Origin of the sequence: Nocardioides sp. 503 (genome assembly GCF_004522095.1) — a bacterium.
In the GTDB taxonomy this organism is placed as follows: Bacteria; Actinomycetota; Actinomycetes; order Propionibacteriales; family Nocardioidaceae; genus Nocardioides.
The window spans coordinates 337,480-723,592 of the sequence record NZ_SPUI01000004.1 but is presented as its reverse complement, the minus strand read 5'-3'; the positions used below and the strand labels follow the sequence as shown (position 1 = coordinate 723,592).

Sequence of the window (386,113 nt, the reverse complement as noted above, 5' to 3'; positions counted from 1 at the left end):
TCGTCGGTGGTGTGCAGGGTGCACCAGGCGATCGCCGCGCGCAGGCGTCGGACCTCGGCCGCGGTCGCGGCGGTGGTCTCGTGACGCATGACCTCGAGGAGGTCGGCGGCGGGGCTGGTCATGGGTCCACTCAAGCACCCACCACCGACAGTCGAGGCCCTGAACTGGGGCTCAGGAGGCCTTATCCACAAGGGCTGTCGAAATTTCTTGATCCTTCCCGGGGGTGGTTTCGAGACGGGACTTCGTCCCTCCTCAACCACCGGCGTCGTGGGTTGAGGAGGTTGCGCAGCAACCGTCTCGAAACCGAGGCGAGCCGACGGCCGGCGGCGGCGTGGGAGCACCGCCCACCTGCTCCGTGTAGCTGCCAAAGGACCGTGACCACTGCGGCGCCGTACGACACCACTGATCACCCTGAGGAGGCGGACAGGGGTGCGGGGGTCTCGACGTTCGCTCGACCACCGGTGGCGGCGTCGTGGGTTGAGGAGGTTGCGCAGCAACCGTCTCGAAACCGAGGCGACCTGACGGCCGGCCGCGGCGCGGAAGCACCGCCTGCCTCCTCCGCATAGCTGCCAAAGACCGTGACCACAGCGGCGCCGTACGCCTCCACCGATCACCCTGAGGAGGAGATCAGAGGTGCGGGGGTCTCGACGTTCGCTCCTCGCTTGCGCTCGTCGCTGCTCGACCACCGGTGGTGGTTTCGAGACGGGACTTCGTCCCTCCTCAACCACCGACGGGGAGGAAGGTGGCGGCGCGGGTGAGGACGGCGTCGAGCATGGGCTCGGTGAGGGTGCCGGTGAAGGTGTTCTGCTGGCTGGGGTGGTAGCAGCCGAGCAGCAGGAGGTCGCCGTACGGCGTCACGATGGTCGCCTCGGCGCCGTGCCCGAACTTCGGCTTGGGGCGCGGCACGGTCCAGCCGGCGGCACGGAACGCGCGCAGGGAGGCGTCCCAGCCGATGGAGCCGAGCGCGACGGCGACCTTGACCGTCGGTGCGACGAGGCGCAGCTCGAGGTCCAGCCAGGGGGCACAGCTGTCGCGCTCCTCGGTGGTCGGCTTGTTCTGCGGCGGGGCGCAGCGCACGGCGGCCACGATGCGCGTCCCGATGAGCTCGAGGCCGTCGTCGGCGCGGGTGCTGGTGGGCTGGTTGGCCAGGCCGACGCGGTGCATGCTGGCGAACAGCCAGTCCCCCGACCGGTCGCCGGTGAAGAGCCGGCCGGTCCGGTTGGCGCCGTGGGCGGCGGGAGCCAGCCCGACGACCAGCACGGTGGGCTCGGCGACGCCGAAGCCGGGGATCGGGCGTCCCCAGTAGGTCTCGTCGGCGAACGCCGCCCGCTTCTCGCGCGCCACCCGCTCCCGCCACTCGACCAGCCTTGGGCACCGGCGGCACTCGATGATCTGCGCGTCCAGGGTGGCCAGGGCCTCGCCTGGGGAGTCGGGCGGGCTGACGGTCATGCCACCGACCAGGCGATCCCGTCGAGGATGTCGGACTCGGAGACCAGCAGGGTCGGAACCGACGTGCGCCGCAGGACGCGGGACAGGATCAGGGCGCCGGCGTCGATGACGTCGGCGCGACCGGGGTGCATGAAGGGCAGGGCCAGGCGCTCCGAGACCGGCATCGTGACCAACCGCTCGACCGTCGCGTGCACCGCCTCGACGTCGAGCACCTGCTGGTCGATCGCCTCCCGTGCGTACGCCGGCAGGCCGAGCACCCCGGCGGCGACCGTGGTCACGGTGCCGGCGATGCCCACGACGGCCGCCGCGTCCCCGGGCGAGACGGCGCACGCGTCGAGCGCGGCGTCGATGTCGGCGACGCAGGCCGCGACCTCGGCGGCCGTGGGCGGGTCGGAGTGGAGGTGGCGCTCGTGCAGGCGGACCGAGCCGATGTCCATGGACTCGGCAGCCGTGGGCTCGGTGTCTCCGAGGATCAGCTCGGTCGACCCGCCGCCGATGTCGACGACCAGCACCGGCGCGGGCGGTCGGGTGGCGAGGTTGCGCACCGCGCCGGCGAAGGCCAGCGCGGCCTCCTCGTCGCCCGAGAGCACCTCGGGACGCACGCCGAGGCGCGCCAGCACACCGTCGGAGAAGTCCTGGGCGTTGGCGGAGTCGCGCGTCGCCGAGGTCGCGCAGAAGCGCAGCCGCGAGACGTCGTGCTCCGCGATGAGGGCGGCGTACTCGTCGATCGCCGCGAACGCCCGGGCGAGTGCCTCGTCGCCGAGCCGGCCCGTGCGGTCGACGCCCTCGCCGAGACGCACCATCCGCATCTCGCGCACGGCCACGTCGGGCAGGTCCCCGATCAGGAGCTTGATCGTGTTGGTGCCGCAGTCGACGGCCGCGACCGTCGTCATGGCTCGGGAGCCACGCAGGGGCCGGAGGCCCACCACTCGCCGAGCAGCTCGAGGACCTCGTCGCCCAGCGGGTTGACCCCCGGGCCGGCGGCGAGGGCGTGGCCGGCGAGCACGTGCAGGCACTTGACCCGGTCGGGCATGCCGCCGGCGGAGATGCCCGCGATCTCGGGGACCTCGCCGAGCTCGGAGCGGACGGCGAGGTAGGCCTCGTGAGCGCGGCGGTAGGCCGCCGCGAGCTCGGCGTCCTCGCCCAGGCGAGCCTGCATCTCCTTCATCAGCCCCGAGCCCTCGAGGGTGCCGATCATGGAGGCGGCTCGGGGGCAGGTGAGGTAGAAGGTCGTGGGGAACGGCGTGCCGTTGGGCAGGCGCGGCTCGGTGGTGACGACGTCGGGGTTGCCGCAGGGACAGCGGTGCCCCACGGCGTGGATGGCGCGGGGTGAGCGGCCGAGCTGGGCGTGCACGGTCGCCTCGTCGGCGGGGTCGATCACTGCTGGCCGGTCGGCTCGTCCGAGCCGTCGATCTCGGCTGCCGGGGGCTTGGCCTGCCGGGGCGGGTCGCCCGCGAGCTCCACGGACTCCCACGCCCGGGCCCACCACGCCTCGGGCGCGTCCTTGACCAGGTCGTCGGGGTCGCTGAGCTCGGACTCGCTGTCGAGCGGCTCGCCGTTCTCGTCGAGGACGACGTAGGAGCGCTCGCCGGGCATCACGAACTTGAGGCGCTCGCGCGCCTGCTGGCGGACGTACGCCGGGTCGTCCCAGCGCCGCTTCTCGCGCTCCAGGTCGTCGATGTCGGCGGAGCGCTCGGCGATCTTGGACTTGAGCGCGTTGATCTCCGAGCGCTGGTCGAGGTAGGCCCGCATCGAGGACGCGTAGGAGACTGCCAGCACCGCGAGGACCAGCACCAGGATCGCGGCCCGACCGGTGAGTCGGGGCCGCCGCGGCGACCCGGCGGCCGGCACGCGCGCCGCGACCGGGCCGGACGTGCCCCGAGCGCCGCCACGCCCCGGGACCCGGCCGGGTCCCGTGCGACCCCGCGGGCGGGACCCGCGGGGCGGCGTGCGGCGGCTGTCGACCATGGAGCCGCGGTCAGCCCTGGTAGCGCGGGAAGGCGCCGGCGCCGGCGTAGCGCGCGGCGTCGCCGAGGTCGTCCTCGATGCGCAGCAGCTGGTTGTACTTGGCGACGCGGTCGGACCGCGCCGGGGCACCGGTCTTGATCTGGCCGCAGTTGGTCGCGACCGCGAGGTCGGCGATCGTGGTGTCCTCGGTCTCGCCGGAGCGGTGGCTCATCATGCAGCGGTAGCCGCTGCGGTGGGCCAGGTCGACGGAGTCGAGGGTCTCGGTGAGGGACCCGATCTGGTTGACCTTGACCAGCAGGGCGTTGGCCTGACCGCCGCTGATGCCGCGCTGCAGGCGCTCGACGTTGGTGACGAAGAGGTCGTCCCCGACGATCTGGGTCTTGCTGCCGAGCTCGTCGGTGATGGCCTTCCAGCCGTCCCAGTCCTCCTCGTCGAGGGGGTCCTCGATGGAGACGATCGGGTAGGACGCCACGAGCTCGGCGTAGTAGGCGGTCATCTCGTCGGCGGACTTGCTGCCACCCTCGAAGGCGTAGGAGCCCGCCCCCGAGTCAGCATGAGTGAAGAACTCCGAGGCGGCGACGTCCATGGCCAGCGCGATGTCGCGGCCGAGCGTGAGGCCGGTGGCCGCGACGGCCTCGGCGATCAGGTCGAGCGCGGCGCGGTTGCTGTCGAGGTTGGGCGCGAAGCCGCCCTCGTCGCCGAGGCCGGTGGACAGGCCCTTCTTCTTCAGGACCGACTTGAGCGCGTGGTAGACCTCCGCGCCCTGGCGCAGGCCCTCGCGGAACGTCGGGGCGCCGATCGGCGCGATCATGAACTCCTGGACGTCGACGTTGGAGTCGGCGTGCGAGCCGCCGTTGAGGATGTTCATCATCGGGACCGGCAGCAGGTGGGCGTTGGGGCCACCGACGTAGCGGTAGAGCGGCAGGCCGGCGGAGTCGGCGGCGGCCCGGGCCACGGCGAGCGAGACGCCGAGGATCGCGTTGGCGCCCAGCGTCGCCTTGTTGGGCGTGCCGTCGAGCTCGAGCATGGTCTGGTCGACGATGCGCTGCTCGTCGGCGTCGAGGCCCTCGACGGCCGGACCGATCGTGTTGATGACGGCGTCCACAGCCTTCTGGACGCCCTTGCCGCCGTAGCGGTCGCCGCCGTCGCGCAGCTCCACCGCCTCGAAGGCGCCCGTGGAGGCGCCGCTGGGCACCATCGCGCGGGAGAAGGACCCGTCGTCGAGGAGGACCTCGACCTCGACGGTGGGGTTGCCGCGCGAGTCGAGGATCTCGCGCGCGCCGACGGCTTCGATGCTGGCCACTGCTGCTCCTGGTGCGACTGGGAAGAGGTGCGCGCCTAGCCTAGACCCGGGCGTACGTCGAAGCGCGCAGGCCGCGCGGCTCTCAGTCGCCGGAGGGCAGGTGGTCGCGGCCCCAGGCCGTGATCGCGTCCAGCGAGGGCCACAGCGCCTCGCCGTCGGCCGTCAGCCGGTAGGAGACGCCCACGGGAGGTCCCGGCTCGACGAGGCGCTCGACCAGCCCGGCGCCGGCCAGCTCGACCAGCCGGTCGGAGAGCACCGAGTCGCTGATGCCGGGCACCGCCCGCTTGAGTTCCGCGAAGCCGGCCGGGCCGTACATGAGGGTCGCCATCAGCACGCCGTTCCAGCGCTTGCCGAGGAAGCCGAAGGCACGCGTCAGCGCGCCGTCGCACGCCCGCGGCTCGTGGCGCACCTCACTGCTCATGCCCCCATCGTAGCGAGTCGTCTCTTGACTTGCGGGTTACTCTTTTTTTCGTAGTAACACTTCACCCACTAGCAGCCCTAGGAACGAGAGCACCATGACCGTCACCGACCACCTGCCCACCCAGCTCGAGGCGCTCGACGAGCGCGGACGCGCGCTGATGTTCACCTCGGCCCGCACCGCCAACTCCTTCGCCGACACCCCGGTCACCGACGAGGAGCTCACGTCCATCTGGCACCTCACCAAGTGGGGACCCAGCGCCGCCAACACCCAGCCGCTGCGGGTGGTCTTCGTGCGCACGCCGGAGGGCAAGGAGCGCCTCGTCCCACTCCTGTCCGAGGGCAACCGGGCCAAGACGCTCGCGGCCCCGGCCGTCGCGGTGCTGGCCTGGGACTCCCGCTTCCACGAGCACGTGCCCACGATCTTCCCGACGCGTCCCCAGCTGCAGGACCACTTCGAGGCCGACGAGGCCATGCGTCACGAGTCCGGGCGCTTCAGCGCCGCGCTCCAGTCGGGGGTCTTCGTCATGGCCGTCCGCGCCGCCGGGCTGGCCGCCGGACCCATGGGCGGCTTCGACCGGGACGCGGTCGACGCCGAGTTCTTCCCCGACGGGCGCTTCCGCTCGATGCTGGTCGTCAACATCGGCCACCCCAGCGAGAACGCGTGGTTCGACCGGCTCCCCCGCCTCGCGGACGAGGACGCGGTCAGCTGGGCGTGACGCCCGGCAGGCGGCGTACGGCGTCGCGCAGGGCCTGCTCGGGGTCGCGGCCCTCGGCGCGCGCCTGCGCCACCAGCGCCAGCAGCCGGTCGCCGAGGTCGTCGCCGTCCGGAGGTACGGCGGTCCCCTGGCGGGCGAGCCGGTCGAGGACCTTGTCGGCGTAGAGCAGCGCCGGCAGGGTCGGCGGGATCCCGTCGGTCACCGCGGAGCGGGACTTCTCGGTGGCCTTGATGGCCTCCCAGGCCTCGTTGACGGCGGCTGCGTCCAGGCGCTCGCCGCCCTCCCCCGCCCGGTCGCCGAAGACGTGCGGGTTGCGACGCCGCATCTTCTCGGTGATGCCGCGCGCGACGTCGTCGAGGTCGAAGGCGCCGGTCTCCTCGGCGATCGCAGCGTGGAAGTAGACCTGGAGCAGCAGGTCGCCGAGCTCCTCGCGCAGGTGCTCGGCGTCGCCGGTGTCCAGCGCCTCGAGGGTCTCGTGGGTCTCCTCGAGGAGGTAGCGCGCGAGCGAGCGGTGCGTCTGCCCGGCCTTCCACGGGCACTCGGCCCGCAGCCGGCGCATGACCTCGCGGAGCTCGACGAGCGGCGGGTCCTCGGCGGGTCCGCTCATGCGCTCGACGCTCAGTTGCAGCGCTGGGAGGCCGGCAGGCTCTTGGCGTACTCCTGGTCGGGAGCCTCCAGCCCCGCGGTGGTCGCGGTGTCGCCCACGGCGAACGCCAGCTGGGTGTCCTCGGAGACCACCTGACCGTCCTCGAAGGCGATGCCGAACTCGGGGTTGAGCTCCACCTCGTGGTCGTCGAGCCACGCCTTGAGCGCGTCGGCGCCGCGCTGGCCGGCGGCCTCGGGACCGCTGGGCTTGCCCTCGTCGGCGAGCAGCTTGTCGCCGACCGCCAGCTGGACGGCCTGCACGTAGGCCGACGACCCGTTGACGGCGACGACGGCGTCCTGCTGCTTCTGGGGGAGACCGCGGGTCTGCGACTCCAGGTCCGTGACGACGCGCTCGTAGTCCTGCGTGGGCTCGACGCCCTCGTCCTCGGCGAGCTGCTCGGCCGCGGACACCAGCGCGAGCTGGCCCACGACGCCGGAGCGCAGGTAGCCGAGCGGGACGACGCTGCCGTCCTGGCGGAGCTGGTCGCGCACGGCGTCGCAGTAGTCGCCGACGAGGCGGTCGACGCGGTCGGTGGAGATCTTGTGGCCGTCGACCTCGGCGGCGACCCCGGGCTGGAAGCTGGTGCCGGCGACGCCGCAGCCGGTGAGGGCCACGGTCAGGACGGCGGTGGCGAGGGCCGCGAGCCGGACGCGACCGGCTCGGCTGCCTCGGGTGCTGGGGGTGCTCACGCGAACTCTCCTCATGACCGTGCTGCTTCGGGGCTCATTCCTGAGGGGGGTCGATGACGCCGTCGATGACCCCGCGCGCCCATTCAAGCAGGGCGATGCCGGTCAGCGGGGTGCCGGTCCGGCCGGGGGTGCCGGGGCGCGGCACGAGGATCGTGTCGACGGCCGCCTTGACGATCGACTTGGGGTAGAGCCGCTGGAGCCGGAGCACCCGCGACTCGGGGAGGCTGACGGGGGCGAAGCGGACGTTCTTGCCCGCGATGGTCGCCTCGCCGATGCCGGCGGCGCGGGCGCGCGCCCGGAAGCGCGCGACCAGCAGCAGCGCCTCGACCTCCTGCGGCGGGTTGCCGTAGCGGTCGAGCATCTCCTCGCGGATCAGGTCGACGTCCTCGTCGGCGCGCACCTCGGCCAGCCGCTTGTACATCTCCAGGCGCAGCCGCTCGCTCGGCACGTAGTCGTGGGGCAGGTGCGCGTCGACGGGCAGCTCGATGCGGACCTCGTTGAGGGTGTCGGTGTCGGCGCCCTCGCCCTTGAACTCGTTGACCGCCTCCCCCACCAGCCGCACGTAGAGGTCGAAGCCGACGTCGGCGATGTGGCCCGACTGCTCACCACCGAGCAGGTTGCCGGCCCCGCGGATCTCGAGGTCCTTCATCGCGATCGCCATGCCGCCGCCCAGGTCGGAGTGCTGGGCCAGGGTGGCGAGCCGCTCGTGGGCGGTCTCGGTGAGCGGCTTCTCGGCGGGGTAGAGGAAGTAGGCGTAGGCGCGCTCGCGGCTGCGACCCACCCGACCACGCAGCTGGTGGAGCTGGCTGAGGCCGAGGGTGTCGGCGCGCTCGATGATCATGGTGTTGGCGTTGGAGACGTCCAGCCCCGACTCGACGATCGTCGTGCAGACGAGCACGTCGAAGCGCTTCTCCCAGAAGTCCAGCATCACCTGCTCGAGCTGGTGCTCCCCCATCTGCCCGTGGGCCACGCCCACGCGCGCCTCGGGCACGAGCTCGCGGATCTTGGCCGCGGCCTTGTCGATCGAGGTGACCCGGTTGTGGATGTAGAACACCTGGCCCTCGCGCAGCAGCTCACGCCGTACGGCGGCGACGACCTGGCGGTCCTCGTAGGCGCCGACGTAGGTCAGCACCGGGTGCCGCTCCTCGGGCGGGGTGGTGATCGTGGACATCTCGCGGATGCCGGTGATCGCCATCTCGAGCGTGCGCGGGATCGGCGTGGCGCTCATGCTCAGCACGTCGACGGAGGTGCGCAGCCGCTTCATCTGCTCCTTGTGCTCGACACCGAAGCGCTGCTCCTCGTCGACGATGATCAGGCCGAGGTCCTTCATGCGGATGTCGGGGTTGAGCAGGCGGTGCGTGCCGACGACGATGTCGACGCTGCCCTCGGCCAGCCCGGCCATGACCTCCTTGGCCTCGCGGTCGGTCTGGAAGCGGCTGAGCCCCTTGACCACCACGGGGAACCCGCTCATGCGCTCGCTGAAGGTGCTGAGGTGCTGGGTCACGAGCAGCGTGGTCGGCACGAGGACGGCGACCTGCTTGCCGTCCTGGACCGCCTTGAACGCCGCCCGCACCGCGATCTCGGTCTTGCCGTAGCCGACGTCGCCGCAGACCAGGCGGTCCATCGGGACGGTCTGGCGCATGTCGGACTTGACCTCGTCGACCGTCGTCAGCTGGTCGACGGTCTCGGTGAACGGGAAGGCGTCCTCGAGCTCGCGCTGCCAGGGTGTGTCGGGCCCGAACGCGTAGCCCTTGGTGGCCTGGCGCGCGGCGTAGAGCTTGATCAGCTCGGCGGCGATCTCGCGGACGGCCTTCTTGGCGCGGCCCTTGCGCTTGGCCCAGTCGGCGCCGCCGAGCCGGTCCAGGCTGGGCTGCTCGCCGCCGACGTAGCGGGTGACCTGGTCGAGGGCGTCGGCCGGCACGTAGAGACGGTCGGCGGGGCCGCCGCGCTTGCTGGCGCCGTACTCGAGGACGAGGTACTCGCGCGTCGCGCCGCCCACGACGCGCTGCTTCATCTCGACGAAGCGACCGACGCCGTGCTGCTCGTGGACGACGAAGTCGCCGGCCTTGAGCTCGAGGGGGTCGATCTGCTTCTTGCGGCGCGCCGGCATCTTGCGCATGTCGCGGGTGCTGGAGCGCTGACCGCTGAGGTCCTCGCCCGTGACGAGCACCAGGCGGTTGGTGTCGTCGACGAAGCCGTGCTGGGCGGCGCCGCAGGTGACCGTGACGAAGCCGTGCTCGACCGGCTCGGGGTCCTCGACCAGACGAGCGGCGATGTCGCGCTCCCCCAGCGCCTCGACCATGCGCTGCGCGGGCCCGTGGCCGGGGTGGACCACGACCGCGCGGTAGCCGTCGGCGAGCCAGCCGTCGAGGTCGGCCATGGCGCGGTCGACGTCCCCGCGGTAGGCGTCGACCGGGCCGGCCGGAAGCGCGCGGGTCGGGACGCCGGCGTCCTCGGCGCTCGCGGGGGTCGCGTCGGTCGAGGGCGCACCGGCGGTCTCGCCGTCGAGGCCGAACGGGCTGACCGTCCACCACGGCTTGTCCTGCGCCAGGCTGCGCAGGCGCACGTCGGCGATCGCGTGGTACGACGCCGCGCCGAGGTCGATCGGCGCCGTGCCGCCACCGGCGGCGGCCGCCCAGCTCGCGCCGAGGAACTCCTCGCTGGTCGCGACCAGGTCGTGCGCGCGGCTGCGGGCGCGCTCGGGGTCGAGCACCAGCACGTGGGTGTCGGCCGGCATCAGGTCGACGAGCATCTCCATCTCGTCGACGAGCACCGGCGCCAGCGACTCCATGCCCTCCGCCGCGATGCCGGAGGCGATCTTGTCGGTGAGCTCGAGCAGCTGGGGGTGCGCGCGGCCGAGCTCGGCGGCGCGGGCGCGCACCTCGTCGGTGAGCAGCAGCTCGCGGCACGGCGGCGCCCACAGCCGCTCGACCTTGTCGAGGGTGCGCTGGTCGGCCACGGAGAACGAGCGGATCTCCTCGACGTCGTCGCCCCACATCTCCACGCGGAGCGGGTGCTCCTCGGTGGGCGGGAAGACGTCGACGATGCCGCCGCGCACGGCGAACTCGCCGCGGCGCTCCACCAGGTCGACCCGGGTGTAGGCGGCGTCCGCCAGGCGGCGTACGACGTCGTCGAGGGGCATCGTGTCGCCGGTGGCCAGCTCGACCGGCTCGAGGTCGGCGAGGCCCTGCACCTGCGGCTGAAGGATCGAGCGCACCGGCGCCACGACGACCTGGAGGGGGCCGTTGCTCGGGTCGGTGCCGGGGTGGCGCAGCCGCCGCAGGACGGCCAGGCGGCGGCCGACGGTGTCGCTGCGCGGGCTGAGCCGCTCGTGGGGCAGCGTCTCCCAGCTGGGGTAGTAGGCGACGGTCGCCGGGTCGAGCAGGTCACCCAGCGCGGCGACCAGGTCCTCCGCCTCGCGGGAGGTCGCGGTGACCGCCAGGACGGTACGACCGGAGCGCACGAGACCGGTGACGACGTAGGGCCGCATCGCCTCGGGAGCGGTCAGGTCGAGCGCGCGCACCCGTCCGCCGCGCGCGTCCTCGAGGACACTCGCGAGGGTCGGGTCGGACAGGACGGCGTCGGCGATGCCGGCGAGCGACACGGGTGCTCCTGAGGAGGGTGACAACACGACAGCCCCCGGTCACGGATGACAGGGGGTGGACGTGGCCCAGTCTACGCGGGGGCGGTCATCCGAGCGCGGTCGCGGCCTCGGCCGCGGCCAGCTCCTTCTTCCAGTCGCGGAAGCCCTCCTCGGTGCGGCCGCGGCGCCAGTAGCCGGAGATCGACGCGTCCTCGCGCGCGACGCCACGGTCCTGGAGCAGGTAGGGGCGGATGCCGTGCATGACCGCCTGCGCCTCGCCGTGCACGAACGCGTGGACGCGGCCCTCGCGCCAGGGCAGCGCGCGGACGGCGGCGACGAGCGGGTCACCCTCGGTGGCCGAGCCGCGGTGCACCCAGGTGACGGTGGCGCCGGCCGGTGCGGCGAGCTCGACCTCGTGGTCGGCGTCGTGGACCTCGACCAGCACCTCGGCGACGGCGTCGTCGGGCAGCGCGGCCAGGGCCTGGCGGATCGCGGGGATCGCGGCGTCGTCGCCGGCGAGCAGGTGCCAGGCGGCGTCGGGCGAGGGAGCGTAGGCGCCGCCCGGTCCGCGGACCTCGAGGGTGTCCCCCGGCTGCGCGTTGGCCGCCCACGGGCCGGCCACCCCGGTGTCGCCGTGCACCACGAACTCGATCGCCAGCGTGCCGGCGTCCACGTCCGGCTCCAGCGCGGTGTAGGTGCGCACCACGTCGGCACCGTCGACGGGCAGGACCAGCTTGACGTAGCGGTCGGTGTCGACGCTGCCGGCGAACGCCGACAGGTCGTCGCTGCGGAAGCGCACCCGCACCAGGGCGGGGCTGACCCGCTCGGTCGAGGTGACGGTCAGCGTGGTGGTGCCGGGCACGGGTGCTCCTGGGGTCGACGAGTTGTTAGGTCAGCCTAACTCTCCGCCGGTGAGCGCCCGCCTCCTCACCCGTCTTGGGTAAGTCGCCGGCTCCCTCGGGCCGACGGCCCGGTCCCGCTCCTACGTTCGAGCCGCCCGGCACCGGACGAGAGGGAGACACCGATGAGGACCGTCGTGGGGTACGCACCCGGCGCCTACGACCTGTTCCACGTGGGCCACCTGAACCTGCTCTGGCGTGCCCGCGGCAGGTGCGACTACCTCGTGGCGGGCGTCGTCTCCGACGAGCTCTGCCTGCGGACCAAGGGAGTGCGGCCGATCATCCCGCTCGAGGAGCGCGTCGCCATCGTGGGAGCCATCGACGTCGTGGACGCCGTCCACGTGGAGGTCGTGCCCGACAAGCTGGTCGCCTGGCAGGACGTGCGGTTCCAGCGCCTCTTCAAGGGCGACGACTGGCAGGGCACCCCCAAGGGCGACCGGCTCGAGCGGCGCATGAGGACGGTCGGCGTGGACGTCGTCTACTTCCCCTACACCGAGCAGACGTCCAGCACCGTGCTGCGCCTCGCGCTGCGCCGGCTCAACGCCGAGGTCGTCGAGCGTGTCGAGGCCGAGGTCGCCGACCTCCAGGCCTGACCGCCGCTGGCGACCGGTCCTCCGGGGCCAGGTCCTCGAGCACGGCGGCCAGCTCGTCCCCGTAGCGCCTCAGGCCGAACCGCGCCTCGGCGGTGCTCCTGCCCGCGAGGGCGAGGCGGCGGCCGAGGTCGCCGTCCTCCATCAAGCGGGCGACGGCGTCGGCGAGGGCCTCGGGGTCCTGGGCCGGGACCAGCAGGCCCGTCACGCCCGGGTCCACGGTCTCCAGGTGGCCCGGGACCGCGCTGGCGACCACGGGACGCTCCGCGAGCTGGCCCTCGACGACCGCGTTGCCGAACGACTCCCCCAGCGAGGGTGCGACCAGGACGTCCGAGCGCTCCAGCGCCGGCCAGATGGGCGACTCGTAGCCGGTGAAGGTCACCGCGCCCTCGAGGTCGGGGCGGTCGGCGCGCCGGCGCAGCTCATGGGCGAATCCCTCGTGGCCGGGACCCGGGGTGCCGCACAGCTCGAGGCGCACGGGCAGTCCGGCGGTCCGCAGCAGGGCCGCCGCCTCGAGCGCCACGTCGGGCGCCTTGCGAGGCGAGACCCGGCCGACGACCAGCAGCCGGAAGGCCCCGCTCCGGGCGCGGGGTGAAGGCGCGACGGCTGGGCCGCGGACGCCGTTGCGCACGAGGCGGAGCCGGCGCCGCACGTACGGCGCGGCGGTCGACGTCACCTCGAGCGTCGTGCGGCTGTTGACGATCGTGACGTCCGCGAGGGCCAGGGGCGCCGCGAGCGCACGCCGTACCAGAGCACGGTCACGGGCCTCCGCCTCATGGACGTGACAGACGACGGGCACCCCGGCCGCCCGACCCGCGAGCAGCCACCACGGCAGGGTGACCGTGTTGACGTACACGACCTGGGGACCGACCCTGCGCACCACCCGTCGCAGCAGAGCCAGTGCCTCCGGGCTTCGCGCGGCCAGGGACGCCGCCCCGCCGAGGGACATCGACGCGCGCCGAAGGACGGGGAACGGCACCTGCTCGACCTCGGCACCCAGAGCCGTCAGCCGCTCGAGCAGCGGCCCCCTCGACGGCGTCACCACGACGACCCGCCAGCCGCGCTCCCGCAGCGCCGCCACGCTCTCGAGCAGCTGCAGGTCAGCGCCGTAGAGGTCGGCGGACGGAGTGGCCATGAGCACGGTGCGCGGTTCCACACGGTCAGTGAAGGCGCGTCGGAGCGGCCATCCGCCGCTTCGACGCGCCCATCCCCAAATTTGGCGACGTCCCGCCTCGCACCTGCCGCCGCGCTCCGAGCCGTCCTTAGTTTCAGCGCATCCGACTAGTAGCCACAGGAGGGGGGCCGATGGCCGTGTCGACGATGCCCACCCACACGCCGCCTGCTCCCGAGCCACCGACCCTGCGCGCCTGGTACCGCAGCAACCTCCAGGCGCTGGGGAGCGCCCAGAAGGACCCCCGGGGCACTCCCGCGTACTCGCGGCTCGTCAACCGGCCGGCGGCCCGTCGGGTGGCGGCCGCCGGGCACATCGTCGGGCTCTCGCCGAACACCGCCACGCTCATCGGGGCGGGTCTCACCGCCACGGCGCTGTCCCTGCTCGTCGTCGACGAGCCCTCGGTCGGTCTCGGCATCGCCGTTGCCGTGCTTCTCGCGCTCGGCTACGTGATGGACTCCGTCGACGGCCAGCTCGCCCGCCTGCGTGGCGGCGGCTCGCTGGCCGGGGAGTGGCTCGACCACACGCTCGACTGCGTCAAGACCTGCGTGCTCCACCTGGCGGTCCTCGTGTCGCTCTTCCGCTTTCCGGTAGTCGACACCGACGTCGTGCTCGTGGCGCCCATGGTCTTCCTCGTCGTCGACATGACGACCTACTTCAGCATGATCCTGGTGCCCTTCCTGCGCCGCCGCGGGGCGGTCGCCGTCGGCAGCACCGCACCGCCCAGGGCCGAGCACCCGCTCCGCACGTGGCTGGTGCTGCCGCACGACTACGGCACCTTCTGCTGGGCGTTCGTGCTCCTGGCCTGGCCGCGGGCCTTCCTCGTCGGCTACGCGTCGCTCCTGGTCGCCAACGCCGCCTTCCTCCTGCTCGCGTCCGCCAAGTGGTGGCGCGAGCTTCGCCGCCTCGACCTCACGGAGACCTGATGCGCATCGCCATGCTCGGCACCCGCGGGGTCCCCGCCTGCTACGGCGGCTTCGAGACCGCGGTGGAGGAGATCGGTCACCGCCTGGTCCTCCAGGGCCACGAAGTCACGGTCTACTGCCGTGGCGGCACCGACACGTCGTCCTCCTACCGCGGCATGGAGCTCGTGCACCTGCCGAGCTTGAAGGGCAAGGCCGTCGAGACGCTCAGCCACACGGCGCTGTCGGTGGCGCACCTGATGACGCACCCGCGCCACGACGTCGCCCTCGTGTTCAACTCCGCCAACGCACCCTTCCTGCCGTTCCTGCGCCTGAACCGGACGCCGGTGGCCGTGCACGTCGACGGCCTGGAGTGGAAGCGCGCCAAGTGGGGCCGGGCGGGGCGCCACTACTACCGGTGGGCGGAGTCGTACGCCGTGCGCTGGGCCGACGCGCTGATCGCCGACGCCCAGGGCATCGCCGACTACTACGCCGACGAGTTCGGGGCGGGGACCGAGCTGATCTCCTACGGTTCACCGATCCAGGTCAGCCCCGCAGGTGACCGGCTCGCGGAGCTGGAGCTGGACCCCGGCGGCTTCCACCTGGTCGTGGCCCGCTTCGAGCCGGAGAACCACGTCGCGGAGGTCGTCGAGGGCTACCACCGCTCGGGCGCCGCGCTGCCGCTCCTCGTGGTCGGGTCGGCGCCCTACGCCGACGAGTACACCGCGCGGGTGCACCGGGCCGCCGACGGCGACCCGCGGATCCGCCTGGTCGGCGGGCTCTGGGACCAGGAGCAGCTCGACCAGCTGTACGCCCACTGCCTGACCTACCTCCACGGCCACAGCGTGGGCGGGACGAACCCCTCGCTGCTCCGCGCGATGGGGGCCGGGGCCGACGTCATCGCCTACGACGTGACGTTCAACCGGGAGGTTCTCGGCGACGAGGGAGGCTACTTCTCCGCCGCCGGCGACCTCCCCGACCTCCTCCTCGCCGCGGAGCGGCAGCCCGCACTGGCCCGTGAGCGGGGCGTCCTCAACCGGGCGCGCGCCGCCCAGCGCTACGACTGGCTGGAGGTCGCGGCCTCCTACGAGCAGCTGTGCAAGCAGCTCGAGTCCGGGGAATCGATCCGGCGGACCGTCACCGGACGGCGCCGCGTGCGGGAGGACGTGGGGTGAGAGGTCCGACGCCGTCCCCGCCCACCTGGCTGCCCCCGGCGGCCGGCGCTGTCGCGTCCCAGGCCACCCTCGCCCTCGGCAGCTTCCTCCTGCAGCTCCTCGCTGCCCGCGCGCTGGGGGCCGACGGACTCGGCGTGTTCGCCATGCTGCTGGGGTCGGTGATCGTCGCGACCTCCGTCTCCAGCGGACTCGTCGGCGACCCGTTGACGGTGCTCGACCGCCAGGACCCCGCCATCCGGGCCGCGCTCGCCCGCCTCGCCGTGGTCACCGTCGCCGGCGCCACCACGGCCGCCTTCGCGCTCACGTGGGGCCTCGGTCTCCTGCCACCAAGGACCGCGGCGCTGTTCGCGGCGGCGACGGGTGCCTTCATGGCGGCGGACCTGCTGCGCCGCACGATGATGGCGTGCCAGCGCTTCTGGCGACTCGTCCACGTCGACGTCTGCGCCCTGCTGGCGGGCCTGAGCCTGCTCGTGCTGCTCAGCCGTGGCCAGCTGACGGTGGACAGCTTCCTGGCCGCGCTCCTGGTCGGCCAGCTCGTCGCCTGCACCGCGAGCCTGCGGTCGCTGCCGCGAGCCGAGCGCTCCCTGCCGACGCGGGCGCCGGGAGGGCTGCGGGCCGTGCTGTCGTTCGGGTCGTGGCGCGCGGTGCAGCAGCTCGTCCGGCCGACGACCCTCAACCTCGTCCGCTGGCTGGTGCTGGTCGCCGCCGGTCAGGCCGCCGTGGGCGAGCTGGAGGCCGCACGGCTCCTGGCCGCCCCGGCGATGATGTTCGTGCAGGGCGTGGGCTCCTACCTGTTCGCGTCGTACGCCGCCGGGCGGGACGAGCCCATGTCGGCCCTGCTGCGCCGTGCCGACCGCGGCGCCGCCGCGCTGCTCGCCGCGTGCGCCGTCGTCGCGGTCGTCGCCACCGCATGCACCGGCCTCGTCGGGCCCGTGCTCACGGGCGGCCGCTTCGAGCTGGCGCCGCTGGCGGTGCTCGGCTGGGCAGTCTACGCCGCGTCGTGCGCCGTCGTGCTGCCCTACGGCACCCTGGCGGCCGTGCGCGGCGACCAGGCCGAGGTCTTCGGCCTCCGCGTGGCCGACTCCCTCGCGGGGCTCGGCGCGACCGCCGTCGCGCTCCTCTGGGTGGGGCTGCCGATCTGGGCCGCGCCGTGGCTGCTGGCGGCCGGTTCCGTGGCCGCCGGGGCCGCGTGCCGGCAGCGGCTGCTGGTGCCGCGGCGCCACGAGCAGCCGCTGCCGGCCCGCGAGCGGGCGGTGCTGTCGTGAGCCCCGCCGCCCTGGACGGCGCCACGGCGTCCGTCACGACGGCGGCTGCCCCGTGCGCCGTGTCGCCCGTCGTCTCCCCGCTGGGTCGCCCGGCCCTGCGACCGCTGCTGACGTGCCTGGTGCTCCTGGTGTCCGCGGTGGCCTGGCGCAAGGGCAGCTACTTCGACGGCGGTCTCGACGTCGTGGTGCTGGCCAAGGCCGGTCTCAGCGTCACCGCCCTGGCGCTGGCCGCCACCGCTCCCGCGAGGGGCATCCCGTGGCGAAGCCTCCCGGTCGGACCGCTCCCGCTCCTCGCGGTCTACCTCGGCGTCACCACGGTCGGCAGCGCCCTCCACGACTCCGCCCAGCCCACGGTGGTCCTGGCCGTGCGCATCGTCGTGGTCGCCGCCACGGCGGTCTTCCTGGTGCACGCGTTCCCGATCGCGGAGCTGCTGTCGTCCCTCGCCGCGGCGATGCTCCTGCTCGCCGGCTTCGCCTCGGTCACCGGTGTCGGCTCGCTGGCCTCCGGCCGGCTGTACGGCGGTCTTCCCCCGCTCAACGCCAACGAGATCTCGCTGCTGTTCAGCGTGCCACTGCTGTGCCTCCTGTGGCGCTGCGTCCACCACTGGGCCACCTGGCAGGACGTGGCCGCGATCCTGCCCTGCCTGGGCGTCATCTGGCTGACGGGTGCGCGCACCGGCGTGATCGCCCTGCTGCTGTCCGTCGTCCTGCTCGTCCTGATGGCTCCTCGCGTTCCCGTCGGCGTGATGTGCGCCGGGCTGCTGGCCGTCCCCACGGGGCTGTACCTCATGTTCCTCACCCCGGTGGTCAGCACCTTCGCCACGCGAGGCGACTCCGCCGGCGTCCTGACCCTGAACTCACGGACCGTCGCCTGGCACGCCGCCTTCCACCACGCCGACAGCTGGCCGGAGAAGCTCCTGGGAGTGGGCCTCTCCGTCAAGGAGATCCCGGTGTCCGCGATGTACCGCACCGAGCAGATCCTCGACAGCACCTGGGTGTCGGCCTACGTGCAGGCCGGCGCCGTCGGGACGGCGGTGCTGGCCATCCTGGTCCTGGTCACGTTCGCGCGGGTGGCGACGTCCCGTCCGCCCATGCGCTCGCTCTCGGCCGCGCTGCTGCTCCTGCTGGCCTCCCGCAGCTTCCTGGAGAGCGGCGTGCTCGACGCGACCCCCTCGGGCATCACCTTCCTGGTCGTCGCCCTGGCGCTCCGACCGCCGTCGCTCGCGGAGCAGCCATGACGTTCACGGTCCTCGCGGTCTGCGCCGCCAACGTCTGCCGCTCCCCGCTGATGGCGGTGGGCCTGGAGCGCTCCTTCCTCGCGCGCGGGTTCGGCGGGGACGTCGTCGTGCGCAGCGCGGGGGTCACCGCGACCCAGGACGCGGCCGTGTGCTCCGAGGTGGAGCGGCTGACCCGGGCGCGGGGCCTGCCGTGGCTGGCCCTGGGAGAGCACCGCTCCACGCCGCTCACCGACCGGCTGATCGACCGCGCCGACCTCATCCTGACCGCCGACCGCCGACTGCGCTCGGAGATCGTCAAGCGGGCCAGGCCCGGGGCGACCGGTCGGACGTTCACGCTGCGCGAGGCCGCCGCCCTGGCCGACGCGACGTCCTTCCGCATCCAGGGGCACACCGTCGACGAGCAGCTGCGGAGCCTGACCGCGCAGATGAACCAGAGCCGCGGCTTCACCGACCTGCCCGGCGTCGAGCGGGTCGTGACCCGGGCGCTGCCCTGGCGGCGCCTGGAGGTGCACACCCACGACGTCCCGGACGCGCACGACGAGCCGCGGGCGCCCCACGGGCTGGTCTGCCGCCTGGTCGTCCCGGCCACCGAACGCCTCGCGACCTCGCTGGCCCACGGCGTCATGGCGTCCCTGCCGTGAGCGAGACGACGTACGTCGAGCTGCGGCTCCCGACCTCCGGCGTACGACGCTGGCACCTCGACCTGGTGCACGCGCTCGGTCGGCACGACGACCTCGCCGTGGGGGTCGCCTGGGTCGACGGCCCGTCGGCACCCGCACGCGACCTCGAGCGCCTGCTCGCGATCGAGAGCCGGATCCACCGGCTCCCCCGCACCCGGTCCTCCCGGGTGGCGCGGCACCGCCTGTCGCACCTGGGCACGAGTCCTCCCGAGTCCGGGCGGGTGGTCCGTCTCGACCTCAGCGGCGCACGGGTGACGAGCACGCGTCAGTGGTCGCTGACGTTCGACGGGCGCGCTGGCGAGGAGGCCGCCGCCGCCGCCCTGCTCGCGGGCCGGTTCCCCCTGGTCGAGCTCGTCGACCCCACCGGCACCGTGGTCGCCAGCGGCCGCCCCGGCAGCGAGAGACCGGGCGTCACGGCCGCCGCCCTCGACGACGTGCTCGCCGGCTGCGTGCGGCTCGTCGTCGCCGCCGTCACCGGCCTCCACCTGCGCCTGCCCGAGGGCGGGGTCGAGGGCGGCGGCCGGCCCTTCCCCCGCTCCCCCGCCCACCAGGCGGTGCGAGCGCTGGCGAGCGCGCCCCTGCGGCGGGCAGCCCGCACGCTGCTCCGCACCCCCCACTGGCGGGTCGGCTGGCGTTTCGTGGACGGGCCCGGCCTGATCGACTCGATGCAGCACCCCGCGTCGGGGTGGCACCACCTCCCCGACGACGGCCACCACTTCTACGCCGACCCGTTCCCGATCCAGGTCGCGGGCCGGACCCATCTCTTCGTCGAGGACTTCGACCACCGTGTCGGTCGCGCCGTGATCTCGGTGGTCGAGTTCGACGATCACGGGCCGGTCGGCACCCCGGCCTGCGTGCTCCGCCACGACGTCCACCTCTCCTATCCCTTCGTGCTGGAGCACGACGGAGAGGTCTGGATGATCCCGGAGACCTCCGCGGCCGGCACCGTCGAGCTCTACCGGGCCGCTGAGTTCCCCCGTCACTGGGTCCGGCACTCCGTGCTGCTGCGCGACATCGACGCCAACGACGTCACACCGTTCCGGCACCAGGGCCGCTGGTGGCTGTCAGCGACGGTCCGCCGGGGCGGGTCGTGCTCGGACGCGCTGCACCTCTGGTACGCCGACGACCTCCGCGGCCCCTGGACCGCCCACCGGGGCAACCCGGTGGTGCTCGACATCGCCAGCGCCCGGCCGGCCGGGCGGCTCGTGCGGCGTGACGGCCGACTGCTCCGTCCGGCGCAGGACGGCACCGGCGGCTACGGGTCGGCGCTCACGCTGGCCGAGGTGGTCAGGCTGGACCCGACGACCTACGAGCAGCGCGTCGTCGGCCGCATCACCGCAGGCGAGATGTGGGCGGGGCACCGGCTGCACACGCTCAACCGGGCCGGGCGGCTGGAGGTCATCGACGGGTCCGCGAGGTCGCTCCGGCTCCCGCTGCCGCGCCGCGGCCGCGCCTCGCCGCCACCGCGAGGCCTTTGACGATCGGCGGGTCCGTGGGACCGTGGAGGTGGAGCCACGGCCCCCGACGCGGCTCCAGGAAGTCATCTCGTGTCGATTCTCGGTCTCCGCGCGCCTTCCCGCGCGGTCCTCCTGACCCTCCTGGTCACGCTCCTCCCGAGCGGCGTCGCCGGTGCCGCACCCCCCGCGTCGGGGGTCGCCGCCGTGGCGCCCGCCCTGCGGGCGCCGGCCACGCTCCACGTCGCGCGCCAGGGGCACGACTCGGCGAGCGGGTCCTCCGCGGCGCCGCTGCGGAGCATCTCGGCCGCTGTCTCACGCGCCCGCTCCGGCGACCGCGTCGTCGTCCACGGCGGCACCTACCACGAGAGCGTCGTCATCCCCGAGGGCAAGCGGCTCAGCCTGAGCAGTGCGCCGGGGAGCCGCGTCTGGCTCGACGGCTCGCGTGCGGTCACCGGCTGGAGCAGGGAGGGCGCGCGGTTCGTCCACACGGGTTGGGGGGTCGAGCTCGACAGCAGCCCCACCTACACCTGGGGTGCCCCGGACAACGACGAGGAGGCCTGGACGTTCATCGACCGGGCCCATCCCATGGCGGCGCACCCCGACCAGGTCTGGGTGGGTGGCCGGGAGCTCCGGCAGGTCGGCTCCCGTGCTCAGGTGCGTCCCGGCACCTTCTACGTCGACGACGCCGGCGACCGTCTCCACCTCGGCACCGACCCGCGCGGCAGGTCCGTGCGCGCCAGTGACATCGCGAAGGCGATCTCGATCCGCGGCGCGGGCTCGTCGGTGAGCGACATCGGGGTGCGGCGCTTCGCGCCGTCCGTGCCCCACATGGGCGCGGTCACGGTCGAGGCGCCCCACGTGTCGCTGCGACGTATGCGGATCCTGGACAACGCGACGACCGGTCTCCACGTCTCCGCGCGCTCGGCCACGCTGACGCACCTCGAGCTCGCCGGCAACGGCATGCTGGGCGCCGGGGCGACGTACGCCGACGGGCTGCGCGTCATCGGGCTCCGCGCGCGCCGCAACAACACCGAGCGGTTCAACTACTCGCCCGTGGCCGGCGGCCTCAAGGTCGACCGCACCCGCGGCGTCGTGGTCCGCGACAGCGACTTCAGCAGCAACGCCGGGACCGGCCTCTGGCTCGACGAGTCGTCCTTCGGCATCGTCGTGACCGGCTCCTCGATGCGCCGCAACCTGCACCACGGCCTGTCCCTGGAGATCTCCGCGCGCGCGGTCGTCGCCGACAACGTCATCGCCGGCAACGCCGACCACGGGGTCAAGGTCAACAACACGAGCAACGTGTCCCTGTGGAACAACACCATCGTGGGCAACGGACGGCCGCTGAACATCGTCCAGGACGACCGGGACCCCACCGACGAGGGAACCCCCGGACGAGACCCGCGGCGACCGCGGCCGGACCCGACCATGCCGTGGGTCAACGGGCCGATCGAGGTCCACAACAACATCGTCTCCGCGTCCCGCGGGGCCACCTGCCTGCTGTGCGTGGAGGACTACTCCGGCAGGTTCACCGCACGGCAGCTTCGCGTGCGCGCCTCGGGCAACGTCTACCGCCGGCCCGACCGCAGGTCGCCGTCCTGGGCGGTGGTGTGGTCCCGAGGGTCCCGTGACCCTGCCGTCTTCCTCTCGGTCGGCGCCTTCCGCGCGGCGACGAGCCAGGAGCGGCGCCACCTCGACCTGGTGGGTCCGGCCGCCGTGACGCGGTCGCTGCGCGCGACGCAGCGGGTCGTCGCCCGGACCGGCAGGGTGGCCGTCGGACTCCCCCGCGCCGTCGCTCGGGTCCTGGCCCGCCGTGCCGGGGTGCGACACCTCGGCGCCTGGCTCGGCTGAGCCCCGCGCCGGGGCAGGCCTCAGCGATCGCACCCTCCACCGGTGTCGAGGCCGACCCGGGTCAGCCGGACCCCGTTCGTCCGCGGTGGGGCCTCGACCGGCACCTGACGGGCCGCCACCGGGTGGACCGCCGCCCGGCCGTGCTCGGCGGCCGGTTCCCCGGGTGGGGGCGCGAGCTCCACGCGGTCACGTGTCAGCTCCGCGCCGTACTCGTGCTGGGCTCCACGCCGCGTCCGCTCCCGCGTCAGCACCGTGCCGAGGAGGTCGACGCGGGCGTTGCGCAGCCGCTCCATGCTGGCACTCACCTCCTCGGGCCGGGTCGAGAACGCCCGGATGACCAGCACCACCCCGTCCGTCTGGTCGCCGAGCACCACGCCGTCGGTCACCGCGAGCAGGGGCGGCGAGTCGTAGATCACCACGTCGAATCGGTCGCGGAGCGTGTCCACCAACGAGGCCATGGCGGACGAGCCGAGCAGGGCCGCCGGGTCCGGGGGCAGCGACCCTGCCGGCAGGACCGTCACCAGCCCCAGGTTCCAGGACACCAGCACGTCCTCCAACCGGCTCTCCCCCACGACGACGTCGGAGAGCCCGAGACTGCCGTCGATCCCGAGGAAGCGGGACACTCCCGGCCTTCTGAGATCGGCCTCCACCAGGCACACCGACGCACCGCTCTGCGCCCAGCTGATCGCCAGGTTGCAGGCGACCGACGTCTTCCCCTCGCCGGCCGCCGCCGAGGTGATCACGAAGTGCCGCAGCTCCCGGTCGACGGTGGCGAACTTGAGCGCCGTCCGCACCGTGCGGAACCTCTCCGCCGACGCCGACCTCCAGTCCAGCGCCACCAGCGGTCGCTTGGCCGCCGCGCGCTCGTGGAGCGTCGCCCCCAGGGGGGACATCTCCGTCAGGGCGCGCACCCCGTCCTGGGTCTTGACCCGGGTGTCGAGGTGCTGGCGCAGCACCGCGCCCACCAGACCCAGCGCGAGCCCGGCCACCCCGCCGAGGACGAGGTCGAGCAGCACCCGGGGCGAGGACGGCTTGACGGGCACGTCGGCGGGTCGCGCGAGCGACACCCGGACGTTCGAGGGGCCGCTGGTGCGCGCGGTCTCGAGGTCCTCGATCACCATCCCCAGCCGCACGGAGACCGCGTCCGCCGTGCGCGCCGCCCGCGCCGGGTCGGCGTCCTCGACGGCCACGTCGAGCAGGACGGTCTCCGGCGCGCTGGTGACCGAGACCTGCTTGGCGAGCTGTCGCTCGGTCACGTCGAGGTCCAGCTCCTCGATCACCGGCGTCAGCACGTCGGGACTCTTGACCAGCGGGGCGTAGGACTTCACACGCTGCACGGCGAACTGCGAGCCCTGGAAGATCTCGCCCTGTCCGCTGGTGTCGACCTGCTCGGCCACGGTGACGAACGACGTCGCCGTGGCGGTGTAGAGGGTCTCCGCGGTCGCGACGGCCACGGCCGCACCCAGCAGCCCGAGGACCAGGCCCGCGACCCAGACCCGCCAGCGTCGCTGCAGGACCAGGAAGTACTCGGCGAAGGTCATGTGCTCTCCTCCTACTGCGTCGGCGAGACGCTGAGGTCGTCGAAGAGGCCCAGCACCGGCGCGTTCGTGGCCGAGCCGGAGAGGTAGGTCCGCAGGCCCATCCCGCCAGCGACCTGCAGGCTCGCGGTGCTGTCGGTGACCGACGACGTCCACGCGGCCGGCTCCGGCGCACCGCTCGCCCACACCTTCACCCGGAAGGTCGTCGGAGAGGTCCCGGACGCCTGCGCACGCACCTGCACCAGCTCACCGGGGGCGACCGTGAGCCCCGGGACGGTGCGGGTCACCAGCGTGGTGTCGGCCCCCGACACGGTCCGGCCGAGGATCAGGGCGACGGAGCCGCCGGCCACCATCCGGACGTCGGCGTAGTAGCGGTTGCCGTTGGCGAGCAGCCGCGGCTGGACGGTCAGGTAGACACCACCACCGGTTGCAGCCTTGTCGGCCCCGACCCGGACCCGGAGGTCGGTGTCGGACGACACCGCGCCGTCGAGCGCCATGCCGGGCCCGGTCCCGGGGCTCGACATCCGGATCCGTCCGCGCCCGTCCGCGACCGAGAAGTTGGTGACTGCCCCCGCGCGGGTCCAGGGACCTCCCAGGTCGGCGCTGCCCCACCCGTCGGTCACCTGGCGCGCGAACGCGTCGCGGGCGTAGGGCTGGGCGCCGGGCGGCGGCGCCTGGACCTGCACCTGCCGGGTGACCTCGGTCGTGGCTCCGTCGTCGTCGGTGACGCTCAGCGTGACGTCGTAGGTGCCGGCGGCGGTGTAGGAGTGCGACGTCGAGGACGAGGACGTGGCGGGGGCGGTCGCTCCGTCGCCGAAGTCCCAGGCGTAGGACACCACCGAGCCGTCGGAGTCGCTGGCGGTCGCGACGAGGGTGGCCGTGAGCCCGTTCGTCGTCGCCGTGAAGTCCGCGTCCGGCGGGTCGTTCGACGTCGGGGCGGTCACCGCGACCTGCTGGGTCCGCGAGTGGGTCGCGCCGTCGTCGTCGGTGACGGTGAGCGTCACGGGGTAGGTGCCCGTCGCGGCGAAGGTGTGCGACGCGGTCGGCGTCGTGGCCGACGCCTGGCCGGCGAAGTCCCACGCGTAGCCGGCGATCGTGCCGTCGTCGTCGGTGGCCGTCGACGCGACGTCGACGGTCAGGCCCTCGGCCTCCCAGCTGAAGCTGGACCGCGGCGGGACGTTGGGCGTCGGGGCACCGGTGCCGGCGGTGTAGTGAGCCGCCACCTCCGCGGCGCTCAACGCCCGCTTGTAGACGGCCACCTCGTCGAGGTCTCCGTTCAGGAAGGCGCTCGAGGGGGCCGTCGGCCAGCTGGTGAGGGTGTCGCCGCCCAGGCGCCAGTAGCCGCGTGCCAGGTGCTCGGCCGTCGTGACGTCACCGCGCTCGCCGACGAGTGCGCCGTCCACGTAGAGCCTCATGCCGTCCGGGGACAGGCTGGCGGCGGCGTGGTGCCAGGAACCGTCGCGGTACGCGCCCGGGCTGGTCACCACCTGGCGGCTCTGGTCGGGCTTCACGCCGAACACCACCTGGCCGGCGTTGTTGAGGTAGAGGTGCCGGTCCGTCTTGGAGGAGTTGCGGTCGTTGCGGTTGCCGCGGCCCACGATCTTGCCACCGGTCGAGGACGTCGTGCGGAACCACGCCTCGAGCGTGAACACGTCCGGAGGGCTGTCGATGGTGGTGGTGTAGGCCCGCGTGGACGTGGCCCCGTCGAAGCGCGACGCCACGTTCGTGGGGTCGTTGGTGATCGCACCCGGCACGGCACGGGTCACCCCGGTGGCCGTCGTCGTCATGGGCCGGAAGCCGGCCGAGTCCGCAGCCGCCGTCCCGCTGGCCTCGTTCAGGCGCCACCAGTGGGTGGGCTCGCTGGCCTGGACGGCCTCGACGTAGGCACTGTCCGACCCCGCGCCCGCGACCACCACGTCGGTCCACGGCGAGTTGGCGATGTTGCCGAACGCGTCCGTGACCGCCACCCGGTAGCGATGGCTGCTGCCGGGAGCGACGCCGGTGTCGTCGAACCCCATGCCGTAGTGGTTCCACCAGCTCGCCCGGACCTGCCGCGTGTGGATCAGGCCGGTGCCGCTCTGGACGTCGCGGTACAGGCGGTAGGTGAGGTAGTCGTTGTCGATGTCCTCGTTGGTGCTCCAGTTGATCCGCACCTTGCCGGCCTCGGTCGAGCTGACGTTGAGGGGGTAGGTGGCGTTGAACAGGCTGGGGCCCTGGTCGTTGGGGGCGATGCCGGGCTTGGCGAACCGCACCAGGCCCTGCTGGTTCTGGCCGTTGACCCGCGTGAACTCACCGCCCATGGACACGTAGTCGGCGTTGCCGGTCACGCTCCAGGGTCCTTGGATCTGACCGGTGTAGGTGCCGGCGTTGAGGTTCGGGTACCAGGTCAGCACGGAGGAGCGAGGCTGACCGGCGAAGCTGTAGTAGCGCCCCTGGTCCGGCTCCCAGGTCGCGGTGCCGGTCGGGGTCTTGCCGAAGGCCAGGCCCCGGAAGTAGGGGTAGTCCCCCACGCCGCCGTCGCCCTGCCGGATGGAGTCGATGTTCTCGCAGTAGTGCGTGTGGCTGGCGGCGTACACGACCTCGCCCTGGGCGTGCAACGAGTAGGTGTCGCCGTGACAGTCGTTGAGCCAGCGGACGGCCCCGTCGTTCCAGGACGCGGAGAACGTCCCCTCCCAGGTGCCTCCGGAACGGCCGAAGGTGTAGCCGCCGCCGTAGACGTGGTCGGCATCGGAGGTGAGCGTGGTGATCGCGCCGTTCGCGGTGCCGTTGCGCACGACGCTGTTGGCGAGGAAGGGCAGGGTGGCGCCGGTGCCGGCGTCGACCATGCCGAGCCCGTAGCCGGGGTTGGACGAGCCGTTGAGCGCGGTGAAGGAGCCGCCCACCGCGAGCTTGGTCCCGCTCGGGTTGAGGGTCATCGCCCAGACGTCGCCACCGGTGGCGGCCGGCGCCCAGTTGAGCAGCGCGCCGTTCGACGCGTTGAACGCGGCCAGGCCCTGCCGGGTCTGGGTGCCGACGTCCTGGAACTCGCCGCCGGCGTAGACCGTGGTGTTGGTGGCGGCGAGGGCGTTCACGTGGTAGTTCACGGGCGGGTTGAAGGTGGCGACCAGCGCCCCGGTCGTGGTGTTGAACGCCGCGATCCGGCGGCGGGAGACCCCGTCGACGGTCGTGAAGTCGCCACCCACGTAGAGGCGCGTCTGGTCCGGTGACACCGCGATGGCGCGGACCTGGGCGTTGAAGACGGGGGCGAAGGACGTGACCAGCGCACCGGTCACGATGTCGTAGGCCAGCAGGTTTCCCCGCGCGACGGTGCCCGAGCCGGCCGGCGAACCGGCCGGGCGGGCGTTGCTGAAGCTGCCGCCGGCGTAGACCCGGTTGCCGACCATGGCCTGAGACCACACCACCCCGTTGATCTGCACGGTGGGCAGGGCGTCCGCCGACACCGTCGGCGGGGTCGCCGGGTCCGCCGGGTCCTGCGGCGAGGTGTCCGACCAGACCGGCGCGGGACCTGCGGCCACGAGGCCGGCGGCCACCACCCCGACGAGTGCCGCCAGCAGAGCCGGGCGCCGCGACCGGCTCCGGATCCTCCGACTGCGCGGCGCCTGTCCGGTCCGCGTCCCCCACCAGCCCCGACGTGTCACCGTCATCCCCCTCCACCCGCTCAGCAGCTCTACGAATCCGGCTCCGGCCGGCGCGGCCACGACCGTAGGCAGGCCCGCGCACCGAGGTGCGGCACCTCCGCGAACACCATCAACATTGGGGATGGGGCGTCGGGCGCTCACGCGACGTCCCCTGCGAAGACCGCGACCGGCGCCCCGCCGCGGTAGCTGACCGAGACCCGGACCCGGGTGCCGCCCTCGTCCTGCACGCCGAACACGTAGACCCCGGTGGCGGTCCCGCCGGCCGGCACGCTGCCCTCGAAGGGTCGTCCGCCCGGACCCGTCAGCGTCGCCGCCGGCGTCCGGTCGGGCCCGGCGAGCAGGTCGACGACCGCACTGTCGACGGGCACCTCCTCCTCCGACCGGTTCGCCAGCTCGACGGTGACCCGCAGCGCGGGCCCCGCGATCTCTCCGACCCCTCGCGCCACGCCCTGCACGTCCTCCACGTCGACGATGCGGAGGGCGACGCCGTGTCCGAGCCTGGCGGTCGCTGTCAGCGGGACCGCCGGCTCGGGAGTGACCTCCTCGACCGGCACCTCGTCCAACGACCCCGGCGCGGGAACCTCCGTGGGCCCGGACGACGGGGCGGACCCCGGCGGCGAGGTCGGCGCGGCCGGCGCGGCCGCGTTCGGCGGCCGCCTCCCGGAGTCCGCGTCGTTCGCGTCCTCCGGACCGAGAGCCCACACCAGCGCTCCCAGGAGCGCCAGGACTGCGGGCACCCACCACAGGCGGCGGGCGTGGGTTCGTGACGGGTCCACGGGGTGCTCCTCGGGCTCGGGTGCTGACCGAGCCAGCAGACCGTCCCGCGACGGCACCCGCTCCCCGGGCACCGCCATATCCCCACTCTTGGGGATATGGCCCGACCACCGCTGGTCACACCCGTCGGGTGACGAATGGTCTCGCTGGACCACACCCGTCCCTACGGAGGCCAGCCATGGGCGCCACCCGACCCCGCCGCAAGCACCGCACCGCGCTGGTGCTCCTGACCGTGCTGGGCGTCCTCGCCGTCGTCTCGGTCGGCGGCGCCTACTACCTGGGCCGCCGGGTCGTGGCCCCCATCGAACGGATCGACCACGTGTTCACCGGCCTGGAGAACCGCCCCTCGAAGCCGGTCCGGGGTCCCGCCGCGCGCGCGGTCAACATCCTGCTGCTGGGCAGCGACCGTCGCTCCGACGAGCCGACCACCGGAGACGGGGCGCGGGCGGCCGCCTTCGTGCCCGGGGCGCAGCGATCGGACACGATGATGCTCCTGCACATCGACGCGGACCGGCGGGGAGCATCGATCGTCTCGCTGCCGCGGGACTCCTGGGTCACGGTGCCGGGCCACGGCGAGAACAAGATCAACGCGGCCTTCTCCTACGGCGGAGCCTCCCTCGCGGTCGCGACCGTGGAGGAGCTGACCCATGTGCGCGTGGACCACCTCGCCATCATCGACTGGGACGGCCTTCGCGCGCTGACCGACGAGCTGGGAGGGGTGACCGTGACCGTGCCGGAGACCGTCCACGACTCGGCGCGGGACATCACGTGGACCGCCGGGGAGCACCACCTCGACGGTGAGGCCGCGCTCGCCTACGTCCGCCAGCGCTACGGCCTTCCAGGAGGGGACCTGGACCGCGCCAGCCGTCAGCAGAACTTCCTGCGGACCCTGATGGCCGACACGCTCGAGCGGGTGGGCGACTCCGGCCCCTGGGGCGTCTACCAGCTGCTGGGCACGATCACCCAGCACCTGAGTGTCGACGCCGAGTGGTCGACCAAGGACATGACGAGGCTCTTCTGGTCGCTGCGAGACCTCGACGAGGACGAGGTGACGTTCATGACGGTCCCGGTGGCGGGGCTGGGGTACGAGGGCCCTCAGAGCGTCGTCCACCTCGACCACGCCGCGGGCCGGCGACTGTGGGACGCCGTGAGGAGCGACCGGTTGGCCTCCTGGGTACGCCAGCACCCGGACGCGCCGCTCGGGGAGACCGTGCGGTGAGGCGTTCGGCCCGTCACTCCTCGCGAGGCCCCTCCCACCGGTCGAGGAGCGCCGTCGCCGCCAGCTGCCGGGAGACCCCGAGCTTCTGCAGCACCGACCTGACCTGACTGCGGACCGTCGAGTGGGCGACGCCGTGCAGCTGGGCGATCTCCCGCACGGACCGCCCCAGGCGCAGCTGGAACAGGACCTCGGCCTCCCGCGGCGTGAGCGAGCTCATCCGGGCGGCCATGCTGTCGCGCTCGGCCTCGTCCAGCCGCCACTGGGCCGTCAGCTCGTCGCGCTCGGGCGGGAGCCGGCTGGTGCCGCTGACGCGGAACGTCGCGATCGCGGCCAGCAGCTCGGCGAGACTCGTGGTGCTCGACAGGACGCCCACGACGCCGGCCTCGAGCATCCCGCCCCACAGCGCCCCCTTCGGGGTGTCGGTCATGAGCAGCCACCGCGTCGGGTAGACCCCGACCAGCCAGCGCGCCGTGTGGGTCACCGGAGGCGTCAGGTCGCAGATCATCACGCCGAGGGACGGCCGGGGGGCGTCGTCAGACCATCCCACCTGCAGGTCCCGGCGCGTGCCCGGCCAGGGGAGCCGGATGACGGTGAGGTCGCTACCGGCCAGGGCGGCAGCGACGGCGTCGGTGACCAGCGAGTGCGCGGAGGTCACGGCGACGGCGTCCGACGCGTCGGAGTCGCTCACAGTGCGTGACCGTGCAGCGCGATCTGGAGCATGACATCGGCCCTCCCGTTCCTCGTCTGCGTCGGCGCTCCATCCTCCTGCGGCCCGCGCACGCGGCGGTGTCAACCGAAGGCATTGAGCCCCACTTTTGGGGATGCCAGGACTCGGCACGACCGGCAGAGTTCTCCTCACGACGCCCATCAGTCGCCTCACTCGGACCGCGGCGACTCCGTCCGTCCGCCTCGGTCCCCCGGGCGGGCGCACACCCGACGCCGGGCCCGCCCCCAGACAGGCCACCGGTCTAGAGCGCGGCTGGTGGGTCGTCGGGGGGCCGCTCCCCAAATTCGGGTATACGCCTTCGGGTCACCGGGCCGAGGTGTCCAGGCTTCCTACATTCCCGGTATGACGAGTGGGGGATCGCGCACGGGGTGGGTGCCGCACGTCCCGGGCCGCTACCCACGCCAGGTCTGGACGGCGCGGGCCAGCGCCCTCGTCCTCGTCATGGTGCTGGCTCCGGTCGTGGGCACGCTGCTGATCACGCCGGAGCTGCGCTCGATCGGTGGGCTGGAGACCATCACCCAGCTCCTCATCTTTCCCATGGTGATCGGTGCCTCGGTCCTGCTGTACGTCCAGTACCGTCTGACCGACTCGAACGTCGTCGGCTGGCTCGCCCTCTGCCTCACGGAGTACTCGGTCCAGGGGGCGGCCCTGGCCGGCCTCCGGGCCTCCGAGCCCGACGTGTTCTTCAACCGCGCCGGGTGGACGCTGATCATCGACGTCCCCGCCGCCCTCCTCATCCTGGGCTGCTTGCGGTTGTCCGACCGCGTGCGCCACGCCGCCGACCCGTTCGCGGTCGGCCTGCTGCTGGGTCTGCTCGTCGCCGGGGTGAACGTGGCGGCCAACCGCTTCGGCGGCGAGCTGCTCCTGACGGACCCCGCCGTGGTGACCGCCCAGGTCGCCCTGGCCGTCATCGGATGCGGCATCGCCCGTGCCGCGTACCTGCTGGAGGGGGTGGCGAGCTGGTTCTCGGCACGGCTCGGCGTCGGCGTCATCGCGCTCGTGGTCAACCGCGTCGCCACCACGCAGGAGAACGTCGGCCCCATCGGGGAGGCGGTCGCGATCGCCACCGGTCTCATCGGGGTCCTGCTGATGGTCAACGCGGCAGGCGCGGGGCTTCGTCTCGCCGTCCAGGAGCAGCGCCTGTCCCTGGTCGTCCTCGCCGACCAGGTGGCCACCATGCAGGCCGACGAGCGCGACGTCCGCGCCCGCCTGCACGAGATCACGAACTCGCTGGCCGGCATCGCCGTGGCCTCGAGCCTGCTCCACCAGAAGGAGGAGGTACCGGCGAGCAAGCGGCGACAGCTCGAGCGGATGCTGGACTCGGAGGCCGGTCGCCTGTCGCGGCTCCTCGCCGGTAAGGGCAACGACGCGTTGTCCGAGCCGCCGTCTCGGCCGCAGGACACGTCGCACGACCGCCAGTCGCTCGTGGACCTCGACGAGGTCATCTGGCCGCTCGTCACCGCCCAGGAGGCCCTCGGCCGTGTGGTGGAGTGGCACCCGACCGGTCACCAGGGGGTGGGCGACCCGGACGCCGTGGCGGAGGTCGTCAACATCCTGCTCGACAACGCCGCCCGACACGCACCGGGCTCACACTCGGTCGTGGAGGTCACCCGGCACGGGCACACGATCGAGGTGATCGTCCGCGACGACGGACCCGGCATCCCGGCGGAGGTGCGCCACCACCTCTTCGAGTGGGGCAGCCGCGGCCCGGACTCGGAGGGGCAGGGCATCGGCCTGCACCTTGCCCACCGGCTCATGGCCGCCACCGGCAGCTCCCTCCGGCTAGAGACCCAAGACGTCGGCAACACCTTCGTCATCAGCCTGCCCGCACCAGAGGAGACCACCCCATGCACACAGTCCGAGCGACGAGACCGAACTCGCGTGTCCTCATCCTCGAGGACCACCTGCTCTTCGCCGAGTCCCTCGAGCTCGCCCTGACCCTGGAGGGATACGCGGCGCGACGGCTGCCGCTCCCCGCGTCGCCCGGCGGCACCGGTCAGCTGCTCGCCAGCGCCCTGCGGATGCAGCCGCGCCTGGTGCTCCTCGACCTGGACCTGGGGGCCTTCGGTGACGGCGTGCGGCTCATCCACCCGCTCGCAGCGTCCGGCGCGAACGTCGTCGTGGTGACGGCGTCCGCCGACCGGTTCAGGTGGGGCGAGTGCATGCGCTACGGCGCTCGCAAGACGCTGTCGAAGACGCAGCCCCTCAACGAGATCCTGGCGGTCGTGCGCCGCATCCACCAGGGCCTTCCCGTCGTCGAGGCGCGCGAGCGCGAGGAGCTCCTGCGCGGATGGCACGAGCACCGGCAGGAGGTGCAGGGCCAGCGCCAGCAGCTCGAGAGCCTGACCCCGCGCGAGCGCGAGGTCCTGGCGGGACTCATGGAGGGCATGCAGGTCGGCGACATCGCGCGGGTGAGCGTGGTGTCGGTGGCTACCGTCCGCACGCAGGTGAAGTCGATCCTGGCGAAGCTCGGCGTGTCCTCCCAGCTGGCCGCCGTCGGGATGGCGCACAACGCCGGCTGGCGCGCCGTCGGCCGGGAGACCGTCAGTACGCTCCCCGATGCCTCAGGACGGCACTCAGCGTCCGGCACAGGATGAGCAGGTCGAAGGTCGGGGACCAGTTGTCCACGTAGTGCAGGTCGAGACGCACGGTGTCCTCCCAGGAGAGGTCCGACCTCCCGGACACCTGCCACAGGCCGGTGATCCCCGGCTGCACGGCGAGTCGCCGGCGGGTGTCCAGGTCGTAGCGCGCGACCTCCTCCGGAAGGGCCGGGCGCGGCCCGACGAGACGCATGTGCCCGAGCACGACGTTGAGAAGCTGGGGCAGCTCGTCGAGCGAGTAGGTACGCAGCCACCTGCCCAGAGGAGTGACGCGAGGGTCGCTCCTCATCTTGAAGAGCACGCCGTCGGAGTCGTTCGACAGGGGCGTCTGCGCCGGCGTGGAACCCATGGTGCGCAGCTTGTAGATGGTGAAGAGACGCCCGTCCCGACCCACCCGCTGCTGACGGAAGACCGCGGGGCCCGGTGACTCGCGTCGGACGGCGAGACCCACGATCACGAGCAGCGGCAGGGTGAGCAGCAGCGCCACCGCGGCGACGCACCTGCCCGCCAGGTCGACGACGAGCGACCCGACGCCGGACCTCCGCACCGGGTGCACCCGGACGAGCGGCACTCCGCCGACGTCCGTCGCGTCCAACCGGGACGAGGACACGCCCACGAGCGGGGTGCCGACGCACAGCGGCAGCCGCGAGCGCTCGAGCTCCCACTGGAGCCTGCGCAGACCGGCCGGCTCCAGGCCGGCCTCCGGCATCACGACGACCGAGCAGGCGCCGATCCGTGCGGCGTACGACGCGACCTCCTCCAGGGGCACCGTGGTCACTCCGGGGGCCTCCTGGCCACGGGGTGCGGCCGGGGCCCCGGTCCGGAGCGAGATGACCGAGAGCGCGGGCCCGGCGCGTCGCTCGAGGGCCGCGACGGCGTCCTGCCGCTCGTCGCCCCCGATGACCAGCACGCGAGGTCGTCCGCGGACACCACGCGCTCCGGCGGCCCACCACGCGGCGCCGCGGAGGGCGAGCGAGGCGGCGGTGCACGCCAGGGCCAGGAGGAAGGCGTCACGCGCCGTGAAGGCGCTCCCCAGGACGGTGGAGGCGGCGCAGCCCACCAGCGCCAGCAGGCCGCCTGCGCTCACGAGACGACGAGCCGCATGGGCGAGGCTGGCGACCAGGACCAGCTCGGTCGCCCGTGACGTCTGGACGGCCACGCCCCACCCGAGGGGCAGCGCCGCGACCAGCAGCAGTCCCGGCCCTGACGGTCGGGTAGACCAGACTGCCAGGGCCCCGATCAGGGCCAGCACGACGTCCCCGAGCAGGAGCGACGGGGGCGGGGACCAGGGCGGCGGCTCCGAGCGTGGGTGGACGAGCCGAAGCGCCTCGTACTCGCGAACTCCCGGGACCGGAAGGCTGGCATTGGTCACCGTGGCCCACTCCCCCTCGCCCCCGTGGGCGCTACGTTCATGTGGACGGGCCGACGACTCACGTCGACTGCCGCCTCCGGACGCGGCAATCCTGACCGGCCGCGAGCCGACGCGGCTTCCTCGCCGCTTCTTTCCCCAGAAGTGGGGAGGGCCCCTCCGAGAGGCCGACCGAGCCCGAGCCACCGCTGGTCGGAAACGGACTCGAGGTAGGTGAACAGCCGAGGGCTATACCACGAAATCCGTACCAAACCCGACAAGCGACAGCGCAAATGCACCGTGAAGCGACCGATTTTGCGATTTTTTATTGGACCCGTGCCTCCATATTGGGGTTCACTGGCGACCAGGGGGGGAACAGGATGAGCGGATCGGTGGCATTGGAACGTGGGTGTGGGGTAGTCCGGGGGCGCGCCCGGACAGGTGGGGGCGACCGGGGCCTCGCTCGGCCGGCGCCACGACGGCGCGCCGGGCCCCCTCGGACCCTCGACCGGCGACGGGAGCGGGACCGGCCGCGGGGCGCCGACCTCGCCACCCGGACCCACACGACCCGAGGATCTGCGTCATGCTGCGCCATGGGCGCCTGAACCGCGTCACCATCGTCGAGGACCACGCCCTCTTCGCCGAGGCGCTCGAGCTGGCCCTGTCGCTGCAGGGCCTCGAGGTCCGCCGGGTGGACACCGAGGCGGAGGGGCTGACGCAGAACCGACTGCTGACCGAGGTCCTGAGGTCCCAGCCGGGAGTCGTGCTGCTCGACCTCCAGCTAGGACCGGGCCTCAGTGCAGTGCCGCTGATCCGGCCTCTGAGCCAGGTGGGCGTCGCCGTCGTCGTCGTGACCGGCAGCGTGGACCGGTCCGGGTGGGGTGAGTCCCTGTTCAACGGAGCGAGGACCGTGCTCCCGAAGTCGACGCCGCTGAGCACGATCCTGGCGACCATCAGGCTGATCGGCGAGGGCCGCAGGGTGCTGACCCGGGAGGACCGCGAGCGACTCGTCGACGACTTCCACCGCCACCGGATCGAGGAGGAGGACCGCAGGGCGCGCTTGGCGACCCTGACCACGCGCGAGCGCGAGATCCTCGCGGAGCTGATGGACGGGCGTCACGTCCGCGAGATCGCGCAGGCCTACGTCGTCTCGGAGGCGACCGTCCGCACCCAGGTCAAGTCGATCCTGTCCAAGCTCGGCGTGTCCTCCCAGCTGGCCGCCGTGGGGTTGGCGCTACGAGGCTCGCGGGACACGACACCGGCACGACGCGAGGGCTGAGACCTGCGGTCGGCGGCGCTGCGCCGCTACCATGGCGAACGACTCAGGTCTCCAGTGCTCGAACTGCGCCACATGGGGGGGCCCTTGCGATGAGGCCGCAGAACAACATCAAGATCGAGGTACTCGGCGAGCTCGTGGCGCGTCGGTGCGACGGGACCATCGTCGGCCATGACGAGTGGCGGACCGGTCAGACGCGGGACCTGCTGCGGATCCTGGCGCTCAACAACGGTCGTCGTCTGCGGCGCGCCAGCGTCGCCGAGCAGCTGTGGCCGAACGTCAGCCTGGACCGCGCCCGAGCCAGCCTGCGCACCGCCGGGAGTCAGATCCGGAGCGCCCTCGGCTCGGACTGTCTGGTGCGCCACGGCGACGGATTCGCGCTGGAGGGGGTGTGGGTCGACGTCGCCGTGTTCCAGGAGGACGCTCGACGGGTGTACTCCCTCACCCGCGTTGGTCGCCACAAGCGCGCGCTCTGCCTCGCCCAGGCGGCCGAGCGCCTGTACCGGGACGACTTCCACGCTCACGACGACGAGAGCCCGTGGGCCCGCACGGAGCGTGAGCACCTCAGGCGCATGCGCATGGTGATGCTGTGCCAGGCCGCCGAGTCGGCGAACGCCATCGAGGACTACCCGCGTGCCGTCGCGCTCGCCGACACGGCCGTCACCATCGACCCGACGTCCGAGGCAGCGCGGCGGGCGCTGATGGTGGGCCATGCCGGGCTGGGCGAGATCGGCAGCGCCCTGCGAGTCTTCGAGGAGCTCCGGGCCCACCTCGCCGAGGACCTCGGCGCCGACCCCTCCGCCCAGACCAAGGAGCTGCACCTGCGGCTGCTGCGGGGCGGTCCGGTCTAATCAGGCGACACGGCCGGCGCGCTCAGCCAGGAGCGTCGACCTCGGCCTGCGAGCGCAGGATGCAGAGCTCGTTGCCCTCCGGGTCGGCCAGCGTCACCCAGGCCGTCCCCGGACCGTACTTGCCCCGGTGGTCGGCCACGACCGTCGCGCCGATCCCGAGCAGCCGCTCGAGCTCCTCGTCGCGGGTGCCCTCGCGCGGACGCAGGTCGAAGTGGATCCGGTTCTTGGCCGACTTGGGCTCCGGCACCTCGATGAACAGCACCGAGTGCCTGGTCTGAGGGTCGAGGATCATGCACTCCTCGTGGCCCGGCAGGTTCGGGTCGCCGTCCACGTCGACGTAGCCGAGCACCTGCTTCCACCACTCCGAGAGCTCGTAGGCGTTGACGCAGTCGATCGAGGTGTGCGAGATGAAGGACGTCATGTCCCGACCCTGCTCCGTGCGTGGTTGCGGGGCAACCGGGTTTGTGGGCGCCGCCCCCGCAGGGAGATTCACCGGGTACCCGGTGAAACTCACGCTCCCGGCATGAAACTTCGTACCGGAAGCGTGAGTTTCGTACAGGTTGTGGGACGGGAGTGACACTCACGCCACCGAGCACCGACAGGCTCAGCCGAAGCGGCCGTTGACGTAGTCGGAGGTGCGCTGGTCGCGGGGGTTCTGGAACATCGTGGGGGTCTCCCCGTGCTCGACGATGACGCCGGGGGTGCCCTGGGAGGCGAGGAAGAACGCGCAGCGGCCGGAGACGCGGGCGGCCTGCTGCATGTTGTGGGTGACGATCACGATGGTGACCTCGCGGGCCAGCTCGAGCATCGTCTCCTCGATCACGCGGGTCGAGGTGGGGTCGAGGGCCGAGCAGGGCTCGTCCATCAGCAGGACGCGCGGCTTGATCGCCAGCGAGCGCGCGATGCACAGGCGCTGCTGCTGGCCGCCGGACAGGCCGCCGCCGGGGGCGTCGAGGCGGTCCTTGACCTCGTTCCACAGCCCGCCCTTGACCAGGCACGACTCCACGAGCTCGTCCTTGGTGGAGCGGGAGGCCTTGGTGCCGGTCAGCTTGAGGCCGGCCAGGACGTTCTCGCGGATGGACATCGCGGGGAACGGGTTGGGCTTCTGGAACACCATGCCGATGGCCCGGCGCGCGTCGATGAGGCGCTTGGACGGGTCGTAGATGTCCTCGCCGTCGAGGCGCACCTCGCCGGCCAGCTGGGCCGAGGGCACCAGCTCGTGCATGCGGTTGAGGATCCGCAGGAACGTCGACTTGCCGCAGCCCGAGGGGCCGATCAGGGCCGTGATCTCGCCGGCGTTCATCGTCAGCGAGACCCGGTCGAGCACCTTGTGGGAGCCGAACCAGGCAGTGATGTCGCGCGCCTCGATGGCCGCGAGCGGCGCGGCCGGTGGCACCGGCGCGCTCGGGGGTACGGCGGGCAGGGTGACGGTGGCGTCGGTCGCGGTCATGGTGCGGTTCTCCTCGGGATGCTGCGGGATCCTGCGGGTGGTGCCGGGCCGGGCGACCGCCGTGCGGCGGCCACCCGGACCCGGGTCGTGCGATCGAGCGGTGGGGCAGGGACTACTTCTTCTTCTTCTTGGCCTTGGCCTGCTTGATCTTGAAGACCTTCGAGGAGCCGACGGAGACGGCGTCACCGGCCCAGACGACCTTCAGGTTGTTGGCGCCGACCTTGAGCTTCGGCAGGACGATGACGACCTTGCCGCTGACGAGCTTCTTCGAGGCCAGGACCTTGGCGCCGCGCATGACCTTGACGAGGCCGGTGGCCTTGGCGCCGACGCCGGCCAGGACGACCGTGACGGTGCCGCGGGCACGCTTGCCGGCCTTGACGGCGGCCGGGAAGGACTCGGTGATCGACGACGACGTCTTGACGACGCCGGCGCCCATGTCCTCGGAGGGCTCGAAGACCGACTCGGCGGCCGGGGTGAAGACCGCGCGGTAGGTGTGCGCACCGGGCGCGACGCCCGACTTGGTGAGGACGGCCTGGCCCGAGGTGAGCGGGATGTTGGAGCCCAGGACGGTCTCGCCGTCGTAGAACGACACGGTGCCCGAGGGCGAGGTGCTGCCGGCGACCCGCGCGGTCAGGCGGGCGGTGCGGGCGACGGTGCTGGTGACGGTGAGCGTCGTGGTCGTGACGACCCGCTCGTTGAGGGTGAAGTTGCTGGTCGCGCCCTGGGTGGGCTGTCCGCAGACACCCTCGAAGGCCGAGGTCGCGAGCTGCTTGAAGCCGGCGGCCTCGATCAGCGGGCGGGCGTCCGTCGAGCAGACGTAGCCCTGCTCACCGAACACGGCGAGCACGTTGGCGTTGCCGACGTCCGTGCCGCGCACGACGTTGTAGAGGGCACGGTCCGCGCGCCAGCCGGACTCGAGACGCAGCGTCTGGCCGAGCAGGCCCGCGCGGCCCTCGGAGAAGGGGGCCACCGCGTTGGCGTCGCTCTTGATGGCGGCGTCCGAGTGCTCCTGGACCTCTTCGACCTTGCCGCCGAGGGTGACGTCCACGCCGGCGTTCATGGCCTTGAGCTGGGCCACGAAGAAGGTGCGGGTGCCCGAGCCGGCCTGCGGGATCTTCGGCGCGATGATGCCGTTGCTGCCGCCGACCTGGTTCCAGTTGGTGATGTTGCCCTTGTAGATGTCGACGATCTGCGCCGGCGTCAGCGAGGCCGGTGCGTTGGAGGCGACCGTCTTGGACACCGCCATGACCAGCGTGTCCAGCGCGAACGGGAAGGCCTGGAGGCCGCCGCCCTGCTCGTTGGCGTTGAGGGCGGAGGAGGAGCGCGCGAAGTCGATCTGGGTGTTGTTGCCGGCGCCGTAGAGCAGGCCCTTGCCGGCTCCCGAGCCGTTGGGCCGGGTGATCTCGGTCGCGTTCGGGAGCGGGATGGTCCCGCCACCCAGCGCGGAGTACGAGGCCACGCGGACGGCGGGGCTGGTGGCGTTCCAGCCGTCAGCCAGCAGCTTGAGGGCGTGCTGGCTGGTGTCGGAGCCGACACCGATCAGGTCCGCGCTGGTGGGAGTGAACGCCGTGTCGTCGGGGTCCGCGGTGTAGGCCGCGTGGGCCGGGGCCGTGGTGAGGGCGATCGCCGAGAACGCCACCACGGAGGTGACGGTCGTGGCGAACAGCTTGCGTGCGTGCATGAGTGGGTTCTCCTCGGTTGGTGGCCGCGGCGCGGCCGGATCTTCGGATCGTGCGGTCAGAGGTGGGTCGGACGGGTCAGATCACGTTGGGCAGCAGCCGCATCACCACGTCGGTCGTGGCCCAGGACAGGGCGATGGCGATAGGGCTGGCGATCACCCAGACCAGCGCGGCGGACCAGCGCTGGCGGGCGGCGACGATCGCCAGGGTCAGGGCGAGGAGGAGCGCGAGCGCCAGCGCCAGCAGGGGGAAGGCCCCCGTGTCGTAGGCGAGCGCCTTCTCCGAGTCGGGGACGGCGGCGGGACGGCCGGCCGGTGCGGGGAAGCCCTTGGCGGCGTCGGCGTCGACGTAGAGCACGTCGCGCGGCTGCAGGGCCGCGAGCCGCCCCTCCCCCTCGCTGGTGACCAGCGTGAGGCGAGCGGCGCCGGGCGCGAGCGGCTGCGGCTGCGGGTCGCCGGCGCGGCGCACGCCGAGCACCGTGAAGTCCAGGGTCCCCTGGGCGCCCACCACCGTGATCGTGTCGCCGGCGCCGAGCTCGTCGAGGTCGCCGAATGGTCCGCCGTACGTCGAGGAGCGGCCCATCAGCACCGACGTGCCGGCCTGCCCGGGCAGGACCGTGTTGCGCAGGTGACCGGGCCCGGCCAGGGTGTCGCCGCTCGCCGTCCCCTCGACCACGACCTGCTCGAGCCCGATCCCCTCGGCCGTGACCACGGCCACGGGGTCGCCGGCGGGCACCACCGGACCGGTGGGCGCGGTCGCCCCGGCCAGCTGCTGGCGGAAGTCGTCGTAGAGCAGCGCCTGCGCCCGGTCCTGGGAGACGCCGCCCAGCACCAGCAGCTGCGCGACCACCCAGGTGCAGACGATCGCCAGCATGATGAAGGCGGTGGAGACGGTGAGTGCCGTCTCCTCCCCCGCCATCGGCGCACGGGGCGCCCGCGGCGGCTTCGGTGGCTTCTGCGGACGTGGGGTGCGCCCGCGCGGCGGTACGGCGGGCGGGCGCGAGTCGTTCACGTCGGCGTCCGGGAGCGTGGCGGTCACGGCTGCCGCCGCGGGGGGCGGACGAAGAACCGGATCCCGCTGCCCACCAGCCCACCGAGCAGCGCCAGGACGAGGAGGAACGGCATCAGCCGTCCCGCCATCGGCGAGCTCATGGCCGTCGTCGGATCGGTGGCGACCGGCTCGGCAGGACCGGTCGCGGTCGGCGCCGCCGACGGGACCGCTGCGGACGGGGCCCCGGCGCCGGGTGCGGCGGGAGGCTCGACGGTGCCGCCACCGCCCCCGGTGCTCGCCCCCGCGGTCGGCTCGGCACTCGGCTCGCGGGCAGGGGTCTGCTTCTCCACCGCGTCGGCGACACGCTGGGCGGCGTCGTACAGCTTGGCGGTGACGCCCTTGGCCCGGATCGGCAGGTAGCCCTCCGGCAGCTCCCCGTTGCCCGTCCCCTGGCGCTGACCCTCGGAGGTGGACACCCGGATGAACTGGGCGACCTTCTTCGCGTCGTCCTCGTCCATGCCGCGCAGCCGCGCCGCCGTGTAGACCACCATCGCTCCGGGATAGGCACGAGCCGACCGCCGGACGTCCGCCTGGTCGAGCACGAACGGGTCGAGCTTGCCCTTCTGGTCCGTGAGCGAGACCGCCGCGGCGATGGACCCCTCGGTGGGGGTGACGTACCGGCCGCTCTTGGTCTCGAGCGCTGCCGACCGGAGGCCGAAGCGCTCGGCGTCGCCCAGGCTGACGATGCCCAGCATGAAGCGCGATCCGTAGGACTGGCGGTCGACGCGGCCGAGCTTGTAGGAGTCCGTCGCGACGTCGTACTCACACCGCGTCTGCACGTTGGGCCACGCGTCCAGGAGGGCCTCCGCGATCTTGCGCAGCGTCGTGACCGGCGCGGCCAGCTGGGTGAAGTAGACGGCCGGGTTCTTCTGACGGCAGGTGTTCTCGGTCTCGGGGATGTAGGAGTCGAGCAGCGGCCAGCTGGAGGTGGGGAGCTTGATCCTCTTGTAGGCCGGGTTGACGCGCATGCCCCACGGGTCGGGCTTGCCGTTGACGAAGCTCATCGCGGCCTTGTCGTGGGCGATGTAGTCGGTGACCTGCTCGACCACGTCGGAGGACTCCGAGAGCGAGAGCAGGGTCGCCCCGACCTCCTGGACGTTCTGGCTCAGTCCCTTGTTCAGCCTCACGAACTCCGGGTCGCTCATGATCGCGAGCGGGTTGTCGCCGATGCCGGGGTGTCCCCGACCGAGGTCGGATCCCAGGTAGGACTGCGTCATGAGCTTGGCCAGCAGCCGGGCGTTGAGCCGCAGCGAGGTGAACTCACCCGCGTTGTCGGGCCGGTCGACGACGTAGCCCACGGAGAAGCCCGTGACCGCGGTCGGCGCGTAGCCCACCGGGTCCTCGCTGCGCCGCTCGTGGGCGCTGGACACGACGGCCGCCGGGGCCCTGCCCGACTCCATCAGCCGGAAGCCGGCCTCGTCGGAGGTCCGGTTGTGCTGGAACTTGAAGCGCTTCTTGTTCAGGCAGTACGCCGGCGCCCACTGCAGCGCCGCCTGCGCCAGCAGCTCCGAGCCGTAGAACCCGGTCGGGGAGCGCGGGTCGAGGACGTCGCACACCCCCGGCGGGAGGCCGAACGTGACCGGGATGGAGAACCGGTTCTTCCAGTTCGACGCCGACCACCACAGCGCCGGGGAGACCGCCTGGTCGACGCCCTCGTTGGAGAAGTTGCTGGAGCCGGGCTCGAACCGGCCACCCTTGCGGCAGGCCTTGTCGGCGTTGCTGGCGGGCGTGGACGGCTTGTCGCAGCTGAGGCCGTTGATCGGGATGACGACGACCGAGCAGTCCACCTTGTCGTTGCATCCGAGCGACTCGTTCTCGATGTCGCTGCGCACCTCGAACTGCACGGAACCGTTGCCGGAGGTGTCGGTGAACGCCGCGATCTCGTTGGGCGGGAACGCCGAGCCCACCGCCGCCTCGGGAGGCATGTGGTCGGCGTCGCACGCGGGGTGCACCTTGCCCTTCGCCGAGACGAACGGCGTCAGGCGCGTGTAGAACGGCGCAATGTCGGCCGTCGGGCACTCGGCCGCGGTGGGGAGCGGCGTCATGCCGGACACCCGCTCCTTGTCGGCCGCGGCGGCGTTGAGGTCGTGCACCCAGGACGCCTCGCTCTCCGAGCGGGTGATCTGGGAGCGCTGCGCCACCGACGCCGTCCAGCAGGTCTCCGGCCGCAGCTGCTTGGCCTTCGGCAGCGAGGGGTCGTCCACCCCGCGGCACTGCATGACGACGACGGGGTACTCCTGCTGGAGACCGTTCTCGCCGTACGGGTTGCTCGCGCGGCCGCCGCTGGGCTGCGCTCCCTTCCACTCGATGAGGATCCGCTGACGCCCCCGCAGGTTGCGCGTCTGGTCGGCGGTGACGGTGACGTTGTTGGTCGGGAAGGAGTACGTCGTGCCGTCGGCGTTGGTGAGGACCCGGGTGAGCGCCTTGGTCTTCGAGTACGCCGCACCGCCCGGCGCGGCGGCGGGAGCCGGGCCGTTGGCCTCGGCCGGGACCCAGGCGACCAGGCCGGCCACCAGCACCGACACGAGCACGGCCAGGGCCGTGGCGACGACCGGACGCACGCTGCGCCGACGCAGTCGGCTCATGGGGCGGCTCATCGGGCACCGCCCGGGCGGCGACGGCGGCGCAGCGAGGCGGCGTAGACGCCGGGGAGCACGACGACGCCCACGGCGAGCACGGCGGCCAGCCAGCCGAACGTCTTGCTGTCGATGGGTCGCTCGGCGGCCAGCTCGGTGGGGTTGGCGTAGACCTCCTCGGCCGTCGCGGCCTCGCCGGTGGGGGCGGCGACCTCGCCGGTCGCCGGGTCCACGGCGGGCGCTGCGCCGCCGGGTGCCGCCGGCGCCGCTGCACCTCCGCCCCCGGGTGCGGCCGCGCCGCCCGCGTCGGGCGTCGCCGCCCCGCCCCCGTCGGTGGACGGCTTGTTCTGGCCGGTCTCCGTGCCGCAGGGTCCCGCACCGGTCTTGTCGCACGCCGCGGGCTGCGGGGCGACCTCGGCCAGCCGGTTCTTGTTGAGGTTCTTGCCGTCGAACGTCGGGTTGTTGCAGCTGCGGACGTCGCGGTTGGTCAGGTTGACCGCCGGGTCTGCCTTCTTGAGCTTCCCGATCTGCTCGAACCCCGCCTGGACCAGGTTGACCGGCAGCGGCGAGTAGCCGAAGTCGCCGGCCTTGGTCTGCCCCGAGCACAGCGAGTAGTAGAGGAAGTCGGCGAGCGTCTGACGCTTGGCCGTGGTCATCCGCGAGTCCGTCTTGCCGGTGGGGATGATCATGTAGGAGTAGGAGGAGACGGGATAGGCCCGCGGGTCGGCGTTGCGGTAGACCCCGTCCAGGATCTGGGTCAGGTAGAGCGCCGAGCTCTTGTCGCGGTTGATCTTGGCCTTCGTCAGCGCGACCGCGACGTTGTAGTCGGTGGGCTCCACGAAGTAGCCGGCCTTGTTGAGCACCTTGACGACCGGGTAGTCCTTGTTGACCGGGTAGGAGTACTCGACGTACCCGATCGTGCCGTTGCCGGCGAAGCCCGAGATCGTGTTCATCACCTGGTCCGAGCCGGCCTGGGCGATCGCGCGACCCTTGCGCGGGTAGTACGACGTCAGCCCGGAGCGGCCGAAGAAGGGGCGCCAGACGCTGGGGAACTCCTTGTCCATCCAGGTCGTGAACTGCGCCGTGGTGCCGGAGCCGTCCGCGCGGACCACGGGGGTGATGTCCAGCGACGGGAGCGCTCGACCGTTGTTGTCCTTCGTGATCGCCGGGTCGCTCCAGTTGGTGATCTTGTTCGTGAAGATCTTCGCGATCGTCTCCCCCGACAGCCGCAGGTTGCGCACCGGCTTCTTGCCGATCTTGAGCTGGTAGGTGAACGCCGTGCCGCCGGCGACGATCGGCAGGTAGGAGTACTCGCGGCCGTTGCTGGTGTCGGCGTTGCCCTGCTCGTCGGTGCCCTGGTAGGGGATCTCCGAGATCGCGAAGTCCGTGCTCTTCTGCGAGAAGTCCTTGCGGCCCTTCGAGGAGCCGCCACCGGTGTAGACGACCTTCATGCCATTGGCGTCGACGTCGGCGATCCACTGCTCGACGATCAGCTGCGACCAGGTCGAGCCGGTCCCCTCGATCTGCGCGTAGACCGTGGCGTGCGACGCCCCGGGCATCGCGAGCACGCAGCTCAGGGAGAGCAGGAGGCTCAGGAGGAGGCGGGCGTGGAGGCGGTTCACCGGGCGGCTCGATTCGGGGCGAGTGCGCCGGCGAGCCGGGCACGGAGGGTGGGTCGGTTGCCACGGGGGCGGGCCAGCAGGCGGGCCACGACGAACAGCACGAGCACCAGCGCGAGGAGCACGGTGGCCGCGCCGAACGCGCGGGCGATCGCCTGCGGCTCGCCGCTGCGGACGTTGGTGTAGATGAAGAGCGGCAGCGAGTTCATGACGCCGTCGGTGGGGCCGGTGACGGTGAACGCCGCGGCGCCCGACGTGAGCAGGACCGGGCTGGTCTCGCCGACGCCGCGGGCGATGCCGAGGATCACCGCGGTCGCGAGACCGGGGCGGGCCGTCGGCAGCACGACGTGCCAGACGGTCCGCCAGCGGCTGGAGCCGAGGGCCAGGCTGGCCTCGCGCAGGCCGCCGGGCACGACGCGCAGCACGACGTCGGCGGCGCGCGCGATGATCGGCAGCATCATCACCGCGATGGCGAGCGAGGCGGCGAGCCCCGAGCGCGGGAAGCCGAGCGCCACGATCAGGACCGTGTAGATGAACAGGCCGGCCACGATCGAGGGCAGCGCGGTCATGGCCTCGACGACCGTGCGCACGACGGTGGCGAACTTGCCGCCGACCTCGGTCATGAAGACCGCGGTCCCGATGCCCAGCGGCAGGGTGATCAGCAGGGCGATGCCCAGCTCGATGCCCGAGCCGGTGATCGCGTGCAGGATGCCGCCCTTGTCGAAGTTGTCCTTGGGGCCGACCCCGCTCATGTCGGAGGTGTAGAAGTTGAGGTTCAGCGCGGCGCGCCAGCCCCGCATGGTCACGAAGACGACCGTGCTGACGAGGGCGGCGCCGGTGACCAGCGCCGCGCCGGTGATGACCCCGGCGGCGACGCGGTCCTTGACCTCGGTCATGCCGCCCGTGATCCCGGCGGTCACGCCCGTCACCACGAGCCCGACCACGAACCACGAGATGAGGAACCACGGCAGCCCGGCGAGCGGCAGCAGGCGCTGGGTGAGCAACCACGCCAGGGCGGCGCCGGCCACCCAGGAGCCGATCAGCGCGAACCGCTCGTCGGGGCTCGGCTTGCCCAGGCCGGGGCGCGGCAGCGGGGGCGGCGCGTCGTCGTCGTACGCCGGCAGGTGGGTCTGCGGCACGGCGGTGCCGGTCGCCGGGTCGATCGGGTCGGGCGTGCCCGTCGTCGGCGACGGCGTCATCGTGGTCATGCGTCGGTCCCGGCGCCGGAGCGGCTGCGGTTGACCACGACCGCGGCCAGGGTGTTGACGATGAGCGTGATGACGAAGAGCACGAAGCCGGCCGCCAGCAGGGCGGAGAGCTGGGAGGTGCTGGCCTCGCCGAAGCGGCCCGCGATCAGGGAGCTGACGGTGCTGGTGCCGACCTCGAGGATGCGCGGCTTGATCTCGAACGCCGGCGACACGATCAGGACGACCGCGATCGTCTCGCCGAGCGCGCGGCCCAGCCCGAGCATGGTGCCGCCGATGACACCGCCGCGGCCGAAGGGCAGCACGACGGAGGTGACCATGCCCCAGCGGGTGGCGCCGAGCGCGAGCGCGGCCTCCTTCTCGCCCTGGGGGGTCTGCGAGAACACCTGGCGCATCACCGCGCAGGCCATCGGCATCACCATCATCGCGACCGCGATGCCGGCGCAGAACGCGCTGGCGACGTAGCGGCTGGTGTCCCAGACGGCGGCGTCGGGGTCGGTGTTCTCGACCTTGAAGAACGGCAGCCACCCGAAGTTGCGCTGCAGCCACAGGGCCAGCTCGGCGGCGTACGGCATGATCAGGAAGAAGCCCCACAGGCCGTAGACGATGGACGGCACCGCCGCCATGAGGTCGACCAGCGACACCAGCGTCGAGCGGATCCGCGCGGGCGCGTACTCGCTGATGTAGAGCGCCACCAGCACCGACAGCGGGAACGCGAACGTCATCGCGACCAGCGCCACCGACACGGTCCCGGTGAGGACGGCGGCGATGCCGATGACGTCCTGGTCGGGCGCCCACTGGGACTCGGTGAAGAAGCTCAGGCCGTAGCGCTTGAGCGTCGGGTAGGCCTGCCAGGCGAGGAACACACCGACGCCGCCCGTGATGACGAGCACGCTGGCCCCGACGGCGCGGGCGCCGTGCTCGAAGACGGCGTCGGCCCCGGTCGACCTCCGCGAGAGCTTGCGGGGTCGCACGTCCGCCACTTCGGGCGCGGGCGCAGGAATCGTTGTCAACAGAAGGCTTTCCCAGACGAAAGGCGGATCTACGAGAACAGCCCAAAGTCTCAGGAGGACAGCGGAACGGTCGTGCGGTCCTGGGTGAACGGCAGAAGAAGAGCGCTGCCTGCTTTGCCGAACAGGTCAGCGAACAGCCCGTGACGTAGTCACAACGGGCCATCCCGACATAGTCCGACCCACCCAGGCGGGAGGCCGGGGTGGGTCGGGACGGGTCGGGGACGTCGGGCGGTCAGCCGAAACGACCGTTGACGTAGTCGGAGGTGCGCTGGTCCTGGGGGTTGTCGAAGATCGTGTCGGTCGGGCCGTGCTCGACGATGACGCCGGGAGTGCCGTGCGCGGCCAGGAAGAACGCGCACTGGTGGGAGACCCGGTGGGCCTGCTGCATGTTGTGCGTGACGATCACGATGGTCACGTCGGCGGCGATCTGCTGGATGGTCTCCTCGACGACGCGCGTGGAGGTGGGGTCCAGCGCCGAGCAGGGCTCGTCCATGAGCAGCACCCGCGGGCGCACCGCGAGGGACCGGGCGATGCACAGCCGCTGCTGCTGACCGCCGGAGAGGGCGGACCCGGGCTGCTTGAGGCGGTCCTTCACCTCGAGCCACAGGCCGGCCCGCACGAGGGACTCCTCGACCAGGCCCTCCCGCTCGCCCTTGCCGATCTTGGTCCCGGTCAGCCTCAGACCGGCCAGCACGTTGTCCTGGATCGACATCGCGGGGAACGGGTTGGGCTTCTGGAAGACCATGCCGATGGCCTTGCGGGCATCGGTCAGGCGGCGCTCGGGGGCGTAGATGTCCTGGCCGTCGAGGCGCACCTCCCCCGCCAGGGCCGCGCTCGGCACCAGCTCGTGCATCCGGTTGAGGATCCGCAGGAAGGTCGACTTGCCGCAGCCCGACGGCCCGATCAGCGCGGTCACCCGCCCGGCCGGCATCTCGAGGCTGACCCGGTCGAGCACCTTGCGCTGCCCGAACCACGCCGACACCCGCTCGGCCTCCAGGCTGGCCGTCGTCGGGACGGGCGGCCCCGACGGTGCGGCGGGGATCGCCGGCACCGCGGGGACCGCCGGGATCACGGTCGTGCTCGCGTGCTGGTCGCCGATGCTCGGCAGTACGTCGGTCCGGTCGCCGGTCATGACGTCCTCCTCCTGGTGGGGTGACCGCGCGGTGCCGGCGACCAGGTCGCCGGCACCACGCGGACGGTGCGGGTGTGGGTCCACCCCTACTTCTTCTTCGACCTGATCTTGACGACCTTCGACGTCGAGGCCAGGTAGTAGGCGCTGCCCTGGTAGGTGACGGTCACCGTCCAGGTCCCGGCGGGGAGCTTGGGCAGCTTGACGGTGGCCTTGCCGGCGACGACGTTCACCGTCACCCGCTTGGTCGCCCTGCCCTTCTTGAGCACGACCAGCGTCTTGCCGGCGGCCTTGACCAGGCCGGCGGCGGTCGGCACGGCGACGGTCGCCGCGCCGGCCTTCTTGGCGCTGGGCTTCTTGGTCACCGCGAGCGTCGGCCTGCCCGGAGCGGCCTTGCGCACGGTGTAGGCGCGAGGCGCCGACTCCGAGGCGGTGAACACGTCGGCCGCGCCGGCGTAGACCACCTTCAGCGTGCGCGCGCCCGGCGCCAGGGCGGTCCTGGCCACCGGCAGGCTCGCGGTGCCGGCCGCCGTCAGCGGGGCGGTGCTCACCGTGGTGGTCCCGCTCACGAGGCGCACGGCACCGGTCGGCTTCGCCTCGCCCGAGGCCGGGGTGACGGTGACGCTGACGCTCGCGGCGGTCCCGTAGGTCAGCGCCGAGGGCCAGGTGGCCGTGGTCGTCGTGGCCACGGGCTCGGCCTCGCCGCCGCCGCCGCCCAGGACGGGAGCGCTCGTGACCGTCCACGTGCTGCCGGTGACCTTGACGTACGTCGCGGCGTACTCGTTGCTGACCCCGCCGGCCTTCGAGCTGGTGCGCAGGCGCAGCTCGTAGACGCCGGTGAAGCTCGGCCCGGTCTCCGCGTTGGGCAGCCCGGCGGCCACCTCGCTGAGGGTGTAGCCGTCGCCGGTGGTGCGGACGTAGGGCTTGCCGGTCAGCGCCGCGGGGGCCGCGACCGCACCGGCGCCGGCGAACCTGTCGGTGCCGGTGACCTGGACGCCGGGCCAGGCGCCGGGTGCGGTGTCGGCCTGCGGCAGGTGCACGAACAGGTTGGCGTAGTCGTCACCCGTGCGCACCGCGCCGTCCGCCGCGGCGAACGCGGCGATCGGGGCGGTGGTGCTGCCGGAGGTGACCTGGGCGCCGGAGCCGTCGTAGAGCTTGAGCGCGACGGCGGTCTTGTCGGGGTCGGGCACCGTGGCGTTGCCACCGGTGTACCAGTCGTCGGCGCCGGCGCCGAGGGCGACGCCGCCGATCGTGGACAGCGCGAGCGCGACGCCGACGGCGCCCACCCACGTCTTCTTCACTCTGGGGTGCATCAGGTTCTCCTTGAGAGGTCGGGGTGGCCGAGCGATCGGCCGGTCATGGGACGAGTGCGGGGTCGGCGTCGGCGCACGAGGCGTCCCCTCCTCGGACGAGCTCCCAGCGGTCGCCGTCGACGCGGAGGTCGGCGGTGTCGTAGGGGTCCTCCTGGAGGGTGCCCGCCTCGGGGGTGCCGAGGTAGAGCCGGAGCTGGACGTAGCCGTCGTAGGTCGCCGGGAACGCGCTGACGAAGTCGGCGACGCTCCAGACGTCCTCGGTGACGCCCACGGCGGGCCGGTCGGGGTCGGCGAGCACGTGGGCCGCCGTGAGCGGCGACCCGCTGAACTCGCGGGGGTCGACGCCCTCGCGGGGCTGGTAGGCGAACAGCGTGGCGACGGCCCCGGCGGGGTCGAGCTCCCCGGGAAGGGCGGTCTCCCCGAGCACGACGCCCGCGAACGGCGTGTCGTCGACCCGACCCTCGGTGACGGCCTCGCCGTCGGCCGAGCACAGGGTCAGCGACCCCGCCGACTGCGGGTCGTCGTAGGGCACCACGAGGTCCTGGCCGGCCAGCCGCCAGTAGGCGACGGCGCCCACGACCGCCACCAGTGCCACCGCGGCGACCACGCGGGTCCGGGTGGACCGCCTGACCGCGGGGCGCACGGTGGTGGTCTCCTGCTCGCCGACGTCCGCGCTCATTCCAGGTCGATCTCGGCGTTGTCGGTCCCGAAGACGTGGTACTCCGGCGTGACGCCGGCGGCCTCGAGCAGCGCCTCGCCCGCCGGGGTGCGGACGAACGGCTCCGGCCCGTCGGGGTTGTAGAACAGCGCCTCCACCCAGTTGAGCGTGCTGCCCGGCTGCCACGGGGTGTCGCTGAGCAGGTCGTCCTCGCGGATGATCGCGTTGTAGGCGAAGTTGCCGCCGTAGGGCGCGCTGGCCTGGAGGACGTCGGTGTTGGTGGTGCCGTCGAGGAGCTGGATGCCGGCGGCGCTGGCCGGGGTCCGGTGACCGTTCTCGGTGTTGTAGTTGTTGGTCTTCGACCCGTCGGAGGTGACGGTGTAGTAGCCGCTGTTGAGCGTGCGGAAGCGACCCCGCGGGAACGGGACGATCGCGTTCTTGCGCTGCGCCTCCGGCAGCGCGGTGATCGCGGTCGGGTCGTTCTGCTGCACGCCGATGCTGTTGGGGTTGGCCCGCAGGCTGTCCGGGGTGACGGTCACGCCGGGGTTCTGCTTGCGGACGTTGGCCACGAAGGTGTTCCACATCCCGGCGTCGGTCGGCAGGAGGAGCGGGACGATGGTCTCGGTCGGAGCCGGGCCGGAGTAGCCCGGGATGTCGCCCCACGTCTTCCAGGTGCCCTTGTAGATGTTGAGGATCGCCTCGGCGCTGATCGTCGCGGGCGCGTTGGTCGTCGTCGACGTGGCGATCAGCTGTCGGTCGGTCGCGATCTGCACCCGCAGGAGCTTGGTGTTGAGCTTGCTGAACGCGAGGGCCTGGTTCTCCGGGGTCAGCACATCGGGGCTGCGGCCCACGTCGATCCAGCGCTGGTCGTCGTTGATGATCGCGTCGCGACCACCGCCGCCGCCGCCGCTCGGGCGGACGACGAGGTCCTGGCCCGCGCGCAGGGAGATGGTCGGGTTCAGCAGCTTGATGTCGCTCTGCTTGACGTACTTGGCCCCGCTCTCCCCGAGCGTGCCGTTGCCGGTGATGGTGGGCAGCAGCCGCGGGTCGGTGAACGCGCTGCGACCCTGCGCGTCACCGGAGGAGTCGAAGTTGACGAAGCGGTAGCGGTTGCCGGCGGTGTTGTAGCCGGGGAGCTGGCCGTAGCCGTCGGCGAGGAAGTTGAAGGAGTTCTGGATGATGTCCGAGCCCGTGGACACCACGTCCTGGGGCTGCGGGGAGAAGTCGGCCTCTGCGGGCGAGTGCGCCGCGGCCAGGCTGCCGGCCGTGGCGAGGGCGACGAACGCCGCCGCCGCGGTCCTGCGTCGGTAGGTCATGGTGGAGCCTTTCTGTAATAACTCACCCGAGATACTTGACTTGTGAAAGCTAGGGACGGAACGTGCCCGCCGTGACGGGTCTTGGCAGGTGAGACAGGCGCGTGCCTCCTGGGCCTCAGACGAGACCCGGCAGCAGCCGGGACCCGATCGACGAGGCCAGCCACAGCGTGGCCAGGACACCGGGCCCGAGGGCGATCCAGGCGGCCGGGCGCGACCACCGGGTCCAGGCCCACGCGAACGCCACGAGCGCGCCGACGAGCAGCTGCAGGGCCAGCGCGAGCAGCGCCAACGTGGTGGTGTCGGCGCTGACCGTCATCAGCTTGGCGTCAGGGTCGGCCGTGGCGACCGGACCGGCCGGGACCCCCGCTGCCAGCTCGGCGTCCACGAAGACCGAGTCCGAGGCCGCGAGGTTGTCGAGCACCGACCGCGCGGCCGGCTCCCCGCTCTTCAGGGCGTCCGGCACCTCCACGTCGTCCCCGGCCGGCCCGAGGCCGCGACCGGCGGTCACCAGGGTGAGCCGGGCCGCCCCGGCCGCGAGGGCCGCCGGGACCGGGTCGCCCTTGGTCCGGACCCCGAGCACCTCGAAGGCGAAGCTGCCCTGAGCCGTGGTCACCTTGATCAGGGAGCCGCGGGTGAGCCCGTCGATGCGGGAGAAGGGCCCCCCGAAGCTCAGCGAGTGGCCCGCCACGACGCTCACGCCCTGCTGCCCGGGCAGGACGCTGCCGAGCATGTGGCCGGGGCCGTCCTGCAGCTGGGTGGGCCGGCTGCCCTCGACCACGACCAGGTCCTTGACCCCCGCGCCCGGGATCGAGATCAGGGCGACCGGGCTGCCCAGGGCGATCGGCGCCCCCGTCGGCGCGGTGCCCTCGGCGAGCTCCGTGCGCAGCCGGCCGTAGAGGGCGCTCTGGGCGTGGGCCTGCTCCAGGCCGCTGAGGACGAAGAGGTAGAGCAGGGCCCAGACCAGCACCAGCGACAGGCCCATCAGCACCTGCGAGGCACCGATCCGCAGCCGCTCGCGGTCCACCCCCGGCGGCGGGGAGGAGTCCACCGCCTCGACGCGCAGGACGGTGGTGGGGCCCGGGTCGAGCAGCGCGCTCACGGCTCGTCACCGCGCTGCGCGTGCTCCCGGCGCTGCTGGCGCTGCTGGACCATCAGCCGGGCCTCCGAGGCCGCACCGGCGAGGCCGGCCCGGATCAGGTCGAACCAGCGCATGAGCGCGCCCACGAGCGCGGCGAGGAAGGCCAGCACCAGCAGGCTGTAGGGACCCACCGCGCCGAACATCGAGGACTGACCGGCCGTGAGCACGGTCTGCGCCTCCACGACCGGCGGACCTGCGGCACTCGGCGCCACCGAGGGCGCCCCGGCGGGCGGGGCCGAGACGACGACGGCCGGCCCGGGAGCCGGGACCCCACTGGTCACCGGCGCCGGCGCGGTCGCGCTCGCGCTCGGCGACGGCGTCGACGAGGGCGCCAGCGGCGTGCGGAAGTCGCAGACCTCGCCGCGGTCGGGCACCGGCGCGTCCAGCGCCGGCACCTCGCCCGCCTGGCGACGTACGGCGGCCGCCGCGGTCAGCGTGTAGTCCCGCTGCTGGCGCAGGCCGTTGGCCTCGGTGATCGGGAGGTAGCCCGCCGGGAGCTGGCCGTTGGCCGCTCCGGGCGACTGGCCCTCGCCGCCGGCGTAGCAGAGCATCTTGGCCAGCTTGGTCGCCGCCTTCGGCTCCAGGCCCTCCGTCGGGACGACGGCGTAGACGGGCAGCACCCCGGGGTAGGCACCGGCTCCGTCCGCGGTGCTGAGCGCCTCGTAGTCGAAGGTCCAGGTGTGGCGGGCCTCGTCGGGGTGCAGCAGCGCGGTGGCCGCCTTCAGCCCCGCGGCGTCCGGCGCGACGAAGGTCCGGCCGGTGGCGTCGCCGAAGGTGGTGCCCGGAGAGACCGTCGAGACGGTCTGGAGCGAGGCGGTGCTCAGGTTGTAGCGCCGGGCCGCGGACAGCGGGACCACTCCCAGGACGAAGCGGTACCCGATGCTCTGGCGTCCCTGCTGGCGCAGCGGCAGCGTGGTCTGGTCGTAGCCGTCGTACCGGCACACCGTGGCGACCGAGGAGCTGGCGAACTGCATGTTCAGCAGCACCGCGCCCAGGTTGGACAGGGGGTTCGCGATCAGCTGCATGAAGGGCGTGGGGCTGTTGGCGTAGCAGGCGTTCTGGTTCTGGTAGTACTGCGGCGCCACGAACTCGTCGCGCAGCGGCCAGTTGTCCACGGGCAGGTCGAGGTCGCGGTAGGCGGCGTTGACCTTCATGCCCCACGGGTCGGCGTAGCCGTTGAGCCAGGCCCGGGCCTCGGGGTCCGCGTCGATCCACGACGTCAGCGCCCAGATCAGGTCCGAGCTGGACGAGAAGATCTGCAGCGCGGCCGCGGCCTCGAGGTTGTCCGAGACGGGGAGCCCGGGGTTGAGCGCCTGGAACTCCTTGTCGAGCGTGATGTTGAGGGGGTTGGCGCCGATGCTCGGGTGGTTGTCGCGCATGACGGCCATCGCCGGGTACGACGTCGTCAGCAGCTTGGCGACCAGCCGCGCGTTGAGCTGGAGGGTCGTGCGCCGCTGCCGGTTCGCGTCGTCGATGTTGAAGGCGATCGCGAAGCCGCCCACGGCGGCGGGCGCCTGGACCACGGGCCTGCGGTAGCCGTCGGCCTTGGGCGCCGAGCTGAACGCCGCCTCGATCTCGCCGGAGTCGACCAGGGTGCGCGCGAGCGCGTCGGCCTGCTGCACGTGCGTGAAGGTGAACAGGCTGTCGGTCGTGCAGAACTTCGGCTGCCAGGAGGCGGTGAGCTCGTTGAGGACGACCGAGCCCATGATCTTCTGCGGCGGCTCGGCGCTCACGACGTCGCAGACCGACCCGGTCAGGGCGAAGTCCAGCGGCACGGTGATGCGGTTGCGCCAGTTGGACTCCGACCACCACAGGTTGCCGCGCACCGCCTGGTCGGTCGTCTGGCTCGAGCGCGGCTCCCCCGGCAGGTAGGCCCCGGTGCGACGACACGTCGCGTCCGCCGCGGCCTTCTGGGCGTCCGTCAGCGGGACGCCGTCCTTGGTCGTCTGGGGCGCCGCGGCCGGCAGCCTGGTGCCGTAGGCGTCGCAGCTGAGGCCCACGACCGGGACCGCGACCAGGGAGCACGAGACGCTGGCCGAGCAGCCGAGCGAGGCGTTCTCGGCCGACGTCCACACCGCGAAGTCCGCCTCTCCGCGGCCGTCGGCACCGGTGATGCCGTAGGTCGTGTTGCTCGGCAGGCCCCCCGCCTCGGCGCTGTCGGACTCCGGAGGCAGTCCGGAGCAGCCGATGGTGGGGTCGGGTCCGCCGTAGTAGACCTCGCCGCCGGCGGCGCGGAACGGCAGCCACCGCGCGCTGAGGGGGTCGCTGACGGTGCTGCACGCCTGGGGCAGCGGGTCCGGGGCACCCACGACCGCTCGTCGGTCGTCGGCGTCGGCGTAGGCGTCGAAGCGCCAGGAAGGGGTGTGGGAGCCGGACGCGAGGTAGCGCTCGGTCGACGTCTGCGTCCAGCAGGACTCCGGCGTGAGCCGGGCCTGGCCCTTCGGGACCTTGCCGGAGGTGTCGACGCCGCGGCACTGCAGCAGGACGAACGGGTACTCCTGGTTGCGGCCGTCGGAGGCGTTGGGATCACCGATGACGCCGCCGGTGGGGACCGCGCCGTCCCAGGCGACGTGGATCTCCTGGCGGCCCCGCAGGTCGGCGGTCTGGGAGACCTCCATCCGCACGTTCTTGCGGGTCACCTCGGACTCGTTGCCGTTCTGGTCCACGAAGGTCCGGGTGGCGGTCACCGACTTCGTGACCGCGCCCGGGGCGCCCTCCGAGGCACCGGCGGTCGGCTGCCCGGGGACCACCACGGCCAGCCCGACCAGGACGAACGACGCCGCGAACAGCGTGTGCGCCACCCACCGGCGCCGGGAGCCCGACGGCGCGCTCATCGACGGACCCCACGTCGTACGGCCCGGCTGACGGCGATCGGCACCACGAGCGCGCCGAGGAACAGCCCGATCACGAGCGCGGTCAGCACCGAGGGCGGTCCGGACGAGCCGTCGGCGGACAGCGTCGTGGCCACCGTGGCAGGGGCGCCCGCACCCGTGGCGCCGAGCCCGAGGTCGTTGGCGACCGCCGGGCCGGAGCCGGCCGCGGGGGCGTCCGGGACGCCGTCGCCGTTGGTGTCGACCGTCGGCGCGGCCGGCGTGCCGGCCCCTCCGGTGCCGGTGCCACCGGCGCCGGGCGTGCCGCCTCCCCCGCCCTTGCCGCCCTTGCCGCCGCCCGTCGGGACCGCGCCGTTCTCGTCGGGGTTGTCGTTGAAGGCGCCGGTCTGGTCGTCGCAGGGACCCTGGCCCGGGCGGTCGCAGGGCGCGGGGAACGGCGCGATCTGCGCGAGGTAGTTCTGCGACGGCTTGCCGGCGACGAACGTCGGGTTGTGGCAGTTCTTGACGTCCTTGATGATCGAGGCGTCGAACTTCACCTTGGTGTCGGCCAGCTTGAGCTTGTTGACCTGCGTGAAGCCCGCCTGCACCAGGTTGATCGGCAGGGGCGAGTAGCCGATCGGACCGATCTCGGCCTGACCCTCGCAGATGGAGTGCTTGAGGAAGTCCACGATCGTCTGCCGCTTGGCCGTCGTCATCCGCGAGTCGTTGGCGGCCGTCGGGATGATCGCGTAGACGTAGGAGGACAGCGGGTAGGTGCGCTTGTCGCCGTTGACGTAGACCCGGTCGAGCTTCTGGGTGAGGTAGTTGGGGTCCGCCGGGTCGTTGTTGATCTGCGCTGCGGTGAGCGCGACGGCCACGTTGTACTGCGTGGGCAGCGTGTAGTAGCCGGCCTTGTTGAGCACCTTGAGCACCGGGAACTCCGCGAGCAGCGGGTAGGAGTACTCCTCCATGGCGATGGCGCCGTTGGAGCCCGAGCTCTTGACGTAGTTCATGACCCCGTCGGAGCCCGACTGCGCCTTCTGCGGCCCGCGGGTGGCCCCGCAGTTGAGCGGGAAGTAGTCGGTCGGCGCGAGCTTGCCGCCGTTGCACTCCTGCCACAGGCTCGGGTTCTGGCTGACCATCCAGGTCGTGAACTGGTTGGTGATGCCGGCGCCGTCGGCCCGGACCACCGGGATGATCGGGATCGAGGGCAGGGCCCGGCCGTTGTTGTCCTTCGTGATGGCCGGGTCGTTCCAGTTGGTGATCTTGTTGGTGAAGATCTTGGCGATGTTCTCCCCCGAGAGCCGCAGGTTGCGGACCTGCTTGCCGGCGACCTCCACGTGGTAGGGGAACGACGTCCCGCCCGCGACGACCGGCAGGTAGGCGAAGGAGCGGCCCAGCGGGGAGTCGGTCGCGCCGGTCGTCGGGTCCTTGCCGCGGTAGGGCGAGTCGGTGACGCCGAAGTCGGTGGACTTGTTGGCGTAGTCCTTGCGCCCCTGGGCAGCACCGTTGGCGGTGTAGACGACGCGCAGGCCCTTGGAGTCCACGTCGGCGACCCACTGGTTGACCGCGTTGGCCGCCCAGGAGGAGCCGGAGCCCTGGATGAGCGCGTAGGAGACCGACGCGCTGGCGGCTCCCGGGCCGGCCAGCATGGTCAGCTGCAGGCCGAGCAGGACGGCGACGCCCTGCACCAGTCGGGTCCAGGAGGGCTTGGTCATCGGGTCTTCCTTCCGCCGGCGACGAGCCGGGCGAGCACGAACAGCGTCAGGACGACCATCAGCAGGACCGCGGCGGCGGCGTACGCGCGGTCCTCCATCTGGGGGCTGCCCGACGAGATCGAGGCGTAGATGTAGAGGGGCAGGGAGTTCATGGGGTCCTGCACCGGGTTGGAGTTGAAGTACGTCGAGGCGCCGGACGTCAGCAGCACGGGCGCCGTCTCGCCGACGGCGCGTGCGACGCCCAGGATCAGCGCGGTCGCGAGGCCGGGCCGGGCGGTGGGCAGCACCACCTTCCACACGGTCTGCCAGCGCCCCGCGCCCAGCGCGTACGACGCCTCACGCAGGCCGCCGGGCACGACGCCCAGCACGACGTAGCTGGCGCGGGCCATGATCGGCAGCGCCATCGTCGCGAGGGCGAGCCCGGCCGCCAGGCCGCTGGCCGGCATGCCGAGGTAGACCAGGCAGATGGTGTAGATGAACAGGCCCGCGACGATCGAGGGCAGGGCGGTCATGGCCTCGACCACGGTGCGCACCAGGCGGGCCCCGCGTCCGCCGACCTCGGACATGTAGACCGCCGTGGCGACGCCCAGCGGCATCGCGATGCCCACGGCGATGGTGACCTCGATCAGCGTGCCCACGAGGGCGTGCAGGATCCCGCCCTTGGTGAACGGGTCGTCGGCGCGCACGCCGGACATGTCCTGGGTGAGGAAGTTGGCGTGGTGCAGCGCGGGCAGGCCCTTGACCACGGTCATGAGGACGACGCTGGCCAGGGCCAGGGCGACCAAGGTGGGGGCCGCGACCACGGCGGTGGTCACCACGCGGTCGACGACGACCTCCCACGGCTGGGTGAGACCGGTCAGGACGGCGTAGAAGGTCACGAGGGCGACGTACCAGACGACGACGAAGCCGATCGTGCCCTCGAACGGCAGGACCTGGGTGTAGAAGACCCAGGTGGTCGCCAGGGACGCCGCGACGGCGCCGAGGAAGGTCAGCAGGTCCTCGCGGGTGCGGCCGCTGGTGCGGCGCAGGGGCTCGGGGCGCGGGTCGGCGGTGGCGGTGGCCTCGGCGAGGCGCACAGGACCCCGCGGGCGGTCGGTCAGCGTCTGCGTCACAGGTCCGTCACCTCCCGGCCCCGCGAGCGGGAGACGATCACCGCGGCGAGGCTGTTGACGAGGAGCGTCATGCAGAACAGCACGAAGCCCGCGGTCAGCAGGGCCGAGAGCTGGGCCGGCGAGGCCTCCTTGAAGCTCGAGGCGATCAGGGAGGAGATCGTCGACGTGCCGGACTCCAGCACGTAGGGCTTGATCTCGAAGGTCTGCGAGATGACCAGGACCACCGAGATGGTCTCGCCGAGGGCGCGGCCGAGCGCGAGCATGGTGCCGCCGACGACCCCGCTCCGGCCGAAGGGCAGCACGACGGTGCGGACCATCGCCCATCGAGTGGCGCCGAGCGCGAGCGCGGCCTCCTTCTCCCCCAACGGGGCCTCGCCGAACACCTCGCGCATGACCGACGTGGCCATCGGGAAGATCATCATCGCGACCGCGATGGCCGCGATGAAGGCGGACCCGGCGTACGACGGGTAGCCCGGCGCCTGGTTCCAGATCGGGTAGTCGACGTCGGTGCGGACGTGGAACAGCGGGAACCACCCGAAGTACTTGCTGATCCAGTGGGCGACCTCGGTCGCGTGCGGCTGGACCACGAACAGCACCCACAGGCCGAACACGATGCCGGGGACCGCCGCCATGAGGTCGACCACCCGGACGAGGGTGGGACGCAGCCTGGCCGGCGCCCAGTCGGTGATGAAGAGCGCGGTCAGGACCGCCAGCGGCACCGCGAAGACGAGGGCGATGAGGGCCACCTGGACCGTGCCCACCACGACCCCGGAGATGCCGATGACGTCCTGGCTGGGCAGCCAGCGGAACTCGGTGAAGAACGACAGGCCGTAGTGCTGGAGCGTGGGCACCGACTGGATGCCCAGGAACAGCCCGATGGAGGACACGATGACCAGCACCAGGTAGCCGACGGCGCGCACGCCGTGGATGAACACCTGGTCCTGCAGCGAGTAGCGCGACGAGACCCGACGAGGGACCTCCTCACCGGTCGACGGGTCGCCTGGTGGGCCGACCTGCACCGGGGTCGGGGACACCTGTCCTGGCATCTGCTGGGGTCCTTCTCGAGACGGAGATCGGTGGCGACCATCCCGAGCGGTCCCCCCACTGATCGAACGTCGGTGCACCCCGAAGCATCAATCTCGATGAGAGTAATAGAGATTGACGCCTTTGGTGGCGTTTTCGAGAATCCGTCCACGAAGTCGCGCCGAGCGGCGCGGGACGGTGCGGCTCAGCCGGCGGAGGTGACCCCGTGGCGCTCCACGAACTCCAGGATCTGCTCGGCCAGCTCGGGGCGGCAGACGATCAGGTCGGGCAGGTAGACGTCGTCCTGGTTGTAGAGCAGCGGCGAGCCGTCGATGCGGCTGGTGAACAGCCCGGCCGCCTGGGCGACCGCGACCGGGGCGGCGGAGTCCCACTCGTACTGCCCGCCGGCGTGCACGTAGGCGTCGGTGACGTCGCGGACCACGGACATCACCTTGACCCCGGCCGACCCCATCGGGACCAGCTCGGCGTCGATCTCCTCGGCCAGCGCCTGCACGAACGCCGGCGGGCGGCTGCGCGACACCGCGATGCGCGGGCGCGCCGAGGTCGAGGGCGGTACGACGGGGGGCTGGCCGGTGTGGAAGGTCTCCCCCAGCGCGGGCTGGGCGACCGCGCCGGCCGTCAGCTCGCCGTCGTGCTCGCCGTCGGGGGTGCGCTCCCACAGGGCCACGTGCACGGCCCAGTCGTCGCGCGGCGGCTCGGAGAACTCCCTCGTCCCGTCGAGCGGGTCGACGATCCACACGGCGTCGGCGTCGAGCCGCGCCTTGTCGTCCTTGCCCTCCTCGGAGAGCACCGAGTCGTCGGGCCGGTGCTCGGCCAGCAGCGCCACCAGCAGCTCGTGGGCCGCGGCGTCCCCGGCGTCCTTGAGCTCCTTGCCCTCGAGCCCCTCGGCCCGCACCTCGAGCAGCCGACGCCCGGCCTCCTCGGCCAGCCAGGTGGCCAGCACGTGGTCGTCGGTGGCTGCTGCCTCGGGCGGGGTGCCGGCTTCGAAAGTCACGGGAGCCACCCTAACGACCGCAGCCCCACCACCGGTGGTCGAGCAGCGAGGAGCACCAGCGACGAGCGACCGTCGAGACCCCCGGAAGGGTGGGTCAGGAGTTGTAGCGCTGCTGGGTGCGCTCGAGGCCCTCGAGGACGAGGGACTCCACGGCGTCGGCGGCGGTGTCGACCTGGAAGGGCAGCTCCTTGCGCTCGACCTTGCTGTAGTCGGAGAGCACGAAGTCGGCGACGTCCTGGCGGCCCGGGGGGCGGCCGATGCCGGCGCGGACCCGGTAGAAGTCGCCGGTGCCGAGCGAGGAGCGCATCGACTTCAGTCCGTTGTGGCCGTTGTCGCCGCCACCGAGCTTGCTGCGCAGGGTGCCGAAGGCGATGTCCAGCTCGTCGTGGATCGCGATGATCCGCTCCGGAGGCACCTTGTAGAAGGTCACGAGCGCCTTGACCGGGCCGCCGACCTCGTTCATGTAGGAGCGGGGGCGGGCCAGGACCACCCGCGGGCCCTCGGCGCCCGGCGGGCCCAGCCGGGCCTCGACCACGTCGGAGCGGCCGGTCTTGTGGGCGCGGAACGAGCCGCCGAGGCGGCGGGCCAGCTCGTCGAGGACGAGGTAGCCGATGTTGTGCCGGTGGCCGGCGTACTTCTCACCGGGGTTGCCCAGCCCGACCACGAGCCAGAGATCGGCGGTGGTCACGGCTGGGCCCTCCTCGGCGGGAGTCTCGGCGGTGGCCGAGACGGGTGAGATGAGTCGGCCCAGGTACCACCTGAGCCGACGGATCACTCGCTGTCGGCCGGGGCGTCCTCGGCGGGGGCGTCGCCCTCGGCAGCCTCGGTCGCGGCGGCGTCCTCGTCGGACTCCTCGCGCTCGATGCCGGCCTCGGCCTCGGCCTCCTCCAGCTCGGCCTCGAGGGCCTCGGCGGAGATCTGCTCGGTGACGTTGACGATGAGGGTCTCCGGGTCGATCAGCAGCGTCGAGCCCGACGGCAGCTTGAGGTCGGAGGCGAGGATCTGGGTGCCGGCGGTGGCGCCCTCGATGTCGATGTCGATCTGCTCGGGGATGTGCGTGGCCTCGGCCTCGAGCTGGACGGTGGCGTTCTCGGTGACGACCAGGGTCTCGCGCACGGCCTCGCCGACGAGGTTGACGGGCACGTCGACGGTGACCTTCTCGCCGCGGCGGACGGCGACGAAGTCGATGTGCTCCAGCGTGCGGCGGATCGGGTCGACCTGGACCTCACGGGTCAGGGCGAGCTGGCTGGTGCCCTCGATGTCGAGCTCGAGGACGGAGTTCGCGCCGCCGTGCTTGAGGGCCATCATCGTGGCGTGGCCCGGCAGGGTGATGTGGATCGGGTCGTTGCCGTGGCCGTAGACGACCGCCGGGACCTTGTTCTCGCGGCGGATGCGGCGGGCCGCGCCCTTGCCGAACTCGGTGCGGGACTCGGCCTGGATCTTCTCTGCGTCAGACATGTGGCTCTCCTATGCGTGGGCGTGTGGGGCCGGGGCGGAGAGCACGAAAGCCGCGCGACAGCGCGGCTTCGAAAAGGCCGGCCCTGTCGATCACGGAGCTGGAGGCTCCCTCGCCGAGGCAACTTGCCGATCTTAGACAACGCGCCGGGCACGGCGCCAATCGTCAGACGCGGTCGAGGCTGGCGCTGCGCCGGCTCTCGTCCTCGAAGAAGCGCAGGAGGGCCAGGCCCGCGACCGTGTAGAGCAGGCCGATCCCCGTCTCGCGCAGCAGCAGACCGTCGACCGCGCCGAGGCCGCTGCCGTCGGCGAGCAGCCGCGCCGCCTGGATCCCGTGGGTGAGCGGCAGCCAGTCGCCGACAGCGGCCATCCATCCCGGCAGGTCCGACTGCGCGACGTTGACCCCCGAGAACACCAGCAGGACGCAGAAGACCACGTTGGCGATGGTCGAGCCCTGGCGCACCCGCAGCGTCACCGCCCCCATCGCCAGCCCCAGCCCCGTGCACGAGGCCGACGTGACGACCACAGCCAGCACGATCGATGGCCACGCGCCGCCGGGGATGTGCACGTCGAGCAGCAGCGCTCCCCCGACCACGCCGATCATGGCGACGGCCCAGCCGTTCACGACCACGGGGAGGGCCCGGCCGAGGAAGAGCGGCAGACGACGCGCCGGCGTGGTGAGGACGATCCCGAGGGTGCCGCCCTGGCGCTCGCCCTCGATGGTGAAGCTCATGGCGAACAGGCAGGGGATCGCCGCGTAGTTGAGCGCGTTGCCGATGACGTAGAACTCGTCGTCCCCCACGCCCGCGCTGCGCCCGATGTAGGCGAACAGCAGGATCTGGCAGATCGGCGTGAAGACCAGGGTCGGGATGAGGATGCCGGGCTTGAGCCAGCCGAACAGCGCGCGGTAGCTCATCAGACCGCCGATGACGAAGATCCGCAGCGACGTCACGTCAGCGCCAGGGTCGCGTGGCGCCGGGCGGACTCGACCAGCCGGCTGCCCAGCCAGGCGGCGAGGACGGCGTAGACCGCCCCGGTCGCGGCGCACGCGGCCAGGTCGCCCCAGGGGCTGCCGCCGTCGGCCGACGAGCGGATCGCCGCCATGCCCCAGGTGGTCGGGATCGCCCACGACAGCGGCTGGAGCACGGCGGGCAGGCTCGCCACCGGGATCAGGAAGCCGCACAGGATCCAGCCGGGGTACTCCAGCGCGGCGCCGAGCGTGCCGGAGTAGCGGTAGCGGGTGGTGGTGACGGCGATGAAGTAGCCGACCAGCGCGAGGGTGAGCGCGGTCAGGAGCACCGACAGCACGAAGAGCGGCCAGCTGCTGATCTCGAGCCGGAGGTCGAAGACCCAGCGCTCCCAGGCGATGGTGGCGACGACGCAGTAGAGGCCGATCGTCGACATGGCCAGGGTGGCCGGCACCAGCACGCGGCCGAGCCCCGCCGGTGAGGCGACGACGAGCTCGAGGGTCCCGGCCCAGCGCTCGCGCGACAGCATGGAGGCGGCGACCACCCCCTGCGCGGTCCACATGCCCATGATCGCGGCGCCCAGGCCGGCGTACTGCATGCTCTCGGGGTCGTCCTGGACGCGGTAGATGAGCAGCGCGGCCGAGGCGAACATGAGCGGGAACAGCACCGCGAGGAAGCCCTCGAACGCCGACGTCGACAGCACCTTGAGCTGCAGCTTGTAGCACGTCCACTGCTGGTGCAGGAGCGCCCTCATCCGGTGACCAGCTGGACGTAGGCGTCCTCCAGGGTCGGCTCGCGCGCCGAGACCCGCCCGACGCGGGCGGCGCCCAGCGAGGCGAGGACCGCCTGCGTGACCTCGGCGCCCGGCTCGACCTGGACGATCAGCACCTGCTGCTGGCCGCGGTCCTCGGCGAGCACCGACCGCACCCCCGGTACGGCGGTCGCCGCGGCGACGGCCTCGGGCGCCACACCGTAGGTCTCGACCTCGAGCACCCGGCCGGCCGTGACCAGCCCCTTCAGCTGCGTGGGCGTCCCCTCGGCCACGATCTCGCCGGAGCGGATCACCGCGATCCGGTCGCACAGCTCGTCGGCCTCGAACATGTAGTGCGTCGTGAGGAGCACCGTCTTGCCCACGTCGGTGAGCGAGCCGATCGTGGCGCGCAGCTCGCGCGCGCCGACCGGGTCGATGCCGATGGAGGGCTCGTCGAGGAACAGGACGTCGGGGTCGTGCAGCAGCCCGCGGGCGATGTGCAGCCGCTGACGCATGCCGCGGGAGAAGCCCTCGACCCGCTCGTGCTCGCGGCCGGTCAGGCCCACGAGCTCGAGGAGCTCGGCGATCCGCGCCTTCTGGCGGCGCGGGTCGACGCCGTAGAGCTCGGAGAAGTAGCGCAGGTTGTCGCGGGCCGAGAGCCGCTCGTAGAGGCCGCGGTCGCCGCCGAAGACGTAGCCGATGCGGCGGCGCACCTCTCGCACGTCGTCGACCACGTCGTGACCGAGCACCCGGGCACTGCCGCCGGTGGGCAGCAGCAGCGTGATGAGCATCTTGATCGTGGTCGTCTTGCCGGCGCCGTTGGGGCCGAGCAGGCCGAACAGCTCACCGCGCTCGAGGTGGAAGGAGACGCCCTTGACCGCCTCGACGTCCTTGCGGACACGGCGCAGCACCCCGGTGTGCGTGACGAAGGTGCGCTGGAGCCCGACGGCTTCGACGGCGAGGTCCGAGGTCATCCGGCGACCCTAGGCGAGGCGGAGTCGGAACAGGGTCAGGCGTGACCGTCGAACATCGAGGTGACCGAGCCGTCCTCGAAGACCTCGCGGATCGCGCGCGCGACGAGCGGGGCGATGGACAGGCAGGTCAGCTTGTCGAACTCACGGTCCGGGGTGAGCGGGAGCGTGTTGGTGACGACGACCTCGGTGGCCGGCGAGTTCTTGAGCCGGTCGACGGCGGGGTCGGACAGGATCGCGTGCGTCGCGGCGATGATGACGCCCTTGGCGCCGTCGGCCATCAGCGCGTCGGCGGCCTTCACGATCGTGCCGCCGGTGTCGATCATGTCGTCGACCAGCACGCACATGCGGCCCTTGACGTCACCGACGACGCGGTTGGCGACGGTCTCGTTGGGCCGGTCGGTGCGGCGGCTCTTGTGGATGAACGCCAGCGGGGCGCCGCCCAGGCGGGCCGACCAGCGCTCGGCGACCTTGATGCGGCCGGCGTCGGGCGAGACCACGGCCATCTGCTGGTTGCCGTACTTCTCCAGCACGTAGTCGGCCAGGATCGGCAGCGCCATCAGGTGGTCGACGGGGCCGTCGAAGAAGCCCTGGATCTGGTCGGCGTGCAGGTCGACGGTGATCAGCCGGTCGGCGCCGGCGGTCTTGAAGAGGTCGGCCATGAGCCGCGCGGAGATCGGCTCGCGGCCGCGGTGCTTCTTGTCCTGGCGGGCGTAGCCGTAGAAGGGCATGACCACGGTGATCCGCTTGGCACTCGCCCGCTTGAGGGCGTCGACCATGATCAGGTGCTCCATGATCCACTCGTTGATCGGAGCGGTGTGGCTCTGGATCACGAAGGCGTCGCAGCCGCGGACCGACTCCTCGAAGCGCACGTAGATCTCGGAGTTGGCGAACTCGTAGGCCGACTGCGGGACCAGGTCGGTCTCGAGGATCCCGGCCACCTGCTCGGCCAGCACGGGATGCGCCCGGCCACTGAAGATCATGAGGTTCTTCTCGGTGGCCCGCTTCATTCCGGTCACGTCGTCGTGCTCCTGGCTCGCGGAGGGGTGTCGCAGCGATTCTGCCCGTAGTGGCTGGTCAGCCCAACTCGGGGTCGTCCTCGTGAGACGTGACCTCCGCCTCGCGGGACGCCGCCTCGGCCGCGGCAGCCTGGGCGGTGCCGGGGCGCCTGGACTGGGCCCAGCCGGGCAGGTTGCGCTGGGGGCCGGCGCTGACGGCCAGGGCACCCGGCGGGACGTCACGACGTACGACGGTCCCGGCGCCGGTGGCCGCGCCGTCACCCACCTCGACCGGCGCGACGAAGGTGTTGTTGGACGCCGTGCGGGCGTGCTTGCCGATGGTGGTGCGGTGCTTGGCGACGCCGTCGTAGTTGGCGAAGATCGTGCCGGCGCCGATGTTGGTGCCCTCCCCGATCTCGGCGTCACCGACGTAGGACAGGTGCGGAACCTTGGCGCCCTCGCCGATGTCGGCGTTCTTGGTCTCGACGAAGCCGCCGATCTTGCCGCCCTTGCCCAGCCTGGTGCCGGGGCGCAGGTAGGAGAACGGTCCGACGGTGGCCTCGTCGCCGATGACGGCGAGCTCGCCGTGGGTGCGCACGACCCGCGCGCCGGCGCCGATCTCGCAGTCCTTGAGCGTGCAGTCGGGGCCGATCACGGCGTCCTCGGCGACCACGGTGGCACCCAGGAGCTGGGTGCCGGGCAGGATCGTGACGTCCTGGGCGAGCACCACGTCGGCGTCGATCCAGGTCGTGGCGGGGTCCATGACCGTGACGCCGGCGCGCATCCAGCGGCTGACGATCCGGCGGTTGAGCTCGCGCCCGAGCAGGGCCAGCTCCTCGCGGTCGTTGGCGCCCTCGGTCTGCCAGGGGTCGTCGATGGCATGGGCGCCGACGGTGAGGCCGGCGTCGCGGGCCAGCTGGACCATGTCGGTGAGGTAGTACTCGCCCTTGGCGTTGTCGTTGCCGATGCGCGGCAGCGCCTCCACGAGGAAGGACGCGTCGAAGGCGAGGATCCCGGAGTTGATCTCGGCGATCTCGCGCTGGTCGGCGGAGGCGTCCTTCTCCTCCACGATCGCCTCGACGTCGCCGTCGCCGTCGCGGACGACGCGGCCGTAGCCGAACGGGTCGGCGACCACCGCGGTGAGCACGCTGACCGCGCGCTCTGCGGCCTCGTGCTCCGCGGCGAACGCGCGCAGGCTCTCGCCCTCGAGCAGCGGGGTGTCGCCGGTCGCGACGATGACGGTGCCGGAGCCGAGGTCGGGCAGCGCCTCGACGGCCACGCGCACGGCGTGGCCGGTGCCCTGCTGCTCCTCCTGGACGGCGAGCACGACGTCGGGCAGGAGCTCCTGGATGTGGGCCCCCACCCGCTCGCGCTGGTGGCCGACGACAGCCACCACCCGCTCTGGCTCGACGGCGCCCACGGCCTTGAGGACGTGGCCGATCATGCTGCGGCCGCCCACCTGGTGCAGGACCTTCATGGTCTTGGACCTCATCCGGGTGCCACCGCCTGCGGCGAGGACGATCACGGTCACGTTGCTGGGCAAGGCAGGTCCTCCGGGGTCGGCGTCCGGCTCACTCTAGTGCCGGAGTCTGCGAGACCAAGCGCGCCGGACGCCCACGGCGGCGGGCGTGAGCCCGCGCCCGGCACAGTCTCCCGTGCCGGGCGCGGACGCCCGGGTCAGCGGATCCTCGTGAGCGCCCCGGGGCCGAAGACCGGGCCGGTGAGGTAGATGCCGCTCCCCACGTCGACCCCACCGGGCAGCACCAGCCGGCCCTTCGCCAGCTCCCGGGTGCGGACGTGGTGGTGGTGCCGGGTCAGGCGGTAGAGCGCGCCGACCTCCGCCCCCGGGACCGGCTCCTCCGACTCGACCGCGAGCCAGCTCAGCTTGGACAGCGAGACCGCGTAGACCGACCGCCGGTCGGCGCCGAGGTCCACGACCGAGGTGAGGCCGTCCGCGAAGCGCGTGCAGCGGCCACGCCACGGCGCCTCGGGGTCGCAGACCGCACCCACCGAGCCCGGCTTGATGCGCCACACCTGCGAGGTGCCCGGGGTGGCCGGAAAGCCGCGCAGCTCGCCGACGTACCAGTAGCCGTCGGGTCCGACGGTGACCGAGGTGGACACCGCCTCGCTCGGCACCTGCTCCTCCGGGAGCGGGATCCCGTCCGGGACGTCCACGACCCGCGGCTTGAACCGCGCCACCGTCTTGACGGTGCCGTCCGGCCACCACCGCAGCAGGTCGTTGCCCGCGGCGTCGGCGATCAGCACGCTGCCGTCCTTGAGCGCGGCCAACCCGAACGGGTTGCTGTCGGTCGGGAGCTGCTCGAGGTCGTCCGGGTCGGGATCGCCCGCCTGGTAGGCGGCGACGTCCAGCACCGGCTTCGGGGAGTCGTACCCGTAGCGCCACTCGTAAAGGGTCGAGGAGCCCTCGACCGGGGGGCTGCCCGGCTCGCCGGCCGCGCCGGTGAGCAGGAAGACCCGGCCCCGCCGGCCCGCCGCGATCGCCGGTGCGAAGCCGCCGGGCACGCTGCCGAGCTCGACGACCTTGGGGGCACGGTGACGGCGCTCGACGACGAGGCTGAAGCTGCCGTCACTCTCGGTGACCAGGGTGCGTCCATGCCCGAGCGTGTCGACGCCGCGCGGGCCGTCGAGGCCGTCGACGACCGTGCGCAGCCGGCCATCGTGGTGCGAGTGGCCCTGACCGGCGAGGGCCGGGGCGAGTGTGGCGATCAACAGTGCGGTCGTGGCGACCGCGGTGGTCCTGACGATCCTTCTCATGCGTGCGTCTCCTGCTCCGGTTGGCCCCCGTACGACCCCCTCGGGCCACGTAATACCGGTGCGGACCCCGACGCATCGCCCAAATTGACGAAGGTCGGTGCGCGGAGGCTCAGCGCGGGCGGGCGGTGGCCCAGGCGACGCCGAGCTCGAGCATGGAGCCGACCCCGAAGTGCGACATCGCCTCGGAGAGCCGGCGGCGCCCGGTGCGCTCGGAGATGCCGAGCGCCCGCGAGGCCGCCTCGAGGGTGGCGCCGCTGTTCATCAGGGTGAGGAGGGGGTCCCAGCCGGCGGACTCGGCCCGCGCCGGCACGGCGCGCTCCCACATCCGCTCGAACATCCAGCTGGCCATGCCGGCGACCGCCCGGTTGCGCACCGACATCACCGAGGTGGGCCAGCTCTCGCCCCACACCAGGGGCACCGCCACGGTGCTCTCGTCGGTGATCCAGAACCAGCTGGGGGGCTCGGCCATGAGCCGGATCTCCACGCCCGCCTCCAGCTCCTGGGCGAGGCGCTCCTGCGCGGCCGGGTGGACCGCGTCGGCGAGGGAGGCCAGGACCCGGGCGCGACGGCCCTCGCCCTGGCTGGCCTCGTGCCACACGCGCTGCATGGCCGGGTCGGCGACGTAGAGCTGGGAGGCGTCGGGCAGCACGACGTCGGTGCGCAGCGACGGCTCCTTGGCCTGCTTGACGTGCCACAGCTCCACCACGGCCTCGTGGCCGTGGAAGACCTCGACGTCGGCGAGCTGCTGCCCGGCGCCGCCGGTGTCCCAGTCGCGCGTGAGCTGCGGCAGCTGCCCCACGACCTCGGCGAGGTCGGCCAGCCGGCGCAGGACCTCGGCGCTCAGGTCGCTCGACCGGCGGCGTACGACGTCGGCGACGACCTGGTCGGGAGCGGTGTAGCGCACCTGGTCGCCCTGCACGGCGAGGTAGCCGTCGTCCGCGAGCACCTCGAGGTCGCGGCGTACGGCGGTCTCCTCACGCATCGCGAGCGCCGCCAGCTCCGAGACGGTCTGCGCCCTGGCGCGGAAGCCGATGCCCAACAGCTCGAAGACGCGACTGTCCGGCGCACCGCCGAGTCGGTCGGGAGACATGGGGTGATCGTGGCATGCCGCCAGCCAACCGCGCCTGACGGCCCCCCGGACGTCCGTTTCCGGCCATGGCACCGATCGGCCAGGCCGGTCCCTGCCATGGCCGGATTCGGTCACCCATTTCGGCCGGTCGGGGCCCAGGATCCGTGACGAGGCCAATCTCGGCCCGATCTCTGGAGGACCAGCATGCACGCACCCCGGGCCACCGCCCCCCGCTCGCGACGAGTCGTCGCCGGGCTCGCCGTCACCGCCGTCGTGAGCGCCGGGCTCGCCTGCATGGGCACGGCCAACGCCGCCGGCCCGGCCTTCCCGCAGACCCTGACCTTCACGCCCGTCGACCTCGAGGCGACCGCCGACGGCGTCTTCGCGGCCGGGTACGTCGGCGTGGACACCGACCAGGACTTCGACTTCGACGAGATCACCGGCTACGTGCAGGCCGTCGGCAGCGGCGAGCGGATCAGCCTCGGCGAGGGCACCCAGCCGACCGCGATGGACGTGTCCAGCGACGGCGACTACCTCGTCATCATCGGCAACCAGAAGCAGGGCGAGGGCGACGACCAGTACGACGCCCCCGTCACGTGGCTCGTCGGCACGGAGAACATGAACGTCAGCGGTCCCACGCTGATCGAGGGCAAGAACCCCTACGCCGTCGCCTTCGGGAGTGCCGGCTACTACGTCGCCTACACGGGCTGGAACGGCGGGGCCGGGGTCTACAGCTCCGGCCGGGACGTCGCCCTCCCCGAAGGCGTGCAGCCCTCGCACCTCGCGGTCCTCCCGGGCGAGGGCGGCACCGACGAGGTCGTCGTCGGCGCCACCGACTACCAGGGCGAGGCGGCCCTCGGCACGCTGCGCACCATCGCCGGCGACGGCACGGTCAGCGAGCGTCGGGTCCTCGGTCCGGACGACGACCGCCGCGGCTTCATCAGCGCCATGGACGTCGACGAGGTCCACCACCTCACCTACGCGGTGACCGTCCGCGACATGGAGGACGGTCCCCAGGAGTACGGCCTCAACGTCATCGGTCCCGAGACCGACGAGTACGTGCCGCTGCCCGACCCGGTCTCCGGCGTGTCCGTCTCCCCCGACGGCGAGACCGTCTACCTCGCGGGCGGTGGCTCCATCGCGGCCTACGACGCCGACGCGCTCGACTCCTACGTCGGCGACAACTACCCGCCGTACGCCTACCTCGGAGGCGACGGCATCGGCCTGATGGACATCGCGCCCTCGGGCCGCCTCTACGTCACGGCGGAGCACGAGACCAGCGAGGACCCCGAGGTCAGCCAGACCGTCACCAAGGTCCACGCCATCGACGCGCCCGGCGCTCCCACCGACCTCCGGGCGGTGGCGTCGGAGGACAGCAGCACCAGCCTGCTCGCCACCTGGGCGGTCCCGGCGAGCACGGGTGGCGTGCCGCTCGAGAACGTGACCTACCGGGTGACTCTGCAGGACAACGCCGGCGGCGCGCCGCGCGTCGAGAGCGCCTTCGAGCCCAGCTACCAGTTCGACGACCTCACCGAGGGTCACACCTACACGCTGACCGTGGCGACGACCAACGGCCTCTTCACCTCCAGCCCCGTCGAGGCCAGCTACACCGTGGCCCCGTCGGTCGCACACCCCTCGTCGATCGCCGTCCGCGGCCGGGTCGCGGTGGGCTCGACCCTGTCGCTGGCCAACACCGGCTCGTGGGCGCCCGGCACGGCGCTCACCTACACCTGGTACGCCGACGACCGGGTGGTCTCGACCACGCCGACGCTGCGCCTGACCAAGGCGCACCTCGGCCGGAGCATCTTCGTCATGGTGCGGGGCACCAAGGAGGGCGTCGCGCCCGCCACCGTCTACACCGAGCCCACGCCGAGCGTGGCGCCGGGCACCCTCGCCGCCCGCGTCCCGACCGTCACGGGCAAGGCCAAGGTCGGCAAGACGCTGACGGCCAAGGCCGCCGGCTGGACGGCCGGCACCCGCCTGGCCTACCAGTGGTTCGCCAACGGCAAGGCCATCAAGGGGGCCAAGGCCGCCCGGCTCAAGCTCAAGGGCGCCCAGGCCGGCAAGAGGATCACCGTCAAGGTGACCGGCTCGCTGACCGGCTACCGCACGGCCTCCAAGACCAGCAAGGCCACCGCGAAGGTCAAGCCCTGACGCTGGACGACCCTCGCGACTCGACTGCGGCTCCACGTCCTCATGGGGGGGACGTGGGGCCGCTGTCGTCGGCGGCGACGCCGACACGACAGGGCCGTCGCGCCCTGCCCACGTATGGCGGCCCCACGTCCTCGGGGGAGACGTGGGGCCGCTCCACGGACGGCACCAGACGCTCCCCGGGTAGGAGTCGAACCTACGTCGCTAGTCCTGATTCAAAGTCAGGCGGGCCCTGCCGGCAGACCAACCGGGGATAGGGGCACCACGATAGAGCGCCCCGGAGGTCAGAGCCGGACGCGGTAGTCGGCGAGCGCCTGCCGGACGCGCTCCTCGTCGCGGTCGGCGACCGGCAGGAGCAGCTCGGCGACGACGTCGGTGAGCTCGGCGATGCGGCGGTTGAGCTGGCGGTTCTCCTGCACCTCGGCCTCCAGCGCCGACAGGCGGGAGAAGACCCCCAGGCTGCGGCGGCGGCGGGCGCGGGCGGCGCGGTCGCGTCCGATCGCCAGGCGGGACCGGATCGGGTCGAGGGGGCTGGTCATGAGGTGGTCCTCTCAGGAGTGCTGCGGTGGTCTCGCGGGCCCGGCCAGGCGACGCGCATGCGGCAGACGGCGGGGTCGGGCCGGTCGAACAGGTCCTCGCCGGGTCCCAGCTCCTCGAGCTCGACGAGCCCACCGGCCGCCTCGACCTCACGCCGTACGACGTCGGGCGCGAGGCGCCGCACGAGCCCGGCGGGCTCCGGCTCGGGCAGGCTCCGGCCGGTCGTGGCGCTGAACTCCAGGAACAGCAGGCCGCCGCGGCGCAGCGCCATGCGCGAGAGCAGCCAGAGGTTCGCGCGGGCCGCGTCGTCGAGGCTGCCCAGGACGTGGCGCGCGTAGAGGTGGGGCTCGGCCCGCGCCAGCTCGGCTCCGGTCACCAGGACGCTGCGCAGCTCGTTGAGCACCAGCAGCCGGGCCTCGACGGGGAGCTTGCGCCGGCGCGCCCGGCGCGCCAGCCGGCTGCGTGCGGCGCGGGAGAAGTCGTAGGCCAGCACGGGTCGGCCGCGGGTGCCGAACCACAGGGCGTCGCGACCGGTGCCGGCGCCGACGTCGGCCACGGTGTCCCCCGCGGGCAGCTGCCGGTGCACCCACCGGGCGAACGAGGACCGGCGCCGCGGCACGCCCCGCGCCTCCCCGTGGTGGAAGGCGGTCCACCGCCCCATGTCGGTGCGGAAGCCGCGCAGCCAGCCGTCGAGGCGGCGCACGCCGGCCACCGGGTCGGCGTACTGGAAGGACGGGTCCGGCACCCGCCAGGACGGGCCGTAGACGAACGCCAGCATCTCCTCGGGGCGCGCGGGGGCGGGGAGCTCGAAGCCGTGCAGCTCGACGGTCGACAGCGGCAGGATCGCCGACTCCGGCAGGCGACCGCTGCGGTTGCCGAGCTGGTAGAACGTCCCGGCCACCCGGAAGGCCACGAAGACGTCGATGTGGCACACCCGGCCGTCGCTCAGCGGCAGCAGCAGCTTGAGGTCGCCGCCGGACATCCGCAGGAGGTTCCAGCCGAGGTCCCTCAGGGCGCGCTCGACGCGGTAGGACTCCAGGATCAGGTCCGCCGGCGAGGTCTCGTGGCTGAGGTAGCAGACGTCGGTGTCGGAGTCGTGGGCGATCATCGCGCCGTCGCGCACGGCCCCGAGGAGCGCGCCGTAGCTGAGGTACGCCGTGAGGCCGCACGCCTCGCTCAGGTCGGTGAGGGCGCGCTGGGTGCCGGCGAGGATCTCGTCGCGCACGCCCGCGTCGGTGGCGGAGAACGCGCGGCCCAGGTGGCCGACCTTGTCGACGGCCAGCGGCAGGCCCTGGGCGTCGACCACCGCGACCCGCCCGTCGCCGTCGCCGAGGCGCACCTCCTCGTCGAGGAGCACCTGCCGACCGTCCGCGCCGGCGACCCGCACCCGGCTCCAGCCGCTCAGGAACGGCCGCAGCACCTCCGGCCACGGCACCAGCACGCCTCCGCGGTGCGCCCGGCCGTCGCGCGCGGCGGTGAACGCCCAGACGTAGCGGCCGTCGAGGCTGACGACCAGCGGTCCCTCGACCGGAGTGCGGACGAGGACGCCGGCGTCGTCGACCCGCGCTCCCGTCGCGACCCGCGCAGGCGCCGTCGTCACGAGGCGGGCCTGGCGGCCGTGATCACCGCGCGCAGCTGGGTGCTGGAGGTGTGCACGGTGTAGGGGAAGTAGACGACCTCGACGCCGAGCGGCGCCATCGTGCGCTCGAGCGCGTCGCCGCGCTCGGTGCCGCGCCAGTCGTCGCCCTTGAAGACCCGGTGGAAGCCGACCTGGGCCCACGCGTCGCGCTTGTCGGGGGTGGTCTCGGCGTAGGTCGCGTCCACGATGCCGATCGCGTCCACGATCGCGAGCCGCTCCTCCAGCGGCACGAACGGGACCATGCCCTTGGCCTGCCGGCACATCTCGTCGGAGACGACCCCGGCGACCAGCACGTCGCACAGCTCGCGCGCCTGGCGCAGCACGTTGAGGTGGCCGACGTGGAAGAGGTCGTAGACGCCCGGCACGTACCCGATCGACGGACCCACGCTCATGCCTCCCCCTTTTTGTTCATTCTTGAGTAACTTACTGTACTTCATCGGTGAGCAGACGCCTGCCACCGGTCTGGACCGAGCTCGCCTCGGGCGTCCACGACGTGGCATAGCCTCGGGGCGTGGACCTGCCCGTCATGCCGCCCGTCCAGCCGATGCTCGCCAAGGCCGTCGCCGGGGTGCCCGACCCGGCCAAGCACGGCGGCCTGGTCTTCGAGCCCAAGTGGGACGGCTTCCGATGCCTGGTCTTCCGCGACGGCGACGAGGTCGAGCTGACCAGCCGCAACACCAAGCCGCTGACCCGTTACTTCCCCGAGGTGGTCGAGGCGATCAAGGAGCAGCTGCCCGAGCGCTGCGTCGTCGACGGCGAGCTGTTCGTCGCGAGCATCTCCCCCGACGGCGACCGGCTGGAGTTCGAGGTGCTGCAGGAGCGCATCCACCCGGCCCAGTCGCGCGTCACGATGCTGAGCGAGACGACGCCGGCCGGCTTCGTGATCTTCGACCTGCTGGCCCTCGGCGACGAGTCGTACGTCGACCGGCCGCTGCGGGAGCGGCGCGCCGAGCTGGAGGCGTCGTTCTCCGGGCTCGAGGGCCCCTGCTACCTCACGCGCACGACCGACGACCCGGCCGTGGCCCAGGAGTGGTTCACCACCTTCGAGGGCGCGGGGCTGGACGGCGTGATCGCCAAGCCGCTGGACGCGCCCTACACCCCCAACGGCCGCACGATGATGAAGGTCAAGCACGAGCGCACGGCCGACGTCGTCGTCTGCGGCTACCGCGAGCACAAGACCAGCACCCCGGAGCAGCCGCTCCTCGGCAGCCTGCTGCTCGGCCTCTACGCCGGCGGCCAGCTGCAGCACGTCGGCGTGAGCGCCTCCTTCACCCAGAAGCGCCGCGCCGAGCTCATCGAGGAGCTCCAGCCGCTGGTGTGCGACATCGCCGACCACCCGTGGTCGGCCTGGGCGGGCCCGGACAACCCGCAGGCGATCGCCAACCCCGACCGGGTGCCGGGCACGCAGAGCCGCTGGAGCGCGGGCAAGGACCTGAGCTTCACACCGCTGCGGCCCGAGCGCGTCCTCGAGGTCAAGTACGACGCCATGGAGGGCCGGCGCTTCCGCCACACCGCCCACTTCAAGCGCTGGCGGCCCGACCGCGACCCCGAGTCGTGCGGCTACGACCAACTGGAGCAACCCGTGCGCTACGACCTCGCTAGTGTTCTCAGTGCTCGACCGAGCTCGACCACCGACAACGCCAGGAGAGACACAGATGGCTGACTACGACGTCGTGCTGCTGATCGAGCAGGAGCTCACGCCGGGTGACGCCGCGCAGCTGCGCTCGCTCCACGAGGGGCTCGACGACCCCGTGACCTACCACGTGCTGCTGCCGCTCGAGGACGCCGCGGCGCGCATCGAGGCCTCCATGGGGTCCCTGTCGGCCGGCGAGATGCTGGCCTCGCCCGGCATGTCCATGAGCGACGTCGACCTCGACGCCGTACGCCACGACTGCGAGGAGCGCTCCGAGCGCGAGCTGCGCCACACGCTGGAGGCGCTCACCGCCGTCGGCGCCACGATCGGCAGCGGCACGGTCGTGACCGACCCCCCGATCGAGGCCCTGGCCACCAAGGTCACCGAGGTCGACGGCCGCGAGGCGATCATCCTCACCCGGCCCCACGTCGTCGCGGAGTTCTTCCACCTCGACTGGACCAGCCAGGCCCGGCGCAAGATCGGCGTGCCCGTCCTGCACCTGCTGGAGCACGAGAGCTTCGACGAGCAGGCCGGCGGCACCGGCGAGGGCGTCACCGGGGTCTGAGCGCCCGGGCTCCACCTGAGGCCGGGTCGCACCGTCCCCGCAGGCCACAGCAGCCACGTGCGCCCCACCAGAGTGTCGAATGTGGCAATCGTGTGGATCTCCTGTTGCCTGGGGGTGTAAGACGGCTACCTAGGTTATGTGGATCGAAACAACGAATTCGTGTGGCTGGGGGGAGCACGAAGGCGCGGTTTCGAGGGGAGCAAGGATCCCGCCCCGGCCGTGAGGCCGCGGCCGGCGCCCGGGAGGGTGCGCCACCGGATCGGCCAGGAGCCCCGCCCACCCGCTCCGCGAGGAGCGACCGGGCGGGGCTCCCGTGCGTGCGACCGCGTCAGTCCTCGAGGCGGTTGCCGTCCTCGTCCCAGTGCGCCTCGACCTTCTTGCTGGGCTGCACCCGCGGCGGCTCGCCGGGCATCTTGGGGTGGTCAGGCGGGTAGTTGAGCTCGCCCCCCGGCAGCTCCTCCCACAGCGCCAGCAGCGGCTCCAGGGAGTAGGCCTCGTCGTCGATGCCGGCCCACGGGTCCCCGTCGGCGAGCCGCTCCGGGACGGTGAACAGGTTGAAGACGCTCGGGTCGCTCACCTCGGGCAGCTCGTCCCAGTGCAGCGGTGTGGAGACCGGGGCGCCGGGGAGCGGGCGCAGCGAGTAGGCCGAGGCGATCGTGCGGTCGCGGGTGTTCTGGTTGAAGTCGACGAAGATCCGCTCGCCGCGCTCCTCCTTCCACCAGGCGGTGGTCACCTGGTCGTCGCGCTGCTCCAGCGCGCGACCGAAGCCGATGGCCGCGTGGCGCACGTCGGCGAACTCCCACTCCGGGCGGATCCGCACGTAGACGTGGATCCCCCGGTTGCCCGAGGTCTTCACGAAGCCGCGCAGCCCGAGCTCCTCCAACAGCTCCTTGGCCACGCCGGCCACGCGCACGGCGTCACCGAAGCCCGTGCCGGGCTGCGGGTCGAGGTCGATGCGCAGCTCGTCGGGGCGGTCGACGTCGCTGCGCCGCACCGGCCAGGGGTGGAAGGTGAGGGTGCCCATGTGGGCGCACCAGACCGGCACCGCGATCTCGGTGGGCACGATCTCCTCGGCGGTGCGCCCGGACGGGAAGGTGATCTCGACGCTCTCGAGGTAGTCGGGCGCGCCCCTCGGCACCCGCTTCTGGTAGAACGCGTCGGCCTTCTCCCCCGGCCGTCCCGTCGCGAGCCTGATCTCCGGCCGTACGCCGGCGGGCCAGCGCTCCAGCGCGGTCGGCCGGTCGCGCAGCGCGCGCATCAGGCCGTCGTCGACGACGGCGAAGTACTGCGCCACCATCAGCTTGGTGACCTCGGGCGTCGTGTCGGTGGCCTCGTAGATCACCCGGTCGGGGCTGGACACGCGCACCGCACGTCCCCCGGCGTCGACCTCGGCGGCAGGCGTCTTCGGCATGGGGCCAAACTAGCCCGACAGCACCCTGGTCAGCTGGAAGGTGGGCCGTCGGTCGAGGTCGTCACGGCCGGGCCGCACGAACTCGAAGCTGGCGGTGGTCACCACCACCCACGAGCCGAGCGGCTCGTCCTGTCCGAGCACGGCCTCGCCGACCCCGTCGTACGCCGCCAGCAGGGCCGCGGCGCACTCCTCGTGCGTGGGCGGGAAGTGGAAGGCGTTGCGGCCCTCCTCGACGGCCGAGCCGAGGAACGCGATCGGCCGGCCCAGGCCGGTGCCGCAGACACCGCACACGCGGCTCAGCGCGCACTGCGTGACCCGGCGCTTGTCCAGCTGCGCCGCCGAGGAGCAGGCGAACGGCACCGGCACCCCCAGCCGGGGGTCGCGCGGCAGCTCGGCGAAGGTCGTCGGCGCGGCGTCCATCAGTCGTGCTCCCGCTCGCGGGGGCTGCGCGCGTAGGCGCCCAGCTCGCGACGACGCGGCTGGCGCTCCTCGTCGGAGCGGCGCTTGCGGTCGCGCGGCGGCTCGTTCGCCGTGTCGCGGCGCTCCGGCGGGGCGGGGTCGTCCGAGGAGGTCATGTGGTTGGGCAGCGACAGCTTCATGATCGTGCGCAGCGCCTGGCCGTACTGCCGGTGCAGCGGCCCGATCGTGTAGGGGATGTCGTACTTGTCGCACAGCGCCCGCACCTTGACCGCGATCTCCGGGTAGCGGTTGCTCGGGAGGTCGGGGAACAGGTGGTGCTCGATCTGGTAGCCGAGGCTGCCGCTGAGGACGTGCAGTGTGCGGCCGCCCTCGAAGTTGGCCGAGCCGAGCATCTGGCGCAGGTACCACTCCGCGCGGGTCTCGTCCTCGAGCTCCTCCTCGGTGAAGTGCATCGCGCCGTCGGGGAAGTGGCCGCAGAAGATGATCATGTAGGACCACAGGTTGCGTGCGAGGTTGGCGCTGGCGTTGGTGACCAGCGTCGTCCTCCACTGCCGGCCGGACAGCGCGGGGTAGACGACGTAGTCCTTGAGGATCTGGTTGCGGCCCTTGCGCAGGATCTGGCGCAGCTGCCGCTTCATCTCCTTCGGGTCCTTCTCGCCCTTGCGGATCCGCTCCAGGTCCAGGTCGTGGAGCGCGACGCCCCACTGGAAGAGCGAGGCCAGCAGCGCGTTGTAGACCGGCTGACCGAGGTAGTAGGGGTGCCACTTCTGCTCGCGGGCCATGCGCAGGATGCCGTAGCCCACGTCGTTGTCGTGGCCCAGGACGTTGGTGAACTGGTGGTGCACGTAGTTGTGGGAGTGCTTCCACTGCTCGGCCGGCTGCGCGGTGTCCCACTCCCAGTTGCTGGAGTGGATCTCCGGGTCGTTCATCCAGTCCCACTGGCCGTGCATGACGTTGTGGCCGATCTCCATGTTCTCGAGGATCTTGGCCAGGCCGAGCAGGCTCCCGCCGAGCACGGCGGCCGGCACGCGGGTGCGGCGCGACTGGGTCCCCGCCATCAGCGTGACCCGGCCGGCGGCCGCGAGGCCGCGCTGGAGCTTGATCATCCGGTTGATGTACGCCGCGTCGTCGGCGTTGCGGGACTCCTCGATGTCGGCGCGGATCGCGTCGAGCTCACGGCCGAGCTGTTCGACCTCCTCCTCGGTGAGGTGGGTGTACTCCTTGACGTCGGCGATGGCCATCGTGGGTTTCCTTCCGTCGATCGTGCGGGTCAGATGTCGAAGGTGCAGTCACCGGCGGCGGCGGTGACACAGGTCTGGACGGGCTCGTTGGGCTGACCGAACTCGTCGCCGCTGCGCAGGTCGCGGATCGTGCCGGAGACGAGGGTGACCGTGCAGGTGTGGCAGATGCCCATGCGGCAGCCGTACGGCATGCCGACCCCCGCGCCCTCCCCCGCCTCGAGGATGGTCGTGGCCCCGTCGGCCTCGATCGTCTTGTTGGAGTTGCGGAAGGTGATCGTGCCGCCCTCACCGCCCTCGCCGCCCAGCTCGAGGGAGAAGCGCTCCACGTGGAGGCGCTCCTCGAGGTCGACGGACTCCCAGTGCCCGGTCACCGCGTCGAGCATCGGGCCGGGCCCGCAGGCCCAGGTCTCGCGGCCGTGCCAGTCGTCGCAGACGGCGTCAAGCTCCTGGAGGTCCAGCATCCCGTCGAGGTCGGTGTGGAGCTGGTGGAAGGTGAACGACTCGTGCTTGTCGGCCAGCGCGGCCAGCTCGTCGCGGAAGATCATCCGCTCCGGGGTGGTCGAGGAGTAGTGCAGGACGACGTCGGGCATGGTGCCGCGGCGGTCGAGCGTGCGCAGCATCGCCATGACCGGCGTGATCCCGCTGCCGCCGACCAGGAAGAGCAGCTTCTCCGGCGGTGGGTCCGGCATGACGAAGTCGCCCTCGGGCTTGGCCAGCCGGACGATCGTGCCCGGCTCCAGCCCGTTGACCAGGTGCGCGGACAGCAGACCCTCGGGCATGGCCCGGACCGTGATCGAGATCGTGCGCCCGCTGCGCCGCGGCGGCGAGCTGACGGAGTAGGAGCGCCACTGGAAGCGGCCCTCGACCTGCACGCCGATGCCGACGTACTGACCGGGGCGGTGCTCGTAGTGCCACCCCCAGCCGGGGCGGATCACCAGCGTGGCGGCGTCCTCGGTCTCGGGGACGACCTTCTCGATGCGCCCGCGGAGCTCGCGCGAGCTCCAGAGCGGGTTGAGCAACGACAGGTAGTCGTCGGGGTGCAGCGGGGTCGTCAGCTTGGACCCGGCTCGCCGGACCCGCTCCCAGGGAATCGTCGTCACGCCGTTCAGTGAACAGGTGTTGACTGAAACCGTCAACCAGCCGGAGGGGTGACTTGGGTCGCCCCTTACCGTTGACCCCATGGGTTACCAGGTGGAGAAGACCGATGAGCAGTGGCGCGAGGAGCTCTCGCCCGAGGAGTACGCCGTCCTGCGGCAGGCCGGCACGGAGCGGGCGTTCGTCGGTGAGTACACCGACACCGAGACGACCGGCATCTACCGCTGCAAGGCGTGCCAGGCCAAGCTGTTCGAGTCGGACACGAAGTTCCACTCCGGCTGCGGCTGGCCGAGCTTCTACCAGCCGATCAGCGACACGATCGAGTACATCGAGGACATGTCCGCCGGCATGAAGCGCGTCGAGGTCCGCTGCAGCAACTGCGGCTCCCACCTCGGCCACGTCTTCCCCGACGGCTACGGCACGCCCACCGGCGACCGCTACTGCATCAACTCGATCAGCCTCACCCTCGAGCCCGTCGACGGCGCCGAGGCCTGAGTCCTTCCAGGGGTTGAGGAGGGACTCCAGTCCCGTCCCGAGACCCTGGCGCGCCGGGGGTCTCGAGACAGGCGCCAGGGCGCCTTCCTCGACCCACGAGCGTGCGGCCTACGGGAGCCGGTCGACCAGCTCGGCGACGGGGACGAGGGAGCCGGTGTAGAACGGCACCTCCTCGCGGACGTGGCGGCGGGCGTCGGAGGCGCGCAGGTGCCGCATGAGGTCGACGATGCGGTAGAGCTCGTCGGCCTCGAAGGCCAGCATCCACTCGTAGTCGCCGAGGGCGAAGCTCGCGACGGTGTTGGCGCGCACGTCGACGTAGTCGCGCGCCATCTTGCCGTGCTCGGCGAGCATCCGGCGGCGCTCGGAGTCCTCGAGGAGGTACCACTCGTAGGACCGCACGAACGGGTAGACGCAGATGTGGCGCTTGGGGTCCTCGTCGTTGAGGAACGCCGGCACGTGGCTCTTGTTGAACTCGGCGGGCCGGTGCAGCGCCATCTGCGACCAGACCGGCGCGAGGCGGCGACCGAGGGCCGTGCGGCGGAAGCGGTGGTAGGCCAGCTGGAGCTCCTCGCTGGTGGTCGCGTGGACCCACAGCATCAGGTCGGCGTCGGCGCGCAGGCCGCTCACGTCGTAGACGCCGCGCACGACCACGTCGACCTCGGCGAGCTCGGCGAACAGCTTCTCGGCCTCCGCGCCGATGGCGGCGCGGTCGCTGTCGTCGCCGAGCACCGTGTCCAGCTTGAAGACCGACCACATCGTGTAGCGGATCGAGTCGTTGATCTCCCGGACGCGGGCGGCTTTGGAGGTCGTCTCGGTCATGCGTCCATTGTGACGCTGCCACCCAGGACGTCGGCAGCCGCCCGGTGCGCGGAGGCGACGACGGGTGCGATCCCGACGCCGTCGTAGGCGGCACCGCACACCGCGAGCCCCGGGACGGCGGCCACGGCGGCGCGGACCCGGGCGACGCGGTCGAGGTGCCCGACGGCGTACTGCGGCAGTCCTCCGCCCCAGCGCTGCACGTGCGTGTCGACGGGGCGCGCCGTCAGCCCGACGGCGTCGGCCAGGTCGGTGAGCGACGCGGCGACGAGCTCCTCGTCGGCGGCCTGGAGCGCGGCCTCCTCGCCGTGACGGCCCAGCGAGGTGCGCACGTGCACGACCCCGGCCGCCGCGCCGGCGTCGCGGGTCCACTCCCACTTGGCGAAGGAGAACGTCGAGGCCTTGATGCGTCGCCCGTCGACCGGGGGCACCAGGAAGCCCGACGAGCCGGCGTCCTCGAACGCCGCCGCGTCCTCGAGCCGGAAGGCCAGCGTGACGACGGCCATCGAGGCGTAGTCCACGGTCCGCAGCTCCTCGGCGGCAGCTGGGGCGACTTCGGCCAGCAGCCGCGCCGTCGGCGCCGCAGGCGTGGCGAGCACCACGACGTCGGCGCGCACCTGCTCGGTGGCGGTCGTGGGGCCGACGGTGAGCACGAAGCCGCCGCCGGACCGCGTCAGGGACCGCACCGTGGCGTCGGTGCGGACCTGGAGGCCCGCGGCCAGCGCGTCGGTCAGCCCGCCCATGCCGCCGGCGAGGCCGGCGAAGACCGGCAGGTCGTAGCTGGTCGGGATCGCGGAGGCCTGCTCGAGCAGGGAGCCGCGCTCGGCGAAGGTCACCAGCTGGGGCACCGAGGCCCGGGCGGAGAGCCGGCGCGCGTGACCGGCGTAGACGCCGCCGAGGAGCGGCTCGACCAGCCGGTCGGTCACCTCGTCGCCGAAGCGCCGGGCGACGAGGTCCCCGACGGAGATGTCGCCCTCGATCCGCTCCGGCGGCAGGGAGGGCTCCTCGCGCACGCGCGCCAGGCCCTCGTCGGACAGCACGCCCGACGCGGCGAGCTGGTCGAGGTCGAGCGGGACGCCCATGAGCGAGCGCGGCAGCGGCCGCAGCGCGCCGCGGGTCCAGATCCGCGAGGAGACGAGCGCGGGGTGGACGAGGTCGAGACCGAGAGAGCGGGCGAGGCCGACGGCCTCCGGGCGGCGGTTGAGCATGGCCTCGGCGCCGACGTCGACACTCACCCCGGCGACCTCGTGGCGCAGCACCTTGCCGCCGACGCGGGGCGAAGACTCGAGCACGAGCACGTCGTGCCCGGCGGCGGCGAGGTCGTGAGCCGCGGTCAGCCCGGCGACGCCTGCTCCGACGACCACGACGCTGACTCCCACGCCCTCATCGTCTCAGACGTCACTGACCCTCGTGCCGTCGCGACCGGGTGCACGGCCGCGACGGCACGAGGTGCTCGGGGGGACGCTCAGGCCGGCTTGGCCATGCGTCCGAAGCCGCTGCGGTGGAACACCAGCGGCAGGGAGGTGTCGGCGTGCTCGACGGCGTGCAGCTCGAGGAGCACGATCGTGTGGTCCCCCGCCTCGACCTCGCGGTGGATGGTGCAGTCGAAGCGCGCCAGGCCCTCGTCGAGGGTCACCGCGCCCTGCTCGGTCGCGGTGATGTCGACGCCCTCGAAGCGCTCCTCGACCGGGCCGGCCAGCTGGCGGCAGACGTCGCCGTGGTGGGCGGCCAGGATCGTGACGCCCAGGTGGGCGGCGCGGCGCAGCTGCGGCCAGGTCTTGGAGGTGTTGGCGACCGAGAACGACACCAGCGGCGGGTCCAGGCTCACCGAGGTGAACGAGCTCGCGGCCAGCCCGACCGGCCGCCCGTCGACCTCGGCCGCCACGGCCACCACGCCGCTGGGGAAGATCCCGAACGCCTCGCGCAGGCGGGTGGGGTCGAGGTCCTGGTTGGTCGAGAGGGGGGCGACGTTCATGCCGGCACCCCCGCCGTCGAGGGCGCCGTCGAGGTGCCCAGCAGGGCGCGCGCGACCGGGCGCGCGGTGGCCAGCCAGTCGGCGTACGCCGCCGGGTCGTCGTGGGCGCTGTCGAGGACGTAGAGACCGCGCAGCGACACCGGCGCGCCGATCTCGGCCAGCAGCGGCCGCAGCGTGAGCTCGGGAGCCAGCGCGTGTGCGGGGCCGCCTCCCAGCATCAGGGGTACGGCGGTCCCGTGCAGGCCGGTGCCGCGCGCCGGCGTGAACCGGTCGAGGAAGAGCTTGAGCAGCCCGGAGTAGGTCGCCTTGTAGGTCGGCGAGGCGACGACCACCAGGTCGGCGCGGCTCACCTGCGCCACCAAGACGTCCACGGTCGGGTCCGACCAGTCCAGCAGCCCGGCTCCGAGCGTGGCGAGGTCCACGACCAGGTCGGGGGCCTGCCCGCTGAGCTCCGTGGCGACGTAGGTGGCCGCGTCGAGGGTGCGGGAGGCCGGCTTGGGGTTGCCGACGACGACGGCGATGCGCGGCCGCGGGTCGGCACTGTCGGGAGCACTCACGAGGCGGCCTTCGAGCCGGAGGCCGCGCCGAACGGCACGGACGAGGTCGCGGCGACCGGGGCGGGGTTGTCCCACCGGCCGCGGCGGGCGAGCTCGGGCAGGACACCCTCGCCGAAGGCGTAGGACTCCTCCAGGTGCGGGTAGCCGGAGAGCACGAACTCCGTGATGCCCACCTCGGCGTACTTCTCGACCAGGTCGGCGACCTCGACGTGGCTGCCGACCATGGCCGTGCCGGCACCGCCGCGGACCAGGCCGACGCCGGCCCACAGGTTGGGGTAGATCTCGAGGCCGTCCTTGGAGCCCTGGTTGAGCTCGAGCATGCGGCGCTGGCCCTCGGACTCGCTCTTCTTGAGGCCGGCCTGGACGCGGGCGATCTGCTCCTCGTCGATGCCGGCGAGGAGCCGGTCGGCCTCGGCCCAGGCGGCCTCGGAGGTGTCGCGGGCGATGGTGTGGAGCCGGATGCCGAAGCGGACCTCGCGTCCCTGCTCGGCCGCCAGGCCGCGGATCCACTCGACCTTCTCGGCCACGGCCGCCGGGGGCTCGCCCCAGGTGAGGTAGACGTCGGCGTGCTTGGCGGCGACGTCGCCGGCCGCCGGGGAGGAGCCGCCGAAGTAGATCTCGGGCAGCGGGTCGGGGATCTGGGAGAGGGTCGCGTCCTCGACCGAGAGGTGCTTGCCCTCGTAGGTGACGGTCTCGCCGGACCAGAGTCGCCTGACGATGGTGAGGAACTCGTCGCAGCGCTCGTAGCGCCCGTCCTTGTCCAGGAAGTCGCCGAACATCCGCTGCTCGTGGCTCTCGCCGCCGGTCACGACGTTGAGCAGCAGCCGGCCGCCGGAGAGGTTCTGGAAGGAGCCCGCCATCTGCGCGGCCAGGAACGGCGCGGTGAGGCCGGGCCGGAAGGCGACCAGGAACTTCAGCCGCTCCGAGAGGGTGCTGAGCATCGCGGTGGAGATCCAGGCGTCCTCGCACCAGGCCCCGGTCGGCGTGAGCGCCGCCTCGAAGCCGAGCTGCTCGGCGCTGCGGGCGATCTGACCGAGGTAGGGCACGGAGGCGGGACGTCCCGAGGCACCGGCGGCGACGCCGTGGCCACCGCCGACGACCTGACGACCGTCCCCGCCGTTGGTGGGCAGGAACCAGTGGAACTTGAGCTTGGTCATGGTCTCCCCCTTCCGCGTTTTCACGCTTATGTGTATTAGGTTGCTGGACTTTTGCTGCGGATGCAAGGCGAGACGGTGCAGCCCGGGCGAGGTTCCGGCGACGGGGTGACAGGCGTCGCCTCTCACTGTGGCTAAACTATAGTTACTCAGTTGAGTTAACCAACCCGGGAGACAGCACCGTGCGCATCGAGCAGCTCGAGTACTTCGCGGCCGTGACCCAGCACGGCTCTCTGCGCCGGGCCAGCGAGCGGCTCCACATCTCCCAGCCCGCCCTGAGCGAGGCCATCAGCAAGCTGGAGCGCGAGCTCGGCGTGACGCTGCTGGACCGGCGCCGCTCCGGGGCGCGGATCAGCCAGGAGGGTCGTCAGCTGCTCCAGCACGTGGAGGGGGTGCTCGAGGCCGTCGACCAGCTCAAGGTGGCCGCCGGGGACCGCGCCACGACGGCACGCGCGGTCCGCGTCGGCACCGTCAACGCCGCGACCGCGACCCTGCTCGTCCCGGCCGTGCACGACTTCCAGGTCACCCACCCCGGCTCGACGGTGGAGGTGCTGAACCTCCAGCAGACCGAGATCGACCGGGCCCTGCTGGAGGGCTCGCTGGACCTCGGCCTGGTCAACACCCTCAGCGGGGACGACCCGCCGGTCGACCTGCTGGGCACCGACCTGCTGCACGGCCGGCCCGTCGTCGTACTCCCGAGCACGCACGCGCTCAGCGCCCGCGAGGCGATCACGGTGGACGAGCTGCGCGCCGAGCGGTTCGTGTCGATGCGCGCGGGCTACCTCATGCACCGCTTCGCCCACCGGCTCTTCGGCCAGGACCTGCCGGTGATCAGCCACACGACGGACGGGGCGGAGATGGGCAAGCTGCTGGTGGCCGAGGGGCTCGGGCTCAGCCTGCTCCCGGACTTCAGCGTCGCCGGCGACCCGCTCGAGCGGGCCGGCCTCATCACCCACCGGCCGATCGCGGAGGACACCGCCGTGGTGACGCTCGTGCTGCGCCGCCGCAAGGTCGCCCACGCGCCCGAGCCGGTGCGCGACCTGCACGCGGCGCTGGTCGCACGGGCCCGGCAGTACCAGCACGCACGCGCCTCCTGAGGCTTCCTCACCGCACCGGGAACCGGCCGGGGCGTCGCGCCGTCGAAGCAGCATGACCCGTGCCTCCCGCCCCGCCCGGCTCCGCCGTCACCTCGCCACCGCCGCGCTCGCGGCCGTCCTCGTCGGCTCCGTCGCCGCGTGCTCGTCGGGCTCGGAGTCCGACGCCGCGGGGGGCTCCGGCGAGGTGAGCTCGGACAGCGGCGGCGACGCGGCGCCGAACGCGCTCGTGGAGGAGGACGCGGCCGGGTCGTGCAGCGCGGACCGTGACGCGTTGTCCTCGGCGCCCGAGGCGCTCGTGGACGCAGCGGCCCCCGAGGCGGCCGCCGATGCGGCGGCCGACGAGCGCAAGCTCATCTCGCAGGGCAGCGTCCAGCTGCGCTCCCGCGACGTGGGCCAGGCGCTCTTCGACGTCCAGCAGGTCGTCGACGCCCTGGCCGGCGAGGTCGCCCAGAACGACACGGTCACGGACAAGCAGGGAGAGGTGAAGCGCGCGCGGCTCGTCCTGCGCGTGCCCTCGGCGAAGTTCGCCGAGGCGGTCGAGGGGCTGGAGGGGGCCGCCGACCTGGTCGCCTCCAGCACCAACGTCGAGGACGTCACGACCCAGGTCATCGACACCGACGTCAAGGTGCGGGTGCAGCGCCGCAGCATCCGCCGGATCGAGGTGCTGCTGGACCAGGCCACCAGCATCCGCGACATCGTCAGCATCGAGGGCCAGCTCTCGCAGCGCCAGGCCCGGCTCGGCTCGCTGGAGCGCCAGCAGGCCTACCTCGCCGACCAGACCTCCCAGGCCACGTTGACGGTGTCCATCGAGCGCACGGAGCCGAAGCGGGCCGACGTCGAGAAGAAGGACGACCCCGAGGGCTTCGCCGCGGGTCTCGACGACGGCTGGAGCGGCTTCAAGAACGTCACGGTCGCCCTCGCCACGGGCCTGGGGGCCGCGCTGCCCTTCCTGGTCGTGCTGGCGCTGCTCGCCTTCCCGGCCCGGCTCCTCGTACGTCGTGCGGCGCGGCGTCGCCCCGCGGCTCCCGCTGACGCCTGACCTGCACCATCATGGGCGGATGCCCTCCGACTCCAGCCGCCTGGCCGTCCTGATCGACGCCGACAACACCTCCCCCAAGCACGCGGGCGCCGTGCTGCGGGAGGTCGCCCGCTACGGGCTGCCGACGGTCAAGCGCGCCTACGGCGACTGGACCACGCAGAACCTCGTCGGCTGGAAGAACACCCTGCCCCAGCACGCCATCCAGCCGGTCCAGCAGTTCGCCAACACCTCGGGCAAGAACTCGACCGACTCCGCGATGATCATCGACGCGATGGACCTGCTCTACGCCGGCCACCTCGACGGCTTCGCGATCGTGTCCAGCGACAGCGACTTCACCCGGCTCGCGACCCGGCTGCGCGAGTCGGGCATGACCGTCTACGGCCTGGGCGAGCGCAAGACGCCCGCGTCCCTGGTCGCGGCCTGCGACCGCTTCATCTACCTCGAGCTGCTCACCTCCGACGCCAAGGACGAGGAGCCCGTCGAGGAGCCCGACGACGTCGAGTCGCCGCCGCGCCGCCCCGACCTGCGCCGCATCCTGGTGGCCGCGATCGACAACACCGCCCACGAGGACGGCTGGGCCTCGCTCGGGGCCGTGGGCAGCTACATCAGCGCCAACAACCCCTCCTTCGACGCCCGCGACTACGGCTCGCCCCGTCTCGGCGCCCTGCTCAGCGCCCAGGACTTCCTCGAGGTCGACCTCTCCGCCACCGGCCAGGCACGCGTCCGGCTCAAGGCCGCGGCCCAGGTGCCCGCCAAGAAGGCCTCGACCCGCAAGCGCGCAGCCAAGAAGGCCTAGCAGGTCCCGTAGGACCCCGAGTACTCCTGGACGGACCAGTCGTCCCCGTCCGACGCGACGACCACCCGCGCGCGGACCCGGGCGGGCCGGCCACCGGCTGGCGCTCCCCTGCCACGAGCAGGAACGCCTTGCTGACGTCGGTGCACAGGGAGAGCTCGACCACCCACCACCAGGCCCACCGTCGTCGGGAGAACGGGTCGTGTGCCCCAGAGCGCTCCCCAGCGCTGCCTGCGGCACACGACCCGACACCGACCACCCACCACCAGGCCCACCCTCGTCGGCGGAACCGGTCGTGTGCCCCAGAGCGCTCCCCAGCGCTGCCTGCGGCACACGACCCGACACCGACGACCTGTGCCAGAGCGCCCCTCAACCGCCGCCGGCGGCGGGGCGGCCCAGTCGGGGTGGGCGGCGAGGAGGGCGGCCTGGGCCGACTCGACGTCGGCGGGGACGTCGACGTGGGCCTGGTAGCCGCGGCTGTCCGGGCCGGGGCGGTTGACCGCGGTCGACCTCTCCGCCGCCGGTCCGGCTGCGCGCCGCGAAGGCCGCCGCGAGGAAGACCTCGACCCGCAACGCCGCCGCCGCGAAGGCCTGAGCGTCCAGCACCCGAGCTCGTCTCGTCGGGTTGCCTGCTAGACGGGCTGGTTGCACGTCTCCAAGAGGGTCGCAGGCTCGGCGTAGTTGAGTGGTCCCGCGGCCACCACGCAGGCGGTGTCCACGATGGTGCTGCAGTTTCCGTCGTCGAAGTCGCCGCGCTGGAACGCGGCGACACCGCCCACCAGCATCCACGCGACGACCACGAGCACCAGCACCTTCGTCATCCGTGTCCGACCTTCCACGACCCGTCGGCGCCCTCGGCACCCGTCCCTAGGACGCGAGAGCTCGAGCGCTGGTTCCGCGACAGCACCTCAGGACCGGACGTCGGCGGGCGTCACCACTCCTGGCCCGGCCGGGACCGGTACAGCACGCCCCCGTCGGAGTCGAGTGCGGTGACCGTCGCCCGGTCCAGCTGAGCCTCGGTGACCTCGCCTTCGGGCAGCCAGAAGAGACCGAGACCGTCGGCCGCGCTGTCGTAGGTCACGCCGGCGACCGTGAGCTCCACGCTCGCCACCTCGGGCGAGGTCCGCACCACGAAGTAGACGCGGGAGAGAGACCCACCGAGAGGACCCGGATCGGAGGCACCCGACGTCACCAGGGCGACGGGCCGGTCGGCGGGCATCACCCGCTCGGCCCCGGCGGACTGGGCCGAGACCTGGAAGCCCCCGGCCTCCGTGGCCCGCAGCGCGCACGTCTGGTAGTCGCGTCCCTTCCTGAAGTAGGTCAGGACGAGGTCGTCGCGCAGCTCCGCCGCGACCGGAGGCGTGGTGCCGGCGAGGAGCCAGCCGGCCTCGGCGGGACCGGCCTCGTCCACGAGCCCTCGCGCCTGCGCCGCGCACGCGTCCTGCACGTCGGCGAGCTGCTCCGCGGACAGGTTGGTGGAGGGCCCCGACCACGAGGCGATCCGCAGCGCCGGAGTGTCCTTCGTGCCGGTCGCCTCGGCTGGACCCCGGTCGTCCCCCGTCCCTCCCAGGACCGCGACGCCGATCGCGGCCAGCGCGACCAGCCCAGACGCCCCCAGGGCGAAGCCGCGGCGTCGTTCGCGCCGGAGCCGGTCCCCACGGGCGAGGACGTCGACTGCCGGGGTGTCGAGGAAGAGCTCGTCGGCGCTGCTGCGCAGTGCCTGCTCGAGTTCGGTGGTCATGGCGATGTCCCTTCGGAGACGGTCAGGTGCGCGCGCAGGGACGCGAGCGCATGGTGGAGGTGAGCGCTGACGGTCCCGGGCGCCACGCCCATCGACCGGGCGGTGGACTCCGTGTCCAGGTCCAGCAGGTAGCGCAGGACCACCACCTCGCGCTGCCGGGGCGGCAGTCGCCTGATGGCGGCGACCAGGTCGGGCCGGCCGAGCTCGTCGGTGACGGGCAGGTCCGGCGGTACCTCCGGGAAGACCTCGCGGCGGCGCTTGCGCCACCAGGAGATGTGCTGGTTGATCGCCGTCCGCACCACCCAGGCCGCGGGTGACTCCATGCCACGCACGGAGCCCCACCGCGACCAGGCACGGGCGAACGCCTCGGCCACCGCGTCCTCGGCACGGTCGGGCTCCATGCCGCTCGCCACCGCCGCCCGGAGACAGCGGTCCTTCTGGGCGGTGTAGAACTCGACGAACTCCGGTGCGCTCACACCCTTCTGACGCATCGGCACCATCATCGCCTTAGCCCTGGCCGGGGGAATCGGATGCCGGCATGGGCCGGACGGGTCGTGTGCCGGAGACCTCGCTCAGGCGCCGCGTGCGGCACACGACCCGACGCCGACGACCGCGCCCGCGCTGGCCCCGGGGTTTCGAGACAGGCGCCAGGGCGCCTTCCTCAACCCCCGAGGGAGGCGCCTTCTCCGCCCCCGGGGCCGCCGACCGAGGGCCGGCCCCAGTCGGGGTGGGCGGCGAGGAGGGCGGCGTGGGCCGACTCGACGTCGGCGGGGACGTCGACGTGGGCCTGGTAGCCGCGGCCGCGCGGGCCGTAGCCGTCGGGGTCGTCGCGCAGGCGGGGCACCTCGCCGACCACGAGGGCCACCCAGCGCTCGAGGGGCCAGCCGCGGCTGTCCGGGCCGGGTCTGTTGACGGGGCGCACGGACGGCCAGACGTGGCGAGTGACCGCGTCCATGCGCCGTTGCATGGTGGGGTCCTGCACGAGCGCGACGACGCGCGGGGCGAGGCCGCGCCGGGCGAGCAGGTCGCGGGCCAGCACCACGTTGGCGCCGCAGTTGGTGGACTCGCGCTCGAGCAGCAGGTCGGTCAGCCCGTGCTCGTCGGCGAGGTAGGAGGCCATGAGGTCGGCCTCGGTGTCGGCGGGGTCCACGTCCCTCCCCCGCCGGCGCAGCGCGTCGCGCAGGGCGTCGGTGGTGTGCCCGACGCCCCCGACCAGCACGAGCGTCCCCGCCAAGCCGGCCCGCACGGCCTCCGCGGCGCCGTCCCAGGCGTCGGGCAGCGAGCCGCCGAACAGCAGCGTTACGTCGGCCCGCTCCGGCTCGTCCTCGAGCCGGAGCCACGACGCGACGACGTCGAGGTGGGCCAGGTCCTGCGCGGTCACGGCCACGGTCGGCTCGCCGGTCCCGCTACAGCGGGTAGGACTGCACGAACTCGGTCAGCTTCTTGAGCTGGTCGGGGTCGGTGGAGGGGATGACGCCGTGGCCGAGGTTGAAGATGTGGCCGCGCGCGGCGCGCCCGGCCTCGATCACCTCGGCGGCCCGCGCGGTCATCAGCTCGGTGGGCGCGAACACCAGCGTGGGGTCGAGGTTGCCCTGGACGCTGCGCTCGCCCACGAGGGGTACGGCGGACGCGAGCGGCGTGCGCCAGTCGACGCCGACCACGTCGGCCCCGGCCTCACCCATCAGCGTCAGGAGGCTCGCGGTGTTGACGCCGAAGTGGATGCGCGGCACCCCCAGCGCGCCGGCCCGGGCCAGCACCCGCGCGGAGTGCGGCATGACCAGCGCCTCGTAGTCGACGGGCGTGAGCGCCCCGGCCCACGAGTCGAACAGCTGGACCGCGGAGGCACCGGCCTGCACCTGCACCTCGAGGTAGGCGGCCGAGATCTGACCGATCTTGCGCATCAGCGCGTCCCAGACGTCGGGCGCGCCGAACATCATCGCCTTGGTCTTGGCGTGCTCCTTGGAGGGCCCGCCCTCCACGAGGTACGACGCCACGGTGAACGGCGCGCCCGCGAAGCCGATCAGCGGGGTGGCCCCGAGCTCGGCCACCAGCGCCCGCACCGACTCGGTGATGAAAGGGACGTGCTCGGGCGTGAGGTCGGGGATCGCCGCGACGTCCTCAAGCGTGCGCACGGGCGAGGCGACGACGGGGCCGACGCCGGGCTGGATGTCGAGGTCGACGCCCACCGCCTTGAGCGGCAGCACGATGTCGGAGAAGAAGATGGCGGCGTCGACGCCGTAGCGGCGCACCGGCTGGAGGGTGATCTCGACGGTGAGCTCGGGCCGCATGCAGGACTCGAGCATGCCGACGCCCTCGCGCAGCTTGAGGTACTCCGGCAGCGAGCGGCCCGCCTGGCGCATGAACCAGACCGGAGTGTGGGGCACCGGCTCGCCGCGCGCGGCCTTGAGGAAGGCGCTGTCGGCGAGTCCGGGGTGCGGCGGGGGCGGGACCATGACCCCAGCCTCCCAGGTGGCACCCGGCGTGTTCGCACAAGGGTTCGACTCGCCCCGCCTTACTGTGGGCCCATGGTGGTCCGTCAGGAGTCTCGTCCGGGCTCCGGAGCAGACGCGAGCCCTCCGGAGTTCCAGGAGGCCGTCGCGACGATGCGTGCCGCGACGCTGCGCCCGGAGATCTTCTGCGAGGAGATGCCGGCCCCGCAGCGCATCGCGCCCTACGCCGCCGCGCTCTCGGCCGACGTGACCGTCGACGGGACCGATGTCGGCACCGGCCGGATCATCCTGCTCCACGACCCGGCCGGCAACGACGCCTGGGACGGCACCTTCCGCTGCGTGGCGTACGCCCGCGCGGAGATCGAGCTCGACATGATCACCGACCCCCTGCTCGCCGACGTCGGGTGGACCTGGCTGACCGAGGCGCTGGCCTCCCACGGCGCCGACTACACGGCCGTCTCCGGCACGGTGACCCGCGTCGCGACCGAGAGCTTCGGCGGCATGGCCGACGAGGAGGGCGCCGCGCAGCTCGAGGTCCGCGCCTCCTGGACCCCCCTCGCCGCCACCCCCGGCGGAGGCCTCGACCTCGGCCCGCACGTCGAGGCCTGGGGCGAGCTCCTGTGCACCGCGGTCGGCCTTCCGCCCGTCCCCGACGGCGTCACGGTCATGCCCGGCCGTCGCGGCCAGCGGGGCTCGGGCCGCTGATGACCGAGGCACCCCCGACCCCGCAGGACGAGACGCCGCCCGAGGAGGAGCCGGCCCCGCTGGCCGAGCTGCTCACCCTGCGCGACGGCCTCCCCGACGTCGTCGAGACCGAGGAGGCGCTGCTCGCGGTGTGCGAGGCCATCGCCGGCGGCACCGGCCCGGTCGCGATCGACGCCGAGCGGGCCTCGGGCTACCGCTACTCCAACCGCGCCTACCTCATCCAGCTGCGCCGCGAGGGCGCCGGCACCGCGCTGGTCGACCCGATCGCCTTCACCTCGCTCGACCCGCTCCAGGAGGCCCTGCAGGGCACCGAGTGGATCCTGCACGCCGCCACCCAGGACCTGCCCTGCCTCAACGAGGTGGGCCTCTACCCCACCGCCCTGTTCGACACCGAGCTCGCGGGCCGGCTCCTCGGCTACCCCCGCGTCGGGCTCGCCACGCTCGTCGAGACCCTGCTCGGCCGGCGGATGAAGAAGGAGCACTCGGCCGTCGACTGGTCCACGCGGCCGCTGCCGCGCGACTGGCTGGAGTACGCCGCCCTCGACGTCGAGGTCCTGGTGGAGCTGCGCGACCTGATCGCCGCCGAGCTGGTGGAGACCGGCAAGGACGACTGGGCGCGCCAGGAGTTCGACTTCCTGCGCACCTTCGAGCTGACCCCGCGCGTCGACGCCTGGCGCCGCACCTCCGGCCTGCACCGCGTGCGCGGTCGCCGCGCGCTGGGCGCCGTACGCGCCATGTGGGAGCTGCGCGACTCGATCGCCGAGCAGCGTGACGTCACCCCCAGCCGCATCGTGCCCGACTCTGCGATCGTGGCCGCTGCCCAGGCCCTGCCGCAGGACCGTACGGCGCTGCTGGCCACGAAGGGCTTCCACGGGCGCGGGGCCGACCGCTACGCCAGCCGGTTCGCCGCCGTGCTGCGCGAGGTGGCCGAGATGGACGAGGACGACCTGCCCGCCCGCGCCCCGCGCGGCGACGGCCCGCCGCTGCCGCGCGCGTGGGCCGAGAAGGACCCGGTCGCCGCCCGCCGCCTGCAGCTGGCCCGCGAGGCCATGACCGAGCTGGCCGAGCAGCGCCACCTGCCGGTCGAGAACGTCCTCACCCCCGACTTCCTGCGCCGCATCCTGTGGAGCCCGCCGGCGACCCGCCGGGGCGACGAGCTGGTCGACGCCGTGGTCACCCAGCTGTCGGGCTACGGCGCGCGCGGCTGGCAGATCGCCCTGGCCGCGCCGGTCATCGTGACCGCGATCCTCCAGGCCGACGACGAGGCGGCGCACGCCGCGGAGACGGCGGACGCGGACCCCGCGGGCGGGACGCCCGAGGCCCCGGAGGACGACTCGTAGCTAGTCGCCGCTGGGGCTCGCGCTCTCCGAGGGCAGCTCGGGGTCGAGCACGGCCCGCGACTCCTCGTCGATCTGGGTCGTGAGCGCCTCGATGTCGGGCAGCGTCGTGGTCAGCATCAGGCGCAGCGTCGAGGACACCGCGCGCTCCAGCTCGGGCCAGTCCTCGAGCAGCGGCGGGACCACCATCGAGCGCACGGTCTCCGTGAACACCGAGGCGTGGGCCGGCATCTGGCCGGGCTGGAGGAAGTCGTCGGAGACCGCCACCGGCAGGTTGGCCGGCGCGAGGTAGCCCTCGGCCGCGACCCGCGCCGTGGCGTCGCGGGAGACGACGTAGACCAGGAAGTCGGCGGCCTTGGCGATGCTGGCGGCCTCGGAGGAGACGCACAGCCCCGTGATGTCGCCGATCGTGGCGTCGTCGTCGAGGGTCGGCATCGGCATCACGTCGAACTGAAGGCCGGGCACCTGGCGCAGCTCGGGCGTGAGCTCGCGGAAGCCGGGGATCATGCCGAGCTTGCCGCGCTTGAACCACTCCAGGGCGCTGGCCTGGGCCAGCTGCTCGTCGGTGAGCGTCACCGAGGCGTCGCGCAGCAGCTCCAGGGTGCGGGTGAGCGCCTCGCGGGAGTCGTCCTCGGAGAGGGCCAGCGACTTCGGGTCGTCGTCGTCGTCGAAGAGGTCGCCGCCGCCGGAGTAGACGAACGGTGCCAGGCCGCGCAGGGTCGGGTCGACGTGGACGCCGCGGGTGCCGCGGCGCGGGCGCGTCGCGAAGTTGGCCGCGGCGGTGAACTGCTCGAAGTTCCAGCCCTCGTGGAGGTCGTCCTCGGGGGCCGGGAGGTCGAGGGCCCGCATGCGGTCGAAGTCGATCAGCTTGGTGTTGTAGTACATGACCATGGGCGAGATGCCGTAGGGCATGCACTGCAGCTCGTTGTCTGCGGAGAAGGACAGCAGCGCGTCGCGGGCGTAGTCGTCGCTGTAGTCGACACCGCGCTCGTCGAGGAGCTCCAGCAGCGGCTGGTTGAGCTCGTCCTCGCGCAGCATGGCGACGTCGCCGCGGGAGACGAGGTAGAGGTCGGGCACCTTCGTCGGGTCGCCGGAGCGCAGGCCGCTGATGAACGCCTCGTGCGTCGGCCAGGTGAGCAGCTCGATCTTGCTGCCCTCGGCGTCGGCGTTGTAGGTGTCGACGAGGTCCTGGTAGGCCGCGACCTCCTCCTTGGCGCCCCAGACGCCGAACGTCAGGTCGGTGGTCTTGGGCGGCTTGGACGCCGTGGGCTGCGGGCTCGGCTCGGGGTCGCCCGAGCCGTCGCAGCCGGCGAGACCCAGGGAGACCACCAGGAGGCTCGCGAGCGTGACGGCGGCCATGCGAGGGCGTCGTACGCCGCGAAGTCCGTGCCTCATCTGGGTCCTTGTCCGCGCGCCACGAGCCGGGCCGTCCTGGATGAGGCCGCCGGGTCACGCCGGCGCCACCCTACCGGCGAGCACCCACCACGGGCGCGCCGATATGTCACGCCGTGGGGTGGAAGCGCGCGGCCGCCGAGACGACCGCGTCGAAGACGCCGCGGTCCAGGGCCGCGCCCTCACGGCGCACGGAGGCCGGGTCGAGCACCAGCAGCCGGTCCAGCCGGACCTCGCTCGGGCGTCCCTCGCGGTCCCAGGCGCCGCTGCCGACATCCATCCAGTGCCGACCGTGGCGCGCCTCGTCCTCGGCGTCCCGGTCGTGGTCCTTGCTGGTGAGCATCAGCGCCAGCAGCCGGTCCCCGCGCCGGCCGATCAGCAGCGCCGGACGGTCCTTGCCCTGGCTGGCGTCCTCCTCGTAGGGCACCCAGGCCCACACGACCTCGCCGGGGTCGGGCAGGCCGTCGGCACGGGGCGCGTAGCCGATCCGGTCGCCGTCGACCCGCTCCCGGTCCCCCGTGGGCTCGGGCACGGTGGTGCTGCGCGAGGCACGGGGCATCAGGATCGGACGCAGGGCGTTCATCAGGCGGCGGGCGGTGCTCATGGGGCGAGCCTAGGCGCGGGGTCCGACCTGGGAGGTAGGCGAGTGCGCCGGGCCAAGAGCACCTCACGGCGCGTGGCCGCTCGTAGCGGCTTATTTTGGGACCCGGGGCTTCACGACCCGACGCACTCTGACTCTATTTTAGCGGGTCAGGCCAGCCCACGCACGAGCTCCACGTGTCCCGCCGCCTCGAGCTGCTCGGCCAGCACGAGCATCCGCTGGACCTGCTGCTCGGAGGGCTCCGCGAGGGCGGCACGGCCGGTCGCCACCACCCGGGCGAAGGCGGCCGCGCGGAACAGCACGTCGGCGAAGTCGCCGGCCGCGATGCCGCGCAGGACCTCGTCGACCATCGTCCGCAGCTCGTCGACGCCCGGCGGGTCCGCGACCCCGGCGACCACCCGCGCGACCTGGGCCCGGGCGCGCCCGGCCTCGAACTCGCGGGCCACCCCGGCGGAGTCGGCGTAGACCCAGGAGCGGAGCAGGTAGAGCCGCCACAGGCACCCGGCGAGCGAGTCGGCCGGGGAGCCCGACCACACCTCGGCGATGGACTCGATGCCCTCGGTGTCGGCCAGGCGCAGGAGCCGCTCGGCGACCGCGTCGTCGCCGCTCTCGCGAGCGCCGCGCACGAGCAGCTCGGCGGCCCGGTCGCCCGCCTCGGTGAGGAGGGCCGGGTCCACCCCGCCGACGATCTCGTCGAAGTAGGACCCGTCGCGCTGCATCGGACGGTGGTGAGGCCGACTGGTCATGGCGTCAAGGCTACGTCGCGGCCGAGCCCAGCGCCTTGCGCAGGCGCTTGTCGCTGACGGGGTACGGCGTGCCCAGCTGCTGGGCCCACAGGGAGACCCGGTACTCCTCGAGCATCCAGCGCACCTCGCGGAGGCGCTCGCCGGGAGGACGGCCCTCGGGCAGCGCCGCGACCTGGTGCAGGTAGGCCTCCTGCAGCTCGGTGACGCGGTCCATGAGCTGGCGGTCCTGCGCCACGGCGCCACCGCCGCGGGTCAGCCGCTCGTGGCGCGTCTGCAGGGCGGCGAGGTAGCGCGGGTAGGCGCGCAGCTGGGTCACCCCGGCGTCGCGGACGAAGCCCCGCCCGACCAGCCGCTCCAGCTGGCCCTTCATGTCGGCCAGCGCCGGCAGCATCGCCATGTCCGCGCGTCCGCTGAGCAGCTTGTCCGTCGCGCGCCAGGCGTCCAGGACCCGCACCACCTCCGCGACCACCTCACGCAGCGCCGGCTCCTGCGCGGGACGCGCGGCGGCGACCAGCGCGTCGTACGCCGCCTCGTCGCGCACCGCCGGCCGGGCGTCGACCAGGCCTTGGAGCACCGCGAGCCGGCAGTCCTCGAGCAGCTCGGCGACCGAGGGGTACGGCGAGCCCGCCAGACCCAGCTTGTCGGCGTTGGAGAGCCCGTCGAGCACCGGGCGGTCCACGCGCGGCAGCGTCAGCGAGAGCAGCCGGGTGACGCCGAGCCGGTGCCGGGCGTCGCGCTCGTCCTCGGAGCCGAACACCGCGAGCCCGACGGTCTCCCCCTCGTCGACCAGGCCGGGGTAGCCCTGGACGTCGTGGCCGGCGCGCACCTGGCGGAACGACTCATCGACGGTGCCGAACACCCAGGACGTCTCCCCCGAGCGGGCCAGCCCGCTGTCGCTGGCGACCTCGGCCATCGCCCGTGCGAACTGCGGGCGCAGCGGCTCCTTGAGCGCCTCGAGGTCCTTGCCGCGCGCCTGCTCGCGGCCGTCGTCGCCGACGACGCGGTAGGTCGGGCGCAGGTGCTCGGGCACCTTGGACCAGTCCCACGCCTCCCGCGGCACGACGACGCCCCGGCTCGAGCGGAGGTGGCGCTCCAAGGCGTCGAGCAGCGGCTCCTCGCCCGCCGGGACGGCGGCGAGGAACTCCCGGGCGGTGTTGGGCGCCGGCACGACGCTCACCCGCAGGTGCTTGGGCAGGCTGCGGATCAGCGCCGTCACGAGCTCCTCGCGCAGGCCCGGGACGTTCCACGAGAAGTCGTCGGCCGCGACCCGGTTGAGGGTCGCGACGGGCACGTCGATGGTCAGCCCGTCCTCGGCGGTGCCCGGCTCGAAGTGGTAGCTGATCGGGAAGGTCAGCCCCTCGCTCGACCACTGCTGCGGGTAGTCCTCCTCGCGGACGTCGCCGGCCGAGGTGTGGCGCAGCATCTCGGGGTCGAAGGTGAGGTACTCCGGGTCCACGCGACGCTTGAGCTTCCACCACTGGTCGAAGTGGGCGCCGCTGACGACCTCGCGCCCGACGCGGGCGTCGTAGAAGTCGAACAGCGTGTGCTCGTCGACGACGATGTCGCGTCGGCGCAGGCGGTGCTCGAGCTCCTCGACCTCCTCCAGCAGCGCCCGGTTGCGCTCGAAGAACAACTGGTGCGTCGACCACTCGCCGTAGACCAGCGCGTGGCGGATGAAGAGCTCGCGGCTGTAGTCGGGGTCGACCTTGGCGAAGTTGACGAGCCGGTCGGCGATCAGCGGGACGCCGTACAGGCTCACTTTCTCGTGGGCCATGACGGCGGCACGCTTCTTGGACCAGTGCGGCTCGGAGTAGCTGCGCTTGACCAGGTCACCGCCGAGCCGCTCGGCCCACTCCGGCTGGATCGCGGCGTTCTGGCGGGCCCACAGCCGGGAGGTCTCGACCAGCTCGCCGGCCATGAGGAACGGCGGGTTGCGCTTGACCAGCGCGCTGCCGGGGAAGATCGCGAACTTCGCGCCGCGCGCACCGACGTACTCGCGCATCGGCCGTCGCGCCCCCTTGCGCACCGGGTTGTCGCGGTCGCGCTCTTCGAGGATCCCGATGTGGCTGAGCAGCCCCGAGAGCAGCGCCTGGTGGATCGCGTCGGAGTCCATCCCCTCCTTGGCCGAGCCGACCTCGATGCCCATCTCCTTCGCGACCCGGCGCAGCTGGGACTCGAAGTCCTGCCACTCCCGCACGCGCAGGTAGTTGAGGAACTCGCGCTTGCACAGGCGGCGGAAGGCGCTGCTCCCGAGCTGGGCCTGCTGCTCCCTGAGGTAGCGCCACAGGTTGAGGGAGGTCAGGAAGTCCGAGGTCTCGTCCTTGAAGCGGGCGTGCTGCTCGTCGGCCTGCTGGCGCATCTCCGCCGGTCGCTCGCGCGGGTCCTGCAGGGACAGGGCGGCCGCGATGACCGCGACGTCGCGCACGCACCCCAGGCGCTCGGCCTCGATGATCATCCGCGCCAGGCGGGGGTCGATCGGGAGCCGCGCGAGACGCCGGCCGAGCTTGGTGAGCTTGCCGGACGACAGCGCGCCGAGCTCCTCGAGCAGCTGGACGCCGGCGGAGACGTTGCGCTTGTCGGGTGGCTCGACGAACGGGAACCGGCCGACCTCGCCGAGACCGAGCGAGGCCATCTGGAGGATGACCGAGGCGAGGTTGGTGCGCAGGATCTCGGGCTCGGTGAACTCCGGGCGGGACTCGAAGTCCTCCTCGGAGTAGAGCCGGATCGCGATGCCCGCGGCGACGCGGCCGCAGCGCCCCGAGCGCTGGTTGGCCGAGGCCTGGCTGATCGCCTCGATCGGCAGGCGCTGGACCTTGGTGCGCACGGAGTAGCGCGAGATGCGCGCCACGCCCGAGTCGACGACGTAGCGGATGCCGGGCACGGTCAGCGAGGTCTCGGCGACGTTCGTCGAGAGCACCACCCGGCGACCGGAGTGCGAGGAGAAGACCCGGTGCTGCTCGGCGGCGGACAGCCGGGAGTAGAGCGGCACGATCTCGACCGTGCCGAGCCGCTCGAGCTTGGCGTCCCCGAGGGCGTCGGCGGTGTCGCGGATCTCGCGCTCCCCGGGCAGGAACACCAGGATGTCGCCGGGTCCCTCGGCGCACAGCTCCCGCACGGCGTCGACGATCGCCTCGGTCTGGTCGCGGACGACGGTCTCGCCCTCCTCGTCCTCCTCGGGGCGCTCGACCAGGGGCCGGTAGCGGATCTCGACGGGGTAGGTGCGGCCCGAGACCTCCACGACCGGGGCGTCGAAGTGCTGGGCGAAGCGCTCCACGTCGATGGTGGCGCTGGTGATGATCAGCTTGAGGTCGGGGCGCCGCGGCAGCAGCCGCTTGAGGTATCCCAGCAGGAAGTCGATGTTGAGGCTGCGCTCGTGGGCCTCGTCGATGATGATCGTGTCGTAGCGGCGCAGCTCGCGGTCGCGCTGCAGCTCCGCGAGCAGGATGCCGTCGGTCATCAGCTTGACCCGGCTGCTGCGCGAGGTGCGGTCGGTGAACCGCACCTGGTAGCCCACCAGGTCGCCGAGGTCGGTGCCGAGCTCCTCGGCGATCCGCTCCGCGACCGAGCGCGCGGCGATCCGGCGCGGCTGGGTGTGGCCGATCAGCTTGCCGTCGGGGTCGTCGCCGCCCCGACCCTGCCCGCGGCCGAGCTCGAGGCAGATCTTGGGCAGCTGCGTGGTCTTGCCCGACCCGGTCTCCCCCGCGACGATCACGACCTGGTGGTCGCGGATCGCGGCGGCGATGTCCTCGCGCCGCTGGCTGACGGGCAGCTCCGCGGGGTAGACGATCTGGAGCGGCGCTGAAGTCATGGCGAGGACAAGTGTGCCTGGCTCGGGGTGACGCCGCCCGGGACGGTCGTCGTTCAGCCCGGCGGGGCGGCCAGCCCGATGTACTCCACGGTCACCGTGAAGCTCTTGACGCGATACCGGGCGCCGTCGGTGAGGCCGGTCTGCCAGGCGACGTACGGCCGTCCCTCGGCGTCCCGGACGATGGCCTGGGGCCGAGCGTGGATGAAGCCGTGGTTGCCCGTACGGGCGCCGAACTGGTCCCGACGCGCCACCTCCCCGCCCGCGGCCTTGAACGTGTTGAGCACCAGGTACGGCGCGCGCCGCCCCGGCAGTCCGCCGCCGTACAGCGACAGCCGCAGGGACTTGTAACCGACACCGCGGCCCCGGCCCACGACCTTGGGCACGTAGACCCCGTTGACGGTGGCCACGACGCTGTCCTGCGGACGGCGGCACCGGGTCTGCGAGAGGTAGCCCAGCGATCCCCTCCAGCGCCGTGTGGCGGGGCGGCGCAGGGTCGAGCAGCGGCCCACCTCACGGTCGAGGACCGTGCGGGCCGCCGGGAACGTCCGGGTCCACGTCACCCGGCGGATCCGGTGGTTCGACACGGTGATCCGCACGGGGGTCGTCTGGGACTCGTTCTCCGCACGGTCGAAGCCGACCCAGCGGAAGTCGTAGGTGCCCGGGACGAGCTTCGTGCCCACCCGGCCGTCCCACTCCTCGCGCCAGACACGACCGTGCTCGTAGACGTCGTCCTCTTCGTACAGCGGGTCGTCCCGCCACGGCGTCTCGACGTCGCGCAGGACCAGCCGCCCGGCTCGGTCCCGGAGCTCGTACCCCATGACCGCCACGGGCTCGTCCGCCGTCAGCGACATCACGACCTCGTCGCGGTAGCCGTCGAAGCTCGGGAAGACGCTGTCGCGCGAGGCCTTCATCGTCCCTCGTGGCGCGCTGGTGTCCACGGTGAGCAGCAGGTAGACGACCCCGGTCAGGCTCCCGAACTCCGGCGACGAGGAGCTCGTCGACAGTCGCAGCCAGTACTCCCCGGCAGCGAGGCCGCGTGGGACCTCGTAGGTGAGCGCGGAGTCACCGTAGGCGTCCCGCTCGCCCACGGTCCCCGCAGTCAGGGCGGGGGCGTCGACGGAGGCGCTGGCGACCAGGGCCCAGTCGATGGAGGGCCACCCCGTCGACGCCTGCGGCGCCGCTCCCACGCGAAGCGTCCGCGAGATGGCACCGCCCACGGTGGTGTCGTAGTCGCCGTACCCGAGCCGCGCGGACGAGTAGACGGCGAGCGGCGGCGACTGCGCGATGAAGGTGCACGAGCTGCCGCACCCGACGGCGGCACAGTCGCGGCCCGGACTGCAGCGGAACACCTGGACGCGAGTGTCGCCGAGGTCGCCGAGCTGGATCCGCGTCGCACCCGGGACCGTCAGCTCCTGGAGACCGCCCCAGCCGGCCTGCGCATAGATGCGGGTGCCCTCGGTGACCGAGCCCTCGAGCTGCACGACGTAGTCGGTGGTCGTCGGGTTGAACCGGGTCACCTCCGGGAACGTCACGTGCAGGTCGGGCTGCTCCTCGGCGGAAGCGGGCATCGCGAGCGCGAGAGCCGACACCAGGACCCCGACGAGGGCACTCACGAGGACACTGGCGGCGAGGGCGAGATGCCGAGGGGTCGCGGGGGCGTGGCGCACAGCGCAGCCTAGATCGCCTACGGCGATGCGCGTCGAGGTTTCGGGCATCCGACCCGGCAGCCCCGCACCCTTGCTAGAACACGTTCTAGTTGCGAGGATCGGGAAGTGACGGATCTGGGGCAGTACGACGTGGTCGTGGTCGGGTCGGGCGGCGGGGCGCTCACGGGCGCGGCCCTCGCGGCGAAGGCGGGGCTGTCGGTCGTCGTGGTCGAGAAGACCCCGCTCATCGGCGGCACCTCGGCGTACTCCGGCGGCGCCTGCTGGCTGCCGGGCAGCCAGGTCCAGCAGCGTGCCGGCATCGCCGACTCCACGGAGTCGGCGCGCACCTACCTCGAGGCGATCCTCACCGACCCCGACCAGGCGAAGGTCGAGGCGTTCCTGGCCCACGCCCCCGAGCTGGTCGCCGAGCTGGAGGCCGACGACGGCATCGACTTCGAGTGGCTGCCGTTCCCGGAGTACTACGACGCCCCCGGTCGGGTCGGCTTCGGGCGCTCGATCCAGCCGACCGACGTCAAGCGGGGCGACCTGCCGCCCGAGGTGGCGCAGCTGGTCCGGCCGCCGGTGGAGCGCGACCGCGCCGGCGAGGGCGGGCGCAACACGCTCAGCGGGGGCCAGTCGCTGATCGCCCGACTCGCGGCGGTGCTGGTGCGCGAGGGCGGCGAGATCCGCACCAACCTCCCGGTCACGGGCCTGCTGACCGACGACGACGGCCGCGTCGTCGGCGTCGCCGCCATGACGCCCGAGGGACCGGTCACCATCGGGGCCAGCCGCGGCGTGCTCGTCGCCGCCGGCGGCTTCGAGGGCAACGCCGCGCTGCGCCAGGAGCGCGGCATCCCCGGCGACACCGCGTGGACCATGGCGCCGGCCGGTACCAACACCGGCGAGCCGATCGAGGCCGCGATCGCGCTCGGCGCCGCGGCCGACTTCAGCGCGGTCGGCTGGTTCTGCCCGGGCCTGGAGCACCCCGACGGCAGCGGCTCGTTCACCCTCGGCTTCCGCAGCGGGCTCATGGTCGACGCCGCCGGGCAGCGCTACGCCAACGAGTGCCTGCCCTACGACCGCTTCGGGCGCGAGATGGCGGCCTCCGCCGAGGGGGACCCGGCGCGAGTGCCGTCGTGGTTCGTCTTCGACTCCCGCGAGGGCGGACGGCTGCCCGCCATCGCCATGCCCGAGGGCGACCCGGCCGGGCACCTCGCCGCCGGCACCTGGGTCACGGCCGACACGCTGGACGGGCTGGCCGCGGCGACCGGCGTACCTGCCGAGGCGCTGGCGAGCACGGTCGCGCGCTTCAACGGCTTCTGCGAGTCCGGGGTCGACGAGGACTTCGGCCGCGGCGACGACGAGTACGACACCTTCTTCGCCGGCGGCGACGGCCCGAACAAGGCACTCACCCCCTGCGACCGGCCGCCCTACTACGCCGCCCGCTTCGTGCTCTCCGACCTCGGCACCAAGGGCGGCCTGGTCACCGACGTCGCCGCCCGGGTGCTGCGCGAGGACGGCTCCCCGATCCCCGGCCTCTACGCGTCGAGCAACTCCGCCGCGTCGGTCTTCGGCCAGGTCTACCCCGGCCCGGGAGCGCCGCTCGGCTCGGCCATGGTCTTCGCGTCGCTGGCCGTGCGCGACCTTTTCAGCGCTCCGGCTGCCACCGTGGGTCGGTGACGAAGGCGAAGGCCCGCTCCAGCAGGAAGTCGCCCGCGGTCGGCTCGACGACCACCCGCACGGCGTACGACGGTCCGGCGTAGGTCGCCTGCCAGCCGCCGCCCCACTTGGGGCGGACGTAGCCGACGAACACCTCCACCTCGTCGACCTGGTGGACCTCGCAGCGCAGGAACTGCACCCGCAGGCACGCGTAGGGCTCGCCCTCCAGCTGGCCGGTCTGGGTGGCGTCCCAGGTGAGCGTGCCGCGGGCGGTGCCGTCGGTCCACTCCGCCTCCACCCACGGCTGGGCGTCGTTGCCGGTGTAGGTGGTCTCGACCTCCTCACCCTCGCCGACCAGCACCTGCCGGCCGACGCGGTCGAAGGTCCGCTGGTCCAGCGAGGGCGGGACGCCCCCCTCGTAGGAGGGCAGGTCGAGCCTCGGGTCGGCGGCGGTGCGGGCGAGCAGGTCCTCGCCGAGGTCGATGCCGGAGACCGGGACGGTCGAGTTGTTGCCGAACAGCGCGTCCACGGCGATCACCACGACGATGCCGTCCTCGTGCTCGACGGCGACCTCCGTGACGCCGTCATGCTCGGCCACCTCGGCCGTCAGCCCGCGCCCCGCGGGGATCTCGCGACAGCTCCACCCGGCGCCGCACCGCCAGTTGTCGAGCCCTCCCCACCCGGCACTGACGGTGACCTGCACCATCCCCATCCCGCTCTCGCCGTCGTTGGTCCAGGCGAGCTTGGTGCCGCGGGAGCCGCCACCGGACTGCTCGTTGGAGACCTCCTTCGCCAGGTGCTCCCCCCGCGGGTCCAGGCGCTCGGCCAGGACGTCGCGGTAGCGGTTGAGGTCCGGGTCGGTGCGGATGTCGTCCATGTCGCGCTCGGTGAACGGGGGGACGACGCCCCCGCCGGGGCCGGCGCTGGGCTCGATCTCACGGACCGCCGGCTCGGTCGGGCCTGTCGCCACGGGCCCGGGCACGGGGTGCGGCGCGTCGGAGCGGCCGTCCAGCACGGCGGCCACCACGCCGACGGCGGCCACGCACGCGACGGTGCCCGCCACGGCCGTGAGCCGGCCCCGCCGACGCCGGCGCCGGCCGCGGGCGAGGTCGTCGGCCGCCGGGACGGCGGGTGGCCGCATCCCCGCGGCCAGCCGCTGAAGGGCCTCCTCGACGTCGTGCTGGCTCGTCTCGTGCTGGCTCATCGCTGGTCTCCCGTGGACTGATCGACCCTGGCGAGGGCGCCGCGCAGCCGCGCGAGCGCCTCGGAGGTCTGGCTCTTCACCGTGCCGGGGCTGATCCCCAGGTCGGCGGCGGTCTCGTCGACGGACAGGCCCCAGTAGTGCCGCAACACCACCACGCGCCGCTGTCCGGGAGCCAGCCCCCGCAGGGCGGTCCAGAGAGCATCGGAGTCCTCGGCGCTGAGCCCGGCGGCGGCGGCCACCCGGCCCTCGGCCGGCTCCGCGGACGGCCGCTCCCGCCGCTGCCAGGGGCGTCGCACCTCGTCGAGGTGGGCGTTGACCACGATCCGGCGCGCGTAGGCGTCGACGGAGTCCATGCGGACCGCCCGCGACCACGCGCCGTACAGCTTGGCGAGCGCCAGCTGGGTGATGTCCTCGGCCCGGTGCGGGTCACCGCACAGGAGGTACGCCGTGCGGTACAGGTGGGCGCGGCGCTCGACGACGTACGCACTGAACTCGTCGTCGCGCGCGTCCATGCCACCTCCCGGTCTCCACTCTCTTCCACCCCTCTGACGGGACGCGGAGCAGATCGGTTGGGTGCCGGGCTCAGGTGGTGCTGCCCGAGCTCCCGGTCGTGCCGCCGCTGTCGGGCTGGACGTCGTCGGGCGGGGTCGTGCCCGGCGGCACCGGAGCCCCGGGAGCCACGCCGCCGGGCGCCACCCCGCCGGGCGCCATCCCTCCGGGCATGCCGCCGGGACCGCCCTGCTGGCCTCCCTGCTGGCCGCCGTCGCGCTGCTGCATCTGACCGGGGCCGCCCCCGGGTCCGCCAGGGAAGCCGCCACGGCCGCCGTCCTCGGCGCCGTTGCTGAGCGCACCCAGGGCGGCTCCGCCGGCGCCGCCGAGGATCAGGCTGGCGACCGCGACCGCGGCGACGCCACGCAGGCCGAGGACGCGGTGTCGCCAGCCCGGCTGCTGCCCGGGCTCCGGCTGGGCGGGGACCGCGGGCTGCGGCTGGGTCGGGGGCTCGGGCTGGGTCGGGGGCACGGGCTGAGGAGCCGGGTTCTGGTCGGTCATCGTTCGAGCATCGGCACGCAGGCTGTGGGGAGGCTGTGCCCGACCGATGAGGTGGGCGTGAGCGGGCTCCCGGGCTCGCCACACCTCGCTCACAGGAAACGCACAGCGCCGCGCGGCACAGTGGTGCCCATGGCACCCCCGGACCCGAGTCGTGACCTGCTCCGCCCCGACGGCACCCCGCTGCGCGTGCTCGTGGTCGACGACGAGGTCAACATCGCCGAGCTCATCTGCATGGCGCTGCGCTACGAGGGCTGGCAGGTCGAGGCCGCCCACACCGGCGCCCGCGCGGTCGCCGCCGCCAAGGACCTGCGCCCAGACGCCGTCGTGCTCGACATGATGCTGCCGGACTTCGACGGGCTCGAGGTGCTGCGCCGCATGCGCACGGCCGACCCGGCCGTCCCTGTCCTGTTCCTCACCGCCCGCGACGCCGTGGAGGACCGCATCGCCGGTCTGACCGCCGGCGGCGACGACTACGTCACCAAGCCGTTCTCCCTCGAGGAGGTCGTCGCGCGGCTGCGGGCCCTGATGCGGCGCGCCGGCGCGCAGCAGGCCCAGGAGTCCTCGGTGATCGTCGTGGGCGACCTCGAGCTCGACGAGGACAGCCACGAGGTACGGCGCGCGGGCACCGAGATCAGCCTGACGGCGACGGAGTTCGAGCTGCTGCGCTTCCTGATGCGCAACCCGCGCCGCGTCCTGAGCAAGGCGCAGATCCTCGACCGCGTCTGGAACTACGACTTCGGCGGCCAGGCCAACGTCGTGGAGCTCTACATCTCCTACCTGCGCAAGAAGGTCGACGCCGGCCACACGCCGATGATCCACACGATGCGCGGCGCCGGGTACGTCCTGAAGCCGGCGACATGAGGCTCCCCCGCTCGCTGGCCTCGCGCCTGGTCGTGACCACCGTCGCGCTGGTCGCGGTGTCGGCGCTGCTGGTCAGTGGCGCCACCGCGCTCGCGATGCGCGGCTACCTCTACGGCCAGCTGGACGACAAGGTGCTGTCGTCGGCCCGGCGCGCGGGCGACGGTCCCGGCCTGCGCGACGGGGCGCGGCCGGTGCCCGGCGAGGAGCCACGGGGACCCTTCGGCAACCAGGAGCCCGGCACCCTCGTGGCGAGCCCCGCGAACGACCGGGGCGAGATCCTCGACGAGCAGCTGGGACAGAGCGAGCAGCTCTCCAGCGACGCCCTCGCCGCGCTGGGCGACGTCGCGGCCGACGGGCAGGCCCACACGGTCGAGATCCCGGACCACGGCACCTACCGGGTCGTCGTCGACGGCCCGTTGGTGACCGGGCTGCCGACCGGTCCGGTCGACGACGCGGTCGCCTCGGTGGTGCGCTGGGAGCTGCTGCTGACCCTGCTGGCCCTGGTGACCACCGCCGCGCTGGCCTCGACCGTCGTACGCCGCCAGCTGCGACCGCTGACCGAGGTGGCCGAGACCGCGCACACCGTGGCCGCGCTGCCGCTGTCGTCCGGGGAGGTCGGCGTCACCGAGCGGGTGCCCGCGCACCTGACCGACGAGCGCACCGAGGTGGGCCAGGTCGGCGCGGCGCTCAACACCCTGCTCTCGCACGTGGAGTCGTCGCTGGACGCGCGGCACCGCAGCGAGCAGCAGGTGCGCCAGTTCGTCGCCGACGCCTCCCACGAGCTGCGCACGCCGTTGACCACGATCGTCGGCTACGCCGAGCTGGCCCGCCGCCATCCCGGCGACCCCGAGGCCGCGGCCGCGGCGCTGGCCAAGGTCGAGGAGGAGTCGGCGCGCATGACCCGCCTCGTGGAGGACCTGCTGCTGCTCGCGCGCCTCGACGCCGGCCGCCCCCTGGCCCGTGAGCCCGTGGACCTGACCCGGCTGCTGCTGGAGGCCGTCGAGGACGCCCGGGTGGTGGCGCCCGACCACCGGTGGTCGCTCGAGCTCGCCGAGGAGGCCGTGGAGGTCGTGGGCGACGAGCAGGCGCTGCACCAGGTCGTGACCAACCTGCTGACCAACGCGCGCAAGCACACCCCGCCCGGCACGCACGTCACCGTGCAGCTGACCGAGCGGGGCTTCGAGGTGGCCGACGACGGGCCGGGCTTCGCACCGGGGCTGGTCGCGCACGCGTTCGAGCGCTTCGCCCGCGGCGACGCCGCGCGCCACCGGGAGGGCGGGGTGGGGCTCGGCCTGGCGCTGGTGAAGGCGATCGTGGTGGCGCACGGCGGCGCCGTACGGCTGTCCAGCGAGCCCGGCGAGACGCGCTTCCGGGTGGACCTGCGCTAGGCTCCTCGTGAGGATTGTCTGACAATCCTGACCCGCTGAACCACGGACCGGTCCCCGGCCCGGAACCACGAGGAGTGCCCGATGACGCTGACCGACCTGCCCGCCACCAACGCAGCGGAGTTCGCGCGCGCCGAGGAGCGCACGGCGCACAACTACCACCCCCTGCCCGTCGTGGTCGCGCACGCCGAGGGCGCCTGGATGACCGACGTCGACGGCGGCCGCTTCCTGGACCTGCTGGCCGGCTACTCCGCGCTGAACTTCGGGCACAGCCACCCCGCGCTCGTCGCCGCCGCCCACGCGCAGCTGGACAAGCTCACGCTGACCAGCCGGGCGTTTGTCCACGACCAGTTCGCCGACTTCTGCGCCGCCCTGGGCGACCTGTGCGGCAAGGAGCTCGTGCTCCCGATGAACACCGGCGCCGAGGCCGTCGAGACCGCGATCAAGGTCGCCCGCAAGTGGGGCTACGAGGTCAAGGGCGTGCCCGCCGACCGGGCGACGATCATCGTGGCGTCCGGCAACTTCCACGGCCGCACCACCACCATCGTCGGCTTCTCCGACGACCCCGACGCCCGCGACGGCTTCGGCCCGTTCGCGCCCGGCTTCGTCACCGTGCCCTACGGCGACCTCGCCGCTCTCGAGGCGGCCATCGACGACACCACCGTCGCCGTCCTCATCGAGCCGATCCAGGGCGAGGGCGGCGTCGTCATCCCGCCCGAGGGCTACCTGCGCGGCGTCCGCGAGGCCTGCACGCGGGAGAACGTGCTCTTCGCCGCCGACGAGATCCAGGCCGGCCTGGGCCGCACCGGCCGCACCTTCGCGTGCGACCACGAGGGCGTCGTCCCCGACATCTACATCCTCGGCAAGGCCCTCGGCGGCGGCATCGTGCCGGTCTCGGCGATCGTGGCCGACCGCGACGTGCTCGGCGTGCTCAAGCCCGGCCAGCACGGCTCGACGTTCGGCGGCAACCCGCTGGCCTGCGCCGTGGGCCACACGGTCGTCGACATGCTCGCCACCGGCGACTTCCAGCGCCGCGCCGAGGAGCTCTCGGTCCTGCTGCGCGAGCGGCTCGAGTCGATGATCGGCCACGGCGTCGTCGGCGTCCGCGTGCGCGGCCTGTGGGCCGGCGTCGACATCGACCCCTCGGTCGGCACCGGCCGCGAGGTCTGCGAGGCCCTCATGGCCCGCGGCGTCCTCGCCAAGGACACCCACGGCTCCACGATCCGCCTCGCACCCCCGCTCGTCATCTCCGCCGAGGACCTCTCCTGGGGCCTCGACCAGCTCGCGGCCGTCGTCTCCGCCTCCGCCTGACCCGGCCCGCCGGGGTAGTCCCTAACGATTTCGTGGTCTCCGGCGACGTTCGACCACGAAATTGTTAGGGACTATCGGGGCGCGGCGGTTATCCACAGGTGACTGACAGGTCGGGCTGGGGGGTGGCTCAGGCGGCGGCGCGAGGGTCGTGGGCATGACGATCACGGCGCCCGCTGAGGCCTCCGCTCCCACTGCTGCCTCCGGATCCACCTCCTCCTCCCCCACCTCTCCGTCGCGACGACTCCGGCGGTTGCGGGGGCTCGGCGCCGAGCGCGGCGCGTACGTCGGGCTGCTGGTCGCGACCGCCGTGCTCTACCTGTGGGGACTGGGCGCGTCCGGCTACGCCAACGCGTTCTACTCCGCGGCCGCGCAGGCCGGGTCGGAGTCGTGGAGCGCGATGTTCTTCGGGGCCTCCGACGCGGCCGGGTCGATCACCGTCGACAAGCCGCCGCTCGCGCTGTGGCCGATGGCGCTGTCGGTGCGGGTCTTCGGGCTGTCCTCGTGGAGCCTCCTGGTGCCGCAGGCGCTCGCCGGGGTCGCGACCGTCGCCCTGCTGACCGCGACCGTCCGCCGTACGACCGGGTCGGCGTGGGCCGGGATCCTGGCCGGGGCCACGCTCGCGCTGACGCCGGTCGCGGCGCTGATGTTCCGCTTCAACAACCCCGACGCGCTGCTGGTGCTGCTCATGGTCGGCGCCGCCTACGCCACCCTGCGCGCGGTCGAGGGCGGGCACCCGGTGCGCTGGCTCGCGCTCGGCGGCGCCCTGGTCGGGCTGGCGTTCCTGACCAAGATGCTGCAGTCGTTCCTGGTGCTGCCGGCGCTCGCGCTGGCCTACGGGCTCTTCGCCGCCGCACCGCTGTGGCGGCGGCTCGGCCACCTGCTGGTGGCACTGGTGGCCGTGGTCGCCAGCACCGCCTGGTACGTCGCGATCGTGGAGCTGTGGCCCGCCGGGTCGCGGCCCTACATCGGCGGCTCGCAGGACGACTCGATCCTCGAGCTGACCCTGGGCTACAACGGCCTGGGCCGCCTCACCGGCGAGGAGACCGGCTCGGTCGGCGGCGGTGGCGGCTGGGGCTCGACCGGCATCCTGCGGATGTTCGGCTCCGAGAACGGCGGTCAGGTCGCCTGGCTGGTCCCGGCCGCCCTGGTCCTGGGCGTCGCCGCGCTGTGGCTCACGCGCCGGGGCAGCCGCACGACCCGGGCCTCGCTGACGCTGTGGCTCACGTGGCTGGTCGTCACGCTGCTGACGTTCAGCTTCATGGCCGGGATCTACCACGCCTACTACACCGTCGCGCTGGCTCCCGCGATCGGCGCACTCGTCGGCACCGGCGCCTGGGGGTTGTGGCAGCGCCGTGAGTCCGTGGCCGTGAGCGCCACCCTCGGCGTCGCGACGGCGCTCACCAGCGCGTGGGCGTTCTTCCTGCTCGACCGGACCCCCGACTGGCTGCCGTGGCTGCGCTACGTCGTCGCCACGGTCGGTCTGGCCGCCGCACTGATGGTCGTCGGCGTGCGGCACCTCCCGCGTCGCGTCGCCGCGGTCGTCGCGGCTGCCGCGCTGCTCGCCGCGCTGACCGGGCCGGCGGCGTACTCGCTGGCGACCGTGGGCACCGCCCACACCGGCTCCATCCCCACCGCCGGACCCAGCACCGGCGGCGGCATGGGCGGCATGGGCGGCCGAGGTGGGATGGGCGGCGCGGGCGGCCTGCTCGACGGCAGCACGTCCACGGACGCGCTGACCGACCTGCTGCTGGACGACGCGAACTCCTACACGTGGGTCGCGGCCGCGGTGGGTGCCAACACCGCCGCCGGCTACCAGCTGGCCACCGAGCGCTCGGTGATGCCGGTCGGCGGGTTCAACGGCAGCGACCCGAGCCCGACGCTGGCGCAGTTCCAGGAGCACGTCGCCGAGGGCGAGATCCACTACTTCATCGCCGGCGGTGGGATGGGCGCCGGGATGGGGATGGGCGGTCAGGACGGCGGCTCACAGGCGGCCTCCGAGATCAGCGCGTGGGTCGCCGCGACGTACGCCGCGCAGACCGTCGACGGGGTGACCGTCTACGACCTCACGCAGGCGGTATGACCCCGACGATGGCGGGCAGCGAGGCCGCCATGACGGCGATCAGCCGGTCGCGGCCCACGCCGTCGGGCTCGGCGCGCCAGGACAGCACGAGCTCCTCGATCATGGCCGACCAGCCGCGCACCACGAGCCGGTTGGTCGCGGTGTCGGTGATGATCTGGCCCTGGGCGTCCTCGCGGAAGATCCGGTCGGTGAGCGCGGCGCGCGCCTCCTCGTAGATCTCGCGCAGCGTGTCGTTGCCGGCCGCGCCCTTGACCAGCGAGAGGTAGCCCTCGTAGTTGGCGTCCACGTAGTCGACGTAGGCCGTGACCGAGACCAGCAGGCGCTCCAGCGGCTCGCCGTCGCCGGGCGGGGCGGTCTGGGCGATCAGGTCGTCGGCCGCGCGGCGTACGACGGCCTCGTGGAAGGCGTGCTTGCTGCCGAAGTAGTGGTAGAGCAGCCCGCGCGAGATGCCGGCCTCCTCGGCCAGCATGTCGATCGAGAGCTCCTCGAGGGACCGGGTCGCGAGCAGGCGCACGCCCAGGTCGAGGAGCTGGGAGCGGCGCTCCTCGGGCGAGAGCCGGGTCCGTGCGGGTGCCGTCACAGGGACATTCTATTGACACTCATTCAATAAGGGCAATACCGTCACCGCATGACCACCCCCCGCCTCGTCGACCACGTGATCGTCGGCTCCGGCTTCGCCGGGCTGTGCGCCGCGATCAAGCTCCAGGAGGACGGTGAGACCGACTTCGTGGTGCTCGAGAAGGGCAGCGACGTCGGCGGCACCTGGCGCGACAACACCTACCCCGGCGCCACCTGCGACGTCCCGAGCCAGCTCTACTCGTTCTCCTTCGCCGGCTACGACTGGTCCAACAGCTACTCCCCCCAGCCCGAGATCCAGGCCTACGTCCAGCAGGTCGCGGCCGAGTCCGGCACGCTGGACCGCTTCGAGTTCGACGCCCCGCTGACCGACGCCGCCTGGGACGACGCCGCGCAGCGCTGGACGGTCACGACGCCGCGCGGGGTCTGGTCGGCGCGCTTCCTGATCGTCGGGGCCGGCGCGCTCGAGGAGCCCAAGCTGCCGGACCTGGAGGGCCTGGAGGGCTTCCATGGCGAGGTCTTCCACTCCGCGCGCTGGAACCACGACGTCGACCTCACCGGCAAGCGGGTCGCCGTGATCGGCACCGGCGCCTCGGCCATCCAGATCGTCCCCGAGCTCCAGCGCGTCGCCGGCCACCTCGACGTCTACCAGCGCACCGCGCCGTGGGTGATCCCGCGCAACGACCGCCCCTACTCCCGCCTGGAGCGGGCCGCACTGCGCCGCGTCCCGGGACTGCGCCGGCTCTACCGCACCGGCCTCTACTGGTCCCACGAGGCCTACGTGCCGGCCTTCACGCTGCAGCCCAAGATCGCGGCCCCGGCCAAGGTCCTGGCGCTGAAGAACATCGACAAGGGCATCGCCGACCCCGTCCTGCGCGAGAAGGTCCGGCCGACGTTCGAGTTCGGCTGCAAGCGTGTGCTGCGCTCCAACACCTACTACCCCGCGCTCGCCGCCGACAACACCGAGCTGGTCACCGACCCGATCGCCAAGGTCACCGGCACGGCCGTCGTCACCGAGGACGGCACCGAGCGCGAGATCGACGTGCTGGTCGTGGCGACCGGCTTCCACACCACCGACCTGCCGATCGCCCACCACCTGCGGGGGCGCACCGGCCACACGCTCGCCGAGAGGTGGGAGCAGACCGGCATGGCGGCGTACAAGGGCACGACGGTGCCGGACTTCCCCAACCTCTTCCTGCTGGTCGGCCCCAACACCGGGCAGGGCCACACGAGCATGATCTTCATGATCGAGTCACAGGTGGCCTACGTGCGCGACGCGATCCGGACCGTGCGTCGCCGCGGCCTCGCCGCCGTCGAGCCGCGCGCCGACGCCACCGCGGCCTGGAACCGGTCCCTGCAGCGGCGGATGCGGCGCACGGTCTGGACGACCGGAGGCTGCCAGAGCTGGTACCTCGACGAGCACGGACGCAACACCACCCTGTGGCCGCGGTCCACCGCGGACTTCCGACGCCGCCTGGCGTCCTTCGACATGGAGGCCTACTCATGAGGAACCTGGACGGCAAGGTCGTCGTCATCACCGGCGCCGGGTCCGGCATCGGACGCGCGCTGGCCCTCGACCTGGCCGGGCGCGGCTCGCTGCTGGCCTTGTCCGACGTGGACGAGGCCGGGCTCGCCGCGACCGTCGCCCAGGTGAAGGCGGCCGGTGCCGCCGAGGTGCGCAGCGACCGGCTCGACGTCGCCGACCGCGAGGCCTTCGCGGCGTACGCCGTCGCGGTGGTCGAGCACTTCGGCCGCGTCAACGTCGTGATCAACAACGCCGGCGTCGCGCTGGCCGGCAACCTCGCCGACCTCGACTACGACGACATGGAGTGGATCGTCGGGATCAACTTCTGGGGCGTCGTCCACGGCACCAAGGAGTTCCTCCCCCACCTCATCGCCTCCGGCGACGGCCACGTCGTCAACCTCTCCTCCCTCTTCGGGCTGGTCTCGATGCCGGGCCAGAGCGCCTACAACGCCACCAAGTACGCCGTGCGCGGGCTCACCGAGGCGCTGCGCGAGGAGATGCTCGCGGCCGGCCACCCCGTCGGTGTGACGGCGGTGCACCCGGGCGGCATCAAGACCGCGATCGCCCGCAACGCCCGCTCCGCCCTCGCCGAGGACCAGCAGTCCAACGCCAAGCTCTTCGACGAGAAGCTGGCCAAGATGACGCCCGAGAAGGCCGCCTCGATCATCGTCAAGGGCATCCTGCGCAACAAGGCGCGAGTGCTGGTCGGCTGGGACGCCCACGCCCTCCACACGGGCGCCAAGCTGCTCGGCTCGCGCTACCAGGACGTTGTGGCGCGCGCCTCGCGGCGGGTGCTGTGACCCCACGACCGGGCGACGCCGTCCGGGTCGTCATGAGCAAGTGGGGCGACCGCCCCCACTGGGAGTTCGACGCGGTCGCCCTCGGCAGCGACGAGCACGGCGACTGGCTCGGCTTCCCCGGCGGGACGCAGATGACCCGCCCCGGCCTGTCGGTCGTCTCCCCGGTCGACCAGGTGGGACTCGTGCCCGCGCCCGGACCCGACGCGGAGCGCGGCTGGCTGGCGACGTTCCACGCGCCCCGCGGGCCGGTGCACACCTACGTCGACATGACGACGCCGCCGTACTGGGACGGCCACGTCGTGCGCGCGGTCGACCTGGACCTCGACGTCATCCGCGAGACCGACGGGCGGGTGTGGGTCGACGACGAGGACGAGTTCGCGCTGCACCAGGTGGAGCTGGGCTACCCCGAGGACGTCGTCGCGCTCGCGTCAGCGACCGCCGCACGCATCCGCGTCGCGGTCGAGCAGCGGCTGGCGCCGTTCGACGGCAGCGCCGACGCCTGGCTGGAGCGCCTGGCGCGCCGCTGACCTGCGGGGTGTGCTTCGCTTGTCGCGTGCGCATCGACTTCCACGGGTCTCCCGAGCCGACGCTCGGCGTCGAGTGGGAGCTGGCCCTCGTGGACCGCAAGACCCGGGACCTGCGCAACGACGCCTCCCACCTCTTCGCCCGCGCCCGGCACCGCATGGCCGACCCCGAGCGCCTGCACCAGGAGCTGCTGCGCAACACCGTCGAGGTCGTCACGCCCGTGTGCCACACGGTCGACGAGGCGATGGGCAGCCTGCGCGACACGCTGGCTGCGGTCGTGCCGGCCGCCGACGAGCTCGGCCTCGACCTCTTCGGCGGCGGCACGCACCCCTTCGCCTCCTGGACCGCGCAGCAGCTGACCGAGGGCCACCGCTACGCCGAGCTCATCAACCGCACCCAGTGGTGGGGCCGGCAGATGCTCATCTGGGGCGTCCACGTCCACGTGGGGCTGCCGGAGCGGAAGCGCGTGATGCCGGTGCTCTCGGCGCTGCTCAACTACTACCCCCACCTCCAGGCGCTGTCGGCCTCGTCGCCGATCTGGGCCGGCGTCGACACCGGCTACGCGTCCAACCGGGCCCTGATGTTCCAGCAGCTGCCGACCGCGGGGCTGCCGTTCCAGTTCGAGACCTGGGCGGAGTACGAGCGCTTCGTGCAGGACCAGCTCACCACCGGGGTGATCGAGGTGCTCTCGGAGGTCCGCTGGGATGTGCGGCCCGCGCCGCACCTCGGCACCCTCGAGACCCGCGTCTGCGACGGCGTCTCGACCTTCGAGGACCTGGCCGCGCTGACGGCGCTCGTGCACTGCCTGGTCGTCGACCTGGACACCCGGCTGGCCGGCGGCGAGACGCTGCCCACGATGCCGCCGTGGCACGTGCAGGAGAACAAGTGGCGCTCGGCGCGCTACGGCCTCGACGCGATCGTGATCCTCGACGCGCAGTCCGAGGAGCGGCTGGTGACCGAGGACCTCGTCGACCTGGTCGAGCACCTCTCGCCGGTCGCCGACCGGCTCGGCTGCGAGGCCGAGCTCCGCTCGGTGCTCGACATCGTGCGGCGCGGTGCGTCCTACCAGCGACAGCGCGCCGTGGCCGAGCGGACCGGCGGTGACCTGGTCGCCGTCGTCGACTCGGTCGTCCGCGAGCTGCGCGACGGGCTCTGAGGGTGCCGGACGTCGCGCTCGCGGCACCCAACGAGGCCGCCGCGGCCGCCGGCGAGCGGGCGGCCCTGGCGGGCGGCAACGCCGTGGACGCGGCGCTGGCCGCGGCGCTCGTGACCATGGTCAACGAGGTCGGCATCGTCTCGCTCAGCTCGGGCGGCTTCGTCACGGTGCAGCCCCCGGACGCCGCGCCCTTCACGGTCGACGGCTGGATGGACATGCCCGGACGCGGCGGCCGCGAGCTGGGCGGCGGCACGTGGGACGTCTTCACCGAGTACGGCGGCGGCGTGGACGTCACCATCGGTCCGGGCTCGGTCGCGGCCCACGGGTCGGTGGCGGCGTTCGGCGAGGCCCACGCACGCCAGGGCCGCCTGCCCTGGCGCGAGCTGGTCGCGCCCGCCGTGGACGTCGCGCGCGGGGGCTTCCGGCTCAGCCGGGCCTCGCGCTACTACCTCGACCACGTGCACGACGACATCTTCGGCTGGGACGAGGCCAGCCGGGTCGCGCTGCACGACGAGCACGGCCAGGTGACGACCGGGCTCGTGCTGCTGCCCGACCTGGTGGGCTCGCTCGAGGAGATCGCCCGGCACGGCCCGTCGGCCCTGCACGCCGGAGACCTCGGGCAGCGGATCGCCGACGACGTCCTGGGGCGCGGCGGCGTCCTGGGCCGCGAGGACCTGGCGTCGTACGCGCCGGTGGTGCGTCCCTCCCTGACGACCCGGATCGGGCCCTGGACCCTGGCGACCACCCCACCGCCGTCGGTCGGCGGCGTCTGCGTGGCCGCGATGCTGCGCCTGCTGGAGGACCGTCCGCGCGGGCCCTGGACGCCGGCGGACGTCGAGCACCTGGTGCGGGTGCAGCGCGCGGTCCTCGGGCACCGACTCGACGTCCTCGACCACACCGACGACGTCGTCGGCGCCGCGGCGGCGTTCCTGGCGCAGGTCGACCGCGACCACCTCGCGGTGCTGGAGTCGGGCTCCACCGCGCACGTCTCGGCCACCGACAGCGACGGCCTGGCCTGCTCGGTGACCGTGTCGTCGGGCTACGGCGCCGGCTTCATCGCGAGCGGCACCGGGATCTGGCTCAACAACTGCCTCGGCGAGCAGGAGCTCAACCCGCGGGGCCTGCACGGGCTGGCGCCCGGGACCCGGCTGCTGTCCAACATGGCGCCCACCGTCGGTCGTCACGACGACGGCTCGGCGCTCGCGATCGGCTCTCCCGGGGCCGACCGGATCACCACCGCCATCACCCAGGTGCTGGCCTCCTACGTGAGCGGCGGCCTCTCGCTGCGCGACGCCGTCGACCACCCGCGCGTGCACCTGCACCGGGCGGGGCGCCCGGAGGAGGAGCTCAAGGTGGAGTCGGAGCCGACGATGTACTTCGGCGGCGTCGGCGCGGCCGTGGTCGGCGCGGACGGCCGGTTGAGCGCCGCCGCGGACCCGCGCCGCGAGGGCGCCGTCCGGCTCGTGACCGGGCCCCGCACGCCTCAGTAGCCGCCCTCGGGCTCGGTCATCTCGAGCCGCACGCCGAGCAGGCGGACGGGCCGGTCCTGGTCGACGCGCCCGAGGAGCTCCACCGCGGCCGCACCGAGGACCTCGGGGTCGTTGGTCGGCGCCGGCAGCGTCAGGCTGCGGGTGACGGTGAAGAACGGCTTGAAGCGCACCTTGATCCCCACGCGGGCCGCCGGGCGCCCCTCGGCGTCGATGTCGGCGACGACGCGGTGGGTGAGCCGGCGGGCGGCGTCCTCGACGAGGGACCACTCCTCCAGGTCGACCTGGAACGTCTCCTCGCGCCCGTGGGCGCGCGGCACGTAGGGCTGGGGGTCCACCGGGCTGGAGTCGACGCCCCGGCCGAGCCGGTGGTACCACGGGCCCATCGTCGGGCCGAGCTCGGCGGCGAGAACCCGGACGTCGGACTCGGCCAGCTGGCGCACCGTGTCGATGCCCAGCGCGGCGAGCTTCTTCGCCGTCTTGGCGCCGATCCCCCACAGCGCCCGGGTCGGGCGCTCGCCCATCTCCTCGAACCACGTCTCGTCGGTGATCGTGTAGACCCCGCGCGGCTTGCCGAAGTCGGTCGCGATCTTGGCCTGCAGCTTGTTGTTGCCGATCCCCACCGAGCAGTGCAGCGCGCTGGCCTCCAGCACCGCCGCCCGGAGCTGCTCCGCGAACGCGACCGGGTCGCGCCGGTCCTGGTCACGCTCTCGGGGGAACCCACCCCCCTCCCCCTCACCCGGACGCTCATCCGGACGCTCGGCCGGGTGCTCGGCCGGGTGCTGGGCCACGAACGCCTCGTCCCAGCCGAGCACCTCGACGTCGACCGGCGCGCCGTCCCACCGCTGGGCGCGCAGGGTCTCCATGACGACCGCGGACGCCGCGTCGTACGCCGCCGCGTCGACCGGCAGGAACACCGCGTCCGGCGCCTTGCGCGCCGCCAGCCGCAGCGGCATGCCCGAGCCCACGCCGAGCTCGCGGGCCTCGTAGGACGCGGTGGAGACCACCGCCCGCTCGGTGGGGTCGCCGCGACCGCCGACGACCACCGGCAGCCCGACCAGCTCGGGCCGTCGCAGCACCTCGACCGCGGCGACGAACTGGTCCAGGTCGACGTGCAGCACCCACCGGGTCGACCCGGAGTGTGGCGCCGGGACCGCCCCGGCGCTCACCGCGGTGGGGGCAGCGCGTCGGTGGACTCCGTCTCGTCCAGGCCGGTGAGCAGCAGCAGGTCGACGACGATCGAGCGGAGCTGGGCCAGGATCACCTCGGCGGCCAGGACGTCGGAGCGCTCGACGTGGCCCGTGCCCTCCCCGACCTCGAGCACCGCGGGGCGCGCCGCCACCGCCATCCGGTCGGCCGCCAGCTCGGTGGCCACCAGCTCCGCCGCGTCCGCGAGCTCCCGGGCCAGCTCGGCGTAGGAGGCCGGCACCGGCCGGTCCCGGTAGGCCGCGACCGCGGTCTGGCGGACCAGCACGCGCGTGGACCGCAGGGTGCGGTCGAGGGGGTCGACCAGGTCGCTCATGCGGCGCAACCCGTCGCGGTGGCGCACGCGGAACGGCGAGGACGCCACGACCGACATCCCCTCGTCGGCCGCCGACTGGAGCTCGCGGATCAGCGGGTCGGTCGAGCGGGCCTCGGCCAGCAGCGCCAGCCCGCGCTCGGCCTCGCCGTCGACCATCACCTCCCCCGCCGCCCGCAGCAGCTCGGCGACCTTGCCCATCACCAGCGCCGCCTGCTCGCGCGGGCGTCGCAACGGAGCCGCGGGCGCCACCGTGGCGGCCACCAGCGCCACCGCCCCGCCCACCAGCGCGTCGGTCCAGCGCGTGAGGGCGGCGCCGGGATCGGGGATCAACGTGCTGACCACGATCGACTGCACCGCCGCCTGGGTCACGAACAGCTGGCCGCCGTCGAGCAGGAACGCGGTGGTCATGGCCAGCGCGACGATGATGACGAGCTGCCAGCCACCGGAGCCGAGCTGGCTCACGAGCAGGTCGGCGATGAAGACGCCGATGGCCACACCCAGGGTCACCTCGGCGACGCGGCGCAGCCGCTGGCCGTAGGAGGTCCCGAGGCTGACCACCGCCGCGATGGGGGCGAAGAACGGGGTGGTGTGACCCAGCAGGTCGGCCGCGACGAACCACGCCACGCCCGCCGCGAGCGCGCACTGGACGATGTGCCATCGCTTGACCCGCAGCCGGACTAGCCGTTCGCGCAGCGACGTGCGGCCGCGTGCCCGCATGCGGTCGAGCGCTCCGGCCTCCATGACGGCATGGTCTCAGAGGAGGGTCGGCGACGGCCACGGCCCGCCCCGACGACGTCGGCAGCGGACCCCGACCGTCAGCCGGCACGAGCGTGCTCCAACGCCCGGCGGAGGTCGGCCAGGTCGCGGTACCAGACGCGGACCTCGGTGCGGCAGCGCACGCGGGCGACCCGGCGGTCGTACTCACCGCACTCGGCGTAGGCCTCGGAGTCGGTGGGAGGGAAGAGCGCGGTGCCGTCGTCGTAGTGGATGCCGAAGCCGTCGGCCGCGTCGCCCTCCACCTCGACGATGACGCGAGGGAGGGACGCGAGCGGCGGCTCGTGGACGTGGTGGTCGTCGTCGGCGCGGGCCAGGCCGGCGACGCCGAGGGTCAGCAGGAGCCCCGTGAGCAGGGCGGCGAGGATCTTCATGGCGGCGACGCTAGGAGCCCCGGACGACAGCCGGCCCGGGTCGCGCGTCGACCTGGGGACGGGACCGGCGGGAGCGGCCTCCTGTGGACGGACAGCGGCCCCTCGGGCGGCACCGCCCTCCCCCGAGGGCCGAGGGAGGCCCCCGGTGCTTGTGGCGGCGGTCACGGCCCGCAAGGATGCGCTCCTACGAAAGGCTCACCGTGGTCACTCCGATCGATCCCACCGGGACCGGTTTCCTGTTCGCCGAGAACCGGAGCATGCCGATGCACGTCGGTGGTCTCCAGCTCTTCAAGAAGCCGGAGGGCGCGGGGCGCGGCTACGTGCGCGAGATGTACGAGCAGATGAGCGACGTCGAGGAGATCGCGCCGCTGTTCCTCAAGCGGCCCTACCGCTCGGTGCGCACGGCCGGCCAGTGGGTCTGGGAGCCCGACGAGCAGTTCGACATCGAGCACCACGTGCGGCACAGCGCGCTGCCCAAGCCCGGCCGCGTGCGCGAGCTCCTGGACCTGTGCGGCCGCCTGCACAGCACCCGCCTGGCCCGGGAGCGCCCGCTGTGGGAGGCGCACATCATCGAGGGCCTGCGCGACGGCCGCGTCGCGATGTACACCAAGACCCACCACGCGCTGGTCGACGGCGTCTCCGCGATGCGGCTGCTGGCCAGCGTGCTCTCCACCGACCCCGACGAGCGCGGCATGGCGGCGCCCTGGGCGGCGCAGCCCGGCGCGCGCAGGCCGCGCCGCGACGCCGCCCCCGAGCTCTCCGACCTGCCGGTGCAGGCCCTGCGCTCGGCGCTGGGCATCACCGCCGAGGCCGCGGGGATGCCCGGGGCGCTGGTCAAGACGCTGAGCAAGGGCCTGCGCAACGAGACGTCCGCGCTGTCGCTCTACGCGCCGCGCACGATCCTCAACCAGAAGATCACCGGCTCACGCCGCTTCGCCGCGCAGGACTGGCCCATCGAGCGGCTGCGCGACATCGGCAAGGCGACGGGCACCACGGTCAACGACGTCGTCCTCGCGATGTGCAGCGGTGCCATGCGCGCCTACCTCCTCGAGCTGGACGCGCTGCCCGACCAGACGTTGGTCTCGATGGTCCCGGTCGGCCTCAACGCCAAGCAGTCGCAGGTCGCCTCGGCCGAGGGCGGCAACGCGCTCGGCGCGGTGATGGTGCAGCTCGCCACCGACCTGGCGGACCCGGCGCGGCGGCTCGCCGCGATCCACCGGTCGATGAAGGACGGCAAGGAGGCGTTGTCGTCGATGACGCCGATGCAGATCCTCGCCATGAGCGCGATCGGCCAGGCGCCGGCGATCCTGACGCCGCTGCTGCGGATGCAGGGCATCGTGCGTCCGCCGTACAACCTCATCATCAGCAACGTCCCCGGACCCCGCACGACGCACTACTGGAACGGCGCCCAGCTCGTCGGCACCTACCCGTTGTCGATCCCGATCAACGGCATGGCGCTCAACATCACCTGCACGTCCTACGACGGCAACATGGCGTTCGGCCTCACCGGCTGCCGCCGCACCGTCCCGCACCTGCAGCGGCTGCTGACGCACCTGGACGACGAGCTAGGTCACCTGGAGCAGGCCGTGGGCCTCTAGCTCCTCGGGCTCGCGGGCGCCAGTGCGCTCGGCGCCGACCCCGGCGGCGACCACGAACCCGACCCCGGCCACCGCCACCCAGCCCGGCGCCTGGCTCAGCGCCAGGAACCCGATCACCAGCGCGAACGCCGGCTCCAGGCTCATCAGGGTGCCGAACGCCGACGTCGTCAGTCGGCGCAGCGCGAGCAGCTCCAAGGCGAACGGCACCACCGGCAGCAGGATCGCGAGCCCGAGACCGACCAGCAGCAGCTCGGGCGTGAGCCGGCCGAACGCCGACGGCCCGGCGACGAGCGTCGCGACCAGGCCGGCGACCGGCATCGAGATCGCCAGGCCCTTGAGGCCGGTGACCTCGTCGCCGACGCGCTGCGTCAGCAGGATGTACGCCGCCCAGCAGACGGCCGCCCCCAGGGCGAACGCGACCCCGACCGGGTCGGCCTCGCCGGTCCACGGCTGGGTGAGGAGCAGGACGCCGACGGCCGCGAGGGCCGGCCAGGTCCGCCGGCCACCGTGGCCGCGCGCGATCGCCACTCCGAGGGGGCCGAGGAACTCCAGCGCGCTGGCCGTGCCCAGCGGCAGCCGGTCGACCGCCGCCATGAACAGCATGGTCACCCCGGCGGTGACGACGCCGAGCAGGACGCACGCGAGCAGCGACCCGGCCGGGAAGTCGGCGCGCCGCGGGCGGACCACGGCGAGCATGATCACGCCGGCCCAGGCGAGCCGGAGCCAGGCGGCGCCCTCGGGACCCAGGTCGTCGATCAGGCCGACCGACACGGCCAGCCCCAGCTGGACGCAGAGCATGGAGACGACGGCCATGGAGGCACCGGTGCGGGCGTTCATGACTCCAGTACAGCCCCGCCCACCGTCCGCGTCCACGTGAGGATCCTGGACAGATCGTTCACGATTCACGGACAATGAGATCATGGACGTCCGCCGCCTCAGGCTGCTGCTCGAGCTCTCCCGGCTGGGCTCCATGCGCGAGGTCGCCGACGAGCTCGGCTACACCACCTCCACGGTCTCGCAGCAGATCGCGGCCCTCGCCCGCGAGGTGCACACGCCGCTCATCGAGCCGCACGGCCGGCGGGTGCGGCTCACGGCCGCGGGGCGCCGGCTCGCCGAGCACGCCGTCACCATCCTGGCCGCGGTCGACGCGGCCCGCCTCGACCTCGACCCCGACGCGGAGCCGGCCGGGACCCTGCGGATCGCGGGCTTCGCGACCGCCGTACGCCGCTCGCTGCTGCCGGTCATCGACGACCTCGCCGCGACCCACCCGAGCGTGCGGGTGCTGGTGAGCGAGTACGAGCCGCTGGAGGCCTTCGACCTGCTCGCCAGCGACGACGTGGACCTGGCCCTCACCTACGACTACAACCTGGCCCCGGCCGCCCTGCGCAACGACCTCGACGCCCTGCCCCTGTGGGACCTCACGTGGGGGCTGGGCGTCCCGGTGGGGTCCCCCACGCCACGAGGCGACGCCGCGGCCGTCTTCGCCGCCTACGCCGAGCACTCCTGGATCGTCAACTCCCGCAACACCGCCGACGAGGACGCCGTGCGCACGCTGGGCTCGCTGGCCGGCTTCACCCCGCGGATCCGCCACGAGATCGACAGCCTCGACCTGGTCGAGGACCTGATCGTCGCCGGCCTCGGCGTCGGCCTGCTCCCCCTCGACCGCGCCTGCGGCCCCGGCGTGCGCGTGCTGCCGCTGGCCGACCCCGGTGTGGTGCTCCGCGCGTACGCGCTCACCCGACGCGGCCGCGACGGCTGGCCGCCGCTGCGGCTGGTCCTCGACCGCCTGCGCGCCGGTGCAACCTCCGGGGGTGCCGATCCCGTGGGAGGGGCATGAGACAGGACCCGGAGCCGGAGTTCCGCGAGTGGGTGGCGGCCCGCCGCTCCCACCTGCGGCGGACGGCGTACCTGCTGTGCGGCGACTGGCACCTCGCCGACGACCTGGTCCAGGAGGCGCTGACCCGTGCCTTCGCGGCCTGGGGCCGGATCGTCCGGGGCGGGCAGCCCGATGCCTACGTGCGCAAGATCCTGCTGAACCTCTACCTCGACCACCGGCGCCGGCCGGCGCGGCGCGAGGCGGCGTGGGCCGAGCTGCCCGACACGGCCTCGGTCGGCGGAGGCGCGAGCGACCTCGGCGAGCGCGAGCGGGTCCTCGCCGCCCTGCGCGAGGTCGCCCCCGGGCAGCGCGCCGTGCTGGTGCTGCGCTTCTGGGAGGACCTCTCGGTGGAGCAGAGCGCCCAGGCGCTCGGCGTCAGCACCGGCAACATCAAGAGCCAGACCAGCCGCGGCCTCGAGGCGCTGCGCGGCGCCCTGGCGACGTACCAGGAGGAGACGCCGTGAACGACGTCCGTACGCTCTTCGAGTCGGTCGTCGTCGACGCCCCGCCCGACACCCTCGACCTGGACCAGGTGGTCGCCCGCGGCACCCGCCGTCGCACCGTACGGCGCGCGGTCACCGCGGGCGCCGGGCTGGCCGCGGCGCTGGTCATCGGCTCCGGCATCGCCTACGTGGCGACGCCCGACGACGACCGCACGGCGCCCCCGGTCGGCGACCCCACGACCGGGGTGACGAGCGCGCCGACAGTGATCGACCTGTCCGCGCGGCCCTCCATGGACCTCTCGTGCGAGAACAACGGCATGGAGCTCAGTCCGCCCAAGGTCATCGCGCAGCCGTCCGGGGTCGTCGTGCGACTGTCGAGCACCATGAAGCCCGGCTCGTCGTTCGGCTACTCCTACGAGCTGCCGTTCGCGGACACCGGCGCCCACCGGCTGCCGGCGCGCGACGGCACCTGGAGGCTGCCGCTCGCACCCGGCAAGGTCACCCTCGCGTGCCAGGTCCGCGGGGAGAAGCCACAGGAGCTGGTCCTGAACGTCGTCGACCCCGACGGTCAGTGGATGGGCGACACCCTCGAGGGGTGCGACCCCGTCGGGACCCCGGAGTGGGGGCCGGCCCTGACCGGCACCGGCCCCTCCACCCAGGACGCCATCGAGGTGACGCTCAACGGGCTGCGCGCCCGGGACGACGGGCGGCCGGCCGACGAGGTGGCGGACTACGCGGCCCAGTCCGCCGGCGGCGGCTACAACGACCTGGGCACCGGCTCCTGGGTCGTCCTGAGGAACGGCGAGCCCTACCTCACGCTCGCCATGGCGATCCGGGGCGAGACCCAGTTCGTGGCGATGCCCGACCAGCTCTGCGGCTAGCCGCAGACGACCGCTACGGCGTCAGGTCGACGAACCCACCACCGACCCGCTCCGCGACCGCCCGCAGCCGGGCGCGGGTGACGTCGGCGACCGTGGCGTAGCCCGCCAGCTCGGCGTTCGAGCCGACCCGGGTCGGCTCGGTCGAGTTGACCGAGAGGCAGGTGCGCGAGCCGCCGTCGGCGGCGTTGGCCAGCGCGACCGCGTGCCCCGTCGTCCCGCTGCCGGCGAAGAAGTCCAGCACCCGCGCGTCGGACGGCATCGTCTGCAGGATCCGCAGCAGCAGTCCGGTGGGCTTGGGCGACTCGAAGACGTGCCCCAGGATCTCCTTGAGCTCTGCGACCGCGGTGTCGGTGGAGCCCACCTCGTCGGCCATCCAGATCGTGCGCAGCTTCTTGCGGCGCCCGCCCGGGGTGTCGCGGTGCAGCCAGTCCTTCTGGAAGACGTCCACGCGCTCGCCGAGAGCGCCGTTGATGGTGCGGCAGACGAGGTCGTCGGGGCGCTCCTCGATCCGCGGGCGGCTCCACCGCCACACCGCCGGGCTGCCGTCGCCGAAGACGGGCAGCACCTCCACGGCCCCCTCGAACGGCGCCGTGCGCACCGTCCCCGCGACCGGGTCGCCCCACACCGGGAAGTGCAGCGTGCGCGCCGTCGCCGGGTTGAACTTCTTGTTGGTGTTGCGCAGCGGCAGGTGCCGGAAGCGCCGCCCGTCCGCGTCGGCCAGCGGGAAGTCCCGCTCGTCCACGGTGTCGCTCGTGCTCGCGTCCAGGACGCAGCGCCGCGCGTCGCGCGCGTAGGCGAGCAGGTACTCGTGGCTGGTGGCGAAGCCCTTCCCCAGCTGGCGTCCCTTGGGGTTGAGGTTGACCACGATCTGCGCGAGCAGGTTGTCATCGCCGTAGACCTCGTCCATCAGCAGTCGCAGGTACGCCGCCTCGTGGTCGTCGATGCTGACGAAGATCGCGCCCGTGGCGGCCAGCACCTCGCGCGCCGCCTCGAGCCGCGGGCGCATCATCGCCACCCACGCCTCGTGCCGGCTGCGGGTGTCGTCGCCGCGGATGTCGTCGCGGTAGGCGAAGTCGTTGCCCGTGTTGTAGGGCGGGTCGATGTAGACCAGGTCGACGCTGCCGGGCTCCAGCGTGGGCAGCACGTCGAGGTTGTCGCCCGCCACGAACGCGTTCCACGGGCGCTCGTCGACGGTCACGGCCGCACCGTAGCCGCTCCCGGAGGGCGACGGGCCCCGCAGCCCGTTTCGTGGCATGTCCCGCCCACCCGGCCGAGGGCACCACCCGGGTCGGCTGCCCGGGGACGGCGCGCGGGGACGCCCGCGGAAGTCGACCTCGCCCTCGCCGAAGCCGGGACCGCGTGACCGCCCGTAGGCGATGATTTCGGGCGTGGGAGACAGCGGGTGGTCGCGGCGACGCGCCGAGCGCCAGTGGCAGCGCGACCTGCTGCGTGAGATCCGGGCGATGGAGACCACCGACGAGGGCCCCGACGGCGGCACGGTGACCCCGATCCGGGGCGGCCTGCCGCGAGCCGCCCGGCCGTCCCGGCGTGCGCGCCACGCGCCCCCCGGTCCCGCGCCGCTCGCCCACGAGCGGCGCCGCACCCTGCTCACCGTCCTCGTCACCCTCGGCGTGATCGGCGCCCTGGTCGTGCTCAACCTCGGCCCCGGCTCCGCGCAGGTGCGGCAGTGGCTGGGCTTCGACGACCGGTTCGGCACCCAGGTCGAGGGCGACGGCAGCGGCTCCTACGAATTCCTGGCCACCCGGCCGGGCACCGACGAGCCGGTGGGCTGGAGCCACTGCGAGCCGATCCCGTACGTCGTCAACACCGACGGGGCGCCCGACGACTGGGAGGACCTGGTCCGCGACGCCACCGACAGGATGCAGGAGGCCTCCGGGCTGGTCTTCGAGGACCGCGGCACGACCGACGACCGCGACTTCGAGGGGCGCTTCGGGCTCGCCGGAGGGGCCGAGCCGGTGCTCATCGCCTGGGCGGACGAGGACGAGGTGCCGGGACTGTCCGGCGACGTGGCGGGCCTCGCCGGGCCGATGTCCCGCAACGACGGGATGTTCCAGAAGTACGTCACCGGGCGGGTCGTCCTCGACAAGGAGGCCTTCGAGGAGATCGAGTCCGTGCGCGGCGGGGACGAGCAGCGGGAGGCCATCGTGCTGCACGAGCTGGGGCACCTGGTCGGGCTGGCCCACGTCGACGACCCCGGCGAGCTCATGCACCCCACCACCGAGACGACCGAGCTCGGCCCCGGCGACCGCAGCGGGCTCGCGATCCTCGGCGACGCGCCCTGCTGAGCGGCCCCGACCCTGGTCCCACGTGACCTCGCGCCGCCGCGGCAGTTGAACAGCCCATGAAGACGCGCCTCGCCCCGCTGCTCGGCCTCGCCCTGGCCGCCGCCACCCTGACCGCCGTACCCACCACGGCGGGAGCGGCGGCCACCGCAGCAGCGGCGCCGGCGGCCAAGCCGGGCGTCACGGTCACGAACGGCTGCCTGAGGAGCGTCCCGGAGACGAAGGGCGGCGCGCCCGTCAAGATCTGCTACACGATCTTCAAGCCCGCCCGGGCCAGCGCGAAGCGCCGCGTCCCGATGATCATGCACAGCCACGGCTGGGGCGGCTCGCGCACCAAGGACCCGGCCGAGCTGCGCGCCTTCACGCGCGCGGGCTACGGCGTCATCTCCTTCGACCAGCGCGGCTGGGGCGAGTCCGGCGGCAAGGCGCACGTCGAGCACCCCGCCTTCGAGGGCCGCGACGTGCGCGCGCTGGTGCGGCTGGTGAGCCGGCTGCGCTGGGTGCGCCAGGACGGCCGGGGCGACCCGCGCATCGGGGCGGTGGGCGGCAGCTACGGCGGCGGCTACCAGTTCGCGGGCGCCTTCGAGTCGCTGCGGCTGCGCGGCAAGCCGGTCTTCGACGCCCTGGCGCCGGAGATCACCTGGCACGACCTCTCCCAGAGCATCGCCCCCGAGGGGGTCACGCGCACCGAGTGGGCGCTCGCGCTGAGCGCCGCCGCCCTGCCGTCCCAGGCCCTGCCCGAGCGTGTCTACAAGGCGCTCGTGGAGGGCGCGACCACCGGCCGCTGGCCCGACGGGTCGCTGCCCGGCGGAGAGGACCTGGTGGCCTTCTTCGCCAAGAACGGGCCGAAGTGGCACGTCGACCACGGTCGCCGGCTCACCATCCCCGTGCTGTTCGGGCAGGGCACCACCGACACCCTCTTCCCGCTCCAGCAGGGCCTCGCCAACTGGCAGCGCGCCCTGACCAAGCGGGCCCGCCGGCAGAGCATCTTCATCGGCTACAACGGCGGGCACGTCCTGCCCGCGGTCCTGCCGGCCGGGGTGGACGTCACCTCCGACCCGTGCAGCAGGAAGCTCGCCGGCGGCGACTTCCGCGCGCTGACGGTGAAGTTCTTCGACGCCAAGCTCAAGCACCGCACGACCCGCCTGCGCGGCTTCGGTCGCATCCACCTCGCCACCCCCGCGAGCCGCTGCACCACCGTGCGCTCGGTCGCTCCCACCCGGCGGTACGCCGTCGGCTCGGTCGCCACGACCACCGGCCCGGCCGGTGCGCCGGTGGCCGTCCCGGTCGTGCGCGGCCCGGTGCGCGTCGCCGGCTCGCCGTACCTCACCGCCGCCGTCACCGCCCTGGGCGTCGAGAACCGCGCCTTCTACGGCCTGGCCGTCGGGACTTCCCCCGCCACCGCGCGCCTGGTGCAGAACAACGTGCTGCCGCTGAGCGAGCCCACCCCGGTCACCGGGGTGACCCGCCGGGTGACGCTGCCGTCGGTCGCGGTCGACGTACCCGCGGGACAGACGCTCTACCTGCTCGCCTCGGCGACCAGCGACACGTTCGTGACGATGGGCTCGCGCACTCCCGGCGTGGTCGTGCTGGACGACACCGTCGTCTCGCTCCCCGTTGTCGGCCGCTGACCCTTTACCCTCGACACGGTGCGCACACTTCCCCGGCTCGCCGCCCTCCTGCTGGGCTGCAGCCTCCTCGCGGCGCCGTCGCCCTCGGTCGGCGGCGGGGCGGACGACGGCACGCGCCTCTCGACCGAGCGGCGGGTGCCCCAGACGTCCGACGGGGTCCGGGGCGAGATCGGGCGACCGATCCCGGGCTACCTGCGCGGCGTCGCCCGCAGCACCGCACCGGCCGCCGAGTGGCGCGTCGCGCCCGGGATCCGCTACCACCGCTGGGACCAGGTCGACGCCCGCGGCCCGATCCGCGCCCACCTGCTGACCGTCAACCTGCGCACCCGCGGCGTCAGCCTCGGCTACGGCTCGCCGGGGTTCGTGGCCCGCACCGACGAGGTCAGCGACATCGTGGCCCGCGGCGGCGGGATCGCCGGCGTCAACGGCGACTTCTTCGACATCGGCGACACCGGCGCCCCCCTGGGCATCGGCCGCAGCCCCGGCGGGGGCCTGCTGCACGCACCCAGGGCCGGCTGGAACTCCGCGTTCTTCCTCGACTCCCGCGGACGCCCCGACATCGGCCCGCTGGAGCCGGTGCTGCGCGTCGCGCACCGTCCGGGCATGAGGATCACCAACTACAACTCCCCCGTGGTCCCGCCCGGCGGCATCGGGGCCTACACGCCCCGCTGGGGTCTCACGTCCGGCTACAGCGTGACCGACGGCCGCCGCCGCGGCGTGCGCTACGTCCGGGTCGTGCGCAAGCGGGTCGTCGAGACCGGCCGGAGGCTCTCCTCGGGCAAGCGCGTGCGCGGCATCATCCTGGTCGGCCGCGGCGCGGGCGCGCGCAAGCTGATGGAGCTGCGCAAGGGCGACGGCGTGCGGCTGCAGCGCGGCATCGTCGGCTCCCCGCGCCTGGCCATCACCGGCAACAAGATCCTGGTCAGCGACGGCGTCATCGACGTGGTCGACGACCGGGAGATGCACCCCCGCACGGCGATCGGCTACGACCGCGACACCGGCGACGTGCTGCTGCTGGTCGTCGACGGCCGCCAGAGCTTCAGCCGTGGCTACACGATGGTCGAGCTCGCCGAGCTGATGATCGAGCTGGGCGCCGACGAGGCGCTCAACCTCGACGGCGGCGGGTCCAGCACGATGGTGGCGCCCAAGCCGGGCGAGGGGGTCCGGGTGCTCAACAGCCCCTCGGACGGCGCCCAGCGCAAGGTCGCCAACGGGCTCACGGTCCGCTACCGCCGGCCGCGCTGAGGTCTACGCCGCCGGGTCGGCCGCGACGGGGGCGATCTCGCCCGGGACGTCGACGACCGCGACGGTGGTGACCGCCGCGTAGCACTCCTGCCGCGGGCTGGCCACCTTCGCGGGGGTGACCGTCCAGGCACCGTCCACCTGGGTCACGAAGACCTCGGGCGGCACGTCGCAGCCGACCGAGACCACCGCGGCGCCCTGGCTGTGGCCACTCGGCAGGTCGTGCCCACGGACCGCGGCGCGGACCTCCTCGCCGAGCGTCGCGGAGTCCACCTGCGTCAGGAAGGCGTCCAGGCCCGGGCCGTCGACGGGGGCGAGCACGTCGCTCGACGTCCCGCCGCCGCCCGTCTCGCTCACGAGGGCGACGACCACCGGCTCGTCCGAGGCCGGCTCGTCGGGGGACGGCTCGTCGGAGGGAGGCGTCTGCGAGGGGGATGCCGACGGCGACGAGGGCGGCGGGTCCTCGGCGACGGTGCCGTCGTCGTCGCCGCAGCCGGCCAGCAGCGCGGCCAGCAGCGTGAGGGGCAGGAGGGGTCCGAGGGTCCGTCTCATGGTGGTTGGACGCTACCCCTCGCCGGCGGGTTCCCGCCGCCCTGGCACGCTGGCGCCGTGACCGCGCCACCTCCTGCCGAGCGACGCCGCAGCTTCACCCGTGCCGAGCTGGACGCCTTCCGCGACGCCTTCGTGCCCGACCTGCTCCCGGGCGCCGGCCAGCGCCTGCGCCTGCTCTTCGTCGGCATCAACCCCGGCCTCTGGACCGCCGCCACCGGCAGCCACTTCGCCCACCCCGCCAACCGGTTCTACCCCGCGCTGCTCCAGGCCGGCATCCTGGAGCGTCCGATCAGCCCGTCGGCCGGGATGACCGACGAGGACCGCGGCTACCTGCGCGCCCGCGGCATCGGCATCACCAACATCGTCGCCCGCGCCAGCGCCCGCGCCTCGGACCTGAGCGCCGAGGAGCTGCGCGAGGGCAAGGACCGGCTCGCCGCCCTGGTCCGCCGTACGACGCCGGCCGTGGTCGCCGTCGCCGGGATCACCGCCTACCGCACCGGGTGGGGCCGCCCCCAAGCCGTCGCCGGCCGACAGCCCGAGGAGCTCGAGGGCGCGCAGCTGTGGGTCGTGCCCAACCCGAGCGGCCTCAACGCCCACCAGACCATCGCGACCCTCGCCGAGGCCTACGCCGAGCCGGCCCGCGCCGCGGGCATCCTGCCCGACCGGTGATCGAGCAGCGAAGGCGTGCAGCGCCTGAGCGCCCGTCGAGCTCCCCCACGGCCAGGCACGCGCTGCTCCCCGGCGCCCTGCACCCCTCACGGGTCTCGACGGGCGGTCGGCGCCGGCGCGCCGCCCTGCTCGACCAACGGCGTGCCTAGAAGGACTGGTCCTTGCCGAGCACGGTGAGGCCGTCCTCGACGACGAAGCCCCGCGCGCGGTCGGCCTCGTGGTCGACGCCCACCTGGGCGCCGTCGGGGACGACGACGTTCTTGTCGAGGATCGCGTTGCGCACGACCGCGCCGGCGCCGATGCGCACGTCGTTCATCAGCACCGAGCCCTCGACGACCGCGCCCGCCTCGACGCGCACCCCCGGGGAGAGCACCGAGCGCTGGACGCGCGCGCCGCTGACCACGACGCCCGGCGAGAGCAGCGCCTCGTCGACCGCGGCCTCGGTGCCGTCGACGCCCTGCACGACCTTCGCGGGCGGCTGCGGCCCGTATGAGGTGTAGATGGGCCAGGCGAAGTTGTAGAGGTTGAAGACCGGCAGCGGCGAGACGACGTCCATCTGGGCGGCGTAGTAGGACCCGAGCGTCCCCACGTCGCGCCAGTAGCCGCGGTCGCGGTCGGTGGCGCCGGGCACGACGTTGTCCTTGTAGTCGTAGACGCCGGCCTGCTCGCGGCGGACGAACGCCGGGACGATGTCGCCGCCCATGTCGTGCTTGGAGCCCTCCATCGTGGCGTCGCGCGTGACCGCCTCGATGAGCGCGTCGGCGTCGAAGACGTAGTTGCCCATCGAGGCCAGGACCTCGCCGGGGCTGTCGGGCAGGCCGGTGGGGTTCGTGGGCTTCTCGAGGAACTCCCGGATCCGCGACGGGTCCTCGGGGAGCACGTCGATGACCCCGAACTGGTCGGCGAGCTCGATCGGCTGCCGGATCGCCGCGACCGTGCAGGTCGCGTCGCTCTCGATGTGCTGGTCGACCATCTGCGCGAAGTCCATGCGGTAGACGTGGTCGGCGCCGACGACGACCACGATGTCGGGCTTCTCGTCCTTGAGCAGGTTGAGCGACTGGAAGATCGCGTCGGCGCTGCCGAGGTACCAGTGCTTGCCGACGCGCTGCTGGGCCGGCACCGGGGTGACGTAGTTGCCGAGCATCGTCGACATGCGCCAGGTCTGCGTGACGTGACGGTCGAGGCTGTGCGACTTGTACTGCGTCAGCACGACCACCTTGAGGTAGCCGCTGTTGACGACGTTGGACAGCGCGAAGTCGATGAGGCGGTAGATCCCCGCGAACGGCACGGCGGGCTTGGCGCGGTCGGCGGTCAGCGGCATCAGGCGCTTGCCCTCGCCGCCCGCGAGCACGATGGCGAGGACCTTCTTGCGCGCTGTCATGACAGCACCGTATCCCCGAAGCGTCGTCCGAGTAACGTGCCTCACGTGAGGATCGACGTGCTGACCAAGGAGTACCCGCCCGAGGTCTACGGCGGCGCGGGTGTCCACGTGACCGAGCTCGTGCGAGCGCTCCGGGCGCGTCGCGACGTCGAGGCCCGGGTGCACGCGTTCGGCGCGGCCCGCGACGAGTCCGGCACGGCGTCGTACCCCGACCTCGCCGAGCTCGCCGGCGCCAACCCGGCCCTGCGCACCCTGGGCGTCGACCTGGCCATCGCCGACGCGTGCGCCGGAGCCGACCTGGTCCACTCCCACACCTGGTACGCCAACATGGCCGGTCACGTCGCCTCCCTGCTCCACGGCGTGCCGCACGTGGTCTCGGCCCACTCGCTCGAGCCGCTGCGGCCGTGGAAGGCCGAGCAGCTCGGTGGCGGGTACGCCGTGTCGTCCTGGGTCGAGCGCACCTCCTACGAGGCCGCGGCGGCGGTGATCGCGGTGTCCGCCGCGATGCGCGACGACGTGCTCGCCTCCTACCCCGCCATCGACCCGGCCCGCGTCCACGTCGTCCACAACGGCATCGACACCGAGCAGTGGGCGCCCCTGGTGGCACCCGACCGGGTGCGCGAGCTGGGCGTCGACCCCGACCGTCCCTCGGTGGTCTTCGTGGGCCGGATCACTCGGCAGAAGGGGCTGCCGCTCTTCCTGCGCGCGGTCGCCGAGCTGCCCGACGACGTGCAGATCGTGCTGTGCGCCGGCGCGCCCGACACCCCCGAGATCGCCGCCGAGGTCGAGCACCTCGTGACGGAGCTGGCCGCCCGGCGTACCGGCGTCGTGTGGATCACCGAGATGCTGCCCCGGCCGGACGTGGTGGCGCTGCTGACCCAGGCCACCGTCTTCGCCTGCCCCTCGATCTACGAGCCGCTGGGCATCGTCAACCTCGAGGCCATGGCCTGCGAGACCGCCGTCGTCGCCACGGCCACCGGCGGCATCCCCGAGGTCGTCGTGGAGGGCGAGACGGGCCGGCTGGTCCCGATCGAGCAGGCCACGGACGGCACCGGCACCCCGCTCGACCCCGACCGCTACGTCGCCGACTTCGCCGCCGCCCTCCACGAGGTCGTCACCGACCCCGCCCGCGCCGCCGCCATGGGCGTCGCCGGCCGCCGCCGCGCCATCGAGTCGTTCGGCTGGCCGGCCATCGCGGAGCGCACCGTGGACATCTACCGCTCGCTCGTCTGAGCCGTCGCCGGGCCCCCAGCTGTAACGCGGAGTTATCTGCTCTGGTGCTCCCCTGCAGAGGGGCACCAGAACCGGTAAGTCCGCGTTACAGCTCGATTCGAGCTGACGAGGCCATTGACTGGCACCCTCTATCGGAAGGAGAGTATGACCATGCTCCGCTTCCGAATGACCCGGGCTGCGCGTGAGATCCTCTTGGCGCTCGCCGAGCACGACCCTGCGGTGGGTAGCTACGGCAACGAGCTCGCGCGAGAGACCGGTCTCGCCGTGGGGACGGTCTACCCACTTCTCACCCGGCTGCAGGGTGCCGGAGTCATCTACGCCACCTGGGAGGACGTGGACCCACGCGTGGTGGGCCGACCAGCGATCCGCTACTGGCGGTTCACCGCCGAGGGCGCCGAGTTCGCCGAGGCGGACCGGCAGGCGCAGCTGGCCCGGCTCCAGAGGGCGCGGGTGGCGCGGCCCGGCAGACCGGCCTGGGACGGTGGATCCACGTGAGCAGGCGGCCACCTCCCCCGCGCCGGGGATGGTCCGTCCTGGTGGCGCTCCTCGTCCTCAGCGTCGGACTCGTCTTCCTGAGCGACAACCCGGCGTGGGCCGCGGTCCTGGGCGCGCTCGTCGGTCCCCTGCTGCTGGCCGAGGCGACACAGCAGGGTCGGGGCGTGGCCAAGCTGCTGGTGCGGACCTTCACCGTGGTCCTTCCCCGTGACGTCCGACGAGCTGAGCTCGACGAGTGGCTCACACTCCTGGACGACCCTGCCGAGACGCCACAGCCGATCGACTTCGCCGTCGACCTGCTCACCGGGATCCCCAGCCTGCTGATGTCCGCGTGGCGCGCGGCCCCGGGGGTCGCCGACGAGGAGCCGCGCACGACCTCGTCTCGACTCGCTGTCGGTGCCGCGTTCGCCATCGCGTTGGGGATCGGGACCTGGCAGGGCTGGTCGCTGGCGGGCGATTCCTGGGCACGGGGCTACGTCGTGCTGATGAACGCCCATCTCGTCGCGGTGGCCGGCTGGGTCATCGCCTGGCGACGACCCAGCCGACGCTTCGACCGTCGCCGCACCTTGCTGGCCCTCGGCCTCGGCTCCCTCCTCGAGCTGTGCGTGGTCGGGCTGGTCGCACCCGGGTCGACCGAGGCGGCGGCCTTCTTCGTCGTGACCCTGCTGATCCTGCAACAGCTGCTGCTCGTCGTGACACTCGGCGGCTGGACGCCCCTCTACCCGGCATTCGCCCTGGGCGGAGCCATCATCGGCCCCCTGATGTCAGGCGACGGCTGGTGGATGGCAGGCGCCGTCACCGTCTCCACGATCCTGAGTGTCCTGCTCTTCACGCGCCGACCGTACGTCGTCTTGTGGCTGGCCCCGCCCGACCTCGACGACCAGATCCGTGCCATCGTCCGACGGGGAGACGGCGAGCCCACCGCCCGGGAGCTGCGCGACCTCGAGGCGTTCGAGGCGTGGGTGCCCGACTACTATCTGTCGGCGATCGAGCTGGAGCGCTGCGCCTACCGGACCTGCGACGTCGGGCGCGGCCAGATCACCTGCCCACGTGGGCACCAGCTCCTCTCCTTGATGCGCTCCTCGCTTCCTCAGCTCCCCCGCGACACCAACTCGTCGTGGTGGGCCGCCAGCATGACGCCGTCGACCTCCGTGGAGATGGCGGACCGCATCTACGAGCACTTCGGCCAGGCCACGAACCCCACCATCGCGGCCCGGGCTCACGCCCGCGCTCAGGCGCGAGCGGCTGCACCCCAGCTGTAACGCGGAGTTATCTGCTCTGGTGCTCCCCTGCAGAGGGGCACCAGAACCGCTAACTCCGCGTTACAGCGGGTCGGGGCCGCTAGATTCGCCCGCGTGACCAAGCTGATGTTCGCGCTGTGGGGTCCCGACCTCACCACCGCCCTGCACGTCCCGGCACTGCGCGACGCGCTCGCGGCGGCCGGGGCGGAGCGGGTGCAGCTCAACGTCGACGACGAGCACGTGGCGGCGGCGATGCGCATCCCGACGTTCGCGGAGCCGATCGGCGCGATCGTCAGCGTCTGGACGTGCGGCGCGGCCGAGTCGGTCGTGAAGGTGCTGGCCGGGGTGGTGACGCGGGTGGCCGGCTGGGAGGTCGAGGAACGACGGCCGATCGACCCGCCGGAGGTCTGGGACGGCACGCGTGGGCAGGGCCTGGCCAACGTCGCGGTGCTGAGGCGCCCCGCCGAGCTCACGCAGGAGGAGTGGCTGCGCCGCTGGCTGGTCGACCACACGCCGGTGGCGATCGCCACGCAGGCGACGTTCGGCTATCTCCAGAACGTCGTGGTCCGCCCGGTCACCGAGGACGCACCACCGGTGAGCGCGCTGGTCGAGGAGCTGTTCCCGATCGAGGGGATGAGCGACATGCACGCGTTCTACGGCAGCGGCGGCGACGCCGCGGAGCTCGACGCGCGACTGACGCGGCTGATGACCAGCGTCGCGCGCTTCGGCGCCGACCGCGACCTCGACCTGGTCCCGACCAGCCGCTACCTCTACTCGCTGACGTAGCGGTTGACGACCTTCCCGGTCAGGTCCGCCTCGAGGTAGCCGCTCTCCTGGAACTCGTTGGAGACGTGGACCGTGACCCACGCGTCCGCGGCTCCGAACTCGTCGGGCTTCTGCAGGATCACGTAGACGCTCGTCGGGTCCTCGATCAGGTTGTTGCGGGCCCGTCGTACGAGCGGCGCGATGACCGACGAGTCGATCCGCGTCACGTCGAAGCGTTCGAAGCTCGACCGGCCGGGCGTCGGGTCGGTGGCGAACTCGCCGTCGTAGTAGTAGCTCAGCTCGCGGGGGCCGGTGGCGCGCGCCGGCACCGCGACCGAGGCGTACGCCGGGTAGAGCACCACCCGGAACACCGTCGTCCCCCCGGTCTCCTCCGCGATGGCGTCGCGCAGCGCGTCGACGTCAGCGGACCGGAAGAGGTTCGGCTTCTCCCCCTCGGGCAGCCCCCCGGGGTCGACGCCCTCGCTGAACGTGTCAGACCCGAACGGGTCGGACTCGAACGGGTCGTCGCTCATCGCCGAGAACGCGCCCAGGACGACCGCGCCGGCCACCGCGAAGATCGCCAGGAAGAGCACCACCGCGCACCCGGCGCCACCCGAGGACTTCCGCGTGCCGAACAACTGCTTGGCGGTGGCCGCCGTCGGAGAGCCCTCGGGCGGTCCGTAGGGGTTGCTCGGCGCGGGCGTCGCCGGCGGGTCGTACGTCGACCACGTGGTCGACGCGGCGGGAGTCTGCGTCGTCCCGGGCTGGTCGCGGTGGGCCAGGTCGTGCACGACCATCTGCACCTCGGACGACGTCTGCGCGTCCCGCAGCTGCACGACGCGCTGATCGCGGTCGGCCTGCACGATCCGCCCGTCGGCCAACGCCGCCTCCACGGCCTTCACCGCCGCGCTGCGCTCGCTCTCGCTCACCGGGTCCACGCTGAGCACCGTAGTGCCCCCGGCCCCGCCGCATCCATCACTTCCGGCCACCCGGGTCCGGTTGTCCACAGGCGTCGCGCCGCCCCTTCCGGCCGCGCGCCCCGAGGGGTAATTTCGGCTGCACCTTCTCGGGAAGGACCGCTCGTGACCCACCTCCGCCTGGCCGCTCTGCTCGCCGCCGCCGCCCTCCTGGCCGCCGGCTGCTCCGACGACGACCCGAAGCCGCGCGTCGACCCCACCCCCAGCGCGAGCCCGAGTGAGTCGCCGACCCCGACTCAGGCGAGCTCTCCAGCCGTATCTCCTAGCCCGGCCACAGCAGTGGAGGCAGTGCGGTTGTGGGTGCGGGAGCGAAACATTGCTCTTGGCTCCGGGAAGACGGGACCGCTACGGGACCTCACATCCCCGGGGTGTTCGTCCTGCGAGCCGTACATCGATCTGATCGAAGACGTCTACCGCGCAGGGGGAAGGTACGAGACCACCGGCTGGACCGTGGACAACGCAAGAGAGCTGAAACCATTCGAGGTCACAGCTGCAGTGACCATGAATGGCGGGACCATGTTCGCCTCTGCTGACGCAAGCCCCGATGAGTACGCAGAGGACAAAGCGATCTTTCGGTTCCGCCTCAAAGCCGCGGGCGGGAAAACGAAAGTCGTGTTCATCGGGCTTGTCCGATGAACTGGCGACGACTAGTTCTTGCGTGGCTCATGGGCTGTGTTTCGCTCATGGTCATTCCGACGGCGGCGGAGGCTGGTTGCACCCACGTCGAGCAGGTAGTTGTCATCGACAATCAGATCAGGACGGTCGTTGTCGAGATATGCGATGGCCAAGCGGATGACGCCGCAGGAACAACAGGTGCGCAGTCACCCCAGACGGCGGTTGGCAGCGCTGCATGCGCTGGCTCCGCGAGCGTTATCGGAGCTGACCCGGAGGACTACTGCGCAGCTGAAGCAACTGCACCAGCCCTGACCCCTGGCGTCGTCGCGGCCGCGTTCCGCGAGCTGCCCCTCCCCCCGTCCCGGCTCGTGGTGCAGCCACCGGACGGGCGCACGCTGGTGAACTTCGCGACGAACTTCTACACCGAGAACGCGCCGTTCACGCGGACGATCACGCTGCTCGGCCAGCGGGTCGACCTGCGCATCCGCGCGAGCGGTTTCGGGTGGCGCTTCGGCGACGGCGAGCGGCTCGCGACGAGCAGCCCCGGCTCGCCGTACCCACGGCTGGAGATCACCCACAGCTACCAGGACAGCGGCGCGGTCCGGGCGGCCGTGGACACGACCTACTCCGCCGACTGGCGCGTCGACGGCGGCGGCTGGCAGCCCGTGGCGGGCACCGTCACGATCGCCGGCGCCCCCGTGGCGCTCGACGTGGTCGAGGCCTCCCCCACGCTGGTGGGCTACCGCTGAGCGTCGAGGTCGGCGAGACGCTCGTGCAGCTTCCGGCGTACGTCGTCCGGCGTGACCTGCGCGCGCTTGCGCTGCTCACGGGCGATGATGGCCCCCGTGGCGGCCACCCCGGTCAGCCCCGCGATCCCCAGGATCTTCCACAGCTTCACCGACAGGACTCCCTCACGTTGGACACCTCCAGGCTGACGCTCGACGCGGCGGTCGAGATCACCCGCACCGGCGACCTCTGGCTCTTCCGCGGTCGCTCCGCCGCCGACCACGCTATCCGGGTCGTGACCAACGCGCCGGTCAACCACGTCGGCATGGCGGTCGTGATCGACGACCTGCCGCCGCTGATGTGGCACGCCGAGCTCGGCAAGGGCCTGCTCGACGTGTGGACCGGCGACCACCACCGCGGCGTGCAGCTGCACGACCTGCGCGACGCGGTCACGCAGTGGTGCGGGCGCTACGAGCAGCGCGCGTGGCTGCGCCAGCTCGACCACGACGTGACGCCCGAGATGGAGGCGGCGGTGCTGCGCACGGTCGCCAGCTTGGACGGCACGCCGTTCCCGTCGACGGCCAAGCTGGCCACGCGGTGGGCGCGCGGGCGGGTGCGCAGCAAGGCACCGGCCGAGCTCACCTACTGCGCGGAGGTCGTCGCGGCGACCTACCAGGCGATGGGGCTGCTCGACGAGCGCCGTCCGACCAACTTCTACGACCCCGGCACGTTCTGGTCCGGCGACGGGCTCGACCTCGAGCTCGGTGCGCGGCTGGGCGAGGAGATCCCGGTGCTGGTCGCGCCGTGACCCCTAGGCGGTGACCCAGGCCTCGCCGTCGAGCACGCGCATCACCGGCTCGGAGACCGAGCCGCGTGGCACGTGGCCGAGCAGCGACACGGCGGTGAACTCGGCGGCGTAGCCGTCGAAGGCGCGTCCGTGGCGCAGCATCGCGTGCTTCCCGCCGGGGATCTTGATGAACCCGACCTCGGTCGTGCGGGCGATGCGGCGGGCGACGAGCTCGGCGCGCTGCGGGAGCGCGATCCGGTCGGCGGTGCCGTGGACGACGAGCACCCTGCGCCCCGTCAGGTCGACGGTGTCGTCGGGGTAGACCCAGGGGTTGAGCGCCACGACCGACTCGACGCCCCGCTGGTCACCGGCGAGCAGCGCGGCACGACCGCCCAGCGAGTGACCGACGAGCCCGACCGGCAGCTCGCCGTGCCGCTCCCGCACCTGCCCCAGCGCCCACTCCACGTCGGCGACGGGCGTGTGGTGGGTGTCCCAGCCGCGGTAGGAGTTGAGCAGCCGGTAGACGGCCAGCTTGCCGCGCCCCTCGCGGGCGACCCGCTTGGCCGTGGGGATCATCCGGACGACCGACAGCTGCGTGGGGCTGACCATCATCTGCTGCTGGCGCGAGGCACCGCCGTGGAGCACGAGCACGACGCCCGTCGGGTACTCGGGCTCACGGACGGGGAGGAGACGCGGCTGGGCCTGCACCCGGTCCACTATCCCCGGTGGCACCAACAGCGCCCTCGCCTCGACTCCTGCGGGCCGTGACGTACGCCGGGGCGCGCAGCCGCCGCACCCAGCCGTACTGCTCCAGGCCCGGCACCTGGTTGCGCACCGGGTCGAACGACACCGACTGGTCCTCCGCCTCGAGGTAGCTCAGCCGCAGGTCGGCGACGTGGCGCCAGTCGCCGTCGCCGACGGCGCACAGGATCTCCACCGTGGAGCCGCCGCTGGACCGCGCACCGAGCAGGACCGGGCCGGCCGGGGTGCGGTAGGGCAGCAGCGTCGTCATCGGCCGCCCGTACTGGCTCAGGCTGAGCGTCAGCGCATAGCGGGTGACACGGCCGAGCCCGGTGGTGGAGAACAGCAGGTCGCCGTGGCTGCCGTCGGGGTTGGTGACCTTGATCGCCAGGCCGTGGATGTCCGGCAGCCAACCGGGCAGGCCCACCGAGCGCGACTCGCGCACCACGACGTCGTCGGTCGAGACGGTGTCGAGGAACTCCACCCCCAGCGGCGGCTGCAGGCCGTGCCGGTACAGACGGGCCTGGGCCACCGAGCCGCGCGGGTGCAGCGGCTTCGCCGCCGGTCGTACGGCGGCGAGGGCGCGCGTGCCGGTGGCCAGCACCGCGCCTCCGGCCGAGGCCGCCCGGCGGGTGACGTCGTCGAGCCTGCTCACATCGGGGTCTGGCTACCGACGGAGCCACGCAGCGCGCGCTGCCCCACGAGGCCCATCGCAACCATGCCGATCGCCAGCACCAGGTGCAGCCAGTTGTCGGCGTCGTTGAGCGGCACGAAGTTGGCGTCACTGCCATGACCGACCAGCAGGCCGTAGACCCACAGGACGAAGTAGACGATGCCGCCGCCGACGAGGTAGGGGATCGCGGTCGTCGCCTTGCGGGCCAGCGCGAGGCCGGCGACCCCGAAGAGGAGGTGGACGATGTTGTGCAGGATCGAGACCTGGAAGATCCCGAGCAGCTTGGCGCCACTCTCGTGGCCCGCGAGCTCCATGGAGTCGTAGTCGGTCGTGATGCCCGGGACGAACCCGAGGACGCCGACGAGCAGGAAGACCGCACCGGTCGCCAGGGCGAGGGTGCGGGCGAGCTTGTCGCGGCCGTCGTGGGCCGTGCTCGCGTGGTGGTCGTGGACGGACATGGGCCCGCTCCTCTCGTGGGGGAGGTCCCGGTGCCCCTCCACCTCGTCGGCACGTTCGCCCGAAGGGGTGGAGTCGCGGCGCGGACGCCGCGGGTACCTGAGGGCCCCCTCTCCAGGAGAAACGATGACTCCCAGCAAGCCCGCCAAGAAGGCGGCCGCCAAGGCCACCAAGGCCGTCAAGTCCACCATCGACAAGGCCGCCGAGCTGCTGGAGCCGGTGATCCCGGGCACGCCGGGCGCGGCGCCGGCCACGCTCGAGGAGCCCACCACCCCCGTCGAGCCGCTGCCGCCGAAGCCGGACCAGCGCACCCCGGACACCCGGACCCCGACCGGGGCGAAGGTCGACGCGCTCCCGACCGACGCGGCCCAGCAGGGCGCCTACCTCACCACGTCCCAGGGCGCGCGCCTGCGCGACAGCGACCACTCCCTCAAGGCCGGGCCGCGCGGCCCGACGCTCCTGCAGGACCACCACCTGCGCGAGAAGATCACCCACTTCGACCACGAGCGGATCCCCGAGCGGGTGGTCCACGCCCGCGGCGCCGGCGCCCACGGCACGTTCGAGGGCTACGGCTCGGCCGGCTCGGTCACCAAGGCCGGCTTCCTGGCCAAGGGCAAGGAGACGGCGGTCTTCGTCCGCTTCTCCACCGTCCTGGGCTCGCGCGGCTCCGCCGACACCGTGCGCGACACCCGGGGCTTCGCCACGAAGTTCTACACCGACGAGGGCACCTTCGACCTGGTCGGCAACAACATCCCCGTCTTCTTCATCCAGGACGGCATCAAGTTCCCCGACGTCATCCACGCCGGCAAGCCGCACCCCGACCGTGAGATCCCGCAGGCCCAGAGCGCGCACGACACCTTCTGGGACTTCGTCTCGCTGCACACCGAGGCGCAGAACCACACGATGTGGAACATGTCGGACCGGGGCATCCCGCGCTCCTACCGGATGATGGAGGGCTTCGGCGTCCACACCTTCCGCTGCGTCAACGAGGCGGGCGAGACGTCGCTGGTGAAGTTCCACTGGAAGCCCGTGCTGGGCGTCCACTCCCTCACCTGGGAGGAGGCGCAGATGATCAACGGCATCGACCCCGACTTCCACCGCCGCGACCTCTACGACGCCATCGAGTCCGGCGCGTTCCCGCAGTGGGAGCTCGGCATCCAGGTCTTCGAGGACAACGAGGAGCAGATGTTCAACGGCATCGACCTGCTCGACCCGACCAAGATCGTGCCGGAGGAGCAGGCCGAGGTGCAGCTGATCGGTCGCCTGACGCTCAACGCCAACCCGACCAACTTCTTCGCCGAGACCGAGCAGGTCGCCTTCCACGTCGGCCACCTGCCTCCGGGCATCGACGTCACCGACGACCCGCTCCTGCAGACGCGGCTCTTCTCCTACGTCGACACCCAGCTGACCCGCCTGGGCGGGCCGAACTTCTCGCAGATCCCGATCAACCGGCCGCACGCGCCGGTCAACGACATGCTGCGCGACGGCTTCCACCAGCACGCCGTCCATGGCGGCGTCGCGCCCTACAAGCCGGCCTCGCTCGACGGCGGCTGCCCGTTCTTCGCCGGCGCCGACGACAACGCCTTCGAGGACCTGCCGGTGCGCGTCGCCGAGTCGACCAAGGTGCGCGAGAACCCGGCGTCGTACGACGACCACTACAGCCAGCCGCGGCAGTTCTGGCTGAGCATGACGCCGGTCGAGAAGGAGCACATCATCCGGGCCTACACCTTCGAGCTCGGCAAGTGCTACGAGCAGGCCATCAAGGAGCGGCAGCTGCAGTCGCTGGCCAACATCGACCCGGTGCTGTGCCAGGAGGTGGCCACCGGTCTCGGGCTGCCCGCGCCCCAGGCCACCATCAAGCTGGAGGACCCCGACCTCAGCCCCGCGCTGTCGCAGATCGGCGGCGAGTTCCCGCCCGACGGCCGCATGGTCGGGATCGTCGTCGACCCCGACGGCGACCTCGACGGGGTCCGGGCGCTGCGTCGCACCATCGACGCCGCGGGCATGGTGCCGCTGCTGATCGCGCCCCACGGCGGGATGGTCGACGACATGCCGGTGCAGCGCACCTTCGCGACCGGCCGCTCGGTGGAGTACGACGTCCTGCTGGTCGCCGGCGCGCCGGTGCCGGCGCCCGACGCGCTGGGTGCCCGCGACGACAAGGCCGGCACGCCCGACCAGCCGCTGGTCGACCCGCGGGTCGTGCTGATGCTCCAGGAGTGCTTCCGCCACGCCAAGGTCATCGGCGCCTGGGGCGAGGGCGCCCACGCCCTCACCGCCGCCGGGATCCCGGCGGCCGAGCCGGGGATCGTCACCGGCGAGGACGCCGCGACCGTCTTCACCGAGGTGCAGGGCCTCATGGCCTCGCACCGCGTCTGGGAGCGCTTCCCCGCGTCGGTGGAATGACTTCGTCATTCCATGGGGAGTACTCGCTGACGCTCGTACTCCCGGTCCAGTAGGTCAGGCGCAGGACACGCACGTGCGCGCCGTCGGGCGGACCTCCATCCGCCCGGCGGCGATCTGCTGTCCGCACACCTCGCAGCGGCCGTAGCTCCCGTCGTCGAGCCGGGCCAGCGCGGCGTCCACCTCCTCGAGGTGGTGGGAGGCCTGGCGCACCAGCGCGTCGACCTGCGAGCGCTCGAAGGCGATGGTCGCACCCTCCGGGTCGTGCTCGTCGTCGGCGTTGGTGTCGCGCGAGGCGTCCACCACGCTGCGGAAGTCGCCGCGCAGCGTGGCGAGCCGGGCCGCCGTGCGGGCCCGGTCGGCCACCAGCCGCTCGCGGGCGTCGGTCACGGCGTCGGCGTGGGCGCGGTGGGCGAGGGCTGCGTGGTGGGCTGATCGGTCGGCGTGCTCGACGGCTCCTCGGTCGGCTCGTCGCTGGGGGTCTCCGACGGCTCGTCGGTGGGCTCCTCGGACGGCGCCTCCGAGGTGGGGGCGTCGCTGGGCTCCTCGCTCGGCTCCTCGGAGGGCTGCTGCTTCGGGTCGTCCTTGCGGTCACCCCGGTCCGACGACCCGCCGCCGGTGAACGTCGAGCTGGAGTCCTTGCCGCTGCCGCCGGTGTAGGAGGCCACGCTCCGGCCGGTCAGCGCCTCGAAGGAGGCGATCGCGACCAGCACCACCAGGAACAGCCCGGCCGTCAGGAGGCCGATCCGCTTCCAGGGCAGCAGGAGCAGCCGCTCGCGCAGGCTCAGCCGGGCGGGCGCGGCCACGTCGAGCTCGGCGCGCGCCTGGTCGAGGCGGTCGTCCGCGGCCTCCAGGTGAGCCTCCAGGGCCCCGGTCTCGTCCTGGCGGCGCCCGGCGCGGCGCACCTCGGCCTGGGCGATGCCCACCTTGGACAGCGCGGTCTCCTGGGCCTTGGCCATGGTGCGCTTGCTGCGCGCCAGGCCCTGCGCGTAGAGCTGGCTGGAGACGGTCACCACGATGCTGCCGAGCGCGGCACCGATCAGGGTGCCGGCGGCGCCGAGCGTCGAGAGCAGGACGGCGGTCGTCACCGCCGCCAAGGCCCCGGCGAGCGTCTTGAGCCAGTCGATCTTGGTCGGGTTGTCGGTCTGGGTGTCGTCAGTCATCTCCTTCCAGGGTGCCAAACGCCCCCACGGAACTCACATGCGCGAGGGGGTGAGTCAGGACACCTCCTGCGCGGTCACGACCAGGTTGTCGGCGTAGTGGAAGCCGCCACCACCGGTGCTGCGCCTGTTGGTGCAGGTCACGAGGTGCAGGAGGTGCGGTCCGTCGGTGCGGAAGACCGTGCCGGGCACGCCGCGGCGGCGGTCGTAGCGGCGGATGCTCCGCACCACGAAGCGGTGCACCCGACCGCCCGGCTCGGTCCAGCGCAGGACGTCGTCGACCCGCGCCTCGCGCAGCCGCCACAGCGCGCCGGGACGGTCGCTGCGGTCCGACACGTGCCCCGAGACCACGCTCGAGCCCAGCAGATCGCCGGCCGCCGCGGTGGCCGAGAGCCAGCCGAGGCGGAACCGGTCGTTGGGGATCGCCATCGTGCCGTGGTCGAGCCCCACGGGGTCGACCGGCGCCCGCAGCCCGATCCGGTCCAGGCGCAGCTCCCCCGCCGGCCGGCGTCGGGCGGAGGAGGCGTCCTCGCGGGCGACGTACGGGCGGTAGAGGTAGCGCGGCTCGGTGCGGACGGTCGGGTAGGTGAGCTCACCGTCGGGGCGCGCGCCGAGGCGCGCCGGTCCTGAGGGGACCTCGGGGATGCGCGGCAGCGGCGGGCGGGTGACGAGCGCCGTCTCGACCGGGATGCCCGGCCGGCTCTCGGCCGGCTCGGTGGTGGGCGTCGCCTGCAGCCGCTCGCTGTAGGTGTAGCAGCCGGCGGTCGTCACCAGGGTGCCCCGGGTGGAGTAGGTGCCGCTGCCGCGCGCGACGAGCGAGCCGCTGTCACGGACCGGCGCACCGCGCCAGCGCAGCCCGTCGCACGATCCGTCGGCCCGCGGAGCCACCGGCCCGTGCAGCCACCACCGGACCCCTACTCGGTCGGTGGGCACCAACCCCCGGACCCGCACCCGGTCGTGGATCCGCCGACCGGCCAGCGCGCGCTGGTCGGACACGACCGTCGTCACGCGCGGCGTGCGGCGCACGGCCAGCGCGGTCTCGGTGACCAGGCCCGGCGGGCTGCTGGCCTCACTGGTGAGCGGGGTCGGTGGGAGGTACTGGCTGTAGGAGTAGCAGCCGGACTGCCTCAGCACGGTGGCCGGGGTGCGGTGCAGGCCGTCGCCGACGGCCGCGAGGACGCCGCGGGCGGCGACCGGGGCCTGGGTCCAGGACAGGCCGCCGCACGAGCCCGCGCGCGGCGCGAGCGGGCCGTGCAGCGTCCACTGGATCGTCACGGGGCTGCGCTCGATGCCGTCCACGAGGACGGTGTCGAGGATCGCGTCGCCGACGAACGCGCGCTGCCGCGACGCGGTCGTCCGGACCGTCGGGGTGAACGGGACGACCCGGGTCGTCTCCTCGACGAGGCCGCAGCGGGTGGTGGTGGGCAGCGTCTGGTCGTCACCCGGGACGTGCTCGACCCAGGTGTAGAGACCCACCTGCGCGACCGTGACCGGCGGCGTCTCGAAGGTGCCGTTGCCACTGACGGGGAAGGTGACCCGGCCGGCCACCCGGGCCGGGGTGCAGTCGCCGGGACCGGGAGGGGCCTCGAAGGGGCCGAAGAGGGTGGCCGTGACGCGGGCGGCGTAGCCGGCGGGAAGACCGGAGACGGTGACGACGTCGTGGATCTGGGCGCCGGGCGTCACCTCCGCCTCGGAGGTCTGCGTGAGCACTCGGGGACGCGCCCGGCGGATGCGGGCCGCGGCCTCGACGACCGCGGTGGTGCGGCTCTCCTGCGCGATCCAGCCGCGCTGGAGACCGGCGTTGCGGGCGTGCGGGCCGCCGTGGGTCCGCCAGTCGGCGGTGCGGTAGAGCAGGCCGTCGGAGGAGGGCCCGGAGGCCGAGGCCCGGATCCGGTAGCGACCGACGTCGCGCGGACGCACCCGCACCTGCGAGGGCCTGCGGCCCGTGACCAGGGTGCGCGGGCACCGCACGGGCCCGCGGCAGCCGAACCGCACCTGCACGCCCGGCACCCGGCGGCCCGCTGCCGACATGACCCGGACCCGGTAGGTGCGGCTGCGGCCGAGGTGCAGCGGGCCGCGGCGGCGACTGTCCATGACCAGCCGGTAGGGCCCGTAGTAGGCCGAGGCCTCGCGCCACATCGCCTGGGCGAGCCCCATGACGGCGCCGCCGAGACCTCCGATAGGCGGGCGCACCGGCTCGCCCACGTCCAGCCCCTGCGGGTAGACGACCGTGCCGTCGCGGCGGCGGCCGTCGCCCATCACCTCCCGGATGATCAGCGCGATCGCGGCGTCCCGGTCGTCGCTGCCCGTGGAGCCGTGGCCGGCCCACGTCGAGATGACGTGGTTGAGCGCCGCGACCTCCCGGTCGCCGACGCGGTCACCGAGCTGGTTGACCAGCCGCCGCGTGGACACCTCGCGGGCCTCGTGCGGCAGGCGCGAGTCGTAGAGGAAGTCGATGCAGAAGAAGACCCGGCCGCTGGGGGCGCGGTAGGTGCCGATCCAGGTGAGCCCGGTGCGACCGCCCACCTCGTAGCGCAGGCAGGCGCCGTTGACCAGGTTGGGGTCGATGCGCCGACAGGTGTCCTTGCCGACGCGGGTCGCCGCCCCGGCCGGCGGAGTACCGCCCGGCGGTGCGACGACCAGCGCCAGCCCGGCGACGAGGAGCGCGAGGACGGTGAGGAGGGACAGGGGCAGCGAGCAGAGCTTCCGAGAGTTCGACATGGCGACCACCGTCGCCAGCGGCCGAGGGCGCGGAAAGCGCGACTTTCTGGCCTGTGGATGACCGCGTGGAATCCGTGTCGCCAGCGGCATCGCGGCGGGAGAGAGCTCCGCCAGACCCGGCTCGACGCTCGCGTCAACACATAGTTGACACCTTTCTCTGCGTCAACATATCGTTGACTTATGGCATCACGACCCGTCCTCCGTCCACGACGACGCACCTCGCTCACGAGCGGCACCACGCTGGTCCTGCTGGGGGCCCTGGCCCTGATGCTCTCCCAGGGCCGCGACGGCTTCGACAAGGGACTCTTCCAGGGCATCTGCGTCGCGTGCATGGTCCTGGGCGCCTTCCTGCTGGGGTCGGCGACCTTCCGCAAGGACACCGAGCGCGAGCTGGGCCAGGACGCCTGGCTGCCGAGCCGTGACGAACGCTGACCGGGGCCGCTCCCCCGCCCCGGAGCACTCCCTCTCCGACGCCATCGGCTCGGCGATCCTGGCCTCGGCCCCCGCGGACGACCCGCTGACCCTCGTCGCGCGCGCCGCCGAGGCGGAGGTGGTCGCCCGTGAGCTGCTCCAGCAGTCGGTGAGCGTCGCCCGGGCCAGCGGCCACAGCTGGGCGGCGATCGGAGGGCGGCTGGGCCTGAGCCGGCAGGCGGTGCAGCAGCGCTTCGGCGACCGCGGCGACGCCCCCCTCCCCGACGAGCAGCGGTGGCTCGGGCCGGTCACGGCTTTCGACGAGATGGGCGAGCTCGAGATCGCGGGGCGCCTGGGCTGGCACACGATCGGCGCCGGGATGCTGCGCCACCTGGTGGTGCGCACCCCGACGCAGTGGGAGCACAAGCGGATCCTCTGGACCGGGTCGCTGAGGCGCTACGAGAAGGAGCGCTGGGTCGTGGGCGCCCGCGCCTTCCCCTGGATCTACCTCGTCCGGGACACCGGGCTGCCCGCGGAGTCCTGAGCGCGGCCGCGCCGCTCGGCGCGCGACGGTGCGGGCGATCGGGTGGGGACTCGCTAGGTTCCCAGCATGGACAGCGAGCCCGCCGACAGCGCGACCGAGGGACAGCGGGTCGACGAGCGGACCGCGGCGGCGCCGTACGTCGACGTCGCGCCGCCCCCGTGGTGGCTCGCGGCGGCCGGTGGCGCCTGGGCCGGCGCGCTCGTGGCGATGCTCGCGCTCACGGAGCGCAGCTCGGCGTCGGTGGTGGGCATCGGTCTGCTGCTGCTGGCGCAGATGGCGTTCGTGACCTGGTACCCGCGCCGTCATGGCGCCCTGCCGTCGCGGACGGGTGCGCCGCCGGAGTTCGCGACGATCTTCGCCCGCTATCCCTTCGTCCTGCTCGCGATCATGGCGCTGACCGCGGCGGTGTGGCTGCTGCTCGACGCGTGGGTCGCGGCGGGGACGGCCGCGGTGCTGGTCGGGGTAGGTCTCGCGGTCTACCTGCGCGCCTACGCCGATGCCGCCGCGCGGACGCGACAGCGACTCGGCTGACGCACATGTGGTCTCGCCACGCGCTCCCCGCGATGCTCGAGCGGACCGGGACCTGGAGCCGCATAGGATCCGGCCCATGAGCGAAGGCAGCGGCGAGCAGATCAGCCCCGACGGCAAGTGGCGCTGGGACGGCCACAACTGGGTGCCGCACCAGGGTGCCGCGCCGCAGCCCGACGCCCAGAGCCAGCCGGGGCAGCCCTCGCCGTACGGGCAGCCGCAGCAGTCGGCCTCCCCCTACGGGCAGCCGGGCACGCCGTACGGCCAGCCGCAGCAGCCGGCGGCGCCGTACGGGCAGTACCCGCCGCGGCCCTACGGGTTCACGCAGCCGCCGAAGAGCAACACCACGCGCAACGTGCTGCTGGTCCTCGGCCTGCTCGGGCTGCTCCTGATCGGCGGCTGCCTGGCGGTGGTCGGCCTGGCCGCCAACGAGATCGACAACGCCGTCGACGAGGCCACGGCCAACGACCGCGAGCCCGGCGGCGTCGACAACCCGCTGGTGATCGAGGAGGGCGAGGCGTTCGAGGTCTACGGCTTCGAGTACCAGGCCGGGTGGAAGGTGTTCGCCGACGACCTCGGCGAGGCCGACGTCGAGGGCCTGAAGTACGAGAACCAGCGCGACGAGATCGACGACGCGTCGGTGCGGATCAAGCTCTTCCAGGGCAACGAGCTGCTCGCCACGGTGAGCTGCAGCTCGGAGACCGCGGAGGTCGGCCAGATCGTGCCGCTGGACTGCTACTCCACCGACACGATGCCGACGGCCTACGACAAGATCACGATCGCCGACGCCTACTGAGGCTCACGCGTCGACGCGCTCGGCCAGCGGGAACGGCACGGTGAGCACGCCGCCCTTGATCGCCAGGTGGTAGCGGGTGCGACCGCGCTTGACCAGCGTCCCGACGACGCCTTCGTAGCGCCCCTGCGCGGTGACGCGCATGCGGGCACCTACGGCGACGGCGGAGGGGGGCGCGTCGAAGAGGGTCGCGGGGCGCGACAGGATGCGCCGCAGCTGCGCGTCGTAGGCCGGCGTCATCGCGACCGCCTGGCCGTGGTGGGTCCAGGTGAGGAGGTGGGCCGCGTCGAAGGCCGGCGAGCAGGTGGCGCACGCCATCGGTCGCGTCGGGCGGCGGTGGCGCGTCGCCCGGTGACCGGCGCTGCAGACGCCGACCCAGGCGCCGTCGACGCCCGGGGTGTCGGCGGAGATGAGGCGCTCGCCGCTGCAGCCGATGCGCCGCGCCGTCGCCTTCCAGACCCAGTCGTGGCCGTGGCGCGCGCCGACCAGGGCGTGCGCGATCTCGTGGAGGATCGTGTCGCGGACGTCGGCATCGCCGTGGACCTGGGTCAGCGGCGCGGACAGCCCGATGGTGCGCTCGGACTCACGGCAGATCCCGGCCCGCCGCTTGGCGCGATCGAAGACCAGCTCCCAGTCGTGCAGGCCGTGCTCGTCTAGCAGTGTCCGGCCCAGCCGGGCCGCCTCCGCGAGCTGCACGGCGTACCTCCCCTGTCTGCGCCTGCGATGTCGAGACGATCCTAGGAAGCGCCACCGACATCGAGCCGCTGGGCGCCGATGACGCTGAGGAGCTGGAGCCTCTCGTGGCTCTCGCTGCCGGGTGCGGCGGTGAACACCAGCAGGCCCTGGGACTGCTCGACGTCGTAGAGCACCTGGCAGTGGACCTCGACCAGCCCGACCTCCGGGTGGGCGATGCGCTTGAGCTTGGTGTGCTTGCGCTCGACCTCGTGCTCGGCCCAGACCAGCGCGAACTCCTCGCTCGTCGCCAGCAGCGCGTCCACGATCTCGGCCGCGCGGGAGCCCGCGCCGTCGCGCGCGTAGGCGAAGCGCAGGTCGGCGGTGAACTGGCGCCCGTGGCGCGGCTGGTCCTCCTCGGGGTAGATCGCGCGTGACTCCGGCCGGGTGAACCACCGGTGGACGACCGAGCGGTCCAGCCCCTCGTACGACGTCTCGTCGCCCAGCAGCGCGACCGCGGGCGGCGTCTGCACCAGGGTCTCCCCCACCCCGTTGACGACCATCGCGGGCGTGTCGACGAGGCGGTCGAGGATCCGCATGAGCCCGGCGTCGACATGGTCCTCGCGGCGGGCGCGACGCGGCGCGGGGTGCCCACCGAGCAGGAAGAGGTGGTCACGTTCGTCGAGCGAGAGGCGCAGGCCCCGCGCGATCGCGGCCAGCATCTGCTCCGAGGGCTGCGGGCCGCGCTGCTGCTCGATGCGGCCGTAGTAGTCGACCGACATCCCGCTCAGGGCGGCGACCTCCTCGCGGCGCAGTCCGCCGGTACGCCGCCGCGGACCGCGCGGCAGTCCGACGTCCTCCGGCTGCAGCGCCTCGCGGCGGGTGCGGAGGAAGTCGGCGAGCTGGGCCCTGTCCATGGCGACCAGTCTCCCAGCAGGAGTCACAGGAGCATGCCGCCCGAGGCCTCGACACGCTGTCCGGTGACCCAGCCCATGGCGTCGGAGGCGAGGGCGGCCACGGCCGCGCCGATCTCCTCCGGCTGCCCGACACGGCCCATGGCCGTGACGGCGCCGAGGTGGGCGCGCACCTGCTCGTCGTCGCGCAGGGAGCCGCCGCCGAAGTCCGTGGCGGTCGGTCCGGGCGCGATGGCGTTGACGGTGATCCGGCGGGGGCCGAGCTCCTTGGCCAGGTAGCGCGTGTAGACCTCGACCGCGCCCTTCATCGACGCGTAGACCGACAGCGCCCCGTCGCCGGTGAAGCGGGCCAGGCCCGTGCTGGTGTTGATGATCCGCCCGCCGTCGGCCAGCAGTGGCAGGAGCGCCTGGGTGAGGAACACGACGCCGGTGAAGTGCACCGCGACGAGCTGCTCGACCGGGCCGAGCTCGGTGCTCCCGATCGGGGTGGGCGCGGCCACGCCGGCGTTGTTGACGAGCACGTCGAGGCGCTCGCGGCCCCAGTCGTCGGCGAGCGTGCGCCGTACGTCGGCGGCGAAGGCGTCGAACGTGTCGACCCTCGTCGTGTCCAGCTGGAGGGCGACGGCGCGTCGGCCGACCGCCTCGATCTCGGCGACGACGGCCGCCGCCTCGTCGGCATTGCCGCGGTAGGTGAGGATCACGTCCGTCCCTGCCTCGGCGAGGTGGAGCGCGGAGCTGCGCCCCAGCCCGCGGTTGCCTCCGGTGACGAGCGCGGTCCTGGTCCGGGTGGTGTCGCTGTTCGATGTCATGGGTCCAGCGTGCGCCGGTCCGGGCGGCGGATGAAGGCCGTGACTATCCAGGGACTACCGCTCCCTGGCTAGCGCCGCTGGGGCTCGAGGTCCTTGCTCCACAGCACCGTGCCACGCAGGTCGCGCAGGCTGACCGTGAGCAGCCCGTCGCGGGCGATGGCGGCGTGGCCGAAGAACTGGTTGCCGTGGCGCGGGGACTCGTTGGGCGTCGCGGCGTGCTTGCGGAAGACGACCTCCGGCCCGAAGGTGCCGTCGAGCTCGTTGGGCCCGAACGTGCCGGCCGCGATCGGCCCCGCGACGAACTCCCAGAACGGGTCGAAGTCGGTGAAGCCGGCGCGCGACGGGTCGTAGTGGTGCGCGGCGCAGTAGTGGACGTCGGCGGTGATCCAGACGACGTTCTTGATCTTGTGGCGCTTGAACGCCGACAGCACCTCCGCGATCTCCAGCTCCTTGCCCAGGGGGGCGCCGGGGTCGCGGTTGGCGAGGCTCTCCTGGTCGACCGGACCGTCGGGCACGACGACACCGAGCGGCAGGTCGGCGGAGATGACCTTCCACGTCGCCGTGGAGCGTCGGACCTCGCGGACCAGCCAGTCGAGCTGCTCCTGGCCGAGGATGCGGGTCCGGTCCTGCTCGAGACCGGGGGTGTTGGGGTCCTTGAACGTGCGCATGTCCAGGCAGAACACGTCGAGCTGCGGCCCGCGCGCGATCTTGCGGTAGATGCGCGCCGGCGCGAACCCCCGGTCTCGGCCGCGGTCGCGGCGGTGCGAGCGCGGGTCGGCGATCGGCATGTTCTCCTGCCAGGCACGGCGCGCCCGACCGGCGAGGACGTCGACGCGGCGCTCCTGCGCGTAGCGCGGGTCGTCGAGCACCTCGCCGGGCCACCAGTTGTTGGTGGTCTCGTGGTCGTCCCACTGGGCGACGACCGGGACCTCCGCGTACATCGCGCGGACGTTGTCGTCGAGCATCGTGTAGCGGTGCCGGCCGCGGAACTCTCGCAGCGTCTCTGCCACCTTGCTCACCTCGGGCGTGACCAGGTTGCGCCACACCTGGCCGTCGGGCTCGACCACCTGCTCGGCGAGCGGGCCGTCGGCGTAGATGGTGTCGCCGGCGTGGACGAAGAAGTCGGGCCGGGTCTCGTGCATCGCCCGGTAGCCGACCAGCCCGCCGAGCTGCGGGTTGATCCCCCAGCCCTGCCCGCAGGTGTCGCCGGTCCAGACGAAGCTCGTCTCCTGCGGGTGCACCGACGCGGTCCGGAACGACGCCACCTCCGACCGGCCCCGGTGGCCGTGCTCGTCCTCGAAGGCCAGCCTGGCGACGTACTCCCGGCCGGGGGTGAGCCCGTCCAGCGCGATCTTGGCGGTGAAGTCACTCTCCTCGTGCGCCCACGGCCCGCGCACCACCCGCCGCCGGCGCCCGCTCACCACCTCGGCCACCAACCGCCCCCGGCCCGACGAGCGGGCCCACAGCACCGCGGACCCCGTCGTCACGTCGCCGCTCTGCACGCCCGACGGCAGCTCCAGCCGTCGGCGCACGAGCGGCGCCGCGCCGGCGGGCGCTCCCGCGATCGTCAGGGCGCCGGCGCCGAGGGCGCCGGAGCGGAGGAGCGTACGTCGGCCGAAGGTGTTCCCGAGAGAGGTCATGCTCTGCACGCTGGACCTCCCAAGTGGCGCCCTGGTGATCTGGAGATGACTTCCGGAGGTTGAGGAGGTTGCGCAGCAACCGTCTCGAAACCTCTCGATGAGTCCACCTACTCGCCCCGGTCCATCTGCCATGACCACCCAACTCAGCCCCTACCTCCACTTCAACGGCGGCGCCCGCGCGGCGATCACCTTCTACGAGTCCGTCTTCGGCGGCGAGCTCGCCATCAACACCTTCGGCGACATCGGCACCGAGGGCGACAAGGCGGACGAGATCATGCACTCGCAGCTCGAGACGCCCCACGGACTGGTGCTCATGGCGGGCGACACACCGCCGGACATGACGGTCTCCCGCGGTGACACGGTCACGCTCTGCCTCAGCGGCGACGACGAACCCCAGCTCCGCGCCTGGTTCGCCGCACTCTCCGAGGGCGGCGAGATCCACGTCCCCCTCGAGAAGCAGATGTGGGGCGATGTCTTCGGCCAGTGCGCCGACAAGCACGGCGTGAGCTGGATGGTGAACATCAGCCCCGCGTCCTGAACCGCGGTTCGGTGAGACCATGAGCCCATGACCACCGAGAAGCCCCTGATCATCGTCGGCAACGACGGCTCCGACGCGGCCGAGCCCGCCCTGCGCTGGGCGCTGAACCACGCCCAGGCCGTGGGTGGCGCCGTGCGCGTGGTCCGCGGCTGGTCGATGAAGACCGCACCGCGCCCCGAGAGCCAGACGGTCGGCAACATCCCGCCGATCGAGGACTTCGAGGCCGCCGTCCTCAAGGACCTCGAGGCCGACACCACCAAGGTCGCCGCCGACTATGCCGGCGTCGAGATCGAGTACGTCGCCAAGCGCGGCCCCGCCGCCAACGCGCTGCTCGACTGCGCGACCGACGCCGACGCCGACCTCGTCGTCGTCGGCGCCCGCGGCCTCGGCGGTTTCCGTGGCCTCGCCCTCGGCTCCGTCGCCGACCAGGTCAGCCGTCACTCCCCCGTCCCGGTCGTCATCGTCCGCAACCGCAAGTCGTCGGAGACCGAGCGGTCCATCCCGCAGCGCTGACCGCCCCGGCCTGGTGGGCCGTGACGTCGTCCGAGTCTCAGCGGCGACTACTCACAGCCATCTGAAGGCCAGCCCCGGAGAACGAGCGAGGGCCCGACACCATCGGTGTCGGGCCCTCGCTGGTCGATCGGTCAGCTGCAGCCGCTGGTGGAGCCGCAGCCCTCGCAGACGTAGCAGGAGCCGGCGGGACGCATCTTGGTGCCGCAGGTCATGCAGAGCGGCGAGTCGACCGCGGTGCCGGTGAGCTTCTCGAGCAACTCGGCGGAGGTGTGGGCCTCCTGGCCGGAATGGATCGTCGCGGGGACCTCGCGCTGCTCGGCGCCCTTGGAGTCCTTGGTCTCGACGACCTGGCCCTCGACGGTCTCGGAGCCGCGCGAGGGCGCCTCGTCGACGGTGGAGTCCTCGATGAGCTCGGCAGCCGAGCCGGTCTCCTCGACGAGCTCGTAGGAGCCGGTCTCGAGGTGACGCTGACGCTCGTCGGCGGAGTAGATGCCCATCGCGGAGCGCTCCTCGAAGGACAGGTAGTCCAGGGCCAGGCGGCGCCAGACGTAGTCCATGAGGGACTGGGCCATGCGGACGTCCGGGTCGTCGGTGAGACCGGCCGGCTCGAAGCGCAGGTTGGTGAACTTCGCGACGTAGGTCTCGAGCGGCACGCCGTACTGGAGGCCGATGGAGACCGCGATCGAGAAGGCGTCCATGACGCCGGCGAGCGTAGAGCCCTGCTTGCCGAGCTTGAGGAACACCTCGCCGAGCTGGCCGTCGTCGTGGGCACCGGAGGTCATGTAGCCCTCGGCACCGCCGACGGTGAACGACGTGGTGCGCGACTGACGCGACTTGGGCAGACGCTTGCGGACGGGGGCGTAGACGATCTTCTCGATCACCTTGGTCGCCTCGGCGACCTCCTCCTCCACCTTGCTGGTGTTGGAGTCCTGGCCCTTGTTGTCACCCTTGCCGCCGGAGAGCGGCTGGCCGACCTTGCAGTTGTCGCGGTAGACGGCGGTGGCCTTGAGGCCGAGCTTCCACGACTGCAGGTAGATGTCCTCGATCTCCTCGACCGTGGCGGTCTCGGGGAGGTTGACCGTCTTGGAGATGGCGCCGGAGAGGAACGGCTGGCAGGCCGCCATCATCCGGACGTGGCCCATCGGCTTGAGCGAGCGGGCGCCCATGGCGGTGTCGAAGACCTCGTAGTGCTCCTGCTTGAGGCCCGGCGCGTCGATGACGTGGCCGTGCTCGGCGATGTAGTGGACGATCGCCTCGACCTGCTCGCCGACGTAGCCCATCTTGCGCAGCGCGCGCGGGATGGTCTGGTTGACGATCTGCATGGAGCCGCCACCGACGAGCTTCTTGAACTTGACCAGCGAGAAGTCCGGCTCGATGCCGGTCGTGTCGCAGTCCATCATGAACCCGATGGTGCCGGTGGGCGCGAGCACGGAGGCCTGCGCGTTGCGGAAGCCGTTGACGGCGCCCAGCTCCTGGACGTCGGCCCAGGCCTGCGTGGCCAGCCGGTGGACCTGGCTGTCGACGATCCCGAGGGTGCGGATCGTGTCGTTGGCCGCCTGGTGCTTGCGCATCACCCGCTTGTGGGCCTCGGCGTTGCGGGCGTAGCCGGCGTAGGGGCCGACGATCGCGGCGAGCTCGGCCGAGCGCTTGTAGGACTGGCCGGTCATCAGCGAGGTGATGGTCGCGGCCATGGCGCGGCCACCGTCGGAGTCGTAGCCCAGGCCCATGGCCATGAGCAGCGCGCCGAGGTTGGCGTAGCCGATGCCCAGCTGGCGGTAGTCGCGGGTGGTCTGGCCGATCGGCTCGGTCGGGAAGTCGGCGAAGCAGATCGAGATGTCCATCGCGGTGATGATGAACTCGACGGCCTTGGCGAACAGCGGCGCGTCGAAGGTGTCGTCGTCCTTGAGGAACTTCAGCAGGTTGAGCGACGCGAGGTTGCACGAGGAGTTGTCGAGCGACATGTACTCCGAGCACGGGTTGGACGCAGTGATGCGGCCCGTCTCGGGGTTGGTGTGCCAGTCGTTGATCGTGTCGTCGTACTGCAGGCCGGGGTCGGCGCACTCCCACGCGGCCTTGGAGATCTTGGTGAAGAGCTCGCGGGCGTCGATGGTCTCGATGACCTCTCCGTTCTTGCGACCGCGCAGGGCGAACTCGGTGCCGTCCTCGACCGCGCGCATGAACTCGTCGCTCACGCGGACGGAGTTGTTGGCGTTCTGGTACTGCACCGAGGTGATGTCGGCGCCGCCGAGGTCCATGTCGAAGCCGGCGTCGCGCAGCGCGCGGATCTTGTCCTCTTCACGGGCCTTGGTCTCGACGAACTCGACGATGTCGGGGTGGTCGACGTCCAGGACGACCATCTTGGCCGCACGGCGCGTGGCGCCACCGGACTTGATGGTGCCGGCGGAGGCGTCGGCGCCGCGCATGAAGGAGACCGGGCCCGACGCGGTGCCGCCGGAGGACAGCAGCTCCTTGGAGGAGCGGATGCGGGAGAGGTTGAGGCCGGCGCCGGAGCCGCCCTTGAAGATGAAGCCCTCCTCCTTGTACCAGTTGAGGATCGAGTCCATCGAGTCGTCGACCGAGAGGATGAAGCAGGCCGAGACCTGCTGCGGCGACGGCGTGCCGACGTTGAACCACACCGGGGAGTTGAAGGAGAAGTACTGGTGCACGAGCAGCCAGGTCAGCTCGTGCTCGAAGACCTCGGCGTCACCGTCGGTGGCGAAGTAGCCGTGGTCGAGCCCGGCCTTGGTGTAGGTCGTGACGATCCGGTCGATGAGCTGCTTGAGGCTCCACTCGCGGGTGTCGGAGCCGACGGCGCCGCGGAAGTACTTCGTCGTGACGATGGTGCTGGCGTTGACCGACCAGAAGTCGGGGTACTCGACCCCGCGCTGCTCGAAGACCGTGGCCCCGGTCTTCCAGTTGGTCTGGACGACGTCGCGGCGCTCCCAGGTGAGCTCGTCGTAGGGGTGGACACCCGCGGTGCTGAAGACGCGCTCCATGGTGAGGCGCTTGCCGAAGACGGTGTCTCCCGCGCCCCTGCTCGTGCCGCTGACGGTCTCGGTCATGGTTCTCCTCGTGCTTCCTGGTGCGGGTGGAGGTCTTGCGTGAAGTGAAGCGGTGAGCACCGACAGCCCCGGGTGGGCTGGTGCTCGACGATTGGTGCGCCCGGCAGGCCGCTTCCCCACGACCTGCCGGGCGGATCTTGGTCAGCCGCTGGGGGCTGAGTGGGCGAGCTCCGCCGGCGAGTCCGGGACGGCTCGCTCAGCGCGCAGGCTGGCGATCTCGTCCTCGAAGTCGTCGGCGGACTCGAACGCGCGGTAGACGCTGGCGAAGCGGAGGTAGGCCACCTCGTCCAGCTCGCGGAGGGGCTGCAGGATCGCGAGGCCGACCTCGTGGGCCGGGATCTCGGCGGCACCGGACAGCCGCAGGGCGTCCTCGACGGCCTGACCCAGGCGGGCCAGCGCGTCCTCGGTGACGGGACGACCCTTGCACGCCTTGCGGACGCCGGAGATCGCCTTGTCGCGGGTGAACGGCTCCGTGGCGCCGGAGCGCTTGAGCACGGTCAGCTGCATCTGCTCGACGGTCGTGAACCGCTTGCCGCAGCCGCCGCTCTCCGCCGAGCAGGTACGCCGGCGGCGGATCGAGCAGCCGTCGTCGGACACCCGCGAGTCGAGGACCCGGGTGTCGGTGCTGCGGCAGTACGGGCAGTGCATCGGGTCCTCCTCTCGAGGTGCTGAAGCTGCTGAAAACTGTGGAGAACGTGCTCTCCACTGTGGATAACAACGGCGGAACTGTGCGTCATCCCGGCCGAACTGTGTGCGGCGACCCCGTCGCCTGTGCACTAGATGTGGATAACTACATCGTTGTAACTACTAGATGTTGTGGAAGCGTACGCCCCGGCCGCCGCGACACGCAAGAGGGTCCGCGGAATTGGCCTCGCCGGGTTCGTCCCGCCGGTGTTCGTGCAGGTCAGCGGGGGTGGGACGGGCCGGAGAGGCTCGCGTTCACCCGCGTGTCGCGAGTCCGGACAGGGCCGCCAGGTCCCGCCACCAGGCGATCCGGGTGGGCCGTCCGTCGTAGTCCTTGCGCTGGTTGGCGCCGCTGGTGCCGGGGAGCACGAAGACCTGGGTCTCGCCGAAGTACCAGTCGGCCGGACCCAGCCCGGGCTTGGCCGTCTTGAGGGCGCGTGCGGCCTCGTGGGCGACGCCCTTGGAGGTGAACGCCAGCCACTCCGGCGCCCACCGCTCCACCTTGGCGGCCAGCTCGTCGATCTCGACCCAGCGCGGGTCCCAGTGCCCCACCAGGTCGGTCAGGCCGAGGCCGAGCTCGACGACCTGCGAGTCCTCCTCGGGGCGCAGGCGTCGTGGCGACAGGCCGCTGAGGTGCAGCGACTCCCAGAAGCTGTTGCCCGGCGAGGCGTAGTAGTGGTCGCGGCTCTTGATGCTCTCGGCCCCGGCCAGGCCGCAGAAGACGATGACCGGGGCGGGGCCGACGATGTCGGGCAGGACCTCCATGGCGCCCCAGTGCCCGCGAGAGCTCCCCGCGATGCCCACCGACCGCCCGCGGGTCCGGGTAGGAGCGAGGGGGTTCATCAGACACAATGGCCCGCGTGAGCCAGGGAAAGCGTGCCGGGTCGCGCCGGGGGGCCAAGCCCCAGCGCGGGTTCCGTCCCGTGCTCCTGGTCCACGCCCTCGGCGTCACCGCCGCCGTATTGGCCTGGGGATACCTCGTCTACGCCGCGATCGACTTCGGCACCGAGGCCCGCGGCGGCGACTCACAGGCCTGGGCGTTCCTCGCCCTGGCCTCGGTCGGTGCCGTGGCATGCCTCTTCCTCGGCCTGATCCTCGTCGCGCGGCTGCTGCGAGCGCTCGGCATCACCGGAAGCCCGACACCACCCACGCCCACGGACTCCCCCGTCGCCGCCCCGCCCTCCGGCGGCGGCCGCCGCGCCGCCCGCTGAGCGTCGGCCCGAGGAACCCGGGAGTACGAGCGCAGCGAGTACTCCCAATGGAGGACGAAGTCCTCCACGCCGCAAGGGGCGGAGCCACCGTGTGGCCCCGCCCCTTGTCTTCCCCGGCTCGTCAGCCGGGGTCGAGGCGGCTGACGAAGTCTGTGGTGGGTCTTACTCGTCCGGGACGATGAGCTTCTGGCCGATCGTCACCATGCTCGAGTCCAGCGCGTTGAGACGGGAGATCTCGTCCATCATCGCGCGGGTGTCGCCCTCGGGAGCGACGTCGGCCGCGATGTCCCAGAGGGTGTCGCCGGAGCCGACCATCACCACGCGGGTGGCGTCGGGGGTGCCGGCGTCCTCCGTGGCGACAGAGCCGGAGGCGAGCGAGAAGCCGACGGCCAGAACGATGCCGAGCGCCAGGAGCAGCACCACGAGCCGGCCTCGGCGGGTCAGGCGCATCGTGCTCGCCTGGCGGGCCTGGGCGTTCGGGTGGTGCAGCATCATGGTGCTCATCTGGGACCTCCTGGGGAAGTGGCGGTCAGCCTCGGGTCTGCGTCGAACTGTCGATCAGATGTCTAACGGCGACCACCGACAAGTGCCTGTCGGACGAGCCGAATCGATCAGACGTTCGATCGAACATGTGTACGAGACTAGATCAGGTGTTCGAACGAAATCAAGGGTCGACACGAACAAATGTTCGAAGCGTGCTCGAACGGCGGGTGCGACACGCCGTTCGAACAGGTGTTTGAACAATCCCTCGGAGAGTGGGACCCTCACCTCATGGCCAAGAAGACTGTCACCGAGCTCCCCGACGGACCCCCGGACGCCACGGGGCTCACTCCCCGGCAGCTGCGCGTCCTGGCGACGATCAAGGACAGCATCGAGCGGCGGGGCTATCCCCCCAGCATGCGCGAGATCGGCCAGGCGGTCGGGCTCACCAGCAGCTCGAGCGTGGCCCACCAGCTCAAGACGCTGGAGGAGAAGGGCTTCCTCAAGCGCGACCCCAACCGGCCGCGCGCGCTGGAGGTCTTCCTGCCCGAGGTCATGGCGGCCCGGCGCTCGATGAGCAGCGCCGAGGAGTCGACCTACGACGAGACCGGCATCGGCGACGTCGCCCCGGCGCCCGCCAACGTGCCCCTGCTGGGCCGCATCGCGGCCGGTGGCCCGATCCTGGCCGAGGAGACCCTGCAGGACGTCTTCCCGCTCCCCCGCCAGCTCGTGGGCGAGGGCGAGCTCTTCCTGCTCGAGGTGTCCGGGGAGTCGATGATCGACGCCGCGATCTGCCACGGCGACTACGTCGTCATCAAGCGCGAGCAGACCGCCGAGAACGGCGAGATCGTCGCCGCGCTGATCGACGGCGAGGCCACCGTCAAGACGCTGCAGCGCAAGGACGGCCAGGTGTGGCTGATGCCCCACAACGCGGCGTTCGAGCCCATCGACGGCACCCACGCGACCATCCTCGGCAAGGTCACCGCCGTCCTCCGTCGCATGTAGGCTCGCGCGGGTGCCTTCCCTGAGCGCCCGCCGCGCCGCCGTCCTCGTCCTGAGCCTGCTCGCCGTGCTCGCCTCGCTGCTCTCGGCACCCAGTGCCGGGGCCGCCGAGGAAAGCGACCCCGCCGCAGCCGACAAGTCGGTCTCGCCCGTGTCGCGCACCGCCGAGAAGGCGCTGGACACCGCGGAGGCCGCGCTCGACGGCGACCAGGACACCGACGCCACCCTCGCGCTGCGCGACCTCGCGCTGCGCCTCGACGACCTCGAGGGCGCCGACCAGGCCGCCGCCGAGCGGATGCTGGCCCGGCCCACCTCGCCGTCGGACCAGGACAGCTACGGCACCTTCCCGGTGTCCCGGTCCTGCTCCGCGGTCGTGTGCGTCCACTACGTGACGTCAGGCCCCGAGGCGACGACCGACGCATGGGCGGCCAAGACGCTCGCGACCACGACCTCGGTCCACAACCGCTACGTCGCCGCCGGCTACAAGGCCCCCGAGCCCGACGGCACGAGGGGCGGCGACGCGCGCACCGACATCTACATCGCCAACATCGGCGACCGCGGCCTCTACGGCTACTGCACGACCGACGAGCGGAAGCCGGCCCGCCCGCCGTTCGACCGCTACGCCTACTGCGTCGTCGACAACAACTACGCCGAGGCCGGCTTCGGCGCCCACACGCCCGAGGAGAACCTCCAGGTCACGGTCGCCCACGAGTACTTCCACGCCGTCCAGTACGCCTACGACTTCGCCGAGGACGCCTGGTTCCTCGAGGCGACGGCCGCGTGGGTCGAGGACGAGATGTACGACGACGTCAACGACAACCGCCAGTACCTCGCGGCGAGCCCGCTGCGGCAGCCCCGCAGGTCGATGGACCGGTTCGACCCGCGCACGGGCTACCACTACGGGATCTGGATCTTCTTCCGTCGCCTCAGCGAGCGCTTCCCCGGCGCCCAGGCGGGGCTGCCCACCATCGTGCGCGACATGTGGCGGCGCGCCGACGGCTCGGGCCCGGTGGCGCGCGACCAGTACTCCTGGCAGGCGGTCTCCAGCGTCCTGAAGGCGCGCCGCACGTCCGCGCAGCGCGAGTTCACCACCTTCTCCGCGGCCAACCGGCGCCCCCGCAAGACCTACTCCGAGGGTGCCGCCTACCGCGCGGCTCCCCTGGCGGGCCGCGCGACGGTCTCCCGCAGCGTGGTCAGGCGCGCGGTGGAGCTCAACCACCTCAGCTCGGCGACCTACCGGCTCACCCCGGCGTCCGGCCTGCGCTCCCGCCGCTGGAAGGTGCGGATCTCGCTCGACATGCAGCCCACCGCCCGCGGCTCCCGTGCGGCCATCACGACGTACTTCAAGGACGGCACCCAGAAGGTCCAGGTCGTGCGTCCCGGCAGGCGGGGCAACGCCCAGCGGGTCGTGCCGTTCTCCCGGTCGACGGTGGCGTTCGTCGAGGTGACCCTGGTCAACGCCAGCGGCCGGTTCAAGTGCTGGCAGCGCACGGCTTTCTCCTGCCAGGGCAAGTCCCGCGACGACAAGCAGCTCGAGCGGCTGGCGGCCCGCGCGGTCCGCTGACGCACAACCGGTGAACGCCGGGTGACGTTCCGGCGTTCGCCGTCACCCGGCGGCGGCTCTCACGTTGACTACTGACGTGAGCCTTCCTTCGCTGTCCCTCCGCCGCCGCGCCGTCCTCACCACCGGCGCAGTCGGCGCCGGCTCGGCCGTCCTGGCGGGGGCGTGGTCGGGTCCGGCGGAGGCCGCGGGGCGTCGCTTCTTCCGGCACGGCGTCGCCTCCGGTGACCCCCTGCCCCACCGGGTCGTGATCTGGACCCGCGTCACTCCCACGCCCGCCAGCCGCCCCGGCTCCGGCAAGGGCCCGCGCGTCGAGGTGACCTGGGAGGTCGCCAAGGACCGCGGCTTCCGCAAGGTGGTGCGGCACGGCAGCTTCACGACCGGGCCGGGGCGTGACCATACGGTGAAGGTCGACGTGACCCGGCTGTCCGCCGCGACCTGGTACTTCTACCGCTTCCGCTACCGCGGCGGCTCGAGCCGCGTCGGGCGGCTGCGCACCGCGCCCGCGACCCGCAGTCTGCCCGGCCACCTGCGCTTCGGCGTGGTGTCCTGCGCCAACCTCCAGGCCGGCTGGTTCAGCGCCTACCGCGGCCTGGCCCGCCGCGACGACCTGCACGCGGTCATCCACCTCGGCGACTACCTCTACGAGTACGCACCCGGGGCGTACGGCGCCGGCTCGGACGACGTCGACGTGCGTCGGCACGAGCCGGCTCGTGAGATCGTCACGCTCGCCGACTACCGGCAGCGTCACGCGCAGTACAAGCGCGACCCCGACCTGCAGGACCTGCACGCGAAGTACCCGTTCATCGTCACCTGGGACGACCACGAGGTCGCCAACGACCAGTGGAGCGACGGCGCGGAGAACCACAACGCCGGGGAGGGCAGCTACGCCCGCCGCCGGGCGCGCGCCCACCGCGCCTACGACGAGTGGATGCCCGTGCGCATCGACGGCACCGCCCGGCTCGGTGACGGCGACCGCCTCTTCCGGCGGCTGCGCTTCGGCCGGCTCGCCGAGCTGAGCATGCTCGACCTGCGCACCCACCGCAGCCGGCAGGTGAGCACGGCGCTGCCCTTCCCCGCGCCCGCCACCGAGGCCGCCATCAGCGACCCCGCCCGGACCATCGTCGGACGCCAGCAGATGCGCTGGCTCAAGGACTCGCTGAGCCGCCGCGGCGCTCAGTGGAAGATCATCGGCAACCCGGTGATGATCGCGCCACTGGGGCTGCAGGGACTGCCCGACGACGTGCTCCGCCCGGTCAACAACGTGCTCGAGGTCCTGCCCGACGACGGCTTCCCGCTCAACGTGGACGCGTGGGACGGCTACACCGACGACCGCCGCGAGGTCTTCGCGCACATCCGCGACCACCGGATCGCCGACGCCGTCTTCATCACCGGCGACATCCACGGCGCGTGGGCCTGCGACCTGCCCTACGACGCCTCCACCTATCCCGTCATCGACGGCTCCGCCGGCGTGGAGTTCGTGTGCACGTCGGTCACGTCCAACAACCTCAAGGACCAGCTCGGCACCCCGCCCCGCAGCCCCGCCAGCCTGGCGGTCGAGCGGGTGATCCTGGCCAACAACCGGCACATCAAGTACGTCAACTTCGACGACCACGGCTTCTCGGTCCTCGACATCACCCCCACGCGCGCCCAGATGGACTGGTTCGTGATCGGCGACCGGCGCGACCGCCGGACCCGCGTCAGCCACACCGCGTCGTGGCAGACGAAGGCCGGCACCGCCAAGGTGACGCCGGTGGATCGGCCGGTGGGCTGATGCCTCCCTCTCCGTTCGAGGCCGGCCTGGCCGAGATCCGCACCGGGCGCCGTACGTTGCTCAAGGTCGGCGGCGCCGGCCTGGCCTTCTCCACCGCGGTCGGTACGGCGGCAGCGGCCGCGGGCCCGCCGCCCGGCAACCGCAAGCGGGCCTACGTGCTCGTGATCGACGGCTGCATCCCGGGCGAGATCGACAGCGGCCTGACGCCGAACCTGCGCGCTCTGCGCGACGGCGGCTACCGCTTCCCGCGGGCGGTCTCGATGCCGATCATGGAGACGATCCCCAACCACGTGATGATGATGACCGGCATGCGCCCCGACCGCACGGGCGTGCCGGCCAACGCGATCTACGACCGCTTGCTCGGCGCCACCCGCACCATGGACCGTGCCTCCGACATCCGGGTCGACACCGTGATCCAGCGGCTCAACCGTCGCGGCTACCGCACCGGCACGGTGCTCAGCAAGGAGTACCTCTACGGCGTCTTCGGCGCCCGCGCCACCCACCGCTGGGAGCCGGCGCCGATCATCCCCGTGTCGGGCCACGCGCCCGACGTCTTCACCATGCGCGCAGCGCGGACGATGATCCGGGAGTACGACCCGCACCTGATGTTCGTCAACCTCGGTGACATCGACCGGTTCGGCCACTCCGACTTCACCGGTACGACGGTCCGGCTCGCGCGGCGCCTCGCGCTGGCCGACACCGACCGCCTGGTCGGACAGTTCGTCGACCTGCTGAAGTCGACCGGACGTTGGCGCCACTCCATGCTGATCGTGCTGGCCGACCACTCGATGGACTGGTCGACGCCGGACCAGGTGATCTCGCTGCAGGCCTCCATGGACGCCGACCCGCTGCTCGCGGGCAAGGTGCAGATCTCCGCCAACGGCGGAGCGGACCTCCTCTACTGGACCGGCGCCTCGGCCGCCCGGCCGCGCGCGATCCACCGGATGCGGCAGATCGCCCTCGCGACGCCGGGGGTGCTCTCGGCGCCGCGGCGCGACGCGAAGGCGCTGCGGCTGGGGCCCAACGCCGGTGACGTCGTGGTGTTCTGCAAGGCCGGCTGGCGCTTCAGCGACCCGAACCCTGTCACCGACAACCCGATCCCGGGCAACCACGGGCACCCGGCCACCCGACCGATCCCGTTCTTCATCGCCGGCGGCCACCCGCGCATCCCGCAGCGCAAGGCGTCCTCGGCCCTGGCCCGCACCGTCGACGTCGCGCCCACCGTGGCGTCGTTCTTCGGTGCCGGCAAGCCGCGCCGCGGCTGGGACGGGCGCGCGCGGATCTAGGCCGTCGGTCGTGTGCGGCAGGCAGCGCCCGGCTGTCACGTGCGGGTCGTGTGCCGCAGGCAGCGCCCTGGCGCGGTCTCCGACACACAACCCTGCGGCGCGCAGCCTCACTCACATCGGCGAGCAGGAGGGAGCGTCTGGCTCAGACCTTGGCCAGGCGCTTCAGCGCCTTGCGGACCACAGCGGGGTCGGTGGTGGTCCACATCGGCGGCAGGCTGGCCTTGAGGAAGCCGCCGTAGCGGGCGGTCGCCAGCCGCGGGTCGAGGACGGCGACGATGCCGCGGTCGTCAGTGGTGCGGATCAGCCGCCCCGCGCCCTGGGCCAGCAGGAGCGCGGCGTGGGTGGCGGCGACCTGCATGAAGCCGTTGCCGCCGGCGGCGTCGGCGGCCTTCTGCCGCGCGCTCATCAGCGGGTCGTCGGGGCGGGGGAACGGGATCCGGTCGATGAGCACGAGCTGGCAGGTCTCGCCGGGCACGTCGAGGCCCTGCCAGAGGCTCAGCGTGCCGAACAGGCACGTGTGGGGGTCGCTGACGAACTGCTTGGCGAGCTCGGGCAGCTGCGCGTCGCCCTGGGCGAGCGTCGTGAGGTGGGGCAGCTGCTCGCGGACGTGCTCGGCGGCGGCCTCGGCGGCCCGTCGGCTGGAGAACAGCCCCAGGGTGCGGCCGTCGGCGGCGTCGACCAGCTCGCAGATCTCGTCGAGCTGCGCCTTGACCAGCCCGTCGCGGCCGGGGGGCGGCAGGTGCTTGGCGACGTAGAGGATCGCCTGCTGGCCGTAGTCGAACGGCGAGCCGACGTCGATGCCGACCCAGGGCAGCACGCTCTCGCTCTTGCGGACCGACGAGCCGTCGACCAGCCGCTCCGAGGGCTTGAGCCCCACGCTGCTGGCGAGCGCCGAGAAGTCGCCGCCGAGCATGAGGGTGGCCGAGGTCATCACGACGGTCTTGTCGGTGAGCAGCTTGTCGCGCATCTGCCCCCACACCTGCAACGGCGCGACGCACAGGCGCGGCGGGATCCGCTCGGTGCCCTCGCTGAGCCAGAGCACGTCGGCGTCGGAGCCGGCGGCCATGCGCTCGGCGGTGACGAAGACGTCCTGCACCGAGCCGCGTGCCTGGGTGCGGCCGGCATCGGCGTCGCTGTCGCCCCCCTCGCCCTTGGGGTAGGCCGACAAGCAGGTGCGCGCGGCGTCGCGCACGAGCGCGAGCGCGTCGGCGATCTCCTCCGGCACCTTCTCGAACCGGCCGGGTCGCGCGCCGGTCATCGCGTCGCGCAGTGCGCCCGCGGCGTCGGCGAGGTCGTCGGCCTCGGGGCCGTCGACGTGGCGCTGGGAGCGGCGCGAGGCGCGCTCGACGTCGGTGGCGGTGAGCTCGTCGGTGGCGGCCTGGGTGACCCGTGCGGTCAGCTCGTGGGCCTCGTCGATCACCACGACGTCGTAGTCGGGGATCATCGGCACGCCCTCGATGGCGTCGATCGCCAGCAGCGAGTGGTTGGTGATGACCAGGTGGGAGCGGTGGGCCTTCTCCCGCGCCAGCTCGGCGAAGCACTCCTGCCCGAACGGGCACTTGGCCGCACCCAGGCAGTCGCGGTGGCTGACGCTGACCTGGCGCCAGTCCTTGTCCATGTGACGCGGGGCGGAGTCGCGCTCGCCGCTGCCGCCGTCCTTGGCCTCCTCCTCGGCCCAGGCCCGCAGCTCGAGGATCTTCTGCCCCATCGACCCGGCCGGCAGGTCGACCAGCGCGCCCTGCTCGTCGGGGACGCCCTCACGCACGCGGTGCAGGCAGGCGTAGTTGGAGCGGCCCTTGAGCACGGCGTACGACGTGTCGACGCCCGGCACGTCCTTGACCGCCTCGACCAGCCGCGGCAGGTCCCGCTCGACCAGCTGGTGCTGGAGCGCCAGCGTCGCCGTCGCCACCACCACGCGCTCGTCGTGCAGCAGGCTCGGCACGAGGTAGGCCAGCGACTTGCCCGTGCCCGTGCCGGCCTGGACGAGGAGGTGCTGCTTGCCGGTCATCGCCGTGGCCACGGCCTCCGCCATGGTCACCTGACCGCTGCGCTCCTTGCCGCCGAGCGCCTCGACCGCCGTCGCCAGCACCTGCTGCAGCGGGGGGGCGGGCTCGGACACCCGAGAACCCTAGCCGCGCCCACCGACCGCCTGAGGTCGCCGTCCCCAGGCGGGCGGTCGTGGCGCGCAGTTTCCCCAAGGGATGCACCTGGAGCGTCACTTCCCTCGACGTACAACCCCCGGGAAGTGACAGCTTCCCTACATACCTTGGGGAAACGTCACCCGGCGCACCCTCACGCCAGCGCCAGGCTCCGCGCCTCGATGTAGTCGGGCGAGAGGACGTGGCCGATGGCGAGGGCCGCGGCGCCGAGGACGCCGGCGCGCTCACCGGCCTGGGCGGTGACGATGCGCAGGTGCTCGGTGGCCAGCGGCAGGGAGCGCTGGTAGACGACCTCGCGGATGCCGGCGAGCAGGCTCTCGCCCGCCGCGGCCAGCGATCCGCCGATGACGATGACCGAGGGGTTGATGACGTTGACGAGCACGGCGACGACCTCGCCGAGGTCGCGACCGGCCTGGCGCATGGCCTGGACGGCCTGGGCGTCGCCGCCCTGGACGAGCGCGACCACGTCCTGCCCGGCGCCGACCTCGACCCCGGCGCGGCGCAGGGACTCCGCGATGGCGGGGCCGGCGGCGACCGCCTCGAGGCAGCCCTGGTTGCCGCAGCGACAGGTGACGTCGTCGGCGCGCGAGACGCGCACGTGCCCGAGGTCGCCGGCCGTGCCCTGCGCGCCGCGCTGGAGCTCGCCGCCGGAGATCAGCCCGGCGCCGATGCCGGTGCTGACCTTGATGAAGACCAGGTTGTCGACGTTGGGCAGGTGGGCGTGCTGCTCGCCCAGCGCCATGATGTTCACGTCGTTGTCGATGAGCACCGGCACGGGGAAGGCCCGCTGCACCCGGGCCGGTACGTCGTAGCGGTGCCAGCCCGGCATGATCGGCGGGTTGATCGCGCGGCCGGTGTCGTGCTCGACGGGGCCGGGCAGCCCGATGCCGATCGCCGCCAGCTCGGAGACGGTGCGCTCCTGGTCGGCGAGCATCTCGGCCACGACCTCCTCCACCCACCCGAGCACGTGCTCCGGGCCGGTGGCCACGTCGATGTCGGCGCGGCGCTCCACCAGGATCGTGCCCGAGAGGTCGGCCAGGGCCGCGCTGGCGTGCGTGGCGCCGATGTCGACGCCGACCACGACCCAGGCGCGCGGGTTGAGCGCGAGGAGCGACGGCGGGCGGCCGCCGGTGCTGACGCCGCCGCCGTAGGGTGCCACCAGCCCCATGCGCATCAGCACGTCGATGCGCGAGGCGATGGTGGACCGGGCCAGGCCCGAGGCGTCGGCGAGCTCGGCGCGCGTCCGCGGGCGGCCGTCGCGCAGGAGCTCGAAGACGTCGCTGGTCCGCACCCCGGGAGTCTTCCATGCGGGAGTTCTGAACGTCCAGCGAAGAACTTTTGCCAAAGTCTCGACAGAAGTCAGTGACGCGTGCCACAGTGGCGCCGTGCCCGCAACATCTGTCGTCCTCCAGGCCCGAGGGCTCACCAAGAGCTTCGTCGGCCACACCGTCCTCGAGGACGTCGACCTCGAGCTCCGCGCCGGAGAGGTGCTCGGCCTGGTCGGCGAGAACGGCGCGGGCAAGTCGACCCTCATGAAGATCCTCGCCGGGGTCCACTCCCCCGACTCCGGCACCGTCGAGCTGAACGGCGAGGCCGTCTCGTTCAGCCACCCCGTCCAGGCCCAGCAGGCCGGCATCTCGACGGTCTTCCAGGAGTTCAACCTCCTGCCGGAGCGCTCGGTCGCGGAGAACATCTACCTCGGCCGCGAGCCGCGCCGCCTCGGCCTGGTCGACGTCGGCCAGATGCACCGCGACACCGAGGAGCTCCTCACCGGCCTCGGCGTCACCGGCCTGCGCCCAGGCCAGCGCGTGCGGTCGCTCTCGGTCGCCGAGCAGCAGATCGTCGAGATCGCCAAGGCGGTCAGCTACGACGCCCGCATCATCTCGATGGACGAGCCCACCGCCGCTCTCGCCGAGCACGAGGTCGAGCTCCTCTACGGCATCATCGGCACGCTGACGGCCCGCGGCGTCGCCATCCTCTACGTCTCCCACCGCCTCAAGGAGATCTTCCGCCTCTGCGACACGATCACCGTGCTCAAGGACGGCCGCCAGGTCACCACGCAGCCGGCCTCGAGCCTCGACGACGCCGAGCTGGTCCGGCTCATGGTCGGCCGCTCCATCTCCTCGTTCTTCCCCGACCCGGTCGAGGGCACGGTCGTCGGCGAGCCGGCGCTCGAGCTGCGCGACGCCGGCAACGGCTACGTCGACGGCGTCGACCTCACGCTGCGCGCCGGCGAGGTCGTCGGCATCGCCGGCCTCCAGGGCTCGGGCCGCACCGAGCTGTTCGAGGGGATCTTCGGGGTCCGCCCGTTCACCCGCGGCACCATGTCGATCGCCGGCACGCAGGTCCGGCCGCGCTCGCCGCGCGCGGCGATCCGCGCCGGCCTGGCCATGGTCACCGAGGACCGCAAGGCCACCGGCCTCGCGCTCAACCAGACCATCCTCGACAACGCCCTCGGCGTCGTGCGCGCCGTCTTCCCCCGTCGTACGGCGCAGGCTCGCCGCGACGTCCCCGGCCTGCTGTCCTCGCTCGAGGTCTCGGCCCGCGCGACGGACCAGGAGGTGCAGTTCCTCAGCGGCGGCAACCAGCAGAAGGTGGTCCTGGCCCGCTGGCTGACCACCGAGCCGCGGGTCGTGCTGATGGACGAGCCCACCCGTGGCATCGACGTCGGCGCCAAGCACTCCATCTACGAGCTCATGCGCTCGCTGGCCGCCGACGGCGTGGCCGTGCTCATGGTCTCCAGCGAGCTCCCCGAGGTGATCGGGATGTCCGACCGGATCCTGGTCATGCGCGACGGGCGCCTGGCCGGCGAGCTGCCCGCGGGCTCCTCGGAAGAGACCGTCCTCCAGCTCGCCACCGGCGTCACCGTCGCCCCCACGACCACCACCCCCGCGCCCACGGACGCGCCCACCGAGGAGGTCGCCCGATGAGGAGCCGACTGCAGCCCCTCACCTCGACCGGCATCGTCGTCGCCGTCCTGGTGCTCAGCCTGGTCGTCGGAGCGATCCTGACCGCAGTCGAGGGCCGCAACTTCCTGAGCAGCGGCAACATCGACGCGGTCCTCACCGGCTGCTCGATCCTCGGCCTCATCGCCATCGGTCAGACGCTGGTGATCCTGGTCGGAAGCCTGGACCTCTCGGTGCCGTTCGTGGTCAGCCTGACCAGCGTCGTCGCCGCGGGCCAGATGGCCGGCGAGCCGGCCAACGTCGTGCCCGCCGTGCTCCTCGCCCTCGGCATCGCCGCGGTCATCGGCCTGGCCAACGGCCTGGTCGTCAGCTTCCTCAAGGTCCACGGCTTCATCGCCACGCTCGGCATGGGCCTGATCATCAGCGGCTACCTCGGCAGCAACTACCAGGGCAGCCACGGCCTCGCGCCGCGCTCCTTCCGGCTCATCGACGCCACCCAGATCGGCCCGGTCCCGCTCACCTTCCTGATCATGCTCGGCTGCGCGCTGCTGGCGATCGTCATGCTGCGCCGCACCCGCCTGGGCCACCACCTCTACGCCGTCGGCGGCAGCCCCGAGGTCGCGCGCCTGTCCGGCATCCGCACCTCCGTGCCGGTCATCGCCGCCCACGTCCTGTGCAGCGTCCTCGCCGCCGTGGCCGGGCTGCTGCTCCTCTCCCGCCTCAGCGTCGGCAGCCCCACCATCGGCAGCCAGGGCGACTACGACCTGATGTCGATCGCGGCCGTGGTCCTCGGCGGCACGCTGCTGGCCGGCGGCAAGGGCAACATCGTCGGCACGCTCGCGGGCGTCGCGATCTTCGCGGTCCTCGACAACGTCATGGGCGTCATGCAGGTCAACCCCTTCCTCAAGGACGTCATCCGCGGCCTCGTCATCGTCGCCGCCGTCGCCGTCTACGCCGGTCGCGAGATCGACCGGCGCCCCGCCCGCTTCGACCGGCCCACCGGCCTGGACGCCGTCCTGCAGGAGACCAAGTGAGCACCCCCGTGACCACCTCGACGCCGGCGCCCGCCCGGACCGCCATCCCCGCGCACCAGCGCGGCCTCGGCGGTCGGCTGCTCGCGGCGGTCCTGACCCCCGGCGGCGCCGTCTTCGTGCTCGCCGCCGTGCTCCTGGTCGCGACCATCCAGGCCAACCCCAACTTCGGCGACCCCGGCGTGATCATGCTCTTCCTGGGTCGCACCGCCCCCATCGCGATCGCGGCGATCGGGCAGTACTACGTGATCGTCTCCGGCGAGTTCGACCTCTCGATGGGCGCCGTCATCGGCACCCAGGTCGTCCTGGCCGGCAACATGATCGGCGAGGACCCCGACAAGGTCGTGCCCGTCACCGTGCTGATGCTGCTGGTCGGCGCGGCGGTCGGCTTCGCCAACGGCGTGCTGACCACCCTGCTGAAGGTGCCGAGCTTCATCGTCACCCTGGGCATGATGCTGGCGCTGGGCGGCCTGGTCTCCTACCTCACCGGCGGCGCGGCCACCGGCAACCCCGTCGACGAGTTCCGCGAGATCGGCCGCGGCCGCTTCGAGAACGTCCCGGTCCTGGAGTTCCTCCCCTACCCGCTGATCATCCTGGTCGTCCTGGCGATCGCCGCGACCCTGCTGATGCGCCGCCCGTTCGGGCGCAACCTGCTCGCCGTCGGCGACAACCCCGAGTCGGCCGAGCGCTCCGGCACGTCGGTGTGGTGGCTCAAGACCCGCGCCTTCATGATCTCCTCCCTCGCCGCCTCGGTCTCCGGCATCCTGCTCGTCGGCTACGCCGGGGTGCACCCGTCGGTGGGCGACGGCTACGAGTTCACCGCGATCACCGCGGTCGTGCTCGGCGGCGTCCTGCTCGGCGGCGGCCGCGGCTGGGTGCTCTCCGCCGCGGCGGGTGCCATCGCCCTCGAGCTCCTCTTCACGCTGCTCACGGTCAAGGAGGTCGAGTCCACGTGGCGCGACACCGTGCAGGGCGTGATCATCATCGTCGCCGTCGCCGTCGCCGCCCGTGGCTGGCAGGCCGGCCGTCGCCCGCGCGGGTCCGCCCGCCGGGCCCCCTCTACTCGGATCCCCACCACGCCCACCCCGGGCACGACCAATGGAGACAACTGATGCGCAAGAGTCCACTGCTGAGAGGCGCCGTCGTGTCCGCTGCGGCGCTGCTCGTGCTCGCGGCATGTAGCACCGACGATTCGGTCGACGACCCGGCACCGGACGCCGGCGCGGACCCGGAGACCTCCGAGTCGGCCGACGCCCCGGCCGACTCCTCGGCCGACACCGAGTGGTTCGTGCAGGCCGACTTCGACGAGCAGGACGCCCAGCGCTCCGCGACGTTCGAGGGTGACGAGGCCACCCCGTGGCTGCAGTACATCGACGGCCCGATGACCGACACCAAGAAGTACGCGACGCAGGAGGCGCAGAAGGTCTGCTTCGCCAACGCCTCGATCAGCAACCCCTGGCGCCAGACCGGCTGGATCACCATGAACCAGCAGCTCAAGGCCCTGCAGGACTCGAACGTCATCGGCGAGATGGAGACCCGCGACGCGCAGGACGACGACAACACGCAGATCGCCGACATCGACTACTTCATCACCGAGGGCAACTGCGACGTCTTCATCATCTCCCCCAACTCCACGGCGGCCATGACGCCGGCCGTCGAGCGCGCCTGCGAGACCGGCAAGCCGGTCATCGTCTTCGACCGCGGCGTCAACACCGACTGCTACACCTCGTTCATCCACCCGATCGGTGGCTACGCGTGGGGCATCGACACCGCCAACTTCCTCAGCGACAACCTCGAGGAGGGCGACAAGGTCGTGGCCCTGCGCATCCTGCCCGGCGTCGACGTGCTCGAGACGCGCTGGGCCGCCGCCGAGAAGATCTTCAAGGACAACGGCATCGACGCGGTGGACTACTTCACCGGCGCCGACCCGAGCAAGATCAAGCAGATCATCTCCGACGAGCTCGTCAAGGGCGACGTCAAGGGCGTGTGGATGGACGCCGGTGACGGTGCCGTCGCCGCCATCGAGGCGTTCGAGGACGCCGGCGTCGACCTCCCCGTCATGACCGGCGAGGACGAGATGAGCTTCCTGCGCAAGTGGGAGGAGACCGGCCTCACCGGCCTGGCCCCCGTCTACTCCAACTTCCAGTGGCGCACGACGCTCCTGGCGGTCGAGAAGATCGTCAAGGGCGAGGCCATCCCCACCGAGTGGGTGCTCCCGCAGACGCCGATCACCGAGGACGAGCGGGCCGACTTCCTGGAGGAGAACGACGGGATGCCCGACGGTCACTACGCCAAGTTCGGTGGCGAGGACCTGCCCGGCTACCCGCAGGTGTGGCAGGACCGCAAGATCCCCTGACCGTGTGGCCGGCCGGCGGTCTCCTCACCGCCGGCCGGCCCACGCTCCCTGCACCTGCTCTGCCCCCTGCACCACGCCGCGGGCCCTCCCCCGCGGCCCCTCCCCTCCGAAGGTCCTTCCATGCGCGCGATCGGCATCAACACCTGGGTGTGGACGTCACCGCTGACCGACGCGGTGCTGCCCGGCCTGCTCGCGCGCATCGCCGAGCTCGGCTTCGACGCCGTCGAGCTGCCGCTCGAGAACGTCGGCGACCTCGACCCCGCCCGCACCGCCGCGAGCCTCGCCGAGGCCGGCCTCACGCCGTACGTCGTAGCGGCCATGGCGCCCGGCCGCGACCTCGTCGCGACCGACGCGGCGACCGTCGCACGCACCCAGGACTACCTCCGCGGCGCCGTCGACCTGGCCGAGGCCATCGGCGCGACCAGCGTCTGCGGTCCGTTCTACGCCCAGACCGGCCGCGTGTGGCGGCTGAGCGAGGACGAGCGCACCGCGGCGTACGCCGAGTGGCGCGAGCACCTCGCGCCCGTGGCCGACCACGCGGCCGCGGCCGGCGTGCGGATCGGCGTCGAGCCGCTCAACCGCTACGAGACATCCCTGGTCAACACCGTCGACCAGGCGCTCACCGGGCTCGGCCCGCTGCTGGAGCAGGGCGTCGGCCTCGCGCTGGACACCTACCACCTCAACATCGAGGAGCGCTCCAGCGCCGCGGCGGTCCGCGCGGCCGGACGCCACCTCGTGCACGTGCAGGTCTGCGGCAGCGACCGCGGCGCCCCCGGCGGCGACCAGACCGACTGGCCCGCACTCGTCGCGGCGCTGGACGAGGTCGGCTACGCCGGCCCGCTGAACATCGAGAGCTTCACCCCCGACAACGCGTCGATCGCCGTGGCGGCGTCGATCTGGCGGCCGCTCGCGGCCTCGCCGGACGACCTCGCACGCGACGGGCTCGCGTTCCTGCGCTCCCTGGACGGAGACACATCCCATGTCCTCTACTGACCACCCCGTGACCGGGCCTGCCGACGGCCCACGCCCCCTGGGGGTCGCCGTCATCGGCTACTCCTTCATGGGCAAGGCCCACTCCAACGCCTGGCGCAACGTCGGCGCGTTCTACCCCGATGTGCCCCCGGTGCGCCAGCAGGTGCTCGTCGGCCGCGACCCCGCGGCGGTCAAGACCGCCGCCGAGCGCTACGGATGGGCGGAGTCGGCCACCGACTGGGCCTCGGTCATCGAGCGCGACGACATCGACATCGTCGACATCTGCACCCCCGGCCACCTGCACGCCGACATCGCGCTCGCGGCCCTGGCCGCCGGCAAGCACGTGCTGGTCGAGAAGCCGCTGGCCAACACGGTGGCGGAGTCCGAGGCCATGGTCGCGGCCGCCGCGTCGGCCACCGGCCGCTCGATGATCGGCTTCAACTACCGCCGGGTGCCCGCGCTCGCGCTGGCCCGGCAGGTGATCGCCGAGGGCCGCATCGGCCGGGTGCGGCAGGTGCGGGCGGCGTACCTCCAGGACTGGCTCTCCGACGAGACCGCCCCCATGACCTGGCGCCTGCGCCGGGACGAGGCCGGCTCCGGCGCGCTGGGCGACCTCGGCTCCCACGTCGTCGACCAGCTGCACTCCCTGCTCGGCGAGCGGGTCGTCACCGCCCGCGGCCACCTGCAGACCTTCGTGACCGAGCGCGACGGCCGCGACGGCCGTGAGCCCGTCACCGTCGACGACGCCGCGTGGGCCACCCTCGAGACCGCCTCCGGCGTCGTGGCCAGCGTCGAGGTCAGCCGCATGGCCACCGGCCGCAAGAACGGCCTGAGCCTGGAGGTCTACGGCTCCGAGGGCGCGCTCAGCTTCGACCTGGAGCGGCTCAACGAGCTCGGCATCGACGACGGCACCGGGATGCGCCGAGTCCTCGTCACCGAGGAGAGCCACCCCTACCTCGCGGCGTGGTGGCCGCCGGGCCACACGCTCGGCTGGGACCACACCTTCACCTCGCAGGCGGCCGACCTGCTGACCGCGGTCGCCAACGACGTGGCCCCGGCGCCGTCGTTCGAGGACGGCCTCGCCGTGCAGCGGGTGCTGGCCGCGATCGAGGCCAGCGACGCGCGCTCCGGCACCTGCGTCGACGTGTGACGATCTCCACCCGACGAGCAGCAGACGACCTAGGAGGCCTCATGGGCAAGCGCTTCACCCTCTTCACCGGACAGTGGGCCGACCTCACCCTCGAGGAGGTCGCGGGCCTGGCGGCCGGCTGGGGCTACGACGGCCTGGAGATCGCGGTCTCCGGCGAGCACCTCGACGCCTGGCGCTGGGACGACGACGACTACGTCGCCGAGCGTCTCGAGCTGCTGGAGCGCCACGGGCTCAAGGTGTGGGCGATCTCCAACCACCTCACGGGGCAGGCGGTCTGCGACAGCCCGATCGACGCGCGGCACCAGGCCATCGTGCGCCCCCAGGTGTGGGGCGACGGAGACCCCGAGGGCGTGCGCCAGCGCGCCGCCGAGGAGATGAAGCTGACCGCGCGGCTGGCGCAGAAGCTCGGCGTCGACACCGTCATCGGCTTCACCGGCTCCGCCATCTGGCAGTACGTCGCGATGTTCCCGCCCGTGCCCGCCTCCACGATCGAGGCCGGCTACCAGGACTTCGCCGACCGCTGGAACCCGATCCTCGACGTCTTCGACGAGTGCGGCGTGCGCTTCGCCCACGAGGTGCACCCCTCCGAGATCGCCTACGACTACTGGTCCACGGTGCGCACCCTCGAGGCGATCGGGCACCGCTCGGCGTTCGGCCTCAACTGGGACCCCAGCCACATGATGTGGCAGCACCTCGACCCGGTCGCGTTCATCACCGACTTCGCCGACCGGATCTACCACGTCGACTGCAAGGACACCCGCATGCGCCTGGGCGGCGGCCGCAACGGCGTGCTGTCCTCGCACCTGCCCTGGGGCGACCAGCACCGGGGCTGGGACTTCGTGTCCACCGGCCGCGGCGACGTGCCGTGGGAGGACTGCTTCCGCGCGCTGGCCGCCATCGGCTACGCCGGGCCGGTCTCGGTCGAGTGGGAGGACGCCGGCATGGACCGGCTGCACGGTGCGCCCGAGGCGCTGGAGTTCCTCAGGCGGTTCGACTACGACCCGCCCGCGCAGTCGTTCGACGCGGCGTTCAGCAGCTGACGCCGTAGGGGGCCCAGGGGGGTCACGCACGTCGGTCCCGAACGGTCGGGATCCGAGAAGATGGACATACGTCATGTGTTTCGGGTATGACGGTGAGGCAGCGCTGCGGCGCTCGTTGGTGGAGAAGGGCGCCCCGCGGCGCCACGTGCTGCGCGGAGCGGCGGCGGGGGTGGCGGCGCTCGGGCTCACGTCCGGGCTGGCCTCCGAGGCCGGCGCCGCGACGGTCGCGCAGGGGCGGGGTCGCTCCCGGCCCCGGTCGGTGCCGCACGACAAGATCAGCATCCAGCTCTACACGCTGCGCGCGGCCCTCGGCGGCCAGCCGGGCTTCGACGTCGTGCTGCAACGACTGGCCCAGTACGGCTACGAGAAGGTCGAGCTGGCCGGCTACTACGGCCGCACCGCCACCGAGCTGCGGCGCTTCCTGCGCGGGCTGGGCATCCGCGCCACGTCGAGCCACGACGGCATCAGCACCACCCCGGCGGCGCTGAGCACCAAGCTGGAGAACGCCGCCATCCTGGGCCAGCAGTACGTCGTCGTGCCGTACCTCAACTCGGCCGTCCGTGCCGACTGGGAGCAGTGGGCCGACCAGATGAACGCCGAGGCGCGGCAGGCCAAGCGCTGGGGCCTGCGCTACGGCTACCACAACCACGCCCACGAGTTCACGACCGACCTCGGCGGCGGGGTGACGCCCTGGGAGATCCTCACCGAGCGGCTGGACCCGCGCCTGGTCCACCTCGAGGTGGACCTCTACTGGGTCTTCACCGCCGGGGTGAACCTCGGGGTGGCCGACCCCGACAGGTTCGCGATCGACGTGGTGCGGCGCGCGCCGCAGCGGGTGCGGCAGTTCCACGTCAAGGACCGCGACGGCGCCACGGGCGACATGGCCGACCTCGGCACGGGCGTGGTCGACTTCGCGCGGATCTTCCGCAGCCACACGGTGGAGGAGTACATCGTGGAGAACGACACCCCCGACGTCTCCCCGCTCACCTCAGCGGCGGTCGGCCACCTCTACCTGGACCACCTGGACTACTGAGGCGGCCACCAGGTCGCCGAACTCCTCGTGGCCGCCCGCGGTGAGGTGGAGGCCGTCGTCGAGGTAGCGCAGGTCGACGTCGGCCATCGACAGGTACGTCGCGTCGTGGCGCGCGGCGAGGTCCCGCAGGATCTCGTCGACGCGCGCGACGTGGCGGCCTCGCAGCGGCGCCGGCGGTGGGCCGACGACCAGCATCGGCACGTCGCCGACCGCACGCACGAGGCGGAGGAAGCCGGCGGTGATCTCGGCGGCGGTCCGGTCGTAGTCGTTGAGGCCGCCCTCGACCACGACGAGGTCGGCACCGTCCGCCAGGGCGCGGTGCGCCCGGTCGGCGAAGGACACCGGACCGCAGCCGCTGGCCCGGGCGCTGAACCCGGAGCCGGAGAAGCCGTCGACGTGGACGTGGCCGGGCAGGCGCGCCGGCCAGGACTCCTGGGGCCGGTCCAGCCGTAGCCCGGCCGAGTAGGAGTCGCCGATCACCACGACCCGGTCGCCGGAGCCGTCGTCGCCGTCGTCGCCGTCGTGCTGGTTGTCGTGCTGGGCCCGCCAGGACGACGCCTCCGCGAACCGCTCGCAGCGCCTCGCGAAGGCGCCCTCCGCGTCGTCGGTGAGCTGGAAGGTGAGCACGACCGTCGCCAGCAGGGCAGCCAGCAGCGTCAGCACGAGCGGCTTGCGCGCCGCAACCCCCCGGAGGACCACCTCACCATCATCCGTCACGCGGGCCGGGCCTGGTGTGCTTTCAGCGACTCGGTGCGTCCGCCGCGTCCGTGGCGTACGCCGCCAGGTCGCCGGCGAGGTCCTCGTTGGCGCGACCGCTGACCAGGGTGCCGTCGCCGGTGTGCTCGAGCGAGGCGATCTCGCCCTGCTGGTGGATCCGGTTGAGCAGGTCGCCGCGCTCGTAGGGCAGCAGCGCCCGGAACTCCACGTCGGGGCGCGGCAGCTCGTCCTCGACCAGCGCCAGGACGTCGGCGATGCCCTCGCCGGTCTTGGCGCTGACGACGACCGAGTGCGGCTCGCGCTGGCGCAGCCGGGCCAGCACCAGGGGGTCGGCGGCGTCGGCCTTGTTGATGACGACCACCTCGGGCACCTTGTCGGCGCCGATCTCGGCCAGCACCTCGCGCACGGCGCCGATCTGGCCCTCGGGGTCGGGGTGGGAGCCGTCGACCACGTGCAGGATCAGGTCGGAGTCGGCGACCTCCTCCAACGTCGAGCGGAACGCCTCCACGAGCTGGTGGGGCAGGTGGCGCACGAAGCCGACCGTGTCGCTCATCGTGTAGACGCGTCCGTCGCTGGTGGTCGTGCGGCGGGTGGTGGGGTCGAGCGTCGCGAACAGCGAGTCCTCGACCAGCACCCCGGCGCCGGTGAGCCGGTTGAGCAGCGAGGACTTGCCGGCGTTGGTGTAGCCGGCGATCGCGACCGAGGGGATCTGGTGGCGCTGGCGGTCCTGGCGCTTGGTGTCGCGGGTGCCCTTCATCGCCTTGAGCTCGCGGCGCAGCTTGGCGATCTTGTCGTTGATGCGGCGCCGGTCGGTCTCGATCTTGGTCTCACCGGGGCCACGGCCGCCGATGCCGCCGCCGTCGGCGCCGACCCGGCCACCGGCCTGGCGCGACAGGTTGCCACCCCAGCCGCGCAGCCGCTGCTTCATGTAGCTCAGCTGGGCCAGCTCGACCTGGGCCTGGCCCTCGGCGGACCGGGCGTGCTGGGCGAAGATGTCGAGGATCAGCGCGGTGCGGTCGACGACCTTGACCTTGACCCGGTCCTCGAGGTTGCGCAGCTGGCTGGGCGCCAGCTCGCCGTCGCAGATGACGGTGTCGGCGCCGGTGGCGTGCACGATCTCGGCGATGCCCTCCACCTTGCCGCGACCGACGTACGTCGCCGGGTCGGGCGCCTGGCGGCGCTGGTAGATCGCCTCGAGCACCTCCGAGCCGGCCGTCTCGGCCAGGAGCGCGAGCTCGGCCATTGAGTTCTCGGCGTCCTGCACGGTGCCGTCGGTCCACACCCCGACGAGGACGACCCGCTCCAGGCGGAGCTGGCGGTACTCGACCTCGGTGATGTCCTCGAGCTCGGTGCGCAGCCCCGCGACGCGGCGCAGCTGGTGGCGCTCGGCCAGCTCCATGGCGCCCGCGGTGGGCTCCTCGGGGTCCGGGTCGTCGGCCCAGGAGGAGTCGGGGGTGTCGTCGGGCGCGTCCTCGGACGACGCGTCGTCCCAGTCGTCGGTGGCCTCGAGCTCGTGGTCGAGGGAGAAGTCGTCAGCGTTTGCGGTAGTCATACGCCCTCCAGAGTAGGTCGGCGACGGGTGCTGCGCGAACCCCTTTGGGGTGAGCGGCCTAGGACAGGCGCGGCTGGGCGGCGTACTCGCCGGGCGTGACCCCCGTGACGCGGCGCCAGTCGCGGCCGAAGTGGGCCTGGTCGGTGTAGCCCAGGTCGGCCGCGATGCGGGCCAGGTCGACCGACCCGTCGGCGCTCAGCCGCTCGGCGGCCTCGTGGAGGCGGCGGCGCTGGATGAGCCACTTGGGGCTCAGGCCGATGCGCCGCGCGGCCAGGCGCTGGAGGCTGCGCTCGGTGAGCGCGAACTTCTCGCAGATCTGGCCCACCCGGTGCACGCGAGGGTCGCCCTCGACGTACTCGACCACCGCGTTGACGAGCAGTCCCTCCCCGTCGAGGGGGGCCAGGGGCCTCAGCGCCGCCTCGACCGTGAGCACCGCGGAGCGCCGTCGCTCGGGGTCGTCGGGCGCGGGCGACATCGCGGCGCGGACCGCGGCGGCGAGCGCGGACCCGTCGATCGTCGCGAGGGTGTCCAGGTCGAGCTGCCCGTCGGTCAGCGACACCGGACCGCCGAGAAGTGGCGAGCCGGCGCCCGGCTGGAGCATGGCGCCGACCGCCCAGCCGGATCCCGCGAGCTCCTTGATCGACAGCCCCGAGGACGGGCCCACGACGCTGGCGTAGTCCTCGGAGACCACGAGCAGGCAGACGGGGTACTGCAGCACCCGCTGCGCCGTCACCCGGCCCGGCGGCAGCGACCACACGGGCAGCCAGTAGCGGCGGACGACGTCGGCCAGCTCGGGCGAGGGCACGAAGCGGTGCACGGGCGGGCCGAAGCCCTGGGCGTCACGCAGGTGAGCGCGCTCGGTCGGGTCGACGGCGCGGGGTGGGACCGTCTCCTCGGGCATGTGTCGGATTCTTACCAGACCCACCGACACCGCACCCTCGACGATGGAGGCATGACCGACCTCACCGACCAGTACCTCGCTGACGCGGACCGCTTCACGGACCTGCTCACCTCCGCCCAGGACACCGACTGGTCGGCGCCCAGCCCGTGCGAGGGCTGGAGTGCCGCCGACGTCGTCGACCACGTCGTCGACACCCAGCGCGGCTTCTTCGCCCAGCGCGACGCCGACCTCGGCGAGAGGCCCGCCGGGACGCCGGACGAGATGTGGGCCGCCCACACCGACGCGGTGCGGCGCACGGTCGCCGACGACGCGTTCGTCACCCTGGAGTACGACGGCTACTTCGGGCGCACGACCGTCGCCGACACCCTGGCCCGCTTCTACGGCTTCGACCTCCTCGTCCACCACTGGGACGTCGCCCGGGCGCTGGGCCGCGACGTCGTGTGGGACGAGGCCGAGATGGACCGCATCGACACCGCGCTGGACGGCTTCGGGGAGCACCTCTACGCCGAGGGCATCTGCAAGCCGCCGCTCGAGGCGCCGGCCGACGCACCGCGTCAGGTGCGGCTGCTCGCGCGGATGGGCCGGACGGCGTAAGACTGGAGGCGTGCTGCGCCTCTCCCCCGACGGCCACGAGCTGGCCGACCTCCTGCCGGCCGTGGGCCGGATGCTGGGCCTGACGGGTGCCCCGGGCGCCGGCAAGTCGACGCTGGCCGCGCTGCTGGCCGCCCGCCACGGCGCGACCGTCGTCCCGATGGACGGCTTCCACCTCGCCGACGTGGAGCTCGAGCGCCGCGGCCTGCGCGACCGCAAGGGCGCACCGGAGACCTTCGACGCCGCCGGCTACGCCGCGCTGCTGCGGCGGGTCCGCGACCGCGAGGACCTGGTGCTGGCGCCGGCGTTCGAGCGCGGGCTCGAGCAGCCGCTCGCGGGCGCGCTGCCCGTGCCCGGCGACGCCGCGCTCGTCGTCACCGAGGGCAACTACCTGCTGCTGCCCGAGCAGCCCTGGCCGCGCGTGCGCGCCCAGCTCGACGACGTGTGGCACGTGGTGGTCGACGACGAGCTGCGCCTGGAGCGGCTCGTCGCGCGCCACGTCCGCTTCGGCAAGACCCCCGACGAGGCCCGCGCCTGGGTCGAGCGCGTGGACCAGTCCAACGCGCTGCGGGTCGAGGCCGCGGCCGGCCGCGCCGACCTCCTCCTCGACCTCACCGACCTCGCCGGTCCGGTGGTCGAGCAGTGACGAGCCGCTAGGCGAGGAGTGCCGCTCGACCAACGGCGCCCCGGGGGCTACTTGGGGGGCATCCGGATGCCGCCGTCGACGCGGACGACCTCGCCGTTCATGTAGGCGTTGGTGAGGCACTCGACGACCATGCTGGCGAGCTCCGCGGGGGTGCCGAGACGCTTGGGGAACAGCACGTTCTTGCCGAGGTTCTCCTTGAAGGCGTCCGAGTCCGGGCCCTCGCCGTAGATCGGGGTGTCGATCAGGCCGGGGGCCACGGTGTTGAGGCGGATGCCCGAGGCGGACAGGTCGCGCGCGACGGGGAGGGTCATGCCGACCACGCCGCCCTTGGACGCGGAGTACGACGCCTGGCCGATCTGGCCGTCGAAGGCCGCGACGCTGGCGAGGTTGACGATCGCGCCGCGGCAGCCGTCCTCGTCGGGCTCGTTGAGGCTCATGACGGTGGCGGCCTGGCGGACCATGTCGAAGGTCCCGATCAGGTTGATCTGCACGACCTTGGTGAACGCCTCCAGGGAGTGCGCCGACTCCAGCTGGCCGTCGCGGCCGATGGTGCGCTGGGCCCAGCCGATGCCGGCGGAGTTGACCACCGCGCGCAGGGGCGCGATCTCGGCGGCGGCCTTGACCGCGGCCGCGATCTGGTCGGTGTTCGTGACGTCGACCTGCGCGAAGACGCCCTTGATCTCCTCGGCGAGGGCCTCGCCCTTGTCGGCCTGGAGGTCGGCGACCACGACGGTCGCGCCGCGGGCGGCGAGCGCGCGGGCGGCGGCCGCGCCGATGCCCGAGGCGCCGCCGGTGACGATGGCAGAAGATCCGGTGAGTTCCATGAGCCGGACTCTAGTAGCGCTACAGGTCGGTGGTGCCGCGGGCCACGAGCACGGCGGGCCCGGTCATGAGCATCCGGTCGTCGGCCGTCCACACGATCGACAGCGTGCCGCCCGGCACGTCGACCCGGTACGTCGTGTCGCGCGGCGCCGCGTCGGCGACGGCCGCGGCGACCATCACCGCGCACGCTCCGGTGCCGCAGGAGCGGGTCTCCCCGGAGCCGCGCTCGTGCACGCGCATCGCGACGTGGGCCGCCCCCCGGCGTACGACGAACTCGACGTTGACGCCGTCGGGGTAGACCGCCTCGTCGTGGGTCGGCGGGACCACCAGCTCCCCGGCGTCGGCGAGGTCGTCGACGAAGGCGACCGCGTGCGGGTTGCCGACGTCGACGTGCGTGGCAGACCAGGTGTGACCGGGCACCGACACCTCGGTCTCGCCCAGGACCTTCGGCGTGCCCATGTCGGCGGTGACCAGCCCGTCGTCGCGCATCGTCAGCACCTTGACGCCGTCACGCGTGGCGACCGGGATCGGCGCGGCCGGGTCGACGAGGCCCTCCTGCACCAGGTGGAGGGCGAAGACCCGGACGCCGTTGCCGCACATCTCCGAGAGCGACCCGTCGTGGTTGCGGTAGTCCATGAACCACTCGGCGTCCTGGCCGCGGCCGGCCTCGATCGCGTCGGCGCGCACCACGCGCAGCACGCCGTCGCCGCCGATGCCGGCGCGCCGGTCGCACAGCGCGCGCACCCGCGCCGGGTCGAGGTCGCCGTGGACGCTGCCGTCGTGGTCGGGCAGGAGCACGAAGTCGTTCTCCGTGCCGTGGCCCTTGAGGAAGTCGTAGGTCATGCGTAGAGCTGCTCCTCGTAGGAGGGGCCGTAGTACTCGTCGAGCTCCTCGATGGTCTTGCCGCTGGGCTCCACGTCGTGGGCGAGCACGGCGCGGCGCGGCACGGTCCCGGTGGGGTCCCACGTCTCCGGCTTCCACAGCCGCGAGCGCAGGAACGCCTTGGTGCAGTGGAAGAAGATCTCCTCGATGTCGACGACCACCGCGAGGATCGGCCGGTGGCCCTTGACCACGAGCTCGTCGAAGAACGGCGCGTCACTGACCAGCCGGGCGCGGCCGTTGACGCGCAGGGTGTCGCCGCGACCGGGGATCAGGAAGTTCAGCCCGACGTGGGGGTTGTCCAGGATGTTCTTGTAGCCGTCGGCCCGCCGGTTGCCGGGCCGCTCCGCGAGGGCGATCGTGACGTCGTCGATCACGTGCACGAGCTGGCCGGCGGGGTCGCCCTTGGGAGAGGCGTCGCAGGCACCCGAGGAGCTGGAGGTGGCCATGACACAGAACGGCGAGGCGGCGAGCCAGTCCCGGTCGACGTCGAGCAGCGCCGTGCGCCCCTTGCCGACCGCCCGCGCGTTGGGCTCGCCGAGCAGGTCGACGAGCTCGTCGAGCGTGCTGATCTCGGGCCAGGTGGAGGTGCTCACCCCCACAGCGTAGGGGGCCCGAGCACCTCGTAGCGGACGCAGACGAAGGCCTTGTTCTGGGCGACCTCCAGCAGCCGCAGGGCGTGGCGGCGCGGGAAGACCGGGCGACCGGCGCCGAGGGTGACGGGCGCGACGTAGGCGACGATCTCGTCGAGCGGGCCGGCGTCGGCGAACTGGCCCGCGAGGTCTCCCCCGCCCACCACCCAGACCCCCTTGCCGGCCGCGGCCGCGGCCATCTCGGCGTGCACCTGCGGCACCGGCGCGGAGGTGATCGTGACGCGGTCGGTGGCCGGCTCCAGGTCGCGGTGGGTGAACACCCAGGCGGGCACGTCGTAGGCCCAGGCGTCACCCGTCCTGGCGTTGTGGGCCAGGACCCACTCGTAGGTCGTGGCGCCCATCGCGATCGCGCCGACGCCCGCGATGAAGTCGCCGTAGTTCAGCGGACCCGACTCGTCCTGGTCCTGCACGAAGAGCCAGTCCAGCGAGTCGTGCTCGTCGGCGATGAACCCGTCGAGCGTGGTCGCCGTGTAGTACGTCGTCCGCACCATCAGGCCACTCCCGTCCGGGCCCGCAGCCAGTCGATCGGGTCGCCGTGGTCGACCGCGTGGCCGCCGGCGCGCAGCAGCTGGCGGGCCAGGTGGCGCCGGTGCGCCGCGAAGGTGAGCACGTGGGCGACCACGCTGCTCATGACGAAGCTCTCCGGCGGCTCGCAGAGCGCGTCGACCAGCCGGTCCTCCCAGCCCCCGCGCCGGTCGATCTCGCGCACGGTCGCCAGCCAGCGCGGCGCGACGGCGTCGTGCCGGGCCAGCAGGGAGATCGCGTCGTCGCCACCGCGGGCGGGGAGCTCGGCGCCCTCGACCGAGGCCAGCCAGACCTCCTTGCTCCACACCAGGTGCTCGAGCACGGCCGCGAGCGACGACTCCTCGCCGTCCCACGTCAGGACCGTGTTGCCCGGCAGGTGCTCGTGGCGGTAGTCGCCATCCCCCACGCCCTTGGCGAGGTCGATCAGGGCGCGGGTGTCGTCCAGGTCGTGCTGGACCATCAGCTCGGTCACGGGGTTCATCGAGTGCTCCTGGGCATGGACCCACAGCGAGGTGGGCGGGTGGAAGTGGATGCCGTTGGGGGCGGGCAGCCAGTGGCCGCCCGGGCTCTCGGCGACCGAGGCCTGGCTGGGCACGTGGCCGAAGGCACGTCGGAAGGCACGGCTGAAGCCCTCGACCGACTCGTAGCCGGCCTCGAACGCCGCGTCGGTGACCGACGTGCCGCGGCGCAGCCGCCAGGCCGCCCGCTCCAGCAGCACCCGGCGCCGCATGGCCACGGGCGGCTCCCCCGTGTCGCGGCTGAGCAGCCGGCTGAAGTGGTAGGGCGAGGAGTGCGCGCCGCCCGCCATGTCGCCCAGCGTGCGGTGCTCCTCGTCCAGCACGGCGTCGAGCAGCTCGCGCAGCCGGTCACGTCCCTCCATGTCGACCAGTCTGGCGCGACCGGGGCGCCGGGCGCCCGACCGAACTTGCTCAGGTGTTGTGGACCGCCGCGAGGGCCTGCTCGAGCCGGTCGGGGGCGTCGAAGGGCACCCACACGACGCGGGGGTCCTTCTTGAACCACGCGTCCTGGCGTCGGGAGAACTGCCGGGTCCCGATGACCGTGCGTTCGCGCGCGGCATCGAGGCTCATCTCGCCGGCGAGGAAGGCCGCGACCTCGCGGTAGCCGATCGCGCGCGACGCGGTGCGGCCCTCGGCGAGACCCTCGTCCAGCAGCCGCTCGACCTCGGCGACGAGGCCGGCCTCGAACATCTCCGCGACGCGCTGCTCGATGCGTCGGTCGAGGGTCGGCCGGTCGATGCTCAGCCCGACCTGGACGGTCGCCGGGTCGGCGTACGTCAGGTCCGGCAGCGCCGCGGACCACGGCTCGCCGGTGATCTCGATGACCTCGAGGGCGCGCACGACGCGGCGTCCGTTGTCGGGCACCATCCGGGCGGCGGCGCCCGGGTCGATCTCGGCCAGCCGGGCGTGCAGGGCGCGGGCGCCGACCCGCTCGAGCTCGGCCTCCCACCGCGCCCGCACGGCCTCGTCGGTGGCCGGGAAGTCGAAGCGGTCGAGGACCGCGCGGGTGTAGAGCGCGCTGCCGCCGACCAGGACCGGGGTCGTGCCGCCCGCCCGCAGCCGCGCCGCGGTCTCGCGCGCCTGGTCCTGGAAGTGGGCGACGGTGAGCGGCTCGCGCACCGACAGCAGGTCGAGCAAGTGGTGCGCGATGCCGCGGCGCTCGGCCGGAGGCACCTTGGCGGTGCCGATGTCCATGCCGCGGTAGACCTGGAAGGCGTCGGTGTTGACGACCTCCCCGCCCAGCGCCTGCGCGAGGTCGAGCGACAGCCCGGTCTTGCCCGAGGCGGTCGCGCCCACGAGCGCGACGATCGGGGGAAGGGCCATGTGGCTAGTGTGGCAACCAACCATCCTCACCCGACACGGAGGAGCGACATGAGCTTCCTGGACGACGCGAAGAAGAAGCTGACCGACGCCGTGGACAAGCACGGGGACAAGATCTCCGACGGCATCGACAAGGCCGCCGCGGCTGCGGACCAGAAGACCGGCGGCAAGCACGCCGACAAGATCGCCAAGGTGCAGGCCAAGGCCAAGGACGGGCTGGACAAGCTCGACGGCAAGAACGACGACCTGCGATGAGCGAGTCACCGACCACCGACGACGAGCTGACCGGCGAGCCCTTCGACACTCCCCCGGGCGAGCACGCCAGCGAGCTGCCCGACGAGCAGGACGACCCGCACACCGGCCCGCTCCAGGAGGAGAACGCCGGCACCACCGAGGACCAGCCGTCCCAGTGACGGACCCCGTCACCGACGCCGGGACCGACGAGACCCACGGCCGCTTCGTGGTCGTGCCGGCGGCGTACGTCTTCCTGCTGCGCGACGGGGTCACCGGCCCCGAGGTGCTGCTGCAGCTGCGCCAGAACACCGGCTACATGGACGACCACTGGGCCGCGGCCGCGGCCGGTCATGTCGAGCGTGGGGAGACGGCGTACGACGCCGCGCACCGCGAGGCCGCCGAGGAGATCGGCGTCGGCGGGCTGGACCTGCAGTTCGTGACCTCGATGCAGCGCACCCGCCACGCCGCCGCGATCGACGAGCGGGTCGACTTCTTCTTCACGGCCCGCAGCTGGACGGGCGACCCACGAGTGGTCGAGCCCGAGAAGTGCGCCGAGCTGCGCTGGTGCGCGCTCGACGCGCTGCCCGACCCCGTCGTGCCCCACGAGCTGGCTGTGTTGCAGTCGCTGCGGTCGGGTACCACGAAGCCCTACACCACCTTCGGATTCTGAGGAGTACGCCGCATGGTTGACGCAGACCTAGGCCCCAAGCCCGAGCCCGAGATCGAGCCCGGCGAGCCCAACCCCGGCGGTGTCGACGCGATCGACCACGGCGACGGCGTGGACGGGGAGGCCTCCGACGGCAGCCCGACGCCGGCCGACCTCGACCCGCAGGACAACCCCGCGATCCAGGACGAGCCCGACGAGGTCCAGGAGGGCGAGGACACCTCCACCGAGGCCACCGAGACCGACACCGACGAGGACAACACCGGCGGCGCCGACGAGGCCGACCGGGAGAACCCCGTATGAGCACCGAGGGCGCCGAGGGTCACGAGGCTCGTCCCGACGTTCCGGACGACGACTACGACATCCAGGACTCCGACCAGGACCCGTCCGGCGACCTGGGCGTGAGCAGCGAGCGCGAGGGCCACGCCGGCCCGGGCCAGCACGCCGCCACCGGCGTCCGCGACACCAGCGAGGGTCGCGCGACGTCGCCCGAGGACGCCCCGCCGGAGCAGTCCCGCGGCGGCCACGAGCCCAGCCCCGACGGCCTCGAGCCCAAGGCCGGCTACTCCAGCAAGGACCCGCGCTCCGACTGAGCCTGTGCTCCCGGGGGTGGTGCAGCTTCGCCGGTCGACCGACGAATCTGGACCATGACCGCTGAGACTTCGTCGGTCCGGCGCCAGTTTCGGCGGTCGACCGGCGCATCTGGACCAGCCGCGTGACCGGCGCCCACTCCCCGCCCGAAACTCACGCTTCCGGTACGAAGTTTCCTACCGGAAGCGTGAGTTTCACCGGGTACCCGGTGAAACTCACCGCCCGGCGCTACGCCAGGCGGCGCACGTCGAGCGGGGTCTCGAGGGCGGTGCCGTCGGGGCCGCGGTGGACGGCGTAGGCGCCGGCGGAGCCGTTCTCGGCGAGGGCCTCGACGAGGTCGGTGCCGCGGTAGAGCAGGCCGGCGCCGTCGTCGGTGGCGTAGCCGGGCGGGAGGGTGCCGTCGGCGACGAGCGACTGGAAGAGCGGGCGGCGCTGCTCCTCGGAGTCGTAGTGGACGCCGTTGGAGTAGGGCAGCAGGGCCAGGCCGTTGGTGATCGGGCGCAGGTCGGGGCCGAAGGAGTCGGTGGTGCCGCCGACGTGCCAGCAGATGGAGCCGGCCGAGACGCCGGTGAGCACGACGCCCGCCTCCCACGCCTCGCGCATCGCGTCGCCGACGCCGTGCAGCTCCCAGGTCGCCAGCAGCCCGGCGACGCTGCCGCCGAACACCCAGATGACGTCCTGGGCCAGCAGGTGTTCCCTGATGTCGGGGACGTTGGGCATGGTGAAGAGCGACAGGTGCGAGCCGGCGAAGCCGGCCAGCTGGGCCATGTCGTAGAAGTTGCGGATCCCCTCCGCCGCGTCGCCGCCCGCCGTGCCGACGTAGCAGACCCGGGGAGCCCGGCCGGTGACGCCGGCCAGGTCGACGGCGTGCCTCGTGAGCGGCCCGACCTCCCAGCGCGTGCGGGACCCGGCGACGATGCCCCCGGAGGTGGCCAGGATGGTCGGGGCGTCGGCGGCCATCAGCGGCAGGCCGGCGCGGCGGGGAGCGGCGCGGGGACGCCGAGCGAGGGCATGCCGAGCGAGACGCCGGCGTCCACGGGACGACCCTGGCGGGCCTCCCACGCGTCGCCCGAGCGCGTGCGGCGTACGACGGCGACGCTGTCGGCGACCAGGTGGTGCGGGGCGGCGTAGGTGATGTCGACCGTGACCAGGTCCCCGGGCCGCACCGGCTCCGCGGGCGCGAGGAAGTGCACGAGGCGGTTGTCGGGGCCGCGGCCGGACAGCCGCAGCGTCTCGGCGTCCTTGCGGCCCTCGCCCTCGGCGACCATCAACTCGACGCGGCGACCGACCAGGCGCTGGTTCTCCTGCCATGCGATGTCGTTGACCAGCTCGACCAGGCGGCCGTAGCGGTCCTTGACCACGTCGGGCGGGACCTGCTCGTCGAGCGTCGCGGCCGGGGTGCCGGGGCGCTTGGAGTACTGGAAGGTGAAGGCGCCCGAGAAGCGCGACTGCCGCACGACGTCCAGCGTGGCCTGGAAGTCCTCCTCGGTCTCGCCGGGGAAGCCGACGATGATGTCGGTGGTGATCGCGGCCTCGGGCATCGCGGCGCGCACCCGCTCGATGATGCCGAGGTACTTCGTCGAGCGGTAGGACCGGCGCATCGCCTTGAGAACCGCGTCGGAGCCGGACTGCAGCGGCATGTGCAGCGACGGCATCACGTTGGGGGTCTCGGCCATCGCCTCGATGACGTCGTCGGTGAACTCCGCCGGGTGCGGCGAGGTGAAGCGCACCCGCTCGAGGCCCTCGAGGGAGCCGCAGGCGCGCAGCAGCTTGGAGAAGGCCTGGCGGTCGCCGAACTCCACGCCGTAGGCGTTGACGTTCTGCCCGAGCAGGGTCACCTCGGAGACGCCGTCGGCGACCAGCGCCTCGATCTCGGCCAGGACGTCGCCGGGACGGCGGTCCTTCTCCTTCCCGCGCAGCGCCGGGACGATGCAGAACGTGCAGGTGTTGTTGCAGCCCACCGAGATCGACACCCACGCGGCGTAGGCCGACTCCCGCTTGGTCGGCAGCGTGGAGGGGAAGACGTCCAGGGACTCCAGGATCTCGACCTGGGCCTCCTGCTGCACCCGCGCGCGCTCGAGCAGGACCGGCAGGGCGCCGATGTTGTGCGTGCCGAAGACGACGTCGACGTACGGCGCCTTGGCCGTGATCGTGTCGCGGTCCTTCTGCGCCAGGCAGCCGCCGACGGCGATCTGCATCTCCGGGTTGGCGGCCTTGATCGGCGCCAGGTGCGAGAGGTTGCCGTAGAGCTTGTTGTCGGCGTTCTCGCGGACCGCGCAGGTGTTGAACACGACGACGTCGGCCTGCGTCGCGGCCGGCGCAGCGACGTACCCGGCCGTCTCCAGCAGCCCGGTCAGCCGCTCGGAGTCGTGGACGTTCATCTGGCACCCGTAGGTGCGCACCTCGTAGGTGCGTGCGGTGCCGGCGGGAGTGCTGGTGGGCGGGCTCGCGGGAGTGGCAGACATGACCCCGAAAGGGTACGGCGGCGCCCCCGCCCGCCCGAATCCCCCGGGTCACGGGTCTGCAACACCCCTGTCTCGACATGGCCCGATCGGACTATGTGCCGCTAGGGTCCCCCGCATGACTGCGCTGGAGAACGAGGAACGGACCCCGGGGACGGGAGAGCCGCTCGTCGTGCTCGATCACGTCGACAAGTGGTTCGGCGAGCTCCACGTGCTCCAGGACATCAACCTCACCGTCCACCGCGGCGAGGTGGTGGTCGTGATCGGGCCCTCCGGGTCGGGCAAGTCGACGCTGTGCCGGGCCATCAACCGCCTCGAGACCATCGACAAGGGCACGATCACGCTCGACGGCGAGCCCCTGCCCCAGGAGGGCAAGGCCCTGGCCAACCTGCGCGCCGAGGTCGGCATGGTGTTCCAGAGCTTCAACCTCTTCGCCCACAAGTCGATCCTCGAGAACGTCACGCTCGGCCCGATCAAGGTGCGCAAGAAGTCCAAGGCCGACGCCGACGCCCGCGCCCACGAGCTCCTCGACCGCGTCGGGATCGGCCACCAGGCCTCGAAGTACCCCGCGCAGCTCTCCGGCGGCCAGCAGCAGCGCGTCGCGATCGCCCGCGCGCTGGCGATGGAGCCCAAGGTGATGCTCTTCGACGAGCCCACCTCGGCCCTGGACCCCGAGATGATCAAGGAGGTCCTGGACGTCATGGTCGACCTCGCCGAGCGCGGCATGACGATGGTCGTGGTCACCCACGAGATGGGCTTCGCCCGCACGGCGGCCGACCGCGTGCTGTTCATGGCCGACGGCCGGATCGTCGAGGAGAACACCCCCGAGCAGTTCTTCACCAACCCCCAGAGCGATCGAGCCAAGGACTTCCTCGGCAAGATCCTCAAGCACTGAAGGAGATTGCCTAGATGCGACACACGAGGATCAAGGCCGCGATCGCGGTTCTCGGGCTGAGCCTCAGCCTGGCCGCCTGCGGCGACGCGGGCAGCGACGACGACGGTGGTGCCGACGTCGAGGTGAAGGAGAACGCGGCCGACGAGTTCGACGACGGCACCTACATGAAGGAGCTCGCCGAGGCGGGCAAGATCACGGTGGGCGTCAAGTACGACCAGCCCGGTCTCGGCTTCAAGGGCGCGACCGACGACATCCCGTCCGGCTTCGACGTCGAGATCGCCAAGCTCCTGGTGGCCGACCTCGGCATCGACCCGGCGGACACGGACGCGACGACGTGGGAGGAGACCATCTCCGACAACCGCGAGCCGTTCCTGGAGCAGGGCAAGGTCGACCTCGTGCTCGCCTCCTACTCCATCACCGACGAGCGCCGCCAGGTCGTGGGGCAGACCGGCCCCTACTTCACCACCGGCCAGCAGGTGCTCGTGAAGTCCGACAGCGACGTCGAGAGCATCGCCGACCTGAAGGGCGAGGAGGTCTGCTCGGTGACGGGCTCCACCTCGATCGACCGGATCAACGAGGAGGGCGCCAAGGGCGTCGGCTTCGACAGCTACTCCGAGTGCGTCCAGAAGGTCCTCGACGGCACGGTCTCCGCGATGTCGACCGACGGCTCGATCCTGGCCGGCTTCGCCGCCCAGAACGAGGGCCAGCTCAAGGTCATCGGCGACGAGTTCTCCGAGGAGAACATCGGCGTCGGCTACAGCCTGGAGCACCCCGAGATGTGCGAGTGGATCAACGGCGTGCTCGAGGAGAGCTTCGAGAACGGCTCGTGGGAGAAGGCGTTCGAGGACACGCTCGGCCCCTCGGGCGTCGAGACCCCCGACCCGCCGACGCTCGACGAGTGCCCGGCAGCCTGACCGACCACTGACGTCCGGGGCGGCGCGTGCGCGTCGCCCCGGACGCGTGCCCCTAGGAGAGGAGCGAGCCCGTGAAGGCCGTGTTCGACGAGTTCGACGCCTACCTGCAGGCGTTCGGCTACACCCTCGCGCTGTTCCTCGTGTCCGGGGTGCTCTCGCTCCTTCTCGGCACGGTGCTCGTCGCCATGCGCGTCGGCCCCGTGGCCGTGCTCCGCTCGGCGGCGGGCGTCTACGTCACCGTGGTCCGCAACACGCCCCTGGTCATCGTCTTCGCGTTCTTCTCCTTCGCCGGCCCCACCTTGAGCATCCAGTTCAACTGGTTCAAGGTGAGCATCGGTGACTACGACTTCACCTCGCTGTTCTGCTACGCCGTGCTGTCCCTGACGCTCTACACCTCGACGTTCGTGTGCGAGGCGCTGCGAGCGGGCATCAACGCCGTGCCGCTGGGCCAGGCCGAGGCCGCCCGCGCGATCGGGCTGCCGTTCGGTGGCGTCATGAGGCAGGTCGTGCTGCCCCTCGCCTTCCGCGCCGCGCTGCCGCCGCTGGCGAGCGTCCAGATCGCCCTCATCAAGAACACCTCTGTGGCGGCGGTCTTCGGCATCGCCGAGGCCACCGCCAACATGCGCAGCCTGCTCAACGACTTCGGGGCCACCCAGCGCTTCGGGATCTTCGCCTGCTTCGCGCTCGGCTACATCGTGATCGTCGAGGTCTTCTCGTTCCTGTCCTACAGACTCGAGCGCCGATGGAGGGTGGCCACATGAGCAACAGCGTGCTCTTCGACGCACCGGGTCCGCGCACCATCCGTCGCCACCGCCTCTACGGCGCGCTCGGGGCGCTCCTCGTCCTCGGGGTGCTCGCCTTCGTCCTCCATCGCTTCTACGACGCCGGGACGTTCGAGGGCGACAAGTGGGAGGTGTTCGTCACCCCCGACTACGTCCGGGTCATCCTGGTCGACGGCCTGCTCAACACCCTGAAGATGGCCGGCGCCGCGATCGTGGGGGCGTGCGTGCTCGGCGCCCTGCTCGGCGTCGGGAAGCTCTCGGACCACCGTCTGGTCCGGTGGCCCTCCTGGCTGGTGGTCGAGTTCTTCCGCGCCGTCCCCGTGCTCCTGCTCATGGTCTTCACGTGGTTCGTGCTCGGCATCAACAAGGAGGGGTCGTCCTTCTGGGCGGTCGTCATCGCCCTCACGCTCTACAACGGGTCCGTGCTGGCCGAGGTGCTGCGGGCGGGCGTCAACGCGGTCCCGAAGGGCCAGCGCGAGGCGGCCTACGCGATCGGCATGCGCAAGACGCAGGTCATGAACATCGTGCTGCTGCCACAGGCCGTCAAGATCATGCTGCCGGCGATCATCAGCCAGTGCATCGTGGCGCTCAAGGACACCGCCCTCGGGCAGTACGTCCTGGCTCCCGGCCTGACCAGGATCTACAAGCAGATCTTCCTGGAGTTCGACAACCGGGTGCCCACGATGATCGTCATCGCGAGCCTCTACATCCTCGTCAACCTGCTGCTCACCGCGCTCGCGACCTGGCTGCAGCACAAGCTGGTCGGGGAGAGGAAGCCGCTCGAGGTCTCGATGATCACCCGGCCCGCCGCCGACGGCACCGCGACCGGCCCGCTCTGAGGATCAGCGCGTCTTCGGCGTGACCCAGAGCCGGATGACGCCCTCGACGACGACGGTGCCGTCGTCACGGACGCCGCGGACCCGCACCGGCAGGTCGGGGTCCTCGGAGGTCCACTGGTCGGGGTCGGTCTCGGCGATGCAGGTGATGTCGCTCGTGGCCTTGGCGGTGTAGGCGACCTCCATGCCCTTGGGGATCCAGCGCCTGCCCGGCGGGATGCTCGCCTCGGCCAGCGCGCCCATCGCGGCCTCGAGGCCGTTGCAGAGCGCGATGGCGTGCACGGTCCCGAGGTGGTTGTGCACGCCGCGGCGCTTGGGGATCAGCAGCTCGGCGCGGTCGGGGCGGATGTCGACGAAGCGCGGGCGGATCGTCGCGAAGTACGGCGCCCGCTGGCTGAAGGCCAGCGAGAAGAGGCGCCGCCCGACGGCGGGGCCCAGCACGGGCAGGGCGTTGGCGCGCTTCCAGAGGGTGAGGACCTGGCTCATGCCGGCAGACGTTACCAGTGGGTAACTTCGCCGCGCGCCACCTGACACGTGTCAAGTACTGCTAGCGTCCGCCAGCGTGACGCACACCACACCCGCGGGCCGCCAGGAGCTGCCGGAGCTCGCCTGCTACGGCCTGGCCGGGCACAGCGCGTCGCCCGCCGACCTGATCGGCGAGGTGAGGGAGGCCGAGCGCCTCGGGATCGGCTCGGTGTTCCTCTCCGAGCGCTTCAACCTCAAGGACGCCGCGGTGCTCGCCGGCGCAGCGGTGGCCGCGTCCACCACGATCGGGGTCGCCACCGCGGCCACCAACCACAACACCCGCCACCCGCTGGTCACCGCCACCATGGCGACGACGCTGCACCGTATGAGCGGCGGTCGCTACGCGCTCGGACTGGGCCGCGGCTTCGACCTGCTCTTCGACGTGATGGGCGTCCCGCGCGTCACCGGGGCGCAGATGACCGACGCGGTCGGCATCTACCGGCGCCTGTGGCACGGCGAGGCGTTCGGGCACGAGGGCCCGGCCGGCAGCTACCCCTACCTCAGCCAGGACGGCTCCTTCGACGAGGACATCCCGGTGCTGATGATGGCGATCGGCGAGAAGTCGCTCGCGCTCGCCGGCCGCGTGGCCGACGGGGTCGTGCTGCACACGTTCCTGGGCGACGAGACGCTCGCGCGCTCGGTGCGCACCGTGCGCGAGTCGGCCGCCGCCGCCGGCCGCGACCCGTCCGCCGTACGGATCTGGGCGGTGCTCGCCGTCGTCGAGGAGTCGGTGCCCGAGGAGCTCGCGCTGCGCAAGCTGGTCGGGCGGCTGGCGACGTACCTCCAGGGCTACGGCGACGTGCTGGTGCGGGCCAACGGCTGGGACCCCGCCGACCTGCAGCGCTTCCGCGAGGACCCGCTGGTCCAGGGGTACGCCGGGGCGTTCGACGCCGTGGGGACCACCGAGCAGCTGACCTACCTGCGCGAGGAGCTGCTGCCCGCCGAGTGGCTGGCCGCGTCGGCCACCGGCACCGCGGAGACCTGTGCGCGGCGGGTGCTGGACCAGCTCGACGCCGGCGCCGACAGCGTGGTGCTGCACGGCGCGACGCCGGCCGAGCTGGCGCCGGTCGTCGAGGCCTGGCGGTCGCTGCGTCCCGAGGGGCGCTTCGACGCACTGCCGACCAACCCGGGGTGGGCCCGGTGAGCGCCGGCGTGGTCACCGAGGCCGACGGCCTCACCGCCGCCTGGCTGAGCGAGGCGCTGGGCGCGCGCGTCGTCGACGTCGTCGCCACGCCGGTCGGGACCGGTCAGATCGGCACCTGCTACCGACTCGAGCTCACCGGCGAGGGCGTCCCCTCCTCCGTGCTCGTCAAGCTGCCTGCGGCCGACCAGGGCTCCCGCGACCTGCTGGCCGGCGCCTACCGCGGCGAGCTGACGTTCTACGCCGACATCGCGCCCACGGTGGCCGTGCGGGTCCCGGTGTGCCACTACGCCGCCCTCACTCCCGACAGCGGCGACTTCGTCCTGGTGATGGAGGATCTCGCGCCGGCCCGCCAGGGCGACCAGATCGGCGGCTGCACCGTCGACCAGGCGCGCGACGCGGTCGTCAACCTGGCCGGCCTGCACGGTCCGCGCTGGTGCGACCCGACGCTGGAGGACTTCGACCACCTCGCGCTCACGCCGACCGACCAGATCGACCTGCTGGCCGAGCTCGCGGGGCCGACGACCGAGCTGTTCGTCGACGGCCTCGGCGACCTGGTCTCGGAGGAGGACCGCGTCACGCTGCGCGAGGTGGCCCAGGTCGTGGGCCCGTGGAGCTACGCGCGCAGCGAGCGCTACGCACTGGTGCACGGCGACTACCGGCTCGACAACCTGATGTTCCACCCCGACGGCGGCGCGGTGGCCCTCGACTGGCAGACGCTGTCGCTGGGCCTGCCTGCGCGCGACCTCGCCTACTTCGTCGGGACGTCGCTCGACCCCGAGGTGCGCCGGGTGCACGAGCGCGACCTCGTGGCGGCGTACCACCAGGCCCTGCTGGGCTACGGCGTCAGCGGGCACGGTCTCGAGGAGTGCTGGGACGACTACCGGTTCGCGATGGTGCAGGGCCCGCTCGTGGCGACCTTCGGGTGCGCCTACGGGACGCGCAGCGAGCGCGGCGACCGGATGTTCGCGACGATGGTGGCACGCTCGTGCGCGGCCATCCGCGAGCTGGGCACGCTCTCGCTGCTCTGATCAGTCGCGGGCGACGAGCAGCTCCACGCGGTTGCCGTGCCCGTCGAAGGTGTGCACCCGGTCGTGTCCGGGGAACGTGTCGCGCTGGCTGAGGTCGACGTCGTAGCCGCCGTCGTCCAGGCGGCGTCGTACGGCGTCGAGGTCGGCGGCATTGCTCAGCACCAGCGCCGGGTGGGCCTTGCGCGCCGGGGCGAAGGGGTCCTCCACCCCGACGTGGATCTCCGCGGTGACCGCCCCCGACTCGTCGACGGCGCGGAACCAGGCGCCGCCTCGGGCGCGCAGCGCCTCGGGCTTGTCGACCTCCTGCAGGCCGAGCGCGCCGGCGTAGAAGCGGCGGGCGACGTCCTCGCCGCCCGGAGGGCAGGCGACCTGGACGTGGTGGAGCCTCACGACGCGCGCCTCGCAACCACGAAGATCCGTCGGAACGGGAGCACGACCCGGCCGTCGCGCTCGGGGTAGGCCGCGCGCAGGCGGCGCTTGAACTCGTCCTCGAAGGCGGGCCGCAGGTCGTCGGGAAGCGCCTGCAGCGTGGGCCGGGCGCCGGTGGCCGAGACCCAGGTGAAGACGGCGTCCTCGCCGGTGAGGACGTGCAGGTAGGTCGTCTCCCAGGCGTCGACCTCGCAGCCGAGGCCGGTGAGGTCCTCGAGGTAGACCTGCGGGTCGTGGCTGGCCGGGCTGGCGATGCCCTGCACGTGCTGGGCGTAGGGCTCCTCGGCCGCGAGCTCCGCGCGCAGCGTGTGGCTCGGCTGGTCGAAGTTGCCCGGCACCTGGAAGGCGAGCCACCCTCCCGGCCGCACGGCCTCGACCAGCTGTGGCAGGAGCTCGCGATGCCCCGGCACCCACTGGAGCGTGGCGTTGCTGACCAGGACGTCGACACCACCCTCCGGCGGCTGCCAGGTGCGGACGTCGCCCACCTCGAACCGGGCGTCGGGCTGCGCCTCGTGCGCGGCGCGGATCATCTCCTCGCTGGAGTCGACGCCCACGACCTCCGCGTCGGGCCAGCGCCGGCCGAGCAGCGCGGTGAGGTTGCCCGGGCCGCAGCCCAGGTCGACGACGCGAGCGGGCGCGTCGGCGTCGACGCGGGCCAGCAGCTCGACGAACGGGCGGCCGCGCTCGTCGGCGTAGGTGAGGTAGCGGTCGGGGGCCCAGCTGTGGGTCGGAGTCGGTGCCATCGCTCCATCGTGCGACCGATTTATCTCGATGTCAAGATTCTCGACGCATCCGCTACGCTGCTGCCATGCGGGACGAGGTGGACGAGCTGGTCGAGGCGTGGGCGCGCGAGCGCGACGACCTCGACCTCGAGCCGGTCGCCGTCTTCAGCCGCATCAGCCGCCTCGCGCGCCACCTCGACCTGGCCCGCCGCGCCGCGTTCACCGCGCACGGGATCGAGTCGTGGGAGTTCGACGTGCTCGCCGCGCTGCGCCGCGCCGGCGCGCCCTACGAGCTGTCGCCGGGACGCCTCCTGCGCGAGACGCTCGTGACCAGCGGGACCATGACCAACCGCGTCGACCGCCTGGCCGCCCGGGGCTTCGTCGAGCGCTATCCCGACCCCGAGGACCGGCGCGGGGTGATCGTCCGACTCACCCGCGAGGGCAAGACCGCCGTCGACGCCGCCTTCGAGGCGCTGCTCGAGGCCGAGCGCGCGCTCCTGGCCGACCTGGCCCCGGCCCAGCAGAAGCGGCTCGCGGGCCTGCTGCGCACGCTGCTGGCTCCGTACGCCTGAGGCGACGTCAGGACGGCGCGGGGATCTGCGCCGCGAAGCCCGCGATGAGCATGTCGATGCCGAACGCGAACCGGGCGTCGCTGTCGCCGTTCATCATCAGCGGGAGGTGGCGCACGAGGTAGGGGTAGCGCTCCGGAGGCAGCGCCGCGAACTCCCGCTGGACGGCCTCGAAGTACTCCGACCCGATCTCCTCGGCGTCGCGTCCCGAGCCGTCGTCGAAGCGCTGGGACATCAGCCAGCCCTCGAAGACGTCGGCGCCGACGTAGAGCGAGAGGATGTCGAGGGCCCACGTCGCCACCTGCGGGGGGACCCCCGCCTCGATCATCGCGGTCAGGTTCGTCTCGATGCCGTCGAGCACCCGCTCGGTGACCGGGACCGTGCCGAAGGTGAGCCGGGCGACGTCGCCGTGACGCGCCATGACGGCCCGGGACTCGTACGCCCAGGAGCGCAGCCGCTCCTGCCAGGTCCCCCCGCTGGGCAGCTCCATCTCGTCGATCACGCGCCGGAGCACGTGGCCGAGCAGCGCGTCCTTGTTGGCGACGTAGGCGTAGAGGCTCGCCGGCCCGGAGTCGAACGCCGCGGCGACGCGGCGCATGGAGACCGCCTCGACGCCCTCGGCGTCCACGATCTCCAGGGCGACGTCGACGATCGCCTCCAGGCCGAGGGTGGGACGTCGACGCAGCCGCGCGGCGCGCGCGCGGACCTGGGCAGGGGACGGGCTGCGGGACGGGCTCATCACGCCCATCCTAGTTGACGCGAACACTGTTCGCGTGTAGAACACTGTTCGTCCTCGTGTGCGAACAGTGTTCGCCGTCCTCGTCAGCTCAGGAGCCACCATGTCCACCACTCCCCCCGAGCCGTCGGCCGCGGCCGCCGCGGCCGGCACCGGAGGCCTGGCCCGCGCGGCGTACGCGCTGCGCTGGCCCGCCCTGTTCGTCGTGCTCGCCGCGGAGGTCATGGACCTCCTCGACGCGCTCATCACCTCGATCGCGGGACCCACGATCGTCGCCGACCTCGGCGGCGGAGAGACGCTGGTGCAGTGGCTCGGGGCTGGCTACACGCTCGCCATGGCCAGCGGGCTGCTGCTCGGCGGGCGCCTGGGCGACATCTTCGGGCGGCGCCGGATGTTCCTCGTGGGGATGGCCGGCTTCACGCTGCTCTCCCTGGTGTGCGCGCTGGCGCAGTCGCCCGAGATGCTGATCGGCAGCCGGGTGCTGCAGGGGCTCGTCGGCGCGGTGATGCTGCCCCAGGGGCTCGGCCTGATCAAGGAGATGTTCCCCGAGGACGAGGTGGGCAAGGCCTTCGGCACCTTCGGCCCCGTCATGGGGCTGTCCGCCGTCGGCGGCCCCATCCTCGCGGGGTTCCTGGTGGACGCCGACCTGTTCGGCTGGGGCTGGCGGACCATCTTCGCCATCAACGTGCCGATCGGCCTGGTGGCCCTCGTCGCCGGGCTCCGGCTGCTGCCCGCCTCGCGCCCCGACCCCACGATCCGCATCGAGCTCACGAGCGTCGCGATCGCCGCGACGTCGATGTTCCTGCTGGTCTACCCGCTCATCCAGGGCCAGGAGCACGGCTGGCCCGCCTGGACCTTCGCGATGATCGCGGCCGGGGTCGCCGGGTTCGCGCTGCTGGCCCGGATCGAGGTCGCCCGCGACCGGGCGGGGCTGGTCACGCTGGTGACGCCCTCGCTGTTCCGCAAGAGGGCGTTCACCGGCGGCATCGTCACCGGGATGGCGCTCTTCGGGTCGCTGATGGGCATGAGCATCGCCTTCACGTTCTTCGTGCAGTTCGGCCTCGGCTACTCCCCGCTCAAGGCCGGCCTCGCCGGCGTCGCGCAGGCCGTCGGGATGGTCGTGGGGTTCGTCGCCTCGGAGCCGTTCACGGCGCGGCTCGGCGGCCGCCGGCTGATGCACATCGGCGAGGCCGTCGCGGCGGCCGGGTTCGGCGGCTTCGTGCTCACGCTGGGCCTGGCGGGCGACTCCGTGGGCATCGGCTCCATGGCGCCCGCGCTCGCGGTGGTCGGCCTGGGGATGGGACTCACCATGGCGCCGTTCTTCGACCTGGTGCTGGCCGGCGTGGACGACCAGGAGTCCGGCTCGGCCTCGGGCGTGCTCACGTCCGTGCAGCAGCTCGGCGGCGCGTTCGGCATCGCCGCGCTCGGCACGGCCTTCCTCCACGTCCTGGCCCACAGCGACGCGGCGACCCGGGTCGGCGCCTACCGAGACGCCGCCGGCGTCTCGATGCTGCTCGCCGCCGGGTTCATGGCGCTCGCCTTCGCCCTGACGTTCCTGCTGCCCGAGCGGGCACGCGAGGGGGCGACGGGGCACTGAGTGGCGCAGCGTCAGGGGTGCGGGGAGTCAGCCCTCGAGGATGTCGGCGGCCTCGAGCCACTCGAGCTCGAAGTCGTCCTTCTGGGCCAGGAGGGTGCGGAGCTCGGCGCTGAGCTCGGCGACGCGGGTGTAGTCCTGGGCGTGCTCGACGATGAGGGCGTTGAGCTCGGCCTCCCGGGCGTTGACGCGGGCCAGCTGCTTCTCGAGGCGGGCCAGCGTCTTGCGGGCCGTGCGCTCCTCGGCACCCCCGACCTTGCGCTTGGGCTCTCCCCCGCCCGCCGCGGCCGGCGTCGCCGCGGGCGCCGCGGCTGCGGCGAGGTCCGCCGTACGCCGCTCGAGGTACTCGTCCACGCCCCGCGGCAGCATCGAGATCTGGCCGTCGCCGAGCAGCGCCCAGACGGAGTCGGTGACGCGCTCGAGGAAGTACCGGTCGTGGGAGACCACGATCAGCGTGCCCGGCCAGCCGTCGAGGAAGTCCTCGAGGACGTTGAGGGTGTCGATGTCCAGGTCGTTGGTGGGCTCGTCCAGCAGCAGCACGTTGGGCTCGTCGAGCAGCAGCCGCAGCAGCTGGAAGCGGCGTCGCTCGCCACCGGACAGGTCGCCGATGCGGGTGGTGAGCTTGTCGCCGGTGAAGCCGAAGCGCTCCAGCATCGAGGTGGCGGTGATCTCGCCGTCGCGGGTGCGGGTGACGCGGCTGACCTTCTCCACGGTCTCCAGCACCCGACCCGTGGGGTCGAGGTCGTCGAGCTGCTGCGAGAGGTGCTTCAGCGCGATCGTGCGACCGTGCTTGACGCGGCCCGACTGCGGGGCGAGGTCCCCCGAGATCAGGCTCAGCACGGAGGTCTTGCCGGCGCCGTTGACCCCGACGATGCCGACCCGGTCACCCGGGCCGAGCCGCCAGGTGGCGTGCGACAGCAGCGTGCGGTCGCCGCGCACCAGGTCGACGTCCTCGATGTCGACGACGTCCTTGCCGAGCCGCTGGGAGGCGAACCGCTGCAGCTCCAGCCGGTCCCGCGGCGGCGGTACGTCGGCGATCAGCGCGTTGGCGGCGTCGATGCGGAACTGCGGCTTGGAGGTCCGGGCCGGCGGGCCGCGGCGCAGCCAGGCCAGCTCCTTGCGGACGAGGTTCTGGCGTCGCGACTCCGACGCGGAGGCCTGGCGCTGGCGCTCGGCCTTGGCCAGCACGAACGAGGCGTAGCCGCCCTCGTAGGCGTCGACGACGCCGTCGTGCACCTCCCAGGTCCACTGGCACACCTCGTCGAGGAACCACCGGTCGTGGGTGACGACGACCATCGCCGACTCCCGCGCCGAGAGGTGGGCGGCCAGCCACGCGACCGCCTCGACGTCGAGGTGGTTGGTGGGCTCGTCGAGCACGATCAGGTCGTGGTCGCCGAGCAGCAGTGCGGCCAGCGAACAGCGACGCCGCTCGCCACCGGACAGCCCGACCACGGGACGGTCGAGGGACACCCCGGCGAGCAGGGTCTCCACGATCTCGCGGGTGCGCTGCTCGGCGGCCCACTCGTGGTCGGCGAGCCCGCCGAGCACGGCCTCTCGGACGGTGTGGGTGTCGACCAGCTCGTCGCCCTGGTGCAGGTAGCCGACGTGCAGGCCGCGCTGGCGCGACACCCGGCCGGCGTCCGGCTCCTCGAGGCCCATCATCACCTCGAGCAGCGTGGTCTTGCCGTCGCCGTTGCGACCGACGATGCCGATGCGCTGGCCGGCGCCGATGCCGAGCGACACCTCGGTCAGCAGCGGCCGGACGCCGTAGGACTTGGAGACGCGCTCGAGGTTCAGCAGGTTAGCCATGGTGTCCTCCGACGACGTGGGCGCCCGCCACGGCACCGTTGGCGACCAGGACGATGCCGTGCCCGAGGCGCATCATCGCGCCCGCGAGGTCGCGGGCATGGTCGGCGGACTCGCACAGGAAGACGCAGGTCGGGCCGGAGCCGCTGACGAGGCCGCGCAGCGCGCCCTCCTCCTCGCCCTGGTCGAGGAGCAGCCCGAGGTCGGGCCGCAGGTCGATCGCGGGCTCCTGCAGGTCGTTGCGCAGGAGCCGCGCCAGCCGGTGCGCGTCACCCGAGGCGACGGCGGCGACGAGCTCATCGGCGGGCGGCGGGGTGGGCGAGGCGTCGGGGAAGAGCTTGTCGAAGTGCGCGTAGACCTCCGGGGTCGACATCCCCTCGAGGCTCGGCACCAGGACCCACCACCAGGTGCCGGCGTCGGTCAGGGGCGTGACGACCTCACCGCGGCCGGTGCCGAGCGCGGTGCCTCCGAGCAGCGCGAACGGTACGTCGCTGCCCAGCTCGGCCGCGATCGCGAGCAGGTCCTCGTCGCTGGTCTGCACGTCCCAGAGGCGGTCCAGCGCGACCAGCGCGGCGGCGGCGTCGGCCGATCCGCCCGCCAGGCCGCCCGCGACCGGGATGGCCTTCTCGATGAGCAGGTGCCCGTCGGCGGCGATGCCGTGGTGGCGCGCCAGCAGCGACGCGGCGCGCGTGACGATGTTGCCGCTGTCGACGGGGATCGCGCCGGCGTCGACCCAGTCGGCCACCTGCAGCCGCAGGTCCCAGCCGGGCTCGTCGTCGCGGGCCGTGACGTCGTCGCAGAGACCGACCGCCTGGTAGACGGTCGTGAGCGGGTGGAAGCCGTCCTCGCGGGCGGCGCCGACCCCGAGGTGCAGGTTGATCTTGGCGGCGGCGCGCACGGTCACGGGCGTCGCACCCGGGGTGGTCATGGCGGTCACGGGTGGAGCACCTCGGCGATCCTGGCGAACTCGACGACGGACAGGGACTCGCCCCGGGCCATGGGGTCGACGCCCGCGCGCTCCAGCACGGCCGAGGCCTCCTCGGCGGAGCCGACCAGGGGGCGGATGGCGCCGCGCAGGACCTTGCGCCGGTGGGCGAACGCCAGGTCGACGACCGAGAACACCTGCTCGCGACTGGCCGACGTGGCCGGCGGCTCGCGGCGGGTCCAGGCGACGAGCCCGGAGTCGACGTTGGGCGCCGGCCAGAAGACGTTGCGCCCGATGGCGCCGGCCCGGCGGACGTCGGCGTACCAGGCCGCCTTGACCGACGGGACGCCGTAGACCTTGGAGCCCGGAGGTGCGGCCAGCCGGTCGGCGACCTCGGCCTGGACCATCACCAGCCCCCGCTCGAGGGAGGGCAGGAGCTGGAGCAGGTGCAGCAGGACCGGCACCGAGACGTTGTAGGGCAGGTTGGCGACCAGCGCGGTCGGCGCGGGACCCGGCAGCGCGGCGATGCGCATGGCGTCGTCCAGCAGCACCTCGAAGCGGTCGGCCTGCTCGGGGGCGTACGTCGCCACGGTCTCGGGCAGCAGCCCGGCGAGCAGCTCGTCGACCTCGATCGCCACCACGCGGGAGGCCACGCCGAGCAGCCCGAGGGTCAGCGAGCCCAGGCCGGGGCCGACCTCCACCACCACGTCGTCGGGCCCCACGCCGGACTCGCGCACGATGCGACGCACGGTGTTGGGGTCGATCACGAAGTTCTGCCCGCGCTGCTTGGTGGGGCGCAGGTCGAGGCGGGCAGCGAGCTGACGCACCTCTGCCGGCCCGAGAAGCCTCGGACCGGCAGAGGTGTCAGACATGACGGCCACGGTAGTGGCCGCGACCCGGGCTCAGGTGGGGAGCCCCAGCTTGCGCGCGCAGCCGGGCCAGGAGCCGTAGCCGCCGGTGGCGTCGCGCAGCCGGGTCGCCACGGCGATCTGGGTCTCGCGGCTGTTGTCGCTGGGGAGGCCGGTGCCGCCGTAGGCCTGCCAGGTGCCGACGTTGAACTGCAGGCCGCCGTAGTAGCCGTTGCCGGTGTTGATGGACCAGTTGCCGCCGGACTCGCAACGGGCCAGCGCGTCCCAGACGGTGTTGCCGGTCTCGATGGGCGACGCGGTGCCGACCTCGACGATCTCGTCGACCGGCTTGCGCAGCACCTGCTGGCGCAGCACCTTGCGCACGACCAGCTCGCCGTTGCGGTACTCCAGGCGGTAGGTCACGTTGCGCAGGCCGGAGCGGCCCTCGCGGACCACGGAGGTCTCGCCCTCGGCGCTGGAGTCGTCCTCGCGCTCGATCGTGGAGAAGTCGAGGGGCTCGCCCTTGACGCTCTTGCGGACGACCCGGATGTCGGTGAAGACGATCCGGTCGCCGTCCTTGACGACGGTCCCGAAGTCGGGCTTCGCCCGGTCGGTGCGCTGGACGGGCACGCCGAGCTCGCCGAGCGCCTCCTGGACGGTCAGCGCGGTGACCCGGCGGGTGACGGGCTTGCGGCCCGCGACCTTGAACGTGAGCCGCTTGGCGGTGACGACCTCCAGCTCGAGCCCGTCCCGGTCGATCTCGGCGCCGCGGCTGGTCGAGAGCTCGGCGTCGCGGGTGACGCTCATGCCGATCTCGCCGAGCGCGGAGGTCACGTCCGTGGCGGTGACCCAGTGGGTCTGCTCGACGCCGTCGACGACCACCTGCAGCGGCCGGGCGTACTTGACGCTCACGAGGCTGCCGTCCTCGACCTCCTCGTCGAGGCTCGGGACGACGACGTCACGCTCCCCCACCTCGATGCCCTCAGCCTCCAGGACCTCTCCCACGGTGTCGCCGAACGCCGTGACCTCACGGGTCTGGCCGTCGACGGAGACCCTCAGCGTGGTGCCGAGGGAGGCGTAGCCGTACGTCGTACCGACGACCGCCAGGGCGGCCACGACGGCGAGCGTCACGAGGACGCGACGGCTGCGCAGGACGGCGCCGAACCTGCTGCGCCTGGTGCTGGGGGTGCTGCTGGGCGTGGTGCTGGTGGTGCTGGGGGTCACGATGCTCCGACCGTCGTCCTCTCCGGTCCTCGGGGCGCCAGCGCGGTGCTTCTGGTGGTGCACGCTGGCCCGGATCCTTCCCCGATCCCGGCCGTCTGCGACCCAGAACAACAGTGCGCCGGTGCAGATGGCAAACCCTCGCGGTCCCTCCAGGGGCGCCGGGTGACCGAGATCTCGGCGCGCCAACCCCCTCTCAGGGGCTACCAGGCGCCGCCGAAGGCGCGCTCGGTGTTGGCGTCGACCGCGGCGCAGAGCGCCTCCAGGTCCGCGCCGCGGACCTCCGCCATGGTGCGCATCGTGAGCGGGACGAGGTAGGAGGCGTTGGGGCGCCCGCGGTAGGGCGTCGGGGTCAGGAACGGCGCGTCGGTCTCGACGAGGACGCGGTCGGCAGGCACGACGACGAGGGCGTCGCGCAGCGGCTGGGCGTTCTTGAACGTCACGGTGCCGGCGAAGGAGAGATAGGCACCCCGGTCCAGGCACCGGCGCGCGAAGCCGGCGTCACCGGAGAAGCAGTGCATCACCCACCGGTCGGGCACGCCCTCCTCGTCGAGCACCGCGAGGACCTCGTCGTGGGCGTCGCGGTCGTGGATGACGAGCGTCTTGTCGAGCCGCTTCGCGAGGTCGATGTGGCGGCGGAAGGACTCGACCTGCGCGGCGCGGCCCTCCTCGCCGGTGCGGAAGTGGTCGAGCCCGGTCTCCCCGATCGCCCGGACCTTGTCGTGGGTGCGCGCCAGCGACTCGATCTCGGCCAGGGCCTCGTCGAGCGTGCCGGCCTCGGCCTGCCGGGGCGCCTCGTTGGGGTGCAGCGCGACGCCGGCCACGAGCGCCGCGTGCTCGGCGGCCGCCCGCACCGCCCACCGGGCTCCGGGCAGGTCGCAGCCGATCTGGACGATGCGCGCCACCCCGACGGCCGCGGCCGCCGCGATCGCGTCGGCCGTCGGGACCCAGTCGCCGTCGGCGATGTCGAGGTGGCAGTGGTTGTCCACGACGGGGTGCGGCAGCGGCTCGGGGGCCGGCGGGCGCTCCCGGTCGCGGCGGCTGCCGCTCCGCTCCTCGGTCGCGGCCCGGCTGCGGGTGGGCTCCTCGCTCACACCGACCACACGCGGTCCAGCACGGCGCTGGCCAGCTGCTCGGGCGCCTGGGTCGGGATCCAGTGGGTGACGCCGGCGAGCTCGACGAAGGAGTACGGCGCGTCGACGTAGGACTCGGTCAGCTCGGCGCCGCGCCGGTCGATCGCGGTGTCGCCGTCGCTCCAGACGAACGTCGTCGGGACCGTCGTGTGCTGGGTGGCGAGCTCGCGGTCGACGAAGGGGATCGCGCGGTACCACGACAGCCCGCCCGTGAGTGCCCCCGTGTCGACGACCTCGCGGCGGCAGCGGGCGACCTCCTCGCGGGTCATCCCGGCCGAGGCCAGGCCCAGGTCGAAGGGGCCGCCGCGGCGGCGCGCCGCGAGCTCCACGACGTACGGCGCCTGGAACAGCAGCATGTACCAGGACCGCAGCCCCTGCGGCGAGGTCAGCACGGCCTTCTGGAACGCCGCGGGGTGGGGCACGGACACGGCGGTGAGGCTGCGCACGAGCACCGGGCGGCGCGCGGCCAGCCCCCAGGCGACGGCGGCGCCCCAGTCGTGCCCGACCACGTGGACCGACCCCCCGACCCGCTCGATGAGCGCGGCCACGTCGTCGACCAGCTCGGTCAGCCGGTAGGCACGCCGCCCGGAGGGGCGGGCGCGCTCGGAGTAGCCCCGCTGGTCGAGCGCGAGCGTGCGCAGCCCCGCGGCGTGCAGCAGCGGCGCCACGTGGCGCCAGGAGGTGGCGCGCTCGGGGAAGCCGTGCAGCAGCACGACGACGTCGCCCTCGATCGGGCCCTCGTCGAGGACGTCGAAGGTCAGGCCGTCGCGGGTGAGCGTGCGGATGCGTCGCGTCATGCGCCGTGCACCAGGTTGTAGACCTCGCGCTTGGGCACGCCGGCCAGCTTGGCGACCTCGACGATCGCGTCCTTGCGGTTCATGCCCCGATCCTCCCTCTCGCGCACGGCGTCGCGCAGGCTGGTCTCGTCGGAGGCCACCGACGGTCCGCCGTCGGCGCCCTGGACGACGATCGTGACCTCGCCGCGGACGCCCTCGGCGGCCCAGGCCACGAGCTCGCCGAGCGGACCGCGGCGCACCTCCTCGTGGGTCTTGGTGAGCTCGCGGCACACGGCGGCGGCCCGGTCCTCGCCCCAGGCCTCGGCCATCGCGCGCAGGGCCGTCTCGGTGCGGTGGGGGGCCTCGAAGAAGACCATCGTGCGCTCCTCGCCCGCCAGCGAGGCCAGCCGGCGCCCCCGCTCCCCCTGCTTGCGCGGCAGGAAGCCCTCGAAGCAGAAGCGGTCGACCGGCAGCCCCGACACCGCGAGCGCCGTCAGCACCGCGGAGGGCCCCGGCACGGCGGTGACCGGCACCCCGGCCTCGACCGCGGCGGCGACCAGGCGGTAGCCGGGGTCCGAGACGCTCGGCATGCCGGCGTCGGTGACGAGGAGGACCCGCTTGCCGTCGAGCAGGGCCTCGAGCAGCACGGGGGTGCGCGCCGACTCGTTGCCCTCGAAGTAGGAGACCACCCGTCCGGTGACGGTGACGCCCAGGTCGGAGGTCAGGCGCTTGAGCCGCCGGGTGTCCTCGGCCGCGACCACGTCGGCGCCGGCCAGCTCCTCCGACAGGCGCGGCGGCGCGTCCGCGACCCGGCCGATCGGGGTCGCGGCCAGCACGAGCACACCGGGTCCGCGCTCGTCGTTCGTCACGCGGCGATCATGCCACCGCGGCACGTAGAGTCCTGCCCCGTGACGACCGTGGACCGCGCGCCGAGCGAGGGCCTGTCCACCACCGCCGACGGGCGCCCGGTGCCGCCGGCACGCGAGCGGGCCCGTCGTCGTCGCGACCTGGACGACCCGCTGACCTCGTGGGGCGCCGCGCTCGGCGTCACGCTGCTCGCGCTGTTCCTGCGGCTGTGGCACCTCGGCACGCCGAAGGAGTTCGAGTTCGACGAGACGTACTACGCCAAGGACGCCTGGTCCATGGCCAACCACGGCTACGTGCGCGAGTACGTCGAGGACGCCGACAAGCTGATCCTGGACGGGAAGACGTCGGGCGTCTGGACCGACGACCCCTCGATGATCGTCCACCCCGAGGCCGGCAAGTGGGTCATCGCGCTGGGCGAGAAGGCCTTCGGCATGGACCCGTTCGGCTGGCGGGTCTCGGCCGCCGTCGTCGGCGCGCTCATGGTGCTCGTGATGTGCCGGCTCGTACGCCGCCTGACCGGCTCGACCGCCCTCGGCTGCGTCGCCGGCCTGCTGCTCAGCCTCGACGGGCTGCACTTCGTGCTCTCGCGGCTGGCGCTGCTCGACATCTTCCTGGCGTTCTTCCTGCTCTGCGCCGTGACCTGCCTGGTGGTCGACCGCGACTGGTACCGCGCCCGGCTGGCCGCCGCGGTCGACGGCCCGCTCGCCCGGTCCTCGTGGGGACCCGTCCGGCCGGTGCTGCTGAGGCCCTGGCTGGTGCTGGCCGGGGTGTTATTCGGCCTGGCCATCGGCACCAAGTGGACCGCGGCCGTGCCGCTGGCGGCGTTCGGCGTCATGGTCTGGCTGTGGAGCGCCGGCGCCCGCCGCTCGTTCGGGGTCCGCTGGCCGCTGCTGCGCTCGGCGGTCGCCGACGGGCTGCCGGCGTTCGCGCAGCTGGTCCTGGTCGCGTTCGTGGTCTACGTCGGCACCTGGACCGGCTGGCTCGTGCACGCGGGCGAGTACGAGGAGCACCTCTCCAGCACGCAGTACACCCGCTTCGTGGCCGAGGGGGCCACCTGCGACGACGAGCCGACCCTGGGCGACGACCGCTGGCCCACCGCGTCCCAGCCCGACGCGACAGGCCCTGGCGAGGTGGTGCAGTCCCTGCGGTCGCTGTGGAGCTACCACCAGGACCTGTTCACCTTCCACACCCACTTCCTCAACTGCAGCGACCACCCCTACCGCTCGCAACCGGCCGGCTGGCTGCTGCTCAACCGGCCCGTCGGGGTCGCGGCCCACACCGACATCGCCCCCGGCACCGACGGCTGTCAGGCGCCCTCCGACAGCACCTGCCTGCGGCAGGTGCTGCTGCTCGGGACGCCGATGCTGTGGTGGGGCGGCATCCTGGCGCTGCTCTACGCCGTGGTCCGCTGGGTCGGCGCCCGCGACTGGCGCTTCGGCTTCGCGGTGGTCGGCACCGCCTCGACCTGGCTGCCGTGGCTGCGCTACGACGACCGCCCGATCTTCCTCTTCTACGCCGTCGCGATGCTGCCGTTCATCGTCGTGGCCATCACCCTGACGATGGGCCGGCTGATCGGGCCCTCCCGGCTGCCGTCCTCGAGACGGACGGCGGGCGTGGTCGTGGCGGGGTCCTTCTTCGTGCTGGTGCTGGTCAACTTCGCCTGGTTCTGGCCCATCTACACCAACGAGCTCCTCACCCGCGGGGAGTGGCTCGACCGGATCTGGTTCAAGCGCTGGATCTGAGGGTCGAGACGTGCTGAGGCCGCGGCGCCGCGCGCAGGCCCTAGGCTCTCGGGCATGACCGCGTGGCGACCCGGCTGGGACGCGTTCCCCCAGCCGCTGCTGGACTTCTGGACCGAGCGACACCTGTGCACCCTCACGACGCTGCGGCCCGACGGGCGGCCCCACGTCGTCCCGGTCGGCGTGGCGCTGGACGTGGAGCAGCAGTGCGCCTGGGTCATCACCAACGACGCCTCCCGCAAGGCCCGCAACCTGGCAGGCGGCGGGCTCGTCGCCACCTGCCAGGTCGACGGCGGCCGCTGGTCGACCCTGGAGGGTCACGGCACCGTGCTGAGCGATCCGGCGTCCGTGGCCCGCGCGTGCGAGCGGTACGCCGCCCGCTACCGCACGCCGCGGGAGAACCCCACCCGCGTCGCCATCCGCATCGAGGTCGAGCGCTTCGTGTCCTCCTCCGCCTTCTGAGGAGACGTAGTCGGGTCAGCGCACCCGCACGACCTTCGCGCGGGACCGGGACGCCACCACGTCGCGTGAGCCGGCGTAGCTGACGACGAGCGTCCGCCGTCCGGCCGGAAGCCGCTTGGTCACGAGCACCAGCCGGCCGCGAGCGGACGCCCTCAGCACACCTCGGGCGACGACCTTGCTGCCCAGGCGCACGAGCACCGTGCCGGCGACGGGCGCCGTCGAGGTGACCTGGATGCCGAGCCGGACCTTGCGGTGCCGCGCCTTCGCCGAGGTGACGACCGTCCGGGAGCCGACCCGGGCCACCCGCACGGGCAGCGCACTGCTCGACGAGGCCGCGTGGCCGGTCGTCCCCAGGTAGGTCGCCGACACCGCGCGCGTGCCGGCGGCGCCGGCGGGGATCCTCGCGACGGCACTGCCGTCGGGGCGCACGGGCACGGTCGCGACGCGAGCGCCGCCGACCAGGAAGGCGACGTCGCCGGTGGGGACGCTGCCGTCGGCCGCGGTCACCCGCGCGGTCGCGGTGACCGGTGCGCCGTACGCCGTCGTGGTCGCGCGGTCGAGCGTGAGACCGGTCGTGGTGGCCATGGCGCCGGGAGCGTCGACGGTCAGCAGCAGGTCCTCGGCAACCGACGGCGCCGAGATGTCGGTGCCGGAGTGCCCGACCCGGATCGTCCAGGTGCCGGTCCGACCCGCCGCCCACCCGGTCAGGGACACGGGGAGCGCCTGGTTGCCGCCGGGGTAGGCGGCGCGGGCGATCTCGGTGAAGTCCTGGGAGCCGGCCGGTGCCGCCCAGACGACGAGGTCGCCCTTCACGTCGGCCACCGTCCCGGGGTCGGCGGACCGCGCCGCGCCCAGGACGGAGACGGGGTCGCCCTGGCTGACCACGGAGCCGCTGATGGCGGCCGAGGTGGTGGTCGGCATCCTCACGACCGTGACCTCGCCCAGGAACGAGCCCATGCCGACCGAGGTCGGGCCGTAGCTCGCGTCGCCGGAGTAGTAGACGTGGGCCTGCGGGTAGACGCCCGGCGTCATGCTCAGGTCGCGTAGTGCGAAGGTGCCGTCGCGACGGATCACGTAGGTGCTGCGCACCGCCTCGCCCTGGAACATCGCCATGGTGCCCCCGTCGGGCTCGACCACCGTCTCGCGGTCCGGGACCAGGTCTCCGTAGAGCGGGGCGCTGTAGCTGATCGTGGGGTTGGCGATGGTGACGTGGGCGCCGACGTACCACGGCTTCACCGTCAGCTGGCTCTCACCGGACGAGGTCTCGGTGGCGACGAAGACCTTGAGCCGGTACTCGGTCCCGGCCCGGAAGCGACCGAGCGTGGGGATCGCGAAGTGGGCGATGCTGTTGGTCATCTCCTGGGAGGCGAGGACCTCGTCGCCACGCACGACCGTGGCGGTCTGCTCGCTGCCGCTGCTACGGACGGTGAAGACCAGGTCGTCGCCGTAGCGCGGCTCCTGGGTCTTGGTGACGGTGACGTCGAGCGGGGGCGGCTCGCCACCGCCGCCGCCGGGCGCCGAGGCGACGGCGGAGGAGGCGGGAAGCAGGCCGAGCAGGACGGCGAGCGGCAGGAGTCCGGCCAGCAGCGCCAGGGCGACGCGGCGGGAGGGGGTGGGAGGTGCAGACATGGTCCGTCTCTTTCTGGTGGGAGGAGCCCTCACCGTGGGCGAGCGCGCTGGGACGGCTCTGGGACGGCGCTGGGACTCGGCTCCCAGGGCGGTCCCAGGGGGCAGGTCCAGAGTCGGGACGACCAGCAACCGACCCCCTGGAGCACCGATGTCCCGCACCTCCCGCGCCCTCCTCGCGAGCGCCGTGGCCCTGGCCGCGCTCACCGCCTCGCCCACCCCCTCCTCGGCCACGGCGCCGGGCTCCGACGCCGGGGCCGCACGCAGAGGCACTGCTGCCGGCACGATCGTGTTCATCCGCTCCCACGACGTGTGGATCGCCCGCGGCGACGGCTCCGGAGCGCGCCGGCTCACCCAGGACGGCACCGCGGCGTTCCCCTACGGCTCCCCCACACAGTCCGACGCCGGCACCGTCGTCGCCACCTACAACCAGGACCTCGTGCGGATGACCCAGCAGGGCCGCGTCCTCAACCGCATCGACCCCGGCTCGCTGCCGACCTCGATGGGCGTCCGCATCGACGGCATGCCGGTCGACGCGGCGATCTCCCCCGACGGCCGGCGGATCGCCTACACGTTCACCAAGCACCTGGGCCCGGGCACCGGCTTCCGCTCGGCCACGGGCTACACCGCCGCCGACCGGCTGACCAGCCCGGCGCAGCACGGCTCGACGTTCTTCTGGGACCCCTCCTGGGTCGGCAGCTCCCGGACCCTGCAGACAGGTGGTGCCGGCTCCCACGTCAACCTGCACGACCTCGGGGGACGCCAGCAGCACTGGTTCTCGACCGAGACGGGCGACTTCGGCAACACCGAGCTGAGCCGGGACGGGCGGCTGCTCGCGGGGGTCTTCGAGGACGGCGGAGAGACCTACCTAGCGTGGTTCCGGGTGGTGGGCGACGCCACCAGCGGGCCGCCCCCCGCCCGTCCCCGCGACGAGGACGCCTGCCAGATCGGGTCGGTCCCCGGCATCACCAACCCGACCTGGGGCCCCGACGACGCGTCGCTGGCCTGGCAGGAGGACGACGGCATCTGGACCCGCTCCGGAGGGCTGGACTGCACCGTCCCCTCCACGCTCGTCCTGCCCGGCGGCTCCGAGCCGCACTGGTCACCGGCTCCGCTGAGCGCTCCGGCGCCGGTGGCCGTGCGCAACACCCGACGCCCCACCATCACCGGCAAGGCCGTGGTGGGCCGCATGCTGCGGGCCGCTCCCGGCGCCTGGAACGTCCCGGGTCCCCAGGTGCTGCTGCAGTGGCTGCGCGGCGGCAAGGTCGTGGGACGCGGGCGCACCCACCGCGTCGTCCGGGCCGACCGCGGCCGGTCCCTGGTCGTCCGGGCCACGGCCCGCAAGGCCGGGCACGGCTCGGCGACCGCGACCTCGCGTCCCGTGCGGGTGCGGCGATGAGCGCCGGGCGCGAGACGACGTTCGAGTCCTCGGTGCGGGTGCCGCTGCCCGCCGCCGTCGTGGCCGGCTTCGTCCTCGACTGGGGCAACGACCCCCAGTGGCGGGCCCAGGTCCTCCGCTTCACCTGCGAGCCGCCGGGGCGCGCGCGCCCCGGCCAGATCCTGCGGGAGGAGCTCCGCTTCGCCGGGCTCACCTTCCGCACCGAGACCGTCGTACGACGCACCACCCCCCTCAGTGCGTCGTACGACGGCGGGTCCGGCGCGGTGCTCGTCCGGGGCACCCGCCGGGTCACGCCCGTCGACGACCGGCACTGCGAGGTCACGACGACCACGCACGTCCGGCTCATGGGGGCGCTGCGGCCGTTCGCGCCGGTGCTCACCCCCTCCTACCGCCGCGCCGACCGCGCGGACCTGCTCCACCTGCCCGAGGTGCTCACCCGGCACCACGACCGACCCTCCGAAGGAGTCCACCCGTGACCACGCTCCTCCCCGGCCAGGCCGCCGCACCGGCCGGCCCGGCCGACCTGTCGATGATGTACGTGCTGCACCACGGCTTCCGGCGCGACCTCGCCCGCTTCGTCGCGGCCGCGCGGCTGACCCCGCTGGACGAGCGGGCCACCTGGCGGGCCCTCCTCGAGCGGTGGGACCTCTTCGCCCGCCTGCTCCACGACCACCACCACAAGGAGGACGAGCACCTCTGGCCACTCCTGCGCGGCAAGGTCGAGGCCGCGGGCGACCTCGACGCGGCCCGGGTGCTCGACGAGATGGAGGCCGAGCACGCCACCATCGACCCGCTGCTGGAGGCGGTGCGCAGCGGCTTCTCCTCGCTGGCCGCCGGCCCCTCCCCCACGGCGCAGACGGGCCTGGCCGCCGACCTGGCGCGCGCCCGCGACGAGCTCGGCGCCCACCTCGGGCACGAGGAGCAGGATGCGATCGAGATCCTCCAGCGCTACGTGCCCGGCGAGGAGTGGGCCGAGCTCGAGCGCACCGAGCTCCGCGGCGGGCTGGCACCCGGGGACCTCGTTCGCCTCCTTCCGTGGTGCGTCGAAGCGCTTCCGGACGAGGTCAGCCGACCGCTCCTGGCCGAGGCCGGGCTCCCGTTCCGGGTCCTGCTCCGCCTGGGACGACCGCGCTTCGGCCGGCTGGAGCGCGCGGCGTTCGTCTTCGTGCCCGAGGACGTGGGCGCGTGAACGGCGTCGTCGCCCGGGTCGGCGACGCCGACTTCGGCGACGTCGTGCTGGGCGCGGTGACCCCGGTGCTCGTCGACTTCCACGCCGACTGGTGCGGCCCGTGCCGCCAGCTCGAGCCGGTCCTGGACGAGCTGGCCGCCGAGCTGGACTGGATGAGCTTCGTCCGCCTCGACGTGGACGCGGAGCCCGTGACCGCCGCGGCCTACCGGGTGACCGGCCTCCCGACCCTGCTCGTCTTCGTCTCGGGCGAGCTGGTGCTCTCGATCGTGGGGGCGCGCCCCCGGCGCACCGTGCGCGAGCTGCTGGTCGCCCTGGCACCGGACGGGCGCCGCGCCGCTCAGACCGCGTAGCGCTCCCGCACCTGCACCACCTCGGACTCCACCCGCGCCAGCCCCCATTCGCGGGCGAGGGCGACGGCGGCGTCGGCGTGTGCCGACGCCGCCTCGTCGTCCCCGAGCGCGACCGCCCCCCACGCCAGGAAGGCGTCGACCGGTCCCATCGGCACCGCGCTGCCCGCGGCGCACATCCGGCCGGCGTACGGCGCGGCCAGTGGGTACGCCGCGGCGGCGAGGTCCCGGTCCCCGAGGCCGAGCGCGATCTCGCACGCCAGGCAGGCGTAGACCAGACCGACGAAGGTCTCCTCGGAGAGGTCGACGCCCTGCTGCTCGTGGACGGCGCGGGCCGCCTCGACCTGCCCCGCCCGCAGCAGCACCACCACGGCCACGGGGCCGGCCGGGATGGAGGTGTCCGCCACGAGGGCGCCCATCGCCGCGATGAGCTCGTCGTACTCGCCGGCCAGCATGTGCCGCGCCGCCGTCGTCACGGTGAGCGCGTCGACCAGGTTGGGCATCCGCAGCCGCTGGGCGAGCTCGCCGAGCCGGACCAGGGACGCGTCGGCGGCCTCCAGGTCGCCCCACATGGTCAGCCACGGCACCTCGAGCACCCGCAGGAACGCCTCGGCCGTGGCCAGCCCTCGCCGCTGGCACTGGTCGCTCAGGTGCGGCAGCGCGGCACGCACTTCGGCGGCGTCTCCGAGCTCGCTCGCGACCGAGACGCCCAGCGCGTCGACCAGCAGCCGCAGGCGGGTGTCACCCGCGGCGTCCGCTGCCTCGCGCGCCGCGGCGACGTAGTGGGCGCGGTCCCGCATCGCGTCCGCGCGGGAGCGCGCGGAGAACGCGCCGAGGTAGGCGACCGCGCGCAGCCGCGGCTCGAGGTGCCCGGCGACGGCGAGCGCTTGCGCCACGAGGGAGTCGATGCGCTGGACGTCGCCGCCGTAGTAAAGCTCCATCGCCAGCGCCAGCTGGGCCCGGCACCGCAGGCCGCGCTCGGCCTCCGGCAGCGCGGCGAGCGCGCGCTCCAGCGCCTCGACGATCGGCCGGTGCACGACCCCGAAGGGACGCACCTGCCACAGCGCGCCCTCCATCGTCGAGATCGCGGCGCGCGCCGCGAGCACCGGGTCCCCGAGGCGCTCGGCCACCGCCACGGCGTCGTCCACCGCGTCGGAGACACCGCTCCAGTCGGCACTCCACCGGCACGCGTCGGCCAGCATCATCAGCAGCTCGAAGCGCTGACCGTCACCGCTGCCGAGGTCGAGCTCCTGCCACCCCACGGCGCGGCGCAGCAGCCGCGCCTCCTCGTCGCAGGCGCCGTCCAGCCGTGCCTGCTCGGCGGCCACCAGCACCGAGCGCCACGCCTCCCCGACGTGGCCGTAGCCCGCGAGCTCCCAGTGGTGGGCGAGGACGGCGCGCTGGTCGGGACGGCGCAGGCCGCTGTGCCGCTCGAGCACCCGGCTCACCGCCCGGTGCCAGCCGGCCCGGACCTGCTGCGGCTGGTGCTCGTGGAGGGTCTCCCGGACGACGCCGTGCGCGAAGCGGTAGGCGGCGTCGACGCGGCCCTCGTCGACGACCAGGCCCGCCTCGATCGCGGGACCGAGCAGCTCCACGGTCTCGCCCTGGGTGCGCTCGACGGTGAGCGCGAGCAGGTCCAGGTCGAACACGACGTCGACGACCGCCGCGGCCTCGAGAATCGCCACGGTGGCGTCCGGCAGGGCGCGCAACCGGCTGAGCACGACGTCGGCCAGCGAGCCCGACAGCGCACCGCCCGAGAGGGCGAGCTCGGTCAGGAAGAAGGGGTTGCCCGAGGCGCGCTCCCACAGGGTCCGCACGGAGTCGCGGTCCGCGGTGCCCGCCACCGCCCGGACCAGGGCCGCCGCGTCCTCCTCGGCCAGCCCGGCCAGGTCCAGGCGGAGCGTCTGCCCGCGCGCCAGCTCGGCCGCGAGGTCGCTCAGGGCCTGGTCGGTCACGGCGTCGACGCGCGCGGTGACGACCACGCAGAGCGGCTCGTGACGGGCCACGGACTGCAGGTGCACCAGCAGGCGGCGCGTGGGCTCGTCGGCCCACTGGACGTCCTCGAGGACCAGGAGCAGCGGGCTGCGCCTCGCCGTACGGCACACCTCCCGGGCCACGGCGTCCCAGGTGGCGAACTCCGAGGCCGGGGCGGTGTCGAGGAGACGCTGCACGTCGGGGGCGTCCGTGAGCTGCTCGCCCAGGGACGCGGCGATCGAGCGCCACGGCCACAGCGGAGGCGGACCGTCGGCCGAGCACTGACCCACCGCGACGGTGAAGCCCTGCTCGAAGGCGAGCGCCGACAGCTCCTGGGTCAGCCGCGACTTGCCGACGCCCGCCTCCCCCGTGAGGAGCACGACGTAGGGCCGTCCGCCGGCGACCTGGGCCAGCACCTCGCGCAGGCGGGCGGTCTCGGCGACGCGACCGGCCAGGGGCCAGCGGGGCAGGGGCGGGGACTCGCGGTAGCGGGTGCGACGGACGACCGCGGCCCGGTCGAGGCCGTGGGCCTGCCGGCCCGCCTCGCCACCCGCCCAGTCGAGCGTGGGGTCCTGGCGCAGGATCGCGAGGTGCAGCTCGCGCACCGCCTGGCTGGGGTCGACCCCGAGCTCGTCGGCCAGCAGGGCGCGCAGCGACTGCAGTGCGGAGAGCGCGTCCGCCTGACGCCCGCTGCGGGCCAGGGCGACCGCCAGCAGCGCCCACCACCGCTCGTGCAGCGGGTGGGCCACGGTCATCCGGGTCAGCTCGGGCACCACCTCGGCGTGCCCGCCGAGCCCCAGCCGGGCGACCACCCGGAGCTCCTCGCCCGCCGCACGGAGGTCTCCGAGGCGGGCGCGCTCGGCCACCGCGGTGGGGTCGTCGCCCAGCTCGACGTAGGGCTCGCCGCGCCACAGACCCAGCGCGTGGTCGAGGAGGCCCAGCGCCTCGAGGAGCGGCTCCGGACCTCGGCCGCCCGTCCGTGGACGCAGGTGGTCGGGCACGTCGCCAAGCAGCGACCGGGCCTCGGCGACCGCCCGCTCGAGCACGGAGACGTCGCGGTCGGACCGCGCCACGTGCAGCGCGTAGCCGCCCTCCACGGTGACCAGCAGGCGTGGCGACTGGCGCGGAGCCCGCTCGGGCTCCAGGGCACGACGCAGGGCGGCGACGTAGCCGTGCAGCGTGGCCAGGGCCCCCGCCGGCGGGTGCTCGCCCCAGACGCGCGAGATGACCGTCGGCGTCGGCACGGGACCGCCGTCGGCGACCGCCAGGGCCGCGAGGATGGCGCGCTGCCTCCGGGTCCCGAGGTCGACCACGCGGTCGCCGTCGCGCGCCTCGACGGGTCCCAGGACGGCGATCTGCATCCGCCCAGCCTAGGAAAGACGACGGCTCGACGGCGGGAGATTCCGTGGTCCGGATGGGACCGGGCACGCGTGGGTACCGCCCCCGCATGGCCTCCGACAGCTCCAAGCTCTTCTCCGCCGTCTCGCTCGCCTCCGCCCTCGGCGCCGCCGCCATGGCGAAGAAGGGCCTCAACGCGTCCTGGAAGGCGGCGACCGGCAAGAACCCGCCGGCCAACCCGGCCGATCCCGACGTCAACGTGTGGGAGGCCGTGACCTGGGCCGCGGTGAGCGGCACGCTCATCGCGCTGGCCCGGATGTTCGCCACCCGCCAGGCCGCCCACGTCTTCGCCAAGCAGACCGGCCACCTGCCTCCCGGCCTGCAGCGCGACGGTCAGGACAAGGACGCCCCCACGCCGGTCTCTTGAGCACCGCCGCCCACCTGCGAGACTGACGGCTCGTGGGGGAGGTGGCCGTGAGCCCGGTCCGAGCACACGTCGGAGAGCTCCGACCGATCTACCAGATCATGCGCCGCATCAACGGCGGCGCCGACGTCGACTCCGTGCTCGACGCGGTGGCCGAGGGCGTCGCGCAGGCCGTGGGCTTCGAGGTGGCGGCGATCAGCTACCTCACCCGTGACCTGACCTTCCACATCTCGGCGGTCTCCGGCAGCGCCGAGGCCCGCGAGCAGCTCCTCGGCCACGAGGTCTCGTTGGCCTCCATGGAGGACGAGCTCGCCCTCGCCGAGCGATGGGGCTCCCTGCTGTTCATCCCCGCCGAGCGGCTCGGGGACGTGTCGACGGGGTGGTTCCCCGCGGCGGACCCGGAGACGGACGAGCAGCCGGACCCCGACCGATGGCGACCCGAGGACACCCTGCGCTCACCACTGCGCTCCCCCGCGGGCGAGCTCCTCGGCCTGCTGTCGGTGGACATGCCGGTCGACGGCAGGCGGCCGGACCAGGCGCGCCGCGAGCTGCTGGAGATGTACTCCGACCTCGCCGGCATCGCGCTGCACAACGCCCGCCGGGCCTCCGACCTGGAGGAGCAGGTCCGGCTGGCCGCCGCCGTCGAGGCGATCCACAGCAACGCCACGCGCTCGCTCGAGGTCACCCACGTCATCGGCAGCAGCGCCCACCCGATCGCCGAGGCCCTCGGCGCCGACAGCCTGTGGCTGCGCGCGCTGGGGGACGGCGACCGGGTCTCGGGCATCGGCGCCCGCTACCCCGACGAGCTCGGGCCCGCACCGGACGAGCTGCTCGAGATCGTCGCGCGCTCCGCCCGGGACGCCTGGGCCAAGGGGCAGATCGCCCTGGCGCGGATCGAGGACTCCTCGGCGGCGCGGGTCACTCCCGTCCTGACCGGGCGCACCGCGGCACCCACCCGGCCCCGCCTCGAGACCGGCGAACGGGTCGAGGTGGCGGGCGGGCGCGCCGGCTGGGTGCCCCGTCGGGCGCGCCGGCTGGACCCGACCGGACCGCAGCAGGAGGCGCTCACCGACTACCTGAGGCCGCTCGGCGCCCAGACGCTGCTGCTCGCTCCTCTCGGCGCCGGACCCGACTGCCTGGGCTACCTGATCGCCGTACGGCGCGTGGGTCGTCCGGACTTCTCCCCCCACGAGGTCCAGGCGGCCGGCCAGATCGCCCGCAACCTCGGGCAGGCGGTCCTCAACGCCCGGCTGCTCGAGCGCGAGCACGTGCTCGTGGGCCAGCTGGAGGCGCTCGACCACTACAAGAGCGACCTGATCTCGACGGTGTCCCACGAGCTGCGCACCCCGCTGACGTCGATCAAGGGCCACCTCGAGCTGGTCGAGGACGACCCCGCCGCGGCCCCGGAGTCGAGCTTCCGCGTGATCGGTCGCAACCTCGAGCGCGTGATGACGCTCATCAACGACCTGCTCACCCTCAAGCAGGTCACCGACGCCGACGTCCCCACCGTCTCGGGCGTCGTCGACCTGCAGCAGGCGGCCGTCGACGCCGCGTCCTCGATCCGCCCGCTGGCGGTGGAGAAGGGCGTCACCCTCCGGGTGCTGCCGTACGCCGGACCGCTGCTGATCAGCGGCGACCGCGACGAGCTCGAGCGGGTGGCCCTCAACCTGGTCGGCAACGCCGTCAAGTACACCCCCGCCGGCGGCACCGTCACCGTGTCGACCGCGCGGACGGAGCGCTTCGTGCGCCTGGTGGTCCACGACACCGGCTACGGCATCAGCAAGCACGACCAGGAGGAGCTGTTCTCGGAGTTCTTCCGCTCGACCAACCCCGAGGCCCTGGCCCTGCCGGGCACCGGGCTCGGGCTGAGCATCGTGCGCCGGATCGTGCAGCGCCACGGCGGGTCGATCCTGCTGGACTCGGCGCTGGGCGCGGGCAGCACGTTCACGGTCCGGCTGCCCCTGAGCCGCACGACGGGCTGAGGCGGCTCACCCGACGAGGTCGCGCAGCGCCGCGTCGGAGGCCAGCAGCGCCTCGCGGTCGTACGTCGACGTGCTGGCCATCAGCTCGTCCGCCTGCGTGCGCTCGGCGAGCCGCCCGAGCGCCCGGCGCACGGTGGCCGGCCCGCCCGCCACGGCCCGCTCCAGGGAGGCATCCACCCGTCGGCGTACCTGGTCGGGCCAGGGCTGCGAGCGGATGTCTCGTGGGCTCTCCAGGGGCGGGAACTCGCCGGTCTGCCGCGAGCGCGCCATGGCCCAGGCCTCCGGCAGCGCCAGCTCGCGGGCCGTCGCGTCGTCGGCGGCCACCGTGACGTCCAGGGAGACCGTGACGCCGGCGGCGCTGCCCCGGTGGGGTCGGAAGTCCCGACGGTAGGCGGCCAGCGCCTCGCCGACGTCCGGGTCGTCCAGGATCGGGCCGCCCAGCACCACCGGCAGGCCCAGCCCGGCCGCCAGCCGCAGCCCGCGCCCGGTGGCCAGCACGTGCATGGGCACCGGCGCGGTGGCAGGTCGGACGGTCAGGGCCGCGGTGCCCTCGAGGTAACCGCGCAGCTCGAGCAGGTCGGCCTCGAAGGTGTCCGGCGCGTCCGCCTCGTGGCGCAGCGCGCGGCGGACGGGCGCGGTGAAGCCCAGGGACCGGCCCAGCCCCAGGTCGACGCGACCGGGGTGCAGCGCCTCGAGCACGCGGAACTGCTCGGCCACGACGAACGGCTGGTGGTGCGGCAGCATCACGCCACCGGACCCGATGCGGATCCGTGAGGTGGCCGCGCCGACCGCCGCCAGCAGCACTGCGGGGGCGCCGGACGCGATGCCGGGCACGGCATGGTGCTCCGCGACCCAGAACCGCTCGTAGCCGACCGTCTCGGCGTGGACGGCGCGTGCGACGGTGCCGGTGACCCCCTCGGCGTCGGGACGTCCCGCCCGGGTCCGGGAGCGGTCCAGCAGCGAGAGCCTCACCCCGGGTCAACGCCCCGAGGGGCGCTGCCCTTCCCGCGGCTACGGCTCGCCGACGACGAACTCCAGGTAGGTCACGGGGTTGTCGAACTCGCCGGTGCGCAGCGAGACCTGCAGCCGCCAGGTCCCGGGCGAGGGCAGCACGAGCTGCGCGGTGTGGGTGCCGGCGACCGTCGAGGTGAGCGGCACGGTCCCGAGGTCGACCTGCTCGGAGAACAGCCGCGCCCGCGGCGGCTCGTAGAACACCGCCGGCGCGCCGGTGGAGTCGCGCAGCCGGAGGGTGAGCGTGGTGGGTCCGACGGCCTGCGGGGAGAGCTCGGCCTCCACCGTGACGTCGTCCAGCGGCGCCACCTGGGGGCCGCCGCGGGTGGGGTCGGCCGCGCTCGCGGCGGCGGCCTCGGGCTCCGGGCTCTCGTCCACCAGCACGCCGGTGACCAGCAGCACCGCCAGCAGCACGCCGGCCTCGGCGAACGTCGAGCGCGCCACCAGCCGGCTGCCGCTGTCGCGGTCGCGGCGCTTGACCGCGCGCTGGAGGCGCGGCAGCAGGGCGAAGCGGTTCCACGCCGCGATCGCCACCGCGACCAGCACGAGCGCGACCTTGCCCAGCAGGAGCAGCCCGTAGTCGGTGTCGACCAGCGGGCGCCAGGCACCGACGATGCGCCAGGCGAGCAGCACACCGGTGACGGTCAACGCCGCCAGGACACCGGCCGCCACCCCGGAGAAGCGGGCCAGGACCTCTCCCCCGGCGGCGTCGCGCCCGGTCAGCCCCGGGAGCACCAGCGCGAGACCCACCAGCCCGCCGAGCCAGACGCTGCCCGCCACCAAGTGCAGCGCGTCCGCCGCGACCGCCAGCGCCTCCGGGCTGGCCGCGCGGGTGTGGCCGGTGAGGGCCGGCCCCGCGAGCGCCACCGCGCCCGCCCCGAGCGCGGCCCGCCCGCGTCCACGTCCGGGCGCCCCGTGGCCGAGCAGCACGACCGCCACGACCGAGCCGAGGACGACCGCGGCCGTCACGCCGTACTCCGTGGGTGGGAGGGCCGACCAGGTCGCCGACCGGGAGAGGGAGTCGAGGCCGCCGCCGACCTGGTAGGCGACGGTGAGCGGGAGGCCGGTCAGCCAGCCGAGCGCCGCCGCGACGGCGCCGAGGCGGGCGACGCGTGCCGGCCGCCGGCGGGCCGCCGCCGGCACCGCCGGGGTCAGGAGGAGGAGCGTGAAGACCGTGAGCCCCGCCGTCAGCAGCAGCCCGACGTAGCCGACGACGCGGGCCGCGCCCAGGGTCCAGGGGGCGTCCGTGGCCGTGGTCTGCGCCGGAGGCGTGACGCGGGCGCTGGGCGCGCCGACGGAGAAGCTGAGGGAGCCGCTGATGGGGTGCCCGTCCTCGGAGAGGACGCGCCAGACCACCACGAGCGTGCCGTCGCCGACGTCCTCGCCGAGCTCGACGGCCAGCTCCTTGCCGCTGACCGACGAGGACGACGCCACCGACTCGCCCTCGGCGTCGAAGACCTGGACGCCGTCGGGCACGCCGGCGACCGCCTCGTCGAAGGTGAGCCCGATGCGCTCGGGGGCGGACTCCAGCACCGCCCCCTCGGCCGGGTCGCTGGCGACCAGCGTCGCGTGCGCGCTCGCCGGCGCGGCGGTGCCCAGCACCAGCAGCGCCACCACCGCCACGAGGACGAGGTGCGCGACGCGTCGCCACCGGTTCACGGGTCACGTCCTGGGTCGAGGGCTGGAGCGCGGGCTGGGTCCGAGGGGGGTCGAGGTCGCCGGTCGGGCGCCGTGACGACCGTCACTGAACCAGCGCGCTGAACCAATGTCAAGAATGTGAACTGCGGCTGGAATCCCGTATCGTGTGGTTCACATCAATGAACCCAGGCCGCCCATGTGGACCTCCGCGCCGGCGACCGACGAGAAGGGACCACCCATGCCCAACATCACCGTCGAGCTCCTCCGGGGCCGCACCGTCGAGCAGCGCCGCGCCTTCGCCGCCGCCGTCGCCGACCAGGCCGTCGAGATCCTGGGCGCGCGCCGCCAGGACGTCCGCATGGTCTTCTCCGAGATCACCCCCGACATCGTGGCCAACGGCGGCGTGCTCGCCAGCGAGGACCAGAGCCGCGCCGGGGTCGTGGCGGCCCTCGCCGACGAGAGCTGACCTCAGAGAGCATGTAACACGTCGTCCCCGGTACTTCCATCCCGTTGCAACGGGCGGGAAGTACCGGGGACGACGTGTTACATAGGGCGGTTGCCAGCCGGCTGCCGGCCGGCGTACGACGAAGCGGGCCCGGAGGACATGTCCTCCGGGCCCGCTGTCGTGCTACCTGGTGGCTACCGGGTGACCCGGATCGTGACGCTGCGGGTCACGGCTGCCGCGTAGGGACTGCCGAGGTAGGCGACCGTCGCCTTGAGACGACCGACGCGCGCCGCCTTCGGCAGGCGGAGGACCACCCGTCCGTTGCGGACCGTCCCGACCACCTTCTTGCCGTTCACCGTGACGCGCACCTGGCCGGTGAGCGTGACGCCCGGCGCGGCCAGCGTGACCGAGACAGTGGCCCGCTTGCCCTTCTTGATCTTCGTCGGGGCCTTGACCTTCATGCTGGGCACGGCCTTGACCACCGCCAGCCGGAGCTGGCCCGTCGACGCCGCGTGCGCCTCGTCCCCGGCGTAGCGCAGGGTCAGCGCGTGCGTGCCCGGGGGCAGTGCCCTCGCCGGCAGCACGACCGAGCCCTTGCCGGCCGTGACCGTGCCGGAGCCCAGGAGCTTCGAACCGCTCAGCACCTCCACCCGCCCGGTCGCCGTCGCCGGCGTCACCGTGACCGCCACCGTGCCGGCCCGGCCGTAGGTCACCCGACCGGCCGTCGCGGACACCGTGGTCCCGGAGGCCGGGGCCACCGTGATGGTGACCTCCGTCGGGCTCGAGGAGAGCTCGCCACCCCGGACCTTGTAGGTGAAGCGGTCCGTGCCGGAGAAGCCCGGCGCGGGGGTGTAGGTGAACGAGCCGTCGGTCTCCAGCGTCACCTGGCCGTGGGTCGGCTGGGTGGCGTCGGTCGCCGTCAGCACGTCGTCCTGGGCGTCGGTGTCGTTGGCCAGCACGCCGGGCGCCGGGACCGTCAGGGCCTGGCCCTGGCCGGTGCTGTAGGAGTCCGCGGACCCGACCGGCGCCTCGTACAGCTCGGAGACCTGGTCCTCGGTCAGCTCGTAGCCGTACATCCGGAAGTCGTCGATCAGGCCGTCGAACTTCGGGTCGGGCCAGCTCGTGCTGCCGAGTGCGTTGACCGTGGTCTCCCCACCCACTCCGATGTCCCCGATGCCCAGGGTGAAGTCGTTGCGGGTGTTCATCAGCTCGCCGTCGAAGTAGATCCGCCCGGTCGAGCCGCTCATGGTGAAGACCACGTGCGTCCAGTCGCCGATGGGCAGATCGGTGCCCCCGCCCAGCGTCAGCCTCTCCTGCGTCGGGTTGCCCGGCGCCTTGAACGTCGCCGCGAACCCGGTGGGGCCGTTGGCCTGCGTGGAGGACTGCAGCAGGAAGAAGGTGTCCGTGCTGCTGCCGATCTGGAGCAGCGGGACCCAGTTGGGCAGGGCGTCCGGCCGGGCCCACAGGGACACGGTGAACTCCTCGTCCAGGCCCGCGTCGATGTTGTCGGGCAGGTCGACGTAGTTGCTGCTGCCACCGCCGCCGCCGGGCAGCGACGCGGCTGCGCCGTGCTTGCCCGGCGCCCAGCCGGTCTCGCCGAGGAGCGTCGCGGCACCCACCGAGGGGTCGCTGCCGGTGTTGGCCGACGTCGTGCCGGCGTTCTCGTCGAAGGCGTAGTGGATCGGCACGCCCTCACCCGGCGGCGGCCGCTCGACCGTGTGCGTGACGCTCGCTCGGGAGGGTCGCCAGCCGTCGGCCGCCAGGTAGCGGACCTCGATCTCGTGCTCGCCCGGGCTCAGGGTGAGCTCGGGGAACGTGACCGCACCGGACACCAGGGCCACGGGTACGCCGACGCGCGCGCCGTCGACCCACAGCTCGGCCTCGCCACCGGCCGCCGCGTCCGCCTCGTCCTCGACCTGCGCCGACACCGACAGCGGCTCGCCGAACGGCGAGGGCGAGGCGGGGTCGACCGTGACGGTCGTGGTCGTGCGGAGAGAGGCGCCGTCGGCGTACAGGGCCGCGACGTCGGTGTCGGTGAGCGCGCTGCGGTAGAGCCGCACCTCGTCCATGAGACCGTCGAAGGCCGGGTCCGGGTAGCCGTTGCGGCCGAGCCAGTTGTTGCTGGTCGGGCCCACGTCGGTCATGTCGATGGTGAGGTCGTCGCGGGACGCGATCTCCTCGCCGTTGAGGTAGAGCGTCGCGGTGGCACCCTCACGGGTGACCACGACGTGGTTCCAGGCGCCGGCGTCCACGTCGCGCGTGGGGTTGGCGTAGATCCGCTCCTGCAGGTTGGAGCCCTTCGCCTTGAAGGTGGCGGCCAGGCCGGTGTTGCCGTCGGCCTGGGTCTGCATCTGGACCTGGAAGAAGCTCCCGGCCCCCTCCAGCCCGTCACCGATGTGGAACAGGTTGATCCAGTTGCCCTTGGTGTCGGGTCGGACCCAGAACGAGGTGGTGAAGCTGTCCTCGTCCTGGAGCAGGTTGTCGGGCAGGTCCACGGTGTTGGCGTTGGTGCCGCCCGGCAGCTCGAGGGCTCCGCCCACGACGCCGTTGGGCGACCAGCCGGTCGCTCCCGTCAGGGTGGCGGCGCCGACCGAGTCGTCGGTGCCGGTGTTGGCGACCGAGGTGCCCTCACCCTCCTCGAACTCGTAGTGGATCGGGACGTCGCTCAGCCCCGGGTCGACCCCGATGACGACGAGGTCGTCGACCACGAGCCCCGCACCCGCCCCGGTCTGGCTCAAGGTGAGCGTCTCGGAGCGCTTGGAGGCGGTGAACGTCCCGACGTAGGTGTCGAAGCGCGTCCTGGAGGAGCGGTCCGTCGTGGCGGTGAGGGTGGTGTCGAGCGAGCCGACGGCCAGCCGCCCGGTCGCCGGTGCCGCGCCGGCGCTGCGGCCGTCACGGGCGTAGCGCAGCGAGAGCCGGTAGTCGCGACCGGGCTCGAGGCCCTCGAGGGTGCGCTCCAGGCTGCCGGAGCCGCCGAGGGCGAGGTGGTAGCCGGTGGCGCCCAGGCCGCCGTTGGCCTCGTTGCGGGCCCGGACCAGCTGGACCGGGCTGTCGACGGACCACGGCGCCATGCGGCCGTTGTCCGCCGCGACGTCGACGACCCCGGCGGGGTTGCCGCCGCGCCAGTCGGTGGGCACCCGCGGGTACTCGAACTGGTCGACGACCTGCGGGGTCCGCACGTCCATCTCGACCTCGGGGTCGAGGTCCATCATCGAGGCGACCGACGGGGTGCCGTCCGCGTCGAAGACGAAGAGCATGTAGGCGCCCGGAGGGGCGTAGGTGCCGTCAGTCGGGGCGGTGATGGTGATCTCGCCCGAGCCGGCGTCCTGGGTGAACTCCAGGTCCTGGAAGTTCTGGTCGTTGTTGAAGCCGTGCGTCACCGACCCGTTGCGGACCAGGGTGACCCGCGAGACGTCGGTCGACGACGCGATGTCGAACGTGCCGGCGTAGCCGATCTCCTCGGGCGCGTCGGTGATCTCGGGCCGCTCGGCCGGCTGCTCGCCGTCGAACAGGTAGGCCGGGGAGTAGTACTCCACGTCGGTGTAGTTGCGCGGGCCGGGGGCCCCGCCGCCGCCGATCATGACGCGACCGTCGGGCAGGAGCAGCGCGGTCGAGTGGTAGAGCCGGGCGTGCTGGTTGGGCACCTCGACGACCGTCCACTCGCCCGTCTCGGGGTCCCAGATCTCGGGGTTGGTGGCGACGCCGCCGCCGCCGTTGTTCTCGCGGCTGCCGCCGGTCACCAGGACGTCGCCGTCGGGCAGGACCGTCGAGGTCGCCCAGTGGCGGCGGTAGGTCATCGGCTGGGTCGCCTCGACGACCGGCTCCGCGGTGCCGCCGGTGATGTCGACGGTGAAGCCGGCGCGCGCACCGGCGGGGCCGCCGCCGTTGGCCCACCAGCCGCCGCCGACCTGCAGGATCTTGCCGGGGCGGTACATCGTCGCGGTGGACGTGGCGCCCACCGGGTTGCCGAGCTGGGCGCCCTGGTTGCCGATGGCGGCGGGCAGCGTGCCGCGCAGCGTGACCTCGCCGTCACCGCTGGGGTCGAGCTCGAACATCTGGGTGCCGCTGATGTTGAACAGGTTGCCGCTGCCCGGCGCCACGAAGGCGCGCGGGTACCACCAGCGGTTCTCGTCCTGGCCGGGGTGGTCGGCACCGCCGTCGCCGTAGGCGGCGGGGCTCCGAGCGCCGTCGAGCAGGCGCCAGCCGGAGCCCTCGTCCGCGGTGCGGATCTCGGGGGTCAGCACGCCCGGGCCGCCGGGGCCACCGCGCGAGGAGCCGCCCTGCACGACGATGTCACCGTTGGGCATCGTGGTGCCGGTGGGGTACCACCGCGGGAAGTTCATCGGGGCCTCGTTCTGCAGGCCGTTGTTGGTGGTGTAGCTCGTGACGCCGATCGCGGCGTCGTTGGGGTCGTTGCCCCCGAGGCTGTCGTCGCCGCCGACGGTCATCGTCGCGCCGCGGTGGGGGTCCTGCACCTGCATGGAGCAGAAGAGGTCGGTGTAGGTGGTGTTGGGCATCAGGCCGTGGTCGAGGTTCGCGAGCGTGCGCGGCACCTCGGGGTTCCAGATGTCGATCTCGAACTGGCCGCCCTGGGAGATGCAGCCGTTGCCGTCGAAGTCGTAGGGCGCGTTGTCCGTGCAGCCCGTGGACGTGCTGCCGAAGGACTGGACGGTGCCGTCGGAGGTCAGTGCGGCGTTGATGGGCATCAGGGGCCACGGGGTGACCTCGCTCATCGCGCCGTTGGCGGCCTTGGACGGGGGCGAGCAGTCGGCGGGCAGCAGCCCAGCGGCGTAGGCGAGGCCGTGGCGCATCTGGGTGAGCATGTTCGGCTCGGAGTAGGCGGTGCCCTCGTGGCCCATGCCGGTGTACCAGGAGCGACCGGCGTCGATCTCCTGGCACCAGGTGATCGGGTGCGAGCTGCCGAGCTGGCCGCCGCCGTAGGACTCCTCGTCGGCCTCCAGGAGCGTGTGGACGTTGGGGGCCGGGTTGACCGTCCAGTCGTACCACTCGTCGCTGCGGGTGAAGTCCGCCGGAAGCCCCTGGGTCAGCGGCGAGGCGGTGTCCTTCACGACGACCCGACCCGGACGGACCGCCGGGTTCTCCGGGTGGCCCTCGGACATGGCGCCGACGAGACGGCGGTAGAACGGGTTGACGTCGTGCTCGCTGGTGCCGACCGACCAGCCGGCGTAGTGCATGCCCATGTAGCCGCCGCCGCCGCGGATGTAGGCCTCGAGCGCGGCGCGCTGCGCCTCGTTGAACAGCACGCCACCGGTCTGGGCGAACACCACGGCGTCCTTGGTGGCGAGGTTCTCCGTCGTGAACGCCGCGGGGTCCTCGGTCTCCTGGATCTCGACGGTCTGGCTGTACTGCGTGGCCAGCTCGGCGGTCAGGTTGCGCACGGCCTGGCGGGCCTGGACCTGCGAGGCGTGGAAGTTGGCCTTGTAGAAGAGCAGCACCTTGAGGCTGCCGTCCGCGGGCGCGGCCAGCGGGGCCGGGGCCGCGGTGGCCGCGACCACCGGCAGGCCCACGCCCAGGCCGACGGCCAGCGCGAGGACGAGGGAGGTCAGGCGGGCTGACGAGCGGCGTACGGACCGGCGGAGCAGGTTCATCTGGGATCCCTTGGCTTGGCTTGGGCTCTGCGGCACCGGAGCGTCGGCAGCCGACGCTCACGGTGGCCCGACGCTATGACCACGGTCACACAGAGTCAAGAACTTGATACAGATTTGTGAACTATTTATGATCTTCGTCCACATGTGTGAACTGGCAACGACCCCACGTCCCGGGTCCCGCCGAGGAGGACGGGACCCGGGTCGTGGGGTCGCGGGTGGAGCAGCTGCTTAGCGGCGGACCCGGGCGCTGCCGCCGGAGGCCAGCGAGCGGACCTCCTCGCGCGTGACCATCGAGGTGTCTCCGGGCGTCGTCATGGCCAGGGCGCCGTGGGCGGCACCGAGCTCGAGGCACTCCTGGAGGTCCTCGCCGGAGAGCAGGCCGTAGACCAGCCCGGACGCGAAGCCGTCACCGCCACCCACCCGGTCGAGGATGGCCAGGTGGTCGCGGGCCGTGGACGTCAGGACCCCGGTCTCCGGCGACCACGCGATCGCCTGCCAGTCGTTGTCGCTGGCGGAGTGGACCGTGCGCAGGGTCGTGGCGACCGCGGACAGCCACGGCATCTTCTCCGCGACCGTGCTCACCATGGCGGCGAAGCTGTCGATGGGCAGGGTCCGCAGGTGCTCGTCGACGTGCTCGACGTCGAACCCGAGCGAGGCGGTGAAGTCCTCCTCGTTGCCGATCATCACGTCGACGTGGCTCGCCAGCCGGGTGTTGACGTCGCGGGCGTAGTCGCTGCCCCCGATGCCGGCCCACAGGCTGGGGCGGTAGTTCAGGTCGAACGACACGACGGTGCCGTGGCGCTGCGCGGCCGACATCGCCTCCTCGGCGACGAGGGCGGCGCTCTCGGACAGCCCGGCGAAGATCCCGCCGGTGTGCAGCCAGCGGACGCCGCGGCGGCCGAACAGGTCGTCCCAGTCCACCGCGCCCGGGGCCAGCTGGCTGATCGCGGTGTTGGCCCGGTCGGAGACGCCGAGCGCCCCGCGGACGCCGAAGCCGCGCTCGGTGAAGTTCAGCCCGTTGCGCACGGTCCGGCCGATGCCGTCGTACTTCTCCCAGCGGATGAGCGAGGTGTCCACGCCCCCCTGCATGATGAGGTTCTCGACCAGGCGGCCGACCTCGTTGTCCGCGAGCGCGGTCACGACCCCGGCGCGCAGCCCGAAGACCTTGCGCATGCCGCGGGCGACGTTGTACTCCCCGCCGCCCTCCCAGGCCTCGAACCGGCGGGCGGTGCGCACGCGGCTCTCCCCCGGGTCCAGCCGCAGCATCACCTCCCCCAGCGCGACGATGTCGAGCTCGCACTCGGCGGCGGGACGGGTCTCGATCATGACGACGCTCCTTGCAGGTCGGGGGTGGGGGCGGTGAGGCGTACGGCGTCCGCCGACAGGGCGGCCACCTGGTCCCACTCCCCCGCGGCGAGCAGGGCCGGTGCGACCATCCAGCTGCCGCCGACGGCGCGCACCGCGGGGTGGGCGAGGTAGGCCGGTGCGCTCTGCGCGGTGATGCCGCCCGTCGGGACGAACCGCACCTGCGGGAACGCCGCGGACAGCGCCTTGACGGTGCCCAGGCCGCCGTAGGCCTCGGCCGGGAAGAACTTGACGGTGTCGAGGCCCAGGTCGAGGGCCGCGATGATCTCGGAGGCGGTGCTGACGCCCGGGAAGACCGGCAGGTCGAGCTGCTGGCAGCGGCGCACCACGGCAGCGCTCAGGCCCGGCGAGACCACGAACCGCGCCCCCGCCTGGTGGGCCTGGTCGACCTGGTCGGCGGTGATGACCGTCCCGGCGCCGACGAGCACCTCGTCGTGGGCCGCCATGCGGCCCAGCACGGCGGCGGCGCCCGGCGTGCGGAAGGTGACCTCCGCGACCGGGAGCCCGCCGGCGACCAGCGCCGCGGCGAGCTCGTCGGCCTTGCCGGCGTCGTCGAGGACCACCACCGGGACGACCCGGTGGGTCCCCAGCACGTCGGGAGCCGTCACCGGAGCTCGGCGATGACGGTCTTGAGCTCGGTGTAGTCGTCCAGGCCGAACGACCCGAGCTCGCGGCCCCAGCCGGACTGCTTGAAGCCACCGCGAGGCAGGGTGACGTCGTCGGCGTGCCAGGTGTTGAGCCACACCGTGCCGGCGCGGAGCTTGGAGCCGACCCGGTGGGCGGTGCCCAGGTCCTTCGACCAGACGCCGGCCGCCAGGCCGTAGACGGTGTTGTTGGCGGCCGCGACGACCTCGTCCTCGGTGTCGAACGGGATCGCGGTGATGACCGGGCCGAAGATCTCGTCGGTCTGGATGGCCATCTGCTCGGTGACGTCGGTGATGAGGGTGGGCGCGAAGAAGTAGCCCTGGTCCTTGGCGGGGTCGCTGCTGCCGGCGGCGAGGGTCGCCCCGTCGGCGACGGCGCCGCGGACGTAGCCGATGACCTTCTCGTGCTGCTCCTGCGAGACGAGCGGGCCCATCGTGGTGTTCGGGTCGAACCCGTCGCCCACGGTGATGGCCCGGGCCGCGGCGGCCACGCCCTCGATGACCTGGTCGAAGACCTCGCGCTGGACGTAGAGGCGCGAGCCGTTGACGCAGCACTGGCCCTCGTTGAAGAAGCCGGCCAGCGCGGCGCCGGCGATCGCGGCGTCGAGGTCGGCGTCGGCGAAGATGATGTTGGGCGCCTTGCCGCCGAGCTCCAGCGAGACCTTCTTGAGGTTCTTGGACGCGCCGGCGGCGATCTTCTTGCCGACCTCCGTGCTGCCGGTGAAGGCGACCTTGTCGACGTCGTGGTGGTCGACCAGCGCGGCTCCGGCGTCACCGAAGCCCGGCACGACGTTGACGACGCCGGCGGGGACGCCGGCCTCCAGCAGCAGCTGGCCCAGGCGCAGGGCGGTGAGCGGGGTCTGCTCGGCCGGCTTGAGGATCACGGTGTTGCCCGCGGTGATGGCGGGGACGATCTTGAACGCCGCCATGGTCAGCGGGAAGTTCCAGGGGACGATGCCGGCGACGACGCCGATCGCCTCGCGGCGGGTGTAGGCGTGGAACTCACGGCCCGGCACCGACATCGGGATGGTGGTGCCCTCCATCTTGGTGGCCCAGCCCGCGAAGTAGCGGAACAGCTCGGCCGCGACCCCGACGTCGCCGCGGGCGGCCTCGAGGCTCTTGCCGTTGTCGAGGGACTCCAGCTGCGCGAACTCCTCGGCCTGCGCGTCGATCAGGTCGCCGATGCGCCACAGCAGGTGGGAGCGGTCGCGCGGGGTGAACTTGGACCACGCCGACGGGGACTCGAAGGCGGTGCGGGCCGCCACGACGGCGCGGTCGATGTCGACGGCGGAGGCCTGGGCGACCTGGACGAGCACCTCCTCCGTGGCGGGGTTGACGGTCGCGAAGGTCTTGCCGTCCTTGGCGTCGACCCACTCCCCGTCGATGAGGAGCTGCTTGGGCGAGGACAGGAACGAGCGGACGTTCGGGAGGAGCTGGTCGTTCGGCATGGTGGCCTTCCTGAGGGCGTGTGCGTGTGCGGGTGCGGGTGCGAGGGGGCGTGGGGAGCGGGCTACTTGATGATCAGCACCTTGGAGCGGTCGAGGGTCAGGGCGACGGCGGCGACGATGATCGCGCCGTAGAGGATCTGCTCCCAGGCCGACGGCACCCCCACGATGGGCAGGCCGACGCGGAGCAGGGTGATGACGAGGGCGCCCACCAGCGAGCGCCAGACGCTGCCGTGGCCACCGGTGATCGCGGTGCCGCCGACGACGATGGCCGCGACGGCGGGCAGCAGGAGGTTGTCGGCCATGGTCGGGCTGCCGCTGAAGTTGCGCGACACGAGCATCACCGAGGCCAGGCCGGCGCAGGCGCCGGAGACCGTGAACGCCGCGACCTTGACCAGGTCGACCGGCGTGCCGGCCAGCCGGGCCGCCGGCTCGGAGTAGCCAGTGGCGGTGATCCAGCTCTGGATCGGCGTCAGCCGCAGGACCAGCGCGATCGCGGCCACCACCACGACGGCGACGGCGAACGCCATGGGCACGTAGCCGCCGACGTACAGGGTGAGCCACTCGGTGGCGGCCCGGTCGGTGATCCGCACCGGTCCGGCGTCGGAGATCACGAGCGCGACCGCGGAGAAGATGCTCATGCCGCCGAGCGTCACGATGAACGACGGGATCCGCAGGACGACATGGGTGAGGCCCTGCACCGCCCCGATGCAGGCGGTGGCCGCGATGACGGCGAGCGTGGTGAGCCCGCCCAGGTCCGGGAGCCACAGCGCGAAGAACACGGTGGACAGCGAGGTCAGGGCGGCGATCGAGAGGTCGATGCCCCCGCACAGCACGACCAGGGTCGCACCGACGGCGAGCACGACCAGCGGCGCCGACGTGCGGACGACCGCGGTGAGGCTGCGCTGCGTCAGGAAGTCGGGGTCGGCGATCGACAGGGCGGCCAGCAGCGCCACCAGGGCGATCAGCGGCATGAACGACGTCAGCCGCTGCCCCAGGGTCGGGCCGCTCTTGTCGGCGTGGCCGACGTCGGCGGCCGGGGTGGCCAGCACGGGGGTGGACACGTCAGACCATCTCCTTGACGAGGTCGAGCGGCGTCGGCTTGGCGCCGGCGGGACAGTCGATGTGCTGGGTGACCCGGCCGTCGCTCATGACGACGATCCGGTCGGACATGCCGATGGCCTCCTCGAGGCTGTCGGCGAGCAGGACGGTGGCGACGCCGTTGCCGGCGAGCTCACGCATGAGCCGGTAGACCTCCGAGCGCGCCCCGATGTCCAGGCCGCGCGTGGGGTGGTCGAGCAGCAGCAGCTTGATGTCGCCGGCGATCAGCCAGCGCGCGAGCACGACCTTCTGCTGGTTGCCGCCGGAGAGCCGCTGGATCGCGGTGCCGCGGTGCGGCGTGCGGATCGAGAGGCGGTCGATCCACCGGTCCACCAGCGTCGCCTGCTTGCGCGGGGAGACCAGGGGTCCGGTGCAGCGGGCGCCCTGCTTGGTCAGGACCATGTTGTCGGCGACCGACATCGGCCCCACCATGCCCTCGGTCTTGCGCTCGGCCGGCACGTAGCCGATGCCGGCGGCGCAGGCCGCGCGGGTGCCGGACAGGTCGAGCCTCTTGCCGTCCAGGGTCACCTCGCCGGCGGTCGTGGGCTCGGCGCCGAACAGCGCCCGGCACACGTCCTCGCGGCCCGAGCCGTGGACGCCGACGATGCCGACGATCTCGCCGGGGGCGACGTCGAGGTCGACGTCGCGGAACGTCGCGCCGGACATGCCACGCACGCTCAGGAGCGGCTCGCTGCGGTCGGCCGGCTGCGCGCCGCCACCGTGGTAGTGGTCGTCGGAGCCGGTGGACCCGATCATCATCCGGTGCAGCTCGGCCGGGACGGCGCCAGCGGTCGGCAGCTCGCCGACCGACTGGCCGCCGCGCAGCACGCTCACGCGGTCGCACACGTCGAGGACCTCGTCGAGGCGGTGGGACACGAAGACCACGGACGCGAACTCGCGCAGGCGGCGTACCTGGGCGAAGAGGGTCTCGATCTCCTTCGACTCCAGCACCGAGGTGGGCTCGTCGAGGATGATCACCGGCGGGTGCTGGCTGCGCTGCTCGATGCGGAGGAGCTTGGCGATCTCCACCATCTGCCGGTCGGCGAAGGAGAGCGAGTCGGTGCGGGCCAGGGGGTTGATGTCGGAGCCGATCTTGTCGAGCTGCTCCTGGGCCATCTTGCGCATGGTCTCCCAGCGGTAGACGCCCCGGCGGACGGCCGGGCCCTCCGAGCCGAGCACGATGTTCTCGGCGGCGGTGAGGTTGGGCACCAGCGACTGCTCCTGGAAGACCATGCCGATGCCGTTCTCGGCGGCCTCCACGACGCTGCGCATCCGGACCCGCTCGCCGCGGACGTAGATCTCGCCGGCGTCGGGACGCACCAGGCCGACCAGCGCCTTGAGCAGCGTGGACTTGCCGGCGCCGTTCTCGCCCGCGAGACCGAGCACCTCGTGCTGGCGGACGACCAGGTCGACGCCGTCGAGCGCCTTGACCCCGGGGTAGTGCTTGACCAGGCCGCGGACCTCGAGGGCCGGCACGGGGGCCGGCTCCGAGACCGTCTGCTCCTGCTGGAGATCGATGCTCACTTGACCACCTGGTTCCTTCGACGTTGCGGGAGGACGGCCGCGGCGACCGCGGCGACGACGATGAGGCCCTGGACGCCGCCCTGCCAGTAGGGGCTGACGCCGACCTGCACCAGGCCGTTGGTCAGCACGACCACGAGCAGGACGCCGACGGTGGAGTGCAGGACACCGCCCCGACCGCCCGTCAGCAGCGTGCCGCCGACGACGGCCGCGGTGATGGCTTTGAAGTCGAGGCCCTGGCCGGCCTGGACCAGGCCGGCGCCGAGCTGGCTGGTCACCATGACGCCGGCCAGCCCGTAGAAGGCGCCGGCCATGGTGAAGACGGCCACCTTGTAGGGCTTCACGCTGATGCCCGAGAGGGAGAGCACCTCCTCGGCGCCGCCGATCGCGTAGGCGTAGCGACCCAGGCGCGAGTAGCGCTGGACCAGCCAGCCCACGAGGATGCAGGCCGCGGCGATCCAGGTGAGGTAGGAGAAGCCGAGGAGCCGGTCGATGGCCCAGCTCTTGAGCATCTCGTCGGTGATGTTGGGCTGCACGCCGTTGAACATCAGGGTGGCCAGTCCGAGGCCGACGGCGGAGACGCCCAGGGTCGTCATGAACGACGGCACCTTGAGCAGCACCAGCGCCAGCCCGCTCAGGCAGCCGAGGGCCGCCGCCACGAGGACGGCGACCAGGACCCCCAGCAGTCCCAGGTCGTTGCCGTTGCGGTTGTTGGCCACCAGCAGCGCCACCGTGATCGCGGAGGCGCCAATGAGACCGGGTGCGGAGAGGTCGATCGACCCCATCATCAGGACGAACGTGATGCCGCAGGTGACGACCGCGAGGACCGCGGCCGTGTCCATGATGTTCTGGACGTTGGTGAAGGTACGGAAGTCGTCGCTCAGGACCGAGAAGGCCAGGAAGATGACGACCAGTGCGATCGGAGGACCGGCGTCCCGGAACGACACCCCCCGCCGAGGCTGGGGGCGCGCCACGACGGTGTCGACGTGCTCGGCGGGGGATGTCAGGGTCACGAGATCGCGCCCTGCGACCGGCTGAAGACGTTGTCGCAGTCGAAGTCGGCCTCGTCGGTCGCGGGCGTCATGAACTCGGCGACGTTGTCCTTCTCGATGAGGAACTGCTCGGCGAACCAGGCGCGGTCCTCGTCGGCGACGTCGTCCATGGAGAGCTCGCCGGTGGCGACGCAGTAGCCGATGGCCAGGCCGATGCCGCCCTGCCACGGGCCGTCGCTGGAGACGGTCGCGGTCATGGAGCCGTCCTCGATGGCGGTGAGGGCGTCGGGGACGGCGTCGATGCCGACGACGGCCACCTCGCCCTCCTTGCCGGCCTGCTTGAGCGCCTCGAGGGCACCGAGGGCCATGTCGTCGTTGGCGGCCCAGATGCCCTTGACGTCGTCACCGTGCTTGGTGAGCAGCGTCTTGGTCACCTCCAGGGCCTCCTGGCGCGAGAAGTTCGCGGTCTGCTCGTCGAGCAGCTTCACGTCGGGGTTGGCGGCCAGCGACTCCTCCAGGCCGGCGAAACGGTCCTTGGCCGCGCCGGTGTCGAGGATGCCCTGCAGGGCGATGATGCCACCCGAGCCGCCGATCGCCTCGGAGAGCGCGTCGCCGATCTGCTTGCCGGACTCCACGCCGTTGTAGGTGATGTGGCTGACCCAGTGGTCGTAGTCGGCGACGTTGAGGTCGGCCGGCTTGTTCCACTGCGTGACGAGGTAGGCGCCGGCCTCCTGGGCCTGCTCCACGATCGGCGGGGTGTCGGAGTCGCCGTTGGGCAGGATGTTCATGACCAGGCACTCGGTGTCACCGGCGAGGAGCTGGCTGACCTGCTCCTGCTGCTTGGTGGAGTCGCCGTCGTAGGTGAGCCGCTCCTGGCTCAGGTCGACCGACTTCGCGAAGGCGTCGCCGCCGTCGAGCCAGGCGGCCTCGTAGGGGTTGGACTCGTTGCGGACCTGACCGACGAGCTTGACGTCGGCGGGCTTGCACGCACCCGAGCTGCCGGCTTCGTCGTTGCCTCCTCCGGAGGCTTCCTCGCTGCAGCCCGCCAGGGCGACGGCGGCCAGCGACAGGCTGACCAGTGCTACGGCGGGACGTGAGTTGAACTTCATCGTCGTTCCTCTATCTCTTGGTGCCAGGGACTCCGGCGGTGGTGGTCCGAGAAGGGGTGAGGCGGGCCGCGGGTGCGGCCGTCGTGGGAGGTGCGGTCGGAACGTGGGGGCTCAGCGGGCCATCCAGCCTCCGTCGACCACGAGGACGTGGCCGTTGACGTAGTCGGCCGCCGAGGAGCTCAGGAAGACCGCGGACCCGGCGACGTCGTCGGGGGTCCCCCACCGACCCGCCGGGATGCGCTCGAGGATCGACCGCGAGCGGTCGGCGTCCTCGCGCAGGGCGGTGGTGTTGTCGGTGGCCATGTAGCCGGGCGCGATGGCGTTGACCTGCACGCCGTGGGGACCCCACTCGTTGGCGAGGGCCTTGGTGATGCCGGCGACGCCGTGCTTGCTGGCGGCGTAGGAGACCACGCGCAGCCCGCCCTGGAAGGCCAGGAGGCTGGCGATGCTCACGATCTTGCCGCTGCCGCGCTCGACCATGGGACGGCCGAGCTGCTGGCAGAGGAAGAAGAGTCCCGAGAGGTTGATGTCCAGCACGCGGCCCCAGGCCTCGGGGGTGACGTCGACCGAGTCCTCCCGGTCGATGATGCCGGCGTTGTTGACGAGGATGTCCACCTGGTGCTCGGAGGTCACCCGTGCGGCGACCTTCTCGATCGCGTCCAGGTCGGCGACGTCGAGGTCATGCACCTCGACGTCGCGGCCGAGCTCCTTGACGAGCTGCTGGGTCTCGGTCTGGCTGCCGGGCAGGCCCAGCAGGACCAGGTCGGCACCGGCCTGCGCGAGGCCGAGGGCCACGCCCTGGCCGAGGCCGCGGCCCGCGCCCGTGACGACGGCGCAGCGCCCGGTCAGGTCGAACGGCGAGCTCACAGCTCCTCCAGCGCGACGGACCGCAGGTCGGTGTAGGCGTTGTTCTCGCCGGCCATGGCCCAGACGAAGGCATAGGAGCTCGTGCCGGCGCCGGCGTGGATCGACCACGGCGGCGAGATGACGGCCTCGCGGTTCTTGACGAGCAGGTGGCGGGTCGCGCCGGGCTGGCCGAGGAAGTGGAAGACCCGGTCGTCCTCGTCGAGGTCGACGTAGAGGTAGACCTCGGTGCGCCGCTCGTGCAGGTGCGGCGGCAGGGTGTTCCACACCGAGCCGTCGGCGATCACGGTGACGCCGAACTGCAGCTGGTCGGTGCGCAGCTCCTCGCCCCAGGCGTAGCGGAACAGGTGGCGCTCGCTGGCGGCCTTGGCGGTGCCGATGGCGACCGGCTCGATCGTGTCGTGACCCAGCGTGGTCGTGGGGTAGGTGACCGTGGCCGGCGCGGAGACGAAGTAGAACGCGGCGTCGGGGCCGGCGAAGACGACCTCGGCGCCGCGACCGACGTAGAGGCCGTCGAGGTGGCCGAGCTCGAACTTCTCACCGTCGACCAGGACGTGGCCGGCCTCGGCGACGTTGATGATGCCGAGCTCGCGGCGCTCCAGGTGGGAGGTCACGCCGAGGACGTCCTCCCAGGCCGGCAGCTCCAGCTGGTCGGCGCCGGGGACGGCGCCGCCCACGACCATGCGGTCGTCGTGGGTGTAGACGCCGGACACCTCGCCGGGGACGAAGAGCTCGTCGACGAGGAAGCGCTCGCGCAGGTCCGCAGCGTGGGCGGTCTCCACGCTCGACGGCGATGATGAATAGCGGACCTGGATCACTCAGATGCTCCCTCGGACTCATGAACTGTGTTCGTACTTGTGAACTGGGACGCTACACGTGACCGCCGTCACTGGTCAAGGGGTTGAAACTAGTCCACGTATGCGAACTTCGCGTACAGTGGTCGCCTGTGCGGGGAACGGCCCCACCACCAGAAGAAGGCTTCGCCATGCAGCTCGAGAAGACGCCCACCCGCGAGGCGGTCGCGGGACCGGTCAAGTCCGCCGCCCGCGCCCTCGATCTGCTGGACGAGATCGCCGCCCACGGCCCCGGCACCCAGCTCCAGCTGTCGACCCGTCTCCAGATCCCCAAGAGCAGCCTGCACGCGCTGCTGCGCACGATGACGGCGCGCGGCTGGCTGCAGACCGACCCCACGGGCAGCGTCTACCAGCTGGGCATCCACTCGCTGGTCGTGAGCTCGGCCTACCTCGACGGCGACCCGGTGCTGGCCCGCGCCAAGGCCGTGATGGACGAGGTGGCCGCGGCCACCGAGGAGACCGTCCACGTCGGCCGGCTCGACGGCGCCGACGTCATCTACACCGCCAAGCGCGAGTCGGTGCACCCGCTGCGCATGCACTCGGCGGTGGGCCGCCGGCTGCCGGCGTACAGCACGTCGCTGGGGCGCGCGATCATGGCCGAGATGCCCGAGCCCGCTCGCCACGAGCTGGTGCCCGACAGCATCACCGCGCTCACGCCGCACACGACGACCGACAAGGACGCCGTGCTGACGATCATCGACCAGGCCTCGGTCCACGGCTACGCCGTGGAGAGCGAGGAGTCCTGCATGGGCGTGCGCTGCTTCGGCGTGGCGCTGCCCTTCGCGCGACCCGCCCTCGACGCCCTGAGCGTCGCGGTGCCGATCAGCCGGCTCGACGGGGGTCGTGAGGACTTCATCATCGAGACCCTGCTGAGCGTCAAGGCCAAGGTGGCCGTCATGCACGACAACAGCATGGTGCGCTAGACCGCACGCTCCGTCGTCCGGCCGTCGGCCGTCCGGTCCGTCAGCCGCTCGCCGGCGCGGCCGAGCCGAAGAGTCCGCCGGTCGCCTCGGCCAGCTTCTCGGCCAGGATCGTCGTGGTGGTCTTGGCGTAGGTGTTGCTGAGGTGGGTCCCGCCGCGGTAGACGAGCACGTTGCCGATCACCGGCGGGCAGTGCACGCCGTCGGGGCACACCACCGGGGACATGTCCACGATCCTCGCCTCCGGCACCTGCTCCGCCGCGGCGAGCTGGGCCGGGGCACCGGACCTGGGCGTGCCCTTCTTCTTCAGCGACACGCACTGGGTGAGGTCGTCGAGGTGGTCCTGCACGCAGTCGGGCACCGTCTTGCTCACCGGGATCGGCGTGTCCAGGATCGGCACCAGCATGATGCCGGCGTCGACCAGGCGCTGCCAGTACTCGACCAGGCCCTCCACCATGGGCTCGGGGCGCGCGTCGTCCTCGGTCGTGCCGCCGGGCGGCAGCGCCCGCGAGTTCCTGGTGACCGTGAGCAGGACGTCCGGGCGCAGCTCCTCGAGCTGCTCCATCGCCCACGGCTGCCACGACGCACAGCTGGGGCTGGGCTGGCCGTTGACCAGCACCCGCGAGGCGGCGAACGGGCAGCCGTTCTTGAACATGACGACCAGCCGCCAGCCCTCCTTCTCGGCGATGGCGCGGATCGGCGGGAACCACTGCGCGGCCTTGGAGTCGCCGACCAGGGCGACGGTGCGCTCGGCGTCCGGGTCGCCGTACTCGCACGGCTTGAAGTCCTCCTCGATCATCGAGGCGACGCAGCCGTCCCGGTTGATCGACGGGTAGTCCGCGTAGGCATCCAGCGGTGAGGGTCGCAGCACGTCGACGGTCTTGAGGGCCGCCCAGTCGGTGTCGGCGAAGCGCGGGTCGTTCAGCGCGAGCGCACCGGGCGCCTCCTCGGCCGTCGCCTCCTCGACGGTGTCGACCAGGCCGAAGGAGGCCACCAGCGCGAACCCCGCGACGATCGAGACCGCCATCCCGGCGGCTCCGGCGAGCAGCGCGGGGCGCGGCAGGGCGAAGCGCGGCGCGTGGCGGAAGGGGGTCTCCACGTAGCGGTAGGAGAGCCACGCGGGGATCGCCGAGGCCAGGACCACCAGCAGTGCCTGGCGCACCCGTAGGTCCCCCCAGAGGCCCTCCGCCGCGATCAGGAAGGGCCAGTGCCAGAGGTAGAGCGAGTAGGAGAGTCCGCCGATCCAGACCGCCGGGCGCAGCCCCAGGACCAGCCCGACGCCCCAACGGGGCGCGGCACCGCCGCCCGCGAGGATGGCCGCGGCCGTGCCGAGCACGGGCAGCAGGGTCGCGGTCCCCGGCCAGACCGTGGCGTCGTCCAGCTGCAGGACGCTGTAGCAGACGGCCGCCAGCCCGACCCAGCCCAGCGCCCCGCGCAGCGCGGCAGGCAGGCGCACGAGCACCGGGAACGCGATGGCGAGCAGGGCGCCCACGCCCAGCTCCCAGATCCGGGTCGTGGAGACGAAGAAGGCGAGGTCGGGCTGCGCGACGGTGTAGGACAGCGTGAAGACGAAGGAGGCCACGGTGACCGCGGTGATCCCGACCAGCAGCGCCGGGCGCCAGCGGGTGCGGAAGAGGGCGACCAGGGCCGCGATCAGCAGGGGCCAGACGATGTAGAACTGCTCCTCCACCGCGAGCGACCAGTAGTGCTGCACCGGCGAGGCGCCGACGTTCTCGGCGAGGTAGTCGACCTCCCGCGCGCCCAGCCGCCAGTTCACGACGTACAGGGCGGCGGAGACGATGTCCCCGCCGAAGTCCTTGCGGGTGTTGACCGGCAGGCACACGAGCGCGACGACCGCGCTGAACACCAGCACCAGGGTGCTCGCCGGCAGGAGGCGGCGGGCCCGACGCGCCCAGAAGTCGGCGAGGCCAAGCCGCCCCTGGCGCTCGACCTGGCGCACCATCAGCGAGGTGATGAGGAAGCCGGAGATGACGAAGAAGATGTCCACGCCGACGTAGCCGCCGGGGACCCAGGCGAGGTTGGCGTGGTAGATCAGGACCGACAGGACGGCGACGGCGCGCAGGCCCTCGATGTCGGGGCGGAAGCTCCTGGACGGGGCACGCGGGGGCACGCGCGTCTCGGTCATGGCACTCACGCGTCGAAACACTAACCGCGACCTGCTTTCCCGAAGAAACCCACGCGCCAGGCCTCCCCACCTACCATGGGGCCTGCACGGTCCCTGCCCAGGAACCGCATCCCGCGTCCGGAGTACCCATGTCATCGCCGCTTCTCGCCCGCCAGGCCACGAGCCTCCTCTCGGGGGCTGTCGTCTCTGGGATCGCCCTGGTCCTCGCCGTCACCCTGCTGTCCTCGCCCGCCGACGCCCGGCAGGCGGCCCAGCAGCACCGCCGCGACACGAACCCGACCGGCACCGCCTCGGGCAGCCAGGTCAACGGCGCGGGCAACCTGAAGCTCCGCCTGGCGCCCACCGCCAACGGACGCATCAAGGTCAGCTGGCGTCGCCCCGGGCCCGCGTCGCGCTTCCGCCAGGTCGTCGTGCAGGTCAGCCCCGGCCGCAAGATGAACACGATGCTGAAGTCCTACAAGCTCAACCGCCGCAAGCAGTCGGTCATCGTCTCGCACGCCTTCGGCGCGACGACGGCCTCGGGCAGGTACTCCTTCGTCAAGGTCATCTACGTGAAGCGCAACCGCTCGCGCAGCCAGAGCCCGGCCAAGTGGATCCAGGCGCCGATCACCAGCCAGTGCACGGCGGCGGCCAAGGACCAGGCCACCGTGGCGACGTTCAACGTGCGCACCTGGACCGGCGACACCAACCCCAGCTCGCTGACCTACTGGGGCCGTCGCGGACCCAACGTGATCACCGAGATCCTGCGCAGCGGCGCCCACGCGATCGCCATCCAGGAGGCCAGCGGCAAGGCCGGCATCGGCTTCGGCCCCAAGACGCAGCAGCGGTGGATCCTCGACGAGCTCAACGACAAGGACCCCGACACCACCGCCCAGTGGGTCGACGCCCTGGCCGACAGCGACTACAAGCCGCCCGCCGGCCGCACCCCGGGCCACATCGGGACGCGCGTGTTCTACGACGCCAGCAAGTACACCGAGCTGGACTCCGGGATGGACCGGGTCATGGACTCGGTCGCCAAGATGGACTCGCTGGTGCCCTGGGTCCGGCTGCAGTCGGTGACCGGCACGCAGGCGCCGTTCGTCCTGACCTCCAACCACCTCGCCGTCGGCCAGCCCGCGGGCAACATCCGGGACTGGAAGCTGCGCGGTCGCCAGACCCAGCAGACGATCGCCCACCTGCGCCGGCTCCGGACGACCTTCGGCGACACCGTCATCCTGGCCGGCGACCTGAACTCCACCGCCAACACGATCCCCTACGACAACGCGCACTGGCTGCTGATGCAGGCCGGCTTCTACGACGCCTACGCCACCAAGCGCATCTCCGGTGCGGCGTACCCCACCACGAGCCAGTCGGTCTTCCCCGTGCCGCGCACGCCGCTGCGCCGTGACTACGTCCTGACGCTCGGCTCGGTGAAGGGCTCGTGCAGCTACGTGAACCAGACCTACCACCGGGCCTCCCAGATCGCGTCCGACCACTTCCTGCAGAGGGTCACCGTCCCGCTCCCCAGCCTCTGAGCCGTTGCCAGGTTCACCTCGTGCCTGAGTCATCTCGCGTCCCCAGCGGCGTGCGTCGTATCCGCCTCAGCGGCTGGGTGCTCATCGCGGTCGGCGTCGCGGTCAGCTTCGTCGGCGCCCTCGTGCTGAGCGTGCCCCCCATGGAGTGGGCGGGTCGCGCGACGTGCTGGACCGGAGTCGCGGTGCTGGTCGGCGCCGCGCTGTGCGAACGACGGCTCAGGGGCCTGGAAGGCGCCAGTTAGCGCACCTTCCGCGACGGCGGGAAAGGCGAGAGCCCGCAGATCGAGGTGACCTGCGGGCTCTTCGTCCGGTGGTGGAGCTGAGGGGATTCGAACCCCTGACCTTCTCATTGCGAACGAGACGCGCTACCAACTGCGCCACAGCCCCATCACGCCGTACGGGGTGACCGACGGCGCGGGTCGAAACGTTAGCACCAGCCCCAGGGGCTTTCCGAATCGGTCAGGAGCCGGAGGCGCGGCGGCGCTCGTCGTCCTTGCGGGCGGCCTTGGCGGTGCGGTCGGCCTCCTCGGCCTCGCGGGCGAGCGCGCTGTCGGACTCGCTGCGACCGGAGGTCCAGACGCCGGTGGAGTCGAGGTCGATGGTGCGCACGGTGCGGCGCGTGGCCTGCTCCTTGGAGACGTACGTCGGCAGCGTGACGGGCACCGGGTCCCAGGCGCCGGGTTCGCGCTCGACGGGGGCGTCCTCGACGACCGCGGCGATCTCCTCGGTGACCGGACCCTCCTCGGCCGGCTCGTCGGGCATCACGACGGGGATGGTGACGATGGGGGCGTCGACGGCGCGCTCGCGCTTGACCATCAGCCGGCAGGCCACCAGCCACAGGGCCAGCACCACGACCGGGATCGCGACGTAGGGCCACGGGACGAACGCCCCGACGGCCAGCGCCACGACGACCAGGTTGACCAGCCCGATCAGGGACACGACGCGCAGGCGGCGCTTGGCGGCGCGGGCGGCTGCGGTGCGGCGGGCCTGCTGCTCGGCGCGCGGGGGGCGCGGCGCGGGCGTGGCGGCCGCGACCGGCGCGGGGGCGTCGGCGGGCGCGGCCTCGACGACGGGCACCGCGGTCGACGCGGGCTTGCCGGGGGTCACGACGAGGCGCGCGCTGGTGCGGCTGGTGGGCTCGCGCCGCGCCAGCACCCGCATCGTGTGCGAGAAGCGCTCGACGGACCGGCTGCGGCCGGCGTCGTCATGGTGCTTGAGCGCCTTGGGGATCAGGTAGACGGCCCAGGACACCGCCAGGGCTACGAAGATCAGTGCGCTCAGGTCCACGAGTCCGAGGTTAGGTTCGCTACCCCGGACTGGGACGGATGTCTACCCGTGTGTCGCAAATTGCTGCTGTTACTGGTGTGAATCCGACGCTTCCAGGCGCGCCAGCATGCCCTCGGGGCACTCCTCGACCGTCACGGCGTAGATGCGGTGGTCGCGCCAGGCACCGTCGATGTGCAGGAAGCGGGGTGCGAAGCCAACCTCGGCGAGCCCCAGCTTCTCAACCACCCGCAGGGAGTTGGAGTTCTCAGGGCGGATGGCCACCTCGAGCCGGTGCAGCCCGGCGGCGGTGAAGCAGTGGTCCGCCGCCATCGCCACGGCCCGCGGCATCACGCCACGACCGGCGAACTGCTGGTCCAGCCAGTAGCCGACGGAGGCGAACTGCGCGGAGCCCCGCACGATGTTGTTGATCGTGACCTGACCCGCGAAGTGGCCGTCGACCTCCACCGCGAAGGGGTACGTCGTGCCCTGCCGGGCCTGCCGCCGGAGCCGTCGCACCAGCGAGCGGAACGACGAGACCCGGGCGGTCGAGCCCGGCGGTGCGGTGGCGTCCCAAGGAGCTAGCCAGGCGGCGTTGCGCTGCCGGGCCAGGCGCCACGACTCGACGTCGGAGAGCGCCAGCGGTCGCAGCACCACGACGGGGTCGGTGCCCGAGGTCAGCCGGGCCGGCCACGCCCCGGGACGGCTAGTGGTCACTGCCCACGACCTGCTCGACCGCGTGCACCAGGATCGGCCGCAGCACCTCGAGCCCGTCCTTGACGCCGCCGCGCGAGCCCGGCAGGTTGACGACGAGCGCCGCGCCCACGACCCCCGCCACCCCGCGAGAGAGTACGGCGGTCGGCACACCGGCGGCCACGCCGGCCGACCGGATGGCCTCGGCGATGCCGGGCACCTCACGGTCCAGCAGCGCACGGGTGGCCTCGGGGGTGCGGTCGGTCGGGGTCAGGCCGGTGCCGCCGGTGGTGAGCACCACACGCGCGCCGGCGGCGACCGCGGCCGCGATGGCCGCACCCACAGGGTCGCCGTCGGGCACGACCGCAGGCGCCCCGACGGCGAAGCCGAGCTCCTCGAGGAACGAGACGATCAGCGGGCCGGTGGCGTCCTCGTAGACCCCGGCGGCGGCGCGGTTGGACGCCACGACCACGGCGCCGGCCAGGGCGCTCATCGCGTCCACTCCCCCGAGCGCCCGCCGGACTTGGCCTCGACCCGCACGTCGGTGATGACGGCGGCCTTGTCGACGGCCTTGACCATGTCGATGACGGTGAGCGCGGCGACCGAGACCGCGGTCAGCGCCTCCATCTCCACGCCCGTGCGGTCGGTGGTGCGCACCGTGGCGGAGATGTCGACGGAGGTGTCGGTGACCACGAGGTCGACCGAGACCGCGGAGAGCGCGAGCGGGTGGCACAGCGGGATCAGGGCGGGCGTCTGCTTGGCGCCCATGATCCCGGCCAGCCGAGCCACGGCGAGGGTGTCGCCCTTGGGCATCCCCTCGCCGCGCAGCAGCGCGACGACCTCGGCGGAGACGAGCACCCGCCCGGACGCGGTGGCCTCGCGGGCGGTGACGTCCTTGGCGGAGACGTCGACCATGTGGGCCGCGCCGGTCTCGTCGACGTGGGTCAGCCGGGGGGTCTCACTCATGCGTACCTCGATCCAGCAGGACGACCTGCACCTGGGCGCCCGGCTCGAGCGCGGTGAGCTCCTCGGGCACGACGATGAGCGCGTTGGACGCGGCGAGGTCGCCCACGAGGTGCGAGCCGGTGCCCCCGATCGGGCGCACCGTCACGGTCGGGCCGTCGGCGTCTCGGGAGAAGCGCCCGCGCAGGAACTGCCGCTTGCCCGACAGCGAGGACACCGAACCCTCGAGGGTCGCGGTCGTCGTCGGCTCGGCGGCGGGCGTGAGGCCCATCAGCGTGCGCAGCGCGGGGCGGACGAACAGCTCGAAGGAGATGTAGGACGACACCGGGTTGCCCGGGAGGGTGAAGATCGGCACCCGCCGCTCCCCCACGACGCCGAAGCCCTGCGGCTTGCCCGGCTGCATCGCGACGCCGCCGAACCACACGGTGCCGAGCGTGCGCAGCGCGGCCTTGACGATGTCGAAGTCCCCCTGCGACACCCCGCCGCTGGTCACCACGACGTCGGCCTCGTCGAGGCGGTCGTGCAGCAGCGCGAGGAACGCGTCCTGGTCGTCGGGCACGATCCCGATGCGGACGTCGGTGGCGCCGAAGCGGCGTGCGGAGGCGGCCAGCAGGTAGGAGTTGCCGTCGTAGATCGAGTCGGCGCCGAGCGGCCCGCCCGGGTCGCGCAGCTCGGAGCCGGTCGAGAGGATGAGCACGCGCGGGCGCGGGTGCACCGACACGTGCGGACGCCCGACCGACGCGAGCAGGCCGAGGTGGCGCGGCCCCAGCCGGGTGCCGGCGGCGATCAGGTGGTCACCCTCGGTGACGTCCCCGCCGGCGGGGCGGATGTGCTGGCGCTCGGACGGCGCCCGGGTGATGTGCACCGTGTCGGCGCCGCGGTCGGTCCACTCGTAGGGCACGACGGCGTCGGCGCCGTCGGGCACCGGCGCGCCGGTCATGATCTTGGCGACCTGGCCCGGAGCGATGCTGCTGGGCCCGGCCTGGCCGGCGCCGATCTGGCCGACCACGGGCAGCACGACCGGGCCGTCCTCGCTCGCGCCGAGCACGTCGGCGAGGCGCACGGCGTAGCCGTCCATGGCGGAGTTGTCGAAGCGCGGCAGCGACAGGGGCGCGGTGACGTCCTCGGCGCAGACCAGCCCGAGGGCGTCGAGGAGCGGCACCGCCACCGGGTCGGCGGGTCGGAGGTCGGCCAGGACCCGCGCGAGGAACTCGTCGACGGAGACGAGTCCGTCAGGCATCCGCCGGGCCGCTCAGGACCGTGTCGGGGGCGACGCGCTCGGCCTTGGTGGCCTCGAGCTCCACGTCGCCCACGACCCGTACGCCGCGGCCGAAGGTCCAGTCGCCCTCGACCTTGAGCGAGGACGCCTGGCGCATGGACGGGGCGCCTTCGGGGAAGCGCTTGTCGAACTCGCGCACCAGCTTGTAGAAGGAGCCGTCGAGGTCCACGAACGGCAGCTCGTCGGCCACCTGGTCGAGCACGAAGTCCCCGCCGATGTCGTAGACGTCGGAGCGCAGCACCAGCAGGTCGTTGGTCGTCTTGACGGGCACGAAGCGGTCGCGCCCGACCTCGATCAGCTGCGAGCCCTCGAAGACCTCGATCGCGGCGCCCATGGCGGTCTCGACCTGGATCACCTTCGGGGTCGAGGGGTCGCCGGGGTCGACGTTCTTGACGTTGCGGATCAGCGGCAGCCCGAGGATGCCCTGACGGACGTCGAGCGCCTGCTTGAGGGCCGCCAGGTCGACCCAGAGGTTGTTGGTCGAGCAGAAGCGGTGGCGGTCCAGGTCGGCGAGGGCCTCGGCGTCCTCGGCGGGGGTCTGCGCGGTCTCGCGCAGCACCAGGCGGCCGTCCTGCTTGCGGCGCGCGAAGTGGCCGCCCTTGCGGTCCGAGGGGGTACGGCGCACGGCCTCGATCGCGAACGGCGCACCGCTGCCGGCGAACCATCCGGCCACGCGCGCGTCGGGCACGGCGCCGAGGTTGTCGGAGTTGGAGATGAAGACGTACTTGAAGCCCTGGGCCAGCAGCTGGTCGAGCAGGCCGGTGCCACGCAGGGCGGTGTAGACGTCGCCGTGGCCCGGCGGACACCACTCGAGGTCGGGGTCCTTGGGGTAGGACACCGGAGCGAGGTCCTTCTCGAGCAGCTTGGGCTCCTTGTTCTGCAGGAACTCCAGCGGCAGCCCCTCGACCGGCAGGTCCTCGTAGCGCCCGAGGGCGGCCATGGTGTCGGCCGAGGTGCGGAAGGAGTTCATGAAGATCAGCGGCAGGGTGGCGCCGTGCTGCTCGCGCAGGTGCAGCACCTGCCGGGCGATGATGTCGAGGAACGACAGCCCGCGGCGCACGCACAGCAGCGACTTGGCGCGGTCCATGCCCATCGACGTGCCGAGCCCGCCGTTGAGCTTGATGACCGCGGTGTGGCGCACGGCCTGGGCCGCGGCCTCGTCGTCGACCTCGACGTCGTCGAGCGACGGCATGTCCACCGGGTCGATCGACGACTCGGGGATCATCCCCGTCTCGCCGTGCTCGAGGAGCCGGAAGTAGTGGGCGAAGGTCTCGATCGCCACCTCGTCGACGCCGGCCTCGACCATCTTGGCCCGCGCCTTGTTCAAGCCAGTGCTACCCATACCACCGATCGTAGGCTTGTCCCGTGCAGACCCCACAACCGAGCCCGCAACCCCTGGGGACGGGGCTCGCCAAGGTGGCCCTGCGCGACCAGGTCACGACCGCACGCCACCGCCTCTCCCCGGCCGAGATCGGGCGCTCGGCCCGGGCCGTCGCGGCGCGGCTGATGGCCACCGAGGAGGTACGCCGCGCGGCCGGCGTGGCGGCGTACGTCGGCGTCGGGAGCGAGCCCGGCACGGGGCCGCTGCTCGCCGCGCTGCACGAGGCCGGCACGCGGGTGCTGCTGCCGGTGCTGCTGCCCGACGGCGACCTCGACTGGGCGGTCCACACCGGCGACGACGGGCTCGTCCGCGCTCGCTACGGACTGCTGGAGCCCGCCGGGCCGCGTCTCGGCGTGGAGGCGGTCGCCACCCCCGACGTCGTGCTGGTGCCCGGGCTGGCGGTGTCCGGCAGGGGTCTGCGCCTGGGCCGCGGCGGCGGCTCCTACGACCGGGCGCTGGCGCGGGTGCCGGTCGGCACCTTCACCTGCGTGCTGCTCCACGACGGCGAGCTCGACCGCGACGTCCCTGCCGAGCCGCACGACCGAGCGGTCACGGCCGCGGTCACGCCGTCGACGCTCGTCCGCTTCTAGCGCAGGAGGCGCGCGGCCTCGGCGGCCCAGTAGGTGAGGATCACGTCGGCGCCGGCGCGGTGGATGGAGCCGAGGGTCTCCAGGATCGCCGCCTCGCGGTCGATCCAGCCGTGCGCGGCGGCGGCCTCGACCATGGAGTACTCGCCGGAGATGTTGTAGGCGGCGACCGGCACGTCGACGGCGTCGCGGACCTGGCGGATCACGTCGAGGTAGGCCAGCGCGGGCTTGACCATCACGATGTCCGCGCCCTGCTCGATGTCGAGGAGCACCTCCCGCACGCCCTCCAGCGCGTTGGCGGAGTCCTGCTGGTAGGTGCGTCGGTCGCCCTGCAGCGACGAGCCGACGGCCTCGCGGAACGGACCGTAGAACGCCGAGGCGTACTTGGCGGAGTAGGCCAGGATCGCGACGTCGGTGTGGCCCGCGTCGTCGAGCGCCGACCGGACGACGCCGACCTGGCCGTCCATCATCCCGCTGGGCCCGACCATGTGGACGCCGGCGGCGGCGTGGGCGCGGCCCATCTCGGCGTACGCCGCCAGGGTGGCGTCGTTGTCGACGCGACCGTCGGCCGTGAGCAGACCGCAGTGGCCGTGGTCGGTGAACTCGTCGAGGCACAGGTCGCTCATGACCGTGAGCGCGTCGCCGACCTCGGAGACCGCGTCCGTGATCGCGACGTTGAGGATGCCGTCGGGGTCGAGCGCGCCGGACCCGGTGGCGTCCTTGGTGGCCGGCACCCCGAAGAGCATGACCCCGCCGATGCCGAGCTCGGCCGCCTCGGCGACCGCGGCCTTGAGCGTCGAGCGGGTGTGCTGGACGACGCCGGGCATCGACGAGATCGGCTGGGGCTCGTCGATGTCCTCGCGCACGAACATCGGCAGGACCAGCTGGCGCGGGCGCACCTCGGTCTCGGCGACCATCCGGCGCAGCGCCGCCGTCGTCCGCAGCCGGCGCGGCCGGACGACCGGGGCCTCCACGTGCTCGGTCATCGCTCCTCGCCTTCCGTTCCTGCCGTCTGCGTTCGTCTCACCGGGTCTCGACAGGGCCGTTGCCGGTTCGTTCCGACGGGCCCGCTCGACCTCCGCGCTAGGGCGCCGTACCCGCTTCGCGGGTCCGGCGCCGTGCGGACGGCTTGCGCGACGAGGGCTTCGTGACGGGGTCACCGGCCTCGATCATGGCCAGGCGGCGAGCGGCGCCGAAGTCGGCGAGCGCGTCGACCAGGGCCTCGACGTCCGGCTTGGGCGACAGGACGTCGACGCGCAGGCCGTGCTCCTCGGCCGTCTTGGCGGTCGCGGGACCGATGACGGCGATGATCGTGGAGGGGTGCGGCTTGCCGGCGATGCCGACCAGGTTGCGCACCGTCGAGGACGAGGTGAAGACGACCGCGTCGAACTTGCCGGTCTTGATCGCGTCGCGCGTCGGCGCCGGCGGCGGCGTGGCGCGCACGGTGCGGTAGGCCGTGACGTCGTCGCACTCCCAGCCGAGGTCGACCAGGCCGGCGACGAGGTTCTCGGTCGCGATGTCGGCGCGCGGCAGGAACACCCGGTTGATGGGGTCCAGCACGTCGTCGTACTCGGGCCAGTCGGCCAGCAGGCCGGCCGCCGACTGCTCGCCCGAGGGCAGCAGGTCGGCGCGCAGGCCCCAGGCGGCGATGGCCTGGGCGGTCTTGTCGCCCACGGCCGCGATCTTCAGGCCGGAGAAGGCGCGCGCGTCGAGGCCGTACTCCTCGAACTTCTCGCGGACCGCCTTGACGGCGTTGACGGAGGTGAAGGCGATCCACTCGTAGCGGCCCTCGACCAGGCCGCGCACGGCCTTGTCCATCTGGAGCGGGTTGCGCGGCGGCTCGACCGAGATGGTCGGGACCTCCTCGGGCACGGCGCCGTAGCCGCGGACCCGCGACGACAGCGTGCCGGCCTGCTCCTTGGTGCGGGGCACCAGCACGCGCCAGCCGAAGAGCGGCTTGCTCTCGAACCACGACAGCGTCTCGCGCAGGTCGACGACCTTGCCGACGACGGTGATCGCCGGGGGCGTCATCCGCGCGGCGCGGGCGTCGGCGGCGATGTGCTCGAGCGTCGAGGTGACGGTCTCCTGGCCGGTCGTCGTGCCCACCCGGGTCATCGCGACCGGGGTCTGCGGCGAGCGGCCGGCGAGCATGAGCGCCTTGGCGATGTCGCCGATCTGGCCGACGGCCGAGAGCAGCACCAGCGTGCGGTCGCCCGCGTGGGCCGACCAGTCGATCTTGTCGCCGCAGGTGATGACCGAGATCTCGCGGTGGTCCTTGGTGGTCAGCGGGATGCCGGCGTAGGCCGGGACCGAGCTCACCGAGGAGACGCCGGGCACGACCTCGAAGCCGAGGCCCGCCTTGGCGACGGCCTGGGCCTCCTCGGGGCCGGAGGCGTAGAGGAAGGGGTCGCCCGAGAGCAGCCGCACCACGCGGAAGCCCTTCTTGGCGTAGCGCACGACGACCTTCGCGCGGGCGGCGTGGGTGAGCGGCTGACCGTCCTCACCGAAGCCGCCGTCGACCAGCTCGGGCCCGACGACGGGGGTCGGCCCCGCGGTGGGTCCGGCATCGCCGGCCTCGCCCGTCTCGTCCTCGACCGGCTCGGGCAGGCCCAGCAGCGTGCGGACCAGCGGGGCGTGCTCCGGGGACTCCGTGACGATCACCTCGGCCTGCTTGATCAGGTCGACGGCGCGCACCGTCAGCAGGTCGGGGTCGCCCGGTCCGCTGCCGACGAACGACACCCAGCCGCGGCTGGCGGCCGGCTTGGAGCCCAGGGTCGTGCCCTGGGTGGTACCAGTGGTCTTGCCTCGCGTCATGCGTTCTGCACCTCTGCTGATGGTTCTGCCGGTTGATTCAGTTGACCTGCTCCGTCGGCGAGCATCTCGCTCGCCAGGCGGGTGCCGACGCTGGTCGCGTCGGCGGGGGCGCCGGATGCGGACATCCGAACCGACAGGCCCCCGTCCAGTGAGAGTGCGATCGCTCGCACCCAGATCTCGTCGCCGTCTTCTCCCTCGGCCACCTCTGCCAGTGCTCCGATGGGTGCGGAGCAACCGCCCTCGAGCGTGGCGAGCACGGCACGCTCGGCGTCGACGGCCGCGCGCGTCGTCGGGTCCTGCAGCACTGCGAGCGCGTCCGCGAGGTCGCCCTCGGACCGGCACTCGATCGCGAGCGCACCCTGCCCGGGGGCGGGGAGCATCTGCAACGGGTCGAGCACCTCGGTGGCCTCGTCGAGACGGCCGATCCTGGCGAGTCCCGCGCGGGCCAGCACGACGGCGTCGTACTCACCCGAGCGGACCTTGCCGATCCTGGAGTCGACGTTGCCACGAACGCCGACCACGTCCAAACCGAGGCCGAGCGCGTGCAGCTGCGCGACACGGCGCGGCGAGCCCGTGCCGACGCGGCTGCCGACCGGCAGCTCGCCCAGCGTGAGCCCGTCGCGGGCGACTACGACGTCGCGCGGGTCCTCGCGCACGGGTACGGCGGCCAGGGTGATGCCGTCGGCGGGATAGGTCGGGATGTCCTTGAGCGAGTGGACGGCCACGTCGACCCGGCCGTCCAGCAGCGCGTCGCGCAGGGCGCTGACGAAGACGCCGGTGCCGCCCATGGTCTCCAGCGGGATGCCGGCGGCCTGGGTGCGGTCGCCCACGGTGCTGACCTCGACGAGCTCGGCCTCGCGGCCCAGGTGGGTGCGGATCAGGTCGGCGACGTGGCCGGCCTGGGTGGTGGCCAGCAGGGAGGCGCGGGTGCCGATGCGGAGCGCGGCGCTCATGCGAGGCCCTCCGGTCGGGTGACGGCCTCGACGGCCTCGGGGTCGAGCGCGAACAGCTCGGCCAGCGCGGCGGCGTAGGAGACCGCGCCCTGCTCGTTGGCGAGCTCCTTGACGCGGACCGTGGGCTCGTGGAGGAGCTTGTCGGCGACGCGTCGGACGGTGTGGAGGATCTCCAGGCGCGAGGCGTCGTCGAGGTCGGGCAGCCGCCCGACGAGGCGGCTCATCTCGGCGTCGACGACCGAGGTGGCCATCGAGCGCAGCGCGACGACGGTGGGGGTGACGCTGGCCTGGCGGCGCGCGGCCAGGAAGGCGGCGACCTCCTGGGTGACGATCCGGCGTACGTCGACGACCTCGCGCCCGGCGTCGGACTCGTGCAGCACGGCGGCCAGCTCGGCCAGGTCGACGAGCGTGACGCCGGGCAGGTCGGCGACCGAGGGCTCCACGTCGTGCGGGAGCGCGAGGTCGATGACCGAGAGCGGACGGCCCTCGGGGTTGGCGGCCTGCACCATGTCGCGCGTGATCAGGACACCGGTCGCGCCGGTGCAGGTGATGACGAGGTCGGCACGGGCGATCTCGGCGGCCAGGTCGCTCATCGGCGCGGCGCGCACGGCGTACTCGGCGACGAGCCGGTCGGTGCGGGCCACGGTGCGGTTGACCACGGTCACCTCGCCCGCCTCGAGCCGGGAGACGGTGGCGGTCGCGAGCCCGGCCATGGCGCCGGCGCCGACGACCAGCACCCGCTTGCCGGCGACGTCGCCGACGACCTGGCTGGAGCGGTCGAGGGCGGCGGTGACGAGCGAGGGGGCCACCTGGTCGATGCCGGTCTCGGCGCGCGAGCGCTTGCCCACGCGCAAGGCCTGCTGGAAGAGCACGTTGAGGGCCGAGCCGACGGTGCCGAGCTCCTGGCCCAGGCGCAGCGCCTCCCGGGTCTGTCCCAGGATCTGGCCCTCGCCGACGGCCATGGAGTCCAGGCCGGCGGCCACCTGGAAGAGGTGGGACACGGCGCCGTCGTCGTAGTGGACGTAGAGGTGCGGGAGCATCGCCTCGGTGCTCTCGCCGGCGCGCTCCACGAGCAGGCGGGAGAGCTCCTCGACGCTGCCGTGGAAGCGGTCGACCTCGGTGTAGATCTCGACCCGGTTGCAGGTGGAGATGACGGTGGCCTCGGTGACGTGCTCGCTGGCCACGGCGTCGCTGACCAGCTTGACGACGCCGTCGGCGTCCAGCGCCACCTGCTCGAGGAGGTGGACGGGGGCGGAGTTGTGGGAGATCCCCACGACCAGGATGCTCATGCGCGCCCCCTCATGCGGTCTGGGCCTTACGCTGCTCGTGGTAGGCCAGGATCTGCAGCTCGATGGACAGGTCGACCTTGCGCACGTCGACGCCCTCGGGCACCGAGAGCACCGACGGCGCGAAGTTCAGGATGCTGGTGATCCCGCAGGCGACCATGCGGTCGGCGACGTCCTGGGCGGCGAGCGCGGGGGTCGCGATGACCCCGATCGCGACGCCGTGGTCGGTGACGATCTGCTCGAGGTCGTCGAAGGGGCGTACGTCGACGCCAGCCACGACCTCGTCGTGGCGCTCGGGGTCGGCGTCGAGCAGCGCGACGACCCGGAAGCCGCGGCTGCGGAAGCCGGAGTAGTTGGCGAGCGCGTGACCGAGGTTGCCGATGCCGACGATGACGACCGGCCAGTCCTGGGTCACGCCGATCTCGCGGGCGATCTGGTAGCGCAGGTAGTCCACGTCGTAGCCGACCCCGCGGGTGCCGTAGCTGCCGAGGTAGGACAGGTCCTTGCGGAGCTTGGCGCTGTTGACGCCGGCCGCGGCGGCGAGGTCCTCGCTGGAGCACGTGCGGGTGCCGGCCTCGGCCAGGCTCGTCAGCGCTCGGAGGTAGACGGGCAGGCGCGCGACGGTGGCCTCGGGGATGTCCCGGGCGCCTTCGCCCAAGGTCCTCGCGCCCAACGTCTTGGCACTCGTTGTCCGTGCGGTCACAGCGGTCCACTTTCCAGTCGCACGCCACGTCTGGGAGCCGCCCTCGCAGGCGGTCGGGCATGCGGCTCGATCACTGTAGGAGTTTGTGAACGCGAGAACAAAACGAGCGGACGGCCGCCTCCCCCCACGGGCTACCACATGTGAGAAGTGCCACCCGCTGGGGGGTGGGTCGGCCGCGTCAGCGACCCAGGGCGGCGCGCAGCCGGGCCTCGTCGACCCGCCAGAAGTCGTGCTGGCGTCCGTCGACGAAGGTCACCGGCACCTCGTCGGTGAAGCGGCGCTGCAGCTCGGGGTCGTCGTCGACCGACACCTCGACGTACTCCTCGCCGGTGTCGGCGCACACCTTCTCGATCACCGCCCGGGCGTCGTCGCACAGGTGGCAGCCGGGACGGCCGTAGAGGGTGATCCGGGCGGTCATGCTCACTCCAGGATGCCCAGGGCGCGGCGGCGCTCGAGGCCGCGCAGGCGGCCCTTCTGCACCTTGCCGGTGACGGTCAGCGGCAGCCGGTCGACGACCTCCACCCGGCTCGGCTGCTTGAAGCGCGCCAGCCGCGTCGCGCAGTGCTCGCGCACGGCGGACTCGACGGCCGCCGCGTCCAGCCCGGGCGCGACGACGTAGGCGATGACCGCCTCGCCGGAGGTGGGGTCGTCGGCGCCGATCACGGCGACCTCGGTGACGCCCGGGGTCTCGCCGATGACCTCCTCGACCTCCACGGGGTAGACGTTGAAGCCCGACACGATCACCAGCTCCTTGATCCGGTCGACCAGGAACAGGTCGCCCGCGGCGTCGAGGAAGCCGACGTCCCCCGTCGACCACCAGCCCTCCTCGTCCGGGCCGTCGGCGCCGTCGGGCCAGTAGCCGCTGAAGAGGTTGGCCCCGCGGATCTGGATCTCGCCGGGGTCGTCGCCGACCGGCACCGCGCCGGCCTCGTCGACCAGGCGGATGTCGATGCCGTCGAGGGCGGCGCCCACCGAGCCGTTCTTCAGCGCCGACGAGCGCAGCGTGCTGGTGACGATCGGCGAGGCCTCGGTGAGGCCGTAGCCCTGGTGCAGGGGGATGCCCGTGCGGGCGGTGAAGTCCTCGATGACCTCGGTGGCCAGCGGCGCCGACCCCGACAGCATCAGCCGGACCGGTCCGAGCCGCTCCTCGAGCGCGTCCACGTCGCGCCAGTGGGCGAAGACCGGCGGCGCGACCGGCACGACGCTGCACGCCTGGTCCTCGATCAGGTCGAGGGTGCCCTGCGGGTCGAAGCGCTCGGCGATCACCAGCTTGGCGCGGTGGCGCAGCACCAGCCCCAGCACGGCGTTGAGCCCGTAGACGTGGAAGAGGGGCAGCACGCCCAGCACCACGTCGTCGCCGTGGATCATCGGCGGCTCGACCGCCGCGGCCTGCTCGATGTTGGCGACGAGCGCACGGTGGGTGAGCATCGCGGCGCGCGGGCGGCCCGACGTACCGCTGGTGTAGAGGAGCGCGGCGAGCTTCTCGGGATCCTGCAGGGGCGGCACCGGGCGCGGGGTGTCGGCGCGGAGGTGGTCGTAGGAGCGCTCGCCCGGCAGCAGCGTCGTGCCGACGACCACCACGCGCGGGACGACGAGGCGCGCGACGACGTCGGGGTCCACCTCGCCCATGCCGTCGACGTCACCGTCGAGCGCGCGCTGCAGCAGGGCGGAGGCCTCGCGCACCGCGGTCACCGTGTCGCCGTCCGCGACGACCATGCGGGCACCGGAGTCGGCCACCATGCGCGCCAGCTCCCCCGGCGTCGACAGGGGGTTGACCGGCACCGCGACCGCCTGCGCGCGCAGCGTGCCGAGGTACGTCGTCACGAACTCGATCCGGTTGCCCAGCACGAGCATCACCCGGAAGCCCGCCACGATGCCCGCGGCCCCGAGCCCGGTGGCGACCCGACCGACCTCCTGCTCGAGCTGCGCCCACGTGAGGCTGCGGCCCTCGGCCTCCACGAGCGCCAGCCGCTCCGGGCTCTCCTCGGCTGCGAGCGTGACGAGCTCGGCCACGTCCGTCACACCACGTGCCGCGTCTGCACGTGCCGCGTCTGCGCTGGACATGGGCAGATACTTCCACAGACGGCGATTCCCGTGTGGCCCTCAACCTCCCCCGGTCGAGCTCGACGACCGCCAGCCCGCCGGGGGTCTCCTGCGTCGTCGGTGGCGGCGCAGGTTTTCAGCAGATGCTGAAAAACCTGACGTTCTGGGCCAGAATTCCGGCCCAGAAGCGAGGGGAAAGGCCCAGAACCTCCCGGCGCGGCGCACCCACGGACCCGGTCCTCCACCATCCCCTGCGAGGCGGGCCTTGGCGTCACCTCGCTACGTAGATGGATGGGTCACGGGGTCGGTCGTACGCACCACCAGGCAGTGAGCCGCACACGCCCGACCCGAGGCAACATCCACCTCCCCTGAAGCCGCCGAGGAGCTGCCCCCGGCACGGGGTGGCACGGGGACCAGGGGTGGGCCCGTGGGGCTGAAGGGGAGGCGTGGCGCCGGGAAGACCACCGCGACCCGGCACTGCTGCTGCCCGGCGACACGGCGAGCTCGTCCCCCACGGGCCCACCCCAGGGCACCGGGACGCCCCGTGGCTCAGTCCGAGAAGGCCGCACCCCCACCCCCCGCGCGCAGCCGGGCAACCCGGCGCGCAGCGCCGGAGCAACCGCGACCCACATCGGCGCCGGCAAGTGCGCAGGGTCACCGGGTCTCGACGCGCGCTCCTCGCTGGCGCTCGTCGCTGCTCGACCACCGGTGCGGGGCCCGAGGCGGCGCTACTGTGTGCCGATGCCACCGCCGGACCGCTCGCGACAGCTCAACCTGCAGCAGCGCTCGACGCTGGCGGGAGAGGCGGCGGCCGCGGCCGCGGAGGTGGAGACCGCGCTGGTGACGCCCTCGGACTCGACGTCGGCGGCGTTCTTCGACGTGGACAACACCGTGATGCAGGGCGCCAGCATCTTCCACCTTGCCCGCGGCCTGCACCGCCGCGACTTCTTCACGACGCGCGACATCCTCGGCGCGGCCTGGAAGCAGGCCTACTTCCGGGTCGTGGGCGTGGAGGACCCCGAGCACGTCGCCCAGGCGCGCAACTCGGCGCTGAGCTTCATCGCCGGCCACACGGTCGCCGAGCTGGAGGAGCTGGGCGAGGAGATCTTCGACGAGGCGATGGCGCACCGGATCTGGCCCGGGACCCGCGCGCTCGCGCAGCTGCACCTCGACCAGGGGCAGCGGGTCTGGCTGGTGACGGCGGCGCCGATCGAGATCGCCACGATCATCGCGCGACGCCTGGGCCTCACCGGCGCGATGGGCACCGTCTCCGAGCACGTCGACGGGGTCTACACCGGGCTGCTGGTCGGCGACATGCTGCACGGCCCGGCCAAGGCCGAGGCGATCAAGGCGCTCGCGGCCCGCGAGGGGCTCGACCTGGCCGCGTGCTCGGCGTACTCCGACTCCTTCAACGACCTGCCGATGCTGAGCCTGGTCGGCGACCCGGTCGCGATCAACCCCGACGCCCGCCTTCGGGTGCACGCGCGGGCCCAGGGGTGGCGGGTGCGCGACTACCGGACCGGCCGCAAGGCGGCTCGGGCGGGCCTGGTGGTGGGCGCGGTGACCGGTGCCGTCTCGGGCAGCGTGGCCGCCGCGGTGGCCCTGCGCCGGCGCCGCTGAGCGCCGCCACGAGTTGCCGCGGACGGTTCCCCCGGGGCCGGGTGCTGGCCTACTATCCGGTAAGGCTTCGGGGGGAGCCTCCAGCGGGAGGGTGACTGTTCGCATGCCGTCGTACGGTCGTGAGGTCGCGCTCGGGCTGGACGCCCTGCGTGCCGCGATCCTGCTCAGCGAGGCGCTGGGCGGCGGCGGCAGCGGCCGGGGCACCCAGGGCCCCGGGGGCTACGGCGACGCCGACCTGGCCGCGTCGTCGGAGGACGACGCCGCCGAGCGCACGCGCCTGATCGCGCTGGTCGAGCTCGCGCGCAAGGGCGACACCGAGGCGTTCGGGATGCTCTACGACCACTACCAGCCCTCGGTCTACCGCTTCCTCTTCTACCGCACCCGCTCCGGGCCGCTGGCCGAGGACCTGACCTCGGAGACCTTCTTCCGGGCGCTGCGGAGCATGACCGGCTTCCGCTGGCAGGGCAAGGACTTCGGGGCCTGGCTGATGACGATCGCCCGCAACCTCGCGACCGACCACTTCAAGGCCGGCCGCACGCGCCTCGAGATGACGACCGAGGACATGGGCGCCCACGACGACAGCACCGAGGGGCCGGAGTCCACGGTGCTGGCGAGCATGACCAACGAGATCCTGCTCGAGGCGCTGACCCAGCTGCCCGACGAGCAGCGCGACTGCCTGGTGATGCGCTTCCTGCAGGGGATGAGCATCGCCGAGACAGCTGCCGCGCTCGGGCGCAGCGACGGCGCCGTCAAGCAGCTGCAGCTGCGCGGGGTCCGCAACCTCGCCAAGCTGATGCCCGACGGGATCCGCGGCTCATGACGACACTCGCTCTCCAGCGCCTGAGAGGGGTGTCGAACACCACTCGCCGGTGCCCCCTCCTCGCCGTAACTCCTGAGCCGACCGGGTCGTTGAACCCGATGTCAGCACGCCCCACCACCGCACCCCGCGGCACTCCAGGACGGATCCGATGACCCCCGCATTCACGGCGCGACGTCGCGCCGAGGAGTTCAGCTCACTGGTCGAGGCGACCAGCGGGCCGACGGATGCGCGCTACGTCGACCTCCTCGAGCTGGTGCAGGGCCTGCGGGCCGTGCCGCCGGTCGAGGCCCGCCCGGAGTTCGTCGCCGGCCTGCGGGAGCGGCTGATGACGGCCGCCGACTCCGCGCTCGCACCGGCGACCGACGCCGAGACCCGCGCCCGGCTGACGGTGACCCCCCGACGTACGCCGCGCGAGCGCCGGGTCGCGGTCGCGATCGGCGGGTTCGCGATCGTCGCTGCGACGACCTCGATGGCGATGGCGGCCCAGACCGCCCTGCCGGGCGACACGCTCTACCCCCTCAAGCGCGCCCTGGAGAACGCCCGCGCCGGCGTCCAGTCCGACGACGGCGACCGCGGGTCCGCCCTCCTGCACAACGCCTCCGGGCGACTGGAGGAGGCCGACGAGCTGGCCCAGGACCGGGGCGACGGCGCCGCGATCGCCGACACCCTCCACGCCTTCTCCGACCAGGCCAGCGCCGCCTCCGACGCGCTCATCGCCGACTACCAGAGCACCGGCGAGGAGTCGCCGATCGCCGAGCTGCGGGACTTCACCGCCGACAGCCTCGCCGAGCTCGAGGGCCTGGAGTCGCTGGTGCCCGACGAGGCGCGCGGCGCGCTCATCCAGGCCGTCCAGGTGCTCGGCCAGATCGAGCAGCAGGCGATCTACGTGTGTCCCACGTGCGCCCCGGGCCTCGCCCCCGTGCCGGCCGCCGCCGTCGACACGGTCAGGTCCCTCAGCGAGCACCTGCTCGGGCCGAGCCTCGCCTCCCCCGGTGCCGGGCAGCCCGGGCCCGAACGACCCGACGGCAAGGCGACCCCCGGCGGCAGGGGCGGCAGCGGCGTGACGCTGCCCGGTGGCACGACCGTCGGCCCCGACGTGCCGACACCGCCGACCGTCTCCCCGAGCGCCGGACCCCAGGGCGGCACCACCGGCGGCAACGGCGGCGGCAACGGAGGCGGCACCAGTCAAGGGCCTCTCGGCCAGCTGACCGACGGCATCAAGAGCGCCGGTCCGCCGCCGACCACTCCCGAAGAGCTGGCCGAGGACCTCGACGAGCTGCTCGGCAACGTCACCGGGCCGCTGCTCCCCTGACGGGCCGGTCGCCGACTAGCGGAAGACCGACTCGCGCTGCATCAGCAGCGAGTAGAGCGTCTGCTGGATGGTCTCGCGGACCTGGTCGGTGACGTTGAAGACCAGCATGGGGTCCTCCGAGGCGCCGCCCTCGTAGTCGTCGGTGCGGATCGGCTCGCCGAACTCCAGCAGCCACTTCGACGGCAGCGGCACCAGGCCGAGCGGTCCGAGCAGCGGGAAGAACGGCGTGATCGGCAGGTAGGGGACGCCCAGGACCCGGGCGAGGCCCGGGATGTTGCCGACGAGGGGGTAGATCTCCTCCGCGCCGACCACGGCCAGCGGGACGATCGGGACGCCGGTCCGTAGGGCGGCCGAGACGAAGCCGCCGCGTCCGAAGCGCTGGAGCTTGTAGCGCTCGGCGTACGGCTTGCCGATGCCCTTGAAGCCCTCGGGCCAGACCCCGACCAGCTCGCCGCCGCGCAGCATGCGCTCGGCGTCCTCGCTGCAGGCCAGGGTCGCGCCGCCCTTGCGGGCCAAGCTGCTGACGAGCGGCATCTGGAAGACCAGGTCGGCGCCCAGCGGCCGCAGGAAGCGCCCGGTCTGGTCGTGGATGGTGACCATGGTCATCAGCCCGTCGACCGGGATGGTGCCGGAGTGGTTGGAGACGACCAGGGCGCCACCCTCGGCGGGGATGTTGTCGATCCCCCTCACCTCGAGGCGGAACCACTTCTCGGCGATCGGTCGCAGGGCGGCCATGAAGAACCGCTGCGTGACCTCCTGGTCGAAGCCGTACTCGTCGACGACGTAGTCGCCGGTGACCCGACGACGCAGGAAGGCGAGGAAGCGGGCCAGCTGGGGCTCCCACTGCTCCCCGAAGACCTCGAGCGCCGCCTGCTGGAACGCCGCCAGCCAGTCGCTCCCCGGGACGCCGGCGAGCGGGTGCCGCTCCTCGGTGCGAGCCGGCGGGCGGGTCGCGGTCGACGCCGCCGCCGGCGCGGTGGGCTCGGAGGGAGCTGCCGGCGCTGCGGGGTCCGTGACCGGGCCGGCTCGGCGGGGGGACGCCTTCGTGGCGGCCGTCGCGGGCTTCGTGGGCGACTTCGGGGCCAGCCCGCGGGCGGCGGAGCTGGGCTGGGTGCCCGTGCCGCGACCGGGGCGGCCTCGGGTCCCGATCGGGATGATCTCGGCGTCACCCACGGCGGGCACCTCCCGGGGCGGTGACGGCGGCGGGGTCTGACGCGGTCTCGGGCCGAGGGCGCGCGTCGGGGTCGGGCAGCTGGCGCGCGAGCGCGGAGAGGACCTTCTCCGAGCGACCACCGGTGACCGGCAACCGGCTGCCGAAGTCGGCGAAGGCCTCCGCCGTGGTGTAGCGCGGCTCGAAGCCGAGGACCTCCCGCATGCGGGTGGTGTCGACGCCGCGGCCGTAGGTGAGGAACGACAGCTGCTCGGGCGAGAAGTCCGCCACGCGCGCCGAGCGCAGGAAGGACCCGAGGCCGCCCACGGCGAAGCCCGGCATCGGCACGGTCGGCCGCTGCAGGCGGCGCGCCGCCTGCGAGAGCATGAGGATCCCGTCGCCGGCGACGTTGAAAGTGCCGTGGACGTCGCGCACGACGCTGTGGCGGAGCACGGAGAGCAGGTCCTCCTGGTGCAGGAACTGCAGGCGCGCGTCGAAGCCGAGGACGGTGGGCAGGACCGGGAGCCGGAAGTAGGAGGTGATCGGGCTCGAGACGTGGGGCCCGATGACGTTGGCGGCGCGCAGGAGCGTCACGCGCAGGTCGGGACGACGCCGCGCCAGCCCCCGGACGTAGCCCTCGATCTCGGCGACGTCCTTGGCGTAGCCCGCCCGCGGCGCGCGTCGCGGCTCCATGTCCTCGGTGAACATGGCCGGGTCGCGGTTGCTGGCGCCGTAGACCGTCGTCGTCGACTTCACCACGAGGTGGCGCAGCCCCGGCGCCTTCTGGCACGCCGCCAGGAGCTGCATCGTCCCGATGACGTTGAGCTCCTTCATCGTGTTGCGACCACCGGCGCTGCCGGGGGTCGAGATGACGCTCATGTGGACGACGGTGTCGACGTCCTCCTTCGCGATGACCTTCGCGATGACGGGGTTGCGGATGTCGGCGCGCACGAACGACACGTCGCCCATGTCGCCCCGCGGGGGGACGACGTCGACGCCGATGACGCGCGCGACGTCGGGCTCGGAGGCGATGGCGCGCGCGGCCTTCCGGCCGAGGTCACGAGAGACCCCGGTGACGAGAACGACCCTGCCGTCACCGGCCATGGCTGCGTCCGAGACCCGAACGACGGGCTTACTTGCCGAGCTTGCGACGCTGGACGCGCGTCTTCTTCAGCAGCTTGCGGTGCTTCTTCTTGGCCATACGCTTGCGCCGCTTCTTGATGACAGAACCCACGAATAAACCTCTCCAGGTTGATCAGCCGCTCCAGGAGTTGCCTGGAGAACCGGGCCAGCCTATCGGCGTGGGTGCGTCAGGAAGAATCCGCCTGGGTGGAGGGGCCCACCGGGCCCGCCCCACCGCCGTCAGCCGGCGCTGTAGAAGCTCTTGCGGAGGTACTCGTCGACGTCCTCCTCGCGCACCCGGAAGGAGCGTCCGACCCGCAGCGCGGGGAGCTCCTCGTTGTGCACGAGGCGGTAGACCGTCATCTTCGACACCCGCATCATCGCGGCCACCTCGGCGATGGTCAGGAACCGTGAATCGGCGCGGTCCCCGGAGGAGTTCGCTGCCATGGCGCACCAACTTTCTGTGGCGACCGCCATCGGCTTCCCCACCGATGATCACACGGGCGCATCGTGGGAAGGATAGGGCCAGGAGTGACGGATGGGGAAGGGATTCACCAAAGGAACTTCTGGGGCGACGGCGTGTCGGCTTGACGCGCCGATCCGTACGTCGCCGGCCGGTCAGAGCTCGGGGTCGAGGCCGTGCAGCGGGAAGGCCTCCGTGCGGGTGCTGTGGATCGCGCGGTCGAGCCAGGTGTCGGGGTCGTAGCCGTCCTCCCAGCGCCGGTAGGCCGGGGTCCGACCGTCGGTCAGCCGGTGCGGGGCGGAGCGCCCGAGGAGCTCCTCGACGTGGGCGCGCCAGGCCGCCGGGGTCTCGGTCGCGGGGTCGAGCGGCCGGCCGCCGACGATCGCCAGCAGGTGGGTCCAGGCCCGCGGGACGACCTCCACGACGGCGTACCCTCCGCCGCCCGTGGCGACCCACCGGCCGCCCGCGACCTCGTGGGCCAGCTCGTGCAGGGCGAGGTACGCCGCCCGCTGGCCGTCGACGCTCAGCATCATGTGCGCCAGCGGGTCGTCGGCGTGCGAGTCGCAGCCGTGCTGGGTCACCAGGATCTCGGGGTCGAAGGCGCGCAGCAGCGGCGGCACGACCGCGTGGAAGGCGCGCAGCCAGCCGGCGTCGCTCGTGCCGGGCGGCAGGGCGACGTTGACCGCCGTCCCCTGCGCGTCGGGGCCGCCGAGGTCGACCGGGAAGCCGGTGCCGGGGAACAGCATCTGGCCGGTCTCGTGCAGGGAGATCGTGAGGACGCGCGGGTCGTCCCAGAAGATCCGCTCGACGCCGTCGCCGTGGTGGACGTCGACGTCGACGTAGGCCACGCGCTCGGCACCCTGGTCGAGCAGCGACTGGATGCCGACCGCGACGTCGTTGTAGATGCAGAAGCCGCTGGCGCGGGCGCGCATCGCGTGGTGCAGCCCGCCGGAGATGCTGGCGCTGTGCAGCGACTCGCCCGACCACACCTGGCGGCACGCCTCGTGGGTGGCGCCGACGATGTGGGCGGAGGCTCGGTGCATCCCGGCGAAGACCGGGTTGTCGTCGGTGCCGAGACCGTGCTGCTCCTCGCCCGGTCCGGGCGCCTCGCTCATCCGGATCACCGCGTCGATCAGCGACTGGTCGTGGACGGTGGCCAGCAGGGCGTCGTCGGCCATGGGGGCGTCGACGAGCCGCAGCCCGTGGTCGAAGACACCGAGCTCGCGCGCCAGCCGCATGGTCAGGTCGACCCGCAGCGGCGACATCGGGTGCCCGTGGCCGAAGTCGTAGGCGGTGAGGCTCTCGTCGAACACCACCGTCGCCGGCCCGGTGCACTCTGCCGGCGTCGTCATGGCAGCAACCTACTCGCCGTCCTTGGTAGGTTGAGCGGGTGCTGACGACCCGACCCACCCAGTGGTGGCCCGCCTGACCGGCGGACCCCTACGAAGCACACCCTTCATCGGCCGCCTGCGGGCGGCCGTCGTGCATTGTCGGGCACGGTCGACCTGCGGGCTCTCACCCCCAGGAGCATCTCCATGTCCACACACCCCACGACCACCCGTCGGCTCTCGCTGCTCAAGCCGACGGGCCACCTGACGCTCGGCAACCTGCTCGGCGCGCTGCGCCCGATGGCGGCGGCGCAGGACGGCGCCGACTGCTTCTACGGCGTCGCCGACCTGCACGCGCTCACCGTCCCCCACGACCCGTCGGTGCTGCGCGGCCTGGTGCGCGAGCAGGCCACGCTGCTGCTCGCGGTGGGGCTGGACGCCAGCACGCTGTTCGTGCAGAGCCGCGTGCCGGCTCACGCCCAGCTGGCCTACCTGCTCGAGTGCGTCGCGACGACGGGCGAGCTCAACCGGATGATCCAGTTCAAGGAGAAGGGCCGCGGCGTCGGCTCGACCCGCACGTCGCTGCTGACCTACCCGGTGCTGATGGCCGCCGACATCCTGCTCTACCGCCCGACCCAGGTGCCGGTGGGCGACGACCAGCGCCAGCACCTCGAGCTGACGCGCGACCTCGCGATGCGCTTCAACGCCACCTACGGGCCGGTGTTCGCCATCCCCGAGATCACCACGCCGCCCGCCGGTGCGCGGGTGATGGACCTGGCCGACCGCGCGCCAAGATGGGCAAGACCGGCAGCGACGGCGCCGGCACGATCCGCCTGCTCGACCCGCCCGACGTCGTACGGCGCACGGTCGCGCGCGCCGTGACCGACAGCGAGACCGGGCCGGCGGCGGTCCGCGCCGACCGCGAGACCAAGCCGGGCGTCACCAACCTGCTCGAGATCCTCGCCGCGTGCGGCGGCGACCCGGAGACCGTGACGACGTACGGCGCGCTGAAGCGGTCGGTCACGGACGCGGTCGTCGCGGTCCTGGAGCCGGTCCAGCAGCGCTACGCCGACCTCGCCGCGGACCCGACCCACGTCACCGAGGTCTACGCCGCCGGCGCGGCGCGCTGCCGGGAGGTCACCGCTCCCGTGCTCGCCGCCGCGGAGGCCGCGATCGGGTTGTAGAGCCAGACTTGAACGCGTTCAACTCTTGGTCTACTGTCGATACCATCGAGTTGAACACGTTCAAAACAAGGAGCGCACCATGGACTGGACCGTCGGCACCTACCTCGCCTACCTCGCGGTCAGCGTCCCGCTGATCGTCTGGGTCGCGACCACCCTCGCCCGCAACGGCAAGGTCTTCCTCGCCGACGTCTTCGCCGGCAACGACGAGCTCGCGGTCGCCGTCAACAAGCTGCTGGTCGTCGGCTTCTACCTGCTCAACCTCGGCTTCGTCAGCCTCTACCTGCGCATCAGCGACCCGGTGCGCGACCTCGGCGGCCTCTTCGAGACGCTCAGCGTCAAGATCGGCGTGGTGACCCTGACCCTGGGCGTCCTGCACTTCTTCAACGTCTACGTCTTCAACGCGATCCGCCGGCGCAGCCGCATGGAGTCGCTGCGCACCGCACCCGTGGCACCGCAGGGCCACCTCCCGCCGGTGGCGTCGTACACCCACCCCTACCCCGCGCCCGGCCGGGCCTGAGGGCTCGACGGGTCATGCTCACCGTCCTGTACGACGCCGGCTGCCCGCTGTGCGCCCGGTTCCGCGACTGGCTCACCGGCCAGGCGACGCTGGTGCCGGTCGAGCTGGTCGCGGCCGCGTCGCCGCAGGCACGGGCGCGGTTCCCCACGCTCGACCACGACCGCACGCTCACGGAGATCACGGTCGTGGCCGACGACGGCTCGTTCTGGACCCACGAGCACGCCTGGGTGATGTGCCTGTGGGCCACCCGCGCCCACCGCGGACTGGCCGAGCGGCTGGCGCGACCGGCCTGGCTGCCGCTGGCCCGCGGGGCGGCGTACTCCGCCGCGGGGCTGCGGTCGCTGCTCGCCGCGGGCGCCGACCGAGGCGGTGACTACCCTGATCGCTGTGCCGGAACCTGCAGCCCGCTCCCCCAAGGCTGAGCAGACCCGCGCGAGCATCGCCGAGGCGGCGATGCGGCTCTTCCGTCGCGACGGCTACGACAAGACCACCATGCGCGCCATCGCCCGGGAGGCGGGGGTCTCGGTCGGCAACGCCTACTACTACTTCGCGTCGAAGGAACACCTCATCCAGGCGTTCTACGACAGCATCCAGGCCGAGCACGCGGCGGCCGCCTCGACCCTCCTGGCCGGGCAGCGGTCCTTCGCCGCGCGGCTGCACGCGGTCCTGGAGACCTGGCTCCAGGTGGCCGCCCCGGACCACGAGTTCGCCGGCCAGTTCTTCCGCAACGCCGCCGAGCCGACGAGCCCGCTGTCGCCCTTCAGCCCCGAGTCGGCCCGCGCCCGGGAGGCGAGCATCGCCGTGATGGCGCAGGTCGTCGACGGCTCCGACCTCAAGCTGGCCCCCGCCCTGAGGCGCGAGCTGCCCGAGCTGCTGTGGATGGTGCAGATGGGGGTCGTGCTGTTCTGGGTCTACGACGACAGCGCGGGGCAGGCCCGCAGCCACGCGCTCGTCGACAAGGTCGTGCCGATGCTGGACCGACTGGCGCGCCTCTCGCGGCTGCCGGTCGTGCGCGGCCTGGTCGACGACCTGCTCGACCTGATGACGACGCTGCGCTCGGTCTAGCCCCCGGGGCCCGCGCGCGCGGCGTCGCGCTCCGCGAGCGAGCCCAGCGTCAGCAGCTCCTTGCGCATCATCACCAGGTCCCCCCAGGCCAGGAAGGGCAGCCGCAGCCGGGCGAGCGGCCCCGACACCTGGCAGGCCAGGCGGCAGACCATCCGGCTCTCGTCACCGTCGCGCTCCGCGGCGTACGTGACGGCCACCGGGCCGAACAGCCGGCTCGCCGCCGGCGTGGTCACCCCGGTCCAGTGATGTCCGGCCTCGAACGACGTCAGCCGGAAGATCATCATCAGCTGCCCGACCTCGAGCCGGTCGGCCCCGGGCGTCAGCTCGCGCGGGCTGCGCCGCCCCCGGTTGTCGAGCAGGTCGTAGGAGTACGGCGCCACGGCGATCTGGCACAGCCAGCGCCACGCCAGCTCCTGCGGCGCGGCGACGGCGACGGCGCGCGTCATGGCCACCGTCGTCCCGTCGAGCAGCCGGTCGGCTGGGTAGTCGCGCCGTACCTCCTCGGGCGTGGCGCCCCAGACGTGCGGCAGGCCGGGCACCGGTCGTCTCAGCTGCCCTGGGCGAGCTCGCGCGAGCGGTCGCGCGCGGCCTCCATGGCGGCCAGGAACGCCGCCCGCACCCGGTGGATCTCCAGCTCCCGCAGGGCGGAGGCGGTGGTGCCGCCCGGCGAGGTGACCTGCTCGCGCAGCACCGTCGGGTGGGTGCCGGTCTCGCGCAGCATCTTGGCGGAGCCGACCAGCGTCTGGATCACGAGCTCGCTCGCCGTCGTGCGCGGCAGCCCGAGGTGCACGCCGGCCTCGATCATCGACTCGACGACGAAGAAGATGTAGGCGGGGCCGGACCCGGAGATGGCGGTGACGGCGTCCTGCTGGCGCTCGGGGATCCGCAGCACCTTGCCGACCGACGCCATGAGCGACTCGGCCTCGGCGAGCTGGGTGTCGTCGCAGTGCGAGCCCGGCGAGATCGCGGACATCCCCTCGTCGACCAGCGCGGGCGTGTTGGGCATGACGCGGACGACGGCGACCCCCTCGGGCACGCGCGACTCGATGAAGGCGGTCGTGATGCCGGCGGCGAGGGAGACGACGAGCTGGCCGGGGCGCAGCACGCCCGCGATCTCCTCGAGCAGGTCGCCCATGTCCTGCGGCTTCACCACCAGCGCGAGGGTGTCCGCCTTGCCGGCCGCCTCGACGTTGGTGACCACCGAGACGCCGTAGCGCTCCTCGAGCTCGCGGGCGCGCTCGGCGCGCTTCTCGCCGACCAGCAGGCGGTCGACCCGGCGACCCGCGCGGACGAGGCCGGAGAGCAGGGTCTCGCCCATCACGCCGGCGCCGAGGATGGCGGTCTGCGAACTCATGTGTACTCCCTGTACTGGATTTCGACGCGCCCGTCGCGGCCTCGTTCCTCGGCCGCGGGGCTTGCTCAATCTTCGCCCGCCACGCGCCCGCTCCTTCGTCGCGCGCGCTGCGGTCTCACTTCTTCGAGATCAGCGACCTCAGGAAGAATGACAGGTTCTGCGGCCGCTCGGCGAGGCGACGCATCAGGTAGCCGTACCACTCGCCGCCGTAGGGCACGTAGACGCGCACCTTGTCGCCGCCCTCGGCCAGGCGCCGCTGCTCGGTGGGTCGGATGCCGTAGAGCATCTGGAACTCGTAGGTCTGCTGCGCCCGCCCGTAGCGGCTGGCCAGCGACGAGGCGATCTCGACCAGGCGCGGGTCGTGGGTCGCGACCATCGGGTAGCCGTCGCCCGCCAGCAGGATCTTCAGGCAGCGCACGTAGGACTTGTCGACGTCGACCCGGTCCTGGAAGGCCACGGACTCGGGCTCGTTGTAGGCGCCCTTGCACAGCCGGACCCGCGAGCCCTCGTAGGCCAGCGAGCGGCAGTCGTCCTCGGTGCGGTGCAGGTAGGCCTGCAGCACCGCGCCGGTCTCCGGGAAGTCCTTGCGCAGGTCGCGCAGGATGGCCAGCGTCGAGTCGGTGGTGGTGTGGTCCTCCATGTCGAGGGTCACCGTCGTGCCGGCGTTGCGCGCGGCGCGGCAGATCGTGCGGGCGTTCTCCAGCGCGACCTTGTGGCCGTGGTCGGGCAGCGCCTGGCCGATCGCGGACAGCTTGACCGACACCTCGGCGTGCCGGGTCAGGCCGGCGGCGCCCAGCGCCTTGAGGACCTCGACGTACGCCGCCACGGTGGCCTCGGCCTGCGCGGCGTCGACGGTGTCCTCGCCGAGGAAGTCGAGCGTCACCTCGAGCCCGTCGTCGACCAGGCGCCGCGTGGCGTCGACCGCCGTGTCCGTGGTCTCCCCCGGGACGTAGCCGGTGACGACGCCGGAGGTCACGGGCAGGGTGCTGACGAGCTTCTTGACCTGAGCGCTGCGCGACAGGAGGAGGATCGGCTGGCGGAGCAGGGACATGCTCCCCAGGCTAGTTCAGCCCCCGGCACGCACCGCCGACGCGCCTCCCGGCGGCGTACACCGCTCGGAGTACGCCGCCCGGCGGGAGCATCCCCCAGCACGACGCGCCCGGGAGCCGCAGCCCGAAGGATCGTCGGCATGACCCTCACCCTCCTGCACCGCATCATCGCGCGTCCTCGCCGAGTCCTCGTCGGGCTCTTCCTCTTCGTGCTCGTCGCCGGCGCCCTCGGCGGCCCGGTGGCGGGCGCGCTGGACTCCTCCGGCGGGTTCGTCCCCGGCGACTCCGACTCGGCCAGGGCCGTGGAGCGCGTCGAGGCGGCCACCGGCCTCGCCCCGGACCCGGGCCTCGCGGTCCTGGTCGACGACACCGACCCCGTCCGGGTCGAGGAGGTGAGCGACCGGCTCGCCGCCGTCGACGGCGTCGCCCAGGTGACGCCCGGCGGCCCCTCCGAGGACGGCACCAGCACGCTCGTCCTCGGCACGCTCGACGCCTCCGCGACCGACGACGACGTCGCCGCCGACGCGATCGAGGAGTTCGCCGACGACGGGGACGTCACGGTCGGCGGCGGCGCCACGGCCGGCCTCCAGATCGGCGAGAGCGTCGGCGAGGACCTCGCCCGCGCCGAGCTGTTCGCCATGCCGCTGCTGCTGCTGCTCTCCCTGCTGTTCTTCGGCGGCCGCGCCGCACTCCTGCCGCTGGTCGTGGGGGTCACCACCGTGCTCGGCACCTTCCTGACCCTCGCGGGGGTCAACCAGGTCTACGGCCTGAGCGTCTTCGCCCTCAACCTCGTCATCGGCCTCGGGCTGGGCCTGGCCATCGACTACACGCTCTTCCTCCTGACCCGCTACCGCGAGGAGCTCACCCGGCACGGGCCGACGCCCGCCGCGGTGGTCGCGACGATGCAGACCGCCGGGCGCACCGTGGTGTTCTCCGCGGCCACCGTGGCCGTCGCCCTCGTGACGCTCACGATCTTCCCGATGGGCTTCCTGAAGTCGATGGGCATCGCGGGCGCCGTCGTGGCCGTCGTCGCCGCCCTCGCCGCCCTGGTCGTGTCGCCCGCCTTCTTCGCCCTGATGGGCGCCCGGCTCCAGCGCCGCTCGGCCGGCTCGGGGGCGGCGGCCGAGGGCCGCTGGTACCGGCTCTCGCACGCCGTCATGCGCCGCCCCGGCCGGGTCGCGGCCGCCACCGCCGTCGTGATGGTGGTCCTGTCGGCGCCCGCCCTGCGGGCCGAGTGGACGCCGGTCGACGAGACCGTCGTCCCCACCGACCAGAGCGCGCGGATCGTGTCGGACCGGCTGGCCGACGAGTTCGCCGGCACCGGCACGACCCCGGTCACCGTCGCGATCCAGGCCGACGACGGCCGGCAGGTGGCGGAGTACGCCGCGCAGGCCGGCGGCCTGGACGGCGTACGGGACGCGGCGGAGCCGGTCGCGCTCGACGACCGCACGTGGCAGCTCGCGCTGCCGGTCGAGGGGTCCGCCGCGGGCGAGCGCGCCCAGGAGGTGGTCGGCGAGCTCCGTGACCTCCGGGTCGAGGGCGTCGACGCCCTGGTCGCCGGACCGGCCGCCGAGTTCGTCGACCAGCAGGCCGCCATCAGCGGCAGCCTGCCTCTCGCCATCGCCCTGCTGGTGCTGCTCACGCTGCTGGTCCTGTGGCTGATGACCGGCTCGGTGGTGCTGCCGCTCAAGGCGGTCGTGATGAACACGCTCACCGTCGGCGTCGCGCTCGGCGCGCTCACCTTCGTCTACCAGGACGGCCGGCTGACCGGGCTGCTCGGCTACACGCCCAACGGCGGCATCGAGCCCACCGACTTCCTCGTGGCCGCCGCCCTGGTCTTCGCCCTGTCGACCGACTACGGCGTCTTCCTGCTCGGGCGCATCAAGGAGGAGCGCGAGGCGGGGCTGTCGGAGAGCGAGGCCGTCGCGACCGGGCTCGGCCGCACCGGCTCGGTGGTCACCGCCGCCGCGCTGCTGCTGGCGGTCGCGATCGGGGCCTTCAGCACCAGCTCGATCTCGTTCATCCAGCAGATCGGCGTCGCCACCGCGGTCGGGGTCCTGGTGGACGCCTTCGTGGTGCGGTCGCTCCTGGTGCCGTCGCTGATGGGCCTGCTGGGCAAGTGGAACTGGTGGGCGCCCATGTGGCTGCGCCGTCTCCACGACCGGGTGGGTCTGTCGGAGGGACCCGTCGTGCCTGCCGAGGAGCGCGCTCGCGTGCTCGCGGATACTCCCTGAGGACGACGCGGGGCCGGGTCACCCACCGCTACCGTCGGGGGGTGACCCGGCCCCACCTCCCGCCTCGCGTCCTCGACGTCGGGGCGTTCGTCCTGTGCGTGGGCCCGATGCTCATCGAGCTCTTCCGCAGCGAGAAGGGCGAGCCGTCGGCGGCCGGCGTGGTGGCCATCGTCGCCATCTGCCTGCCGGTGCTGGTGCGGCGCCAGCACCCCGAGCTGGCGCTCACCGCCGCGATGGTGCTGCTCTTCGGCGTCACCGAGACGACGCCGGTCTACCAGACGATCGCGGTCTCGCCGGTCGTCTGCGCCTATGCGCTCGCCAGCCTGCGCGGGCGGCGCTCGTTCTGGGCCGCGCCACCGAGCATGCTCCTCGTGGCCTACATCCTGGCGACGTACAGCCCGCACTCGCTCTTCGACGTCGACACCGCGCGCAACCTCGGCCTGGTCGTGCTGCCGCTGGCCCTGGGCGTCATGGCCCACGACCGCCGCACGATGCTGGCCGGTCTCGTCGAGCGGGCCGAGACCGCGGAGCGCACCCGCGAGGAGGAGACCCGCCGCCGGGTCGGCGAGGAGCGGCTGCGGATCGCCCGCGACGTGCACGACGTCGTCGCGCACGCGATGGTGGCCATCAACGTGCAGGCCGGGGTGGGCGCGCACCTGCTGGAGCGCGACCCCGAGCGGGCGCGCGCGACCCTGCGCGACATCAAGCGGGTCAGCGGCGAGGCGCTCGACGACCTGCGCTCCATGCTCGGCATCCTGCGCGACCCCCAGGACGAGGACGCCCCCATCCGGCCGACCGCCGACCTCGCCGCGCTCGACGACCTGCGCGACGGCCTGGCCGCCGCCGGGGTGGACGTCGACGTCACCATCGACCCGGGCGCGTTCCCGCTGCCGGCCTCGATCGGCGCCACGGGCTACCGGATCGTGCAGGAGGCGCTCACCAACGTGCTGCGCCACGCGGGGACGACGACGGCCCGCGTGCGCGTCGCGCGCACGGACGACCGGGTCCTGATCGAGGTCGAGGACGACGGCACCGGCACGGCGCCGACCGACGACAGCGGCTCCGGCAACGGGGTGCGCGGCATGCGCGAGCGCGCCCTCGCGGCCGGCGGGACGCTGGAGGCCGGTCCCCGACCCGAGGGCGGGTGGCGCGTGTCCGCGTCCCTCCCGGCGGGGGCTCCGACGTGAGCGGGCCGATCCGGGTCCTGCTCGTCGACGACCAGACCCTCGTGCGGGCCGGCTTCCGCGCGCTGCTGGACTCCGAGCCCGACCTCGAGGTCGTCGGCGAGGCCGTCGACGGCGAGGAGGCGGTGGCCCGGGCGAGCGCCACGCTGCCCGACGTGGTGCTGATGGACATCCGGATGCCGCACGTCGACGGGCTCGAGGCCACCCGGCGCATCACCGCCGACCCGCGCCTGGCCGGCAGCCGCGTGATCGTGCTGACGACGTTCGAGCTGGACGAGTACGTCTTCGGCGCGCTGCGCGCGGGCGCGTCGGGCTTCCTGCTCAAGGACATCGAGCCGGACGCGCTGATCGACGCGGTGCGCCTGGTGCACGCCGGTCAGGCGCTCCTGGCGCCGCGGGTCACGCGTGCGCTCATCGAGGCCTACGTGTCGTCGACCGCCGCCCGCGAGCCCGTCCCCGCTCCGGCGCCGCCCGACCAGCGGCTGACGGCGCTCACGCCGCGCGAGCGGGAGATCCTCGGGCTCGTCGGCCGCGGGATGTCCAACCACGAGATCGCCGAGCACCTCGTGCTCTCCCCGCTGACCGCCAAGACCCACGTGTCGCGGCTCTTCCTCAAGCTCGGCGCCCGCGACCGTGCCCAGCTCGTCGTGGCCGCCTACGAGACCGGCCTCGTGGGATAGCCGGTCGGCTAGGACGTACGTCGGCGCAGCGTCGCCGCGCCGAGCGCGAGCCCGGCCACGACGAACCCCGCCACGACGGCGAGGTCGCCCCACACCTCGCCCGTGGACGACAACGAGGTGAGGTGCGCCATCGCGTCGACGGCGTAGGACAGCGGCAGCACGTCGGAGACCGCCCCCAGGACGTCGGGCATGTCGTCGCGCGGCACCAGCAGCCCGCACAGCAGGATCTGCGGGACGACGAGCGCCGGCATGAACTGCACCGCCTGGAACTCCGTCTGCGCGAACGCCGAGACGAAGAGACCCAACGCGGTGCCCAGCACGGCGTCGACCACGGCCACGACGGCGAGCAGCCACACCGGCCCGGCGAGCTCGAGCCCGAGCAGCCCGACGCTGACCCCCACGGCGATCGCGGACTGGGCGGCCGCGACGGCGCCGAACGCCACGGCGTACCCGAGCAGGAAGTCGAGCCTGCCCATCGGCATCGCGAGCAGCCGCTCCAGCGTGCCGCTGGACCGCTCGCGCAGCGTCGTCACGCTGGTCACGAGGAACATCACGATGAACGGGAAGATCGCCAGCAGGGCGGGTCCGAGGCGGTCGAAGGCGGGGCCGGCGTCTGCGTACATCCACCACAGCAGCGTCATCAGCAGCGTCGGGAGCACCAGCAGCATCGCGAGCGTGCGGTGGTCGCGGCGGACCTGGGTCAGGACGCGGCGCGCGACGGCGGTCGTCGTACGGGCGCTCATGCCGCCGCCTCCACCAGGGTGAGGAACGCCGTCTCGACGTCGGTGGCCCCGGCCCGCTGCTTGATCGCGGCGGGGGTGTCGTCGGCGAGGATGCGGCCCTCGCGCATGAGCAGCAGCCGGTCGCAGCGCTCGGCCTCGTCCATGACGTGGCTGGAGACGAGCACGGTGGCGCCCCGCTCCGCGATCCCGTGGAAGAGCTCCCAGAGGTCGCGCCGCAGCACCGGGTCGAGGCCGACCGTGGGCTCGTCGAGGACCAGCAGGTCGGGCTCGCCCAGCAACGCCACCGCGAGACTGACCCGGCTGCGCTGTCCGCCGCTGAGCCGTCCCGCCACCGCGTCGCGGTGGCCGGCCAGGTCGACCGCCTCGACGGCACGCTCGACCGCGCCGGCGTCGACGCCGAGGACCCGGGCGAAGAAGCGGAGGTTCTCGGCGACGGTCAGGTCGTCGTAGACGCTGGCGGCCTGGGTGACGTAGCCGACCCGGTGGCGCAGGCCCGCGCTGCCCGCCGGCTCCCCCAGCACGGTGACGCTGCCGCCGGCGACCCGCTGGACGCCGACGAGGGCCCGCAGGAGCGTGGACTTGCCGCACCCCGACGGTCCCAGCAGCCCGGTGACGCCCGCGCCGACGCGGAGGTCCAGGTCCGTCAGGACCGGGCGCCCGCCGCGCACCACGGTCAGCCCCTCGACCTCGATCGTTGAATTCATCATGTGATGAATTGTGCACCTCGGGGCAGGATGGCGCAATGACGATCGAGCGGGAACAGGTGGTGGGACTGCTGCTCGAGGCCTGCCCGTCCTTCGAGCCCGTCTGGCGCGACGAGGCCGAGGAGCAGGGCGCCGACGAGGGCGGCCGGCTCCACTACTCCGACGCGGCGGCCTTCTCGCGCCACGTCGTCTCCCTCCTCGCGGCGGGTCGCACGGCCGAGCTGCCGGCGACGTTCGCCGCCATCGAGCGGCTCCACGTCGAGGGCGACGACCGCGTGCGGGAGCTCGCGACCATCGGCTACCTCGAGGACCTGCAGAACGCCCTGCTCCGCGCCGGGCTGCCGATGGACCTGGCGGTGGGCTGGCTCGGCCCGGAGAGCCTGCGGTGGTGGCGCGGCGTCCAGGACTTCTGGTCCGGCAGGCCCCCGCCGCCGGTGCGACCGGTCGACTGAGCCGACGCGACGCCTACGGCAGCGGACCGGTGAGGTAGCCCTGGAGCACCGGCGCGTACGTCGCCACGACCTGCTCGGCGGGCAGCGAGGCGAGCGGCTCGATCTCCAGCAGGTAGCGGATCACGACCAGCCCGAGCAGCTGCGAGGCGACGTGGCTCATCCGGCGGGCCGGCTCGTCGACCCCGAGGGCGTCGCCGACCGGTTGGAGGACCAGGCGCAGGAAGCCGTCGCGCAGGAGCTGCTGCGACTGGGGCTCCCCCACCCCGCGCAGCAGCGCGAGCATCGGCAGCCGCGTGTCGGGGTCGTCCCACACCGAGACGAACAGGCGCATGAGTCGCTCGCCGACGCCGTCGGGCCCTCCCGCGACGACCGGAAGCACGGCCTCGCGGGGGTCGACGCGCAGGTCGAGCGAGGCGACGAACAGGTCGTCCTTGGTCCCGAAGTAGTGGTGCACCAGCGCCGCGTCGACGCCGGCCGCGGCGGCGATGGAGCGGACCGACGTACGACCGAAGCCGGAGGCGGCGAACCCCTCACGGGCGGCGGCGAGGATCGCCGCGCGGGTGTCCGGCGCACCCGGGCGGCGCCCTCGCCGAGGAGCGGGGGCCGACGTCACGTGGCCGGCACCGCGAGGTGCTCGCGCGCGAACTCCAGCGACTCGCGCAGGTCGGCCTCGCGCTCCTCGTGGCTGCTGCAGCGGCGAGTGTTGATCTCGACGACGACCTCGCCGGCGAAGCCCACCCGGGTCAGCCGACGCAGGAAGGCGCCGGCGTCCATGACGCCACGGCCCGGCACCAGATGCTCGTCCTTGGCGGACCCGCTGCCGTCGGTGAGGTGGACGTGACGCAGCCGCTCACCCAGCCGATCGGCCATCTCGATCGGGTCGGACGCGGCGATGGCGGCGTGGGACAGGTCGATGGTGGTGTTGGCGTAGGGCTCCGCGGAGGGGTCCCAGCCGGGGGCGTACATCTCCATGCCACGGCGCGAGGAGGCCCGCCAGGGGTACATGTTCTCCACCGCGAAGGCGATGCCGGTGGAGTTCTCCAGGGCGGCGATGCCGTTGACGAAGTCGCGGGCGTACTCGCGCTGCCACCGGAACGGCGGGTGCACGACGACCACCTCGGCGCCCACCTCGTGCGCCATCTCGGCGGAGCGCTGCAGCTTGCCCCACGGCTCGGTGCCCCAGACGCGCTGGGTGAAGAGCAGGCAGGGGGCGTGGACGGCGCTCACGGGCAGCCCGTGGTGCTCGGCGAGCTGCTTGACCGCGGAGGTCTGCTGGCTCAGCGCGTCGATGCCGACCATCACCTCGACGGCGTCGTAGCCCAGGTCGGCGGCGTAGGCGAAGGCGTGCGCGGACGACTCGGGGTAGACCGAGGCCGTGGAGAGACCGATGCGGGTGGCCACGTCAGTCCAGCACGCTCAGGGCGTCGAGCCGCTCCAGGATGACGCCCTCGCGCAGCGCCCACGGGCAGATCTCGAGCTCGGCGAGGTCGAAGATGTCCATACACGCCTCCGCGACGAGAGCACCCGGCAGGATCTGGTGGGTGCGGCTCGGGGAGACCCCCGGCAGCGACGCCAGCTCCGTCGACGGCATCGCCGCCAGCTTGGGGATCCACGCCCGCAGCGAATCCAGCGGCAGCGTGCGGGGAACGAGCGGTCCGTCGCTCGACGGCGCCGCGCCGCAGATGCGGCCCAGCGAGCGGAAGGTCTTGGACGTCGCGGCCGCGCGGTGCGGCGCGCCCGCCCGGAGCAGGTTGCCGGCGTCGCGCGCGATCTCGGTGCGGATCTCCTTGCGGAGCCGGCGGATCGTCTGCTCGTCGACGGTGTGCTCGCCGACGAGCTGGCGCGCCAGCCTGGCCGCGCCGAGGGGCAGGGACCAGGCCACGTCGGGGCGCTCGTCGGTCCCGCCCGCGATCTCCAGCGACCCGCCGCCGATGTCGAAGACCGCCAGCCGGCCGGCCGACCACCCGAACCACCGTCGCACGGCGAGGAAGGTCAGGCGCGCCTCGGCCTCGCCGGACAGCACCGCGATCTCCTCGCCCGTGCGGTCGCTGACCTGCGCGAGCACCTCGTCGGAGTTGACCGCGTCGCGCACCGCGGACGTGGCGAAGGACAGCATCTCCTGGCAGCCCTTGTCCTCGGCGACCACCAGCGCCTCGGAGGTGAACGCGGCCAGCGCGTCGATGCCGGCCTGGGTCACGGCGCCGGTGTCGTCGAGGTGCTCGGCGAGGCGCAGCGGCTGCTTGTAGGAGTACGCCGGGAGCGGCGCGGCGCCGCCGTGTGCGTCGACCACCAGCAGGTGGCCGGTGTTGGAGCCGATGTCCAGGACGCCCAGGCGCATGCGACCAACGTACCGCCGCCGCATGGGCGGTCCGCACCGCAGCCGTAGGCTGGCGCCCATGCCCGAAGTCGACCTGGTCTTCCCCCGCGCCTTCGTGGAGTTCGTCAACCCCGCCGACGAGACCGAGGTGATGCGCTGCGACCTCACCTGGCTGACGTCGAGCTACATGTGCATCTTCGGCCAGGGCTGCCAGGGCATCTACGCCGACGCACCCGACACCGGCTGCTGCACGCTGGGCGCGCACTTCGCCGACGAGGACGACGAGGAGCGGGTCAAGACCTTCGTCGACCAGCTCGACGAGACGCAGTGGCAGTTCCACCCGGGCCGGCCGGTCAAGCGCAAGGACTGGATCGAGACCGACGACGACGGCGAGCGCAAGACCCGCACGCTGACCGTCGACGGCCAGCAGGCGTGCGTGTTCCACAACCGCGCCGACTTCGCTCCCGCCAACGGACAGGGCGGCGCGGGCTGCGCCCTGCACGGGCTGGCGCTCCAGCAGGGCCGCAACCCGCTGGAGACCAAGCCCGACGTGTGCTGGCAGCTGCCGATCCGGCGGCGCTTCCGCAACGTCGAGCGTCAGGACGGCAGCACCTACACCGAGGTCACCATCACCGAGTACGACCGCGTCGGCTGGGGTCCCGGTGGTCACGACCTCGACTGGTACTGCTCGGGCAACACCGAGGCCCACGTGGCGGTGGAGGCGGTCTACGTGACCCACGAGGCCGAGCTGACCGAGCTCATGGGCAAGGCGGCCTACGACGAGCTGGTCCGGCACTGCGACGCCCACGTGCGCTCGCGATCCGCGCTCGCACTGCACCCCGCCGACCCCCGCTAGGCGTCGGCTCGGGCCAGGTTTCTCGACGTCGAGAGACCTAGACCCCCCTATTCATGGGCCTGATCTGCGTGGCGCAGAATGCCTGCATGCGCCTGGATCATCTCTCGTTCGCAGCAGGGCCGGACGGCCTCGCCAGCACCGCCCAGCGCATCGGGGGGCTGCTCGGTCGGGAGTTCGTGGACGGGGGGATCCACCCTCGCTTCGGCACCCGCAACATGACGCTCGCCCTCGCCGGCGACACCTACCTCGAGATCGTCGAGGTCCTCGACCACCCCGCCTCCGACAAGGCGCCCTTCGGCCAGGCCGTCCGCGCCCGCTCCGCCCTCGGCGGCGGCTGGCTCGGCTGGGTCGTGGCCGTCGACGACATCGCCCCCGTCGAGGAGCGCCTCGGGCGCGCGGCCGTCGTCGGCAGCCGGCACCGTCCCGACGGCACCGAGCTGCGCTGGCGCCAGATCGGCGTCAACGGCCTGATCTCCGACCCGCAGCTGCCGTTCTTCGTGCAGTGGGAGTCCCCCGCCGAGCTGCACCCCTCCGCAGGCGCCGACGGTGCCCTCTCCCTGGCCACGCTGGAGATCGCAGGCGACCCGCAGCGGGTGAGCGAGTGGCTCGGCCACACGGTCGAGGCACCGCTCGAGGACGTCAAGGTCGACTGGGTGGCCCCGCACGGCACGCCCGGCATCCTCGCGGTGCAGGTGCAGACACCCGACGGCCTGGTCCGTCTCTGACCCGCGTCCCCACGCCACGGGGCACCGTGGCGAGCCCCAACATCTGGGAGAACACCGCGACCTACGAGGTCGAGAACCGTGCGGTGGACCCCCACGGCCGCCTCGCCGCCGTCCTGCGCGAGCTCGCCGTCTGGCAGGACGCGACCGTGCTCGACCTCGGCTGCGGCACCGGCTTCCACCTGCCCGGCTTCGCCCGGGACGTCGGCCCGGCCGGGCGCGTCGTCGGCGTGGAGCCGCACCCCGACCTGCTCGCGCTGGCCCGGCGGCGTACCCGCTCGTGGGAGAACGTCACGGTCCTGCAGGGCACCGCGCAGGCCGTCCCGCTGCCCGACGCGTCGGTGGACGTCGTGCACGCGAGGTGGGCCTACTTCTTCGGGCCGGGCTGCGAGCCCGGCCTCGCCGACCTCGACCGCGTCGTACGCCGCGGCGGCGTCGCGCTGGTGATCGACAACGACGCCTCGCGGTCGACGTTCGGGGCGTGGTTCCGCCGGGGCTACCCGCACCTGCCGCCACCGTCCGAGATCGAGCGCTTCTGGGCCACGCGAGGCTGGACCCGCACGCCCGTGGACATGGGCTGGTCGTTCTCCTCGCGCACCGACCTCGAGGCCGTCGTGCGCATCGAGCTCAAGCCGGACGTCGCCGAGGAGGCCCTGCGCCACCACGAGGGCACCGACGTCGACTACGCCGTCAACGTGTGGTCCAAGACGTTCTGAGGCCGCGGCCTCGCGCGGGGGCTACGACGACCCGCGCACCGCGAGCGTCGGCGCCAGCAGGATCCCCGGACCGACCCGGGGAGGGTGGGCCAGCAGGCCCTCGAGCGCGTCGACGACCTGGATGGCGGCGTCCTCGAGCGGCTGGCGCACCGACGTGAGCCCGGGGCGCACGACCTGCGCCACCTGGGAGTCGTCGAAGCCGATGACCGCGATGTCCGCGCCGGCGCGCAGGCCGCGGTCGGCGAGCGTGTGCAGCACGCCCATGGCCAAGGTGTCGGAGGCGCACACGAACGCCGAGGGCCGCGCCTCGTCGAGCAGCACCGCGCTGGCCTCGCGCCCGCTGTTGACGGTGTCCTCGACCCGCGAGGCCATCCCGGTGGTCGACAGGCCACGGTCCTTCAGCGCGCGGCTCCAGCCGGCGCGGCGGTCCTCGCCGATGAAGGAGTCCTTGCGCCAGCCGATCCACGCGATGCGCTCGTGGCCCTTGTCGAGCAGGTGCCGCGTGGCGAGCTCGGTGCCGGCGGCGCCGTCGACGTCGACCCACGGGTGGGTGGCGTCCGGGTCGTCCCAGGGGCGTCCGAACGACACGAACGGCGCGCGGCGCTCGCGCAGCCAGGCGGCCTGGGGGTTGCCGAGGTAGGTGTCGGTGACGACGAAGGCGTCCACCGCGGTCGAGCGGAGCAGGTCGTCGTAGCCTCGCAGCGGGTCGTTGCCGTCACCGGCGAAGAGCAGCACGTGGTAGCCGGCCTCGCCGGTCGTCTCCACGAGCGAGTGCACGAAGCGGTCGATCGCGGCGTTGGCCGTGAACTCCTGGCCCGGGCTCATCCGCATCCCGATGAGGTGCGAGGACCGCGTGCGCAGGTTGCGGGCGGCGCGGTTGGGCGAGTAGCCCAGCTCCTCGATGGCGTCCTGGACCCGCACCAGGGTGTCGGCGCGCAGCAGGTCGGGGTTGTTGACCGCGTTGGAGACCGTCTGGCGCGAGACGCCGGCGAGCTCGGCCACGTCGGCGAGGGTCGGCGCGGCGGTGGGCACCCGCCCGGGGATCCGACTCATCTCACCTCCCGAGGTCTTGATCGTTCCAACGGGGAGCATAACGGCGTACGACGCCGCGTCAGGCCATTCCCAGGGGTGGACGACGCGGGGCGGCGGCGGGCTGTCGGCGGCAACGCCTAGCGTGGCGACCATGGCCAAGCCCCCTCGCTCCGCGTTCCGCTGCTCCGAGTGCGGATGGGAGACCACCAAGTGGGTCGGGCGCTGCGGTGAGTGCCAGGCGTGGGGCTCGGTGGCCGAGGCCGCCGCCGTGACCACGGGCCGCACCGCCGCCAGCGCGGTCACCCAGGCCGCGGTGCCGATCGGCTCGGTCTCCGTGGCGGAGTCGGCGTTCCGCGGCAGCGGCGTCCCCGAGCTCGACCGCGTGCTGGGCGGCGGGCTGGTGCCCGGCGCCGCGATCCTGCTGGCCGGCGAGCCCGGCGTCGGCAAGAGCACGCTGCTGCTCGAGGTCGCGGCGCAGACCGCCCGCTACCGCCGCCGCACCCTCTACGTCACCGGCGAGGAGTCCGCCTCCCAGGTGCGGATGCGCGCCGACCGCACCGGCGGGGTCTTCGACGAGCTCTACCTCGCCGCCGAGACCGACCTCGGTGCGATCCTCACCCACATCGAGACCGTCCGCCCCGAGCTCCTGGTCGTCGACTCCGTGCAGACCATCGGCGCCCCGGGGCTCGAGGGCGTCCCCGGCGGGGTCACCCAGGTCAAGGAGGTCGCCGCCGCGCTGATCCGGGTCGCCAAGACCCGCAACATCACCGTCGTGCTGGTCGGCCACGTCACCAAGGACGGCTCGATCGCCGGCCCCCGCGTGCTGGAGCACCTCGTCGACGTCGTGCTGCACTTCGAGGGTGACCGCAACTCCCGCTTCCGGATGCTGCGCGCGGTGAAGAACCGCTTCGGCCCCGTCGACGAGGTCGGCTGCTTCGACCTCGGCTCCGAGGGCATCACGGCGGTCACCGACCCCACCGGCCTCTTCATCGAGAACCACCACGGCCGGGTGCCCGGCACCTGCGTGGCGGTCACGATGGAGGGCCGGCGTCCCATGCTGGCCGAGGTGCAGGCCCTGGTGACGATCTCGGCGATGGAGCGACCGCGCCGCACCACCTCGGGGCTCGACGGCTCGCGCATCGCGATGGTGCTGGCGGTCCTGCAGCAGCACTGCGGCATCCGCCTCCACCAGCACGACGTCTTCGCCTCGACCGTCGGTGGCGCGCGGCTCACCGAGCCGGCCAGCGACCTGGCGGTCGCGCTCGCGCTGGCCTCCGCCACCTTCGGCACCGCCCCACCCGCCGGCGTGGTCGCCATGGGCGAGATCGGGCTCGCGGGCGAGCTGCGCCGGGTGCGCGACCTGCCCCAGCGCATCGCCGAGGCCGCCCGTCTCGGCTTCCGCATGGCGGTGGTGCCCACGGGTCCCGAGAGCGCCGGCGGCGTACGCCCGGTGTCGCAGGACCGCATGGTCGACGGCATGCGCGTGGTCGACGCGCCCGACGTCGGTTCGGCCCTGCGACTGCTCGGTGTCTCCCGTCCGGCAAACGGGAGGCTCCGCAGCGCCGACGACGGCTAAACTCCCAGGGCGGCCGGCTGCAGGTCCGCACACGACGGGTCGACAGGCTCGACCCCCGGGCCTCGACGAGGCCCGACCACCGAGGAGAACCGTGCCGACCGACAGAAGCGACGAGGTGCTGCGCCTGCGGGAGACGCTGGCCTCCATCGCCCCCGGGACCGCCATGCGCGACGGGCTCGAGCGGATCCTTCGCGGCCGCACCGGCGCGCTCATCGTCATGGGCCACGACCGCACCGTCGACTCGATCGCCACCGGCGGCTTCACCCTCGACGTGCCGTTCACCGCCACCGGCCTGCGCGAGCTGGCCAAGATGGACGGCGCGATCATCGTCGACGGCGACCTGAGCCGCATCATGCGCGCCGCGGTCCACCTGATGCCGGACCACACCATCCCCTCGGAGGAGACCGGCACCCGTCACCGCACCGCCGACCGGGTCGCGCGCCAGACCGGCTTCCCGGTGATCTCGGTCTCCCAGTCGATGCAGATCATCGCCGCCTACGTCGGAGAGACCCGCCACGTCCTCGAGGGCTCGGGCCAGATCCTCTCGCGGGCCAACCAGGCCCTCGCGACCCTCGAGCGCTACAAGCTGCGCCTCGACGAGGTCTCCAGCACCCTCTCCGCCCTCGAGATCGAGGACCTGGTCACCGTGCGCGACGTCGCGGTCGTGGCGCAGCGCCTCGAGATGGTCACTCGCATCGCGCGCGAGATCGAGGACTACGTGCTCGAGCTCGGTACCGACGGCCGGCTGCTCTCCCTGCAGCTCGAGGAGCTCGTCACCGGCGTCGACACCGAGCGCGAGCTGGTGATCCGCGACTACGTCACCACCGGGCGGCGCAGCAAGAGCCCTGAGGAGCTGCTCAACAAGCTCGAGGCGCTCTCGGCCACGGAGCTGGTCGACCCCGCCGCGGCGGCCAAGGTGCTCGGCCTCGGCAGCAGCGAGCACCTCGACGGCGCCGTGGCGCCCCGCGGCTACCGCCTGCTCGCCAAGGTCCCCCGCCTGCCCTCGTCGGTCGTCGACCGCCTCGTCGAGCACTTCGGCACCCTGCAGAAGCTCCTCTCCGCCGGCATCGACGACCTCCAGGCCGTCGAGGGCGTGGGCGAGCTGCGCGCCCGCAGCGTCCGCGAGGGCCTCTCCCGCCTCGCCGAGTCCACCATCCTCGAGCGCTACGTCTAGCGGAGCGGGGACGCGCCAGCGGACCCGCTGACGGTGGTCGAGCGAGCCGCGCGGGTGAGGAACGAACCCGCGACCGGCGTGTCGAGACCCAGCCATGGGCGCGGACCAACTGCGCCCGGCGACCTCGGCACCCCCCGATGGTGCTCCCAGCCGCGGTCAGTTTCACCAAGGTATGCAGGGAAGCTGACGCTCCCCACGACTGTCCACCGAGGGAAGTGACATCTCGACGACATCCCTTGGGGAAACGGCGCAGCCGAGGCGAAACAGCCGGGCGGGCTCACCTCCCACGGTGAGCTGTCACTTCCCGTGCGTCGTACACCGAGGGAAGTGACAGCTCAGCGACATACCTTGGGGAAACTGCGCGCGCGACCCACCGCCGCTACAGACCAGCCTCAGCGCCCGTCGCCGGGCTCGACGGCGCCGGACGGCTGCGCGTCGTCGTCGGGCTTGTTGGGCTTGCCGCCACCACCGCCGCCGGTCACCACGGGCCTGCCGCTGGGGGCGACGCTGAGGCCCGAGCCTGGCTTGCTCGCCGGGGTGGCCTTGGCCATCTCGAACTGCGCCTCCGTGGGCTCCCCGCCGAGGGCGGCGGCGGCGATGAAGTAGAAGCCGTCGCGAGCCCACTGGGTCTGGCGGCTGCAGTCCTCGTCGGAGCGGCGGGCGTTCCAGGTCACCGGGAGCACGGTGCTGGTGGCGCGGCGTACGACGACGTCGGCGACCGGGATGGCCTGGGGGCACTGGGCCGAGGACCAGATCGCGTCCTTGCCGGAGCGGACCCGCAGGGTCAGGCTGGTGGGCGAGACGCGCCACGTGCAGGCCTCGGCCACCGTCGTGCGCAGGTCGAGCAGCAGCACGACGTCCCGGCCCTCGACCGCGCCGGTGGCGCTCGGGGTCACCGTGACGTCGGAGTCCTCGCAGCGGCCCTCCGGCTCCGCGAGCACCGGTGCGGCGCTCGTGGTCGGTGCGGTGGGGGTCGGGCGCGGGGTGCGCTTGCGCGTGGCCGACGGGCTCTCGCTGGGCTCGGAGCTCGTCTGGTCGGCGGCGGCCGGCGTGACCGCGTCGTCCTCGCCCGACGAGCCGTCGCTGCCGCCGCCGAGCACCCGGGCGAAGGCGAGGACGAGGACGGCCGCGACGCTGAGCACGACGAGGCGGCGACGCCAGTAGACCGACGCCGGGAGCGGACCACGGGTCAGGGGCGGAGGCATGACAGAACGCTAGTCAGCCGACCGCCCTGGAGCGTGGTGCCACACCGCAGGGACAATGGGGAGGAATGGACCTCCACGAACCCCTGCTGCGCTGGTACGACGAGCACGCCCGCGAGCTGCCCTGGCGCGGCGCCCAGGCGTCGCCCTGGTCGGTCATGGTCTCCGAGCTCATGCTCCAGCAGACGCCGGTGGCCAGGGTCCTGCCGGTGCACGCGCAGTGGCTCGAGCGCTGGCCCTCCCCCGCCGACCTGGCCGCCGAGCCCACCGGCGAGGCGGTGCGCGCCTGGGGCCGGCTCGGCTACCCCCGGCGGGCCCTGCGCCTGCACGCGGCGGCGGTCGCGATCGTGGAGCAGCACGGCGGGGTCGTGCCGGAGTCCTACGACGACCTGATCGCGCTCCCGGGTGTCGGCGACTACACCGCCGCCGCCATCGCGACGTTCGCCTACGGGCGCCGGCACGTGGTGCTGGACACCAACGTGCGACGGGTGCTCGCCCGGACGGTCGGCGGCGTCGAGCTCCCGGGCGCCTCGGTGACCCGCGCCGAGCGGGACACCGCCGCCGAGCTGCTCCCCGACGACGAGCCGACCGCCGCCACCTGGTCGATCGCCCTGATGGAGCTGGGCGCCCTCGTCTGCACCGCGTCAGCCCCGCGCTGCGACGCCTGCCCCGTCGCGGACCTCTGCGCCTGGCGCGCCGCCGGCTACCCGGCGTACGACGGACCCCCGCGCCGGGCGCAGACGTGGGCCGGCACCGACCGGCAGTGCCGCGGCCGCCTGCTGGCCGTGCTGCGCGACAGCGACGGCCCCGTGCCGACGGCCCGGCTGGACGCGGTCTGGTCCGACGACGTGCAGCGCGTGCGCTGCCTGGCCGGGCTGGTCGAGGACCGGCTCGCGGTGCGCACCGACGCCGGGTACGCCCTGCCCTGACCCGACCGGGCCCGGAGACGCAGGAAGCCCCACCGGCGTACCGGTGGGGCTTCCTGGTGGTGCGGGTGTCGCTGGCGCCTACGCCTCGTTCTCGCGCGGCACGTCGACCGGGCCGTCGGAGTCGTCGGGGCCCTCGATGAGGTCACCCTCGGAGAGACCGATCTCGGCCGCCTCGAACGGCGGCAGGTCCGGAAGGACGCCGACCTTCTGGCCCTGGAAGGTGAAGGTCGCGGTCGCGCCCTGGCCCTCCACGTCGACCAGGATGATCTGGCCGGGGCCCACCTCGCCGAAGAGCATCTTCTCGGCCAGGGTGTCCTCGATCTCGCGCTGGATCGTGCGTCGCAGCGGACGCGCGCCCAGCACCGGGTCGAAGCCGCGCTCGGCCAGCAGGTCCTTGGCGGCCTGCGTGAGCTCGAGGCTCATGTCGCGGTCGCGGAGCCGAAGCTCGACGGCGGCGATCATGTTGTCGACCATCGAGATGATCTGGTCCTTCGACAGCGGCGGGAAGACGATGATCTCGTCGACACGGTTGAGGAACTCGGGCCGGAAGTGCTGCTTGAGCTCGTCGGCGACCTTGCTCTTCATCCGCTCGTAGGAGCCGGCCGCGTCGCCGGACTGCTGGAAGCCCAGGTTGACGGCCTTGTTGATGTCGCGGGTTCCGAGGTTGGTCGTCATGATGATGACGGTGTTCTTGAAGTCCACGACCCGGCCCTGCGAGTCGGTCAGGCGACCTTCCTCGAGGATCTGCAGCAGGCTGTTGAAGATGTCCGGGTGGGCCTTCTCGACCTCGTCGAAGAGCACCACGGAGAACGGCTTGCGGCGCACCTTCTCGGTGAGCTGGCCGCCCTCCTCGTAGCCGACGTAGCCCGGAGGCGAGCCGAAGAGCCGCGAGACGGTGTGCTTCTCGCTGAACTCCGACATGTCGAGCTGGATCAGCGCGTCCTCGTCGCCGAAGAGGAACTCCGCCAGCGTCTTGGACAGCCACGTCTTGCCGACGCCGGACGGGCCGGCGAAGATGAACGACCCGCCGGGGCGCTTGGGGTCCTTCAGACCGGCGCGGGTACGGCGGATGGCGCGGGACAGTGCCCGGACGGCCTCCTCCTGGCCGATGACCCGCTTGTGGAGCTCGTCCTCCATCTTGAGCAGCCGCGTGGACTCCTCCTCGGAGAGCTTGACGATCGGGATGCCGGTCGCGACCGCCAGCACCTCGGCGATCAGCTCCTCGTCGACCTCGGCCACCTCGTCCATGTCGCCGGCGCGCCACTGCTTCTCGCGGTCGGCCTTCTTCTGGATGAGCTGCTTCTCCTCGTCGCGCAGACGCGCGGCCGCCTCGAAGTCCTGGCCGTCGATCGCGGCCTCCTTGCGCTGCCGCACCTCGCTGATCTTGTCGTCGTACTCGCGCAGGTCGGCGGGCGCCGTCATCCGGCGGATCCGCAGCCGCGAGCCGGCCTCGTCGATCAGGTCAATCGCCTTGTCGGGCAGGAAGCGGTCGGAGATGTAGCGGTCGGCCAGCGTCGCCGCCGAGACCAGCGCCTCGTCGGTGATCGTGACCCGGTGGTGCGCCTCGTAGCGGTCGCGCAGGCCCTTGAGCATCTCGATCGTGTGCGCGATCGACGGCTCCGCGACCTGGATCGGCTGGAAGCGGCGCTCGAGCGCGGCGTCCTTCTCGAGGTACTTGCGGTACTCGTCGAGGGTGGTCGCGCCGATGGTCTGCAGCTCGCCACGGGCCAGCATCGGCTTGAGGATGCTGGCGGCGTCGATGGCGCCCTCGGCCGCACCGGCACCGACCAGGGTGTGGATCTCGTCGATGAACAGCACGATGTCGCCGCGGGTGCGGATCTCCTTGAGGACCTTCTTCAGGCGCTCCTCGAAGTCACCGCGGTAGCGGGAGCCGGCCACGAGCGCGCCGAGGTCCAGCGTGTAGATCTGCTTGTCCTTGAGCGTCTCGGGGACGCTGCCGCGGACGATGTCCTGCGCGAGGCCGGCCACGATCGTGGTCTTGCCGACGCCGGGCTCGCCGATGAGGACGGGGTTGTTCTTCGTGCGCCGCGACAGGATCTGCATGACCCGCTCGATCTCGGCCTCGCGACCGATGACCGGGTCGAGCTTGCCCTCCCGGGCGTCCTGGGTGAGGTTGCGGCCGAACTGGTCGAGCACCAGCGAGGAGGACGGCGCGTCCCCGGCGGCGCCCTGGGCGGCCGCGGCAGCGGTCGACTCCTTGCCCTGGAATCCCGAGAGCAGCTGGATGACCTGCTGGCGGACCCGGTTGAGGTCGGCGCCGAGCTTCTGCAGCACCTGGGCGGCGACGCCCTCGCCCTCACGGATCAGGCCGAGCAGGATGTGCTCGGTGCCGATGTAGGAGTGGCCCAGCTGCAGCGCCTCGCGCAGGGACAGCTCGAGCACCTTCTTGGCGCGGGGGGTGAAGGGGATGTGACCGCTCGGGGCCTGCTGGCCCTGACCGATGATCTCCTCGACCTGGGCGCGCACCGCCTCGAGGGAGATGTCGAGGCTCTCGAGCGCCTTCGCCGCGACGCCCTCGCCCTCGTGGATGAGGCCGAGCAGGATGTGCTCGGTCCCGATGTAGTTGTGGGAGAGCATGCGGGCCTCTTCTTGGGCCAGCACGACCACCCGGCGGGCTCGGTCTGTAAACCGCTCGAACATGCGCATCGCTCCTGAAGATCAATGGGGCCGGTCCGTCCTGGGTCGGACGACCGGAACATAGAGAACTAACCCCACGGACAGCCTACGCGTTCCCGGTGAGCGCCCAACCGCGTCCGCCCAGAGCGAACACGCGTCCGTGCGGCCGCCCCCGCGGCTGTAACGCGGAGTTATCGGCTCTAGGGCTCCCCTGCAGAGGGGCACCAGAGCGGATAACTCCGCGTTACAGCGGGTCGGGGACGCCGCCGGACGCGTCGGATCAGCTGGCGGAGTCGAAGGCCGAGCGGACGTCGGCGGGGATGCGGCCGCGGTCGGGGACGGTGTAGCCGTTGGAGCGGGCCCAGTCGCGGACCTCGCGGGCGCTCGGACCGTTGGCGGCGGCCGAGCCGGACTTCTTGGCGGCGCGACGGCCGGCGCTGCCGGACTTGCGGGCGTGGCCGACGTAGGGGCTCAGCGCGTCGCGCAGGCCCGCGGCGTTCTTGTCGTTCAGGTCGATCTCGTACGACGTTCCGTCGAGGCCGAAGACCACCGTCTCGGTGGCGTCCGAGCCGTCGATGTCGTCGACGAGAACGATGTTGACCTTTTGCGCCATAACGGGGGACCTCATTCATGGGGGGATATTCGGGCACCCCATCTTGGCATTACCGATGACGAAAAGGGAATTCGAGCTCAACGCACCGAAGCAAAGCCTCAGGTATTGCGCCGGAACACCAATTCCAGGCCGATCAGCGTGAGCCAGGGCGAATGGTCGGTAAAGCACCGGCAGACCTCCAGCACCAACGGCGCCAGATATCCGGTGGCGACGACGCGGACCTCCTGGGGCGTCAGCCCGAGCTCGGCGGTCATCCGCTCGACGATGCCCTCCACCTGGCTGGCCACGCCGAACACCATCCCCGACTGCAGCGCCTCCACGGTGTTCTTGGCGATGACCGAGCGCGGCCGCTGCAGCTCGACCATGCGCAGCTGGGCCCCACGGCGGCCGAGTGCCTCGAGCGAGATCTCGATGCCGGGAGCGATCGCGCCGCCGACGTACTGGCCGGCCGCGGTGACCACGTCGAAGGTGGTCGCCGTGCCGCCGAAGTCGACCACGATCGCCGGTCCCCCATAAACCGTCGCGGCCGCGAGCGCATTGATTATCCGGTCCGACCCGACTTCGCGCGGATTGTCCATCAGCACGGGCACGCCGGTGCGCACCCCGGGCTCCACGACGACGTAGGGGACGTCCGCGAAGTGGCGCGGCAGCATGTCGCGCCACTCGTGCAGGACGGCCGGCACGGTGGAGCACACGACGATGCCGTCGACCTCGGTCAGCGCATCGCCCAGCAGCCCGCGCAGCATGACGGCCCACTCGTCGGAGGTACGCCGCTCGTCGGTCGAGACCCGCCACTCGGCGCTCACCACGCCGTCGGCCACGAGGCCGAGGACGGTGTGGGCGTTGCCGATGTCGGCGGCGAGCAGGGTCATCGGTCCTGCAGGTCCATCCCGATGTCGAAGACCTTGACCGAGTGGGTCAGCGCACCGACCGAGATGAAGTCCACCCCGGTGAGCGCGACCTCCCGGGCCCGCTCCAGCGTGAGCCCGCCGGAGGCCTCCAGCGTGGCCCGGCCCTCGGTGAGCCGGACCGCCTCGGCCATGGTCTCGGTCATCATGTTGTCGAGCAGGATCTCGGTGCAGCCGACCTCCAGCAGCTCGCGCAGCTGGTCGAGGTCGGTGACCTCCACCTCCACCCTCAGGTCGGGGTACGCCGCCCGCACGGCCTGGTAGGCCGGGACGACCCCGCCGGCGGCGACCACGTGGTTGTCCTTGACCATCGCGCGGTCCGAGAGGCTGAACCGGTGGTTGACGCCTCCGCCGCACCGCACGGCGTACTTCTGCAGCGCCCGGTGGCGCGGGAGCGTCTTGCGGGTGTCGAGCACCTGCGCGCGCGTGCCCTCCAGCGCCGCCACCCAGTGCGAGGTCGCGGTGGCGACGCCCGACAGGTGGCTGGCGAAGTTGAGCGCCGTGCGCTCGGCCGTGAGCAGGCCGCGCGTCGGTCCGGCCACGCGCATCACGACGTCCCCGGGCGCGACGACCGCGCCGTCGGGGAGCCGGTCGGTGATCTCGACGTCCGCCATGACGTAGTGGAAGACCAGGGCGGCCACCGTCAGGCCGGCCACGACTCCGGGCTCGCGCGCGGCGAAGTCGGCGACCCCGCGGGCCTCGGCGGGGATAGTCGCGGCGCTGGTGACGTCCTCGCCGCCCTCGCCCTCGGGCAGGTCCTCGTCGAGGGCTGCGGCGATCGCCGCGTGCACGGCGGGCCCGTCGAGCCCGGCCAGGTCCAGCTCCTGGCGCAGCAGGTCGGGCATCTCGTCGTACGGCGTGCGGGCGATCATGACGCTCCTCCATCGCTTGCGGGCTCGGGTCGGAAGGTCAGCACCGAGGAGCCGTCCTCGAAGACGGTGTCGAAGTGGCCCGCCCAGCGGGCGTCGTCGCGCTCGGGGAAGTCCTCACGCCAGTGGGAGCCGCGGGTCTCCTCGCGCAGCATCGCCGCAGCCGCCAGGGCGGCGCTGATCGTGAGCAGGTTGGTGGTCTCCCACGACGCCAGGTCGACGGCGTCGGCCGGCGTCCCCGCGAGCTTGTCCAGCAGCCCGGTGGCGTCGGCGAGCCCCGCGGCGGTGCGCAGGACCCCCACCTTGGACGTCATGACCTCCTGCAGCTCGGTGCGTACGCCGCCGGGCACGAGCCCCGCCGGCCGCTGGTCGGCCACGGGGTCGGCCCACGGGCGCAGCTCGCCGGGCAGCACGGTCGCGATGCGGCGGGAGAACACCAGACCCTCCAGCAGCGAGTTGGAGGCCAGCCGGTTGGCGCCGTGCACGCCCGAGCAGGCGACCTCGCCGGTGGCGTAGAGCCCGGGCACGCCGGAGCGTCCGTGCAGGTCGGTGCGCACCCCGCCCGAGGCGTAGTGGCACGCGGGCGCGACCGGGATCAGGTCGGTCACGGGGTCGACGCCGTGCGAGCGGGCGGTGGCCAGGATGGTCGGGAACCGCTTCGCCCAAAAGGCTTCACCGAGATGGCGGGCGTCGAGCCACATGTGCGGCTGCCCGGTCTCGAGCATCCGCTTCATGATCGCCTTGGCGACGACGTCGCGCGGGGCGAGGTCCTCGAGCGGGTGCACGCCCTTCATCAGCCGGTCGCCCTCGAAGTCGACGAGGAAGGCGCCCTCGCCGCGGACGGCCTCGGAGATCAGGGGCTGCTGGCCGTGGGAGTCGGCGCCGAGGTACATCACCGTCGGGTGGAACTGCACGAACTCCAGGTCGCGCAGCGTCGCTCCCGCGCGCAGCGCCAGCGCCATGCCGTCGCCGGTGGAGACCGAGGGGTTGGTGGTCTGGCTGAAGACCTGGCCCAGCCCACCGCTGGCGAGCACGACCGCCCGGCAGTGCACGGCGCCGACGCCGTCGCGCTGGCCCTCCCCCATGACGTGCAGGGTCACGCCCGCGACGCCGCCGTCCTCGGCGAGCAGGAGGTCGACGGCCAGCGCGTGCTGGACGACCTCGATCTCGGGCGCGGCGGCGACCGCCTCGATCAGCGCGCGCTGGATCTCCGCACCGGTGGCGTCACCGCCGGCGTGCGCGATCCGGTCGCGGTGGTGGCCGCCCTCGCGGGTCAGCGAGATCAGGCCGTCGGCGTCGTGGTCGAAGTTGGTGCCGAGAGCGATGAGCTCGCGCACGGCCTCGGGGCCCTCGTTGACCAGGATCCGCACGGCCTCGGGGTCGCAGGCGCCGGCGCCCGCGACGAGGGTGTCGAGCTCGTGCTCCTCGGGGGTGTCCCCCTCGCCCAGCGCGGCCGCGATCCCGCCCTGCGCCCACTGCGTCGAGCCGGCGGCCAGGACGTCCTTGGTGACGACCAGGACCTTGTCGACGTGGTCCTTGAGCCGCAGCGCGGCCGTGAGCCCGGCGATGCCGGAGCCGATCACGACGACGTCGGAGCGCGTGGTCCAGCCCGGGTCGGGCGCGGAGAGGCGCGCAGGCACCCGGCGTACGGGCGGGTCGAACGAGCGCTCCGAAGGCATCCGCCGAGGCTAGCGGGTGGTCGTGGTGTCGCCGCGGACGAGCCCGGGGTCCCCGAAGGTCTCGGCCGGGTCGAAGCCGGTGGCCAGGATCTTGTTGTCGGCGTCGACGAACACCACGTGCGGCTTGAGCTCGCGCGCCTCGGCGGTCTCCATCTGGCCGTACCCGATGAGGATCACGACGTCGCCGGGGTGGACCAGCCGGGCCGCGGCGCCGTTGATGCCGATCACGCCGCTGCCGCGCTCGCCGGCGATCGTGTAGGTCTCGATCCGGGCGCCGTTGGTGACGTCGACGATGTGCACCAGCTCGCCCACCAGCAGGTCGGCGGCGTCGAGCAGGTCCTCGTCCACCGTGACCGACCCGACGTAGTGCAGGTCGGCCTGGGTCACCGTGGCGCGGTGGATCTTGCTCTTCATCATGGTCCGCAGCATCAGCTGCTCCCTTCGGAGGTGCCGGCGGTCCCGATGACCAGCGGCATGTTGTCGATGAGGCGGGTGGCGCCGAGGCGGGCGGCGACGAGCATGCGCGCCTCGGTGCCGGGCGCGACGTGGTCGGGCAGGTCGCCGAGCTCGGGGGTGGTGAGCACGAGGTAGTCGAGGTCGACGGTCTTGGCCGTGCGCAGCTCGGCGCGCGCCGCGGCGAGCGCCGCCGAGGCGCCGTACGTCGCCTCGGCGCGCGCGGCCAGCAGCGCCCGGCTCAGCACGACCGCCTCCTGGCGCTGCTCGGGGTCGAGGTAGCGGTTGCGGCTGGACAGCGCCAGGCCGTCGGCCTCGCGCTCGGTCTCGGCGCCCAGCACCTCGACGCCCTGGCAGAGGTCGGCGACCATGCGGCGGACGAGGGCGAGCTGCTGGTAGTCCTTCTGGCCGAAGACCGCCACGTCGGGGCGCACGAGCCCGAAGAGCTTGGCGACCACGGTCAGCACGCCGCGGAAGTGCGTGGGCCGGATCCGGCCCTCGAGCGTCTCGGCGAGCGGGCCCGGGTCGACGGTCACCTGCGGGTCTCCGCCCGGGTAGACCTCCTCGACGGACGGCGCGAAGACCGCATCGACGCCCTCGTGCGCGCAGACGTCGAGGTCGTCGTCCAGGGTGCGTGGGTAGCGGTCGAGGTCCTCCCCGGCGCCGAACTGCATCGGGTTGACGAAGATCGAGACGACCACCGGTCCGTCGGCCACCGCCTCGCGCGCGACCCGCATCAGGCTGGCGTGCCCCTCGTGCAGCGCCCCCATGGTGGGCACGAGCCCCACGCGGGCGCCCTCGGCGCGCGCGGGCGCCAGGAGCGCCGCGAGCTGGGCGCGCGTGGTCACGACGACAGGCCTGGTCATGGTGGGCTCAGCGCGCGTCGCGCAGGTAGAGCGGGCGCGCCGTGCTGTCGGCGAGCGCCTCGTCGAGCAGCTGGTTGATCTTGAGGGCGCGGATCGGCAGCAGGCGGCCATCGGTGACGGCGCGGCTCAGCGTCGCGCGGCCGAGGGCGACGTAGGACGGCAGGGTCTGCGGCGCCTTGAGCGCGATCTCCTGGAGGTGGGCCTCGACGGTGCCGGCGTCGCCGCGCACGATCGGTCCGGTGAGCGCGGCGTCACCCTGGTCGAGCGCGTTGTCGAGCGCCGCGGTGAGCAGCGGGCGCAGCGTGGCCGCCGGGTCGTCGCCGCCGGCGGCGGTCAGCATCTCCATCGCCTCCGTCACGAGCGTGACGAGGTGGTTGGCGCCGTGGGCGAGCGCCGCGTGGTAGAGCGTGCGGCTCTCCTCGGGCACCCACATCGCGCGGCCCCCGAGCTCGGCGACCAGCGACTCGGCGAAGCCGCGCTCCTCGGCGCCGGCGGTGAGGCCGAAGACGCAGCCGTCGAGCCGGTCGAGGTCGAGCGCGGTGCCGGTGAAGGTCATCGCGGGGTGCATCGCCACCACGCGGGCGCCCACGGCGGCCGCGGGCGCGAGGACGGCCAGCCCGTGGCGGCCCGAGGTGTGGACGACGTACTGGCCCTCGCGGATCGCGCCGCTGGCGCTGAGCACCGCGACGACGTTGGGCAGCATGTCGTCGGGCACGGTGAGCAGCAGCACGTCGGCAGCGCGCGCGACCGCGCTCGGCTTGTCGGTGCGGACGCCGGGCAGCAGCGCGGCGATGCGCTGGCTGGAGGCGTCGGACTCGCCGGCGACCGAGGCGACCTCGTGGCCGGCGGCGCGGAGGCGGGCCGCGAGGACGGAGCCGACGCGGCCGGCGCCGATGACGCCGACGGTCGGTGCCGAGGCGTGCGCCGCGGGGTCGTGCGTGCGCCCGGAGGGGACGGCCATTTGCTGCTCCACATCTGTCGTTCCAATCCCTCCGACCACTCCGTCAGCGACGGAGCCGGTGTGGGTACCGGACGGTGATACCGATGCCTGCTCCTCCGAGGCTACGTCCGCCGGCCGCCCCAGGGAACAGCGGTGCCTGTGACCTGGACGACAGGCTCAGGGCAGCTCGTCGAGGATCGCGCGCAGGAACGGGCCCTCGCGCTCGTGGTCGAAGGTGTAGCTGACCTGCACCTTCTTGCCCGGCACCCGCGAGAACACCCCGTCGAGCCGGTGGCCGTGGACGGCGGCCATGAGGTACTCGTTGCGCATCGTGTAGGACGCGGCGCCGACCATGATCACGTGCGTCGGCTCGGTCACGAACGCCATCTGGAACAGCCCGCTGCCGGCGTAGCCCGCGATCACCTCGGCGGCGCGGAAGAGGCGGACCTGCTCGCCCAGCGAGTAGTCCTCAGGATAGACCGGCTGGAAGCCGTACTCGGCGAAGATCGCCTCGACCTCGGCGCCGTTGGTGCACGAGCGCTTGTCGGTGCGGCGCGACACGAAGAAGCGACGCGGCCAGTCCTGGTCCTCGGCGCCGTCGGCGAGGCGGTCGCCCACCTCGCGCCAGGTCTGGGCGATGGCCGGGTGGACGTACTCGGGATGGCTGAACATCGGGGTGCCCGAGATCAGCCGCTCAACGCGCACCGGGCCGTCGGCGACCACCACCCGGTCACGCGGGATCCCGCACGCCTCGTAGAGCTCCAGCTCGTACTCCAGCGGCCGCGGGCGCTTCTTGGTCGTCCCGACGAGGACCCGCGCCTCCGGGTCGAGCTCGAGGGCCAGCGGCCAGCTCCAGACCCGCGAGAGGCTCTCGGTGAGCAGGTGGCCGAAGTGGCCGCGGAACTCGTTGTCGAGGTGCAGGTAGGTGCCGGCCAGGACCGGCGGCTCCTCCTGCAGCGGGGTCCGGCGCCGAGCGAAGAGGGGCCCGTGGTCGACGAGCTGGGTGTGCTCGAGCACCGGCCACTGGTTGTGCCGGAACGTCTCGGGCAGCAGCAGCCGGTCCCAGACCATCATCTGGCGCGGGAAGACGACCACGTCGCGGTAGTCGCGCAGGCTGATCGTCGCCTCGTTGATGGGTCGGTGCATCGGCGGGTCGCGGGGGTCGGGCCCCTCGCGCCCGGCGGGCGCGGGCGGCGGCGGCTCCGCGGGGATCGTGCGCAGCAGCCGGTGCGGGGTGGGGGCGAGCCCCAGGTAGGTGTCGAGCTCGCCCTCACGCAGCTTGACGTAGACGTCCGGCAGGTCGTGGCTGAGCAGGAGGTCGGCGGCCACCACCCGCCGGGTGACGTGCTTGTCGAGGGACAGCCGGAAGTCCGCCAGGCGCAGCTTGTCCTTGCGCGGCCCCCGCGGCACCGGGCCCGACGGGTCCAGCAGCTGGCCCAGCGGCCCGGGGTGGTCGCCCAGCTCGGGGGCGCCGTCCGGCACGACGTAGGTGCCCTCGGGCCGCAGGTGGAAGAACGTGGCCTCGAACCGGTCCCGGCGACCCTCCGGCACGACGCGGTCCAGGATGACGTCGTAGGGACCGGCCGCGGCCATCGCGACGTGCCGCTCGCTGCCCCCGGTGACGACCTCGGTCACGCTCGCCCGGGGCGAGCCGGCCCGGACCGCCGCGACGAGGCGCGGGTCGGCAGGCCCGAGCACGGCGATCGTGGCGTCGTCGCGGTCGCGTGCGGCGGCGACGAGCCCGGCCAGCTCGCGGTAGCGCCGGTGCGGGAAGCGGGTCCGCAGGCCCGCCCGGACGCGACGGGCGCCGGCGACCGCACGACCGAGCCCCGGCACCTGCGCGGCGCGACGCACCAGCCCGGAGACGGGTCGCGCGCTCATGCCCGCCGCCCGATGCGGCCGCGGACCCGGCGCCCCACCTCGCGCAGCAGCTCCCTGCCCGAGGTCCCCTCGAGCGTGGCGGCGGTGGCGGGGTCGTGCTCCAGCCCCGAGGCGAAGAGGATCTCGGCGATGCGGCCGGCCGAGGCGACGCTGACCGTCTCGGGCGGCGTCGTGTCGTCGGGGTGGTCCTCGGGGTCGACCAGCAGGTTGGCGAGGTCGCCGATCACGCGGGCGTCGGACGCCTCGACGGCCTCGATCCACCCCTCGACGTACTCGTTGGCCCGGCGGGCGGCCCAGCGCGGCGTGCGGATCGGGTACGGCGCCAGGCCGGTCAGCTCGCGCAGCGCCAGCTGGCCGGGGCCGCCGACGGTGTACATCCAGGTGGCGTGGTCGCCGCCGCCCTCGGTGTAGGCGAGGTTGAAGTGGCGGACCATCTCCGCCTCGGGGTAGGGCAGCGAGGCGTTGTCGAGGTCCTGCAGCAGCAGGGTGCCCTCCGGGACGCCCATGAGGCCCTCGAAGACGCGCAGGTTGAAGAGCCGGTCGGAGGGCTCGCCCACGACGAACGTGATGCGGTCCTCGCCGAAGACCGGCCCCCACTCCTGGAGGACCCGGCGCAGGCTGAGCCGGTGCAGCTCGGGCATGACCCGGGTCCACGTCACGTGGGTGGTCCCGTCGAGGTCGACCGCGTCGAAGTGACGGTGGAGCCAGACGTCGAGCGGGTCGGTGCCGCGCCGGCGCAGCACCTCCTGCCACTGCGAGGCCAGGAGCGGCGCGAGGGCGCGCAGGGTGAGCACGACGTGCACCTCGTGGCCGTCGCGACGCAGCTGGTCGGCGAGGTAGCGCACGCGCTCGGGGCCGGCCTGGGTCAGCGTCTCGCTCGACCAGATCGTGCAGCGGTCGGTCGAGGTCCGGAAGCGCTCGGACAGCTGCTGCCAGCGGGTGGCGAAGGGCTCGGTGTCCCAGTAGGGCGGCAGGGTGCCGGCCGCGGTCAGCGCGACCCGCATGTCGTGGCGGCCGCGGGAGACGTTGCGGACGCCGAGCTCACGCAGCTGCGGCCGCGCGTCGAAGAGCGCCGCCTGCAAGGCGGTCGTGCCCGTCTTCGGCATGCCGACGTGGAGCAGCCCCGCTCCGTCCGGCAGTGCTGTCGCCGTGCCCGATGAGCGCATTCGACCCGTCAACTCCTTGATCCGCCTCCACCCGACGACCTTCTCGGGGCGCTCAGACCCTATCCCGGTGGCCGCCGCCGATCCGACCGCCGCCCGGGCCCCGTTGTAGTCTCGACGCGCCTCGGCCCCTGGCCGAACCTCCCGCAGCACCCCCCCCGCCGAACACCGAAGGGCACCAGTGATCCGCTCGTGAAGAACGTCGCCGTGCTGCTGGCCGGAGGGGTCGGCGTCCGCGTCGGGCTCGACGTCCCCAAGCAGCTGATCAAGATCGCCGGCCGACCGATCATGGAGCACACGCTCGCGATCCTGGACGCCCACGAGGACGTCGACGAGGTGCTGGTCCTGATGACCCCGGGCCACCTCGACGCCGTGCACGCCATGGTGCGCTCCGGCGGCTACGAGAAGGTCACCGCCGTGCTCGAGGGCGCCGACACCCGCAACGAGACGACGCGCCGGGCGCTCGACGCCCTGGGCGAGGACGACTGCCACGTCCTGCTGCACGACGCCGTGCGGCCGCTGCTCAGCCCGCGCATCATCAGCGACTGCTTCCAGGCCCTCACCCGCTACGACGCGGTCGACGTGGCCATCCCGTCGGCCGACACGATCATCGAGGTCGGCCCGGACGACACGATCAAGGACATCCCGCCGCGGGCGGCCCTGCGACGCGGCCAGACCCCGCAGGCGTTCCGCGCCTCGGTGCTGAAGGACGCCTACGCCAAGGCCGCGCTCGACCCCCACTTCGAGGCCACCGACGACTGCACGGTGGTGCTGCGCTACCGGCCCGACGTCCCCATCTCGGTGGTCCCCGGCGACGAGCGCAACATGAAGGTCACCGAGCCCATCGACCTCTACCTCGCCGACAAGCTCTTCCAGCTGACCCAGACCGACCTGCCGCCGACCCGGGAGCCGGAGGCCTACCGCGAGGCCCTGGCCGGCAAGGTGATGGTCGTCTTCGGCGGCAGCTACGGCATCGGCGCCGACCTCGCCGGCCTGGCCCGCGAGATGGGCGCGGAGGTGGTCACCTTCAGCCGCTCCTCGACCGGCACCCACGTCGAGCGTCGCGAGGACGTCGCGGAGGCGGCCCGCCAGGTCGTGGCCGAGCACGGCCGGGTCGACTACGTCGTCAACACCGCCGGGGTCCTGCCTCGCGGCAGCCTGATGGACACCAGCGACGAGACGATCTGGGCGGCCACCGAGATCAACTACATCGCCCCGATCCTCATCGCCCAGGAGTTCTTCCCGCTCCTGAGGCAGACCCGCGGCAGCCTGCTGCTCTTCACGTCCAGCTCCTACACGCGCGGTCGCAGCGGCTACAGCCTCTACTCCTCGGCCAAGGCCGCCACCGTCAACCTCACCCAGGCGCTCGCCGACGAGTGGGCCGCCGACCACGTCCGGGTCAACTGCGTCAACCCCGAGCGCACCGGCACCCCCATGCGGACCAAGGCGTTCGGCGAGGAGCCGGCCGGCAGCCTGCTGGAGTCCTCCGTCGTCGCGCGCGCCTCGCTGGACACCCTGCTCTCCAGCGGCACCGGCCACGTCATCGACCTGCGGCGCGAGGACCCGATCGCGGTCGCGATGCACCAGACGGCGTACGACGACGAGCCGGAGGGCTAGCCCCAGAACGCCTGGACCACGCGCTCGGCGCTGTGGCCGTCCTGGAGGTAGTTGTAGGTGCGGTGGAACAGCTCCTGCTGGGCGGCGTACTCGCGCTGCAGCTCGGGCAGGCGACGCAGCCAGGCGATGACCTCGTCGGCGGTGTCGACCAGGGGGCCGGGCGCGGAGTCCTCGAAGGGGTAGAGGAAGCCGCGGACGCCGCCGGAGTAGGTCGCCAGGTCGGGCACCAGGAAGATCATCGGCCGCCCGGTCAGCGCGAAGTCGAAGCGCAGCGAGGAGTAGTCGAGGACCGCGGCGTCGGAGGCCAGGACCAGGTCGTTGATCTCCGGGTGACCGGAGACGTCGATCATCCGTGCCGACCCCGCGTCCCGCGGCTCGGGACGCTGGTGGAAGCGGTGCCCGCGCATCAGCAGCACGTAGTCGGGACCCAACCGCCGGCTGGCCGCCTCGACGTCGAGGTGGGCCACGAGCTCGGCGTTGCGCCAGTTGGTGGCGAGGTCGTCGCGCCAGGTCGGGGCGTAGAGCACGGCGGTCTGGTCCGGGGAGATCCCGAGCCGGGCGCGCGTGGCCGCACGGACCTCGTCGCCGCCGGGCGCCACGAGGGCGTCGTCGCGGGGATAGCCGGAGCTGTGGATCTCCCCGTCGTAGCGGTACTCGCGGCGGTAGTGCTCGTCCATCTCCGGCGCGGGGGTCAGGATCAGGTCCCAGTCACGCGACGTGCGGTCCAGCTCCAGCTGGACCCGGCGCGGCGGGTAGCCCTTCGCCTCCCACATGCGGATGCCCATCGACTTGGCCGGGTAGCCGTGGAAGGTCTGCAGCACCCGCTGTCCGGGACGCTTGGCGAACCACCGGTCGAAGTCGATGTTGAGGCACAGGTGGCCGGCGGTGGCGAGCACCTCGTACCACTCGCGGGAGCCCATCAGCACGGGCTCGGCACCGTCGGGCACCCAGGAGGCGGCGTCGGCGACACCCCAGCGGACCCGCAGGTGCGGGTGGCGCCGGCGCAGCTCGTGGAAGATCGCCAGCTGGCTGTCGGTGGCGGAGGCGCCGCTGTAGGACTGCAGGTAGACCAGGTCGGGGTCGACGGGCAGGTCGGTCTCGCGGGCCCAGCGCTGCAGGGAGGCCTGGGCGAACTGGCCACGCTCGTCGTCACGCAGCGCCGGGAGCAGCTGGACGGCGACCTCGGAGCCGTTGCGCGCCGGGCGGAACCGGTAGCCGTGGGCCACGGTGAAGTCCAGCAGCCGGTCGACCAGCTCGGCCCCCGGCAGCACCCGCGCCGACGGCGACGCGCCTCGGAGCTCGAGCTGGTAGCGCCCGCCCGGGACCAACCTCTCGCCGAGGCCCCAGGCGTCGGTGAGCAGCGGTACGTCGGCACGGACCCGGCCGTCCGCGGAGCCGTCGGGCAGGACGTCGGCGACCTGGTGGGTCCCGGCCCCGACGAGCGCCAGCCGGGCGGACGGCGGGGCCGTGCCCAGCCAGTGGCCGACGACCTCGAGGCGTCCCGGCCCGAGGTCCAGGCGCTCCACGACCAGCGCTCCCTCGGTCTCCAGGACGTCGACGTCGCCGGTGGCCGAGCGGGCCAGCACGACGGAGCCGGAGCCGACCCACGGCCCCTCGTGGGTCCAGGCGACCGCGACCTCCTCGTTGCCGGCGGTGAGCGCGGTGACGTCCCACCGGACGTGGGCCCGTCCCGACCACGGCTCGGGGACCTTGAGGTCGAAGCGGAGCAGGTCGCCGTCGCGGGTGAGCGGCGCGCGGCCCGCGATGCTGCCCATCTGCACTCGCAGCGTGCGCAGCTCCTGGGCCCCGGGGCGCAGGGCGCCGCGGACCCGGCGGCCGGTGACGGTGGCCTCCACGAGCCACGGACCCGCCACCGTGCGGGCCTCGACGGTGATGCCCAGGGCGCCCTTGCGGACCAGCCCCACCCGGAGGTCGCCCTGCAGGCGCGGCGCGAGGTGCTCGGAGGCGACCAGCGCCGCCGAGCCCCGGTCGTCGACGCGGGTGATCGTGCCGGTGCGGGTCAGCCCCTGGGTGGCCAGCCGGACCTCCAGGCGCCACGGCACCTCGGACCGGCCCTCGGCGAGGGCGGCTCGCGACTCCTCGGCCAAGGCCGCGGCGTCCACCTCGGCGACCAGCGCGCCGTGGCTGACGTCCTGGTAGCTGCGGCGCTCGGTCTGGTTGGCACCCGGGTCGACGTACTGGCGCACGGGCACCGCCAGGCGGCCGCCGCCGGGGCGCACGAGGTCGACCGACACCTCGGGGGGCTCAGGGAGGCCGACGTGGTCGACGTAGGCCAGCAGCTCGAGCTCGAGCCGGTCCGGCGCCGCCCAGCGCACCCCGCGCAGGTCCACCACGAGGGGCGTCTCGGCCTCGGTCATGACGTAGCAGTCGTCCGGGACCCCGACCTCGGGGTCGCCGCGGAACGGCAGGTCGGCCACGACGCGCCCGTCGACGACCGAGGTCGGGCGGCTGCCCCGCTCGAAGAGTCGCGACACCACCAGCTCCTCGAGCCGGGCACGGCGGTCGTGGCGGAGCAGCCAGAGCTTGACCCGGGACTCGGCACCCAGCGAGGCCCACGTGGCCTCGCCCGCCGCGTCCAGAAGCAGCTCAAGGTGGTCGCGCAGGCGGCGCCACTGGTCGTCGTCGGCGCGCTCCACGTCGTCGATGAACGGCTGGATCGCGGTGTCGAGCACGCCCCACAGCCACCAGTCGCGCGCGTCCGGGTGGGCGACGCGGTTGAGCTGGGCCCAGGTGCGCTCGTGGTCCAGCAGCCAGGCGTCGAGCTGCGCGAGGACGTCCGGCATGGAGCCGACGCTCACACCGTCGCGACGGTTGGTCGGCACGTAGGTCTCGTCGGCCAGCAGGTCGAAGGTGCGGGCCCGGACGTAGGAGGCGAGCGCCACGTCCTCGCCGCTGGGCCGCTCGGCGGTGAACGCCAGTCCGGACTCGCGCCAGAAGGACTGGCGGAACATCCGGTTGCCCAGGCCGAGGTCGGTGACGGCGACCGGGTTGGCCGCCAGCTCGGTGCCGAGCTGGGTCACCTCGTGCGCGGCGCCGAACGGGGAGTCGACGCGGGCCCCCGGGGCGAGGGGCACCTGCATGCGGCCGACCGCGAGGTCCGACCCGGACCGCTCGAGCGCGTTGACGAGGCGGCCGATGCCGAACGGCAGCATCGTGTCGCCGCCGCCGACGAAGAGGAGGTAGGTGCCGCGGGCGGCGCGGGCACCGGCGTGCCGGGCCTCGGCGACGTCGGCCGCGGTGTGCCGCGCCACCACGATGCGCCAGTCGGCGTCGGCGTGCTCGCGGGCCACGCGGCGTACCTCGGTGGCAGGGCCCCAGGGCTGGACCCGCACCTCGAGGTTGCGGTGGACCGAGGCGCGCAGGCTGTCGAGGCAGGCGCCGATGCGGGTGGTGTCCGCGTCGCTCACGGGCAGCACGACGGTCACGCGGGGGCCGGTGTAGGCGGGTCGGAAGCGGTGGCTGGCGCGGCCCAGGGGTCCGCGGACGCCGCGGGGCGTCATCTTCGCCACCCGGCGTGCGGTGTCGGTCACTCGCTGGCGCGCGCGCACTCAGCCCCTCCTTCCGTGGGGTAGGACGACCGCGACCCGGCTCGCCGGGTGGGCGGCGGTCACCGCTTCTCGCAGGAGACCAGGACCCGCGACTCGGAGTCGACGAGCACCTCGACGTCGTAGTGGCGGCGGCGCCCGATGCCGCCGCGGCGCACCTGCTGGGGCTCGATCGGCTCGGCGTAGACGGGAAGGGCGTAGGTGTGCTCGCCGACGTCGAGCTGGAGGCGCAGCTCCCACAGGGCGTGGTCGCGGTCGCCGAGCTCGGCGACGACGTCGCCGGACCAGGTCAGGGTGCCGTCGGCGGCGATGTCGACGCGCCGCGACGGCTTGTCGGACGCCGCCCGCCGGTCACGCCTCAGCGCGGGCCGGCCCTCCAGGCCGGTGGCTGCGATCAGCGCGGCCCGCACGTAGGGGGTGCTGCGCGGGTCGAGCCGGGTGGGGACCTCGAGGTGCAGGCGGTCCTCGGCCCACGTCACCCGGGCGTCCGAGGAGACCCGGAACACCATCCGGCGGGCGTGCGTGAGGGGCAGCTGCAGGACGTCCGGCGGGAGCGAGTCGTCGACGTGGTCGGGCAGGTGGAAGGACACGTGCTCACCGTCCAGGACGAGCGGCAGCTCGTCGGCATCCACCGTCGTGAGGTCGTCGATGGCCTGGGGGTCGTCGGCGCGGACGGCGCAGTAGCGCAGCCGGGTCAGGGGCCCCAGCCGGGCGTAGATGCGGTCGGTGAAGTAGCGGTCCATCAAGGCGCGCAGGCCGGCGCGCAGCGGGGCGCGGTCGCTCTCGGGCAGGACCGCGTGGTCGCGCTCCACCAGCTTGATCAGCTCGCTGTCGAAGTGCCGGACGAGCACGCCGTCGCGCTCCTCCCCCGCTGGGAGCAGCTCGGCGATGTGGTCCATCACCGCACCGATGTCCTCCAGGCGCGCGCGCCACGTGGAGGTGTAGCTGATGTTGCGGGCGTCGGCGCGGCGCACCGCGTAGTAGCAGGTGTAGTCCGCGAGCACCGAGACGCGCGCGGCGTGGTGGAGCGCCTCGACGGTGAACGGCTGGTCGCTGCCCACCCGCAGGTCCAGGGCGTAGCGGATGCTGTGCTCCTCGAGCAGCGCGCGGCGGAACAGCTTGGTGTTGGACAGCGCGTAGGGCAGGAGCTCTCCGGGGAACGGCACGTCCTCGGCGTCCTCGCGGTAGAGGCGCTGGCTGACGTAGCGGTCGTTGACCCCGACCATCCGCCCGCACAGCACGTCGGAGCCCCACGCGTCGGCCCGGTCGACCATGCGCTCGAGGGCCTCCTCGCCGAGGTAGTCGTCGGAGCCGAGGAAGAAGACGTAGCGGCCCTGCGCGAGCTCGAGCCCGACGTTGCAGGGGCCGGCGGGCCCACCGGAGTTGGCCTGGTGCACGACCGTGAGCAGGCCCGGGTGCGCGGCGGCGTAGCGGTCGAGCTCCTCGCCGCTGCCGTCGGTGGACCCGTCGTCGACGGCGACCACGTGCATCCGGGAGGCGCCGATGCTCTGGGCGACGAGCGAGTCGAGCGTCGCGGTGAGGTAGGGCATCGTGTCGAAGACCGGGACGACGACGGTCACGTCCACCTGAGTCATCGTCGCCCTTCGCCGTCACGGAGTTGCCGTCCGGGCCGCGATTCTACGGGTCTAGGCTGGCGGCGACACCCACCACCCCAGGAGAGGCACCGGCGTGACGAGCACCGTGAAGGACACCGCCCAGGTCGACCCCCGCGCCGAGCTCGGCGACGGCACCACCGTGTGGGAGCTGGCCCAGGTGCGCGAGGGCGCCCGGCTCGGCTCCGGGTGCATCGTCGGCCGTGGCGCCTACGTCGGTAGCGGCGTGATCATCGGCGACAACGTGAAGCTGCAGAACTACGCGCTCGTCTACGAGCCGGCCGAGCTGGGCGACGGCGTGTTCGTGGGGCCGGCGGTCGTGCTGACCAACGACGAGTACCCGCGCTCGGTCGACCCCGAGGGCAACCTCAAGCGCGGTGCCGACTGGGAGCCGGTCGGCGTCGTCGTCGAGGAGGGCGCCTCGCTGGGCGCCCGGTCGGTCTGCGTGGCACCGGTGCGGGTCGGGCGCTGGGCGCTCGTGGCCGCCGGCGCCGTGGTGACCCGTGACGTGCCGGCGTTCGCGCTGGTCGTCGGCGTCCCCGCACGCCGCATCGGCTGGGTGGGTCGCGCGGGCGTGCGCCTGGTCGAGGACGGCGAGGGCACGTGGCGCTGCCCCCGGACCGACGCGCTCTACGACGAGCGCGACGGGGTCCTCACCGAGCGCTGAGCCCCGGGGCGCTCAGCCGCCGATGACCACGCGCCGGTGGCCGGCCCAGGCGGCGGCGTCGGTGACTCGGCGACCGTCGACCAGGACCCCCACGCCGGGCAGGTCGGACGGTGCGAGCGTGCGGTACTCCTCGTGGTCGGCCTGGATCACGGCGGCCACGACCTCCTCGCCGCGGTGCGGCGGCAGCCCGAGGGCCTCGAGCTCCTGCTCGGTGTACATCGGGTCCGAGACGTAGGGCGTGGCGCCGCGCGCCCGCAGCTCCTCGACCAGCGGGAAGACGCCGGAGAACGCGGTCTCCTTGACCCCGCCCCGGTAGGCCGCGCCGAGGACGAGCACGGCCGCGCCGGCGAGGTCGCCGTGCGCGGCAGCCAGCAGGTCGACGGAGTAGTGCGGCATGCCGGCGTTGGCCTCGCGGGCGGCCCGCACGACGGTGGCCTCGGGGTCGTTCCACAGGTACAGCCGCGGGTAGACCGGGATGCAGTGACCGCCGACGGCGATGCCGGGGCGGTGGATGTGGCTGTAGGGCTGGGAGTTGCAGGCGTCGATGACCAGGTTGATGTCCACGTCGATCGTGTCGGCGTAGCGGGCGAACTGGTTGGCCAGGCCGATGTTGACGTCGCGGTAGGTGGTCTCGGCGAGCTTGGCGAGCTCCGCCGCCTCGGCCGAGCCGAGGTCCCACACGCCGTTGGCCCGCGGCAGGTCGTCGCGGTCGTCGAAGGTCAGCGTCGCCTCGTAGAACTCCACGCCGCGGAGGGTCGAGGCGTCGTCGACGCCGCCCACCAGCTTGGGGTAGCGGCGCAGGTCCGCGAAGACCCGCCCGGTGAGCACGCGCTCGGGGCTGAACACGAGGTGGAAGTCGGTGCCGACCGTCAGCCCCGAGCCCTCCTCGAGCATCGGCGCCCAGCGGGTGCGGGTGGTGCCGACCGGCAGGGTGGTCTCGTAGCTCACCAGCGTCCCGGGCTTGAGCCCGCGGGCCACGTCGCGGGTGGCGGCGTCCATCCAGCCGAAGTCGGGCTTGCTCTCGGCATCCACGAACAGCGGGACGACGAGGACGACAGCCTCGCTGCGCGACACGGCGTCGGCCGTGTCGGTGGTCGCGGTGAGCAGGCCGGCGTCGACGGCCTCCCGCAGCTTCTCGCCGAGGTGGGCCTCGCCGGGGAACGGCTCCTCGCCCCGGTTGACGAGGTCGACGACGGCGGCGTTGACGTCGGCGCCGACGACGCGGTGCCCCATGCTCGCGAACTGGACCGCCAGGGGCAGCCCGATCTTGCCGAGAGCGACGACGCAGATGTCCATGTGACGAGATGTCCTTCGGAGAGGGGTCAGGCGGGGAGGGCGGAGCTGACCGAGACGGTGGTGCCGTCCTGGGCCGAGCGCAGCACGGCGGAGGAGACCTCGACGGTACGCATGCCCTGGCGGACGGTGACGATGTCGTCCCCCACTCCGAGCACGGCGTCGCGGAAGCGCTCGTGCTCGACGAGCAGCGGCTCGCGGCGCGAGATGGCGAAGCGGGTCATGTCGCCCTCGCTGACGCCGCGGAAGTTGCGCATCGTCTCCCACTCGGAGGTGATGGCGCCGTTGGCGTAGAACGTGAGGTCGGCCGTGAGGGTGTCGGCCACGAAGCAGCCCTTCTCCCCCGTGACGACCGTCGAGCGCTCCTTGAGCGGGCTCAGCCAGTTGACCAGGTGGTTGGCGATCGCGTCCTGCTCGAGCTCGGCCACGACGGCGACCATGTCCTCGTGCTCGCGGCCGCTGCGCCGCGACGTGCGCGCGGAGACCGAGAGGTAGGCGCGGCCCGTGACCCAGGCGGTCAGGTCGATGTCGTGGGTCGCCAGGTCCTTGACCACGCCGACGTCGGCGATGCGGGCCGGGAAGGGCCCCTGCCGGCGGGTCACGACCTGGTAGATCTCGCCCAGGTCGCCGGCCGAGAGCCGCTCGCGCAGGCTCTGCAGGGAGGGGTTGTAGCGCTCGATGTGACCGACGCCGGCGACGAGTCCCTGGGACTCGAAGGCGTCGACCAGGCGACGGGCGCCCTCGTCGGAGTGCGCGAGGGGCTTCTCGATCAGCGCCGCCACGCCCTGCTCGGCGAGGTAGAGGCCGACCTCCTCGTGGAGCGCGGTCGGGCAGGACACCACCGCGTAGTCGAGGCCCGCGGCCACGAGGTCCTCGACGGTGGTGTGGATCGGGCTGCCGTGGCTGACGCGCTGGTCGGTGACCAGCGGGTCGGAGCACCCGACGAGCTCGACGCCCTCCAGGGTGCTCAGGACGCGGGCGTGGTTGCGGCCCATGGCCCCCAGGCCGATGACGCCGGCACGCAGCGACGCCGTGCTCACGCGGCACCCACGGCGGACGCGACGCCCTCGACGATGCGGTCCAGGTCGTCCTTGGCGAGCGACGGGTGCACCGGCAGCGACAGCGCCTCGAGGGCGGCCCGCTCGGTCTCCGGGAGCTCCCAGCGCGGGTCCGGGGCGCCGTCCTTGAGGAACGGCGTGAGGCGGTGGATCGGCGTCGGGTAGTAGACCGCGTTGCCGATGCCGAGCTCGCGCAGGCGCTCGGAGACGCCGTCGCGGTCCTCGGCGACCCGGATCGTGTACTGGTGGTAGACGTGGCGGTAGTCGGCCGGCACGGGCGGGACGGTGACGCCGTCGACGCTGTCCAGGCCGGCGTCGAGCACCTCGGCGTTGTCGCGGCGCTGCTCGGTCCAGCCGTCGAGGCGGGCCAGCTGCGTGCGGCCGATGGCGGCGGCCACGTCGGTCATGCGGGTGTTGGTGCCCACGACCTCGTTGGCGTAGCGCTGCTCCATCCCCTGGTTGCGCAGCAGGCGCAGCATCCGGGCGAGCTCGGCGTCGTCGGTGGAGATCATGCCGCCCTCGAGGGAGTGCATGTTCTTGGTGGGGTAGAAGCTGAAGCAGCCGGCCTTGCCCCAGGCGCCGACGGCGCGGTCGCCGATCGCGGCGCCGTGCGCCTGCGCGGCGTCCTCGACGATCGCGAGCCCGTGCTTCTCGGCCAGGGCCACCAGCGCCGGCATGTCGGCGGGCAGGCCGTAGAGGTGCACCGGCATGATCGCGGCGGTGCGGGGGCCGACCAGTGCCTCGACGGCGGCCGGGTCGACGTTGAAGGAGTCGCGCGCGATGTCGGCGAACACCGGCTCGGCGCCGACGAGGCGCACGGCGTTGGCGGTCGCGGCGAAGGAGAACGACGGCACGATGACCTCGTCACCGGGGCCCAGGCCGAGCGCCAGGAGCGAGAGGTGCAGGGCGGAGGTGCCGGAGTTGACGGCCACGCAGTGGGCCGCGCCGGCGAGGGGGGCGAACTCCTCCTCGAAGGCCTTGACCTCGGGTCCCTGCACCACCATGCCGCTGCGCAGCACGCGCACCGCGGCCTCGATGTCGACCTCGTCGATGACGGGCTTGGCGGCGGGGATCGGGCTGGGCTGAGAGCCGGTCATGCAGGCCTCCTGAGTCGTGGTGGGCGCGGCCATGCTCGCAGGTCGGCGGAGCGAGTCCAAGTTAGGGGTATCAGGCGTCGGCGCAGCTGCAGCGGCCGCTCAGAAGACCCGTCGTAGGACCGGGACCTGTCGGGCCAGCAGGCTGATGGCGAAGGCCGCCACCACGACCACGACGTACATCTCGGTCTTGTCGACCGGGGTCGGGCTGGCGTACCACTCGGGCCACCGCTGGCGCAGCACCGCGACGACGAGCAGGTGCACGAGGAAGACACCGAACGTCGCGTCCGACAGCGCGCCGGCGACCCGGCGGACGGCGGCCGAGGGGCGCAGCCGGGCGAGCAGGTCGACGCCGGCCACGAAGAGGCACACCGACCCGACCGCGACGCCCAGACCGGTGTACGTCGGCGGCAGGGCCGCCTGGAGCCAGCGGTGCTCCGGCGTCACGGAGAACTGCCACACGGCCTCGGCGATCAGCAGGATCCCGAGCGGACCCGTCCACAGCCACCGCCGCGACGCCGGCCGGGCCGTGCCCCAGGCGTAGCCGGCCAGGAACAGGCCGACGAAGGCGAGCCACCACGTCAGCGCGCCCTGCGACCACGGCCGGGGCTCCCCGAGCAGCGACGTGATCGCCGGCAGCGCGGTCACGGTGCCGCACCAGACGAGTGCCACGGCGGCGGCCGTCGCGGCCCGCCGCTGGCCGCCGGCGGAGAGGAAGGCCGCCAGCACGGGGGCGACGACGTAGAGGCCGAGGATCAGCCAGAGGAAGTAGAGGGCGGTGAAGACCTTGCCGTCGATGAAGTTGACGATCACGAAGTCGGCCCGCGGCTCCTCGTGCTGCATCCAGAACCGCACCACCACGAGGTAGACCACGTGCCAGACCACGAGGGCGGGCAGGAGCCGGGTGACGCGTTTGCGGTAGAAGGCGGCGGGCCCGGCGGCATGGGAGCGCGGGGCCAGCACCAGCAGTCCGCTCGCCAGGACGAAGAAGGGCACCGACCACCGGGCGCCCAGGTCCAGGACGACCGCGAAGGTCCAGGTGGGCGTGCCGCGGAGGTCGGGGCGGCCCAGGATGAGGCCGAAGACGTGGATGGCGACCACGCCGAGGATCGCCAGCACGCGCAGGACGTCCAGCTCGAAGCGCCTGCCCGACGTCGGGGCGGCGGTGGCCGGCCCCTCGACGCCGGGGACCCCCTGGGAGACCGTCATCCGAGCAGCACCCGGGCGAGGTGGGGCGCGGTGACGTCGGCGTCCCACGAGGTCAGCGCCGTGCCCGAGGCGACGGCCGACTCCTGGGACCAGACCTGCTCGTCGGCCGTGACCGCCAGCACCCGCTCGACGGCCTCGTCCAGGCTCCCGACCACCCAGGAGGCGGGGTAGGTCGTCCGGGCGCCGCACTGCTGCTGCTCGAAGAACGGCCAGTCGCGGACCAGGGCGACCGCGCCGCTGGCCGCCCCCTCCTTCACCGCCATGTGCTCGCTCTCGCGGACCGAGGAGCTCACGATGACGCCGACCTCGCGCAGCGCCTCCGGCACGTCGACGGTGCGGCCGCGCCGCTCGACCGCGCCGAGGGCCTCCAGCTCGGCGACCTCGGAGCGGTAGTGGCGCTCGTACTCGCGGTAGATCGCCGTCCCGGTCTCGGGCAGGTCCTCCCCGAACAGGAGCAGTCGGTAGCGGCTGTCGTGCGCGCGCAGGCGGCGCAGCAGCTCCAGGGTCCAGCGCACGTCCTTGGCCACGCCGGCGTAGCCCACCATCGCCAGGGTGTGGCGGACGTCGGGGTGCTTGGGCAGCTCGAAGCGCCGCAGGTCCACGACATTGTTGGCGACGGCGCTGACCGGTCCGTCCTCAGGCCCCATCCGAGGCACGACCGCCTCGACGAGCTCGCGCAGGTGCTCGCCGACGTAGACGACCTCGTCGACGCGGCTCACGTCGAGCAGGTGCGGCCACTTCGTCCAGCCCTCGAAGCTGTGCAGCCGGACCACCACCCGGGCGTCGCCGGGGTCGACCAGGGTGAGGAAGAGCGCCATCGATGTGCACCACTCGGCGAGCACGACGTCGGCCCAGTCCAGGTGGGGGCGCAGGACCTCCTCGGCCTCCTCGCGCACCAGCTCGTCGGTCAGGAGCGAGTGCAGGAGACGGGGCGTGCCGTCGCGGACGTAGTGAGCGGCGCCCCCGAGGTCCTCCGGCGTGAGGTAGCGGACCTCGGCGCCCCGCTCGGCGTGCAGCCGCGACGCGAACTCGCTCACGAAGTTGGTGTTGCCGTTGACCACCACCAGCACCCGCGGACCGCGGTCGGTGGGCAGCGCGGCGGCCGGCCTGGCCCTGCCCCGCGGGACGCTCAGCGCCCGGTGCAGCGCGCTGTCGGCCAGCACGGAGGCGAAGCCGTGGGGGTCGGCGCTGAGCGGGGAGGCCACCGAGTCGAAGTGGACGCCGGGGTAGAAGAGCAGCCGCACCGCCTGGAGGTAGGACGCGACGGCGGGCTTGGTCCGTCCGGCCTCCCACTGCGCGTCGGCGTGGCCGAGCTCGGCGCGGGCCGCCTCCAGCAGCCGTGGCGGCGTGCGTCCGGACCCGAGCTCGTAGGCCGCCACGATGCCGTGGAAGTCGGCGCGCGCCCGCCGGTTCTTGAACGTCGGGCCGAGCCGGTCCTGCAGCGCGAGGGCCTCGGTGCGCGAGCCGGCCGCCAGGAGGGCGACGACCCGCGCGGACTCCGTCCGCGCGCGGGCACCCGGCTCCGGCGGTGCGGGGGCCTCGGGCACGACGACCGCCGCCCGGCGGCGCGGGCGAGCGGCCCGCAGGCTCACAAGCAGCCCCTGGCGCCGCGGCGGCTCCGGGGTGGGCTGGTCGGGCACGGTCCCGGCGACCGGTACCGGGACCGGCGTCGGGACCGGGACGCTCTCGGGCGTCGCCCCCTCGCGCAGGGCGCGCAGGGCGGCGTAGACACCGGACCGGGCGAGAGCCGCGGGGTTCGTCGAGGCGAGCTGCCACACGGCGTAGATCGCCGACGGGTCGACGGCCACCAGCAGGTCGGCCTGCCGCGCCTGCTCCAGAGTCCACTCGTCGTGCTTGACGTAGGTCCACATCCGCCGGGCCACCGGGGCGAAGGCGGTGCTCCGCCAGAAGTCGGGCTCGTAGCCCTCGCTCGCGGACCAGAGGCTGCGCACCCCGTCGAGGCCGACCTCCGGCGGGACCGTGCGCGACATCGTCACCAGGCGGACCTCGGCGCCGAGCGCCCGCAGCTCCTCCACGGCCTCGGCGTAGAGGCGGGTGCTGCGGCGCTTGGACGACAGGAGCAGGACCCTCGTCATCGGACCCGCTCGCTCAGGGCCTGCACGGCGGATGCGACGGTGCCGACCCGCTCGTAGCGGTCCGCGTAGGCGCGGGCGGCGCTGCGGTCCGCGTCGGTGCTGGCGACCGCGAGCTCGGCGGTGCGGGCCCAGGCCTGCTCCAGGAACCCCGGGTCCACGTCACCGACGCCGGACCAGAGCGGATAACCCTCCAGCAGCGTGGAGGCGTCGTGCTCCACCTCGTGGACGGACAGGATCGGCAGCCCGGTCGCCATGTACTCGTACACCTTCCCCGAGGTCATGAAGGCGCCGCCGATGACCATGAAGGTCAGTGCGTCCCAGCGCCGGTAGAGGTCGACCAGCTCGTTCTTCGGCACCGGACCGCCGTAGACGACGCCGTCGTCCTCCGCGTCCAGCAGCAGCTCCAGGACGGTCGAGGACCCGCGGCTCGCGCCGGCGCCGAGGTTGCCGCGCCACTCCCACCGGGCGTCGCGCAGGAGGGGCGAGGACTCACGGGCGGCCCGCCAGGAGTCGAGCACGGCCCGGACGAAGTCGGGCTTGAAGTTGATCGTGCCGACGTAGCCGAAGCAGAGCGGCGCGGTCGCGGCGCTCGGGGCCAGGTCGGGGACGCTGGCGCGGTCGAAGCCGTTGCGCACGACGCGCACCTTGTCGGCGAGCTCGGGGTAGCGGGCGCGGTAGTGCCCCGCGATCGGGTCGTTGACCACCCACAGCGAGACCGCCGCCTCGAGCGCACGCCTCTCCCACTGCGCCTCCGGCGAGTCGTCCTCGACGGCGGTGCCGCCGTTGATGACGTCGACCGTCCAGCCGTCGCGGAAGTCGACCGCGAAGGGCACGCCGTGCTCCTCGTGGAGCCGCAGCGCCGGCGCGAGCAGGACGTAGGGCACGCAGCTCACCACGACGAGGTCGAACGGCGTCTCGTCGTGCAGGGCGAGGACCGCGGTCTCGAGCTCGTCGCGCCAGCCGCCGAAGGTGGGCTCGGGGAAGCTCTCGAGGTTCTGCTCGCGCCACTGCCGCAGCCACCGGCCAGGGTGGAGGGCGCGCTCCTCGCTGAAGGCGCGGATGTCGGTCTCGAGGTCCGCCCGGCGCAGCGGCAGCTCCACGATCCGGATGGCCGGGTCGACGACCGCAAGGAGGCTCTCGTCCAGCCCGAACTCGTCCTCCCAGAGGGGGCGGGCGGCGTTGACGACGGTGACGTCCCAGCCGTCCGCGGCGAAGCCGTTGGCGATGGCGAGCAGCCGGTACGTCGAGCTCTTCAGCGCCGGAGGGAAGCCGAACGCCAGGAACAGCAGCCTACGGCTCGAACGACTCACTGAGCCCCTTCAACGGTCTGGACGACGTCACGGTCTCGGTAGTGTACGGCTCGCTGCCGGGACGTCCGGCACCACGAGACATCGATGGGGGCCGGGTCATGACGACGCCACAGGGGTCGACGCACGGCGGCGACGCCTCGACCCCGGAGCGCGGCGGTCCGGACCGCAAGCGCGTGGTGATCCTCGTCGACAACGACGTCCGGCGGGACTCGCGCGTGCAGAAGCAGGCGGTGTCCATGGCGGAGAAGGGCTGGGACGTGCACGTCCTGGGCCTCGCCCCCCGCGGCGGGCACGGGGAGACCTGGCAGCTGGGCGGGGCGCGCGTCCTGCTGCTGGAGGTGCTGACGCACCGCCGTCGCCACGAGGCCCGCGACCCGCGGTGGCGCAACCCGCTGGCCTTCGGCTCCGCGCGGGAGCTGGAGCAGTACGAGCTCGGGGTGGAGCGGCGCCGGCTCGACGCGGAGACCCGGTCCGGGTCCGCGCGGCTCCGCGCGCCCGAGGGAGCCTCGCTGTCGAGCCGGCTGGCCCGCACCGTGGCGCTGCCCGTGCGGGTCCGCAACGGGCTGCTGTCGCGGTGGGTCGCCCTCCGGGTGGCGGCGACCACGTCGGTGCGGCAGAAGCGGCGCGCGATGGCGGCTCCGCTCGACCGGACGACCACCTGGCTGTGGACGCGGCTGCTCGGACAGCGCTCGTGGCGACGGCTGGACCCCCATCTGTGGGACTGGGAGGCCGCCTACGGACCGGTGGTGGACGAGCTGGCGCCCGACCTGATCCACGCCAACGACTTCCGCATGCTCGGGATCGGCGCCCGGGCCAAGCTCCGCGCGGCCCTCCAGGACCGGGCGGTCGCGCTCGTCTGGGACGCGCACGAGTACCTGCCCGGCGCCCGGCCCTGGAGCAACCACCCCCGCTGGCACCCGGCCCAGATGGCCCACGAGCGGGAGTTCTCCGCCTACGCCGACGAGGTCGTCACCGTCTCCGAGGAGCTCGGGCAGCTCCTCCAGGAGCGCCACCGCCTGCCGCGCCCGCCCACGGTCGTCCTCAACTGCCCCCTGCTGCCGCTGGCGTCCCGCACCGGTGAGCCGGTGCCCGACATGCGTGCCCTGGTCGGGGCCGGGCCGGACACCGCCCTGCTGGTCTACGCCGGCTCCCCCTCGCGCCAGCGGGGGCTCCGCACGGTCGTCGAGGCGCTGCCCCACCTGCCCGGCGCCGCGTTCGCGATCGTGACGGCCATCCCCGAGTCCGAGCCGGTCCTGGAGGTCCTGCGGCGAGCCGAGGAGCTCGGGGTCGCCGACCGGGTCCACCTGCTCCCCTACGTCTCCCCCGACGACGTCGTCGCCTACCTGTCGGTCGCCGACGTCGGGCTGATCCCGATCGAGCACTTCCCCAACCACGAGATCGCGCTCATCACGAAGTTCTTCGAGTACAGCCACGCCCGGCTGCCGATCGTGGTGAGCGACGTGCGCGCCATGTCGCGCCAGGTCCGCGAGACCGGCCAGGGCGAGGTGTTCCGCGCCGGGGACGCGGCCGACCTGACCCGCGCCGTCCGCGCCGTGCTGGCCGACCCGGCGCGCTACCGGGCGGCGTACGACGGGGCGGCGCCGCTGGCCGAGTGGACGTGGGAGGGCCAGTCCGTCGTCCTCGACGAGGTCTACCACCGGGCTCTCGAGCGGGTCCGACAGCACGCCACCCGCCCGTGAGCGTGACGCCTGGCCGCCCGAGGGCACCGCGCACTGTGCGACGATCCACTGCTGTGACGACCGGTGGCGAGGCACCCGCGACGGGCCACCGGTTCCGCCCCGACATCGAGGGCCTGCGGGCGCTGGCCGTGACCGCGGTGCTCCTCGACCACGCCGGTCTCGCGCTCCTGCCGGGCGGCTTCGCCGGGGTCGACGTCTTCTTCGTGGTCTCGGGCTTCGTGATCACCACCCAGCTGCTGCTCGAGCTCGAGAGCCGGGGCCGCATCGACCTGCCCCGCTTCTACGCGCGTCGCGCCAAGCGCCTGCTGCCGGCCGCGTGCCTGGTCCTGCTGGTGACCACCGTCGCGGCGTGGTTCGGGGTGTCGCGCGTGCAGTGGAGCGCGATCGCCCAGGACGTCGTCGGCTCCGCCCTCTACGTCGTCAACTGGGTGCTGGCCCACCGCTCGGTGGACTACATGGCCCAGGACGTCGCGCCCTCGCCGGTGCAGCACTTCTGGTCGCTGGCGGTCGAGGAGCAGTTCTACTTCATCTGGCCGCCGATCATCCTCGGCCTCGCATGGGCCGCGTCCCGCGTGCTGGCCTCGCGGGGCCGGCGCGCGACGCCGACCGCCTCGCGCGGCTTCCTCGCGCTCGGCCTCGTCGTCGTCATCGTCGTCCCCTCGCTGGTGTGGGCCGCCTACATGACCTCGGAGCGACCCAGCGAGGCGTTCTTCGTCACCACCACCCGGCTCTGGGAGCTCGGCCTCGGCGCCCTCGTGGCGCTCGGGGCGGGCCAGTGGCGGCGGCTGCCGGCACGGGCCGCGCAGGTCCTGGGCGGGCTCGGCCTGGCCGTGGTCCTGGGCGGCCTGCTGCTGCAGGGCGAGGGCACCCCCTGGCCGTTCCCCGGGGCGCTGGTGCCGACCCTGGGCACCGCGGCGGTCGTCGTCGCGGGCTTCGCGGCGCGCCAGGGGTGGGCCAGCAGCCTGCTCAGCCTCCCGGCGCTGGTCTGGGTCGGCGGCCTCTCCTACTCGCTCTACCTCTGGCACTGGCCGGTCCTGCAGTTCGGCACCTGGCGGTGGGGCGAGCTGTCGACGGCCCAGGGCCTGGGCCTCGTGCTGCTGTCGTTCCTCCCGGCCTGGCTGTCCTTCCGCCTCGTGGAGAACCCGATCCGGCGCTCACCCGCGATCGCCGCGTCGCCGCGACTGGCGCTGTCGATCGGCCTCAACTGCACCCTGGCGGCCGTGGTCGCGGGGCTGCTGCTCCAGCACGCGGTCTCGACGAGCCGGGCGACGTCCGGTGACCCCGGCACCGCCGTGGAGATCTCACCGCGCGACCTCACCGGCCGGGTCACGGCCGGGGTCGGCGTCGACGGCCCTCCGCTCTTCGACGCGATCACGCCCGACCCCGTCGACGCCGTGCTCGACTCCCCCACGCTGTACGCGCAGGGGTGCGCCGTCGAGGTCTACGACACCGGCGTCAAGTCGTGCGACAGCGGCGACCCGTCGGGCAAGACCTCGGTCACGGTCGTCGGCGACTCGAAGGTCGCACAGTGGATGCCGGCCATCGACGCGATCGCCGAGGCCAACGGCTGGCGGGTGCGGCTCTACACCAAGGGCGGGTGCACCTTCACCGACACGATGACCCTGGTCGAGGGCGACCCCTTCGAGGAGTGCCGCGAGTGGGGCGAGGAGGTCTTCCGCCGGATCAGCAGCCCCGGTGACGTCCCGGACGTCCTGATCACCTCGGGCCTGCGCAAGGGCGCCGTCGACGAGGACGGGGAGGAGACGCTCGAGGGCCTGGTCGAGGGCTACGTCGGCTACTGGAAGCCCCTCACCGAGGCCGGGACCAAGGTGATCGCGATCTCCGACACCCCCAGCCCGTCGGTCGAGGTCGCGCCCAACGCCTACGAGTGCGTCGCCGAGCACCTCGACGACGACCCGGGCGAGACGTGCTCGTGGGACCTCGCCGAGATGAGCAGCAACGTCGCCATGCGCGACGCCGCGGCCCGGGTCGACGGCACGTTCATCGACATGAACCCCCTGGTCTGCCCCGAGCAGAGGTGCCGGGCCGTGCTGCGCAACGTCCTCACCTACCGGCAGGGCTCCCACATCACCGCGACCTTCGTGAGCCTCCTGGCGCCGGCGCTGGCCTCCCAGCTCGTCCCGGCGGTCAAGGCCGCCAGGCGCAAGCGCGGCTGACGGGCGGGTCCCTGCGGCCGGGGCGCGACTACCCGGCCGTGAAGCGACGGGCGCCGTCGGGCACGACCCGGGCCGGGACCCCCACCAGCAGGCTGTAGGGCGGCGCGACGGTGCCCTCGCGGACCACCGCCCCGGCGCCGACCACGGAGAAGTCGCCGATCTCGCTGCCCATCAGCACCACGGCGTTCGCGCCGACGTGCACGTGGCGCCCGATCGAGGTGGGCCGGCGCTCGGTCGCGGTGGCACCCTCGCTGAGGCAGCGCGCCACGGTGGAGTGGGTGTAGATCTGGGCGCCGGCCGAGATGTCGCAGCCCGAGCCGACCGTGAGACCGCCGCTGCCGTCGACCACCGTGAAGGCGCCGATCCAGACGTCCTCGCCGATGTCCGGCTCCCCCACGATCCAGGCCAGCGGGTGGTAGGGGTTGGCGGGAAGAGGCCCGTCGTCCCGGGCGTCGCCAGGTGCCGTCAACGTCGTCTCCGATCCGGGCCGTGGGGCGCCTCGCTGGTAGCCTGCCCGCGCCAGCAGAGCCTACGCCCGACCCCCTTCGCGAACGAGCAGGTCATGTCAGTCAAGTCCAAGTCCATCCTGGTGACCGGCGGCGCCGGCTTCATCGGCAGCCACCTCGTCGACCGCATCGTCGCCGACGACCCCGCGCGGGTCACCGTGGTCGACAACTTCTTCCTCGGCGAGGCGAGCAACCTGCGCCACGCGCTGGCCACGGACGCCGACGTCGAGGTCATCCGCCTCGACGCGGCGGACCTCCCGGCCATGCAGGACATCGTCGAGCGCCGTGGCGTCGACACGATCTTCGACCTCGCGGTGATCCCCCTCCCGACGTCGCTGGTCTACCCCGCGTGGACGGTGCAGACCAACGTGGCCATCGCCCTGACGGTCAGCGAGCTCACCCGCCGCGGCCTCGTCGAGCGGCTGCTGCACGTGTCGACCTCCGAGGCCTACGGCAGCGCGCGCTACATCCCCATGGACGAGGACCACCCGCACGACGCGATCACGCCCTACGCGGCGAGCAAGAGCGCCGCGGACCGGATCATCGAGTCCTACGTGCAGACCTTCGGCATCGACGTGACCGTCGTCCGCCCGTTCAACAACATCGGCCCGCGTCAGAACCCCGGCTCCTACGCCGGCATCGTGCCGATCGTCGTCAAGCGCGTCATGTCGGGCCAGCCGATCGAGATCTTCGGGGACGGCGAGCAGACCCGCGACCTGATCTTCGTGCGCGACACCGCCGACCTGATGGTCGAGATCCACGACGCCCCCGAGTGCCGCGGCGAGGTGCTCAACGTGGCGAGCGGCGTCGAGACCTCGGTCAACGAGCTCGTCCGCCGCCTGCTAAAGACCATGGGCGCGCCGGACCACCCGGTCGTGCACACCGCTCCCCGACCCGGCGACGTGCGCCGTCACCTCGCCGACGCGACCAAGCTGCGCAAGGTGATCGGCCGCGACATCCCGACGCTCAGCGACGACGCGCTCGCCGAGACCGTCGACTGGTACCGCGGGGTCCTCGCTTGAGGCTCAACGTCCCCCTCATCGACGGCGACGAGCTCGCCGAGATCACCACCGTGCTCGCCTCGGGCATGCTCACGCAGGGCGCGCGCGCCCGGGAGCTCGAGGACGCCGTCCGGGCCGTCACCGGCACGCCGTACGCCGCCGCCGTCAGCTCCGCGACCACCGGCCTGCACCTCGCGCTGGTGGGCCTCGGGGTCGGTGCCGGCGACGAGGTGGTCATGCCGGCCTTCAGCTTCCCCGCGACCGCCAACGTCGTGGTGCAGCAGGGCGCCGTCCCGGTGTTCGTCGACATCGAGCCCGACACCTTCAACCTCGACCCGCGGCTGCTCGAGGCCGCGATCACCGAGCGCACCGCGGCGGTGATGCCGGTCCACGCCTTCGGCCTGTGCGCGGAGATGGACCCGATCAACGAGGTCGCCGCCCGCCACGACCTGCCAGTGATCGAGGACGCCGCCTGCGCCCTCGGCGGCACCTACCGCGGTCGCGACGCCGGCTCGCTCGCGACCGCAGGGGTCTTCTCCTTCCACCCCCGCAAGATCGTGACCTCGGCCGAGGGCGGGATGGTGACGACGGCGTCCGCCGACCTGGCCGAGCGCATCAACGTGCTGCGCACCCACGGCGCCGTCCGCGGCGAGCTGTTCATGGAGTTCGTCGACGCCGGCTTCAACTACCGCCTCTCCGACGTGCACGCAGCGATCGGGGTGGCCCAGATGCGCAAGCTCGACCACATCCTGTCCGAGCGCCGCCGGCTGGCCGCGGCGCTGACCGAGCGGCTGGCGTCGGTCGCCGGCGTCACTCCGCCGTCGGCGCCGGCCCACATCCTCCACTCCTACCAGTCCTACGTCGTCACGCTGGCCGACGACATCGACCGCGACGGCGTCATCCGGTCGATGCGCACCCACGACATCGAGACCACGCTCGGCACCTACGGCATGCACCTGCAGCCGTACTTCGTGGGCAGGTTCGGCGAGGCGAGCGCCCGCTTCCCCGAGGCGACCCGGGCCCACCACCAGACGCTGACCCTGCCGCTCTACCCGGGCATGGCCGACGAGGACCTCGACCTGATCAGGGCCGGACTGACGGCGAGCGTGGCGGAGAACCGTCGGGCGCCGGCACCGTCCTGACGTCGCGCACCACGAACAACGGCCGGGCGCGGGTCTCCTCGACCGCGCGCCAGAGGTACTCCCCGATCACGCCCACCACGGTCAGCTGCATGCCGCCGAGCAGCAGCACCGCGACGAGCACGGTCGACCACCCGGGCGGGGTCTCCACCCCGACGAGCACGCGGACGACCAGGAAGATCGCGTAGAGGACGCCGAGCAGGGCGACGCCCAGCCCCGCGAAGGTGCACAGGCGCAGCGGCATCGACGAGAACTGGATCAGCGAGTCGACCGCCAGCTGCAGCATCCGCCGCCGGGTCCACCGGGACTCGCCGTGCGTCCGCGCGACCTGGTCGTAGTCGACCCGGGTCTGGGTGAAGCCCAGCCAGGCGATCAGGGCGAGCACGTTGCGGTTGTGCTCGGGCATCTTGGCGACCTCGTCGATGACGCAGCGGTCCACCAGCACCCCCGAGGGCCCCTCGGCGGGGTAGTTCTGGAGCTCGGCGTAGCGGGTGAACAGCACCGAGAAGGTCTTGGAGAACGCCTCCTGCGTCCACGAGCGGCCCGCGCGCGTGCGCCGTACGCCCCAGACGACCTCGGAGCCGGACTCCCAGCCCGCGATGAAGTCGTCGATGAGCGAGGGGGGCTCCTGCAGGTCGGCGCCGAGCACGATCGCCGCGTCGCCGTGGCAGGCCTCGAAGCCCGCCGAGATGGCGTAGTGCGACCCGAAGCGGCGCGCCAGCCGCACCACGACGGTGCGGTGGGCGGGGTCCGCGCCCGCGACGACCAGGTCGGCGGTCCCGTCGGTCGAGCCGTCGTCGACCACGACCAGCTCGAAGTCGTAGCCGGCGTGCGCCTGCGCGAGGTGGCCGAAGCGCTCGATGAGCCCGGGGACGTTGGGGGCCTCGTCCAGGGCCGGGACGATGATCGAGACCAGACGGCGAGGCGTCTCCTCGACCGGATTCTGCGTCATGCTCGTCATCTCTCCCTGGAGGATCGGGGCACCGGGCCGGCGGGCGCCCGGTGCGGCTCGGCCACGACACGATAGGACACCGTCACGCCGGCGCAGGCGTGCGAGGTCACGGGCCCTCGCGCGGCACGTAGACGACCACGTCCGGGATCGGCACGGTGACGCGGATCTTCTCGTACCTCGCCAGGTAGATGCCGCAGTGGCGCAGCGCGGTCCGCTCGCGGTCGGTCACGGGCCGGTTGAACAGCACGATCGGCTTGCGGGCGCCCCACCACCGGTCGTCGTCACAGGTGCGCACCACCCCGGCGGTCGAGCGGGCGGTGTCGAGGCGGGAGTACCACGCCTCGCCCACGGGGCGGCCGTCGAGGAGGTAGACCAGGCCGGCCATGCCGTCGAACGGCATCATCGCCCGGCCGGGCTTCTCGACGTACGGCAGCAGGCGCTCGCGCAGCGCGGTGTAGGACGCGGCGTCGTCGGGGTCGAGACGCACCGAGTCGAGGGCGGGCACGTCCTGGGCCGAGGCGGTGCTGTCGGCGAAGCCCGAGGTGCGGTAGGGGCGGTTCCACAGGCCGTCGACGGCGATGCAGGTCGTGGCCACGACGATGCCGACCACGGCCCCGGTCAGCAGCACCTGGGTGGCGCGCTGGCGCGCCCACGGCGCCGTGACGACCATGATGGCGAGGGCCACCCAGGCGGCGAGGCCCAGCACCGCCATGAACTGCAGCAGGTTGCCCGTGCCCACCGACACCGCGACCGGCAGGACCAGCAGCATCACGACGACGACGGCGCGCGCCAGGTGCGGGCGCCAGGTGCCGGCAGCCGTCGCCCCGCTGCGGCGCCGGCGCACGGCCGAGACGAGGCCGGTCGTCAGGGCCGCGAGCAGCACCGCGGCGAGCGGCGCGAAGATCGTGACGGTGAACGTCAGCAGCTGCGGCGACCCGGCCAGCGTGCCGTCGTGGCGCACCACCTGCACGACGCTCCACCCGAGCGCCACCACGGCGAGCGCCACCGACGCCCTGACCCAGCGCGCCAGGAGCGGCGTGAGGACGGCGGCGAGCAGCAGCGGCCAGTACTGGTCGACCACGTCGTCGACGAGGGTCCTGCCACCGGTGCGGTAGCGGACCAGGAGGTTGCTCGGCGAGTTCGTCGAGTCGGCCACCCTCGAGTTGACCTCCAGCATGGGCGGCACGATCGTCTGGAACGGGACCAGCGCGAACTGCACGAACGCGCCCATGAGCAGCACCCCGGCGACGCCCAGGCCCACGAGACGACCGAGCCGCGCGGTCCCCTGCCGCTCGGCGAGGTGGACGATAAGCAGGACGACCACGATCCCCAGCAGGACGAGCGCCGCGGAGGACCACTTCGCCAGGCACATCACGACCGCCGTGGCGCCCATGCCCAGCGGGACCCACGCCGGTGGCGGTCGGTCCAGGGCGTTGTCGCGGGCGATGCGCAGCGTGCCGCCGGCCAGGACGAAGGCGCACGAGAGCGCCAGGTCGTTGTAGCCGGGGCTCAACGGCAGCCACGAGTAGGTGATGCCGGCGCAGGACGTGATCGTCGCGGCCCCGGCGACCTCCCACCAGCGCGTGGTGGGCGCCGTGGGGCGCTGGACCCGCAGCCACGCCATGAAGGCCCAGCCGAGCCAGGCATGGGCCGCCACCGTCACCACCAGGCGCACGATGCGCAGCAGGCCGATGTCGTAGCCGAGCAGCTGGAAGACCGGGCCGTAGACGTACTGCACCCCGGAGAACGCGTCGAAGTTGACGTTCCACCAGCGGTAGCTGAGCAGGTAGAAGCTCTCGTCGGTCAGGTCGAGGCCGCGACGTGCGCACAGCACGACGACGACGGCCCAGGTCAGCGTCGCCGCGAGCGCCCCGGCGGCGGCCAGGCGGGGCAGCCACGTGACGGCGGAGGCGGTGCCGCGGTGCCGGTCCTCGGGGACAGCCGTGGCAGCGGTCCGGCCGGTGCCGACCGGGTCGTCCGCGGACGACCCGGGGGTCTCGCTGTCCGTCACTGGGCCTCTCTCCTGCACCGGGTCCCGGCGACCGGGCGCGGCGTGAAGTGTAAGCGCCGCGCCGGCCCGGGACGGCGTCGCCGGCCCGGCGGACGGGGGTCGGGACGCGTGAAGGCGCCCGCTCGTCGGACGAGCAGGCGCCTCAGCGAGGTGGGGGCTAGATGAGGCCCTCGTCCTCCAGGAACTCCTTGGCCACGTCCTCGGCCTTCTCGCGGTCGATGGTGACGCGGCCGAGCAGGTCGTTGACGGTGTCGTTGTCGAGCGCCGCCATCAGGTCGTTGAGCAGGCCCTCGACGTCCTCGTGGTCGGCCAGGAAGTCGCTGGACACGGCCGGCACGTAGTTCTGCGCGGGCTGGATGCCCTTGTCGTCCTCCAGCAGCACCAGGCCCTCGTCCTCGAGGTTGGGGTCGATGGTGCCGGTGAGCCCGAGCTGGGACTCGCCGTCCTTGACCGACTGGTAGGTCTCCGGCGAGGCGAAGCCCAGCGGCAGGATCTTGCTGATCTCGATGCCGTAGACGCCGGTGAGGCCACCCTCGCAGTCGGCGCGACCCTTGCAGTCGGGCGACCCCGCGAGCACGATGCTCTGCCCGGTCAGGTCGGAGAGCTTGGTGACGCCCTCGGACTCGGAGTAGTCCTGCGTCACGAAGAACGCGTTCTGGGAGCTGGCCTCCGACGGGTCGAGCAGCGTGATGCCCTTGGCCTCGGCGAGCGGGCGGACCGCCTCCAGCGACGCCTCGGCGTCGTTGGTGGTGATCGGCTCGGCGTCCTCGCCGTTGGCCTCGGTGTTGAGGAAGTCGCCGATGCCGGCGATGTACTCGGGGACGATGTCGACGTCGCCGGGGAAGATGCTCATGTAGGCGTCGCGGGCGTCGACGGCCTTGACGTCGACGTCGTAGCCCTTCTCCGACAGCAGCACGTCGTAGAGGGAGCCCACGAGGTTGGCCTCGGGGAAGTTCTGGGTGGCGATGGTGACGGAGGCGCCGTCACCGGCACCTCCCCCGCCGCCCCCGTCGCTCTCGTCGTCGCCGCACGCGGCGGTGACGGAGGCGAGCAGGGTCAGGATGCCGGCGGTGGCGAGCGAGCGGCGCAGATTCATGGTGGTGACCTTCTGTGTCCCGTGGCGGTGCCACGCGTGTCCGGTGGAGCGAGCGGAGGACCGCTCAGCCGTCGCTCTCGGCGGCCGCACCCACTGTAGGCGGCACCGGGGACAGCCCCTGCTTCCTCGCCCGGGAACGGGTTTGCGGCACCGGGTCGGCCGCCCGCTGGGCGAGGGCCATGGCGCCCTCGAGCAGCAGCGCGATGGCCGCGACCAGCAGGGCGCCGGCGATGCCCTCGCTGCGCCGGTCGGTGTTGGCGAAGCCGAGGCGGATGACGTTGCCGAGCCCGGGGCCGCCCACGAGTGCGGCGATCGTCGCGGTCGCCCACACCTGGACCAGGGCGAGCCGGACGCCGGACATGACCAGGGGCAGGCCCAGGGGGAGCTCGACGCGCCAGAACTGCTGGCTGCCGGTCATGCCCATGCCGCGGGCGGCCTCCTTGGCCTCGGGGGCGACCTCGCGCATGGCGACGTAGGACTGGGTGATGAGCGGCGGCAGGGCGAAGAGCACCAGGGCGACGAGGGTCGCCAGGCCGGCGCGGCCGTAGGGGCCGAACTCCGCCGACCCCGGCCAGGAGAAGCGCGCCAGGAGGGCGAGCAGCGCGAACGTCGGCACGGCGCGACCGATGTTGGAGACGTTGATCGCCAGGAAGCCGAAGCGGCCGATGCGACCCAGGTAGAGCGCCAGCGGCAGGCTCACCGCCATCGCGACCACCAGGGCGGTCACGGTGAGCAGGAGCTGCTGGACCAGCTGCTCGAGCAGCCCACCCTCGTCGGTCCAGCTCGCGGCGTCGAAGAGGTAGTCGAGCACGCCGTTCATGCGCGGACCCCCTGTCGGGCCCAGGGGGTGAGCAGTCGCTGGGCCAGCACCAGCAGGAGGTCCAGGACCAGCGCGAGCACGACGCAGAGGACGGCCCCGGTCATCAGCTCGGCGTTGAACTGGGTGCTCTTGCCCTCCGCGATGAGGAAGCCGAGACCGCCCTCGGAGACGACGGTGCCGATCGTGGTGAGCGCGACGGTGGAGACGGTCGCGACGCGCAGCCCGGCCATGATCACCGGCAGGGCCAGCGGCAGCTCGATCTTGAGCAGCAGCTTGGCGCGTCCGTAGCCGAGCCCGGTGGCCGACTCACGGACCTCGTCGGGGACCGAGCGCAGCCCGTCGAGGAAGGCCCGCACCAGGATCGTGAGGCAGTAGAGGCCCAGGCCGATCACGACGGTGGTCTTGGTGAGCCCGGTGAGCGGCACCAGCAGCGGCAGCAGCGCGAGGGAGGGGACGGTGTAGAGGCCGGTGCTGACGCCCAGGACGGTCGACTCGAGCCGGGGGTAGCGGCGGGCGAGCAGGGCGAGGGGGAAGGCGATGAGGAGCCCGAGCAGCACCGCGGCCACGGTGATCTGCACGTGCGTGGTGGTCGCCTCGGTGATCTCGTCGCTGCGGTCGCGGACGTAGTCGAGGCAGAACCAGGCGTTGACGTCCTTGGAGTAGCACTTCGGCTCGCGCGTCGACACCGCTGTCGTCAGCAGCGCCGCGGGTAGGGTCACCGCATGGACGCTACCCGCTCCGACGGCCCGGGCGAGGACTCCGCACCGATGATCCGCCTCAGCGGTGTGGGCAAGACCTACGACGACGGCACGGTCGCCGTGCAGGAGCTGGACCTCGAGATCCGCCGCGGCGAGCTCGTGTGCCTGGTCGGCCCGTCCGGCTGCGGCAAGTCCACCACGCTGAAGATGATCAACCGGCTGATCGAGCCCACCACCGGGCGCATCGAGATCGACGGCAAGGACGTCACCGGCGAGGACCCGGTCCGGCTGCGGCGCGGCATCGGCTACGTCATCCAGCAGGTCGGGCTCTTCCCGCACCAGACGATCACGGCCAACGTGATGACGGTGCCGCTGCTCTACGGCGAGCCCAAGTCGGTCGCCCGCGAGCGCGCGCACCACCTGCTGGACCTCGTCGGGCTCGACCCGGCGACGTACGGCGAGCGCTACCCGCACCAGCTCTCCGGCGGTCAGCGGCAGCGGGTGGGGGTGGCCCGGGCACTGGCCGCGGACCCGCCCGTGCTGCTGATGGACGAGCCGTTCGGCGCGGTCGACCCGGTGGTGCGGGTGCGTCTGCAGGACGAGTTCCTCCACCTGCAGCGCGACCTGGGCAAGACCGTCGTCCTGGTGACCCACGACATCGACGAGGCCGTCCGCATGGGCGACCGCGTCGCGATCTTCGCCGTCGGGGGTCGGCTGGCGCAGTACGCGACGCCCGTCGAGCTGCTGGCGCACCCGGCCGACGACTTCGTGGCCGACTTCGTCGGCTCCGAGCGGGGCCTGCGCCGGCTCAGCGTCACCCCCATCGACCTGGCGCACCTCGAGCCCCTGGACGGCGTCAGCGTGGGCGACCTCGCCTCCACGATCGACCTCGACAGCACCCTGGAGCAGGCGCTCGCCCTGATGCTGCGCGACGACCGCCTCATGGTGGGCGTCAAGGACGGCCCGAGGTTCGTCGGGGTGCTCACCCCCAACGGCGTGCACCGCGCGCTCCGCGCGTCGCTGGTGCGGTAGCCGGGCGCGTACCAGCAGATGCTGGTACCGGTCCACGCTCCGCAGCCCCAGCCGTCGGCGACGGGCTCGGTCTCGACGCGCCCGTCGCGACCTCGTACCTCGGTCGCGGGGCTTGCTCGACCTGGCCCGGCTATCCCGTGCGCTCCTCCGTCGCGCCCGGGAGGACGGTCACATCCCGGTGCCAGGACTCGGTGACGTACTTGGTGACCCAGCCCATCGAGACGTAGAGGCCGTCGGCGCCGGTGGAGGAGTCGGCGTCGACCTCGAGGGTCACGCGGTCCCGCCCGCGGGCGGCGGCGTCGGCGATGATCGTGCGCAGCAGGCCCTTGGCGACGCCGCGGCCGCGCGCCTGCTCCAGCACCCCGATGTAGGACACGTAGGAGCCGTCGGGGCCGTTGGCCGACTCGGAGTGGGTGCCGATCAGCGCGCCGACCGGGGTCACCCCGTCGCCGTCGTCGACCTCCGCGAGCCACCAGTGGTCCCAGCGGTGGCCGGGATCCTCGCGCAGGCGGTTGAGGAACTCGTCGAAGGTCTCCGCCCACGAGTTGAAGTGGTCGACGAACGCGCCCTCGAGGACGTCGTGCACCTCGCGCAGGTCGTCCTCGTCGGGCATCCCGTCGGCGCCGCGGCGCACGAGCCGGAAGCGCGCCTTCTCGCTCTCCCAGCGCTCCGGGGACGGCACCAGGTCGGCCTCGTCCGCGGTCACGGGGCGGCTCATCTGCCACCAGGTGCGGACCCGGGTGAACCCGCCGGCCTCGAGCCAACGGTGCTGGCGGTCGTCGTCGGCGAAGGAGCCGGTGTCGATCTGCTGCACCTCCAGGCCGCGGGCGGCGCCGACGGCGCGGGCCTGCCCCACCGCCCACTCGACGAGGACGTCGGAGCAGGAGCGGCCGAGCCCCTCGGTGAGGTCGCGGGCCACGATGTGCACGAACAGCATCCGGCCGCCCGCTCGGTCGTGGACGCTTCCCCACGCCTGGATCTCGCCGGCGGCGTCGCGCACGACGACGTTCTCGCGGGTGCGCAGCCCGGCCTCGGAGACCTCGACCAGGACGTCGTCGAGACCGGAGCCGGCCCAGCCCCGCCCGTGCTGCTCGTGGGCGCGGAGCAGGTGGGTGAGCCGCGCCAGGGTGAAGCGGTCGCCGGGGTCCGGGGAGTCCACGGACCAGCCGCCGGGCAGCCCGGGGCTGTCGGGGAGGAGCTCCTCGGGGTCGCTCTCGAAACGGGACTCGTCGGTGCTCACGAACGACGATCCTCCCAGTACGACGTCAGCGGTGCGCCGCGCGGGGGCTCAGGCGTGCTTGCGCGTGGCCTGGGCGGCCTGCCACTCGGCGGTGACGACGTCGAGCTCGCGCTCGATCTCGGCCACGCGGACGATCGCCTCGGCGGCGCGCTGCTCGGCGTCGTCGAGCCGGGTGCGCAGCGTGGCGACGTCGCGCTCGGCGTCCTCGGCGCGGTGCTGCTCGACGGCGAGCTTCTGGTGGGCCTCGACCAGGCAGCCCTGGGCGTCGCCCAGGTCGCGCTCGAGCGTGGCGATCGTCTGCTCGTGGCCGGAGATACGGGCCGAGGTCGCGGCGACGTAGGCGGCGTTCTCGGCGGTGCGGGCGACCGTGATGTCGCGGTAGCCCTGGGCCTGCGTGGCGCGGTCGCGCGCCGCCTCGCGCCGGGAGTCGGCGAGCTCGGCGTGCGTGATGCGGGTCGCGGCAGCCCCCAGGCCGACCGCGAGGACGCCGGCCAGCGTGGCGGTGAGCCACGAGCCGGTCAGGGCGGCCGCGGCGACAGCCAGGGCGGCGACGAGGAGCAGCGTGCCGGCGACGACCAGGCGGGTGGACCGCTGGCGCCGACGCACGGGCGTGCTGGACGGGGAAGCCATGTGCCGACAGTAGGTCTCCGCACGGGCTCTTCCGCGCCGACGCGCCGCCTGTCATGGGGCGGGTGTGACGCCTGGGGCGGCGGTCAGGTCGGCTCAGGCGGCGGGCGGGTCGTCCGGGACCCGGCAGGCGCGCTCGAGGAGCAGGGCGGTGACGGCCACGGCCAGCCCGCCGACCGCGGCCACCGCGGAGCGCAGCAGCCGCTCGTCGCCGAGCTCGGCGTCCGAGCCGAGCCAGCTGAGCGCGTAGCCGAGGTAGCCACCGCCCGCGAGCGCGCCGACGTAGGCGCAGGCGCGGGCCAGGACCAGCCGGTTGACCGCCTGGTGGGCGTCGAGCCGCTCGCGGCGCACGTGGACCGAGCGCCACGTGGCGTGGGCGGTGCCGCCGAGGATCGCGGCCACGAGCAGCAGCGCCAGCGGCTGCGCCCACGAGACCACGGGCGCCGTGCCGCCGAGCCGCTCGGAGAGCGGGTGGACCAGCCAGCCGACCGCGAGGCCGGCGACCGCCCACGCCGCCACCACCGCGGGCGGGGTCGGCCGCAGCGAGCCCGGGGGCGGGCCACCGTCGGGGCCGGAGGCCTGGGTCACTCCACGTCGAGCGCGAGGTCCTCGCGCCGCACGAGCCCGTCGGTGCCCAGGCCGGCCAGCAGGTCGGAGATGGGACCCCGGTCGGGGAAGACCGCGTCCGGCTCCACGTCGTGCCACGGCTTCAGCACGAACGGTCGCTCCGCGGCGCGCGGGTGCGGCAGGCGCAGGTGCTCGTCGTCGCTGCGGCGGTCGCCCACCACGATCAGGTCGACGTCGAGGGTGCGCGGGGCGTTGAGGACCTCGGTGCGCTCCCGGTCGAAGGCGTCCTCGATCGCCAGCGCCCGGTCCATGAGCCGGTGCGCGGCGAGCGTGGTGTCCACCAGCAGGACGGCGTTGAGATAGCTCTCGGCGCCGGCGGGCGAGTCGACGGGCTCGGTCTCGTAGACCGGGGAGACGGCGGTGACCCAGACGTCGGGGGTGTCGGCGATCGCCTCGACCGCGCCCTGCAGGCTGGCCATCTTGTCGCCGAGGTTCGAGCCGAGGGCCAGCACCGCACGTCGGATCGGACGCATCTCACCGGTGAGGGTGTCGGCGTCGATGATGTTCGGGTTGGGGGTCTCAGTCACGGCGGCCCTCGCGTTTCCGGGTGATCGTGAGCGCTACGTCCGAGAACGTCGCCTCGATGGGGGCATCCGGCTTGTGAACGGTCACCCGCGCCCATTCAACACGAGCGTCCAAGAGGCAGACACCCGCGATCCGCTGGGCAAGGGTCTCGATCAGGTCGACCGGATCTTTCTCCACGGCGGCTTTCACCGAGGCCACGAGACTCCCGTAGTCGACGGTGTCGTGCAAGTCGTCGGAGGCCGCCGCAGGGGCGGTGTCGATACCGAGGGAGAGATCGATCACGAAGGTCTGGCCCTCGCGCCTCTCGAACTCGAAGACCCCGTGGTGGCCGTAGCACTCGATGCCGAGCACGGCGAGCTCGTCGGTCATGTGGCGCCTTCCGTCGGGTGAAGCATGGCGTACGCCGCCAAGGCGTCGCGGCTCGCGCGGACGTCGTGCACGCGCATCCCCCACACACCCTGCCGTGCGCAGTGCAGGACCACCGCGACGTGGGCGTGCTCGCGCTCGTCGACCGGGCGGGGCGTGCCCTCGGCGTCCGCGAGCAGCCGGCCCAGGAACGCCTTGCGGCTGGCCCCGACCAGGACCGGGAAGCCCAGCTCGTGCAGCCAGGACAGGTCGCGCACGAGCGGCCAGCTGTGCTCGGCGAGCTTGGCGAACCCGAGACCGGGGTCGAGCACGAGCCGCTCCGGGGAGATGCCGGCGGCCAGGACGGCCTCGACGCGGGCGGCGAGCTCGTCGCGCACCGCCGCGACGACACCGCCCGGCCCGTCGTAGACCGCGAGGTCGCGCATCCGGTCGGCGTGGGCGCGCCAGTGCATGGCGACGTAGGTGACGCCCGCCTCGGCGACGACCCGCAGGATCCGTGGGTCGGCGAGCCCCCCGGACACGTCGTTGACCATCGTGGCCCCTGCCGCGACGGCCGCCTCGGCGACCTCCGCGCGCATCGTGTCGACCGACACCGTGGCACCCTCGGCCGCCAGCGCGCCGATCACGGGCACCACGCGGTCGAGCTCCTCGGCCACCAGCGGTCGGGTGGCACCCGGCCGGGTGGACTCCCCGCCGATGTCGAGGACGTCGGCGCCGTCTCCCAGGAGGGCCAGGCCGTGGGCGATCGCGTCGTCGGGACGCAGCCAGCGGCCGCCGTCCGAGAACGAGTCGGGGGTCACGTTGACGACACCCATGAGCACCGGGGTCGTCGCCATGGGGAGAGGCTAGTGGCTGGGCGTGCGGGACCGACCACCCGATCGGGGACGGTAGTTTGTCCCCGCCGGCCGAGCGCCGGCACGACGACGAGCCCCCCACCAGCAGGAGACACCATGCCCCAAGCGTTGCGGACCCTGGCGGTACGCGTGGTCAAGCCCCTCGTGCCGCAGGCGCTCTGGCGTCGGCTGCGCGGTGTCGCCGGCCGCACCGGTGTCGCCGCCCCCGCCCCGGAGCCGCTCAGCCCCGCCGAGCAGCGGCGGCGCCGCCTGCAGGCGATGGACCTGACCGAGCTCGCGCAGGAGTTCCGCACGGACAAGTGGGGCCGGCACTTCTACACCCCGCACTACCAGCGCCACCTCGAGCACCTGCGTGGCGAGCGGTTCACGCTCCTCGAGATCGGCATCGGCGGCTACGCCCGCGAGAAGCAGGGCGGCCGGTCCCTGCGCATGTGGAAGCACTTCTTCCCGCGCGCCCAGGTCGTGGGTCTCGACATCGAGGACAAGTCGTTCGTCGAGGCGCCCCGGATCAAGGCCTACCAGGGCAGCCAGGTCGACCCCGAGGTGCTGGAGCGGATCGTCGCCGAGAACGGCCGCCCGCAGGTCGTCATCGACGACGGCAGCCACCGCCCCGAGCACATCCGCGAGACCTTCCGGCTGCTGTTCCCCCTGCTCGCCGACGACGGCATCTACGCCATCGAGGACACCCAGACGTCCTACTGGCCCAAGTGGGGCGGCAGCGAGGACCGCCACGACCCCACCACGACGATGGCCCTGGTCAAGGACCTCCTGGACGGGCTGAACTACGAGGAGTTCCTCGACGCCGACTACGAGCCGAGCTACAGCGACCGGCACGTGGTGGCGGTGCACGCCTACCACAACCTGGTCTTCATCGAGAAGGGCCTCAACAACGAGGGCGGCGGCCCCGGGGCCGGCCGCAAGAAGCCCGGCGACACCGCTCGCGGCACCGCGGGCTGACGGCGCAAGTGAGGCTCAGCCGCGCCGGCTGTTGATGAGCGCCATCGCCTCGTTGCGGGTGGCGGGGTCGGAGAGCATCGTGCCCCGCACGGCCGAGGTGATGGTGCGCGCGCCGGCCTTCTTGACCCCGCGCATCGTCATGCAGAGGTGCTCGGCCTCGATCACGACGATGACCCCCCGCGCCGCCAGGATGTCCATGAGGGCGTCGGCCACCTGGGTGGTGAGGCGCTCCTGGACCTGCGGGCGCTTGGAGTAGACGTCGACCAGCCGGGCCAGCTTGGACAGCCCCGTGATCTTGCCCGACTCCGCCGGGATGTAGCCCACGTGGGCGACCCCGGTGAACGGCACCAGGTGGTGCTCGCACATCGACCACAGCTCGATGTCGCGCACCAGCACCATCTCCTGGTGACCGAGGTCGAACGTCGTGGTGAGCACGTCCTCGGGGGTCTGACGCAGCCCCTGGGTCAGCTCGGCGTAGGCGCGCGCGACCCGGGCCGGGGTCTCCCGCAGCCCCTCACGGTCGGGGTCCTCGCCGATCGCGAACAGCAGCTCGCGGACGGCGGCCGCGGCGCGGTCGTGGTCGAAGTCCGGGATCTCCTCCGGCGCGCGCGCAGGCACGCTGATCGGGTCGGTCACGGCTTCAGCCCGGCAGTCCGGAGCCGGGCTCGGGGGGACCGGCCGTCGGCGGGGTGCCGCCGTGCACGTCGCCGCCGGAGCCCGGCGGAGTGAGGATCGCGCCGGCGCTCTCCGCGTCGGGTCCCTGGCCGTTGGCCGCGACCCGGTCCCGGATCTCCTGCGGGATCTCGATCGGCGGGATGGCCGAGGGGTTGCGGTCCGGGGAGCCGGTCCATGCGGGACGCTCAGGGCGGCGGCGCAGGGGCACGAAGACCTCGGCGACCTCGGCCTTGTCGAGGGTCTCGCGGTCGAGCAGCGCGAGCACCAGCGCGTCCAGGACGTCGCGGTTCTCCTCGAGGATGTCGAAGGCCTCCTGGTGGGCGGCGGCGAGGAACTTCTTGGTCTCGTCGTCGATCATCGCGGCGACGTCCTCGGAGTAGTTGCGCTGGTGGCCCATGTCGCGGCCGAGGAACGGCTCGGAGCTGGCGTCGCCGAGCTTGATCGCCCCGAGACGCTCGGTCATGCCGTACTGGGTGACCATCGCGCGGGCCAGCGAGGTGGCCTTCTCGATGTCGTTGCCGGCGCCGGTGGTGGGGTCGTGGAAGACCATCTCCTCCGCCGCCCGGCCGCCCAGCATGTAGGCCAGCTGGTCGAGCATCTCCGAACGGGTCTGGGAGTACTTGTCCTCGTCGGGCAGCACCATCGTGTAGCCGAGGGCGCGACCGCGCGGGAGGATCGTGATCTTGTGGACCGGGTCGGTGCCGGGCAGCGCCGCGGCCACCAGGGCGTGGCCGCCCTCGTGGTAGGCGGTGATGAGCTTCTCCTTCTCGCTCATCAGCCGCGAGCTGCGCTGCGGGCCGGCGATCACCCGGTCGATGGCCTCGTCGAGGGAGCGGTTGGTGATCACCAGCTCGTTGTTGCGCGCCGTGAGCAGCGCGGCCTCGTTGAGCACGTTGGCGAGGTCGGCGCCGGTGAAGCCGGGAGTGCGGCGGGCGTAGGACATCAGGTCGATGTCGGGCGACATCGGCTTGCCGCGCGAGTGGACCTCGAGGATCTTCTTGCGGCCGGCCAGGTCGGGGGCGTCGACGCCGATCTGGCGGTCGAAGCGGCCCGGGCGCAGCAGCGCGGGGTCCAGGACGTCGGGCCGGTTGGTCGCCGCGATGAGGATGACCCCGCCACGCACGTCGAAGCCGTCCATCTCGACGAGCAGCTGGTTGAGGGTCTGCTCGCGCTCGTCGTGGCCACCGCCCATGCCCGCGCCGCGGTGACGCCCGACGGCGTCGATCTCGTCGATGAAGACGATCGCGGGGGCGTTCTCCTTGGCCTGCTCGAAGAGGTCGCGGACGCGGCTGGCGCCGACGCCGACGAACATCTCGACGAAGTCGGAGCCGGAGATGGAGTAGAACGGCACGCCGGCCTCGCCGGCCACCGCGCGGGCGAGCAGGGTCTTGCCGGTGCCCGGAGGACCGTAGAGGAGCACGCCCTTGGGGATCTTGGCACCCACGGCCTGGAACTTGGCCGGCTCCTGCAGGAACTCCTTGATCTCGCCGAGCTCCTGGATCGCCTCGTTGGCGCCGGCGACGTCGGCGAACGTCGTCTTGGGCATGTCCTTGGTGATCAGCTTGGCCTTGGACTTGCCGAACTGCATGACGCCCCGGCCGCCGCCGCCCTGGACCTGGTTCATGAGGAACAGGAACAGCAGGATGATCAGCGCGAACGGCAGCAGGGTGGCGAGGATCGAGCCGAGCAGGCTGGGCTGGGGGTTCTCGGAGTTGGACTCCTCGATGGCGCCCTGCCGGACCTGCTCGTCGACCTGGCGGATGATGCCCTGCTGCTGGCCCTTGACGAAGTAGGCGACGACCTTGTCGCCGCTCTTGCGGACACCGGAGTCGAGGGTGGCCTGGATGGCCTGGTCCCCGTCGACGAAGGTGATCTCCTTGACCTGGCCCTTGGCGATGTAGGACTCCATGCGCGAGGTCGGGACCTCGTCGAAGCCTCCCCCGGGCGCGAGGAACTGGAGGGCGAGGAGGACACCGACGACGGCGACCGCGATCCAGACCCAGGGACCCTTGAAAATGCGCTTCACAGACTTCTCTTCGCTTGTACTGGGCCTGTCGACGTGAGCCCAGGACTGAACACTCGACGGTACACGCCGATCACAGGGTCCATTCTCGCAGGCACATGGGTGGAACGACCCGCGGGGCGCGGTGGTTCCGCGCGGCGGGGCGGCGGACGGGTCGTGTGTCGGACAGCGCGCCAGGGCGCTGCGTGCGGCACACGACCCTGCAGCCGGGGGCGCCGCTCAGTCGAAGAGGCGGGGCTGGGGGGAGGCATGGGCGGGGTCGACGCCGTCGAAGAGGCTGCTGACCGACTCGCCCTCGTGGATGCGCTGGATGGCGGCCGCGAAGAGCCCGGCCACCGAGCGCACCCGCAGCTCGGGCCAGCCCGTGGGGCTGGGCACCGTGTCGGTGGTGACCACCTCGGAGATCATCGGGTGGCCCTGGAGCCGCTCGAGGGCCTTGCCGACGAACAGGCCGTGGGTGCAGGCCACCGCCGCGCTCGTGCAGCCCTCGTCCGCCAGCCGGTCCAGCAGCTCGAGGATCGAGCCCCCGGTCGAGATCTCGTCGTCGAGGACGATCGCGCGCTTGCCGGCCACGTCGCCCACGATCTCGTCGATGACCACCCGGTCGTCGGCCAGGCGCTTCTTGCTGCCGGCGGCCACCGGCAGGCCCAGCAGCCGGGAGAACTGCGTGGCGGTCTTGGCGTTGCCGAAGTCCGGGGAGACCACGACCGCGTCGGTGAGGTCCTGGCCCTGGAAGTGGTCGGCCAGCTCGCCCAGCGCGGTGAGGTGGTCGACCGGCACCGAGAAGAAGCCGTGCACCTGCGGCGCGTGCAGGTTCATCGTGATCACCCGGTGCACGCCGGCCGCGGTGAGCAGGTCGGCGACCAGCCGGCCCCCGATGGAGATGCGCGACGCGTCCTTCTTGTCCGAGCGCGCGTAGGAGTAGTACGGGATCACCGCGGTGATGGAGGCGGCCGAGGCGCCGCGGGCGGCGTCGATCATCAGCAGCAGCTCCATGAGGTGCTCCTGCGTCGGAGGCGACAGCGGCTGCACGAGGAAGACGTCGCGCTGGCGGCAGTTGGCCTGCAGCTGGGCCTGGAGGCAGTCGTTGGAGAAGCGGGTCAGCTCCACGGCCGAGAGCTCCACGCCGAGGTGCTCGCAGATGCCCGTGGCGAGCGCCCGGTGGGCACTACCGCTGAAGACGACGATCTCGCGCACGTGCCTGCTTCCGGGTCGAGGCGCTCGGTGTGCTGAGGGTAGCCGTCGGGACGGGGTCAGGAGTAGACGTGCGGGGCGAGCGTCCCGATGTCGCGCAGGTTGCGGTAGCGCTCGCGGTAGTCGAGGCCGTAGCCGACGACGAACTCGTTGGGGATGTCCCAGCCGACGTACTTGACGTCCACCGGCATCTGCAGGGCCTCGGGCTTGCGCAGGAGCGTGCAGATCTCGACGCTGGCGGGGTTGCGGCTCGACAGGTTGGAGGTCAGCCAGGACAGGGTCAGCCCGGTGTCGATGATCTCGTCGACGATCACGACGTGGCGACCGGAGATGTCGGTGTCGAGGTCCTTGAGGATCCGCACGACGCCCGAGGACTTCGTGCCGGAGCCGTAGGAGGACACCGCCATCCAGTCCATCTCGACGTGCCGCGTGAACGCGCGCGCCATGTCGGCCATGACCATGACGGCGCCGCGCAGGATGCCGACGATCAGGAGCTCCTTGCCGGCGTAGTCCCGCTCGATCTCCTCGGCGAGCTCGCCGATCCGCTCGAGGATCTGGGCCTCCGTGTAGAGGACGTTGACGAGGTCGTTCTCCACATGGGCTGCGTCCATGGCGTCAGGATTCCACAGGCCGCCGGCGCCACCGCAGGTGGTCTCCCTCGCGGTACGCCGTCACGTGGCCGGGCAGCTGGATCTCCTTGGGGAGCCGGTCGGTGTTCCACACCTGGCGCTCGAGCGCGTCGACGTGGACGGCGAACAGCTCGCCGGGCGGGCAGCCGGCCCGCAGCGCCGCCAGTCGCAGCATCCGGGTGCGCACGGCCTGGGCCAGCATCCGCACCGGGGCGACCTGGAGTCCGGCCTCGTCGTCGTAGTGGGTGGTCAGGGCGGCGGCGGCCAGGTCGTCCAGCGCCTCCATGTCGGGGCGCAGCTGCTCGGCGGTGCGGGCCAGGGTCTCGGCGACCCCGGGACCCAGCTCGCGCTCGAGCAGGGGCAGCACCGTGTGGCGCACGCGCGAGCGGGTGAACCTCGGGTCGTCGTTGTGGGGGTCGGTCCAGAACTCGACGCCCTCGGCCCGGCAGGCGCCCTCGGTCTGGGACCTGCGCACCCCCAGCAGGGGTCGGCGGAAGACGTCGAAGGCGGGTCGCATGCCGGCGATGGACCGGCCACCCGAGCCCCGTGCGAGCCCGAGCAGGACGGTCTCGGCCTGGTCGTCCAGGGTGTGGCCGAGCAGCACCGCGGCGGCGCCGAAGTGGACCGCCATCTGCTCGAGCACGGCGTAGCGCGCCTCGCGGGCCGCCGCCTCGAGGCCCTGGCCGGAGGCCTCGACCTGCACGCGCACGGACGCCGTCTCGTCGGCGCCCAGGGCCACCATCTGGGCGACCACGCGCGCGGCGTGGTCGGCCGAGCCGTCCTGGAGCCCGTGGTCGACCGTGACCCCGACGACCCGGGTCGTCCCCCGGGCCTCGAAGACGGTGGCCCCCAGCAGCGCGAGGCTGTCGGCGCCGCCGGAGCAGGCCACCAGGACCGGGCCGCCGCCGAGGTCGACCAGCCCGCGCCGCCGTACGGCGAGGCGGACCGCCGCGACGTCGGCGTCCAGGCTCATCCGAGGACGCGCGCGACCCAGGCCTGCGGGTCGGCGATCTCGGCCTTGGACGGGAGGTTCTCCGGGCCGGCCCAGACGGCGTTGAACTCGTCCATGCCGACCTTGTCGACGACCGTGCGGACGAACGCCGCCCCGTCGCGGTACTGCGCCATCTTGGCGTCCAGCCCGAGCAGGCGGCGCAGGACCCGGTCGAGGGTGCCGATGCCCTTGCGGCGCTGGTTGAACGCCCGGCGGATCTTGTCGACGCTGGGGATCACCGTGGGGCCGACCCCGTCCATGACGACGTCGGCGTGGCCCTCCAGCAGCGACATGACGCCGGTGACGCGGTCCATGATCTCGCGCTGCTCGGGCGTGCTCATCACGTCGACCAGGCTGCCGCCGCGGGCGCCGTCCTTGATGCCCTCGACCAGCCGCTGGAAGCCGTCCTCGAGCACCCCGGCGGGCTCGACGGTCGAGGCGATCGCCTCGATCTCGGAGAAGAGGTGACCGCGCATCCACGGCACGGCGGTGAACTGGACCCGGTGGGTCTCCTCGTGGAGGCAGACCCAGAGCCGGAAGTCGGTCGGGTCGGCGCCGATCTCGCGCTCGACGTGGACGATGTTGGGCGCCACCAGCAGCAGCCGGCCGTCGGGCTCGTAGAACGGGTCGAACTGGCCGAGGACCTTGGAGCCCATGAAGCCGAGCAGGCCGCCGACCTCGGCGCCGGTGATGCGGGAGCCGACCTTGAGCGCCAGCCCGGTGGGCGGCTTCTTCGACGCCAGCTTCTCGATCAGCGGGGCCACCACCACGCGGAACCCGTCGGCGTTGGCGCGCACCCACCCGGCGCGGTCGACGACCAGCACGGGCGCGGTGTGGTCGCGGGCGACCAGGCCCGTGAACTCCCGCACGAGCCCGGTGGAGCGGTCGGCGCCGGCCCGCAGCTCGGCGACCACCTCGGCGGCCTCCTCGCGGCTCGTCTCCGGGCCGTCACCGGCGATCTTGGAGCCGATCGAGACGGCGAAGTCCCAGTCGACCATCGAGTCCTGGGGGTTCGACGTCATGCCCCGAACCTATCCGCTGCCTGGGAGGGCACACCCGGCTCAGCCGCAGCGGCACGCGCCCAGCGCCGCCGCGGCGGCGTCGAGGGCCACCTCGGCGTCGGTGCCCTTGAGCCGGCCCACGCGGTCGGCCATGAGCACGAAGAGCAGCGGCCGTCCGGACACGTCGGTCGCGACGCCCGCCAGGGAGGCCACCCCGGTCAGGGTCCCGGTCTTGGCCCGCACGCGCCCGCGGCCCTCGGCCGGGCCGGCCAGGAAGCGGTCGGCGAGCGAGCCGTTGAAGCCGCTCACGGGCAGCCCGCTGAGCACCGCGGCCAGCTCGGGCCGCTCGCTCGCGAGGCGCAGGACGTCGACCAGCACCGCGGGGCTCATCCGGTTGCGCCGCGACAGGCCGCTGCCGTCGTACAGGGTGGTGCCGGCGAGGCGGACGCCCGCCTCGCGCAGGACCCGTACGACGCCGCGCCGGCCGCCCTCGAAGGACGCCTCGCCGCTCATCTGGAGCCCGACGTGGCGCAGCAGGACCTCGGCGGCCTCGTTGTCGCTGACCATCAGCACGCGCTCCACGACCTGGCTCAGCGGCGCGCTCGTCACCTCGGCGACCGCCTCGCCGGAGGGCGGCGCCGTGCCCGGGGCGGGCGCCCCGGTGACCGCGACCCCGGCCGCGGCGAGGGCCGCCGCGAACGCCCGGGCCGCATCCGCTGCGGGGTCGGCCACACGGCCGAACCCCGCCTCCGGGCGGCCCTCGTCGACCCAGAGCGAGGAGATCGGCGAGACGACCCCGTCGGGGACGTAGTCAGGCTCCCACTGGGGGCTCGCGGACGGGCCGGTGAACGGCCCGGCGTCGTACTCGACGCGGACCCGGCGCACGCCCTGCTCGCGCAGCGCCGCCGCCGTCCGCGCGGCCAGCGTGGCCACGTCTGCGCGCGCGGGGTAGGGCTGGTCGTCGCCGGCCGCGGCGGGCGCGCGGGCCAGGAACGGGTCGCCGCCCCCGACCAGCACGATGCGGCGCGGGCCGGCGCGCACGACGGTGGTGCGGAAGGTGTGGTCGGGGCCCAGCGCCAGCAGCGCGGCGGTGCTCGTGACCAGCTTGGTCGTCGACGCCGGGACCGCGGCCCCAGCACCCCCCACCACGACAGGCCGTCCGCCCGACAGCGGCGCGACCGTGGCCAGCACGTGGCGGCCGAGGTCAGGATCGGCGAGGTACGGCGCGAGCGCCCGTCGCACCTTGGCGGCGCTCAGCGCGGAGGGCCGGGCCGCAGGTGCGACCGCGTCCGGGGCGACGACGGCGGGCAGGTCCAGCCCCGGCGGCGGGGCGATGACGGCCGGGTCGGGCGAGGAGGAGTCAGGCTCGAGCCAGCGGTCGAGGAGGTCGTAGTGCCAGGCGGCGAGGCCGCCCAGGACGAGGGCGAGCACCAGCACCGTGCCGATCGTGCGACGCACCTCTCACCTCCGACTGCCTCCCGACTGCGTGTGCGCAGCCATTGTGCGGGACAATGATCCCCGGCCTCGCCGGGCCTGCCGCAGGCGACTGACATATCGGAGGAAGACGTGCTCGAGTTCGACGTGCTGGTGGAGATCCCCAAGGGCGAGCGCAACAAGTACGAGGTGGACCACGAGAGCGGCCGCATGCGCCTCGACCGGATGCTGTTCACCTCGACGCAGTACCCCGCCGACTACGGCTACATCGAGAACACCCTGGGCCAGGACGGCGACCCCCTGGACGCCCTGGTGCTGCTCCAGGCACCCACCTTCCCCGGCTGCCTCATCAAGTGCCGCGCGATCGGGATGTTCCGCATGACCGACGAGGCCGGCGGCGACGACAAGGTCCTGTGCGTGCCCGCCAAGGACCCGCGCCAGGAGCACCTGCGCGACATCAACCACGTCCCGAAGTTCGACCGGCTCGAGATCCAGCACTTCTTCGAGGTCTACAAGGACCTCGAGCCCGGCAAGTCCGTCGAGGGCGCCGACTGGGTCGGCCGCACCGAGGCCGAGCTCGAGGTCAACGCCTCGTTCAAGCGCTTCCTCGACACCGGCGGCACCGCGCACTGAGGGCCGCTCCGGAGGCCATGAGTTTCACTCCCGCGCCTCAGCGCTTGACGGCGCGGAAGTACGACATCGCGCCGGAGGGCTCGAGCGCGACGTCGACGGCGCCCTGGGCGGTCAACCACAGGCGCAGGTCCTCGGAGGTGCACCCCGGGCCGAGGACGCCGGCCAGCCGGCCCGCCGTACGCAGGGGGGCGTGGCGCAGGCCGGAGTCGTTGAGCAGGGTGCTGCCGGTGATCGTCCCTCCCGGGCGCAGCACGCGCATCATCTCGACCACCGCCCGCGCCGGGTCGGGGAAGCAGTGCAGGCCTGTGAACGACACCACGACATCGAAGGCGTGGTCCTCGAAGGGCAGGTCCTCGACGTCGGCCAGCCGGGTCTCCACCTGGTCCTCGACGCCGAGGGCGAAGGCGGCGTCGGTGGTGCGGTCGAGCATCGGCTGCGCGATGTCGGCCGCGACGTAGCGCAGCCCCTGGTCGGGCCGCAGCCCGCGCAGCGCGACGCCACCGCCGCAGGGCACGTCGAGCACGGATGTGCCGGCAGGAAGCCGCCCGAGCTCGTCCGTGGCGGCGTAGAGCCGGTCCAGGTCGCTCTGCAGTCCGACCGCCCAGGCGACGCGCCCGACCGTCGGGTGGCCCACCAGCCACGGGTAGACCGTCGCCCAGAGGGGGTCCTCGGACCAGCCCCCGAGCCCGAGCAGGCGTCGGCCGGGCAGCGTCACGGCGTCACGGCCCGACCGGCCCCACGAGGTCGGGTGAGCGCAGCATCTCGTGAGGCACTCCGAACGCGTCGACGAGGTCGCCCGCCACCGGGCGGATCTTGCGGCACAGCGACGAGACCTCGCGGCTGATCGCCTTGGAGCGCGCGACCGTCAGCCGTCCGTGCTCCATGAACCACGCCCGGTCGGCCTCGATCGTCGACAGCGCGTGCAGGTCGCACAGCAGGTTGAGGCTGACCTTGAGGTCCCCGTCGGGCAGGGCCCGGGTCTTGGCCACGAACGCCTCGAGGACCAGGCGCTCGACGTGGGCGCGGGCCGCGCCGATCACGTGGTCCTGCACCTGGGAGAACACCGCGCCGGGGTTCATCTTGTTGTCGATGCCGCGCTTGAGCCGGCGGGCGACACCGCCGAGCATGTGCTCCTCGCGGAAGCGCAGCATCGCCAGCTGGTAGTCGGCGTCGAGCAGCCCGGCCTCCTGGTCCCAGCCGTCGTCGCCGCCGGGCAGGACGTCCTTGATGCGCTCCAGGAGCTTGTGGACGCTCGTGCGCTCCAGGACGGTCTCGACCGCCAGGCCCGCCACGAACCGCACCATCCCGAACTGGTCGAGGTCGGCGAACTCGCTGGAGTAGTCGGTCAGCAGTCCCTTGGCGACGAGCTGCAGCAGCACGTGGTTGTCGCCCTCGAACGTCGTGAAGACGTCCGTGTCGGCCTTCAGCGCCGCGAAGCGGTTGACCGCGAGGTAGCCCGCACCGCCGCAGGCCTCGCGGCACTCCTGGATGGTCCGCGTCGCGTGCCAGGTGCCGAGCGCCTTGACGCCGGCGGCCAGCGACTCGAGCTCGCGCTGCCGCTGCTCGCCCTCGATGACGCCGGAGAGGATGTCGTGCAGCTCACCGGCCACGCGCTCCTGGGTGAAGTGCAGCGCGTAGGTGCGCGCGAGCAGCGGGAAGAGCCGGCGCTGGTGCAGGCCGTAGTCGAGGAGCAGCTCCTCCTCGTCCTCGCTGGTCGCCTCGAACTGCCGCCGGCGCAGGGCGTACTTGGTCGCGATCGTCAGCGCCACCTTGGCGGCGTTGATGCCGGCACCGCCCACGCAGACGCGGCCCTGGATCAGCGTGCCCAGCATCGTGAAGAACCGCTTGTTGGGGTTCTCGATGGCGCTCTCGTAGACGCCGGCCGGGGTGACCTCAGCGAAGCGGTTGAGCATCGCGGTGCGCGGCACCCGCACCTCGTCGAACCACAGGCGCCCGTTGTCGACGCCGTTGAGCCCCATCTTGAGGCCGTCGTCCTCGATCCGGACGCCCGCGCACGGCTCGCCGCCCTCGCGGATCGGCACGACGAAGGCGTGCACGCCCTCGGAGCCACCGGCCACGTGCAGCTGCGCGAAGACCACGGCCACCTCGGCGTGCTTGGCGGCGTTGCCGATGTAGTCCTTGCGGGCGTCCTCGCGGGTCGTCGTGATGACGAACTCCTGGGTCGCCACGTCGTACGTCGCCACGGTGCCGAGCGCCTGGACGTTGGAGCCGTGTCCGCTCTCGGTCATCGCGAAGCAGCCCATCAGCTCACCGGTGATGAGCCGCGACAGGTAGGCCTCGTGGTGCTCCTGGGTCCCGAGCTGCAGGATGGCGCCGCCGAACAGCCCGAACTGGACGCCGACCTTGACCAATACCGACAGGTCGCCGAAGGCGAGCGTCTCGAACGCCGCGATCGAGGCGCCGATGTCGCCGCCGCCGCCGTACTGCTCCGGGAAGCCCATGCCGGTCTGGCCGGTCGCCGCCATCTCGACGACGATCTCCTTGACCCGCTCGCGGTAGTCGTCGGTCGACAGCGTCTCGGCGTCCTCGAGGACCGAGGCGTAGTCGGTGAGGTTGTGACGGACCAGGTTGCGGATCTCGGCGTACTTGCCGTCCAGGACCGCCTGCAGCGCGGCCACGTCGACCTGCGGCTGGACGTAGCCGTCGGCAGGCTCCGGCGTGGGCTCCGGGGCGGGGTCGGGCGTGGTCGAGGACGGAGGCGCGGTGTCGGTGGCCATGGCCGCACGCTACCGGCGCGCCCCCGCGAGCGTCAGGGACGGGCGAAGAAGTTGGGCGGGGTCCAGTAGTAGAGCGACTCCTCGGCCACCGGGCGACCGGTGCGCGGCGCGTGGATCATCCGGCCGTCGCCGATGTAGAGCGCGACGTGGTAGATCGACGAGGAGCTGCTCGAGGAGCCCCAGAAGACCAGGTCGCCCGGCTCCAGCTCGCCGGCCGAGATCGGCGTCGACGCGTCGTACTGGGCCACGGAGTAGTGCGGCAGCGAGGTGCCGCCGCGCTGCCAGGCGCCCATGGTGAGGCCCGAGCAGTCCCAGGAGCCGGGGCCGGCGGCGCCCCAGACGTAGGGCTCGCCGATCTGCTCCCGGGCGAAGGCGATGGCGGCGCTCGCGCCGGAGGAGGCCGGCGGCGCGGTGGGGTGGCTCGCGCCGGCGTGCTCCTCGGCGGCGGGCTGCTCGGTGGCGGGTGCCTCGGGGGCGGGGGCCTCGGGGGCGGCCTCGTCGGCGGGCGGGGCCTCCTCCTCTTCCTCGGCGGCGGCGGCTGCGGCCGCGGCCTCCTGCTCGGCAGCGGCCTGCGCGGCGGCGGCCCGGTCCGCGGCGGCCGCGGCGGCGGCCGCCTCGAGGCCGGCCTGGCGGCGCTCGGCGAGGCCGACGCTGATGTCCTGGAGCCGGGCGAGGTCCGCGAGCAGCGAGGACTTCTCCGCCGCGACGGTCTGCGCCTCCGACGCGGCGGCGTCGGCGGCGTGCTGCGCCTCGTCGCGGGCGTCGCGGGCGGCGGTCTCGGTGCGCTCGGCCTGCGTGCGGGCCTCGGCGGCCAGGTCGCTGGCCTCGGTCGCGCGGGCGGAGGCCGCCTTGAACTCGTCGTAGTTGCTGTCGAGCGCCGACTCGGTGTCGCGCATGGTGTCCATGCGCTCGAGGACGTCGAGGATCCCCTCGGACTCCATCACGCCCGACACCGCGTTGAGGGTGGGCATCGACTGCACCGAGGTGACGACCGAGCTGGCGTAGACCTCACGCAGCCGGGCGACGTCGGCGGCCGCGGCCGCCTCCTCCCGCTCGGCCTCGCGGGCGGCGGCACGGGCCAGCCCCGCCTCGTAGCGGGCGCCGTTGAACGCCTCCGCGGCCTGCGCCGCGGCGATCGAGGAGGCCCGCAGCCGGTCGTTGGCCGCGTCGATCGCGGCCTGGATCGAGGCGACGTCGTCGGTGCGGACCGCGACCGCCTGCTCGGCGGCGCGCACCTCGGACCGGGACGGCAGCGGAGTGTCCTCGTCGGCGTGCGCGACCTGAGTGGTCGCGACACCCGCGGCGAGGGCGAGGCAGAGGGCGGCGGCAGTCGCGCGGGAGCGCACGGCGGTCTCCAGACGTGTCGGGGAAGTGAGCAACACCCGGCACGCTAGTGCTCAACTGTCACAAAAGCACCACTTGTCACAAGATTTCTCAGATTCATCGGCGTGTCGACTTGACGAACTACAACCTTGTAATTCGCACAAATGGCGGTAGTCCCTGACGTTCGTGTCGTGTTGGATCGATCCAAAGCGACACGAACGTCAGGGACTACCCCGCCGTGGCGAGCTGACGGAGGCTCAGGCCTTCTCGACCGGGATGGCCGAGGTGGTGGTGGTGGGGTGGGAGCGCAGGCTCCGCTTGTCGAACTTCTGACCCGTGGCGAGACCGCCCAGGTAGAAGGACACGAAGGCGATCATGATGCCGGCGACGTCGTCGGCGAGGTAGTGCCAGCCGAAGTAGATGGTGGCGACCACCGTGATCGAGAAGTTGGCCCAGAAGACGATCTTGAGCACCCGGTTGCGCAGGGTGAACTGCACCATGAGCGCGACCAGCAGGGTGATCGCGCAGTGCAGGCTGGCGAAGCCGGCCACCGACTGCACGATGCCGGTGACGCCGCCGTGGATGACGTCGGCCCGCGCGAAGGCGAGGCTGTTCATCAGGTCGGTCGTCGGCGTGTGGGTGAGGTCGGTGTAGCGGGAGAAGTACTCGAAGCCCGGGCCCTTGGTGGGCAGCGCGTAGTAGGACAGCGTGCCGAGCGACCACGCGAGGCACTGCGAGGTGGCGAACCAGTAGCCGTAGGAGATGTTGCGCGACCACACCAGCCAGGCGGTCAGCGCCAGCGGCACGAGCGGCAGGAACCACAGGTAGATGTAGGACAGGAAGTGCGCCGAGACGCTCTCCCCCAGCACGGCGTGCAGCACGACCGGCGGGTCCTGGCCGAAGAACAGCACCCGGTCGAGGTACATCAGCTCGCGGTCGTACTCCACGTCGCCGCGCACGAACGGCAGGGACGACTTGAGGTTCCGGTAGCTGACGTAGGTGATGTAGAAGGAGACGATCCCGACGGCGACCAGCGTGACCCGCTCGCGGTTCCAGTGGGTGCGCAGCCGCTGGCGCACGATGCCTGACATCGCCGAGGGTCGCAGCTTGGAGTACCACAGCGTCCGCGGCAGCAGGTCGAGCAGCAGGGCCCCGAAGAGCAGCAGCGGCAGTCGCGCCCAGGAGGGCCCCAGGAACTTGCCCTCGGGGTCCAGCAAGGGGCGGCCGTAGTGGTTGGACACCACGAACGCGAGGATCCCCATCACCGCGGCGATGCCGATACAGGTCACGTAGGCGCGGCGATACACCGGGTCAGTGTAGGGACCGGCCGGGGGATCGCCTCATCGGATCACCGCGAGTCGTGAGCGGTCCACGACCAGCCGCACCGGCTCCCCCGCCGCGGGGTGCGCGCCCACCGAGGCGACCGCGTCCAGCTCTCCGACGCCCTCGACGCCGACCACGAGGCGCACCTGGTCGGGGGTCATCCGCGCGGACAGGACGACTCCCCGCAGGTCGTGGAGTCGGCCGGGACCCGGCGAGGCGTCCACGGTCAGCGCCGAGCGGCGTACGGCGACCGCCGGTGCGGGCGGCAGGCCGGCGGCGGCCAGCACCCGCTGGGCGGCGTCGTCGACCAGGACCCGCGCGTAGCCGAGGAACAGCGCCGTCTCGGGGTCGGCCGGCGCGGCCCACACCTGTGCGATCTCGCCGCTCTGCACCAGGCGACCGGCCCGCATCACCGCGATCCGGTCGGCCACCGTGTAGGCCTCCTCGTGGTCGTGCGTGACCATGAGCGCGGTCGTGCCGGCGGCGACCAGGATGTCGCGCAGCTCGCCGGCCAGCCGCTCGCGCAGCCCAGCGTCCAGGGCCGAGAGCGGCTCGTCGAGCAGCAGCAGCCGAGGCTCCACGGCGAGCGAGCGGGCCAAAGCCACGCGCTGGCGCTCACCGCCGGACAGGGTGCCGGGCAACCGGTCGGCGTAGCCGGCCAGCCCGACCAGCTCCAGCAGCTCGGCCACGCGCGCCTCGGCGTCGCGCACCTTGCGCAGGCGCAGGGCGTAGCCGACGTTGCGCCCGACCGTCAGGTGCCCGAAGAGCTGGCCGTCCTGGAACATCAGGGCGAACCCCCGCCGGTGCGTCGGTACGCCGCCGAGGTCCTGCCCCGCCCAGGCGATCGTGCCGCGGGCGGGCTCGAGGCCGGCTACCGCGCGCAGCAGCGTGGACTTGCCCGACCCCGACGGCCCCAGCACCGCCAGCACCTGGCCGGCCGGGAGCTCGAGGTCGACGTCGACCACGGCGGGGACCCCGTCGTAGTCCACCGAGACGTGCGCGAGCGACAGACTCATCAGAGCGCTCCCAGGGACGGCACGCGCAGCCGCTCGACCGCCAGCATCACCGCGGCGGTGGTGGCGGCGAGGACGACGGAGGCGGCGAGGGCCATGCCGTAGTTCATCGCGCCCGGGTGGCCGATGAGCCGGAAGATCACGACCGGGAGCGTCGCGCTCTCGTCGCGCGCGAGGAACGCGGTCGCGCCGAACTCCCCCAGGGACGCGGCGAAGGCGAAGCCCGATGCCGCCAGGAGCGGACGCCACAGCACCGGCACGTCGACGGTGAGCAGGGTGCGCAACGGGCCGGCCCCCAGCGACGCGGCGGCCTGGCGCTGGCGGTCGTCGATGCCGTCGAGCACCGGCACCAGCGTGCGCACCACCAGCGGCAGCGCTACCAGTGCCTGCGCGACCGGGACCAGGAGCGCGGAGTCGCGCAGGTCGAGGGGAGGCCGGTCCAGCGTGATCAGGAAGCCGAAGCCCAGCGTGGCCGCGGAGACGCCCAGCGGCAGCATGAAGAAGCCGTCCAGCACCGTGCGGAGCCGGCGCTCGGCGCGCGAGCGCGAGCGCCTGGTGACGGCCAGGGCGACCAGGAGCCCCAGCAGGAGCGACATCCAGGTCGCGTCGACCGCCGTGCGCAGCGAGGTGACGAGCGCGTCGGTCACCGGCACCACCAGGGCCTGCTGGTCGCCGACGCTGTCGAGGGCGCGGTAGTTGCCCAGGCTCCACGCGTCCCCGACCCGCAGCGAGCCCACGACGAGCGTGGCGATCGGTGCGGCCACGAGCGCCAGGAGCAGCACCGTCATCGCGAGCTGCGGGAGGTCGGTGCGCGCGGGCCGCCGCGGGCGCGACGGGACGCGCACGACGCTCGGGTCGGCGCTGTGGCGCAGCCGGGCGGCGACCGCCAGCAGGGCCACGACCGCGGCCAGCTGCACCAGCGAGAGGGCGGCGGCGCCGGGGAGGTCGAGCAGGTCCGTGGTGAGCAGGTAGATCTCGGTCTCGACCGAGCTGTACCTCGTCCCGCCCAGCGTCAGGACCACCCCGAACGACGTGGCGCAGAAGAGGAACACCACGCTCGCCGCCGAGACGATCGCCGGGCGCAGCGTCGGCAGCGTCACGGTGCGGAAGACCTGGGCCGGGCTCGCGCCGAGGGCCGCGGCGGCCTCGGCCGGCCGCGAGTCCAGCGACTCCCACGAGGCCCCGACGGCGCGGATCACCACGGCGGCGTTGAAGAACACCAGGCCGGCGACGATCGCGACCGGCGTGCCGTCCAGCCCCAGGAACCCCAGCGGTCCGGACTCCCCGAGCAGCTGGCGGAACGCCACCCCCACCACGACCGTCGGCAGCACGAACGGCACGAGCAGCAGCGCCCTCACGGTGCGGCGCAGCGGGAAGTCCAGCCGGTGCAGGGCGTACGCCGCCGGGAGCCCGAGCAGGACCGACACGACCGTCGCCAGCCCGGCCGACCACACGGTGAACCACACCACGCGGCCGGTGCGCGAGCGGGTCAGCACCTCCAGGACGGCGCCGACGTCGAGCTCGCCGTCGGGCCAGAACCCCCGCGCCACCATGCCGCTGACCGGCAGCACGAAGAAGCAGCCCAGCACCACGACCGGCAGCGCCGCCAGCGCGACCAGGGAGGCGGGCCGCCGGACGGCGGGAGGCAGCGACAGGGACAGGGACACGGTCAGCCGGTGGTGACGTCGCGCCACTCGGTCAGCCAGGCGTCCCGCTGCTCGGCCACCTCGGCCGGGTCCACCTCGTGCGGCTCGTCGGACTGCTTCGCGAAGCTCGCCCAGTCGGCCGGCAGCTCGACGCCGTCGACGACCGGGAAGACGTACATGCTCTCGGGCAGCGCGGCCTGCACCTGCGGACCCAGCAGGAACTCCACCAGCGCCTTCGCGCCGTCGGGGTTCTTCGCCCCGGCCAGCACGCCGGCGTACTCCACCTGGCGGAAGCAGGTGTCGAGCAGCGCGCTCGTGGTGGTGCCGCCCTTGCCGTCGACCGTGAAGGCCGGCGAGGAGTCGTAGGACAGGACGATCGGGCGGTCCCCCTTGCCGCCGCCCTGCGTGAAGTCGGCCTGGTAGGCGTCCGACCAGCCGTTGGTGAGGCGGGCGCCGTTGTCCATCAGGTCCGACCAGTAGTCGGGCCAGTCGTCGCCGTACTCGTCGATCGTGGTGAGCAGGAAGGCGAGGCCGACCGAGCTGGTCGCGGCCGACGGCAGCACGAAGAGGTCCTCGTAGGCCGGGTCGGTCAGGTCGGCCAGCGTCGCAGGCGGGTCGATGCCCTTGTCGGCGAACCAGGTGTCGTCGACGTTGACGCAGACTCCTGCGTTGTCGACCGGGGCGAGCGCGTGGTCGTCGTCGCCGTCCAGGGCGTAGGTCTCAGCGCCGGCGGGCAGGTCGAGGTCGAGGCCGTCGAAGACGCCGGCCTCGAGGGCGCGGGAGGCGAAGGTGTTGTCGACGCCGAAGGCGACGTCGCCGGTCGGGTTGCCCTCGGTGAGCACGAGCTTGTTGGTCAGCGTGCCGGCGTCGCCCGAGGCCCGGACCTCCAGCTGGTAGCCCGACTCCTCCTCGAACGCCGCCACCACCTCGTCGGGCAGCGCGAACGACTCGTGGGTGACGAGCACGACGGTGCCGCCGGCCTGGGGGCTCCCGGACGATCCCCCGGCGTCGCGACCCTCGTCGTCGTCACCGGACCCGACCAGGGAGCAGGACGTGGCCACCAGGGCGAGCGCGGCCAGGCCCAGCGGTATGCGGGCAGCGGAAATGGACCTCATGTGTGACTCCCTTCGCCGGTACTAACCGGAGCAGGTTCAAGGGTCTGCGGCTGGTCCGCACTCTCAGCAAGCTCGCGCTTGCTCCCCTGTCGTGTGGTCCCCACCCTAGCGTTCAGCGGGTGAGCGAGGTCTCCCGGTCCAGGCGCCGGAGCTTGTCGGGGTTGCGCACGAAGTAGATCGCGGTGACCAGCCCGTCCTCGATCAGGAAGGTGCCGACGGTGTCGAGACCCTCGGCCGAGAACAGGCGGAGGGCCGGGCCGCCGTTGACCTCGACGACGTCGGCGGACTCCGCACCCCCGCCGGCGACCGCGGTGAGGAAGCGCACCACCTTGTCCGCGCCGCAGATGGGCTGCAGGGCCGCCTTCCGGATGCCGCCACCGTCGGTGAGGAGCACGACATCGGGGGCCAGGACGTCCATCAGCGACTGCAGGTCGCCGGTCGCGGCCGCCTCGAGGAACCGGGCGAACACCGCCTCCTGCTCCCCCGGCGTCACCCGGGCCCGCGGCCGGCGCGACTCGACGTGGCTGCGGGCGCGGTGCGCCACCTGCCGCACGGCGGCCGGGGTCTTGCCCACGGCGTCGGCGATCTCGTCGTAGCCGACGTCGAAGACCTCGCGCAGCACGAACACCGCACGCTCGGTGGGCGTCAGCGTCTCCAGCACCAGCAGCATCGCGGTCGAGACGCTGTCGGCCAGCTCGACGTCCTCGGCCACGTCCGGCACCGTGAGGAGCGGCTCGGGCAGCCACGGGCCGACGTAGGCCTCCCGACGCCGGGCCGTCGTGCGCATGCGGTTGAGCGCGAGCCGGGTGGTGACGCGCACGAGGTAGGCACGCGGCTCGCGCACGGACTCCTGGTCCACCTCGGCCCACCGCAGCCAGGTCTCCTGCAGCACGTCCTCGGCGTCGACCGCCGAGCCGAGCATCTCGTAGGCGACGGTGAACAGCAGGTTGCGGTGCCGCACGAACGTCTCGGTCGCGCCGGTCATGGGGTGGAGGGTACGACGATCGGCAGGTCGCAGACGTCGGAGTAGCCCTGGCTCTGCAGCCCGGCCGCGGAGTTGAAGCGCGAGCGCATGTTCTCCAGCGCGACCATCTGGGTCAGCTCCACGACCGCCGGCGCTCCGAGCGCGTCGAGCAGGCGGGCGGTGAGCTCGTCGGTCACGGCCAGCGGCGTGACGCTCATCGCCTCGGCGTACTCGAGGACGTCGCGCTCCACCTCGGTGAACGCCGACGACTCGCGCCAGCGCGGCACCTCGCGCAGCTTGGCCAGGTCGAGGCCCTCCGTGTGCCCCATGAAGTAGCCGAAGTCGACGCACCACGAGCAGCCGATGACGGCCGCGCTGGCGAGCTGGGCGTAGGACTTCAGGTGCGGGTCGAGCTCGTCCCACCTCGCCACCTTGCCCTCGAACGCGAACACCGCCTTGAGGACCTTGCGGTGGTGCCACAGGACGTAGGCGTTGTCGGGGACCTGGCCCCACGCGCGCCGGGCGTAGGTGGTCATGGCCTTGCCGTAGAGGCCGGAGATCGTGGCCTGGGGGATGCGGAACGTGCTGGGCATGCGGGGCTCCTTCGTGGACGGGTCGCTGCCCACGAGACACCGGTCGCCGGGGATCTGTGACAGGCGTGTGCGAGGCTCGCGCCATGCCGAGTCGCCGCCACCAGTTGCTGGCCTGGGCCCTGCCGCGGATGCGCGGGGCACGCGAGATGGACGACGTCGCCGAGGAGCGCGCCCGCGTCGAGCAGTGGCACACCACGCTCGACCGGGGGCTGCCGACCAACGCCGTCCCGCGCTTCGACCGTCGCTTCACGGTCACCACCGAGACCCTGCCCGGCGCCGACGGCGACTTCACGTCGTACACGGTGACGCCGCGCGGGCTGGACCCCGACCTCACGCTCTACTACGTGCACGGCGGCGCGTTCATGGCGCCGGCCGACCCCTTCCAGGTGCGCTACGTCCTCCGGCTGGCCACCGAGCTGGGGGCGCGCGTGGTGGTCCCCGACTACCCACTCACCCCCGAGCACACCGTGCACGCCTCGCACCGAGCGGTCGTGGACCACGCGGTGGGCTGGGCCGAGGAGGGGCCGCTGGTGCTGCTGGGCGACTCGGCCGGCGGAGGCTACGCGCTCGGGGTGGCGCAGGCGATGCGCGACCGGGGCGGCGCGCAGGCGGCGCGGATGGTGCTGTTCTCCCCGTGGGTCGACCTGTCCACCAGCACGGTGGCGGAGACCGAGGCGCTCGACGCCTACGACCCGTGGCTGTTCATCGGCAAGCTCCGCGCCTACGCGGAGTGGTGGGCCGGCGGACCCGACCAGCTGACGCGCTACGAGGCGTCGCCGGCGCTCGGCCGGCTCGACGGGCTCCCGCCCACGCTGATGTTCTGCGGCACCCGCGACCTGCTCGTGCCCGGCTGCCGCCTGCTCGCCCGGCGCGCCGCCGAGACCGACTGGGACCTCACCTACGTCGAGGAGCCGGGGCTGCTGCACGTCTACCCGCTGCTGCCGCTCATCCCCGAGGCACGGCGGGCCTGGCGGCAGATGATCGCGTGGCTGGGCTGACATGACGGGGCCGACATGACGGGGCCGACATGACGGGGCCGACCATCGAGGTCGTCGGGTTCGACGACCTCGACGCCCGCACGGCCTACGCCGTGTGGCGGCTGCGCCAGGACGTCTTCGTCGTCGAGCAGGCCTGCCCCTACCCCGACCTGGACGGCCGCGACGTCGAGCCGGGCGCGCGGCACGTCCTGCAGCGCGAGGGCGACCGGCTCGTCGGCTACGCGCGCGTGCTCGACGACGACAGCGTGTGGCGGATCGGTCGGGTCGTGCTCGACCCGAGCGCGCGCGGCCGCGGTCTGTCGGCGCCGCTCATGCTGGCCGCGATCGGCGCCTGCCCGGGCCGCGACGTCGTGCTGGACGCCCAGTCGCCGCTGAGCGATTGGTACGGGTCGCTGGGGTTCGTCGTGGACGGGGCGGAGTTCCTCGAGGACGGCATCCCGCACCTGCCGATGCGGAGACCGGCTGTCGGCGACGGCCACTAGCGTCCCGGCCATGACGACGCGACCCGAGATCGGCGTGGTGGAGCTGCGGCAGTACACCCTGCACCCGGGCCGTCGCGACGAGCTCGTCGAGCTCTTCGACCGCGAGCTCGTGGAGACCCAGGAAGCCTGCGGGATGTGGGTCCTGGGGCAGTTCCGCGACCTCGAGCGGCCCGACAGGTTCGTCTGGCTGCGCGGCTTCACCGACATGGAGGGCCGGCGCCGCGCGCTGGAGGCCTTCTACGGCGGCCCCGTCTGGGGGCGGCACGCCGACGCGGCCAACGCGACGATGGCCGAGTTCGACGACGTCTACCTGCTCGCGCCGGACGGGGCGATCGAGGTCGCCGACTCGCGGACGCCTCCGGGCGCGGCGCACGGCGAGCTCTCGGTCACCGTCTACGACGGGCGTCCCGACCTGCCGCGCGGGCAGGCGCTCGCGGTGCTGGTCGGTCTCGACGCCGCCAACACGTTCCCGGCCCTGCCGCTGCGCGACGACGGTGACGTCACGGTGCGCGTCGAGCGCGGCCCGCCGCCGGCCGGCCCCGTGCGCCAGTCGATCCGCGCGGAGCCCACCGGCAGGTCGCTCCTGCGGTGAGCCTCAGGCCGGCCCGGCGGCGTACCGCACGCCGTCGGGCGCCGCCTCACGCGTCACCTGCCCGCGCGCGACGAGCAGCTCGAGGTGCGCCTTGGTCTCCATCGAGGCCATGCCCTGGCTGAAGACGTCGAGCTTCTCGAACGGCGTCTCGTGGCGGGTCCAGCCCAGTCCCTGCGCGACGTCGTACGCCGTCACCGTGCCGGTGCCGACCAGCCGGAGGCTCTCCGCGAGGCGCCGCTCGTGGAAGGCCAGCAGCTCGTCGACGCGGGTGTGCGACGACGGCGCCACCGGGCCGTGCGCCGGCAGGATCGTCAGGTCGGGCAGGGCGCGCACCTTGGTCAGCGAGGCCATGAAGTCGCCCAGCGGCTGGTCGGTCGCCGGCACCGTGAAGCCGATCGAGGGCGTGATCGTCGGCAGCACGTGGTCGCCGGCGAACAGCAGCCCGGCGGAGGTGTCCGCGAAGACGAAGTGACCGGGCGTGTGCCCGGGCGTGTGCACCGCGTCGAGGGTGCGCTGGCCCACCGCGATCTCGTGGTCGCCCTCCAACCAGGTGTCGGGGTGCGTCCAGATGCTCATGTCCGGCGGCTCCGCGCCGGCGTCCCCGCGCACCCACTCGTCGGCGACGGCGCGGGCGCCGGCGGAGACCAGGACCTCCACGAACGGGTTCTGCGTCATCGACGCCGCGTTGTTGAGCAGGTCGAGGGCCGGCTTCTCGTCGGCGCCCAGCGCGACGTCGATGCCGAGCTCGTGGCCCAGGACGGTCGCCATCGTGAAGTGGTCGCGGTGCACGTGGGTCACCAGGAAGCGGCGCAGGTCGCCGAAGCCGTAGCCCACGTCCTTCAGGCAGCGCTCCAGCAGGTCGCGCGCCACCGGGATGGCCCAGCCGCCGTCGATGAGGGTCAGCCCGTCGTCGGTCTCGATGACGTAGACGTTGATCGCGCGCAGGCCGTCCATGGGCAGCGGCAGCGGGATCCGGAAGATGCCGTCGGCCACCCGCCACGCGCCCTCGGCGGTCCAGTGCTCCCCGGAGTCCGGCGAGACGGCGTGCGCCGTGCTGACGCCGGGGTCGCGGCGGGCTGCGGGGTCCGGGCTCACGGCACGGACGCTACTGCCCGACGTCGGGGAACCCGAGGTCGAGGGTGGGCTGCTGGATGCCGCCGTCGACCTCGAGCAGCTTGCCCGTGACGTACTGACCGGCACGCGAGCTGAGGTACAGCACCGCGGCCGCGATGTCCTCCGGCTCCCCGACGCGACCCAGAGGCGTCTTCGACTCGAGCTGGTCCATCATCTCGGGCTGCCCGGCGACGTACTCGAGGGCGCTGGTCATGATCGAGCCGACGTAGACGCCGTTGACCCGGATCCGGGGCGCGAGGTCCTGCGCGGCCATCTTCGTCCAGTGCGCCAGGGCGGCCTTGGCCGTGCCGTAGGCGATGAAGCCGCGGTCGGCGGTGCGGCCCATCATCGAGCTGATGGTGACGATGCTCTTCTGCGCGTCGGGCGCCGACTGCAGCATGAGCGGTACGGCGGCCCGGCTCAGCGCGTGCGCCGTGGTGACGTTGAAGCTGAACGCCTCGTTGAGGAACTCGTTGCTGGTCTTGAGGAACTCCGTGGGAAAGGTGCCCCCGACGTTGTTGACGACCGTGTCGAGCCGCCCGAACTCGTCGTAGGCGGCCTGCGCGAGGCCGGCGACCGCGTCGAGGTCGCTCAGGTCGGCAGGGACGACCAGCGCCCGGCGCCCGGTGGCGCGGATCTGCTCGGCGACCCGGTCGAGCTGCCGCTCGGTGCGCGCGGAGATGAGCACGTCGGCGCCGGCCTCCGCGAACGCGACCGCCGTACCCGCTCCGAGGCCGCGGCCCGCGCCGGTGACGATGGCGACCTGGTCGGTGACCGCGAAGCGGTCCAGGATGCTCATGCGGGGCCCCCGTGGGGTGTTCATCGCGTCACCAGTCCGCGTCCGGTCACGAGCGGCAGGTCGAGCGCGGTGACCAGCCCGGGCGGGGCCGCCACCACCGCGGGCAGCGTGGTGATGATGCGCTGGGCGGTCGTGATCATCCCGGAGACGTTGTGGTCGCCGTGCTCGCCGTGGTGGGTGAAGTCCACCTGCATCATCGGCTCGCCGGTGATCTTGATGCGGTAGCAGCCGTCGCTGCCGGCCGGTGGGGTCTCCCACTCCGGCACCTGGTCGGGCGCGGTCCGGGTGATGTGCTCGAGGACCACGCGCGGCGTGCCGTCGACCTTGCCGACCAGCTGGAAGCGCACCGCGCCCATGGTGCCGGCGTCGACGTCGCCGGAGACCGACGGCGTGAACACCTCGGCCGCCCGGCGGTCCACCTCCTCGGTCAGCGGCTCGTCGAGCACGATGTCGAGGCCGGCGGCGATCTGGCGCACGACGCTGCCCCACGCCATCGTGAGGATGCCGGGCTCCCACAGCATCGGACGGAAGTCCATGGGCTTGCCGAAGCCGAACATCTCGCCCATGACGACGGGCTGGTAGTAGGTCGAGTAGTCGCAGATCTCCATCACCCGCACCTCGTCGATGCGCTGGCTCAGGCTGGTCATCACCAGCGGCAGCACGTCGTTGGCGAAGCCGGGGTCGATGCCGTTGACGTGCAGGCTGGCGTTGCCTGCGCGGCAGGCGTCGTCGATGCGCGCCAGGAGCTCGGGCGGCAGGATCTTCTCGGGCCACTGCAGCAGCACCGGCCCGCTGCTGGTGACGTTGATGCCGGCGCCGACGAACGAGATGAGGTCCTCGATGCACTCGAAGACCCGGTCGTCGGCCATGGCGGTGTGCACGATCGCGTCCGGCGCCAGCGCGATCAGCGCGTCCCGGTCGGTGGTCGCCCGCACCCCGAGCTCGCGTCCCAGCTCGGCGAGCACCCCGGCGTCCTTGCCGTCCTTGTCGGGGTTGGAGACCCACACCCCGACGAGCTCGAGGTCGGGATGGGCGTCGATGCCCGCGATCGCGTGCCGCCCGATGGTCCCGGTGGACCACACGACGACGCGGAGCGGACGGTCACGGCTGTCTCGAGGCATGGCGTCAACCTAGAACACGTTCTAGATTTGGGGAAGGGCTCGGCGGTCAGTGACCCGCGACCACCGGGCACCGCGTGCCGGAGTAGATGGTGGGCATGCAGCGGTTGCAGTGGATGCAGACGCCGGCGGTCTGCCGACCGGCCTGCAGCTTGTTGACCAGGTCCGGCTCGCGCAGGACGGCGCGGCCCATGGCGACGAAGTCGAAGCCGTGCTTCATCGCGCGCTCCATCGTGTCGAGTCGGTTGATGCCGCCGAGCAGCATCAGGGGCATCGTCAGCGCCTCGCGGAAGCGCAGGGCCTTCTCCCAGAAGTAGCTCTCCTCGAAGTCGTACTTCTTCAGGAACGAGCGGCCCATCGGCGTACGCATGCCGAGGCGCACCGGCAGCGGCATCGACGCCGCGAACTCCTTCAGCGGCACGTCCCCGCGGAAGAGGTACATCGGGTTCATCAGCGAGCTGCCCCCGCTCATCTGCAGCGCGTCGAGGTGACCGTCGGCCTCCAGCAGCTGCGCGAGCTCCAGACCCGCGTCGGTGGTGACGCCGCCCTTGAACCCGTCGCTCAGCGACACCTTGGCGGTCACGGCCACCGCCTCGCCCACCTCCTCCCGCACGGCCCGCGCCACCTGGCGAGCCAGCCGGGCGCGGTTCTCCAGCGAGCCGCCCCACCGGTCCTTGCGGCGGTTGAGGCCCGGGGCGAGGAACGAGGAGATCAGGTAGCTGTGCGCCATGTGCAGCTCGAGCACGTCGAAGCCCGCGGCCACCAGCGTGCGAGCCGTCGCGACGTACGCCGCCGTCACGCGGGTCAGGTCCTGCTCGCTCGCCGCGCGGATCATCTGCATCGACAGCGGACTCGGCATCCGGCTGGCGCTGATCGCCTTGACGCCGTTGGATCGGCCGTTGGCCACGGGGCCGGCGTGCCCCACCTGACCGGCGATGGCGGCGCCCGTGGCGTGGATCGCGTCGGCCAGACGGGCGAGCCCGGCGGCGGTGTCGGGGCCCACGACGATCTGCTCGGCATGAGTCCGGCCCTCCGGGGCGATCGCCAGGTAGGCGACGGTGGTCAGCCCGATCCCACCCTCGGCGACCGCGAGGTGGTAGTCGATCAGCGCGTCCGTCACCTGCCCGTGCGGGGCCCGGCCCTCGAAGGTCGCGGCCTTGACGGTCCGGTTGCGCAACCGGACGGGGCCGAGCGTGGCGGGTCCGAACACGTCAGGGGTCACGACCGAAACCGTAACGTGTTCTAGTTCTGCGCGCACCGGGTCGGATCGTCGGGTGGCACGATGCCGGTCGTGACCACTCCGGCCCTCGACGCGCTCACCACGCGGCTGCGCGCGGCGGGCTGCGTGTTCGCGGAGGAGGAGGCCGCGCTGCTCGTGGCCGAGGCCGGCGAAGATCCCGCGCGCCTCGAGCGGATGGTGGACGCCCGGGTCTCGGGGCTGCCGCTGGAGCAGGTGGTCGGCTGGGCCGAGCTCGACGGACGCCGGTACGCCGTGGCGCCGGGCGTCTTCGTGCCGCGGCGTCGCAGCGGTCTCCTGCTCCGCCTCGCCACTGCCCGACTGGCGCCGGGAGCGGTCGTGGTCGACCTGTGCTGCGGCAGCGGCGCGCTCGGCGCCGCGCTCCTGGCCCGCGAGCCGGGGATCGAGGTGCACGCGGCCGACCTCGACCCCGCGGCCGTCGACTGCGCCCGACGCAACCTGCCGCCCGAGCGGGTCCACGCCGGCGACCTGTTCGAGGCGCTGCCCCGGAGCCTGCGCGGGCGGGTCGCGGTGCTCGTGGCCAACGCGCCCTACGTGCCGACCGCGGCCATCGCGTCCATGCCAACGGAGGCTCGCGACCACGAGCACCTGGTGGCGCTCGACGGAGGCACCGACGGCCTCGACGTCCAGCGGCGTCTCGTGCGCGAGTCGCCCGCATGGCTCGCCCCCGACGGCCTGCTGCTCGTCGAGACCGGTCGCGACCAGGCCGTGCGGACCGCCGGGCTGGTCAGCGCCGCGGGCCTCGTGGCGCAGGTGCACCACGACGAGGAGATCGCCGGCTGCGCGGTCAGCGGCCGGCGGCCGGTCTGATCAGGTCCGCCGTACGGCCAGGAGCGTGGTGTCGTCGTCGGCGTCGCTCTCCTGCATCGCCAGCACCCGGTCGACCATCGCCTGAAGGGGCTCCCCGGCGGTCGTCGCGGAGATGATCGCCCGCAGCCGGTCGGTGCGCTCCACCATGTCGGAGCCGCGGCGCTCGACCAGCCCGTCGGTGTAGAGCAGCAGCGTCGTGCCCGCCGGCAGGACCAGGCGCACCGACTCGGCCGCCCCCTCGCCGACGCCGAGCAGCGGACGGACGTCGCCGACGACCTCGTCCGCGCCGCCGGGCGCGCCGAGCAGCGGTGAGGGGTGCCCGGCGTTGGCGATCTCCACCTCGCCGGTCGCCACGTCGAGCAGCGCCACCACGGCCGTGGCGACCTGCACGTCGAGCAGCCCGTCCATCAGCAGGTCCAGGCGGTCCAGGCACGCGGCCGGGGGGTGGCCCTCGAAGAGGTAGGCGCGCAGCGCGGTGCGCAGCTGCATCATCGCCGAGGCCGCCGAGACCCCGTGACCGGCGACGTCGCCGATCACCAGGGCCAGGCGCCCGGGCGCCAGCTCGAAGGCGTCCCACCAGTCGCCGCCCAGCTGGTACGTCGTGGCGGGCCGGTAGCTGGCCACGAGGTCGACGCCTGCGAAGTCCGGGGCGTGGTCGAGCACGACGTGACGCTGCAGCGACTCGGCCATCGCGATCTGCTCGCGCGAGCGCAGCAGCAGCAGCCCGTTGATGTGCCGCCCGAGCACGTCGGCGGCCTCGACCTCCCAGTGGCTCCAGGCCTCGCTGTGGCCGCGCACGACCTGGCGCCACTTCTCGAAGGAGCGGCGCGGGCTGAGCCGCACGTGGGGACCCTCGGCGGCGGCGAGCTGCTTGTTGGTCGGGTCGCCTCCCCAGTCGACGACCTGCTCGATCTCGGGGCGCAGCCACATGAGCCAGCGCTCGGGGGACGCGCCGATGCGCAGCACTCCGGAGACGACCGGCGCCAGGTGGTCGAGCTCGGGCACCAGGCCCCCGAGGTGGCTGGTCTGGATGGCGTAGCGGTCCGGGCGGTCGATGATGCCCGCGATCCGGCGCAGCGACTCCTCGTCCGGCACCTCCCCCAGCGTGCGCACCACCCCGTCGAAGTTCAGGGCGAGCCCCGTGGCGTTCATCAGCCCCAGCAGGGCCGGGTCCGCGAGCATCGCGTCCAGGGGGTCCTCGGCGCTCGCGGAGACGCGGGCGGTGATCTCGGCCAGCATCGCCTGGGTGGCGAGCGCCGCCTCCCGGTCGTCGGCGCGCTCGCGGTCGGCGATCATCGGGGAGGCGACCTGGGCGAGGAACTCCGCCGCCGACCGGGCGTCCTGCGGCGGTCGGTGCGGACCGGAGTAGTGGTGGCACGCGACCAGGCCCCACAGCTCGCCCTCGACGACGAGCGAGACCGACATGGAGGCCGTGACCCCCATGTGGGAGAGGTACTCGACGTGGATGGGCGAGACGCTGCGCAGGGACGAGTGGGACAGGTCGAGCGGCGCGCCGGTGCCGGGGTCCACGATCGGGGTCAGGGGCACCGGGACGTAGGAGATGTCGGCGATCAGCCGCAGCCAGTTGACGGTGTAGAGACGGCGCGCCTGCGCCGGGATGTCGCTGGCGGGGTAGTGCAGCCCCAGGAACGGGTTGAGGTCGGGGCGACGCTCCTCGGCCACCACCTCGCCGTTCCACTCCTCGTCGAAGCGGTAGACCATCACCCGGTCGAAGCCGCTCAGCGCCCGCACCTCGCGGGCGATCTGGCGGGCCAGGCCCGTCACCGTCGTCGCCGCTCCCAGGCGCGACATCGCGCTCCGGGCCGACTGGTAGCTCATCGGCGTCGCCCGGACCCGCTCGACCGGCTCGACCTCCACCACCGTCCGCTCGCCCGAGCGGTGCACCCGCAGGTCGCACTCGCGCCCGGCGAGGTCGCCGAGGACGACCTCGTCCAGCAGCACGACCAACGGCTCGCCGGGGAACCCGTCGCCGGCCCGCGCTGCGACCAGCTCGGCGGCGCGCGGACCCAGCACGTCGGTGAGCGGCCGGCCCACGACGTCGTCGGCGGCGTGCCCGAGCAGCGAGCCGGTGTTGACGGAGGCCATGACGACCTCGAGCGTCTCGTCGGCGACGGCGAGCAGGAGCCCGTGGGGCTGGATGGCGCCGGGCACGTGGATCGGCTCGGTGTCGCAGGTGGTGAGGTCGGTCGCGGCGTACGCCGGGGTGTGGTCGCCGGGCGGCGTGAGTGGGATCGTCACCTGCGCGGGTCCCGCCTTCCTGTGCACGCTCGGTCGCCACCGGGGCGGCCGCGCGGTCCAGTGTCCTCGATGCCCGTGCAGCCGCGGCACCCCCGCCCGGATGAGCCCGACCGTCCTCGCACCGCTCGCACGTCCGGGGGTGCGGGAAGATCCTCGCCCCTTGGACGGTTGGGACAGCCATGACCACCATCGGACTCATCGGCAGCGGACACATCGGAGCGGCGATCGCCCAGCGGGCGGTGGAGAACGGCCACGACGTCGTCCTCAGCAACTCCCGCGGACCGGAGACCCTGGCCGACCTCGTCGGTCGGCTCGGCGACCGCGCCCGGGCCGGCACGGCCGAGGAGGCGGCGGCGGAGGGTGACCTCGTCGTGGTCACCATCCCGTTCAAGAACGTCGAGCAGGTGCCCGTCGAGCCGCTGGCAGGCAAGGTCGTGATCGACACCAACAACTACTACTTCGAGCGTGACGGCCGCGTCCCGGACATCGACGAGGGCCGCACGAGCCCGAGCGAGGTCCTCGCCGCGCACCTGCCGGCCTCGCGGGTCGTCAAGGCGTTCAACGCCATCCAGGCCGCCCACATCGTCTCCGCCGCGACCACCGCCGGCGACCCCGCGCGCCGGGCGATCCCCATCGCCGGTGACGACGAGGAGGCCAAGCAGGTCGTGGCCGAGCTCGTCGACGAGCTCGGGTTCGACGTGGTGGACGCCGGTCCGCTGGCGGAGGGTCGGCGCTTCGACCGGGACAAGCCGGCCTACGGCGCCGAGCTCGGCGCCGACGCCATGCGCGAGGCCGTCGCGCAGGGCTGACCTCTCGCGCACCACGGGCTAGGTCATTCCCAGGCGGGCGAGGGGCTCCACCAGCTCGCGCTCCTCGTAGGACAGGTGCGACAACAGGGTGTCGGTGAGCAGGTCCACCGCGTCGCGGAGTCGCTGGACGCCGTGCGGCTCGGTGACGAACGCGACCAGCGCCCGGTCGACGCCCTCCAGGACGTCGTGGATGGCCCGGTGCTCCAGCTCGAGCCGGTCGATCACGGGCGCCAGGGCGGGATCCGCACGGCGCAGGTGCGGGAGCATCATCTGGTCCTCGAGCGTGTGGTGCGTCGTGACCACGCGGCAGTAGCTCTGGCAGTAGGCGCCCAGGGCCCAGCTGTTCTGGCGCATCGTCATCGTGTTGACGTGCGAGCGGGCCGCCCCGGGGTCCATGCCGCCGGCCGTGACCTGCTCGACGACGGAGTGCAGCTGCGCCAGCTCGGCGCGCAGGTGGTCGTGGACGTCCACGAGGTGCTGACCCTGCCCGGCCTCCTGCGCCGAGTAGACGCGGTCGGGGTCCGGCGCCGGCGCGTGGGGCCGCTCGCCCTCGTCCCAGACCCGGGTCGAGCTGAGCCGGTGCCCGTCGTCCGGGGTCGGCGTCACCGGGAGGCCCGGTGGCAGGGCAGCGCCCGGACCGGGGACGGCCGGCTCGGGGCGCGTCGTGGCAGCGTCGTGCCCGTGGTCACCCATGGTCACCTCGGCCGGCTACGACGCCGTGGGCTCGCCCTGCGGCGCGAGGGCCTCGTCGAGCGTCGCGAAGCACGGGAACACCCGGTCGAGCGAGGTCAGGGAGAGCACGCGTGCGACCGGGGGGCTGGGAGCGACCAGTCCGAGCGACCCGCGGAAGACCCGCGCCTGCTTGCGCGCGGCGACCAGGATGCCCAGTCCGGTGGAGTCCATGAACGTGACCCCGCGCAGGTCGACCAGCACGTCGGTGTGCCCAGCGAGCATGAGCTCGCGCAGGCAGGTGCGGACGGCACCGACCGAGCCCATGTCGACCTCGCCGCGCAGGAGGACCAGGTGATGGCTGCCGTGCTCCTCGACGCCCACCTCCAGGGGAAGCGCCATCGGGGGATCGCTGGGGTACGGCCCCATGAGTACCTCGTCTCTGGGCCCGGCCACCCGACGCGTCCGGGAGGCCTGGCTGAGGCCAGAATGTCACCTCCTCGGCCCCGCCACCGCGTTTCGGCAGCGTTCTCACCCGCGCGGGTGAGGGCCTCCCACCTGCACCTTCGGCGGCAGGAACGCCGGCAGCACCGGCCGTAGGTCCCCTGCGGCCGACAGCCAGCCCACCCCCGGCTCGAAGCGGCGCAGCACCCGGATCGGCGAGCCGCCGACCACCGCGTTGTCCTCCACCGTGCCGCGCACGACCGAGCCGGCCGCCACGACGACGTTCCGGCCGATCGTGGAGCCCGGCAGGATGATCGCGCCGTGGCCGACCCAGGACCCGGACCCGACCGTCACCGGCTGGTGCTCGCCCAGCTGGAGCCCGATCGGCACCCCGAGCTCCTGGTAGCCGTGGCTGGCGTCGGAGACGAAGACGTCCTGCCCGAACCACACGTCGTCACCGATGACGATGGAGGAGTGCGCGGTCAGGCTCGTGCGTGCCCCGACCACGCAACGGTCGCCGATCACCAGGCCACGCTCGGGGAGACGCGCGTCGTCGGGCCCGTAGCCCACGGACAGCGTCACCTGCCGTCCCACCAGCGTGCGGGCGCCGATGTGGATGGACCGGGCGCCCATCACCGTGGCCGCCGGGAAGCCGATGCTGCTGCCCTCCCCCAGGCTGCCGAACGCCTCGGCGGCGCGGGTCCCCGGCACGATCTCGCCGGCCCTCTGCATCCGCGCCCACACCGCGTGCACGCAGGAGTTGACCCATCGCTCGCGTCGGTTCACGCGCCAGAGGCTAGACCCTGCGCGGCCAGCGCGGAGGCGAACGACGGGGTCACCGGGAGCAGGGGCAGGATCGCCGCCTGGTAGGCGTGGTAGACGTCGGGCTTGCCGGGCCAGGTCTCCCCGGCCGGTCGGTTGTGCTCGTCGAGCTCGTGGGTCCACGAGCCGTGCTCGTGGTCGACCAGGCTGCGGTCGATGTGGGCCCACCAGCCGGCCGCGCGCTCGGCCCAGCGGTCGTCGCCGGTCAGCCGGTCGAGCACCTCGGCGGTGTTGACGGCCTCCGCCGCCACCCAGTGCATCCGCGCACGCACCACCGGCGTGCCCTGCCAGTCGGTCGTGTAGACGAAGCCCTCCTCGCCGTCGACGGCCCACCCGTCGGCGACGGCGCGCTCGGCCAGGGCCACGGCGGCATCGAGCGCGCCGGCCGGCGCCTGCTCGGCCAGGGTCTCGTCGACCGCGGCGATGAGCCGCGCCCACTCCAGCCCGTGGCCGACGGTCGCGCCGTAGGGCTGGAAGGGATGGGCCGGGTGGTCGCGGTGGTGCTCGAGCAGCGGTCGCCACTGCTCGTCGAAGTGCTCGGGGATGCGCCACTGGTTGTCCCCGGCCCAGGCCATGACCCGGGCGGCCACGCGACCGGCGCGCCGGTGCCAGGAGGGGTCGCCCGTGACGTCGCCGGCGGCCAGGAGCGCCTCGACCGTGTGCATGTTGGCGTTGACCCCGCGGTAGGGGTCCAGGTCGGACCAGGTGCGGTCCCACGTGTCGACCACGAGGCCCTCGTCGTCGTCCCAGAAGCGCTCGTCCAGGCAGGCGAGCGCGTCCTGCAGGAGCTCGGCGCCGCCCTCGATCCCCGCCGCCGTGGCGGAGCCGGCCGCGAGGACGACGAAGGCGTGACCGTAGGCCTGCTTGCTCGCGTCGACCACCCCGTCGTCGCCGACCGCCGCGAACCAGCCTCCGTGCGCGTCGTCCGCGAGCGTCGTGCGCAGGGAGCGCACCCCGTGGGCGACGAGTGACCTGAGGTCGTCAGGACCCGGACCTCCGGGCGCCGGCGGCTCGGCGGCCAGCAGCCCGAGCGCGAACGTGTGGGTCATGCGGCACGTGATCCACAGCTCCACGGGCCGCGCCGGGTCGACGACCCCCGCGGCGTCGAGGTAGCCGAAGCCGCCCTCGGTGCGCGAGCCGCTGGCGAAGCGGAGGAGGTCGGCTCGCTGGGCGGCGAGGTGGGCCGGGCTGCCGGGTGTGGCGCGATCGGGCGGTCGGGTCATCGGCTCAGCCTAGGAGCGTCGTCGGCCTCCTGCCCCTCCCGGCAGGCACGGGCGCGCGCCACCGCCTGGCGCTCGGGCCCGGTGAGGTGGCCCAGCCGCACCCGCACGGTCTCCTCGTCGACCCAGAGCTCACCGGCCTGCTCCTCGAGGTCGTCGCTCCACTTCACGGCCTCGACCAGGTCCGGGAGCGGGATGATCCGCACCGCCGCCAGCCTCGCGACCTCACGCTCCTCGGCCTCGCCGGGGTCGCAGGGCGTCCCGCGCTCGAGGTGGACCAGCTCGTGGGCCAGCGTCGAGCGCCGCTCGTCCTGCAGCAGGCTCGGGCACAGGGTGATCACCCGGGCGTCCAGGTCGACGACGCCGACGTTGCCCTCACCGGGGTCGGCGTAGACCACCGTCACGTCGGGGCGCCGGGCCAGCGCCCGCCAGGGGTTCCAGCTGCCTGCCATGCCTCGCGACCGTAGCCGCCCCCGCCGACACGCGTCGGTCGTCGTCAGCCGGCCGGCGGCGGGCCGGAGGGGCCGGACGAGGGCAGTCGCGTGGCGGCGTCGTCCTGCTCGTCGCGCAGCCGCCGGCCCCGCGAGACCCCGGGTCGCGCCGCGAGTGCCCGCCGCGCGCCGCCGGCCTCGTCCGCGCGGGCCCGGGCCACGTGGGCGGGCAGGTACTCGGCACTCACGAGCAGCGCCCCCACCAGGTCCTCGTAGTCGACCTTCAGGGCGTCGGCCAGGGCGACGACGACCTCCACCTTCGGCAGTGCCGGGACCCCGCGGGCGCGCCACGCGGTGAACGTCCCGTGGTTGAGCCCCGCCTTGCGCTGCACCGCGGCCTCGGTGGCGCCGGTGTCGTCGCAGTAGTGCTGCAGGAGCTCCCAGAACGTCGTGGACACGGGCTGTGCGGATCCCTCCGGTGATCGGGCTGAGGAAAAGCGTCTACCGCCGATTGTGCCCGAGGAGGCGGGTTCTGCGCCTGATCGGCGGATCGGTCCGACCATAGCGTCTACCTTGGGTAGAGGCTATCTCTACGCCTGATTGACAGCGTCCGTGGCGCGGGTCACGATGCGGAGCACCCAGAGGCCATCCACGACGAAGCGCTGCGGAGGACAGTGACATGCAGCTCAGCTCACCGGAGATGCTCGCGGCGACCATCCGTCGCCGCGGGCTCTCGCTGTCCGACCTCGCCCGTCAGAGCGGGTGCAGCAAGTCGATGGTCGGCCACCTCGTCACCGGCCACAAGACGGCCTGCAGCCCCGCGCTGGCCGCCCGGATCGCCGCCGCGCTCGACGTCCCCCTCGAGCTCCTCTTCCTCGTCCCCGCCTCCCCGCGGCCCGAGGCCCCCGACGCACGACCACCCCACCACCACTCCGAAGGCAGGTCCCCCCGATGAACCGCACCCTCTCCCCCACCGCCTCGCTCCTCGACGTCCGGGTCCTCGCGGCCGGCGCCCTCAGCGCGCTCGTCGTGACGACGGTCCCGGCCGCGCACGCCGCCTCCGAGGACTGGTACTCCCGCTCCAGCCCGTTGAAGGCCGTCGAGGACGGCAAGACGCAGGGCATGGCCTACGGCACGTCCTACACGAAGAACACCTTCCTGAAGAACCACACCAACTACCGCGACGCCCGCGAGGGCGGCGACGGCGTCTACACCCAGACCAACTACACCTACCGCGTGCCCGACGCCGACGGCGAGTCCTGGACCGAGAGCGGCAAGACCGACCAGAGCTCGCGCACCACCAGCGGCAGCTGGGTCGACCAGTACGACAACGACGACTACTCCACCTCCCACGCCGACGCCTCCAAGGGACGCGTCCACTCGAAGGTCTGCGAGGACCAGGCCTGGAGCCCCGACGCCTGCAGCCGCCGACCCTTCTTCACCTTCGACCTCTGAGGCGCGCCGTGCCCGAGGCGCTCTCGCTGCGGGCCGTGGGCCTGCGCTGTCGCTACCCACCCGCGACCGCCGACGCGGTCGCCATCGACGACCTCGCGCTCGGGCCCGGCTCGACGGGGCTGGTCGGCATCAACGGCGCCGGCAAGACCACGCTCCTGCTCACCCTGGCCGGGGCCCGGCGCCCCCAGGCCGGCGCCGTCACCCTCGACGGCGCCGACCTCTACGGCCCTCACCGCCGCGAGCTCGTCGGGAGGATCGGCCTGATGCCGCAGTCGCTCGACCTCCCCGCCGAGCTCCGGGTCGCCGACGCGCTGTCCTACGTCGGTTGGCTGCGGGGCGTCCCGCGGCGGGTGGCCGCGCTCCGGGAGCCGGAGCTGCTCGCGGCGGTGGGGCTCCAGCCCCGACGCGACGAGCGGGTCGGGCGGCTGTCGGGAGGGATGCGCCGGCGCCTGGTCCTCGCCACGGCGCTCGTCACCGAGCCGGCGGTGCTGCTCCTCGACGAGCCCACCACCGGCCTGGACCCCGAGCAGCGCGCGGGGCTGCGCACGCTGCTGCTCGACCTCCCGGGCGCGACGGTCACGGTGCTGAGCAGCCACGTGATGGAGGACGTCGAGCGGATGACCAGCCGCATCCTCGTCCTCGACGACGGGCGGGTGCTCCACCACGGCGAGACGGCCCCGTTCGTCGTCGAGCACGGCGGACCGGAGCGGTCGGCCGAGCTGGCGTTCCTCGCCACCCTCGCCCGGGGGCGGTCATGACCCGCGGCCTCACCTGGCTGGGCGACCGGCGCACCGTCGTCCTCACCCTGCTGGGGCTCGTGGCGGTGGGGCTGGTGCCGGTGCTCAGCGACGGCACGGACTGGCTCGGCTCCTGGAAGCTCGCCCTCGACCGGGGCACGTTCAGCCTGACGCTCATCGGCCCGGTGGCCGCCGGTGTGGCGTGCACGGCCTACGTACGCCTGGCGACCTCCGGGGTGGAGCCGCTCGTCCAGACCGCGCGGCGCCCGTGGTGGCCCTGGCTGCGCCCGGCGCTCGCGACCTGGGGGCTGGGCGCCGCCGCCATGCTGACGACCACCCTCGGCACCACCGTCGCGGCGCAGGCGGCCGGCTCGGTGCCCTACCCACGGACGCTCTGGGTGCTGCTGCCCGCGCTCTGCGTGCTCGCCGCCCAGGTCGCGGTCGGCGCGCTGCTCGGCGGCGCGGGGCGACGCCGGTGGCTGGCCCCCGTGGCAGCCGCGGCGACGTTCGGCCTGGGCGTCCTGGGGGCCGTCGGCGTGGTCCCCGAGGTCTTCCGCGCCGGAGGCCTGACCGGCTCCTACGCCGGGGAGACCTTCGACGTCACCACCCACGCCCTGCAGGCCGGCGCGGCCCTGGGGGTCGCGGCCGCGCTGCTCACCCTGTCCAACCGCGCGGCGGTGTGGCGGTCCTGGACCACGCGGGCCGTGGTGCTCGGGCTCGTCCTCGGCGGCGGCGCCTGCTACGTCGCCTTCGGTCACGGGACCCACGAGAGCACCCGCCCCCTCGCCGAGCCCGCGCTGGTGTGCCGCGGCCACGCTCCCCGCGTCTGCCTGGCCCGCGAGACGACCCGTCCGCTCGACGACCTGGTCCGCCGCATGCAGCGGCAGGCGGTCGCGCTGACCGACCTCGACATCGCGCTGCCCGTGCGCTTCGTCCAGCCCCGGCCGGGCACCGACCCGGCCCCGGGGGACGGCGGTCTCCAGCTCTACGTGGAGGAGGAGCTGGCGGGCGAGGTCTCCGACGAGACCGCGGCGCGGTCCCTGGCGACCCCCGCCGAGTGCCCGGCCTACCGCGGCGACGCCCCGCCACCCGAGGCGTCCTTCGACGCCCGGCGGCTGCTGGCGCGGTGGCTCCTGGTCCGCGCCGGGCTCCTCGAGCCGGGCGCCGACGACCAGGACCGCGCCTGGCTGGCCTCCGGCACCGACGAGCAACGGCCCTGGGTGGTCGCCACCTACGACCGGCTGCGCACCTGCCGGCTCGGCGAGCTCCGGCTGCCCGCGGGTGTCTAGCCGGCTCGCGGTACTGCGGGCCTGGGGCGTGCCGCGCACCCTGATGCTGGCGCTCGCCCTCGCCGGCGTCGTGCAGCTGGTCGCGGCCACCTACGTCGGGCTGCCGTCGTTCGCCGCCGAGATCCCCGCGCTCGACCTGGCACCGCCCGCGGCGGCACTGGTGCTGGCCGCACCCCTGGTCGACCAGACGCCCGACCTCACGCTGCGCGCCGTACGACCCCTGTGGTCGGTGCTGCTGCTGCGCTACGTCGCCACCCAAGCGGCCGGCGCCCTCGTCCTGGCCTCGCTCGCCCTGACCGGGTGGACGCTGGCGCGCTCGCTGGTGCTGGTGCTCTTCCTCGCCGGCAGCGCCGTGGCCGTCGCGCTCGTGGACGCGTGGTTCTGGGTGCCGGTGCTGGCCGCTTCCTACGCCTGGCTGTGGCGCGTGCAGCACCTGTCCGGCTCCGGCGAGGCCGACGTCGCCCTCACGGGCGTCGCCGCCGCGACGGTGCTCGGCGGGCTGGCGTTCGTCGCCGCCGGGGTGTGGCGGGTGCACCGCACCCGCTGTCCCCGGCGGTGAGCCGGGTCAGCGTGCCTCGCCGTCCGCCGTGGCGGCCGTGGTGTCGAGGCCGCTGCCCTCCGCGGCCTTGCTGATCGACTTCTTGATCAGGGCCTCCAGGTCCAGGCCGGTGGAGGTCTTGAGCATGTTCAGCGTCTGCACGACGTTGTCGTTGACCTGGCGCGGCAGCGCGCCGGCCCCGTCGGAGGAGATGACGGTGAGCTGGTCGATGGCCGCGATCGGCGCCGCGACCTCGCGGGCGATCTGCGGGAGGACCTCGATCAGCATCTGCAGGACCGCCGCGTCGTTGTAGTGCGCGAACGCCTCGGCCCGCTTGTCCATCGCCTCGGCCTCCGCCTGCCCGACGGCCAGCGTCGCGGCCGCGGTGGCCTCACCCTCGGCGCGGGTCGCGTCCGCCTCCGCCGTTCGGCGGGCCTTCTCGGCCTCGCCGCGCTTGGCGCCCTCGATCGCCTCGGCCTCCGCCAGCGCGGACCGGCGGGACTTCTCCGCCTCACCGCTGAGGCGGGTCTGCTCGGCGCTGGCCTCGGCGGCCGCGATCGTGGCGGCCCGGCCGGCCTCGGCGCGGGCGATCTCGGCGGAGCGGTTGGCCTCGGCCTCCTGCTCGACCTTGTAGCGCGCGGCGTCGGCCGGCTTGCGCACCTGCGTCTCCAGCTGGCGCTCGGTCAGCGCTGCCTGGCGCACGGCGACCTTCTCCTGCTCCAGCAGGATCGCCTGGTCCCGGTCGGCCTGGGCCAGCGGGCCGGCCGCCGAGGCGGTGGCCGCGGCGGCGTCGGTCTCGGCCTGGATCTCGGACTGCTTCAGCGCCAGCGCCCGCTGGGAGACCGCGATCTCCTGCTCGGCCGCGATGGTCGCCTGCTCGGCGGCCTGACGGGCGTTGGCCTCCGCGATCCGCGCGGCCTGGCTCACCCGGGCCGCCTCGGGGCGACCGAGGTCGGCGAGGTAGCTGCCGTCGTCGGTGACGTCCTGGATCTGGAAGGTGTCGAGGATCAGGCCCTGCCCGGTGAGGGAGTTCTCGGACTCGTCGGCCACGCGCTGCGCGAACGCCGCCCGGTCGCGGATGATCTGCTCGACGGTGAGCCCACCGACGATCGAGCGGAGCGCTCCGGCCAGGACCTCCTGGGTGAACGCCTCGACGTCCTGCTGCTGGCTCAGGAAGCGCTGCGCCGCCAGGCGGATCTGGTCAGCGTTGCCGCCGACCTTGACGATCGCGACGCCCTCGACGTTCAGCTTGATGCCCTGGCCGGACACGGCACCGCGGATCTGCACCGAGATCCGGCGCGAGGACAGGTCGAGCGTCGCCAGCTTCTGGACGAAGGGGATGACGAACGTGCCGCCCCCCAGGATCACCTTCTGCCCGGACAGGTCGGTGGTCAGCGCCCCGGTCTCGGGGTTGAGCACGGCCTTGCCCTTGCGGCCGGTGACGATGAACGCCTGGTTGGGTCCGGCCACCTTGTAGCGGCTCGTCACCAGCAGGACGAGCAGGACGACGAGGAGGACGAGTCCACCGATCGGGAGCCAGAAGTCCATGGGGATCCTTTCGCGGTCAGCCGAGTGGCTGCCAGACCGGCGCCACGGTGACGGCGGTGGGTGAGAGCACGCTGGTCACGTGGACCGCGGTGCCGGGGTCGAGCGGTTGGTCGGCGCGGGCGTTGAGCCGCATCGTGTGCCCGCCGACCAGGATGGTGACCACGCCGAAGCCGTCGGCGGGGATGCCGGTCACGACCCTGCCGTCGCGCCCGATCGTGTCGTCGGTCGTGAGGGTCGCGTCGCTGCCGCCGTCGCGGATGAGCCGCGTGAGCCAGACGGCGAACCAGCCGAAGGCGACGCCGGCCACGAGCCCGACCGGGAGCGCCACGACCAGCGGGGCGCCGGCGGCCTGTGCCGCCGCTCCTCCGAAGCCGGTGGCCGCCACGAAGGCCCCGAGCACGGCACTGGAGAAGACGTCACCGGCCAGCGCGTCCAGTGCGCCGTCGAAGAGGTCGCCGGCGACCAGGGAGATCCCGAGCACCGCGAGCCCGAACAGCCCGATCACCAGCAAGGTCAACGCAGCTCCCGTGGACGACTCCACCCGCCTGGACGCGGGCACCACAGCATCCCCCAGAGCGGGTGCCTGCGAAACCCCGGGTGCGGCACGGGGTGCAGCCAGCTCCACCCCCAAGAGGGCAGCCCGCCGGATGGGAAGCGGCACGCCGTCCCGGCAGCGTGGAGGACACCACCTCCCCTACCCCTTGGAGTGATCTCGATGAAGTCCCTCGTCCCTCGCGCCGGCCTCGCGGCCCTGCTCGCCGGCCTGTCCCTGGCGGTCCTCGCGCCGCAGGCGAGCGCCGTCGGCGCCGCGCCCTCTGCCGAGCCGACCCGGGCCAGCGCCACCACCAGCACCGACAGGGCGCCCGCCCCGCGGGTCATCCAGCGCCACCTCGACCGCCTGGTCTCGCGCTCCGGCTTCCCGGGCGCCACCGCCACCGTCCGCGGCAGCGACGGCGCCGTGCGCACCTATCGCGCGGGCGTCGGCGACCTCGCCACCGGTGCCCCGATCCCGCGGGACTCCCGGGTCCGGATCGCGAGCAACACCAAGATGTTCACCGCCACCGTCGTCCTGCAGCTCGTGGGCGAGGGTCGCGTCGACCTGGACGCCAAGGTCGAGCGCTACCTGCCGGGCGTCGTCCGCGGCCACGGCAACGACGGCCGCCGGATCACCGTGCGCCAGCTCCTGCAGCAGACCAGCGGCCTGCCGGACTACGACACCCTCGTCATCGACGCCGGCGGCACCAAGCGCTCGGTGGCCCACACCTACTTCGAGCCGCGCCAGCTGCTCGACGCCGCGCTCGCCGAGCGGCGACACTTCCGCCCGGGGGCGAGGTGGGAGTACAGCAACACCAACTACGTCGTCCTCGGCCTGCTCGCCGAGCGGGTGACCGGCCGGCCGGTCGGCGAGCTCGTCACCCAGCGGATCATCAAGCGCATCGGCCTGCGCGACACGTACTGGCCCGGGGTCGGCGAGCAGCGTCTCCGCGGCAGCCACCCTCGCGGCTACCTCGCCGACGCGCCCGGCGGTCGCTGGCACGACGTCACCCGCATGGACCCCTCCCTCGGCTGGGCCGCCGGACAGCTCGTCGCGACGCCCCGGGACCTGGGTCGCTTCATGAAGGCCCTGCTCGACGGCCGGCTGCTGCCGGCCGCCCAGCTGCGCGAGATGCAGAGGACCGTGCGGGCGCCGGGCTTCGAGCCCGAACCGGGCTGGCGCTACGGGCTCGGCCTCGCCCGCGTCACGACCAGCTGCGGCGTGGTCGCGTGGGGCCACGGCGGCGACATCCAGGGCTTCGAGACGCGCAACCTGGTGACGAGCGACGGCCGCTGGGCCGTGGTCACCGTCAACGCGCTCCCGACCCGGCTCGAGATGGTGAAGGCCGTCGGCGAGGCCACCGAGGCAGCGCTCTGCCGCTCCTGATCCGGCGGGGCCGGTACTCGCTCGTCGTCGTCGCGGCGCCTGCTCCTACGATCGAGGCGTGAGTGCCACCCTGGTCGCCAAGGGCCTGTCCGGGGGACATGCCCACCGCACCCTCTTCGAGGGCCTGGACCTGACCGTCGCCCCGGGCGACGTGGTGGGCGTGGTCGGGGCCAACGGCGCCGGCAAGACCACGCTGCTCCGCCTGCTGGCCGGGCACGACGAGCCGCTCGCCGGCACGGTGTCGACGGCCCCGTCCGACGCGTTCGTCGGCTGGCTCCCGCAGGAGCACGAGCGGCGCGACGGCGAGACCGTCGGCGGCTACCTCGCGCGGCGTACCGGCGCCCAGGCCGCGGCCGAGGCGATGGAGGCGACCGCCGCGGCGCTCGGGTCGGGTGCCCCCGGCGCCGACGACGCCTACGCCGCCGCGCTGGACCACTGGCTCGCCTCGGGCGCGCCGGACCTCGACGACCGGGTGCCGGCGGTGCTCGGCGACCTGCGACTCGGGGTCGGCACGGAGGCGCTCATGACCTCGCTGTCCGGCGGGCAGGCCGCGCGGGTGGGCCTGGCGGCGCTGCTGCTGAGCCGGTTCGACGTCGTCCTGCTCGACGAGCCCACCAACGACCTGGACCTCGACGGCCTCGAGCGCCTGGAGCGGCTCGTCACGGGGCTGCGCGCCGGGATCGTGCTGGTCTCCCACGACCGCGAGTTCCTCGCCCGGTGCGTGACGCGGGTGGTCGAGCTGGACCTGGCCCAGCAGCAGGTCCGGGTCTACGACGGCGGCTACGACGCCTTCCTCGAGGAGCGCGCCGTCGTACGCCGCCACGCGCGCGAGGCCTACGAGCAGTTCGAGAGCACCAGGACCGACCTCGTGTCGCGGGCACGCACCCAGCGGGAGTGGAGCTCGCAGGGGGTGCGCAACGCGATGAAGAAGAGCCCGGACAACGACAAGATCCGCCGGCGGGCGCAGAGCGAGTCGTCGGAGAAGCAGGCGCAGAAGGTGCGCCAGATGGAGTCGCGGATCGCCCGCCTCGAGGAGGTCGAGGAGCCGCGCAAGGAGTGGGAGCTGCGCTTCGACATCGCGGCCGCACCACGGTCGAGCACGGTGGTGGCCACCCTGGACGAGGCGTCGCTGCGCCGCGGCGGCTTCACGCTCGGGCCGGTGTCGCTCCAGGTCAACGCCGGCGACCGGATCGGCATCGTCGGACCCAACGGGGCCGGCAAGACCACGCTCCTGGGCCTGCTGCTCGGCGAGCTCGCACCCGACACCGGCCGCGCCTCGCAGGGCGCCTCACTGGCCGTCGGCCAGATCGACCAGGCCCGCGCAGTCCTCCCGGAGGACGCGACGCTGGGCGACGCCTTCGAGGCCGCCGTCCCCGACCTCTCCCCCGCCGACGTGCGCACCCTGCTGGCGAAGTTCGGCCTCAAGGCCGACCAGGTCGGCGCCCTCGTGGGCCGCCTCTCGCCCGGCGAGCGCACCCGCGCGGCCATGGCGCTGCTCCAGGCGCGCGCCGTCAACGTGCTGGTGCTCGACGAGCCCACCAACCACCTCGACCTGCCTGCCATCGAGCAGCTCGAGCAGGCGCTGGCGGCCTACGACGGCGCGCTGCTGCTGGTCTCCCACGACCGGCGCCTGCTCGACAACGTCAGCCTCGACCAGCGCTGGCACGTCGCGGCCGGCCAGGTCACCTCCGGCTGAGCGGTCTCAGACGAAGCACTGGATCTTGTCGACGCGCGACACCGCGACCTCGGCGCTGTCGGCCCGGCCCACCAGGTCGACGTCGACCCGGGAGCGGTAGGAGTACTCGTTGACCGACCGGTTGCACGAGATGGTGTGGATCGTCGTCTTGCCCGTGCCGCAGCCCGAGAGGATGGTCGAGGTCGTGGAGTCGCCGACCTTCACCCAGTCACCCGCGACGGTGAGGCGCTCGATCCACACCTTGACCCGTGCGGTCTGCGATGCCGGCAGGCCGGAGACGCGGCGCCAGCATCCCTTCGTGCGCAAGGTCTCGGCCGGCTTCTCCCGGACGATCTGGGCGACCGACTCGTGGATGGCAGGAGCGCGCTGGGAGGTCGCGGGTCGCTCCTCGGTGGGAGCGGCGCCGGCGGGAGGCGCGAGGGTCAGCAGGGGCAGGGAGGCGGCCGCGAGGGCGAGCCGTACGAGGATCCGAGACATGCCTGCATGATCACCCGCGCACGACCCTCGCTGTCAAGGGACCGTCGTGCGCGACCACCGCCTGCGCCGCGAGGTAGCCGGACACCTGACGGTCCCAGACCGGCAGTGACAGCCGCAGCTCCACCCGCCGGCGGTCGTCGGAGACCGTGAGCGACTCGAGCGGGAAGGCCGCCGACTCCTGCGACACCGTCCGGACGAGCCGGTCGACGGCCGCCTCCGGGATCGGGGAGCCGGAGGAGAGGGTGACCATCACGGGGATCCCCGCGGCCAGTGGACCCGTCACGTAGGAGAGCCAGAGGCCTGTCGACCACAGGCGTCTGCGCACGGACTCTCCGGTGAGTGCTCTCGTCACCTCGACCTCGACGGCCGTGGGGTGCTCGCCACCGAGCGCCTCCGCCACGGCCCAGGCGACACCGACGGCCGGCGACACCGGCTCGTCGACGCCGGCCGCGGACCCGACGTCGCGGTCGACCGTGAGCGAGAGCGCGTAGTCGGGCTCCGCTCCTGCGAGCTCGGCGCCCGCGACCAGCGGGGCGGCGGTCAGCGCCGTCGCCGGTCCGTAGCCGAGGGACTCCGCGGCCAGCACCGTCAGCTCGTGCTCGTCCGCCTCCGCGAGGATCCGGCGCCGGAGGTCGCGGCTGCCGTCCCGCCAGCGGCCGCCGACGCTCACGCGCAGCAGCGGTCCGTCCGACGTGGGGCTCGCAACCATGTCGCCACCGTAGGTGAGGCACGTGGCGCGGCGGGCGCGGCGTCGGCTCAGCCGCGGAGGGTGAACCGCCAGGACACGACCCTGCGGTTGCCGGCGCGGTCGGAGACCGCGAGCCGCACGGCGTGACGACCCGGTGAGAGCGCACGCCGCGGCGTCCAGGTCAGCCGGCCGGCGACGTACCGGACGCGCGGGACGACGCGACCGTCGACGCGCAGGACGACCCCGCGGACGACGACGCCCGCCACCCGGTCGGTGATCCGGGCCCTGACGACAGGGGTGCGGTCACGCACGACACCGGACGGGCGCAGCGCACGGACCGTCGGCCTCGTGGCGTCCACCGTCCACCGGCGGACCGCCGGGGTGGGGTCGGTGTTGCCGGCGGCGTCGGTGGCGCGGACCCGCACGACGTGCCGCCCCTCCGGCAGCCCACGGAAGCTGACCACCGCCGCGCAGCCGACCCAGGGACGGCCGTCCAGGCTGCAGCGGAACGTGCTGCCGGCCTCGCTGGAGGCGAAGCGCAGCGTCGCGCGGTCCCGCCGTACGGCGCCCACCGGGCCGCCGAGGATGCGGGTGCCGGGCGCCCCGGTGTCGGCGGCGCCGACCACGACCCGGACCGTGTCCGTGACGGCCGCGTGACCCCCGCCGGAGTGCGCCCCGCCGACCGAGACCGTGGCGGTGTAGGTGCCCGGCGCGGCGTAGGTGTGGTCGGGGTCGCTGCCGGTCCCCGTCGCGCCGTCGCCGAAGTCCCAGGCGTACGTCAGGTCACTGGTCCCGGGCACGAGGTCGACGCAGCCGATGCGGTGGGCGGCGTTGTCGGGGTCGTGGACCACGATCGAGACGGCGTCGGGCCCGGCGCGCTGCGGAGCGGTGACCTCGACGACGCCGCTGCGCCCCTCGGCGTCGGAGTGGAAGGGCAGCCAGATCTCGTTGGTCTCGCCGAACGGCAGGGCCTCGTCGAAGCGGAAGTGCGCGCCGCCGCGCTCGGCGGCGCACGGCTGCTCGTGCACGTGCACCATGTGGTGGGCCTCGGCCTTGAGGCCCGCGACCTGCAGCACGGCCGTCGTCCGGCCACGGTTGCGCACCAGCGTGGCGGTGCCGGTGAGCTCCGGGTACGTCGCCAGGCCCTCGGCGAACGACGCGACCGGGCCACTGGTCGTGACCGCGGTGGAGAACGCGACCGCCAACGGTGCCGAGCCGGAAGACGGGGCGCCGGTCGCGTCGATGGCCGGCAGCGCCGGGTCGCTCCCCCCGGTCGCCTCGACCGTGACGGAGTCGGTGCCGGCGTTGCCGTCGGTGTCGGTCACGGTCAGCGTGGCGACGTACGAGCCGGCCTGCTGGTAGGTGTAGCCCGCGTCGGCCGTGACCGCGGTGTCGTCGTCCCTCTCGGGGACGCCGAAGTCCCAGGCGTAGGTGAGCGCACCGCCCTGCGCGTCCTCCGCGTCACCGGTGAAGGTGACGGCGAGCGGCGCGGGCCCCGAGGTCGGTGCGGCGGTCGCGGTCACGGTGGGCGCGGCGCCGGGCTCGCTCGGCTCCTCCACCACGACGGTGCCGTGCATCAGCGTGCCGTGGATGGAGCAGAGGTAGTCGTAGACGCCGGGCTCGGCGAACGTGCGCCGCACGGCGGCTCCGCCCGGCGGCCGGTACTCCGCCAGCGGTGTCGCCCAGGCACTCTGGGTGTCGCGCGAGGTGAGGTCGTGGTCGATCACCGCGCGGTCGAACTGCCACTCGACCGTGTCACCCGCCGCCACGGTGACCGTCGACGCGCCGGTGTCCTCCGAGAGCCACCGGTTGCCCAGCGCGTCGTCGACCGCGTCCACCACCCAGGTGCGCCCCTCCGGCGCCCCCGCGCCCGCGGGCGCCGGCGCCGAGCCGGTGGCGACCAGGCCGCCGACGGCCAGGACGACGGCGAGCAGCGCCCCGGCGAGGGACCTCGGGGACAGGCGGTGGGGCATCGGGTTCCTTCCGGGCGCTCGCGGCGGCGAGTCCGGTCACCGAGCGACGACCGTCCGGGTACATGAAACAAGTTCGCACTCTTGAAAGCAAGGGCCTCAGCGCGGCCGGAGCACCCGAGCCGCGCCCGCCTGCAGCCGCTCCATGAGGGCCCGGATCGCGGGGACGCCCTCGGCGCCGGGGCGGTGCACCATGCCGACGTGCCGCTCGCCGAACCCCGACGACGGCCGCACCTCGACCTCGGGGTGCCGGAAGGCCGTGAGGGCCAGCTGGGGCAGCACGGTGACGCCCAGCCCGTGGGCGACGAGGCTCTGCGCCACGACGTAGTCGTCGCTCTCGTGGAGCAGTCGCGGCTCGAAGCCGGCCGCGCGACAGCTCTCGACCAGGTGCTGCCGGCACCGCTCACAGCCGGCGACCCACCCCTGCTCGCGCAGCCAGGCGGCGCCCACCCGCGCCGGCGCCCCGGCATCCGGGGGCAGCACGAGGTGGAGGGGCTCGATGCCCAGGGGCACCCAGCTCAGCGCGCCGTCGTCCTCGGGCGGTCCGTCGTAGCCGAACACCAGCGCCACGTCGGCGTCCCCGGCCAGGACGGCGGTCCACGCCTCCGGCGGCTCGATCTCGACCAGCGTCACCTGGACCCCGCTGTGGTCGTCGCGCAGCGCCCGCACCGCGGCCGGGACCAGCGTGGCCGCGGCGGAGGGGAACGACGCCAGCCGCACGCTGCCGGTGCGCAGGCTCGCGAGGGCGCCCAGCTCCTCACCGGCGAGGTGCAGCGCGCTGTGGACCGCGTCGGCGCGCGGCAGCAGCGCCGTCCCGGCCTCGGTGAGCCGGGTGCCCTGGCTGGTGCGCACCAGGAGCGGACCCCCGGCCTCGCGCTCGAGCTGGCTCAGCTGCTGGCTGACCGCCGACTGGGTGGTGCCGAGCTCGCGGGCGGCAGCGCTGAGCGAGCCGGCCCGCGCCACGGCGCGGAAGACGAGGACGCGGCGGGGATCCATCACCCCATTAGAAGCGCTCATGGTCGCCCTCGACAACTGACGGATACCTAAGAGCGCCGATCCCGCGCAGACTGGGGTGATGGAGACCCTGGGCCTGATCGGCGGCATGAGCTGGCACTCGACCGCGACGTACTACCGGATCATCAACGAGGTCGTCTCCGCAGCCCGGGGCGGGCACGCCTCGGCCCCCATCAGCCTGCAGTCGTTGGACTTCGACGAGATCCGCCAGTGCCAGCTCGACGGCGACTGGGAGCGCGCCGGCGAGCTCCTCGCCGAGGCCGGCCGGCACTGCGTGCGCAGCGGCGCCACCACGGTCGCCATCTGCACCAACCTCATGCACAAGGTCGCACCCCAGGTCGAGGCCGCGCTGGACGTCCCACTCCTCCACATCGGGGACGCGGTGGCGGCCGAGGCGCGGCGCCAGGGCTGGCAGACGCTGGGCATCCTGGGCACGAAGTGGGTGATGGAGGAGTCCTTCTACGCCGACCGGCTGGCCACGCACGGCGTCGCCGCCGTCGCGCCCGACGCCGCCGACCGGGCCAGGATCGACACGATCGTCTTCGACGAGCTGACCCAGGGCGTGGTCACCGATGCCTCCCGCGCGACGTACGTCGCCGCGATCGGCCGGCTGGCCGACCAGGGCGCCGACGCGGTCGTGCTCGCCTGCACCGAGATCGGCCTGCTCATCAGTCCCGAGGACAGCCCGCTGCCGCTCATCGACAGCGCCGAGGTCCACGCCCGCGAGCTGGGCCTCGCGGCCCTGGGACAGCTGACCGCCAGCCGCTAGCCGGCTGGCGTGAGGGTCGGGCTCGCCGAGCGCGGGGTCGACCCTGGAGCGCTCTCACCCGGACGACCCGACACCGACACGTAGGGGTCCTCGTCGTCGAGCGCGACGGTGTGGCGACGAGCCACCCCCTCCACGACGGTCCTGACGCGCACCAGGTCGGCGCCGGCCGGGGCCACCACGTCGAGGGTGCCGGAGAAGCCGTAGTGGATGCTCTCCACGCCCGGCACCTCGCTCGCCTCCACCAGCAGGGCCGCCGCGTCGGCGAGCCGCTCCTCGGGACCGTCGCCGGGGCAGGGCAGCGGCGTCGAGTAGTCGCCGAGACCGAAGGCCCACTCCACGCTGACGTCCGCCTCCGGCGAGAACTCGCACACCTGCTCGGCGACGTCGCGCATCGCCGACTCGTAGCCGTCAGGGCTCAGGGCCTCGGGCTCGACCGCGGCCACGACCACGTCCAGCGAGCCGGAGAAGGGCAGCGTGTTCTCCGCGTGCACCGTCTCCGCGCGGTAGCCCTCCACCGGTCGGTCGTCGAGGAACGCCTCGAGCTCGGACCGCGCGGCATCGCCCGCGTTGGGGTCGCCGCAGGCCGTGACCAGCGCGCCGGTGAGAGCGACGAGCGCCAGGGCCCCGAGCAGGCGACGGGGGCTGGGCACCGGCTCAGGCTACGGGAGGCGAGGGCGCTCGGCAGAGGGCGCGCTCAGCCGCGCAGGACGAGCTGGCGGTGACGCCCCTTGCGGTTCCAGATGAGGTGCTGGAGGGCGAGGGTCGCCCAGCCCGCGACGATCATGCCGCTGATGTTCAGGGCCAGCTGGATCGTGCTGCCCCACACCTCGTCGCCCGCCCCGAACGCGATCCCGAGGGCGACGTTGCCGGCGGCGGGCACGGTGGTGACCGAGATGAAGACGCCGGAGAGACCACCGACCTTCGCCGACGTGAGGGACAGGACCCCGGCGGCGGCAGCGATCACGGCGACGATGAAGGACCACTTGTCCGGGGAGTAGATGAAGTCGGTGCCGGGCCTGGGTCCGGTCACGTCCCCGACGACCGCCCAGCCCAGGGCCCTCACAGCGAGTGCCGCCACGGTCGTCACGGCGATCGCGACGACGAAGCCGACGGTCAAGGTGCGGGCCGCGAGGCGGAAGAGCCCGCCGCGCCGTCGTACGAGGGCGAGTCCCAGCGCGGCGATCGGCAGGAACTCCGGTCCGAGGACCATCGCTCCGATCACCAGGACCTGGGAGTCGACGAGCACCGCGATGCTCGCGAGCATCGTGGCCAGGGTCATGAACGACACGTAGGTCCAGTTGAGCTCGGACTCGTCGTAGGCGCGTTGGGTCACGTCGGCCCACACCACGGCGTCCGCGCCGGCGCCGGGGGTGTGCCGCTCGGCGTCGTACCCGGCACGGGAGACCCAGGTCGTGACGGGGTCGACGTGGATGGTGCCGCACTCGGGGACCCCGAGGGCGTCGAGCCGGTCGAGGAGCTCGTTGGCCGCCTCCCGGGCGACATCGGCGAGCACGATGTCACCGACCGGCTCGAGCGACGCACCACGCATCACGGCGAGCTGGCTCACCGCGGGGTCGTCGGCGAACAACGCCAGGACCTCCTCGGTCAGGTCCGCCGGGGAGGTGATCCGCAGGTGCAGCACCGGGTCAGTCTCTCCCAGGCCGCGGCCCCGGCGGCACCGCCCCTCGGCCCTGACCGGACGCCTCGTCGAGACGAGCGCGGAAGAGAGCGCTCATCCGCGCCACCGCGGATCCCGCCGCGTCCGACAGCAGGGCGAACCGCCAGAAGCCGTGCGGCATCCCGGGCTCCTCGCTGGCCTCCACCGCCACCCCTGCGGCACGCAGACGACGGCCCAGCTCACGACCCTCGTCGCGCAGCGGGTCCCGCCCGGCCACGACGAGGACCGTCGGCGGGAGCAGGCCGAGGTCGGGCGAGAGCAGCGCCGCGAAGCGTGGGTCGTCGCGCTGCGTCGGGTCGACCAGGTACTGCCCCACGCACCACTCCAGCCGCTGCGACGTCAGGCCGTAGGCGTCGGCCAGCTCGCTGCGTGAGGCGTACGCCGGGTCGCCGTGCACCAGCGGGTTGACCAGCAGCTGCGCCACCGGCGCGGCGTCGGTCCCGGCCAGCGCCAGCGCGGCGCCCATCGCGAGGTTCGCCCCGGCGCTCGGCCCCGCGACCGCGACCCGCTCCCCCAGCTCCTCGCGCGCCCACCGGACCGCCGCCACGGCATCGTCGTACGCCGCGGGGAACCGGTGCTCCGGCGCCAGCCGGTAGTCCACGGCCAACACGCTCCGACCGGTGTCACGACAGAGCGCCCGCGCGTGCGCGTCGTGGCTGTCCAGGCCCCCGCTGACGAAACCGCCGCCGTGGAGGAACACCACCACGCAGTCGTCGAGCTCGCCCGAGTAGAGACGGGCCGGCACCCCGGCCGCCGGCACCGTCAGGTCCCGCACCTCGCGCACCTGGGGCCCCGGCGGCTCCGCGACCGGCCCGGCGGCGGCGAGAGCGGCGATCTGGCGGTCGAGGAGGGGGTCGGGCACCGGGCCAACCTAGCTCCGGAGCCCTCCGCCGACGCCGGCTGACGCTGCCGCCTCGGCATCGCGCGATACCCGCTCCCCGACTGACGAGCTACGCCGCTGTCACGCCGGGGGGCCCGCACCGGGCGACCACGCCACGGCGGCGACCGACCGCACGTCGGACAGTGCGGCGGCGGCCGTCGAGCCGTCCCTGTTGCCCAGCACGAGCACCAGCACGAGGGCGATGAGCGCCACCGCCACGAGCACCGCGAGGGTGATCTTGACGACGGAGTAGGGGCGGTCGCCGGTCACCTTGCCGGTGTTGGCGTTGACCATCACCTGCCACTGCTTGCCGGCGTGCGGGTACGTCGCCAGCCACAGCGGCAGCAGCACGAGCTTGAACGTGACGCTCGAGTAGGTGACGTCCACCTGGTGCACGCGCTGCTCGTCGCCGCCGATGTCGCGACGGACGTCCTGCTCGATGGTCGCGCGCATCTCCTTGCGTGCCTCGGTGGAGGCGTCCGGCGGGTCGAGGTCGTAGCGCAAGGCGGAGAAGCCGGAGAGGTACTCGGGCTGGTAGGCCACGGCGGTGCCCAGCTCCCACGGGCCCATCTCGTCGAGGCGCTTCTGGTCGAGGCGCTGCGAGGCCGGGACGAGGACGTCGTCGAAGGCGCGCGACACCTGGCCCGACGCGTCGTACCAGCGCGTCCGACGCTCCTGGTAGGTCTCGGTGCGGGTGCCCCCCTTGCCGTCGGAGACCTGTCGGGTCAGGGTGACGTAGTAGTACTCGCCGCGCTCGCCGACATACGTCGAGGCCGTGGCGGCGTCGAAGGTCCAGTGCGGCACGTAGGTGCCGCTGAGGGACTCCGCCGAGCAGATCTTCTTGAGCGCGTTGGGGGCGAACCACCGCGAGCTGATCCACTCCGCGAACGCCTTCTGGGCGGCGTCCCCGGGGATGTGGAAGGGCACGACGGCCTCGGGGGCCACCATGCCCTCGGGCGTCGACAGCGCGATCAGGTGGCCGTTGCAGAACTGGCAGGTCTCCGCCAGCTGGGCGCCCTCGACCTGGGCGCCGCAGCCCTGGCAGCGGAGCACCTGACCGACCAGGGAGGCCACCTTGACGTGGGAGTTGCGCTCCATCCACTCGTCGAAGGAGTGCTCGTCGATGGTGGTGTCCTCTCCGGCCGCGATCGGGTGCTCGGCACCGCACGCGGTGCACTTGAGGACGGACGTGCCCGGGGCGTAGGTCACCTGCGACCCGCACGTCGGGCAGGACGCGAACAGCGCCTGCGCGGCCTTCGGCAGCGGGGGCGGGGGCGGAGGCCCCGCGGGGGCGGAGGAGCCAGCGGGCGGGGCGGGGTCGGCGCCACCCGGCGGGAGCGGCGGCGGAGCGCTCGTCACCTCAGGCCTGCGGGGGCAGCGGCGGCGGGTTGGTGCCGAACAGCGAGGCCAGCTCGGGCACCTCGCCGGCGGGCTTCCAGGACGGCATCCCCTCGTACCAGACCAGCGTCTCGCGGCCCAGCTGCTCGGCGGCGACCTTGGCCGGCAGCGCCGACAAGGGGAACGGTCCGGCCTGCTGGCCGTTGACGGCGACGAACCACTGCGTCCCGCCGGCGCCGGGCAGCGGCGGCGGGCCGGCGGGAGCCGACTGCTGCGCGCCGGCGAGGGCGCCGCCGGCGGCCTGGCCCAGACCCATCCCGACGACCATCCCGGTGCCCTGCCCCGCGGCGCCGGGGTTGTTGGCGGCGTCCTCGAGCGCGTTGGCGGCCTGGAACTTGGTGTACTGGTCCAGGTTGCCCAGGATCCCCATCTGG

Annotated in this window: 363 protein-coding genes, 2 tRNA genes and 1 riboswitch (1 of these 366 cut by a window edge); of the genes, 136 read left to right on the top strand and 229 right to left on the bottom strand. The window is 73.0% G+C overall.

What is annotated here, in order from left to right:
- Positions 1-720: 720 nt before the first annotated feature.
- From E4622_RS17225 to E4622_RS17200, 6 genes are all read right to left on the bottom strand, one after another.
- A complete protein-coding gene (locus E4622_RS17225; RefSeq protein WP_134741416.1) occupies positions 721-1,449 on the bottom strand; it encodes a uracil-DNA glycosylase in 729 nt (242 codons plus the stop codon).
- Positions 1,446-2,342, bottom strand: a complete 897-nt coding sequence (locus tag E4622_RS17220) for an exopolyphosphatase (protein ID WP_134741415.1) — start codon at positions 2,340-2,342, stop codon at positions 1,446-1,448. The genes E4622_RS17225 and E4622_RS17220 overlap by 4 nt, the downstream gene beginning before the upstream one ends.
- Positions 2,339-2,830 carry a DUF501 domain-containing protein gene (locus E4622_RS17215; protein ID WP_134741414.1) on the bottom strand — a complete coding sequence of 164 codons (492 nt, stop codon included), beginning with the start codon at positions 2,828-2,830 and terminating at the stop codon, positions 2,339-2,341. The genes E4622_RS17220 and E4622_RS17215 overlap by 4 nt, the downstream gene beginning before the upstream one ends.
- The gene (locus E4622_RS17210) at positions 2,827-3,417 is read right to left on the bottom strand and encodes a septum formation initiator family protein (RefSeq protein WP_134741413.1); all 591 of its coding nucleotides are present in this window, start codon (positions 3,415-3,417) and stop codon (positions 2,827-2,829) included. The genes E4622_RS17215 and E4622_RS17210 overlap by 4 nt, the downstream gene beginning before the upstream one ends.
- Before the next feature lie 10 nt (positions 3,418-3,427).
- Positions 3,428-4,720, bottom strand: coding sequence for a phosphopyruvate hydratase (eno, locus tag E4622_RS17205; RefSeq protein WP_134741412.1), 1,293 nt, complete (start codon positions 4,718-4,720; stop codon positions 3,428-3,430).
- An 82-nt stretch (positions 4,721-4,802) separates the two neighbouring features.
- Entirely contained in the window at positions 4,803-5,141 is a 339-nt protein-coding gene (locus E4622_RS17200; protein ID WP_134741411.1) for a helix-turn-helix domain-containing protein, read from the bottom strand.
- Positions 5,142-5,235: 94 nt separating this feature from the next.
- On the opposite strand from E4622_RS17200, the gene E4622_RS17195 reads away from it, so the two are divergent.
- A complete protein-coding gene (locus E4622_RS17195; protein ID WP_134741410.1) occupies positions 5,236-5,856 on the top strand; it encodes a malonic semialdehyde reductase in 621 nt (206 codons plus the stop codon).
- Here E4622_RS17195 and E4622_RS17190 read toward each other — a convergent pair.
- The 4 genes from E4622_RS17190 to E4622_RS17175 form a co-directional block, all read right to left on the bottom strand.
- Entirely contained in the window at positions 5,843-6,463 is a 621-nt protein-coding gene (locus tag E4622_RS17190) for a MazG family protein (protein ID WP_134741409.1), read from the bottom strand. The genes E4622_RS17195 and E4622_RS17190 overlap by 14 nt on opposite strands.
- A gap of 11 nt (positions 6,464-6,474) precedes the next feature.
- Positions 6,475-7,191, bottom strand: coding sequence for a hypothetical protein (locus E4622_RS17185; RefSeq protein WP_134741408.1), 717 nt, complete (start codon positions 7,189-7,191; stop codon positions 6,475-6,477).
- A gap of 34 nt (positions 7,192-7,225) precedes the next feature.
- The gene (gene mfd, locus E4622_RS17180; protein ID WP_134741407.1) at positions 7,226-10,795 is read right to left on the bottom strand and encodes a transcription-repair coupling factor; all 3,570 of its coding nucleotides are present in this window, start codon (positions 10,793-10,795) and stop codon (positions 7,226-7,228) included.
- Positions 10,796-10,880: 85 nt separating this feature from the next.
- Positions 10,881-11,636 carry a siderophore-interacting protein gene (locus tag E4622_RS17175; protein ID WP_134741406.1) on the bottom strand — a complete coding sequence of 252 codons (756 nt, stop codon included), beginning with the start codon at positions 11,634-11,636 and terminating at the stop codon, positions 10,881-10,883.
- 162 nt (positions 11,637-11,798) lie between these two features.
- Between E4622_RS17175 and E4622_RS17170 the strand changes: the two genes are divergently transcribed.
- A complete protein-coding gene (locus tag E4622_RS17170) occupies positions 11,799-12,266 on the top strand; it encodes an adenylyltransferase/cytidyltransferase family protein (protein WP_134741405.1) in 468 nt (155 codons plus the stop codon).
- Here the strand turns inward: E4622_RS17170 and E4622_RS17165 are convergent.
- A complete protein-coding gene (locus tag E4622_RS17165; protein WP_134741404.1) occupies positions 12,211-13,419 on the bottom strand; it encodes a glycosyltransferase family 4 protein in 1,209 nt (402 codons plus the stop codon). The genes E4622_RS17170 and E4622_RS17165 overlap by 56 nt on opposite strands.
- Before the next feature lie 149 nt (positions 13,420-13,568).
- Here E4622_RS17165 and E4622_RS17160 point away from each other — a divergent pair, with 149 nt between their 5' ends.
- From E4622_RS17160 to E4622_RS17130, 7 genes are all read left to right on the top strand, one after another.
- Entirely contained in the window at positions 13,569-14,360 is a 792-nt protein-coding gene (locus E4622_RS17160; protein WP_209021982.1) for a CDP-alcohol phosphatidyltransferase family protein, read from the top strand.
- Positions 14,360-15,511: a DUF1972 domain-containing protein gene (locus E4622_RS17155; protein WP_134741403.1), complete on the top strand. Its 1,152-nt coding sequence runs from the start codon at positions 14,360-14,362 to the stop codon at positions 15,509-15,511. The genes E4622_RS17160 and E4622_RS17155 overlap by 1 nt, the downstream gene beginning before the upstream one ends.
- Complete coding sequence (locus E4622_RS17150) at positions 15,508-16,776, top strand: hypothetical protein (RefSeq protein WP_134741402.1); 1,269 nt, start codon at positions 15,508-15,510, stop codon at positions 16,774-16,776. The genes E4622_RS17155 and E4622_RS17150 overlap by 4 nt, the downstream gene beginning before the upstream one ends.
- Positions 16,773-18,014, top strand: a complete 1,242-nt coding sequence (locus E4622_RS17145; RefSeq protein ID WP_134741401.1) for a hypothetical protein — start codon at positions 16,773-16,775, stop codon at positions 18,012-18,014. Before E4622_RS17150 ends, E4622_RS17145 begins: the two co-directional genes overlap by 4 nt.
- Positions 18,011-18,655, top strand: coding sequence for a hypothetical protein (locus E4622_RS17140; RefSeq protein WP_134741400.1), 645 nt, complete (start codon positions 18,011-18,013; stop codon positions 18,653-18,655). Before E4622_RS17145 ends, E4622_RS17140 begins: the two co-directional genes overlap by 4 nt.
- Complete coding sequence (locus E4622_RS17135; RefSeq protein ID WP_134741399.1) at positions 18,652-20,172, top strand: formyl transferase; 1,521 nt, start codon at positions 18,652-18,654, stop codon at positions 20,170-20,172. Before E4622_RS17140 ends, E4622_RS17135 begins: the two co-directional genes overlap by 4 nt.
- A 69-nt stretch (positions 20,173-20,241) precedes the next feature.
- A complete protein-coding gene (locus tag E4622_RS17130; protein ID WP_134741398.1) occupies positions 20,242-21,999 on the top strand; it encodes a right-handed parallel beta-helix repeat-containing protein in 1,758 nt (585 codons plus the stop codon).
- Between the two features lie 20 nt (positions 22,000-22,019).
- Here the strand turns inward: E4622_RS17130 and E4622_RS17125 are convergent, their stop codons facing one another.
- The 3 genes from E4622_RS17125 to E4622_RS17115 form a co-directional block, all read right to left on the bottom strand.
- Positions 22,020-23,540, bottom strand: coding sequence for a polysaccharide biosynthesis tyrosine autokinase (locus E4622_RS17125; protein ID WP_134741397.1), 1,521 nt, complete (start codon positions 23,538-23,540; stop codon positions 22,020-22,022).
- An 11-nt stretch (positions 23,541-23,551) separates the two neighbouring features.
- Positions 23,552-27,067, bottom strand: coding sequence for a PKD domain-containing protein (locus E4622_RS17120; protein WP_167736137.1), 3,516 nt, complete (start codon positions 27,065-27,067; stop codon positions 23,552-23,554).
- A 245-nt stretch (positions 27,068-27,312) separates the two neighbouring features.
- Positions 27,313-27,951 (bottom strand): hypothetical protein, encoded by a 639-nt coding sequence (locus tag E4622_RS17115; RefSeq protein WP_134741395.1) that lies wholly within the window; start codon positions 27,949-27,951, stop codon positions 27,313-27,315.
- 176 nt (positions 27,952-28,127) lie between these two features.
- Between E4622_RS17115 and E4622_RS17110 the strand changes: the two genes are divergently transcribed.
- Complete coding sequence (locus E4622_RS17110; RefSeq protein WP_134741394.1) at positions 28,128-29,168, top strand: LCP family protein; 1,041 nt, start codon at positions 28,128-28,130, stop codon at positions 29,166-29,168.
- Between the two features lie 13 nt (positions 29,169-29,181).
- Here the strand turns inward: E4622_RS17110 and E4622_RS17105 are convergent, their stop codons facing one another.
- On the bottom strand, positions 29,182-29,856 hold the full coding sequence (locus E4622_RS17105; protein WP_167736136.1) for a LuxR C-terminal-related transcriptional regulator: 675 nt from the start codon (positions 29,854-29,856) through the stop codon (positions 29,182-29,184).
- Positions 29,857-30,237: 381 nt separating this feature from the next.
- Between E4622_RS17105 and E4622_RS17100 the strand changes: the two genes are divergently transcribed.
- Together E4622_RS17100 and E4622_RS17095 are read left to right on the top strand one after the other, a co-directional pair.
- On the top strand, positions 30,238-31,833 hold the full coding sequence (locus E4622_RS17100) for a HAMP domain-containing sensor histidine kinase (protein WP_167736135.1): 1,596 nt from the start codon (positions 30,238-30,240) through the stop codon (positions 31,831-31,833).
- On the top strand, positions 31,743-32,492 hold the full coding sequence (locus E4622_RS17095) for a response regulator transcription factor (RefSeq protein ID WP_134741391.1): 750 nt from the start codon (positions 31,743-31,745) through the stop codon (positions 32,490-32,492). Before E4622_RS17100 ends, E4622_RS17095 begins: the two co-directional genes overlap by 91 nt.
- Here E4622_RS17095 and E4622_RS17090 read toward each other — a convergent pair.
- Entirely contained in the window at positions 32,440-33,654 is a 1,215-nt protein-coding gene (locus E4622_RS17090) for an exopolysaccharide biosynthesis polyprenyl glycosylphosphotransferase (protein ID WP_167736134.1), read from the bottom strand. The genes E4622_RS17095 and E4622_RS17090 overlap by 53 nt on opposite strands.
- A 772-nt stretch (positions 33,655-34,426) precedes the next feature.
- On the opposite strand from E4622_RS17090, the gene E4622_RS17085 reads away from it, so the two are divergent.
- The gene (locus tag E4622_RS17085) at positions 34,427-35,122 is read left to right on the top strand and encodes a response regulator transcription factor (RefSeq protein ID WP_134741389.1); all 696 of its coding nucleotides are present in this window, start codon (positions 34,427-34,429) and stop codon (positions 35,120-35,122) included.
- An 89-nt stretch (positions 35,123-35,211) separates the two neighbouring features.
- Positions 35,212-35,970 carry a bacterial transcriptional activator domain-containing protein gene (locus tag E4622_RS17080; RefSeq protein WP_134741388.1) on the top strand — a complete coding sequence of 253 codons (759 nt, stop codon included), beginning with the start codon at positions 35,212-35,214 and terminating at the stop codon, positions 35,968-35,970.
- A gap of 22 nt (positions 35,971-35,992) precedes the next feature.
- On the opposite strand, the gene E4622_RS17075 is transcribed toward E4622_RS17080, so the two are convergent.
- The 27 genes from E4622_RS17075 to E4622_RS16945 form a co-directional block, all read right to left on the bottom strand.
- A complete protein-coding gene (locus tag E4622_RS17075) occupies positions 35,993-36,391 on the bottom strand; it encodes a VOC family protein (RefSeq protein ID WP_134741387.1) in 399 nt (132 codons plus the stop codon).
- Positions 36,392-36,574: 183 nt separating this feature from the next.
- On the bottom strand, positions 36,575-37,420 hold the full coding sequence (locus E4622_RS17070; protein WP_134741386.1) for a phosphate ABC transporter ATP-binding protein: 846 nt from the start codon (positions 37,418-37,420) through the stop codon (positions 36,575-36,577).
- Positions 37,421-37,532: 112 nt separating this feature from the next.
- Positions 37,533-39,101 (bottom strand): substrate-binding domain-containing protein, encoded by a 1,569-nt coding sequence (locus E4622_RS17065; RefSeq protein WP_134741385.1) that lies wholly within the window; start codon positions 39,099-39,101, stop codon positions 37,533-37,535.
- 76 nt (positions 39,102-39,177) lie between these two features.
- Positions 39,178-40,137 carry a sortase gene (locus E4622_RS17060; protein ID WP_134741384.1) on the bottom strand — a complete coding sequence of 320 codons (960 nt, stop codon included), beginning with the start codon at positions 40,135-40,137 and terminating at the stop codon, positions 39,178-39,180.
- Positions 40,134-42,734 (bottom strand): hypothetical protein, encoded by a 2,601-nt coding sequence (locus tag E4622_RS17055; RefSeq protein ID WP_134741383.1) that lies wholly within the window; start codon positions 42,732-42,734, stop codon positions 40,134-40,136. Before E4622_RS17055 ends, E4622_RS17060 begins: the two co-directional genes overlap by 4 nt.
- A gap of 8 nt (positions 42,735-42,742) precedes the next feature.
- Positions 42,743-44,347, bottom strand: a complete 1,605-nt coding sequence (locus E4622_RS17050) for a phosphate ABC transporter substrate-binding protein PstS (protein ID WP_134741382.1) — start codon at positions 44,345-44,347, stop codon at positions 42,743-42,745.
- Positions 44,344-45,552 (bottom strand): phosphate ABC transporter permease PstA, encoded by a 1,209-nt coding sequence (gene pstA / locus E4622_RS17045; protein ID WP_245156079.1) that lies wholly within the window; start codon positions 45,550-45,552, stop codon positions 44,344-44,346. The genes E4622_RS17050 and pstA (E4622_RS17045) overlap by 4 nt, the downstream gene beginning before the upstream one ends.
- The gene (pstC, locus tag E4622_RS17040) at positions 45,549-46,523 is read right to left on the bottom strand and encodes a phosphate ABC transporter permease subunit PstC (RefSeq protein ID WP_245156078.1); all 975 of its coding nucleotides are present in this window, start codon (positions 46,521-46,523) and stop codon (positions 45,549-45,551) included. Before pstC (E4622_RS17040) ends, pstA (E4622_RS17045) begins: the two co-directional genes overlap by 4 nt.
- A 271-nt stretch (positions 46,524-46,794) precedes the next feature.
- Complete coding sequence (locus E4622_RS17035; RefSeq protein ID WP_134741381.1) at positions 46,795-47,694, bottom strand: phosphate ABC transporter ATP-binding protein; 900 nt, start codon at positions 47,692-47,694, stop codon at positions 46,795-46,797.
- A gap of 86 nt (positions 47,695-47,780) precedes the next feature.
- Entirely contained in the window at positions 47,781-49,004 is a 1,224-nt protein-coding gene (locus E4622_RS17030) for an Ig-like domain-containing protein (protein ID WP_134741380.1), read from the bottom strand.
- A gap of 43 nt (positions 49,005-49,047) precedes the next feature.
- Entirely contained in the window at positions 49,048-49,683 is a 636-nt protein-coding gene (locus tag E4622_RS17025) for a hypothetical protein (protein ID WP_134741379.1), read from the bottom strand.
- Complete coding sequence (locus E4622_RS17020) at positions 49,680-50,978, bottom strand: substrate-binding domain-containing protein (RefSeq protein ID WP_134741378.1); 1,299 nt, start codon at positions 50,976-50,978, stop codon at positions 49,680-49,682. Before E4622_RS17020 ends, E4622_RS17025 begins: the two co-directional genes overlap by 4 nt.
- A gap of 115 nt (positions 50,979-51,093) precedes the next feature.
- Positions 51,094-52,077: a class E sortase gene (locus E4622_RS17015; protein ID WP_134741377.1), complete on the bottom strand. Its 984-nt coding sequence runs from the start codon at positions 52,075-52,077 to the stop codon at positions 51,094-51,096.
- A complete protein-coding gene (locus tag E4622_RS17010; RefSeq protein ID WP_134741376.1) occupies positions 52,074-54,950 on the bottom strand; it encodes a hypothetical protein in 2,877 nt (958 codons plus the stop codon). The genes E4622_RS17015 and E4622_RS17010 overlap by 4 nt, the downstream gene beginning before the upstream one ends.
- Positions 54,947-56,644 carry a substrate-binding domain-containing protein gene (locus tag E4622_RS17005; RefSeq protein ID WP_134741375.1) on the bottom strand — a complete coding sequence of 566 codons (1,698 nt, stop codon included), beginning with the start codon at positions 56,642-56,644 and terminating at the stop codon, positions 54,947-54,949. The genes E4622_RS17010 and E4622_RS17005 overlap by 4 nt, the downstream gene beginning before the upstream one ends.
- The gene (gene pstA, locus E4622_RS17000) at positions 56,641-57,756 is read right to left on the bottom strand and encodes a phosphate ABC transporter permease PstA (RefSeq protein ID WP_245156077.1); all 1,116 of its coding nucleotides are present in this window, start codon (positions 57,754-57,756) and stop codon (positions 56,641-56,643) included. The genes E4622_RS17005 and pstA (E4622_RS17000) overlap by 4 nt, the downstream gene beginning before the upstream one ends.
- Entirely contained in the window at positions 57,753-58,802 is a 1,050-nt protein-coding gene (pstC, locus tag E4622_RS16995; protein WP_134741374.1) for a phosphate ABC transporter permease subunit PstC, read from the bottom strand. Before pstC (E4622_RS16995) ends, pstA (E4622_RS17000) begins: the two co-directional genes overlap by 4 nt.
- 182 nt (positions 58,803-58,984) lie before the next feature.
- Positions 58,985-59,794: a 3'(2'),5'-bisphosphate nucleotidase CysQ gene (locus E4622_RS16990; RefSeq protein WP_134741373.1), complete on the bottom strand. Its 810-nt coding sequence runs from the start codon at positions 59,792-59,794 to the stop codon at positions 58,985-58,987.
- Positions 59,795-59,888: 94 nt separating this feature from the next.
- The gene (pth, locus tag E4622_RS16985) at positions 59,889-60,482 is read right to left on the bottom strand and encodes an aminoacyl-tRNA hydrolase (protein WP_134741372.1); all 594 of its coding nucleotides are present in this window, start codon (positions 60,480-60,482) and stop codon (positions 59,889-59,891) included.
- Positions 60,483-60,565: 83 nt separating this feature from the next.
- Positions 60,566-61,252, bottom strand: a complete 687-nt coding sequence (locus E4622_RS16980; RefSeq protein WP_134741371.1) for a 50S ribosomal protein L25/general stress protein Ctc — start codon at positions 61,250-61,252, stop codon at positions 60,566-60,568.
- 163 nt (positions 61,253-61,415) lie between these two features.
- Positions 61,416-62,201 (bottom strand): ABC transporter permease, encoded by a 786-nt coding sequence (locus E4622_RS16975; protein WP_134741370.1) that lies wholly within the window; start codon positions 62,199-62,201, stop codon positions 61,416-61,418.
- A complete protein-coding gene (locus E4622_RS16970; protein WP_134741369.1) occupies positions 62,198-62,971 on the bottom strand; it encodes an ABC transporter permease in 774 nt (257 codons plus the stop codon). The genes E4622_RS16975 and E4622_RS16970 overlap by 4 nt, the downstream gene beginning before the upstream one ends.
- A complete protein-coding gene (locus tag E4622_RS16965) occupies positions 62,968-63,942 on the bottom strand; it encodes an ABC transporter ATP-binding protein (protein WP_134741368.1) in 975 nt (324 codons plus the stop codon). Before E4622_RS16965 ends, E4622_RS16970 begins: the two co-directional genes overlap by 4 nt.
- Before the next feature lie 35 nt (positions 63,943-63,977).
- Positions 63,978-64,949, bottom strand: a complete 972-nt coding sequence (locus E4622_RS16960; RefSeq protein WP_134741489.1) for a ribose-phosphate diphosphokinase — start codon at positions 64,947-64,949, stop codon at positions 63,978-63,980.
- A 67-nt stretch (positions 64,950-65,016) separates the two neighbouring features.
- Entirely contained in the window at positions 65,017-66,480 is a 1,464-nt protein-coding gene (gene glmU / locus E4622_RS16955) for a bifunctional UDP-N-acetylglucosamine diphosphorylase/glucosamine-1-phosphate N-acetyltransferase GlmU (RefSeq protein WP_134741367.1), read from the bottom strand.
- A 134-nt stretch (positions 66,481-66,614) separates the two neighbouring features.
- The gene (locus tag E4622_RS16950) at positions 66,615-67,712 is read right to left on the bottom strand and encodes a ScyD/ScyE family protein (protein WP_134741366.1); all 1,098 of its coding nucleotides are present in this window, start codon (positions 67,710-67,712) and stop codon (positions 66,615-66,617) included.
- Between the two features lie 109 nt (positions 67,713-67,821).
- Positions 67,822-68,802, bottom strand: a complete 981-nt coding sequence (locus E4622_RS16945; RefSeq protein ID WP_134741365.1) for a hypothetical protein — start codon at positions 68,800-68,802, stop codon at positions 67,822-67,824.
- Between the two features lie 183 nt (positions 68,803-68,985).
- Between E4622_RS16945 and E4622_RS16940 the strand changes: the two genes are divergently transcribed.
- On the top strand, positions 68,986-70,935 hold the full coding sequence (locus tag E4622_RS16940) for a fibronectin type III domain-containing protein (protein ID WP_134741364.1): 1,950 nt from the start codon (positions 68,986-68,988) through the stop codon (positions 70,933-70,935).
- 172 nt (positions 70,936-71,107) lie between these two features.
- Here the strand turns inward: E4622_RS16940 and E4622_RS16935 are convergent.
- The 4 genes from E4622_RS16935 to E4622_RS16920 form a co-directional block, all read right to left on the bottom strand.
- Positions 71,108-71,186, bottom strand: a tRNA-Gln gene (locus tag E4622_RS16935).
- A 30-nt stretch (positions 71,187-71,216) separates the two neighbouring features.
- Entirely contained in the window at positions 71,217-71,471 is a 255-nt protein-coding gene (locus E4622_RS16930; RefSeq protein ID WP_245156076.1) for a DUF6752 domain-containing protein, read from the bottom strand.
- A complete protein-coding gene (locus E4622_RS16925; protein WP_134741363.1) occupies positions 71,468-73,069 on the bottom strand; it encodes a class I SAM-dependent methyltransferase in 1,602 nt (533 codons plus the stop codon). Before E4622_RS16925 ends, E4622_RS16930 begins: the two co-directional genes overlap by 4 nt.
- Positions 73,066-73,500: an adenylyltransferase/cytidyltransferase family protein gene (locus tag E4622_RS16920; protein WP_134741362.1), complete on the bottom strand. Its 435-nt coding sequence runs from the start codon at positions 73,498-73,500 to the stop codon at positions 73,066-73,068. Before E4622_RS16920 ends, E4622_RS16925 begins: the two co-directional genes overlap by 4 nt.
- A 119-nt stretch (positions 73,501-73,619) precedes the next feature.
- Between E4622_RS16920 and E4622_RS16915 the strand changes: the two genes are divergently transcribed.
- Together E4622_RS16915 and E4622_RS16910 are read left to right on the top strand one after the other, a co-directional pair.
- Positions 73,620-74,771: an ATP-dependent DNA ligase gene (locus tag E4622_RS16915; protein ID WP_167736133.1), complete on the top strand. Its 1,152-nt coding sequence runs from the start codon at positions 73,620-73,622 to the stop codon at positions 74,769-74,771.
- Positions 74,764-75,306: a hypothetical protein gene (locus tag E4622_RS16910; RefSeq protein WP_134741361.1), complete on the top strand. Its 543-nt coding sequence runs from the start codon at positions 74,764-74,766 to the stop codon at positions 75,304-75,306. The genes E4622_RS16915 and E4622_RS16910 overlap by 8 nt, the downstream gene beginning before the upstream one ends.
- 328 nt (positions 75,307-75,634) lie before the next feature.
- Here the strand turns inward: E4622_RS16910 and E4622_RS16905 are convergent, their stop codons facing one another.
- From E4622_RS16905 to E4622_RS16890, 4 genes are read right to left on the bottom strand one after another with little or no spacing between them, the layout of a single operon-like run.
- Positions 75,635-76,717, bottom strand: coding sequence for a DNA polymerase domain-containing protein (locus E4622_RS16905; RefSeq protein ID WP_134741360.1), 1,083 nt, complete (start codon positions 76,715-76,717; stop codon positions 75,635-75,637).
- A 9-nt stretch (positions 76,718-76,726) separates the two neighbouring features.
- A complete protein-coding gene (locus tag E4622_RS16900) occupies positions 76,727-77,137 on the bottom strand; it encodes a hypothetical protein (protein WP_134741359.1) in 411 nt (136 codons plus the stop codon).
- Positions 77,137-78,378 (bottom strand): acyl-CoA desaturase, encoded by a 1,242-nt coding sequence (locus tag E4622_RS16895; protein WP_134741358.1) that lies wholly within the window; start codon positions 78,376-78,378, stop codon positions 77,137-77,139. The genes E4622_RS16900 and E4622_RS16895 overlap by 1 nt, the downstream gene beginning before the upstream one ends.
- A gap of 29 nt (positions 78,379-78,407) precedes the next feature.
- The gene (locus E4622_RS16890; protein WP_245156075.1) at positions 78,408-79,478 is read right to left on the bottom strand and encodes a ferredoxin reductase; all 1,071 of its coding nucleotides are present in this window, start codon (positions 79,476-79,478) and stop codon (positions 78,408-78,410) included.
- A 79-nt stretch (positions 79,479-79,557) separates the two neighbouring features.
- Here E4622_RS16890 and msrB point away from each other — a divergent pair, with 79 nt between their 5' ends.
- Entirely contained in the window at positions 79,558-79,968 is a 411-nt protein-coding gene (gene msrB / locus E4622_RS16885; RefSeq protein ID WP_134741357.1) for a peptide-methionine (R)-S-oxide reductase MsrB, read from the top strand.
- A gap of 108 nt (positions 79,969-80,076) precedes the next feature.
- On the opposite strand, the gene hemQ is transcribed toward msrB, so the two are convergent.
- From hemQ to E4622_RS16860, 5 genes are all read right to left on the bottom strand, one after another.
- Entirely contained in the window at positions 80,077-80,787 is a 711-nt protein-coding gene (hemQ, locus tag E4622_RS16880; RefSeq protein WP_134741356.1) for a hydrogen peroxide-dependent heme synthase, read from the bottom strand.
- Positions 80,784-82,163 carry a protoporphyrinogen oxidase gene (gene hemG, locus E4622_RS16875; RefSeq protein ID WP_209021980.1) on the bottom strand — a complete coding sequence of 460 codons (1,380 nt, stop codon included), beginning with the start codon at positions 82,161-82,163 and terminating at the stop codon, positions 80,784-80,786. Before hemG ends, hemQ begins: the two co-directional genes overlap by 4 nt.
- 86 nt (positions 82,164-82,249) lie before the next feature.
- The gene (locus E4622_RS16870) at positions 82,250-82,759 is read right to left on the bottom strand and encodes a flavin reductase family protein (RefSeq protein WP_134741355.1); all 510 of its coding nucleotides are present in this window, start codon (positions 82,757-82,759) and stop codon (positions 82,250-82,252) included.
- On the bottom strand, positions 82,756-83,316 hold the full coding sequence (locus tag E4622_RS16865) for an NAD(P)H-dependent oxidoreductase (protein ID WP_209021979.1): 561 nt from the start codon (positions 83,314-83,316) through the stop codon (positions 82,756-82,758). The genes E4622_RS16870 and E4622_RS16865 overlap by 4 nt, the downstream gene beginning before the upstream one ends.
- The gene (locus E4622_RS16860; RefSeq protein WP_134741354.1) at positions 83,313-84,473 is read right to left on the bottom strand and encodes an LLM class flavin-dependent oxidoreductase; all 1,161 of its coding nucleotides are present in this window, start codon (positions 84,471-84,473) and stop codon (positions 83,313-83,315) included. The genes E4622_RS16865 and E4622_RS16860 overlap by 4 nt, the downstream gene beginning before the upstream one ends.
- A gap of 179 nt (positions 84,474-84,652) precedes the next feature.
- On the opposite strand from E4622_RS16860, the gene E4622_RS16855 reads away from it, so the two are divergent.
- The 3 genes from E4622_RS16855 to E4622_RS16845 are packed head-to-tail and all read left to right on the top strand — an operon-like array spanning position 84,653 to position 87,402.
- Positions 84,653-85,567, top strand: a complete 915-nt coding sequence (locus E4622_RS16855; RefSeq protein WP_134741353.1) for a LysR family transcriptional regulator — start codon at positions 84,653-84,655, stop codon at positions 85,565-85,567.
- Between the two features lie 52 nt (positions 85,568-85,619).
- A complete protein-coding gene (locus E4622_RS16850; RefSeq protein ID WP_134741352.1) occupies positions 85,620-86,606 on the top strand; it encodes a DUF4349 domain-containing protein in 987 nt (328 codons plus the stop codon).
- Between the two features lie 19 nt (positions 86,607-86,625).
- A complete protein-coding gene (locus tag E4622_RS16845; protein ID WP_134741351.1) occupies positions 86,626-87,402 on the top strand; it encodes an NYN domain-containing protein in 777 nt (258 codons plus the stop codon).
- A 629-nt stretch (positions 87,403-88,031) separates the two neighbouring features.
- Here E4622_RS16845 and E4622_RS16840 read toward each other — a convergent pair.
- The 5 genes from E4622_RS16840 to hemE all read right to left on the bottom strand — a co-directional run bounded on the left by E4622_RS16840 (position 88,032) and on the right by hemE (position 91,593).
- Positions 88,032-88,220 (bottom strand): hypothetical protein, encoded by a 189-nt coding sequence (locus E4622_RS16840; RefSeq protein ID WP_134741350.1) that lies wholly within the window; start codon positions 88,218-88,220, stop codon positions 88,032-88,034.
- Between the two features lie 110 nt (positions 88,221-88,330).
- Entirely contained in the window at positions 88,331-89,140 is an 810-nt protein-coding gene (locus tag E4622_RS16835) for a hypothetical protein (protein ID WP_134741349.1), read from the bottom strand.
- Positions 89,137-89,631 carry a SigE family RNA polymerase sigma factor gene (locus tag E4622_RS16830; protein WP_134741348.1) on the bottom strand — a complete coding sequence of 165 codons (495 nt, stop codon included), beginning with the start codon at positions 89,629-89,631 and terminating at the stop codon, positions 89,137-89,139. The genes E4622_RS16835 and E4622_RS16830 overlap by 4 nt, the downstream gene beginning before the upstream one ends.
- Before the next feature lie 170 nt (positions 89,632-89,801).
- Complete coding sequence (locus E4622_RS23365) at positions 89,802-90,527, bottom strand: YdcF family protein (protein WP_134741347.1); 726 nt, start codon at positions 90,525-90,527, stop codon at positions 89,802-89,804.
- 19 nt (positions 90,528-90,546) lie between these two features.
- Complete coding sequence (gene hemE, locus E4622_RS16820; protein ID WP_134741346.1) at positions 90,547-91,593, bottom strand: uroporphyrinogen decarboxylase; 1,047 nt, start codon at positions 91,591-91,593, stop codon at positions 90,547-90,549.
- Positions 91,594-91,665: 72 nt separating this feature from the next.
- On the opposite strand from hemE, the gene E4622_RS16815 reads away from it, so the two are divergent.
- Both E4622_RS16815 and E4622_RS16810 read left to right on the top strand, forming a co-directional pair.
- Positions 91,666-92,295 (top strand): DUF3000 domain-containing protein, encoded by a 630-nt coding sequence (locus E4622_RS16815; RefSeq protein ID WP_134741345.1) that lies wholly within the window; start codon positions 91,666-91,668, stop codon positions 92,293-92,295.
- Positions 92,295-93,635: a ribonuclease D gene (locus tag E4622_RS16810; RefSeq protein ID WP_134741344.1), complete on the top strand. Its 1,341-nt coding sequence runs from the start codon at positions 92,295-92,297 to the stop codon at positions 93,633-93,635. The genes E4622_RS16815 and E4622_RS16810 overlap by 1 nt, the downstream gene beginning before the upstream one ends.
- Here E4622_RS16810 and E4622_RS16805 read toward each other — a convergent pair whose 3' ends face one another.
- From E4622_RS16805 to E4622_RS16785, 5 genes are all read right to left on the bottom strand, one after another.
- Positions 93,636-95,027: an extracellular solute-binding protein gene (locus E4622_RS16805; RefSeq protein ID WP_134741343.1), complete on the bottom strand. Its 1,392-nt coding sequence runs from the start codon at positions 95,025-95,027 to the stop codon at positions 93,636-93,638. It lies immediately after the preceding gene.
- Between the two features lie 106 nt (positions 95,028-95,133).
- Complete coding sequence (locus E4622_RS16800) at positions 95,134-95,628, bottom strand: type II toxin-antitoxin system PemK/MazF family toxin (protein WP_245156074.1); 495 nt, start codon at positions 95,626-95,628, stop codon at positions 95,134-95,136.
- Between the two features lie 146 nt (positions 95,629-95,774).
- Entirely contained in the window at positions 95,775-96,371 is a 597-nt protein-coding gene (locus tag E4622_RS16795) for a hypothetical protein (RefSeq protein ID WP_167736131.1), read from the bottom strand.
- Positions 96,372-96,381: 10 nt separating this feature from the next.
- Entirely contained in the window at positions 96,382-100,179 is a 3,798-nt protein-coding gene (hrpA, locus tag E4622_RS16790) for an ATP-dependent RNA helicase HrpA (protein WP_134741342.1), read from the bottom strand.
- 53 nt (positions 100,180-100,232) lie between these two features.
- Positions 100,233-101,792 (bottom strand): hypothetical protein, encoded by a 1,560-nt coding sequence (locus E4622_RS16785; RefSeq protein WP_134741341.1) that lies wholly within the window; start codon positions 101,790-101,792, stop codon positions 100,233-100,235.
- Positions 101,793-101,951: 159 nt separating this feature from the next.
- Here E4622_RS16785 and E4622_RS16780 point away from each other — a divergent pair, with 159 nt between their 5' ends.
- A complete protein-coding gene (locus E4622_RS16780) occupies positions 101,952-103,505 on the top strand; it encodes an FAD-dependent oxidoreductase (protein ID WP_134741340.1) in 1,554 nt (517 codons plus the stop codon).
- On the opposite strand, the gene E4622_RS16775 is transcribed toward E4622_RS16780, so the two are convergent.
- From E4622_RS16775 to E4622_RS16765, 3 genes are all read right to left on the bottom strand, one after another.
- A complete protein-coding gene (locus E4622_RS16775) occupies positions 103,474-104,688 on the bottom strand; it encodes a hypothetical protein (protein WP_134741339.1) in 1,215 nt (404 codons plus the stop codon). The two genes, E4622_RS16780 and E4622_RS16775, sit on opposite strands and share 32 nt — an antisense overlap.
- Positions 104,685-105,200, bottom strand: coding sequence for a SigE family RNA polymerase sigma factor (locus tag E4622_RS16770; protein ID WP_134741338.1), 516 nt, complete (start codon positions 105,198-105,200; stop codon positions 104,685-104,687). Before E4622_RS16770 ends, E4622_RS16775 begins: the two co-directional genes overlap by 4 nt.
- A gap of 70 nt (positions 105,201-105,270) precedes the next feature.
- Positions 105,271-105,738 (bottom strand): hypothetical protein, encoded by a 468-nt coding sequence (locus tag E4622_RS16765; RefSeq protein ID WP_134741337.1) that lies wholly within the window; start codon positions 105,736-105,738, stop codon positions 105,271-105,273.
- A 129-nt stretch (positions 105,739-105,867) separates the two neighbouring features.
- Between E4622_RS16765 and E4622_RS16760 the strand changes: the two genes are divergently transcribed.
- The 4 genes from E4622_RS16760 (at position 105,868) to E4622_RS16745 (ending at position 111,375) form a co-directional block, all read left to right on the top strand.
- The gene (locus E4622_RS16760; protein ID WP_167736130.1) at positions 105,868-106,599 is read left to right on the top strand and encodes a response regulator transcription factor; all 732 of its coding nucleotides are present in this window, start codon (positions 105,868-105,870) and stop codon (positions 106,597-106,599) included.
- The gene (locus E4622_RS16755) at positions 106,596-107,987 is read left to right on the top strand and encodes a HAMP domain-containing sensor histidine kinase (protein WP_134741335.1); all 1,392 of its coding nucleotides are present in this window, start codon (positions 106,596-106,598) and stop codon (positions 107,985-107,987) included. Before E4622_RS16760 ends, E4622_RS16755 begins: the two co-directional genes overlap by 4 nt.
- Before the next feature lie 81 nt (positions 107,988-108,068).
- The gene (gene rocD / locus E4622_RS16750; RefSeq protein ID WP_134741334.1) at positions 108,069-109,295 is read left to right on the top strand and encodes an ornithine--oxo-acid transaminase; all 1,227 of its coding nucleotides are present in this window, start codon (positions 108,069-108,071) and stop codon (positions 109,293-109,295) included.
- Between the two features lie 154 nt (positions 109,296-109,449).
- On the top strand, positions 109,450-111,375 hold the full coding sequence (locus E4622_RS16745) for a glycosyltransferase family 39 protein (RefSeq protein ID WP_134741333.1): 1,926 nt from the start codon (positions 109,450-109,452) through the stop codon (positions 111,373-111,375).
- On the opposite strand, the gene E4622_RS16740 is transcribed toward E4622_RS16745, so the two are convergent.
- Positions 111,359-111,955, bottom strand: coding sequence for a TetR/AcrR family transcriptional regulator (locus E4622_RS16740; RefSeq protein WP_134741332.1), 597 nt, complete (start codon positions 111,953-111,955; stop codon positions 111,359-111,361). The two genes, E4622_RS16745 and E4622_RS16740, sit on opposite strands and share 17 nt — an antisense overlap.
- A 48-nt stretch (positions 111,956-112,003) precedes the next feature.
- Between E4622_RS16740 and E4622_RS16735 the strand changes: the two genes are divergently transcribed.
- Genes E4622_RS16735 through E4622_RS16715 form a run of 5 tightly spaced genes read left to right on the top strand, consistent with a single transcriptional unit; the run spans position 112,004 to position 117,447 of the window.
- The gene (locus tag E4622_RS16735) at positions 112,004-113,458 is read left to right on the top strand and encodes an NAD(P)/FAD-dependent oxidoreductase (protein ID WP_134741331.1); all 1,455 of its coding nucleotides are present in this window, start codon (positions 112,004-112,006) and stop codon (positions 113,456-113,458) included.
- Entirely contained in the window at positions 113,455-114,276 is an 822-nt protein-coding gene (locus E4622_RS16730) for an SDR family NAD(P)-dependent oxidoreductase (RefSeq protein ID WP_134741330.1), read from the top strand. The genes E4622_RS16735 and E4622_RS16730 overlap by 4 nt, the downstream gene beginning before the upstream one ends.
- Entirely contained in the window at positions 114,273-114,803 is a 531-nt protein-coding gene (locus tag E4622_RS16725) for a DUF402 domain-containing protein (RefSeq protein WP_134741329.1), read from the top strand. Before E4622_RS16730 ends, E4622_RS16725 begins: the two co-directional genes overlap by 4 nt.
- Positions 114,804-114,829: 26 nt before the next feature.
- Positions 114,830-115,957, top strand: coding sequence for a glutamate--cysteine ligase (locus tag E4622_RS16720; protein WP_134741328.1), 1,128 nt, complete (start codon positions 114,830-114,832; stop codon positions 115,955-115,957).
- A gap of 2 nt (positions 115,958-115,959) precedes the next feature.
- Entirely contained in the window at positions 115,960-117,447 is a 1,488-nt protein-coding gene (locus E4622_RS16715; protein ID WP_245156073.1) for a gamma-glutamyltransferase, read from the top strand.
- Here the strand turns inward: E4622_RS16715 and E4622_RS16710 are convergent.
- From E4622_RS16710 to E4622_RS16700, 3 genes are all read right to left on the bottom strand, one after another.
- The gene (locus tag E4622_RS16710; RefSeq protein WP_134741326.1) at positions 117,441-118,565 is read right to left on the bottom strand and encodes a DNA polymerase IV; all 1,125 of its coding nucleotides are present in this window, start codon (positions 118,563-118,565) and stop codon (positions 117,441-117,443) included. The genes E4622_RS16715 and E4622_RS16710 overlap by 7 nt on opposite strands.
- Before the next feature lie 44 nt (positions 118,566-118,609).
- Positions 118,610-119,707, bottom strand: a complete 1,098-nt coding sequence (locus E4622_RS16705; protein ID WP_134741325.1) for an FUSC family protein — start codon at positions 119,705-119,707, stop codon at positions 118,610-118,612.
- A 74-nt stretch (positions 119,708-119,781) separates the two neighbouring features.
- Entirely contained in the window at positions 119,782-120,114 is a 333-nt protein-coding gene (locus E4622_RS16700; protein ID WP_209021977.1) for a hypothetical protein, read from the bottom strand.
- Between the two features lie 176 nt (positions 120,115-120,290).
- Between E4622_RS16700 and E4622_RS16695 the strand changes: the two genes are divergently transcribed.
- Positions 120,291-121,712 (top strand): wax ester/triacylglycerol synthase family O-acyltransferase, encoded by a 1,422-nt coding sequence (locus E4622_RS16695; RefSeq protein ID WP_280633770.1) that lies wholly within the window; start codon positions 120,291-120,293, stop codon positions 121,710-121,712.
- On the opposite strand, the gene E4622_RS16690 is transcribed toward E4622_RS16695, so the two are convergent.
- On the bottom strand, positions 121,680-122,549 hold the full coding sequence (locus tag E4622_RS16690; RefSeq protein WP_209021976.1) for an EamA family transporter: 870 nt from the start codon (positions 122,547-122,549) through the stop codon (positions 121,680-121,682). The genes E4622_RS16695 and E4622_RS16690 overlap by 33 nt on opposite strands.
- An 82-nt stretch (positions 122,550-122,631) precedes the next feature.
- Between E4622_RS16690 and E4622_RS16685 the strand changes: the two genes are divergently transcribed.
- From E4622_RS16685 to E4622_RS16675, 3 genes are read left to right on the top strand one after another with little or no spacing between them, the layout of a single operon-like run.
- Positions 122,632-123,549 carry a LysR family transcriptional regulator gene (locus E4622_RS16685; RefSeq protein ID WP_134741323.1) on the top strand — a complete coding sequence of 306 codons (918 nt, stop codon included), beginning with the start codon at positions 122,632-122,634 and terminating at the stop codon, positions 123,547-123,549.
- On the top strand, positions 123,546-124,052 hold the full coding sequence (locus tag E4622_RS16680; protein ID WP_134741322.1) for a SigE family RNA polymerase sigma factor: 507 nt from the start codon (positions 123,546-123,548) through the stop codon (positions 124,050-124,052). Before E4622_RS16685 ends, E4622_RS16680 begins: the two co-directional genes overlap by 4 nt.
- Positions 124,049-124,912 (top strand): hypothetical protein, encoded by an 864-nt coding sequence (locus E4622_RS16675; protein ID WP_134741321.1) that lies wholly within the window; start codon positions 124,049-124,051, stop codon positions 124,910-124,912. The genes E4622_RS16680 and E4622_RS16675 overlap by 4 nt, the downstream gene beginning before the upstream one ends.
- A gap of 13 nt (positions 124,913-124,925) precedes the next feature.
- Here the strand turns inward: E4622_RS16675 and E4622_RS16670 are convergent, their stop codons facing one another.
- On the bottom strand, positions 124,926-126,110 hold the full coding sequence (locus tag E4622_RS16670; protein WP_245156071.1) for a site-specific DNA-methyltransferase: 1,185 nt from the start codon (positions 126,108-126,110) through the stop codon (positions 124,926-124,928).
- Positions 126,111-126,300: 190 nt separating this feature from the next.
- On the opposite strand from E4622_RS16670, the gene E4622_RS16665 reads away from it, so the two are divergent.
- From E4622_RS16665 to E4622_RS23225, 3 genes are read left to right on the top strand one after another with little or no spacing between them, the layout of a single operon-like run.
- Complete coding sequence (locus E4622_RS16665; protein ID WP_167736129.1) at positions 126,301-127,218, top strand: matrixin family metalloprotease; 918 nt, start codon at positions 126,301-126,303, stop codon at positions 127,216-127,218.
- Positions 127,219-127,274: 56 nt separating this feature from the next.
- Positions 127,275-128,846 (top strand): alpha/beta fold hydrolase, encoded by a 1,572-nt coding sequence (locus E4622_RS16660; protein WP_134741318.1) that lies wholly within the window; start codon positions 127,275-127,277, stop codon positions 128,844-128,846.
- A gap of 18 nt (positions 128,847-128,864) precedes the next feature.
- The gene (locus E4622_RS23225) at positions 128,865-130,091 is read left to right on the top strand and encodes a phosphodiester glycosidase family protein (protein WP_134741317.1); all 1,227 of its coding nucleotides are present in this window, start codon (positions 128,865-128,867) and stop codon (positions 130,089-130,091) included.
- 3 nt (positions 130,092-130,094) lie between these two features.
- Here E4622_RS23225 and E4622_RS23075 read toward each other — a convergent pair whose 3' ends face one another.
- The gene (locus E4622_RS23075; RefSeq protein ID WP_134741316.1) at positions 130,095-130,640 is read right to left on the bottom strand and encodes a hypothetical protein; all 546 of its coding nucleotides are present in this window, start codon (positions 130,638-130,640) and stop codon (positions 130,095-130,097) included.
- A 57-nt stretch (positions 130,641-130,697) separates the two neighbouring features.
- Here E4622_RS23075 and E4622_RS16645 point away from each other — a divergent pair, with 57 nt between their 5' ends.
- Positions 130,698-131,309 (top strand): mismatch-specific DNA-glycosylase, encoded by a 612-nt coding sequence (locus E4622_RS16645; RefSeq protein ID WP_134741315.1) that lies wholly within the window; start codon positions 130,698-130,700, stop codon positions 131,307-131,309.
- Positions 131,310-131,454: 145 nt separating this feature from the next.
- On the opposite strand, the gene glgC is transcribed toward E4622_RS16645, so the two are convergent.
- Complete coding sequence (gene glgC, locus E4622_RS16640) at positions 131,455-132,690, bottom strand: glucose-1-phosphate adenylyltransferase (RefSeq protein ID WP_134741314.1); 1,236 nt, start codon at positions 132,688-132,690, stop codon at positions 131,455-131,457.
- A gap of 45 nt (positions 132,691-132,735) precedes the next feature.
- Between glgC and glgA the strand changes: the two genes are divergently transcribed.
- The 4 genes from glgA to E4622_RS16620 all read left to right on the top strand — a co-directional run bounded on the left by glgA (position 132,736) and on the right by E4622_RS16620 (position 136,445).
- Positions 132,736-133,923: a glycogen synthase gene (glgA, locus tag E4622_RS16635; RefSeq protein WP_209021975.1), complete on the top strand. Its 1,188-nt coding sequence runs from the start codon at positions 132,736-132,738 to the stop codon at positions 133,921-133,923.
- A 150-nt stretch (positions 133,924-134,073) separates the two neighbouring features.
- The gene (locus E4622_RS16630) at positions 134,074-134,418 is read left to right on the top strand and encodes a PadR family transcriptional regulator (RefSeq protein WP_167736127.1); all 345 of its coding nucleotides are present in this window, start codon (positions 134,074-134,076) and stop codon (positions 134,416-134,418) included.
- Positions 134,419-134,459: 41 nt separating this feature from the next.
- A complete protein-coding gene (locus E4622_RS16625) occupies positions 134,460-135,680 on the top strand; it encodes a hypothetical protein (protein ID WP_134741311.1) in 1,221 nt (406 codons plus the stop codon).
- 93 nt (positions 135,681-135,773) lie between these two features.
- On the top strand, positions 135,774-136,445 hold the full coding sequence (locus E4622_RS16620) for a hypothetical protein (RefSeq protein ID WP_134741310.1): 672 nt from the start codon (positions 135,774-135,776) through the stop codon (positions 136,443-136,445).
- On the opposite strand, the gene E4622_RS16615 is transcribed toward E4622_RS16620, so the two are convergent.
- Positions 136,430-137,353 (bottom strand): DUF1707 domain-containing protein, encoded by a 924-nt coding sequence (locus tag E4622_RS16615; protein ID WP_134741309.1) that lies wholly within the window; start codon positions 137,351-137,353, stop codon positions 136,430-136,432. The two genes, E4622_RS16620 and E4622_RS16615, sit on opposite strands and share 16 nt — an antisense overlap.
- 153 nt (positions 137,354-137,506) lie before the next feature.
- Between E4622_RS16615 and E4622_RS16610 the strand changes: the two genes are divergently transcribed.
- On the top strand, positions 137,507-138,037 hold the full coding sequence (locus E4622_RS16610; RefSeq protein ID WP_134741308.1) for a DUF6318 family protein: 531 nt from the start codon (positions 137,507-137,509) through the stop codon (positions 138,035-138,037).
- 377 nt (positions 138,038-138,414) lie between these two features.
- Positions 138,415-138,765, top strand: coding sequence for a hypothetical protein (locus E4622_RS16605; protein WP_134741307.1), 351 nt, complete (start codon positions 138,415-138,417; stop codon positions 138,763-138,765).
- Here E4622_RS16605 and E4622_RS22875 read toward each other — a convergent pair.
- Positions 138,756-138,914, bottom strand: a complete 159-nt coding sequence (locus E4622_RS22875) for a hypothetical protein (RefSeq protein ID WP_167736126.1) — start codon at positions 138,912-138,914, stop codon at positions 138,756-138,758. The genes E4622_RS16605 and E4622_RS22875 overlap by 10 nt on opposite strands.
- 18 nt (positions 138,915-138,932) lie before the next feature.
- On the opposite strand from E4622_RS22875, the gene E4622_RS16600 reads away from it, so the two are divergent.
- A complete protein-coding gene (locus E4622_RS16600; RefSeq protein WP_134741306.1) occupies positions 138,933-139,550 on the top strand; it encodes a hypothetical protein in 618 nt (205 codons plus the stop codon).
- Positions 139,551-139,553: 3 nt separating this feature from the next.
- Here the strand turns inward: E4622_RS16600 and E4622_RS16595 are convergent, their stop codons facing one another.
- Genes E4622_RS16595 through E4622_RS16585 form a run of 3 tightly spaced genes read right to left on the bottom strand, consistent with a single transcriptional unit; the run spans position 139,554 to position 141,401 of the window.
- Positions 139,554-140,237 (bottom strand): alpha/beta hydrolase, encoded by a 684-nt coding sequence (locus tag E4622_RS16595; protein ID WP_209021974.1) that lies wholly within the window; start codon positions 140,235-140,237, stop codon positions 139,554-139,556.
- Positions 140,203-140,925, bottom strand: a complete 723-nt coding sequence (locus tag E4622_RS16590; protein ID WP_134741305.1) for a hypothetical protein — start codon at positions 140,923-140,925, stop codon at positions 140,203-140,205. Before E4622_RS16590 ends, E4622_RS16595 begins: the two co-directional genes overlap by 35 nt.
- Positions 140,922-141,401: a DUF4383 domain-containing protein gene (locus tag E4622_RS16585; RefSeq protein ID WP_134741304.1), complete on the bottom strand. Its 480-nt coding sequence runs from the start codon at positions 141,399-141,401 to the stop codon at positions 140,922-140,924. Before E4622_RS16585 ends, E4622_RS16590 begins: the two co-directional genes overlap by 4 nt.
- A gap of 124 nt (positions 141,402-141,525) precedes the next feature.
- Here E4622_RS16585 and E4622_RS16580 point away from each other — a divergent pair, with 124 nt between their 5' ends.
- A complete protein-coding gene (locus tag E4622_RS16580) occupies positions 141,526-143,802 on the top strand; it encodes a catalase (protein ID WP_134741303.1) in 2,277 nt (758 codons plus the stop codon).
- Between the two features lie 54 nt (positions 143,803-143,856).
- Here E4622_RS16580 and E4622_RS16575 read toward each other — a convergent pair whose 3' ends face one another.
- Genes E4622_RS16575 through E4622_RS16565 form a run of 3 tightly spaced genes read right to left on the bottom strand, consistent with a single transcriptional unit; the run spans position 143,857 to position 147,680 of the window.
- A complete protein-coding gene (locus E4622_RS16575; RefSeq protein WP_134741302.1) occupies positions 143,857-144,189 on the bottom strand; it encodes a TraR/DksA C4-type zinc finger protein in 333 nt (110 codons plus the stop codon).
- Complete coding sequence (locus tag E4622_RS16570) at positions 144,186-144,962, bottom strand: PT domain-containing protein (RefSeq protein WP_134741301.1); 777 nt, start codon at positions 144,960-144,962, stop codon at positions 144,186-144,188. The genes E4622_RS16575 and E4622_RS16570 overlap by 4 nt, the downstream gene beginning before the upstream one ends.
- Positions 144,963-145,016: 54 nt before the next feature.
- Positions 145,017-147,680 carry a class F sortase gene (locus E4622_RS16565; protein ID WP_134741300.1) on the bottom strand — a complete coding sequence of 888 codons (2,664 nt, stop codon included), beginning with the start codon at positions 147,678-147,680 and terminating at the stop codon, positions 145,017-145,019.
- 180 nt (positions 147,681-147,860) lie between these two features.
- Here E4622_RS16565 and E4622_RS16560 point away from each other — a divergent pair, with 180 nt between their 5' ends.
- The 4 genes from E4622_RS16560 (at position 147,861) to E4622_RS16545 (ending at position 149,959) form a co-directional block, all read left to right on the top strand.
- Positions 147,861-148,112, top strand: coding sequence for a hypothetical protein (locus tag E4622_RS16560; RefSeq protein ID WP_134741299.1), 252 nt, complete (start codon positions 147,861-147,863; stop codon positions 148,110-148,112).
- Positions 148,099-148,635: a hypothetical protein gene (locus E4622_RS16555; protein ID WP_134741298.1), complete on the top strand. Its 537-nt coding sequence runs from the start codon at positions 148,099-148,101 to the stop codon at positions 148,633-148,635. Before E4622_RS16560 ends, E4622_RS16555 begins: the two co-directional genes overlap by 14 nt.
- A gap of 66 nt (positions 148,636-148,701) precedes the next feature.
- Positions 148,702-149,166: a hypothetical protein gene (locus E4622_RS16550; protein ID WP_134741297.1), complete on the top strand. Its 465-nt coding sequence runs from the start codon at positions 148,702-148,704 to the stop codon at positions 149,164-149,166.
- Positions 149,167-149,242: 76 nt separating this feature from the next.
- Positions 149,243-149,959: a hypothetical protein gene (locus E4622_RS16545; RefSeq protein WP_134741296.1), complete on the top strand. Its 717-nt coding sequence runs from the start codon at positions 149,243-149,245 to the stop codon at positions 149,957-149,959.
- A 3-nt stretch (positions 149,960-149,962) separates the two neighbouring features.
- Here E4622_RS16545 and E4622_RS16540 read toward each other — a convergent pair whose 3' ends face one another.
- The 4 genes from E4622_RS16540 to E4622_RS16525 all read right to left on the bottom strand — a co-directional run bounded on the left by E4622_RS16540 (position 149,963) and on the right by E4622_RS16525 (position 153,991).
- Entirely contained in the window at positions 149,963-150,652 is a 690-nt protein-coding gene (locus E4622_RS16540; RefSeq protein WP_134741295.1) for a SprT-like domain-containing protein, read from the bottom strand.
- Positions 150,653-150,693: 41 nt separating this feature from the next.
- Positions 150,694-151,545 (bottom strand): helix-turn-helix transcriptional regulator, encoded by an 852-nt coding sequence (locus tag E4622_RS16535; RefSeq protein ID WP_134741294.1) that lies wholly within the window; start codon positions 151,543-151,545, stop codon positions 150,694-150,696.
- 23 nt (positions 151,546-151,568) lie between these two features.
- Positions 151,569-152,351, bottom strand: coding sequence for an SDR family oxidoreductase (locus E4622_RS16530; protein WP_134741293.1), 783 nt, complete (start codon positions 152,349-152,351; stop codon positions 151,569-151,571).
- A 68-nt stretch (positions 152,352-152,419) separates the two neighbouring features.
- Entirely contained in the window at positions 152,420-153,991 is a 1,572-nt protein-coding gene (locus E4622_RS16525) for an alkaline phosphatase D family protein (RefSeq protein ID WP_134741292.1), read from the bottom strand.
- A gap of 130 nt (positions 153,992-154,121) precedes the next feature.
- Between E4622_RS16525 and E4622_RS16520 the strand changes: the two genes are divergently transcribed.
- Complete coding sequence (locus tag E4622_RS16520; protein WP_134741291.1) at positions 154,122-154,529, top strand: VOC family protein; 408 nt, start codon at positions 154,122-154,124, stop codon at positions 154,527-154,529.
- A gap of 27 nt (positions 154,530-154,556) precedes the next feature.
- On the top strand, positions 154,557-155,042 hold the full coding sequence (locus tag E4622_RS16515) for a universal stress protein (RefSeq protein ID WP_134741290.1): 486 nt from the start codon (positions 154,557-154,559) through the stop codon (positions 155,040-155,042).
- A gap of 131 nt (positions 155,043-155,173) precedes the next feature.
- Here the strand turns inward: E4622_RS16515 and E4622_RS16510 are convergent, their stop codons facing one another.
- The 3 genes from E4622_RS16510 to E4622_RS16500 form a co-directional block, all read right to left on the bottom strand.
- Positions 155,174-158,104: a vitamin B12-dependent ribonucleotide reductase gene (locus E4622_RS16510; protein ID WP_134741289.1), complete on the bottom strand. Its 2,931-nt coding sequence runs from the start codon at positions 158,102-158,104 to the stop codon at positions 155,174-155,176.
- A gap of 141 nt (positions 158,105-158,245) precedes the next feature.
- Positions 158,246-158,752, bottom strand: coding sequence for a transcriptional regulator NrdR (gene nrdR, locus E4622_RS16505; protein WP_134741288.1), 507 nt, complete (start codon positions 158,750-158,752; stop codon positions 158,246-158,248).
- A gap of 291 nt (positions 158,753-159,043) precedes the next feature.
- Entirely contained in the window at positions 159,044-159,553 is a 510-nt protein-coding gene (locus tag E4622_RS16500; protein WP_167736125.1) for a mismatch-specific DNA-glycosylase, read from the bottom strand.
- A gap of 95 nt (positions 159,554-159,648) precedes the next feature.
- On the opposite strand from E4622_RS16500, the gene E4622_RS16495 reads away from it, so the two are divergent.
- Positions 159,649-159,999 carry a hypothetical protein gene (locus E4622_RS16495; RefSeq protein WP_134741286.1) on the top strand — a complete coding sequence of 117 codons (351 nt, stop codon included), beginning with the start codon at positions 159,649-159,651 and terminating at the stop codon, positions 159,997-159,999.
- Positions 160,000-160,161: 162 nt separating this feature from the next.
- Here E4622_RS16495 and E4622_RS16490 read toward each other — a convergent pair whose 3' ends face one another.
- A complete protein-coding gene (locus tag E4622_RS16490; protein WP_134741285.1) occupies positions 160,162-160,503 on the bottom strand; it encodes a LysM peptidoglycan-binding domain-containing protein in 342 nt (113 codons plus the stop codon).
- Positions 160,504-160,770: 267 nt separating this feature from the next.
- Here E4622_RS16490 and lexA point away from each other — a divergent pair, with 267 nt between their 5' ends.
- The 4 genes from lexA to E4622_RS16470 all read left to right on the top strand — a co-directional run bounded on the left by lexA (position 160,771) and on the right by E4622_RS16470 (position 166,102).
- Positions 160,771-161,484 (top strand): transcriptional repressor LexA, encoded by a 714-nt coding sequence (gene lexA / locus E4622_RS16485; protein ID WP_134741284.1) that lies wholly within the window; start codon positions 160,771-160,773, stop codon positions 161,482-161,484.
- Positions 161,485-161,494: 10 nt separating this feature from the next.
- On the top strand, positions 161,495-163,045 hold the full coding sequence (locus tag E4622_RS16480; protein WP_134741283.1) for an MXAN_6640 family putative metalloprotease: 1,551 nt from the start codon (positions 161,495-161,497) through the stop codon (positions 163,043-163,045).
- 76 nt (positions 163,046-163,121) lie between these two features.
- Positions 163,122-164,816 (top strand): alkaline phosphatase D family protein, encoded by a 1,695-nt coding sequence (locus E4622_RS16475; protein WP_245156070.1) that lies wholly within the window; start codon positions 163,122-163,124, stop codon positions 164,814-164,816.
- Positions 164,816-166,102 carry an alkaline phosphatase family protein gene (locus E4622_RS16470; protein ID WP_134741282.1) on the top strand — a complete coding sequence of 429 codons (1,287 nt, stop codon included), beginning with the start codon at positions 164,816-164,818 and terminating at the stop codon, positions 166,100-166,102. The genes E4622_RS16475 and E4622_RS16470 overlap by 1 nt, the downstream gene beginning before the upstream one ends.
- Positions 166,103-166,244: 142 nt before the next feature.
- On the opposite strand, the gene E4622_RS16465 is transcribed toward E4622_RS16470, so the two are convergent.
- Both E4622_RS16465 and E4622_RS16460 read right to left on the bottom strand, forming a co-directional pair.
- Positions 166,245-168,221, bottom strand: coding sequence for an ATP-dependent DNA helicase (locus tag E4622_RS16465; RefSeq protein WP_134741281.1), 1,977 nt, complete (start codon positions 168,219-168,221; stop codon positions 166,245-166,247).
- A gap of 173 nt (positions 168,222-168,394) precedes the next feature.
- Positions 168,395-169,552, bottom strand: coding sequence for an ROK family transcriptional regulator (locus E4622_RS16460; protein WP_167736087.1), 1,158 nt, complete (start codon positions 169,550-169,552; stop codon positions 168,395-168,397).
- Between the two features lie 94 nt (positions 169,553-169,646).
- On the opposite strand from E4622_RS16460, the gene E4622_RS16455 reads away from it, so the two are divergent.
- From E4622_RS16455 to E4622_RS16420, 8 genes are all read left to right on the top strand, one after another.
- Positions 169,647-171,191, top strand: coding sequence for a sugar ABC transporter ATP-binding protein (locus tag E4622_RS16455; RefSeq protein WP_245156069.1), 1,545 nt, complete (start codon positions 169,647-169,649; stop codon positions 171,189-171,191).
- A complete protein-coding gene (locus tag E4622_RS16450) occupies positions 171,188-172,201 on the top strand; it encodes an ABC transporter permease (protein ID WP_134741278.1) in 1,014 nt (337 codons plus the stop codon). Before E4622_RS16455 ends, E4622_RS16450 begins: the two co-directional genes overlap by 4 nt.
- Positions 172,198-173,310 carry an ABC transporter permease gene (locus E4622_RS16445; RefSeq protein ID WP_209021971.1) on the top strand — a complete coding sequence of 371 codons (1,113 nt, stop codon included), beginning with the start codon at positions 172,198-172,200 and terminating at the stop codon, positions 173,308-173,310. The genes E4622_RS16450 and E4622_RS16445 overlap by 4 nt, the downstream gene beginning before the upstream one ends.
- Complete coding sequence (locus tag E4622_RS16440) at positions 173,310-174,554, top strand: substrate-binding domain-containing protein (protein ID WP_134741277.1); 1,245 nt, start codon at positions 173,310-173,312, stop codon at positions 174,552-174,554. The genes E4622_RS16445 and E4622_RS16440 overlap by 1 nt, the downstream gene beginning before the upstream one ends.
- Positions 174,555-174,674: 120 nt before the next feature.
- On the top strand, positions 174,675-175,547 hold the full coding sequence (locus E4622_RS16435) for a sugar phosphate isomerase/epimerase family protein (RefSeq protein ID WP_134741276.1): 873 nt from the start codon (positions 174,675-174,677) through the stop codon (positions 175,545-175,547).
- The gene (locus E4622_RS16430; protein WP_134741275.1) at positions 175,534-176,676 is read left to right on the top strand and encodes a Gfo/Idh/MocA family oxidoreductase; all 1,143 of its coding nucleotides are present in this window, start codon (positions 175,534-175,536) and stop codon (positions 176,674-176,676) included. The genes E4622_RS16435 and E4622_RS16430 overlap by 14 nt, the downstream gene beginning before the upstream one ends.
- A gap of 41 nt (positions 176,677-176,717) precedes the next feature.
- Positions 176,718-177,716, top strand: a complete 999-nt coding sequence (locus E4622_RS16425; RefSeq protein ID WP_134741274.1) for a sugar phosphate isomerase/epimerase family protein — start codon at positions 176,718-176,720, stop codon at positions 177,714-177,716.
- A 73-nt stretch (positions 177,717-177,789) separates the two neighbouring features.
- Positions 177,790-178,749 (top strand): sugar phosphate isomerase/epimerase, encoded by a 960-nt coding sequence (locus E4622_RS16420; protein WP_134741273.1) that lies wholly within the window; start codon positions 177,790-177,792, stop codon positions 178,747-178,749.
- Here the strand turns inward: E4622_RS16420 and E4622_RS16415 are convergent.
- The 3 genes from E4622_RS16415 to E4622_RS16405 are packed head-to-tail and all read right to left on the bottom strand — an operon-like array spanning position 178,705 to position 181,919.
- Positions 178,705-179,448, bottom strand: a complete 744-nt coding sequence (locus E4622_RS16415; protein WP_167736124.1) for an SGNH/GDSL hydrolase family protein — start codon at positions 179,446-179,448, stop codon at positions 178,705-178,707. The genes E4622_RS16420 and E4622_RS16415 overlap by 45 nt on opposite strands.
- A 40-nt stretch (positions 179,449-179,488) precedes the next feature.
- Positions 179,489-181,018 (bottom strand): GTPase HflX, encoded by a 1,530-nt coding sequence (gene hflX, locus E4622_RS16410; RefSeq protein WP_134741271.1) that lies wholly within the window; start codon positions 181,016-181,018, stop codon positions 179,489-179,491.
- Positions 181,019-181,076: 58 nt separating this feature from the next.
- On the bottom strand, positions 181,077-181,919 hold the full coding sequence (locus tag E4622_RS16405; protein WP_134741270.1) for a helix-turn-helix domain-containing protein: 843 nt from the start codon (positions 181,917-181,919) through the stop codon (positions 181,077-181,079).
- Between the two features lie 51 nt (positions 181,920-181,970).
- Between E4622_RS16405 and E4622_RS16400 the strand changes: the two genes are divergently transcribed.
- Together E4622_RS16400 and E4622_RS16395 are read left to right on the top strand one after the other, a co-directional pair.
- The gene (locus E4622_RS16400; RefSeq protein WP_134741269.1) at positions 181,971-182,513 is read left to right on the top strand and encodes a maleylpyruvate isomerase family mycothiol-dependent enzyme; all 543 of its coding nucleotides are present in this window, start codon (positions 181,971-181,973) and stop codon (positions 182,511-182,513) included.
- Between the two features lie 10 nt (positions 182,514-182,523).
- Positions 182,524-183,156 carry a nucleoside/nucleotide kinase family protein gene (locus E4622_RS16395; protein WP_245156068.1) on the top strand — a complete coding sequence of 211 codons (633 nt, stop codon included), beginning with the start codon at positions 182,524-182,526 and terminating at the stop codon, positions 183,154-183,156.
- A gap of 47 nt (positions 183,157-183,203) precedes the next feature.
- Here E4622_RS16395 and E4622_RS16390 read toward each other — a convergent pair whose 3' ends face one another.
- From E4622_RS16390 to miaA, 6 genes are read right to left on the bottom strand one after another with little or no spacing between them, the layout of a single operon-like run.
- A complete protein-coding gene (locus E4622_RS16390; protein WP_134741268.1) occupies positions 183,204-183,980 on the bottom strand; it encodes an SDR family oxidoreductase in 777 nt (258 codons plus the stop codon).
- A 19-nt stretch (positions 183,981-183,999) separates the two neighbouring features.
- Positions 184,000-184,821, bottom strand: coding sequence for a diaminopimelate epimerase (gene dapF / locus E4622_RS16385; protein WP_134741267.1), 822 nt, complete (start codon positions 184,819-184,821; stop codon positions 184,000-184,002).
- On the bottom strand, positions 184,818-185,453 hold the full coding sequence (locus tag E4622_RS16380; protein WP_134741266.1) for an MSMEG_1061 family FMN-dependent PPOX-type flavoprotein: 636 nt from the start codon (positions 185,451-185,453) through the stop codon (positions 184,818-184,820). Before E4622_RS16380 ends, dapF begins: the two co-directional genes overlap by 4 nt.
- Positions 185,450-186,001 carry a dihydrofolate reductase family protein gene (locus E4622_RS16375; protein WP_134741265.1) on the bottom strand — a complete coding sequence of 184 codons (552 nt, stop codon included), beginning with the start codon at positions 185,999-186,001 and terminating at the stop codon, positions 185,450-185,452. The genes E4622_RS16380 and E4622_RS16375 overlap by 4 nt, the downstream gene beginning before the upstream one ends.
- Positions 186,001-186,915, bottom strand: a complete 915-nt coding sequence (locus E4622_RS16370; protein WP_134741264.1) for a helix-turn-helix domain-containing protein — start codon at positions 186,913-186,915, stop codon at positions 186,001-186,003. Before E4622_RS16370 ends, E4622_RS16375 begins: the two co-directional genes overlap by 1 nt.
- A gap of 49 nt (positions 186,916-186,964) precedes the next feature.
- Entirely contained in the window at positions 186,965-187,876 is a 912-nt protein-coding gene (gene miaA / locus E4622_RS16365) for a tRNA (adenosine(37)-N6)-dimethylallyltransferase MiaA (protein WP_134741263.1), read from the bottom strand.
- 48 nt (positions 187,877-187,924) lie between these two features.
- Between miaA and E4622_RS16360 the strand changes: the two genes are divergently transcribed.
- Genes E4622_RS16360 through E4622_RS16345 form a run of 5 tightly spaced genes read left to right on the top strand, consistent with a single transcriptional unit; the run spans position 187,925 to position 189,364 of the window.
- Positions 187,925-188,128, top strand: coding sequence for an antitoxin (locus E4622_RS16360; protein WP_134741262.1), 204 nt, complete (start codon positions 187,925-187,927; stop codon positions 188,126-188,128).
- On the top strand, positions 188,125-188,286 hold the full coding sequence (locus tag E4622_RS22870) for a hypothetical protein (RefSeq protein WP_167736123.1): 162 nt from the start codon (positions 188,125-188,127) through the stop codon (positions 188,284-188,286). The genes E4622_RS16360 and E4622_RS22870 overlap by 4 nt, the downstream gene beginning before the upstream one ends.
- Entirely contained in the window at positions 188,283-188,777 is a 495-nt protein-coding gene (locus E4622_RS16355) for an NUDIX domain-containing protein (protein WP_134741261.1), read from the top strand. Before E4622_RS22870 ends, E4622_RS16355 begins: the two co-directional genes overlap by 4 nt.
- A 12-nt stretch (positions 188,778-188,789) precedes the next feature.
- On the top strand, positions 188,790-189,074 hold the full coding sequence (locus tag E4622_RS16350) for a hypothetical protein (RefSeq protein ID WP_134741260.1): 285 nt from the start codon (positions 188,790-188,792) through the stop codon (positions 189,072-189,074).
- The gene (locus E4622_RS16345) at positions 189,071-189,364 is read left to right on the top strand and encodes a hypothetical protein (RefSeq protein WP_134741259.1); all 294 of its coding nucleotides are present in this window, start codon (positions 189,071-189,073) and stop codon (positions 189,362-189,364) included. The genes E4622_RS16350 and E4622_RS16345 overlap by 4 nt, the downstream gene beginning before the upstream one ends.
- Positions 189,365-189,590: 226 nt before the next feature.
- Here E4622_RS16345 and E4622_RS16340 read toward each other — a convergent pair whose 3' ends face one another.
- Together E4622_RS16340 and miaB are read right to left on the bottom strand one after the other, a co-directional pair.
- Positions 189,591-190,322 carry a peptidase E gene (locus tag E4622_RS16340; protein WP_134741258.1) on the bottom strand — a complete coding sequence of 244 codons (732 nt, stop codon included), beginning with the start codon at positions 190,320-190,322 and terminating at the stop codon, positions 189,591-189,593.
- On the bottom strand, positions 190,322-191,827 hold the full coding sequence (gene miaB, locus E4622_RS16335) for a tRNA (N6-isopentenyl adenosine(37)-C2)-methylthiotransferase MiaB (RefSeq protein WP_134741257.1): 1,506 nt from the start codon (positions 191,825-191,827) through the stop codon (positions 190,322-190,324). Before miaB ends, E4622_RS16340 begins: the two co-directional genes overlap by 1 nt.
- A gap of 115 nt (positions 191,828-191,942) precedes the next feature.
- On the opposite strand from miaB, the gene E4622_RS16330 reads away from it, so the two are divergent.
- The 4 genes from E4622_RS16330 to E4622_RS16315 all read left to right on the top strand — a co-directional run bounded on the left by E4622_RS16330 (position 191,943) and on the right by E4622_RS16315 (position 195,254).
- Positions 191,943-192,719, top strand: a complete 777-nt coding sequence (locus tag E4622_RS16330) for an amino acid ABC transporter ATP-binding protein (protein ID WP_134741256.1) — start codon at positions 191,943-191,945, stop codon at positions 192,717-192,719.
- A gap of 14 nt (positions 192,720-192,733) precedes the next feature.
- The gene (locus E4622_RS16325; protein WP_134741255.1) at positions 192,734-193,633 is read left to right on the top strand and encodes a glutamate ABC transporter substrate-binding protein; all 900 of its coding nucleotides are present in this window, start codon (positions 192,734-192,736) and stop codon (positions 193,631-193,633) included.
- Between the two features lie 71 nt (positions 193,634-193,704).
- A complete protein-coding gene (locus E4622_RS16320) occupies positions 193,705-194,394 on the top strand; it encodes an ABC transporter permease subunit (RefSeq protein WP_134741254.1) in 690 nt (229 codons plus the stop codon).
- Complete coding sequence (locus E4622_RS16315; protein WP_167736122.1) at positions 194,391-195,254, top strand: amino acid ABC transporter permease; 864 nt, start codon at positions 194,391-194,393, stop codon at positions 195,252-195,254. The genes E4622_RS16320 and E4622_RS16315 overlap by 4 nt, the downstream gene beginning before the upstream one ends.
- Before the next feature lie 3 nt (positions 195,255-195,257).
- Here E4622_RS16315 and E4622_RS16310 read toward each other — a convergent pair whose 3' ends face one another.
- Positions 195,258-195,737: a hotdog fold domain-containing protein gene (locus E4622_RS16310; RefSeq protein WP_134741252.1), complete on the bottom strand. Its 480-nt coding sequence runs from the start codon at positions 195,735-195,737 to the stop codon at positions 195,258-195,260.
- Between the two features lie 76 nt (positions 195,738-195,813).
- Between E4622_RS16310 and E4622_RS16305 the strand changes: the two genes are divergently transcribed.
- Together E4622_RS16305 and E4622_RS16300 are read left to right on the top strand one after the other, a co-directional pair.
- Positions 195,814-196,920, top strand: a complete 1,107-nt coding sequence (locus E4622_RS16305) for a TIGR03857 family LLM class F420-dependent oxidoreductase (RefSeq protein ID WP_134741251.1) — start codon at positions 195,814-195,816, stop codon at positions 196,918-196,920.
- Entirely contained in the window at positions 196,917-197,948 is a 1,032-nt protein-coding gene (locus tag E4622_RS16300) for a phosphotransferase (protein ID WP_134741250.1), read from the top strand. The genes E4622_RS16305 and E4622_RS16300 overlap by 4 nt, the downstream gene beginning before the upstream one ends.
- Here the strand turns inward: E4622_RS16300 and E4622_RS16295 are convergent, their stop codons facing one another.
- Both E4622_RS16295 and E4622_RS16290 read right to left on the bottom strand, forming a co-directional pair.
- Entirely contained in the window at positions 197,949-198,338 is a 390-nt protein-coding gene (locus E4622_RS16295) for a VOC family protein (protein ID WP_134741249.1), read from the bottom strand. It abuts the gene before it with no gap.
- Complete coding sequence (locus E4622_RS16290; protein ID WP_134741248.1) at positions 198,335-199,120, bottom strand: trans-aconitate 2-methyltransferase; 786 nt, start codon at positions 199,118-199,120, stop codon at positions 198,335-198,337. The genes E4622_RS16295 and E4622_RS16290 overlap by 4 nt, the downstream gene beginning before the upstream one ends.
- A gap of 65 nt (positions 199,121-199,185) precedes the next feature.
- On the opposite strand from E4622_RS16290, the gene E4622_RS16285 reads away from it, so the two are divergent.
- Positions 199,186-199,671 carry a MarR family transcriptional regulator gene (locus tag E4622_RS16285; protein ID WP_134741247.1) on the top strand — a complete coding sequence of 162 codons (486 nt, stop codon included), beginning with the start codon at positions 199,186-199,188 and terminating at the stop codon, positions 199,669-199,671.
- A 7-nt stretch (positions 199,672-199,678) separates the two neighbouring features.
- On the opposite strand, the gene E4622_RS16280 is transcribed toward E4622_RS16285, so the two are convergent.
- A complete protein-coding gene (locus E4622_RS16280) occupies positions 199,679-200,407 on the bottom strand; it encodes a TetR/AcrR family transcriptional regulator C-terminal domain-containing protein (protein WP_167736121.1) in 729 nt (242 codons plus the stop codon).
- A 100-nt stretch (positions 200,408-200,507) separates the two neighbouring features.
- On the opposite strand from E4622_RS16280, the gene E4622_RS16275 reads away from it, so the two are divergent.
- Complete coding sequence (locus tag E4622_RS16275; RefSeq protein ID WP_134741245.1) at positions 200,508-202,001, top strand: MFS transporter; 1,494 nt, start codon at positions 200,508-200,510, stop codon at positions 201,999-202,001.
- A 27-nt stretch (positions 202,002-202,028) separates the two neighbouring features.
- On the opposite strand, the gene E4622_RS16270 is transcribed toward E4622_RS16275, so the two are convergent.
- From E4622_RS16270 to rsmI, 7 genes are all read right to left on the bottom strand, one after another.
- Positions 202,029-203,807 carry an ABC-F family ATP-binding cassette domain-containing protein gene (locus E4622_RS16270; protein WP_134741244.1) on the bottom strand — a complete coding sequence of 593 codons (1,779 nt, stop codon included), beginning with the start codon at positions 203,805-203,807 and terminating at the stop codon, positions 202,029-202,031.
- Positions 203,800-204,732: a 4-(cytidine 5'-diphospho)-2-C-methyl-D-erythritol kinase gene (locus E4622_RS16265; protein ID WP_134741475.1), complete on the bottom strand. Its 933-nt coding sequence runs from the start codon at positions 204,730-204,732 to the stop codon at positions 203,800-203,802. The genes E4622_RS16270 and E4622_RS16265 overlap by 8 nt, the downstream gene beginning before the upstream one ends.
- A gap of 5 nt (positions 204,733-204,737) precedes the next feature.
- The gene (gene rsmA / locus E4622_RS16260; protein WP_134741243.1) at positions 204,738-205,601 is read right to left on the bottom strand and encodes a 16S rRNA (adenine(1518)-N(6)/adenine(1519)-N(6))-dimethyltransferase RsmA; all 864 of its coding nucleotides are present in this window, start codon (positions 205,599-205,601) and stop codon (positions 204,738-204,740) included.
- 30 nt (positions 205,602-205,631) lie between these two features.
- Complete coding sequence (locus tag E4622_RS23360) at positions 205,632-206,801, bottom strand: resuscitation-promoting factor (RefSeq protein ID WP_280633769.1); 1,170 nt, start codon at positions 206,799-206,801, stop codon at positions 205,632-205,634.
- 200 nt (positions 206,802-207,001) lie between these two features.
- Entirely contained in the window at positions 207,002-207,892 is an 891-nt protein-coding gene (locus E4622_RS16245) for a TatD family hydrolase (protein ID WP_209021970.1), read from the bottom strand.
- Positions 207,889-208,728 (bottom strand): alpha/beta fold hydrolase, encoded by an 840-nt coding sequence (locus tag E4622_RS16240; protein ID WP_134741241.1) that lies wholly within the window; start codon positions 208,726-208,728, stop codon positions 207,889-207,891. Before E4622_RS16240 ends, E4622_RS16245 begins: the two co-directional genes overlap by 4 nt.
- On the bottom strand, positions 208,725-209,576 hold the full coding sequence (rsmI, locus tag E4622_RS16235) for a 16S rRNA (cytidine(1402)-2'-O)-methyltransferase (RefSeq protein ID WP_167736120.1): 852 nt from the start codon (positions 209,574-209,576) through the stop codon (positions 208,725-208,727). Before rsmI ends, E4622_RS16240 begins: the two co-directional genes overlap by 4 nt.
- Before the next feature lie 39 nt (positions 209,577-209,615).
- Between rsmI and E4622_RS16230 the strand changes: the two genes are divergently transcribed.
- A complete protein-coding gene (locus E4622_RS16230; RefSeq protein ID WP_245156067.1) occupies positions 209,616-211,316 on the top strand; it encodes a phospholipid carrier-dependent glycosyltransferase in 1,701 nt (566 codons plus the stop codon).
- A 54-nt stretch (positions 211,317-211,370) separates the two neighbouring features.
- Positions 211,371-211,775, top strand: a complete 405-nt coding sequence (locus E4622_RS16225) for a PPOX class F420-dependent oxidoreductase (RefSeq protein ID WP_134741239.1) — start codon at positions 211,371-211,373, stop codon at positions 211,773-211,775.
- A 15-nt stretch (positions 211,776-211,790) separates the two neighbouring features.
- Here E4622_RS16225 and E4622_RS16220 read toward each other — a convergent pair whose 3' ends face one another.
- On the bottom strand, positions 211,791-213,404 hold the full coding sequence (locus E4622_RS16220; protein ID WP_167736119.1) for an Ig-like domain-containing protein: 1,614 nt from the start codon (positions 213,402-213,404) through the stop codon (positions 211,791-211,793).
- A 148-nt stretch (positions 213,405-213,552) separates the two neighbouring features.
- Between E4622_RS16220 and E4622_RS16215 the strand changes: the two genes are divergently transcribed.
- From E4622_RS16215 to E4622_RS16200, 4 genes are read left to right on the top strand one after another with little or no spacing between them, the layout of a single operon-like run.
- Positions 213,553-214,800, top strand: coding sequence for a hypothetical protein (locus E4622_RS16215; protein WP_167736118.1), 1,248 nt, complete (start codon positions 213,553-213,555; stop codon positions 214,798-214,800).
- Positions 214,797-215,276, top strand: a complete 480-nt coding sequence (locus tag E4622_RS16210) for an SRPBCC family protein (protein ID WP_134741236.1) — start codon at positions 214,797-214,799, stop codon at positions 215,274-215,276. Before E4622_RS16215 ends, E4622_RS16210 begins: the two co-directional genes overlap by 4 nt.
- On the top strand, positions 215,273-215,989 hold the full coding sequence (locus E4622_RS16205) for a hemerythrin domain-containing protein (protein ID WP_134741235.1): 717 nt from the start codon (positions 215,273-215,275) through the stop codon (positions 215,987-215,989). Before E4622_RS16210 ends, E4622_RS16205 begins: the two co-directional genes overlap by 4 nt.
- Positions 215,986-216,339: a thioredoxin family protein gene (locus E4622_RS16200; RefSeq protein ID WP_134741234.1), complete on the top strand. Its 354-nt coding sequence runs from the start codon at positions 215,986-215,988 to the stop codon at positions 216,337-216,339. Before E4622_RS16205 ends, E4622_RS16200 begins: the two co-directional genes overlap by 4 nt.
- On the opposite strand, the gene E4622_RS16195 is transcribed toward E4622_RS16200, so the two are convergent.
- Positions 216,327-219,671, bottom strand: a complete 3,345-nt coding sequence (locus E4622_RS16195; protein ID WP_134741233.1) for a BTAD domain-containing putative transcriptional regulator — start codon at positions 219,669-219,671, stop codon at positions 216,327-216,329. The two genes, E4622_RS16200 and E4622_RS16195, sit on opposite strands and share 13 nt — an antisense overlap.
- An 86-nt stretch (positions 219,672-219,757) precedes the next feature.
- On the opposite strand from E4622_RS16195, the gene E4622_RS16190 reads away from it, so the two are divergent.
- Positions 219,758-220,075 carry a DUF4235 domain-containing protein gene (locus E4622_RS16190; protein WP_134741232.1) on the top strand — a complete coding sequence of 106 codons (318 nt, stop codon included), beginning with the start codon at positions 219,758-219,760 and terminating at the stop codon, positions 220,073-220,075.
- A gap of 47 nt (positions 220,076-220,122) precedes the next feature.
- The gene (locus E4622_RS16185) at positions 220,123-222,054 is read left to right on the top strand and encodes a GAF domain-containing sensor histidine kinase (protein ID WP_134741231.1); all 1,932 of its coding nucleotides are present in this window, start codon (positions 220,123-220,125) and stop codon (positions 222,052-222,054) included.
- Positions 222,055-222,060: 6 nt separating this feature from the next.
- On the opposite strand, the gene E4622_RS16180 is transcribed toward E4622_RS16185, so the two are convergent.
- Entirely contained in the window at positions 222,061-223,026 is a 966-nt protein-coding gene (locus tag E4622_RS16180; RefSeq protein WP_134741230.1) for an MsnO8 family LLM class oxidoreductase, read from the bottom strand.
- A gap of 39 nt (positions 223,027-223,065) precedes the next feature.
- The gene (locus E4622_RS16175) at positions 223,066-224,724 is read right to left on the bottom strand and encodes a CopD family protein (RefSeq protein ID WP_245156066.1); all 1,659 of its coding nucleotides are present in this window, start codon (positions 224,722-224,724) and stop codon (positions 223,066-223,068) included.
- Between the two features lie 217 nt (positions 224,725-224,941).
- On the opposite strand from E4622_RS16175, the gene E4622_RS16170 reads away from it, so the two are divergent.
- Positions 224,942-225,169 carry a tautomerase family protein gene (locus tag E4622_RS16170; RefSeq protein WP_134741229.1) on the top strand — a complete coding sequence of 76 codons (228 nt, stop codon included), beginning with the start codon at positions 224,942-224,944 and terminating at the stop codon, positions 225,167-225,169.
- Between the two features lie 173 nt (positions 225,170-225,342).
- Here the strand turns inward: E4622_RS16170 and E4622_RS16165 are convergent, their stop codons facing one another.
- From E4622_RS16165 to kduI, 10 genes are all read right to left on the bottom strand, one after another.
- Positions 225,343-230,757 carry a LamG-like jellyroll fold domain-containing protein gene (locus tag E4622_RS16165; protein ID WP_134741228.1) on the bottom strand — a complete coding sequence of 1,805 codons (5,415 nt, stop codon included), beginning with the start codon at positions 230,755-230,757 and terminating at the stop codon, positions 225,343-225,345.
- Between the two features lie 228 nt (positions 230,758-230,985).
- Entirely contained in the window at positions 230,986-232,083 is a 1,098-nt protein-coding gene (locus E4622_RS16160; RefSeq protein WP_134741227.1) for a sugar kinase, read from the bottom strand.
- Positions 232,080-232,730 (bottom strand): bifunctional 4-hydroxy-2-oxoglutarate aldolase/2-dehydro-3-deoxy-phosphogluconate aldolase, encoded by a 651-nt coding sequence (gene eda, locus E4622_RS16155; RefSeq protein ID WP_134741226.1) that lies wholly within the window; start codon positions 232,728-232,730, stop codon positions 232,080-232,082. Before eda ends, E4622_RS16160 begins: the two co-directional genes overlap by 4 nt.
- Entirely contained in the window at positions 232,727-234,214 is a 1,488-nt protein-coding gene (locus tag E4622_RS16150; RefSeq protein WP_134741225.1) for an aldehyde dehydrogenase family protein, read from the bottom strand. The genes eda and E4622_RS16150 overlap by 4 nt, the downstream gene beginning before the upstream one ends.
- A gap of 62 nt (positions 234,215-234,276) precedes the next feature.
- Positions 234,277-235,275 (bottom strand): ABC transporter permease, encoded by a 999-nt coding sequence (locus E4622_RS16145; RefSeq protein ID WP_245156065.1) that lies wholly within the window; start codon positions 235,273-235,275, stop codon positions 234,277-234,279.
- Position 235,276: 1 nt separating this feature from the next.
- The gene (locus tag E4622_RS16140; protein WP_134741224.1) at positions 235,277-236,836 is read right to left on the bottom strand and encodes a sugar ABC transporter ATP-binding protein; all 1,560 of its coding nucleotides are present in this window, start codon (positions 236,834-236,836) and stop codon (positions 235,277-235,279) included.
- Positions 236,833-237,846 carry an ABC transporter permease gene (locus E4622_RS16135; RefSeq protein WP_245156064.1) on the bottom strand — a complete coding sequence of 338 codons (1,014 nt, stop codon included), beginning with the start codon at positions 237,844-237,846 and terminating at the stop codon, positions 236,833-236,835. Before E4622_RS16135 ends, E4622_RS16140 begins: the two co-directional genes overlap by 4 nt.
- A complete protein-coding gene (locus E4622_RS16130; protein ID WP_134741223.1) occupies positions 237,843-238,934 on the bottom strand; it encodes a sugar ABC transporter substrate-binding protein in 1,092 nt (363 codons plus the stop codon). The genes E4622_RS16135 and E4622_RS16130 overlap by 4 nt, the downstream gene beginning before the upstream one ends.
- A gap of 111 nt (positions 238,935-239,045) precedes the next feature.
- Positions 239,046-239,801 (bottom strand): 2-dehydro-3-deoxy-D-gluconate 5-dehydrogenase KduD, encoded by a 756-nt coding sequence (gene kduD / locus E4622_RS16125; protein ID WP_134741222.1) that lies wholly within the window; start codon positions 239,799-239,801, stop codon positions 239,046-239,048.
- On the bottom strand, positions 239,798-240,616 hold the full coding sequence (gene kduI / locus E4622_RS16120; protein WP_134741221.1) for a 5-dehydro-4-deoxy-D-glucuronate isomerase: 819 nt from the start codon (positions 240,614-240,616) through the stop codon (positions 239,798-239,800). The genes kduD and kduI overlap by 4 nt, the downstream gene beginning before the upstream one ends.
- Before the next feature lie 167 nt (positions 240,617-240,783).
- Here kduI and E4622_RS16115 point away from each other — a divergent pair, with 167 nt between their 5' ends.
- Positions 240,784-241,575, top strand: coding sequence for an IclR family transcriptional regulator (locus E4622_RS16115; RefSeq protein ID WP_134741220.1), 792 nt, complete (start codon positions 240,784-240,786; stop codon positions 241,573-241,575).
- Positions 241,576-241,615: 40 nt separating this feature from the next.
- Here the strand turns inward: E4622_RS16115 and E4622_RS16110 are convergent, their stop codons facing one another.
- Positions 241,616-243,718, bottom strand: coding sequence for an acyltransferase family protein (locus E4622_RS16110; RefSeq protein WP_245156091.1), 2,103 nt, complete (start codon positions 243,716-243,718; stop codon positions 241,616-241,618).
- Between the two features lie 128 nt (positions 243,719-243,846).
- Between E4622_RS16110 and E4622_RS16105 the strand changes: the two genes are divergently transcribed.
- Both E4622_RS16105 and E4622_RS16100 read left to right on the top strand, forming a co-directional pair.
- Positions 243,847-245,232 carry a hypothetical protein gene (locus tag E4622_RS16105; protein ID WP_134741218.1) on the top strand — a complete coding sequence of 462 codons (1,386 nt, stop codon included), beginning with the start codon at positions 243,847-243,849 and terminating at the stop codon, positions 245,230-245,232.
- Between the two features lie 20 nt (positions 245,233-245,252).
- Positions 245,253-245,474: a hypothetical protein gene (locus E4622_RS16100; RefSeq protein WP_134741217.1), complete on the top strand. Its 222-nt coding sequence runs from the start codon at positions 245,253-245,255 to the stop codon at positions 245,472-245,474.
- 69 nt (positions 245,475-245,543) lie between these two features.
- Here the strand turns inward: E4622_RS16100 and E4622_RS16095 are convergent.
- The 7 genes from E4622_RS16095 to E4622_RS16065 form a co-directional block, all read right to left on the bottom strand.
- A tRNA-Ala gene (locus E4622_RS16095) sits at positions 245,544-245,619 on the bottom strand.
- A 72-nt stretch (positions 245,620-245,691) separates the two neighbouring features.
- Positions 245,692-246,519, bottom strand: coding sequence for a hypothetical protein (locus tag E4622_RS16090; RefSeq protein WP_134741216.1), 828 nt, complete (start codon positions 246,517-246,519; stop codon positions 245,692-245,694).
- Positions 246,520-246,588: 69 nt separating this feature from the next.
- A complete protein-coding gene (locus E4622_RS16085) occupies positions 246,589-247,212 on the bottom strand; it encodes a GNAT family protein (protein WP_209021969.1) in 624 nt (207 codons plus the stop codon).
- Positions 247,202-247,681, bottom strand: a complete 480-nt coding sequence (locus E4622_RS16080; protein ID WP_134741215.1) for a molybdenum cofactor synthesis domain-containing protein — start codon at positions 247,679-247,681, stop codon at positions 247,202-247,204. The genes E4622_RS16085 and E4622_RS16080 overlap by 11 nt, the downstream gene beginning before the upstream one ends.
- A complete protein-coding gene (gene moaC, locus E4622_RS16075) occupies positions 247,678-248,154 on the bottom strand; it encodes a cyclic pyranopterin monophosphate synthase MoaC (RefSeq protein ID WP_134741214.1) in 477 nt (158 codons plus the stop codon). The genes E4622_RS16080 and moaC overlap by 4 nt, the downstream gene beginning before the upstream one ends.
- Positions 248,147-249,391, bottom strand: coding sequence for a gephyrin-like molybdotransferase Glp (gene glp / locus E4622_RS16070; RefSeq protein ID WP_134741213.1), 1,245 nt, complete (start codon positions 249,389-249,391; stop codon positions 248,147-248,149). Before glp ends, moaC begins: the two co-directional genes overlap by 8 nt.
- The gene (locus E4622_RS16065) at positions 249,384-250,772 is read right to left on the bottom strand and encodes a UTP--glucose-1-phosphate uridylyltransferase (protein WP_134741212.1); all 1,389 of its coding nucleotides are present in this window, start codon (positions 250,770-250,772) and stop codon (positions 249,384-249,386) included. Before E4622_RS16065 ends, glp begins: the two co-directional genes overlap by 8 nt.
- A gap of 23 nt (positions 250,773-250,795) precedes the next feature.
- Here E4622_RS16065 and E4622_RS16060 point away from each other — a divergent pair, with 23 nt between their 5' ends.
- On the top strand, positions 250,796-251,401 hold the full coding sequence (locus tag E4622_RS16060) for a 5-formyltetrahydrofolate cyclo-ligase (RefSeq protein WP_245156063.1): 606 nt from the start codon (positions 250,796-250,798) through the stop codon (positions 251,399-251,401).
- Here the strand turns inward: E4622_RS16060 and hemB are convergent.
- From hemB to E4622_RS16025, 7 genes are all read right to left on the bottom strand, one after another.
- Entirely contained in the window at positions 251,398-252,384 is a 987-nt protein-coding gene (gene hemB, locus E4622_RS16055) for a porphobilinogen synthase (RefSeq protein WP_134741211.1), read from the bottom strand. The genes E4622_RS16060 and hemB overlap by 4 nt on opposite strands.
- A 97-nt stretch (positions 252,385-252,481) precedes the next feature.
- Positions 252,482-254,212, bottom strand: a complete 1,731-nt coding sequence (locus E4622_RS16050) for a uroporphyrinogen-III synthase (RefSeq protein ID WP_134741210.1) — start codon at positions 254,210-254,212, stop codon at positions 252,482-252,484.
- On the bottom strand, positions 254,209-255,165 hold the full coding sequence (gene hemC / locus E4622_RS16045; RefSeq protein WP_134741209.1) for a hydroxymethylbilane synthase: 957 nt from the start codon (positions 255,163-255,165) through the stop codon (positions 254,209-254,211). Before hemC ends, E4622_RS16050 begins: the two co-directional genes overlap by 4 nt.
- Positions 255,162-256,454, bottom strand: a complete 1,293-nt coding sequence (locus E4622_RS16040) for a glutamyl-tRNA reductase (protein WP_134741208.1) — start codon at positions 256,452-256,454, stop codon at positions 255,162-255,164. The genes hemC and E4622_RS16040 overlap by 4 nt, the downstream gene beginning before the upstream one ends.
- A 10-nt stretch (positions 256,455-256,464) precedes the next feature.
- Positions 256,465-257,109: a redox-sensing transcriptional repressor Rex gene (locus tag E4622_RS16035; RefSeq protein WP_245156062.1), complete on the bottom strand. Its 645-nt coding sequence runs from the start codon at positions 257,107-257,109 to the stop codon at positions 256,465-256,467.
- Between the two features lie 223 nt (positions 257,110-257,332).
- The gene (locus E4622_RS16030) at positions 257,333-257,572 is read right to left on the bottom strand and encodes a glutaredoxin family protein (RefSeq protein WP_134741207.1); all 240 of its coding nucleotides are present in this window, start codon (positions 257,570-257,572) and stop codon (positions 257,333-257,335) included.
- Between the two features lie 2 nt (positions 257,573-257,574).
- Positions 257,575-259,167 (bottom strand): AMP-binding protein, encoded by a 1,593-nt coding sequence (locus E4622_RS16025; RefSeq protein WP_245156061.1) that lies wholly within the window; start codon positions 259,165-259,167, stop codon positions 257,575-257,577.
- A 771-nt stretch (positions 259,168-259,938) separates the two neighbouring features.
- On the opposite strand from E4622_RS16025, the gene E4622_RS16020 reads away from it, so the two are divergent.
- The 3 genes from E4622_RS16020 (at position 259,939) to E4622_RS16010 (ending at position 262,949) form a co-directional block, all read left to right on the top strand.
- The gene (locus E4622_RS16020) at positions 259,939-260,817 is read left to right on the top strand and encodes an HAD-IB family hydrolase (protein WP_134741205.1); all 879 of its coding nucleotides are present in this window, start codon (positions 259,939-259,941) and stop codon (positions 260,815-260,817) included.
- 103 nt (positions 260,818-260,920) lie between these two features.
- Positions 260,921-261,637: a sigma-70 family RNA polymerase sigma factor gene (locus E4622_RS16015; RefSeq protein WP_134741204.1), complete on the top strand. Its 717-nt coding sequence runs from the start codon at positions 260,921-260,923 to the stop codon at positions 261,635-261,637.
- Between the two features lie 148 nt (positions 261,638-261,785).
- Positions 261,786-262,949 carry a DUF5667 domain-containing protein gene (locus E4622_RS16010; RefSeq protein ID WP_134741203.1) on the top strand — a complete coding sequence of 388 codons (1,164 nt, stop codon included), beginning with the start codon at positions 261,786-261,788 and terminating at the stop codon, positions 262,947-262,949.
- A gap of 15 nt (positions 262,950-262,964) precedes the next feature.
- On the opposite strand, the gene E4622_RS16005 is transcribed toward E4622_RS16010, so the two are convergent.
- The 5 genes from E4622_RS16005 to E4622_RS15985 all read right to left on the bottom strand — a co-directional run bounded on the left by E4622_RS16005 (position 262,965) and on the right by E4622_RS15985 (position 267,036).
- Entirely contained in the window at positions 262,965-264,122 is a 1,158-nt protein-coding gene (locus E4622_RS16005) for a lysophospholipid acyltransferase family protein (RefSeq protein ID WP_134741202.1), read from the bottom strand.
- Entirely contained in the window at positions 264,115-265,203 is a 1,089-nt protein-coding gene (locus E4622_RS16000) for an NAD-dependent epimerase/dehydratase family protein (RefSeq protein ID WP_134741201.1), read from the bottom strand. Before E4622_RS16000 ends, E4622_RS16005 begins: the two co-directional genes overlap by 8 nt.
- 28 nt (positions 265,204-265,231) lie before the next feature.
- Complete coding sequence (locus E4622_RS15995; RefSeq protein ID WP_008356322.1) at positions 265,232-265,333, bottom strand: AURKAIP1/COX24 domain-containing protein; 102 nt, start codon at positions 265,331-265,333, stop codon at positions 265,232-265,234.
- A 128-nt stretch (positions 265,334-265,461) separates the two neighbouring features.
- Entirely contained in the window at positions 265,462-265,668 is a 207-nt protein-coding gene (locus tag E4622_RS15990) for a helix-turn-helix domain-containing protein (RefSeq protein ID WP_134741200.1), read from the bottom strand.
- 171 nt (positions 265,669-265,839) lie between these two features.
- Positions 265,840-267,036, bottom strand: coding sequence for an acetoin utilization protein AcuC (locus tag E4622_RS15985; RefSeq protein ID WP_209021968.1), 1,197 nt, complete (start codon positions 267,034-267,036; stop codon positions 265,840-265,842).
- 183 nt (positions 267,037-267,219) lie between these two features.
- On the opposite strand from E4622_RS15985, the gene trpS reads away from it, so the two are divergent.
- The 5 genes from trpS (at position 267,220) to E4622_RS15965 (ending at position 269,778) form a co-directional block, all read left to right on the top strand.
- Positions 267,220-267,894 (top strand): tryptophan--tRNA ligase, encoded by a 675-nt coding sequence (gene trpS, locus E4622_RS15980; protein WP_348537008.1) that lies wholly within the window; start codon positions 267,220-267,222, stop codon positions 267,892-267,894.
- Positions 267,807-268,196 carry a hypothetical protein gene (locus tag E4622_RS23385; protein WP_348537007.1) on the top strand — a complete coding sequence of 130 codons (390 nt, stop codon included), beginning with the start codon at positions 267,807-267,809 and terminating at the stop codon, positions 268,194-268,196. The genes trpS and E4622_RS23385 overlap by 88 nt, the downstream gene beginning before the upstream one ends.
- 79 nt (positions 268,197-268,275) lie before the next feature.
- Complete coding sequence (locus E4622_RS15975) at positions 268,276-268,713, top strand: hypothetical protein (protein ID WP_134741199.1); 438 nt, start codon at positions 268,276-268,278, stop codon at positions 268,711-268,713.
- 14 nt (positions 268,714-268,727) lie between these two features.
- Positions 268,728-269,135: a DCC1-like thiol-disulfide oxidoreductase family protein gene (locus E4622_RS15970; protein WP_134741198.1), complete on the top strand. Its 408-nt coding sequence runs from the start codon at positions 268,728-268,730 to the stop codon at positions 269,133-269,135.
- Positions 269,101-269,778 carry a TetR family transcriptional regulator gene (locus tag E4622_RS15965; RefSeq protein ID WP_245156060.1) on the top strand — a complete coding sequence of 226 codons (678 nt, stop codon included), beginning with the start codon at positions 269,101-269,103 and terminating at the stop codon, positions 269,776-269,778. The genes E4622_RS15970 and E4622_RS15965 overlap by 35 nt, the downstream gene beginning before the upstream one ends.
- Here E4622_RS15965 and E4622_RS15960 read toward each other — a convergent pair.
- The 3 genes from E4622_RS15960 to E4622_RS15950 all read right to left on the bottom strand — a co-directional run bounded on the left by E4622_RS15960 (position 269,775) and on the right by E4622_RS15950 (position 272,177).
- Positions 269,775-270,317, bottom strand: a complete 543-nt coding sequence (locus tag E4622_RS15960; RefSeq protein WP_134741197.1) for a hypothetical protein — start codon at positions 270,315-270,317, stop codon at positions 269,775-269,777. The two genes, E4622_RS15965 and E4622_RS15960, sit on opposite strands and share 4 nt — an antisense overlap.
- Positions 270,318-270,325: 8 nt before the next feature.
- Positions 270,326-271,132 (bottom strand): pyrroline-5-carboxylate reductase, encoded by an 807-nt coding sequence (gene proC, locus E4622_RS15955; RefSeq protein ID WP_134741196.1) that lies wholly within the window; start codon positions 271,130-271,132, stop codon positions 270,326-270,328.
- A 115-nt stretch (positions 271,133-271,247) separates the two neighbouring features.
- Complete coding sequence (locus tag E4622_RS15950; protein ID WP_134741464.1) at positions 271,248-272,177, bottom strand: proline dehydrogenase family protein; 930 nt, start codon at positions 272,175-272,177, stop codon at positions 271,248-271,250.
- Positions 272,178-272,321: 144 nt separating this feature from the next.
- Here E4622_RS15950 and E4622_RS15945 point away from each other — a divergent pair, with 144 nt between their 5' ends.
- Genes E4622_RS15945 through E4622_RS15935 form a run of 3 tightly spaced genes read left to right on the top strand, consistent with a single transcriptional unit; the run spans position 272,322 to position 276,279 of the window.
- Positions 272,322-274,415 carry an MMPL family transporter gene (locus tag E4622_RS15945; protein WP_134741195.1) on the top strand — a complete coding sequence of 698 codons (2,094 nt, stop codon included), beginning with the start codon at positions 272,322-272,324 and terminating at the stop codon, positions 274,413-274,415.
- Positions 274,416-274,456: 41 nt separating this feature from the next.
- Positions 274,457-275,602 (top strand): sensor histidine kinase, encoded by a 1,146-nt coding sequence (locus E4622_RS15940; protein ID WP_134741194.1) that lies wholly within the window; start codon positions 274,457-274,459, stop codon positions 275,600-275,602.
- Complete coding sequence (locus E4622_RS15935) at positions 275,599-276,279, top strand: response regulator transcription factor (RefSeq protein WP_134741193.1); 681 nt, start codon at positions 275,599-275,601, stop codon at positions 276,277-276,279. Before E4622_RS15940 ends, E4622_RS15935 begins: the two co-directional genes overlap by 4 nt.
- Before the next feature lie 8 nt (positions 276,280-276,287).
- On the opposite strand, the gene E4622_RS15930 is transcribed toward E4622_RS15935, so the two are convergent.
- Together E4622_RS15930 and E4622_RS15925 are read right to left on the bottom strand one after the other, a co-directional pair.
- The gene (locus tag E4622_RS15930; protein WP_134741192.1) at positions 276,288-277,022 is read right to left on the bottom strand and encodes an ABC transporter permease; all 735 of its coding nucleotides are present in this window, start codon (positions 277,020-277,022) and stop codon (positions 276,288-276,290) included.
- Positions 277,019-277,729: an ABC transporter ATP-binding protein gene (locus tag E4622_RS15925; RefSeq protein ID WP_134741191.1), complete on the bottom strand. Its 711-nt coding sequence runs from the start codon at positions 277,727-277,729 to the stop codon at positions 277,019-277,021. Before E4622_RS15925 ends, E4622_RS15930 begins: the two co-directional genes overlap by 4 nt.
- A gap of 35 nt (positions 277,730-277,764) precedes the next feature.
- Between E4622_RS15925 and E4622_RS15920 the strand changes: the two genes are divergently transcribed.
- The gene (locus E4622_RS15920; protein WP_134741190.1) at positions 277,765-278,178 is read left to right on the top strand and encodes a hypothetical protein; all 414 of its coding nucleotides are present in this window, start codon (positions 277,765-277,767) and stop codon (positions 278,176-278,178) included.
- Between the two features lie 13 nt (positions 278,179-278,191).
- Here the strand turns inward: E4622_RS15920 and E4622_RS23355 are convergent, their stop codons facing one another.
- Genes E4622_RS23355 through E4622_RS15905 form a run of 3 tightly spaced genes read right to left on the bottom strand, consistent with a single transcriptional unit; the run spans position 278,192 to position 280,516 of the window.
- Positions 278,192-278,791 carry a TetR family transcriptional regulator gene (locus tag E4622_RS23355; RefSeq protein ID WP_134741189.1) on the bottom strand — a complete coding sequence of 200 codons (600 nt, stop codon included), beginning with the start codon at positions 278,789-278,791 and terminating at the stop codon, positions 278,192-278,194.
- Positions 278,788-279,579 carry a sugar phosphate isomerase/epimerase gene (locus tag E4622_RS15910; RefSeq protein ID WP_134741188.1) on the bottom strand — a complete coding sequence of 264 codons (792 nt, stop codon included), beginning with the start codon at positions 279,577-279,579 and terminating at the stop codon, positions 278,788-278,790. The genes E4622_RS23355 and E4622_RS15910 overlap by 4 nt, the downstream gene beginning before the upstream one ends.
- A 1-nt stretch (position 279,580) precedes the next feature.
- Positions 279,581-280,516 carry a Ppx/GppA phosphatase family protein gene (locus tag E4622_RS15905; protein ID WP_134741187.1) on the bottom strand — a complete coding sequence of 312 codons (936 nt, stop codon included), beginning with the start codon at positions 280,514-280,516 and terminating at the stop codon, positions 279,581-279,583.
- A gap of 58 nt (positions 280,517-280,574) precedes the next feature.
- Between E4622_RS15905 and E4622_RS15900 the strand changes: the two genes are divergently transcribed.
- The 3 genes from E4622_RS15900 (at position 280,575) to E4622_RS15890 (ending at position 282,789) form a co-directional block, all read left to right on the top strand.
- Positions 280,575-281,351 (top strand): hypothetical protein, encoded by a 777-nt coding sequence (locus tag E4622_RS15900; protein WP_134741186.1) that lies wholly within the window; start codon positions 280,575-280,577, stop codon positions 281,349-281,351.
- Between the two features lie 86 nt (positions 281,352-281,437).
- Positions 281,438-282,076, top strand: a complete 639-nt coding sequence (locus tag E4622_RS15895; protein ID WP_134741185.1) for a VOC family protein — start codon at positions 281,438-281,440, stop codon at positions 282,074-282,076.
- Positions 282,077-282,102: 26 nt separating this feature from the next.
- Complete coding sequence (locus tag E4622_RS15890) at positions 282,103-282,789, top strand: class I SAM-dependent methyltransferase (RefSeq protein ID WP_245156058.1); 687 nt, start codon at positions 282,103-282,105, stop codon at positions 282,787-282,789.
- A 21-nt stretch (positions 282,790-282,810) separates the two neighbouring features.
- Here E4622_RS15890 and E4622_RS15885 read toward each other — a convergent pair whose 3' ends face one another.
- A complete protein-coding gene (locus tag E4622_RS15885) occupies positions 282,811-283,842 on the bottom strand; it encodes a LacI family DNA-binding transcriptional regulator (RefSeq protein ID WP_134741184.1) in 1,032 nt (343 codons plus the stop codon).
- A 130-nt stretch (positions 283,843-283,972) separates the two neighbouring features.
- Between E4622_RS15885 and radA the strand changes: the two genes are divergently transcribed.
- Both radA and disA read left to right on the top strand, forming a co-directional pair.
- Complete coding sequence (gene radA, locus E4622_RS15880) at positions 283,973-285,397, top strand: DNA repair protein RadA (RefSeq protein ID WP_134741183.1); 1,425 nt, start codon at positions 283,973-283,975, stop codon at positions 285,395-285,397.
- Positions 285,398-285,488: 91 nt separating this feature from the next.
- Complete coding sequence (gene disA / locus E4622_RS15875) at positions 285,489-286,571, top strand: DNA integrity scanning diadenylate cyclase DisA (RefSeq protein ID WP_134741182.1); 1,083 nt, start codon at positions 285,489-285,491, stop codon at positions 286,569-286,571.
- A 392-nt stretch (positions 286,572-286,963) separates the two neighbouring features.
- Here disA and E4622_RS15870 read toward each other — a convergent pair whose 3' ends face one another.
- A complete protein-coding gene (locus E4622_RS15870) occupies positions 286,964-287,776 on the bottom strand; it encodes a hypothetical protein (RefSeq protein WP_134741181.1) in 813 nt (270 codons plus the stop codon).
- Between the two features lie 65 nt (positions 287,777-287,841).
- Here E4622_RS15870 and E4622_RS15865 point away from each other — a divergent pair, with 65 nt between their 5' ends.
- Positions 287,842-288,702 (top strand): A/G-specific adenine glycosylase, encoded by an 861-nt coding sequence (locus E4622_RS15865; RefSeq protein WP_134741180.1) that lies wholly within the window; start codon positions 287,842-287,844, stop codon positions 288,700-288,702.
- Between the two features lie 78 nt (positions 288,703-288,780).
- Here E4622_RS15865 and E4622_RS15860 read toward each other — a convergent pair whose 3' ends face one another.
- From E4622_RS15860 to E4622_RS15815, 10 genes are all read right to left on the bottom strand, one after another.
- Entirely contained in the window at positions 288,781-291,363 is a 2,583-nt protein-coding gene (locus E4622_RS15860; RefSeq protein ID WP_134741462.1) for an ATP-dependent Clp protease ATP-binding subunit, read from the bottom strand.
- Between the two features lie 256 nt (positions 291,364-291,619).
- Positions 291,620-291,952, bottom strand: coding sequence for an Lsr2 family protein (locus E4622_RS15855; protein ID WP_134741179.1), 333 nt, complete (start codon positions 291,950-291,952; stop codon positions 291,620-291,622).
- Between the two features lie 98 nt (positions 291,953-292,050).
- Positions 292,051-292,824, bottom strand: a complete 774-nt coding sequence (locus tag E4622_RS15850; RefSeq protein ID WP_134741178.1) for a type III pantothenate kinase — start codon at positions 292,822-292,824, stop codon at positions 292,051-292,053.
- Entirely contained in the window at positions 292,821-293,732 is a 912-nt protein-coding gene (nadC, locus tag E4622_RS15845) for a carboxylating nicotinate-nucleotide diphosphorylase (RefSeq protein WP_245156057.1), read from the bottom strand. Before nadC ends, E4622_RS15850 begins: the two co-directional genes overlap by 4 nt.
- Positions 293,729-295,408: an L-aspartate oxidase gene (locus E4622_RS15840; RefSeq protein ID WP_134741177.1), complete on the bottom strand. Its 1,680-nt coding sequence runs from the start codon at positions 295,406-295,408 to the stop codon at positions 293,729-293,731. Before E4622_RS15840 ends, nadC begins: the two co-directional genes overlap by 4 nt.
- 9 nt (positions 295,409-295,417) lie before the next feature.
- A complete protein-coding gene (gene panD, locus E4622_RS15835; RefSeq protein WP_134741176.1) occupies positions 295,418-295,837 on the bottom strand; it encodes an aspartate 1-decarboxylase in 420 nt (139 codons plus the stop codon).
- The gene (gene panC / locus E4622_RS15830; RefSeq protein WP_134741175.1) at positions 295,837-296,727 is read right to left on the bottom strand and encodes a pantoate--beta-alanine ligase; all 891 of its coding nucleotides are present in this window, start codon (positions 296,725-296,727) and stop codon (positions 295,837-295,839) included. The genes panD and panC overlap by 1 nt, the downstream gene beginning before the upstream one ends.
- A gap of 7 nt (positions 296,728-296,734) precedes the next feature.
- Positions 296,735-297,688 carry a Rossmann-like and DUF2520 domain-containing protein gene (locus E4622_RS15825; RefSeq protein ID WP_134741174.1) on the bottom strand — a complete coding sequence of 318 codons (954 nt, stop codon included), beginning with the start codon at positions 297,686-297,688 and terminating at the stop codon, positions 296,735-296,737.
- Between the two features lie 156 nt (positions 297,689-297,844).
- Complete coding sequence (locus E4622_RS15820; protein WP_134741173.1) at positions 297,845-299,548, bottom strand: glycosyltransferase 61 family protein; 1,704 nt, start codon at positions 299,546-299,548, stop codon at positions 297,845-297,847.
- Complete coding sequence (locus E4622_RS15815) at positions 299,545-300,714, bottom strand: hypothetical protein (protein WP_134741172.1); 1,170 nt, start codon at positions 300,712-300,714, stop codon at positions 299,545-299,547. The genes E4622_RS15820 and E4622_RS15815 overlap by 4 nt, the downstream gene beginning before the upstream one ends.
- A gap of 189 nt (positions 300,715-300,903) precedes the next feature.
- Between E4622_RS15815 and E4622_RS15810 the strand changes: the two genes are divergently transcribed.
- Positions 300,904-302,328, top strand: coding sequence for a bifunctional cytidylyltransferase/SDR family oxidoreductase (locus tag E4622_RS15810; RefSeq protein ID WP_209021967.1), 1,425 nt, complete (start codon positions 300,904-300,906; stop codon positions 302,326-302,328).
- Here E4622_RS15810 and E4622_RS23350 read toward each other — a convergent pair.
- Positions 302,325-305,897, bottom strand: a complete 3,573-nt coding sequence (locus E4622_RS23350; protein ID WP_134741171.1) for a CDP-glycerol glycerophosphotransferase family protein — start codon at positions 305,895-305,897, stop codon at positions 302,325-302,327. The genes E4622_RS15810 and E4622_RS23350 overlap by 4 nt on opposite strands.
- A gap of 59 nt (positions 305,898-305,956) precedes the next feature.
- Positions 305,957-307,480, bottom strand: coding sequence for a glycosyltransferase (locus tag E4622_RS15800; protein ID WP_167736115.1), 1,524 nt, complete (start codon positions 307,478-307,480; stop codon positions 305,957-305,959).
- A gap of 103 nt (positions 307,481-307,583) precedes the next feature.
- On the opposite strand from E4622_RS15800, the gene E4622_RS15795 reads away from it, so the two are divergent.
- Complete coding sequence (locus E4622_RS15795; protein ID WP_134741169.1) at positions 307,584-308,174, top strand: acyltransferase; 591 nt, start codon at positions 307,584-307,586, stop codon at positions 308,172-308,174.
- Between the two features lie 12 nt (positions 308,175-308,186).
- Here the strand turns inward: E4622_RS15795 and E4622_RS15790 are convergent, their stop codons facing one another.
- From E4622_RS15790 to E4622_RS15765, 6 genes are all read right to left on the bottom strand, one after another.
- Positions 308,187-309,470 (bottom strand): nucleotide sugar dehydrogenase, encoded by a 1,284-nt coding sequence (locus E4622_RS15790; RefSeq protein ID WP_134741168.1) that lies wholly within the window; start codon positions 309,468-309,470, stop codon positions 308,187-308,189.
- 26 nt (positions 309,471-309,496) lie between these two features.
- Complete coding sequence (locus tag E4622_RS15785; protein ID WP_134741167.1) at positions 309,497-310,507, bottom strand: Gfo/Idh/MocA family oxidoreductase; 1,011 nt, start codon at positions 310,505-310,507, stop codon at positions 309,497-309,499.
- Entirely contained in the window at positions 310,504-311,622 is a 1,119-nt protein-coding gene (locus E4622_RS15780) for a DegT/DnrJ/EryC1/StrS aminotransferase family protein (RefSeq protein ID WP_134741166.1), read from the bottom strand. The genes E4622_RS15785 and E4622_RS15780 overlap by 4 nt, the downstream gene beginning before the upstream one ends.
- Before the next feature lie 99 nt (positions 311,623-311,721).
- Entirely contained in the window at positions 311,722-312,828 is a 1,107-nt protein-coding gene (locus tag E4622_RS15775; protein WP_134741165.1) for an acyltransferase, read from the bottom strand.
- Positions 312,825-314,924: a glycosyltransferase family 4 protein gene (locus E4622_RS22865; protein ID WP_167736114.1), complete on the bottom strand. Its 2,100-nt coding sequence runs from the start codon at positions 314,922-314,924 to the stop codon at positions 312,825-312,827. The genes E4622_RS15775 and E4622_RS22865 overlap by 4 nt, the downstream gene beginning before the upstream one ends.
- Positions 314,921-316,234 carry a glycosyltransferase gene (locus E4622_RS15765; RefSeq protein WP_134741164.1) on the bottom strand — a complete coding sequence of 438 codons (1,314 nt, stop codon included), beginning with the start codon at positions 316,232-316,234 and terminating at the stop codon, positions 314,921-314,923. Before E4622_RS15765 ends, E4622_RS22865 begins: the two co-directional genes overlap by 4 nt.
- Before the next feature lie 98 nt (positions 316,235-316,332).
- Between E4622_RS15765 and E4622_RS15760 the strand changes: the two genes are divergently transcribed.
- Both E4622_RS15760 and E4622_RS15755 read left to right on the top strand, forming a co-directional pair.
- Complete coding sequence (locus E4622_RS15760) at positions 316,333-317,934, top strand: glycosyltransferase family 4 protein (RefSeq protein ID WP_134741163.1); 1,602 nt, start codon at positions 316,333-316,335, stop codon at positions 317,932-317,934.
- A 53-nt stretch (positions 317,935-317,987) separates the two neighbouring features.
- Positions 317,988-320,111, top strand: coding sequence for an acyltransferase family protein (locus E4622_RS15755; RefSeq protein ID WP_167736113.1), 2,124 nt, complete (start codon positions 317,988-317,990; stop codon positions 320,109-320,111).
- Positions 320,112-320,139: 28 nt separating this feature from the next.
- Here the strand turns inward: E4622_RS15755 and E4622_RS15750 are convergent, their stop codons facing one another.
- The gene (locus E4622_RS15750; protein WP_134741161.1) at positions 320,140-320,580 is read right to left on the bottom strand and encodes an acyltransferase; all 441 of its coding nucleotides are present in this window, start codon (positions 320,578-320,580) and stop codon (positions 320,140-320,142) included.
- A gap of 93 nt (positions 320,581-320,673) precedes the next feature.
- Here E4622_RS15750 and E4622_RS15745 point away from each other — a divergent pair, with 93 nt between their 5' ends.
- Entirely contained in the window at positions 320,674-321,639 is a 966-nt protein-coding gene (locus E4622_RS15745) for an NAD-dependent epimerase/dehydratase family protein (RefSeq protein WP_134741160.1), read from the top strand.
- Positions 321,636-322,760 carry a DegT/DnrJ/EryC1/StrS family aminotransferase gene (locus E4622_RS15740; RefSeq protein WP_134741159.1) on the top strand — a complete coding sequence of 375 codons (1,125 nt, stop codon included), beginning with the start codon at positions 321,636-321,638 and terminating at the stop codon, positions 322,758-322,760. Before E4622_RS15745 ends, E4622_RS15740 begins: the two co-directional genes overlap by 4 nt.
- Here E4622_RS15740 and E4622_RS15735 read toward each other — a convergent pair.
- The 5 genes from E4622_RS15735 to E4622_RS15715 form a co-directional block, all read right to left on the bottom strand.
- A complete protein-coding gene (locus E4622_RS15735) occupies positions 322,702-323,709 on the bottom strand; it encodes a glycosyltransferase family 2 protein (RefSeq protein ID WP_167736112.1) in 1,008 nt (335 codons plus the stop codon). The genes E4622_RS15740 and E4622_RS15735 overlap by 59 nt on opposite strands.
- Before the next feature lie 106 nt (positions 323,710-323,815).
- Positions 323,816-325,720 carry a hypothetical protein gene (locus E4622_RS15730; RefSeq protein ID WP_134741157.1) on the bottom strand — a complete coding sequence of 635 codons (1,905 nt, stop codon included), beginning with the start codon at positions 325,718-325,720 and terminating at the stop codon, positions 323,816-323,818.
- A gap of 157 nt (positions 325,721-325,877) precedes the next feature.
- Positions 325,878-326,816, bottom strand: coding sequence for an ABC transporter substrate-binding protein (locus E4622_RS15725; protein WP_134741156.1), 939 nt, complete (start codon positions 326,814-326,816; stop codon positions 325,878-325,880).
- 64 nt (positions 326,817-326,880) lie between these two features.
- Positions 326,881-327,636 (bottom strand): ABC transporter permease subunit, encoded by a 756-nt coding sequence (locus E4622_RS15720; protein ID WP_134741155.1) that lies wholly within the window; start codon positions 327,634-327,636, stop codon positions 326,881-326,883.
- Complete coding sequence (locus E4622_RS15715) at positions 327,633-328,355, bottom strand: ABC transporter permease (protein WP_245156056.1); 723 nt, start codon at positions 328,353-328,355, stop codon at positions 327,633-327,635. The genes E4622_RS15720 and E4622_RS15715 overlap by 4 nt, the downstream gene beginning before the upstream one ends.
- 48 nt (positions 328,356-328,403) lie before the next feature.
- Here E4622_RS15715 and E4622_RS15710 point away from each other — a divergent pair, with 48 nt between their 5' ends.
- A complete protein-coding gene (locus E4622_RS15710; RefSeq protein ID WP_209021995.1) occupies positions 328,404-329,366 on the top strand; it encodes an ATP-binding cassette domain-containing protein in 963 nt (320 codons plus the stop codon).
- A gap of 130 nt (positions 329,367-329,496) precedes the next feature.
- Here E4622_RS15710 and E4622_RS15705 read toward each other — a convergent pair whose 3' ends face one another.
- From E4622_RS15705 to folP, 6 genes are all read right to left on the bottom strand, one after another.
- Positions 329,497-330,606 carry a GNAT family N-acetyltransferase gene (locus E4622_RS15705; RefSeq protein ID WP_134741153.1) on the bottom strand — a complete coding sequence of 370 codons (1,110 nt, stop codon included), beginning with the start codon at positions 330,604-330,606 and terminating at the stop codon, positions 329,497-329,499.
- A gap of 48 nt (positions 330,607-330,654) precedes the next feature.
- Positions 330,655-331,236 carry a hypothetical protein gene (locus E4622_RS15700; protein ID WP_134741152.1) on the bottom strand — a complete coding sequence of 194 codons (582 nt, stop codon included), beginning with the start codon at positions 331,234-331,236 and terminating at the stop codon, positions 330,655-330,657.
- A gap of 93 nt (positions 331,237-331,329) precedes the next feature.
- Positions 331,330-331,821, bottom strand: a complete 492-nt coding sequence (locus tag E4622_RS15695) for a DUF3180 domain-containing protein (protein ID WP_134741151.1) — start codon at positions 331,819-331,821, stop codon at positions 331,330-331,332.
- A complete protein-coding gene (gene folK / locus E4622_RS15690) occupies positions 331,818-332,387 on the bottom strand; it encodes a 2-amino-4-hydroxy-6-hydroxymethyldihydropteridine diphosphokinase (protein ID WP_134741150.1) in 570 nt (189 codons plus the stop codon). The genes E4622_RS15695 and folK overlap by 4 nt, the downstream gene beginning before the upstream one ends.
- On the bottom strand, positions 332,380-332,754 hold the full coding sequence (folB, locus tag E4622_RS15685) for a dihydroneopterin aldolase (RefSeq protein WP_134741149.1): 375 nt from the start codon (positions 332,752-332,754) through the stop codon (positions 332,380-332,382). The genes folK and folB overlap by 8 nt, the downstream gene beginning before the upstream one ends.
- On the bottom strand, positions 332,751-333,587 hold the full coding sequence (gene folP, locus E4622_RS15680) for a dihydropteroate synthase (protein WP_134741148.1): 837 nt from the start codon (positions 333,585-333,587) through the stop codon (positions 332,751-332,753). The genes folB and folP overlap by 4 nt, the downstream gene beginning before the upstream one ends.
- Positions 333,588-333,701: 114 nt before the next feature.
- Here folP and E4622_RS15675 point away from each other — a divergent pair, with 114 nt between their 5' ends.
- A complete protein-coding gene (locus E4622_RS15675; RefSeq protein ID WP_134741147.1) occupies positions 333,702-334,562 on the top strand; it encodes a class I SAM-dependent methyltransferase in 861 nt (286 codons plus the stop codon).
- 15 nt (positions 334,563-334,577) lie between these two features.
- Here the strand turns inward: E4622_RS15675 and folE are convergent, their stop codons facing one another.
- From folE to dacB, 7 genes are all read right to left on the bottom strand, one after another.
- Positions 334,578-335,198 (bottom strand): GTP cyclohydrolase I FolE, encoded by a 621-nt coding sequence (gene folE, locus E4622_RS15670; protein ID WP_134741146.1) that lies wholly within the window; start codon positions 335,196-335,198, stop codon positions 334,578-334,580.
- A 4-nt stretch (positions 335,199-335,202) separates the two neighbouring features.
- Positions 335,203-337,263, bottom strand: a complete 2,061-nt coding sequence (ftsH, locus tag E4622_RS15665) for an ATP-dependent zinc metalloprotease FtsH (protein WP_134741145.1) — start codon at positions 337,261-337,263, stop codon at positions 335,203-335,205.
- A 216-nt stretch (positions 337,264-337,479) separates the two neighbouring features.
- Positions 337,480-338,457, bottom strand: coding sequence for a ribose-phosphate pyrophosphokinase (locus E4622_RS15660; protein ID WP_134741144.1), 978 nt, complete (start codon positions 338,455-338,457; stop codon positions 337,480-337,482).
- Between the two features lie 56 nt (positions 338,458-338,513).
- The gene (gene hpt, locus E4622_RS15655) at positions 338,514-339,065 is read right to left on the bottom strand and encodes a hypoxanthine phosphoribosyltransferase (protein ID WP_134741143.1); all 552 of its coding nucleotides are present in this window, start codon (positions 339,063-339,065) and stop codon (positions 338,514-338,516) included.
- A gap of 4 nt (positions 339,066-339,069) precedes the next feature.
- Positions 339,070-340,056: a tRNA lysidine(34) synthetase TilS gene (gene tilS / locus E4622_RS15650; RefSeq protein WP_134741142.1), complete on the bottom strand. Its 987-nt coding sequence runs from the start codon at positions 340,054-340,056 to the stop codon at positions 339,070-339,072.
- On the bottom strand, positions 340,053-341,096 hold the full coding sequence (locus E4622_RS15645; RefSeq protein ID WP_245156055.1) for a zinc-dependent metalloprotease: 1,044 nt from the start codon (positions 341,094-341,096) through the stop codon (positions 340,053-340,055). The genes tilS and E4622_RS15645 overlap by 4 nt, the downstream gene beginning before the upstream one ends.
- Before the next feature lie 39 nt (positions 341,097-341,135).
- Positions 341,136-342,533, bottom strand: coding sequence for a D-alanyl-D-alanine carboxypeptidase/D-alanyl-D-alanine-endopeptidase (gene dacB, locus E4622_RS15640; RefSeq protein ID WP_134741141.1), 1,398 nt, complete (start codon positions 342,531-342,533; stop codon positions 341,136-341,138).
- A 108-nt stretch (positions 342,534-342,641) separates the two neighbouring features.
- On the opposite strand from dacB, the gene E4622_RS15635 reads away from it, so the two are divergent.
- A complete protein-coding gene (locus tag E4622_RS15635; RefSeq protein WP_134741140.1) occupies positions 342,642-343,142 on the top strand; it encodes an inorganic diphosphatase in 501 nt (166 codons plus the stop codon).
- A gap of 37 nt (positions 343,143-343,179) precedes the next feature.
- On the opposite strand, the gene E4622_RS15630 is transcribed toward E4622_RS15635, so the two are convergent.
- From E4622_RS15630 to E4622_RS15590, 9 genes are all read right to left on the bottom strand, one after another.
- A complete protein-coding gene (locus E4622_RS15630; RefSeq protein ID WP_134741139.1) occupies positions 343,180-343,857 on the bottom strand; it encodes a class I SAM-dependent methyltransferase in 678 nt (225 codons plus the stop codon).
- Positions 343,858-343,861: 4 nt separating this feature from the next.
- Entirely contained in the window at positions 343,862-345,880 is a 2,019-nt protein-coding gene (locus E4622_RS15625; RefSeq protein WP_134741138.1) for an acyl-CoA dehydrogenase, read from the bottom strand.
- A gap of 32 nt (positions 345,881-345,912) precedes the next feature.
- A complete protein-coding gene (locus tag E4622_RS15620; RefSeq protein ID WP_134741137.1) occupies positions 345,913-347,262 on the bottom strand; it encodes a C40 family peptidase in 1,350 nt (449 codons plus the stop codon).
- 198 nt (positions 347,263-347,460) lie between these two features.
- Entirely contained in the window at positions 347,461-348,510 is a 1,050-nt protein-coding gene (locus E4622_RS15615) for a phosphatase PAP2 family protein (protein ID WP_245156054.1), read from the bottom strand.
- 33 nt (positions 348,511-348,543) lie between these two features.
- Positions 348,544-349,542: an ABC transporter ATP-binding protein gene (locus E4622_RS15610; RefSeq protein ID WP_134741136.1), complete on the bottom strand. Its 999-nt coding sequence runs from the start codon at positions 349,540-349,542 to the stop codon at positions 348,544-348,546.
- Entirely contained in the window at positions 349,542-351,206 is a 1,665-nt protein-coding gene (locus tag E4622_RS15605) for an ABC transporter permease subunit (RefSeq protein ID WP_245156053.1), read from the bottom strand. Before E4622_RS15605 ends, E4622_RS15610 begins: the two co-directional genes overlap by 1 nt.
- Positions 351,207-351,208: 2 nt before the next feature.
- Entirely contained in the window at positions 351,209-352,300 is a 1,092-nt protein-coding gene (locus E4622_RS15600) for a thiamine ABC transporter substrate-binding protein (RefSeq protein ID WP_134741135.1), read from the bottom strand.
- Positions 352,291-352,398: riboswitch (TPP riboswitch) on the bottom strand. Its footprint overlaps the gene before it by 10 nt.
- Positions 352,399-352,412: 14 nt before the next feature.
- Positions 352,413-353,285: an RNA polymerase sigma-70 factor gene (locus E4622_RS15595; RefSeq protein WP_134741134.1), complete on the bottom strand. Its 873-nt coding sequence runs from the start codon at positions 353,283-353,285 to the stop codon at positions 352,413-352,415.
- Positions 353,282-353,857 carry a carboxymuconolactone decarboxylase family protein gene (locus E4622_RS15590; RefSeq protein WP_134741133.1) on the bottom strand — a complete coding sequence of 192 codons (576 nt, stop codon included), beginning with the start codon at positions 353,855-353,857 and terminating at the stop codon, positions 353,282-353,284. Before E4622_RS15590 ends, E4622_RS15595 begins: the two co-directional genes overlap by 4 nt.
- An 83-nt stretch (positions 353,858-353,940) precedes the next feature.
- Between E4622_RS15590 and E4622_RS15585 the strand changes: the two genes are divergently transcribed.
- From E4622_RS15585 to E4622_RS15575, 3 genes are read left to right on the top strand one after another with little or no spacing between them, the layout of a single operon-like run.
- Positions 353,941-354,855 carry an alpha/beta hydrolase gene (locus tag E4622_RS15585; RefSeq protein WP_134741132.1) on the top strand — a complete coding sequence of 305 codons (915 nt, stop codon included), beginning with the start codon at positions 353,941-353,943 and terminating at the stop codon, positions 354,853-354,855.
- Positions 354,856-354,884: 29 nt separating this feature from the next.
- Complete coding sequence (locus E4622_RS15580) at positions 354,885-355,337, top strand: GNAT family N-acetyltransferase (protein WP_134741131.1); 453 nt, start codon at positions 354,885-354,887, stop codon at positions 355,335-355,337.
- 10 nt (positions 355,338-355,347) lie between these two features.
- On the top strand, positions 355,348-355,929 hold the full coding sequence (locus E4622_RS15575) for an NIPSNAP family protein (RefSeq protein ID WP_134741130.1): 582 nt from the start codon (positions 355,348-355,350) through the stop codon (positions 355,927-355,929).
- A gap of 3 nt (positions 355,930-355,932) precedes the next feature.
- Here E4622_RS15575 and E4622_RS15570 read toward each other — a convergent pair whose 3' ends face one another.
- From E4622_RS15570 to E4622_RS15555, 4 genes are read right to left on the bottom strand one after another with little or no spacing between them, the layout of a single operon-like run.
- Complete coding sequence (locus E4622_RS15570; RefSeq protein WP_134741129.1) at positions 355,933-357,024, bottom strand: MBL fold metallo-hydrolase; 1,092 nt, start codon at positions 357,022-357,024, stop codon at positions 355,933-355,935.
- A gap of 10 nt (positions 357,025-357,034) precedes the next feature.
- A complete protein-coding gene (locus E4622_RS15565; RefSeq protein ID WP_134741128.1) occupies positions 357,035-357,841 on the bottom strand; it encodes an SDR family oxidoreductase in 807 nt (268 codons plus the stop codon).
- 20 nt (positions 357,842-357,861) lie between these two features.
- Entirely contained in the window at positions 357,862-358,962 is a 1,101-nt protein-coding gene (locus E4622_RS15560) for a diacylglycerol kinase (protein WP_134741127.1), read from the bottom strand.
- Between the two features lie 46 nt (positions 358,963-359,008).
- Entirely contained in the window at positions 359,009-360,181 is a 1,173-nt protein-coding gene (locus E4622_RS15555; protein ID WP_134741126.1) for an NADH:flavin oxidoreductase, read from the bottom strand.
- A 60-nt stretch (positions 360,182-360,241) separates the two neighbouring features.
- Between E4622_RS15555 and E4622_RS15550 the strand changes: the two genes are divergently transcribed.
- Positions 360,242-361,027, top strand: coding sequence for a putative protein N(5)-glutamine methyltransferase (locus tag E4622_RS15550; protein WP_134741125.1), 786 nt, complete (start codon positions 360,242-360,244; stop codon positions 361,025-361,027).
- Here the strand turns inward: E4622_RS15550 and E4622_RS15545 are convergent, their stop codons facing one another.
- Positions 361,028-363,286 carry a SpoIIE family protein phosphatase gene (locus tag E4622_RS15545; RefSeq protein WP_134741124.1) on the bottom strand — a complete coding sequence of 753 codons (2,259 nt, stop codon included), beginning with the start codon at positions 363,284-363,286 and terminating at the stop codon, positions 361,028-361,030.
- 179 nt (positions 363,287-363,465) lie between these two features.
- Here E4622_RS15545 and E4622_RS15540 point away from each other — a divergent pair, with 179 nt between their 5' ends.
- Positions 363,466-364,095 carry an NAD(P)-binding domain-containing protein gene (locus E4622_RS15540; RefSeq protein WP_134741123.1) on the top strand — a complete coding sequence of 210 codons (630 nt, stop codon included), beginning with the start codon at positions 363,466-363,468 and terminating at the stop codon, positions 364,093-364,095.
- Positions 364,096-364,113: 18 nt separating this feature from the next.
- On the opposite strand, the gene E4622_RS15535 is transcribed toward E4622_RS15540, so the two are convergent.
- The 6 genes from E4622_RS15535 to E4622_RS15510 all read right to left on the bottom strand — a co-directional run bounded on the left by E4622_RS15535 (position 364,114) and on the right by E4622_RS15510 (position 368,139).
- On the bottom strand, positions 364,114-364,788 hold the full coding sequence (locus tag E4622_RS15535) for a hemerythrin domain-containing protein (RefSeq protein ID WP_134741455.1): 675 nt from the start codon (positions 364,786-364,788) through the stop codon (positions 364,114-364,116).
- 15 nt (positions 364,789-364,803) lie between these two features.
- Complete coding sequence (locus E4622_RS15530) at positions 364,804-365,166, bottom strand: STAS domain-containing protein (protein WP_167736111.1); 363 nt, start codon at positions 365,164-365,166, stop codon at positions 364,804-364,806.
- Positions 365,167-365,295: 129 nt separating this feature from the next.
- Positions 365,296-365,994, bottom strand: coding sequence for an acyltransferase (locus E4622_RS23345; RefSeq protein WP_280633768.1), 699 nt, complete (start codon positions 365,992-365,994; stop codon positions 365,296-365,298).
- A complete protein-coding gene (locus E4622_RS15520) occupies positions 365,991-367,253 on the bottom strand; it encodes an AGE family epimerase/isomerase (protein ID WP_134741121.1) in 1,263 nt (420 codons plus the stop codon). Before E4622_RS15520 ends, E4622_RS23345 begins: the two co-directional genes overlap by 4 nt.
- Entirely contained in the window at positions 367,250-367,702 is a 453-nt protein-coding gene (locus tag E4622_RS15515) for an ImmA/IrrE family metallo-endopeptidase (RefSeq protein ID WP_134741120.1), read from the bottom strand. Before E4622_RS15515 ends, E4622_RS15520 begins: the two co-directional genes overlap by 4 nt.
- Positions 367,703-367,746: 44 nt before the next feature.
- Positions 367,747-368,139: a hypothetical protein gene (locus E4622_RS15510; RefSeq protein WP_134741119.1), complete on the bottom strand. Its 393-nt coding sequence runs from the start codon at positions 368,137-368,139 to the stop codon at positions 367,747-367,749.
- Between the two features lie 221 nt (positions 368,140-368,360).
- Here E4622_RS15510 and E4622_RS15505 point away from each other — a divergent pair, with 221 nt between their 5' ends.
- Genes E4622_RS15505 through E4622_RS15490 form a run of 5 tightly spaced genes read left to right on the top strand, consistent with a single transcriptional unit; the run spans position 368,361 to position 371,721 of the window.
- Entirely contained in the window at positions 368,361-368,636 is a 276-nt protein-coding gene (locus E4622_RS15505; RefSeq protein WP_134741118.1) for a helix-turn-helix transcriptional regulator, read from the top strand.
- Positions 368,633-369,136: a hypothetical protein gene (locus E4622_RS22860; RefSeq protein ID WP_167736110.1), complete on the top strand. Its 504-nt coding sequence runs from the start codon at positions 368,633-368,635 to the stop codon at positions 369,134-369,136. Before E4622_RS15505 ends, E4622_RS22860 begins: the two co-directional genes overlap by 4 nt.
- 8 nt (positions 369,137-369,144) lie before the next feature.
- A complete protein-coding gene (locus E4622_RS15500; RefSeq protein ID WP_167736109.1) occupies positions 369,145-369,894 on the top strand; it encodes an ATP-binding cassette domain-containing protein in 750 nt (249 codons plus the stop codon).
- Complete coding sequence (locus E4622_RS15495) at positions 369,891-371,162, top strand: hypothetical protein (protein ID WP_134741117.1); 1,272 nt, start codon at positions 369,891-369,893, stop codon at positions 371,160-371,162. Before E4622_RS15500 ends, E4622_RS15495 begins: the two co-directional genes overlap by 4 nt.
- Before the next feature lie 28 nt (positions 371,163-371,190).
- Positions 371,191-371,721: a hypothetical protein gene (locus E4622_RS15490; protein ID WP_134741116.1), complete on the top strand. Its 531-nt coding sequence runs from the start codon at positions 371,191-371,193 to the stop codon at positions 371,719-371,721.
- 6 nt (positions 371,722-371,727) lie between these two features.
- On the opposite strand, the gene E4622_RS15485 is transcribed toward E4622_RS15490, so the two are convergent.
- Both E4622_RS15485 and E4622_RS15480 read right to left on the bottom strand, forming a co-directional pair.
- Positions 371,728-373,248: an SPFH domain-containing protein gene (locus E4622_RS15485; RefSeq protein ID WP_134741115.1), complete on the bottom strand. Its 1,521-nt coding sequence runs from the start codon at positions 373,246-373,248 to the stop codon at positions 371,728-371,730.
- A gap of 16 nt (positions 373,249-373,264) precedes the next feature.
- Positions 373,265-373,765, bottom strand: coding sequence for a hypothetical protein (locus E4622_RS15480; protein ID WP_134741114.1), 501 nt, complete (start codon positions 373,763-373,765; stop codon positions 373,265-373,267).
- 198 nt (positions 373,766-373,963) lie between these two features.
- On the opposite strand from E4622_RS15480, the gene E4622_RS15475 reads away from it, so the two are divergent.
- On the top strand, positions 373,964-375,169 hold the full coding sequence (locus tag E4622_RS15475; protein ID WP_134741113.1) for a serine hydrolase domain-containing protein: 1,206 nt from the start codon (positions 373,964-373,966) through the stop codon (positions 375,167-375,169).
- A 58-nt stretch (positions 375,170-375,227) separates the two neighbouring features.
- A complete protein-coding gene (locus tag E4622_RS15470) occupies positions 375,228-376,865 on the top strand; it encodes an ABC-F family ATP-binding cassette domain-containing protein (protein WP_134741112.1) in 1,638 nt (545 codons plus the stop codon).
- Positions 376,866-376,871: 6 nt separating this feature from the next.
- Here the strand turns inward: E4622_RS15470 and E4622_RS15465 are convergent, their stop codons facing one another.
- The 4 genes from E4622_RS15465 to E4622_RS15450 all read right to left on the bottom strand — a co-directional run bounded on the left by E4622_RS15465 (position 376,872) and on the right by E4622_RS15450 (position 380,996).
- Positions 376,872-377,342 (bottom strand): hypothetical protein, encoded by a 471-nt coding sequence (locus E4622_RS15465; RefSeq protein ID WP_134741111.1) that lies wholly within the window; start codon positions 377,340-377,342, stop codon positions 376,872-376,874.
- Positions 377,343-377,352: 10 nt separating this feature from the next.
- Positions 377,353-378,051 (bottom strand): hypothetical protein, encoded by a 699-nt coding sequence (locus E4622_RS15460; RefSeq protein WP_134741110.1) that lies wholly within the window; start codon positions 378,049-378,051, stop codon positions 377,353-377,355.
- A 47-nt stretch (positions 378,052-378,098) separates the two neighbouring features.
- The gene (locus tag E4622_RS15455; RefSeq protein ID WP_134741109.1) at positions 378,099-380,003 is read right to left on the bottom strand and encodes a PKD domain-containing protein; all 1,905 of its coding nucleotides are present in this window, start codon (positions 380,001-380,003) and stop codon (positions 378,099-378,101) included.
- Positions 380,004-380,099: 96 nt separating this feature from the next.
- A complete protein-coding gene (locus tag E4622_RS15450) occupies positions 380,100-380,996 on the bottom strand; it encodes a LysR family transcriptional regulator (protein WP_167736108.1) in 897 nt (298 codons plus the stop codon).
- Between the two features lie 79 nt (positions 380,997-381,075).
- On the opposite strand from E4622_RS15450, the gene E4622_RS15445 reads away from it, so the two are divergent.
- A complete protein-coding gene (locus E4622_RS15445; RefSeq protein ID WP_134741107.1) occupies positions 381,076-381,783 on the top strand; it encodes an amino acid racemase in 708 nt (235 codons plus the stop codon).
- Here the strand turns inward: E4622_RS15445 and E4622_RS15440 are convergent.
- The 5 genes from E4622_RS15440 to E4622_RS15420 all read right to left on the bottom strand — a co-directional run.
- On the bottom strand, positions 381,780-382,433 hold the full coding sequence (locus E4622_RS15440; RefSeq protein WP_134741106.1) for a hypothetical protein: 654 nt from the start codon (positions 382,431-382,433) through the stop codon (positions 381,780-381,782). The genes E4622_RS15445 and E4622_RS15440 overlap by 4 nt on opposite strands.
- A 44-nt stretch (positions 382,434-382,477) precedes the next feature.
- A complete protein-coding gene (locus E4622_RS15435; RefSeq protein ID WP_134741105.1) occupies positions 382,478-383,425 on the bottom strand; it encodes a DUF389 domain-containing protein in 948 nt (315 codons plus the stop codon).
- 4 nt (positions 383,426-383,429) lie between these two features.
- The gene (locus E4622_RS15430; RefSeq protein WP_134741104.1) at positions 383,430-384,323 is read right to left on the bottom strand and encodes an alpha/beta hydrolase; all 894 of its coding nucleotides are present in this window, start codon (positions 384,321-384,323) and stop codon (positions 383,430-383,432) included.
- Positions 384,324-384,422: 99 nt separating this feature from the next.
- Positions 384,423-385,700 (bottom strand): hypothetical protein, encoded by a 1,278-nt coding sequence (locus tag E4622_RS15425; RefSeq protein ID WP_209021966.1) that lies wholly within the window; start codon positions 385,698-385,700, stop codon positions 384,423-384,425.
- Position 385,701: 1 nt separating this feature from the next.
- A protein-coding gene (locus E4622_RS15420) for an SPFH domain-containing protein (protein ID WP_134741103.1) crosses the window boundary here: on the bottom strand, positions 385,702-386,113 show its end. 695 nt of this gene lie beyond the right edge of the window; 412 of the gene's 1,107 nt are visible here — the last part of the coding sequence; its start codon lies beyond the right edge, outside the window; its stop codon occupies positions 385,702-385,704.

Excerpts from the sequence above, each read along its gene's own strand:
- E4622_RS17225 (WP_134741416.1), bottom strand. The coding sequence starts at position 1,449 with ATGACCGTCAGCCCGCCCGACTCCCCAGGCGAGGCCCTGGCCACCCTG.
- E4622_RS17220 (WP_134741415.1), bottom strand. The coding sequence starts at position 2,342 with ATGACGACGGTCGCGGCCGTCGACTGCGGCACCAACACGATCAAGCTC.
- E4622_RS17210 (WP_134741413.1), bottom strand. The coding sequence starts at position 3,417 with ATGGTCGACAGCCGCCGCACGCCGCCCCGCGGGTCCCGCCCGCGGGGT.
- E4622_RS17200 (WP_134741411.1), bottom strand. The coding sequence starts at position 5,141 with ATGAGCAGTGAGGTGCGCCACGAGCCGCGGGCGTGCGACGGCGCGCTG.
- E4622_RS17195 (WP_134741410.1), top strand. The coding sequence starts at position 5,236 with ATGACCGTCACCGACCACCTGCCCACCCAGCTCGAGGCGCTCGACGAG.
- E4622_RS17190 (WP_134741409.1), bottom strand. The coding sequence starts at position 6,463 with ATGAGCGGACCCGCCGAGGACCCGCCGCTCGTCGAGCTCCGCGAGGTC.
- E4622_RS17170 (WP_134741405.1), top strand. The coding sequence starts at position 11,799 with ATGAGGACCGTCGTGGGGTACGCACCCGGCGCCTACGACCTGTTCCAC.
- E4622_RS17160 (WP_209021982.1), top strand. The coding sequence starts at position 13,569 with ATGGCCGTGTCGACGATGCCCACCCACACGCCGCCTGCTCCCGAGCCA.
- E4622_RS17155 (WP_134741403.1), top strand. The coding sequence starts at position 14,360 with ATGCGCATCGCCATGCTCGGCACCCGCGGGGTCCCCGCCTGCTACGGC.
- E4622_RS17140 (WP_134741400.1), top strand. The coding sequence starts at position 18,011 with ATGACGTTCACGGTCCTCGCGGTCTGCGCCGCCAACGTCTGCCGCTCC.
- E4622_RS17125 (WP_134741397.1), bottom strand. The coding sequence starts at position 23,540 with ATGACCTTCGCCGAGTACTTCCTGGTCCTGCAGCGACGCTGGCGGGTC.
- E4622_RS17110 (WP_134741394.1), top strand. The coding sequence starts at position 28,128 with ATGGGCGCCACCCGACCCCGCCGCAAGCACCGCACCGCGCTGGTGCTC.
- E4622_RS17100 (WP_167736135.1), top strand. The coding sequence starts at position 30,238 with ATGACGAGTGGGGGATCGCGCACGGGGTGGGTGCCGCACGTCCCGGGC.
- E4622_RS17095 (WP_134741391.1), top strand. The coding sequence starts at position 31,743 with ATGCACACAGTCCGAGCGACGAGACCGAACTCGCGTGTCCTCATCCTC.
- E4622_RS17085 (WP_134741389.1), top strand. The coding sequence starts at position 34,427 with ATGCTGCGCCATGGGCGCCTGAACCGCGTCACCATCGTCGAGGACCAC.
- E4622_RS17080 (WP_134741388.1), top strand. The coding sequence starts at position 35,212 with ATGAGGCCGCAGAACAACATCAAGATCGAGGTACTCGGCGAGCTCGTG.
- E4622_RS17075 (WP_134741387.1), bottom strand. The coding sequence starts at position 36,391 with ATGACGTCCTTCATCTCGCACACCTCGATCGACTGCGTCAACGCCTAC.
- E4622_RS17070 (WP_134741386.1), bottom strand. The coding sequence starts at position 37,420 with ATGACCGCGACCGACGCCACCGTCACCCTGCCCGCCGTACCCCCGAGC.
- E4622_RS17065 (WP_134741385.1), bottom strand. The coding sequence starts at position 39,101 with ATGCACGCACGCAAGCTGTTCGCCACGACCGTCACCTCCGTGGTGGCG.
- E4622_RS17055 (WP_134741383.1), bottom strand. The coding sequence starts at position 42,734 with ATGAGCCGACTGCGTCGGCGCAGCGTGCGTCCGGTCGTCGCCACGGCC.
- pstA (WP_245156079.1), bottom strand. The coding sequence starts at position 45,552 with ATGACCACGATGACGCCGTCGCCGACGACGGGCACGCCCGACCCGATC.
- E4622_RS17035 (WP_134741381.1), bottom strand. The coding sequence starts at position 47,694 with ATGACCGGCGACCGGACCGACGTACTGCCGAGCATCGGCGACCAGCAC.
- E4622_RS17030 (WP_134741380.1), bottom strand. The coding sequence starts at position 49,004 with ATGCACCCCAGAGTGAAGAAGACGTGGGTGGGCGCCGTCGGCGTCGCG.
- E4622_RS17025 (WP_134741379.1), bottom strand. The coding sequence starts at position 49,683 with ATGAGCGCGGACGTCGGCGAGCAGGAGACCACCACCGTGCGCCCCGCG.
- E4622_RS17020 (WP_134741378.1), bottom strand. The coding sequence starts at position 50,978 with ATGACCTACCGACGCAGGACCGCGGCGGCGGCGTTCGTCGCCCTCGCC.
- E4622_RS17010 (WP_134741376.1), bottom strand. The coding sequence starts at position 54,950 with ATGAGCGCGCCGTCGGGCTCCCGGCGCCGGTGGGTGGCGCACACGCTG.
- E4622_RS17005 (WP_134741375.1), bottom strand. The coding sequence starts at position 56,644 with ATGACCAAGCCCTCCTGGACCCGACTGGTGCAGGGCGTCGCCGTCCTG.
- pstC (WP_134741374.1), bottom strand. The coding sequence starts at position 58,802 with ATGCCAGGACAGGTGTCCCCGACCCCGGTGCAGGTCGGCCCACCAGGC.
- E4622_RS16980 (WP_134741371.1), bottom strand. The coding sequence starts at position 61,252 with ATGTCTGACGCAGAGAAGATCCAGGCCGAGTCCCGCACCGAGTTCGGC.
- E4622_RS16970 (WP_134741369.1), bottom strand. The coding sequence starts at position 62,971 with ATGAGGGCGCTCCTGCACCAGCAGTGGACGTGCTACAAGCTGCAGCTC.
- E4622_RS16965 (WP_134741368.1), bottom strand. The coding sequence starts at position 63,942 with ATGACCTCGGACCTCGCCGTCGAAGCCGTCGGGCTCCAGCGCACCTTC.
- E4622_RS16960 (WP_134741489.1), bottom strand. The coding sequence starts at position 64,949 with ATGAAGCGGGCCACCGAGAAGAACCTCATGATCTTCAGTGGCCGGGCG.
- E4622_RS16950 (WP_134741366.1), bottom strand. The coding sequence starts at position 67,712 with ATGAGAAGGATCGTCAGGACCACCGCGGTCGCCACGACCGCACTGTTG.
- E4622_RS16945 (WP_134741365.1), bottom strand. The coding sequence starts at position 68,802 with ATGTCTCCCGACCGACTCGGCGGTGCGCCGGACAGTCGCGTCTTCGAG.
- E4622_RS16940 (WP_134741364.1), top strand. The coding sequence starts at position 68,986 with ATGCACGCACCCCGGGCCACCGCCCCCCGCTCGCGACGAGTCGTCGCC.
- E4622_RS16930 (WP_245156076.1), bottom strand. The coding sequence starts at position 71,471 with ATGACCAGCCCCCTCGACCCGATCCGGTCCCGCCTGGCGATCGGACGC.
- E4622_RS16920 (WP_134741362.1), bottom strand. The coding sequence starts at position 73,500 with ATGAGCGTGGGTCCGTCGATCGGGTACGTGCCGGGCGTCTACGACCTC.
- E4622_RS16910 (WP_134741361.1), top strand. The coding sequence starts at position 74,764 with ATGGCTGACTACGACGTCGTGCTGCTGATCGAGCAGGAGCTCACGCCG.
- E4622_RS16905 (WP_134741360.1), bottom strand. The coding sequence starts at position 76,717 with ATGCCGAAGACGCCTGCCGCCGAGGTCGACGCCGGGGGACGTGCGGTG.
- E4622_RS16900 (WP_134741359.1), bottom strand. The coding sequence starts at position 77,137 with ATGGACGCCGCGCCGACGACCTTCGCCGAGCTGCCGCGCGACCCCCGG.
- E4622_RS16895 (WP_134741358.1), bottom strand. The coding sequence starts at position 78,378 with ATGGCCATCGCCGACGTCAAGGAGTACACCCACCTCACCGAGGAGGAG.
- msrB (WP_134741357.1), top strand. The coding sequence starts at position 79,558 with ATGGGTTACCAGGTGGAGAAGACCGATGAGCAGTGGCGCGAGGAGCTC.
- hemQ (WP_134741356.1), bottom strand. The coding sequence starts at position 80,787 with ATGACCGAGACGACCTCCAAAGCCGCCCGCGTCCGGGAGATCAACGAC.
- E4622_RS16870 (WP_134741355.1), bottom strand. The coding sequence starts at position 82,759 with ATGAACGTCGCCCCCCTCTCGACCAACCAGGACCTCGACCCCACCCGC.
- E4622_RS16860 (WP_134741354.1), bottom strand. The coding sequence starts at position 84,473 with ATGACCAAGCTCAAGTTCCACTGGTTCCTGCCCACCAACGGCGGGGAC.
- E4622_RS16850 (WP_134741352.1), top strand. The coding sequence starts at position 85,620 with ATGACCCGTGCCTCCCGCCCCGCCCGGCTCCGCCGTCACCTCGCCACC.
- E4622_RS16845 (WP_134741351.1), top strand. The coding sequence starts at position 86,626 with ATGCCCTCCGACTCCAGCCGCCTGGCCGTCCTGATCGACGCCGACAAC.
- E4622_RS16840 (WP_134741350.1), bottom strand. The coding sequence starts at position 88,220 with ATGACGAAGGTGCTGGTGCTCGTGGTCGTCGCGTGGATGCTGGTGGGC.
- E4622_RS16835 (WP_134741349.1), bottom strand. The coding sequence starts at position 89,140 with ATGACCACCGAACTCGAGCAGGCACTGCGCAGCAGCGCCGACGAGCTC.
- E4622_RS16830 (WP_134741348.1), bottom strand. The coding sequence starts at position 89,631 with ATGCGTCAGAAGGGTGTGAGCGCACCGGAGTTCGTCGAGTTCTACACC.
- hemE (WP_134741346.1), bottom strand. The coding sequence starts at position 91,593 with ATGGTCCCGCCCCCGCCGCACCCCGGACTCGCCGACAGCGCCTTCCTC.
- E4622_RS16815 (WP_134741345.1), top strand. The coding sequence starts at position 91,666 with ATGGTGGTCCGTCAGGAGTCTCGTCCGGGCTCCGGAGCAGACGCGAGC.
- E4622_RS16810 (WP_134741344.1), top strand. The coding sequence starts at position 92,295 with ATGACCGAGGCACCCCCGACCCCGCAGGACGAGACGCCGCCCGAGGAG.
- E4622_RS16805 (WP_134741343.1), bottom strand. The coding sequence starts at position 95,027 with ATGAGGCACGGACTTCGCGGCGTACGACGCCCTCGCATGGCCGCCGTC.
- E4622_RS16800 (WP_245156074.1), bottom strand. The coding sequence starts at position 95,628 with ATGAGCACCGCCCGCCGCCTGATGAACGCCCTGCGTCCGATCCTGATG.
- E4622_RS16795 (WP_167736131.1), bottom strand. The coding sequence starts at position 96,371 with ATGACCAGTCGGCCTCACCACCGTCCGATGCAGCGCGACGGGTCCTAC.
- hrpA (WP_134741342.1), bottom strand. The coding sequence starts at position 100,179 with ATGACTTCAGCGCCGCTCCAGATCGTCTACCCCGCGGAGCTGCCCGTC.
- E4622_RS16775 (WP_134741339.1), bottom strand. The coding sequence starts at position 104,688 with ATGAGCCAGCACGAGACGAGCCAGCACGACGTCGAGGAGGCCCTTCAG.
- E4622_RS16770 (WP_134741338.1), bottom strand. The coding sequence starts at position 105,200 with ATGGACGCGCGCGACGACGAGTTCAGTGCGTACGTCGTCGAGCGCCGC.
- E4622_RS16765 (WP_134741337.1), bottom strand. The coding sequence starts at position 105,738 with ATGACCGACCAGAACCCGGCTCCTCAGCCCGTGCCCCCGACCCAGCCC.
- E4622_RS16760 (WP_167736130.1), top strand. The coding sequence starts at position 105,868 with ATGGCACCCCCGGACCCGAGTCGTGACCTGCTCCGCCCCGACGGCACC.
- E4622_RS16755 (WP_134741335.1), top strand. The coding sequence starts at position 106,596 with ATGAGGCTCCCCCGCTCGCTGGCCTCGCGCCTGGTCGTGACCACCGTC.
- rocD (WP_134741334.1), top strand. The coding sequence starts at position 108,069 with ATGACGCTGACCGACCTGCCCGCCACCAACGCAGCGGAGTTCGCGCGC.
- E4622_RS16745 (WP_134741333.1), top strand. The coding sequence starts at position 109,450 with ATGACGATCACGGCGCCCGCTGAGGCCTCCGCTCCCACTGCTGCCTCC.
- E4622_RS16735 (WP_134741331.1), top strand. The coding sequence starts at position 112,004 with ATGACCACCCCCCGCCTCGTCGACCACGTGATCGTCGGCTCCGGCTTC.
- E4622_RS16730 (WP_134741330.1), top strand. The coding sequence starts at position 113,455 with ATGAGGAACCTGGACGGCAAGGTCGTCGTCATCACCGGCGCCGGGTCC.
- E4622_RS16705 (WP_134741325.1), bottom strand. The coding sequence starts at position 119,707 with ATGGAGGCCGGAGCGCTCGACCGCATGCGGGCACGCGGCCGCACGTCG.
- E4622_RS16700 (WP_209021977.1), bottom strand. The coding sequence starts at position 120,114 with ATGAAGATCCTCGCCGCCCTGCTCACGGGGCTCCTGCTGACCCTCGGC.
- E4622_RS16695 (WP_280633770.1), top strand. The coding sequence starts at position 120,291 with ATGCGCTCCTACGAAAGGCTCACCGTGGTCACTCCGATCGATCCCACC.
- E4622_RS16690 (WP_209021976.1), bottom strand. The coding sequence starts at position 122,549 with ATGAACGCCCGCACCGGTGCCTCCATGGCCGTCGTCTCCATGCTCTGC.
- E4622_RS16685 (WP_134741323.1), top strand. The coding sequence starts at position 122,632 with ATGGACGTCCGCCGCCTCAGGCTGCTGCTCGAGCTCTCCCGGCTGGGC.
- E4622_RS16680 (WP_134741322.1), top strand. The coding sequence starts at position 123,546 with ATGAGACAGGACCCGGAGCCGGAGTTCCGCGAGTGGGTGGCGGCCCGC.
- E4622_RS16660 (WP_134741318.1), top strand. The coding sequence starts at position 127,275 with ATGAAGACGCGCCTCGCCCCGCTGCTCGGCCTCGCCCTGGCCGCCGCC.
- E4622_RS23075 (WP_134741316.1), bottom strand. The coding sequence starts at position 130,640 with ATGAGACGGACCCTCGGACCCCTCCTGCCCCTCACGCTGCTGGCCGCG.
- glgC (WP_134741314.1), bottom strand. The coding sequence starts at position 132,690 with ATGACAGCGCGCAAGAAGGTCCTCGCCATCGTGCTCGCGGGCGGCGAG.
- E4622_RS16630 (WP_167736127.1), top strand. The coding sequence starts at position 134,074 with ATGCTCCGCTTCCGAATGACCCGGGCTGCGCGTGAGATCCTCTTGGCG.
- E4622_RS16585 (WP_134741304.1), bottom strand. The coding sequence starts at position 141,401 with ATGTCCGTCCACGACCACCACGCGAGCACGGCCCACGACGGCCGCGAC.
- E4622_RS16580 (WP_134741303.1), top strand. The coding sequence starts at position 141,526 with ATGACTCCCAGCAAGCCCGCCAAGAAGGCGGCCGCCAAGGCCACCAAG.
- E4622_RS16570 (WP_134741301.1), bottom strand. The coding sequence starts at position 144,962 with ATGACTGACGACACCCAGACCGACAACCCGACCAAGATCGACTGGCTC.
- E4622_RS16565 (WP_134741300.1), bottom strand. The coding sequence starts at position 147,680 with ATGTCGAACTCTCGGAAGCTCTGCTCGCTGCCCCTGTCCCTCCTCACC.
- E4622_RS16560 (WP_134741299.1), top strand. The coding sequence starts at position 147,861 with ATGGCATCACGACCCGTCCTCCGTCCACGACGACGCACCTCGCTCACG.
- E4622_RS16550 (WP_134741297.1), top strand. The coding sequence starts at position 148,702 with ATGGACAGCGAGCCCGCCGACAGCGCGACCGAGGGACAGCGGGTCGAC.
- E4622_RS16545 (WP_134741296.1), top strand. The coding sequence starts at position 149,243 with ATGAGCGAAGGCAGCGGCGAGCAGATCAGCCCCGACGGCAAGTGGCGC.
- E4622_RS16535 (WP_134741294.1), bottom strand. The coding sequence starts at position 151,545 with ATGGACAGGGCCCAGCTCGCCGACTTCCTCCGCACCCGCCGCGAGGCG.
- E4622_RS16530 (WP_134741293.1), bottom strand. The coding sequence starts at position 152,351 with ATGACATCGAACAGCGACACCACCCGGACCAGGACCGCGCTCGTCACC.
- E4622_RS16525 (WP_134741292.1), bottom strand. The coding sequence starts at position 153,991 with ATGACCTCTCTCGGGAACACCTTCGGCCGACGTACGCTCCTCCGCTCC.
- E4622_RS16520 (WP_134741291.1), top strand. The coding sequence starts at position 154,122 with ATGACCACCCAACTCAGCCCCTACCTCCACTTCAACGGCGGCGCCCGC.
- E4622_RS16515 (WP_134741290.1), top strand. The coding sequence starts at position 154,557 with ATGACCACCGAGAAGCCCCTGATCATCGTCGGCAACGACGGCTCCGAC.
- E4622_RS16510 (WP_134741289.1), bottom strand. The coding sequence starts at position 158,104 with ATGACCGAGACCGTCAGCGGCACGAGCAGGGGCGCGGGAGACACCGTC.
- nrdR (WP_134741288.1), bottom strand. The coding sequence starts at position 158,752 with ATGCACTGCCCGTACTGCCGCAGCACCGACACCCGGGTCCTCGACTCG.
- E4622_RS16500 (WP_167736125.1), bottom strand. The coding sequence starts at position 159,553 with ATGGAGGTCCTGCCCGACATCGTCGGCCCCGCCCCGGTCATCGTCTTC.
- E4622_RS16490 (WP_134741285.1), bottom strand. The coding sequence starts at position 160,503 with ATGAGCACCATGATGCTGCACCACCCGAACGCCCAGGCCCGCCAGGCG.
- lexA (WP_134741284.1), top strand. The coding sequence starts at position 160,771 with ATGGCCAAGAAGACTGTCACCGAGCTCCCCGACGGACCCCCGGACGCC.
- E4622_RS16470 (WP_134741282.1), top strand. The coding sequence starts at position 164,816 with ATGCCTCCCTCTCCGTTCGAGGCCGGCCTGGCCGAGATCCGCACCGGG.
- E4622_RS16450 (WP_134741278.1), top strand. The coding sequence starts at position 171,188 with ATGAGGAGCCGACTGCAGCCCCTCACCTCGACCGGCATCGTCGTCGCC.
- E4622_RS16440 (WP_134741277.1), top strand. The coding sequence starts at position 173,310 with ATGCGCAAGAGTCCACTGCTGAGAGGCGCCGTCGTGTCCGCTGCGGCG.
- E4622_RS16435 (WP_134741276.1), top strand. The coding sequence starts at position 174,675 with ATGCGCGCGATCGGCATCAACACCTGGGTGTGGACGTCACCGCTGACC.
- E4622_RS16430 (WP_134741275.1), top strand. The coding sequence starts at position 175,534 with ATGTCCTCTACTGACCACCCCGTGACCGGGCCTGCCGACGGCCCACGC.
- E4622_RS16425 (WP_134741274.1), top strand. The coding sequence starts at position 176,718 with ATGGGCAAGCGCTTCACCCTCTTCACCGGACAGTGGGCCGACCTCACC.
- E4622_RS16420 (WP_134741273.1), top strand. The coding sequence starts at position 177,790 with ATGTGTTTCGGGTATGACGGTGAGGCAGCGCTGCGGCGCTCGTTGGTG.
- hflX (WP_134741271.1), bottom strand. The coding sequence starts at position 181,018 with ATGACTACCGCAAACGCTGACGACTTCTCCCTCGACCACGAGCTCGAG.
- E4622_RS16405 (WP_134741270.1), bottom strand. The coding sequence starts at position 181,919 with ATGCCCGAGGAGACGGTCCCACCCCGCGCCGTCGACCCGACCGAGCGC.
- E4622_RS16400 (WP_134741269.1), top strand. The coding sequence starts at position 181,971 with ATGACCGACCTCACCGACCAGTACCTCGCTGACGCGGACCGCTTCACG.
- E4622_RS16390 (WP_134741268.1), bottom strand. The coding sequence starts at position 183,980 with ATGGAACTCACCGGATCTTCTGCCATCGTCACCGGCGGCGCCTCGGGC.
- dapF (WP_134741267.1), bottom strand. The coding sequence starts at position 184,821 with ATGACCTACGACTTCCTCAAGGGCCACGGCACGGAGAACGACTTCGTG.
- E4622_RS16375 (WP_134741265.1), bottom strand. The coding sequence starts at position 186,001 with ATGGTGCGGACGACGTACTACACGGCGACCACGCTCGACGGGTTCATC.
- E4622_RS16370 (WP_134741264.1), bottom strand. The coding sequence starts at position 186,915 with ATGGAGGGACGTGACCGGCTGCGCGAGCTGCTCGACGCCGTGCTGGAC.
- miaA (WP_134741263.1), bottom strand. The coding sequence starts at position 187,876 with ATGGCCCTTCCCCCGATCGTCGCGCTCGTGGGCGCGACCGCCTCGGGC.
- E4622_RS16360 (WP_134741262.1), top strand. The coding sequence starts at position 187,925 with ATGAGCTTCCTGGACGACGCGAAGAAGAAGCTGACCGACGCCGTGGAC.
- E4622_RS22870 (WP_167736123.1), top strand. The coding sequence starts at position 188,125 with ATGAGCGAGTCACCGACCACCGACGACGAGCTGACCGGCGAGCCCTTC.
- E4622_RS16350 (WP_134741260.1), top strand. The coding sequence starts at position 188,790 with ATGGTTGACGCAGACCTAGGCCCCAAGCCCGAGCCCGAGATCGAGCCC.
- E4622_RS16345 (WP_134741259.1), top strand. The coding sequence starts at position 189,071 with ATGAGCACCGAGGGCGCCGAGGGTCACGAGGCTCGTCCCGACGTTCCG.
- E4622_RS16340 (WP_134741258.1), bottom strand. The coding sequence starts at position 190,322 with ATGGCCGCCGACGCCCCGACCATCCTGGCCACCTCCGGGGGCATCGTC.
- miaB (WP_134741257.1), bottom strand. The coding sequence starts at position 191,827 with ATGTCTGCCACTCCCGCGAGCCCGCCCACCAGCACTCCCGCCGGCACC.
- E4622_RS16330 (WP_134741256.1), top strand. The coding sequence starts at position 191,943 with ATGACTGCGCTGGAGAACGAGGAACGGACCCCGGGGACGGGAGAGCCG.
- E4622_RS16325 (WP_134741255.1), top strand. The coding sequence starts at position 192,734 with ATGCGACACACGAGGATCAAGGCCGCGATCGCGGTTCTCGGGCTGAGC.
- E4622_RS16315 (WP_167736122.1), top strand. The coding sequence starts at position 194,391 with ATGAGCAACAGCGTGCTCTTCGACGCACCGGGTCCGCGCACCATCCGT.
- E4622_RS16310 (WP_134741252.1), bottom strand. The coding sequence starts at position 195,737 with ATGAGCCAGGTCCTCACCCTCTGGAAGCGCGCCAACGCCCTGCCCGTG.
- E4622_RS16290 (WP_134741248.1), bottom strand. The coding sequence starts at position 199,120 with ATGGCACCGACTCCGACCCACAGCTGGGCCCCCGACCGCTACCTCACC.
- E4622_RS16285 (WP_134741247.1), top strand. The coding sequence starts at position 199,186 with ATGCGGGACGAGGTGGACGAGCTGGTCGAGGCGTGGGCGCGCGAGCGC.
- E4622_RS16280 (WP_167736121.1), bottom strand. The coding sequence starts at position 200,407 with ATGAGCCCGTCCCGCAGCCCGTCCCCTGCCCAGGTCCGCGCGCGCGCC.
- E4622_RS16275 (WP_134741245.1), top strand. The coding sequence starts at position 200,508 with ATGTCCACCACTCCCCCCGAGCCGTCGGCCGCGGCCGCCGCGGCCGGC.
- E4622_RS16270 (WP_134741244.1), bottom strand. The coding sequence starts at position 203,807 with ATGGCTAACCTGCTGAACCTCGAGCGCGTCTCCAAGTCCTACGGCGTC.
- E4622_RS16265 (WP_134741475.1), bottom strand. The coding sequence starts at position 204,732 with ATGACCACCCCGGGTGCGACGCCCGTGACCGTGCGCGCCGCCGCCAAG.
- rsmA (WP_134741243.1), bottom strand. The coding sequence starts at position 205,601 with ATGTCTGACACCTCTGCCGGTCCGAGGCTTCTCGGGCCGGCAGAGGTG.
- E4622_RS16240 (WP_134741241.1), bottom strand. The coding sequence starts at position 208,728 with ATGACGCGACGCATCCGCACGCTCACCCGCGACGGCCTGACCTTCGAC.
- E4622_RS16225 (WP_134741239.1), top strand. The coding sequence starts at position 211,371 with ATGACCGCGTGGCGACCCGGCTGGGACGCGTTCCCCCAGCCGCTGCTG.
- E4622_RS16220 (WP_167736119.1), bottom strand. The coding sequence starts at position 213,404 with ATGTCTGCACCTCCCACCCCCTCCCGCCGCGTCGCCCTGGCGCTGCTG.
- E4622_RS16215 (WP_167736118.1), top strand. The coding sequence starts at position 213,553 with ATGTCCCGCACCTCCCGCGCCCTCCTCGCGAGCGCCGTGGCCCTGGCC.
- E4622_RS16210 (WP_134741236.1), top strand. The coding sequence starts at position 214,797 with ATGAGCGCCGGGCGCGAGACGACGTTCGAGTCCTCGGTGCGGGTGCCG.
- E4622_RS16195 (WP_134741233.1), bottom strand. The coding sequence starts at position 219,671 with ATGCAGATCGCCGTCCTGGGACCCGTCGAGGCGCGCGACGGCGACCGC.
- E4622_RS16190 (WP_134741232.1), top strand. The coding sequence starts at position 219,758 with ATGGCCTCCGACAGCTCCAAGCTCTTCTCCGCCGTCTCGCTCGCCTCC.
- E4622_RS16170 (WP_134741229.1), top strand. The coding sequence starts at position 224,942 with ATGCCCAACATCACCGTCGAGCTCCTCCGGGGCCGCACCGTCGAGCAG.
- E4622_RS16165 (WP_134741228.1), bottom strand. The coding sequence starts at position 230,757 with ATGAACCTGCTCCGCCGGTCCGTACGCCGCTCGTCAGCCCGCCTGACC.
- E4622_RS16160 (WP_134741227.1), bottom strand. The coding sequence starts at position 232,083 with ATGATCGAGACCCGTCCCGCCGCCGAGTGCGAGCTCGACATCGTCGCG.
- E4622_RS16150 (WP_134741225.1), bottom strand. The coding sequence starts at position 234,214 with ATGCCGAACGACCAGCTCCTCCCGAACGTCCGCTCGTTCCTGTCCTCG.
- E4622_RS16130 (WP_134741223.1), bottom strand. The coding sequence starts at position 238,934 with ATGAAGTTCAACTCACGTCCCGCCGTAGCACTGGTCAGCCTGTCGCTG.
- E4622_RS16115 (WP_134741220.1), top strand. The coding sequence starts at position 240,784 with ATGCAGCTCGAGAAGACGCCCACCCGCGAGGCGGTCGCGGGACCGGTC.
- E4622_RS16110 (WP_245156091.1), bottom strand. The coding sequence starts at position 243,718 with ATGACCGAGACGCGCGTGCCCCCGCGTGCCCCGTCCAGGAGCTTCCGC.
- E4622_RS16105 (WP_134741218.1), top strand. The coding sequence starts at position 243,847 with ATGTCATCGCCGCTTCTCGCCCGCCAGGCCACGAGCCTCCTCTCGGGG.
- E4622_RS16080 (WP_134741215.1), bottom strand. The coding sequence starts at position 247,681 with ATGAGCGCCCTGGCCGGCGCCGTGGTCGTGGCGTCCAACCGCGCCGCC.
- moaC (WP_134741214.1), bottom strand. The coding sequence starts at position 248,154 with ATGAGTGAGACCCCCCGGCTGACCCACGTCGACGAGACCGGCGCGGCC.
- glp (WP_134741213.1), bottom strand. The coding sequence starts at position 249,391 with ATGCCTGACGGACTCGTCTCCGTCGACGAGTTCCTCGCGCGGGTCCTG.
- E4622_RS16065 (WP_134741212.1), bottom strand. The coding sequence starts at position 250,772 with ATGGGTAGCACTGGCTTGAACAAGGCGCGGGCCAAGATGGTCGAGGCC.
- hemB (WP_134741211.1), bottom strand. The coding sequence starts at position 252,384 with ATGACCGAGCACGTGGAGGCCCCGGTCGTCCGGCCGCGCCGGCTGCGG.
- E4622_RS16050 (WP_134741210.1), bottom strand. The coding sequence starts at position 254,212 with ATGACGCGAGGCAAGACCACTGGTACCACCCAGGGCACGACCCTGGGC.
- hemC (WP_134741209.1), bottom strand. The coding sequence starts at position 255,165 with ATGAGCGCCGCGCTCCGCATCGGCACCCGCGCCTCCCTGCTGGCCACC.
- E4622_RS16040 (WP_134741208.1), bottom strand. The coding sequence starts at position 256,454 with ATGAGCATCCTGGTCGTGGGGATCTCCCACAACTCCGCCCCCGTCCAC.
- E4622_RS16030 (WP_134741207.1), bottom strand. The coding sequence starts at position 257,572 with ATGACCGCCCGGATCACCCTCTACGGCCGTCCCGGCTGCCACCTGTGC.
- E4622_RS16020 (WP_134741205.1), top strand. The coding sequence starts at position 259,939 with ATGCCACCGCCGGACCGCTCGCGACAGCTCAACCTGCAGCAGCGCTCG.
- E4622_RS16015 (WP_134741204.1), top strand. The coding sequence starts at position 260,921 with ATGCCGTCGTACGGTCGTGAGGTCGCGCTCGGGCTGGACGCCCTGCGT.
- E4622_RS16010 (WP_134741203.1), top strand. The coding sequence starts at position 261,786 with ATGACCCCCGCATTCACGGCGCGACGTCGCGCCGAGGAGTTCAGCTCA.
- E4622_RS16000 (WP_134741201.1), bottom strand. The coding sequence starts at position 265,203 with ATGGCCGGTGACGGCAGGGTCGTTCTCGTCACCGGGGTCTCTCGTGAC.
- E4622_RS15990 (WP_134741200.1), bottom strand. The coding sequence starts at position 265,668 with ATGGCAGCGAACTCCTCCGGGGACCGCGCCGATTCACGGTTCCTGACC.
- E4622_RS15985 (WP_209021968.1), bottom strand. The coding sequence starts at position 267,036 with ATGACGACGCCGGCAGAGTGCACCGGGCCGGCGACGGTGGTGTTCGAC.
- trpS (WP_348537008.1), top strand. The coding sequence starts at position 267,220 with ATGTCCACACACCCCACGACCACCCGTCGGCTCTCGCTGCTCAAGCCG.
- E4622_RS23385 (WP_348537007.1), top strand. The coding sequence starts at position 267,807 with ATGGGCAAGACCGGCAGCGACGGCGCCGGCACGATCCGCCTGCTCGAC.
- E4622_RS15975 (WP_134741199.1), top strand. The coding sequence starts at position 268,276 with ATGGACTGGACCGTCGGCACCTACCTCGCCTACCTCGCGGTCAGCGTC.
- E4622_RS15970 (WP_134741198.1), top strand. The coding sequence starts at position 268,728 with ATGCTCACCGTCCTGTACGACGCCGGCTGCCCGCTGTGCGCCCGGTTC.
- proC (WP_134741196.1), bottom strand. The coding sequence starts at position 271,132 with ATGAGTTCGCAGACCGCCATCCTCGGCGCCGGCGTGATGGGCGAGACC.
- E4622_RS15945 (WP_134741195.1), top strand. The coding sequence starts at position 272,322 with ATGACCCTCACCCTCCTGCACCGCATCATCGCGCGTCCTCGCCGAGTC.
- E4622_RS15930 (WP_134741192.1), bottom strand. The coding sequence starts at position 277,022 with ATGAGCGCCCGTACGACGACCGCCGTCGCGCGCCGCGTCCTGACCCAG.
- E4622_RS15925 (WP_134741191.1), bottom strand. The coding sequence starts at position 277,729 with ATGATGAATTCAACGATCGAGGTCGAGGGGCTGACCGTGGTGCGCGGC.
- E4622_RS15920 (WP_134741190.1), top strand. The coding sequence starts at position 277,765 with ATGACGATCGAGCGGGAACAGGTGGTGGGACTGCTGCTCGAGGCCTGC.
- E4622_RS15905 (WP_134741187.1), bottom strand. The coding sequence starts at position 280,516 with ATGCGCCTGGGCGTCCTGGACATCGGCTCCAACACCGGCCACCTGCTG.
- E4622_RS15900 (WP_134741186.1), top strand. The coding sequence starts at position 280,575 with ATGCCCGAAGTCGACCTGGTCTTCCCCCGCGCCTTCGTGGAGTTCGTC.
- E4622_RS15895 (WP_134741185.1), top strand. The coding sequence starts at position 281,438 with ATGCGCCTGGATCATCTCTCGTTCGCAGCAGGGCCGGACGGCCTCGCC.
- E4622_RS15885 (WP_134741184.1), bottom strand. The coding sequence starts at position 283,842 with ATGAGTCGGATCCCCGGGCGGGTGCCCACCGCCGCGCCGACCCTCGCC.
- radA (WP_134741183.1), top strand. The coding sequence starts at position 283,973 with ATGGCCAAGCCCCCTCGCTCCGCGTTCCGCTGCTCCGAGTGCGGATGG.
- E4622_RS15870 (WP_134741181.1), bottom strand. The coding sequence starts at position 287,776 with ATGCCTCCGCCCCTGACCCGTGGTCCGCTCCCGGCGTCGGTCTACTGG.
- E4622_RS15865 (WP_134741180.1), top strand. The coding sequence starts at position 287,842 with ATGGACCTCCACGAACCCCTGCTGCGCTGGTACGACGAGCACGCCCGC.
- E4622_RS15860 (WP_134741462.1), bottom strand. The coding sequence starts at position 291,363 with ATGTTCGAGCGGTTTACAGACCGAGCCCGCCGGGTGGTCGTGCTGGCC.
- E4622_RS15855 (WP_134741179.1), bottom strand. The coding sequence starts at position 291,952 with ATGGCGCAAAAGGTCAACATCGTTCTCGTCGACGACATCGACGGCTCG.
- E4622_RS15850 (WP_134741178.1), bottom strand. The coding sequence starts at position 292,824 with ATGACCCTGCTCGCCGCCGACATCGGCAACGCCCACACCGTCCTCGGC.
- nadC (WP_245156057.1), bottom strand. The coding sequence starts at position 293,732 with ATGATCGCCCGCACGCCGTACGACGAGATGCCCGACCTGCTGCGCCAG.
- E4622_RS15840 (WP_134741177.1), bottom strand. The coding sequence starts at position 295,408 with ATGCCTTCGGAGCGCTCGTTCGACCCGCCCGTACGCCGGGTGCCTGCG.
- panD (WP_134741176.1), bottom strand. The coding sequence starts at position 295,837 with ATGCTGCGGACCATGATGAAGAGCAAGATCCACCGCGCCACGGTGACC.
- panC (WP_134741175.1), bottom strand. The coding sequence starts at position 296,727 with ATGACCAGGCCTGTCGTCGTGACCACGCGCGCCCAGCTCGCGGCGCTC.
- E4622_RS15825 (WP_134741174.1), bottom strand. The coding sequence starts at position 297,688 with ATGGCCGTCCCCTCCGGGCGCACGCACGACCCCGCGGCGCACGCCTCG.
- E4622_RS15820 (WP_134741173.1), bottom strand. The coding sequence starts at position 299,548 with ATGAGCGCGCGACCCGTCTCCGGGCTGGTGCGTCGCGCCGCGCAGGTG.
- E4622_RS15815 (WP_134741172.1), bottom strand. The coding sequence starts at position 300,714 with ATGCGCTCATCGGGCACGGCGACAGCACTGCCGGACGGAGCGGGGCTG.
- E4622_RS15790 (WP_134741168.1), bottom strand. The coding sequence starts at position 309,470 with ATGGACATCTGCGTCGTCGCTCTCGGCAAGATCGGGCTGCCCCTGGCG.
- E4622_RS15780 (WP_134741166.1), bottom strand. The coding sequence starts at position 311,622 with ATGACCGGCTCTCAGCCCAGCCCGATCCCCGCCGCCAAGCCCGTCATC.
- E4622_RS15775 (WP_134741165.1), bottom strand. The coding sequence starts at position 312,828 with ATGACGGTCTCCCAGGGGGTCCCCGGCGTCGAGGGGCCGGCCACCGCC.
- E4622_RS22865 (WP_167736114.1), bottom strand. The coding sequence starts at position 314,924 with ATGACGAGGGTCCTGCTCCTGTCGTCCAAGCGCCGCAGCACCCGCCTC.
- E4622_RS15760 (WP_134741163.1), top strand. The coding sequence starts at position 316,333 with ATGACGACGCCACAGGGGTCGACGCACGGCGGCGACGCCTCGACCCCG.
- E4622_RS15745 (WP_134741160.1), top strand. The coding sequence starts at position 320,674 with ATGTCAGTCAAGTCCAAGTCCATCCTGGTGACCGGCGGCGCCGGCTTC.
- E4622_RS15735 (WP_167736112.1), bottom strand. The coding sequence starts at position 323,709 with ATGACGCAGAATCCGGTCGAGGAGACGCCTCGCCGTCTGGTCTCGATC.
- E4622_RS15725 (WP_134741156.1), bottom strand. The coding sequence starts at position 326,816 with ATGAATCTGCGCCGCTCGCTCGCCACCGCCGGCATCCTGACCCTGCTC.
- E4622_RS15720 (WP_134741155.1), bottom strand. The coding sequence starts at position 327,636 with ATGAACGGCGTGCTCGACTACCTCTTCGACGCCGCGAGCTGGACCGAC.
- E4622_RS15710 (WP_209021995.1), top strand. The coding sequence starts at position 328,404 with ATGATCCGCCTCAGCGGTGTGGGCAAGACCTACGACGACGGCACGGTC.
- E4622_RS15700 (WP_134741152.1), bottom strand. The coding sequence starts at position 331,236 with ATGGCTTCCCCGTCCAGCACGCCCGTGCGTCGGCGCCAGCGGTCCACC.
- folB (WP_134741149.1), bottom strand. The coding sequence starts at position 332,754 with ATGACCGACGAGCTCGCCGTGCTCGGCATCGAGTGCTACGGCCACCAC.
- folP (WP_134741148.1), bottom strand. The coding sequence starts at position 333,587 with ATGGCGACGACCCCGGTGCTCATGGGTGTCGTCAACGTGACCCCCGAC.
- E4622_RS15675 (WP_134741147.1), top strand. The coding sequence starts at position 333,702 with ATGCCCCAAGCGTTGCGGACCCTGGCGGTACGCGTGGTCAAGCCCCTC.
- hpt (WP_134741143.1), bottom strand. The coding sequence starts at position 339,065 with ATGGACGCAGCCCATGTGGAGAACGACCTCGTCAACGTCCTCTACACG.
- tilS (WP_134741142.1), bottom strand. The coding sequence starts at position 340,056 with ATGAGCCTGGACGCCGACGTCGCGGCGGTCCGCCTCGCCGTACGGCGG.
- E4622_RS15645 (WP_245156055.1), bottom strand. The coding sequence starts at position 341,096 with ATGACGTCGAACCCCCAGGACTCGATGGTCGACTGGGACTTCGCCGTC.
- E4622_RS15625 (WP_134741138.1), bottom strand. The coding sequence starts at position 345,880 with ATGGCCACCGACACCGCGCCTCCGTCCTCGACCACGCCCGACCCCGCC.
- E4622_RS15610 (WP_134741136.1), bottom strand. The coding sequence starts at position 349,542 with ATGAGTCTGTCGCTCGCGCACGTCTCGGTGGACTACGACGGGGTCCCC.
- E4622_RS15600 (WP_134741135.1), bottom strand. The coding sequence starts at position 352,300 with ATGAGGTCCATTTCCGCTGCCCGCATACCGCTGGGCCTGGCCGCGCTC.
- E4622_RS15595 (WP_134741134.1), bottom strand. The coding sequence starts at position 353,285 with ATGACCGGCGCGACCGAGACGTTCGTGCGGCACCGCAACCTGCTGTTC.
- E4622_RS15590 (WP_134741133.1), bottom strand. The coding sequence starts at position 353,857 with ATGCCCAGCACGTTCCGCATCCCCCAGGCCACGATCTCCGGCCTCTAC.
- E4622_RS15585 (WP_134741132.1), top strand. The coding sequence starts at position 353,941 with ATGCCGAGTCGCCGCCACCAGTTGCTGGCCTGGGCCCTGCCGCGGATG.
- E4622_RS15580 (WP_134741131.1), top strand. The coding sequence starts at position 354,885 with ATGACGGGGCCGACCATCGAGGTCGTCGGGTTCGACGACCTCGACGCC.
- E4622_RS15575 (WP_134741130.1), top strand. The coding sequence starts at position 355,348 with ATGACGACGCGACCCGAGATCGGCGTGGTGGAGCTGCGGCAGTACACC.
- E4622_RS15565 (WP_134741128.1), bottom strand. The coding sequence starts at position 357,841 with ATGAGCATCCTGGACCGCTTCGCGGTCACCGACCAGGTCGCCATCGTC.
- E4622_RS15560 (WP_134741127.1), bottom strand. The coding sequence starts at position 358,962 with ATGCCTCGAGACAGCCGTGACCGTCCGCTCCGCGTCGTCGTGTGGTCC.
- E4622_RS15550 (WP_134741125.1), top strand. The coding sequence starts at position 360,242 with ATGCCGGTCGTGACCACTCCGGCCCTCGACGCGCTCACCACGCGGCTG.
- E4622_RS15540 (WP_134741123.1), top strand. The coding sequence starts at position 363,466 with ATGACCACCATCGGACTCATCGGCAGCGGACACATCGGAGCGGCGATC.
- E4622_RS15535 (WP_134741455.1), bottom strand. The coding sequence starts at position 364,788 with ATGGGTGACCACGGGCACGACGCTGCCACGACGCGCCCCGAGCCGGCC.
- E4622_RS15530 (WP_167736111.1), bottom strand. The coding sequence starts at position 365,166 with ATGGCGCTTCCCCTGGAGGTGGGCGTCGAGGAGCACGGCAGCCATCAC.
- E4622_RS15520 (WP_134741121.1), bottom strand. The coding sequence starts at position 367,253 with ATGACCCGACCGCCCGATCGCGCCACACCCGGCAGCCCGGCCCACCTC.
- E4622_RS15515 (WP_134741120.1), bottom strand. The coding sequence starts at position 367,702 with ATGGCAGGCAGCTGGAACCCCTGGCGGGCGCTGGCCCGGCGCCCCGAC.
- E4622_RS15505 (WP_134741118.1), top strand. The coding sequence starts at position 368,361 with ATGCAGCTCAGCTCACCGGAGATGCTCGCGGCGACCATCCGTCGCCGC.
- E4622_RS22860 (WP_167736110.1), top strand. The coding sequence starts at position 368,633 with ATGAACCGCACCCTCTCCCCCACCGCCTCGCTCCTCGACGTCCGGGTC.
- E4622_RS15495 (WP_134741117.1), top strand. The coding sequence starts at position 369,891 with ATGACCCGCGGCCTCACCTGGCTGGGCGACCGGCGCACCGTCGTCCTC.
- E4622_RS15485 (WP_134741115.1), bottom strand. The coding sequence starts at position 373,248 with ATGGACTTCTGGCTCCCGATCGGTGGACTCGTCCTCCTCGTCGTCCTG.
- E4622_RS15475 (WP_134741113.1), top strand. The coding sequence starts at position 373,964 with ATGAAGTCCCTCGTCCCTCGCGCCGGCCTCGCGGCCCTGCTCGCCGGC.
- E4622_RS15465 (WP_134741111.1), bottom strand. The coding sequence starts at position 377,342 with ATGTCTCGGATCCTCGTACGGCTCGCCCTCGCGGCCGCCTCCCTGCCC.
- E4622_RS15460 (WP_134741110.1), bottom strand. The coding sequence starts at position 378,051 with ATGGTTGCGAGCCCCACGTCGGACGGACCGCTGCTGCGCGTGAGCGTC.
- E4622_RS15455 (WP_134741109.1), bottom strand. The coding sequence starts at position 380,003 with ATGCCCCACCGCCTGTCCCCGAGGTCCCTCGCCGGGGCGCTGCTCGCC.
- E4622_RS15450 (WP_167736108.1), bottom strand. The coding sequence starts at position 380,996 with ATGGATCCCCGCCGCGTCCTCGTCTTCCGCGCCGTGGCGCGGGCCGGC.
- E4622_RS15445 (WP_134741107.1), top strand. The coding sequence starts at position 381,076 with ATGGAGACCCTGGGCCTGATCGGCGGCATGAGCTGGCACTCGACCGCG.